Annotated in this window: 450 protein-coding genes, 7 tRNA genes, 1 other RNA gene, 3 pseudogenes and 1 riboswitch (2 of these 462 only partly in view); of the genes and pseudogenes, 262 read left to right on the top strand and 199 right to left on the bottom strand. The window is 63.9% G+C overall.

Going from position 1 to position 447,509, the window contains the following annotated elements; all coding sequences use genetic code 11:
• Positions 1-1,534 carry the 3' portion of a translation elongation factor 4 gene (lepA, locus tag GL300_RS02840; RefSeq protein ID WP_155038047.1) on the top strand. The gene continues 266 nt to the left of window position 1, outside the view, so 1,534 of the gene's 1,800 nt are visible here — the last part of the coding sequence; its start codon lies beyond the left edge, outside the window; its stop codon occupies positions 1,532-1,534.
• A 122-nt stretch (positions 1,535-1,656) separates the two neighbouring features.
• Here lepA and GL300_RS02835 read toward each other — a convergent pair whose 3' ends face one another.
• Together GL300_RS02835 and GL300_RS02830 are read right to left on the bottom strand one after the other, a co-directional pair.
• Positions 1,657-2,025 (bottom strand): hypothetical protein, encoded by a 369-nt coding sequence (locus GL300_RS02835; RefSeq protein WP_155038046.1) that lies wholly within the window; start codon positions 2,023-2,025, stop codon positions 1,657-1,659.
• A 130-nt stretch (positions 2,026-2,155) separates the two neighbouring features.
• A complete protein-coding gene (locus GL300_RS02830; protein WP_155038045.1) occupies positions 2,156-2,332 on the bottom strand; it encodes an entericidin A/B family lipoprotein in 177 nt (58 codons plus the stop codon).
• A 232-nt stretch (positions 2,333-2,564) separates the two neighbouring features.
• On the opposite strand from GL300_RS02830, the gene GL300_RS02825 reads away from it, so the two are divergent.
• Complete coding sequence (locus GL300_RS02825; protein ID WP_155038044.1) at positions 2,565-2,864, top strand: hypothetical protein; 300 nt, start codon at positions 2,565-2,567, stop codon at positions 2,862-2,864.
• On the opposite strand, the gene GL300_RS02820 is transcribed toward GL300_RS02825, so the two are convergent.
• Positions 2,861-3,628 carry an alpha/beta fold hydrolase gene (locus GL300_RS02820; protein ID WP_170297607.1) on the bottom strand — a complete coding sequence of 256 codons (768 nt, stop codon included), beginning with the start codon at positions 3,626-3,628 and terminating at the stop codon, positions 2,861-2,863. The genes GL300_RS02825 and GL300_RS02820 overlap by 4 nt on opposite strands.
• Before the next feature lie 75 nt (positions 3,629-3,703).
• On the opposite strand from GL300_RS02820, the gene GL300_RS02815 reads away from it, so the two are divergent.
• Positions 3,704-4,084: a hypothetical protein gene (locus GL300_RS02815; protein ID WP_155038042.1), complete on the top strand. Its 381-nt coding sequence runs from the start codon at positions 3,704-3,706 to the stop codon at positions 4,082-4,084.
• An 18-nt stretch (positions 4,085-4,102) separates the two neighbouring features.
• Here the strand turns inward: GL300_RS02815 and glyA are convergent, their stop codons facing one another.
• On the bottom strand, positions 4,103-5,386 hold the full coding sequence (glyA, locus tag GL300_RS02810; RefSeq protein WP_155038041.1) for a serine hydroxymethyltransferase: 1,284 nt from the start codon (positions 5,384-5,386) through the stop codon (positions 4,103-4,105).
• A 143-nt stretch (positions 5,387-5,529) separates the two neighbouring features.
• Here glyA and GL300_RS02805 point away from each other — a divergent pair, with 143 nt between their 5' ends.
• Positions 5,530-6,279 carry an NAD kinase gene (locus GL300_RS02805; RefSeq protein WP_155038040.1) on the top strand — a complete coding sequence of 250 codons (750 nt, stop codon included), beginning with the start codon at positions 5,530-5,532 and terminating at the stop codon, positions 6,277-6,279.
• Positions 6,280-6,311: 32 nt separating this feature from the next.
• A complete protein-coding gene (locus tag GL300_RS02800; protein WP_155038039.1) occupies positions 6,312-7,907 on the top strand; it encodes a peptide chain release factor 3 in 1,596 nt (531 codons plus the stop codon).
• Positions 7,908-8,242: 335 nt separating this feature from the next.
• On the opposite strand, the gene GL300_RS02795 is transcribed toward GL300_RS02800, so the two are convergent.
• The gene (locus GL300_RS02795; protein ID WP_155038038.1) at positions 8,243-8,665 is read right to left on the bottom strand and encodes an OsmC family protein; all 423 of its coding nucleotides are present in this window, start codon (positions 8,663-8,665) and stop codon (positions 8,243-8,245) included.
• Positions 8,666-8,827: 162 nt separating this feature from the next.
• Between GL300_RS02795 and copM the strand changes: the two genes are divergently transcribed.
• Entirely contained in the window at positions 8,828-9,196 is a 369-nt protein-coding gene (gene copM, locus GL300_RS02790; protein WP_155038037.1) for a CopM family metallochaperone, read from the top strand.
• 55 nt (positions 9,197-9,251) lie between these two features.
• Here copM and GL300_RS02785 read toward each other — a convergent pair whose 3' ends face one another.
• Complete coding sequence (locus GL300_RS02785) at positions 9,252-10,388, bottom strand: deoxyguanosinetriphosphate triphosphohydrolase (RefSeq protein ID WP_155038036.1); 1,137 nt, start codon at positions 10,386-10,388, stop codon at positions 9,252-9,254.
• A 75-nt stretch (positions 10,389-10,463) separates the two neighbouring features.
• Between GL300_RS02785 and GL300_RS02780 the strand changes: the two genes are divergently transcribed.
• Together GL300_RS02780 and xth are read left to right on the top strand one after the other, a co-directional pair.
• Positions 10,464-10,799 carry a HesB/IscA family protein gene (locus GL300_RS02780; protein ID WP_155038035.1) on the top strand — a complete coding sequence of 112 codons (336 nt, stop codon included), beginning with the start codon at positions 10,464-10,466 and terminating at the stop codon, positions 10,797-10,799.
• A 38-nt stretch (positions 10,800-10,837) separates the two neighbouring features.
• Positions 10,838-11,623 (top strand): exodeoxyribonuclease III, encoded by a 786-nt coding sequence (gene xth, locus GL300_RS02775; RefSeq protein WP_155038034.1) that lies wholly within the window; start codon positions 10,838-10,840, stop codon positions 11,621-11,623.
• Between the two features lie 3 nt (positions 11,624-11,626).
• On the opposite strand, the gene GL300_RS02770 is transcribed toward xth, so the two are convergent.
• Genes GL300_RS02770 through GL300_RS02765 form a run of 3 tightly spaced genes read right to left on the bottom strand, consistent with a single transcriptional unit; the run spans position 11,627 to position 13,967 of the window.
• Positions 11,627-11,980 carry a CsbD family protein gene (locus GL300_RS02770; protein WP_155038033.1) on the bottom strand — a complete coding sequence of 118 codons (354 nt, stop codon included), beginning with the start codon at positions 11,978-11,980 and terminating at the stop codon, positions 11,627-11,629.
• Positions 11,980-12,108 carry a hypothetical protein gene (locus GL300_RS27030; RefSeq protein WP_255524281.1) on the bottom strand — a complete coding sequence of 43 codons (129 nt, stop codon included), beginning with the start codon at positions 12,106-12,108 and terminating at the stop codon, positions 11,980-11,982. Before GL300_RS27030 ends, GL300_RS02770 begins: the two co-directional genes overlap by 1 nt.
• Before the next feature lie 2 nt (positions 12,109-12,110).
• Entirely contained in the window at positions 12,111-13,967 is a 1,857-nt protein-coding gene (locus GL300_RS02765; RefSeq protein WP_155038032.1) for an extracellular solute-binding protein, read from the bottom strand.
• 280 nt (positions 13,968-14,247) lie between these two features.
• Here GL300_RS02765 and GL300_RS02760 point away from each other — a divergent pair, with 280 nt between their 5' ends.
• Positions 14,248-15,030, top strand: a complete 783-nt coding sequence (locus GL300_RS02760) for a 3-hydroxybutyrate dehydrogenase (RefSeq protein ID WP_155038031.1) — start codon at positions 14,248-14,250, stop codon at positions 15,028-15,030.
• On the opposite strand, the gene GL300_RS02755 is transcribed toward GL300_RS02760, so the two are convergent.
• Positions 15,027-15,506, bottom strand: a complete 480-nt coding sequence (locus GL300_RS02755; RefSeq protein ID WP_155038030.1) for a dihydrofolate reductase — start codon at positions 15,504-15,506, stop codon at positions 15,027-15,029. The two genes, GL300_RS02760 and GL300_RS02755, sit on opposite strands and share 4 nt — an antisense overlap.
• Complete coding sequence (locus tag GL300_RS02750) at positions 15,506-16,321, bottom strand: thymidylate synthase (RefSeq protein ID WP_155038029.1); 816 nt, start codon at positions 16,319-16,321, stop codon at positions 15,506-15,508. The genes GL300_RS02755 and GL300_RS02750 overlap by 1 nt, the downstream gene beginning before the upstream one ends.
• 131 nt (positions 16,322-16,452) lie before the next feature.
• On the opposite strand from GL300_RS02750, the gene GL300_RS02745 reads away from it, so the two are divergent.
• The gene (locus tag GL300_RS02745; RefSeq protein WP_155038028.1) at positions 16,453-16,809 is read left to right on the top strand and encodes a hypothetical protein; all 357 of its coding nucleotides are present in this window, start codon (positions 16,453-16,455) and stop codon (positions 16,807-16,809) included.
• Between the two features lie 2 nt (positions 16,810-16,811).
• Here GL300_RS02745 and GL300_RS02740 read toward each other — a convergent pair whose 3' ends face one another.
• From GL300_RS02740 to GL300_RS02715, 6 genes are all read right to left on the bottom strand, one after another.
• Entirely contained in the window at positions 16,812-17,717 is a 906-nt protein-coding gene (locus tag GL300_RS02740) for an SMP-30/gluconolactonase/LRE family protein (RefSeq protein WP_155038027.1), read from the bottom strand.
• On the bottom strand, positions 17,714-18,664 hold the full coding sequence (locus GL300_RS02735; RefSeq protein ID WP_155038026.1) for an ABC transporter permease: 951 nt from the start codon (positions 18,662-18,664) through the stop codon (positions 17,714-17,716). Before GL300_RS02735 ends, GL300_RS02740 begins: the two co-directional genes overlap by 4 nt.
• Complete coding sequence (locus GL300_RS02730) at positions 18,661-19,587, bottom strand: ABC transporter permease (RefSeq protein ID WP_343042886.1); 927 nt, start codon at positions 19,585-19,587, stop codon at positions 18,661-18,663. Before GL300_RS02730 ends, GL300_RS02735 begins: the two co-directional genes overlap by 4 nt.
• Positions 19,584-21,032, bottom strand: a complete 1,449-nt coding sequence (locus tag GL300_RS02725; protein WP_155038025.1) for a sugar ABC transporter ATP-binding protein — start codon at positions 21,030-21,032, stop codon at positions 19,584-19,586. Before GL300_RS02725 ends, GL300_RS02730 begins: the two co-directional genes overlap by 4 nt.
• Complete coding sequence (locus tag GL300_RS02720; RefSeq protein WP_155038024.1) at positions 21,032-22,045, bottom strand: ABC transporter substrate-binding protein; 1,014 nt, start codon at positions 22,043-22,045, stop codon at positions 21,032-21,034. Before GL300_RS02720 ends, GL300_RS02725 begins: the two co-directional genes overlap by 1 nt.
• A 99-nt stretch (positions 22,046-22,144) precedes the next feature.
• On the bottom strand, positions 22,145-23,128 hold the full coding sequence (locus GL300_RS02715; RefSeq protein ID WP_170297588.1) for a GntR family transcriptional regulator: 984 nt from the start codon (positions 23,126-23,128) through the stop codon (positions 22,145-22,147).
• Between the two features lie 56 nt (positions 23,129-23,184).
• Here GL300_RS02715 and GL300_RS02710 point away from each other — a divergent pair, with 56 nt between their 5' ends.
• The 11 genes from GL300_RS02710 to GL300_RS02660 all read left to right on the top strand — a co-directional run bounded on the left by GL300_RS02710 (position 23,185) and on the right by GL300_RS02660 (position 34,898).
• On the top strand, positions 23,185-24,240 hold the full coding sequence (locus GL300_RS02710; protein ID WP_155038022.1) for an Ldh family oxidoreductase: 1,056 nt from the start codon (positions 23,185-23,187) through the stop codon (positions 24,238-24,240).
• A gap of 130 nt (positions 24,241-24,370) precedes the next feature.
• Positions 24,371-25,081 carry a FadR/GntR family transcriptional regulator gene (locus tag GL300_RS02705; protein WP_155038021.1) on the top strand — a complete coding sequence of 237 codons (711 nt, stop codon included), beginning with the start codon at positions 24,371-24,373 and terminating at the stop codon, positions 25,079-25,081.
• A 42-nt stretch (positions 25,082-25,123) separates the two neighbouring features.
• Positions 25,124-26,098, top strand: a complete 975-nt coding sequence (locus GL300_RS02700; RefSeq protein ID WP_155038020.1) for a sialic acid TRAP transporter substrate-binding protein SiaP — start codon at positions 25,124-25,126, stop codon at positions 26,096-26,098.
• Between the two features lie 69 nt (positions 26,099-26,167).
• Entirely contained in the window at positions 26,168-26,740 is a 573-nt protein-coding gene (locus tag GL300_RS02695; RefSeq protein WP_155038019.1) for a TRAP transporter small permease, read from the top strand.
• Positions 26,741-26,743: 3 nt separating this feature from the next.
• A complete protein-coding gene (locus tag GL300_RS02690; protein ID WP_155038018.1) occupies positions 26,744-28,150 on the top strand; it encodes a TRAP transporter large permease in 1,407 nt (468 codons plus the stop codon).
• A gap of 10 nt (positions 28,151-28,160) precedes the next feature.
• The gene (locus GL300_RS02685) at positions 28,161-29,228 is read left to right on the top strand and encodes an L-idonate 5-dehydrogenase (RefSeq protein WP_155038017.1); all 1,068 of its coding nucleotides are present in this window, start codon (positions 28,161-28,163) and stop codon (positions 29,226-29,228) included.
• Complete coding sequence (gene uxuA / locus GL300_RS02680) at positions 29,225-30,424, top strand: mannonate dehydratase (protein WP_155038016.1); 1,200 nt, start codon at positions 29,225-29,227, stop codon at positions 30,422-30,424. Before GL300_RS02685 ends, uxuA begins: the two co-directional genes overlap by 4 nt.
• Positions 30,421-31,842 carry a mannitol dehydrogenase family protein gene (locus tag GL300_RS02675; RefSeq protein ID WP_155038015.1) on the top strand — a complete coding sequence of 474 codons (1,422 nt, stop codon included), beginning with the start codon at positions 30,421-30,423 and terminating at the stop codon, positions 31,840-31,842. Before uxuA ends, GL300_RS02675 begins: the two co-directional genes overlap by 4 nt.
• Positions 31,842-32,852 (top strand): zinc-binding alcohol dehydrogenase family protein, encoded by a 1,011-nt coding sequence (locus GL300_RS02670; RefSeq protein WP_155038014.1) that lies wholly within the window; start codon positions 31,842-31,844, stop codon positions 32,850-32,852. The genes GL300_RS02675 and GL300_RS02670 overlap by 1 nt, the downstream gene beginning before the upstream one ends.
• Before the next feature lie 12 nt (positions 32,853-32,864).
• Entirely contained in the window at positions 32,865-34,394 is a 1,530-nt protein-coding gene (locus tag GL300_RS02665) for a UxaA family hydrolase (protein ID WP_155038013.1), read from the top strand.
• Between the two features lie 87 nt (positions 34,395-34,481).
• The gene (locus GL300_RS02660) at positions 34,482-34,898 is read left to right on the top strand and encodes an energy transducer TonB (RefSeq protein WP_155038012.1); all 417 of its coding nucleotides are present in this window, start codon (positions 34,482-34,484) and stop codon (positions 34,896-34,898) included.
• A gap of 41 nt (positions 34,899-34,939) precedes the next feature.
• On the opposite strand, the gene GL300_RS02655 is transcribed toward GL300_RS02660, so the two are convergent.
• Positions 34,940-36,307, bottom strand: coding sequence for a dicarboxylate/amino acid:cation symporter (locus GL300_RS02655; RefSeq protein WP_155038011.1), 1,368 nt, complete (start codon positions 36,305-36,307; stop codon positions 34,940-34,942).
• Positions 36,308-36,514: 207 nt separating this feature from the next.
• On the opposite strand from GL300_RS02655, the gene GL300_RS02650 reads away from it, so the two are divergent.
• The 3 genes from GL300_RS02650 to GL300_RS02640 all read left to right on the top strand — a co-directional run bounded on the left by GL300_RS02650 (position 36,515) and on the right by GL300_RS02640 (position 41,927).
• Positions 36,515-38,206, top strand: a complete 1,692-nt coding sequence (locus tag GL300_RS02650) for a sensor histidine kinase (protein WP_246195062.1) — start codon at positions 36,515-36,517, stop codon at positions 38,204-38,206.
• Positions 38,203-39,540 (top strand): sigma-54-dependent transcriptional regulator, encoded by a 1,338-nt coding sequence (locus GL300_RS02645; protein ID WP_155038010.1) that lies wholly within the window; start codon positions 38,203-38,205, stop codon positions 39,538-39,540. The genes GL300_RS02650 and GL300_RS02645 overlap by 4 nt, the downstream gene beginning before the upstream one ends.
• 83 nt (positions 39,541-39,623) lie before the next feature.
• A complete protein-coding gene (locus tag GL300_RS02640; RefSeq protein WP_155038009.1) occupies positions 39,624-41,927 on the top strand; it encodes a Tex family protein in 2,304 nt (767 codons plus the stop codon).
• Here GL300_RS02640 and pdxY read toward each other — a convergent pair.
• The 8 genes from pdxY to otnK form a co-directional block, all read right to left on the bottom strand.
• Positions 41,924-42,760, bottom strand: a complete 837-nt coding sequence (pdxY, locus tag GL300_RS02635) for a pyridoxal kinase (RefSeq protein WP_155038008.1) — start codon at positions 42,758-42,760, stop codon at positions 41,924-41,926. The genes GL300_RS02640 and pdxY overlap by 4 nt on opposite strands.
• Positions 42,757-43,437, bottom strand: coding sequence for an MOSC domain-containing protein (locus GL300_RS02630; RefSeq protein WP_155038007.1), 681 nt, complete (start codon positions 43,435-43,437; stop codon positions 42,757-42,759). The genes pdxY and GL300_RS02630 overlap by 4 nt, the downstream gene beginning before the upstream one ends.
• 75 nt (positions 43,438-43,512) lie before the next feature.
• The gene (gene nrdF, locus GL300_RS02625) at positions 43,513-44,484 is read right to left on the bottom strand and encodes a class 1b ribonucleoside-diphosphate reductase subunit beta (protein ID WP_155038006.1); all 972 of its coding nucleotides are present in this window, start codon (positions 44,482-44,484) and stop codon (positions 43,513-43,515) included.
• 76 nt (positions 44,485-44,560) lie between these two features.
• Positions 44,561-46,687, bottom strand: coding sequence for a class 1b ribonucleoside-diphosphate reductase subunit alpha (nrdE, locus tag GL300_RS02620; RefSeq protein ID WP_155038005.1), 2,127 nt, complete (start codon positions 46,685-46,687; stop codon positions 44,561-44,563).
• Positions 46,669-47,085 carry a class Ib ribonucleoside-diphosphate reductase assembly flavoprotein NrdI gene (gene nrdI, locus GL300_RS02615; RefSeq protein WP_155038004.1) on the bottom strand — a complete coding sequence of 139 codons (417 nt, stop codon included), beginning with the start codon at positions 47,083-47,085 and terminating at the stop codon, positions 46,669-46,671. The genes nrdE and nrdI overlap by 19 nt, the downstream gene beginning before the upstream one ends.
• A gap of 6 nt (positions 47,086-47,091) precedes the next feature.
• Positions 47,092-47,313 carry a glutaredoxin-like protein NrdH gene (nrdH, locus tag GL300_RS02610; protein WP_155038003.1) on the bottom strand — a complete coding sequence of 74 codons (222 nt, stop codon included), beginning with the start codon at positions 47,311-47,313 and terminating at the stop codon, positions 47,092-47,094.
• 381 nt (positions 47,314-47,694) lie between these two features.
• Positions 47,695-48,333 carry a 3-oxo-tetronate 4-phosphate decarboxylase gene (otnC, locus tag GL300_RS02605; RefSeq protein ID WP_155038002.1) on the bottom strand — a complete coding sequence of 213 codons (639 nt, stop codon included), beginning with the start codon at positions 48,331-48,333 and terminating at the stop codon, positions 47,695-47,697.
• The gene (otnK, locus tag GL300_RS02600; protein ID WP_155038001.1) at positions 48,326-49,591 is read right to left on the bottom strand and encodes a 3-oxo-tetronate kinase; all 1,266 of its coding nucleotides are present in this window, start codon (positions 49,589-49,591) and stop codon (positions 48,326-48,328) included. Before otnK ends, otnC begins: the two co-directional genes overlap by 8 nt.
• 241 nt (positions 49,592-49,832) lie before the next feature.
• On the opposite strand from otnK, the gene GL300_RS02595 reads away from it, so the two are divergent.
• Positions 49,833-50,258: a VOC family protein gene (locus GL300_RS02595; RefSeq protein WP_155038000.1), complete on the top strand. Its 426-nt coding sequence runs from the start codon at positions 49,833-49,835 to the stop codon at positions 50,256-50,258.
• A gap of 45 nt (positions 50,259-50,303) precedes the next feature.
• Here GL300_RS02595 and GL300_RS02590 read toward each other — a convergent pair whose 3' ends face one another.
• Both GL300_RS02590 and GL300_RS02585 read right to left on the bottom strand, forming a co-directional pair.
• Positions 50,304-50,825: a MarR family winged helix-turn-helix transcriptional regulator gene (locus GL300_RS02590; RefSeq protein ID WP_155037999.1), complete on the bottom strand. Its 522-nt coding sequence runs from the start codon at positions 50,823-50,825 to the stop codon at positions 50,304-50,306.
• A gap of 99 nt (positions 50,826-50,924) precedes the next feature.
• On the bottom strand, positions 50,925-51,173 hold the full coding sequence (locus GL300_RS02585; RefSeq protein WP_370576830.1) for a succinate dehydrogenase assembly factor 2: 249 nt from the start codon (positions 51,171-51,173) through the stop codon (positions 50,925-50,927).
• A gap of 104 nt (positions 51,174-51,277) precedes the next feature.
• Here GL300_RS02585 and GL300_RS02580 point away from each other — a divergent pair, with 104 nt between their 5' ends.
• Complete coding sequence (locus GL300_RS02580) at positions 51,278-52,480, top strand: pyridoxal phosphate-dependent aminotransferase (RefSeq protein ID WP_155037998.1); 1,203 nt, start codon at positions 51,278-51,280, stop codon at positions 52,478-52,480.
• 4 nt (positions 52,481-52,484) lie between these two features.
• Here GL300_RS02580 and GL300_RS02575 read toward each other — a convergent pair whose 3' ends face one another.
• Positions 52,485-52,745 carry a DUF1127 domain-containing protein gene (locus GL300_RS02575; protein WP_155037997.1) on the bottom strand — a complete coding sequence of 87 codons (261 nt, stop codon included), beginning with the start codon at positions 52,743-52,745 and terminating at the stop codon, positions 52,485-52,487.
• Positions 52,746-52,847: 102 nt separating this feature from the next.
• Here GL300_RS02575 and GL300_RS02570 point away from each other — a divergent pair, with 102 nt between their 5' ends.
• Positions 52,848-53,732, top strand: coding sequence for a LysR substrate-binding domain-containing protein (locus GL300_RS02570; protein WP_155037996.1), 885 nt, complete (start codon positions 52,848-52,850; stop codon positions 53,730-53,732).
• 39 nt (positions 53,733-53,771) lie between these two features.
• On the opposite strand, the gene aspA is transcribed toward GL300_RS02570, so the two are convergent.
• Both aspA and GL300_RS02560 read right to left on the bottom strand, forming a co-directional pair.
• The gene (aspA, locus tag GL300_RS02565; protein WP_155037995.1) at positions 53,772-55,178 is read right to left on the bottom strand and encodes an aspartate ammonia-lyase; all 1,407 of its coding nucleotides are present in this window, start codon (positions 55,176-55,178) and stop codon (positions 53,772-53,774) included.
• A gap of 163 nt (positions 55,179-55,341) precedes the next feature.
• Positions 55,342-56,238 carry a LysR family transcriptional regulator gene (locus tag GL300_RS02560; RefSeq protein ID WP_155037994.1) on the bottom strand — a complete coding sequence of 299 codons (897 nt, stop codon included), beginning with the start codon at positions 56,236-56,238 and terminating at the stop codon, positions 55,342-55,344.
• A gap of 111 nt (positions 56,239-56,349) precedes the next feature.
• Between GL300_RS02560 and GL300_RS02555 the strand changes: the two genes are divergently transcribed.
• Complete coding sequence (locus GL300_RS02555) at positions 56,350-57,354, top strand: Ldh family oxidoreductase (RefSeq protein ID WP_155037993.1); 1,005 nt, start codon at positions 56,350-56,352, stop codon at positions 57,352-57,354.
• Here GL300_RS02555 and GL300_RS02550 read toward each other — a convergent pair.
• Complete coding sequence (locus GL300_RS02550; RefSeq protein WP_155037992.1) at positions 57,351-57,815, bottom strand: Lrp/AsnC family transcriptional regulator; 465 nt, start codon at positions 57,813-57,815, stop codon at positions 57,351-57,353. The two genes, GL300_RS02555 and GL300_RS02550, sit on opposite strands and share 4 nt — an antisense overlap.
• Before the next feature lie 110 nt (positions 57,816-57,925).
• On the opposite strand from GL300_RS02550, the gene putA reads away from it, so the two are divergent.
• Entirely contained in the window at positions 57,926-61,279 is a 3,354-nt protein-coding gene (gene putA / locus GL300_RS02545; protein WP_155037991.1) for a bifunctional proline dehydrogenase/L-glutamate gamma-semialdehyde dehydrogenase PutA, read from the top strand.
• A 153-nt stretch (positions 61,280-61,432) separates the two neighbouring features.
• On the opposite strand, the gene GL300_RS02540 is transcribed toward putA, so the two are convergent.
• Both GL300_RS02540 and GL300_RS02535 read right to left on the bottom strand, forming a co-directional pair.
• A complete protein-coding gene (locus tag GL300_RS02540; protein WP_155037990.1) occupies positions 61,433-62,101 on the bottom strand; it encodes a flagellar hook capping FlgD N-terminal domain-containing protein in 669 nt (222 codons plus the stop codon).
• Between the two features lie 12 nt (positions 62,102-62,113).
• The gene (locus GL300_RS02535) at positions 62,114-63,577 is read right to left on the bottom strand and encodes a flagellar hook-length control protein FliK (RefSeq protein WP_155037989.1); all 1,464 of its coding nucleotides are present in this window, start codon (positions 63,575-63,577) and stop codon (positions 62,114-62,116) included.
• A 105-nt stretch (positions 63,578-63,682) separates the two neighbouring features.
• Between GL300_RS02535 and GL300_RS02530 the strand changes: the two genes are divergently transcribed.
• The 6 genes from GL300_RS02530 (at position 63,683) to GL300_RS02505 (ending at position 66,866) form a co-directional block, all read left to right on the top strand.
• Complete coding sequence (locus GL300_RS02530) at positions 63,683-63,928, top strand: flagellar biosynthesis protein FlgJ (protein WP_155037988.1); 246 nt, start codon at positions 63,683-63,685, stop codon at positions 63,926-63,928.
• Complete coding sequence (locus tag GL300_RS02525; RefSeq protein WP_155037987.1) at positions 63,928-64,239, top strand: hypothetical protein; 312 nt, start codon at positions 63,928-63,930, stop codon at positions 64,237-64,239. Before GL300_RS02530 ends, GL300_RS02525 begins: the two co-directional genes overlap by 1 nt.
• A 166-nt stretch (positions 64,240-64,405) precedes the next feature.
• Entirely contained in the window at positions 64,406-65,245 is an 840-nt protein-coding gene (locus GL300_RS02520; RefSeq protein ID WP_155037986.1) for a flagellin N-terminal helical domain-containing protein, read from the top strand.
• Positions 65,246-65,317: 72 nt separating this feature from the next.
• Positions 65,318-65,686 carry a flagellar biosynthesis regulator FlaF gene (locus GL300_RS02515; protein ID WP_155037985.1) on the top strand — a complete coding sequence of 123 codons (369 nt, stop codon included), beginning with the start codon at positions 65,318-65,320 and terminating at the stop codon, positions 65,684-65,686.
• Positions 65,683-66,084: a flagellar biosynthesis repressor FlbT gene (flbT, locus tag GL300_RS02510; protein WP_155037984.1), complete on the top strand. Its 402-nt coding sequence runs from the start codon at positions 65,683-65,685 to the stop codon at positions 66,082-66,084. The genes GL300_RS02515 and flbT overlap by 4 nt, the downstream gene beginning before the upstream one ends.
• Positions 66,084-66,866, top strand: a complete 783-nt coding sequence (locus tag GL300_RS02505) for a DUF1217 domain-containing protein (protein WP_155037983.1) — start codon at positions 66,084-66,086, stop codon at positions 66,864-66,866. The genes flbT and GL300_RS02505 overlap by 1 nt, the downstream gene beginning before the upstream one ends.
• A 247-nt stretch (positions 66,867-67,113) precedes the next feature.
• On the opposite strand, the gene GL300_RS27390 is transcribed toward GL300_RS02505, so the two are convergent.
• Positions 67,114-67,332 carry a hypothetical protein gene (locus GL300_RS27390; RefSeq protein WP_425495920.1) on the bottom strand — a complete coding sequence of 73 codons (219 nt, stop codon included), beginning with the start codon at positions 67,330-67,332 and terminating at the stop codon, positions 67,114-67,116.
• A gap of 747 nt (positions 67,333-68,079) precedes the next feature.
• A complete protein-coding gene (locus GL300_RS02495) occupies positions 68,080-68,274 on the bottom strand; it encodes a hypothetical protein (RefSeq protein ID WP_155037982.1) in 195 nt (64 codons plus the stop codon).
• 386 nt (positions 68,275-68,660) lie between these two features.
• Here GL300_RS02495 and GL300_RS02490 point away from each other — a divergent pair, with 386 nt between their 5' ends.
• Together GL300_RS02490 and GL300_RS02485 are read left to right on the top strand one after the other, a co-directional pair.
• On the top strand, positions 68,661-69,584 hold the full coding sequence (locus GL300_RS02490; protein ID WP_155037981.1) for an XdhC family protein: 924 nt from the start codon (positions 68,661-68,663) through the stop codon (positions 69,582-69,584).
• On the top strand, positions 69,581-70,162 hold the full coding sequence (locus tag GL300_RS02485) for an NTP transferase domain-containing protein (RefSeq protein WP_155037980.1): 582 nt from the start codon (positions 69,581-69,583) through the stop codon (positions 70,160-70,162). Before GL300_RS02490 ends, GL300_RS02485 begins: the two co-directional genes overlap by 4 nt.
• Here GL300_RS02485 and GL300_RS02480 read toward each other — a convergent pair.
• From GL300_RS02480 to GL300_RS02470, 3 genes are all read right to left on the bottom strand, one after another.
• Positions 70,122-71,000, bottom strand: coding sequence for an MBL fold metallo-hydrolase (locus GL300_RS02480; protein WP_155037979.1), 879 nt, complete (start codon positions 70,998-71,000; stop codon positions 70,122-70,124). The genes GL300_RS02485 and GL300_RS02480 overlap by 41 nt on opposite strands.
• Before the next feature lie 112 nt (positions 71,001-71,112).
• On the bottom strand, positions 71,113-74,547 hold the full coding sequence (locus tag GL300_RS02475) for a pyruvate carboxylase (RefSeq protein ID WP_155037978.1): 3,435 nt from the start codon (positions 74,545-74,547) through the stop codon (positions 71,113-71,115).
• A gap of 92 nt (positions 74,548-74,639) precedes the next feature.
• Positions 74,640-75,089, bottom strand: coding sequence for a nucleoside deaminase (locus tag GL300_RS02470; protein ID WP_155037977.1), 450 nt, complete (start codon positions 75,087-75,089; stop codon positions 74,640-74,642).
• A 108-nt stretch (positions 75,090-75,197) separates the two neighbouring features.
• Here GL300_RS02470 and GL300_RS02465 point away from each other — a divergent pair, with 108 nt between their 5' ends.
• Positions 75,198-76,844, top strand: coding sequence for a pseudouridine synthase (locus tag GL300_RS02465; RefSeq protein ID WP_155037976.1), 1,647 nt, complete (start codon positions 75,198-75,200; stop codon positions 76,842-76,844).
• Positions 76,845-76,926: 82 nt separating this feature from the next.
• Here the strand turns inward: GL300_RS02465 and hemP are convergent, their stop codons facing one another.
• Positions 76,927-77,103 carry a hemin uptake protein HemP gene (gene hemP / locus GL300_RS02460; RefSeq protein WP_155037975.1) on the bottom strand — a complete coding sequence of 59 codons (177 nt, stop codon included), beginning with the start codon at positions 77,101-77,103 and terminating at the stop codon, positions 76,927-76,929.
• A gap of 114 nt (positions 77,104-77,217) precedes the next feature.
• Entirely contained in the window at positions 77,218-78,210 is a 993-nt protein-coding gene (locus GL300_RS02455) for a zinc ABC transporter substrate-binding protein (protein WP_155037974.1), read from the bottom strand.
• An 81-nt stretch (positions 78,211-78,291) separates the two neighbouring features.
• Here GL300_RS02455 and GL300_RS02450 point away from each other — a divergent pair, with 81 nt between their 5' ends.
• The 4 genes from GL300_RS02450 (at position 78,292) to GL300_RS02435 (ending at position 80,815) form a co-directional block, all read left to right on the top strand.
• Complete coding sequence (locus GL300_RS02450) at positions 78,292-78,813, top strand: Fur family transcriptional regulator (RefSeq protein WP_155037973.1); 522 nt, start codon at positions 78,292-78,294, stop codon at positions 78,811-78,813.
• Positions 78,810-79,598: a metal ABC transporter ATP-binding protein gene (locus GL300_RS02445; RefSeq protein WP_155037972.1), complete on the top strand. Its 789-nt coding sequence runs from the start codon at positions 78,810-78,812 to the stop codon at positions 79,596-79,598. Before GL300_RS02450 ends, GL300_RS02445 begins: the two co-directional genes overlap by 4 nt.
• A gap of 3 nt (positions 79,599-79,601) precedes the next feature.
• Positions 79,602-80,387 carry an iron chelate uptake ABC transporter family permease subunit gene (locus GL300_RS02440; protein ID WP_155037971.1) on the top strand — a complete coding sequence of 262 codons (786 nt, stop codon included), beginning with the start codon at positions 79,602-79,604 and terminating at the stop codon, positions 80,385-80,387.
• Positions 80,388-80,599: 212 nt separating this feature from the next.
• Positions 80,600-80,815: a hypothetical protein gene (locus GL300_RS02435; RefSeq protein ID WP_370576806.1), complete on the top strand. Its 216-nt coding sequence runs from the start codon at positions 80,600-80,602 to the stop codon at positions 80,813-80,815.
• Between the two features lie 199 nt (positions 80,816-81,014).
• Here GL300_RS02435 and GL300_RS02430 read toward each other — a convergent pair whose 3' ends face one another.
• From GL300_RS02430 to GL300_RS02415, 4 genes are all read right to left on the bottom strand, one after another.
• Positions 81,015-81,674, bottom strand: coding sequence for a YjbF family lipoprotein (locus GL300_RS02430; protein ID WP_155037969.1), 660 nt, complete (start codon positions 81,672-81,674; stop codon positions 81,015-81,017).
• Complete coding sequence (locus tag GL300_RS02425) at positions 81,671-83,890, bottom strand: YjbH domain-containing protein (RefSeq protein WP_155037968.1); 2,220 nt, start codon at positions 83,888-83,890, stop codon at positions 81,671-81,673. Before GL300_RS02425 ends, GL300_RS02430 begins: the two co-directional genes overlap by 4 nt.
• A gap of 93 nt (positions 83,891-83,983) precedes the next feature.
• Complete coding sequence (locus GL300_RS02420; RefSeq protein WP_155037967.1) at positions 83,984-84,838, bottom strand: hypothetical protein; 855 nt, start codon at positions 84,836-84,838, stop codon at positions 83,984-83,986.
• Positions 84,839-84,969: 131 nt separating this feature from the next.
• A complete protein-coding gene (locus GL300_RS02415) occupies positions 84,970-86,352 on the bottom strand; it encodes an L-serine ammonia-lyase (RefSeq protein ID WP_155037966.1) in 1,383 nt (460 codons plus the stop codon).
• A 229-nt stretch (positions 86,353-86,581) separates the two neighbouring features.
• Here GL300_RS02415 and dusB point away from each other — a divergent pair, with 229 nt between their 5' ends.
• The 9 genes from dusB (at position 86,582) to hflX (ending at position 98,899) form a co-directional block, all read left to right on the top strand.
• Positions 86,582-87,607: a tRNA dihydrouridine synthase DusB gene (dusB, locus tag GL300_RS02410; RefSeq protein WP_155037965.1), complete on the top strand. Its 1,026-nt coding sequence runs from the start codon at positions 86,582-86,584 to the stop codon at positions 87,605-87,607.
• Positions 87,604-88,752: a two-component system sensor histidine kinase NtrB gene (locus GL300_RS02405; protein WP_155037964.1), complete on the top strand. Its 1,149-nt coding sequence runs from the start codon at positions 87,604-87,606 to the stop codon at positions 88,750-88,752. The genes dusB and GL300_RS02405 overlap by 4 nt, the downstream gene beginning before the upstream one ends.
• An 8-nt stretch (positions 88,753-88,760) precedes the next feature.
• A complete protein-coding gene (locus tag GL300_RS02400) occupies positions 88,761-90,233 on the top strand; it encodes a response regulator (protein ID WP_155037963.1) in 1,473 nt (490 codons plus the stop codon).
• A 138-nt stretch (positions 90,234-90,371) separates the two neighbouring features.
• Positions 90,372-92,576, top strand: coding sequence for a sensor histidine kinase NtrY-like (locus tag GL300_RS02395; RefSeq protein WP_225612020.1), 2,205 nt, complete (start codon positions 90,372-90,374; stop codon positions 92,574-92,576).
• Positions 92,573-93,961, top strand: coding sequence for a nitrogen assimilation response regulator NtrX (ntrX, locus tag GL300_RS02390; RefSeq protein ID WP_155037961.1), 1,389 nt, complete (start codon positions 92,573-92,575; stop codon positions 93,959-93,961). Before GL300_RS02395 ends, ntrX begins: the two co-directional genes overlap by 4 nt.
• 273 nt (positions 93,962-94,234) lie before the next feature.
• Positions 94,235-95,611 carry a Trk system potassium transporter TrkA gene (gene trkA / locus GL300_RS02385; protein ID WP_155037960.1) on the top strand — a complete coding sequence of 459 codons (1,377 nt, stop codon included), beginning with the start codon at positions 94,235-94,237 and terminating at the stop codon, positions 95,609-95,611.
• Between the two features lie 9 nt (positions 95,612-95,620).
• Positions 95,621-97,246 (top strand): TrkH family potassium uptake protein, encoded by a 1,626-nt coding sequence (locus tag GL300_RS02380; protein WP_155037959.1) that lies wholly within the window; start codon positions 95,621-95,623, stop codon positions 97,244-97,246.
• A 111-nt stretch (positions 97,247-97,357) separates the two neighbouring features.
• Positions 97,358-97,591 carry an RNA chaperone Hfq gene (gene hfq, locus GL300_RS02375; protein ID WP_017999735.1) on the top strand — a complete coding sequence of 78 codons (234 nt, stop codon included), beginning with the start codon at positions 97,358-97,360 and terminating at the stop codon, positions 97,589-97,591.
• Complete coding sequence (hflX, locus tag GL300_RS02370) at positions 97,592-98,899, top strand: GTPase HflX (RefSeq protein WP_155037958.1); 1,308 nt, start codon at positions 97,592-97,594, stop codon at positions 98,897-98,899. It begins immediately after the preceding gene.
• 95 nt (positions 98,900-98,994) lie between these two features.
• Here the strand turns inward: hflX and GL300_RS02365 are convergent, their stop codons facing one another.
• From GL300_RS02365 to GL300_RS02345, 5 genes are all read right to left on the bottom strand, one after another.
• Positions 98,995-99,915: a carbohydrate kinase family protein gene (locus GL300_RS02365; RefSeq protein WP_155037957.1), complete on the bottom strand. Its 921-nt coding sequence runs from the start codon at positions 99,913-99,915 to the stop codon at positions 98,995-98,997.
• 35 nt (positions 99,916-99,950) lie between these two features.
• Positions 99,951-101,228, bottom strand: a complete 1,278-nt coding sequence (locus GL300_RS02360; protein WP_155037956.1) for a TFIIB-type zinc ribbon-containing protein — start codon at positions 101,226-101,228, stop codon at positions 99,951-99,953.
• A 10-nt stretch (positions 101,229-101,238) separates the two neighbouring features.
• On the bottom strand, positions 101,239-102,369 hold the full coding sequence (locus tag GL300_RS02355; RefSeq protein ID WP_155037955.1) for an SPFH domain-containing protein: 1,131 nt from the start codon (positions 102,367-102,369) through the stop codon (positions 101,239-101,241).
• Positions 102,370-102,471: 102 nt separating this feature from the next.
• Positions 102,472-103,485 (bottom strand): DUF2927 domain-containing protein, encoded by a 1,014-nt coding sequence (locus GL300_RS02350; RefSeq protein WP_246195061.1) that lies wholly within the window; start codon positions 103,483-103,485, stop codon positions 102,472-102,474.
• 41 nt (positions 103,486-103,526) lie between these two features.
• A complete protein-coding gene (locus tag GL300_RS02345) occupies positions 103,527-104,714 on the bottom strand; it encodes a toxic anion resistance protein (protein WP_155037954.1) in 1,188 nt (395 codons plus the stop codon).
• 215 nt (positions 104,715-104,929) lie between these two features.
• Between GL300_RS02345 and fabF the strand changes: the two genes are divergently transcribed.
• The 21 genes from fabF to cysE all read left to right on the top strand — a co-directional run bounded on the left by fabF (position 104,930) and on the right by cysE (position 123,072).
• The gene (gene fabF, locus GL300_RS02340; protein WP_155037953.1) at positions 104,930-106,192 is read left to right on the top strand and encodes a beta-ketoacyl-ACP synthase II; all 1,263 of its coding nucleotides are present in this window, start codon (positions 104,930-104,932) and stop codon (positions 106,190-106,192) included.
• Complete coding sequence (mltG, locus tag GL300_RS02335; RefSeq protein WP_155037952.1) at positions 106,189-107,367, top strand: endolytic transglycosylase MltG; 1,179 nt, start codon at positions 106,189-106,191, stop codon at positions 107,365-107,367. Before fabF ends, mltG begins: the two co-directional genes overlap by 4 nt.
• 256 nt (positions 107,368-107,623) lie before the next feature.
• The gene (locus GL300_RS02330) at positions 107,624-107,986 is read left to right on the top strand and encodes a permease (RefSeq protein ID WP_155037951.1); all 363 of its coding nucleotides are present in this window, start codon (positions 107,624-107,626) and stop codon (positions 107,984-107,986) included.
• On the top strand, positions 107,937-109,277 hold the full coding sequence (locus GL300_RS02325) for a DNA-packaging protein (protein WP_155037950.1): 1,341 nt from the start codon (positions 107,937-107,939) through the stop codon (positions 109,275-109,277). The genes GL300_RS02330 and GL300_RS02325 overlap by 50 nt, the downstream gene beginning before the upstream one ends.
• Positions 109,278-109,372: 95 nt before the next feature.
• Positions 109,373-110,560 carry a phage portal protein gene (locus GL300_RS02320; protein WP_155037949.1) on the top strand — a complete coding sequence of 396 codons (1,188 nt, stop codon included), beginning with the start codon at positions 109,373-109,375 and terminating at the stop codon, positions 110,558-110,560.
• Entirely contained in the window at positions 110,561-110,794 is a 234-nt protein-coding gene (locus tag GL300_RS02315) for a GTA head formation protein, RCAP_rcc01685 family (protein WP_155037948.1), read from the top strand. It abuts the gene before it with no gap.
• A 10-nt stretch (positions 110,795-110,804) separates the two neighbouring features.
• Positions 110,805-111,332, top strand: a complete 528-nt coding sequence (locus GL300_RS02310) for an HK97 family phage prohead protease (RefSeq protein ID WP_343042901.1) — start codon at positions 110,805-110,807, stop codon at positions 111,330-111,332.
• 23 nt (positions 111,333-111,355) lie between these two features.
• The gene (locus tag GL300_RS02305; protein WP_155037947.1) at positions 111,356-112,522 is read left to right on the top strand and encodes a phage major capsid protein; all 1,167 of its coding nucleotides are present in this window, start codon (positions 111,356-111,358) and stop codon (positions 112,520-112,522) included.
• Between the two features lie 136 nt (positions 112,523-112,658).
• Positions 112,659-113,273, top strand: coding sequence for a head-tail connector protein (locus GL300_RS02300; protein ID WP_155037946.1), 615 nt, complete (start codon positions 112,659-112,661; stop codon positions 113,271-113,273).
• A complete protein-coding gene (locus GL300_RS02295) occupies positions 113,270-113,620 on the top strand; it encodes a head-tail adaptor protein (RefSeq protein ID WP_155037945.1) in 351 nt (116 codons plus the stop codon). Before GL300_RS02300 ends, GL300_RS02295 begins: the two co-directional genes overlap by 4 nt.
• On the top strand, positions 113,617-114,030 hold the full coding sequence (locus tag GL300_RS02290) for a DUF3168 domain-containing protein (RefSeq protein WP_155037944.1): 414 nt from the start codon (positions 113,617-113,619) through the stop codon (positions 114,028-114,030). Before GL300_RS02295 ends, GL300_RS02290 begins: the two co-directional genes overlap by 4 nt.
• Positions 114,031-114,041: 11 nt before the next feature.
• Positions 114,042-114,455: a phage major tail protein, TP901-1 family gene (locus GL300_RS02285; RefSeq protein ID WP_155037943.1), complete on the top strand. Its 414-nt coding sequence runs from the start codon at positions 114,042-114,044 to the stop codon at positions 114,453-114,455.
• Between the two features lies 1 nt (position 114,456).
• The gene (locus GL300_RS02280) at positions 114,457-114,774 is read left to right on the top strand and encodes a gene transfer agent family protein (protein WP_155037942.1); all 318 of its coding nucleotides are present in this window, start codon (positions 114,457-114,459) and stop codon (positions 114,772-114,774) included.
• A 2-nt stretch (positions 114,775-114,776) separates the two neighbouring features.
• Complete coding sequence (locus GL300_RS02275) at positions 114,777-115,001, top strand: phage tail assembly chaperone (RefSeq protein ID WP_155037941.1); 225 nt, start codon at positions 114,777-114,779, stop codon at positions 114,999-115,001.
• 27 nt (positions 115,002-115,028) lie between these two features.
• Positions 115,029-115,667 (top strand): phage tail tape measure protein, encoded by a 639-nt coding sequence (locus GL300_RS02270; protein WP_155038538.1) that lies wholly within the window; start codon positions 115,029-115,031, stop codon positions 115,665-115,667.
• A gap of 3 nt (positions 115,668-115,670) precedes the next feature.
• Positions 115,671-116,303 carry a DUF2460 domain-containing protein gene (locus GL300_RS02265; RefSeq protein WP_155037940.1) on the top strand — a complete coding sequence of 211 codons (633 nt, stop codon included), beginning with the start codon at positions 115,671-115,673 and terminating at the stop codon, positions 116,301-116,303.
• A complete protein-coding gene (locus GL300_RS02260) occupies positions 116,300-117,124 on the top strand; it encodes a DUF2163 domain-containing protein (RefSeq protein WP_155037939.1) in 825 nt (274 codons plus the stop codon). The genes GL300_RS02265 and GL300_RS02260 overlap by 4 nt, the downstream gene beginning before the upstream one ends.
• A complete protein-coding gene (locus GL300_RS02255; protein WP_155037938.1) occupies positions 117,121-117,549 on the top strand; it encodes an NlpC/P60 family protein in 429 nt (142 codons plus the stop codon). Before GL300_RS02260 ends, GL300_RS02255 begins: the two co-directional genes overlap by 4 nt.
• 15 nt (positions 117,550-117,564) lie before the next feature.
• The gene (locus tag GL300_RS02250) at positions 117,565-121,455 is read left to right on the top strand and encodes a baseplate multidomain protein megatron (RefSeq protein WP_155037937.1); all 3,891 of its coding nucleotides are present in this window, start codon (positions 117,565-117,567) and stop codon (positions 121,453-121,455) included.
• Positions 121,448-122,161 carry a DUF2793 domain-containing protein gene (locus GL300_RS02245; protein WP_155037936.1) on the top strand — a complete coding sequence of 238 codons (714 nt, stop codon included), beginning with the start codon at positions 121,448-121,450 and terminating at the stop codon, positions 122,159-122,161. The genes GL300_RS02250 and GL300_RS02245 overlap by 8 nt, the downstream gene beginning before the upstream one ends.
• Before the next feature lie 86 nt (positions 122,162-122,247).
• Positions 122,248-123,072 (top strand): serine O-acetyltransferase, encoded by an 825-nt coding sequence (gene cysE / locus GL300_RS02240; RefSeq protein WP_370576828.1) that lies wholly within the window; start codon positions 122,248-122,250, stop codon positions 123,070-123,072.
• Positions 123,073-123,084: 12 nt separating this feature from the next.
• Here cysE and GL300_RS02235 read toward each other — a convergent pair whose 3' ends face one another.
• Entirely contained in the window at positions 123,085-124,155 is a 1,071-nt protein-coding gene (locus GL300_RS02235; RefSeq protein WP_155037934.1) for a quinone-dependent dihydroorotate dehydrogenase, read from the bottom strand.
• Positions 124,152-124,496, bottom strand: coding sequence for a DUF952 domain-containing protein (locus GL300_RS02230; protein ID WP_343042884.1), 345 nt, complete (start codon positions 124,494-124,496; stop codon positions 124,152-124,154). The genes GL300_RS02235 and GL300_RS02230 overlap by 4 nt, the downstream gene beginning before the upstream one ends.
• A gap of 111 nt (positions 124,497-124,607) precedes the next feature.
• Between GL300_RS02230 and GL300_RS02225 the strand changes: the two genes are divergently transcribed.
• Positions 124,608-126,206: a bifunctional metallophosphatase/5'-nucleotidase gene (locus tag GL300_RS02225; RefSeq protein WP_155037933.1), complete on the top strand. Its 1,599-nt coding sequence runs from the start codon at positions 124,608-124,610 to the stop codon at positions 126,204-126,206.
• Between the two features lie 6 nt (positions 126,207-126,212).
• Here GL300_RS02225 and GL300_RS02220 read toward each other — a convergent pair whose 3' ends face one another.
• The gene (locus GL300_RS02220; protein WP_155037932.1) at positions 126,213-126,572 is read right to left on the bottom strand and encodes an ArsR/SmtB family transcription factor; all 360 of its coding nucleotides are present in this window, start codon (positions 126,570-126,572) and stop codon (positions 126,213-126,215) included.
• Positions 126,573-126,758: 186 nt separating this feature from the next.
• Here GL300_RS02220 and GL300_RS02215 point away from each other — a divergent pair, with 186 nt between their 5' ends.
• The 5 genes from GL300_RS02215 to GL300_RS02195 all read left to right on the top strand — a co-directional run bounded on the left by GL300_RS02215 (position 126,759) and on the right by GL300_RS02195 (position 129,422).
• Positions 126,759-127,103 (top strand): AtpZ/AtpI family protein, encoded by a 345-nt coding sequence (locus tag GL300_RS02215; protein WP_155037931.1) that lies wholly within the window; start codon positions 126,759-126,761, stop codon positions 127,101-127,103.
• A 2-nt stretch (positions 127,104-127,105) separates the two neighbouring features.
• Positions 127,106-127,855, top strand: a complete 750-nt coding sequence (locus GL300_RS02210) for a F0F1 ATP synthase subunit A (protein WP_170297605.1) — start codon at positions 127,106-127,108, stop codon at positions 127,853-127,855.
• Between the two features lie 60 nt (positions 127,856-127,915).
• A complete protein-coding gene (locus GL300_RS02205) occupies positions 127,916-128,149 on the top strand; it encodes a F0F1 ATP synthase subunit C (RefSeq protein ID WP_114348568.1) in 234 nt (77 codons plus the stop codon).
• A gap of 77 nt (positions 128,150-128,226) precedes the next feature.
• A complete protein-coding gene (locus tag GL300_RS02200) occupies positions 128,227-128,871 on the top strand; it encodes a F0F1 ATP synthase subunit B' (protein ID WP_155037929.1) in 645 nt (214 codons plus the stop codon).
• Complete coding sequence (locus tag GL300_RS02195) at positions 128,868-129,422, top strand: F0F1 ATP synthase subunit B (protein WP_155037928.1); 555 nt, start codon at positions 128,868-128,870, stop codon at positions 129,420-129,422. Before GL300_RS02200 ends, GL300_RS02195 begins: the two co-directional genes overlap by 4 nt.
• Positions 129,423-129,564: 142 nt before the next feature.
• On the opposite strand, the gene GL300_RS02190 is transcribed toward GL300_RS02195, so the two are convergent.
• Positions 129,565-130,221 carry a YiaD family glycine zipper/OmpA-like lipoprotein gene (locus GL300_RS02190; RefSeq protein WP_155037927.1) on the bottom strand — a complete coding sequence of 219 codons (657 nt, stop codon included), beginning with the start codon at positions 130,219-130,221 and terminating at the stop codon, positions 129,565-129,567.
• A 243-nt stretch (positions 130,222-130,464) separates the two neighbouring features.
• On the opposite strand from GL300_RS02190, the gene nth reads away from it, so the two are divergent.
• Together nth and GL300_RS02180 are read left to right on the top strand one after the other, a co-directional pair.
• The gene (gene nth, locus GL300_RS02185; protein ID WP_155037926.1) at positions 130,465-131,133 is read left to right on the top strand and encodes an endonuclease III; all 669 of its coding nucleotides are present in this window, start codon (positions 130,465-130,467) and stop codon (positions 131,131-131,133) included.
• A complete protein-coding gene (locus tag GL300_RS02180) occupies positions 131,130-132,137 on the top strand; it encodes an adenosine kinase (protein ID WP_155037925.1) in 1,008 nt (335 codons plus the stop codon). The genes nth and GL300_RS02180 overlap by 4 nt, the downstream gene beginning before the upstream one ends.
• Positions 132,138-132,196: 59 nt before the next feature.
• On the opposite strand, the gene GL300_RS02175 is transcribed toward GL300_RS02180, so the two are convergent.
• From GL300_RS02175 to GL300_RS02145, 7 genes are all read right to left on the bottom strand, one after another.
• Entirely contained in the window at positions 132,197-134,380 is a 2,184-nt protein-coding gene (locus GL300_RS02175; protein ID WP_155037924.1) for a 3-hydroxyacyl-CoA dehydrogenase NAD-binding domain-containing protein, read from the bottom strand.
• Positions 134,377-134,874: a cupin domain-containing protein gene (locus GL300_RS02170; RefSeq protein WP_155037923.1), complete on the bottom strand. Its 498-nt coding sequence runs from the start codon at positions 134,872-134,874 to the stop codon at positions 134,377-134,379. The genes GL300_RS02175 and GL300_RS02170 overlap by 4 nt, the downstream gene beginning before the upstream one ends.
• Positions 134,874-136,085, bottom strand: coding sequence for an acetyl-CoA C-acetyltransferase (locus GL300_RS02165; protein WP_155037922.1), 1,212 nt, complete (start codon positions 136,083-136,085; stop codon positions 134,874-134,876). Before GL300_RS02165 ends, GL300_RS02170 begins: the two co-directional genes overlap by 1 nt.
• Entirely contained in the window at positions 136,082-136,723 is a 642-nt protein-coding gene (locus GL300_RS02160; protein WP_155037921.1) for a glutathione S-transferase family protein, read from the bottom strand. Before GL300_RS02160 ends, GL300_RS02165 begins: the two co-directional genes overlap by 4 nt.
• Before the next feature lie 251 nt (positions 136,724-136,974).
• Entirely contained in the window at positions 136,975-138,753 is a 1,779-nt protein-coding gene (locus GL300_RS02155; RefSeq protein WP_155037920.1) for an acyl-CoA dehydrogenase C-terminal domain-containing protein, read from the bottom strand.
• Between the two features lie 15 nt (positions 138,754-138,768).
• On the bottom strand, positions 138,769-139,170 hold the full coding sequence (locus GL300_RS02150) for a MerR family transcriptional regulator (protein WP_155037919.1): 402 nt from the start codon (positions 139,168-139,170) through the stop codon (positions 138,769-138,771).
• Positions 139,171-139,350: 180 nt separating this feature from the next.
• Entirely contained in the window at positions 139,351-139,752 is a 402-nt protein-coding gene (locus GL300_RS02145) for a MerR family transcriptional regulator (protein ID WP_155037918.1), read from the bottom strand.
• A 134-nt stretch (positions 139,753-139,886) separates the two neighbouring features.
• Here GL300_RS02145 and GL300_RS02140 point away from each other — a divergent pair, with 134 nt between their 5' ends.
• From GL300_RS02140 to GL300_RS02130, 3 genes are read left to right on the top strand one after another with little or no spacing between them, the layout of a single operon-like run.
• Positions 139,887-140,321: a PaaI family thioesterase gene (locus GL300_RS02140; protein ID WP_155037917.1), complete on the top strand. Its 435-nt coding sequence runs from the start codon at positions 139,887-139,889 to the stop codon at positions 140,319-140,321.
• 1 nt (position 140,322) lies between these two features.
• Positions 140,323-140,826, top strand: a complete 504-nt coding sequence (locus GL300_RS02135; protein ID WP_155037916.1) for a PaaI family thioesterase — start codon at positions 140,323-140,325, stop codon at positions 140,824-140,826.
• Positions 140,827-140,830: 4 nt separating this feature from the next.
• Complete coding sequence (locus GL300_RS02130) at positions 140,831-142,147, top strand: MATE family efflux transporter (RefSeq protein ID WP_155037915.1); 1,317 nt, start codon at positions 140,831-140,833, stop codon at positions 142,145-142,147.
• A 53-nt stretch (positions 142,148-142,200) separates the two neighbouring features.
• Here GL300_RS02130 and GL300_RS02125 read toward each other — a convergent pair whose 3' ends face one another.
• Complete coding sequence (locus GL300_RS02125; protein WP_155037914.1) at positions 142,201-142,515, bottom strand: DUF1476 domain-containing protein; 315 nt, start codon at positions 142,513-142,515, stop codon at positions 142,201-142,203.
• Positions 142,516-142,664: 149 nt separating this feature from the next.
• On the opposite strand from GL300_RS02125, the gene purC reads away from it, so the two are divergent.
• The 9 genes from purC to rnr all read left to right on the top strand — a co-directional run bounded on the left by purC (position 142,665) and on the right by rnr (position 152,958).
• Complete coding sequence (gene purC, locus GL300_RS02120; RefSeq protein ID WP_155037913.1) at positions 142,665-143,429, top strand: phosphoribosylaminoimidazolesuccinocarboxamide synthase; 765 nt, start codon at positions 142,665-142,667, stop codon at positions 143,427-143,429.
• Between the two features lie 11 nt (positions 143,430-143,440).
• Positions 143,441-143,680, top strand: a complete 240-nt coding sequence (gene purS / locus GL300_RS02115) for a phosphoribosylformylglycinamidine synthase subunit PurS (protein ID WP_155037912.1) — start codon at positions 143,441-143,443, stop codon at positions 143,678-143,680.
• A gap of 92 nt (positions 143,681-143,772) precedes the next feature.
• Positions 143,773-144,645 (top strand): LysR substrate-binding domain-containing protein, encoded by an 873-nt coding sequence (locus tag GL300_RS02110; RefSeq protein ID WP_192335153.1) that lies wholly within the window; start codon positions 143,773-143,775, stop codon positions 144,643-144,645.
• Positions 144,646-144,724: 79 nt separating this feature from the next.
• On the top strand, positions 144,725-145,204 hold the full coding sequence (locus tag GL300_RS02105; protein ID WP_155037911.1) for a formate dehydrogenase subunit gamma: 480 nt from the start codon (positions 144,725-144,727) through the stop codon (positions 145,202-145,204).
• Positions 145,201-146,727: a formate dehydrogenase beta subunit gene (locus tag GL300_RS02100; protein ID WP_155037910.1), complete on the top strand. Its 1,527-nt coding sequence runs from the start codon at positions 145,201-145,203 to the stop codon at positions 146,725-146,727. Before GL300_RS02105 ends, GL300_RS02100 begins: the two co-directional genes overlap by 4 nt.
• Entirely contained in the window at positions 146,724-149,603 is a 2,880-nt protein-coding gene (gene fdhF / locus GL300_RS02095; RefSeq protein WP_155037909.1) for a formate dehydrogenase subunit alpha, read from the top strand. Before GL300_RS02100 ends, fdhF begins: the two co-directional genes overlap by 4 nt.
• Positions 149,604-149,610: 7 nt before the next feature.
• The gene (gene fdhD, locus GL300_RS02090) at positions 149,611-150,429 is read left to right on the top strand and encodes a formate dehydrogenase accessory sulfurtransferase FdhD (RefSeq protein ID WP_155037908.1); all 819 of its coding nucleotides are present in this window, start codon (positions 149,611-149,613) and stop codon (positions 150,427-150,429) included.
• The gene (locus GL300_RS02085; RefSeq protein WP_155037907.1) at positions 150,419-150,652 is read left to right on the top strand and encodes a formate dehydrogenase subunit delta; all 234 of its coding nucleotides are present in this window, start codon (positions 150,419-150,421) and stop codon (positions 150,650-150,652) included. The genes fdhD and GL300_RS02085 overlap by 11 nt, the downstream gene beginning before the upstream one ends.
• Positions 150,653-150,696: 44 nt before the next feature.
• On the top strand, positions 150,697-152,958 hold the full coding sequence (gene rnr, locus GL300_RS02080; RefSeq protein ID WP_155037906.1) for a ribonuclease R: 2,262 nt from the start codon (positions 150,697-150,699) through the stop codon (positions 152,956-152,958).
• A 241-nt stretch (positions 152,959-153,199) separates the two neighbouring features.
• On the opposite strand, the gene GL300_RS02075 is transcribed toward rnr, so the two are convergent.
• On the bottom strand, positions 153,200-154,798 hold the full coding sequence (locus tag GL300_RS02075; protein WP_155037905.1) for a phosphoenolpyruvate carboxykinase: 1,599 nt from the start codon (positions 154,796-154,798) through the stop codon (positions 153,200-153,202).
• Positions 154,799-155,007: 209 nt separating this feature from the next.
• On the opposite strand from GL300_RS02075, the gene GL300_RS02070 reads away from it, so the two are divergent.
• From GL300_RS02070 to GL300_RS02045, 6 genes are all read left to right on the top strand, one after another.
• Complete coding sequence (locus GL300_RS02070) at positions 155,008-155,448, top strand: HPr kinase/phosphorylase (protein ID WP_155037904.1); 441 nt, start codon at positions 155,008-155,010, stop codon at positions 155,446-155,448.
• A gap of 63 nt (positions 155,449-155,511) precedes the next feature.
• Complete coding sequence (rapZ, locus tag GL300_RS02065) at positions 155,512-156,456, top strand: RNase adapter RapZ (protein ID WP_155037903.1); 945 nt, start codon at positions 155,512-155,514, stop codon at positions 156,454-156,456.
• Between the two features lie 25 nt (positions 156,457-156,481).
• The gene (locus tag GL300_RS02060) at positions 156,482-156,907 is read left to right on the top strand and encodes a PTS sugar transporter subunit IIA (protein WP_155037902.1); all 426 of its coding nucleotides are present in this window, start codon (positions 156,482-156,484) and stop codon (positions 156,905-156,907) included.
• Positions 156,904-157,194, top strand: coding sequence for an HPr family phosphocarrier protein (locus GL300_RS02055; protein ID WP_155037901.1), 291 nt, complete (start codon positions 156,904-156,906; stop codon positions 157,192-157,194). Before GL300_RS02060 ends, GL300_RS02055 begins: the two co-directional genes overlap by 4 nt.
• 7 nt (positions 157,195-157,201) lie before the next feature.
• Entirely contained in the window at positions 157,202-157,810 is a 609-nt protein-coding gene (locus GL300_RS02050) for a TetR family transcriptional regulator (protein ID WP_192335128.1), read from the top strand.
• Between the two features lie 84 nt (positions 157,811-157,894).
• A complete protein-coding gene (locus GL300_RS02045; RefSeq protein WP_155037900.1) occupies positions 157,895-158,311 on the top strand; it encodes a DUF2852 domain-containing protein in 417 nt (138 codons plus the stop codon).
• Between the two features lie 37 nt (positions 158,312-158,348).
• Here GL300_RS02045 and GL300_RS02040 read toward each other — a convergent pair whose 3' ends face one another.
• Genes GL300_RS02040 through GL300_RS02020 form a run of 5 tightly spaced genes read right to left on the bottom strand, consistent with a single transcriptional unit; the run spans position 158,349 to position 162,655 of the window.
• Positions 158,349-159,728 carry a glutamate--cysteine ligase gene (locus GL300_RS02040; RefSeq protein WP_155037899.1) on the bottom strand — a complete coding sequence of 460 codons (1,380 nt, stop codon included), beginning with the start codon at positions 159,726-159,728 and terminating at the stop codon, positions 158,349-158,351.
• A gap of 48 nt (positions 159,729-159,776) precedes the next feature.
• On the bottom strand, positions 159,777-160,292 hold the full coding sequence (locus GL300_RS02035) for a hypothetical protein (protein WP_155037898.1): 516 nt from the start codon (positions 160,290-160,292) through the stop codon (positions 159,777-159,779).
• The gene (locus GL300_RS02030; protein WP_155037897.1) at positions 160,293-160,709 is read right to left on the bottom strand and encodes a GNAT family N-acetyltransferase; all 417 of its coding nucleotides are present in this window, start codon (positions 160,707-160,709) and stop codon (positions 160,293-160,295) included. It lies immediately after the preceding gene.
• Positions 160,706-161,854: a succinyl-diaminopimelate desuccinylase gene (gene dapE / locus GL300_RS02025; protein ID WP_155037896.1), complete on the bottom strand. Its 1,149-nt coding sequence runs from the start codon at positions 161,852-161,854 to the stop codon at positions 160,706-160,708. Before dapE ends, GL300_RS02030 begins: the two co-directional genes overlap by 4 nt.
• Before the next feature lie 27 nt (positions 161,855-161,881).
• A complete protein-coding gene (locus GL300_RS02020; protein WP_155037895.1) occupies positions 161,882-162,655 on the bottom strand; it encodes a sulfite exporter TauE/SafE family protein in 774 nt (257 codons plus the stop codon).
• A gap of 174 nt (positions 162,656-162,829) precedes the next feature.
• On the opposite strand from GL300_RS02020, the gene GL300_RS02015 reads away from it, so the two are divergent.
• Entirely contained in the window at positions 162,830-163,255 is a 426-nt protein-coding gene (locus GL300_RS02015) for an META domain-containing protein (protein ID WP_155037894.1), read from the top strand.
• Positions 163,256-163,258: 3 nt separating this feature from the next.
• Positions 163,259-163,675 (top strand): META domain-containing protein, encoded by a 417-nt coding sequence (locus GL300_RS02010; RefSeq protein WP_155037893.1) that lies wholly within the window; start codon positions 163,259-163,261, stop codon positions 163,673-163,675.
• Here GL300_RS02010 and recO read toward each other — a convergent pair.
• Entirely contained in the window at positions 163,672-164,385 is a 714-nt protein-coding gene (recO, locus tag GL300_RS02005) for a DNA repair protein RecO (RefSeq protein WP_155038534.1), read from the bottom strand. The genes GL300_RS02010 and recO overlap by 4 nt on opposite strands.
• Positions 164,386-164,448: 63 nt before the next feature.
• Here recO and GL300_RS02000 point away from each other — a divergent pair, with 63 nt between their 5' ends.
• Complete coding sequence (locus GL300_RS02000) at positions 164,449-166,224, top strand: adenine deaminase (RefSeq protein ID WP_155037892.1); 1,776 nt, start codon at positions 164,449-164,451, stop codon at positions 166,222-166,224.
• Here the strand turns inward: GL300_RS02000 and recF are convergent.
• The 6 genes from recF to mutM form a co-directional block, all read right to left on the bottom strand.
• Entirely contained in the window at positions 166,221-167,291 is a 1,071-nt protein-coding gene (gene recF, locus GL300_RS01995; protein WP_343042883.1) for a DNA replication/repair protein RecF, read from the bottom strand. The two genes, GL300_RS02000 and recF, sit on opposite strands and share 4 nt — an antisense overlap.
• A complete protein-coding gene (gene dnaN / locus GL300_RS01990) occupies positions 167,288-168,406 on the bottom strand; it encodes a DNA polymerase III subunit beta (protein WP_155037891.1) in 1,119 nt (372 codons plus the stop codon). The genes recF and dnaN overlap by 4 nt, the downstream gene beginning before the upstream one ends.
• A 106-nt stretch (positions 168,407-168,512) precedes the next feature.
• Positions 168,513-169,862 carry a chromosomal replication initiator protein DnaA gene (gene dnaA, locus GL300_RS01985; RefSeq protein ID WP_246195060.1) on the bottom strand — a complete coding sequence of 450 codons (1,350 nt, stop codon included), beginning with the start codon at positions 169,860-169,862 and terminating at the stop codon, positions 168,513-168,515.
• 509 nt (positions 169,863-170,371) lie between these two features.
• Entirely contained in the window at positions 170,372-170,638 is a 267-nt protein-coding gene (gene rpsT, locus GL300_RS01980; RefSeq protein WP_155037889.1) for a 30S ribosomal protein S20, read from the bottom strand.
• A gap of 153 nt (positions 170,639-170,791) precedes the next feature.
• The gene (locus tag GL300_RS01975; protein ID WP_155037888.1) at positions 170,792-171,568 is read right to left on the bottom strand and encodes an enoyl-CoA hydratase; all 777 of its coding nucleotides are present in this window, start codon (positions 171,566-171,568) and stop codon (positions 170,792-170,794) included.
• 129 nt (positions 171,569-171,697) lie between these two features.
• Complete coding sequence (gene mutM, locus GL300_RS01970; protein WP_155037887.1) at positions 171,698-172,543, bottom strand: bifunctional DNA-formamidopyrimidine glycosylase/DNA-(apurinic or apyrimidinic site) lyase; 846 nt, start codon at positions 172,541-172,543, stop codon at positions 171,698-171,700.
• A gap of 76 nt (positions 172,544-172,619) precedes the next feature.
• Here mutM and ubiE point away from each other — a divergent pair, with 76 nt between their 5' ends.
• The 4 genes from ubiE (at position 172,620) to GL300_RS01950 (ending at position 177,675) form a co-directional block, all read left to right on the top strand.
• Positions 172,620-173,372, top strand: a complete 753-nt coding sequence (gene ubiE / locus GL300_RS01965; RefSeq protein ID WP_155037886.1) for a bifunctional demethylmenaquinone methyltransferase/2-methoxy-6-polyprenyl-1,4-benzoquinol methylase UbiE — start codon at positions 172,620-172,622, stop codon at positions 173,370-173,372.
• 3 nt (positions 173,373-173,375) lie between these two features.
• Positions 173,376-174,914, top strand: a complete 1,539-nt coding sequence (ubiB, locus tag GL300_RS01960) for a 2-polyprenylphenol 6-hydroxylase (protein WP_155037885.1) — start codon at positions 173,376-173,378, stop codon at positions 174,912-174,914.
• Between the two features lie 51 nt (positions 174,915-174,965).
• Positions 174,966-175,796, top strand: coding sequence for a TIGR00282 family metallophosphoesterase (locus tag GL300_RS01955; RefSeq protein ID WP_155037884.1), 831 nt, complete (start codon positions 174,966-174,968; stop codon positions 175,794-175,796).
• A gap of 100 nt (positions 175,797-175,896) precedes the next feature.
• Positions 175,897-177,675, top strand: coding sequence for an SLC13 family permease (locus tag GL300_RS01950; protein ID WP_155037883.1), 1,779 nt, complete (start codon positions 175,897-175,899; stop codon positions 177,673-177,675).
• Between the two features lie 21 nt (positions 177,676-177,696).
• Here GL300_RS01950 and olsA read toward each other — a convergent pair whose 3' ends face one another.
• The 3 genes from olsA to GL300_RS01935 form a co-directional block, all read right to left on the bottom strand.
• Positions 177,697-178,551 carry a lyso-ornithine lipid O-acyltransferase gene (olsA, locus tag GL300_RS01945; RefSeq protein WP_155037882.1) on the bottom strand — a complete coding sequence of 285 codons (855 nt, stop codon included), beginning with the start codon at positions 178,549-178,551 and terminating at the stop codon, positions 177,697-177,699.
• Positions 178,548-179,330, bottom strand: coding sequence for an L-ornithine N(alpha)-acyltransferase (gene olsB, locus GL300_RS01940; RefSeq protein ID WP_155038532.1), 783 nt, complete (start codon positions 179,328-179,330; stop codon positions 178,548-178,550). The genes olsA and olsB overlap by 4 nt, the downstream gene beginning before the upstream one ends.
• 145 nt (positions 179,331-179,475) lie before the next feature.
• Positions 179,476-179,652, bottom strand: coding sequence for a DUF3553 domain-containing protein (locus GL300_RS01935; protein WP_155037881.1), 177 nt, complete (start codon positions 179,650-179,652; stop codon positions 179,476-179,478).
• 40 nt (positions 179,653-179,692) lie between these two features.
• Between GL300_RS01935 and GL300_RS01930 the strand changes: the two genes are divergently transcribed.
• Positions 179,693-180,349 carry a histidine phosphotransferase family protein gene (locus GL300_RS01930; protein WP_155037880.1) on the top strand — a complete coding sequence of 219 codons (657 nt, stop codon included), beginning with the start codon at positions 179,693-179,695 and terminating at the stop codon, positions 180,347-180,349.
• Here GL300_RS01930 and GL300_RS01925 read toward each other — a convergent pair.
• From GL300_RS01925 to GL300_RS01890, 8 genes are all read right to left on the bottom strand, one after another.
• Entirely contained in the window at positions 180,346-181,290 is a 945-nt protein-coding gene (locus GL300_RS01925) for a hypothetical protein (protein ID WP_155037879.1), read from the bottom strand. The genes GL300_RS01930 and GL300_RS01925 overlap by 4 nt on opposite strands.
• A 9-nt stretch (positions 181,291-181,299) precedes the next feature.
• Complete coding sequence (locus GL300_RS01920; RefSeq protein WP_155037878.1) at positions 181,300-182,571, bottom strand: glutamate-5-semialdehyde dehydrogenase; 1,272 nt, start codon at positions 182,569-182,571, stop codon at positions 181,300-181,302.
• Between the two features lie 68 nt (positions 182,572-182,639).
• Positions 182,640-182,993, bottom strand: a transfer-messenger RNA (tmRNA) gene (gene ssrA, locus GL300_RS01915).
• Between the two features lie 187 nt (positions 182,994-183,180).
• On the bottom strand, positions 183,181-184,230 hold the full coding sequence (locus GL300_RS01910) for an ABC transporter substrate-binding protein (RefSeq protein WP_155037877.1): 1,050 nt from the start codon (positions 184,228-184,230) through the stop codon (positions 183,181-183,183).
• 123 nt (positions 184,231-184,353) lie between these two features.
• Positions 184,354-185,259, bottom strand: coding sequence for a TPM domain-containing protein (locus GL300_RS01905; RefSeq protein WP_155037876.1), 906 nt, complete (start codon positions 185,257-185,259; stop codon positions 184,354-184,356).
• Positions 185,259-186,170, bottom strand: a complete 912-nt coding sequence (ppk2, locus tag GL300_RS01900) for a polyphosphate kinase 2 (RefSeq protein WP_343042882.1) — start codon at positions 186,168-186,170, stop codon at positions 185,259-185,261. Before ppk2 ends, GL300_RS01905 begins: the two co-directional genes overlap by 1 nt.
• A 3-nt stretch (positions 186,171-186,173) precedes the next feature.
• A complete protein-coding gene (locus tag GL300_RS01895; RefSeq protein WP_155037875.1) occupies positions 186,174-187,100 on the bottom strand; it encodes a homoserine O-succinyltransferase in 927 nt (308 codons plus the stop codon).
• Entirely contained in the window at positions 187,100-187,963 is an 864-nt protein-coding gene (locus tag GL300_RS01890) for an ATPase (protein ID WP_155037874.1), read from the bottom strand. The genes GL300_RS01895 and GL300_RS01890 overlap by 1 nt, the downstream gene beginning before the upstream one ends.
• Before the next feature lie 217 nt (positions 187,964-188,180).
• Between GL300_RS01890 and GL300_RS01885 the strand changes: the two genes are divergently transcribed.
• From GL300_RS01885 to recN, 12 genes are all read left to right on the top strand, one after another.
• Positions 188,181-189,350, top strand: coding sequence for a peptidoglycan glycosyltransferase FtsW (locus GL300_RS01885; protein WP_155037873.1), 1,170 nt, complete (start codon positions 188,181-188,183; stop codon positions 189,348-189,350).
• On the top strand, positions 189,347-190,438 hold the full coding sequence (gene murG, locus GL300_RS01880; RefSeq protein ID WP_246195059.1) for an undecaprenyldiphospho-muramoylpentapeptide beta-N-acetylglucosaminyltransferase: 1,092 nt from the start codon (positions 189,347-189,349) through the stop codon (positions 190,436-190,438). The genes GL300_RS01885 and murG overlap by 4 nt, the downstream gene beginning before the upstream one ends.
• The gene (gene murC, locus GL300_RS01875) at positions 190,435-191,862 is read left to right on the top strand and encodes a UDP-N-acetylmuramate--L-alanine ligase (protein ID WP_155037872.1); all 1,428 of its coding nucleotides are present in this window, start codon (positions 190,435-190,437) and stop codon (positions 191,860-191,862) included. Before murG ends, murC begins: the two co-directional genes overlap by 4 nt.
• Positions 191,859-192,137: a DUF2484 family protein gene (locus GL300_RS01870; RefSeq protein ID WP_343042881.1), complete on the top strand. Its 279-nt coding sequence runs from the start codon at positions 191,859-191,861 to the stop codon at positions 192,135-192,137. The genes murC and GL300_RS01870 overlap by 4 nt, the downstream gene beginning before the upstream one ends.
• A 64-nt stretch (positions 192,138-192,201) precedes the next feature.
• Positions 192,202-193,140 carry a UDP-N-acetylmuramate dehydrogenase gene (gene murB, locus GL300_RS01865; protein ID WP_155037870.1) on the top strand — a complete coding sequence of 313 codons (939 nt, stop codon included), beginning with the start codon at positions 192,202-192,204 and terminating at the stop codon, positions 193,138-193,140.
• A 106-nt stretch (positions 193,141-193,246) separates the two neighbouring features.
• Entirely contained in the window at positions 193,247-194,182 is a 936-nt protein-coding gene (locus GL300_RS01860) for a D-alanine--D-alanine ligase (protein ID WP_155037869.1), read from the top strand.
• Positions 194,170-195,219, top strand: a complete 1,050-nt coding sequence (locus tag GL300_RS01855) for a cell division protein FtsQ/DivIB (RefSeq protein WP_155037868.1) — start codon at positions 194,170-194,172, stop codon at positions 195,217-195,219. Before GL300_RS01860 ends, GL300_RS01855 begins: the two co-directional genes overlap by 13 nt.
• 22 nt (positions 195,220-195,241) lie before the next feature.
• Entirely contained in the window at positions 195,242-196,576 is a 1,335-nt protein-coding gene (gene ftsA, locus GL300_RS01850; protein WP_155037867.1) for a cell division protein FtsA, read from the top strand.
• A gap of 217 nt (positions 196,577-196,793) precedes the next feature.
• The gene (ftsZ, locus tag GL300_RS01845) at positions 196,794-198,425 is read left to right on the top strand and encodes a cell division protein FtsZ (protein ID WP_155037866.1); all 1,632 of its coding nucleotides are present in this window, start codon (positions 196,794-196,796) and stop codon (positions 198,423-198,425) included.
• A 227-nt stretch (positions 198,426-198,652) separates the two neighbouring features.
• On the top strand, positions 198,653-199,594 hold the full coding sequence (gene lpxC, locus GL300_RS01840) for a UDP-3-O-acyl-N-acetylglucosamine deacetylase (RefSeq protein ID WP_155037865.1): 942 nt from the start codon (positions 198,653-198,655) through the stop codon (positions 199,592-199,594).
• Between the two features lie 155 nt (positions 199,595-199,749).
• A complete protein-coding gene (locus GL300_RS01835; protein ID WP_155037864.1) occupies positions 199,750-200,601 on the top strand; it encodes an outer membrane protein assembly factor BamD in 852 nt (283 codons plus the stop codon).
• Between the two features lie 32 nt (positions 200,602-200,633).
• A complete protein-coding gene (recN, locus tag GL300_RS01830) occupies positions 200,634-202,277 on the top strand; it encodes a DNA repair protein RecN (protein WP_155037863.1) in 1,644 nt (547 codons plus the stop codon).
• Here the strand turns inward: recN and GL300_RS01825 are convergent, their stop codons facing one another.
• From GL300_RS01825 to GL300_RS01805, 5 genes are all read right to left on the bottom strand, one after another.
• Positions 202,278-202,601 (bottom strand): hypothetical protein, encoded by a 324-nt coding sequence (locus tag GL300_RS01825; RefSeq protein WP_155037862.1) that lies wholly within the window; start codon positions 202,599-202,601, stop codon positions 202,278-202,280.
• Between the two features lie 153 nt (positions 202,602-202,754).
• Positions 202,755-203,630 carry a 3-hydroxyisobutyrate dehydrogenase gene (mmsB, locus tag GL300_RS01820; RefSeq protein WP_155037861.1) on the bottom strand — a complete coding sequence of 292 codons (876 nt, stop codon included), beginning with the start codon at positions 203,628-203,630 and terminating at the stop codon, positions 202,755-202,757.
• Positions 203,627-204,634 (bottom strand): enoyl-CoA hydratase/isomerase family protein, encoded by a 1,008-nt coding sequence (locus GL300_RS01815; RefSeq protein WP_155037860.1) that lies wholly within the window; start codon positions 204,632-204,634, stop codon positions 203,627-203,629. The genes mmsB and GL300_RS01815 overlap by 4 nt, the downstream gene beginning before the upstream one ends.
• Entirely contained in the window at positions 204,634-205,779 is a 1,146-nt protein-coding gene (locus GL300_RS01810; RefSeq protein ID WP_155037859.1) for an acyl-CoA dehydrogenase family protein, read from the bottom strand. Before GL300_RS01810 ends, GL300_RS01815 begins: the two co-directional genes overlap by 1 nt.
• 114 nt (positions 205,780-205,893) lie before the next feature.
• Complete coding sequence (locus GL300_RS01805) at positions 205,894-207,393, bottom strand: CoA-acylating methylmalonate-semialdehyde dehydrogenase (protein WP_155037858.1); 1,500 nt, start codon at positions 207,391-207,393, stop codon at positions 205,894-205,896.
• Between the two features lie 108 nt (positions 207,394-207,501).
• On the opposite strand from GL300_RS01805, the gene GL300_RS01800 reads away from it, so the two are divergent.
• The 3 genes from GL300_RS01800 to coaD all read left to right on the top strand — a co-directional run bounded on the left by GL300_RS01800 (position 207,502) and on the right by coaD (position 209,507).
• Complete coding sequence (locus tag GL300_RS01800; protein WP_155037857.1) at positions 207,502-208,419, top strand: LysR family transcriptional regulator; 918 nt, start codon at positions 207,502-207,504, stop codon at positions 208,417-208,419.
• 59 nt (positions 208,420-208,478) lie between these two features.
• Positions 208,479-208,916: a CBS domain-containing protein gene (locus GL300_RS01795; protein ID WP_155037856.1), complete on the top strand. Its 438-nt coding sequence runs from the start codon at positions 208,479-208,481 to the stop codon at positions 208,914-208,916.
• Positions 208,917-209,012: 96 nt separating this feature from the next.
• Positions 209,013-209,507: a pantetheine-phosphate adenylyltransferase gene (gene coaD, locus GL300_RS01790; protein WP_155037855.1), complete on the top strand. Its 495-nt coding sequence runs from the start codon at positions 209,013-209,015 to the stop codon at positions 209,505-209,507.
• Between the two features lie 185 nt (positions 209,508-209,692).
• On the opposite strand, the gene GL300_RS01785 is transcribed toward coaD, so the two are convergent.
• The 7 genes and pseudogenes from GL300_RS01785 to pyrC all read right to left on the bottom strand — a co-directional run bounded on the left by GL300_RS01785 (position 209,693) and on the right by pyrC (position 216,975).
• Positions 209,693-210,205, bottom strand: coding sequence for a bactofilin family protein (locus GL300_RS01785; RefSeq protein WP_155037854.1), 513 nt, complete (start codon positions 210,203-210,205; stop codon positions 209,693-209,695).
• Positions 210,195-211,487: a M23 family metallopeptidase gene (locus GL300_RS01780; protein ID WP_155037853.1), complete on the bottom strand. Its 1,293-nt coding sequence runs from the start codon at positions 211,485-211,487 to the stop codon at positions 210,195-210,197. Before GL300_RS01780 ends, GL300_RS01785 begins: the two co-directional genes overlap by 11 nt.
• A gap of 415 nt (positions 211,488-211,902) precedes the next feature.
• The gene (locus GL300_RS01775; RefSeq protein ID WP_155037852.1) at positions 211,903-213,111 is read right to left on the bottom strand and encodes a multidrug effflux MFS transporter; all 1,209 of its coding nucleotides are present in this window, start codon (positions 213,109-213,111) and stop codon (positions 211,903-211,905) included.
• Between the two features lie 81 nt (positions 213,112-213,192).
• Positions 213,193-213,537, bottom strand: a pseudogene (locus GL300_RS01770) (DMT family protein); the annotation flags it as partial.
• Complete coding sequence (locus GL300_RS01765; RefSeq protein WP_155037850.1) at positions 213,534-215,033, bottom strand: replicative DNA helicase; 1,500 nt, start codon at positions 215,031-215,033, stop codon at positions 213,534-213,536. The gene GL300_RS01765 and the pseudogene GL300_RS01770, both read right to left, overlap by 4 nt.
• A gap of 230 nt (positions 215,034-215,263) precedes the next feature.
• A complete protein-coding gene (locus GL300_RS01760; RefSeq protein ID WP_155037849.1) occupies positions 215,264-215,935 on the bottom strand; it encodes an orotate phosphoribosyltransferase in 672 nt (223 codons plus the stop codon).
• The gene (gene pyrC / locus GL300_RS01755; RefSeq protein ID WP_155037848.1) at positions 215,932-216,975 is read right to left on the bottom strand and encodes a dihydroorotase; all 1,044 of its coding nucleotides are present in this window, start codon (positions 216,973-216,975) and stop codon (positions 215,932-215,934) included. The genes GL300_RS01760 and pyrC overlap by 4 nt, the downstream gene beginning before the upstream one ends.
• Positions 216,976-217,102: 127 nt before the next feature.
• On the opposite strand from pyrC, the gene GL300_RS01750 reads away from it, so the two are divergent.
• Positions 217,103-217,417 carry an antibiotic ABC transporter gene (locus GL300_RS01750; RefSeq protein WP_155037847.1) on the top strand — a complete coding sequence of 105 codons (315 nt, stop codon included), beginning with the start codon at positions 217,103-217,105 and terminating at the stop codon, positions 217,415-217,417.
• A gap of 63 nt (positions 217,418-217,480) precedes the next feature.
• On the opposite strand, the gene gap is transcribed toward GL300_RS01750, so the two are convergent.
• The 4 genes from gap to purB form a co-directional block, all read right to left on the bottom strand.
• Positions 217,481-218,482, bottom strand: coding sequence for a type I glyceraldehyde-3-phosphate dehydrogenase (gene gap / locus GL300_RS01745; protein ID WP_155037846.1), 1,002 nt, complete (start codon positions 218,480-218,482; stop codon positions 217,481-217,483).
• A 153-nt stretch (positions 218,483-218,635) separates the two neighbouring features.
• Entirely contained in the window at positions 218,636-218,779 is a 144-nt protein-coding gene (locus GL300_RS26125) for a hypothetical protein (RefSeq protein WP_170297586.1), read from the bottom strand.
• 63 nt (positions 218,780-218,842) lie between these two features.
• Complete coding sequence (locus tag GL300_RS01740; protein WP_155037845.1) at positions 218,843-219,880, bottom strand: FliG C-terminal domain-containing protein; 1,038 nt, start codon at positions 219,878-219,880, stop codon at positions 218,843-218,845.
• 60 nt (positions 219,881-219,940) lie between these two features.
• Positions 219,941-221,257, bottom strand: coding sequence for an adenylosuccinate lyase (gene purB / locus GL300_RS01735; protein ID WP_155037844.1), 1,317 nt, complete (start codon positions 221,255-221,257; stop codon positions 219,941-219,943).
• A gap of 76 nt (positions 221,258-221,333) precedes the next feature.
• Between purB and GL300_RS01730 the strand changes: the two genes are divergently transcribed.
• The 3 genes from GL300_RS01730 (at position 221,334) to GL300_RS01720 (ending at position 223,879) form a co-directional block, all read left to right on the top strand.
• Entirely contained in the window at positions 221,334-222,119 is a 786-nt protein-coding gene (locus GL300_RS01730; RefSeq protein WP_155037843.1) for a heme-dependent oxidative N-demethylase family protein, read from the top strand.
• Between the two features lie 107 nt (positions 222,120-222,226).
• The gene (locus tag GL300_RS01725) at positions 222,227-223,291 is read left to right on the top strand and encodes an alkene reductase (RefSeq protein ID WP_211594936.1); all 1,065 of its coding nucleotides are present in this window, start codon (positions 222,227-222,229) and stop codon (positions 223,289-223,291) included.
• Between the two features lie 177 nt (positions 223,292-223,468).
• Positions 223,469-223,879: an ester cyclase gene (locus tag GL300_RS01720; protein ID WP_155037842.1), complete on the top strand. Its 411-nt coding sequence runs from the start codon at positions 223,469-223,471 to the stop codon at positions 223,877-223,879.
• Positions 223,880-223,887: 8 nt separating this feature from the next.
• On the opposite strand, the gene GL300_RS01715 is transcribed toward GL300_RS01720, so the two are convergent.
• The 3 genes from GL300_RS01715 to GL300_RS01705 form a co-directional block, all read right to left on the bottom strand.
• Complete coding sequence (locus GL300_RS01715) at positions 223,888-224,364, bottom strand: MarR family winged helix-turn-helix transcriptional regulator (protein WP_155037841.1); 477 nt, start codon at positions 224,362-224,364, stop codon at positions 223,888-223,890.
• 116 nt (positions 224,365-224,480) lie between these two features.
• Positions 224,481-225,212, bottom strand: coding sequence for a FadR/GntR family transcriptional regulator (locus GL300_RS01710; protein WP_155037840.1), 732 nt, complete (start codon positions 225,210-225,212; stop codon positions 224,481-224,483).
• A 34-nt stretch (positions 225,213-225,246) separates the two neighbouring features.
• A complete protein-coding gene (locus GL300_RS01705; protein ID WP_211594934.1) occupies positions 225,247-226,050 on the bottom strand; it encodes an NAD-dependent epimerase/dehydratase family protein in 804 nt (267 codons plus the stop codon).
• 174 nt (positions 226,051-226,224) lie between these two features.
• Here GL300_RS01705 and kduI point away from each other — a divergent pair, with 174 nt between their 5' ends.
• From kduI to GL300_RS01665, 8 genes are all read left to right on the top strand, one after another.
• Positions 226,225-227,049, top strand: coding sequence for a 5-dehydro-4-deoxy-D-glucuronate isomerase (gene kduI, locus GL300_RS01700; RefSeq protein ID WP_155037839.1), 825 nt, complete (start codon positions 226,225-226,227; stop codon positions 227,047-227,049).
• A complete protein-coding gene (gene kduD / locus GL300_RS01695; protein ID WP_155037838.1) occupies positions 227,046-227,786 on the top strand; it encodes a 2-dehydro-3-deoxy-D-gluconate 5-dehydrogenase KduD in 741 nt (246 codons plus the stop codon). Before kduI ends, kduD begins: the two co-directional genes overlap by 4 nt.
• Positions 227,787-227,898: 112 nt before the next feature.
• On the top strand, positions 227,899-228,816 hold the full coding sequence (gene kdgD, locus GL300_RS01690; protein ID WP_155037837.1) for a 5-dehydro-4-deoxyglucarate dehydratase: 918 nt from the start codon (positions 227,899-227,901) through the stop codon (positions 228,814-228,816).
• A complete protein-coding gene (locus GL300_RS01685) occupies positions 228,816-229,952 on the top strand; it encodes a mandelate racemase/muconate lactonizing enzyme family protein (RefSeq protein ID WP_155037836.1) in 1,137 nt (378 codons plus the stop codon). The genes kdgD and GL300_RS01685 overlap by 1 nt, the downstream gene beginning before the upstream one ends.
• On the top strand, positions 229,949-230,809 hold the full coding sequence (locus GL300_RS01680) for an amidohydrolase family protein (protein ID WP_211594932.1): 861 nt from the start codon (positions 229,949-229,951) through the stop codon (positions 230,807-230,809). Before GL300_RS01685 ends, GL300_RS01680 begins: the two co-directional genes overlap by 4 nt.
• Before the next feature lie 70 nt (positions 230,810-230,879).
• Complete coding sequence (locus tag GL300_RS01675; RefSeq protein WP_192334997.1) at positions 230,880-231,866, top strand: TRAP transporter substrate-binding protein; 987 nt, start codon at positions 230,880-230,882, stop codon at positions 231,864-231,866.
• A 67-nt stretch (positions 231,867-231,933) separates the two neighbouring features.
• On the top strand, positions 231,934-232,467 hold the full coding sequence (locus GL300_RS01670) for a TRAP transporter small permease (protein ID WP_211594930.1): 534 nt from the start codon (positions 231,934-231,936) through the stop codon (positions 232,465-232,467).
• A 1-nt stretch (position 232,468) separates the two neighbouring features.
• Positions 232,469-233,749, top strand: coding sequence for a TRAP transporter large permease (locus GL300_RS01665; RefSeq protein ID WP_155037835.1), 1,281 nt, complete (start codon positions 232,469-232,471; stop codon positions 233,747-233,749).
• A 30-nt stretch (positions 233,750-233,779) separates the two neighbouring features.
• Here GL300_RS01665 and GL300_RS01660 read toward each other — a convergent pair whose 3' ends face one another.
• The gene (locus GL300_RS01660; RefSeq protein WP_155037834.1) at positions 233,780-234,688 is read right to left on the bottom strand and encodes a helix-turn-helix domain-containing protein; all 909 of its coding nucleotides are present in this window, start codon (positions 234,686-234,688) and stop codon (positions 233,780-233,782) included.
• 215 nt (positions 234,689-234,903) lie between these two features.
• Here GL300_RS01660 and GL300_RS01655 point away from each other — a divergent pair, with 215 nt between their 5' ends.
• The 21 genes from GL300_RS01655 to GL300_RS01555 all read left to right on the top strand — a co-directional run bounded on the left by GL300_RS01655 (position 234,904) and on the right by GL300_RS01555 (position 256,835).
• Complete coding sequence (locus GL300_RS01655; RefSeq protein WP_155037833.1) at positions 234,904-235,785, top strand: carbohydrate ABC transporter permease; 882 nt, start codon at positions 234,904-234,906, stop codon at positions 235,783-235,785.
• 3 nt (positions 235,786-235,788) lie between these two features.
• A complete protein-coding gene (locus tag GL300_RS01650) occupies positions 235,789-236,688 on the top strand; it encodes a carbohydrate ABC transporter permease (protein ID WP_211594928.1) in 900 nt (299 codons plus the stop codon).
• The gene (locus GL300_RS01645) at positions 236,688-237,797 is read left to right on the top strand and encodes an ABC transporter ATP-binding protein (protein ID WP_155037832.1); all 1,110 of its coding nucleotides are present in this window, start codon (positions 236,688-236,690) and stop codon (positions 237,795-237,797) included. The genes GL300_RS01650 and GL300_RS01645 overlap by 1 nt, the downstream gene beginning before the upstream one ends.
• Positions 237,798-237,825: 28 nt before the next feature.
• Positions 237,826-239,091 carry an ABC transporter substrate-binding protein gene (locus GL300_RS01640; protein ID WP_155037831.1) on the top strand — a complete coding sequence of 422 codons (1,266 nt, stop codon included), beginning with the start codon at positions 237,826-237,828 and terminating at the stop codon, positions 239,089-239,091.
• A gap of 54 nt (positions 239,092-239,145) precedes the next feature.
• A complete protein-coding gene (gene pglA, locus GL300_RS01635; protein ID WP_211594926.1) occupies positions 239,146-240,678 on the top strand; it encodes a polygalacturonase PglA in 1,533 nt (510 codons plus the stop codon).
• An 8-nt stretch (positions 240,679-240,686) separates the two neighbouring features.
• The gene (locus tag GL300_RS01630; RefSeq protein ID WP_155037829.1) at positions 240,687-241,793 is read left to right on the top strand and encodes a glycoside hydrolase family 88/105 protein; all 1,107 of its coding nucleotides are present in this window, start codon (positions 240,687-240,689) and stop codon (positions 241,791-241,793) included.
• 151 nt (positions 241,794-241,944) lie between these two features.
• The gene (locus GL300_RS01625) at positions 241,945-243,093 is read left to right on the top strand and encodes a mandelate racemase family protein (protein ID WP_155037828.1); all 1,149 of its coding nucleotides are present in this window, start codon (positions 241,945-241,947) and stop codon (positions 243,091-243,093) included.
• Between the two features lie 10 nt (positions 243,094-243,103).
• Positions 243,104-243,730: an SGNH/GDSL hydrolase family protein gene (locus GL300_RS01620; RefSeq protein ID WP_155037827.1), complete on the top strand. Its 627-nt coding sequence runs from the start codon at positions 243,104-243,106 to the stop codon at positions 243,728-243,730.
• 80 nt (positions 243,731-243,810) lie between these two features.
• Entirely contained in the window at positions 243,811-245,406 is a 1,596-nt protein-coding gene (locus GL300_RS01615; protein WP_155037826.1) for an ABC transporter substrate-binding protein, read from the top strand.
• 9 nt (positions 245,407-245,415) lie between these two features.
• Positions 245,416-246,504 (top strand): dienelactone hydrolase family protein, encoded by a 1,089-nt coding sequence (locus tag GL300_RS01610; protein ID WP_155037825.1) that lies wholly within the window; start codon positions 245,416-245,418, stop codon positions 246,502-246,504.
• Between the two features lie 31 nt (positions 246,505-246,535).
• Entirely contained in the window at positions 246,536-247,276 is a 741-nt protein-coding gene (locus GL300_RS01605) for a FadR/GntR family transcriptional regulator (protein ID WP_155037824.1), read from the top strand.
• 60 nt (positions 247,277-247,336) lie between these two features.
• The gene (locus GL300_RS01600) at positions 247,337-247,651 is read left to right on the top strand and encodes a cupin domain-containing protein (protein ID WP_155037823.1); all 315 of its coding nucleotides are present in this window, start codon (positions 247,337-247,339) and stop codon (positions 247,649-247,651) included.
• Positions 247,652-247,741: 90 nt separating this feature from the next.
• Positions 247,742-248,764, top strand: coding sequence for an ABC transporter permease (locus GL300_RS01595; RefSeq protein WP_155037822.1), 1,023 nt, complete (start codon positions 247,742-247,744; stop codon positions 248,762-248,764).
• Positions 248,761-249,660, top strand: a complete 900-nt coding sequence (locus GL300_RS01590) for an ABC transporter permease (RefSeq protein WP_211594924.1) — start codon at positions 248,761-248,763, stop codon at positions 249,658-249,660. Before GL300_RS01595 ends, GL300_RS01590 begins: the two co-directional genes overlap by 4 nt.
• A gap of 4 nt (positions 249,661-249,664) precedes the next feature.
• Positions 249,665-250,504: an ABC transporter ATP-binding protein gene (locus tag GL300_RS01585; protein ID WP_155037821.1), complete on the top strand. Its 840-nt coding sequence runs from the start codon at positions 249,665-249,667 to the stop codon at positions 250,502-250,504.
• The gene (locus GL300_RS01580) at positions 250,501-251,262 is read left to right on the top strand and encodes an ABC transporter ATP-binding protein (RefSeq protein ID WP_155037820.1); all 762 of its coding nucleotides are present in this window, start codon (positions 250,501-250,503) and stop codon (positions 251,260-251,262) included. The genes GL300_RS01585 and GL300_RS01580 overlap by 4 nt, the downstream gene beginning before the upstream one ends.
• Before the next feature lie 304 nt (positions 251,263-251,566).
• Positions 251,567-253,171, top strand: coding sequence for an ABC transporter substrate-binding protein (locus tag GL300_RS01575; protein WP_155037819.1), 1,605 nt, complete (start codon positions 251,567-251,569; stop codon positions 253,169-253,171).
• A 74-nt stretch (positions 253,172-253,245) separates the two neighbouring features.
• Positions 253,246-254,253, top strand: a complete 1,008-nt coding sequence (locus GL300_RS01570; RefSeq protein WP_155037818.1) for an ABC transporter permease subunit — start codon at positions 253,246-253,248, stop codon at positions 254,251-254,253.
• Complete coding sequence (locus GL300_RS01565) at positions 254,250-255,152, top strand: ABC transporter permease subunit (RefSeq protein WP_155037817.1); 903 nt, start codon at positions 254,250-254,252, stop codon at positions 255,150-255,152. Before GL300_RS01570 ends, GL300_RS01565 begins: the two co-directional genes overlap by 4 nt.
• Before the next feature lie 4 nt (positions 255,153-255,156).
• Positions 255,157-255,996 (top strand): ABC transporter ATP-binding protein, encoded by an 840-nt coding sequence (locus tag GL300_RS01560; protein WP_155037816.1) that lies wholly within the window; start codon positions 255,157-255,159, stop codon positions 255,994-255,996.
• Positions 255,993-256,835, top strand: coding sequence for an ATP-binding cassette domain-containing protein (locus GL300_RS01555; RefSeq protein WP_155037815.1), 843 nt, complete (start codon positions 255,993-255,995; stop codon positions 256,833-256,835). Before GL300_RS01560 ends, GL300_RS01555 begins: the two co-directional genes overlap by 4 nt.
• A gap of 31 nt (positions 256,836-256,866) precedes the next feature.
• Here GL300_RS01555 and GL300_RS01550 read toward each other — a convergent pair whose 3' ends face one another.
• Positions 256,867-257,904: a lysine-2,3-aminomutase-like protein gene (locus GL300_RS01550; RefSeq protein WP_155038522.1), complete on the bottom strand. Its 1,038-nt coding sequence runs from the start codon at positions 257,902-257,904 to the stop codon at positions 256,867-256,869.
• Positions 257,905-258,031: 127 nt separating this feature from the next.
• Between GL300_RS01550 and GL300_RS01545 the strand changes: the two genes are divergently transcribed.
• From GL300_RS01545 to GL300_RS01500, 12 genes are all read left to right on the top strand, one after another.
• Positions 258,032-258,799, top strand: a complete 768-nt coding sequence (locus tag GL300_RS01545; protein ID WP_155037814.1) for an SDR family oxidoreductase — start codon at positions 258,032-258,034, stop codon at positions 258,797-258,799.
• Between the two features lie 287 nt (positions 258,800-259,086).
• Positions 259,087-260,247, top strand: a complete 1,161-nt coding sequence (locus tag GL300_RS01540; protein ID WP_343042879.1) for a tyrosine-type recombinase/integrase — start codon at positions 259,087-259,089, stop codon at positions 260,245-260,247.
• Positions 260,244-260,849 carry a hypothetical protein gene (locus GL300_RS01535; protein WP_155037813.1) on the top strand — a complete coding sequence of 202 codons (606 nt, stop codon included), beginning with the start codon at positions 260,244-260,246 and terminating at the stop codon, positions 260,847-260,849. The genes GL300_RS01540 and GL300_RS01535 overlap by 4 nt, the downstream gene beginning before the upstream one ends.
• A 66-nt stretch (positions 260,850-260,915) precedes the next feature.
• The gene (locus GL300_RS27235) at positions 260,916-261,113 is read left to right on the top strand and encodes a helix-turn-helix domain-containing protein (protein ID WP_170297585.1); all 198 of its coding nucleotides are present in this window, start codon (positions 260,916-260,918) and stop codon (positions 261,111-261,113) included.
• Between the two features lie 90 nt (positions 261,114-261,203).
• Complete coding sequence (locus tag GL300_RS27385) at positions 261,204-261,521, top strand: winged helix domain-containing protein (protein ID WP_425495919.1); 318 nt, start codon at positions 261,204-261,206, stop codon at positions 261,519-261,521.
• Positions 261,518-261,733: a transcriptional coactivator p15/PC4 family protein gene (locus GL300_RS01530; protein WP_155037812.1), complete on the top strand. Its 216-nt coding sequence runs from the start codon at positions 261,518-261,520 to the stop codon at positions 261,731-261,733. Before GL300_RS27385 ends, GL300_RS01530 begins: the two co-directional genes overlap by 4 nt.
• Positions 261,734-261,823: 90 nt before the next feature.
• Positions 261,824-262,705: a DUF7146 domain-containing protein gene (locus GL300_RS27230; RefSeq protein ID WP_343042878.1), complete on the top strand. Its 882-nt coding sequence runs from the start codon at positions 261,824-261,826 to the stop codon at positions 262,703-262,705.
• Positions 262,702-264,219, top strand: coding sequence for a YfjI family protein (locus tag GL300_RS01520; protein WP_155037811.1), 1,518 nt, complete (start codon positions 262,702-262,704; stop codon positions 264,217-264,219). Before GL300_RS27230 ends, GL300_RS01520 begins: the two co-directional genes overlap by 4 nt.
• A gap of 321 nt (positions 264,220-264,540) precedes the next feature.
• Complete coding sequence (locus GL300_RS01515) at positions 264,541-264,981, top strand: hypothetical protein (protein WP_155037810.1); 441 nt, start codon at positions 264,541-264,543, stop codon at positions 264,979-264,981.
• 96 nt (positions 264,982-265,077) lie between these two features.
• Positions 265,078-266,883 carry a phage tail tip lysozyme gene (locus tag GL300_RS01510; protein WP_155037809.1) on the top strand — a complete coding sequence of 602 codons (1,806 nt, stop codon included), beginning with the start codon at positions 265,078-265,080 and terminating at the stop codon, positions 266,881-266,883.
• A complete protein-coding gene (locus GL300_RS01505; protein WP_155037808.1) occupies positions 266,883-269,060 on the top strand; it encodes a hypothetical protein in 2,178 nt (725 codons plus the stop codon). Before GL300_RS01510 ends, GL300_RS01505 begins: the two co-directional genes overlap by 1 nt.
• Positions 269,061-269,238: 178 nt before the next feature.
• Complete coding sequence (locus GL300_RS01500; RefSeq protein ID WP_155037807.1) at positions 269,239-269,808, top strand: hypothetical protein; 570 nt, start codon at positions 269,239-269,241, stop codon at positions 269,806-269,808.
• A gap of 278 nt (positions 269,809-270,086) precedes the next feature.
• Here the strand turns inward: GL300_RS01500 and GL300_RS01495 are convergent, their stop codons facing one another.
• The 3 genes from GL300_RS01495 to GL300_RS01485 form a co-directional block, all read right to left on the bottom strand.
• Positions 270,087-270,368, bottom strand: a complete 282-nt coding sequence (locus GL300_RS01495; protein ID WP_155037806.1) for a hypothetical protein — start codon at positions 270,366-270,368, stop codon at positions 270,087-270,089.
• A 577-nt stretch (positions 270,369-270,945) separates the two neighbouring features.
• Positions 270,946-271,362, bottom strand: a complete 417-nt coding sequence (locus GL300_RS01490; protein ID WP_155037805.1) for a hypothetical protein — start codon at positions 271,360-271,362, stop codon at positions 270,946-270,948.
• Positions 271,363-271,413: 51 nt separating this feature from the next.
• Entirely contained in the window at positions 271,414-271,827 is a 414-nt protein-coding gene (locus GL300_RS01485; RefSeq protein WP_246195058.1) for an excalibur calcium-binding domain-containing protein, read from the bottom strand.
• 593 nt (positions 271,828-272,420) lie between these two features.
• Between GL300_RS01485 and GL300_RS01480 the strand changes: the two genes are divergently transcribed.
• Positions 272,421-272,894 (top strand): thermonuclease family protein, encoded by a 474-nt coding sequence (locus GL300_RS01480; RefSeq protein WP_155037803.1) that lies wholly within the window; start codon positions 272,421-272,423, stop codon positions 272,892-272,894.
• 107 nt (positions 272,895-273,001) lie between these two features.
• Here the strand turns inward: GL300_RS01480 and GL300_RS01475 are convergent, their stop codons facing one another.
• On the bottom strand, positions 273,002-273,220 hold the full coding sequence (locus GL300_RS01475) for a hypothetical protein (protein WP_155037802.1): 219 nt from the start codon (positions 273,218-273,220) through the stop codon (positions 273,002-273,004).
• A gap of 56 nt (positions 273,221-273,276) precedes the next feature.
• The gene (locus tag GL300_RS01470) at positions 273,277-274,818 is read right to left on the bottom strand and encodes a S1 family peptidase (RefSeq protein WP_155037801.1); all 1,542 of its coding nucleotides are present in this window, start codon (positions 274,816-274,818) and stop codon (positions 273,277-273,279) included.
• A 952-nt stretch (positions 274,819-275,770) separates the two neighbouring features.
• Here GL300_RS01470 and GL300_RS01465 point away from each other — a divergent pair.
• From GL300_RS01465 to GL300_RS01440, 6 genes are all read left to right on the top strand, one after another.
• Positions 275,771-276,130, top strand: a complete 360-nt coding sequence (locus tag GL300_RS01465; protein ID WP_155037800.1) for a hypothetical protein — start codon at positions 275,771-275,773, stop codon at positions 276,128-276,130.
• Positions 276,127-276,399: a hypothetical protein gene (locus GL300_RS01460; protein WP_155037799.1), complete on the top strand. Its 273-nt coding sequence runs from the start codon at positions 276,127-276,129 to the stop codon at positions 276,397-276,399. The genes GL300_RS01465 and GL300_RS01460 overlap by 4 nt, the downstream gene beginning before the upstream one ends.
• Positions 276,396-276,590, top strand: coding sequence for a hypothetical protein (locus tag GL300_RS01455; RefSeq protein ID WP_155037798.1), 195 nt, complete (start codon positions 276,396-276,398; stop codon positions 276,588-276,590). The genes GL300_RS01460 and GL300_RS01455 overlap by 4 nt, the downstream gene beginning before the upstream one ends.
• Before the next feature lie 77 nt (positions 276,591-276,667).
• The gene (locus GL300_RS01450) at positions 276,668-277,189 is read left to right on the top strand and encodes a hypothetical protein (RefSeq protein ID WP_155037797.1); all 522 of its coding nucleotides are present in this window, start codon (positions 276,668-276,670) and stop codon (positions 277,187-277,189) included.
• 182 nt (positions 277,190-277,371) lie between these two features.
• The gene (locus GL300_RS01445) at positions 277,372-277,734 is read left to right on the top strand and encodes a hypothetical protein (RefSeq protein ID WP_170297584.1); all 363 of its coding nucleotides are present in this window, start codon (positions 277,372-277,374) and stop codon (positions 277,732-277,734) included.
• 291 nt (positions 277,735-278,025) lie between these two features.
• Positions 278,026-278,934 carry an SOS response-associated peptidase gene (locus GL300_RS01440; protein WP_425495918.1) on the top strand — a complete coding sequence of 303 codons (909 nt, stop codon included), beginning with the start codon at positions 278,026-278,028 and terminating at the stop codon, positions 278,932-278,934.
• A 108-nt stretch (positions 278,935-279,042) separates the two neighbouring features.
• Here the strand turns inward: GL300_RS01440 and GL300_RS01435 are convergent.
• The 13 genes from GL300_RS01435 to GL300_RS01375 all read right to left on the bottom strand — a co-directional run bounded on the left by GL300_RS01435 (position 279,043) and on the right by GL300_RS01375 (position 293,375).
• Positions 279,043-279,118: transfer RNA gene (locus GL300_RS01435), tRNA-Phe, on the bottom strand.
• Positions 279,119-279,210: 92 nt separating this feature from the next.
• On the bottom strand, positions 279,211-279,360 hold the full coding sequence (locus GL300_RS01430; protein WP_155037794.1) for a DNA gyrase inhibitor YacG: 150 nt from the start codon (positions 279,358-279,360) through the stop codon (positions 279,211-279,213).
• Positions 279,360-280,418: a ribonuclease E/G gene (locus GL300_RS01425; RefSeq protein WP_155037793.1), complete on the bottom strand. Its 1,059-nt coding sequence runs from the start codon at positions 280,416-280,418 to the stop codon at positions 279,360-279,362. The genes GL300_RS01430 and GL300_RS01425 overlap by 1 nt, the downstream gene beginning before the upstream one ends.
• On the bottom strand, positions 280,415-281,047 hold the full coding sequence (locus GL300_RS01420) for a Maf family protein (protein WP_155037792.1): 633 nt from the start codon (positions 281,045-281,047) through the stop codon (positions 280,415-280,417). Before GL300_RS01420 ends, GL300_RS01425 begins: the two co-directional genes overlap by 4 nt.
• A gap of 57 nt (positions 281,048-281,104) precedes the next feature.
• Positions 281,105-281,323: a translation initiation factor IF-1 gene (gene infA / locus GL300_RS01415; RefSeq protein WP_010397442.1), complete on the bottom strand. Its 219-nt coding sequence runs from the start codon at positions 281,321-281,323 to the stop codon at positions 281,105-281,107.
• A gap of 141 nt (positions 281,324-281,464) precedes the next feature.
• Complete coding sequence (locus GL300_RS01410; protein WP_246195057.1) at positions 281,465-282,562, bottom strand: FliM/FliN family flagellar motor switch protein; 1,098 nt, start codon at positions 282,560-282,562, stop codon at positions 281,465-281,467.
• An 85-nt stretch (positions 282,563-282,647) separates the two neighbouring features.
• On the bottom strand, positions 282,648-285,308 hold the full coding sequence (locus GL300_RS01405; protein WP_155037790.1) for an ATP-binding protein: 2,661 nt from the start codon (positions 285,306-285,308) through the stop codon (positions 282,648-282,650).
• Positions 285,298-285,549 carry a hypothetical protein gene (locus tag GL300_RS01400; RefSeq protein ID WP_155037789.1) on the bottom strand — a complete coding sequence of 84 codons (252 nt, stop codon included), beginning with the start codon at positions 285,547-285,549 and terminating at the stop codon, positions 285,298-285,300. Before GL300_RS01400 ends, GL300_RS01405 begins: the two co-directional genes overlap by 11 nt.
• Positions 285,546-286,853 (bottom strand): helix-turn-helix transcriptional regulator, encoded by a 1,308-nt coding sequence (locus GL300_RS01395; RefSeq protein WP_155037788.1) that lies wholly within the window; start codon positions 286,851-286,853, stop codon positions 285,546-285,548. Before GL300_RS01395 ends, GL300_RS01400 begins: the two co-directional genes overlap by 4 nt.
• Before the next feature lie 3 nt (positions 286,854-286,856).
• Complete coding sequence (locus GL300_RS01390; protein ID WP_155037787.1) at positions 286,857-287,519, bottom strand: response regulator transcription factor; 663 nt, start codon at positions 287,517-287,519, stop codon at positions 286,857-286,859.
• Complete coding sequence (locus tag GL300_RS01385; protein WP_155037786.1) at positions 287,516-288,889, bottom strand: LapD/MoxY N-terminal periplasmic domain-containing protein; 1,374 nt, start codon at positions 288,887-288,889, stop codon at positions 287,516-287,518. The genes GL300_RS01390 and GL300_RS01385 overlap by 4 nt, the downstream gene beginning before the upstream one ends.
• Positions 288,890-288,978: 89 nt before the next feature.
• Entirely contained in the window at positions 288,979-292,104 is a 3,126-nt protein-coding gene (locus tag GL300_RS01380) for an efflux RND transporter permease subunit (protein WP_155037785.1), read from the bottom strand.
• 32 nt (positions 292,105-292,136) lie between these two features.
• Complete coding sequence (locus GL300_RS01375) at positions 292,137-293,375, bottom strand: efflux RND transporter periplasmic adaptor subunit (protein WP_155037784.1); 1,239 nt, start codon at positions 293,373-293,375, stop codon at positions 292,137-292,139.
• A 57-nt stretch (positions 293,376-293,432) separates the two neighbouring features.
• Between GL300_RS01375 and GL300_RS01370 the strand changes: the two genes are divergently transcribed.
• Both GL300_RS01370 and GL300_RS01365 read left to right on the top strand, forming a co-directional pair.
• Complete coding sequence (locus tag GL300_RS01370) at positions 293,433-293,669, top strand: hypothetical protein (protein ID WP_155037783.1); 237 nt, start codon at positions 293,433-293,435, stop codon at positions 293,667-293,669.
• Positions 293,660-293,733: transfer RNA gene (locus tag GL300_RS01365), tRNA-Gly, on the top strand. The genes GL300_RS01370 and GL300_RS01365 overlap by 10 nt, the downstream gene beginning before the upstream one ends.
• Before the next feature lie 80 nt (positions 293,734-293,813).
• Here the strand turns inward: GL300_RS01365 and GL300_RS01360 are convergent.
• Positions 293,814-294,236, bottom strand: coding sequence for a DUF1489 family protein (locus tag GL300_RS01360; RefSeq protein ID WP_155037782.1), 423 nt, complete (start codon positions 294,234-294,236; stop codon positions 293,814-293,816).
• 103 nt (positions 294,237-294,339) lie between these two features.
• Here GL300_RS01360 and GL300_RS01355 point away from each other — a divergent pair, with 103 nt between their 5' ends.
• Entirely contained in the window at positions 294,340-295,554 is a 1,215-nt protein-coding gene (locus GL300_RS01355; RefSeq protein WP_155037781.1) for a multidrug effflux MFS transporter, read from the top strand.
• Between the two features lie 54 nt (positions 295,555-295,608).
• On the opposite strand, the gene GL300_RS01350 is transcribed toward GL300_RS01355, so the two are convergent.
• From GL300_RS01350 to GL300_RS01325, 6 genes are all read right to left on the bottom strand, one after another.
• Positions 295,609-295,683: transfer RNA gene (locus GL300_RS01350), tRNA-Glu, on the bottom strand.
• A gap of 60 nt (positions 295,684-295,743) precedes the next feature.
• A tRNA-Glu gene (locus GL300_RS01345) sits at positions 295,744-295,818 on the bottom strand.
• Positions 295,819-296,031: 213 nt separating this feature from the next.
• Positions 296,032-296,106, bottom strand: a tRNA-Glu gene (locus GL300_RS01340).
• A gap of 122 nt (positions 296,107-296,228) precedes the next feature.
• Complete coding sequence (gene recJ / locus GL300_RS01335; protein WP_155037780.1) at positions 296,229-297,974, bottom strand: single-stranded-DNA-specific exonuclease RecJ; 1,746 nt, start codon at positions 297,972-297,974, stop codon at positions 296,229-296,231.
• A 50-nt stretch (positions 297,975-298,024) separates the two neighbouring features.
• Entirely contained in the window at positions 298,025-298,990 is a 966-nt protein-coding gene (glpX, locus tag GL300_RS01330) for a class II fructose-bisphosphatase (RefSeq protein WP_155037779.1), read from the bottom strand.
• 81 nt (positions 298,991-299,071) lie between these two features.
• Complete coding sequence (locus tag GL300_RS01325) at positions 299,072-299,323, bottom strand: BolA family protein (RefSeq protein WP_155037778.1); 252 nt, start codon at positions 299,321-299,323, stop codon at positions 299,072-299,074.
• Between the two features lie 69 nt (positions 299,324-299,392).
• On the opposite strand from GL300_RS01325, the gene GL300_RS01320 reads away from it, so the two are divergent.
• Complete coding sequence (locus tag GL300_RS01320) at positions 299,393-300,019, top strand: J domain-containing protein (RefSeq protein WP_155037777.1); 627 nt, start codon at positions 299,393-299,395, stop codon at positions 300,017-300,019.
• Positions 300,020-300,191: 172 nt separating this feature from the next.
• Here GL300_RS01320 and metK read toward each other — a convergent pair whose 3' ends face one another.
• From metK to GL300_RS01305, 3 genes and pseudogenes are all read right to left on the bottom strand, one after another.
• Complete coding sequence (gene metK / locus GL300_RS01315; protein ID WP_155037776.1) at positions 300,192-301,358, bottom strand: methionine adenosyltransferase; 1,167 nt, start codon at positions 301,356-301,358, stop codon at positions 300,192-300,194.
• Between the two features lie 5 nt (positions 301,359-301,363).
• Positions 301,364-301,412, bottom strand: a riboswitch (SAM-SAH riboswitch).
• Positions 301,413-301,427: 15 nt separating this feature from the next.
• A complete protein-coding gene (gene lnt / locus GL300_RS01310) occupies positions 301,428-302,918 on the bottom strand; it encodes an apolipoprotein N-acyltransferase (RefSeq protein ID WP_246195056.1) in 1,491 nt (496 codons plus the stop codon).
• Between the two features lie 582 nt (positions 302,919-303,500).
• A pseudogene (locus tag GL300_RS01305) lies at positions 303,501-305,066 on the bottom strand (DEAD/DEAH box helicase); the annotation flags it as partial.
• Positions 305,067-305,343: 277 nt separating this feature from the next.
• On the opposite strand from GL300_RS01305, the gene GL300_RS01300 reads away from it, so the two are divergent.
• The 7 genes from GL300_RS01300 (at position 305,344) to GL300_RS01270 (ending at position 313,092) form a co-directional block, all read left to right on the top strand.
• Positions 305,344-307,293: a cation:proton antiporter gene (locus GL300_RS01300; RefSeq protein ID WP_155037773.1), complete on the top strand. Its 1,950-nt coding sequence runs from the start codon at positions 305,344-305,346 to the stop codon at positions 307,291-307,293.
• A gap of 63 nt (positions 307,294-307,356) precedes the next feature.
• Positions 307,357-309,102: an arginine--tRNA ligase gene (gene argS / locus GL300_RS01295; RefSeq protein ID WP_155037772.1), complete on the top strand. Its 1,746-nt coding sequence runs from the start codon at positions 307,357-307,359 to the stop codon at positions 309,100-309,102.
• Between the two features lie 67 nt (positions 309,103-309,169).
• On the top strand, positions 309,170-310,342 hold the full coding sequence (locus tag GL300_RS01290) for an SPOR domain-containing protein (protein ID WP_155037771.1): 1,173 nt from the start codon (positions 309,170-309,172) through the stop codon (positions 310,340-310,342).
• Between the two features lie 5 nt (positions 310,343-310,347).
• Positions 310,348-311,334 (top strand): beta-N-acetylhexosaminidase, encoded by a 987-nt coding sequence (gene nagZ, locus GL300_RS01285; protein WP_155037770.1) that lies wholly within the window; start codon positions 310,348-310,350, stop codon positions 311,332-311,334.
• Between the two features lie 58 nt (positions 311,335-311,392).
• Positions 311,393-312,229 carry a segregation and condensation protein A gene (locus GL300_RS01280; RefSeq protein WP_155037769.1) on the top strand — a complete coding sequence of 279 codons (837 nt, stop codon included), beginning with the start codon at positions 311,393-311,395 and terminating at the stop codon, positions 312,227-312,229.
• A complete protein-coding gene (scpB, locus tag GL300_RS01275; RefSeq protein ID WP_155037768.1) occupies positions 312,226-312,885 on the top strand; it encodes an SMC-Scp complex subunit ScpB in 660 nt (219 codons plus the stop codon). The genes GL300_RS01280 and scpB overlap by 4 nt, the downstream gene beginning before the upstream one ends.
• A gap of 3 nt (positions 312,886-312,888) precedes the next feature.
• Positions 312,889-313,092, top strand: coding sequence for a hypothetical protein (locus tag GL300_RS01270; protein WP_155037767.1), 204 nt, complete (start codon positions 312,889-312,891; stop codon positions 313,090-313,092).
• On the opposite strand, the gene GL300_RS01265 is transcribed toward GL300_RS01270, so the two are convergent.
• The 4 genes from GL300_RS01265 to ihfA form a co-directional block, all read right to left on the bottom strand.
• Complete coding sequence (locus tag GL300_RS01265) at positions 313,089-314,162, bottom strand: 2'-deoxycytidine 5'-triphosphate deaminase (protein ID WP_343042877.1); 1,074 nt, start codon at positions 314,160-314,162, stop codon at positions 313,089-313,091. The two genes, GL300_RS01270 and GL300_RS01265, sit on opposite strands and share 4 nt — an antisense overlap.
• Before the next feature lie 60 nt (positions 314,163-314,222).
• Positions 314,223-314,300: transfer RNA gene (locus tag GL300_RS01260), tRNA-Pro, on the bottom strand.
• Between the two features lie 123 nt (positions 314,301-314,423).
• On the bottom strand, positions 314,424-314,990 hold the full coding sequence (locus GL300_RS01255) for a MerR family transcriptional regulator (RefSeq protein ID WP_155037766.1): 567 nt from the start codon (positions 314,988-314,990) through the stop codon (positions 314,424-314,426).
• A complete protein-coding gene (gene ihfA, locus GL300_RS01250) occupies positions 314,990-315,298 on the bottom strand; it encodes an integration host factor subunit alpha (RefSeq protein ID WP_155037765.1) in 309 nt (102 codons plus the stop codon). The genes GL300_RS01255 and ihfA overlap by 1 nt, the downstream gene beginning before the upstream one ends.
• Before the next feature lie 196 nt (positions 315,299-315,494).
• Here ihfA and GL300_RS01245 point away from each other — a divergent pair, with 196 nt between their 5' ends.
• Entirely contained in the window at positions 315,495-315,770 is a 276-nt protein-coding gene (locus GL300_RS01245; RefSeq protein ID WP_155037764.1) for a DksA/TraR family C4-type zinc finger protein, read from the top strand.
• Here the strand turns inward: GL300_RS01245 and GL300_RS01240 are convergent, their stop codons facing one another.
• The 4 genes from GL300_RS01240 to GL300_RS01225 form a co-directional block, all read right to left on the bottom strand.
• A complete protein-coding gene (locus tag GL300_RS01240) occupies positions 315,771-316,742 on the bottom strand; it encodes a beta-ketoacyl-ACP synthase III (protein WP_155037763.1) in 972 nt (323 codons plus the stop codon).
• Complete coding sequence (gene plsX, locus GL300_RS01235) at positions 316,742-317,866, bottom strand: phosphate acyltransferase PlsX (protein ID WP_155037762.1); 1,125 nt, start codon at positions 317,864-317,866, stop codon at positions 316,742-316,744. Before plsX ends, GL300_RS01240 begins: the two co-directional genes overlap by 1 nt.
• Before the next feature lie 13 nt (positions 317,867-317,879).
• Positions 317,880-318,086, bottom strand: a complete 207-nt coding sequence (gene rpmF, locus GL300_RS01230; RefSeq protein WP_155037761.1) for a 50S ribosomal protein L32 — start codon at positions 318,084-318,086, stop codon at positions 317,880-317,882.
• A gap of 302 nt (positions 318,087-318,388) precedes the next feature.
• On the bottom strand, positions 318,389-319,207 hold the full coding sequence (locus GL300_RS01225; protein WP_155037760.1) for a sulfotransferase family protein: 819 nt from the start codon (positions 319,205-319,207) through the stop codon (positions 318,389-318,391).
• Positions 319,208-319,343: 136 nt separating this feature from the next.
• Here GL300_RS01225 and GL300_RS01220 point away from each other — a divergent pair, with 136 nt between their 5' ends.
• Together GL300_RS01220 and GL300_RS01215 are read left to right on the top strand one after the other, a co-directional pair.
• Positions 319,344-320,921 (top strand): DUF5928 domain-containing protein, encoded by a 1,578-nt coding sequence (locus GL300_RS01220; protein ID WP_155037759.1) that lies wholly within the window; start codon positions 319,344-319,346, stop codon positions 320,919-320,921.
• Between the two features lie 17 nt (positions 320,922-320,938).
• The gene (locus GL300_RS01215; RefSeq protein WP_155037758.1) at positions 320,939-321,313 is read left to right on the top strand and encodes a histidine triad nucleotide-binding protein; all 375 of its coding nucleotides are present in this window, start codon (positions 320,939-320,941) and stop codon (positions 321,311-321,313) included.
• 3 nt (positions 321,314-321,316) lie between these two features.
• On the opposite strand, the gene GL300_RS01210 is transcribed toward GL300_RS01215, so the two are convergent.
• Positions 321,317-322,273, bottom strand: a complete 957-nt coding sequence (locus GL300_RS01210; protein ID WP_155037757.1) for an ABC transporter ATP-binding protein — start codon at positions 322,271-322,273, stop codon at positions 321,317-321,319.
• Between the two features lie 69 nt (positions 322,274-322,342).
• On the opposite strand from GL300_RS01210, the gene GL300_RS01205 reads away from it, so the two are divergent.
• The 3 genes from GL300_RS01205 to GL300_RS01195 all read left to right on the top strand — a co-directional run bounded on the left by GL300_RS01205 (position 322,343) and on the right by GL300_RS01195 (position 326,583).
• Complete coding sequence (locus GL300_RS01205) at positions 322,343-322,531, top strand: zinc-finger domain-containing protein (RefSeq protein ID WP_155037756.1); 189 nt, start codon at positions 322,343-322,345, stop codon at positions 322,529-322,531.
• A 191-nt stretch (positions 322,532-322,722) separates the two neighbouring features.
• The gene (gene polA, locus GL300_RS01200) at positions 322,723-325,527 is read left to right on the top strand and encodes a DNA polymerase I (RefSeq protein WP_155037755.1); all 2,805 of its coding nucleotides are present in this window, start codon (positions 322,723-322,725) and stop codon (positions 325,525-325,527) included.
• Between the two features lie 102 nt (positions 325,528-325,629).
• Positions 325,630-326,583, top strand: coding sequence for a cation diffusion facilitator family transporter (locus tag GL300_RS01195; RefSeq protein ID WP_155037754.1), 954 nt, complete (start codon positions 325,630-325,632; stop codon positions 326,581-326,583).
• Positions 326,584-326,586: 3 nt separating this feature from the next.
• Here GL300_RS01195 and hemN read toward each other — a convergent pair whose 3' ends face one another.
• Positions 326,587-327,942, bottom strand: a complete 1,356-nt coding sequence (gene hemN, locus GL300_RS01190) for an oxygen-independent coproporphyrinogen III oxidase (protein ID WP_155037753.1) — start codon at positions 327,940-327,942, stop codon at positions 326,587-326,589.
• Between the two features lie 51 nt (positions 327,943-327,993).
• Between hemN and fnrL the strand changes: the two genes are divergently transcribed.
• Positions 327,994-328,743 (top strand): transcriptional regulator FnrL, encoded by a 750-nt coding sequence (gene fnrL, locus GL300_RS01185; protein ID WP_155037752.1) that lies wholly within the window; start codon positions 327,994-327,996, stop codon positions 328,741-328,743.
• A gap of 12 nt (positions 328,744-328,755) precedes the next feature.
• Here fnrL and GL300_RS01180 read toward each other — a convergent pair whose 3' ends face one another.
• Complete coding sequence (locus GL300_RS01180) at positions 328,756-329,589, bottom strand: universal stress protein (protein ID WP_155037751.1); 834 nt, start codon at positions 329,587-329,589, stop codon at positions 328,756-328,758.
• A gap of 235 nt (positions 329,590-329,824) precedes the next feature.
• Between GL300_RS01180 and ccoN the strand changes: the two genes are divergently transcribed.
• The 8 genes from ccoN (at position 329,825) to ccoS (ending at position 337,862) form a co-directional block, all read left to right on the top strand.
• On the top strand, positions 329,825-331,444 hold the full coding sequence (ccoN, locus tag GL300_RS01175) for a cytochrome-c oxidase, cbb3-type subunit I (RefSeq protein WP_155037750.1): 1,620 nt from the start codon (positions 329,825-329,827) through the stop codon (positions 331,442-331,444).
• 9 nt (positions 331,445-331,453) lie between these two features.
• The gene (gene ccoO / locus GL300_RS01170) at positions 331,454-332,179 is read left to right on the top strand and encodes a cytochrome-c oxidase, cbb3-type subunit II (RefSeq protein ID WP_155037749.1); all 726 of its coding nucleotides are present in this window, start codon (positions 331,454-331,456) and stop codon (positions 332,177-332,179) included.
• A gap of 9 nt (positions 332,180-332,188) precedes the next feature.
• Positions 332,189-332,389, top strand: coding sequence for a cbb3-type cytochrome c oxidase subunit 3 (locus tag GL300_RS01165; protein ID WP_155037748.1), 201 nt, complete (start codon positions 332,189-332,191; stop codon positions 332,387-332,389).
• On the top strand, positions 332,389-333,423 hold the full coding sequence (ccoP, locus tag GL300_RS01160) for a cytochrome-c oxidase, cbb3-type subunit III (protein ID WP_246195055.1): 1,035 nt from the start codon (positions 332,389-332,391) through the stop codon (positions 333,421-333,423). Before GL300_RS01165 ends, ccoP begins: the two co-directional genes overlap by 1 nt.
• 155 nt (positions 333,424-333,578) lie before the next feature.
• Positions 333,579-335,036 (top strand): cytochrome c oxidase accessory protein CcoG, encoded by a 1,458-nt coding sequence (gene ccoG, locus GL300_RS01155; RefSeq protein ID WP_155037747.1) that lies wholly within the window; start codon positions 333,579-333,581, stop codon positions 335,034-335,036.
• Complete coding sequence (locus tag GL300_RS01150; RefSeq protein WP_155037746.1) at positions 335,036-335,500, top strand: FixH family protein; 465 nt, start codon at positions 335,036-335,038, stop codon at positions 335,498-335,500. Before ccoG ends, GL300_RS01150 begins: the two co-directional genes overlap by 1 nt.
• Position 335,501: 1 nt before the next feature.
• Positions 335,502-337,691, top strand: a complete 2,190-nt coding sequence (locus tag GL300_RS01145; protein ID WP_155037745.1) for a heavy metal translocating P-type ATPase — start codon at positions 335,502-335,504, stop codon at positions 337,689-337,691.
• A gap of 12 nt (positions 337,692-337,703) precedes the next feature.
• Positions 337,704-337,862, top strand: a complete 159-nt coding sequence (gene ccoS, locus GL300_RS01140; protein ID WP_155037744.1) for a cbb3-type cytochrome oxidase assembly protein CcoS — start codon at positions 337,704-337,706, stop codon at positions 337,860-337,862.
• 62 nt (positions 337,863-337,924) lie between these two features.
• On the opposite strand, the gene GL300_RS01135 is transcribed toward ccoS, so the two are convergent.
• Positions 337,925-339,523 (bottom strand): D-alanyl-D-alanine carboxypeptidase family protein, encoded by a 1,599-nt coding sequence (locus GL300_RS01135; protein ID WP_155037743.1) that lies wholly within the window; start codon positions 339,521-339,523, stop codon positions 337,925-337,927.
• A 302-nt stretch (positions 339,524-339,825) separates the two neighbouring features.
• Between GL300_RS01135 and clpS the strand changes: the two genes are divergently transcribed.
• From clpS to GL300_RS01120, 3 genes are read left to right on the top strand one after another with little or no spacing between them, the layout of a single operon-like run.
• The gene (gene clpS, locus GL300_RS01130; RefSeq protein WP_155037742.1) at positions 339,826-340,143 is read left to right on the top strand and encodes an ATP-dependent Clp protease adapter ClpS; all 318 of its coding nucleotides are present in this window, start codon (positions 339,826-339,828) and stop codon (positions 340,141-340,143) included.
• Between the two features lie 3 nt (positions 340,144-340,146).
• Complete coding sequence (locus GL300_RS01125; protein WP_343042875.1) at positions 340,147-341,166, top strand: class I SAM-dependent methyltransferase; 1,020 nt, start codon at positions 340,147-340,149, stop codon at positions 341,164-341,166.
• Entirely contained in the window at positions 341,163-341,975 is an 813-nt protein-coding gene (locus GL300_RS01120; RefSeq protein WP_155037741.1) for an SDR family NAD(P)-dependent oxidoreductase, read from the top strand. The genes GL300_RS01125 and GL300_RS01120 overlap by 4 nt, the downstream gene beginning before the upstream one ends.
• Here the strand turns inward: GL300_RS01120 and GL300_RS01115 are convergent.
• Positions 341,972-342,385 carry a hypothetical protein gene (locus GL300_RS01115; RefSeq protein ID WP_155037740.1) on the bottom strand — a complete coding sequence of 138 codons (414 nt, stop codon included), beginning with the start codon at positions 342,383-342,385 and terminating at the stop codon, positions 341,972-341,974. The two genes, GL300_RS01120 and GL300_RS01115, sit on opposite strands and share 4 nt — an antisense overlap.
• Positions 342,386-342,463: 78 nt before the next feature.
• Between GL300_RS01115 and hemF the strand changes: the two genes are divergently transcribed.
• The gene (gene hemF / locus GL300_RS01110) at positions 342,464-343,324 is read left to right on the top strand and encodes an oxygen-dependent coproporphyrinogen oxidase (RefSeq protein WP_155037739.1); all 861 of its coding nucleotides are present in this window, start codon (positions 342,464-342,466) and stop codon (positions 343,322-343,324) included.
• A gap of 36 nt (positions 343,325-343,360) precedes the next feature.
• On the opposite strand, the gene GL300_RS01105 is transcribed toward hemF, so the two are convergent.
• The 4 genes from GL300_RS01105 to abc-f all read right to left on the bottom strand — a co-directional run bounded on the left by GL300_RS01105 (position 343,361) and on the right by abc-f (position 347,037).
• Entirely contained in the window at positions 343,361-343,909 is a 549-nt protein-coding gene (locus GL300_RS01105) for a sugar O-acetyltransferase (RefSeq protein WP_281353086.1), read from the bottom strand.
• Complete coding sequence (locus GL300_RS01100; protein ID WP_155037738.1) at positions 343,906-344,265, bottom strand: SUF system Fe-S cluster assembly protein; 360 nt, start codon at positions 344,263-344,265, stop codon at positions 343,906-343,908. The genes GL300_RS01105 and GL300_RS01100 overlap by 4 nt, the downstream gene beginning before the upstream one ends.
• A 75-nt stretch (positions 344,266-344,340) precedes the next feature.
• The gene (locus GL300_RS01095) at positions 344,341-345,087 is read right to left on the bottom strand and encodes a MipA/OmpV family protein (protein WP_155037737.1); all 747 of its coding nucleotides are present in this window, start codon (positions 345,085-345,087) and stop codon (positions 344,341-344,343) included.
• A 102-nt stretch (positions 345,088-345,189) separates the two neighbouring features.
• Entirely contained in the window at positions 345,190-347,037 is a 1,848-nt protein-coding gene (gene abc-f / locus GL300_RS01090; protein WP_155037736.1) for a ribosomal protection-like ABC-F family protein, read from the bottom strand.
• A 126-nt stretch (positions 347,038-347,163) separates the two neighbouring features.
• On the opposite strand from abc-f, the gene ndk reads away from it, so the two are divergent.
• Positions 347,164-347,586, top strand: coding sequence for a nucleoside-diphosphate kinase (gene ndk / locus GL300_RS01085; protein ID WP_155037735.1), 423 nt, complete (start codon positions 347,164-347,166; stop codon positions 347,584-347,586).
• 73 nt (positions 347,587-347,659) lie between these two features.
• Here the strand turns inward: ndk and GL300_RS01080 are convergent, their stop codons facing one another.
• From GL300_RS01080 to GL300_RS01060, 5 genes are all read right to left on the bottom strand, one after another.
• Entirely contained in the window at positions 347,660-348,856 is a 1,197-nt protein-coding gene (locus GL300_RS01080) for a cytochrome b/b6 domain-containing protein (protein ID WP_155037734.1), read from the bottom strand.
• Positions 348,856-349,431, bottom strand: coding sequence for a thymidine kinase (locus GL300_RS01075; RefSeq protein ID WP_155037733.1), 576 nt, complete (start codon positions 349,429-349,431; stop codon positions 348,856-348,858). Before GL300_RS01075 ends, GL300_RS01080 begins: the two co-directional genes overlap by 1 nt.
• A gap of 73 nt (positions 349,432-349,504) precedes the next feature.
• The gene (locus GL300_RS01070; RefSeq protein WP_155038516.1) at positions 349,505-351,067 is read right to left on the bottom strand and encodes a DEAD/DEAH box helicase; all 1,563 of its coding nucleotides are present in this window, start codon (positions 351,065-351,067) and stop codon (positions 349,505-349,507) included.
• 191 nt (positions 351,068-351,258) lie between these two features.
• Entirely contained in the window at positions 351,259-351,708 is a 450-nt protein-coding gene (dtd, locus tag GL300_RS01065; protein WP_155037732.1) for a D-aminoacyl-tRNA deacylase, read from the bottom strand.
• 1 nt (position 351,709) lies between these two features.
• A complete protein-coding gene (locus GL300_RS01060) occupies positions 351,710-351,937 on the bottom strand; it encodes a hypothetical protein (protein ID WP_155037731.1) in 228 nt (75 codons plus the stop codon).
• Between the two features lie 110 nt (positions 351,938-352,047).
• Between GL300_RS01060 and GL300_RS01055 the strand changes: the two genes are divergently transcribed.
• Positions 352,048-352,299 (top strand): DUF2312 domain-containing protein, encoded by a 252-nt coding sequence (locus GL300_RS01055; RefSeq protein WP_155037730.1) that lies wholly within the window; start codon positions 352,048-352,050, stop codon positions 352,297-352,299.
• Positions 352,300-352,326: 27 nt separating this feature from the next.
• Here the strand turns inward: GL300_RS01055 and GL300_RS01050 are convergent, their stop codons facing one another.
• Positions 352,327-353,202: a hypothetical protein gene (locus GL300_RS01050; RefSeq protein WP_155037729.1), complete on the bottom strand. Its 876-nt coding sequence runs from the start codon at positions 353,200-353,202 to the stop codon at positions 352,327-352,329.
• 162 nt (positions 353,203-353,364) lie between these two features.
• On the opposite strand from GL300_RS01050, the gene GL300_RS01045 reads away from it, so the two are divergent.
• The 4 genes from GL300_RS01045 (at position 353,365) to GL300_RS01030 (ending at position 356,832) form a co-directional block, all read left to right on the top strand.
• The gene (locus tag GL300_RS01045) at positions 353,365-354,666 is read left to right on the top strand and encodes a lipoprotein-releasing ABC transporter permease subunit (protein ID WP_155037728.1); all 1,302 of its coding nucleotides are present in this window, start codon (positions 353,365-353,367) and stop codon (positions 354,664-354,666) included.
• Positions 354,659-355,321 (top strand): ABC transporter ATP-binding protein, encoded by a 663-nt coding sequence (locus GL300_RS01040; RefSeq protein ID WP_155037727.1) that lies wholly within the window; start codon positions 354,659-354,661, stop codon positions 355,319-355,321. Before GL300_RS01045 ends, GL300_RS01040 begins: the two co-directional genes overlap by 8 nt.
• Positions 355,322-355,463: 142 nt before the next feature.
• Positions 355,464-355,961, top strand: coding sequence for a phosphatase PAP2 family protein (locus GL300_RS01035; RefSeq protein WP_155037726.1), 498 nt, complete (start codon positions 355,464-355,466; stop codon positions 355,959-355,961).
• 163 nt (positions 355,962-356,124) lie between these two features.
• Positions 356,125-356,832: a class I SAM-dependent methyltransferase gene (locus GL300_RS01030; RefSeq protein ID WP_155037725.1), complete on the top strand. Its 708-nt coding sequence runs from the start codon at positions 356,125-356,127 to the stop codon at positions 356,830-356,832.
• Positions 356,833-356,912: 80 nt separating this feature from the next.
• Here GL300_RS01030 and GL300_RS01025 read toward each other — a convergent pair whose 3' ends face one another.
• The 8 genes from GL300_RS01025 to GL300_RS00990 all read right to left on the bottom strand — a co-directional run bounded on the left by GL300_RS01025 (position 356,913) and on the right by GL300_RS00990 (position 365,063).
• Positions 356,913-357,245 carry a YnfA family protein gene (locus tag GL300_RS01025; protein ID WP_155037724.1) on the bottom strand — a complete coding sequence of 111 codons (333 nt, stop codon included), beginning with the start codon at positions 357,243-357,245 and terminating at the stop codon, positions 356,913-356,915.
• Positions 357,245-359,215: a DNA topoisomerase IV subunit B gene (gene parE / locus GL300_RS01020; protein WP_155037723.1), complete on the bottom strand. Its 1,971-nt coding sequence runs from the start codon at positions 359,213-359,215 to the stop codon at positions 357,245-357,247. Before parE ends, GL300_RS01025 begins: the two co-directional genes overlap by 1 nt.
• Positions 359,216-359,492: 277 nt before the next feature.
• Positions 359,493-360,152 carry a glutathione S-transferase family protein gene (locus GL300_RS01015; protein ID WP_155037722.1) on the bottom strand — a complete coding sequence of 220 codons (660 nt, stop codon included), beginning with the start codon at positions 360,150-360,152 and terminating at the stop codon, positions 359,493-359,495.
• Positions 360,153-360,185: 33 nt separating this feature from the next.
• Positions 360,186-361,358 (bottom strand): dipeptidase, encoded by a 1,173-nt coding sequence (locus GL300_RS01010; protein WP_343042873.1) that lies wholly within the window; start codon positions 361,356-361,358, stop codon positions 360,186-360,188.
• Positions 361,359-361,397: 39 nt separating this feature from the next.
• Positions 361,398-361,883 (bottom strand): GNAT family N-acetyltransferase, encoded by a 486-nt coding sequence (locus GL300_RS01005; protein WP_155037721.1) that lies wholly within the window; start codon positions 361,881-361,883, stop codon positions 361,398-361,400.
• Positions 361,880-363,739, bottom strand: coding sequence for a M3 family oligoendopeptidase (locus GL300_RS01000; protein ID WP_155037720.1), 1,860 nt, complete (start codon positions 363,737-363,739; stop codon positions 361,880-361,882). The genes GL300_RS01005 and GL300_RS01000 overlap by 4 nt, the downstream gene beginning before the upstream one ends.
• 73 nt (positions 363,740-363,812) lie before the next feature.
• Entirely contained in the window at positions 363,813-364,760 is a 948-nt protein-coding gene (locus GL300_RS00995; protein WP_343042872.1) for an alpha/beta fold hydrolase, read from the bottom strand.
• 18 nt (positions 364,761-364,778) lie between these two features.
• The gene (locus GL300_RS00990) at positions 364,779-365,063 is read right to left on the bottom strand and encodes an SCP2 sterol-binding domain-containing protein (RefSeq protein ID WP_155037719.1); all 285 of its coding nucleotides are present in this window, start codon (positions 365,061-365,063) and stop codon (positions 364,779-364,781) included.
• Between the two features lie 134 nt (positions 365,064-365,197).
• Here GL300_RS00990 and GL300_RS00985 point away from each other — a divergent pair, with 134 nt between their 5' ends.
• The 5 genes from GL300_RS00985 to GL300_RS00965 all read left to right on the top strand — a co-directional run bounded on the left by GL300_RS00985 (position 365,198) and on the right by GL300_RS00965 (position 370,411).
• The gene (locus GL300_RS00985) at positions 365,198-365,821 is read left to right on the top strand and encodes a tetratricopeptide repeat protein (protein ID WP_343042900.1); all 624 of its coding nucleotides are present in this window, start codon (positions 365,198-365,200) and stop codon (positions 365,819-365,821) included.
• A 1-nt stretch (position 365,822) separates the two neighbouring features.
• Positions 365,823-368,759 carry a helicase-related protein gene (locus GL300_RS00980; RefSeq protein WP_155037717.1) on the top strand — a complete coding sequence of 979 codons (2,937 nt, stop codon included), beginning with the start codon at positions 365,823-365,825 and terminating at the stop codon, positions 368,757-368,759.
• Complete coding sequence (locus GL300_RS00975; protein WP_343042871.1) at positions 368,756-369,034, top strand: RNA-binding S4 domain-containing protein; 279 nt, start codon at positions 368,756-368,758, stop codon at positions 369,032-369,034. The genes GL300_RS00980 and GL300_RS00975 overlap by 4 nt, the downstream gene beginning before the upstream one ends.
• 160 nt (positions 369,035-369,194) lie before the next feature.
• On the top strand, positions 369,195-369,533 hold the full coding sequence (gene fdxA / locus GL300_RS00970) for a ferredoxin FdxA (RefSeq protein ID WP_155037716.1): 339 nt from the start codon (positions 369,195-369,197) through the stop codon (positions 369,531-369,533).
• 368 nt (positions 369,534-369,901) lie between these two features.
• Entirely contained in the window at positions 369,902-370,411 is a 510-nt protein-coding gene (locus GL300_RS00965; RefSeq protein ID WP_155037715.1) for a CarD family transcriptional regulator, read from the top strand.
• A 340-nt stretch (positions 370,412-370,751) separates the two neighbouring features.
• Here the strand turns inward: GL300_RS00965 and GL300_RS00960 are convergent, their stop codons facing one another.
• Positions 370,752-371,075 carry an FYDLN acid domain-containing protein gene (locus tag GL300_RS00960; RefSeq protein ID WP_155037714.1) on the bottom strand — a complete coding sequence of 108 codons (324 nt, stop codon included), beginning with the start codon at positions 371,073-371,075 and terminating at the stop codon, positions 370,752-370,754.
• Between the two features lie 139 nt (positions 371,076-371,214).
• Here GL300_RS00960 and GL300_RS00955 point away from each other — a divergent pair, with 139 nt between their 5' ends.
• Together GL300_RS00955 and GL300_RS00950 are read left to right on the top strand one after the other, a co-directional pair.
• Positions 371,215-371,910, top strand: a complete 696-nt coding sequence (locus tag GL300_RS00955; RefSeq protein WP_155037713.1) for a M48 family metallopeptidase — start codon at positions 371,215-371,217, stop codon at positions 371,908-371,910.
• A 39-nt stretch (positions 371,911-371,949) separates the two neighbouring features.
• Entirely contained in the window at positions 371,950-372,600 is a 651-nt protein-coding gene (locus tag GL300_RS00950) for a GntR family transcriptional regulator (protein WP_155037712.1), read from the top strand.
• A 68-nt stretch (positions 372,601-372,668) separates the two neighbouring features.
• Here the strand turns inward: GL300_RS00950 and GL300_RS00945 are convergent, their stop codons facing one another.
• The 4 genes from GL300_RS00945 to GL300_RS00930 form a co-directional block, all read right to left on the bottom strand.
• Positions 372,669-373,985, bottom strand: coding sequence for a homoserine dehydrogenase (locus GL300_RS00945; RefSeq protein ID WP_155037711.1), 1,317 nt, complete (start codon positions 373,983-373,985; stop codon positions 372,669-372,671).
• A 66-nt stretch (positions 373,986-374,051) separates the two neighbouring features.
• A complete protein-coding gene (locus tag GL300_RS00940) occupies positions 374,052-374,585 on the bottom strand; it encodes a hypothetical protein (protein ID WP_155037710.1) in 534 nt (177 codons plus the stop codon).
• Positions 374,573-375,397, bottom strand: coding sequence for a glycosyl transferase (locus tag GL300_RS00935; RefSeq protein WP_155037709.1), 825 nt, complete (start codon positions 375,395-375,397; stop codon positions 374,573-374,575). Before GL300_RS00935 ends, GL300_RS00940 begins: the two co-directional genes overlap by 13 nt.
• 58 nt (positions 375,398-375,455) lie before the next feature.
• The gene (locus GL300_RS00930) at positions 375,456-375,944 is read right to left on the bottom strand and encodes a GNAT family N-acetyltransferase (RefSeq protein WP_155037708.1); all 489 of its coding nucleotides are present in this window, start codon (positions 375,942-375,944) and stop codon (positions 375,456-375,458) included.
• A 146-nt stretch (positions 375,945-376,090) separates the two neighbouring features.
• On the opposite strand from GL300_RS00930, the gene GL300_RS00925 reads away from it, so the two are divergent.
• Positions 376,091-376,609: a DUF4174 domain-containing protein gene (locus tag GL300_RS00925; protein ID WP_155037707.1), complete on the top strand. Its 519-nt coding sequence runs from the start codon at positions 376,091-376,093 to the stop codon at positions 376,607-376,609.
• Positions 376,610-376,723: 114 nt separating this feature from the next.
• Entirely contained in the window at positions 376,724-376,909 is a 186-nt protein-coding gene (locus GL300_RS00920) for a hypothetical protein (protein WP_155037706.1), read from the top strand.
• On the opposite strand, the gene GL300_RS00915 is transcribed toward GL300_RS00920, so the two are convergent.
• The 6 genes from GL300_RS00915 to GL300_RS00895 form a co-directional block, all read right to left on the bottom strand.
• On the bottom strand, positions 376,893-377,540 hold the full coding sequence (locus GL300_RS00915) for a hypothetical protein (protein ID WP_155037705.1): 648 nt from the start codon (positions 377,538-377,540) through the stop codon (positions 376,893-376,895). The genes GL300_RS00920 and GL300_RS00915 overlap by 17 nt on opposite strands.
• Before the next feature lie 114 nt (positions 377,541-377,654).
• The gene (locus tag GL300_RS00910) at positions 377,655-377,867 is read right to left on the bottom strand and encodes a hypothetical protein (protein ID WP_155037704.1); all 213 of its coding nucleotides are present in this window, start codon (positions 377,865-377,867) and stop codon (positions 377,655-377,657) included.
• Between the two features lie 63 nt (positions 377,868-377,930).
• Positions 377,931-378,176, bottom strand: coding sequence for a hypothetical protein (locus tag GL300_RS00905; RefSeq protein ID WP_155037703.1), 246 nt, complete (start codon positions 378,174-378,176; stop codon positions 377,931-377,933).
• A 130-nt stretch (positions 378,177-378,306) separates the two neighbouring features.
• On the bottom strand, positions 378,307-378,720 hold the full coding sequence (locus tag GL300_RS00900; protein ID WP_155037702.1) for a hypothetical protein: 414 nt from the start codon (positions 378,718-378,720) through the stop codon (positions 378,307-378,309).
• A 93-nt stretch (positions 378,721-378,813) separates the two neighbouring features.
• Positions 378,814-378,948 carry a hypothetical protein gene (locus GL300_RS27025; RefSeq protein ID WP_255524276.1) on the bottom strand — a complete coding sequence of 45 codons (135 nt, stop codon included), beginning with the start codon at positions 378,946-378,948 and terminating at the stop codon, positions 378,814-378,816.
• Between the two features lie 187 nt (positions 378,949-379,135).
• A complete protein-coding gene (locus tag GL300_RS00895) occupies positions 379,136-379,780 on the bottom strand; it encodes a DUF6497 family protein (RefSeq protein WP_155037701.1) in 645 nt (214 codons plus the stop codon).
• A 228-nt stretch (positions 379,781-380,008) separates the two neighbouring features.
• Between GL300_RS00895 and alr the strand changes: the two genes are divergently transcribed.
• The 6 genes from alr to GL300_RS00865 all read left to right on the top strand — a co-directional run bounded on the left by alr (position 380,009) and on the right by GL300_RS00865 (position 385,200).
• Entirely contained in the window at positions 380,009-381,040 is a 1,032-nt protein-coding gene (gene alr / locus GL300_RS00890; protein ID WP_246195053.1) for an alanine racemase, read from the top strand.
• Positions 381,037-381,795, top strand: a complete 759-nt coding sequence (locus GL300_RS00885; RefSeq protein WP_343042870.1) for an MlaE family ABC transporter permease — start codon at positions 381,037-381,039, stop codon at positions 381,793-381,795. The genes alr and GL300_RS00885 overlap by 4 nt, the downstream gene beginning before the upstream one ends.
• On the top strand, positions 381,795-382,532 hold the full coding sequence (locus GL300_RS00880) for an ABC transporter ATP-binding protein (RefSeq protein ID WP_155037700.1): 738 nt from the start codon (positions 381,795-381,797) through the stop codon (positions 382,530-382,532). The genes GL300_RS00885 and GL300_RS00880 overlap by 1 nt, the downstream gene beginning before the upstream one ends.
• 118 nt (positions 382,533-382,650) lie before the next feature.
• Positions 382,651-383,754 (top strand): PhoH family protein, encoded by a 1,104-nt coding sequence (locus GL300_RS00875; protein ID WP_155037699.1) that lies wholly within the window; start codon positions 382,651-382,653, stop codon positions 383,752-383,754.
• Complete coding sequence (gene ybeY / locus GL300_RS00870; protein ID WP_155037698.1) at positions 383,747-384,271, top strand: rRNA maturation RNase YbeY; 525 nt, start codon at positions 383,747-383,749, stop codon at positions 384,269-384,271. The genes GL300_RS00875 and ybeY overlap by 8 nt, the downstream gene beginning before the upstream one ends.
• Positions 384,268-385,200 carry a CBS domain-containing protein gene (locus tag GL300_RS00865; RefSeq protein WP_155037697.1) on the top strand — a complete coding sequence of 311 codons (933 nt, stop codon included), beginning with the start codon at positions 384,268-384,270 and terminating at the stop codon, positions 385,198-385,200. The genes ybeY and GL300_RS00865 overlap by 4 nt, the downstream gene beginning before the upstream one ends.
• Here the strand turns inward: GL300_RS00865 and GL300_RS00860 are convergent.
• The 3 genes from GL300_RS00860 to GL300_RS00850 all read right to left on the bottom strand — a co-directional run bounded on the left by GL300_RS00860 (position 385,197) and on the right by GL300_RS00850 (position 389,516).
• Positions 385,197-386,009, bottom strand: a complete 813-nt coding sequence (locus GL300_RS00860; protein ID WP_155037696.1) for a GNAT family N-acetyltransferase — start codon at positions 386,007-386,009, stop codon at positions 385,197-385,199. The two genes, GL300_RS00865 and GL300_RS00860, sit on opposite strands and share 4 nt — an antisense overlap.
• Positions 386,010-386,093: 84 nt before the next feature.
• Entirely contained in the window at positions 386,094-388,265 is a 2,172-nt protein-coding gene (gene purL, locus GL300_RS00855; protein ID WP_155037695.1) for a phosphoribosylformylglycinamidine synthase subunit PurL, read from the bottom strand.
• A 348-nt stretch (positions 388,266-388,613) separates the two neighbouring features.
• Positions 388,614-389,516 (bottom strand): LysR family transcriptional regulator, encoded by a 903-nt coding sequence (locus tag GL300_RS00850; RefSeq protein ID WP_155037694.1) that lies wholly within the window; start codon positions 389,514-389,516, stop codon positions 388,614-388,616.
• Positions 389,517-389,671: 155 nt separating this feature from the next.
• Here GL300_RS00850 and GL300_RS00845 point away from each other — a divergent pair.
• The 8 genes and pseudogenes from GL300_RS00845 to GL300_RS00810 all read left to right on the top strand — a co-directional run.
• A pseudogene (locus GL300_RS00845) lies at positions 389,672-393,073 on the top strand (indolepyruvate ferredoxin oxidoreductase family protein); the annotation flags it as partial.
• 64 nt (positions 393,074-393,137) lie between these two features.
• Positions 393,138-393,950: a glutamate racemase gene (locus tag GL300_RS00840; RefSeq protein ID WP_155037692.1), complete on the top strand. Its 813-nt coding sequence runs from the start codon at positions 393,138-393,140 to the stop codon at positions 393,948-393,950.
• Between the two features lie 18 nt (positions 393,951-393,968).
• Complete coding sequence (gene ccmE / locus GL300_RS00835; RefSeq protein WP_155037691.1) at positions 393,969-394,412, top strand: cytochrome c maturation protein CcmE; 444 nt, start codon at positions 393,969-393,971, stop codon at positions 394,410-394,412.
• 91 nt (positions 394,413-394,503) lie between these two features.
• Positions 394,504-395,115, top strand: a complete 612-nt coding sequence (locus GL300_RS00830) for a holin-associated N-acetylmuramidase (RefSeq protein WP_155037690.1) — start codon at positions 394,504-394,506, stop codon at positions 395,113-395,115.
• The gene (locus GL300_RS00825; RefSeq protein ID WP_394206844.1) at positions 395,106-395,624 is read left to right on the top strand and encodes a holin family protein; all 519 of its coding nucleotides are present in this window, start codon (positions 395,106-395,108) and stop codon (positions 395,622-395,624) included. The genes GL300_RS00830 and GL300_RS00825 overlap by 10 nt, the downstream gene beginning before the upstream one ends.
• An 87-nt stretch (positions 395,625-395,711) precedes the next feature.
• The gene (locus GL300_RS00820; protein WP_155037689.1) at positions 395,712-397,673 is read left to right on the top strand and encodes a heme lyase CcmF/NrfE family subunit; all 1,962 of its coding nucleotides are present in this window, start codon (positions 395,712-395,714) and stop codon (positions 397,671-397,673) included.
• 4 nt (positions 397,674-397,677) lie between these two features.
• Complete coding sequence (locus tag GL300_RS00815) at positions 397,678-398,130, top strand: cytochrome c-type biogenesis protein (RefSeq protein WP_155037688.1); 453 nt, start codon at positions 397,678-397,680, stop codon at positions 398,128-398,130.
• A 66-nt stretch (positions 398,131-398,196) separates the two neighbouring features.
• The gene (locus tag GL300_RS00810) at positions 398,197-398,967 is read left to right on the top strand and encodes an enoyl-CoA hydratase-related protein (RefSeq protein ID WP_155037687.1); all 771 of its coding nucleotides are present in this window, start codon (positions 398,197-398,199) and stop codon (positions 398,965-398,967) included.
• Positions 398,968-398,970: 3 nt separating this feature from the next.
• On the opposite strand, the gene GL300_RS00805 is transcribed toward GL300_RS00810, so the two are convergent.
• The 3 genes from GL300_RS00805 to GL300_RS00795 form a co-directional block, all read right to left on the bottom strand.
• Complete coding sequence (locus GL300_RS00805) at positions 398,971-399,651, bottom strand: NUDIX hydrolase (protein WP_155037686.1); 681 nt, start codon at positions 399,649-399,651, stop codon at positions 398,971-398,973.
• Entirely contained in the window at positions 399,648-400,049 is a 402-nt protein-coding gene (locus GL300_RS00800) for a DUF983 domain-containing protein (protein WP_155037685.1), read from the bottom strand. Before GL300_RS00800 ends, GL300_RS00805 begins: the two co-directional genes overlap by 4 nt.
• Positions 400,050-400,112: 63 nt before the next feature.
• On the bottom strand, positions 400,113-401,513 hold the full coding sequence (locus GL300_RS00795) for a diguanylate cyclase domain-containing protein (RefSeq protein WP_155037684.1): 1,401 nt from the start codon (positions 401,511-401,513) through the stop codon (positions 400,113-400,115).
• A gap of 111 nt (positions 401,514-401,624) precedes the next feature.
• Here GL300_RS00795 and GL300_RS00790 point away from each other — a divergent pair, with 111 nt between their 5' ends.
• Positions 401,625-401,894, top strand: a complete 270-nt coding sequence (locus tag GL300_RS00790; RefSeq protein ID WP_155037683.1) for a DUF3572 domain-containing protein — start codon at positions 401,625-401,627, stop codon at positions 401,892-401,894.
• A gap of 15 nt (positions 401,895-401,909) precedes the next feature.
• Here the strand turns inward: GL300_RS00790 and GL300_RS00785 are convergent, their stop codons facing one another.
• Positions 401,910-403,271: an aminotransferase gene (locus GL300_RS00785; protein WP_155037682.1), complete on the bottom strand. Its 1,362-nt coding sequence runs from the start codon at positions 403,269-403,271 to the stop codon at positions 401,910-401,912.
• A 107-nt stretch (positions 403,272-403,378) separates the two neighbouring features.
• Between GL300_RS00785 and GL300_RS00780 the strand changes: the two genes are divergently transcribed.
• Positions 403,379-403,861: a DUF2380 domain-containing protein gene (locus GL300_RS00780; protein WP_211594922.1), complete on the top strand. Its 483-nt coding sequence runs from the start codon at positions 403,379-403,381 to the stop codon at positions 403,859-403,861.
• Here GL300_RS00780 and GL300_RS00775 read toward each other — a convergent pair.
• A complete protein-coding gene (locus tag GL300_RS00775) occupies positions 403,840-404,181 on the bottom strand; it encodes a TfoX/Sxy family protein (RefSeq protein WP_155037681.1) in 342 nt (113 codons plus the stop codon). The two genes, GL300_RS00780 and GL300_RS00775, sit on opposite strands and share 22 nt — an antisense overlap.
• A 67-nt stretch (positions 404,182-404,248) precedes the next feature.
• On the opposite strand from GL300_RS00775, the gene miaB reads away from it, so the two are divergent.
• The 4 genes from miaB (at position 404,249) to GL300_RS00755 (ending at position 407,138) form a co-directional block, all read left to right on the top strand.
• On the top strand, positions 404,249-405,598 hold the full coding sequence (gene miaB, locus GL300_RS00770) for a tRNA (N6-isopentenyl adenosine(37)-C2)-methylthiotransferase MiaB (protein ID WP_155037680.1): 1,350 nt from the start codon (positions 404,249-404,251) through the stop codon (positions 405,596-405,598).
• 214 nt (positions 405,599-405,812) lie between these two features.
• The gene (rplU, locus tag GL300_RS00765) at positions 405,813-406,193 is read left to right on the top strand and encodes a 50S ribosomal protein L21 (protein WP_155037679.1); all 381 of its coding nucleotides are present in this window, start codon (positions 405,813-405,815) and stop codon (positions 406,191-406,193) included.
• Between the two features lie 12 nt (positions 406,194-406,205).
• Positions 406,206-406,478 (top strand): 50S ribosomal protein L27, encoded by a 273-nt coding sequence (gene rpmA, locus GL300_RS00760; protein WP_155037678.1) that lies wholly within the window; start codon positions 406,206-406,208, stop codon positions 406,476-406,478.
• A gap of 111 nt (positions 406,479-406,589) precedes the next feature.
• Positions 406,590-407,138, top strand: coding sequence for a GNAT family N-acetyltransferase (locus tag GL300_RS00755; RefSeq protein WP_155037677.1), 549 nt, complete (start codon positions 406,590-406,592; stop codon positions 407,136-407,138).
• A gap of 43 nt (positions 407,139-407,181) precedes the next feature.
• Here GL300_RS00755 and GL300_RS00750 read toward each other — a convergent pair whose 3' ends face one another.
• Positions 407,182-407,694, bottom strand: a complete 513-nt coding sequence (locus GL300_RS00750; RefSeq protein ID WP_225612005.1) for a hypothetical protein — start codon at positions 407,692-407,694, stop codon at positions 407,182-407,184.
• Positions 407,695-407,847: 153 nt separating this feature from the next.
• Here GL300_RS00750 and GL300_RS00745 point away from each other — a divergent pair, with 153 nt between their 5' ends.
• The gene (locus GL300_RS00745; RefSeq protein ID WP_155037675.1) at positions 407,848-408,255 is read left to right on the top strand and encodes a SufE family protein; all 408 of its coding nucleotides are present in this window, start codon (positions 407,848-407,850) and stop codon (positions 408,253-408,255) included.
• Here GL300_RS00745 and mnmA read toward each other — a convergent pair whose 3' ends face one another.
• On the bottom strand, positions 408,256-409,425 hold the full coding sequence (gene mnmA, locus GL300_RS00740) for a tRNA 2-thiouridine(34) synthase MnmA (RefSeq protein ID WP_155037674.1): 1,170 nt from the start codon (positions 409,423-409,425) through the stop codon (positions 408,256-408,258).
• Positions 409,426-409,595: 170 nt separating this feature from the next.
• On the opposite strand from mnmA, the gene sciP reads away from it, so the two are divergent.
• From sciP to recG, 4 genes are all read left to right on the top strand, one after another.
• The gene (sciP, locus tag GL300_RS00735; RefSeq protein ID WP_155037673.1) at positions 409,596-409,871 is read left to right on the top strand and encodes a CtrA inhibitor SciP; all 276 of its coding nucleotides are present in this window, start codon (positions 409,596-409,598) and stop codon (positions 409,869-409,871) included.
• A gap of 90 nt (positions 409,872-409,961) precedes the next feature.
• On the top strand, positions 409,962-410,675 hold the full coding sequence (ctrA, locus tag GL300_RS00730; RefSeq protein WP_155037672.1) for a response regulator transcription factor CtrA: 714 nt from the start codon (positions 409,962-409,964) through the stop codon (positions 410,673-410,675).
• Between the two features lie 103 nt (positions 410,676-410,778).
• A complete protein-coding gene (gene ligA / locus GL300_RS00725) occupies positions 410,779-413,055 on the top strand; it encodes an NAD-dependent DNA ligase LigA (protein WP_394206845.1) in 2,277 nt (758 codons plus the stop codon).
• Entirely contained in the window at positions 413,031-415,154 is a 2,124-nt protein-coding gene (gene recG, locus GL300_RS00720; RefSeq protein ID WP_155037671.1) for an ATP-dependent DNA helicase RecG, read from the top strand. Before ligA ends, recG begins: the two co-directional genes overlap by 25 nt.
• A gap of 336 nt (positions 415,155-415,490) precedes the next feature.
• Here recG and GL300_RS00715 read toward each other — a convergent pair whose 3' ends face one another.
• Positions 415,491-415,934, bottom strand: coding sequence for an iron-sulfur cluster assembly scaffold protein (locus GL300_RS00715; RefSeq protein ID WP_155037670.1), 444 nt, complete (start codon positions 415,932-415,934; stop codon positions 415,491-415,493).
• A gap of 69 nt (positions 415,935-416,003) precedes the next feature.
• Here GL300_RS00715 and hisI point away from each other — a divergent pair, with 69 nt between their 5' ends.
• Positions 416,004-416,369, top strand: coding sequence for a phosphoribosyl-AMP cyclohydrolase (gene hisI, locus GL300_RS00710; protein WP_155037669.1), 366 nt, complete (start codon positions 416,004-416,006; stop codon positions 416,367-416,369).
• On the opposite strand, the gene gluQRS is transcribed toward hisI, so the two are convergent.
• From gluQRS to GL300_RS00695, 3 genes are all read right to left on the bottom strand, one after another.
• Entirely contained in the window at positions 416,351-417,196 is an 846-nt protein-coding gene (gene gluQRS, locus GL300_RS00705; protein ID WP_155037668.1) for a tRNA glutamyl-Q(34) synthetase GluQRS, read from the bottom strand. The genes hisI and gluQRS overlap by 19 nt on opposite strands.
• Positions 417,193-418,533, bottom strand: coding sequence for a methylenetetrahydrofolate--tRNA-(uracil(54)-C(5))-methyltransferase (FADH(2)-oxidizing) TrmFO (gene trmFO, locus GL300_RS00700; protein WP_155037667.1), 1,341 nt, complete (start codon positions 418,531-418,533; stop codon positions 417,193-417,195). The genes gluQRS and trmFO overlap by 4 nt, the downstream gene beginning before the upstream one ends.
• A 106-nt stretch (positions 418,534-418,639) precedes the next feature.
• Entirely contained in the window at positions 418,640-419,257 is a 618-nt protein-coding gene (locus tag GL300_RS00695) for a 50S ribosomal protein L25/general stress protein Ctc (protein WP_155037666.1), read from the bottom strand.
• 193 nt (positions 419,258-419,450) lie between these two features.
• Here GL300_RS00695 and GL300_RS00690 point away from each other — a divergent pair, with 193 nt between their 5' ends.
• Positions 419,451-420,455: an acyltransferase family protein gene (locus GL300_RS00690; RefSeq protein ID WP_211594921.1), complete on the top strand. Its 1,005-nt coding sequence runs from the start codon at positions 419,451-419,453 to the stop codon at positions 420,453-420,455.
• Here GL300_RS00690 and GL300_RS00685 read toward each other — a convergent pair.
• Positions 420,446-421,609: an alpha-hydroxy acid oxidase gene (locus tag GL300_RS00685; protein WP_155037665.1), complete on the bottom strand. Its 1,164-nt coding sequence runs from the start codon at positions 421,607-421,609 to the stop codon at positions 420,446-420,448. The two genes, GL300_RS00690 and GL300_RS00685, sit on opposite strands and share 10 nt — an antisense overlap.
• A gap of 5 nt (positions 421,610-421,614) precedes the next feature.
• The gene (locus tag GL300_RS00680; RefSeq protein ID WP_155037664.1) at positions 421,615-421,980 is read right to left on the bottom strand and encodes a hypothetical protein; all 366 of its coding nucleotides are present in this window, start codon (positions 421,978-421,980) and stop codon (positions 421,615-421,617) included.
• A 98-nt stretch (positions 421,981-422,078) separates the two neighbouring features.
• On the opposite strand from GL300_RS00680, the gene GL300_RS00675 reads away from it, so the two are divergent.
• The 11 genes from GL300_RS00675 to GL300_RS00625 all read left to right on the top strand — a co-directional run bounded on the left by GL300_RS00675 (position 422,079) and on the right by GL300_RS00625 (position 433,633).
• Positions 422,079-422,663, top strand: a complete 585-nt coding sequence (locus GL300_RS00675) for a TetR/AcrR family transcriptional regulator (protein WP_155037663.1) — start codon at positions 422,079-422,081, stop codon at positions 422,661-422,663.
• A 42-nt stretch (positions 422,664-422,705) separates the two neighbouring features.
• A complete protein-coding gene (gene dnaG / locus GL300_RS00670; RefSeq protein WP_155037662.1) occupies positions 422,706-424,631 on the top strand; it encodes a DNA primase in 1,926 nt (641 codons plus the stop codon).
• Positions 424,632-424,865: 234 nt separating this feature from the next.
• Positions 424,866-426,860: an RNA polymerase sigma factor RpoD gene (gene rpoD, locus GL300_RS00665; protein ID WP_155037661.1), complete on the top strand. Its 1,995-nt coding sequence runs from the start codon at positions 424,866-424,868 to the stop codon at positions 426,858-426,860.
• Between the two features lies 1 nt (position 426,861).
• Positions 426,862-427,275 carry a BLUF domain-containing protein gene (locus tag GL300_RS00660; protein ID WP_155037660.1) on the top strand — a complete coding sequence of 138 codons (414 nt, stop codon included), beginning with the start codon at positions 426,862-426,864 and terminating at the stop codon, positions 427,273-427,275.
• 159 nt (positions 427,276-427,434) lie between these two features.
• Entirely contained in the window at positions 427,435-428,883 is a 1,449-nt protein-coding gene (locus GL300_RS00655) for a DNA recombination protein RmuC (RefSeq protein ID WP_343042869.1), read from the top strand.
• Complete coding sequence (locus GL300_RS00650; RefSeq protein ID WP_155037658.1) at positions 428,880-429,299, top strand: secondary thiamine-phosphate synthase enzyme YjbQ; 420 nt, start codon at positions 428,880-428,882, stop codon at positions 429,297-429,299. Before GL300_RS00655 ends, GL300_RS00650 begins: the two co-directional genes overlap by 4 nt.
• Positions 429,300-429,396: 97 nt before the next feature.
• The gene (locus tag GL300_RS00645) at positions 429,397-430,266 is read left to right on the top strand and encodes an ABC transporter permease (protein ID WP_155037657.1); all 870 of its coding nucleotides are present in this window, start codon (positions 429,397-429,399) and stop codon (positions 430,264-430,266) included.
• The gene (locus GL300_RS00640) at positions 430,263-431,069 is read left to right on the top strand and encodes an ABC transporter permease (RefSeq protein ID WP_155037656.1); all 807 of its coding nucleotides are present in this window, start codon (positions 430,263-430,265) and stop codon (positions 431,067-431,069) included. Before GL300_RS00645 ends, GL300_RS00640 begins: the two co-directional genes overlap by 4 nt.
• A 56-nt stretch (positions 431,070-431,125) precedes the next feature.
• The gene (locus GL300_RS00635; protein WP_155038507.1) at positions 431,126-432,223 is read left to right on the top strand and encodes an ABC transporter ATP-binding protein; all 1,098 of its coding nucleotides are present in this window, start codon (positions 431,126-431,128) and stop codon (positions 432,221-432,223) included.
• A 96-nt stretch (positions 432,224-432,319) separates the two neighbouring features.
• Entirely contained in the window at positions 432,320-432,763 is a 444-nt protein-coding gene (locus GL300_RS00630) for a pore-forming ESAT-6 family protein (RefSeq protein ID WP_155037655.1), read from the top strand.
• 564 nt (positions 432,764-433,327) lie between these two features.
• Positions 433,328-433,633, top strand: coding sequence for a hypothetical protein (locus GL300_RS00625; protein WP_155037654.1), 306 nt, complete (start codon positions 433,328-433,330; stop codon positions 433,631-433,633).
• 1,632 nt (positions 433,634-435,265) lie between these two features.
• Here GL300_RS00625 and GL300_RS00620 read toward each other — a convergent pair.
• The 6 genes from GL300_RS00620 to GL300_RS00595 form a co-directional block, all read right to left on the bottom strand.
• Positions 435,266-435,340: transfer RNA gene (locus GL300_RS00620), tRNA-Val, on the bottom strand.
• A 68-nt stretch (positions 435,341-435,408) separates the two neighbouring features.
• On the bottom strand, positions 435,409-435,759 hold the full coding sequence (locus GL300_RS00615) for an HU family DNA-binding protein (protein WP_155037653.1): 351 nt from the start codon (positions 435,757-435,759) through the stop codon (positions 435,409-435,411).
• Positions 435,760-435,836: 77 nt separating this feature from the next.
• Positions 435,837-438,254 carry an endopeptidase La gene (lon, locus tag GL300_RS00610; RefSeq protein ID WP_155037652.1) on the bottom strand — a complete coding sequence of 806 codons (2,418 nt, stop codon included), beginning with the start codon at positions 438,252-438,254 and terminating at the stop codon, positions 435,837-435,839.
• A 173-nt stretch (positions 438,255-438,427) separates the two neighbouring features.
• Positions 438,428-438,628, bottom strand: a complete 201-nt coding sequence (locus tag GL300_RS00605) for a CsbD family protein (RefSeq protein ID WP_155037651.1) — start codon at positions 438,626-438,628, stop codon at positions 438,428-438,430.
• Between the two features lie 111 nt (positions 438,629-438,739).
• The gene (locus GL300_RS00600; protein ID WP_155037650.1) at positions 438,740-439,672 is read right to left on the bottom strand and encodes a LysR family transcriptional regulator; all 933 of its coding nucleotides are present in this window, start codon (positions 439,670-439,672) and stop codon (positions 438,740-438,742) included.
• Between the two features lie 71 nt (positions 439,673-439,743).
• Positions 439,744-440,928 (bottom strand): 4-hydroxyphenylacetate 3-hydroxylase N-terminal domain-containing protein, encoded by a 1,185-nt coding sequence (locus tag GL300_RS00595; protein ID WP_155037649.1) that lies wholly within the window; start codon positions 440,926-440,928, stop codon positions 439,744-439,746.
• A gap of 355 nt (positions 440,929-441,283) precedes the next feature.
• Between GL300_RS00595 and GL300_RS00590 the strand changes: the two genes are divergently transcribed.
• The 6 genes in view from GL300_RS00590 to GL300_RS00565 are tightly spaced (at most 52 nt apart) and all read left to right on the top strand, a layout consistent with a single transcriptional unit that may run on beyond the window.
• Positions 441,284-442,354 (top strand): ABC transporter ATP-binding protein, encoded by a 1,071-nt coding sequence (locus GL300_RS00590; RefSeq protein ID WP_211594919.1) that lies wholly within the window; start codon positions 441,284-441,286, stop codon positions 442,352-442,354.
• Complete coding sequence (locus GL300_RS00585) at positions 442,351-443,286, top strand: ABC transporter permease (RefSeq protein WP_155037647.1); 936 nt, start codon at positions 442,351-442,353, stop codon at positions 443,284-443,286. Before GL300_RS00590 ends, GL300_RS00585 begins: the two co-directional genes overlap by 4 nt.
• On the top strand, positions 443,283-444,086 hold the full coding sequence (locus tag GL300_RS00580; RefSeq protein WP_155037646.1) for an ABC transporter permease: 804 nt from the start codon (positions 443,283-443,285) through the stop codon (positions 444,084-444,086). The genes GL300_RS00585 and GL300_RS00580 overlap by 4 nt, the downstream gene beginning before the upstream one ends.
• Positions 444,087-444,125: 39 nt before the next feature.
• Positions 444,126-445,142, top strand: coding sequence for an extracellular solute-binding protein (locus GL300_RS00575; RefSeq protein ID WP_155037645.1), 1,017 nt, complete (start codon positions 444,126-444,128; stop codon positions 445,140-445,142).
• Between the two features lie 52 nt (positions 445,143-445,194).
• Positions 445,195-446,841, top strand: a complete 1,647-nt coding sequence (locus GL300_RS00570; protein ID WP_155037644.1) for an amidohydrolase — start codon at positions 445,195-445,197, stop codon at positions 446,839-446,841.
• Positions 446,841-447,509 carry the 5' portion of a GMC family oxidoreductase gene (locus GL300_RS00565; RefSeq protein WP_155037643.1) on the top strand. The gene runs 924 nt beyond the window's last position, so 669 of the gene's 1,593 nt are visible here — the first part of the coding sequence; its start codon is at positions 446,841-446,843; the stop codon falls past the right edge of the window. The genes GL300_RS00570 and GL300_RS00565 overlap by 1 nt, the downstream gene beginning before the upstream one ends.

The following is a 447,509-nucleotide window of genomic DNA, read 5'->3' as shown; positions in this document are numbered from 1 at the left end:
TGAGGTCAGCCGCTCGATGCGCGCGGTCGAGGGCTCGTTGCTGGTCGTCGATGCCTCACAAGGTGTCGAGGCGCAGACGCTGGCCAACGTCTATCAGGCGATCGACGCAGGTCACGACATCGTGCCGGTTCTGAACAAGATCGACCTGCCCGCTGCCGAACCCGAGCGGGTCAAGGAAAACATCGAGGACGTGATCGGCATCGACGCCCATGACGCCATCGAAATCTCGGCCAAGACCGGCCTTGGCATCCCGGACGTGCTGGAAGCCATCGTGACGCGCCTGCCCGCGCCGAAAGGCGACCGCAACGCGCCCCTGAAGGCCATGCTGGTCGACAGCTGGTATGACGCCTATCTGGGCGTTGTCGTCATGATCCGCGTCATGGACGGCGTGGTTCGCAAAGGCGACCGCATCAAGATGATGCAGACCGGCGCGCTTTACGGCATCGACAAGCTGGCCGTGCTGAAGCCGGCGATGGTCGATATTGCTGAGCTTGGGCCGGGCGAGATCGGCGTGCTGACCGCCTCCATCAAGCAGGTCCGCGACACCCGCGTCGGCGATACCATCACGCATGAGAAGAAGGGCACTGACACGCCGCTGCCGGGCTTCAAACCTGCCCAGCCGGTGGTGTTCTGCGGCCTCTTCCCGGTCGACGCCAATGACTTCGAGGCGCTTCGCGACGCCATCGAGAAGCTGGCGCTGAACGACGCCTCCTTCAGCTACGAGATGGAAACCTCGGCCGCGCTTGGCTTTGGCTTCCGTTGTGGCTTCCTTGGTCTGCTGCACCTTGAGGTGATCCGCGACCGTCTGGAACGCGAATACGATCTGGACCTGATCACCACCGCGCCTTCGGTGGTCTTCAAGCTGCACATGAAGGACGGCGAAGTGCGCGATCTGCACAATCCCGCCGACATGCCCGACCTGACCTATGTCGACCATATCCAGGAACCGCGGATCAAGGCCACGATCATGGTCCCGGACGAATATCTGGGCGACGTGCTGAAGCTGTGCCAGGATCGCCGCGGCATCCAGATGGACCTGACCTATGCTGGCAACCGCGCCATGGTGGTCTATGACCTGCCGCTGGCCGAGGTGGTCTTCGACTTCTACGACCGGTTGAAATCGGTGACCAAGGGCTATGCCAGCTTCGACTATCAGATCAGCGAATACCGCGAGGATTTCCTGGTCAAGATGTCGATCCTTGTGAACGATGAGCCGGTCGATGCGCTGTCGATCATGGTTCACCGCGACCGTGCTGAAAGCCGTGGCCGTGTGATGGTGGAAAAGCTGAAAGAGCTGATCCCCCGCCACATGTTCAAGATCCCAATCCAAGCTGCCATCGGCTCGCGCGTGATCGCCCGCGAAACGCTGAGCGCGATGCGCAAGGACGTGACCGCGAAATGCTATGGCGGCGACGCCACGCGTAAGAAGAAGCTGCTGGAAAAGCAGAAGGCCGGTAAGAAGAAGATGCGGCAGTTCGGCAAGGTCGAAATCCCGCAGACGGCCTTCATCCAAGCGCTCAAGATGGACAGCTGAGGTCTTAGCCCGAGCTGCAGAATCGAAACGCCCGCCGTCACATGGCGGGCGTTCTCATTTATCGCATTTCCTTGGTTTCTGAGCCGTTCTGCCTGACGTCGGTAGGGCACTGAATCCAGCGATCAGGCCCTGTCGCCGCCGATAACCTGCCGCCACGCCCCCTCATCCACCTTTCGCAGCCGCTCCAATGCGTCGACGGCTTCGGCGCGGATGGCTTCCTTGCTGTTCTTCTTCACCTCTGCGACCTCGGCGTTGATCTTTTCGATTTCGTCCAGCTTTATGCCGGTCTCGTGCGACAGCACCAGCAGCGCGTCGATGATCTTGCCAAGCTGCTTGCCGAAGCTTGCGACCTCGGTCTGGATGCGGTCCTCGATCTCGGGGATGCCCTTGAGATCGGAGGACCAGAAGCGCGGCTGGATTTCCTGATTGACCTGAACGTCGCCGGAAAATGGCGCTTTCAGAATTGCGGCCCACAGATCGAACGGCGTCATGGCAGGTTCCCCGGTTGTGACGCGCTGGATTCTGGGTGGCATCGGGGCAAACCGTCAACGCAGCAATGGCCAGACGCGATCGGCCTGCCCTGAAACGGGCAGGGGAGCGCGGGCTGGCCTTTGTTTGGCCTCAATACGGGGCAGGGGCCGTGTAGGGCTGTTGCCCCATCTGGGTCTGGCTGGTCGCGGCCTGATCGGTCAGCAGCGCGCCCGCTGTCTGCATGTCGCGGCCCGCGCCCTGCATGGTTTCGCAGGCCGAGACCGCCATGACGGCCAAAATCGGGGCAAGGTGAAGGATACGGCGCATTGGTTGCTCCTTGTCGTTGACTGCTCGTTTTGGCCAAGACTAGGGCAGGATTTATGCCACCACCGCTCACACAAGCGCGAGATGAGCGGGGCAGGCGGGTTGTCGGCGGAAAGTCACGCGCGGGACGAAGGGATTGCGCGGAAGCTTGCCGATGCCGTGGCGTGGCAGGAAATCATGGAGCCTGCCCAAGCCGTTAGCGTTTTCTTAATTCGTTTCGGCGCAGGCTTCGGTCATGCGTCTGATGATCCTGTCCCTGTTGATTCTCGCCTCATGCGCGTCGCCCGCGCCGGAATATTTCGGTGCAACGCGGCATGATCTGGAAATCGACGGCATCCGCTTTGCCGTCTTCGTCAAGGAGAGTGAGGCCGAGGTGATCCGGCTGGGCTATCTGTCCCGCAAGGACCGCGCGCGCGTTCCCGAACTGATGATGCAGGCCGCCAGTCAGGCCAGCGGCTGCGAGGCGATCGCGAACAGCCTGACCTCGCGCATCCCCGGCGATACCGGAGAGGGCAAGGTCAGCCTGCGCTGCTAGTCGAAGAAGGTGGCGACGGCTTCGGCGACCTCGACCGGGCGGTCGGCATGCAGCCAATGGCCAGCCCCGGCAAAATAGCGCAGCTTTGCCTGCGGGAAATGGGCGCGGATCGCCTCGACCTGCGGCTCACGGCAATAATCGGATTCGGCCCCGGCAAGGAACAGCGCCGGACCAGAGAAGCTGCCCTTGGGGGCATCTGCGGGCCAGCCGACCAGATTGGGCATCTGCGCGCGCAAGGCGGGCAGGTTGCACTTCCAGCGCGGCGGCTCGGATTTCAGGTCCAGCGATTGCAGCAAGAACGCCCGCACGCCCGTTTCCGGCACGAATTCGGCCAGCCGCGCATCGGCGGCTGAGCGCAGTTTCAACCCGGTCAGGTCGGTGCCCTCCATGGCGTCGATCAGCGGGGTCTGGGTATGGGCATAGGCATAGGGGGCGATGTCCAGAACGGCCAGTTTGCGCACCGTTTCGGGATGGGTCAGCGCCAGCATCATCGCGGATTTACCGCCCATCGAATGGCCCAGCACATCCGCCTGCCCACCGACCGAGCGGATGATCTCGGCCAGATCGCCGGCCAGCGCGGGATAGCTGTGGTCGGCGTCGTGGAAACTGTCGCCATGATTGCGCATGTCGACAAGGATCACCCGCCGCGTCTGCGCCAGCCTGCGGGCCAACCCGCCCAGATTCTTGCCCGATCCGAACAGCCCATGCGCCAGAAGCACGGGCGGCTGCGTCGAATCCTCACCGGTAATCGTCATGTTCAGCATCATGGCGGCAGCCTAGCGGTACTGGCGAAAAACCGCCAGAGGCGGTAGCCTTGGCGGAAAGGCAAGGGGGCGGGAATGATCGACACGATCAGGCCGATGGCGGATGAGGTGGCAAGCCTGATGGCGGCGCGTTTCGGCGGTGTCCGGCGCGGTCATACGGCGGATCTGGCACAGATGCTGAAGCGGCGCGGTGGGGCATTGCCACGCAAATTGCGGCGCGAAGCCATGCTGCTGGCCCATGCCGACAGCCTTGCGGGTCATCCGAAACTGGCGCGGCAGGTGGATTTCCAGAAGCTCGATCACGCGCATAGGGCGCTGACGGCCTATCTGCGTCCTTTGGGGCAGGCCGGACGGATCGGAGGTGGGGTGCTGAGCGTGGCCGCAAGCGTCATCTTCGGCCTGATGATCCTTGGCGCGTTCGCCCTTTGGATCATGACGATGCGCGGGCTTGTGTAAGCCCGCGCAGTTTTTCGATCACATGCCCTGATACAGCGGGAACTTGGCGCAAAGCGCCTCGACCTCGGCCTTCACTTTGGCCTCGACCTCGGCATTGCCCTCATCGCCATTGGCGGCAAGGCCGTCGACGACCTCGACGATCCAGCGGGCGATCTGGCGGAACTCTTCTTCCTTGAAGCCGCGGGTGGTGCCCGCCGGCGCGCCCAGACGGATGCCCGAGGTCACGAAGGGTTTTTCCGGATCGAACGGCACGCCGTTCTTGTTGCAGGTGATGTGCGCACGGCCCAAGGCCGCCTCGGTCGCCTTGCCGGTCACGCCTTTCGGGCGCAGGTCGGCCAGACACAGGTGGTTGTCGGTGCCGCCCGAGACGATGTCGATGCCGCCCTTCATCAGTTCATCGGCCATCGCCTGCGCGTTTTTGACGATCTGCGCTGCATAGTCCTTGAAGCTGGGGTCCAGCGCCTCTTTGAAGGCGACGGCCTTGGCGGCGATGACATGCATCAGCGGGCCGCCCTGCAGGCCGGGGAAGACTGCCGAGTTGATCTTTTTCGCGATGTCGGCGTCGTTGGTCAGCACCATGCCGCCGCGCGGGCCGCGCAGCGACTTGTGCGTGGTGGTGGTCACGACATGGGCGTGCGGCAGCGGCGAGGGGTGCTGACCACCCGCGACCAGACCCGCGATATGGGCCATGTCGACCATCAGATAGGCGCCGACCTCATCCGCGATCTTGCGGAATTCGGCCCAGTCCCAGATGCGGCTATAGGCGGTGCCGCCGGCGACGATCAGCTTGGGCTTGCTTTCCAGCGCCTTCCTGCGGATCTCTTCCATGTCCAGCAGCTGGTCCTGCTGACGCACGCCGTAGCTGACGACGTTGAACCATTTCCCGGACATGTTGACCGGCGAGCCATGGGTCAGGTGGCCGCCCGAATTCAGGTCGAGGCCCATGAAGGTGTCGCCCGGCTGCAGCAGCGCCAGGAACACGGCCTGGTTCATCTGCGAACCCGAGTTCGGCTGGACGTTGGCGAATTCGCAGCCGAACAGCTGTTTCGCGCGCTCGATCGCCAGCGTCTCGGCGATATCGACATATTGGCAGCCGCCATAGTAGCGCTTGCCCGGATAGCCTTCGGCATATTTGTTGGTCAGGACCGAGCCCTGCGCCTCAAGCACCGCCTTGGAGACGATGTTTTCCGACGCGATCAACTCGATCTCGTCGCGCTGGCGGCCCAGTTCCTTGCGGATTGCGCCAAAAATTTCGGGATCGCGGCTGTCCAGCGTCTCGGTGAAGAATCCGGTATCGGGCATCTGGTCCTCATACAAAAGCGGCTTGCGGCCTCATAGACCGAAATCTCACGGCCCGCTAGGGACGGATGCGACGCCTGTGCGGTAGATATTCCTGTATCCATCGGGGGCTTGCGCCGCGCCGATCCCGCGCCATGATGGCGGGCATGAAGATTCATTTCATTTCAAGCAGCGCCGAGGCCGCCGCCAGCGCCGCCGAGACCCTGTCCGAGCGGTACGGCCACGTGCCCGTCCGCGAGGCCGAGGTGATCGTCGCCCTTGGCGGTGACGGCTTGATGCTGAACGTCATGCATCAGAACCGCGGACTGCCGGTTTACGGCATGAATCGCGGCACGGTCGGCTTTCTGATGAACGCCTATTCCGCCGAAAACCTGCCCGAGCGCATCGCGGCGGCCGAGGAAACCGCGACCAATCCGCTGGCGATGACCGCAGGCACGACCGATGGGCATGAGCATTGCGCGCTGGCCATCAACGAGGTCAGCCTGCTGCGCGCCGGTCCGCAAGCCGCGCGGCTGCGGCTGTCCGTCAATGGCCGCGTCCGGATGGAGGAGCTGGTCTGCGACGGCGCGCTGCTGTCCACGCCCGCCGGTTCGACCGCCTATAACTACTCGGCCAATGGTCCGATCCTGCCGCTTGGTTCGGACGTGCTGGCGCTGACGGCGATTGCCGCCTTCCGCCCCCGGCGCTGGCGCGGTGCGATCCTGCCCAAATCCGCGACCCTGCGCTTTGACGTGCTGGAGCCCGACAAGCGCCCGGTCATGGCCGATGCCGATTCGCGCGGCGTCGATTCCGTGTTGTGGGTCGAGATCCGCTCCGAGACCTCGATCAGCCACCGCCTGCTGTTTGATCCCGGCCATGGGCTGGAGGAAAGGCTGATGCGCGAACAATTCGTTTGAGGCTGCTTGCGGGGCAGGGTAAAGGGCCGGGCATGAGCAACCGTCCCGATCTTCCGCCCGAAATCGCCCGCCGCCGGACCTTTGCGATCATCTCGCACCCGGACGCCGGCAAGACCACCCTGACCGAAAAGTTCCTGCTGTTCGGCGGGGCGATCCAGATGGCCGGTCAGGTCCGCGCCAAGGGCGAGGCGCGGCGCACGCGTTCGGACTTCATGAAGATGGAGCAGGACCGGGGCATTTCCGTGTCCGCATCCGCCATGTCCTTCGAATTCGGGAAGTATCGCTTCAATCTGGTCGACACCCCCGGCCACAGCGATTTCTCGGAAGATACCTACCGCACGCTGACGGCGGTGGATGCGGCGATCATGGTGATCGACGGCGCCAAGGGCGTCGAATCCCAGACCCGCAAACTGTTCGAGGTCTGCCGTCTGCGCGACCTGCCGATCCTGACCTTCTGCAACAAAATGGACCGGGAATCGCGCGACACGTTCGAGATCATCGACGAGATTCAGGAAAACCTTGCCATCGACGTGGCCCCGGTGTCCTGGCCGATCGGCATGGGCCGCGATTTCATCGGCGCTTACGACCTGCTGCACGACCGGCTAGAGATCATGGACCGGGCCGACCGTAACAAGGTCGCGGAAACCGTGCAGATCACCGGCCTCGACGATCCGAAACTGGCCGACCACGTTCCCGCCGAGCAGCTTGCGAAGCTACGCGAAGAGCTGGAGATGGCGCGCGAGTTGCTGCCCAAATTCGACCGCCAGAGCTTCCTTGAAGGGCACATGACCCCGATCTGGTTCGGCTCGGCGATCAACAGCTTTGGCGTCAAGGAATTGATGACCGGCATCGGCGAATTCGGCCCCGAGCCGCAGCCGCAGCATTCCGCCGAACGCGAGATTTCGCCGAACGAAAACCCGGTCACCGGCTTCGTTTTCAAGGTGCAGGCCAATATGGACCCCAAGCACCGCGACCGCGTGGCCTTCGTGCGTCTGGCATCCGGCCATTTCGAGCGCGGGATGAAACTGTTGCATGTCCGGTCCAAGAAGCCGATGGCGGTGTCGAACCCGGTCCTGTTCCTTGCCGCCGACCGCGAGCTGGCCGAGGAAGCGTGGGCAGGCGACATCATCGGCATCCCGAACCACGGCCAGCTTCGCATCGGTGATGCCCTGACCGAGGGCGAGGGCCTGCGCTTCACCGGCATCCCCAGCTTTGCCCCGGAACTGCTGCAAACCGTCCGCGCGGGCGACCCGATGAAGGCCAAACATCTGGAAAAGGCGCTGATGCAGTTTGCCGAGGAAGGTGCCGCGAAAGTCTTCAAGCCGATGATCGGCTCGGGCTTTATCGTCGGCGTCGTCGGTGCCCTGCAATTCGAGGTTCTGGCCAGCCGGATCGAGATCGAATACGGCCTGCCGGTGCGGTTTGAGTCCTCGCAATTCACCAGCGCGCGCTGGGTCGCAGGTCCGAAGGACAAGGTCGAGACCTTTGCGCAGTCCAACAAGGGCCATATGGCGCAGGACCATGACGGCGATCTGGTCTACCTGACCCGCCTGCAATGGGACATCGACCGGGTACAGCGCGACCACCCCGAGCTGAAGTTGACCGCGACCAAGGAAATGATGGTTTAAAAACCGGCGGGGGCTTGGGATGATCTAAGCCCCTCGCAGTCGGATGAAGCCTTTTCCGGCTTCATCGGCATCGGGCTATTGGATGATGCATATTTTGCAGGTGTGGCAGCTACAAATGCTGTCGCATCCACCAAGCAGCAATGTCGGGGCAAGAAACAGCAAGATGGTCAAGGTTTTCATAATCTAAGACGACCTGAGAGCCGGGTGTGGGAAATACACTTCCTGCCAGAGCACGACATATCTGACCGGCTGTTTTTTCTCTAATCGGGTCTTTTCCCATACAGAACGACCCACATGCGGCGCGGTGCAAGAACGCGCCGCATTGGACTTCTGCCTTACACGACGGTCACATCCAGCGTGACCTCGGCATTCAGCACCTTGCTGACCGGGCAGCCTTTCTCGGCCTGGCGCGCGCAATCCTCGATCACCGCCGGATCGCCATTGCCCGAGATTTTCGTGGTCAGATGCGCCGTCTTGATGGCAAAGCCCTCGCCATCCTTGTCCAACCCGATTTCGGATTTGGTCTCGATGGTGACATCGGTGACGCCCGCGCCTTGCAGGATCATCGACAGCGCCATGCTGAAACAGGCGGCATGGGCCGCGCCGATCAGTTCCTCGGGATTGGTGCCGGGCTTGCCCTCGAAGCGGGTGTTGAAACCATAGGGCTGGTCCGACAGCACGCCCGAGCGCGTCGAAATCAGCCCCTTTCCGTCCTTGAGCCCGCCTTCCCATTTCGCAGAGCCGGAATTGACGATCATCGGTCAGTCTCCTTCATGGCTGAGGTTCGCGCCCCAACGCGCGACGATGCGCGCGGGTTCATCCGCGGCGTGAGGTCAGGAAACCGCAAGCTGACGGCTTTGTCATTTCCTCTTTTCGCCCGCCAGAGGCCTGATGCGGCAAGCAAACTCAGGAGGGAACCGATGCACCGTTCTTTTGCCAGCGCCGCAATCGCCGCCATGCTTGCCATGCCCGCCGTGGCGCAGGACCATTCGAACCATGCAATGGCGGGGCATGCCGATCCGACGGCCTCGGCCTCGACCCAAGCCTATCAGCAGGCCATGGACAAGATGCACAAGGACATGGCGATCGAGTACTCCGGTAATGCCGATATCGACTTCATGCGCGGCATGATTCCACACCATCAGGGCGCGATCGACATGGCCAAGGTGGTCTTGGAGCACGGCAAGGACGCGCAGGTCCGCAAACTCGCCGAGGAGGTCATTCGCGCTCAGGAAGCCGAAATCGCCCAGATGCAGGAATGGCTGAAGGTTCACGACAAGGCCGAGTGACCTTCTTCGTTTCAGAAATACCCTCGGGGGGTGTGGGGGGCAGACAGCCCCCCACCTACTTCAGCAGCCGCTCGGCCTCGGCAATGGCAAAGCGGTCGGTCATCCCGGCGACGTAATCAAGGATGACCCGCGCCCGGCCCGTCTCATCGCCCGCCGCCTTGGCCGCGTCGAACCAGTGCTCGGGCATCTTGGACGGATCGTTCAGGTATAGCGGGAACAACCCGTTCAGCATCTCGGTCACGCGCTGGCGTTCGACGACGACCGTGGGCGCGCGGTACATGCGCTGGAACAGGAATAGCTTGATCGCCTTGAGGTTCTGATACAGCGGCTTGGAAAAGCGGATGATCGGCCCGTCCATGTCGCGGATGTCCTGCGCGCTTTGCGGCTGCAGGCTGGTCAGCCGGTTCTGGGCCACCGCGATCACATCCTCGACCATGACGCCAAAGACCCGGCGGAGGGCCTCGTGTCGGCGGCGCATGGGGTCCAGACCGGGATGCAGCGCATCGACCTCGGCAAAGGCCTCGCCGACGACGGGCAATTGGGACAGGTCTTCCTCGGTGAACAGCCCGGCGCGCAGCCCGTCATGCAGGTCGTGGTGGTTATAGGCCACGTCATCGGCAACGGCGGCGACCTGTGCCTCGGCGCTGGCATTGGTATGCAGCTCAAGGTCCCATTCGGCGTTCACATCGGCCAGCGCATAGGGCAGGGGTCCGGTGACCGGGCCGTTATGCTTGGCAATGCCTTCCAGACTTTCCCATGTCAGGTTCAGCCCGTCGAAATCCGCGTAATGGCGTTCCAGCTTGGTCACGATCCGCAGCGCCTGCGCGTTGTGGTCAAAGCCGCCATAGGGCTCCATCAGCGCGGCAAGGGCGTCCTCGCCGGTATGGCCAAAGGGCGGGTGGCCAAGGTCATGGGCCAAGGCCACCGTCTCGGCTAGATCGGCGTTCAGGCCAAGCACGCCGGCGATGGTGCGCGCGACCTGAGCGACCTCGATCGTATGGGTCAGGCGGGTGCGGTAGTAATCGCCCTCGTGCTCGACAAAGACCTGTGTCTTGTGCTTCAGCCGCCGGAAGGCGCTGGAATGGATGATCCGGTCGCGGTCGCGCTGCCACGGGCTGCGAAAGGTTGACATGCGTTCCGGCCAGTGGCGGCCGCGGCTTTCTTCGGGTTGGCAGGCATAGGGTGCAGTCATGTCGTCTGGCATTCCTTGCGGGGTCTTCACCTCAAGCCTATATACCGGAATAACCGACGGAAACGGGAACACCCCATGAACGCCCAGCTCAGCCTGCCCCCCAAGGTCACCGCCCGCGCCTTTGCGCGGCTGGCCGAGATCAATGCGGACGGTCCGGTCCGCCCCCTGCGGGTCGCGGTCTCGGGCGGCGGCTGCTCGGGGTTTCAATATGACATCCGCTTCGACGAGACCGCCGATGACGACCTGATCCTGAACGGCGAGGGCCAAAGCGTCGTCGTCGATCCGGTGTCGCTGCCCTTCCTTGCCGGGGCGACCATCGACTTCACCGACGAATTGATCGGCGCGCGTTTCGTGATCGAGAACCCCAATGCCAGCTCGTCCTGCGGCTGCGGCACGTCCTTCTCGATCTGATCTGGCCTTGAGGGCGGCGCGCGGCTAATCTCGCGCGCATGAAAATCGCGACATTCAATATCAACGGCGTCCGCGCCCGGATCGAAACCCTGACCGGCTGGCTTTCCGAGGCCCAGCCCGATGTCGTGGTGCTTCAGGAAATCAAGACTCAGGACGAGGGCTTCCCATCGGAATCCATCGCCGATCTGGGCTACAATATCGAGACCCACGGCCAGAAGGGCTTCAACGGCGTCGCGATCCTGTCGAAGCTGCCGCTTGAGGATGTGATGCGCGGCTTGCCCGGCGACGATGCCGACGAACAGTCGCGCTATATCGAGGCCACCGTGATCGGCCAGCGCGCCGTGCGCATTGCCGGGCTGTATCTGCCCAATGGCAACCCGCAGCCCGGCCCAAAATTCGACTACAAGCTGGCCTGGATGGAGCGCCTGCGCGCCCGCGCCCGCGAATTGCGCGCGGCCGAGATCCCGACGGTCATGCTGGGCGATTACAACGTCATTCCCGAACCCCGCGACGCCGCCAACCCGGAAAAATGGGTCGATGATGCGCTGTTCCAACCCGAGAGCCGGGCGGCATTGCGCCGTATCGTGAATGAGGGTTGGGCGGATGCGGTGCGGCTGCGCGATCCCGACAATGCGCGCGGCCCCTTCACCTTCTGGGATTATCAGGCCGGCGCCTGGCAGAAGGACAATGGCATCCGCATCGACCATATCCTGCTGTCGCCGCAGGCCGAGGACCTGCTGATCGACATCGGCATCGACCGGGACGAGCGCGCCAAGGACAAGCCTAGCGACCACGTCCCCGTCTGGGTCGATCTGGACGCCTGAGCCCTAATCCCGCCCGGTCCGGTCGCCGTCATCGGCGACCTCATCGTCATCACCGAAACGCGCGTCGTCGTCATATTCGTCCTCGCCTTCGCCGACGAATTTCGACGACAGCGCGATCGAGTGATTGTCATGCGACGGGTCCATCACGATGTCTGACGGTATTTCTCCGGCCAGCCATTCGCGGATCTCGTCCTTGGTCTCGTCGATTTCCTGACCGGTGACCTCGGCGATGTATTTCACGAAGGCGCGCTGGTCGCCGTCGATCTCGGTCAGGTCTGCCTCATCCGCCTCGGGCCATTTTTCCAGAATGGCGTCCGAGAAGGCTGGCCAGTTGTCACGGACATGTACCCATTTCATCAGTAACCCGAACCTCCCATGTTCCCCTGCGCCCATTGCGCGGTGCCGGTAATGTCCTGACCGACTCCGGCGACGGTGTTACATCCGGCCAACGCCAGAAGTGCGATGAGGGTTGCGATGCGCGTCAATTTCAATTCCTTTCCTCGTACCACCAGGTTTCAGGCATGAATCCGGGCCAGTCCCCGTAAATGGGTGTATTTTCAGGATAATGCAGTTCAGCTTTATGCGCCAAACGAGAAATTCGTGAATAGCTGACCGGGATGACATAGCGCCCCGCAGTCAGGATGCGGTCCAGGGCGCGCACCGCGGCGCGGTAATCATCCTGTGTTTCGGCATGGCCCATCTCGGCGATCATCGCCTCGGCGGCGGGGGAATTCATGCCCATCCAGTTGCGGGTTCCGGTCTTTTTCACCCCGGCACTGCCCCAATACAGCATCTGTTCATTGCCCGGCGACAGCGACAGCCCACGTTCGTACCAGGTCATGTCGAACTGGTAGTTGTTGGTGCGTTGGACATATTGTGCGGAATCCAGCAGCGTGACCTGAGGCTTGATCCCCAGATTGCGCAGGGATTCGATGAAGATATCGACGATCTGCCGGGTTTCGGAGGCCGAGCGCATGGCGCTGCCCGACTGGTTCAGCAGGATCTCGAAGGCAAAGGGCCGCCCCTGCGCATCGCGCAATTCGCCCTCCTGCACGGTCCAGCCAGCCTGCGCCAGCAGGTCCAGCGCGGCGCGGATACCCTTACGGTCGATATGGCGGTCGCCGCCTTCGGGCAGGGTATAGCCCTCGATGGTGCCGGGGGGCAGGTCGGCGGCAAAGGGGGCCAGCAATTCGGCCTCACGGCCCGTGGCCGGACCGGGTTGCATCGCCAGTTCGGAATTGGCGAAATAGCTGGTGATCCGCGGGTCCTTGCCGCCGCTGAGGGTCATGTTGATGAAGCGGTAGTTGAAGGCGTCGATCAGCGCCTGCCGCACGCGCCAATCGGCAAAGACCGGATTGCGGGTGTTCATCACCAGCCCCATGATCCCCGAGGGGCGTTCATGCGGGATCTCAGCCTTGATCACCCGGCCCTCGCGCACGGCGGGGAAGGTGAAGTCGCGGTCCCAGCGCGCCGCGACCAACTCGCGCCAGACATCGGTCTCGCCGGCCTTGAAGGCCTCGAACATGGCATTGGCATCGCCGAAATAGTCGAAGCGGATCTGGTCGAAATTATGCAGGCCCTTGTTCACCGGCAGGTCGCGGCCCCAATAATCGGGATTGCGGCGGAAGCTGATGGCGCGGCCCGGATCGACCTTGTCGATGACATAGGGGCCAGTGCCGATCGGCGGCATCAGGCCCGACTGGCTGAAATCCTTGCCCTCCCATTGTGCCTTTTTCAGGATCGGGCGCATGCCCATCAGCAGCGCCAGTTCGCGGTCGGGCGTGTTGAAGGTGAAGCGGATCTTGCCGGGGCCGGTCTGCTCCATCTTGGCGACCTTGGACCAGACGGCGGTGTAGCGCGGATGGCCCTTGGTCCCCAGCGTCTCATAGGACCACATCACGTCCTCGACCGTGACCGGGCTGCCATCCGAGAATTTTGCCTGTGGCCGCAGGGTGAATTCGACCCATGTGCGCCCGGGATCGGTCTCGACGCTTTCGGCCAGCAGCCCATAAAGCGAGAACGGCTCGTCGATCGACCGCATCATCAGGCTTTCGGTCAAAAGCCCCGGCTGGGTGAAGATCGGGAAGACCGGATTGCCCATCAGGATCCAAGGATTGAGCGAATCAAAGGTTCCCGACTCGGCCAGTCGAATCGTGCCGCCCTTGGGCGCGTCCGGGTTGGTATAGGGCAGGTGGGTGAAGCCCGGTTTGAGGGCGGGTTCTCCATACATTGCAATGGCATGCATGGGATCGGCGGCACTTGCCAGCGGCATAGCTGCAACACACACGCCAAAGGCGAGCGCCCGCCAGATCGCGGATTCGTTAGAAATATTGAAGAATCGCATGCTCGATCGCCCTGTTTTCCGGGTCGGTTGTCTTGTCGTCGCCCAGATTAGCGATCCGTTCCGGCTGTGGCAAACTTACCCATTGGACTCAAGTGCCGAAAAGCGTATAGATAAATCACTGCTCGATAGGTTTCTTGCCTGTATGAAACCTGCCTCATGACTAGCGCCCGCCTTGTGCGGGCGTTTTTTTATGCCCTCGGCGGGTTCTTGCCCGGTTGTGCCTTTGCGGGATTTTCAACATCCTGCCGCCTGAATGATCCGGTCAGACAAGGGGGCAGGGATGTTTGCAAGGTTTCTCGAGGGCAAGACGGCGGTGGTGACCGGATCGAATTCCGGCATCGGTCTGGGCATCGCGGTCGAGCTTGCGCGGTCAGGCGCCGATCTGGTCCTGAACAGCTTTACCGACAATGACGACGACCACGCGCTGGCCGCAAGCCTTGCCGCCGAGCATGGCGTCACGGCCCGCTACATCCGCGCCGACATGTCCAAGGGCGACGATTGTCGGGCACTGATTCTGGCGGCGGGGCGCTGTGACATCCTCGTGAACAATGCCGGCATCCAGCATGTCGCGCCGATCCCGGAATTCCCGGCCGAGAAATGGGATGCGATCATTGCGATCAACCTGTCATCGGCCTTCCACACCACGGCGGTTGCGTTGCCGATGATGCGGGAGGCAGGCTGGGGGCGGGTCATCAACGTGGCCTCGGCCCACGGCCTGACGGCAAGCCCGTTCAAATCGGCCTATGTCGCGGCCAAGCACGGTATCGTGGGCTTCACCAAGGTCACCGGGCTGGAAACCGCCACCGATCCGATCACCTGCAACGCGATCTGCCCCGGCTACGTGCTGACGCCCATCATCGAAAAGCAGATCCCCGACCAGATGAAGACCCATAACATGAGCCGCGAAGAGGTCATCGCCAAGGTCATGCTGCAGCGCCAGCCCTCGGGGCAATTCGCCACGGTCGAGCAGGTCGGCGGCACGGTGGTCTATCTATGCTCGCCCGCAGCCGATCAGGTGACCGGCACGACGATTTCCGTGGATGGCGGCTGGACCGCGCTTTAACGGCGGCGGACCAGTTCGCGCAGGGTGAATTCAGGCCCGTCGCCCGGCAGGGTGCGGCGGGTCAGCTGGGTCCAGTGGCCCTCGTCAAAGGTGGGGAAGAAGGCGTCGGCCTCGGCGATCTCCAGATCGACCTCGGTCAGCATCAGCCGGTCGGCCAAAGGCAGCATCTCGCGATAGATCGCCTCGCCGCCGATGCCATAGATGCGGTTGTAACCGGCGTCATGGGCCATCGCGATGGCCTCAGGGACCGAGGAAGCCACATGCTCGGCCAGCGAGGCGTCGCGCGACACCACGATGTTCAACCGGTTCTTCAGCGGCTTGAAGGGCAGGCTGTCCCAGGTCCGGCGGCCCATGATGACGGCGCCGCCGGTGGTCTCGCGCTGGAACATCTTCAGATCCTCGGGCGAGTGCCACGGGATCTGGTTGTCCTTGCCGATGGCGGAATTGCGGGCGCGGGCGACGATCAGGGTCAGCATCAGACGGCCACCGGCGCCTTGATCGCCGGCGCAGGGTCGTAATCCAGAAACTCGAAATCCTCGAAGCGGAAGTCGAAGATCGACTTGACCTCGCGCGTGATCCGCAGCCGGGGCAGGGCGCGGGGTTCGCGCGCCAGCTGGGTCTGCACCTGATCCAGATGGTTCGAATAGATATGCGCGTCGCCCATCGTATGGATGAAATCGCCCGCCTCATAGCCGGTCACATGCGCCAGCATATGGGTCAGCAGCGCGTATGAGGCGATGTTGAACGGCACGCCCAGGAACATGTCGGCAGAACGCTGGTAAAGCTGCAGATGCAGCTTGCCGCCCTGAATGCGGACCTGCCACAGCGTATGGCAGGGCGGCAGGGCCATCTGGTCGACCTCGCCGGGGTTCCATGCGGAGACGATCAGGCGGCGCGAATCCGGGCTTTTGCGGATACGCTCGACCAGTTCGGCGATCTGATCGACCTCACCCACGACGACGCGGCCATCCTCGTCACGGACGGTCGGGAAATGCCGCCACTGGTGGCCGTAGACCGGACCAAGATCGCCCTTCTCATCGGCCCATTCGTCCCAGATCGAGACGCCGTTTTCCTTGAGGTAGCGGATATTGGTATCGCCAGACAGGAACCACAGCAGCTCATGCACGATGGATTTCAGATGCAGCTTCTTGGTCGTGACCAGCGGAAAGCCCTGATCCAGCGGATAGCGGCACTGCATCCCGAAATGCGAAATCGTCCCCGTCCCGGTCCGGTCGGTCGAGGGCTGGCCCTGTTCCAGAACGGTGCGCAGCGCATCCAGATATTGCCGCATGGGGGCCTCCTTCTCGGGTCGGAACTTTCGGCAAGGGCTAGCGCAAATGGCCCCGCAATGCAAAGCGCGGACTATTGCGATATAATCTAGTGCTTATATCGTGTATTCTATCCCCATGCGGGAGAGTGCCGATGAGTCTGTCCGAGAAATTCGTCGATCTGGTCTTTCTGGTCACCACCTGTCGCGGCGGGTCCGATCTGCACCGGCTTCAGGCGATGCATCGCAGTCCGATCTGCCCGCCGGGATGGAGCGTCCGCGCCGCCGGGCCGAGCTGGTTCCTGATCTGGTTTCAGGACCCGGCACGGCTGATCCGCCTGCGCGTGGTGCTGGTCCCGCGCCGCTGGATCGGCTTGTCGCGGGCCGAAAGCCTTGCACTGGTCGCGGATCAGATGGCGCGCATTGAAAGCGCGCCGTCGCAGAAACGCTCCAGCCCCGTCCTGCGCGACGCCCAGCACCGCATAGGCAGGGTGCTGGCGCGCCACTGGTAGCGTCAGCCGGGCCAGCCCGCCGCCGCCGCATTGACCGCCACCACATACAGGCTGGTCGTTGCGGTGATGAACAGCCGGTTCCCCCTCGGCCCGCCGAAACAGATGTTCGAGACGACCTCGGGGACGTTGATCTTGCCCAGCAGCGTGCCGTCCGGGGCAAAGACATGCACCCCATCCGCCGCCGAGGACCACAGGTTGCCGTTCGTGTCACAGCGGATGCCGTCCGGCAGGCCACGGTCGATCACGGCGAAGTCGCGGCCATTCGTGACCCCGTCGCCCTGCACGTCGAACACCCGGATCACCGAAGGCACGCCCGGATCGTGGCTGGAGCCCGACTCGGCCACGTAAAGCAGGCTTTCATCGGGCGAGAAGCACAGCCCGTTCGGTTGGGTGAAATCGGTAATGACCGGTTGGGGCGCGCCCCCGTCCGCCGGGATGCGCCAGACATAGCTGCCCCGCTGTTCGGGATCGGCGCGGTAGCCCTCCAGATCAGAGAGGATGCCATAGGTCGGATCGGTGAACCAGACGCTGCCATCCGAGCGCACCACCACATCATTGGGCGAATTTAGCCGCTTGCCCTGATAGCTGTCGGCCAGCACGGTGCGGCTGCCGTCATGCTCGGTCCGGCAGACGGCGCGCAGCCCGTGATGGCAGGTCACCAGCCGTCCCTGCGGGTCGCGGGTATTGCCGTTCGAGTAATCGGAATCCTCGCGAAAGATCGTGCAGCCACTCTCGGCGGTCCAGCGCATCATGCGATGGGCGGGGATGTCGGAAAATAGCAGCATCTGCGACAGGGGAAACCAGACCGGCCCCTCGGCCCATTCAAAGCCGCTGCCGATCTGGCGCAGCTGCGCATTGCGATGGATCAGCCCGGCAAAACGCGGGTCGCGAAGGTCGTAAAGGGTCATGGCTTGGCCTTTCTGCCGCTGGCAACGGCGACGATGGCGATGATGATTACCCCGGTCGACAGCAGGCGCACGCCCGCCCCCAGACCATAGGAATTCAGCATCGAGACAATCAGATACATGAACAGCGCCCCGGCCCAGATGCCCGGCACGTTGGAATTTCCACCCGCGATGGATGAGCCGCCGATCACGGTGACGGCAATGGACATCAGCAGGAACTCGGCCCCCATGTTCAGCGCCGCCCCGCCGGAAAAGCAGGCCAGCAGAAAGCCGGTCAGCGCCGCCATCATCGCGCAGATCACATAGGTCGCGGCACTGACGCGGGCGACGGGGACGCCCGCCAGCCGCGCCGCCCGCGCATTCTGCCCGATGGCGGAAACCCGGCGGCCAAAGCCCGACAGGTTCAGAAGCACCCAGAAGCCCATGCTGATCGCCAGTGCGACCCATGCAAGGTTTGGCACGCCCAGAAGATCGCGCCCGGTGGTGAACTCGGCCAAGGCGGGCGGCGGCTTGATCCGCAAGCCCCGGTTCGACCAGATCGCCAGTGATTGGTAGAGGAAGCTGGCCGAGAGCGTGGCGATGATCGGCGGAATGCGCAGCAGGCGGATCAGCGCGAAATTGGCGATGCCCACGCCCATGCCGATCAGCAGGGCGGAAAGCAGCCCGGCCAGCACCGTCACGGCCCCGCCATCCATTCCACCCATCAGCTTCAGCGACAGGGTACCCGCCAGCGTCATCGTGGCCGGGATCGACAGGTCGGTATTGCCCGGCCCCATGGTGATGACCAGCATCTGCCCCAAGCCCGTCAGGACCGAGAAGCTGCCGAATGTCAGGGCGGCGACGGCGAGGGCTGCGCCTCCGCCGCCGCCCGCACTCATCGACCAGGTGGCAAGGAAGGCCGCGAAGGCCGCGACCCAGGCCCAGAACCACGGCGCGCGATGCAGGGTCATGTCCGCTTCTCCGCCTGACGCACCAGCAGCCGCGCGGCCAGCACAAGGATCAGGATCGCGCCCTGAGCCCCGATCTGCCAATCGGGCGACAGGCGCAGGAAGGACAGGAAACTGCCCGCCAGCGTCAGGGTCAGCGCCCCGATCACCGCGCCAATGGGAGACACCCGCCCGCCGGTGAACTCTCCCCCGCCAAGGATCACGCCCGCGATCGACAGCAGCGTGTAGCGCAGTGCGATATTGGCGTCCCCCGACGTGGTCAGCCCAACCAGCGCCATTCCGGCCAAGACGGCAAAGCATCCCGCGACCGCATAGGCCATCGCCCGCAGCCGCACGGTCGAGCGTCCCGCCCGCGACACTGCCCGCGCATTCCCCCCCAAGGCACGCAGCCTGACGCCAAAGGCGGATCGCATGATCAGCAGATGCGCCACGCCCGCAATCAGCAGGCTCGCGATGATCGCCATCGGGACCAGCGGCGGTTTTGCCTTCATGATCGCGGTCAGCCAGACAGGCGAGGTCCCACCGGGCGAGGGCAGGATCAGCACCCCCGCCCCGCCCCAGACAAAGGACATGCCCAAGGTCACCACGATGGCGGGCAGTTGCCGCGCCTCGATCAGCGCGCCAAGGGCGGCATAGGCCAGCACGCAGCCCAGCAGCATCAGGGCCCCCAAGGCCGGATTGCCGGGCAGGATGGCGGCGGTGATGCAGGCGACAAGGCTGACGAAGGCCCCCATCGACAGGTCGATGTCATTCACCATGATGATGATCATCTGCGCCACCGTCGCCAGCGCGATCGGCACCGCCAGATTGAACAGCAGGTTGATCCCCACATAGCTCATGGCGCGGGGTTGCAGCCAGAAGACAGCGACGATCAGGATCGCCAGCGACAGGATCGGCAGGGCCAGACGCGGATTGATCAGCCTCACGCGGCATCCCCGAATTCGAAACTGGCGGCGAGGATGTTTTCCTCGGTGATGCGGGGGCCTTCCAGCTCGGCCGAGATCGCGCCGTCGCGAAAGACAAAGACGCGGTCGCAATTCAGGATCTCGTCCATCTCGGTCGAATACCACAGGAAGGTGCGGCCCTGCGCGGCCTCATGGCGGATCATGTCATAGACCTCGGTCTTGGTGCCGATATCGACGCCGCGCATCGGGTCGTCCATGACCACGACGGGCGCGCTGGTCGCAAGCGCACGGGCAAACAGCACCTTCTGCTGGTTGCCGCCCGACAGCGACAGGATGGGATTGCCCATATCGGGGGTACGGATGCCGATGCGCTTCTGCCAATCCGTGCCGATCGCGGTTTCCGCCGCGCGGTCGATCAGGCCATGGCGGGTCAGCGTCTCAAGCGCGGCCAGCGTCAGGTTGCGGCGGATAGACCAGACCGGCATCACCCCGTCGCGCCGCCGGTCGCCCGCGACAAAGACCGCGCTGGGCCGGGCGGTGCTGCGCCAGTCCGAACCTTGCGACAGGTAGAACCGTGCCAAGGCCTCGGCCTGACCATGGCCCGCCAGACCGGCAAGGCCCACGATCTCGCCCCGTCGGGCTTCGATCCCCTCGGGGGTGCGCAGGACGGTATCGCCCAGATTGCGGGCCTGCGCGGTGGGGCCGGGCTGGTTTCTGTCATCGGCGACATGGCCCATCGCATCGACCAGCCCCTGACGGCTAAAGCCCGAGGTGGGCCGGTCCGCGATGATCCGCCCGTCGCGCATGACCACGATGCGGTCGGCGACGGCAAAGACCTCGCCCAGCATGTGGGAAATGAAGATCGCAGCACCCCCAGCCGCGCAGAAGCGCCGGATGTGGGCCAGAAGCTGCGCCGAGACCTGCGCATCCAGCGAAGAGGTCGGTTCATCCAGCACCACCAGCCGGGCCGGGATCGGGCCTTCGGCGAAACCTATGGCGATCTCGACCATCTGGCTTTCGGCCAGCGACATGTCGGCGACCAGCATGTCGGGGCGGATGCGGTGACCGGGAAAGACCGCGTCCAGTGCCGTCCTGATGCGCCGAGCGGCAACCCGGCGCCAACCCCAGCCGTTCAGGTCGCGCTGCACCACTTGCAGGTTTTCCAGCACCGTCAAATTCGGGCAAAGCGTCCCTTCCTGCGAAATCGCGCGGATGCCCGCCATCCTGTGGTCGCTTGCACCGGGATAGCTGACCCGTCCGGCGCTGGGCGCGAAAAGCCCGGTGATCAGGTTCACCAGCGTCGATTTTCCCGCGCCGTTATGGCCGACCAGCCCCAGCGATTCGCCGGGGCTGACATGCAGGTCGACGTGATCCATGGCCTTGAGCGCGCCGAAGCTTTTCGACGCGCCCTCCAGCATTACGACCGGGGCGGCGCGCGCCCCGGCTTCGGTATCGCCTGACACCATCACTTGGACTCAGAGATCACTTTCTTGGCGTCGTCCTGGCTGTAATCGACATTCGTCACGCCACCTTCGGGCGTGTCCTTCAGCGACTGGTCCAGCGAGTCCTGCGTCACCGACAGGAAGGGCACGGTCAGGTCCTTGGGAACTTCCTGCCCGTCAAGGATCTGCTGGGCCACCCAGAAAGCCAGCGTGGACACCCCCGGCGCGATTGAGGTCGAGACGGTCTCATATTTGTTCGCGTCGCGCTGCTCGGCCCACCATTTCAGCTCATCCTGACGGTTGCCCATGATGATGATCGGGGTCGGGCGACCCGCTGCGGCAAAGGCCTGCGCCGCGCCGTAACCGTCGCCGCCCTGCGTCACCACCGCGGCGATTTCCGGCAGCGAGGGCAGGATGCCCGCCACCGCCTTTTGCGCCACATCCTGCGCCCAGTCGCCATTGACCGAACCCACGATCTTGAAGTTCGGATGCGCCTTCACGCCCTCATCAATGCCCTGATGGATTTCGTCATCGACCGAGACCCCGGCAAGACCGCGGATTTCCAGTAGGTTGCCGCCCTCGGGCAGGCGCGTGGCCAGATATTCGACCTCATCGCGGCCCATCTTGACGAAATCGACCTTGACCCGCCAGGCGCAGGGCTCGGTCACGATGCCGTCGAAGGACACGACCGTGATCCCGGCATCGCAGGCTTCCTTGATCGCGCCGTTCAGCGCGGTCGGAGAGGCGGCATTCACCACGATCGCGTCATAGCCCTGCAGGATCATGTTCTGGATCTGCGCGGCCTGTTCGGTCGCCTGATTTTCAGCGGTGGTGAAGGCGTCGGCACTGGCGACGACGCCATCGGCCACGGCCTTGTCGGTGACGCGTTTCCAGCTTTCCAGCATGGCCTGACGCCAGCTGTTGCCGGCGTAGTTGTTGGACAATGCGATCTTTTTCTGGGCCGTGTCGGCCATTGCCGGCGCACCAAGCGCCAGCGCCAGAGTGGTGGCAGTCAGCAGCAATCCCTTGCGGGTCATCTCCGTCTCTCCTCCCTGATCGGGCCCGGTCCGGGCCTCTCCCCAAGGCGCAGGATAGGCAAGATATCGCTTCTGCCTAGTAGGCTTTTCGGCGGACGTTCACGGGGTGATCCGCTCCAGATAGGACAGGGGTTCGGGCTGGATCATGTCCTGCACCGCCTCGATCCGCAGCATTGCGCGGCGGCGCGAGATGCGCAGATGCGCGACCAGTGCCGCCTTGGCGCTGTCGATGTCGCCGGTGCGCAACCGCGTGACGATTTCCAGATGCTCGGCAAGGAAGGGCTCGGTCCCGAACAGTTCCAGCGTCAGCTGATACAGGAGGTGATGGGCGATCAGCAGCGATTGTGGCAGGCGGATGGCGCGCAGCAGCGCGTCATTGCCGCAAAAGGACAGCAGCTCGACATGCAGGCGGTGTTCCAGATGGTCCAGCAGGGCCGCGTCGCGATGCGCATCCGGGGCCATCGCGGATTGCAGTTCGGCCTGCATGGCGTCCAGCAGGCCCGGCGGCAGATGCGGCAGGGCCTTTTCCATCGCCACCGGCTCAAGCAGCCAGCGCAGTTCGAACAACTCGTCGATATGGCGCGGGGTCAGGCCGGGGGCGATCCAGCGGCCGCTGTCATCCTTGGTGATGACGCCGCGATTTTGCAGCCTCCCGACCACGTCGCGGGCAATGGTGCGGCTGACGCCATGATGACGGGCCAGTTCCGCCTCGTTCAGGCGCCAGCCGCCCAGCGACGTGCGCGAGACGACCTCCATCTCGATCCGGGGATACAGCATCTCCCATCCCATGCGGGGGATCAGGCGGCGCGGGCCTTCGGCGGCGGGGGGCGAGGCGGGGGCGGGGCCGGTCGCCACCACCCGGTAGCGCCCGGATTGCTGCCGCTCCAGCAATCCCATCCCGGTCAGCGCTTCCAGCGCGCGGCGGGCCGGGGCGCGGCTGATGCCGAAGCGTTCGGCGATGCCCATCTGGGTCAGCGCGAGCCCGTCCGGCAAGCGGCCCTCGACGATGTCGCGCTGAAGCATCTGGGTCGCCTGCTGGTACAGGCGCGGGGCAAGTCGGGTCGGATCGGTGCTTTCAGGCATTGTGCGATCATCCGCGCTGTGGCTACTGTGTGCAAGGGACATTTCGGGGAGGAAACATGACCGACCAGCACCGCACCAGCCTGCACGAACTGGATCGCTTTTGTCGCGAGGCATTTCTGGCCGTGGGCGCGGATCAGGCAACTGCCGATGCCGCGACCCGCGCCATGCTGCATGGCACCCGCTTTGGCGTCGACAGCCACGGCGTCCGCCTGCTGCCGCATTATATCCGGGCGCTTGAGGGTGGGCGGCTGAACCGCAACCCCGCGCTCAAGACCGTCGGAGGCTTTGGAGCGGTCGAGGTGCTGGATGCCGACAATGCCCAAGGCGCATTGGGGGCCTATCGCGGGATGGAGCGCGCGGTGGCGCTGGCTGGGCAATTCGGTCTGGGTGCGGTGGCGATCCGCAACAATTCGCATTTCGGCCCGGCCGGGGCCTATGCGCTCGCCGCCGCCGAGGCTGGATTCATCGGTATAACCTTCTGTAATTCTGACAGTTTCGTGCGTCTTCATGATGGCGCGTCGCGGTTCCACGGCACCAATCCGATCGCGGTGGCGGTGCCTTGCGCCGGGGGCGATCCGTGGTTTCTGGACATGGCGACCAGTTCGATCCCCTATAACCGGGTGCTGCTTTATCGCAGCCTTGGGCAGGAACTGCCCGATGCGGTCGCCTCGGATTCGGCGGGGCAGGATGTCACCGATCCCCATATCGTCGACATGCTCGCGCCACTTGGCGGTGCCTTTGGCTTCAAGGGCGCGGCATTGGGGGGCGTGGCCGAGATTTTCAGTGCGGTCCTGACCGGGATGAAGCTCAGCTTCGATATCCTCAACATGGACGGGCCGGATTTCGAAACCCCGCGTCAGATGGGGGCCTTTGTGCTGGCGCTGAACCCGGAAGCGTTTCTGGAACGCAGCGCCTTTGATGCCGGAATGCGCCGCTATGTCGACACCTTGCGCAATTCCCCGGCCCGCGAAGGGGCCAAGGTCATGGCTCCGGGCGACCGGGAATGGGATGTGGCCCGCGGGCGTGCCGAATCCGGCGTGGTTCTGGACCCGATCACCGCTCAGGAATTCGCGGCCTTGGCCGACAGGCTGGGGATCGCTGCGGTGGCCTGACCAGTTAATGGGGGATTTCCTGCGGAATCCCCCGAAAAAATCCTTGACCGAGTCGGCAAACCGTCCCTAACCTGCAATTGGTCAAACCAGTTTGACCCCAGCTGCGTGGAGGCGGCTGACCGGAGGGAATATGCTCAACGATACCCGCCCCCGCCGGCAATACCGGCAGGTGGCCGATCAGATCATGGCGCTTGTCGCCACCCAGGCGCTTGCGCCGGGTGAGCGGCTGCCGTCCGAACGCGATCTGGCCGAGCTGCTCAGCGTCTCGCGCCCGTCGCTGCGCGAGGCCCTGATCGCCTTGGAGGTCGAGGGGCATGTGGAAATCCGCATGGGCTCGGGCATCTATGTCGGCACCAATCCCGCCCCGGAAGGCCCCAGCATCGGCATGGATGCCGAAGGCCCGCTGGAGATCCTGCAGGCGCGCGCGATCATCGAAAGCGCCATCGCCGAGGAGGCCGCGCGCCATGTTACCCATGACCTGATCGCCCGGCTGGACGACAATCTGCATTCCATGGGGCAGGCGCTGAACGACCGCTCGCGGATGGTCGCGCTGGACGGCCAGTTCCATATCGCCATTGCCGCGGGCGTGGGGAACTCGGTTCTGGCGAACTTTACCCAGCAGATCTACGAAAAGCGGCTCTCACCGTTTTTCATGCAATTCTCGACCCGGTTCGAGGGGCCGCGCACCTGGCGTCTGGCGCTGTCGGAACATGGGGCGATCCGCGACGCCATTGCCGACGGCGATGCCAGCGCCGCGCGCGAGGCGATGCGCCACCATCTGAGCGAGTCGCAGCGAAGATTTACCGAAAGCTTTCTGGTGGAACGACACCAGCAAGCCTGACTGCCAACAAAGACTGAACTCAACGCTACTGGGAGGATACGCATGAAGTTCACGATCAAGGGCCTGTTCGGGGCCGCCGCCATGCTGATGGCCAGCACTATCGCCGCGCAGGCGCAGACCGCGCTGAAATGGGCCCATGTCTATGAGACATCCGAGCCGTTCCACACCGAATCCGTCTGGGCCGCCGAGGAAATCGGCAAGCGCACCGAAGGCCGCTACAAGATCGACGTCTTTCCCGCCTCGCAGCTTGGCAAGGAAGCCGACCTCAATCAGGGCCTGAAGCTGGGCACGGTCGACATCATCATCTCGGGCTCCAGTTTCGCCTCGCGCGAATACAAGCCGATCGGTGTGACCTATTACCCCTATATCTTCCGCGATCCGTCGCACCTGATCGCCTATACCAAAAGCGACGTCTTCAAGAAGCTGGCAGCGGGCTATGAGGAGGCCTCGGGCAACCACATCACCGCCGTGACCTATTACGGCACGCGCCAGACCACGGCGAACAAGGACATCAAATCCTGCGCCGACATGAACGGGCTGAAGATCCGCGTGCCGGACGTGCCCGCCTATCTGGCGATGCCGCGCGCCTGCGGGGCCAACACCACCCCCATCGCCTTTGCCGAGGTCTATCTGGCGCTGCAGAACGGCACTGTCGAGGCGCAGGAAAACCCGCTGACCACCATCGAGGCCAAGAAGTTCTTCGAGGTTCAGAAGAACATCGCCCTGACCGGTCATATCGTCGACCACCTGAACACGGTCGTGTCCAAACAGCTGTGGGCCAACCTGTCGGATGCCGACAAGCAGATCTTCTCGGACGTGATGATGGAGGCCGCCGTGCGCGCCACCAAGATCGTCGAGGAGCGTGAAGCGGCGCTGGTCGACAAGTTCAAGGCTGACGGCATCAACGTCGTCGAGGTCGATAAATCCGACTTCGAAAAGACCGTGCTGGAAAACGTCGCGCTGGAAGATTTCGGCTACAACAAGGAAGACTGGGAAGCCATCCGGGCTGTCCAGTAACCATCTCCGCCCCGGTGAACGGCCCGCCCGCGCCGGGGCATCCCCCTTTCCATTTCCGGAGCCTATGACATGGCAGACCAGGATCACACGCCTATCAGCGTGGAAGAGATGGCGCATGCCTTCGAGGATGACGCCGGCCCCGTCGACCTGACCCCCTATTCCATCGAGGACTGGGTCACGCTTGCGCTGTTCTGGGGCATGGCGCTGTGCGTCTTCCTGCAATTCTTCACTCGCTACGCGCTGAACAACAGCCTGGCCTGGACCGAGGAAATCGCCGCGAACTGTCTGGTGGTGATCGTGTTCCTTGGCTCGGTCATGTGTGTGCGGATGGGTCGTCACATCATCGTCGACCTGCTTTACAACATCCTGCCCCGCCCGGTCGTGCGCGCGCTGGAAGTGGTCGTGGATCTGATCTCGATCGGCTTCTTCGCCTACATGTCGTGGCTGATGTGGCGCTATATCGCCGTCGTGGGCAATGAGCGCATGGTCACCGTCGACCTGCCGCGCGGCATCGTCTTCTACACCGTGTTCGCGTCCTTCGTGATGATGACGCTGCGCGCGCTGCAGAACTTCGCCCGTGACCTGACCAACAAGAAAACCGTCCGTCAGCAGGCGGCTGAAACCGGCGTGACAGGGATCTGAACCATGCTTCTTCTGATCGGATCATTCCTTCTTCTGATGATCATCGGCGTACCGGTCGCGGTCGCCATGGCCGTGGCATCGCTGGCCTATATCGGGGTCTATAACGTCGCCCCCGACATCATCGCGGCGCAGCGCATGATTGCGGGCGTCGAGAGCTTTCCGCTGATCGCGGTGCCCTTCTTTATCCTTGCCGGCAACCTGATGAACATCGCGGGTGTGACCGGGCGCATCTATCACTTTGCCTTGTCGCTGGTCGGCTGGATGAAGGGCGGCCTTGCGCAGGTCAACATCATCGGCTCGGTGGTCTTCTCGGGCATGTCGGGCACGGCTCTGGCCGACGCCGCCGGCATTGGCACGATCGAGATCAAGGCGATGAAGGACCACGGCTACCCGGTCGAGGCCGCGGTGGGCGTCACTGCCGCCTCCGCCACGCTGGGGCCGATCTTTCCGCCCTCGCTGCCTTTCGTCATCTACGGGATGATGGCCAATGCCTCGATCGGGGCGCTGTTCATGGCCGGTATCCTGCCGGGCATCGTGATGACCGTGCTGATGATGCTGACGGTCTATATCTTTGCCCGCCGCAAGGGCTGGGGTTCCGACACCCCGTTTCAGCTGAAGCAGCTTCTGGGCGCCTCGCTTGAGGTGGTGATCGTCCTCAGCTTCCCGCTGGCGATCTATCTGCTGGTGATGGCGGGGCTGTCGGTCAACGTGGCCGTGCTGATCGGGCTTTCGGCGCTGATCGCGCTGGACTGGTATTTCGACTGGCATGCGGTCATGGCGCTGATGGCCCCTGTGCTGCTGATCGGCGGCATGACCATGGGTTGGTTCACGCCGACCGAGGCCGCCGTTGCCGCCGTGATCTGGTCGCTGTTCCTTGGGCTGGTGCGCTACCGGACCATGACCTTCCGCAGCCTTGCGAAAGCCAGCTTCGACACCATCGAGACCACGGCCTCGGTCCTGTTCATCGTCACGGCCGCCTCGATCTTTGCGTGGCTTTTGACGGTCAGCCAGGCGGCGGCGATGTTTGCGGACTTCATGTTCTCGCTGACCGACAACTGGTGGACCTTCCTGATCATCGTCAACATCCTGCTGCTGGTGGTGGGGGCGTTCCTGGACACGATCGCCGCGATCTCGATCCTGGTGCCGATCCTGATGCCGGTCGCCGCGCGCTATGGCATCGACCCGGTGCATCTGGGCCTGATCGTGACGCTGAACCTGATGATCGGTCTGCTGACGCCGCCGGTAGGGATGGTGCTGTTCGTGCTGTCGCGGATTTCCAAGATGTCGGTGGAACGAACCGCGCTGGCCATCCTGCCCTGGATGATCCCGCTGTTCGTGGCGCTGCTGCTGATCACCTTCATCCCGCAACTGACGCTGTGGCTGCCGACGCAGCTTGGCCTGATCCGCTAAGGGGATAGTCATGCGCACACGTGTCGCGCGTCTTTACGGCGCCCATGATCTGCGGGTCGAGGAACAGGAGGTTTCTCGTCCCGGTCCCGGAGAGGTTCTGCTGCGCATGGCGGCGGGCGGGATCTGCGGTTCGGACCTGCATTACTACCACGACGGCGGCTTCGGCCCCGTCCGGGTGCGAGAGCCGATCATCTCGGGGCACGAAGCCTCGGGCCGGGTATTTGAGGCGGGCGAGGGGGTGGACCTCGCCCCCGGTACGCTGGTCGCAGTCAGCCCGTCCCAGCCCTGCGGCACTTGCGAATATTGCCAGCGCGGGCTTCCGGTGCACTGTCTGGACATGCATTTCATCGGCAGCGCCATGCGGCTGCCGCATGAACAGGGGATGTTCCGCGACCTGTTCACCGTTCCCGCCCGTCAGGCCCATGCCTTTCCCCCCGGCGTGACCGAGGGCGAGGCCGCCTGCGCCGAGCCGCTGGCCGTCTGCCTGCATGCGGTCGCGCAGGCGCAGGAACTGCTGGGCGATCTGGCGGGGCTGCGCGTCATGGTCACGGGTGCCGGGCCGATCGGGCTGCTGGTTCTGGCGGCCCTGCGTCATGCGGGCGCGGATGGGGTCATCGTCACCGACCTGACCGATGCCGCATTGGAGCGTGCCCGTGCCATGGGCGCGGCCACCACAATCAATGTCGCAACCGACGCCACTGCCCTTGAGCCCTTGCAAAAGGACAAGGGGCAGATCGACCTGATCTTTGACTGCTCGGCTGCCGGACCCGCCCTGCGCACCGCATTCGCGGCCATCCGCCCGCGCGGGGTGATCGTTCAGGTCGGCGTCACCGGCGACATCACCATCCCGCTGAACGCGCTGGTCGGCAAGGAAGTGACTTGGCGCGGATCACAGCGGTTTCATGACGAATTTGCACTGGCGGTGTCGCTGATCGGCTCGCGTGCCATCGACCTTCGGCCTATCATCAGCCACAGCTTGCCGCTGGAACGCGCGCGTGAGGCATTTGACCTCGCCTCGGACCGCAGCATCGCCTGCAAGGTGCAGCTGACCTTCGCCCATGAGGAGCAACCCCAATGAAATACACATGGCGCTGGTTCGGTCCCGTCGACAAGGTGACGGTGCGCGATGCCCTGCAGGCCGGCGCGCATGGCATTGTCAGCGCGCTGCACCATGTTCCCACCGGTGAGGTCTGGACCGTCGATGGCATCCGCCAGCGTCAGGACGAAATCCGCGCGGGCGGGCTGACCTGGGACGTGGTCGAAAGCGTCCCTGTGTCGGAAGACATCAAGACCCAGACCGGCGACTGGCGCACCCATGTCGCGAATTGGCAGGAAACGCTGCGCCGGTTGTCGCAATGCGGCATCCGCACGGTCTGCTACAATTTCATGCCGGTGCTGGACTGGACCCGCACCGACCTGCGTTGGGAGACGCATCAGCACGCCCGCGCCATGCGTTTCGATCTGCCCGATTTCGTGGCCTTTGACCTGCATATCCTGAAGCGACCGGGCGCCGCTGACGACTACCCCGAGGCCCTGCAGGCCGAGGCCGCCCGCCGCTTTGCCGCCATGTCCGACGCCCGCATCGCGGAACTGGGCCGCAATGTCGGGGCGGGGCTGCCGGGTTCCGCCGACGGCTATACGCTGGACCAGCTACTGGCGAAACTGCGGACCTATCAGGGCATCGACGCCACGCGGTTGCGCGCGAACCTTGTTGATTTTCTGTCTCAGGTGGTCCCGGTGGCCGAGGAAGTCGGCATCAATATCTGCGCCCATCCCGACGATCCGCCATGGCCGCTTCTGGGCCTGCCGCGTATCCTGTCCACTCGCGACGACTACGCCCATATGCTGGGTCAGGTGGATAGCCGCGCCAATGGCATGACGCTGTGCAGTGGTTCCTTGGGCGCGCGGCCCGACAATGACCTGCCGCAGATCACCCGCGAGTTTGCGGATCGCATCCATTTCGTCCACCTGCGCAATGTCACCCGCGAGGCCGAGACCATCCCCTGTTCGTTCGTTGAGGACGAGCATCTGGAAGGTGGCACCGACATGGTCGAGGTCATCGCGGCGCTGCTGGCCGAAGAAAAACGCCGCCGCGCCGAGGGGCGCGAGGATCACCAGATCCCGATCCGCCCCGATCACGGGCAGGAAATCCTTGACGACCTGACCCGAGGCGCGCAGCCCGGCTACCCCGCCATCGGTCGCCTGAAGGGTCTGGCCGAGTTGCGCGGCATCGAGCGCGCCTTGTCCCATCCGCGACTGGGGGCCTGCGCATGACACGTCTTTCCTCGCAAACGCTGCTGAAAGATGGTGTCAGCCTGCCCGAATTCGACCGCGCCACCTTGCTGCCGGGCATCGTCCATCTGGGCTTCGGCGCGTTTCACCGCGCGCATCAGGCGGTCTTTACCCAGCGCGCGTTGAACCTTGACCCCGACGCATGGGGCATCGTTGCGGTCAATCTGCGCTCATCCGGGCCGATCCGCGACCTTGAGGTGCAGGACGGGCTTTATACCGTCATCACCCGCGGCCCCGATGGCGACAGCGCCGAGGTGATCGGCGTGACCGAGGACTGGCTTTGCGCCGCCGAGGATCTGCCCGAACTGCTCGACCACCTTGCCGATCCCGCGATCCGCATCGTCACCCTGACCGTGACGGAAAAGGCTTACGGCATCGACCCGGCGACGGTTGGCCTTGACCCTGCGCATCCCTCGATCGCAGCCGATCTGGCTTTGCCAGATCGGCCGAGCAGCGCGGTCGGGCTGCTGGTCGCGGGCCTCTCGCGCCGCCGGGCCGAGGGGATCGCGCCTTTCACCGTGCTGACCTGCGACAACCTGCCCTCGAACGGGCGGGTGCTGCGGCGGCTGGTGGTGGAATTTGCCGCCGTCACCGATCCGGAACTGTCCGACTGGATCGCGACCGAGGTCTCATTTCCCTGCTCGATGGTCGACCGCATCGTTCCCGCCGCCACCGACGCCACCCGCACCCTTGCGGCGACCCTGACCGGGGCCGAAGACGCGCTTGCCATCGAGACCGAGCCCTTCATCCAATGGGTGATCGAGGACGACTTCCCGCAAGGCCGCCCGGCCTGGGACAAGGCGGGCGCGGTCATGGTCGCCAATGTCGAGCCCTATGAGAACATGAAGCTGCGTATGCTGAACGGCGCGCATACGCTGATCGCGCATCTGGGCATCCTGAACGGGTTAGAGCATGTCCGCGACGTGATGGCCGTGCCGGAACTCGCGGCGCAGGCCCGCGTGCATATGCTGGCGGCGCAGGCGACGCTGGCCCCGGTGCCGGGGATCGATCTGGACCGCTACAGTGACGATCTGCTGGCGCGCTTTGCCAATCCGGCCATTGCGCATCGCAATATCCAGATCGCCATGGATTCGACCCAGAAACTGCCGCAGCGCATCCTGATGCCCGCTGTCGACGCGCTGGAAGCCGGGCAGGACATCACGCCCTTTGCACGCGTGGTCGGCGCATGGATCGCCGCGACGGCCAAGCGCCGCGATGCCGATGATCCGCGCCGCGCAGAACTGCTGGCGGCTGTTCAAGCGATGACCGATGATGATCCGGCGGGGCCGTTTCTTGGCTTGCCGGGGCTGTTCCCGCCCGCGCTATCCGACAGCGCCACATGGCGCGCTGCGGTGAATGCTGCCGTCACCGAATTCGCCTCTGCGGAAAGGAACGCCTGATGAAAGCCCTGATCTGCCCCGAACCGGGGCAACTGGCCCTGATCGAGCGTCCTGATCCCCAGCGCGGCGAAGGTGAAGTTCTGGTCCGCATCCGCCATGTCGGCATCTGCGGCACGGATTTCCACATCTTTGGCGGCAAGCACCCTTTCCTTGAGTATCCGCGCGTCATGGGCCACGAGCTTTCCGGCACGGTCGAGGAGGCGCCCGAGGGCAGCGCGCTGAAAGCGGGCGATGCCGTCTATATCGTGCCCTACCTGTCCTGCGGGACCTGTCAGGCCTGCCGCATCGGGATCAGCAATGCCTGCTGCAATATCAAGGTGCTGGGCGTCCATACCGATGGCGGCATGGCGGAACTGATCTCGGTCCCCGCGCAAAACGTGATCCCGGCGGGTGGCATTGCGCTGGAAGACGCCGCGATGATCGAATTCCTCGCCATCGGCGCGCATGGGGTCAAGCGCGGCGGCATCACCGCCCGCGACCGCGTGTTGGTGACCGGCGCAGGCCCCATCGGCATGTCCGCGATCATCTTTGCCAAGGCACGCGGCGCGCATGTCACCGTCATGGATACGCGTGAGGATCGTCTGGGTTTCGCGCAATCCGATCTAGGCGCGGATGCCGTCCTGTTCGCTGATGCTGACGCCGAAACCAACGCCGCCCGTCTGACCGGCAATGACTGGTTCGATGTGGTGATCGACGCGACCGGGGCCGCCCCGCCCATTGAGCGCGGCTTCGGCTTCCTTGCCCATGGCGCGCGCTATGTGCTGCTGTCGGTGGTGCGCCAGGACATCCGCTTCTCGGACCCCGAGTTCCACAAGCGCGAGGCCACGCTGATCGCCAGCCGCAATGCCCAGCCCGACGACTTCGCCGAGGTGGTGGCCCAGATGCAGGCGGGGCGGGTGCCGACCCGCGCGCTGAACACCCATCGCGGCTCCCTGTCGGACGGGGTGCAATTGTTTCAGGACTGGTCGCGCCCCGAGGCGGGCGTGATCAAGGCCATTCTCGATCTTTGAAGGAGCGAAGCCATGCCAGCGCCACGCACTATTCGCCTGCGCCCCGAGGATGACGTGGTCATCGCCACGCAACCGATCCCGGCAGGCACCGAGCTGACCGAGGAGAAGGTGACGACCCGGCAGGACATTCCCCCCGGTCACAAGATCGCCACCCGCGATATCGGCGAAGGCGAAGCAGTGCGGCGCTATAACCAGATCATCGGGCTGGCATCCGCGCCGATTCCGGCGGGCAGCCACATCCATGTCCACAATCTGGCCATGACCGATGTGCAGATGGACCATGCCATCGGCGTCGATGCACGACCCACGGTCCCGGCGACGGAAGCCCTGACCTTCATGGGCATCCGCCGCCCCGACGGGCGCATCGCCACGCGCAATTACATCGGTATCATTTCATCGGTGAACTGCTCGGCCCGTGTGGTGCGCTCGATCGCCGACCATTTCCGCCGCGACATCCGCCCCGAGGCTTTGGCCGATTTCCCGAATGTCGATGGCGTCGTGGCGCTGACCCATGGCATCGGCTGCGCGGTGGACAGCAAAAGTGAATCCATGCGCATCGTGCGCCGCACCATGTCGGGCTTTGCCACCCATCCGAACTTCGCCGCCGTGCTGTTCATCGGCCTTGGCTGCGAGACGAACCAGATCACCGAGATCATGGCGCAGGGCGGGCTTCAGGAAGGGGCCAAGCTGAAGACCTTCACCATTCAGGATCAGGGCGGAACCACCAAGACCATCGAACATGGCGTGGCGCAGATCAGGGCGATGCTGGCACAGGCCAATGCCGTCACGCGCGAACCGGTGCCGGTCTCGGAACTGGTGGTGGGGCTGCAATGCGGCGGCTCGGACGGCTATTCGGGTATCACCGCCAATCCGGCCTTGGGTCATGCGGTGGACATCCTCGTCAGCCATGGCGGCACCGCGATCCTGTCGGAAACGCCCGAGATCTATGGCGCGGAACACCTGCTGACCCGCCGCGCCGAAACCCGCGAAGTGGGTGAAAAGCTGGTCGCCCGCATCGACTGGTGGAAGGAACACACCGCGAAAAACGGGGCCGAGATGAACAACAATCCCTCGGCCGGGAACAAGGTCGGCGGGCTGACCACCATCCTTGAGAAATCCTTGGGCGCGGTCGCCAAGGCGGGCACGACCAATCTGCGCGGCGTCTATGAATATGCGGAACCCGTGACCGAACACGGCATGGTCTTCATGGACAGCCCCGGTTACGACCCGGTTTCGGCGACGGGGCAGGTGGCATCCGGGGCGAACCTGATCTGCTTCACCACCGGTCGCGGTTCTGCCTTTGGTTGCGTGCCCGCGCCTTCGCTGAAGTTTTCCACCAATACGGCGACGTGGAAGCGGCAAGAGGACGACATGGACCTGAATTGCGGCACCATCATCGAGGGCGAAGCCACCATCGAGGAACTGGGCGAGGTCATTTTCCAGATGATGATCGACTGCGCCTCGGGGGTCCGGTCGAAAAGCGAAGTGCTGGGCTATGGTCAGGACGAATTCGTGCCCTGGCAGATCGGCGTCGTCACCTGACCCGCATAAGTTGCGGTATTTCAGGCGCTTGCATGGAATCAGCGGAACCCAGATGCTGCGGTTGTCGCCGCCCATGAGGGACCCGAGATGCTGCGTACCGTCCTGTCGTCACTTTGCGTCGTCTTGGCGCTGTCGATCCCGTCTCTGGCCCAACAGGCCGGAGGATCGGGCCTGCCGCCACCGGCGACGCTGGCGGAATGGAAGAAGGCCGCGTCGTTTCGGCTGAAGGCCAATATACACCCTCGGATGCGGGCAATCGGGAGGCTGGAACCGGAGAGCGATGGCCAGTCAGCCACGATCGCCTTTCAGATCAATCCGGACGGTCGCATCACAAACGTCAAGATCGTCAATGCCAGTGAGGGCCTGTCCCCGAGGATGCAGAAATACATCGTGAAGACGTTCGAAACGATGCCGCGGATGCCGCCTTTTTCGCCCGACATGGGGGCGATGCCCGATTTGGTGACGGTGGCTGTGAATATCAACTGTGACAGCAAAAAGCCGTGACCCTTGGGGCCACGGCTTTCCTTTTGGACGATGCGCCGGGTTCAGTCGGCGCTGGCCTCGCCCAGGCGCAGGCCAGCCGGAGCGGGTCCGACCTGCGTGATCGGGCGGACATCGTCCTGCAACTCGCCCGACAGGGCGCGGTTCAGCTTCTCGCGGTCCAGCGCGCCTTCCCAGCGGCTGACGACGATGGTGGCCACCGCATTGCCGATGAAGTTGGTGATCGAGCGGCATTCCGACATGAAGCGGTCCACGCCAAGGATCAGCGCCATGCCCGCGACCGGGATCGTCGGCACCACCGACAGCGTTGCCGCCAGCGTGATGAAGCCCGCGCCGGTAACGCCCGCCGCACCCTTGGATGACAGCATCGCGACCAGCAGCAGCAGCACCTGCTGTTGCAGGGTCAGGTCGGTATTCGTGGCCTGCGCGATGAACAGCGCCGCCAGCGTCATGTAGATGTTGGTGCCGTCAAGGTTGAAGGAATAGCCGGTCGGCACGACCAGACCGACGACGGGGCGGGCGCAGCCGGCCTTCTCCATTTTCTCCATCAGCGCGGGCAGGGCCGATTCCGACGAGGACGTGCCCAGCACCAGCAGCAGTTCGGCCTTGAGATACGAGATCAGGCGGAAGATCGAGAAGCCGTTGGCCATGCAGACCGCGCCAAGGATCACGATGATGAACAGCGCCGAGGTCAGGTAGAAGGTGCCGACCAGCGTCGCCAGATTCACCACCGAGGCGATGCCGTATTTGCCGATGGTGAAGGCGAAGGCCCCGAAGGCTCCGATGGGCGCGGCCTTCATCAGGATGTCGACCACGCGGAAGACGACATGGCTGAGGGTCTCGAACAGCGCGACCACGGGCTTCGCCTTGTCGCCGACAAGGATCAGACCGATGCCGAACAGGATGGCGACGAACAGCACCTGCAGGATGTTGCCCTCGACAAAGGCGGAAACCAGCGTCGTCGGGATGATGTCCATGACAAAGCCGGTCAGCGAGGTCTCATGCGCCTTTTCGGCGTAGCCGCTGACCTTGCTGGCATCCAGCGTGGCCGGGTCGATATTCATGCCCGCACCGGGCTGGATGACATTCGCGGTGACCAGTCCGACGATCAGCGCCAGCGTCGAGAAGGTCAGGAAATAGGCGAATGCCTTGCCCACGACCGAGCCCACGCCCTTCAGCGTGCCCATCCCGGCCAGACCGGTGACGATGGTCAGAAAGATCACCGGCGCGATGATCATCTTGACCAGCTTGATGAAGGCGTCGCCCAAAGGCTTCAGCGCCTCGCCGGTCTGGGGAAAGAAATGCCCGATTAGCGCGCCAAGGATGATGGCGCACAGCACCTGAAAATAAAGATGGCGATAGATCGGACGGGGTTCGTGCGCGGTCGGCTGCGCAGACATGTCGAGTTGCATTGGGGGCCTCCTCCAGCCAACCGATGACGGTATTGTGTCACTGCATGTTACAGGCTGCGGCAGGGCGGCCCAATTTCAGGGCGCATGACAGCAATGCGCTGAAATCATGGGAGTTTGGGCGATTTCCGTCCGATGGTGTGTGTGGTTTCCCACACGGTCGCGACGTGCTAGTGTGGAATTCGAAACAGTCCCGCGAAAGGACCGCAATTGCCGCAGCAGGCCGAGTCGCGCCGCTTTCCGTCCCGGGCCCTGTGGTGGCTCGGGTTGCTGGTGTTGGCTGCGCTGGTACTGGCGGGCACGTTCGATCTGACCCGGCGTGCGGCGCTGGCCGAATTGCGCCAGTCGCAGGAAACCGAGATGCGCGCCCGGGTGCAGGCGCTGGAAAGCGTGCTGCTGCGCCAGCGGGCGGTGGCGACGGTGCTGGCCGATGATGCGGTGATGCTGCAGGCGCTGCGCGATCCCTCGGCCCTGAACCGCGAGCGGGTGTCGCTGAAGCTGGACCGGCTGCGCAATCAGACCGACAGCGCCGTGATCTATCTTCTGGACAGTCAGGGCGTGGCGATCGCGGCCTCGAACTGGGACGAGGCCACCAGCTTCATCGGCGAGAATTACAGCTTTCGCGACTATTTCAGCGAGGCCCTGCTGAAGGGCGAGGCCACGCAATTCGCGATGGGAACGGTCAGCCATCGTCCGGGCCTGTATCTGTCCCATGACCTGCGCGAAACGCCGGTCCTTGCCGAGGGGCAGGGGGCGGCTTTGGGCGTGATCGTGGTCAAGGTCGAATTCGACCCGCTTGAGCGGAACTGGCGCAGCGCCCATGCCCGGACCGAGGTGCAGGACGCCTTGGGGCAGGTGATCCTGTCCAGCGATCCCGCGCTGCGCTTTCAGCCCGCGCCTGTGCCAGGCGCCGCCGAAATCGTGACCGAGGCTGCCGTGCCGGGGACCGACTGGGTGCTGCGGGTCACTGGCTCGACCCGACCGGCGCTGGTCGCGGGGCTGATGGCCACGGGCACGGCAGGCTTTGGCCTGACGCTGCTGGGGATCGGCGCGGGCTTTGCCCTGCGCGCCCGCCGCCGCGCCGCCCGCAAGGCCGAGGCCGAGCGCCGCTACCGCATCGATCTGCAACGCGCCGTCGATGACCGCACCCGCGCTTTGTCCGATGAAATGCGTGAACGCCGCGCGCTGGAAAAGCGGCTGGACCGGCTGCGCGCCGAGATGGTGCAGGCCAACAAGCTGGCCGCTTTGGGGCAGATCACGGCGGGCGTGGCGCATGAGGTCAACCAGCCCTTGGCCACCATCCGCCTGCTGGCCGAGAATGGCGAGGCGCTGCTGGCCGCCGGCGAGACGCTCGACGTGGCCGGGAACCTTGGCAGCATCCGCCGCATGGCCGACCGGATCGCGCGCATCACCGACCAACTGCGCGGCTTTGCCCGCAAGGCCAATGGGCAGGTCGGCCCGGTGGCGCTGCGCGATGCCTTTGAGGTAGCGCTGTTGCTGACCGCCGCCCCGCGTGAGGCGCAGGGGATTGCGCTGGACAGGCCCGACATCCCTCCGGACCTGCGCGTCCGGGCCGAGACGGTGGCGCTGGAACAGATCCTGGTGAACCTGCTGCAAAACGCGCAGGAGGCGCTGGCGGGCACGCCCGAGCCGCGCATCACCGTCAGCATCCAGCCCGGAGCGCCGCTGCGCATCACCGTCAGCGACAATGGGCCAGGGCTGACGCCCGAGATGTATGAGCAACTTTTCACGCCCTTCCTGACCAGCAAGCCCCGTGGCATGGGGCTGGGGCTGGTGATCTCGCAGGATCTGGCGCGGAGTTTCGGCGGCAACCTGCATGCCCTGCCGCCGCAACCGGGGCAGGGCGCCACCTTTGTCCTTGAGCTGCCGAGTGCCGAATGAGTGATCCGATCCGCCTAGTCCGTCTTGTCGATGACGATCCCGATTTGCTGGCCGCGCAGGTGCAGTCGCTGAAGCTGGCGGGCTTTGCGGTCGACCCCTTTGCCTCGGCAGTGGATGCGCTGGCCGGGCTGGGGCCGGATTATCCGGGCGTCATCCTCAGCGATGTGCGGATGCCGGGCATGGACGGTTTCGCCCTGTTCGAGCATCTGCAGGCGCTGGACCCGGAATTGCCGGTGATCCTGCTGACCGGCCATGCCGATGTGGCGATGGCGGTCGCGGCACTGAAGCGCGGGGCCTATGATTTTCTGTCCAAGCCTGTCGGTGCCGATACGCTGGTCGCGGCGCTGAACCGCGCCTGCCATTCCCGCGCGCTGGTGATCGAGAACCGCGCCCTGCGTCAGCAGCAGCACGAAGGCCTGGCGCGCGAGACCCGGTTGGTCGGGCAAAGCGCCGTCATGCAACACCTGCGCGAGACGGTTGAGCGTCTGGCGGGGACCGGGGGCGATCTGTTGATCAGCGGCCCGCAGGGATCGGGCAAGGAAACCGTCGCACGGGCGATCCATCGGCAGGGCCCGCGCCGCGCCCGCGCCTTTGTGCAACTGCCTTGCGCCGCGCTGGACGAGGCGCGCTTTGATGCCGAGGTTCTGGGGCTGGAACCGGGCGGGCGTCAGGCCCGCAGCCCCGGCAGGCTTGAACGCGCCCATCGCGGGACGCTTTATCTGGACGGTGTCGACAGCCTGTCGCCCGCTTTGCAGGCCCGGTTGCTGGCGCTGATCGAGGCGGGAGAGCTCTGGCCGCCCGGAGCATCGGCACCGCGCCCGCTGGACCTGCGTGTGATCGCCTCGACCGAAGGCGACGCCCAGCGGCTGATGCGCGAGGGGCGGCTGCGCTCGGACCTGTATTTCCGGCTGTCGGGGGTGGTGCTGACCCTGCCGCCGCTTTCTGCCCGGCGCGAGGACATCCCCGAGCTTTTCCGGCATTTCCTGCTGTCGGCCTGCGACCGGCTGGGCGTGGCCGTGCCACCGCTGACGCCGCTGGTCCGGGCGCGGCTTTCGGGCCATGACTGGCCGGGCAACCTGCGCGAGCTGCGCCAATTCGCCGAAAGCCATGCGCTGGGCCTGTCGCCCTTCGAGGCGGGCGCAGGCGAGGGGCCGGGTCGCGGCCTGTCCGATCTGATGGCCGAATACGAATCCGCCCTGATCCGCGAGGCGCTGCGCCGGGCCGAAGGCAATGCCACCCGCGCCATGGAAAGCCTGCGCCTGCCGCGCAAGACCTTCTATGACAAGCTGACCCGGCATGGCATCCGGCCTGCGGATTTCCGCGCCTCGGATTAGCGGGACGCTCGCGCGACGCGCGAAAGGCTTGGCCCTCGCAGGCGTCCGGGGTATGACGGCAGCCTGAACAGACGGAGCCTGCCATGGACACGACCGAACGTATCGCGCGCAAGATTGCCAGTGAAATCAACGCGTCGCCGGGGCAGGTCAGTGCCGCGACCGGGCTGTTGGACGGCGGCGCCACCGTGCCCTTCGTCGCCCGCTACCGCAAGGAAGTCACCGGCGGTCTGGACGACACGCAGTTGCGCACGCTGGCCGAACGTCTGGCCTATCTGCGCGAGCTGGAAGCCCGCCGCGCCGCGATCCTTGAGCAGATCAAGGGGCAGGGCAAGCTGACCGAGGATCTGGCCCGCAGCATCGCCGGGGCCGAAACCAAGGCCACGCTTGAGGATATCTATCTGCCCTACAAGCCCAAGCGCCGCACCAAGGCGATGATCGCGCGGGAAAACGGGCTGGAGCCCTTGCTGCGCGCGATTCAGGACAATCGCGGTGCCGATCCAGTGGCGCTGGCGCAATCCTACCTGTCCGAGAATGTCGCCGATCAGAAAGCCGCGCTGGATGGCGCGCGCGATATTCTGGTCGAGGAACTGTCGGAAAACGCCCCGATGCTGGGTCGCCTGCGCGAATTCATGCAGACCGAGGGTCGCATTGCCGCCAAGGTCGTCCCCGGCAAGGAAACCGAGGGCGCGAAATTCAGCGACTATTTCGACCATGCCGAGAAATGGTCCGTCATTCCCGGCCACCGCGCTTTGGCCATCCTGCGCGCCGCCAAGGAAGAGATCCTGACCATCGAGATCGCCCCCGAACCCGAGACCGGCGATGCCCGCGCCGAAGGGATCGTCGCCGCGACCCTGGGTCGTCTGGGCGACGGTCCGGGCGATCAATGGCTGCGCAAGGTCGCGGGCTGGGCATGGCGGGTGCGGCTGTCGAACACCATGTATATCGACCTGCTGACCGAGCTGCGGACCCGCGCCCATGCCGAGGCGATCCGGGTCTTTGCCCGCAACCTCAAGGACCTGCTGCTGGCCTCGCCCGCCGGGCCGCGCGCGACCATCGGGCTTGATCCGGGCATCCGCACCGGGGTCAAGCTGGCCGCCGTCGATGCGACCGGCAAGGTGATCGAGACCGCGACCCTGTACCCGTTCCAGCCCAAGAACGACCTGCGCGGGGCCGAGGCGGCGCTGGCCGCCGCGATTGTCCGCCACAAGATCGAACTGATCGCCATCGGCAACGGTACTGCCAGCCGCGAGACCGAGCGCATGGTGGCCGATGTCCTCAAACGCCTGCCCGCGGGGATGAAGGTGCCGGTCAAGGTCATCGTCAGCGAAGCCGGGGCCTCGGTCTATTCGGCCTCGGAACTGGCGGCGAAGGAATTCCCGGATCTGGACGTGTCGCTGCGCGGTGCGGTCTCGATTGCACGGCGCTTGCAGGATCCGCTGGCCGAACTGGTCAAGGTGCCGCCCGAGGCGATCGGCGTTGGCCAATATCAGCATGACGTCGATCAGCGCCAATTGATGAAGACGCTGGAGGCCGTGGTCGAGGATGCGGTGAACGCGGTTGGCGTCGATCTGAACACGGCCTCTGCGCCGCTTCTGGCCCATGTCGCAGGCCTTGGCCCGTCGCTGGCGCAAAACATCGTCGCGCATCGTGACAGCGAAGGGGCCTTCGCCTCGCGCGCGGCGCTGAAAAAGGTGGCTGGTCTTGGTCCGCGCGCGTTCGAGCAATGCGCGGGCTTCCTGCGCATCCGCGACGGCAAGGAGCCGCTGGATGCCTCATCCGTCCACCCCGAGGCTTACGGCGTCGCCCGCAAGATCGTCGCCGCCTGCGGGCGCGACATTCGCCAGATCATGGGCGACGGCGCGGCGCTGAAGGGCATCCGGGCCGAACAATTCGTCGATGACAGTTTCGGCCTGCCCACCATTCGCGACATCCTGTCCGAACTGGAAAAGCCCGGCCGCGACCCGCGCCCCAGCTTTGTCACCGCCAGCTTTGCCGAGGGGGTCGAGGACATCAAGGACCTGAAACCCGGCATGTCGCTGGAAGGCACGGTGACCAATGTCGCGGCCTTTGGCGCCTTCGTCGATATCGGCGTTCATCAGGACGGGCTGGTCCATATCAGCCAACTGGCCGACCGTTTCGTGAAAGACCCCAATGAGGTGGTGAAGGTCGGCGACGTGGTCCGCGTCCGCGTGACCGAGGTGGACGTGCCTCGCAAGCGCATCGGCCTGACCATGCGCAAGGATGGCGGAACCTCGGCCCGCGATGCCCAAGCCGAACGCAACCCCAAATCCGCCCCTGCGCGCGGTGCGACATCAGCGAAACCCGCACCCAAGGATGAACCCGGTGCCTTCGGCGCGGCGCTGCTGAACGCGCTGCGTAAGAACTAAAGCGTCAGCAGCGCGGCGCGGAAGTCGGGGTCGGACAGGACCACCTCTTTCGCGCCGAGGCTCGCGGCACGGGCCAATGCGCGCGAGGTCTGCGCTTGCGCGAACTCGACCGCTTGGGCCAGATCGCGGCCCCGCCCCAGCGCCGCCGTGATCAGCCCGGCGAACAGATCGCCGGTCCCGGCCATCGCCACGGGCAAGCGCGGGACCGGATGGCGCGACAGGCCGTCCGGCCCCAACACCACGCTTTCCAACATCCCCTCGGGGGTGTCCTGCAACTGGCAGCCCGTCGCGATCAACCGCGCGCCCGGCGCCATGCGCAGATCGGCAAAGGCGCGGGGCAGGTCATCCAGCACCGCGATCTGACGCCCGGTCAGGTAGCCGATTTCGAACGGATTGGGCGAGGCGATGTCGGCCAGCGGCAGCAGCCCATCCTTGAGCACCGCCGCGATCGCCTCGGGGACGTAAAGCCCCGGCGCATCATCCCCCATCACCGGGTCGCACAGATAGACCAACGCCGGATTTTCCGCCTTGGCGCGGGCAACGAATTCCGCGACCAGCCCCGCCACCTCGACCGAGCCGATATAGCCGGTGACGATATAGGCCGCGCGTTGCGGCAGGCCACGTTCCCACGCGCCACGCAGCAGATCGGCAAAGAAATCGGCAGGCATCGCGCGCCCGCGCAGGGTCGGGTAGTCGGGCGTGTTCGAGAAGACGACGGTGGGGATCTGCGCGACTTCCAGCCCCGCCGCTTGCATCGGAAAGACGGCGGCCGAGTTCCCGACATGGCCCAGCACCACCTGACTTTGGATCGAGATCACCAAGGGTGGGATCATGCGCTGCCCTCCAGCCGTTTGGTCCAATCCTCGACCCGGCCACTTTCCAGCCGACGCAGGGCATGGCGCCGCCAGCCTTCGGCCAGAACCTCCAGCGCGGCGATGCCCCGCAACTCCTCGGGATTCAGACGGTCGATGTAGAATGCATGCCAGATCCGGCGCAGCGTCCATTCCGGGGCGATCCGGTCGATCCGCAGAGTCCGGTCCCCCGGTGCAACCATCCCCGGTTCAAGTACCCGGTAATACCAGCCGGTGCGCCCGGTCCCCTGTACGCGCCGCGCCATGTCCGCGACGCCAAGCCGCTGGGTCAGCTTCCAGCAGGGCTGCCGTCCCTGACTGACCTGAACCAGCGCGCCGCCCAGCCGGAAAATATCGCCCACCGCGACATCCGCCTCGGTCAGGCCAAGGGTCGAGACATTCTCGCCAAAGGCCCCCGGCGCGTCCAGCAGGGGTAGCGGCCCCAGATCGGCGCGCCATGCCGCGTAATGGTCGAGGGGATAGTGATGCACGGCCTTTTCCACCCCGCCATGCACGCGCAGATCGGCCTGCTCATCGCCCTGAAACCCCTGATGGCCCAGCATCAGCGGGCGGTCGACCGGGCGCTTGTCGATGCCACTTAGCCGGTCCGATCCGGGCAAGGGCGCAACGCGGCCTGCAAGCAGGGTGATCTGGGTCATGGCGGCTCCTTTCGCTGCGGCAGCTTAACCCGGCCCGCGGAAAAGGAAACGCCCGCCGGGTGGCGGGCGTCAGGATCAGAAATCCCAGTCTTCGTCTTCGGTCGCGACGGCCTTGCCGATCACATAGGACGAGCCCGAGCCGCTGAAGAAGTCGTGGTTCTCGCTGTCGGGCGACAAAGCTGCCATGATCGCCGGGTTGACCTCGCAGGCCGCGGGCGGGAACAGCGCCTCATAGCCCAGATTCTGCAGCGCCTTGTTGGCGTTGTAATGCAGGAAGGCCTTCACGTCCTCGGTCAGTCCGATCCCGTCGTAAAGCTCGGCGGTGTATTTCTGCTCGATGTCGTACAGGTCGAAGATCAGCGAGAAGGCGAAATCCTTCAGCTCCTGCTGCTTTTCAGCCGACAGCTTCTCGGCGGCGCGCTGGAACTTGTAGCCGATGTAATAGCCGTGCACCGCCTCATCCCGGATGATCAGGCGGATCAGGTCGGCGGTGTTGGTGAGCTTCGCGCGCGAAGACCAATACATCGGCAGGTAGAAGCCCGAATAGAACAGGAAGCTTTCCAGGAACACGCTGGCGATCTTGCGCTTCAGCGGATCGGAATCCGCCTTGTATTCGTCAAGGATCAGCCGCGCCTTGGCTTGCAGATGCGGGTTTTCCTCGGACCAGCGGAAGGCCTCATCGACCTCCTTGGTCAGGCACAAAGTCGAAAAAATCGACGAATAGCTGCGCGCATGGACGGCTTCCATGAACGATATATTGGACAGCACCGCTTCTTCATGCGGCGTCTGCGCATCGGGCATCAGCGAGGGCGCGCCGATGGTGTTCTGGATCGTGTCCAGCAGCGTCAGCCCGGTGAAAACCCGGATGGTCAACTCGCGCTCTTCGGGGCGAAGCGTGGCCCAGCTTTGCACGTCATTCGACAGCGGCACCTTCTCGGGCAGCCAGAAGTTGACGGTCAGGCGGTTCCAGACCTCAAGGTCCTTCTCGTCATCCAGCCGGTTCCAGTTGATGGCGCGCAAGGGCGTCCGCGTCACATGATCCTTCATCCGAAGAACCTTTCTTTCTTGTTCAAATATCCTCGGGGGGTGCGGGGGGCAGACAGCCCCCCGCCAACGACGCGGGTTACAGGCTGCAGGAGACGCAGCCCTGCACTTCGGTTCCCTCCAGCGCGGTCTGGCGCAGGCGGATGTAGTAGATCGTCTTGATGCCCTTCTTCCACGCATAGATCTGGGCGCGGTTGATGTCGCGGGTGGTGGCCTCGGCCGGGAAGAACAGCGTCAGCGACAGGCCCTGATCGACATGCTCGGTCGCCGCCGCATAGGTGTCGATGATCGCGTCGGGGCCGATCTCATAGGCGTCGCGGTAATATTCCAGGTTCTCGTTCGACATGAACGCCGCCGGGTAATAGACGCGGCCGATCTTGCCTTCCTTGCGGATCTCGATCTTGGCGACGATCGGATGGATCGAGCTGGTCGAGTTGTTGATATAGCTGATCGAGCCGGTCGGCGGCACCGCCTGCAGGTTGCGGTTGTACAGCCCGTGCGCCATGACTTGGGCCTTCAGCGCCTCCCAATCCGCGCGCGTGGGCAGGGTCACGCCCTCAAACACCCGCACCACATCCGCCGAGACCGGCAGCCAGTCGCGCGAGGTGTATTTCTCGAAGAACGACCCATCGGCATATTTCGACTTGTCGAAATCCTTGAAGGTCGAGCCATGTTCCTGCGCCAGCAGGTTGGAGGCGCGGATCGCGTGATAGGCGACGGCAGCGAAGTAAACGCTGGTGAACTCGACACCCTCGGGCGAGCCGTAATGGATGCGCTCGCGGGCAAGGAAGCCATGCAGGTTCATCTGGCCAAGACCCACGGCATGGGCCTCGTCATTGCCGCGCCGGATCGAGGGCACCGACTCGATCGAGGACATTTCCGAAACTGCGGTCAGCGCGCGGATTGCGGCCTCGACGGTCGCGCCGAAATCCGGCCCGTCCATGGTTGCCGCGATGTTCAGCGAACCAAGGTTGCAGGAAATATCCGTGCCCAGATGCGAGTAGCTCAGATCCTCGTTGAACTCGGAAGCCTCGTTCACCTGCAGGATTTCCGAGCACAGGTTCGACATGGTGATGCGCCCATGGACCGGGTTCGCCTTGTTCACCGTGTCTTCGAACATGATGTAGGGATAGCCGGATTCGAACTGGATCTCGGCGATGGTCTGGAAGAACTCGCGCGCGTTGATCTTGCGCTTCTTGATGCGCTTGTCATCGACCATCTCGGCATATTTCTCGGTGACCGAAATCTCCGAGAAGGGCACGCCATAGACCTTTTCCACGTCATGCGGCGAGAACAGATACATGTCCTCGTTCTTCTTGGCCAATTCAAAGGTCACGTCGGGAATGACCACGCCCAAGGACAGCGTCTTGATGCGGATTTTCTCGTCGGCGTTCTCGCGCTTGGTATCAAGGAAGCGCAGGATATCGGGGTGGTGTGCGTTCAGATAGACCGCGCCCGCGCCTTGACGTGCGCCAAGCTGGTTGGCGTAGCTGAAGCTGTCTTCCAGCAGTTTCATCACCGGAATGACGCCCGAGGACTGGTTCTCGATCCCTTTGATCGGGGCACCGGCCTCGCGCAGGTTGGTCAGCATCAGGGCGACGCCGCCGCCGCGTTTGGACAGCTGCAGCGCCGAGTTGATCGACCGCCCGATCGATTCCATGTTGTCTTCCAGACGCAGCAGGAAGCAGGAAATCAGCTCGCCGCGCGACTTCTTGCCAGCGTTCAGGAAGGTCGGTGTCGCGGGCTGGAAACGGCCCGAGAGGATCTCTTCCATGAAGCTCATCGCCAGCTTCTCGTCGCCACGGGCCAGCGCCAGCGAGACCATGACCACGCGGTCCTCGTAGCGCTCAAGATAGCGCTGACCGTCGCGGGTCTTCAGCGTGTAGCTGGTGTAATACTTGAACGCGCCCAGGAAGGTCGGGAAGCGGAACTTGCGCTTGAAGGCGGCTTCCCAGATCATGCGCTGGAAATTCTTGGAATACTGGTCCAGCACCTCGGGCTCGTAATAGTCCTCTTCGACCAGGTAATCGAGCTTCTCGTCCAGCGAGTGGAAGAAGACGGTGTTCTGGTTCACATGCTGCAGGAAATACTGATGTGCAGCCTTGCGGTCCGCGTCAAAGCGGATGCGGCCCTCACCATCGTAAAGGTTCAGCATCGCGTTCAGCGCGTGATAATCGAGCTCGGCCTTTACGCCATCGTCAAGCATTCTGTCCCCCAGAATTTGTCCAGCCCGGCCAATACGCGGGCGATGTCGGTTTCTGTCCCGGCCAGCTCGAATCGATAGAGCAGGGGGACGTTGCATTTGTCAGATATGACTTTGCCCGCAAGGGCAAAGGTCGTGCCGAAGTTCCGGTTCCCGGCGGCGATGACCCCACAAAGCAACTCGCGGCGGGTCGGGTCGTTCAGGAAGTGGATGACCTGTTTCGGCACGGCGCCCCGACCTTCGCCATCGGCATAGGTCGGGCAGATCAGTACGAACGGAGCGGCAGGCTCCGGCATCGCGTCAGCGGGCGAGACCGGGATTCTGTCCGCCTGCAGGCCCAGCCGCGCGACGAAGCGCGCGGTATTGCCCGAGGCGGAGGAGAAATAGACCAGCCCGCCCATGGCCAATCAGGAAAGGCGGCCGATCATGTCAGGGCGGAAGCCCGCCCAATGGTCGTCGCCAGCGATTACGACGGGTGCCTGACGGTAGCCAAGCTGCGTCACCATCTGCATGGCGGCTTCGTCCTCGGTCAGGTCCACGACGTCATAGGCCAGCCCGCGGGCATCAAGCGCGCGCGTCGTCGCGGTGCACTGAACACATGCGGGTTTGGAATAGACGGTGATGCTCATTGTGGTCCCTCGTTTTGTCCTGTCACGTTCCTGCTTGCAGCGGTGATGACCGGTCATCCTGCGGGAAACCACGCGGGAACCAGTCAATCGCGAACTACTTACAGTTGCATTCGCGCCTGAAGGGCGTCCGGATTTTTGCCCGGAATCGCATCGTCTCGTCAGCGCGTTTTCCCAGTATATAGACAACGAACGTGCTTCGCTACCCATATCTTGTGGTCCAAACGCAGAACTCGACGTTAGGCAAGCTGTCGGGTGATTCCGCGCGGGGTTGTGCGGATAAGCCCATTCAAGGCCCGCAGTTGCAGGGCCTTGATTTTGACCACAGGGGTATTCAGCAGTCGCGGGGGGCGCTTCTAGCCCCGCATCCTGCGCCCGTCCACATCAAAAATCGCGCGGAAAACGCGCTTCCAGATCGCGCACTTGATCGGGGGTCAGCGGGCGGGTCTGCATGCCGCGCAGCGCCAGAAAAAGCTTTGCTGTCTCTTCAAGCTCTTCGGTGGCGTAAACCGCATCTTCCAGCGTCTTGCCTGCGACCACCGGGCCGTGGTTTGCCAGCAACACCGCGTGATGATCCGAGGCCATTTCCTCGACCGCGCGGGCCAGATCCATGTCTCCGGGCGCGAAATAGGGGATCAGCGGCAGGCGGCCGACTCGCATCACGTAATAGGCGGTCAGGGGTGGCAGCACGTCGCGGGGGTCAGCGCATTGCAGGCAACTGACCGCGACGGAGTGAGTCGAATGCAGATGCACGATGGCCCCGGCGCGCGGGCGCTGGCGATACATCGCCATGTGCAGGAAGCTTTCCTTGGTCGGCTTGTCCCCCGAGATCAGGTTCCCCGCCAGATCAAGCCGCGAGATCCGCGCCGGGTCGATCGCCCCCATGCTGGAGCCGGTCGGCGTCATCAGCCAGCCATCCTCGACCCGGACCGAGATATTCCCCGATGAACCAAAGGTCAGGCCGCGCTCGAACAGCGATTTCGCCAGCCGGGCGATGTCGTCGCGTTGTTTCGTCTCAGACATCCAGCATCTCCAGCGCGCGGGGGAACATGTCGGGCCCGCCGAAATTTCCCGATTTCAGGCACAGCGCCAGATCGCGGCCCATGCCTTTCGCCCCGCACCACGGCACGCCGGGGCTGACTTCGGGACCGATGGCAAGGCGGTCGACGCCCAGGGCCGAGATCACCGCGCCCGAGGTCTCGCCCCCGGCCACGACCAGACGGGCAAAGCCCCGGTCGACCAGCCCACAGGCGATGGCGGCCAAGGCGCGCTCCATCATCTCGCCCGCCTGCATGCGCCCATAGCGGCGCTGGTTTTCGGCGACTTCCTCGGGGTCCGATGAGCCATAGATCAGAATCGGGCCGCTTTGGGCCTGCGCCCAGTCCAGCGCCTCGGTCGCGACATCGGTGCCGGCGGCAATATGGTCCAGATCGACGCGGTAGCTGGGCCAGAGCTGGGCGACATGGGCGATCTGGCCGCGCGTCGCCGCCGAGCAGCTGCCCGCCAGCACCGCAGCCCTCCCGACGGCCTTGGGCAAGGCCGGGCGCGCCGCCGCCCCCAGCGCACCGCTGTCACGCAGGTTCTGCGGCAGGCCCATCGCCACTGCCGAGCCGCCGGTGACCAGCGCCATCCCGTCCAGCGCCCGGCCAAGCGCCAGCATGTCCTGATCCTCGACCGCATCGGGCACGCCGTAACGGAACCCCTGTTTGCGCAGATCGTCGAACCCGGCGCGGATGGCGTCCGCGCCCTGCCGGACGGTCTGCAGCGGCACCAGCCCGGCGCGGCCGCGCGATTGCGCCTGCATCAGCCGGATGAGGCTGGAATCACGCATCGGCGTCAGCGGATGATCCTTCATCGAGCTTTCCGCCAAGGGCAGGTCGCCCACGAACAGGTTGCCCTTGTAGATGGTGCGGCCATTCGCCGGGAAAGCGGGCGAGACGACGGTGAAATCCAGCCCCATCGCATCCAGCAGCGCATCCGTCACCGGTCCGATATTGCCCTCAGGCGTCGAATCGAAGGTCGAGCAATATTTGAACAGCACCTGCCGCACGCCAAGGGCTTGCAGCCATTCCAGCGCGGCCAGCGATTGCGACACGGCCTCATCTGCCGGGATGGTGCGGGATTTCAACGCGACCACGACGGCATCGGTATCCGGTGGCAGATCCGATGTGGCGGGCAGGCCGATCATCTGCACCACGCGCAGCCCGGCCTTGACCCATGTGCTGCACAGATCGGTCGCGCCGGTAAAATCATCCGCAATGGCACCCAGTATGACGGCCATGTTCCCCTCCTCTTTGCTCCGGGAGGATTAAGAGCCGAGCCGCAGCCGCAGGTCAACGCGGGCGCAGGGATTGATCTGGCCGGGCTGTCATTTCTGCCAAAGCGACGGTGCGGGGTATGGATTGACGTGATTGGATGCAGCGCGCGGTCGCGCCGATGACCGCATATTTCATCGCCGCCCCGCCGTTGCCGTACGGCGGACAAGCTGCCAAATTGCCCACTGAAAGCAAGGGAGTTCCGCTATGCCAATCCGCTACCTGCATACCATGGTGCGCGTCCTCGATCTGGAAAAGTCGATGGCCTTCTATCGGCTGCTCGGTCTTGAGGAGATTCGCCGCATCGACAATGACAAGGGCCGCTTCTCGCTGGTCTTCATGGCTCCGCCCGACCAGCCCGACTGCCCGGTCGAGCTGACCTATAACTGGGACGGGGACGAAGGCCTGCCCTCGGACAGCCGCCATTTCGGCCATCTGGCCTACCGCGTCGAGAATATCTACGACCTGTGCCAGAAGCTGATGGATGCGGGCATCACCATCAACCGCCCGCCGCGCGACGGCCACATGGCCTTTGTCCGCAGCCCCGACAACGTGTCCATCGAACTGCTGCAGGACGGGCATCTGCCGCCGCAGGAGCCTTGGGCCAGCATGCCGAATACCGGCCACTGGTAAGCGCCCGGCCTGCCGGTCAGGGGACCGGCGGGCCAACCCCGCGCGTCAATAGATGTAGCGGATTTGTTCCAGCCAGTAGCGCTCGATCCGGCGCCATTGCAGGTTCACCTCCTCGATCGCCGGGTCGTCCAGCACGCCTGACATCGCCAACCCGGCGGCATGGCGGGCGAACAGCTCGGTCACGCGGTCGCGGACCTCTTGCCCCTCATGGGTCAGGCGGACCCGGACCGCGCGGCGGTCCATGTCGCAGCGCTCATGACTGACATAGCCCAGCTCGACCAGCTTCTTCAGGTTGTAGCTGACATTCGAGCCCTGATACATGCCGCGCGTGCGCAGTTCGCCCGCCGTCACCTCGGAGCCGCCAAGGTTGTAGATCAGCAGCGCCTGAACCGGGGTCAGATCGGCGCGGCCCAGCCGCTCGAACTCGTCCTTGATGATATCCTGAAGCAGCCGGTGAAGCCGCTCAAGCAATTGCAGGCTTTCCAGATAGGCATCGGTGCGCGCCACGGCGGGCGCGGGCCGCAGGGCGGGCACCGGCCGAACCGGACTGTGCTGGGGCTGAGGCATCGGTTCATCCGTTCTAGGTCTGTTCTGTGACGACCTTGAAGGACAATTCCGAATCTCCGGTTAATCCGCGCGAAAAATCCGCCAGATTGCATAAAACTTTCAGGATTTAGGAGTCAGCCGGTCAGTGGCAAAGCCCGCGATCCGGTCGATCAGCGCGACCAGCGCGTCAGGCCCCGGATGCTCGCCCGAAATCCGCGCGGTGACCCAAGGATACAGGTCCTGATCGTTTTCGTTCAGCAGGACCTCGTAAAGGTCCAGATCCTCGGGGGAAAGCTTGGTCAGTTCAGTATCCGAGAACGGGCCAAGGATCAGGTCCATCTCTTTCATGCCGCGCCGCCAGCTGCGCATCTGCAGCCTTTTCAGCCTTGCCTCGTCCATTCCGTCGCCCCCGGCTTGTCTGTCCACGGCGCCGCGCCTATGACTTCAGGCAACCCAGCCGCAGGATGAATTCGATGAGCCTTTTGTCCCAGACACTCGCCCGCGTCAAACCCTCGCCCACCATTGCCATCACGGGCCGCGCCCGCGAACTGGCCGCCGAGGGTCGCGACATCATCAGCCTTTCCGCCGGTGAGCCCGATTTCGACACGCCCGAACATATCCGCGAGGCAGGCAAGGCCGCCATCGATCAGGGCCATACCCGCTACACCGCCGTCGACGGCATCCCGGAACTGAAACGCGCGATCTGCGACAAGTTCCGGCGCGAGAACGGGCTGGACTATACCCCCGCCCAGATCACCGTCGGCACCGGCGGCAAACAAATCCTGTACAACGCGCTGATGGCGACGCTGAACCCCGGCGACGAGGTCATCATCCCCGCGCCCTATTGGGTCAGCTACCCGGATATGGTGCTGCTGGCCGGGGGCACGCCGGTCGTGATCGAAGGCGCGATGGAGAATGGCTATCGCATCACCCCCGAGCAGCTTGAGGCCGCGATCACGCCCAAGACGAAATGGCTGATCCTGAACTCGCCCTCGAACCCCACGGGCGCGGGCTACGCGGAAACGCATATGCGCGGGCTGACCGATGTGCTGATGCGTCATCCCCATGTCTGGGTGCTGACCGATGACATCTATGAGCATCTGGTTTTCGACGATTTCAAATTCGTCACCCCCGCGCAGGTCGAGCCGGGGTTGAAAGACCGCACCCTGACCATGAACGGGGTCAGCAAATCCTATGCGATGACCGGCTGGCGGATCGGCTATGGCGCGGGTCCGGTCGAGCTGATCAAGGCGATGGGCAAGCTGCAGTCGCAATCGACCTCGAACCCGACCTCGATCAGCCAATATGCGGCGCTGGCCGCACTTGAGGGGCCGCAGGATTATCTGGAGACCAGCCGTGCCGTGTTCCAGCGTCGCCGCGATCTGGTGGTGGCCGGGCTGAACGCCTGCCCGGGCATCACCTGCCCGGTGCCGGAAGGGGCCTTCTATGTCTATCCGTCGATCCGCGATCTGATCGGCAAGACCTCGGCTGGCGGCACGCTGATTGCTGATGATGAGGCTTTTGCCACGGCGCTGCTGGATGAAACCGGCGTGGCGGTGGTCTTTGGCGCGGCCTTCGGGCTTAGCCCGCATTACCGCATTTCCTATGCGACCTCGGATGAGGTGCTGACGGATGCGTGTGACCGCATCCGCCGTTTCTGCGAAGGGCTGAAATAAGCCCTTACCAGAGGTATTTGCGCAGGGCGTCACCCTCGACCGGCTGGCCGTGATGGCCGTCGTCGGGGGTGTTGACCCCGATGTCGCGCAACAGATGGGGTGGCAGAACCGACAACGCCTTTCGCGTCGCCGGATCATCCAGCGCAGCGAAGCGGTCGGTTTCGCTGACACATAGGGTCGGTTTATCCCGCTCCCGCAGGCCGATAAGCGTCAGGAGCCGGTCGGCAAGCCCTTGAGGCTGCCGGTTCGTAGCACTGGCAAACATTGCTTTTTCCTCGCAATGCAATGTGGTTGTTGGAATTCCAAGGTGCTACTGTTCGCGCGCTTTGACCAACAAAGCCTCAGCACGCATCCATAAGGCCGCCTTATGTCGATCCCGCCGCTTGCCGCATTGCGCGCCTTCGAGGCCGTCGCCCGTCACCTGAGTTTCACCCGCGCCGCGGAGGAGCTGGGCATGACGCAGGCCGCCGTCAGCTACCAGATCCGCTTGCTGGAGGAACGGCTGGGCGTCGCCTTGTTCCTGCGCAAGACGCGCGAGATCGCCATGACCGAGACCGGGGCACTGTTCGCCCGCCCGACGATCGAGGCCTTTGACCTGCTGCGCGAGACCTATTCGGCACCCTCGGCGGATGCTGTGTCAACCCTGTCGATCTCGACCGTGCCGACGTTGGCGGGGGCGTGGCTGTCGCCGCGTCTGGGCAAGTTCCAGATGCAGCAGCCCAATCTGGCCGTGCGACTGGAGACCAGCGACAATCTGGTCGATTTCGCGCGAGAGGATGTCAGCGTGGCGATCCGGGCGGGGGATGGCGACTGGCCGGGCCTGACCGCGCATTTCCTGATGCATGTCGAATACACGCCCATGCTGACGCCGGAACTGGCCAAGAAGCACGAATTGCGCGATCCCGCCGATCTGCTGCGGATGCCGCTGCTGGATGCCAGCGACCCGAACTGGGGCGTCTGGATGCGCGAAGCCGGTCTGGATTATCCCGATTGTCCGCCGCGCGCCGGGCTGACGCTGTCGACCGACCTGCACGAGGCGCGGGCGGCGCTGGCCGGATATGGCGTCGCGCTGCTGACGCCGCGCTTTTTCCGCTATGAGCTGGCAACGGGCAGCCTGATCCAGCCTTTTCCGCAGGTCTCGCAAAACGGGCGGGGCTATTGGCTGGTCTATCCGCAGGGCCGCAAGAACCGCCCCGCGATCCGCAAGTTCCGGGCGTTTCTACTGGATGAAATAGAAAGCGACCCCGGCTGAAAGCCGGGGCCGCTGGACCCCTGGGGGCAGGGGACGGGGTTACGCCACGAACAGGACGGGGCGGGTCAGGGTCTCGGGGCGCAGGATTTCGTCCAGACGGTCCTTGGGCAGCAGGCCCTTTTCCAGAACCAGCTCATAGACGCCACGGCCGGTCAGGTGGGCCTCGGTCGCGACCTCGGTCGCCGCTGCATAGCCGATATAGGGGTTCAGCGCGGTGACGATACCGATCGAACGGCGCACGGTTTCCTTCAGCACGTCGCGATTGGCGGTGATGCCGCGCACGCAATTGTGTTCCAGCGTCGCCAGACCGGCGACCAGATGGTCGACCGAACGGAACATGCTGTAGGCGATGACCGGCTCAAAGGCGTTCAGCTGCAACTGGCCACCCTCGGCTGCCATGGTGATGGTGACATCGTTACCGATGACCTCGAAGCAGATCTGGTTCATCACCTCGGGGATGACTGGGTTGACCTTGCCCGGCATGATCGAGGAACCGGCCTGCTTGGCGGGCAGGTTGATCTCATTGAAGCCGGCGCGCGGGCCCGAGGACAGCAGCCGCAGGTCGTTGCAGATCTTCGAGATCTTGACCGCGACGCGCTTCAGCACGCCCGAGGTCTGCACGAATGCGCCGCAGTCCTGCGTGGCTTCGACCAGATCGGGGGCGGTGACGACCGGGATCACGGTGATTTCGGCCAGACGGGCGCGGACGCGCTCGGCATATTCCGGGTGGGCGGTGATGCCGGTGCCGATGGCGGTGGCGCCAAGGTTGATCTCGCAGATCAGCTGGGCGGCTTCGGCCAAGCGCAACTCATCTTCGCCGATGGTGATGGCGAAGGCGTTGAATTCCTGACCCAAGGTCATCGGAACGGCTTCCTGCAGCTGGGTGCGACCCATCTTCAGAATGTCCTGGAACTCGGCGCCTTTCACCTCAAATGCACCGCGCAGCGAGGCAAGCTGGGCGATCAGCTTCTGCAGACCCTTCCACGAGGCCAGACGCAGCGACGTCGGATAGACGTCATTGGTCGACTGGCTCATGTTCACATGTTCGTTCGGGTGCAGATATTTGAACTCGCCCTTCTGGTGACCCATGATTTCGAGGGCGCGGTTGGCGATGACCTCGTTGGCATTCATGTTGGTCGACGTGCCCGCGCCGCCCTGGATCTGGTCGACGACGAACTGATCATGCAGCTTGCCCGAGCGGATTTCCTCGCAGGCGGCGACGATGGCGTCGCGACGCTCAGCCGAGAGCAGGCCCAGATCGGCATTGGCCAGTGCGGCGGCTTGCTTGATCGCGGCCAGTGCGCAGACCAGTTCGGGGATCTCGCCGACCTTGCGACCCGAGATCGGGAAATTCTCGACCGCGCGCAGCGTATGGACGCCCCAATAGGCATCGGCGGGAATCTCGCGATCGCCAAGCAGATCGTGTTCGATGCGGGTCTTTGTCATGTTTACCTCGACTGCATGCCGCATCGGCCCGCGTCATGCGGGACCCTCCGGCCAGGCAGGTTTTCAGGAATTGGATATTAACAGCTTTTTTAGGGATTTTCGCCCCTTGCGGCAGGGATCTAGGCAGCGCCGAGGGCAATATCCAATGCCAAGTTGCGCTGGGTTATTCCGTTTCGGAATAACTCTGTCCCAACCCCTCCGCGGCCTGCCATGCCTTGCCGGTGATTCCGCGCCCGCGCGAGGGGTTGCGGTAAAGCCGGATTTCCATCGGCAGTTCCGGGGCCACGACCTCAAGCCGGCCCGCCGCGATCTCGGCCGAGACCAGCAGGCGGGGCAGCCAGACCACGCCATGTCCGGCGACAGCCATGCTTTTCATCGCCTCGGCCATCGAGGCCTCGTCGATATGGGCGACATAGACGCGGGGGGCGCCGGGTTGGCCCTGGGCGATCCGGGTCATCTGGTTCAGGAACGAGCCGCGGGAATATTGCAGCAGGGGCATTCCCTCGGTCAGCCATTCGCGCGGCCAGCCGGGACGCGCGACGGCGACAAGGCTGTCCTGACCGACGACCAGATGCGGGTAGCATTCCGGGTCCAGCGGGATATTCACCTGCGGATGGGAATAGGTCAGGAAGAAATCGTAACCGCCTTCGCTCAGCGCCTCGACGCAGCGGTCGAAATTCTCGGGTTTGACGCGGCTGGTCATCTGGCCGGTCACCGATTTCAGCCGCATCAGCCAGCCGGGCAGGAACGTGACGCTCAGGCTATGCAGCGACAGGAAAGATATCTCGGCCCCCCGTGCGCGGGAATGTTCGCGGAACTCGATCCGGCGCGCGTTCAGCATGCGCACGGCCTCTTCGGCGGTTTCGCGGAACAGCACGCCTTCGGGGGTCAGGCTGACCGGATAGCTGTCACGCGACAGCAGATCAGTCCCGATCCATTCCTCAAGCGCGCGGATGCGGCGCGAAAAGGCGCTTTGCGTCACCCCGCGCAGCTCCGCGGAACGCGAAAAGCTGCGGGTTTCCGCCAGTGTCATGAAATCTTCGAGCCATTTGAAATCCATGCGGCCCCCTTTGCCCATATTTAGCGCAAAGGCGAAAGGGGGCAAAGGGTGGGCTACTTGCGCGATTTGTCGCAATCGGCTTAGGTGCCGCAACTTGTATGGGAGTTTGGAATGCCGGTGATTTCTTTTGCAGAGCTGTCGGAACGCGTCGAAGCGGTCCTGCGCAAGGCCGGTTTCGATCAGCTTCACGCCGCCGCCCTGACCCGCATCGTCTGTGCAGGTGAGCGCGACGGCGCGAAATCCCATGGCATCTACCGCATCGACGGCATCATCCGCACGCTTCAGGCGGGCAAGGTCGTGCCCGATGCGCAGCCGGTCGTTGCCGATGACGGCTCGGCGGTGATCCGCGTCGATGCCAAGGGTGGCTTTTCCCCCGCCGCCTTCGAGGCCGGTCTTCCGCATCTGGCCGAGCGCGCCCGCAAGCTGGGGCTGGCGGCGATGGTCCTGAACGATTGCGTGCATTTCTCGGCCCTGTGGCCCGAAGTCGAGGCGCTGACCGAACAGGGGCTGGCGGGCCTGTCCATGTGCCCCAGCTATTCGACCGTCGCGCCCGCCGGGGGCACGCGGCCGCTGCTGGGCACGAACCCGATCGCCTTTGGCTGGCCGCGCGCCGATGGTGTCCCCTATGTCTTTGATTTCGCTACCTCGGTCGCCGCGCGCGGCGAGATCGAGTTGAAACGCCGCGCCGGTGAGACCCTGCCCGACGGTTGGGCGCTGGACGCCGAAGGCCAGCCGACCACCGATCCCGAGGCAGCATTGGGCGGTGCGATGCTGCCCTTTGGCGCGCATAAGGGTTCGGCCATCTCGACCATGATCGAGTTGCTGGCAGGGGTGATGATCGGCGACCTGACCAGTCAGGGCGCGCTTGAGGCGTTGGGCACGACGACGCTGGCCCCGCGTCATGGCGAATTGGTGCTGGCGTTTTCGCCCGAGCGTTTCGCCGCCGGGCGCAGCGATCCCTTTGCGCAGGCGGAACTGCTGTTCGCGGCGATTCTGGGGCAGGGCGCACGCCTGCCGGGTCAAAGCCGCCACCGCATCCGCGCCCGGTCCCTGGCCGAAGGCATCAGCCTGAGCGACGACGAACTGGCCGGGCTGGACGCGCGGCTTTTGGCCTAAAGCTCGGTCCAGTTCTGTTCGACCACCGCTTCCATCGAGACATAGCTGGTGGTCGCATGCATATGGGGCAGGGCCGAGATCTTCTCGGCCATGATCCGGCGATAGCCCGCCATGTCCTTTGAACGCACCTTCAGCAGATAGTCGAAGCCGCCCGCGATCATGTAGCATTCCTCGATCTCGGGGATGGCGCGGACGGCCTCGTTGAAGGCCTCCAGCGCCTTCTGCCGCGTGTCGGACAGGCGCACCTCGACATAGGTGACATGGGTCAGGCCCAGCTGCAGCGGCGACAGGATCGCGCGGTAGCCGGTGATCAGGCCCATCTCCTCCATCTGCTTGATGCGCAAGGCCACAGGGGTCTTGGACAGGCCGACCTTGCGGGCCAGTTCAGTGATCGGAATCCGGGCATTGGCGACGAGTTCGCGCAGGATCTTGACGTTGGTTGCGTCCAGAATGTCTTCCATGGTCTGCAATGCTGCCGAAATATGTTATGATCGGCTAGTCATGTAGCACGATTTGGTCACATCGTCCACGTCTTCGCCTGTATCCAGCCGCCAACAATCAGGAGAACACGATGCCCACCACCCAGCTTTCCGATCTTGGCCCCGACAGCAAATTCCAGCCCGAACAGGCGCTGCTGGACCGGCTGGTGGCCGAGACGGCGCTGGACCCGGCTGCCCGCGCCGCGATCACCGCCCGCGCGGCGCTTCTGGTCTCGCGCATCCGCAGCGAAGCCAAGCCCACGATGATGGAGCATTTCCTGGCCGAATACGGGCTGTCCACGCGTGAGGGCGTCGCCCTGATGTGTCTGGCCGAGGCCATGCTGCGCGTGCCCGACCGCGACACCATCGACGCGCTGATCGAAGACAAAATCGCGCCGTCCGACTGGGGCAAACATCTGGGCGAGGCGTCCTCCTCGCTGGTCAACGCCTCGACCTGGGCCTTGATGCTGACCGGCAAGGTGCTGGACGACAATCAGGGTGGCATTGCCGGTACCTTGCGCGGCGCCGTCCGCCGTCTGGGTGAGCCGGTGATCCGCGCCGCTGTCGGCCGCGCGATGAAGGAAATGGGCCGCCAGTTCGTGCTGGGCGAGACCATCGTGAAGGCGCTGGACAACGCCAAGACCCGCGAAAAGCAGGGCTTCACCTATAGCTACGACATGCTGGGCGAAGCGGCGATGACCGGCGGTGACGCTGCCCGCTATGCCCGCGACTATTCCGACGCCATCGGCGCCATTGCGAAAGCCTGCGACAAGGGCTCGGTGCAGATGAATCCGGGCATTTCGATCAAGCTCTCGGCGCTGCATCCCCGCTACGAGGTCGCGCAGGAAGCCCGCGTCATGGCCGAGCTGGTCCCGGTCGTCCTGACGCTGGCCCAGCAGGCCAAGGCCGCTGGCATGGGCATGAATATCGACGCCGAGGAGCAGGACCGTCTGGCCCTGTCGATGAAGGTGATCGAAGCCGTGATGGCCGATCCCTCGCTGGCTGGCTGGGACGGGTTCGGCATTGTCGTGCAGGCCTATGGCAAGCGCGCCGGGCTGGTCATCGACTGGCTTTACGAATTAGCGACCCGTCTGGACCGCAAGATCATGGTGCGTCTGGTCAAGGGCGCCTATTGGGACAGCGAGATCAAGCGCGCTCAAGTCGAGGGGCTGCCGGGCTTCCCGCTGTTCACCTCGAAAGTGGGCACGGATGTCAGCTACATCGCCAATGCGCGCAAGCTGATCGGCTATGCCGACCGCATCTATCCGCAATTCGCCACCCACAATGCCCATACCGTCGCCGCCGTTCTGGAAATGGCCGGGGGCATCGAATACGAATTCCAGCGCCTGCATGGCATGGGCGAGCGTCTGCATGACATCGTCCTGCGCGAGAACAAGGGCCGCTGCCGCATCTATGCGCCGGTCGGCGCGCATCGCGACCTGCTGGCCTATCTGGTCCGCCGCCTGCTGGAAAACGGCGCGAACTCGTCCTTTGTGAACCAGATCGTCGACGAATCGATCTCGCCCGAGGAAGTGGCGACCGATCCGATCGCGGCTCTGGCCACCGCCCGTGCCCCGGCCAGTCTGGTTGCGCCGGACGCGATCTTTGGCAAGGGCCGCCCGAACTCGCAGGGCTTTGACCTGAGCGACCCGGCCGTTCTGGCCCATATCGATGCGGCGCGTGACGTGGCGCTGCCGGATGCCGCGCCGATCACCGTCTCGGTCGCCACTGGCGAGACTGTCGCGGTGCTGAACCCGGCAACCGGCGAGGTTGTGGCGCAGGTGCTTGAGGCCGATGCCAAGACCGCCGTGCAGGCCATTGCCGACGCCCGGATCTGGGACGCGGCCCCCGCCGAGCGCGCCGCGGTGCTGCGCCGCGCCGCCGATCTGTATGAAGATAACTTCGGCCCGATCTTTGCGGCACTTGCCCGCGAAGCTGGCAAGACCGTGCCCGACGCGGTGGGTGAGCTGCGCGAGGCCGTGGACTTCCTGCGCTACTACGCGACCGAGGGTGAGAACGTGGACCGCGCCCCGCGCGGTGCGGTCGTGGCGATCAGCCCGTGGAACTTCCCGCTGGCGATCTTCACCGGCCAGATTGCGGCTGCGCTGATGGCAGGGAACGCGGTTCTGGCGAAGCCCGCCGAGCAGACCCCGGTCATCGCCGCCATCGCTGTCCGACTGCTGCATGAGGCGGGTGTTCCCGCGGCCAGCCTGCAGCTGTTGCCGGGGCAAGGCACCTCGGTCGGCGCGGCGCTGACCTCGGATGCAAGGGTCAAGGGCGTGGTCTTTACCGGCTCGACCGACACCGCCCGCATCATCGCCCGCGCCATGGCTGCCAATATGGAGCCGGGCACGCCGCTGATCGCCGAAACCGGCGGTCTGAACGCGATGATCGTCGATTCGACCGCGCTGCCGGAACAGGCGGTGCGCGATGTGGTCAACTCGGCCTTCCGCTCGGCTGGTCAGCGCTGCTCGGCGCTGCGTTGCCTGTACGTGCAAGAGGACATCGCCCCGCACCTGATCGAGATGATCAAGGGCGCGATGGATGAGTTGCGCGTCGGCAACCCGTGGTCGGTCACGACCGATGTCGGCCCGGTCATCGACGCCGAGGCGCAGGACGGCATCCGTGCCTATCTGAGCCAGAAGCGCGGCCGCGTCGCCTATGCGCTGAAGGCCCCCGAGGGCGGCCATTTCATTGCGCCGACCATGCTGACGGTGAACGGCATCGACGATCTTGAGCGCGAGATCTTCGGTCCGGTCCTGCATGTCGCGACCTTTGCCGCCGGTGAGATCCCTGCCGTCGTCGATGCGATCAACGCGCGCGGCTATGGTTTGACCTTTGGCCTGCACACCCGGATCGATGCCCGCGTGCAGGAGGTCTCCGAGGCGATCCATGCCGGCAACATCTATGTCAACCGCAACCAGATCGGCGCGGTCGTCGGCTCTCAGCCCTTCGGTGGCGAGGGGCTGTCGGGCACCGGTCCCAAGGCTGGCGGTCCGCTGTACCTGCAGCGCTTCTATGCGCCCGCTTCCGCCGGTGCCGCGCCCCGTGCCGATGGCCAGTCGGTCGAGCGGTTCATGCCCGGCCCTACCGGCGAGCTGAACCGCCTGCATCTGACGGTGCGTCCGCCGGTGCTGTGCATGGGTCCGGGCAACGAGGCCCGCAAGGCGCAGGTCGCCGCAGTCGAGGCGCTGGGTGGCAAGGCCGTCGAGCTTTCGGACGGTGCGACGGTGGCCGTGCTTGCCGGGCAGCCCGACTTCTCGGCGGTGCTGTGGTGGGGCGACGTGGATACGGCGCGCGAGATTGCCCGCAAGCTCGCCGGGATGGAGGGCGCGCTGCGTCCCCTGATCTGCACCATGCCCGACCGTGCCCATGTCATGCATGAGCGCCATCTGTGCGTCGACACCACCGCCGCGGGCGGCAACGCGGCGCTTCTGGCCGGCTGATCCTTGACGGTCGCGGGCATCGCCAACGGTGCCCTCGATTGATTGACCAAACGGGCCGCCTATCCCCACAAGGACGGGCGGCCCGATTGCATTTTGCCCGCCGCTATCGACTGGCCGAGTGTGGGGATGTGCGGCAGTTCAGCTTCGGTGCCGTCAGGTCCCCTCGCGCACACCGGTAACGTCAGCGGCAAAGACCCCGCTATTGCCGCGCAGGACAAGGACCGCCCCCTCGGCCGAGGTTTCGACCCCTGTCACCTCGGAATAGGCCTGAACATCCGTCGTCGCGATCACCTCGCCATCGCGCAGCGATTCCAGCCGGAATTGGTAGAAACCCTCGGGCAAGGGTTCGCCATCGGCATCGCGTCCTTGCCAGTCGACCTCGCCTTCGCCGGTGCCGATGCTTTCGCGCGCGACCTCGCGGCCCGAACTGTCCAGAGTGACCAGCGTCAATGCATCCGCCGAAGCGTCGGGCGAGATTTCCAAAGTCACCGGCTCTCCATCGAACCAGACCGGGCCAGAGATGCGCACCTCGCGGCCGATCCAGTCGGCATATTGCCCCAACTGCCCACCGCCGACGGATTGCAGCAACTGGGTCAGCAGGGTGTTGGTCTGGACCTGCTGCTCGACGCCGGAAAATGTCGCGAGCTGCGCCGCAAAATCCGAGCTGTCCATCGGGTCGAGCGGGTCCTGATTCTGCACCTGCGTCGTCAGCATGCGCAGAAAGGTCAGGTAGTCGCTGTTCGATGATGTCGAGCCGGTGTCGGTTGTATTTGTATGGGTCGTTGTCGGGGTGCCGGTCGTGCCGGAAACGCCGTTAACCATGCGATCTCTCCTTCAGATACGAATGTCGATCTGCCGCGCCGAGTTGCCGCGAGCCGCGGTTGGCGCGATCTCTGTCATCGGTTCGGTCAGGGACCGTTCGGCCCCGCGTCCGGCCGTATTTTCCGACCATGGATTGCGTTGGCCGCCTTCGCCTCGCTCACCAAAGGACAGCGAGGCATCGGCAAAGCCTGCGTCCTTCAACTCTCGTGCCAGCATGTCGCTGTTGCGCCGCAGCAGGTCCAGCGTGTCGCGATTGTCGGCATAGACGGTGATCGCGACCGTATCCCCGGAGGACACCACCATCCGGACCTTGCCCAGTTCATCGGGGGTAAGGGTAATCTCGATCTGGTTCTGATCAGTGGCGGGAAGCTGCTGCGCGATCTGACGCAGGATCTCGCGTGGTTCCGGAAGCGGATGGTGGTGGGGCGAAATGGATTGACCTTGAGCGGTGTCCCGCGCGCTGCGGACCGCGATTTCGGTCGGGATTTCAGTGCCCGAAATGGAGTCTGGAAGGGTGGAGGCCATGGCCTCGGTCGTCGTTGTGCCGGGCGGATTGGCTGGTTCGACGCTGGGGCTCGTGCGGCCATCATCCGGCGCCAGCGTTGCCGGTTCGATGGACCGATCCGTCGCCCCTGGCAGTTCCGACGTGTCTGAAGGGGCTTCCTCAGCTACCGACGGCAACTCGGCTGTGGCTGCGCGTTGCCTGTGCGTCGTGCCGTCAGGCTGGTTATTGAAGCCTTGCGACACGGCAGTCGGCGCAGGGGCCTGATCGGGTACCTGTCTTTTGGTCATCCCCGGCAAGGGAGTAGCCGCGCCAACAGCTGACGGTGCCGCATCCTCGATCGGTGCGCCGACATTCGCGTTGAAATGACGCGCGATTGGCCAGACCACCTGATCACCATTCATTCGCGACAGATCAGGATGCGCCGCATCGCTTTCCTGGGCTGGCATTTCACCAGAAGGTCCGACCGGCCGAACCTCCCAGTCGATCTCTCGCGGAGTTTTCTCAACGCCAAGTTGCGGGGTGGGCGCAGCTTCCTGGGTTTCCCGATTCACATTGGAGCCGTTGATCTGCAAAGTCGGGAGGGCGACGGCGAATATACCCGCATCCGGTATTGACGCTGGCGCAGCTTCGCTTTGCGATGCCGACTTGGAAGTATCCGTCATGATCGCGGCAAGGTCTTCAGGAGATCTCGACAGCAGCGCAAGCTGCGGCTCGTTGTTGGTGTAGGCCGGGATAATCACCGACGGATCGGGCGTGGTCTCCATCTCGGGCGGTTCGGGTGCATCTGCCGCGTCGGCATCCTGCGCTTCGGCGGTGTCGATCGTCGTATCGTCCGGCTTCAAGTCGTGCATGGCAGGATCAAATGCAGCCAGTACGGCTTCAAATTCTGCCGCCTGCCCGGGAACCGATTCGCGAATGGCTTTCGTCATTCTCAGCGTTGCTGGAAAAAGCGCTTCGATTGCATCCGGCATGGTGTTGGTCCCTCAAATCCTGCCGTCTCTGCGTAGCAGGCATGCCTTACCAAATATTTACCGGCGTGAGGTATTCAGGTGCTCCATCTGGATGGAGGGACGAATTTGGAAATCAACTCGCTTGGCCGCGTCGCGCCAACCAGCCCCGAGCGGCAGAAGATCGTCAAGGAGGGCCTGGAAAGGGCATTTCTCAGCCAAATGCTGACGGCGATTGGCCCGCGCCCGACTGGCGGAGCCTTTGGTGGTGGGATCGGAGAGGAGCAGTTTTCCAGCATCCTCAATGATATTTACGCTGATTCTTTCGCGAAGAAGCTCGACCTGAATATTTTCGGTAAAGTTGAAGGTAAATAATGACCGCAACACATGCATTGAAATCTGCGCGCCGTTCCATTGCCGCGCTGAATCCCGCACAAGCATTGCTCGATCAGGAGTCCTTTCAAGCCGAGATTCGTGAACGCCCGCTTTCTTCGGTAGAGCTTTCACAAGCTCGGACCGAGATCGAAGAAATCTGTCATCTCGCATCCGGAGTTTCGGCAGGAATTTTGTCCGCGCTTTCGCTGATCAAGGAATTGCGATCGCTGTCCCGTGGCTGTGACGTCTATGGCAAGGATGGCAAGCGCCTGAGTTGTGGTCCCGTCGCGGGCGAGGCGCGAAAGTTTTGATTAAAAGGCTTGGTGAATTGAGTTTGCTGGCTTGGGACTGTTCAGCATTTATTCACCCCTGACGGGTAATCTCGTCGTCATGCTTCAGTGCATCGGGCAAAGTCCCGAAGGTCAGAATGGCCTTGTTAGTAACCGGGGGTGAAGCCCCCTGACCATGGAGTAAGACATGTCCAGCATTCTGACCAACAGCTCGGCAATGGTTGCCCTTCAGACCCTGAAAGGCATCAATTCCAACCTGGCAAAGACCCAGTCCGAGATCTCGACCGGTAAGTCGGTGAACTCGGCCAAGGACAACGCCGCCATCTGGGCGATCTCCAAGACGATGGAGGGCGACTATAATACCTACAAGACGATCCAGACCAACCTGAACGTGGCCGGTGAAACCATTTCTACGGCTCGCACTGGTGCCGAAAGCGTCCAGAAGCTTCTTGGCGATGTGAAGGAACTCGCCGAGAGCGCGGGGCGAAGCGATAACGAATTTGGTACCATTCAGGCTCAGATCGACGCAAAGCGGGCGCAGATCGCCGCAGTCGTCAAGGGGACGCAGGCGAATGGTGTCAACCTGCTCAGCACCAATGGTGTCGTCGGCGGTGCGACCTACTCGGTCCTTGGATCGATGGACCGCAACAACACGACCGTTACTGCCTCTACCATTGATGTCACTTCGCTCGATTTCGAAGCCAGCATCGTTGGTGGCACGATCACCACGATCACTGATCAGGCATCCGCGCTGAGCGCAGTCAGTGATATCGAAGCCATGATGAAGGTCGTGATCTCCGGTACGACAAAACTTGGTTCGGCAGGCGAGCGGATTACCGACCAGGTCGATTTCGTTTCGAAACTGGCGGATTCGCTGAAGCTGGCTTCGGGCTCGCTGGTCGATGCCGACATGGAAGAGGCCTCGGCCCGCCTGCAGGCCCTGCAGACGCAGCAGCAACTGGGCATCCAGGCCCTGTCGATCGCGAACCAGGCGCCTTCGTCGATCATGTCGCTGTTCCGCGGCTGATGAAGCCGGGCTCGAGGGTGAAATAGTTCACCCTCGAGCCTGAATTTGTGTCCAGTTTTGGCTCGGGAACACATGTTGCACGCGATCAAGCCCGTTTCAGGCAAAGCCTATTCCAACCCGGTCACCAAAGGTGCAAGGGACGTCGAATACGACGTGCTATCCCAGGTTACGCGATTGCTTATGCAAGCGCCGCGGCAGTGCCACGACGTTGAGACGATCCGCGCGGTGGCGCGAAATAATGAACTTTGGACCGTGTTTGCCTCGGCTTTGGTCGACCCCGCCAATCTACTGGAAGGCGAGGTGAAAAGCGGTCTGCTGTCCCTTGCCAGATACGCCCTGAAACATGGTCAGCTCGTTCTCGCCGGGAAGGGCGCGACCGATGTTCTGATCGATATCAACATGTCCGTGATGAAGGGTCTTCGTGGCGCAGGTGCTGCATGAGCGGGCTTGTGTTGAAGCTGGCACCCCGAGAACGTGTCCTGATCAACGGTGCCGTCCTCGAAAATGGCGATAAGCGCGCGCGGATTTCGATCATTTCACCCAACGCAAACGTTCTGCGCTTACGCGATGCGCTACATCCCGATGACGCAAACACACCCGTCAGACGAGTGTGTTACATTTGCCAATTGCTGATTTCAGGGGATGCCGAGGAACAGCAAGGCAGGCAGCAGGTTCTGCACGGCATCGAACAGCTTGAGAGCGTCTTTCTGGATACCGGCAGCAATGATCTGCTCGGTCGGGCCAGAAGCTTTGTGAACGATGGGAATTACTATCAAGCCACGAAACAGTTGCGTCGTCTGCTACTAACCGAGGCATATCTGCTGGGGGTGGGTCGTTAATGGCTTATACGGTTCAGGTCGGTTCTGGCGGGTATCTGGGCTGGAAATTTCTCCAACGCACCGAGGCGAGTCAGCGGGAAATTTTCAACAAGAGCCCAGATATTGCAGCGGCCCGGGAAAATTTCGTCAAGAAAATGCCAAATGTGAAAAGTGCGGATCAGCTGGTTTCGAATTACCGCCTCCTGACTGTCGCACTTCGTGCTTTCGGCTTGGAAGGGGATGTCAACAATAGATCTTTCATCAAGAGAGTCCTTGAAGCTGACCCCAATGATGACAAAAGTGTGGTAAATAGATTATCTGACAAGAGGTACCTCGCGATAAATGAGGCATTCTCGAGTTTGAGAAATGGAACCTCAATTGATGGATCTCAACTGAACGACATCTCTTCCAAATTCGAAGGCATGGCATTCGAAAGAAATATCGGTGAACGACATTCCGAGATCGAGATAGCGTTGAACGCACAGCGAGAACTCGCGACCATAGCCAAAAGTGATAGCAGTGAGATGACCAAGTGGTATAAGGTGCTGTCGTCAAAGCCATTGCGGAAGTTGTTTGAGGGGGCGTTTGGTTTTGGAAATGCCATCGGAAACCTACCTATTGAGCGGCAAGTTGATGAGATGAAAAAATCGCTTAGCAAGATAACTGGTTGGAGTGATATTGGACGTTTCGCGGAAAGTGAAAATGTGGACAAGGTTGTTTCTAGATATTTGATAAGATCTACGGCTGATACGGGTGGATACTTCAATAAATATTCCGCTGCCTTAAGTTTGCTTGGTGGGTGATTGATGTCTTGAAGGTTATCTGAATTGTGGTGCTGAGATACCCATCTTGGGATCTCTTGGTGCTGAATTTTTCGGGTATCTTCGGGGCCGCTGGCTGGCTTCGCTCCATGATTTCTAAGTCCAGATCGGAGCCTTGTAGCCGATAGCGCCGTGAGGTGGTCATCATGGCAGATGCGATCATAGTGAGAGGTTGACCTGGATTTTCGTCCAGTTTTCCGCTTCGCTCAGTTCTGGCATGGGTTTCATGTCAGGTGACGGCTTTCAGGAGTTGGTCGAGGGTATCCTGGGCCTTAGCCGGCGTCAGCAACCCACGCGATGAGTGCGGGCGTGTTTCGTTGTAATAGCTGATCCAGACCGCCATCTTCATCGCGGACCTCCGAGCTGGCCTCGACGGCGTCCAGATAGACGCATTCGTATTTCGCTGCGCGGACCTTCGGTTCAACGACCGCCACTGCCTTTCGATCATTCGGTTGTCGATCCAGCGACTGCGATCGTCCATCGAGATACGTACCTTGGCGTCCAGCAGCGCCTCGGTGAACGCGGTACCGGTGAATTGGGAGCCCTGATCGGAGTTGAAGATCTCGGGCGTGCCATATTTGGCCAGCGCCTATTTCAGAGCAAGCAATCGATCCGGCGGATCGATTGGAGCGAACAACGCCTCCATGGCGTTCGAAAGCCGCAAGCTCAGCAGCGGTTGTGGCAGTCCATGATGGCGAGCAGGTAGAGAATGAGCCGTCGAGGCGCAATCGGGTCGAGTCCGATGGCGAATGCGACGCATGGGGAGTAAGGCAATGAACGCGGTCCGTCCGGGAGAGATGCCGAACGCTGATGTCGGGGCGGCAGACCTGATTGGGGCGGGTGATGGCCAAGCCCTTCGGAAGGTGAGCCGTCAGGTCGCCACTGGTTGCTGGTCCTCGGCTCTTGATAGATCGGAACCGGACGCTTACGCGGCCCCACAGGGGGCACGGTCGCCCTTCGCCATCAGCCTTATCAGCCGACGGACCCGATGCCGCCCACATCGATGGCCCTCTTGCATGAGGCGGGCCATTTGGCGCGAAACATGACCCAAGGCGTCCCAAGGAACTGTCGGTCGATGATCGCCATGAAGCCAGGCTCCGGGCGTTTTCTCCGCGTGGCTGATCGTAAAGCCCGGAGCGCGCCGGAGACAGCGGGCTGGATGGTCGCCGGACGCTACGATCGGCGTGATCCTGCTTCACCGCCTTTTGCCGCCAGTGCCGAGAATGAGACTGGAGGCTGCCGACAAGAGATCCCGCTCGATGCCAAGCTGGCCGATCCTGGCATGCAGCTTATCGACTTCGTTCTCGGAGAACTGCGGCGCGGGGGGCGAGACATAACCAAAAACCGCGGACATGTTTTCGGTCGCGGTGCGTTTCCAGCCGCTGATCATCGTCGGATGGATGTCGTTGAACGGCTCTCTTGGATCGTCGCCACTGGGCGCGGACCGCGGCGCCTTGATGGGCGACCGTCCGCAATTCAGCCGTCGTCAACTCCTCGCGGTTGGCTTCCACGGCCACCTGCGCTTTGAACTCTGCGGAGGATCGCTTGCGTTACGCTAAAGCTGAGCGATTGGTCCGAAATCCTGCGGCCACATCTGAGCACCGAGTGAGCTGCATCAGCAAGCTTCCTCAGTGATGTTCGGAAACCCCAACCAGACGAGCCACGCTGACGCACGCAGGTATGGCAGGTGGGAAGGCTTAGCAGGGGCATCTTGCAAAAACGCGCAGCGAGCCGGTCGCAAAAGTCCTATGCTGGCGTGGCTATGGAGTAAATCGCATGAAGGATGATTCCGGTCCCAACCGACCAACTGACCTGACCAACAAGGTCCGGGCATCCGATATGCCGCTATCCGATAAAATGCCAGCCGCCATGGCGTTCATTATCGGGGTGGATGGGCCGTCATATCGGCCGGTTGGGGCGTGCATGGTGCTTGACGGGGATGGCGGTTGGCGGGGGTCGCTTTCGTCGGGCTGCATTGATCGGGACATCGCGCATCATGCGGCAGATGTGGCGCGTTCGGGGCAATCTCGGCTTTTGCGGTATGGGGCTGGCTCGCCGTTTCGGGATCTGGAACTGCCCTGTGGCGGGGGGCTGGATATCCGCATCCTGCCCGCGCCTTCGCCTGATATTGTCGCCCGGCTGGCGGCGGATATGGCGGCTCGCAGGCCGCTGCGACTTTGGATCGGCAAAGAGTTGCGGCTGACTGCGGGCGAAAAGGGCGCGCTGGAACTCTCCGTCCTGCCCGACCCGCGCTTTGCCATCTTTGGCAAGGGCCCCGAGGCTTTGGCCTTTGCCCGGATGACCTCGGGCGCGGGCTATGACACCATTCTGGCCTCGCCTGATCCTGAGACGCTGGCCGGGGTCGGAGCGGGGGCGGTGACGGTCAGGCTGGATGGTGCGGCCAGCCTTAAGATGGTGCCGGTCGATGCCTATACGGCAGGAGTCGTCTTTTTCCACGACCATGATGATGAGCCCGCGATCCTGCGCCAGCTTCTGGCGGGACCGGCCTTTTACATCGGGGCGCAGGGCAGCCGTCGGGCGGCGGCGCATCGGCTGGAAGTGCTGCGCGGCATGGGCGTCCCCGAACATCAGCTGGCGCGGTTGCGCGGTCCGATCGGGCTGATCCCCTCGACCCGCGATCCGCGGACGCTGGCGGCCTCGGTTCTGGCAGAAGTTCTGGCCGAGGCCAGCAAGCAGTGAGACTGGCCATCATCGTGCTGGCGGCGGGTCGCTCGCGGCGCTTTGGCAGCCGCGACAAGCTGCGGGTGCCGTTGGAGGGGCGGCCGGTTGCTCAGCATGTCGTGCGGCTGCTACGGGGCCAGCCTTCCGCGATCCGCATCGTCGTGCTACGTGATCGGCGGCTAGCGGGGATGTTTCGTGGCTTTCGGGTGGTCAGGATCGACAGGGCCGCGCAGGGTCTGAGCCTTGCTGCCGGGCTGCGCGCGGCCACGCGCGCCGGGGCAAGCCATGCGCTGGTGCTGCTGGCCGACATGCCCCGGGTGACGCGTGCCGATCTGCGGCGCATCCTGCATGGCGCCTTGACCCATCCGGCGATGGCCAGCGCCAAAACCCCCATGCCACCCGCCCTGATCCCGCGCCACCTGTTCCCGCTGGCGCTGGCCAATCGGCGTGATCAGGGTGCGGGCGCGATTCTGCGACAACGACCCGACCTGATCCTGCACGAATTGGCCGAGGCGCATCTGGTCGATATCGACCGCCCGCAGGATCTGGTCCGGCTCAGGCCCAAGGCGATTGCAGCAGGTTCAGCGGAATCTTGAGGTAACTGCGCCCATTCGATTCCGGCTGCGGCATGCGCCCGGCATTGGTGTTGATCTGCAATGCCTGCAGGATCAGGCGGGGCATCGGCAGGCTGCGGTCGCGGGCCTCACGCGCGGCGACGAAATCCGCCTCGGTCAGCAGGCGCGAGATGTGGATATTGGTGGCCTTCTGCTCGGCCACGGTCGCTTCCCACGCGGCGGCGCGGCCCCCCGCACAATAGTCATGGCCGGTGAACAGGCGGGTATCTTCCGGCAGGGACAGGATCGCCTGGATCGAATGCCACAGCGCATGGGCGCTGCCGCCGGGAAAATCCGCCCGGGCCGAGCCGCTGTCGGGCATGAACAGCGTGTCATGGATAAAGGCCGCATCACCGATGACATAGGTGACCGAGGCCAGCGTATGTCCCGGCGAATGCATCACCCGCACCGGGATATGGCCCAGCATGAAGGTTTCGCCATCAGCGAAAAGCCGGTCCCACTGGCTGCCGTCATCGGGGAAATCCGGCCAGTTGTAGAAATCCTTCCACAGCTTCTGGACGCCCACGACCTTTTCCCCGATCGCGGTCGGCGCACCGGTCCGATGCTTGAGGTAATCGGCGGCCGAGAAGTGGTCGGCATGCGGATGGGTGTCCAGAATCCATTTCAGCTGGTAGCCGCGCTCCTCGATGAAGCGCAGCAGCCGGTCGGCCTCGATCGTGGCGGTCGCGCCGGATTTCTCATCGAAATCCAGCACCGGATCGATGATCGCGCAATGCTTCGTTTCCGGGCAGGCGACGACGTACTGAACCGATCCGGTGTGCTTCTCATAGAAGCCTGTCACTTCGGGGGCGAGATTCATGGAAAAATATTCTCCGCGCAAGAAAAGTTCTGCGATTCCGTTCGGATTACCGCCGATTCCGCAGGAATTTGCAACGGGTGGAACGGGGCAGCCGAGGCCGCCCCGGCCAAAGTCACTCGATCTCGATCAGCAGGTCCTTGGCGTCGATCTGCTGGCCGGGGGCGACATGCAGGGCCTTGACCACGCCATCGCGGTCGGCATGCAGGCCGGTTTCCATCTTCATCGCCTCGATGGTCAGCAGCAGATCGCCGGGATGGACCTTTTGCCCGACCGTCACTGCGACCGAGGCGACGACGCCGGGCATCGGCGCGCCGACATGGCCGTCATTGGTCGCGTCGGCCTTGGGCCGGGCAAAGGTCTGGGACTTCACCAGACGGTTCGGCACGCGGATGACGCGAGGCTGGCCGTTGAGTTCGAAGAACACCTTCACATCGCCCTTTTCATCCGTCTCGCTCAGCGTCAGCAGACGGATTTCCAGCGTCTTGCCGGGGTCGATCTCGGCCTCGATCTCATCCCCCGGCTCCATCCCGTAAAAGAAGGTGCGGGTGGGCAGGGTGCGGACCGGGCCATAGGTTTCGTGCCGGGTCCGGTAATCGGTAAAGACCTTGGGATACATCAGGTAGCCATTCAGGTCCTCGTCATCGACCGGCTGGTCGCCCAGATCAGCCGAGAGCTTGGCCCGCACCGCTTCCAGATCGACGGGCGGCATCGAGGCACCGGGCCGCGTGGTCAGCGGTGCCTCGCCCTTCAGGACCTTGCGTTGCAGCGCCTCGGGCCAGCCGCCAGGGGGCTGCCCCAGATTGCCCTTCAGCATGTCGACGACGCTGTCTGGGAAGGCGACCTCGATGGCCGGGTCCTCGACCTGCGCGCGGGTCAGGTTCTGCGCCACCATCATCAGTGCCATGTCGCCCACCACCTTGGACGAGGGCGTGACCTTGACGATATCGCCAAACATCCGGTTCACCTCGGCATAGGTCTGGGCGATCTCGTGCCAGCGGTCCTCAAGGCCCAAGGACCGCGCCTGCGCTTTCAGGTTGGTGAACTGGCCGCCGGGCATTTCGTGCAGATAGACCTCAGACGCTGGGGCCTGCAGACCGGATTCAAAGGCCGCATATTGGGCGCGCACCGCCTCCCAATAGTTCGAGATTTCGCGGATCGCGCTGATATCCAGCCCGGTATCGCGGTCGGTATGGCGCAGGGCCTCGACGATGGACCCCAAGGTCGGCTGGCTGGTATTCCCCGACAACGCATCCATGGCGCAATCGACCGCATCGACGCCCGCTGCTGCGGCGGCCAGAATGGTCGCGCCGCCAATGCCGCCGGTGTCATGGGTGTGGAAGTGAATGGGCAGGCCAACCTCATCCTTCAGCGCCTTGACCAGCAGCGTGGCCGAGGCGGGTTTCAGCAGCCCCGCCATATCCTTCAACCCCAGCACATGCGCGCCTGCGTCGCGCAGCGCCTGCCCCATGCCGACATAGTATTTCAGGTCATATTTGGCGCGCTCGGGATCGAGGATGTCGCCCGTGTAGCAGATCGTGCCTTCGCAAATCTTGCCGGATTCCACGACCGCATCCATGGCGACGCGCATATTCTCGACCCAGTTCAGGCTGTCAAAGACGCGGAAGACATCGATGCCGGTGACTGCGGCCTGTTTGACGAAAGCCTGCACCACATTGTCGGGATAGTTCGTGTAGCCGACGCCATTGCTGGCACGCAGCAGCATCTGGGTCATCAGGTTCGGCATCCTTGCCCGGATGTCGCGCAGCCGCTGCCACGGGCATTCCTGCAAGAAGCGATAGGCTACGTCGAAGGTCGCGCCGCCCCAGCACTCGACGCTGAACAGGCCCGGCAGGTTCGCGGCATAGCTGGGCGCAACCCGGATCATGTCGATGGAACGCATCCGCGTTGCCAGCAGCGATTGGTGCCCGTCCCGCATCGAGGTATCGGTGATCAGCAGTTGTTTCTGGGCCAGCATCCAGTCGGCGACGGCCTTGGCGCCCTTTTCATCCAGCAATTGCCGGGTGCCGGGGACAGGTTCTACGCGGGGCTTCGGCGGGACGGGGGTTTTCGCCTCGGCTGCGGGCAGGGCGCGGCCCGCTGTCTCGGGGTGACCGTTGACGCTGATATCGGCGATATAGGTCAGGATGCGCGTCGCCCGGTCGCGGCGCTTCTGGAAGGCGAACAGGTCCGGCGTCGTGTCGATGAACTTGGTCGTATAGGTGTCGTCAAGGAAGGTCGGGTGTTTCAGCAGGTTGATGACGAACTCGATATTCGTCGCCACCCCGCGCACCCGGAATTCGCGCAAGGCCCGGTCCATCCGCGCGATGGCCTTTTCCGGGGTCTGGGCATGGGCGGTGACCTTGACCAGCAGCGAGTCGTAATAGCGGGTGATGACGCCGCCGGAATAGGCGGTGCCACCATCCAGCCGGATGCCATTGCCGGTGGCGCTGCGATAAGCGGTGATGCGGCCGTAATCGGGGATGAAATTGTTCAGCGGGTCCTCGGTCGTGACCCGGCATTGCAGGGCGTGACCGTTCAGATGCACGTCCGCTTGGCTGGGCACGCCGGTCGCATCGGCCAGCGTCGCGCCCTCGGCGATCTGGATCTGGGACTGCACGATGTCGATGCCGGTGACCTCCTCGGTCACGGTATGCTCGACCTGCACGCGTGGGTTCACCTCGATGAAGTAAAACTGCTGGCTGTCCATATCCATCAGGAATTCGACAGTGCCCGCGTTCTGATAGCCGACGGCGCGGCCGATCTTCAGCGCCAGCTCGCAGACTTCGGCGCGCTGTTCGGGGGTCAGGTAGGGGGCAGGGGCGCGCTCGACCACCTTCTGGTTCCGGCGCTGCACGGTGCAGTCGCGTTCATAGAGGTGATAAAGCCCGCCGTGGCTGTCGCCCAGCAACTGCACCTCGACATGGCGGGCGCGCAGGATCATCTTTTCCAGATAACCCTCGCCATTGCCAAAGGCGGCCTCGGCCTCGCGCCGGCCCTCGCGGACCTTTTCGGGCAGTTCCTCGGGGTTGTTGATGGGGCGCATGCCGCGCCCGCCGCCACCCCATGACGCCTTCAGCATCAGCGGATAGCCGATTTCGGCGGCCTCAAGTTTGATGGCATCCATGTCATCGCCCAGCACCTCGGTCGCCGGGATGACCGGGACGCCCGCCTTGATGGCGACGCGGCGCGCACTGGCCTTGTCGCCAAGGGCGCGCATCGTGTCCGCGGTGGGGCCGATGAAGGTGATCCCGGCAGAAGTACAGGCATCGACGAAATCCGGATTCTCCGACAGCAACCCGTAGCCCGGATGGATGGCGTCGGCGCCGGATTCGCGGGCCACCCGGATGATCTCGGGGATGGACAGATAGGCCGCGACCGGGCCCAGCCCCTCGCCGATGCGGTAAGCCTCATCCGCCTTGAAGCGGTGCAGGCCCAGCTTGTCCTCCTCGGCGTAGATGGCGACGGTTTTCTTGCCCAGCTCGTTCGCAGCGCGCATGACGCGGATTGCGATCTCGCCACGGTTGGCGACCAGAATCTTGTTGAACATTGTCTCTCCCCCGGTTTCCCGATGGAAGGATATGCTAGTCATGCTGCAATGCAGCGCAAGTGTCCTTTGTAACGTCGGGACGAAGGTCTGACCTAACGTCTTTCCTGAAAGAAGGATTGCAGCAGATCGCGCGACTCGGCGGCAGAGATGCCGTCAAAGACCTCAGGGCGATGATGGCATTGCGGGTGGTCGAAGACCCGCGCCCCGTGCCGCACGCCGCCCATGCGCGGATCGTCGGCCCCGTAATAGATGACAGCGATGCGCGCGGCAGAGATCGCGGCGGCGCACATCGGGCAGGGTTCCAGCGTCACCCACAGGCGCGCGCCGGGCAGCCGTTCCGAGCCCAGCATGCGGCACGCCTCGCGGATGGCAAGGATCTCGGCATGGGCGGTGGGGTCGGACAGCTCGCGCGTGCGGTTGCCGGCACGGGACAGGATGCGACCGGTTGCGTCGGTCAGGATCGCCCCCACCGGAACCTCGCCGCGGGCAGCGGCGGCGCGGGCCTGATCCATTGCCGCGGACATATGTGACGTGAACTCCATGCCGGTTTCTGGCGCGACTTGATGCCGCGTGCAAGAACCGCTTTCCATATTGTGCGTTATGGCGTAGACGCCCGCTTTTGCTACCGCAGAGATGCGCAGGAGATCGCCATGACCGATACGCCCGACACCCCCGAAACCGAATCCCCGAAACCCGAGGGCGACCGCATCGCCAAGGTGATGGCGCGCGTGGGCGTGGCCAGCCGCCGCGAGGCCGAGCGCATGATCCTTGAGGGTCGCGTCACCGTCAACGGCAAGAAGATCGACAGCCCCGCGCTGGACGTTCTGCCCGGCGACCGCATTGCCGTCGACGGCAAGAAGCTGGACGAGCCGCAAGAGACGCGCCTGTGGATGTATTACAAGCCGGTCGGGCTGGTGACCACCGAGGCCGATGAGAAGGGCCGTCAGACCGTCTTTGACGCGCTGCCGCGCGACCTGCCGCGGGTGATGACCGTCGGCCGCCTTGACCTGAATTCCGAAGGCCTGCTGCTGCTGACCAATGATGGTGAGCTGAAGCGCCGGCTGGAGCTGCCGACGACCGGCTGGCTGCGCCGCTACCGCGTGCGCGTCAACGGCACGCCGAACGACCTGACCTTTGCGCCGCTGCGCCGGGGTGTCACCATCGACGGCGAGGATTTCGCGCCGATGGAGATCAAGCTCGACAGCCAGCAAGGCGCGAACGCATGGCTGACCATCGGCATCCGCGAGGGCAAGAACCGCGAGATTCGCCGCGCCATGTCCCATATCGGCCTGATCGTGAACCGGCTGATCCGCATCGGCTATGGCCCCTTCAAGCTGACCGGCATGGAGGAAAACGAGGTCCGCGAGATCAAGCGCAAGGTCCTGCGCGACCAGTTGGGCGGGTTGCTGACCGGCGAACTGGAAGAAAAACCCCGCAGCTTCCGCGAGCGCGGCGCGGCGCGCGACGATGAGGGCGGCGAAAGCTACCGCAAGCCCTATGCCCGTCGCGACGACGGCGACCGCAAACCGTTCGTGCGCCGCGAGGATGGCGACCGGAAACCCTACGCCAAGCGTGAGGACGGCGACCGTAAGCCCTTTACCCGTCGCGAAGATGGTGACCGCAAACCGTTCGGGCGCCGCGAAGATGGCGACCGGAAACCCTACGCCAAGCGTGAGGACGGCGATCGTAAGCCCTTCGCCCGTCGCGAAGACGGTGACCGCAAACCTTACGCGCGTCGCGAGGATGGCGACCGGAAACCCTACGCCAAGCGTGAGGACGGCGATCGTAAGCCCTATGCCCGTCGCGAAGACGGTGACCGCAAACCTTACGCGCGTCGCGAGGATGGCGACCGGAAACCCTACGCCAAGCGTGAGGACGGCGACCGTAAGCCCTATGCTCGTCGCGAAGACGGTGACCGCAAGCCTTACGCGCGTCGCGAGGATGGCGACCGCAAACCCTACGCCAAGCGCGAGGATGGTGACCGCAAACCTTACGCACGCCGCGAAGATGGTGACCGCAAGCCTTACGCCAAACGTGAGGATGGCGATCGTAAGCCCTTCGCCCGTCGCGAAGATGGTGATCGCAAACCCTTCGCCAAGCGTGAAGGCGGCGACCGCAAGCCCTTTGGCAAGCCGGAAGCGCGTGATGGCAAGCCCGGTGGCAAGCCCTTCGGTAAACCCGGCGGCAAGCCGTTTGGTAAGCCGGGCGGTGGTCACGGTCCGAAGCCCGGTCCTCGCCCGGATCGCGCGCCCGGCAAAGGGCTGCGCCCCGCAGGCAAGGGTCCGCGTCACGGCTGATCCGGTAATGGAACGACAAAAGGGCGCGGTTCAACCGCGCCCTTTTTGAATCCGGTTGGTCGAGACGAACCCGACCGCGATCTTACTTCGTCAGGATCAGCTTGCCGGCGCGGGTGATGCGCAGGTTGTAGACCTGATCGCCCAGAACGATCAGCGCCTGGTTTCCACCGGCGGTCAGGGCTTCGGCGTCATATTGGGGCAGGCGCTGCAGTGCGGTCACACCGGGGCGCGTGAATTCGGCGGGGCGGGTCGCAGTCATGTCCAGATCCTCGTTGAGCGGTCGCGGTGGATGCAACCTGACAAAATTGCTCGGGCATGTCAAAGGAAAATAGTCGGGTATTTTTCTTGCCGCAGATTTCGTGCCCCGGATGCCTCATTTTCCCGACAGGCAATCGGCCAGCGCGGTCCCGAGGCTCTGCAGGATCCCGCCATAAAGACCCGCCCCCAGTTCCAGTTTGGTCCCCTCGGGGTCCAGCGGCGCGCCCAGTCGCGTGCTGGTGCCTTCGATCGCCACCTGCAGAAGTTTCGGATCGTGGTTCGCCTCGGGAAAGGCGCAGACGGCTTGCTCGGACGCGATCTGCTGGCGGATGTCCTTCAACCGTGCCGCCGAGGGTGCCGAGGCATCGCCAAGGCTGACGGCAATACCGGGTTCCAGCCCGTAATGCGCGGTGAAATAGCCATAGGCATCGTGAAAGACGACGAATTTCTGACCTTTGACCGGGGTCAGGGCCTGAGCCAGCTGCGTATCAAGCGCGCCGATTGCAGCAACCCCGGCCTCGGCATTGGCGCGGTAGGTCGCGGCGTTTTCGGGATCGCGCGTGGACAGCGCCTCGGCAATGGCGGAAAGCCAAAGCTGACCATTCGCCGGGTCCAGCCAGGCATGCGGATCGGTGCCGGAATGGTCATGGCCTTCGTGACCGGCCTCATCCTCTGGATGGTCATGGTCATGGTCATGGTCATGGTCATGGTCATGGTCATGGTCGTGGTCGTGGTCGTGTGCCTCGGCCGCGCCATATTCCCGCAGCTTCGTCCCCGACACCTGCAGCAGCGGCATCGAAACCGCTGCGTCCAAGCCCTCGACCGGTCGCGACAGCCACGGGCTGAGTTCCGGCCCGATCCAGACCAGCAGCCCGGCGGATTGCAGATTGCGGGCCTGGCTGGGGCGAAGCTGGTAGTTATGCGGATCGCCGCCATTGCCCAGCAGCACCTCGGGCTGACCCAGATCGCCCAGCACCTGCTGCACCAACGCCCCGACGGCGGGAATGTCGGTGACGACGGTCGGAACCTCGGCACGGGCGGGCAACGACATCAGCAGCGCCGCGCCCGAGGCAAGCAGCGACAGGCGAAGGGAGTTCTTGCGGGTCATTCTTGGGCTCTCTCTTGCGAAATCGGCGCTTTTATTTATGTTATATCGTAACGCGTCAAGTGAATTGTGATATTATAACAGATGAGCCAGCACACCCATCCGAAATCGCCGCAGGACCCGTTCCACGCCCATGACCATGCCCATTGCGCCGAAAGCGTGCTGCGCCGGGCCGAGGATCAGGCGCAGGAAGAGGGCGTCCGCCTGACTCCGGTCCGCCGCCGGGTGCTGGAAATCCTGCTGGAATCGCATCGCGCCATGGGGGCCTATGAGGTGCTGGAGCGCTTGGCGGCCGAGGGTTTCGGCAAGCAGCCTCCGGTCGCCTATCGCGCACTGGATTTTCTGGTCGAACAAGGTCTGGCGCATCGCGTGCGCCGCTTGAACGCCTATGCCGCCTGCCTGTCGAACCAGCGTGACCATGCCCCGGCCTTCCTGATCTGCCGCGGGTGCGAACAGGTGGCCGAGGCCGAGACTCCGGAACTGCGCGCCGCCATGCTGGCGCTGGCGGCCGCGCATGACTTCACCATCGAACGCAGCACGGTCGAGATCCTTGGTCTGTGCGGGCGTTGCGCCGCCGCCGACGCCGCCGAAAAGGCCAAGGCATGAGCGCGCTGATCCGCGCTCAGAACCTGTCGGTCAGTCATCCCGGTGCGGATCGGCCGGTGATCTCGCAGATCGACATGCATATCGACCCGGCCGAGATCGTCACGGTCGTCGGCCCCAACGGTTCGGGCAAATCGACGCTGGTTCGGGCGTTGCTGGGGCAGGTGGCGCTGTCCTCGGGCAGGGTCGATCGCTTGTCCGGGCTGCGCATCGGCTATGTCCCGCAGCGCGTCCATATCGAGCGGGCCATGCCGATGACCGTGCGGCGCTTTCTGTCGCTGCCGCAGCGCGTCGGCGATGCGCAGGCGGCGCAGGTGCTGGAGCGGACCGGGGTGCCGGGACTGGAAAAGCGCCAGATCGTGTCACTCTCGGGCGGGCAGTTCCAGCGCGTGCTGTTGGCGCGGGCGTTGCTGAATGCGCCGCAGCTGCTGGTGCTGGATGAGCCGACGCAGGGGCTGGACCAGCCCGGCATCGTCGCCTTCTACAAGCTGATCGAGGAGGTCCGCGCCGAGACGGGTGCCGCCGTTCTGATGGTCAGCCATGACCTGCTGGTGGTGATGCGGGCCTCGGACCGGGTGGTGTGCCTGAACGGTCATGTCTGCTGTCAGGGCACGCCGCAGGCGGTCAGCGCGGCCCCGGCCTATCGCGCGCTGTTTGGTGCCGAATCGCAGGGGACGCTGGCGCTTTATCGCCATCATCACGACCATGACCACGACCATGTCGAACCCGGCCACGACCATGACCATGTGCATGGGCCCGGCTGCACCCACGACCATTCCAAAGGCTGATCCATGCTTGACGATTTCATGATCCGCGCGCTGCTGGCGGGGCTGGGCCTTGTGCTGGCGACGGGGACGCTGGGCTCCATCGTGGTCTGGCGGCGCATGGCCTATTTCGGGGACTCGACGGCGCATGCGGCGATTCTGGGCGTGGCCTTAAGCTTTGCCTTCGCGCTGCCATTCTATGTGGGCACCTTGGCGGTCGCGGTGGCGATGGCGCTGGCGGTGGCCTGGCTGAGCGCAAGGGGGCAGGGGGTCGATACCGTTCTGGGGGTCATCTCGCACTCGGCGCTGGCCGCGGGCCTGGTCGCGGTCAGTTTCGTGCCGTCACTGCGCGTGAATCTGGAAAGTTACCTGTTCGGAGATATTCTTGCCGTCAGCCGCGCCGATCTTATCTGGATCTGGAGCGGGGCCATTCTGGTTCTTGGCCTGTTGATCTGGCGATGGCAAAGGGTTGTCACCGCCTCGGTCAATGAGGAATTGGCGCTGGCCTCGGGGATAAGTCCCGAGCGCGAAAGGCTTATCCTGTCGCTGGCGCTCGCAATTGTGGTGGCCATTGCGATTCGGATCGTCGGCGCGCTGCTGATTTCCGCTTTGCTGATCATCCCGGCGGCGGCAGCACGGGGATTCTCAAGAACGCCCGAGCAGATGGCTGGTTCCGCCACCTTGATCGGTGCGTTGGCGGTGATTTGCGGCCTTTGGGGCAGCCTGACCTTCGATACCCCGGCTGGGGCCTCGATCGTGGTTATTTCCGCAGCGTTTTATGCTTTGTCTCTAGTATTTTACGGCAAAGAATGATCAAATGTCGCCGTTCTCGCATGCGCGGGAACCGGCCAGCTCACAGGCAGCTTGCCGCCTGACCAGAAATGTGTTGGCTATTATGCAACAGTCGAATTCAGCCCGGATTGCGGCCTTTCGAGATCACTTTCCAAGCCATTGGCTTTATGCGACTGTTGCACCGATGTTGCTGGATAACGGCAGCTTTCAAAGTACTTGAACGGAGCATGATCATGACCAAAATTGCTACCTTCGCCCTGGCCCTGGGCCTGACGGCATCGTCCGCTCTCGCCGGTGGCTACGTCGCCCCCGTCGTCGACGTTGAGCCGGTTGTTGTTGACGAGAAGCCCGCGTCGTCGAACGCTGGCCTCGTTGTTCCGGCTCTGCTGCTGCTCGGCGTTATCGCCGCTGTCGCTTCGGACGACGACGACGACGACGACACCAACTAATCTTCCGCAAGGAAGTTTGGTTTATGGGCTGGCCTTCGGGTCAGCCCATTTCATTTTCGGCATCATTATATTTCTACGTCGCGCGAGTTGCGGTTTCTTCGTTTTATAAATACCCCGCCACGCGATTCAGCCGCGCATTCACCGGCCAATAAAAAAGCCCGCGTCGCCGCGGGCCTTTCTTTTTCCGATTTGCAAAGCCTCAGGGGCGCAATTCCTGAATAGTCGCATAGCCCAGATCCGGCCCGATCCACTGGCGCGAAACGGTGACCCGTCCGCCCTGCGAGATGTAGCTGTTCTGGATCTCCAGCGGGCCGTTCTTGCAGTCCTCGATCATCACACCGGGTTTCGGTCCCGGCCCGATGCTGCATTCCAGCTTCAGTGGCCGCTCCAGCCCGTCTCCGGTCCAGTAGCGCATGGTCCGGTTGGCCTGCCCGCTGCGCCCCGAGCGGATCAGCGCCGAGGATTGTGCCATCTCGGCGACCGACAGGTCGTGGCCAAGGCCACGCGTGCCCGCCAGCATACCGTCGCGCAGGATCAGGGCCTGCTCGTTCTCGGTCATGTAGGTGCGCTGACCGCCATTCTCGCCGGTCATGGCCAGAACCTGGGTGGTGCCTGCACGTTCCAGCCCGACCATGATCAGCGGCCCCTTGTTGACGCGCAGCGCCGTGGCGGCCATCTGGCCGGGATCGGCCTTGGCGACGACCTCGGCTTCGGCGCGACCCCGCTGGGCCACGCTCTGCCGCGCTGCTTCGGCCAGCAGACCGGGGATCGAGCCCTCCTCGCTGTCGACATTGCCGCAGGCGCCGAGCATGGCGATCAGGGCGCCTCCCAGCATGAAGCGCATCTTCGTCCCGGTCATCGCCAGAACCTCCCCCAACCTTGATAGAGTTTGCCGGCCTGGCTGTCGCGGACCTTGTCGTAAAGCCGCTCTTCGACGCGCAGCTTGCTGCCGCCATCGCGCGAGAGCGAGCGGATGTCGCCGCCGACGCGACGCAGCGAGGGTTCGCCCGTGCCCCAGCCCAGCGGGATCGAGATGCTGACGCCCTTGTCGAACGAGCCTTCGCCGAATTCCTCGTCGCTCAGGTCGGTCTTGCTGGCCCAGGCGCCGACGCGCCAGCCATTGGCGAACTCACGCTCGACGGTGATCGTCGCGCCCTTGTCGCCGGCCAGGTACTGGCCCACGTCCAACTGCCCGCGAATGCCATAGCCGAAGGTGTAATAGGCCGACAGGTGGCCGGTGGTGACCTCGTAGTCGCGGAAGCCAAAGACATCGCGGAAGTCACGCTTCTTGACGCGGTTCAGTTCGGCCCCGATCGCCAGGTTCGAATTGGTCGGCCACCACAGCACCTCGGTCGAGACGCCGCCATAGGCGCGCTCGATCAGACCGGTGGTCACACGGGTATAGACCGTCTCGGTGGGCTTGGCATACCAGCTCAGGGTCAGGCGCGGGATGGTCGGGCTGGAATTGCCCGCATACATCCGGCTGTCCGAGCGGACGCGCGGCACACCGTTTTCGTCGTAATCGGTGTCCATGTCTTCGTATTCTTCGACCGTCAGGTTGCCGGGGGCTTCCTGCTTGGTCGTGCCCAGCACGCGCTGGCGGACCGTGCCGGCCAGAACAAGGCCCGGAACGAATTCATATTCCGCCACGGCCTCGGCGCCGACCTCATAGCGGAAGGGCTCGTCCGGGTCGAAGATCGAGGTCGACAGGTAGGGCTTCAGCGCCCAGCGGAAGCGCGGGAACAGCCCGTCGGTATAGGTCAGGTCGCCCGGACGCGGATCGGCGTCCGAGATCACCGCGACATTGGCGATCTGGCTGGCCTCGCTGTTTTCCAGACGCTCGACATCGGCGCGGCGCAGCGTGACCGAGCTGGTCGGCAGCCCGTCTTCCGAGGTGGTGATGACCAGCGTTTCGACCGAAGGCGGCAGCGCGCGCGTCATCAGGCGCGCGGTGCGGCCGATGGCTTGCGAACCCTGCATGTAGCGGCGGTTGCGGATGCGGACCTCGGCGCGGTTGGCCGAAAGCGACATCGATTCCAGCGTCTGGCCTTCCTTGTCCAGCGCATCGCTCAGCACTTTCTGGATCGCGGGCTGCGCCGTCGGATCGGCGGACCATGCGCCCGACCAGCCATCCGGATCGGCCGAGGGGGCGACACGCGGACGAACCGGCGCCGGGGCCTTTTCGATCCCCGACGGATAGGGGGCCTGGCTGGAATTCATCGCGACCGAGAATTGCAGCCCGACATGATTCCCGCCCAGCAGGTAGCCGCTAACCTGATAGTTCTCGCCCAGCTGATAGCTGGCGCTAAGATTGATGTTGTTCTTCAACTCATCCTTGTCGCTCAGCCAGACACCGCGGGGGCATTCCTCGGCGATGCCGGTCTCGCAGGCATAGATGTCGTTGGAATATTCCGCGGTCAGGGCCAGCTTTTCGTTGGCCTGCCAGGTGGCGCTGATGAAGGGCGCGACCTCGCCCTTGAACCACTGATCGACATTGGGCTTGCCGCCCTCTTCGGTATCGGGGCCGGGGCGGTCGCCGAAGGGGCTGCCAAGGCCGCCATCCTGCGCCAGACGCCCCCAGCCCAGACCGGCGCTGACGCGCAGGCGCGGGTTGATCGTCTTGGTCGCGACCAGATATTCGGCGCTGTAGAAGCCCGTGCCCATGAAGTCCTGCAGGCCGACCGCCATCGCGGGCATCCAGCCATCCGGGTCTTCGTCAAGGAACTGGAAGCGCAGGTCGAAGCTGCGGTCCCAGATATGGTCGCGCGTTTCCGAGTTGCCGTTGGGTCGCGAGTCAAAACGCGCGTAACGCAGGGCCACGGTCAGGCGCGGCAGGATCTGGAAGACCAGCGCGTTCTTGCGCGACAGGTCGGAATAGTTCAGCGTCGCGCCCAGCGTCGCGTCGGGCAGCATCTCGGCGGAGGGGGTGTCGATGGCACCGGGAATGCCGTAGCCGTTGATATTGGTGCCGATCATCGGATCGGCCAGGCCGGGGTTCGCCCCCAGTCCTAGAAGAAGCGCCACCGGAACGGTCGAGGCCAGCAGGCGGCGGGTCAGGGTCGAATGGGCGCGCATCGGCGGGTCCTTCTCACATGTCATCCCGCTTGGCCCAAGGCGGCGGGTCGGCAAGGCCCGCACGATGCGACATCGTACGGGCCGGAGGCTGACTTACTGGCTTGCCGCCGGAGGCGTCGGCGGCAGGATCAGCTGGGGCGCAGGAACGCCAGTGGTGCTGCCGGACGCGGGCGCGGCCGGTTCGGTCGCAGGCGCCGGGGTCGTCGCGGCCGGTTCGGGCGTCGCGGCGGGCGTCACTGCCGGGGCCGGGGTCGCGGCCGGTGCAGGCGTCGTCGTGGCCGGGGCCGGCGCGGTGCTGGTCGCCGGGGTCGTCTCGGTCACGGCGGGGGTCGCGGGCGTCGTCACGGCCGGGGTGGCGGCTGCCGGGGTCACGGCAGGTTCAGCCGGTTTCGCGGCGGGCTTGGGCTTCGCGGTCGATTTCGGCTTCGGCTTCGCGGCGGAGGCGGTCACCTGCGCCTTGGGCATGGTGTCGGTCGCGGTGGCGCAGCCGGTCATGCGCTGGGTGCCGACGCGCAGCTTGGCGGTAAAGGGCGTGCTGCCTTCGCCGGTTTTGCATTCGGCGGCCTGAATGTTCAGCGCGAAGACCGAACCGTTCATCGTGCCGATGAATTCGACGCCGCGGTTGTAGGACATGCGGCGCACGCTCACGGCGGTCGATTTCGCGCCGGGGCGTTCATAGACGGCGCGCTCGCCCGCGGCGGTCACCGTCCAGCCCGAACCCGAGGCGCGGAACATCTTGGTCGCCATCGTGCTCGACTCGGCGGTGGCGCGGGGCGTGCCCTCGGCTCCGACTTCGATCGGCGAGTCGATCGGTGACACCGCAGGCGGGGCTGCGGGGGTCGGCGCGGTGGGTTCAGCGGGGGGCGTCTTGTCCTGGAAAGGCAGCTCGCCACATGCGGTCACGGCCACCGTCATCGCCAGTACGGCAAAAGCCGAACGGAATTTCATCTGCTCTGTCCCGGTTCCTTGGAGTTTTGCTTTGCATAATCGCTACAGGAACCCCCCGCTTTCGGCAAGCGTCCAGCGCCGGACCGGGCCTTCACGACCCGGTCTCAGCGAAGTTTTGCGCGCTTTTTGCCTCAGCAGTTCGGGACGTTGACGGCCAGACCGCCCAAAGAGGTCTCCTTGTACTTCTCGCTCATGTCCTGCCCGGTCTGGCGCATGGTCTCGATCGCGGCGTCGAGCGGCACGAAATGCTTGCCGTCGCCACGCAGCGCAAGGCTGGCCGCCGAGACCGCCTTGATCGCGCCCAGACCGTTCCGTTCGATGCAGGGCACCTGCACCAGCCCGCGCACCGGATCGCAGGTCATGCCCAGATGATGCTCCAGCGCGATTTCGGCGGCGTTCTCGACCTGCTCGGGACTGCCCCCCAGCACCGCGCACAGGCCCGCCGCCGCCATGGCGCTGGCCGAGCCGACCTCGGCCTGACAACCGCATTCCGCCCCCGAAATCGAGGCATTGTGCTTGATCAGCCCGCCGATCGCGGATGCGGTCAGCATGAACTCGTCCAGTTGCCGTTCCGAGGCGCCGGGCACATGGTCCAGCCAATAGCGGATCACTGCCGGGACGACGCCCGCCGCGCCATTCGTCGGCGCGGTGACGACTTGCCCACCGGCGGCGTTTTCCTCATTCACGGCCATGGCATAGATCGACATCCAGTCGTTGATGACATGGGGCGCCTTCATGTTCAGACCGGCCTCGGCCTTCAGCGCGTCATGGATCGCACTGGCGCGGCGGCGGATCGACAGCCCGCCGGGCAGGGTGCCGCCGGTGGCAAGTCCGCGATCCATGCAGTCGCGCATCACCTGCCAGATCCGGGAAATTCCGGCTGAAATCTGGGCATCGCTGCGGTGGGTGCGTTCATTCTCGCGCTTGAGAGTGGCGATGGATTTGCCTGATTTTTCGGCCATATCCAGCATCTCGGCGGCGGTGGCAAAGGGCCATGGCACGCGCGGCGCATCGTCGCTGCGGGTATCGTCGCCTTTCGCAGCCAATTCGGCCTCGGTCAGGACAAATCCACCGCCTATCGAGTAATAAACCTCGCGAGAGATCACGTCGCCCTGCGCGTCCGTGGCCATCAGCACCATGCCATTGGCATGCCCCGGCAAAGCGCGGTCGAAATCGAAGATCAGGTCGCGTTCGGGATCAAAGGCCAGATCGCCCAGCCCGGCGGGCGAGAGCACGCGGGTTTCGCGGTTCAGGACCAGCGCGGCTTCGGCGGCTTCGGCATCCAGCGTTTCGGGAAGAAATCCCGCCAGTCCAAGGATGGTGGCGCGGTCGGTCGCATGGCCCTTGCCGGTAAAGGCCAGACTGCCATGCAGGCTGGCGCGCAGGCCATGGGCGCGGAATGGCTGTGCGCGCAGCGCCTCAAGGAAGCGTCCGCCCGCAACCATCGGCCCCATGGTGTGCGAGGAGGACGGGCCGACCCCGATCTTGAAGATGTCGAAGACCGACAGGAACATGCGTGATACCCTTGTTACTGGATCTCACACTTAAACCCGGCAGGGGCATCGTTCCAGTGGCGCTGCGACCAAGCTTGGGGAGGAGTGCGACATTTGACGAAACCGCCTCTGCCCTATATTCGGTCATCAAGCCTGTTTCTTGAGCAAACTTCGCGTGGCGTGAACCGCCCGCCGAAAAGGCAACCGCCCCATTCTTTCGCATCTGCGCGCCCCGTCATACGAGTTTCCCATGAGTCTGCCCGAACCCATCATCCTTGGCGATACGCGACTTGGCCCGCCGGTCTTTCTGGCGCCGATGGCCGGGATCACCGATCTGCCCTTCCGTCGCGCCGTCGCGCGCCATGGCGGGGCCGGGCTGATGGTCAGCGAAATGGTCGCCTCGACCGAGATGGTGACGCCGCGTCCCTCGACCCGGATGGCGGTGCGCGCCAAGGCCATGACCGAGGGCACCTTGCCGGTTTCCGTCCAGATTGCCGGGCGCGAGGCGGGAGCGATGGCCGAAACCGCCCGGATCGTGGCGGGCATGGGCGCGCGGATCATCGACATCAATATGGGCTGCCCGGCCAAGAAGGTGACGGGCGGTCTGTCCGGCGCCGCCTTGATGCGCGATCTGGATCACGCGCTGGAGCTGGTCGAAGCGGTGGTTGGCGCGGTCCCCGACCTGCCGGTGACGCTGAAGATGCGGCTGGGTTGGGACGAGGATTGCATCAACGCCCCTGAACTTGCCGCCCGCGCCAGCGCGGCGGGCGTCCGCATGCTGACGGTGCATGGCCGCACCCGCGCGCAATTCTATACCGGCCATGCCGATTGGAGCCGTATTCGCAAGGTCGCGAACCTTTCCGATCGTCCGCCGCTGGTCGCCAATGGCGATGTGGTGGACGCGGCCAGCGCCCGCGCGGCGCTGGAGCAGTCCGGCGCGGATGCGGTCATGGTCGGGCGCGGGGCGCAGGGTGCGCCGTGGAAGCTGGCGCAGATCGCGCATGAGCTATGGGGCACGCCGGCGCCGGTGATCCCGCAGGGCGCGGCGCTGGCCGATGCGATCAGCGAACATTACCTCGACATCCTGTCGCTTTACGGCGCGGAACTGGGGCTGCGCGTCGCCCGCAAGCATCTGGGTTGGTATGCCGAGGCCAATGGCGCGGAAAACCGCGCCGAGCTTCTGCGCGCCCCCACGCCCGAGGCGGCGCTGGCGGCGATCCGCGCGGGCTTTGCCGGGGCCGAGCAGACCGATCCTCCTTCGGAGTATCCTTCATGAAATCCCGCGCCCCGGTCGTGCCCGACGATGAGCCGATCCCCGGCTTCATCCCTGCCGATGTCGGTCCGAACTGGTCGGCGCTGCCGATGCCCGCCGTGATCGTCGATGCGCAAGGCCGGATCGCCGCGCTGAACGATCTGGCAGAGTCCTTTCTGAACGTCTCGCGTCGTTCGGCGCTGGGGCATCACCTTGAAGGCCCGGACATGCTCAAGCGGCTGCGGATCGTGCCGCCGATGTCCGACATCCTCGACAAGATGCGCGAGGGGCATGACGCGCTGAACCGCTCCTCGGTGCGGTTCGAGATCGGCGACCGGCTGGGTGGCCATGTCGAACGCATCGCCACCATCTATGCGGGGCCGGTGCCCAGCCCGGCGGGCGGCGTCGTCTTCATGATGGCGCCCAGCGAAAGCTCGACCCGGTTGGGGCAGGGGCGGGCGGTGCGCTCGGCCGCGCGCTCGGCCATCGGCATGTCCGAGATGCTGGCGCATGAGATCAAGAACCCGCTGGCCGGCATTCGCGGCGCGGCGCAGCTGATCGGGATGAACCTTGCCCCCGAGGATCGCGACCTAGCCGACCTGATCGTCGCGGAATCGCGTCGCATCGTCGAATTGCTGGATCAGGTGGAACGCTTTGGCGACACCTCGGCCCCGAAACTGACCGAGGTGAACATTCATGACGTGCTGGAGCGGGTGCGCCGCTCGGCCGCCGTGGGCTTTGGCAAGGGGCTGCGGATCGTGCCGGATTACGACCCGTCGCTGCCGCCCGCGCTGGCCGATAACGACCAGCTGGTGCAGGTCTGCCTGAATCTGGTCAAGAACGCCGCCGAAGCGATCAAGCGGACCGGGCGCGAGACCGGGACCATCCGCATGCGCAGCTCCTATGACGGCACCTTGCGCATGGCCCCGACCGAGGCCGAGCCGCATGGCCGCAGCCTGCCCCTGCAGATCGAGATCGAGGATGACGGCCCCGGCATTCCGGAAGCCATCGCCGATCAGGTGTTTGAGCCCTTCGTCTCGGGGCGCGAGAACGGCACCGGCCTTGGGCTGGCGCTGGTTTCCAAGATCATTACCGACCACGGCGCATGGATCGCAGTCGAATCCCGCCCCGGCCGCACGATTTTCCGCATTTCACTTCCCAAAGCCTGAGGTAATCCATGGACGGAACCGTTCTGATCGCAGATGACGACCGCACCATCCGCACCGTTTTGACCCAGGCATTGACCCGAGCCGGTTGCCGCGTCCATGCCACCGGCTCGCTGGCGCAGCTGCTGCGCTGGGTCGAGGAAGGCCGGGGCGATCTGGTCATCACCGATGTGATGATGCCCGACGGCAATGGCATCGACATGATCCCCGCGATCCGCAAGGCGCGGCCCGACCTGCCGGTGATTGTGATCTCGGCCCAGAACACCATCGTGACCGCGATCCGCGCGACCGAGGCGGCGGCCTTTGACTACCTGCCCAAGCCCTTCGATCTGCCCGATCTGATGGTGCGGGCCGGGCAGGCGCTGTCGCGCCGGGCGCGCAAATCGGAACCGGCCCCGGTCGGCATCCCCTCGCCGGAAAACACCACCGACCCGACCTTGCCGCTGATCGGTCATGCGCCCGCCATGCAGAACCTGTTCCGCATGGTCGCGCGCGTGCTGAATGCCGATCTGCCGGTGATGATCGCGGGGGAGGCGGGCGTCGGCAAGACCGTGATCGCGCGGTCCTTCCACGACCTGTCTGACCGCCGCGAGGCCGGGCTGGCGGTGCTGACTTCGGCCGATCTGTCCGAGGAAGCCATCCACCGCGCCGCCGAGCGCGCCAATGGCGGCACCCTGCTGATCGAGGACCCTTCGGGCTTTGGCTCCGCCGCGCAGGCCCGGTTGATCGGGCTGATCGAGGCTTGGGAGGTCGGCCCCGGTCGCAACCAGATGCCGCGGCTGGTCTCTACCACCGGGGCCGATCCGCAATCCGACGTCGCGGGCGGACGGCTGAGGGCGGATCTGTACTACCGGCTGGCCGGGGTGACGATCACCGTGCCGCCGCTGCGCTCGCGCGTCGACGACATCCCGCCGCTGGCCCGTCACCTGCTGGCCCGCGCCGCGGCACAGGGCCTGCCACAGCGCAGCCTGTCCGAAGGGGCGACGGCGCTGATCCGTTCCTATCCTTTCCCCGGCAACGTGCGCGAGTTGGAAAACCTGATGCGCCGTCTGGCCCTGACCGCCGCCGGGGCCGAGATCGCCGAGGCCGAGGCCCGTGCCGCCCTGTCCGAATCAGTGACCTTGGGCGCACCTGCGGCCACGACTGCGGCAGCGCCGCCACGCCCTGTCGCGGTGCCCAATGCCACCGCGCCAAGCGCCGCCCCGGTCACGGCCATGGCTGAGCCGGCGAATGCGCGCCTGTCGCAATCGGTCGAAATGCACCTGCAGCGCTATTTCGATCTGCATGGCGACCAGCTGCCTCCGCCCGGCCTATATGACCGGATTCTCCGGGAAATTGAAAAGCCCTTGCTGGAAATCGCGCTGGACGCGACAGGCGGCAATCAGCTGAGATGTGCCGATCTGCTTGGCATCAATCGCAATACCCTGCGCAAGAAGCTGACTGATCTGAATATCGAGGTGACACGACGCCGCAAGCTGATGTAAAACGGCCACAGATGGCCGTACGAGAGTCTCGCAGCGGCCACAGGAACGCCACGGAACAGTGGCGAAACCATGAGGGCGGGCGAGTTGGCGGGAACGCTGTCCAGGGGTACATGGGAACGCGTCGTGCGTTTGCGGCGGATGCGTCGCGTTCGAAACGTGGCAACGCTGGGTCTGGCGGTCCTGGGGCCGCTTCTGGCCGGGTTGACCTTTGTCGTCATGGGGCCATTGGCCGGGGTCGAGTCGGGTAGCACCCTGCTGCGGCTGGTGCTGCTGGCCGACCTGATCTACCTGATTGTCCTGATCGGCATGGTCGTTGCCCGCATGACCGCGATTGTCGCGGCGCGGCGGCGATCGGCGGTGGGATCACGCCTGCATCTGCGGCTGGTCGGCGTCTTTGCCACCATCGCCCTTGTGCCAACGGTTCTGGTCGCGCTGTTTGCGGGTCTGACGGTCAATATCGGGCTTGAGGGCTGGTTCTCGAACCGGGTGCAGCAAGTGGTGACCAGTTCACTGTCGGCTGCCGAAGCCTATCAGGAGGAACACCGCCGCGATCTGACCAGCGACGCCAAGCTGCTGGCCGGGGCGCTGGTGCAGGCGGCACGCCAGAACCCGATGCTGGACGATGGCGAATTGCGGCTGCTGCTGGGGCAGGGGCAGGCGCTGATCCAGCGCGGATTGCGCGAGGCCTATGTCATCGACGGGCGCGGCACGATCCGCGCGCGCGGCGAGCGCAGCTATCAGTTCTGGTATGAGCAGCCCTCGCAGACGCAGTTCGATCAGGCGCAAAGTCAGGGGCTGGTGCTGATCCAGGACTGGCAGAATGACGAATTCCGTGCGCTGGTGCCGCTGGTGCCCTTGGCCGACCGCTACCTGTATGTGACCCGCGATGTCGATGGCAAGCTGCTGGGACTGCTGGACGATACCCGCCAAAGCGTCGGCGAATATCAGCGGCTGGAACAGGAACGCGGCCGGGTGCTGCTGGAATTTTCGCTGCTTTATCTGGGTTTTGCGCTGTTGCTGGTCGCGGCGGCGATGTGGCTGGGCCTGTGGTTTGCCGATCGCCTTTCTCGGCCGATCGGGCGACTGGCCGAGGCTTCCGAACAGGTCGGCAAGGGCAATCTGGACCTGCAGATCCCCGAGGCCGATACCGGCGACGAAATCCAGACGCTAGGCGAAAGCTTCAACCGGATGACCCGCCAGCTGAAGACCCAGCGCGAGGAACTGGTGGAAAGCTACCGTCTTGCCGACGACCAGCGCCGGTTGTTCGATTCTGTGCTGTCCTCGGTCACGGCGGGCGTGATCGGGCTGGATGCGGCCGGAGAGATCGACTTCTTCAACCGTTCCGCCACCCGGCTTCTGGGGCTGGACCCGAACCTGGCGCATGACCGCTTGCTGTGGGACGCCGTGCCGGAGTTTGCGCAGCTTTTCGACCGGTTGGGGCAGTCGGTCAATGAATCCGTGCAGGACGAGATCCGCCTGAACCGCGAGGGTCGCGTCGAAAGCCTGTTGGTGCGCATGGCGATCCGGCGCGGTGCGGCGGGCGGGCTGGAAGGTTACGTGGTCGCGCTGGATGACGTGACCGATCTGGTCTCGGCACAGCGGATGGCGGCATGGGGCGATGTCGCCCGCCGCGTCGCGCATGAGATCAAGAACCCGCTGACCCCGATCCAGCTGTCGGCCGAGCGTCTGAAACGCAAGTTCGGCCCCATCGCCGGCGACGAACGCGAGGCGCTTGAGCAATATACCGAAGTCATCATCCGCCAGACCAATGACCTGCGCCGGATCGTGGACGAGTTTTCGCGCTTTGCCCGCATGCCCGAACCCGACCGCAAGGAAACCGATATCGCAAGGCTGCTGCGCGACAGCGAGCTGATGCAGCGCGATGCGTTGCAGGGCGCGCTGGTCTCGGACATCCCGGATGAGCCGGTGATTGTCGATGCCGATGCGGGCATGATGCGGCAGGTCTTTACCAATCTGCTGAAAAACGCGGGCGAGGCGCTGGATGAACTGCGCTCTGCCCCGCCCGAAGGCTGGACCCCGGAAGTGCGGGTCGAGCTGAAAACCGCGCCGGATGCGGTGACGATCCGGATCATCGACAACGGCCCCGGTCTGCCCGAGGACCGTTCCAGACTGTTCGAACCCTACGTGACCATGAAACAGGGCGGCACCGGGCTGGGCCTGCCCATCGTCAAAAAAATCGTCGAGGAACACGGCGGACAACTGACCCTGACCGACGCGCCGGGACAGCGCGGCGCGATGGCCCAGATCCGCCTGCCTCGCGAAAGACAGCCCGTGCGCCTGACGGCGCGGCGCCAGAAACTAGAGCAGGACCACGTGAAATGACCGACATCCTCATCGTTGACGACGAAAAAGACATTCGCGAATTGATCTCGGACATCCTGCGGGATGAGGGTTACTCGACACGACTGGCCGCCAATTCCGACCAGGCCGTGGCCGAGATCAATGTCGCCGAACCTGCGCTGATGATCCTCGATATCTGGCTGAAGGACAGCAAGATGGACGGGATCGATATCCTCAAGCAGGTCAAGCGCAACAATCCTGACGTGCCCGTGGTGATCATCTCGGGGCATGGCAATATCGAGATCGCGGTCGCCGCGATCAAGCAGGGGGCCTACGACTTCATCGAAAAGCCCTTCAACATCGACCAGCTTCTGGTGGTGATCCGGCGCGCGATGGAAACCTCGCGCCTGCGCCGCGAGAACTCGACCCTGCGCCGCGGCGAGGCCCGCGCCGCCGAGATGCTGGGCAATTCGGCGGCGTTCCGACGCTTGCGCGAACAGCTGGACAAGGTCTCGAAGTCGAACGGCCGGGTGATGCTGACGGGCGAACCGGGTGCGGGCAAGGAAATGTCCGCGCGCTACATCCACGCCCATAGCCCGCGCGGCCGTTCGCCCTTTATCGCGGTGCCCTGCGCCACGATCGAGCCCGACCGCATGGAGGAAGTCCTGTTCGGGCGCGAAACCAGCGAACGCGGCATCGAGACCGGGCTTCTGGAGCAGGCCCATGGCGGGGTGATCTATTTCGACGAGGTCGCCGACATGCCCTTGGGCACGCAGACCAAGATCCTGCGCGTCCTGACCGAACAGCAGTTCCAGCGCGCAGGCGGCACCGACAAGGTGCGTGTGGATCTGCGGGTGATCTCCTCGACCAATCGCGATCTGGCGGTCGAGATCGCCACCGGCCGCTTCCGACAGGAACTTTACGACCGCCTGAACGTCGTGCCGGTTGCCATCCCTTCGCTGGCAGAACGTCGCGACGATATCCACCATCTGGCCAGCTATTTCATCGAGCAGTTCCACGCGACCCAGGGCCTGCCCCAGCGCGGGCTGCCCGAGGAAACCGTGGCCGCCCTGCAATCGATGTCCTGGCCGGGCAATATCCGGCAATTGCGCAACGTGATCGAACGTGTCCTGATCCTTGGCGATGGCACCGGACCGATCCAGCCCTCGGAATTGGAAAGCCAGGGCGCGATGGATGGTTCCGGTGAGGCCTTGGCGCTTGGCCCCCAGATCACCAGCCTAGCGCTGCGCGAGGCGCGCGAGCTGTTCGAGCGCGAATACCTGCTGGCGCAGATCAACCGCTTCGGCGGCAATATCAGCCGCACCGCGCAATTTGTTGGCATGGAGCGCTCGGCCCTGCATCGCAAATTGAAGTCGCTGGGTGTCGTCGGCGGCGTCCGGGTCGAAGAAGAGCTGATGGGCAAGTAACGCCCGAATTGCCATGCTGCGCGGGTGGCACGCGCAGCATGGGTATTTGTGAAACGAAGAGTTCGCAGGCTCGCGCCCGAATTTCACCGGTTCGGGATCCGCGGCGACGCGCCCAGTGGCTTTCTTCGTTCTTAAATACCCATCGCGACATGGTGGGCAGGCGTGGCGCTGCGGCCCGGGTCGTGGGATTTGCGACGGGTGTTTTTTGCTGTATCCGCAAAGGGACCGGCGGGGTAGGATCGCCGGTGCGGCGTAAACATCCATGAGGCGGCGATGAAAATCATCATTTGCGGGGCAGGGCAGGTCGGCTGGCATATCGCGCGCCACCTTGCCGGCGAACGCAATGATGTCACCATCATCGACACCAATGCCGAGCTGATCCGCCGCGCCACCGACGCGCTGGATGTGCAGGGCGTCACCGGCTTTGCCAGCCATCCCGATGTGCTGGACCGGGCCGGGGCGCGGGATGCCGACCTGATCATCGCCGCGACCTATTCGGATGAAGTGAACATGGTCACCTGCCAGGTCGCGCATTCGGTCTTTCAGGTGCCGCGCAAGATCGCGCGGTTGCGGTCCAGCGCCTATCTGGATGCGATCTATTCCGATCTTTACCGCACCGATCACCTGCCGATCGACGTGGTGATCAGCCCCGAGCGCGAGGTGGCACGGGCCGCCTTGCAGCGCCTGTCCGCGCCCTCGACCTTCGATGCTGAGACCTTCCTGAACGGGCGGCTGCATCTGTTGGGGATCTCGCTCGACCCTGACAGCCCGGTCCTGAACACGCCTTTGCGCCAGTTGACCGAGATGTTTTCCAGTCTCAGCGCTATCGTTGCGGGCGTGCGGCGGGGCGGCAAGCTGTTTGCGCCCGAGCCGGGCGATCAGCTGTTCGAGGGCGACCAGATCTATGTCTTTACCCTTAGTCAGGATGTCCCGCGCACGCTGGAAATCTTTGGCAAGCCCTCGGCCCGGCAGGAAAGCGTCGTTATCATCGGTGCGGGCAATGTCGGGCTGGCTGTGGCGCAGGCGCTTGAGGCCAGTCCCGAGCGCGTCCGCGTCAAGGTGATCGAGCGTGACCGCGCCCGCGCGGAGGATGCTGCCGATGCGCTGAACCGGACCATCGTGCTGAATGGCGACGGGCTGGCGGCGGAACTGCTGGAGGAGGCGGCCGTGCCGCGCGCCGATGCGGTTTTGGCCGTCACCGATGACGATAAGACCAATATCCTTGCCGCCGTCCGCGCCAAGCAGGCGGGGGCGAAACTGGCGATATCTCTGGTGAATGATCCGACGCTGATGTCGATGATGGACACGCTGGATATTGATGCCTTCATCAATCCGCGCGCCAGCACGGTGTCGACGATCCTGCGCCATATCCGTCATGGTCGGGTGCGCGACATCTATTCGATCGGCGATGCCGAAGCCGAGGTGATCGAGGCGCAGGTGCTGTCGACCTCGCCCATGGCCGGACGTCCGATCCGGGACATCGAGTTTCCCGAAGGCGCGCTTCTGGGCGCGGTGCTGAAGGGCGACAAGGTGGTCAAGCCCACCGGCGATCTGCGCATCGAAGAGGGCAATATCATCATCATCTTTGCCCTTGCCAAGGACGTCCCCGAGGTCGAGCGCCTGTTGCAGGTCTCGATCGACTTCTTCTGAGGCCGCGTGATGGGTTTTCTGGTCCGCCTGCCACTTCTGGTGATCCTGGCGGGGATCGTGTCGCTGGCGATGATGTTGCCCGGCGGCTATGCCCATGTGTTGAACCAGCACGATCTGGGCTCGGCCTTCATGAGCAGCGGCGCGGTGTTTCTGGTGCTGTCGGCGCTGCTGGGCATTGCCACGGCGGGCGATCCGCAGCGCTCGCGGCCGCGCAGTGTGCTGCTGACCATGCTGGGGGCGCTGACGCTGCTGCCCGCAATGATGGCGGTGCCGTTCCTGCTGGGCCTGCCCGATACCGGCTTCTTCAACGCCTGGTGGGAGATGATTTCCTGCCTGACCACTACGGGCGCGACCCTTTACGCGGCCGAGCTGTTGCCCGCGCCGTTGCATCTGTGGCGTTCGCTGGTCGGCTGGATGGGCGGGCTGTTCATGTTGGTCGCCGCCGTGGCCTTGCTGGCGCCGCTGCGGGTCGGGGGCTTCGAGATCCTCGCCTCGCCCTATGGCCGCAGCGAGCGGTTCGAACGGTTGCCGCGTTCCGACAAGCAGGGCGGGGCGGTCATGCCTTATATGACCGAATCCAGCCTGCGGAGGGGAATGGCTGATCCGGCCAGCCGGGCGATGCGCGCCTTTCGCGAGGCATTTCCGGTTTATGCCGGGCTGACGCTGGCGATGTGGACCCTGTTGCTGATCCTGGGCGAAAGCGGCTTTCTGGCACTGACGCGGGCGATGGGAACGCTGTCGACCAGCGGTATCAGCCCGATCAATGGGCCGGCGGCGCAATCCAGTGGCGTGGCGGGGGAAATGGTCATTTTCCTGTTCCTGATCCCGGCATTGTCGCGGCGTTTCTGGCCGGGTGGCGGCGAGCTGAAGACCTCGGACAGTTGGCTGGGCGATCCCGAATTGCGGCTGGCGGCGGGGGTGGTGCTGCTGGTCGCGGCCATGCTGTTCCTGCGCCATTTCATCGGCGCGATCGGGGTGTCGCCGACCGGGGCGCGGGGTTTGTTTGATACGCTCGACAGCGCGGTTTCGGCCGCTTGGGGCGGGATTTTCAACGGGCTGAGCTACCTGACGACGACGGGCTGGAACTCGGTAGAATGGCAGGGCGCGCGGAACTGGTCGGGGATCAGCTCTCCGGGGCTGATGCTGGCGGGGCTGGCGGTGATGGGCGGGGGCGTTGCCACCACGGCTGGCGGCGTCAAGCTGCTGCGGGTCTATGCGCTGGCCCGCCATAGCGAACGCGAGCTGGAAAAGATCGTCCACCCGGCTTCGGTGGGTGGGGGTGGGCTGATGGCGCGGCGGCTGCGGCGCGAGGGGGCCTATCTGGCCTTCATCTTCTTCATGCTGTTCGCCTGTTCGCTGGCGGCGATCGTGCTGCTGATTTCGCTGCAGCAGATCGAGTTCGACAGCGCGATCATGCTGTCGGTGGCCTCGCTGACGAATACCGGCCCGCTGGCCGGGGTGATTCCGCTGACGCCGACCTTTCAGGGCTCGGCCGGGATCGCCGGGGCACCGTGGGAGGGCTGGGCCGGGCTGCCCGGCATGACCAAGGCAGTGCTTGCCGGGGCGATGATTCTGGGCCGGATCGAGACGCTGGCATTGCTGGCATTGCTTTCGCCGGAATACTGGCGAAAATAGCTTGCATGGCGTTCATGCAACGCCACGGGGCAGATGGTCCAAGCTGTGCTTGCATGCCCCGCAAGCCTCGCCTAATTCTTGAAAAACATCGATAAGAACAAGGTGCATGGAATGGCCGGCGACAAACAGAATCTCCAGGACGCGTTTCTGAACCATGTCCGCAAGGGCAAGGTGCCGGTCACGATCTTCCTTATCAACGGCGTCAAGCTGCAGGGTGTGATCACCTGGTTCGACAATTTCTGCGTGCTGCTGCGCCGCGACGGCCAGTCGCAGCTGGTTTACAAGCATGCGATCTCGACCATCATGCCGGGACAGCCGATCAGCCTTTACGATGGTGAGGACTGATTGGCAGATCCGACCGAGACCCGCGAACGCCCCACACGAGCCTATGTGATCCACCCGGATCTGGGGAATTCGCGGACGCGCCGCTCGCCCGAGTTGGCGCTTGAAGAAGCCGTGGCACTTGCCCATGCGCTGCCTGCCATCGACATGGCCGGGGCCGAGGTTGCGAAACTGCGCAACCCCGACGCCGGCATGCTGTTTTCGAAAGGAAAGCGGCAGGAGATTGGCGAACACATCAAGGCCGCGGCCGAGGGTGAGGGAGCCGAGCTGGTGCTGATCGACGGGCCGGTGACGCCGGTCCAGCAGCGCAATCTGGAAAAGGAATGGGGCGTCAAGATCCTCGACCGGACCGGCCTGATCCTTGAGATCTTTGCCGACCGGGCGCATACGCGCGAGGGCGTGTTGCAGGTGGAACTGGCGGCGCTGGCCTATCAGCGGACGCGGCTGGTTCGCGCCTGGACCCACCTTGAGCGTCAGCGGGGCGGATTGGGTTTTGTCGGCGGTCCGGGTGAAACCCAGATCGAGGCCGACCGCCGCGCCATTGATGAGCAGGTGATCCGCCTGCGTCGCCAGCTTGAGCGTGTGGTCAAGACCCGCGAGTTGCACCGCAAGGCGCGCGCCAAGGTGCCCTATCCGATCGTCGCGCTGGTGGGATACACCAACGCCGGGAAATCCACGCTGTTCAATCGCCTGACCGGGGCCGAGGTTCTGGCCAAGGACCAGCTTTTCGCGACGCTGGACCCGACCATGCGGCAAATGTCGCTGCCCGGCGGGCGCAAGGTGATCCTCTCGGATACGGTGGGGTTCATCAGCGACCTTCCGCATGAACTGGTCGCAGCCTTCCGCGCCACGCTGGAGGAGGTGCTGGCCGCCGACCTGATCCTGCATGTCCGCGACATCAGCCATCCCGAAACCACCGAGCAGGCGGGCGACGTGGCCGATATCCTTGGCAGCCTTGGCGTCGAGGAGGACGTGGCGCAGATCGAGGTCTGGAACAAGATCGACGTCCTGCCTACCGAAACCCGCGAGGCCTTGCAGCGCGCCGATTCCCGCACCGAAGGTGCGCAAGCGATCAGCGCGCTGACCGGCGAGGGGCTGGAGGAATTGCTGGCCCTGGTCGAGGACAAGCTGGCCGAGACGTTGGACGAGCCGCGCGAGCTGGTCACGCTGCAACTGGCCCATTCGGATGGGCGGCGGCGAGCATGGCTGCATCGTCAGGGCATCGTGCAATCCGAGGATATCGGTGAGGATGGCGTGGCTGTGAGTGTCAGCTGGACCGCTCGGCAGAAGGCGCAATACGAGGCGCTTTGACCTGCGGCGCTGGTGATGTTGTGGCGTCGTTGCTGGGGTATTTGAAAAACGAAGAAAGATGGGGTCGCGCCGGATGGGCGCGGCCCCTGTTCGTTTCAGGCCGGGAGTGCGGCCAGTTCATGCGCCCAGGGCGGGTTTGCTCCGGGGCGGGAAACGGTGATCGCGGCGGCGCGGGTGCCATTGGTCAGGGCGCTGAGCAGGGTCTGGGGCGAAAGTTTGGCCAGCCCCTCGCGGCTAAGCGCGCCATCGGACTGAAGCGAGGCGAGGACGCCTGCGTTGAACGTGTCGCCCGCACCGATCGTATCGGCGACCTCGACGCGGGTGGCGGGGGCATTGACCGGCTCACCTGCCCAATATGCGCGGGCGCCTGCGGCGCCGCCAGTTTGCAGGACCAGTGTGACGCCGCGGGCCAGAAGGTCGGCTGCGGCCTGTTCAAAGCTGACGCCCGGCATCAGCCATTCGAGGTCATCGGCCGAAAGTTTGACGATATCGGCCATGCTGATCAGCCGGTCCAGACGGGCGCGGTAGCGGTCGGCATCTGTGATGAAGAAGGGACGGATATTCGGGTCGAGCATCACCGGGACGCGGTTTTTCAGCCGGATGGCCAGTTCCTCGACAGCGGCACCACAGGGATCGGGGACAAGGCTGATACCGCCGATGAACAGCGCCGAAATCTCATCTGGGATTTGCGGAAGGTCAGCCGGGGCAAGCATCCGGCCCGCCGAGCCCTCGTCATAGAAGGAATAGCGCGCCTCTCCGCCGATCAGGGTGACGAAGGCCAAGGTGGTCAGCCGGTCGGAGCGGGGACAAAGCGTGGTGTCGACCGCGGCATCGGCCAGCGGGCGCAGCAGCAGTTCGCCGAACGGATCGCGCGAAATCGGCCACAGATAGGCGGTCGGGGCACCGATCCGGCCTAGGGCGATTGCGGTATTATAGACCGCGCCGCCGGGCAGAGGGCGGAAGCCCGCGCCCTCGGGGACCATGTCGATCAGCGATTCGCCTGCACACAGGATCATGCCTGTCCTCCCATTCCATGCCGCGTTTCATGCGGTCATGGAGGGTGATAGCGGTAACTCGTGCCGCTGTTAAGATCGACCTGATAGCTTGATCCGCCGATCTGCACATAACCGCCCTGCTCGTTCAGCCACAGCAGGCCCATCAGCAGGGCAAGGGCCAAAAGCACGGCGAAGGCGATCTTCCAGACCGAATAGGGCCGCTCGCCCTGCACCCGTCCCGACTGGCCGTTGACGACGAAGCGGTAGCTTTTGCCGTTATAGCGATAGGCGGCCGTCCAGATCGGCAGCAGGATATGCTTGAAGGTCTCATCGGCATGGGCGGTGCGGATCTGCGCGACCTGCTGTTCATTGCCGCCGATGGCGCGGCGCACATCCATGACGATCACGCCCGCCATTTCCTGCCGCCCGATCTCATGCCCCGAGGCGAGGGGGATGGTGTAGCCCTCGGCGGTGAAACCCGCGAGATATTCGGGCTGGTAGGTTTGCAGATGCGACAGATCCCAAGGGGTCAAAGCATCGGTGATGCGGCGCGGCAACGAACTGGCCGCCAGCACCAGCACATCGTTGAAGTTGCGCGCGACCTGACCCGAGACCGGCGTCCAGCGGGTCCGGCGGACCTGACGCGCGACCTGCTGCCTGCGGCCATTGATCTCCTCGGTGACCCAGACGGTTTCGTAATACCAATCGCCGCGCGCACCGGAATAGGCCGAGCGGGTGTCCGCGTCGAAGGTCCAGAAGGGGGAATAGACCCCGGTCATCCGGCGCCCGCGTCGGGCATAGGCGGTCAGCCCCGAGGGGGCGAACCAAAGGCCTTTCATCCAGCTTTCCAGCGCGGATTTGGCCTGATCCTCGGTAATGATAAAGGGCAGCACGCCTTGCGGTTTCAGCAGCCGCGTCGTGCCGGTATCGGTCACCACCGCCGTGGCGCAGAAGGGGCAGCTTGAGGCGTGGCTGTCGGAAGTGACCTCCAGCTTTGCGCCGCAATTCGGGCAGGACAGGGTGCGGACGGTCTGGGTCAGGTCGCTGTCGCGGTCGATTCGCAGCCCGTGTTCCAGCGGCAATTCCTGCAACTGGGGGGCCTTGTGGCTGGCATCCCATTGCAGGGCGCGGCCCGTGGCGGGGTCGCGCAGGATGATCTGATCGGCCTCGACGCCGCCGCGCACCTGACGGCTGGGCGCGCGGGCGGGGCCGGGGCCGATATCCTGTTCATGCCCGCAATAGGGGCAGGTCAGGCGCTGCTGGCCGGGCGAGAATTCAAGGCTCGCGCCGCAATTCTCGCAGGGATAGCGGTATTCTGACGGAGGGGTCGGCATTCAGGCGCGCTCAGCCGTCCTGCTTGGGCAGCGGCGGCGGTGGGGGCGGCGGCGAGACGGTGAAAAGCTGCGCGAGTTCCGCGACATCATCGGCGGATTTCCAGCCGTCCTGTCCCGGCGTCCAGACCATGGTGTCGCGGGTGAATTTCCCCTCGCGGACCAGCCGTCCCAGATGGGCGCGACCGTAAGGGCCATCGGCCTGACCGTCCACGGCGATATGCCAAACGGTTTCGGGATGCAGCGGCGGCGGGGTCTGCGGCGCGGCTTGCTGCGGGGCGACACCCCAAGGGCCGCGACCGACGCCGGCCATAGCCGCACCCATGCCAGCACCCAGACCCGCGCCAAGCCCCGCGCCCATGCCGCCGGGTTGGTTCGAGGCGTTCAGCATCGCCTCGGAGGCCGCGTATTGGCCGAAGCGGTTCAGATCGCCGACGATCCCCATCGAGGTGCGCTTGTCGAGCATCTTTTCCACCTCATCGGGCAGGCTGATGTTCTCGATATAGAACTCGGGGATGGTCAGGCCGTATTCTGCCACGGTCGGGCTGATCGCCTTGGCCACCAGCTTGCCGAACTGGTCGGTATTGGCGGCCATGTCGAGGACCGGGATGCCCGAGCCCGCGATCATGCGCGAGAATTCCTGCACGATGATATTGCGCAGCTGGAAGGTGATCTCGTCCTTGGTGAATTCGCCGTCAGTGCCGACGATTTCCAGCATGAACTTGCCGGGATCGGTGACGCGCATGGAATAGGTGCCAAAGGCGCGCAGGCGCACCGGGCCGAATTCGGGATCGCGGGCAATCACCGGGTTCTTGGTGCCCCATTTCAGGTCGTTGAAGCGGGTGGTGTTGACGTAATAGATTTCCGACTTGAACGGGCTGCGGAAGCCGTGGTCCCAGTGCTGCAGCCGGGTCAGGATCGGCAGGTTGTTGGTTTCCAGCATGTAAAGGCCGGGGCCGAAGACATCCGCCAATTGGCCTTCATGGATGAAGACTGCGGCCTGTCCTTCGCGCACGGTGATTTTCGCGCCGTATTTGATCGCCTTGCCCACGGTCGGGAAGCGATAGACCATAGTGTCGCGCGTATCGTCGGTCCATTCGATGATGTCGATGAACTCGCCGCCGAAGATATCGAGGATACTCATTGACCAAGCCTTTCACGCTGCTGCGGTGAACCGGATGTCTGCCGGTCCGATAGTGCCTTGGCCCAAACTCGCGTCAAGGCCCTGCGGTTGCGCGGCAAGTTGTCACGTGCTGGTCGCCAACAGCTTGCGCGCGATTTCAAGGACGATGGGTCGGGCCTCGGCCTCGGTCATGCCGGGGCGCAGGCGGGGGTCGTAGAGGATCTTGAGCAGCAATTCGTCATGATGGGTCAGATAGGCGAATTCCTCATCATCGTTGAAAAGCGAGGGGCGGACCAAGCGGCTGTCATTGGCAAGGCCCAGCCCCTGCGCGACTTCCTCATGGATGCAGGAACGGCGCAGGCGTGGCGGGGTTTCCGAGCGGATCAGCACCACCGCCTGATCATAGGTGGTCATGTCGCCGCGCGAATAGGCGAAGACCGTGCAGTAATTCTGCGGCGCAAGGTTCGACAACGCGGCCACGTCGCTGTCGGGAATGCCGGGCACCAGCGCGGCAAGACGGGGGCCGATGGCGCGGCGCTCGTCCTCGTTCAGGATCAGGACGGTGACATTGCCGGTATCCGCGCCCAAGCTGACGCTGTGGCCGGTCGCGGCCTGCAGGCGCGCGGCGTAGCTTGAGATATCCGAGCGGTCGCGGGCGCGCTGGGCCGAAGACACCGAGTCGCCGAATTCGATACGCAGGCGCACCGGTTGCGCCCAGCGGCGCAGAGGGGCGGGCGTCGCGCGCGAAATCAGCCTTTCGCCGTCGCGGGTATATTCATCATACAGCGCGATCAGCACGAAATCGTCGGTCAGACGTTCCGGCGTCAACTGGATGTCCGAGCCGTCATCGGTACGCAGCAATCCGCGCGACAGCAGCGTTTCCTCGACCCCCTTGAGGTAGTCGCGCATGTTGCGACTGGCCGGGCTGTCGGCGGCGACGCTGGCCGCGACATTGGTGGCGCGGGCCTTTTGGGCGCGCGCCTCTCGCAACGCGGCCTGATCCGCAACCGGGCGGTCGGGGCGCCGCTTTGGCGCCTCGGCGCTGATGGGCGGTTCGGGCGGCGGCGCGGGTGGCGTCTCGACGCAGGAGGACAGGAATGCGACCGCCATGCAGGCCAGAGCGGTTCGCGATGCCAAGGAAGAGGTGATGAAATCCGTATTGGCCTGTCTTGTCACGATTACCCCGATGCGGTGCCGGTCTGTGGCTGGGTCGGGCGCTGCGTGGCACTGGCCGCGGCAAGCGTCCGGCGGAGTTCGCCTTCCATATGGGTCAGCTCTTCTTCGGCGGCGGCGCGGCGGGCCTTGCCTTCGTCGGCGATGCGCAGGCTGTCCTCGATGGTGGCGATCAGCTCGGCATTGGCGTCGCGGATGGATTCGATGTCAAAGACGCCGCGCTCGGTCTGGGTGCGGATTTCCTGATTGGCCTGACGCAGATTCTTGGCGTTGGCGATCAGCAGGTCGTTGGTCAGGTCGTTGGCGTCCTTGACCGCGCGGGCGGCCTCGGCGCTGCGGCGGATGGTGACGGCCTGCGCCAGCTGGGTTTCCCACAGCGGCACGGTGTTCACCAGCGTCGAATTGATCTTGGTGATCAGCGACTTGTCGTTTTCCTGCACCAGCCGGATCGAGGGCAGGGACTGCATCGTCACCTGCCGGGTCAGCTTCAGGTCATGGACGCGGCGCTCCAGATCGTCGCGGGCCGAGCGCAGGTCGCGGAGTTCCTGCGCGGCCATGACCTTCTGTTCCTCGGGGGCGGCCTCGACCGCGGCTTCCTTGGCGGGAATGTCGGTCTTGTCGATCAGGGCCAGCTTTTCTTCGCCGGCAGCGATGTAAAGCGCCAGTTCGTCGTAGAAGTTCAGCGTGCGGTCATAAAGCACGTCGAGCGAGCGGATATCCTTGAGCAGCCGATGCTGGTGGCTGTCCAGATCGGCGGTGATCTTGTCGATCTGGCCCTGCACTTCCTCATAGTTGGCGACGAACTTGGCGAAGGGGGCGGCGCGGCCGGTCAGGCGCTCCCACCAGCTGCGCTCGCGGCGCACGTCAAGTTCGCTGACCGAAAAGCCGCGGATGGTCGTCACGATGTCGCGCAGGGATTCGCCGGCGGGGCCGATATCCTTGTTCTTCACATCGGCCAGCATCTCTTGGCTGATTTCCTGCAGTTCATTCTGGGCGCGAGCCCCGAAATGCACGATCGAGCTGGTATCCTTCAGGTCGATTTCCGAGATGCGCTTGCGGATTTCCTCGGCCGTTGTGCCCTGCGCCTGGGCCAGAGCCGGGGGGGCGGGATGGGGATCGGGCAGCACCACCGAGGTCACGGTTCTGATTTCGTCCAATGCGGCTTCTGCGCTGGCCTTGGTCTGGGTCGTCATCCGTCGTCCTTTCGGTTTCTCATGCAGGACCTGCCGAAAATGATAGGCCCTTTTCGGGGTTGTTCAATGCCGTCCGGGCGACGACTGGGGGAAAAGGACGCGCGCCCAATTCGCAGGCGCAACGCGCTGAAATGCGGCATGGTTGCCATGACGTTGCGCCATGGTCACGCGACGTGTAGAACCTGACCGATTATAAGAAGGTTAAGGAGCCGTCTATGCGCAGAGTTGTCGTCACCGGCCTTGGGATGGTCACGCCGCTGGCCTCGGGGGTCGAGGAGACCTGGAAGCGCCTTCTGGCGGGAGAATCCGGCGCCGGACCCATTACGCGGTTCGATGCAAAAGATGTTACGACCAAATATGCCTGCGAAATTCCCTTTGGCGACGGCACGGACGGCACGTTCAACCCGGACGAGTGGATGGAGCCGAAGGACCGTCGCAAGGTCGATGACTTCATCCTGTACGGCATGGCTGCCGCGACGCAGGCGGTGAAGGATTCCGGCTGGGAGCCGCAGACCACCGAGGATTTCGAACGCACCGGCGTCATGATCGGCGCGGGGATCGGCGGTCTGGCCTCGATCGCGGAAACCGCGGTGCTGATCAAGGAGCGCGGGCCGAAGCGGGTTTCGCCCTTCTTCATTCCGGGCGCGCTGATCAACCTTGTCTCGGGTCAGGTCTCGATCCGTTTCGGCTTCAAGGGTCCGAACCACGCGGTGGTCACCGCCTGCTCGACCGGGGCGCATGCCATCGGTGATGCAGCGCGGCTGATCGGCTTTGGCGATGCCGACGTGATGATCGCGGGCGGCGCGGAAAGCCCGATCTGCGAGATCGGCGTGGCGGGCTTCAACGCCTGCAAGGCGCTCAGCACCAAGCGCGAGAACGATCCCAAATCGGCCAGCCGTCCCTGGGACGAGGACCGCGACGGCTTCGTCATGGGCGAAGGCGCGGGCGTTGTCGTCCTTGAGGAATACGAGCACGCGAAAGCGCGCGGCGCCAAGATCTATGCCGAGGTGCTGGGTTACGGCATGTCGGGCGACGCCTATCACATCACCGCCCCCAGCGAGGATGGCGATGGCGGTTTCCGCAGCATGACCAATGCGTTGAAGCGCGCGGGGATCACGGCGGCGGATCTGGATTACATCAACGCGCATGGTACTTCGACCATGGCCGACGTGATCGAGCTGGGCGCGGTTGAGCGTCTGCTGGGCAATGCGGCGGGGAATGTCGTCATGTCCTCGACCAAGTCGTCGATCGGTCACCTGCTGGGTGCAGCTGGCGCGGTCGAGGCGATCTTCTGCATTCTGGCGATCCGTGACCAGATCTGCCCGCCGACGATCAACCTGGACAATCCGGCCCGCGAAACCAAGATCGATCTGGCCGCCAATGCTGCCGTGCGCCGCAAGGTGGACTATATCCTGTCCAACAGCTTCGGCTTTGGCGGGACCAATGCCAGCCTGGTGATGGGGCGCGTCAAGGAATGATCTGGCGCCATATCGTTTCGAACTTCCTGACGCTGCTGATCGTGATCCTGATCGCGATCGCGGCGGCGGTTGCCTGGGCCAAGCATCAGTATTTTGCCCCCGGACCCAGCGCCACGGCGCAATGCGTGCGTGTCGCTCCGGGCGCGAGTCTGTCCGAGGTCAGCGACCAGCTGGTTCAGCAGGGGGTCGTCTCGAATGGCTATATCTTCCGGGCGGGCACGGATTATCTGGGCAAGTCGCGCGGGCTGAAATACGGCTCGCATCTGGTTCCGCCCGGTTCCAGCATGGAGCAGGTGGTCGATCTTCTGTCCTCGGGCGGGGCTTCGACCTGCGGGGTTGAACTGGTGTTGCGCGTCGGCGTGCGCGAGAATTCCGTCATCCTGCGCGATCTGGACCCGGCAACGGGCCAGATGACCGAGCAGGCGAAGTACAACCCGGCCACCGAACCCGCCCCCGAAGTGGTCGCTGCCGCTGAAAAGGCCGCCGATTCGCGTCTGCGAATCACCGTGGCCGAGGGCGTGACCAGCTGGCAGATCGTCGAGGCGCTGAAGCAGGCGCCCTATATGTCGGGCAATATCGCCAAGGTTCCCGCCGAGGGCACGCTTGCGCCCGACACCTATGACATCCAGCAGGGCGCGGACCGGGCGCAGCTGATCGCCGAAATGGAGAAGCGGCAGTCGAACTTCCTTGCCGCGGCATGGGAAAAGCGCGCGGCGGATGTGCCCTACAAGACGCCGCAGGAAGCGCTGACCATGGCCTCGATCATCGAGAAGGAAACCGCCGTTCCCGACGAGCGCCGGGTCGTGGCCAGCGTATTCGTGAACCGGTTGGGCCGCGGCATGCGGCTGGAGACCGACCCCACCGTGATCTATGGCATCACCAAGGGCGAGGGCGTTCTGGATCGTGGCCTGCGCGGATCGGAACTGCGCCGGCGCACGCCCTATAACACCTATGTCATTCAGGGCCTGCCGCCGGGACCGATCGCCAATCCGGGCAAGGCCTCGATCGAGGCGGCGCTGGACCCCGAGGAAACGGAATACGTGTTCTTTGTCGCCGATGGCACGGGCGGACATGCCTTTGCCCGCACGCTGCAGGAGCATAACGAGAATGTCGCGCGCTGGCGGGTCATCGAGCGCGAGCGCGGGCAGCAGATTTCCCCCGTTCAGGGCAACTAGATTCGGGTGTCGCGGGGGCGATTCCGCCCCGTTGCGCGCGGCGAACGTATGGGTGTTGCGCAGGGCAATTCATTGTTTCGCAAGGGAAACTAGCGAAGGGTGAATGCAACTTTGGGTTTATCGTTGACTTAGCGAACGCCCTGAAGTAGAAAGTATACATGCTGGGAGAAATGGGCAAGCGGCCGGGTCGATGACCTGGGCCGCTTTTTTCATGTCTCGCTCGTGCGGACAGCACACGAGGGCAGGGCGGTACACGATGACGATGAACTTCGATCCGGGGCCGGGCGCTCCGGAAGGGCCTTACGTGCCCGGCGTCGATCTGGCGTCTGACACGGATGTTCTGGAGATCGCGGACGGGATCTTTCGATCCTATGCGGTGGATCTGCACAAGCTGCGCCTGAAGATCCAGGCGGGTGAAACCGATGAGTTGAAGGAATCCGGCAGACTGGTTCGCGACCTGAGGGCCGCGGCCCATATGGTGCTGGAGGAAAGGGGCAAGGTTGACAAGCTTCGCAAGGACGCTGCCGGAAATGTCGGTGCAGGCGCACTCGACCTTGCCGCGGCACGAGATGAAATCGGGCGCAGGCTGGCTCGCTTGCGCGGGGCCGCAGGAGGTTGACGACTTCCTTGGCGGGCTCAGCGACAATGCCTTGGCGGCGCTGCCATGGATATTTGATTTCTGGGCCCTGCCGCATCAGCTGCCCCCCGAGGGCGACTGGAAGACATGGGTGATCATGGGTGGACGCGGCGCGGGCAAGACCCGCGCCGGGTCGGAATGGGTGCGCGCCCAAGTCGAGGGCGCGACACCCGAGGCATCGGGCCGCGCACAGCGGGTGGCGCTGGTCAGCGAGACCTTTGATCAGGCCCGCGACGTCATGGTCTTTGGCGATTCGGGCATTCTGGCCTGTTCGCCGCCTGACCGCCGCCCGGTATGGGAAGCCGGGCGGCGCAGGCTGGTCTGGCCGAATGGTGCGACCGCGCAGGTGTTCTCGGCCCATGAGCCCGAGGCGCTGCGCGGTCCGCAATTCGATGCGGCCTGGGTCGATGAACTGGCCAAGTGGAAGAAGGCCGAGGACAGCTGGGACATGCTGCAATTCGCGCTGCGGCTGGGCGAGCATCCACAGCAGGTCGTCACCACCACGCCGCGCAACGTGGCGGTGCTGAAGCGGATTCTGGGCAATGCCTCGACCGTGACGACGCATGCACCGACGGAAGCGAACCGCGCCTATCTGGCCGAGAGCTTTCTGGCCGAGGTCGAGAGCCGTTATGCCGGGACACGGCTGGGGCGGCAGGAGTTGGAGGGCCTACTGCTGGACGATGTCGAGGGTGCGCTGTGGACGACCCAGACCATCGAGGCGTGTCGGCTGGATGCCGCGCCGCGCCTGTCCCGCATCGTCGTCGCCGTCGATCCGGCGGTGACAGGTGGGGCAGGCGCGGACGAATGCGGGATCATGGTAGCGGGCGTCGTGGCCGAGGGGCCGGTGACTTCGTGGCGGGGCTATGTGCTGGAGGATGCCACCATCCGGGGCGGGCCGACCGACTGGGCGCGGGCCGCCATTGCCGCGATGGACCGACATGGCGCCGAGCGGTTGGTGGCCGAGGTGAACCAGGGCGGCGATCTGGTCGAGAGCGTGATCCGGCAGATTGATCCTCTGGTGCCGTTCCGGGCGCTGAGGGCGGGGCGGGGCAAAGGGCTGCGTGCCGAGCCGGTCGCCGCGCTTTACGAGCAGGGGCGCATCCATCACCTGCGCGGGCTTGGCACGTTGGAGGACCAGATGTGTCGCATGACCGTGCGGGGCTATGAGGGCAAGGGCTCGCCCGACCGGCTGGATGCGCTGGTCTGGGCGATTCATGAGCTGATGATCGAACCAGCAGCCAGTTATCGGCGTCCGCAGGTGCGGGGGCTGTAGTTCTGCTGGGGGCTGGGGCCCTGTGGGTTAGTTGCACGAGACAAAAGACGGGTCGCGAGAGCGGCCCTTTTTTCTTGGGATTTCAGGAGGAGCCGATGGCATTTCCCTGGTTCGGGCGGGCCGCTGCCGCCCCCGTTGAAGTCGAGAAGAAGGCCAGCGCGACCGGGAAGGTGGTCGCCCTGGCCGCCGGGTCCGGACGGGTGGTCTGGTCGCCCCGGGATACGGTGTCGCTGACCCGGTCGGGTTTCGTGAACAACCCGGTGGGCTTCCGCGCCGTGCGGCTGATCGCCGAGGCGGCAGCGGCGGTGCCGCTGATCTGTCAGGACCGAGAGCGGCGCTATGACATGCATCCGGTGCTGGACCTGCTGCGACGACCGAATGCCGGGCAGGGCCGGGCCGAGCTGTTCGAGGCGCTGATCGGACAGATCCTGCTGTCGGGCAGCGGGTATCTGGAAGCCGTGGGCGAAGGGGCGAAGGGGCTGCCGGCCGAGTTGCATGTACTGCGCTCGGATCGGATGTCGATCGTTCCGGGGGCCGATGGTTGGCCGGTCGCCTATGAATATGGCGTCGGCGGGCGGAGCTATCGGTTTGATATGACCGGCAGCCCTGATCCGATCTGCCATATCCGCAGTTTTCATCCGCTGGATGACCATTACGGGCTGTCGCCGATGCAGGCAGCGGCCATTGCGGTCGATGTCCATAACAGCGCCTCGGGGTGGTCCAAGGCGTTGCTGGACAATGCGGCCCGGCCCTCGGGGGCGATCATCTACAAGGGGGCGGATGGGCAGGGGAGTTTGTCACCGGACCAGTATGACCGGCTGGTGACCGAGATGGAGATGCATCATCAGGGCGCGCGCAATGCCGGGCGGCCGATGCTGCTGGAAGGCGGGCTGGACTGGAAGCCGATGGGGTTCAGCCCCAGCGACATGGAGTTTCAGGAAACCAAGCAGGCCGCCGCGCGCGAGATCGCGCAGGCCTTCGGCGTGCCGCCGATGCTGCTGGGGATCCCCGGCGAAGCGACCTATGCCAATTACGCCGAGGCGCACCGGGCCTTCTATCGGCTGACGGTGCTGCCGCTGGTGTCGCGGGTGGCCAGTGCTCTGGCCTGGTGGCTAAGCGAACATCTGGACGCCGAAGTCGATCTGCGGGCCGATCCCGATCAGGTTCCGGCGCTGGCCGAAGAGCGCGACCAGCAATGGCGGCGTATCGGCGAGGCGGCGTTCCTGACCGAGGCCGAGAAGCGCGTGGCGCTGGGCCTGCCTCCGCTGGCGATGGAGGGGTGAATGGAGGGCTCGCGTTTCGTCAAGGAGCCCTTCGACTGGCACGACCAGCGCATTGATACGCAGGACCGGATCATGGCGCTGCAATTCGGGCAGGTCGAGCGCCGGCTGGAGCGGATCGAGGCGCTGATCGAGGGGTTGGAGCGGCGATTGTGGATGACGGTCTATGGCGTAGTCGCCGTCATCCTGACCCAAGCGGTGCAGTCGATCCTGCAATTCGGACCGAAAGGAGGGTGACGTGGAATCAATCAGTTACGGGCTGGAGCTGAAGTACGCAGCTGGCGCGCAGATCGTCAGTGACGGGGCGCAGATCGAGGGCTATGCCAGCCTGTTCGGGCTGACCGACCAAGGCGGCGACATCGTCCAGAAGGGCGCCTATGCGGCCAGTCTGAAGCGGCTGGCGGCGCGGGGCGACAAGGTTCGGATGCTGTGGCAGCACGATCCGACCCGGCCCATCGGCGTCTGGGACGAGATCCGCGAGGATGAGAAGGGCCTGTGGGTCAAGGGGCGGCTTCTGCCCGAGATCGCACAGGCCCGCGAGGCGGCGGCGCTGATCGCCGCGGGCGCGATCGACGGGCTGTCGATCGGCTATCGCACCATTTCCGCAGAGCGCGACGGCAAGGGCCGCCGCCTGCTGAGCGAGGTCGAGCTGTGGGAGGTGTCGCTGGTCACCTTTCCGATGCTGGCCGAGGCCAAGGTCGGCCGCAAATCCGACCGGGCTCTTGAGATGGCGGCGGCGTTCCGCGCCGCGACCATGGCGCTGCGCGCCGAATGAGGTTCATCGCAACGGAGGGGACCATGACCGAGGCGAAAGCCGCGGCCGGGGCGGACATGCCCGGCGACCTGGGAAGCGAAATGCTGGGGTTCGTTAATGAACTCAAGGCATTCCGCACGGATATTCAGAAACGACTGGAAGCACAGGAAGAACGTATGACCATGCTGGACCGCAAAACCATCCTGCGCTCGCGCGCGCCCCTCTCGGTCGAGGCCGATGCCGGTGCGCCGCATCAGAAGGCGTTCGACGCCTATATCCGCCACGGCGACGACGACGCGCTGCGTGGCCTGCCGATGGAAGGCAAGGCCATGTCCACCACCAGCGACGGTGGTTTCCTTGCCGCACCGACCGTGGCGCTGCAGGTGCAGGAGGCGCTGAACGTCACTGCCTCGCTGCGTCGCGTCGCCAATGTCGTGACCGTGGAATCGGCCAATTTCGAGATGCTGGTCGATATGGGCGACATCGCCAGCGGCTGGTCGACCGAGGCCACCGCGCAGGCCGAGACCGGCACCTCGACCGTGCAGCGTGTGGTCATCCCGGTGCATGAGCTGTCGGCCATGCCCAAGGCCAGCCAGCGCCTGCTGGATGACGCGGCCTTCGATGTCGAGACCTGGCTGGCCGGTCGCATCGCCGAGAAATTCGCCCGTGCCGAAGCCACCGCCTTTATCAGCGGCGACGGGGTCAACAAGCCCAAGGGTTTTCTGACTCATGCCCGCGCGGCCAATGCCTCGGCGACGAATGTGCAGATCGGCACGATCCCTTCGGGTGCGACCGGCGATTTCGCGGCGACCAATCCGGCCAATGCGCTGATTGATCTGGTCTATGCGCTGTCCGCGCAGTTCCGGGCCAATGCGAACTTCGTGATGAACTCGAAGACTGCAGCAGCGGTGCGCAAGATGCGCGATACCGATGGTCGTTTCCTGTGGTCGGACTCGCTGGCGATGGGGCAGCCTCCGCAGCTGCTGGGCTATCCGGTGCTGCTGTGTGAGGACGTGCCCGACATTGCCAGCGGTTCGGCCTCGATCGCGTTCGGCGACTTCACCTCGGCCTACACGATCGTTGAGCGGCCTGATCTGCGGGTGTTGCGCGATCCCTTCTCGGCCAAGCCGCATGTCCTGTTCTATGCGACCAAGCGCGTTGGCGGCGGTGTGACCGATGCCCGCGCGATCAAGCTGATGATCTTCGGCTGATCTGAGGCCGGAGGGGGCCGCGCATCGCCTGTCCACTTGACCGGCTGAGCAACTGTCCGCGCGCGCGAGAGTGGATCTGCGCGGCCCCGATCTGAATCCGAAGATTTCCGCGCGGCACGAGAGGCGAGGTTCCAAGATGATGCTTGTGGAGTTGACGGCCCCGGCGGCGGATGTGCCGGTGGCGGAGTTGCGCGATCACCTGCGGCTGGGGTCGGGCTTCGACATCGCGGCTGATCCGGCCGAGACGGCGGCGCTTGCAGGGTTCCTGCGCGCGGCCATCGCCACGATCGAAGCGCGCACGGGCAAGGTGCTGCTGTCGCGGCAGTTCCGATTGCGGCTGGACGACTGGCGCGACCCCGAGGGCCAACCCTTGCCGCTGGCTCCCGTGGCTTCGGTCGATCAGATCGAGATCGACAATGGCGCCGGGAAGGTCACCACACTTGATCCGGCGGGTTGGCGTCTGCTGCCCGACATGCAGCGTCCGCTGCTGATGCCGCGATCAGCCTTTCTGCCGGTCATTCCTGATGCGGGCTTTGTGACGATCACGTTCCGTGCCGGTTTCGGTCTGGCCTGGAGTGCGGTTCCCGCCGATCTGGCGCAGGCGGTGCTTCTGCTGGCGGCGCGCTATTACGAAGATCGGAGCTTTGAGGGTTCGCAGGCGGCCATGCCATTCGGTGTCAGCGCGCTGATCGAACGCTGGCGCGCGGTCCGGGTGCTGGGAGGGCGCGGCAAGTTGCGCGGACGGGCATGAAGGCCCCGCGTCTGATAATCCCGCTGGAACTTGAGGCGCAAGAGCGCGTGTCCGACGGCATGGGTGGTTTTGTTCAGGGCTGGAAGCGGGTCGGTCGCGTTTGGGCCGAGATGCGCGCGGGCTCAGGTGGGGAACAGTCCTATGGCCTTGGCGCGCAAAGCGTTGTCGTCTGGCGGATTACCGTCCGGGCGGCGCGTGGGGGCGATCCACGACGACCGGGGGCGGGGCAGCGACTGTCCCTGGGCGCGGGTGCCGCCCGGCGAAGCTTTCGCATCGAGGCCGTGGCCGAGACCGACCCCGGCCAGCGCTATCTGGTCTGTTACGCGAAAGAGGAGGTGGCGGCATGAGCTTTGCGGCTTCGGTTGCGCTTCAGGCCGCCGTCTATCGGGCGCTGCGGCAGCATGAGGGGCTGGGCCTGCTTGTCGGGGACGCGATCTATGATGCGCTGCCGGTCGAGGCACCATCTGGAACGCATGTCGCGCTGGGCCAGGATGATGTCCGCGACGCGGGTGACGCGACGGGGGCGGGGTCGGCTCATGACTTCACCGTTTCGGTCCTGTCAGGGGCCGGGGCTGGCTTTAGCGGGGTCAAGATGGCTGCGGCTGCCGTGACGGATGCGCTGGAAGGCGCGGCGCTTGCTCTGGGCCGGGGGCATCTGGTCGGCCTGTGGTTTCTGCGGTCCCGCGCGAAGCGGACTGAAAACGGCGCTGGACGGCGGGTCGATCTGACCTTTCGCGCGCGCATTGATCTGGGTTGAGGAGAAACGACATGGCGGTGCAGCAAGGACGCGACCTGCTGATCAAGATGGACATGACCGGCGACGGGCATTTCGAAACGGTCGCGGGTCTGCGCGCGACGCGGATTTCCTTCAATGCCGAGACGGTGGATGTCACCAGCATCGAAAGCGAAGGCCGCTGGCGCGAGCTTCTGGGAGGTGCCGGGGTGCGTTCGGCCTCGATCTCGGGGTCGGGGGTGTTTCGGGATGGCACGACCGATGAGCGCGCGCGGCAGGTGTTTTTCGACGGTGAGGTTCCGCGCTTTCAGGTGGTGATCCCGGATTTTGGCAATGTCGAGGGACCGTTCCAGATCACCAGTCTTGAATATTCCGGCAATTATAATGGCGAGGCGACTTATGAGATTTCCCTGGCAAGCGCCGGCGCGCTCAGCTTCGTCTCGCTCTGAAATGGTGAACCCCTGGGCGGGTGAGGTCGAGATCTGGCTGGACGGTGCGGCCCATTCGGCGAAGCTGACGCTGGGCGCCTTGGCCGAGCTTGAGGAGACGCTGGGAGCCAGCAGCATGATCGCGCTGATCGAGCGGTTTGAGGGCGGGTCATTTTCCAGCCGCGACGTGATGGCGGTGCTGGTTGCGGGTCTGCGCGGCGGTGGTTGGGCGGGCGGCATGGATGAGTTTCTTGCCGCTGAATTGCGGGGCGGGCCGGTTCAGGCGGCGCATCTGGCGGCGCAGCTGCTGGGACGCGCCTTTCGTTCCGATGGCGTCTGAGGATGCGAGGGCTTGATTGGCCCGGTCTCATGAAGATGGGAATGGGGCCGGAACGGATGGGCGGTCTTGGGCTGACACCTGCGATGTTCTGGTCCCTGACGCCTGCGGAACTGGCCCTGATGCTGGGGATCGAAGCCAGCGTCACTGCCGGCATGACGCGGGACCGCCTGGCGGAGCTGGCAGCGCGTTATCCCGATGCGCCGCGCCCGCCGGGCGGAAATAGCTGACAGTTCAAAGGAGTGCCGGTGGTGGATCTGGGGGAAGACGATAGCAGCTTGTATGAGCGTGCCATAAGCGACAGTGGACAGGTGACGGCGGCATTCGAACAGGAGTTGAGCCGCCTGCGCGAATCCATGCTGTTTACCGGCCGCGAGGTGAACTCACTGAGTTCGGGGATCAGCAGCGGGTTGCGCAGGGCCTTTGCCGGTCTGGTGCTGGACGGGGCGAAGCTGTCCGATGCCTTGCAGACCGTCGCGCGCAGCATGGTGGACACGGCCTTTTCGTTGGCGATGAAGCCGGTCAATCAGGCGCTGGCCGGGGCAATCTCGGAAGGGGTGACGGGGTTGGTTTCGGGCGCGATGCCCTTTGCCGATGGCGGGGCCTTTACGCAGGGGCGGGTAATGCCCTTTGCCAAGGGCGGCGTGGTCGGTTCGCCGACCTATTTCCCGATGCGCGGCGCGACCGGGCTGATGGGTGAGGCCGGGCCCGAAGCGATCATGCCGCTGCGTCGAGGTGCGGATGGCAAGCTGGGCGTCGCCTCGGCGGGGGGCGGTCGGCCCGTGAACGTCACATTCAACATCTCGACCCCCGATGTCGCGGGCTTTCAGAGGTCGCAATCGCAGATGGCGGCGCAGCTTGGCCGCGTGCTGGCGCAGGGCGAAAGGAACAGGTGAGACATGGCATTTCACGAGGTGAGTTTTCCGGCCAACCTGTCATTCGGCTCGCTGGGCGGACCGGAACGGCGCACCGAGATTGTCGCGCTGACGAATGGCCACGAGGAGCGCAGCACACCTTGGGCCCACTCTCGGCGGCGCTATGACGCGGGGATGGGGCTGCGGTCGCTGGACGACGTGGCAAGACTGATTGCGTTCTTCGAAGCGCGTGCAGGTCAGCTGCATGGATTTCGCTGGAAGGATTGGGCGGATTTCAAATCTTCGACCCCCAGCGCGGCGCCGGGTCCGCAAGATCAGCAGATCGGACGCGGTGACGGGGTGCGGAGGAGCTTCGCGCTGCGCAAATCCTATCAGTCCGGGCCGGCCCGCTACTGGCGACCTATCGTGAAGCCGGTGGCGGGGACGGTGCTGATGGCTGTCGGTGGCATCGAATTGCGCGACACGGTGGACTTCAATGTCGACCCCGCGACCGGCACGCTGACCTTCAGCGCGCCGCCCGAGGACGGGGCCGAAATTACTGCGGGGTTCGAGTTCGAAGTGCCGGTGCGCTTCGATACAGACCGCATCGCGGTCTCGGTGTCGTCGTTTCAGGCGGGCGATTTGCCTCAGGTCCCGGTGATCGAGGTGCGGATATGAAGGGCGAGACAATTGCACGCGCATGGGGCGTGACCCGTCAGGACGGACTGGTTCTGGGATTTACCGATCACGACCGGGTGCTGGAGTTCGAGGGGATTTCATTTCGTCCTGAATGCGGGCTGAGCGCCAAGGCGGTGGTCCAGTCCTCGGGGCTTTCGGTCGACAATACCGAAGCGGTCGGCGTCCTGTCGGACGGGGCCATCACCGAAGTTGATCTGCTGGCAGGACGCTGGGACAGTGCCGATGTGCGTCTATGGGATGTCGATTGGAGCAATCCCTCGAACCGCAGGCTGATCTTTCGCGGCAGATTGGGAGAAGTGTCGCGAAGCGGCGGCGCCTTTAAGGCGGAATTGCGTGGGCTCTCCGAGCCGTTGAACCGCACGCAGGGCCGCGTTTATCATCCGCGTTGTTCAGCCGAATTGGGTGACAGGCGTTGCTGCTTTCAAACTGAAAAGCCCGGCTACTCGGCCGAGGGTGTGATCCACAGCCATGATGAGGGGCAGAGTTTCAGGCTGACGGGCATTGCCGGGCACGAGGCGCGGTGGTTTGAGCGCGGTGAGTTGATCGTCCAGTCTGGCGCTGCAGAGGGCCTGCGCGGTGTGGTCAAGCTGGATCTGCCTCAATCCGGAGGGCCGCGTGAGGTTGAGCTTTGGAGCGGGCTTGGGCTGCATCCGCAGCCCGGTGACCGTGTCAGGTTGATCACCGGCTGTGACAAACGCGCCGAAACGTGCCGTCTGAAGTTTCTGAATTTCATGAATTTCAGGGGCTTTCCTCATTTGCCGCCCGAGGATTGGCTGATCGCGCCGCAGGTGAACCGATGAGTGCAGCGATCGTGGCTGCGGCCCGTTCGTGGATCGGCACGCCCTATGTCCATCAGGCCTCGGCCAAAGGGGCAGGCACGGATTGTCTGGGCCTGATCCGGGGTATCTGGCGCGAGTTTCACGGTGCCGAGCCGATGGTGCTACCAGCCTATACGCCCGACTGGGGCGAAACGGATGATGAAGAATTGCTGATCGGTGGGGCGCTGCGTTTTCTGCGTCCCACCTCTGACGAAGCCCCCGGCGACGTGCTGATCTTTCGCATGCGATCGGGGGCCATCGCGAAGCATATGGGAATTCTGGCGCAAACCGGAGCCGAGGCCAGCTTCATCCATGCCTATGACCGGCATGGCGTGGTGGAAAGCCCGCTATCGGCACCCTGGCGGTCACGGATCGCCGGAAGGTTCAGGTTCCCGCCAACGATCTAAGCGGAGATAAGCGCAATGGCGACGTTACTGCTGGCTGCCGCCGGTGCCTCTTTGGGTGCAGGTTTCGGTGGCACTGTCCTTGGCCTGTCGGGGGCCGTTATCGGCCGTGCGGTCGGCGCGACCATTGGCCGGGCGCTAGATCAACGGCTGCTCGGATCGGGATCAAAGGCGGTCGAAACGGGTCGGGTTGATCGCATGCGGATCCAGACCGCGGGCGAGGGCACACCCATTCCGCGGATATGGGGACAGATGCGCGTACCGGGTCACACGATCTGGGCCGGACCGTTGGTCGAGGTGCGCAGCAAACAGGGTGGCGGCAAAGGCTCGTCGCCCAGCGGGACCGAGATTGGCTATCGCTTGAGTTTTGCCTTGGCCCTATGTGAGGGGCCGATCCTTGGCGTGGGACGGGTGTGGGCGGACGGCGAGGAGGTCGCGCCGGATGAGCTGAACATGCGTGTCTATCGAGGCGATGAACAGCAGCTGCCCGATCCGGCCATCCGCGCGCAGGAAGGTGACGACGCCCCGGCCTATCGCGGCATCGCCTATGTCGTGCTGGAGGATCTGGGGCTTGAGCGCTGGGGAAACCGCGTGCCGCAGTTGTCCTTCGAAGTGACGCGTGCCGCACGTGAGGGACGCGGGCTTTCGCGTGAGGTCAGGGCGGTTGCGATGATCCCCGGCACGGGCGAGTATTCGCTGGCCACGACTCCGGTCAGCCATGATTTCGGTCTGGGTGAAACGCAGGTGGTCAACCGCAACACGCCTCTGGCGCCGACCGATTTTGAAGCGTCGATGCGCACGCTGGGTCGAGAGCTGCCGAATGTCGGCTCGGTGTCGCTGGTTGTGTCCTGGTTTGGCGATGATCTGCGTGTTGGTCAGTGCCAAATCCGACCCAAGGTCGAGGACGCGACCCGCGATGGTCGCGAAATGGGCTGGCGTTCAGGCGGGATTGACCGCGATGACGCGATGGAGGTCGCTCGGCTCGACGGACGGCCTGTCTATGGCGGAACACCTTCGGACGGATCGGTCATCGAGGCCTTGCGGGCCATTGCGGGGGATGGCCGCAAGGCAGTTTTTTATCCTTTCATTCTGATGGAACAGCTATCCGGCAACGGTAAGCCTGACCCGTGGAGCGGGGCCTCCGATCAGCTGGTCATGCCATGGCGTGGCCGGATGACCAGCAGCATTGCGGCGGGTCGGCCCGGTAGTCCTGCCGGAACCAAAACTGCAACCGAAGAGGTTTTGCGGTTTTTCGGGACCGCGCGGGCCGCCGATTTCACGCGCTCGGGTGATCGGATCAGCTATTCGGGGCCGGATGAATGGTCCTATCGCCGCTTCATTCTGCATTACGCTCATCTATGTGCGGCTGCGGGCGGGATCGACGCATTCCTGATTGGCTCGGAGATGATCGGGCTGACCCAGATCCAAGGCGAGGGGGCAAGCTTTCCCGCTGTTGCGGAGTTGCGCAGACTGGCCGCTGATGTGCGCGGCGTTCTTGGGGATGCGGTCAAGATCGGCTATGCGGCTGATTGGTCCGAATATTTCGGATACCACCCGGCGAATGGCGATGTGTTCTTTCACCTCGACCCGCTTTGGGCGGACGCGAACATCGATTTCATCGGCATCGACAATTACATGCCGCTGTCGGACTGGCGCGAGGGCGAAGACCATCTGGACGCCCATTGGGAGCGCATCGACAATTCGGCCTATCTGAAAAGCAATATCCTCGGGGGTGAGGGCTACGACTGGTATTATGCGCGGGACGAGGACCGGCTGGCGCAGGTCAGAAGCCCGATCCGGGACGGGCAGTTCCACGAACATTGGTTGTGGCGTTTCAAGGATATCCGGAACTGGTGGCTGAACGAGCACCACGACCGGGTGGGTGGTCGACGCCTGACGCAGCCCAGTGATTGGGTGCCCGGTTCGAAACCGGTCTGGTTCACCGAGATGGGTTGTGCGGCGATCGACAAGGGCACGAACCAGCCCAACAAATTCCTTGATGCGATGAGTTCGGAATCGTCGTTGCCCTGGTTTTCGACAGGGCGGCGCGATGATCTGGTCCAGGCAGCCTATGTCCGCGCCATGACCGAGTTCTGGTCGGATCCGGCAAATAACCCGGCCCGTGCTGCCCGCGGGCGGACGACTGCGGGTCGGATGATCGACATGGATCGCGCTCATGTCTGGTGCTGGGATGCCCGGCCGTTCCCTGCCTTCCCGGCGCGCCGAGATGTCTGGTCGGATGGCCCCGCATGGGAGCGTGGTCACTGGCTGAATGGCCGTGCCGGGGCCGTGCCCTTGACTGATGTCGTAGCCGAAATCTGCGCCGAGGCAGGTGTCGCCGCATTTGACGCCGAGGGGCTTTCGGGACTGGTGCGCGGCTATGCGATCAGCGGTGCGGAAAGCGGGCGTGCCGCGTTGCAACCGCTGATGCTCGCGCATGGCTTCGATGCGGTCGAAAGGGACGGCGTCCTGCGTTTCATGATGCGCGATGCCCGCGTCGACGCCAAGCTGACGATGAATGATACGGCTGAGGCTGACGATGTGTCTGGTATCGAGCTTGCTCGATCGGGCGATGCCGAGCAGCCCGGTCGTGTCCGGCTGACCCATGTCGAGGCCGAAAGCGATTATTCCACGCGGACGGCCGAGACACTGGTTCCCGGCGCTGAGTTCCTTGCCGTGTCGGATAGCGAATTGCCAATGGCAATGACGCGGGCCGATGGACAGGCGATGACCGATCGTTGGCTGTCGGAAACGCTGGTGGCGAGGGATACGATGCGCTTTGCCCTGCCGCCGTCAAAGGGACATCTGGGGCCGGGGGATGTCGTGTCGATGGCTGATCGGCAGGGTAATACTCGTCGATGGCGGATTGACCGGCTTGAGCGAGCAGGCGCGCTGACGGTCGACGCAGTTCGTGTCGAGCCCGCAGTTTATCGCCCCTCAGTCTCGGTCGAAAGCGATAGTCGTGCGCGTGCCTTCGCGCCCCCCGTTCCGGTTCTGCCGGTGTTTCTGGACCTGCCGCTGCTCAGGGGCGACGAGGAGCCTCATGCACCATATCTGGCTGTGACTGCAACGCCTTGGCCAGGTTCGGTGGCGGTCTGGGTCGCACCAGAAAGTACGGGCGGTTATGCCCGCAACATCGTGGTTCCCACGCCGTCTGTCATCGGGGTGACGCTGTCGCCGCTTGCCGCCGCGCGTCCCGGTGTGTGGGACCGGGGTGCGCCGCTGCGGGTAAAGGTCAAGGGTGGCACGCTGGAGGCTGCGACCGAAACCGCGTTGCGCAGTGGCGCAAACCTGCTGGCCATTGGCGATGGCTCGCCCGAAGGGTGGGAGTTGCTGCAGTTTCGCGATGCGACGCTGATTTCGGCGGGCACGTGGGAGATATCGACCCGGTTGCGCGGGCAGGCAGGCACCGACGCATTCATGCCAAATGTCTGGCCCTCGGGCAGCATGGTCGTACTGCTGGACGGTGCGGCCGAGCAGGTTGAACTGGCCCCCAGCGCGCGCAATCAGATGCGCTATTGGCGGGTGGGTCCGGCGACGCGCAGTCCCGACGACCCTAGCTACCGTTCCGTGGCTGGGGCATTTCGAGGCGCAGGCCTGCGACCCCTGTCGCCCTGCCATCTGGCGGTCTCAGGGACGACCATCAGTTGGATCCGCCGTACGAGGATCGACGGCGACGGCTGGGACGGTCCCGATGTTCCCCTGGGTGAGGCCGAAGAACGCTACTCGGTCAGGCTGGTGCGCGATGGGGCCGTGCTTGCGCAATCGCTGACCGACGCCGCCCGTTGGACCGTACCCGCCGCGACATGGGCTGCGGTCCGCGCTGGCGGGAATTTTGTCGTGGAAGTCGCTCAACTCTCCGATGCCTTCGGGCCGGGACCCTTTGCGAGGATGCCGATCAATGTCTGATAACTCGACCACCAATCTGGGCTTGCCTCTGCTGCAACCGGCACAGGCACAGAAGCATGTCACGGTGAACGACGCGCTGATGCGTCTGGACGGGATGGTGGACTTGGTTCTGCAAAGCACGACACGCAGTACGCCGCCGACCGTTGTTGTGGACGGGCAATGCTGGGCCGTACCTGCTGGCGCCATCAACGCATGGGAGGGGCAGGGCGGTAATGTCGCCATCGGTTCAAACGGCGGCTGGGTATTCGTGAAACCCGTTTTCGGGCGACGTGCCCTTGTCGCCGATAGGGGGGTGATTACGATCCATGACGGGACTGCGTGGGTTCTGGGTGCCGTCAGTCTGGGCCAACACGGTTCGGGCATGATCGCAAACCAGTTGTCCGAAGACCTGACGCTGGGCACCGGCACCTCGACCACGACCAGTATCAGCATCCCGGCAGGGGCCATGGTGATCGGAGCAACAGCGCGGGTTCTGACGGCGATTACCGGGACGCTGAGCACATGGCAGCTTGGCAATGCGGATTCCACAAACCGTTTCGGAGAGGGGCTGGGCAAAGGCGTGGGTTCCTGGTCGCGGGGCATCCTCTCGGCCCCGATGACCTTCTGGAACGCGACTCCCCTGCGGTTGACCGCGACAGGGGGGCAATTCACCGGTGGAGTGGTCCGTATCGTCATCCATTGGTGGGAGTTGCGCTTGCCCAATTGAGCGGGTCTTTCGGCTGCCGCGGGTTTAAGCTAAAATCCTGTCCTGAACTCATGGACGGACGGCCCGCGATGAACCTGCATAACGAGATGGTCGAACCGCTTTCGGACGAGACGGGCGAGGGATCGCGCGTCTCGGTCTGGGCGCGGATCCAGCGCGAAGCACGGATCGCCGTCAGGGACGAGCCGCTGCTGGGTGCCTTGATCCATGCCGGATTGCTGCACCATTCCACCTTCGAGGCGGCGCTGGCCTATCGTTTCTCGCTCAAGCTTGCCTCACGCGAGATGAGCGAACAGATCCTGCGGGAAATCGCGGATGACGCGTTTTCCTGCGCGCCCGAACTGGGATTGGCCGCGAAGGCTGATCTGCTTGCGGTCTATGACCGCGATCCGGCAACGCATCGGCTGATGCAGCCGATCCTGTTCTTCAAGGGTTATCAGGCCCTGCAATCCTACCGGATCGGGCATTGGTTGTGGCAGCAGGGCCGCCACGACATGGCCTATTTCGTGCAGATGCGCTGCTCGGAGGTGTTTGGCGTCGATATCCACCCGGCGGCCCGCATAGGAACCGGCGTGATGATCGACCACGCGCATTCCATCGTCATTGGCGAAACAGCGGTTGTCGGCAATGATGTGTCCATGCTGCATTCGGTCACGCTGGGTGGGACCGGCAAGGAGGATGGCGACCGTCATCCCAAGATCGGCAACGGCGTGATGATCGGGGCAGGGGCCAAGGTTCTGGGCAACCTGCAGATCGGACACCATTCGCGGATCGCTGCGGGGTCGGTCGTCCTGATGGATGTACCGCCCTGCAAGACCGTGGCAGGTGTTCCCGCCCGCATCGTGGGCGATGCGGGCTGCGCCGATCCGTCGAACAGCATGAATCAGCTTCTGGGTCGCGAAGACCTGTTCTAGGGCGATGCCGCCCTAGAGCCAATCCTTGATGCCGCTGCCGGTCAGCTCGGGCAGGGTGATCTTTTCGCGAGCCAGCCGGTCGTCAAGTTCACGCGCGATCCGGTCGGCCAGCGAGAAGCCCTGATAGATCAGCGCCGAATAGATCTGCACCGCCGAGGCCCCTGCGCGCAGCTTCTGCCATGCGTCCTCGGCCGACGAAATCCCCCCTACACCGATGATCGGCAGGCGTCCGGCGACCAGTTGGCTAAGCTTGGCCAAGACATGTGTCGAGGGACGCATCAGCGGTGCACCGGAGAGACCGCCGGTTTGGGGTGCATGAGCCGACATCAGCCCTTCACGCGATAACGTCGTATTGGTCGCGATAATGCCATCGACCGGTGCTGCCAAGGCGACTGCGGCGATGTCGGCCAATCCCGCATCGTCCAGATCGGGAGCAATCTTGACGAAGACGGGCGGGCGATTCGGCAGTGCGTCACGCGCCTTGATGACCCCATCCAGCAAAGCGGCCAGTGCCTCCGGTCCCTGAAGATCGCGAAGCTTTTCGGTGTTGGGCGATGAGACGTTCACCGTCAGGAAGTCCGCGGTTTCCCCGGCCACGCGGACCACGGCGGCGAAATCGGCGCTTTTGTCAGCGCTGTCCTTGTTCGCTCCGATGTTCAGGCCGACCGGAATGCCGGCCGGATAGGCATTGGGACGGCGCGCCATCCGTTCTGCAATGCGCTCGGCACCTTCATTGTTGAAGCCGAAACGGTTGATGATCGCGCGGTCCTCGGTCAACCGGAACAGGCGCGGCTTGGGATTGCCGGGCTGCGGGCGCGGGGTAGCCGCGCCGACCTCGACAAAGCCAAATCCTGCACGCATTAGCGCTGGCAGGGTGCGGGCGTTCTTGTCATAGCCGGCGGCCAACCCGACCGGGTTTGCAAGCTCCAGCCCCGCCAATCGCAAGCGCAGACGATCCGAGGTCGCAGGCTTGCCGGGCAGCGGCACTAGTCCGCGCTCCAGTGCCTTAATCGACAAGTCATGAGCCTTTTCGGGGTCCAGCAAATGCAGCGAGGACAGGCCGATCCGCTCGATCAGGTTCATGCGAGGTCTCCGGTTTCGTGACCGTTTGGGCCAAGGGCGATAGGGCGCGACCAGATCACGTCATCGGCGCGCAGCTCTCGGTAAAGATGCGGGAACAGGTCGCCGCCGCGCGAGGGCTCCCATCGGATACTATCCAACTCCTCGGAGTCCAGCGCCAGCAGGTGCAACCCGTCTTCGACCGCGAAGTGCTTGGCCAACGTTCCGGGCAGTTGCTGTGCCGTGGACAAGTGGATGTAGCCGTCGGTCAGATCGACCGGGGCACCGTGAGTGTGACCGTCGCGACGAAAGGCCGCGAACTCGGGTTCTCGAAGGACTTTATAGATCAGCATGGCGCGGTTCATGCTCCCGGTCCGCCGCCTCGTCAAGAGTCAAGCGCGCGCCGTTCAATGGTTGACGCATGACGACCCATCCCTAAGCTCGGCCCGAACAATTTTCGGCGACGAGAGGGAATGATGAAACGCGCATTTCTGGTATCTGTGGCAAGCCTTGCCCTGAATGCGGGCGCAGCGCAGGCGGATTACACGCTGCATGTCCTGCATATCAATGACTTCCACAGTCGGATCGAGTCGATCAACAAATATGACGCGACTTGCGACGCCGAGACCTTGGCCAAGAACGAATGTTTCGGAGGCGTGGCACGGCTGGCGACCAAGATCAACGAGCTGCGCAACCAGTTGAAATCCGAGGGGCAGAACGTGGTCGTCCTGGATGCAGGCGATCAGTATCAGGGCAGCCTGTTCTATACGACCTACAAGGGCAAGGACACGGTCGAGTTCATGAACGCGATCGGGTTCGACGCGATGGCGGTGGGTAACCACGAGTTCGATGACGGACCCGCCGGGCTGCAACTGCTGGCCGAGGGCGTCAAGTTTCCGGTTATCTCGGGCAATCTCGACCTGTCGCAGTCGCCGGAACTGAAGGGCAAGGTTGGTGACAAGCTGACGCTAGAGGTCGGTGGCGAAAAGATCGGCATCGTTTCGGCTTTGGCGATGGACACGCCCGAAACTGCCTCGCCCGGCGATAAGGTGATTTTCCAGGACGACATCGACAGCCTCAAGGCCGATGTGCAGGAGCTGACCGATTCCGGTGTCAGCAAGATCCTTGCGTTGACCCATGAGGGCTACAAGCGCGATCAGGAAATCGTTGCCGAGGTCGGCGGCATTGACGCGCTGATTGGCGGTCACAGCCATACGCTTCTGGGCGATATGGACGGAGCGGAAGGTCCGTATCCGACGGTTGCAAAGGGGCCGGATGGAGAAGTGCCGATCGTGACAGCCTATGCCTACGGCAAATATCTAGGCCATCTGACGCTGACCTGGGATGACAACGGCAAGCTGATCAAGGCCGAGGGGCAGCCGATCCTGCTGGACGGCTCAATCGCCGAGGATCCGACCCTCGCCGCCCGCGTCAAGGAAATGGCCGCTCCTATCGAAAAGCTGAAGCAGAAGCTGGTCGCCGAAACCAAGGCCCCAATCGACGGCAGCCGCGAAACCTGCCGTCAGAAGGAATGCGAGATGGGCGTGGTTGTCGCCGACGCCATGCTGGATCGCGTCAAGGCGCAGGGCGTCACGGTTGCCATCGCGAATGGCGGCGGCTTGCGCGCGTCGATCGATGCCGGGCCGGTGACCATGGGCGAAGTCCTGTCGGTCCTGCCTTTCCAGAACACGCTGTCGACCTTCAAGTTGAAGGGCGCGGATATCGTCGCGGCGCTGGAAAACGGGGCGAGCCAGTATGACGATAAAGCGGGCCGTTTCGCGCAGGTTGCGGGGTTGAAATATACGGTCGATCCCAAGGCCGAAGTCGGCAAGCGGATTTCTGATGTGCAGGTCCGCGACGGCGATGCCTGGAAGCCGATCGACCTGGCCGCCACTTATGGCGTGGTGTCCAACAACTACATGCGCGGCGGCGGAGACGGCTACAAGATCTTTGCGACCAATGCGACCGAGGCCTATGACTTCGGTCCGGACCTTGCGGATGTACTTGCCGAATATCTGGCCAAATCCGGACCGGGCTTTGTGCCCGAGCTTGACGGGCGCATTACCGTCAAATGATCCGGCTCAGGGCTGCTCCTTCCCTTCGGAAGGGGCGCCCCCCAGTTCGGCCAGCAGAAAGCGTTCGAAATCGTCCAGATCCACTGGCTCGAACTGGCCGAACCCCTGCATCCAGACCGAGGCGCTGCGAAGCCCTTCGGGTTCCAGCTTGCACCAGATGATCCGCCCGCGCCGCTCTTGCCGGATCAGTCCCGCCGTCACCAGCACGGCAAGGTGCTTCGAGATCGCAGCCAAGCTGACCTCGAATGGCGCGGCCACATCCGTCACCGCCATGTCATCCTCCAGCAACATGCCAAGGATCGCCCGCCGCGTCGGATCGGCGAGGGCGGCGAAAATTATGTCCAGACTGGGGTTTTGCGGGGCCATCTATGCTTACTTAACTGCTGGGTTGAATATGGACCCTTGCACCTTCGGCCCGCAACCCTTGGAAACCGTTCAGCACCGGTGACGCTAAACATAACAAAGTCAGATAGTTGCGCAAAACCTCTGCTTGCTTGACTTAAACCCCTCCAGCACCTATCACCGCGCCAACCGATAACGGGGGTGTGAGCCATGGCCGAAGATGACGACCATGAAGCTGCGCGTGCCCGAGACGCGGAGCGACTGCGCCAGCTGGAAGCCAAACTGGGCGACAAGGTGGTGCGGGAAGCGGGCTCGCGCGGAGAGGAACATTTCAGTCAGGCCAATATGGCTTGGCGCATGGTGACCGAACTTGTAGCCGGACTGGGCATCGGGTTCGGGATCGGATTTGGGCTGGACACCTTGTTCGGCACGACGCCGCTCCTGATGGTCGTCTTCGTGCTTCTAGGCCTTGCGGCCGGGATCAAGACGATGATGCGGACGGCGAAAGAGATTGGCAAGGAGCCGGGGCACGCCGGCGACGACGAGGGTAAATGACGATGGCGACAGAAGAACACAGTGAAGGTCTGGTTTTCCACCCGATGGACCAGTTCACCGTCAAGCCGCTATTCGGCGGCACCGACGTGCATTGGTACACGCCGACCAACGCCACGCTGTGGATGGGTCTGGCCGCGCTGTGCATCATCGGTCTGCTGGTCTTCGGGACCCGTGGTCGCGCCATCATCCCGAACCGTATCCAGTCCATCGCCGAGCTGATGTACGGCATGGTCCGCAAGATGGTCGAGGATATCACCGGCAAGGAAGGCCTGAAGTACTTCCCGTACATCATGACGCTGTTCTGCTTCATCCTGTTCGCGAACGCTCTGGCCCTGCTGCCGATGTCCTTCTCGCCGACCTCGCAGATCGCCGTCACTGCCGTCCTTGCACTGTTGGTCTTTGTTGGTGTCACCGTTCTGGGCTTCGTCAAGAACGGCACTCATTTCCTCGGCCTGTTCTGGGTCAGCTCGGCTCCGGCGCTGATGCGCCCCGTGCTGGCGGTGATCGAACTGATCTCGTACTTTGTGCGCCCGGTCAGCCACTCCATTCGTCTTGCCGGCAACATCATGGCAGGCCACGCCGTCATGAAAGTGTTCGCGGCCTTTGCCGGCGCGGCTCTGCTTGCGCCCGTGTCGATCCTGGCGATCGTCGGCGTCTATGCGCTGGAGGTGCTTGTCGTCACCATCCAGGCCTATGTCTTCACTATCCTGACCTGCGTCTATCTGAAGGACGCCCTGCATCCGTCGCACTAAGCGCCGGACCCGCAAATCAGGAAAATCGAAACCCTTTCCAAAGCCTCAAGGAGCATGAATATGGAAAATCTGGGTCAACTGGGACAGTACCTCGGCGCCGGTCTGGCTTGCATCGGTATGGCCGGCGCTGCCATGGGTGTGGGCAACGTTGCTGGCAACTACCTGGCCGGCGCTCTGCGTAACCCTTCGGCTGCTGCTTCGCAAACCGCCACGCTGTTCATCGGCATGGCCTTCGCTGAAGCCCTGGGCATCTTCTCGTTCCTGGTCGCGCTGCTGCTGCTGTTCGCAGTCTGATCCTTTTGCCATCCTTGCGGTTGGGTGGGGGCGTTGCGCGCCCACCCGATTGTGAAACGACCGGCATGGGGTAGGAAATGTTCAGCCTGTTGCAACAGACCGCGCCTGTCGTGGTCAACGAATCAGAAGCGGTGATCCACGCCGAGACCGCCCAGGCGGCGGCGCACGGTGCCGACGCGGCCCATGTCGCTACCGCTGCGGATGCGGCACATGGCGCCAGCAGCGCCGGCATGCCGCAGCTGGATATCAGCACCTTCGGCAACCAGATCGTCTGGCTGCTGCTCGTGCTGGCCGCGATCTACTGGGTCCTGTCGCGCGTGGCCCTGCCGCGCATCGGCGGGATCATCAGCGACCGTCAGGGCGCCATTACCGGCGATCTGATGGCGGCCGAGGAATTCAAGCAAAAAGCCAAGGACGCGGAAGCGGCCTATGACAAGGCGCTTGCCGACGCCCGCGCAGAAGCCAACAAGATCATCGCGGCGAACAAGGCCGAGATGCACAAGGAACTGGATGCCGCCATCGCTCATGCGGATGCGGAAATCGCAGCGCGCTCGGCCGAGTCCGAGAAGCGTATCGGCGAAATCCGGGCAACCGCTGTCGAGGATGCTCGTGCCGTCGCCCGCGACGTGACCGAGTCCCTTGTGCAGAATTTCGGTGGCTCGGTTGACCAGAACCTGATCAACGATGCCGTCGATCAGCGGCTGAAGGGGGCGCTGCAATGAAACGTCTGAGCCTTCTTTTCGTCCTGATGGCCAGCCCGGCCTTCGCGGCTTCGGGTCCGTTCTTCTCGCTGCGGAACACGGATTTCGTCGTTCTGCTGGCCTTCCTGCTGTTCGTCGGCATCCTGGTTTACTACCGGGTGCCGCAACTGATCGGTGGGCTTCTGGACAAGCGCGCCGAAGGCATTCGCAATGATCTGGCCGAGGCCCGTCGCCTGCGCGAGGAAGCCCAGGAGATCTATGCAAGCTACGAGCGTCGTCAGCGCGAGGTGAAAACCCAGGCCGCCGACATCGTTGCCAATGCGAAACGCGAAGCCACGCTCGAGGCCGAAAAGGCCAAGAACGCGCTGAAAGTCTCGATCGAACGTCGCCTGAAGGCGGCCGAAGACCAGATCTCCAGCGCCGAGGCTGATGCCGTTCGCGCCGTGCGTGACCGCGCGATCCAGACGGCCATCGCGGCTGCGGCCGAGATCCTTGGCAAGCAGGGCTCTGCTGCTCAGCGTAGCGCCGGCATCGACAAGGCGATCGACGACGTGGCGAGCCGCCTGAACTGAATGAACGAACAGGGCCGTTAAGGCTCGTCGGGACTGTGGTCTGACCCCGGATGGCAACATCCGGGGTTTTTCCATGTCCAAGCCCCACCCATGAAAAAAGGGCCGGTGCAGACCGGCCCTTTCGGAATGTCGCCGTTCCGCCTTAGCGGTTCGGGATGATCAGGATCTCGACGCGGCGGTTCTGCGCGCGACCCGAAGCGGTGTCGTTCGACGTGACCGGGGCGCTTGCGCCGCGACCAGTGGTCGTCAGGCGCGAGCCAGATACGCCGCCCGCCGACAGGATGCCCGAGACAGAACGTGCGCGACGCTCGGACAGGTCTTGGTTGTAGGCAGCCGAACCGGTGCTGTCGGTATGGCCGATGACCTGCACGCGGCTGTTCGGATATTGGTTCAGGTTCTGCGCGATCGTGTACAGGTCGTTCTGGCCCTGTGCGCCGACGGCAGCCGAATCCGTCGCGAACAGCGTCGATTCCGGCATCACCACGGTCAGGTAGCTGCCATTGTTGACGATGCGGATATTGGGGTTGTTCAGCGACTGCTGCAGGGCTTTTTGCTGCTGGTCAAGGATCGAGCCGCCGACCGCGCCGGCCGTGGCGCCGATGACCGCGCCCTTGATGGCGTTTTCACGGCTTTCGCCGGCGCCGACCAGCCCGCCGACGACCGCGCCTGCGATCGCGCCCTGCTGGGCCTTGCTCATGCCCCCGGTCGTGGGATTCCCATAAGGATCGGTGGTGGTGGCACAGGCGCCAAGCGCCAGCACACCCGACGCAGCCAGAAGCAGCGAGATACGTGTTTTCATTTTTATAGCCTTTCCTTCAGGGGCGATCCGCCGTCGCCTGTCCTAACGACTGCCGGCCTCTCCCAAGGCCGGGCTGATGCCCAAACGTGGGGAACATGACACGGGTTCCGGGCCAACTCCACAGGAATGCATGATAAATCCGTGATCTTGCCGAAAAATCGGGCCGTGTTCCGGGTGCCAGCTTTCGCCGCGTTCCGCCGTTCGGCGCTTGAACTGTGAAGCGGCTCGGGGCATCTGGTCGCTATGGCCCGCTCAGCTTCATCCCGCATTTCCCAAGCCCTGCCTTATTCGACGCAGGTCGAGATATTTTCCCGCTTCCGCGAGGCGAACCCCGCCCCGGTGACTGAACTGGAATATGTGAACGCCTTCACCCTGCTGGTCGCCGTGGCGCTGTCGGCGCAGGCGACCGATGTGGGGGTGAACAAGGCGACCAAGAACCTGTTTCGCCGGGTGACGACACCGCAGCAGATGCTGGAACTGGGCGTCGAGGCGCTGACCGAGGAAATCAAGACCATTGGCCTGTTCCGCCAGAAGGCCAAGAACGTCATCGCCCTGTCGAAGCGTCTGGTCGAGGAATATGGCGGCGAGGTTCCCCAGTCCCGCGCCGCGCTGATGACCCTGCCGGGCGTCGGTCGCAAGACTGCGAATGTGGTCCTGAACAGCACCTTCAATTTCCCGGCGCAGGCGGTCGACACGCATATCTTCCGCGTCGGCAACCGCACCCGCATCGCACCGGGCCGCGATGTCGATGCCGTGGAACGCGCCATCGAGGACAATGTCCCCGTCATGTTCCAGCAGAACTGCCATCACTGGCTGATCCTGCATGGTCGCTACGTCTGCCAGGCGCGGCGTCCCCGCTGCATGATCTGCCCCATCCAAGACCTTTGTCCCTATGAGGAGAAGACCGAATGACGACCCCCTATGTGATCGGGATCGGCAATGCCATCATGGACGTGATCGCGCCGACCTCTGATGCCAGCCTTGGCCGTCTGGCCATCGAAAAGGGGATCATGCAGTTGATCGACCGCGAACGGTCCGAGTTTCTGATGGCCGCGCAATCCGCCGATGCCGAGGCGTCCAAGGCGCGGTTGGTGCCGGGCGGCTCGGTCGCGAACACGCTGGCGGGGATTGGCATGATGGGTCTGCGCACCGCGTTTATCGGGCGGGTTGCGGGCGATCCCTTGGGCCTTTCTTATGCCGAGCAGACCGAGGCCGCGGGCACGGTCTTCGTCAATCCGCCGCTGGCCGGAGAAGTGCTGCCGACCTCGCGTTCGATCATCTTCGTCACGCCCGATGGCGAACGGTCGATGAACACCTATCTGGGTATTTCCGCCGAGCTTGGGGCCGAGGACGTGAACCCGGCCACGTTCAGCGGCGCGGACTGGCTGTTCCTTGAAGGCTATCTGTTCGACAAGGACATGGGCAAGGCCGCGTTCCTGAAGGCGGCTGACGCCTGCCACAAGGCGGGCGGTCAGGCCGGGATTGCGCTGTCGGACCCGTTCTGCGTCGACCGCCATCGCGACGGCTTCCGCCGTCTGGTCGCGGGTCCGATGGATTACGTCATCGGCAATGTCCATGAATGGACCTCGCTTTATCAGGTCACCGATCTGGACGAGGCGCTTCGTTTGGCATCGGCGGATTGCGGGACGGTGATCTGCACCCGCTCGGGCGAGGATGCGATCCTGATTCGGGGCGATGAACGGGTGACCGCTCCGGTCCACCGGGTCGTGCCGGTCGATGCGACCGGCGCGGGCGATCAGTTCGCGGCGGGGCTGATCTATGGCTTAGCGACCGGTGTGCCGCTGGCCGTCGCGGGCCGTATGGGCTGCATTGCCGCGGCCGAGGTCATCAGCCATGTCGGCGCGCGTCCGGAAAGCGATCTGAAGGCGGCCTTCCGCGCGGAAGGGCTGATCTGATCCGCCGACCCCAGTGAATGAATTGGGGCAGAGGTGCGCACCTCTGCCCCTTTCTTTTGTCAGGCGGCGACTTTGCCTGCGCCGAACTTGCCGTAGAAGCTTTCGCCCTTGGCGGCCATGTCGCTCAGCAGCTTGGGCGTCGCAAAGCGCGGGCCGAATTTCGCGGCAAGCCCATCGGTGATTTCCGCCGAACGCGCCGCACCCATGATGTCGAGCCAGCTGAACGGGCCGCCCGACCACGGCGCGAAGCCCCAGCCAAGGATCGCGCCGACATCGCCTTCGCGGATGTCTTCCAGCACGCCTTCCTCAAGCGCGCGGACGGCTTCCAGCGACTGGATATACATCAGGCGGTGCTGGATCTCGGTCAGCTCGGGCTGGGTATCGGCCTCGGGCCATGCCAGCGCGATGCCGGACCACAGACCCTGCCGCTTGCCCGCCTCGTCATAGTCATAGAAGCCGGCCTTGGATTTGCGGCCCAACCGGCCCGCATCGGCCAGTTTGAAGATCACGTCATCGACCGCGCCATCGGGATAGGCATCGCCCATTGCCGCGCGCGTCGCCTTGGCGATCTTGACGCCCAGATCGATCGAGGTCTCATCCACCAGTTGCAGCGGACCCAGCGGCATCCCCATCATCTTGGCGGCATTCTCGATCAGCGTGGGGCTGACACCCTCGGCCACCATGCGGATGCCTTCGTTGATATAGGGGATGATGCAGCGGTTGGCGTAGAAGAAGCGCGCATCATTGACGACGATGGGTGTCTTCTTGATCTGGCGGACGAAATCCAGCGCCTTGGCGACGGCGCGGGGGCCGGTCTCTTTGCCCTTGATGATCTCGACCAGCAGCATCTTGTCCACGGGGCTGAAGAAGTGGATGCCGATGAACTGCTCGGGGCGGGCGCTGGCTTTCGCAAGCCCGCTGATCGGCAGGGTCGAGGTATTGGTGGCAAAGATCGCGTCCTCGGGGATCACCGCCTCGGCGCGCTTGGTGACCTCGGCCTTGACGGTGGGGTCTTCGAAGACGGCCTCGACGATCAGGTCGCAGCCTTGCAGCGCCGCGTAATCGGTCGTGGCGGTGATGCGGGCCAGAACCTCGGCCTTCTTCTCTTCGCTGGCTTTCTTGCGGCTAATTGCCTTGTCCAGAAGCCCGGTCGAGTAGGACTTGCCCCGATCAGCGGCCTCTTGAGCATTGTCGATCAGCACGACCTCGATACCCGCCATGGCGCTGACATAGGCGATGCCTGCGCCCATCATGCCCGCACCGATAATGCCGACCTTTTTCACTGTCTGATCGGGGGCCTCGGGGCGGTTCGCGCCTTTTTCCAGCGCTTCCTTGTTGATGAACAGGCTGCGGATCATCGCCGAGGAGCTGGGGTTCATCAGCAGGTTGGTGAACCAGCGCGCCTCGATCTTCAGCGCGGTGTCAAAGGGCACCAGCGCACCCTCATAGACCGCCGAAAGCAGCGCCTTGGCCGCCGGATAGACACCCATGGTCTTGCCATGGATCATCGCACTTGCGCCGACGAAGGTCATGAAGCCCGCCGGGTGATAGGGTTCGCCTCCGGGCATCTTGTAGCCCTTGGCGTCCCACGGTTTCACCAGATCGACATCGGTGGCCCTCAGCACCCATTCGCGGGCGGCGGCCACCGGATCGGTTGCGACCTCATCGATCAGGCCAGCGGCCTTGGCCTTGGCGGGATCGGACAGCTTGCCCTCCAGCAGGAAGGGGGCTGCGGCCATCGCACCCAGCTTGCGGCTAAGACGCGTGGTGCCGCCACCGCCGGGGAAGATGCCGACCATGATTTCCGGCAGGCCGATCTTGGCCTTCGGGTTGTCGGCCGCAAAGATGCGATGCGTGGCCAGCGGCAGTTCCAGACCGATCCCCAAAGCGGTGCCGGGCAGGGCGGTGGCAATCGGCTTGCCGCCCTTCTTGGTTTTGAAGTCCATCCCGGCCAGCTCGATCTTGCGCAGCAGATGGTGCAGGCCCATCACGCCGTCGAACACGCCCTGTGCGCCGCCCTGCTTCATGCCGGCGATGACGTTCAGGTCCATCCCCCCGGCGAAGTCCTTCTTGCCCGAGGTGATGACCACGCCCTTGACGGCCTCGTCAGCCAACGCGTCGTCGATCAGGGCGTTCAGTTCCGCTGCGCCCTCCATGGTCAGCACGTTCATCGACTTGCCGGGCAGGTCCCAAGTGATCAGGGCGACGCCATCGGCGTCCTTCTGCATGGTGAAATCGGTCATTCTGTTTCTCCCTTCGGCGCGAGGTCACGGGGGCCGGTCCAGTCGCTGCCGTCATGATAGGTGAAGCGGGGCTTTTCGCCCTCAAGCACGAGTTTCAGGTCCACATCGGAATAGGTGCAGACCTCATCCGCGGCCTTGCTTCCGACGATCAGGAAGCTGGCCGGGGCGTCCGAGCGGTTGATGAAGCGGTGGCCATTCGGCGCGCCCGCTTTCCACGCGGCGCAATCGCCGGGAGCCATGGCGGTCTCGCCCTCATCCTCGACCAGCACCAGAGCGCCGGTCAGGACGATGGCGAATTCGTCCTCGCGCAGATGCCAATGGCGCAGCGAGGCGACCGCCTTGGGTTCCAGCGTCACGATATTGACCCCGAACTGGGTCAGCCCGGCGAGCTGACCGAGCCGCAGGGATGAGCGCCCCTCCATCTGGGCGGCATAGGGCTCGGGATAGATCGAGCCCGTCTTGCGCGGGGCCTGACCAAGATCGAGCTTGGGCATCACACCCTCTCGATGATGGTGGCGGCACCCATGCCGGACGCGATGCAGAGCGTCGCAAGGCCAATGTTCTTGTCCTGACGTTCCAGTTCATCAAGCAGCGTGCCGATGATGATTGCGCCTGTCGCGCCCAAGGGATGCCCCATCGCGATCGAGCCGCCATTGGGGTTGATCAGCGCCGGATCGACTTGGAAGGCCTGCTGGAAGCGCAAGACGACCGAGGCGAAGGCCTCGTTCACCTCGAACAGGTCGATGTCGCTGATCGACATGCCACTGTCGCGCAGGATCTTTTCCGTCACCGGAACCGGGCCGGTCAGCATGATGGTCGGATCGGTGCCGATCTTGGCGGTGGCGCGGATGCGCGCGCGGGGTTTCAACCCATAGGCCTTGCCGAATTCCGCATTTCCGATCAGCACGGCGGCGGCACCGTCGACGATACCCGAGGAGTTCCCGGCATGGTGGATGTGGTTGATGTGATCCAGATGCGGGTATTTCAGCATCGCCACCTTGTCGAAGCCGGGCATCATCTCGCCCATGTCCTTGAAGCTGGCCTTCAGCTTGGCAAGGTCTTCGATGCTGGTGCCGGGACGCATATATTCGTCGCGGTCCAGAATGGTCAGGCCGTTCTGATCCAGCACCGGCACGATCGACTTGGCAAAACGGTTGTCGGCCCAAGCGGCAGCGGCGCGGCGCTGGGATTCGACGGCCAAGGCATCGGCATCCTCGCGGCTAAAGCCGTATTCGGTTGCGATAATGTCAGCCGAAATGCCCTGCGGCACGAAATAGGTGCCAAAGGTCAGGCTGGGATCGACGGCAATCGCCGCGCCGTCGCTGCCCATCGCCACACGGCCCATCATCTCGACGCCGCCCGCGATATAGGCCTGACCCGCGCCGCCCTTCACTTGGTTCGCGGCGAGGTTCACGGCCTCCATTCCGCTGGCGCAGAAGCGGTTGATGGCCAGCCCGGGGATGGATTCGTCCAAATTGGACGCCAGCACCGCCGAGCGTGCCAGACAGCCGCCCTGTTCCTTGACCTGGGTGACATTGCCCCAGATCACATCCTCGACGGCATGGCCTTCCAGCCCGTTTCGTTCCTTGACGGAGTTCAAAAGCCGGGCAGAAAGCGCGACCGAGGTGACTTCGTGCAGGCTGCCGTCGGGGCGGCCCTTGCCGCGTGGTGTCCGGGCGGCGTCATAGATATAAGCGTCGGTCATGCGTCCTCCTTCGCGGCCCGGTCGGCAGGATTGCCGGGCATCAGGTCATAGGGGTGTTTCCAGCCGGGCTGCGTCTGAATGCGCGTCAGCCAGGCATCAATATGGGACCATTCGGCACGGTCGAAACCGAAGGGCTCGGTATAGAAAAGATAGCCGCAGCAAGACAGGTCGGCGACGGTCAGGGCATCGCCCGCCAGCCAGTCGCGGCCTGAAAGATGGGTATCGAGGGTCTTCAGCGCCGCGCGGACGCGGCCCTGCATGAAGGCGATCACTTCGGCGGGGCGCTTTTCCGGCGGCAGAAAGTTCGTCAAGAAGCGCAGCGTCCCGAATTGCCCCGACCCCTTATGGTTGTCCCAGAACAGCCAGCGCAGGATCTCGTTGCGGTCGCCGTCAAGGAATTGGCCGGTCTTTTCCGCCAGATGCAGCAGGATGACACCCGACTGGGTCAGCGCCTGGCCGCCCTCGATAAAAACCGGGGCCTCGCCCATCTCGTTCAGCGCGCGGTATTCCGTGCTGCGGGTCGCGCCGCCAAAGAAATCCACAAAGATCGGCCGCCAATCATAACCCGCAAGCTGCATGAACAGCGCCACTTTGTAGGAATGGCCGGATTCTCCGAAACAATGAAGCTCTGCCGTCATTGGCCCTCTTTCGCAGGTGTCGCGGATGTCGCGGTTGCAGTTGGGTATTTTTGAAACGGAGAAATCGTTAGGCGTTTGTTAACCGACAGGCGCTAGCGTGGGCATCGCGGTACAGGCTGGGGAGCCGATGACCGCAAACGGAGAAGTCGCCCCGGATATCCGGCAGTGTCTGCCCGATGATCCGGGGTCGACACCTCACGACTTCTTCGTTTCTTAAATACCCATGCTGCGCCTTCAGTTGGCGTTACGGTTCAGAACTGGTCCTCAGCCAGTGCCATGACCGGCTCGCTGCCAGTGCGGATCCGCGCCAGATGGGTTGCGGTGGCCGGAAGCTGGCGGCTCATGTAGTAGCGCCCCGTCGCGATCTTGCTTTGATAGAAGTCGCGGTCGGATGCGCCGGATGCAAGGGCCTGACGGGCGGCAGCGGCCATGCGGGTCCAGACCAGACCAAAGGCGACATGACCGAACAGGTGCATGAAATCGTAAGACCCGGAGAGTGCCGCGTTCGGATTCTTCATCCCTTGCTCGACGAAATACATCGTCGCGGTCTGCAGGTCCTTCGACGCAGCCTTGAGCGGCTCAAGGAAGCCCGCGCGCAGCTCCTCATCGGCTTCATGGGCCTTGATCGTGCCTTTGACCAGTTCAAAGAAGGCCATCATCGGCTTGCCGCCATCGGCCGCCAGCTTGCGCCCGACTAGGTCAAGGGCCTGCACGCCATTCGCGCCTTCGTAGATCATGGTGATACGGGCGTCGCGGACGAACTGCGACATGCCGTGTTCCTCGATATAGCCATGGCCGCCAAAGACCTGCTGGGCCTGAACTGCCGTGTCGAAGCCCTTGTCGGTCAGGAAACCCTTGACCACCGGGATCAGCAGCGAGACCAGCGCCTCGGCCTCGGCATCACCTGCCAGATGGCTGCGGTCGATCAGATGGGCGCACCATGCGATCAGGGCGCGGGCACCTTCGACGAAGCTTTTCTGATCCATCAGGTTGCGACGGATGTCGGGGTGGACGATCAGCGGATCGGCCGGCGCATCGGGGCGGGCGGCACCGGTGATCGCGCGCCCTTGCAGGCGATCGCAAGCATAGGCGACGGCATTCTGATAGGCGGCATCGGCGACCGCGAGACCTTGCAGGCCGACGCCCAGACGGGCCTCGTTCATCATGGTGAACATGGCGCGCATGCCTTTGTGCAGGTCGCCCAGCAGCCAGCCCTTGGCACCATCATAGTTCATCACGCAGGTCGAGTTGCCGTGGATGCCCATCTTGTGCTCAAGGCTGCCGACGGAAAGCGAGTTTCGGTCGCCCAGCGAGCCATCCGCGTTCACAAGGAATTTCGGCACGATGAACAGCGAGATGCCCTTGGTGCTTTCGCCGCCGCCCGGTGCCTTCGCAAGGACCAGGTGGATGATGTTTTCCGACATGTCGTGATCGCCGGCCGAGATGAAGATCTTCTGCCCGGAAATCAGGTAGCTGCCATCCTCTTGCGGTTCGGCGCGGGTGCGCAGCAGACCCAGATCCGTGCCGGCATGCGGCTCGGTCAGGTTCATCGTGCCGGTCCATTCGCAGCTGACCATCTTGGGCAGGTACATTGCCTTCTGCTCATCCGTGCCATGGGTGTGGATGGCCGAGTAGGCACCGTGGGTCAGGCCCTGATACATGGTGAAGGCGACGTTGGCGGCCGAGAACAGCTCGCCCGTGGCGCAGCCGATGACCTTGGGCATGCCTTGGCCGCCAAATTCCGGATCGCAGTCCAGCGCGGTCCAGCCGCCGTCGCGCATCTGATCGAAGGCACCCTTGAAGCCCTCGGGGGTGCGGACGATGCCGTTTTCCAGCTTGCAGCCTTGCTGGTCGCCGATGATGTTCAGCGGCGCCAGCACCTCGGAGGCCAGTTTGCCCGCAGCTTCAAGCACAGCCTGGGTGAATTCCCGGTCCAGATCGGCATGACCGGCAAGATCCTGCTGCGAGATCTGCAGCAGATCATGCAGCACGAACTGGATGTCGCGGACGGGGGCGTTATAGGCAGTCATGTGTCCTCCGGGAATTCAGGCAGATTGGCGGTTGCCGGATTGCAGGTCTTGAAGCCACAGCTCGCCCTCGGCGATCTGCTGGCGCAGGTCGGCGATGGCGGCGGCCAGCTCGGTCTGCTGGCGCTCCATGTCGGATAGGCGCTCACGCGCGGTGTCGATGATCGCCCGTGTCTGGGTCACGTTGCGCTCGGCCGGGTCGTAAAGTTCCAGAAGCTGGCGGATCTGTTCCAGCGAAAAGCCGAAGCGCTTGCCGCGCAGGATCAGCTTCAGCCGGGCCCGGTCGACGCGGTTGTAAAAGCGGTTCAGCCCGCGCCGTTCGGGAAAAATCAACTCGCGTGATTCATAGAAGCGCAAGGTGCGTGGCGTGACATCATATTCGTCACACATTTCGCGGATGGTCATTGACCGATCGCTCATGGCCGTCCCTCCCCAAGGCTCCAGATGCTGTGAGGATGACTATATGCGCGGTTTACGTTCACGTAAGCTGCGACGTGGCGTCATAAGTTCAAGACCGGTTCCGGGCAAAGGAAAAGGCGACGCATCAGGGATGATACGCCGCCTTATCAATGCGTTGTGCGTGGGGTGGCTGAAACGGACCTAGGCCGACTTCTGGTCGCCTTCGTCCATTTTATCCAGCAGGCGCAGGGTTTCGTCCCTAAGTTCGCCCAGATCGGTGATCGCGTTATCGATCTCGGATCGCTGCTGGTTGAGCACCTCAAGCTGGCGATTGGCCAGGTCGACCCAGACGCGGTACTGTTCCTGCGTCCCTTTCTCGCCATAGATGAGCAGCCATTGCCGAATATCCTCAAGCGAGAAGCCGAAGCGTCGGCCGCGCAGGATCAGCTTCATGCGCGCGATCTCTCGGGCGCCATAGAAGCGTGAGCGGCCTTCCTTCTTGGGGCTGAGCAGCTCGATATATTCGTAATAGCGCAGCGTGCGCGGGGTCACGTCGAAACGTGCGCACATCTCTTTGAAACTGATGTAATCGTCGTCTGTCATGGAAGATCCCGTCAGGATTGAGCAGAGCCTAACCGAGGGTCGGCGCAAACTCAACCACGCGACGTCATGCCGACTTGTGACATATTGACCCGTAGGCCAAGCTGGCGCGAATCCATGAACTGCAAGGGAAAATGATGGCCAAGGAAACCACCGACCAACAGCAGCACCGCATTGCCCGCCAGTTCATCGAGGCCATTCCCCATGCCCGCGCCCTTGGCATGTCGCTGGACGAGCTGACGCCGGGAGGGGCGGTGATTTCCCTGCCGTGGAACCCGGATCTGGTCGGTGATCCGCGCAGCGGGGTGATCCATGGCGGCGTGATCTCGGCCTTGATGGATACCTGCTGTGGCGCGGCAGTGATGTCCCATCCCGAGGGGCCGAATGTCACCGCGACCATTGACCTGCGCATCGACTACATGCGCAGCGCCACGCCCCGGCAGGGGATCAAGGCCCGTGCCGAATGCTATCATGTCACCCGCTCGGTTGCCTTTGTGCGCGCATGGGCGATGGACGAGGACGAAACCCGGCCCGTGGCATCCGCCACCGGGGCCTTTACCTGCGGGCGCTAAGATGATGGACCGCAACGAACCGCTGGCCGCGATCAAGAACCGCCGCAACACCACGCTGAACGCGCTGTTCGCCGGTGTGCCCTATATCCGCTGGCTGGGCATCCAGTTCGACCGCCGCGGGGATGAGCTGACCGCGATCCTGCCCTTTGACGAAAAGCTGATCGGCAATCCGATGCTGCCCGCCATCCATGGCGGCGCGACGGCGGCCTTTCTTGAGGTCGCGGCGATTGTCGAACTGACATGGTCCGCGATCTGGGAGGATATGGAGCAAGGGCGTATCGCCCCGGATGCCGACGTGCCGGAAACCATGCCGCGCCTGCCCAAGACCATCGACTTCACCGTCGACTACCTGCGTTCGGGCCTGCCGCGCGACGCCTATGCGCGGGCCAAGGTCGTGCGCTCGGGGCGGCGCTATGCCAGCGTGCAGGTCGAGGCATGGCAGGATCAGCGCACCAAGCTGTTCGCGCAGGCGACCGGGCATTTCCTGATGCCGCAAAGCGACTGATGTCATGACCGGGGTCGGGGCCGGGCGCGCGTTGACGCATCGCCGCGTTCTGGCCATTGCGCTGCCCATCGTCATCTCGAATGCGACCGTGCCGCTGCTGGGGGCGGTCGATACCGGCGTCGTCGGCCAGCTGGGGCAGGCCGCGCCGATCGGTGCGGTGGGCATCGGGGCGGTGATCCTGACCTCGATCTACTGGATCTTCGGCTTTCTGCGCATGGGCACCTCGGGGCTGGTCGCGCAGTCGCATGGCGCGGGCGAGGTCGGCGAGACCGGGGCGCATCTGCTGCGGGCCTTGGCGATCGGGCTGGCGGCAGGGCTGGGTTTCATCCTGCTGCAAGGCGCGGTCTTTGCTGCGGCCTTTCGCCTTGCCCCGGCATCCGCCGAGGTCGAGGCGCTGGCCCGGCAATATCTGGCGATCCGCATCTGGGGCGCGCCAGCTACCATCGCGCTTTATGCCATCACCGGCTGGCTGATCGCGCTGGAGCGGACCCGCGCCGTGCTTGTCCTGCAACTTCTGATGAACGGGCTGAACGTGGCGCTGGACCTGTGGCTGGTGCTGGGACTTGGCTGGGGCGTGCCCGGCGTGGCGCTGGCCACGCTGATCGCGGAGTGGTCGGGGCTGGCGCTGGGCCTGTGGTTCGCGCGCGATGCCCTGCGGTTGGGGCTGCGGCGGGGCGGGTGGCTGGCGGCGCAGCGCCTGCGCGAGATGGCGCAGGTCAATGGCGACATCATGATCCGTTCGGTGCTGCTGCAGGCCAGCTTTACCACCTTCATGTTCATGGCGGCGGGGCAGGGCGATGTGACGCTGGCCGCCAATCAGGTGCTGCTGCAGTTCCTGTCGATCACCGCCTTTGCGCTGGATGGCTTTGCCTTTGCCGCCGAATCGCTTGTCGGGCAGGCGGTCGGTGCGCGCCGTCCCGACCGGTTGCGGCGCGCGGCGTGGCTGACATCGCAATGGGGCGTGGGTGGCGCGGTCGGGCTGGCGCTGGTCTTTGGCCTTGGCGGTCCGGTGCTGATCGACCTGCTGACCACCGCGCCCGGCGTCCGGGCCGAGGCGCGGGAATATCTGCCTTGGGTGGTTGCCGCGCCGCTTTTCGGCATCGCGGCATGGATGCTGGATGGCATTTTCATCGGCGCCACCCGGACCCGAGAGATGCGCCGCGCGATGATCCTGTCGGTCGCGATCTATGTGCCGCTGCTGGTGCTGCTGCCACGGCTGTTCGGCAATCACGGGCTGTGGGCGGCGCTGATGGTTCTAAGCCTGCTGCGCGGGCTGACGCTGTGGCGGCTGTATCCGCGGGTCGAGGCCGCCGCCGGCTGACATGCGAACGCCTCGCGGAAACGGGGCGTTATCAGGTGGTTGGATGCTGAAGTTCAGTTCTCGTTCAGGATCTGCTCGCGCGCGGTGACGCGCAATGCGACCATCTTGGAGCGGATCGTTGCCTCATCCGTCTTGTCGGCAAGGTCCTTGGCCAGCTTGCGAAAGACATCCTCATCGCCCGGCTCGTCGAAATCGGAAGTGACCACGGTCAGCGCATAGGATCGTGCATCGTCGCCGGATTTGCCCAGAAGTGCTGCTGCCCATTCGCCAAGCAGCCGGTTGCGCCGCGCCTCGGCCTTGAAGTTCAGTTCCGCATCGCGGGCGAAGCGGGCCTCATAGGCGCGTTCGCGGTCGTCGAAAGTGGTCATGTCGGCCCTCCCCGTCGCGTGTCCGGATAAACACCCCTTCACGGTATGCCCGCGGGGCTGCTGATCGCAAGCCCGTATTGCCCCTGACCCCGTTTCTGCCCTATAGCCCCAGAGGAATAGCACTGACCTTGCGACGGGAGACGCGCAGCATGGCACCAAGGCGCAAGAAAATCTACGAAGGCAAGGCGAAGATCCTTTACGAAGGCACCGAGCCGGGCACCCTGATCCAATATTTCAAGGACGATGCCACCGCCTTCAACGCCCAGAAGAAAGCCACGATCGAAGGCAAGGGCGTGCTGAACAACCGCCTGTCCGAGTTCTTCATGACCGGGCTGACCAATATCGGCGTGCCGAACCACTTCATCCGCCGCATCAACATGCGCGAGCAGCTGATCCGCCAGGTCGAGATCATCCCGCTGGAAGTGATCGTGCGCAACTTCGCTGCCGGTTCGATCGCCAAGCGTCTGGGCATGGAAGAGGGCACGCCCCTGCCGCGTCCGATCGTCGAATACAGCTTCAAGAACGATGAGCTGGGCGACCCCTTCGTCTCGGAAGAATATGTCATCGCCTTCGGCTGGGCCAGCCAGCAGGATCTGGACGACATCGTCAGCCTTGCGCTGCGGGTGAACGACTTCCTTGCCGGTGTGTTCTTCGGCGTCGGCATCAAGCTGATCGACTTCAAGATCGAGATCGGTCGGATCTGGGATGGCGATTTCATGCGCCTTGTCGTCGCTGACGAAATCAGCCCCGACAGCTGCCGCCTGTGGGACGTCAAGACCGGCCAGAAGCTGGATAAGGACGTGTTCCGTCGCGACCTTGGCAGCCTGACCGACGCCTATACCGAGGTCGCCCGTCGGCTGGGTCTGCTGCCCGCCAACACGACCAACCTGACCAAGCCTACCCTGATCAACTGAAAGGCCTGCCAATGAAAGCCCGCGTCACCATCATGCTGAAGGACGGTGTTCTGGACCCTCAGGGCGAGGCGATCCGTCACGCGCTTGGCGGTCTTGGTTTTGCAGGTGTCTCGGGCGTGCGTCAGGGCAAGGTGATCGAGCTGGACCTGACCTCGACCGAGGCCGAGGCGGCCAAGGCCGAAGTCGCGCGCATGTGCGAGGGCCTGCTGGCCAATACCGTGATCGAGAAGTACGCCGTCGAGATCATCTGATCTGCCGCGCCGGGGGCTTCGCGCCCCCGGACCCCCGCGGGGTATTTTTCGAAACGAAGAAGACTGGCGCTTGGGGGAGGGCGTGGCCTCTCGTGATCGACAAACTCTCCATGTTCATGGTTCTGGCGCGCGAAGAGCATTTCGGCCGCGCGGCAGAGGCGCTGGGGATTACCCAGCCGACACTTTCATCCGCGATCAAGGCCCTGGAAGAACAGCTGGGCGTCCAGCTGGTCCGGCGCGGGTCGCGGTTTCAGGGCCTGACCCCCGAGGGTGAGCGCGTCCTGGACTGGGCGCGCCGCATTGTCGGCGATGCCCGCGCCATGCAGGCCGAGATGGAGGCCAGCCGCAAGGGCGTCTCGGGCCTGCTGCGCATCGGCGTGATCCCGACCGCCATGCCGCGCATCGCCGAACTGACCGGGCCGTTCCTGCGTCGCCACCCCAATGCCCGTGTGTCGATCCTGTCGCGATCCTCGGATGAGATCCGCGAGCAGATCGAGGCATTGGAGCTTGATGCCGGTGTCACCTATCTGGACAGCGAGCCCCTGGGTCGGGTGCAGAGCCTGCCGATCTATCGCGAGACCTATTGTCTGGTCGCGCGCGGTGAGGATCTGGGCCCGGTTGGCTGGGCCGAGGCGGCGCGGCTACCCCTGTGCCTGCTGACCCCGGACATGCAGAACCGTCGCATCGTGACCCGTCACCTGCTGGCAGCCGGCGCCGAGGCGATGCCGCGGGTCGAGTCGACCTCGATGCTGGCGATCCTGTCGCATGTGGCAACCGGCGACTGGGCCGCGATCCTGCCGCGTGGCGTGGCGCGTGGTTTGCCATTGCCCTATGGCGTCACCGCCCGCGATCTGACCGGCGAGGGGCATATGGTTGGGCTGATCACCGCGCGGCGCGAACCGCATCCTCCGTTGGTCGAGGCGCTACTGAAATCGGCCGGTTTGATAGAAGCTTCCTATCAATAGACGGGACATCGCGATTGCTGTGACTATTGTCGGGCTCTAGTCTGTTCATTGACTGACCAGAGCCCGGATCGACCTAGCCATGAGCCACGCAGCGATTTCCGCTGATTTTTCAGACCGTCTTGATGCGATCATCGCGCTTCACAAGGAGCGTGAAGGACCGCTTTTGCCAATCCTGCACGATATTCAGGCGGAATGGGATTATATCCCCGAGGAGGCGCAGCCAGTGATCGCCGCCGCCTTGGGCATGACCCGTGCCGAAGTGCATGGCGTTGTCAGCTTCTATCACGATTTTCGCGACCATCCTGCGGGGCGACATGTGCTGCGTCTGTGCCGGGCCGAAGCCTGCCAGTCGATGGGCGCCGATGCGCTGGCCGATCAGGTGCGCGCGGCCTTGGGCATTAATTTCCACGAGACGACCCCGGACGGGCGGCTGACGCTGGAGCCGGTGTTTTGTCTGGGGCTTTGCGCCTGCGGACCCTCGGCGCAGATGGGTGATAGGCTGCTGGGGCGGGCGAATTTGGCCAAGGTCCAGAAGCTGGTGGCGGAGGCGGGCGCATGAGGGTCTGGGTTCCGCTGGATGCTGCCGCGAAGGCTTTGGGCGCGGATGAGGTGGCCGGGGCACTGGCGCGCGACTTTGACGTGACACGCAACGGCACGCGCGGGATGATCTGGCTTGAGCCTTTGGTCGAGGTCGAGCGGGACGGTATCCGTTATGGCTATGGCCCGGTTGAGCCCGATGATGTGGCCGGGCTGGTCGATGTGCTGCGGTCCGGCGCGGACCATTCGCTGGCGCTGGGGCCGGTCGAGGATCTGCCTTGGATGAAGGCGCAGAAGCGGCTGACATTTGCCCGCGTTGGTGTGATTGATCCGCTTTCGGTGGCGGAATATGAGGCGCAGGGCGGCTTTGCCGGTCTGCGTCGGGCGATTGCGCTGGGGCCTGAGGCGATTGTCGATGAGGTCACCCAATCGGGCCTGCGCGGGCGTGGCGGCGCGGGTTTTCCGACGGGCATCAAGTGGAAGACGGTCGCCGGGGCCAAGGCCGATCAGAAATACATCGTCTGCAATGCCGACGAAGGCGACAGCGGCAGTTTCGCCGACCGGATGTTGATGGAAGGCGATCCCCTGACCCTGATCGAGGGCATGGCGATTGCCGGGATCGCGGTCGGGGCAACGCGCGGCTATTGCTACATCCGCAGCGAATACCCCGATGCGATCCGCGTGATGGAAGCCGCGATCACGCTTGCCCGTGAGGAGGGGATGTTGGGGGCCTCGGTTCTGGGGTCGGCTCATGCTTTCGACATGGAGGTTCGCGTTGGCGCGGGGGCCTATGTCTGCGGCGAGGAAACCAGCCTTCTGAACAGCCTTGAGGGCAAGCGGGGGACGGTGCGCGCGAAGCCCCCCATCCCGGCGCTGGAGGGGTTTCTGGGCAAGCCGACGGTCGTCAACAACCTGATCTCGCTGGGGACGATCCCGTGGATTTTGGCCAATGGCGGGGCGGAATATGCCAAGCTGGGCATCGGGCGGTCCAAGGGCACGATCCCGATCCAGATCGCGGGCAATGTCAAACATGGCGGGCTGTTCGAGGCGGCCTTTGGCCTGACGCTGGACCAGATCATCAATGAGATCGGCGGCGGGACCGCCAGTGGACGCCCGGTCAAGGCGGCGCAGGTCGGCGGGCCTTTGGGGGCCTATATCCCGGCCAAGGATTTCGACGTGCCCTTTGGCTATGAGGAGCTGGCGGGCCGCGAGGGGCTGCTGGGGCACGCGGGCATCACCGTATTCGACGACAGCGCCGACATGCTGAAGCTCGCGCGGTTTGCGATGGAATTCTGCGCGGTGGAAAGCTGCGGGAAATGCACGCCCTGCCGGATCGGCTCGGTCCGGGGTGTCGAGACCATCGACCGGATCGCGGCGGGGGATGCGGATGCGATCCCGGTGCTGACCGACCTGTGCAACACGATGAAATGGGGCTCGCTTTGCGCGCTGGGGGGCTTTGCGCCATTCCCGGTCATGTCCGCATTGACCCATTTCCCTGACGAATTCAGCGGGCGCGGGACGCCGCGCAAGGAGGCCGCAGAATGAAGGACTTCATCATTCCGGATCGCGATTTCGGCACGCCTGCGGCGAAATCTGCGGTGACGATCAGTCTGCTGGTCGATGGCATTGCAGTATCCGTTCCGGCGGGAACATCGGTGATGCGGGCGGCGGCTGTGGCTGGGATCTCGGTCCCGAAGCTTTGCGCGACGGATCATGTCAGCGCCTTTGGCTCGTGCCGGCTGTGTGTCGTCCAGATCGACGGGATGCGCGGCACGCCCGCCTCCTGCACGACGCCAGTGGCCGAGGGCATGGTCGTCCATACCCAGACCGATGACATCGCCCGGATCCGCAAGGGGGTGATGGAGCTTTACATCTCGGACCACCCGCTGGACTGCCTGACCTGCGCGGCCAATGGCGATTGCGAATTGCAGGACATGGCGGGGGCCGTGGGTCTGCGCGAGGTCCGCTATGAGGCCGGGGCGAACCATTTCGCCCGCCGCGACGCCGAGGGGCCGAACCCGGAATACCGGCCCAAGGACCAGTCGAACCCCTATTTCACCTTCGATCCGGCGAAATGCATCGTCTGCTCGCGCTGCGTGCGCGCCTGCGAGGAAGTGCAGGGTACCTTCGCCCTGACCATCGAGGGGCGGGGCTTTGACAGCCGCGTCTCGGCGGGGATGATGTCGGACAGTTTCCTTAGCTCGGATTGCGTCAGCTGCGGGGCCTGCGTGCAGGTCTGCCCGACCGCCACCCTGATCGAGAACAAGGTCATCGAGATCGGCACGCCCGAGCATATCGTCAAGACCACCTGCGCCTATTGCGGCGTCGGCTGTTCTTTTGATGCGCATATGCGGGGCGAGGAAGTCGTGCGCATGGTCCCCAGCAAGGACGGCAAGGCGAACCGTGGCCATAGCTGCGTCAAGGGCCGCTTTGCATGGGGCTATGCCACCCATCTGGACCGCAAGCTGGAACCGATGATCCGCGAAAAGATCACCGATCCGTGGCAGGTGGTGACATGGGATCAGGCGCTGGATTTCGCGGCAAGCCGGATGCGGCAGACGCAGGCGGCGCATGGCGTGGATTCCGTTGGCGTCATTACCTCGTCGCGCTGCACCAATGAGGAAACCTATCTGGTCCAGAAACTGGCCCGCGCCGTTCTGGGCACGAACAATACCGATACCTGCGCGCGGGTCTGCCATTCGCCGACCGGTTACGGGCTGCGCACGACCTTTGGCACCTCGGCGGGGACGCATGATTTCGACTCGGTCGAGGATACCGATCTGGCGCTGGTCATAGGGGCGAACCCGACCGATGGGCATCCGGTCTTTGCTTCGCGTCTGCGCAAACGCTTGCGGCAAGGGGCGGGGCTGATCGTCATCGACCCGCGCGAGATCGACCTGCTGAAAACCCCGCATATGGGTCAGGGGCTGCATCTGCCCCTGCGGCCCGGCACCAACGTCGCCGTGCTGACCTCGATCGCGCAGGTCATCGTGGCCGAGAAACTGTATGACGAGGAGTTCATCCGCACCCGCTGCGACTGGGACGAATTCCTTGGCTATGCCGAGTTCCTGATGGACCCGCGCCATTCGCCGGAAGAAGTCGAGAAGCTGTCAAAGGTTCCCGCCGATCTGATCCGGCAGGCCGCCCGCGCCTATGCCGCCGCGCCGCGCGGCAGCATCTATTACGGGCTGGGCGTGACCGAACATTCGCAGGGCTCGACCACGGTGATGTCGATCGCGAACCTTGCCATGCTGACCGGCAATATCGGCGTGCCGGGGACGGGCGTGAACCCGCTGCGCGGTCAGAACAACGTGCAGGGTTCCTGCGACATGGGCAGCTTCCCGCATGAATATCCGGGCTATCGCCATGTCTCGGACAAGGCCACGCGCGAGATCTATGAAAAGGCTTGGGGCGTGCCGCTGTCGCCGGAGCCGGGCCTGCGCATTCCCAATATGTTCGACGAAGCCTTGGCCGGACGCTTCCGTGGTCTTTACTGCCAGGGCGAGGATATCGTGCAATCCGACCCGGATACGCGGCATGTGACCTCGGCGCTGTCGGCCATGGACATCGTCATCGTCCATGACCTGTTCCTGAACGAGACCTCGAACTACGCGCATGTCTTCCTGCCGGGATCGTCCTTCCTAGAAAAGGACGGGACCTTCACCAATGCCGAGCGCCGCATCAATATGGTTCGCCGCGCCATGACGCCCAAGAATGGCTATGAGGACTGGCAGATCACCCAGATGCTGGCCAATCGCATGGGCGCGAACTGGGGCTATACGCATCCCAGCGAGATCATGGATGAAATCGCCATGACCACGCCCAGCTTCGCGGGCGTGAGCTACGATCTGCTGGACCGCGAAGGCTCGGTGCAATGGCCCTGCAACGAAAAGGCACCGTTGGGCACGCCGCTGATGCATGTCGACGGCTTCGTGCGCGGCAAGGGGCATTTCATCCATACCGAATACGTCGCGACCGAGGAGCGCAGCGGGCCGCGCTTCCCGCTGCTGCTGACCACCGGGCGGATCCTGTCCCAATACAATGTCGGCGCGCAGACACGTCGCACCGACAACCTTGTCTGGCATCCCGAGGACATTCTGGAAATCCACCCCTCGGACGCGGAAAATCGGGGCGTGCGCGACGGGGACTGGGTGCGGGTGGCTTCGCGCTCGGGGGAAACCACGCTGCGCGCGGTCCTGACGGAACGGGTCGCGCCGGGTGTGGTCTATACGACCTTCCATCACCCGACGACTCAGGCCAATGTGGTGACCACGGACAATTCCGACTGGGCCACCAATTGCCCCGAATTCAAGGTGACGGCCGTGCAGGTCAGCCCCTCGAACGGCCCGTCGGAATGGCAAGAGGAGTATGGCAGCCATTCCGAACGATCCCGCCGCATCCTTCCCGCGGCCGCCGAGTGAGGCGAGCATGAAGGACCAACCCTCAGGGCCGCTGCGCTGGGACGGTGGCTGGCATCATGCCTCAGCACCGCCCGCGCCGCAGGAATGCCCGGTGGCGGTGGTCATCGACGGCATGTCGCAGGCGGTGCTGATGGCAACGCCTGCCGACCTGATGGACTTCGCCTTTGGCTTTGCCCTGACCGAGGGGCTGATCGCCAGCCCCGCCGACGTGACCGATTTCGAGGAAGCGACGGTCGAGGCGGGCGGCTTTCCCGCGCGTGAGGCGCGGCTGTGGCTGCGCCCCGGTCTGGCCGCTGGTCTGGCCGAAAGGCGTCGCAGCATGCTGGGCCCGGTCGGATGCGGCTTGTGCGGTGTGGACAGCATCGCGTCAGCGCTGCCCACTGTCAGGACGGTCGGCTCGGATTGGGGCATGACGCCGGCGCAGGTGGTTGCCGCCATGCAGGCGCTGGGCCAGGGCCAGATCCTGCGCCGTGACACGCCCGCGATCCATGGCGCGGGCTTCTGGGACGGCACGCAGATGCTGGTGCGCGAGGATGTCGGACGCCACAATGCGCTGGACAAGCTGGCCGGGGCCTTGGCCCGCGCGGGCAGGTCGGGTGGGCAGGGGGCGATTGTCATGTCCTCGCGCCTGTCGGTCGATCTGGTGCAAAAGGCGGCGCGGATCGGATCTCCGGTCCTGATCGGGGCCAGCGCGCCGACCGATCTGGCGCTGGAATGGGCCGAGCGCGCCGGGATCACCCTGATCGCCCGTGCCCGGGGCGATGCCTTTGACCTATACACCCATCCCCGGCGCATTGCCGCAACCCGAGACCTAGATGATGCATAGCGACGACAAGCTGATCCGGATGGCCGGACAGATGGCGGATTTCTTTCGCAGCCAGCCCGGCGCGCCTGCCGAGGCCGTGGCCGGTCACATCAACTCTTTCTGGACGCCCCGGATGCGGCAGGATTTCGTCCGCCATCTGGCCGAGGGCGCCGAGGCCGATCCCATCGTTCGTGACGCGGCGCGCTTTGTGCGTCTGCCGGAACAGACGCCGGCAAGGGCCTGATTTTGCCTCTGCCACCCGGTCGGGGGGCATGATAGCTTGGCCGCATGGCACAGCTTCCCTCCCGACAACAGATTCTCGACTGGGTGCATGCGCACCCGGACGCCACCGCGAAACGCGACATCGCCAAAGCCTTCGGCATCAAGGGTGCGGAACGCATCGAGCTGAAGCGCATGCTGAAAGAGCTTGAGGCCGAGGGTCTGCTTGAACGCCGCCGCCGTCACTATCACGACGCCGAGCGCCTGCCCCCCGTTTCGGTCATCCAGCTTCTGCCGCCGGACAAGGACGGCGACATCTTCGCCAAGCCGCTGGAATGGAATGGCGACGGCCCGATGCCGCGCATCCTTTACGCGCCGCTCAAGGCTGACCCCGCCATCGCGCCGGGCGAGCGTATCCTTGCCCGCCTGATCGAGACGCATGGCGAGGATCACCAGTATCAGGCCCGTCTGATCCGCCGCATCGGCACGGTCCAGCACAAGGTCGTCGGCATCTTCCGCCGCAGCTCCGCCGACCCCGAGGCCAGCGGCCGCATCCTGCCGATCGAAAAGGGTTCGGACAAGGAATGGCAGGTCCCGCCACATGAAATCCACGGCGCACAGAATGGCGAGCTGGTCGAGGCCGAGCAGATCGGCCCGCGCGGCCGGATCGGCCTTCCTGTCGCCCGCGTCCTTGAGCGTCTGGGCGATCCGTCGGCCCCGCGCGCGGTCAGTCTGATCGCCATCCATCAGCACGGCATTCCCGACGACTTCCCCGATGAGGTCATGGCCGAGGCCGATGCCGCCAAGCCCGCTGGCATGAAAGGCCGCGAGGATCTGCGCCATCTGCCCTTGGTCACCATCGACCCCTCGGATGCGCGCGACCATGACGATGCCGTCGCCGCCGAGATTCGCGCCGATGGCGGCGCCGATATCTGGGTCGCCATTGCCGATGTGGCCTATTACGTCCGCCCGAACTCGCCACTGGACCGCGAGGCGCGGAAGCGCGGCAACTCCAGCTATTTTCCCGACCGGGTCGTGCCGATGCTGCCCGATATCCTGTCGGGCGACCTGTGTTCGCTGCACGAAGGCGTCGATCGTCCGGTCATCGCCGTGCGGATGCGGCTGGATGCGGCGGGCAACAAGGTCAGCCACACCTTCCACCGCGGCATGATGCATTCGGCGGCGAGCCTCAGCTATGAGCAGGCGCAGGCCGGGGCCGACGGCAATCCCGACGAGCAGACCGCACCACTGCTGGATGCAGTGATCAAGCCGCTCTGGCACGCCTACGAGCTGCTGAAAGCCGCGCGCGCCCGTCGTCAGCCGCTTGAACTGGACCTGCCCGAGCGCAAGATCATCCTGACCGCCGATGGCCGGGTGAAATCGGTCAATTTCCGCGAACGCTTCGACGCCCATAAGCTGATCGAGGAATTCATGGTGCTGGCCAATGTCGCCGCCGCCGAGGAACTCGAACGCCTGCGCCGCCCGCTGCTGTACCGCGTCCATGAGGAACCCAGCGCCGAGAAACTGGATGCGCTTCGTGAAGTGGCCGAGGCCTCGGGCTTTACGCTGGCCAAGGGGCAGGTTCTGCAGACGCGCCACCTGAACCGGCTGCTGGAACAAGCCCAAGGCTCGGATTTCGATGAGCTGATCAATATGACGGCTTTGCGCTCGATGCAGCAGGCTTATTATCACCCCGAGAATTACGGCCATTTCGGGCTGGCTTTGAAGTCCTACGCGCATTTCACCTCGCCGATCCGGCGCTATTCCGACCTGATCGTGCATCGCGCGCTGATCCTTGGCCATAAATGGGGCGATGACGGGCTGTCGCATTGGGATGTCGAGAATCTGGGCGAAACCGCCAAGCAGATCTCGGATACCGAGCGCCGCTCGATGGCGGCCGAGCGCGACACCACCGACCGCTATCTTGCGGCCTATCTGGCCGACAGGGTCGGGGCCGAGTTCGCAGGTCGGGTCAGCGGCGTCCAGAAATTCGGCGCCTTCATCCGGCTGGATGAAACCGGCGCGGACGGGTTGCTGCCCATCCGCGAAATCGGGCGCGAGTATTTCCATTATGACCCGGAAGCGCAGATGCTGATCGGCTCGGAAACCGGCATGGAAATCGGCATCGGCCAACGCGTCACCGTGCGCCTGTCCGAGGCCGTGCCGCTGACCGGTGGCCTGATGCTGGAACTGCTGGAGGTCGAGGGCAGGGCCATGCCACAGGGTGGCGCGGGTCGTCGGGGTAAGGGCCCGATCCGCAAGCGCGCGACCCAATCGCGCCTGTCCGAGGTCAAGCGCGCCCAGAAGCGCAAGCGAATCCGCAAGAGTTAGCAAGGTGGGGGCTTTGCCCCCGCGCGTTCCGCGCTCCCCCAGGATATTTAAGCAAGAAAGAAGCGCTTTGAGGTTTTCCTTGGAGCGCTTCTTTCTTTGTCCAGATACCAGCGGGGGGTCCGGAAAGAGTCCGGGGGGCCTTTTCCAAGAACGGGCGCAAAGCCCCCGGCGCGAGGGGCGGTCCTGCCGAATGAAAAAGGGCGACCCTTGGGCCGCCCTTTTCCGTCAATGGGGTTGGCGATCAGCCGATCGCGGCGGCGCGGACGTCGTCGTCGATCTTGTCGGCGTATTGGGCGAAGTTGTCGCTGAACATGCCGACCAGTTTCTTGGCCTGCGCGTCATAGGCATCGGCATCGGCCCAAGTCTGGCGCGGGTCCAGCAGCTTGTCTTCGACGCCCGGGACCGAGACCGGAACTTCGAAGCCGAAATTCGGGTCCTTGCGGAACTCGACTTCGTTCAGCGAACCGTCAAGTGCTGCGGTCAGAAGCGCGCGGGTCGCCTTGATCGGCATGCGCTTGCCGGTGCCGAAAGCGCCGCCGGTCCAGCCGGTATTGACCAGCCAGCAGGTCGCGCCCGTGGCGTTGATCTTTTCCTGCAGCAGCTTGCCGTAAACTTCCGGGCGACGCGGCATGAAGGGCGCGCCGAAGCAGGTCGAGAAGGTCGGCGTCGGCTCGACAATGCCCACTTCCGTGCCCGGGGTCTTCGAGGTGAAGCCCGACAGGAAGTGATACATGGCTTGCGCAGGCGTCAGGCGCGCGATCGGCGGCAGGACGCCATAAGCGTCGCAGGTCAGCATGATCACGTTTTTCGGCATGCCGCCCAGCGAGGTTTCCGACGCGTTCGAGATCTGCTCCAGCGGATAGGCGCAGCGCATGTTGTCGGTGATCGAGTTGTCGTTGAAGTCCAGCTCCAGCGTGTCTTCGTTGAAGACCATGTTCTCGATCACGGTGCCGAATTTCGAGCAGGTCGCGTAGATTTCCGGCTCGGCCTCGGCGGACAGGTTGATGGTCTTGGCGTAGCAGCCACCTTCGAAGTTGAAGATGCCGTGATCCGACCAGCCATGCTCATCGTCGCCGATCAGCGTACGCGAGGGATCGGCCGAGAGCGTGGTCTTGCCGGTGCCCGACAGACCGAAGAAGATCGCGCTGTCATCGGGATTGCCGATGGCGTGGTTGGCCGAGCAATGCATCGGCATGACGCCCTTGGACGGCAGGATGTAGTTCAGCAGCGTGAAGACCGACTTCTTGTTCTCACCAGCATAAGCGGTGTTGCCGATCAGGATCAGCTTCTTGTCGAAGTTCAGCGCGATCACGGTTTCGCTGCGGCAGCCGTGGCGGGCCGGGTCGGCCTTGAAGCTGGGGCAGTTGATGATGGTGAATTCGGGCAGGAAGGTCGCCAGTTCCGCGGCCTCGGGGCGACGCAGCAGGTGGCGGATGAACAGGTTGTGCCAAGCCAGTTCGGTCACGACGCGCACGTCAAGGCGCAGCGCCGGGTCGGCACCGCCGAACAGATCCTGCACGAAGTAGTCCTTGCCCTTCATATGCGCGAGCATGTCGGCGTGAAGGGTGTCGAAGGCCTCGGGGGACATCGGCTTGTTGTTTTCCCACCAGATCGAATCTTCGACCGAAGGGGTGCGGACGACGAACTTGTCCTTGGGCGAGCGGCCGGTATGCGAGCCGGTCGAGACGAGGAAGGTGCCGCCATTGCCCAGCTTGCCTTCGCCGCGCTGCAGGGCGGCTTCGATCAGGGCAGGCTCGATCAGGTTGTAATGGACATTGCCAAGACCGGTGATCCCCTGATCCTCGAGACGGCAATTCGGATTAACGCGCGGTTCGGACATGTCCTGAAAGCTCCTGATGATCGTCTGACCCCAGCGGGATCTTCCCGAGTGCTATATCATGGCAACCGGGTGACGGAACCGTCCCAAAGACAACGTTTAGCGCAACCACACCGTGTTCGCGCCAACATTTCCGTGCAGAGGGCATTATGTAAACGGAATCGAAAGCCCTTAGGCGGCATTTTCATCAGGATGAGAGGAAAGTTTCAAGCATGAGCGTGGGTTTCGACGCGATCCTTCATGCCAGCTCGGTGGCGGTCCGGGGTCGGGCGCTATTGATTCTCGGAGGGTCGGGATCGGGCAAGTCGACGCTGGCTTTGGGGATGATGGCGCTGGGGGCGGGGCTGGTCGCCGATGACCGGACCGGGATCTGGGTCAGGGACGGGCGGCTGATGGTCGATTGCCCCGAACCGATCCGGGGCCGGATCGAGGCGCGAGGGGTGGGCATCCTGAATGCGCGCCCCGCCGGCCCGACCGAATTGGCGCTGGCGGTCGATCTGGACCGGCCCGAGCCCGAGCGTTTGCCGCCGCATCGCCGTGCGGAGTATCTTGGCTATTGGGTTCCTTTGGTGCTGGGACAGGGGCATCCGCATCTTGCGCCGGTGCTGATGCAATATCTGGTTGCAGGCCGCTGGGATCGGGACCAAGGTTGACGTCGGACTTTCCTCCCGGCCCTGTTGGACCGGACGGCCCACCACAGGCCCAAGATGAATGGCATGACCGAGAACACGAAACCCGACGAGATGACCCAGCGCGTGGTGCTGGTCACCGGCCCTTCTGGGGCGGGGCGCTCGACCGCGATCAATGTGCTTGAGGATCTGGGTTACGAATCCATCGACAACCTGCCGCTGTCGCTGGTGCCACGGTTGCTGGATGGCCCGGCGCGTGGTGTGCCGCTGGCGCTGGGTCTGGATGTACGCAACCGAGACTTTTCCGCGACGAACCTGATCGAGTTGATCGACCGGCTGACGCGTCTGCCCGATTACGATCCCGAGGTGCTGTATCTGGACTGCGCGCCGGAACAATTGTTGCGGCGTTTCAATGAGACCCGCCGCCGCCATCCCTTGCGCAGCGAAGGCGCGCCGCTGGACGCCATTCTGGCCGAACGCGACATGCTGGCGGCGGTGCGGGCGCGTGCCGATGTGCTGGTCGATACCTCGGAACTGTCGCCCCATGACCTCAAGGCCGAACTGGCGCGCTGGTTCGATGTCGAGCCGGGACACCGGCTGACGGTCTCGGTCCAGTCGTTTTCCTACAAGCGGGGCGTGCCGCGCGGGGTCGACATGATGTTCGATTGCCGCTTCCTTGCGAATCCCCATTGGGAGCCGGAATTGCGTCCACTTGATGGCCGAAATCCGCTGGTTCAGGATTACGTTGCGTCAGATCCGCGATTCGGTGAGTTCTTCGACAGGGTCCGGGATCTTGTGCTTTTTGCGCTTCCGGCCCATCTAGAAGAGGGTAAAGCCCATCTGGTAATCGGCTTTGGTTGTACCGGGGGGCAACATCGTTCCGTCACACTGGCGGAAAAAATGGCAGACGCGCTTGCGAAAGGCGGCTGGCAGGTGTCAATTAGACACAGGGAACTTGAACGCCGTGAAAAGGCGCCGGCACCCGATGACGGTCTTATGACAGGACCTCTCGCGGTGACTGCTACGCTTTGACGGCAGACCTGCGTGGTGGGGTACATTGATCGGAATTGTCATCGTGGCGCACGGGGGGCTCGCGCGGGAATATCTCTCGGCAGTCGAGCACGTGGTCGGGCCACAATCGGGAATTCGAGCCGTTGCAATCGAGGAGAATCACGACCGGGGGGAAAAGCAGGCTGAAATCTGCGCCGCGGCTGATTCCGTCGATACCGGGGATGGCGTCGTGGTGGTCACGGACCTGTTCGGAGGCTCGCCTTCGAACCTGTCGCTGATGGCCTGTCATGCGCGCAACCGTTCGATTCTATACGGGGCCAACCTGCCGATGCTGGTCAAGTTGGCAAAGTCCCGGAAATTGCCGGTGGCCGATGCGGTGACACTGGCCAAGGACGCAGGTCGCAAGTACATCAACAGCTATGATGTACTGCCCGCCGATATCATTCCCGTGCCGAACCGCGCTGCCTCATGAATGACATGAGCAACGGGTCCGTCACCCGAGAGTTGAAAATCATCAACGAAAAGGGCCTGCACGCGCGGGCCAGTGCCAAATTCGTCGAGACCGTCGAGAAATTCGACGCCAAGGCCACCGTCGAAAAGGACGGGATGAGCGTTTCTGGCGATTCGATCATGGGCCTGCTGATGCTGACCGCGCCGCGTGGCAGCACGATCCGGGTGACCACGCGTGGCGAGCAGGCCAATGAACTGGCCGAGGCGCTAAGCGCGCTGGTCGGGGATTATTTCGGCGAAGGCATGTAAGGGCGACGTGGCCCGCGACTCATACCATCACGGCAATCTGAGGCAGGCTCTGGTCGAGGCGACCGTGCGCCTGATCGAGGAAAAGGGGCCGCAGGGCTTTACCCTGGCCGAGGCCGCGCGCGCGGTCGGCGTCAGCGCCGCTGCGCCCTATCGCCATTTCACCGGCCGGGACGAACTGCTTGAGGAAATCGCCCGGCAGGGTTTCGAGGAATTCGCCGAACGCCTGAGCGCCGCCCTGAAGCAGGGCCGGACACCGCTTTCGGCCTTTCTGGGTATGGGGCAGGCCTATCTGGGCTTTGCCGCCGAGCGGCGCGGCTATTACATCGCGATGTTCGAATCCGGTATTTCGATCGCCGGGAATTCCGGCCTGACCCAGGCCGCCGACCGGGCGCGCGGCACCCTGGTTCACGCCGCCGAGGCGCTGTTCCAGCGCATCCCCGACAGCCGCCGCCCGCCTGCGGGGATGGCCGCCGACCATATCTGGGCGCTGAGCCATGGCGTGGTCGAGCTGTTCAGCCGCGGCAAGCCCGGCGGCCGCTCGCCCATTTCCCCGGCGGACATGCTGGAAAGCGGCACGCTGATTTATCTGCGGGGCCTTGGCGTCATCACCGACTGATTTTTTGCGGCAGGGCTATTGAACGTGGATTGCGGCGCTCCATCTATGTAAATGTGATTAACATTCACATCGAAAGGGACCGTAATGAACAGCTATATCGAACCTCGACCGTCCGTCATGGACCGGATCGGCCAGACCTTGGCCGGGGTCCGGGACTGGCTGGACGACCGGGGCAAGGCGGCCTGGATCGTCGCCATGATCCTGGGCTTTATCGCCTTCTGGCCCGTGGGCCTTGCCACTCTTGGCTACATGATCTGGAGCAAACGCATGTTTTCCTGCCGCCATCGCCATGACCGCCCCGCCCGCTTCAGCGCGCCGCATTTTGCCGCGCCGACCGGCAACGCCGCTTTTGATGCTTACCGCAGCGAGACGCTGAAGCGCCTGGAGGACGAGCATCGCGAATTCCTCGACTTCCTGCAGAAGCTGCGCGAGGCCAAGGACAAGGCCGAGTTCGACCAGTTCATGGCAGGCCGCAAGGAACCGCCGGCACTGCAATCGTGATGCGAAAAGGGCCGGGGATGACCCGGCCCTTTTGTCGTCAGTAGGAATATTCGTCGTAGATCCGGTTGAGGTCACCGCCCCATTCGCCGTGATACTTGGCCAGAAGCTCGTCGGCAGGGGCCTTGCCGCTGTCGACGCTTTCCTTCAGCGCATTCAGGAAATGCGTCTCATCGGGGACCAGACCGCCCGCGCCGACACGCGCGCGCGCCTTCAGCCCGAATTCAGCGATCTCCAGCACGTCGCGGGCGATGTCATGCAGACGCAGCCCGTCGAACTCGCCTTGCAGACCCTGACGGGCGGCGGCGACGCGCAGACCATCGCGCTGCTCGGCGCTCCAACCGCGGCACAGATCCCAAGCGGCATCCAGCGCGTTCTGGTCATAGATCAGCCCGACCCACAGCGCGGGCAGGGCGCAAAGACGCCGCCACGGACCGCCATCGGCACCGCGCATTTCGATGAACTTCTTGACGCGGGCTTCGGGGAAGACGGTGGTCAGGTGGTCGGCCCAGTCCGACAGGGTCGGAACCTCGCCCGGCAGTGCCGGAAGCTGACCCTTCATGAAGTCGCGGAAGCTTTGCCCCAGCGCGTTGATGTATTTGCCGTCGCGATAGACGAAATACATCGGCACATCGAGGACGTAGTCCACCCATGCCTCATAGCCCATGCCCGATTCAAAAGCGAAGGGCAGCAGGCCGGTGCGGGCGTCGTCCAGATGCTGCCAGATATTCGCGCGCCAGCTTTTCATCCCGTTCGGCTTGTTGTCGAGGAAGGGGGAATTGGCAAACAGCGCGGTCGCGATCGGTTGCAGAGCTAGCGCCACCCGCAGCTTCTGGACCATGTCGGCTTCCGAGCCGAAGTCCAGATTCACCTGCACGGTGCAGGTGCGATACATCATCTGGGTGCCAAGCTCACCCACCCGGCCCATGTAATCGGTCATCAGCCGGTAGCGGCCCTTGGGCATCATCGGCATCTGGTCCTGCGACCAGATCGGGGCCGCGCCTAGGCCGATGAAGCCCGCGCCGAGATCGTCGGCCACGGATTTCACCTCGGCCAGATGGCTGTTCACTTCGTCGCAGGTCTGGTGGATGGTCTCGACCGGAGCGCCGGACAGTTCCAATTGCCCGCCCGGTTCCAGACTGACATTGGCGCCGTCGCGTTCCAGCCCGATGATATGTTCGCCCTCCAGCACCGGCTTCCAGCCGAAGCGGTCGCGGATGCCTTCCAGCATCGCCTTGACCGTCGGCGTGCCCGCCGGACCGTCATAGGGCAGGGGCATCAGGTCGGAATGACGATAGCCGAATTTCTCGTGCTCGGTCCCGATGCGCCAATTGTCCTTGGGCTTCTCACCCGAGGCGATATATTCGGCCAGCTGTTCGGGACGTTCGATCGGGCCGCCGCCCTGTTGAGGAATGGACATCGGTGGCCTTTCATTTGCCTGAGTGCCACAGGTGGCAAGAGCGGCGCGTCAAGTCAAGCGGGCGCGATCCGACCTCGTCCAAAGGGTTTGAATCGTTGGCCCTTCACCCGCAAGTGCCGCAGAAATCCGGCCCATGTTCAGCCCCGGAAGCGAGGCGAATGCGCTGGCCAGCAACTCGGCCCCCGCGGCATCGACCGGAATCAGAAGTGCCTGACCATCAAGACTTTTCAACCGCCAATGCAGGCGATTGTTCAGCCGCAGCAGCCGGATTTCAGCCAGATCGCGCAGGGCGATCTCTCCGCCCAGCACGCGGTCGGGGGCAAGGTAGCGGATCGCCCCCTCATCCAGTTCGACGACGCCGGGCGCGGTGGCCTTGCTGCGGAAACGCATCCTGCGGCGTGCATCCAGCGCCCAGATACCCGCGATGATGGCAATGGCGCTGCCAAGGGGCTGGTAGATCCAGCCCCCCAGCCAGATGACCCACAGCCCGAACGCGACCAGCACAAGGGCCGAGAGCGTCTCGGCCCAGGGGCGCAGGGTGGCGGCAAGCTCGGGCCGGATCAATCACAGCTCCCGTGACATGTCGCGATGGGGGATGCCCGCATCGTCATATTCGGGGCCGTAGGCGGTGAAGCCCAGCTTTTCATAGAAGCCGATGGCATGGGTCTGTGCGCCCAGCTTGGCCCGGGTGATGCCGGGCAGGGCACGCAATTCGTCCAGCGCCGCAAGGATCAGCGCCGCGCCCGTGCCGGTGCCGCGTGCCGATTTCAGCACGGCGACGCGGCCGATCTTGCCGGTGTCGCCGATCAGCAGGATGCGCGCCGTGCCGATGGCCGCGTGCTGATCGTCGCGGGCGATCAGGTGGATCGCCTCGCCGTCCTTGCCGTCCCATTCCTCTGCCTCGGGGACCGATTGCTCGATCACGAAGACCTCGCGGCGGATGGCGCGGCAGGTCTCAAGGTCGTCGGTCTTTTCGATCATGCGAAGTAACGCTCCAGAATGCGGCGATAGATGCGCGAGAGTTGCCGGACCTGATCGGCCGGGACGCGCTCATCCACCTGATGCATGAAATGGCCGACAAGACCGAATTCAAGGACCGGACAGTGATCCTTGACGAAACGCGCGTCCGACGTCCCGCCCGAGGTCGACAGCACCGGGTCCAGCCCGGTCTCGTCCTTGACGATGTCGCGCACCATTTCGACGAAGGGGCCGGGGCGGGTCAGGAAGCTTTCGCCCGAGACATCGGTCTCGATCGCGAAGGTCACGCCGGTCTCGGCCTCGATGCCCGCCGCCTTGTCGCGGATCATCCGGTCCAGCGTGTGCGAGGTATGAGCGTCGTTGAAGCGGATATTGATCGTGGCGCGGGCCTTTTCCGGGATCACGTTCGAGGCCGGGTTGCCGCAATCGACGGTGGTGATCTGCAGGCCAGACGGGTCGAAATGCTCGGTCCCGTGATCCAGCGGCTCGGTGGTCAGTTCGTTCAGCAGGCGCACCAGCGCGTGCAGCGGGTTCTTGGCGCGGTGCGGATAGGCGGCATGGCCCTGAACGCCCTTGGCGTTGATGTTCAGCGTCATCGAGCCGCGGCGGCCGATCTTGATCATCTCGCCCATGCGGTCGGGGTTCGAGGGCTCACCTACGATGCAGACATCCATCTGTTCGTCCTGCGTCCCCATCCAGTCCAGCAGCGCGGTGGTGCCGTCCTTGCCGGGGCCTTCCTCATCGCCGGTGATGGTCAGGATGATCGCGCCATCGGGCGGGGTTTCGCGGGTAAAGGCGATGGCGGCGGCGGCAAAGGCCGCGACGCCGGATTTCATGTCGGTCGCGCCCCGGCCCCAGATCCAGCCGTCTTCCTCATGACCCGAGAAGGGCGGGTGGGTCCAGCTGGACATGTCGCCGGGCGGGACCACATCGGTGTGGCCGTTGAAGCCAAAGGTCTTGGCGGCGCCCTTGGCGCCCCAGCGTGCGAAAAGGTTCGGCACGCCACCCCGGTCAACGCGGTGGCATTCGAAACCGGCCTCGGTCAGCGCCTCGGCCAGCAGGACCAGCGCGCCGCCCTCCTCGGGGGTGACCGAGGGGCAGCGGATCAGGCGGGCCGTCAGATCGGCCGGGTCCGGAAAAGAGGTCATTGTCGTCTCCTGTCTTCGGGCGCCCGGTTACACCGGTCGGCCCAGCAATTCCAGCGCCCTGCGCACAAGGTTCAGCCCGGTCAGCACCAGCAGCACCAGAGTCCAGCGCCGGAATTGCTGCAGGTCCAGTCGGTCATGCGCCAGATAGCCCAGCCCCATGCCGATCAGTGCCGGTATCACCATGATCGCGGACAGTGGCAGGGTCTGGGCGGTCAGCACGCCCGAGTGCAGATGCGCCGCCGTCAGCACCACCGCGCCCATAAAGAACACCACGCCCTGCGCGCGCATCTGTTCGTCCTTGGGGGCGCCGATCGACAGCAGATAGACGATCAGCGGCGGTCCCCAGATCCCCGAGATGCCACCGTAAAGCCCGCCGATGATGCCGGTGACGATCTCGACCCGGCGACGATGGTGGATCGGGATCACAAGGCTGCGCCCGGCCAGTTGCCAGAACGCGAACAGTGTGATCGGCGCGCCCAGCAGCGCATACATCACCCATTGCGGGACACGGGTGGCAAAGACCGCGCTGATCGGGATGAACAGCGCGACCATGGCGATATGCCAGCGATAGTCGCGGGTGGTCTGCCAGGCGGGGCCAATGCCTTGGCGCAGCGCCTGCCGGATATTGGTGACAAGTACCGGCAGGATCAACGCCGCCAGCGCCTGCTGCGCGGTCAGGAACGATCCCAGCGCCGACATCATGATCATCGGCATGGCAAAACCGATCGCGCCTTTGACAAAGCCGGAAAACAGGGTGACCGCGATGGCGATCCAGAAAAGCGTGGGGTCAAGTCCGAACATGGGCGACAGCCATAACCGCCCGTCAGCGGGATGCAACGGAAAGGCGTGCCGCGCGCATATGTCGCGGCAAGGCCATTGCATACAGGTGACTGTCCTGTCAGGAAAAATCCCCCGATGCTGGACAGTTTCACCTGTTCAGGCATTATGGAGGAAACATTCAAAACGGAGCTGCCCATGAGCCGTATTGCCATTCTTGCCGCCGCAGCGGCCTCACTGACCACGCTTGCTGCCTGCGAACCGACCACCGGGGGCGGTGGTCTTGGAAGCAATGTCCCCACCGGTCCCTATGTTCTGGTCGGCATTGCCGACGAGACCGTGCCGCAGCGCAATGTCGGCCTGACCATCGAATCCGATGGCTCGGTCTCGGGTCAGGCACCCTGCAACCATTACGCGGCGGCGCAGACGGCCGAGCCTCCGGGCTTCAAACTGGGTGAGATCAAGACCAGCGGCGCAGGCTGTGGCGGCAATGCCGGCGCGCTCGAATCGCGCTATTTCGCGGCGCTGCGTCAGGCTGACGGCATCACCTATACCGGTGGCGTGCTGAAGATCACCGGCCCGACCTACCTGACCTTTGAGCCCGGCTACCGGAAGGAAAAATAAGCCATGCTGCGTCGTCTTGCCCTTGTCCTTGCCTGTGGCTGCCTTGCGTTGGCCATGGTCGGGACTTTCCTTGTCGCCGCCCGCGCCGAGACCCGCGAGGTCACCGGCGATTATGAGCTGATCGAGATCGAGGGCAAGACGATCACCGGCACGGCCACCGCGCGGCTGGCCCCGGACGGCGCGATTTCCGGGCAGGGTCCGTGCAATCGCTATACCGGCCCGAATCGCGCCACGCTGCCGGAACTGCTTTACGAAAACCTTGCCACCACCCGCCGGGCCTGTCTGGTGGAAGGGGGAGAGGCCGAGTTTCTGGCTGCCCTTGGTGCCGTCCGCCATGCGAAATTCGTGGGCGAGGATCTGGTGATGACCGGACCCGAGGTCACGATCCGCTGGCGTCCCGTCGCCAAGACCGCGCCTTAACTCGGACCGGCCAGCCGGTTGACCAGCCGCGCCCTTGCGGCGGGCAGGGGCTTGCCAGCATGGGACTCGGCCAGCCGGGTCTCAAGGAAGAATCCGGTCAGTGCCAATGCCTCGGCCAAGCCACCATTGCCTTGCCCGCCCAGACAGGCGGGCAAGGGCAGCAGCTTCGGGGCCCATTCCCCGGCAGCAGCCGCACTGACCGCCCGCCCGGATCGCGGGCTGACATAGGCCAGCCCATGGCGCGTGCCGGTCACCGCGCAACTGGACAGGTCGAGGCCAAAGCCCAGATCGTCCAGCAGCCGCATTTCCCATTGTAGATAGGCCGCGCCCCAGTCGCCGCCCTCATCCATCAGATCCAGAAGCGCTTCCGTCAGGTCGGTCATGCGCGGATGCGGATCGCGTTCGGGCAGGGCATAGACCAGCAGCGAGGTCACCGCATTGACCCCGGCCAAAGCGTTGCCCGCAGCCAGCAGGCCGGGCCGGGCGCGGGCGGGTTCAACGGTGAACGTGCCCAGCTGATCCTCGACCCGCGCGCGCCAGCGCAGGCTCAGGCGGTTGCCGGGTTGCAGGATGGCGGCGCGGCGCGCGCTGGCCCCGCCGGGCACGATGCCGGTGACAAGGCCCTGATCGCGTGACAGCACCGTCAGGATCACGGCATTCTCGCCAATCCTCCGCAGCGTCATCACGCTGGCCTCGCCCTGCCATTCCATCGTCACGCCTTTCCTTCGCCGCCACCCTGCCGCAAATTGGGCAGAACGAACAAGGAGAGTATCATGTTGAAACCCTGGATCGAGGCTCAGGCGCGGCTGGTCGAAGTGGCGGCGGGTCGGGCCCATGCGGATCTGGTCATCCGGGGCGGGGTCTGGGTCAATGTCCATACCCGCGAGACGATCCCGGGCATGGATGTCGCCGTTGCCGATGGCCGTGTGGCCTATGTAGGTCCCGATGCGGGGCCTTCGGTTGGACCCGATACGCAGGTGATCGAGGCCAAGGGCCGCTACATGATGCCGGGCCTGATCGACGCGCATATGCATGTCGAATCGGGGATGCTGACGCCTGCCGGTTTTGCCGCCGCCGTGATCCCGCATGGCACGACGACCATGTTCCACGACCCGCATGAGATCGCGAACGTGCTGGGTCTTGAGGGCGTGCGCCTGATGCGGGATGAATCGCTGATCCAGCCGATCAGCATGTTCACCCAGATGCCAAGCTGCGCGCCCTCGGCCCCCGGTCTGGAAACCACCGGCGCGCCCATCACCGAAGGTGAAGTGGCCCAGGCCATGGGCTGGGACGGCATTATCGGTCTGGGCGAGATGATGAACTTTCCTGGCGTCGCCGCAGGCGATCCGCAGATGCTGGGCGAGATTGCCGCGACCCGCGCGGCTGGCAAGACCGTCGGCGGTCATTATGCCAGCCCCGATCTGGGTCGTCCCTTCCACGCCTATGTCGCGGGCGGTGCAGCGGATGACCACGAAACCACCAGCGAGGCGCAGGGCATTGCCCGCGTCCGTCAGGGCATGGGCTGCATGATGCGGCTGGGCTCGGCTTGGTATGACGTCGAAACCCAGATCACCGCGATCACGGAAAAGGGCCTCGATCCGCGTTTCTTCATTCTGTGCACCGATGACAGCCATTCCGGCACTTTGGTCCATGAGGGCCATATGAACCGCGTCGTGCGTCACGCGATTGCATGCGGCTGCGACCCGCTGATCGCGATCCAGATGGCGACGATCAACGCCGCCAGCCATTTCGGGCAGGAACGCGAGCTGGGCTCGATCACGCCGGGGCGGCGGGCGGATGTCATCCTGACCTCGGACCTGCGCGCGCTGCCAATCGAGGCGGTGATCGCGCAAGGGCAGTTGGTGGCCGAGGGCGGCCGTCTGCTGGTCGACTGCCCCCGCATCGACTGGCCCGAGCGGGCACGGAACTCGGTCCGTTTGGGCAAGGAACTGGCGGCGGAAGATTTCGAGGCCCGCGCGCGGGGCGATCAGGCCCGCGTCCGCGTCATCGGCGTCGTCGAAAATCAGGCCCCGACCAAGGCACTAGAGGCTGACTTGCCAATCCGCGAGGGCGTGATCGAGGGTTCGGGCGATGTCTGCCAGATCGCGCTGGTAGAACGCCATCGCGGCACGGGCGGCGTGGTCAATGGGTTCGTGTCAGGTTTTGGCTATCAGGGCCGGGTCGCGGTCGCGTCCACGGTCGCGCATGACAGCCACCACATGATCGTCGTTGGCACCGACCGCGCCACTATGGCGGCGGCGGCGAACCATCTGGGCGTGGTCGGCGGCGGCGTCACCGTTTTCCGTGATGGCGAGGAACTGGCAACAGTCGCCCTGCCGATTGCCGGGCTGATGTCCGACCTGCCCGCGACCGAGGTGGCCGAGGCGGCGCAGGCTATCGTCAAGGCGATGCAGGATTGCGGCTGCAACCTGAACAACGCCTATATGCAGCACTCGCTGCTGGCGCTGGTGGTGATCCCGGAACTGCGGATTTCGGATCTGGGCATTGTCGACGTGCGCAGCTTCGAGCTGGTCGATCTGATCGTCTAAACCAGCATTGAGGCGTCGTCGTCGCGGGCGACGCTGAGGAATTGTGCCCGGTTCCGAAGCGTGTCGAACAGCTCGGGGCCGGTGCCGGTCAGGAAGCATTGCGCATTCAGCGCGCAGATTTCGTCATGCAGCGCGGCGCGGCGCTGGGCATCCAGATGCGCTGCCACCTCATCCAGCAGCAGAACCGGGGATTCCTCGGCCAGCGCGCGGGCATTGGCGAGGATCAAGGACAAAAGCAGCGCCTTTTGCTCTCCGGTCGAGGACAAAGCGGCGGGCATCGCCTGCGGCCCCCAATGCGCGCCCAGATCGGCGCGGTGCGGGCCGGACAGCGTACGTCCGGCGGCCATGTCGCGGGGGCGGCCCTCTGCCAGACGGGCGGCGATGCTGTCGGGGTCAGGGTCATCCGCTGCGCCCTCGCCGGGCAGCAGGGTCAGGATCGCCGCGGGGAAAGCAGTCTCGGCCCCGTCCTGCGCCGCCATGATCCGGGCGATGGCGTCCAGTCGGTTGCGGGTGAGCGCCGCGCCCATATCGGCCATCTGAGCCTCCAGCGCGCGATACCAGCCCGCATCACGCACCTCATCCTTGAGCAACCGGTTCCGTTCCCGCATGGCCTTGTCATATCCCAAGGCATCCTCGGCATGGCCGGGGGTGAAGCTGAGGGTAATGCGGTCAAGGAAGCGGCGGCGGGCCTCGGGGGCGTCGGTCCAGATCCGGTCCATGGCGGGGGTCAGCCAGATCACCCGCATCAGGCTGCCAAGCGCCACCTGCGTCGCGGGCTTATCGTCGATCATGACCTCGCGCGGCTGGGCGGGCAGGGCACGCGTCGCCACCTGCCTGTCGTCGATCTGGGCGCGGATCTGCCAGCCGACATCCGGGCCGCGCCGGGCTTGATCGGAGGGAGCCGCGCCCCGCATCCCGCGACCGGGCGAGAGCATGGAAATCGCTTCAAGGATATTGGTCTTGCCAGCGCCATTCGGCCCGTGGATTGCCACGGGCCGTTGGTCTGGTTCGATTTCAAGACGTGCCCAGCTGCGGAACTGGGTCAGATGCAGGCGTGTGAGCGTCACACGCGCATCGGCATGACAACATAAACGGCGGTGGTGTCGCCACCCTCGCGGATCAGCGCCGCATCGCCCGAGCCGTTGAACAGGAAGACGGCATTCTCACGGTCGATCTGGCCCGCGATTTCGTGCAGGTATTTGGCGTTGAAGCCGATTTCCAGCGGCTCATCGGCATAGGCCACGGGCAGCTCTTCCTCGGCGGCACCGGCATCGGGGGCGTTGACCGACAGGACCAGACGGTCCTCGTCCAAGGTCAGCTTCACGGCGCGCGAACGCTCGCTGCTGACGGTGGCAACGCGGTCCACGGCCTTGGCGAAATCGCCGGCGTCCACTTCCAGCTTGCGGGTATTGCCCGAGGGGATGACGCGGCTGTAGTCCGGGAAGGTCCCGTCGATCACCTTCGAGGTCAGGGTGATCGTCGGCGTGGCGAAGCGGATCTTGGTTTCGCTGACCGACACGGCGATCTCGGTCGAGTCGTCGTCCAGAAGCTTGCGCAGCTCGGTCACGGTCTTGCGCGGCACGATGACGCCGGGCATCTCATCCGCGCCTGCGGGCAGGGTGGCGTCGATGCGGGCCAGACGGTGGCCGTCGGTCGCCACGCAGCGCAGGGACGGGCCGTCCTCGGCCTGGGCCACATGCATGTAAACGCCGTTCAGATAGTAACGGGTTTCCTCGTTCGAGATGGCGAATTTCGACTTGTCGAACAGCCGACGCAGGACCGAGGCCGGGGCCGAGAAATTCGCCGAATATTCCGACGAGGACATGACCGGGAAATCCTCGCGCGGCAGGGTGGCGAGGTTGAAGCTGGACCGCCCGGCCTGAACCGACAGCCGACCCGAGGCCGGTTCCAGATCCAGCTGCACCAGCGCCCCATCGGGCAGCTTGCGGGCGATGTCATTGAGCATGCTGGCCGAAACCGTCGTCGCGCCGGGGCGCTCGACCTGTGCATTGGTCAGGTAGACGATTTCGGTATCCAGATCGGTGGCGCGGAAGCTGACGCCATTCGGCGTGGTTTCGATCAGGACGTTGGCCAGAATCGGGATGGTGTTCCGCCGCTCGACAACGGACTGGGCCTGAGAAACTGCCTTCACCAGATCGGCACGTTCGATAGCAAATTTCATGGTCGGTCCTTATGTCATTCTGGCGGCGGGAAGGCCGACTATAAGGCCCAACCCGGTGCCGGGCAATTTCGCAGATTTGCCCGGCTGGTCAAGCGGATCGAAGCGTTCAGGCCTCCAGAAGACGACGCAAAAGATCGATGTCCTCAGCGAGGCTGCGATCGGCCGAGCGCAGCTCTTCGATCTTGCGCACGCCATGCATGATCGTGGTGTGATCACGGCCGCCGAAACGCCGCCCGATCTCGGGCAGCGAACGCGAGGTCATCTGCTTGGCCAGATACATTGCGATCTGGCGCGGACGGGCGACGGTGCGCACCCGCTTCGGCCCGATCATGTCCGACAGGCGGATGTTGTAATGCTCGGCGACCTTGCGCTGGATTTCCTCGATCGAGACCTTGCGGTCATTGGCGCGCAGGATGTCGGCCAGACATTCCTGGGTCATGTCCAGCGTGATCTCGCGGCCCATGAGGCTGGCGAAGGCGAACAGCCGCTGCAGCGCGCCTTCCAGCACGCGCACGTTCGAGGTGATGCGATGGGCCAGGAATTCCAGCACGCCCGGTGCCAGTTGCAGGCCGGGATACTGGGTGCGGAAGGTGTCGGTCTTGGATTGCAGGATGCCCAGCCGCAGCTCGTAATCGGTCGGGTGCAGGTCGACGACAAGGCCGCATTGCAGGCGCGACTTGATGCGCTCTTCCATGTCCTTGATTTCGCCCGGCGCACGGTCGGCCGAGATGATGATCTGCTTGCCCTGATCGACCAAGGTATTGAACGTGTGGAAGAATTCTTCCTGCGTGGAATCCTTGCCAGCGATGAACTGCACGTCATCGACCATCAGCACCGAGACGGTGCGGAACAGTTCCTTGAAGTCCATCACGGTGCGGTCGCGCAGCGCTTGCACGAAGCGGTACATGAACTGCTCGGCCGACAGGTACAGCACCTTGGCTTCGGGCTGGCGTGCCTGAATCTCGCGCGCCATCGCATGCATCAGGTGGGTCTTGCCCAGACCGACGCCGCCGTAAAGGAACAGCGGGTTGAAGGTCACCGGGCCGCCTTCGGCGACGCGGCGCGCGGCGGCATGGGCCAGCTCATTGGGCTTGCCAACGACGAAGTTGTCGAAGGTGAAGCGCTGGTCCAGCGGTGCGGTCAGCTCATCATCGGCAGCGGCGCGCGGGGCGGGGCGCTTGGGCTCGGAATTGGCCGCGGCGACCTGACGGCTGGTCTGGCTGCGCGTCTCGAACGAGATGCGATGCACAGGCCCTTCGATCCGGTCGAGCACCTTCAGGATGTCGTCGCTGTAATGGCGCGACACCCAGTCCGACAGGAAACGCGTCGGGCACAGGATGACCGCGGTGCCCTCGTTCACGCCACTCAGGCGTAGCGGTTCGATCCAGGTCGCGAAACTGTCGGCACCGACGATTTTCTGTAATTCCTCACGTGCCTGCCCCCAAATCTTGTCCATCTCGCCCAAGTCCGTTTCTTTGCCCATGTTCCGACGGGTTCGCCCCGGCGGCAGTTGATTCGGCATCGGTACCCGGCTGGACACAAAGACAAGACAACAGGACCACCCGCCGCCAAAGCGACGTGCAAGCCGTCCTGCGGCTTTGCCTCCGTATATGACTCGCAACGGGCAAATTGCCCGCTGACATGTGTCATGGTCGCTGATCGTCCCCCGATCAAGCTTCCTGCCCGTATTCCGGCGGCAGTGCCGGTCCACGGGGCTTGTCCCCCAGGTGCGATGTGAATCGCTGGACCGAAGCTAGCAAGAAGGATGCTCTGCCGACAACCGATCTTCGCGCTTGACAGAACAGTTTACCTCTCGAATCTCACGAGCGGGTGACAGTCCTATGACGGCGCGAAAGCCTATTTTTTTCAATGAATTGGCCCATCAGGTTTAATGGAAAAGGGCACGCCCTGAAGGAGCGCGCCCCAGCCAATTCTACTGGTAGTTGCGTAAATGCCGCAGCCTTATCAGGCCGTCAGGGCTTTCACGCGCGATGCCAGACGCGAAACTTTACGCGAGGCGGTGTTCTTGTGAACGACGCCCTTGGTCACGCCGCGCATCAGCTCGGGTTGAGCAGCTTGCAGGGCAAGACGTGCAGCAGCAGCATCGCCCGAGGCAATGGCTTCTTCGACCTTGCGCAGGAAGGTACGGATGCGCGAGCGGCGTGCTTTGTTGACTTCGGTCTGGCGCTCGATCTGGCGAGCGCGCTTCTTCGACTGGGGCGTGTTGGCCATGGGTGCGGTCCTGTCTCGTGTTTCAAATCTCGATCGCGCAAAAGCCCCATGGCACCGTCCTTGAAGGGACGGTCATGATTCTTGCCTTAAGCGGGCCCACGCGCATGTAAGTCCGGCCCTATATAGGGGTCTCCGGACATTGCCAAGCGCAAATCAGCGGTCGCGGAACTGCGGCTCGCGCTTTTCAAGGAAAGCGGCCATGCCTTCCTTTTGATCCTCGGTCGCGAACAGCGCCTGGAAGGTGCGGCGCTCGAACAGCAGCCCCTCGCGCATGGTGGTCTCATAGGCGCGGTTGACGGCTTCCTTGGCGGCGATGACGGCGATCTGGGACTTCTCGGCGATCTTCTTGGCGGTGGCCATGGCCTCGGCGATCAGCTTGGGCGCGGGCACGACACGACTGACCAGGCCCGAACGCTCGGCCTCGGCGGCGTCCATGAAGCGGCCGGTCAGGTGCATCTCCATCGCCTTCGACTTGCCGACAAAGCGGGTCAGGCGCTGGGTGCCGCCGATTCCGGCGATGACGCCCAGATTGATCTCGGGCTGGCCGAATTTCGCATTGTCGGCGCAGATGATGAAATCGCAGGCCATGGCCAGCTCGCAGCCGCCACCCAGCGCATAGCCGGACACGGCTGCTATGATCGGCTTGCGGGTGGCGGTGATGCGGTCGATGCCGGCCCCGAACAGATCCTCGGTATAGACATCGACGTAGCTTTTCGTGGACATCTCCTTGATGTCGGCCCCGGCGGCGAATGCCTTCTCGCTGCCGGTCAGGACGATGCAGCGCACCTTCTCATTGCGGTCGGCATCGGTCAGGGCATCGCCCAGTTCCTCGAGCAGCTGAGAGTTCAGGGCATTCAGCGCCTCTGGCCGGTTCAGCCGGATCAGCGCAACATAGTCGTCGATCTCGACGGAGAGGGTCTGGTAAGCCATTCAAACCTAGCCTTTCGAATTGAAGCTGGTCGCGACTCGTAACAAAGCCGCGAGCATCTGGCTAGCACCCGGCGCCCTTCGCTGTTTCCGAAATACCCCCGTCAGAGGCAGCTGCGCCAAAGCGCTGCTTCACTTCTGACAAATCGGGCAGAAAAAGCTCGACCGCCCGGATTGCACGATCCGTTGCACGGTTCCGGCGCAACCCGGCGTCGGGCATGGCCCGCCCTCGCGGCCATAGACACGGAAGGAATGCTGGAAATATCCCAGCTCACCGGTGGCCTGCCGATGGTCGCGCAGCGAAGACCCGCCCGCGGCGATGGCCTCGACCAGCACTTCCTTTATATGCCCGACCAAGGCCTCCATCCGCGCCGCCGGGATCTGCCCGGCCTGACTGCGCGGATCGATCCCTGCGCGGTGCAGCGCCTCGGAGACATAGATATTGCCCAGTCCCGCGACGATCCGCTGATCCAGCAGCGCTGCCTTGATCGGGGCTTTGCGCCCGGACAGCGTCGCGATCAGCAGGGGCGGGGTGAAGTCATCCGACAGCGGCTCGGGGCCCAGATGGGCCAGCATCGGATGTTCGGCCCCCGGCGCGACCAGATCGACCATGCCGAATCGCCGGGCGTCGTTGAAGGTGATCTGCGTGCCCTCGTCGTTCCAGAAGACGACATGGTCATGGCGCGGCAGGATTGCCGGGTCGCGATGGAAATCGCCTTGGATCGCGCCTTCGATCAGCATCCGGCCCGACATGCCCAGATGCAGCAGGATGCTGCCGCGATCCTGCAAGTCGACCAGAATGTATTTCGACCGACGCCGCAGACCGGTCACCCGCGCGCCGGTCACCACCTGCACCAGATCGGGTGGCAGGGGCCAGCGCAGGTCGGGGCGGCGGGCCTCGGCACGGGTGATAATGTGGCCTTCAAGATGGGGAAGAAGTCCCCGGCGGACGGTTTCGACCTCAGGCAGTTCTGGCATTTCCGTTCCATTCGTCGCATGGTGCGCGGCGCGCGTCCGGCCTATCTGGGCGCGAAACGACGAATGGACAAGCATGATGACCGATGACCAGCGCAAAGAAACCCATTTCGGCTTCCGCACCGTGGCGGAAGAGGAAAAGGCAGGGCTGGTGCATGGCGTGTTCTCTCGTGTGGCCTCGCGCTATGACGTGATGAACGACCTGATGAGCGTGGGCATCCACCGCGTCTGGAAGACCGCGATGATGGATTGGCTGGCCCCGCGCGACGGCCAGCACCTGCTGGATGTGGCGGGCGGTACCGGCGACGTGGCCTTCCGCTTCCTGCAGCGCGCCTCGGGGGCGCGGGTCACCGTTTGCGACATGACCGAATCCATGCTGGTCGAGGGCCGCAAGCGCGCCGAGGCAAGCCGTCTGGCCGATCGCCTTGCTTGGGTCACCGGCGATGCGATGAAACTGCCCTTTGCCGATGAAAGCTTCGACCGCTACACGATCAGCTTCGGCATCCGCAACGTCACCCGCATTCCCGATGCCTTGGCCGAGGCGCGCCGCGTGCTGAAGCCCGGCGGGCGGCTGATGGTGCTGGAATTCAGCCAGATCCCGGTCCCGATGCTGCAATGGCTTTACGACCGCTACAGCTTCAACGTCATTCCGAAAATGGGCGAGATCGTCGCCAATGACCGCGACAGCTACCAGTATCTGGTCGAATCGATCCGCAAGTTCCCCGATCAGGAGACCTTCGCGACGATGATCCGCCATGCGGGCTTTGGCCGCGTGCAATATCGCAACCTGTCCATGGGGATCGCCGCGCTGCATTCCGGCTGGAAGGTCTGATCCATGCGCGGCCCTCATAATATCTGGCGCCTGATCCGCACCGGCGCCACTTTCGAACGCACGGGCGCGATGCGTGCAGTGCTGGATGCGGTGAACGCGCCCGCGCGGGTGCGGTTGGCCGCGCATGTTCTGGGCTGGCCCTTTGCATGGCTGGGCTACAAGGGCGATCCGAACCTGCCGCCGATCACCCGCGCCATTACCGCTTTGGGTCCGGCCTATATCAAATTCGGCCAGATCCTATCGACCCGGCCCGATGTCGTCGGCCCCGAACTGGCCGAGCAACTATCGATGCTGCAGGACCGCCTGCCACCCTTCCCGCAGGAACAGGCAGTCCGTATCGTCTCGGATGCGCTGGGGCAGCCGGTCGATGTCCTGTTCAGCGAATTTTCCGAACCCGTCGCCGCGGCATCCATCGCGCAGGTCCATCGCGCCCGCCGCGCCGACAATGGCCGCGAGGTCGCGGTCAAGGTGCTGCGCCCCTCGGTCGAGGCTGGGTTCCGCCGCGACATCGACGCCTTCCATTTCGCCGCCTCGATGATCGAACTGATCTCGCCCGCGACGCGCCGCCTGCGTCCGCGCGACGTGGTCACGCATTTCGAAACCGTGGTCATGGGCGAGCTGGACCTGCGGCGAGAGGCGGCTGCCGCATCAGAGTTCGCGGAAAACACCCGCGAGGATCAGGGCATGCGCGTGCCGCATCCGCATTGGCACCTGACCGCGCGCCGCGTTCTGACCAGCGACTGGGCCGAGGGCATCCCGATGGGCGACGTGGCCCGCCTGAAGGCCGAGGGGCAGGACATGCCTTTGGTCGGTGCGCGGGTCCTGCAACTGTTTCTGCAGCACGCCCTGCGCGACGGCTATTTTCACGCCGACATGCATCAGGGCAACCTGAAGGTCGCGCCGAACGGCGATATCGTCATCTATGATTTCGGCATCATGGGCGAGATCGACGAATATACCCGCCGCGTCTATGCCGAGATCCTGATGGGCTTCATCCGGCGCGACTACATGCGCGTCGCCCGCGTTCATTTCGAGGCGGGCTATGTGCCCCGCGACCGCGACATGACCGAATTCGCCCGCGCGCTGCGTGCGGTGGGCGAGCCGATCTTTGGCGCGGATGCCAGCCAGATCTCGATGGCGAATCTGCTGGCCTATCTGTTCGAGGTGACCGAGCGTTTCGGGATGCGCACCCGGACCGAACTGATCCTGCTGCAACGCACCATGGTCGTGGTCGAGGGCGTGTCCCGTTCGATCGATCCGCAGATCAATATCTGGGAAGTCGCCCGTCCGGTGGTCGAAAGCTATATCCGCGACAATCTGGGGCCAAAGGCCGCCGCGCGCGATCTGGGTCGCTCGGCACAGGTTCTGGCGCGATTCGCGCCGCTGCTGCCGGAATTTCTGGAACGTCGCATGCCCGAGATGCTGCGCGACTCTGATGCCGCGCCCAATCCGCGCGAAAGCCGTGCCGGTCTTCTAGGCGGAATCGCCATCGGTGCCGTCGTGGCGCTGGCCTCGGTCTTCTTTGGTGCATGGCTGGGTTGACGCGGCCCCTCGGCTCTTGAGGGCGGGGGCAGATTGCCCTAATCCGCAAGGATGCGAATTCTGTATCTTGGGGACGTGATGGGCCGTTCAGGCCGTCGCGCGATTGCCGAAGGGCTTCAGCCGCTGAAACAGCGGCTTGGGGCGGATTTCACCATCGTGAACGGGGAAAACGCCTCGGGGGGGATGGGGCTGACCGGCGGTCACGCCAAGCTGATCCTCGATTCCGGGGCGGATTGCATCACGCTGGGCGACCATGCCTTCGACCAGAAGGAAATGCTGACCTATATCGAGTCCGAGCCGCGCATCATCCGCCCGCTGAACTATTCCAAGGTCGCGCCGGGCAAGGGCGCGCGGGTGTTCGAGGCGACGCGCGGGCGCAAGATCCTGGTCGCGCAGATCCTGGGTCAGGTCTTCATGAAGCGGCCCTTCGACGATCCGTTCTCGGCCATCGACACGGTGCTGCGCACCCATCCGCTGGGTGGGCTGGTGCAGGCCTCGGTCGTCGACATCCATGCCGAAGCCACCAGCGAGAAGATGGCCATCGGCCATTGGTGCGACGGGCGCGCCAGTCTGGTTGTCGGCACCCATACCCATGTACCCACCGCCGACACGATGATCATGGCGCGTGGCACCGGCTATCAGTCCGATGCGGGCATGTGCGGCGACTACGACAGCGTCATCGGCATGGATAAGGCCGAGCCGCTGCGCCGCTTCCTGACCGGCATGGTGTCCGAACGTTTCACCCCGGCCGAGGGCGAGGCCACGTTGTCCGGCGTCCTTGTCACCACCGATGATCGCACCGGCAAGGCCACCGCGATCGAGGCCGTCCGGCAGGGCGGAAAACTGGCACAAACCCACGGCACGACGCCTACCGCAGGTTGAAAACTCGGTGCGGGGGCGCTTTTACTTGCGACCGATTAGAAAAAAATTCTAAAACCCATCGAAACAGCCGTGTTTTATCGGCGCATGCGACAGGGACCTGATGCTCGGCTTCGAACTGACCGGAACCAACGCGGCGATTGCTATGCTTGTGATCGTCGCCATCACCTTCATCCAGTTCATCCGCGAGAAACACCCGCCCGAGGTCGTGGCCATCGGCTCGGCTGCGGTGATGATGCTGCTGGGCCTGCTGCCCGTCAAAGACGCGGCCAGCGTCTTGTCGAACGCAGCACCTTGGACCATCGCCTTCATGTTCCTGATCATGGGTGGTCTGCTGCGCACCGGCGCGCTTGAGATGATGTCGCGGGCGGTGTCCGCCCATGCCACCGACCGGCCCGTCCTGACCGTCTGCGCGCTGTTCGGTTTCGTGATCCTGTCCTCGGCGATCATGAACAACACGCCGGTCGTGGCGGTGATGATCCCGATCTTCATCCAGCTGGCGCTGCGCATCGGGGTCTCGCCGTCGAAACTGCTGATGCCGCTTAGCTATTTCACCATTCTTGGCGGCATGCTGTCGCTGATCGGCACATCCACGAACCTGCTGGTCGACGGTGTCGCGCGTGAGGCGGGGCTGGCGCATTTCAGCATCTTCGAGATCGCCCCGGTCGGCGCTGCCGTCACCGTCGCGGGCATCATCTATTTCGCGCTGATCGGGCGCAAGCTGCTGCCCGATCGCACCTCGCTGGCCGGTTTCCTCGGCACCCCGCGCGAGATGAAATACTTCACCGAAGTGGCCATCCCCGAGGATTCCACTCTGGTCGGTCAGAACGTCACCGAGGTCCCGCTGTTCAAGCGCGAGGCCGTCCGGCTGGTCGATGTTCTGCGTGGCGATGCCTCATTGCGCCGCAATCTGGCCGAGGTCGTGCTGGAGCCGGGCGACCGCGTCGTCTTGCGCACCGAGATGGCCTATCTGCTGGAAATGCAGGCCAACAAGAACCTGCAGATGGTCGACAAGCTCAGCTCGGTCGCCACCGAGACGGTCGAGGTGCTGATCTCGCCCGGTGCGCGGCTGATCGGGCGGCGTCTGGGCGACATGCGCCTGCGCCGCCGTTATGGCGTCTATGTGCTGGCCGCGCATCGCCGCAGCCAGAATATCGGCCGTCAGCTGGACGATCTGGTCGTGCGCGTCGGTGACACGTTGCTGCTGGAAGGCGCGCCCGAGGATATCGCCCGTCTGGCCATCGATATGGAACTGGTCGATGTCTCGCGCCCCTCGACGCGCGCCTATCGCCGCGACCGCGCGCCCATCGCGATCATCGCGCTGCTGTCCGTGGTGGTCTTGGCCGCGCTGGATGTCGCACCCATTCAGGCGCTGGCCTTCATTGCGGCGGCGGTGATCCTTGTCACCCGCTGCGTCGATGCCGAAGAGGCGTTTTCTTTCGTCGATGGCCGTTTGCTGGCGATGATCTTTGCCATGCTGGCGGTGGGCGAGGCGCTGGAACATACCGGCACGGTCAATCTGATCGTCGATAATGTCGCGCCGTGGATGCAGGGGCTGCCGGCCTTTGCCACGCTGATCTGCGTCTATTTCCTTGGTCTGATCATGACCGAGATCCTGTCGAACAACGCCGTTGCCGTGCTGCTGACCCCCATCGCCATCGCGCTGGCGCAGTCTTTGGGCCATGATCCGAGGCCCTATGTGGTGGCGGTGATGTTCTCGGCCACGGTCGCCTTTGCAACGCCCATCGGCTACCAGACCCATATGATGGTCTACGGTCCCGGCGGCTACAAGTTCAGCGACTTCATGCGCGTGGGCATTCCCTTGGACATCATCACCGGCATTGTCGCCTGCCTGACCATCCCGCTGATCTGGCCGCTGTAAGAAGTGACGGGCGCGGCGGTTTCAGCCGCGCTCAAACCCTTCGCGGATGGCCGTTTCGGCCTTCAGGGACAGGGTCTTGCGGTTCTCGCCCCGGACCGGGATCGGTTCCAGCAACCGGACGGTGACGCTGCCCTGACGCGGCTGGGCCAGAACCGCCAGCAGATGCGGAGCCAGACCCATATTCGCGAACCAGCCATAGAAGCGCGGGTCGCGGTCCCGCGGCGCGCTATAAACCGCGGTCATCGGCTGGATCGCCAGATCCTCGGGCAGGGCCGGGTCAAGGAAACCCTGAAACAGCGTCGGCTTGAAGGGCAGGACGCGGCGACCGTCGGTGCTGGTTCCTTCGGGAAAGAACAGCAGGCGATGGCCCGCACGGGTGCGCGCGGCGAATTCCTGCGCCTGTGCCCGCGCCAGCCGGGGATCGCGGGTGACGAAATGGGTATCGGTTACGCGCGTCAGGATATTGATGCCCGGCCAGCCCGCGACCTCGGCCTTGGAGACGAAGAACACGGGCATTGCCGCGTTCAGCACAAGGATGTCCAGCCAACCGGAATGGTTCGCGACCACCGCGCCGGGGCCGCGCATGGGTTCGCCCTCGCGCCGCCATTTCATGCCCATGATCCATACGCACATCCGGCAGACGCCCTGCACCCACGGCCCGGTGATCGGGCGGCGGGGGCCGGAAAACAGCCGCTCGATCCCGCGCAGCGGCAGGATCAGCAGGACGCCGATCAGCAGGACCGAGATGATGCCGAAGCCGCGCGTGGCCACAAGGAACCAACCCAAGATGCTGGGTCGGGGCAGTGCCGGTGCAGGATCATCGCCATGCCATGCGTGGCGGGACGCGCCGCCGGGTTCACCAATCGCCTCGCTCATTGTGCCTGCCAACGTGCCTCATAGAATTTCTTGTGCTTGGCCGACATGGCCGCCGTATCGACCAGCAGGAACACGTCGGTGGTATTGAAGTCGTGGTCCACGAAGGCGCCTTCGCCAATCGTGCCACCCAGCCGCAGATAGGCCTTGATCAAGGGCGGCATCCCGGTCATTGCCGCGCGCCGGTCCAAAGCGTCCGGGGCGATCAGATCCATCCGATGATGACCCGGTGCACGCGCCACAGGTCGCAGTGCGGGTGCCGCAAGATGGTGGTGATGCAGCCAGGACAAAGGCTGCGCCAGCGCGTTCACATCCGTGCCATGAAAGGATGCCACGCCGAACAGCAACTGGATCTCGCGCTCCAGCACGTAATCGGCCAGCGCGTTCCACAGCAGGAACATCCCCGCGCCGCCACGAAATGCCGGATCGACGCAGGACCGCCCCAACTCCAGCAGCGACCGATCCGAGCGGCGCAGCGGGTCCAGATCATATTCGGCATCGCAATAGAAGCGGCCAAAGCCGGAGGCACGTTCACCCGGCAACAGACGATAGGCACCGACGACATGGTCCAGATCAGCGGTCGGGCGGCGGGTATCGACCAGAACCAGATGATCGACGACCTCGTCGAACTCATCGCGCTCCAGCCGGTTCTGATGATCGACCAGCGCGCCGTCTCCGCCAAGTTCCTCGACAAAGACACGGTAGCGCAGGCGTTGGGCTGACAGCAGATCCGCCTGATCCGTGGCAAGGCGGGTCTCAAGATAGGTGCTGTCGGGGGTCATTGTCGGGCGCGGAACCTGATCCATTTCTCTGGTTCCGTAACTAGGCACAGGTTCGGGTCATTGCAACAAGGCCGGATGGGCCGGGCGCGGCGGAGTTCGGGTCGGTTGACTCTATCATAGGTTGTATTAATATTTGTCTAATAACTCAGGAGTGTTCCGTGACCAATTGCAGGTCGACATGGCGTCCGTCCAGCACCTGCTTGCCCGCATTGGCAAAATTGACCGTGATGCGGTCGCCGATGCGGGATTGGACCTGTCCCAGCCCCCATTCCGGGGCGCCGGGATGGCGGACGATCATTCCGGGTTCGAGTATTTCATTCATGTCGCGACCTTTCCAGCGGCGCAGCCAAGGCTAGACCTCGATGGACGATCTGACAATCGGCAGAACCTCAACTTCCCAAGAAGCGCTCTCGCCCGAGCGGTTGGCGGCGCTGGTCAGCGCGCGGCTGTGCCATGACCTGATCTCGCCCCTGGGTGCGATCGGCAACGGGCTTGAGCTGCTGCAGATGTCGGGCGAGTTCCGGGGCATTGCCAATAGTCCCGAATTTCAGCTGATGGCGGAAAGCGTTCAGGCGTCCCGCGCGCGCATTCGCTGGTTCCGCATGGCCTTTGGCCACGGCTCTGCGGATCAGCGGGTCGGTTTGGGTGAACTATCCGCGATCCTTGGCGATTTCGAGAAAAGCGGGCGGCTGCGCGTTCGGATCGAGGCCGAGGGCGACCTGGCGCGATCCGAGGCTCGGCTGATCCTGCTGTCGCTGATGTGCCTTGAAACGGCGCTGCCCTGGGGTGGCAGCGTTCTGGTCTGTCGCGGGGCCAGCGGTTGGCGGCTGGTGGCCGAGGCCAGCCGCACCAAACCCGACCCGGCGCTGTGGTCATGGCTTGACCCGCAAGGATCGGTTGCGCGACCCGATCCGTCGCCCTCCGAGGTGCATTTCGCCATGCTCGCCAGCTTTGCTGCAAGCGAGGGGCGACAACTGGGTTGGGAACTGGACGCCGCCGGGGGCGAGATTTCCTTCTAGAAGGTGCCGTCATCCAGCGCGGCCTGCAGCCTGCGCGCCCATGAGGCGGGGATGTCGGGCAGGCCGTCGAACAGATTGTTCAGCGCCGTCATGGCTGGAGCCCGATCCAGTGGCAGCAGCGCCAACCCGGCCTCGAAGCGCACATGATCGCTTCCGTTCTGGGCCAGCGCCAGCAGCTCTTGCCGGGCGCGGTCAGGGTGTCGGGCCACGGCGGCCCGTGCCAGATGCAGGTGATAGCGCGGCGATTCCCGCCGTGCCATCCGATGCCTGCGCCGAATTTCCTTCAGCCGCAGCCGCCCCTCGACCAGCATGATCGAGACCTTGCCAACCTGACCTTTTTCACCCAGCACGCTGGTGGCCGGATGGCCACCATAGGGCAAGGCCAGCAGCCGCAGCCGGGGAAAAACGTGGGTGATCCGGGCGGCATGTTCCCGGTCGGCGGAAATCGAAGGGTCATAGATCAGCACGCCGCGCAGATCGGTATCGCCCCATTCCTCGGGGCGCGGCATGTCCTGACCAATGCGGCGGAACTTGTCGTGTCGGTCGGGATCGTAGGGCGCAATCCGGGGATCGATCGAATATTGCGGAGAAACCAGCAGCGCCCGACTGACCCGCGCCGCCCGCGAATACAGCAGCGCACCATAGCCGCCCATTGAGAATCCGGTGGCAGTGACCTCGTCATAGGCAGCAGTTGCCGCGCTGAGCGCCTTGGCCAGATGGTCGCTACCCTTGGACAGAAACCAGTCGCGGCGCGCCGATTGCACCATGATTGCTTCGATCCCCGCCCGAACCGCGAAACCCGGACAGGCGGTCGGCACAAAACCGTCCATGATATCGCGCCCGGCCTCAAAGCAGATCACCGCCCGGCGACTGCCACCGGGTGCCGCGAACAGGGTCAGCCGGTGGTGCGAGTCGTCATGAAGGGTCTGGGGCAGGTGCAAGCGACGGCCTCAGCTGCGGATCGCGCCGTCGCCAGTCACCAGATACTTGAAGCTGGTCAGCTGCTCGGCCCCGACCGGCCCGCGGGCATGCATCTTGCCGGTGGCGATGCCGATTTCCGCGCCCATCCCGAATTCGCCACCATCGGCGAACTGGGTCGAGGCATTGCGCATCAGGATCGCGCTGTCGAGCGACTTGAAGAAGCGCGCGGCGGTGGCGTCACTCTCGGTCAGGATCGATTCCGTATGGCCCGAGCCATAACGGCGGATATGGGCAATCGCCTCATCGACACCATCGACCAGTTTGGCCGCGATGATCATGTCCAGGAACTCTTGCCCGAAATCCGTGGGTTGGGCAGGGACAGTGCCGGGGATCTCGGCCAATTCGCCCTCGGCCCGAACCTCGACGCCCGCATCCAGCAGGTCCTGAACCAGAACCGCGCCGTGCTGCGCATAAAATTTCCGGTCGATCAGCAGGCATTCTGCCGAGCCGCAGATGCCGGTGCGCCGGGTCTTGGCGTTCAGGACCACGCGGCGGGCTTTCTCCAGATCGGCGTCGCCATCGGCATAGACGTGGCAGATACCTTCAAGATGGGCAAAGACGGGGACGCGGGCCTCGCGCTGGACCAATCCGACCAGCCCTTTGCCGCCGCGCGGTACGATCACGTCGATCAGCCCTTGGGCGCGCAGCAGGGCGGCGACGGCCTCGCGGTCGCGGGTGGGGACAAGCTGGATCGAGGCCTCGGGCAGGCCGGCCTGACGCAGACCGGTGACCAGCGCCTGATGGATCGCCTCGGAGCTGTTCAGGCTTTCCGAACCGCCGCGCAGGATCACCGCATTGCCGGATTTCAGCGCAAGCGCTGCGGCGTCGGCGGTGACGTTCGGCCGGCTTTCATAGATCACGCCGATGACGCCCAAGGGCGTCGCCACGCGCTGGATATGCAGCCCGTTCGGACGGTCCCATTCGGCCAGAATCCGACCGACCGGATCGGGCTGGGCCGCGACCGCGCGCAAGCCATCAGCCATGGCGCGGATGCGCGACGAGTCCAGCTTCAGCCGATCCAGCATCGAGGGGCTAAGACCCTTTTCTGCCGCGAAATCCATGTCCAGCACATTGGCGTCCAGAATGGCCTGTTCCGAGGCGATGATGGCATCCGCAGCCCCGATCAGCGCGGCATGCTTGCGCTCGGCCGAAGCCTCGGCCAAGGCCAGCGCGGCTTCGCGCGCGGCAGTGCCAAGCTTGGCGATCAGCGCATCGGCATCGGTCTGGGTCAGGTCTTTCATCGCGGTATCCCCCTAGCTTGGCCCTGAAATAGGCCGGGGATGGGCGAAAAACCAGAAGGAAAGGGGAAGGTGCAGGATTCTGTTGCCAGGCTCCTGCGGGCCCCGCCTTACGCTGCTAGGCGCAAGGGCTTAAGTTTCGGTAACTCGAACTGCTTACGCAGCCAGAGCGACCGGAGCACGGTTGTCGTTGGCAACTGTACAATTTGCACCGATAACGGTGGTAGCTCACCGAGACAAAGCAAACAGCTTTAGACGTTCGTCGATCCTGTTTCGACCCCAAGTGCCCCCAACGAGGGAGTTTGGTGGAGTCGCCGGGTACCGCCCCCGGGTCCGATCCGCTTATTACCTGCGCGTTTATGTCCATAGTCCGGGCGAACCCGAACAGGGGCAATATAGGCGGGGGCCGTGCCAGCCGCAAGGGAGGGGAACGCTGTTCCCCTCTTGGCCCGCAAGCGGTCCAATTCACCCCTTGGGGTATTTCTCAAACGAAGAAAGACCAAGGGGCGGCGCGGGACCTGACGGCTTCACCGTTTCACAAATACCCATTGCAAGGCTGGCAAAAGCGAAGCGCCCCGCACAAGGGCGGGGCGCTCGGGTTTGCGTCTGGAGTTAGAAGCCGGCTTTGATCTTTTCGAACTCGGCCAGCTGCTTTTCGCGCTGCGCCGGGTCATTCGGGGTCTGCGCGAGGATCGGGACGTCGATCTCTGACAGGCCGTTCTTGACGGCGGGCTCGTCCTTGATCGTCTCCATCGCCACGGTCGAGGTATGGCCGTAGCCGATGGTTTCCAGCAGCGCCTTGGCCGAGGTCGGGGCAAGCCAGGCGTTCATGAAGTCATGCGCCTTTTCTTCGTTGCCGGGGCCGTTCTTCATGTTGATGTAGCCGCAGAAGAAGGTCGAGGAACCCTCTTTCGGGGCGCGCTGGAAGCCGACGGGGAAGCCGTCGTTTTCCAGAAGCACCACGCCGTCATTCCACGACCACGCGATATCGACCGCGCCCGAGGCCATCAGCTGCGCCTGTTCCGAGGGGTCGGCCCAATAGGCGGCGACGTTCACATGCGCCTTGCGCAGCCAGTCGGCGGCCGCCGTGAACTGCTCATCCGTCACCTTGGTCCAGTCGGTCACGCCGGTCGCCAGATAGGCCAGCGCCCAAACGTCATCGGCCGAATCGGGCAGCGAGGTGCGGCCCTGGTATTTTGGGTCGAGGAACACGTTCAGGCTGGCCACGTCTTCGGCCGGGACGGTCTCGGTGTTATAGGCGATGGCGGTCGCGCCCCAGTCGGTGGGGACGAACCAGACGCCCTGATCGTCCTTGAAGATCGGGCTGTCGAGGAACTTCGGGTCGATATCGGCGAAGTTCGGGATCTTCGAGACATCCCAGGGCTCGATCAGCCCGGCATCGCGGTATTTCGAGATCATCTGCGAGCAGGGATGGGCAACATCGGCTTTGAAGCCCGAGGCGAGCTTCTGATAGGCCTCGTCGTCATCGCCGTAGAAGGCATAGGTCGGGCTATCGCCATATTTGTCGATATAGCCCTGAAAAATCGAGGGTTCCTCGAATCCCGCCCAGTCGAAGACGGTCAGTTCGGAATCGGCAGCAAGGGCGGGCAGGGCAGCGCCCGACAGGACAAGGGCGAGGGCGGAGGAGCGCAGAAGTTTCATCTGTGACCTTTGGATGGGTAGTCGATGACATGGACGCTAGCGGCCCCGCCGCAGCCTCGCAAGCGTTCGGTGACTGGGATTTGCCCGTTCCGGGAGCACTGCCGCATAATATTGCAGGCGGGTCTACCAGCGCCCGGAAGCTCCGCCGCCTCGCGATGAGCCGCCGCCAAAGCCCGATCCGCCCCCGCGTGAGGCGGCGCGATAGGCCGGGTTGCGTTCGCGTCGCAATACGCGGTCGTCAGGACCATAGAAGATGCGCTGGGGCATCGGTGCCGGGCGGGTTTCGGACCAGTCGCAATGCGGGCAGCGACGGGTCACGTCGGTCTGGGCGATCATGTAGCCGCCCTCGGGCTGGGTTTCGCGATGCGGGCTGCGGGTGGTGGTGATGCCGCCCTTGCCGCATTGCGGGCAATGGCGTCGACGCCAGTGTTTGATGCCGATGGCGGCAAAGATCGCGGCGAAGGCGCCAAAGAAAACAAGGTTTAGCGCCCGGTCCACCCAATTCGTCCGGGGCTTTGCCGGGGGTGGCAGACCCTGCGCATGGGGGCGGGCGATCAGGGAAATGACTGCTTCGGTCCCGTCGCGGATGCCTTGCGACATATGCCCGGCGCGATAGGCAGGCAGCATCGTGCCCCGCATGATGTCCTGCGCTCGGATATCGGCATCGTTCGGGTAGCCTGCGCCAAGCTCGATCCGGGCCTCGCGGTCCTGCGCCAGAACAAGGATCATGAAGCCGTCATTGCGGGTGGCATCACCCACGCCCCAATGGTTGAAAAGTCGGGTGGCAAAGGGTTCCAGCCCGTCGGTTCCGCCGTAGCTGGCACGGTCGGGCAGGGTGACCACCGTGCCTTCGACTCCGGTGCTATTGCGAAGTTCGGTCAGGGCGCGGTCCAGCGCGGCCTCATCATCGGGGTCGATGATCTGGGCGAAGTCGTTGACGGTGGTCGAGGTCCAGTCGGGCAGCGCTTCGGCCAGCGCCGCCTGTGTCAGCAGCGCAAGGCCAAGGAGCAGGGCTGCCAGCTCGCGCATCAATTGGCCAGAATCTCGGGGCCGCCGCAGATCTTGGGGTCCGGGTGACCGATCAGCGCATCGTCGCGGCCGACGAAATCCACCGCATGCAGGATGGTCTGGATCGCGGCGATCCGGGCCCGGCGTTTGTCATCCGAGCGGATCACCGTCCATGGCGCGACCGCGGTATGGCTTCGCGACAGCGTGTCATGGATGGCGTCGGTATAGTCGTCCCATTTCGCCAGCCCGTCCACGTCGATGGAACTGAGCTTCCACTGCTTCAGCGGGTCCTGCTCGCGGTCGAGGAAGCGCTTGAGCTGTTCGGCCCGGTCCACGCTGAGCCACAGCTTGACCAGCGTGATGCCGTCATCGGCGAACATCGCCTCGAACTGCGGAAGCTGGCGAAAGAAGGTCTCGCGCTCATCCTTGCCGGAAAAGCCGAAGACCCGCTCGACGACGCCGCGATTGTACCAGCTGCGGTCGAACAGCGCGATTTCGCCCTTGGCGGGCAGCCAGTCGACATAGCGCTGGAAATACCATTGCCCGGCCTCGCGCTCACTGGGCTTGGGCAGGGCCACGATATAGGCCGAGCGCGGGTTCAGGTTCTCGCGCACGCGCTCAATCGTGCCGCCCTTGCCGGCGGCATCGCGGCCCTCAAACAGGACCACGACACGTTTCCCGGTATGGATCACATCGCGCATCATGCGGACGAGCTGTTGTTGCAGCACCTCCATATGGGCGTCGTAATCCTTGGATTTCATTTCCTCGGGATAGGGGTAGCTGTCGCTGAGGATGTCATCCTTGTCGGCCTTCTGGATGGCCTTGCGGATGTCCGGGGGTGCATCCTTTTCGAAAAATCGCGTGATCGCGCCGACATAGGGCAGATCAGGATGCCCCTGACCGATGGCCTTGTCCCCGGACTTTTTCGCCACGGCTTACCCCTTCCCGATCAGATCCATGTCGTATTCGGTCGTCTGGTAGATCTCGTTGATCCAGTTACCGTAAAGCAGGTGGGCATGGCTGCGCCAGCGGTTCGTGGGGGCAAGGCTGGGATCGTCGTCGGGATAGTAATTCACCGGGACGTTGATCGGTTTCCCGGCCATGACGTCGCGGTCATATTCGTCCTTCAGCGTCGTGCTGTCATATTCGAAATGGTTGAAGACATAGAGCGCGCGGCGGCTTGGGTCCTCGATCAGGCAGGGGCCGGACTGTTCCGAGGCGATCAGCGTGCGGAGCGCCGGGATTGCGTCGACTTCATCCTGCCGCACCTCGGTCCAGCGGCTGACCGGGACCAGCACGTCATCGGAAAAGCCGCGCAGATAGGGGCTGGCGGGGGCAAGATTGCGGTGCCGGAAGCAGCCGAATGCCTTGTGGTCAAGGATGTGCTTTTCCAGCCGGTTGAAATGCCATGCCATGGCCATGCCGCCCCAGCAGACGCCAAAGGTCGAATGCACATGCGTCTGGGTCCATTCAAAGACGCGAGTCAGTTCGTCCCAATAGGTCACCTCCTCAAAGGGCAGATGCTCGATCGGTGCGCCGGTGATGACCAGGCCGTCGAATTTCTCTCCGGTCGCTTCGACATCGCAGAAGCGGCGATAGAAGCTTTCCATGTGGTCGGCGGCGGTGTTGCGGCTTTCGTGATCCGACATGCGGATCAGTTGGAAGTCGATCTGCAGGGGAGTCGCGCCGATCAGCCGGGCGAACTGGTTCTCGGTCTGGATCTTTTTCGGCATCAGGTTCAGCAGCCCGATGCGCAGAGGCCGGATATCCTGGGTCGCAGCCCGACCCGGCGACATGACCATGACGCCTTCATTCGACAGGATGTCAAAGGCGGGCAGGTCATTCGGTAGGGTAATGGGCATCATGCGTCCTTTCTGTCGATGGCGCGACCGATCAGGGCGATCAGGTCGGCCGGCGTTCTGACCTCGGCGACTTCCTCGGCCAGCAGCGTCACACCGCGCCGCGCCATCGCCTCGTAGCGGGGTTGGCGATGGGCCAGCGCGCGGGCATAGGTCCAGCGGATGAAGTCGTCGGGATTGACCTGTTCCTCGGTCAGGCCTTTTTCAACCCGGTAATCGGTCCAGGCGCGATCAAGAAACTGCGGTTGGTAATACATGGGCTTTGGCGCGCGGTCGAAGCGACGCACCAGTTCCGCAGTGTGGTCGTCCGAGCCCTTGATCCAGACCAGCAGCAATTCACGCTGCAGCGTGTCCAGCACCGGGTCCGCATCGGCAAAGGGATCGACCACCTCGCAGATCGAGCCACCCGAATCGCAGACGAAATTCGGAATGCCGTAGATGTCCTTGCCGCGACGGATGAAATGCCCGGTATCCAGCAGAGACGATATCTCGGCCGTGCGGTGCTGATCCTGCCGGCGCATGTATTCCTCGAAATCGAGGCCGCCGCGCGACGGGCTGCCGGGCTTGCCCAGATAGGTGGACAGCGGCGCGAGGTTCTCGAACGTGATGTTGCTGGCGATATAGACCGAATCCGACAGCAGGAGTTCGCGCAGGAAAGGGACCTTCATCGCCTCGCGCTTGAAGTTGTCGGCGATCAGTTCGCCCATGTAACGCGTGCCGATGCGGTAATCGACCGAGTAGTGGAACCAGTCGCCCGCATTGCGCAGCATGGTCGCCAGATAGGTCTTGCCCAGACCCGACATGCCGAAAAACAGCACGCGCCTGCGCTGTGCGTTCAGCCATTCGGCTTGTGTCCTGTAAAGCATGGGCATTCCTTTTCGCGGTTGCGCGATAGTTAGAACCCCGCGCGCCCGGTGAAAAGGGGGAGGCCGTTCGCCAGGCCATCGGGGCGCGCAAAGCGGGTGCGCGGCCCGCATCAATCCGCTGTAGCGCGACCAGTGCAATCGCGCTATCATCCGCGGCAGACCCGGAAAACGGGCTCCCGGCAACGGGATAAACAGAGGCAGTGACGGCGGTTCATCCATGACCGAGATGGTCTTTGGCACCACACCCGTTCGGGCTGGTGATCCGATTCTTCCACGCTGGTGGCGCACCGTCGACCGATGGTCCTTGGCCTGCGTGCTGGGCCTGTTCGCGATGGGCCTGCTTTTGGGGCTGGCGGCCTCGGTTCCGCTGGCGGAAAAGAACAACCTGCCGCAGTTCTATTATGTGACGCGTCAGGCGATTTTTGGCAGCATGGCGATTGGCGCGATGCTGGTCGTGTCGATGTTCTCGCCTCGCTTCGTGCGGCGGATCGGCGTCTTTGGCTTTGCCATCGCCATTGTCGCGATCGTGCTGCTGCCCTTCATCGGGACGGATTTCGGCAAGGGCGCCGTGCGTTGGCTGCGCCTGCCGGGCGGCATGTCGGTGCAGCCCTCGGAGTTCCTGAAGCCCTGCTTCATCGCCATCTGCGCATGGTTCATGGCAGCAAGCCAAGAGGTCGGCGGCCCGCCGGGCAAGATCTACTCGTTCGGCATTGCCGCGACGGTGGTGCTGCTGCTGGCGATGCAGCCGGACTTCGGACAGGCCTCGCTGGTGCTGTTTTCGTGGTGCGTGATGTATTTCATCGCCGGTGCGCCGATTGCGCTGGTGATCGGGGTCATCGGTCTGGCGATGATCGGCGGCGTATTCTCATACGGCGCGTCCGAGCACTTCGCCCGCCGCATCGACGGCTTTCTGGCGGCCGAGGTCGATCCGCGCACCCAGATCGGCTATGCCACGAATGCCATCCAGGAAGGCGGCTTTTTTGGCGTCGGCGTGGGCGAGGGCTCGGTCAAGTGGTCGCTGCCGGATGCGCATACCGACTTCATCATCGCGGTCGCGGCCGAAGAATACGGCCTGATCATGGTGCTTGCGATCATTGTGCTGTACATGACCGTGGTCGTGCGCTCGCTTCTGCGGCTGCGGCATGAACGTGACCCCTTCGCTCGCATCGCCGGGACGGGGCTGGCCTGTGCCTTTGGGGTGCAGGCATTGATCAATATGGGCGTGGCCGTGCGGCTGCTGCCCGCAAAGGGGATGACCCTGCCTTTCGTCAGCTATGGCGGCTCATCGGTGATTGCCTCGGGCATCGCGGTGGGCATGCTGCTGGCGCTGACGCGGTCGCGCCCGCAGGGCCGGATCGCCGATGTACTGGGAAGGGGTCGCCGATGACCGTGATGATACCTTATTGCCTGATCGCGGCAGGCGGCACCGGTGGACATATGTTCCCCGCACAGGCCCTGGCGGAAACGCTGCTGGCCCGTGGCTGGCGGGTGAAGTTGTCGACCGATGAGCGGGGCGCGCGCTATGCCTCGGCCTTTCCAGAACAAGTCGTGCGCGAGATCGTAGCCTCGGCCACCACCGCGCGGGGTGGGGCGGCGGACAAGCTGGCCGTGCCCTTCCGCATCGGCTCGGGGGTGATGTCGGCCATGCGCGCGCTGAAGCAGGACCGGCCCGCCGTGGTCGTGGGCTTTGGCGGCTATCCGACGATTCCGGCGATGTCGGCGGCGCTGGCGCTGCGCATTCCTCGGATGATCCACGAACAGAATGGCATCATGGGCCGGGTGAACACGGCCTTTGCGCGGCGGGTGCAGAAGATCGCCTGCGGAACATGGCCCACGCAACTGCCCGAAGGTGTCACCGGCATCCATACCGGCAATCCTGTCCGTCAGGCGGTGCTGGACCATGCCGCGGCGCCTTACGTCGCGCCTGCTGATGGCCCGCTGAACGTGCTGGTCATTGGTGGCAGCCAAGGCGCGCGGGTGCTGTCCGATGTCGTCCCCGACGCCATCATCGGCCTGCCTGAGGACATCCGCGGGCGGCTGAATATCAGCCAGCAGGCCCGCGCCGAGGATCTGGAGCGGGTCACCGCCGCCTATGCCACCGCGGGCATCAAGGCCGAGGTGAAACCCTTCTTCGACGATGTGCCGCAGCGGCTGGCCGATTGCCAGCTGGTGGTCAGCCGGGCCGGGGCCTCGTCGCTGGCGGACATCACCGTGATCGGGCGGCCCTCGATCCTGATTCCCTTCGCAGCCGCGACCGGGGACCATCAGACCGCCAATGCGCGCGCGCTGGGGGAATCCGGTGCGGCAATGGTGCTTCCCGAATCCGTGCTTGACGCCGAGAGCCTCAGGCGCGACATGCGGGACATTCTTTCGGACGGTGCCCGCGCCTCCAACATGGCTGCGGCGACTCTTGCCCTTGGCCGCCCAGATGCGGCGCAGCGACTTGCAGATCTAGTTACGGAATTGACCGCATGAACGCAGCGACCAAACTGCCGGGCGAACTTGGGCCCATCCACTTCGTCGGCATCGGCGGTATCGGCATGTCGGGCATTGCCGAGGTGCTGATGACGCTGGGCTATGCGGTGCAGGGCTCGGACGCGAAGCGCTCCAAGATCACCGACCGTCTGGAAACGCTGGGCGCCACGATCTTCGAAGGCCAAAGCGCCGAGAATATCGGCGATGCGGGCGTGGTCGTGATCTCGACCGCGATCAAGAAGGGCAACCCCGAACTGGAGGAAGCCCGCCGCCGTGGCCTGCCCGTCGTGCGCCGCGCCGAGATGCTGGCCGAACTGATGCGGCTGAAATCGAACGTCGCCATTGCCGGAACCCACGGCAAAACGACGACGACCACCATGGTCGCAACGCTGCTGGATGCGGGCGGGCTTGATCCGACCGTCATCAATGGCGGCGTGATCCACGCCTACGGCTCGAACGCGCGTGCGGGTGCGGGTGAATGGATGGTGGTTGAGGCCGACGAATCCGACGGCAGCTTCAACCGCCTGCCCGCGACCATCGCCATCGTCACCAATATCGACCCCGAGCATATGGAGCATTGGGGTTCCTTCGATGCCTTGCGCAAGGGGTTCCAGGATTTCGTCTCGAACATCCCGTTCTATGGCCTTGCCGTCTGCTGCACCGACCACCCCGAGGTGCAGTCGCTGGTCGGCAAGCTCAGCGACCGCCGCATTGTGACCTTTGGCTTCAACGCGCAGGCCGATGTGCGCGCCATGAACCTGACCTATGAAAACGGCGTCGCGCATTTCGACATTGCCCTGCAAGGCGAGACCGAGCTGAACGACGGCGAGACCCCGGTGATCGAGGGCTGCACCCTGCCGATGCCGGGCGATCATAACGTCTCGAACGCGCTGGCCGCCGTGGCCGTTGCCCGCCATCTGGGCATGAAGCGCGCCCAGATCCGTGAGGCTCTGGCCAAGTTTGGCGGCGTTGGCCGTCGCTTTACCCGCGTGGGCGAGGTGAATGGCGTCACCATCATCGACGATTACGGCCACCACCCGGTCGAAATCGCCGCAGTCCTGAAGGCCGCGCGTCAGGCCACCAAGGGCCGCGTCATCGCCGTTCACCAGCCGCATCGCTATTCCCGGCTGTCGAGCCTGTTCGATGATTTCTGCACCTGCTTCAACGAGGCCGATGTGGTCGGCATCGCCGAGGTCTATTCGGCGGGCGAGGACCCGATTCCCGGCGCATCGCGCGACGATCTTGTGGCAGGGCTGATCGCCCATGGCCACCGCCACGCCCGCGCCGTGATCGACGAGGCCGATCTGGCCCGTCTGGTGGGTGAACAGGCCCGTCCGGGCGACATGGTCGTCTGCCTTGGCGCAGGCACGATCTCGGTCTGGGCCAACAACCTGCCAGATCTTCTGGCGGAGAAGGCGGCGTGATCGTCTTGGAAAGCCATCCCGGCTTGGCGGCGCTGTTTGCCGCCATCTGGGCCATTCTTTCCTGTGCGATTCCCCTGATGCGCATGAACTGGCGCCACTCGGCAACCTGCATGCTGGTTCTGGCCGGTGTGCCGCTGCTGGGTTGGCTGACCTATCTGTGCGGCCCGGCGCTTGGCGTGCTGTTCCTGTCGCTTGGTCTGTCGATTCTGGTCTGGCAGCCGCTGGACCTGCTGCTGCGCCGTCGCCGCCGTCCGTCCCGGCAAGGCGCGCAATAGCCGGGGTTTGCGTGCTGCGGCGCTTTGGTTTACCAAGCCCGCCGATTGCCCGAAGGAGCCCGCAATGTCCGACCGCGCCCCGAACCATGCCGTTCTGCCCCAGACCCGCGGCGCGCTGACGCCCGATCGTGCGCTGGCCGATTTGACATGGCTGCGGGTTGGCGGACCTGCCGACTACCTGTTCCAGCCCGCTGATCAGGCCGATCTGGCCGATTTCCTGCAGGGTCTCGATCCCGCCGTTCCGGTGTTTCCGATGGGCGTCGGCTCAAACCTGATCGTGCGCGATGGCGGTATCCGTGGCGTGGTGATCCGGCTGGGGCGCGGCTTCAACGGGATTTCCTGCGACGGCGGCATCGTCACTGCGGGCGCGGCCGCGCTGGATGCCCATGTCGCGCGCCGCGCAGCCGAGGCGGGGCTGGACCTGACCTTTCTGCGCACCATTCCCGGCAGCATCGGCGGTGCGATCCGCATGAATGCGGGCTGCTACGGTGCCTATGTCGCCGATCACCTGATCTCGGTCCGGGCTGTGGCAAGGGACGGTCTCGTCCACGACATCTCTGCCGCCGATCTGCGTTTTGGCTATCGCCATTCCGATCTGCCCGAAGGCTGGGTGGTGACCGAGGCCCGCTTCCGCGCCGAAGCTGGCGATCCGGCGGAACTTGCCGCGCGGATGGAGGATCAGCTGGCCCGCCGCGACGCGAGCCAGCCGACCAAGGATCGCAGCGCCGGTTCCACCTTCCGCAATCCGGCGGGGTTTTCCTCGACCGGGCGGGCCGACGACACGCATGAACTGAAGGCATGGTCGCTGATCGACGCCGCGGGCCTGCGCGGCCACCGTCTGGGCGGGGCGCAGATGTCGGAAAAGCACCCGAACTTCCTGCTCAATGCCGGAGGCGCCACCGCAGCCGAGCTTGAGGCCCTGGGCGAACTGGTCCGCAAGCGCGTCCATGAGACCAGCGGCCATGATCTGCAATGGGAAGTCATCCGCATCGGTGAGCCGTAAACCGCCGGTCTGACTGGAAAAATCGCGTAAAAGGCGAAATAGGGACTTTTGCGAACAAAGATCAGCGGCTATCCTCAAAGCATAAATACCCGGATCAACCGGGTGCATGAGGCAGAAATTGGCGGGCAGGTCGAGCAGGACAGCCCCGAAAGTCGCAGTTCTCAAGGGCGGACCCTCGGCCGAGCGCGAGGTGTCCCTGTCCTCGGGGCGGGAATGCGCGCAGGCGCTGCGGCAGGCGGGCTATGAAGTCACCGAGATTGATGCGGGCAGGGATCTGCCCGAGCGTCTGGCCGATGCCGCGCCCGATGTCGTATTCAATGCATTGCATGGTCGCTGGGGCGAGGATGGCTGCGTTCAGGGTCTGATGGACTGGCTGGGCTATCGCTACACCCATTCGGGCGTGCTGGCCTCGGCCCTTGCCATGGACAAAAGCCGCGCCAAGCAGGCCTTCCGCGAGGCCGGGTTGCCTGTCGTCGAAAGCCTGATCGCCGATCGCGACGAGGTCCGCGCGCGTCATGTCATGGCCCCGCCCTATGTGGTGAAGCCGAATGACGAAGGCTCGTCGGTCGGCGTCTATATCGTGCATGAGGCTGCCAACAGCCCGCCGCAATTGTCCGAACACATGCCCGCCCGCGTCATGGTCGAAACCTATGCGCCGGGCCGCGAGCTGACCACCGCCGTGCTGGGCGACCGCGCCCTTGGCGTGACCGAGATCAAGACCACCGGCTGGTATGATTACGACGCGAAATACAAGCCCGGCGGCTCGACCCATGTCATCCCGGCGGAAATCCCGGTCGAAATCATGCATGCCTGCCACGATTACGCCGTCCGCGCGCATCAGGCGCTGGGGTGTCGTGGCCTGAGCCGCACCGATTTTCGCTGGGACGAAAGCCGCGGTCTGGACGGGCTGATCATTCTTGAGGTCAACACCCAGCCCGGCATGACCCCCACCTCGCTTGCGCCGGAACAGGCCGCGCATGTGGGCATGGATTTCCCTGCGCTCTGTTCGTGGATCGTCGAGGAGGCGCTATGCAGGGACTGAACCCCTTTGGGCATCGCGATGCCGATCAGGGTCGTCCCGCACCGGTGCGGCATGTGCCGTCGCGTCCCGCGCCTCAGGTTGGTGCTGCCAAGGCCACTCCGCGTCGCGATCCCGCACCGTCCCGTCTGGCCTATCGCCTGAACCGGATGATGCTGCGCCCGCTGATGCGGCGGCTGATCCGGGTGGGCCTGCCGGCCTTCCTGATCGCCATGGTGGGCGGGATCTGGCTGTCGGACGAAACCCGGCGCGCGAACCTGTATAGCGGCGTCGATGGGGTGGTGGACAAGGTCCAGCACCGCGACGCCTTCATGGTGCAGTCGATGCGGATCGAAGGCGCGTCCGAGGTCGTGGACAAGGCGCTGCGCGCCATGCTGCCGGTCGAGCTTCCGGCGTCGAGTTTCGATATCGATCTGGCCAAGCTGCGCGAAAAGGTCCGCATGCTGGACGCTGTCGAGGCGGTTGACCTGCGCATCACGCCGGGTGGCGTGCTGACGGCGGTGGTCACCGAGCGCGTGCCGGCCGTGCTGTGGCGCCATGCCCGCGGGCTGGAATTGCTGGACAAGACCGGCCACCGCGTCGCCTCGGTCACCGCGCGCGATGTGCGCAAGGACCTGCCGATCATCGCGGGCGAGGGTGCCGACCGCGCCGCGCCCGAAGCCATGGCCCTGATCGAGGCCGCTGGCCCGATCCTGCCGCGTCTGCGCGGGCTGGAGCGTGTGGGCGAGCGGCGCTGGGATCTGGTGCTGGACAATGGCCAGCGCGTGAAACTGCCCGAGGACGGCGCGCTTCGTGCGCTGGAACGGGTGATTGCCCTGAACAAGGCGCAGGATCTGCTGTCGCGCGACGTGGCCGAGATCGATCTGCGCAACGAGTTCCGTCCGGTCCTGCAGATCGGCAATGAGGCCCAGAACGCCATCCGCCGCGCCCGCGGTCAGGCCGAGATCGGCCCGGATGGCAAGCCGCTTGAGACCAATCCCAGCGTCGCCGCTGGCCAGAAGAACAGCACGAAGACCGGAACCAACCCAAAAAAGACCTGAAAAAGAACAGAGAGGGCAGGGAATGAAGGATCTCTACCAGGGCCAGAGGGCAATGCGGAACATGCGCCGACAGGCCATGCAGCGCGGCGTCATCGCGGTGCTGGACATCGGGACCTCGAAGATCGCCTGCCTTGTCCTGCAATTCGACGGCCCCGGCCAGTTCCGCGAGACGGACGGAGTCGGCCCGATGGCCGGGCAGTCGAATTTCCGCGTCATCGGCATGGCCCATACCCGCTCGCGCGGGATGCGCTTCGGCGAAATCCAGACCATGGCCGAGACCGAGCGCGCCATCCGCACCGTCATCCAGTCGGCGCAGAAGGCGGCGAATGTCCGGGTCGATCACGTGATCGCCTGTATCTCGGGCGCGCGTCCGGCCTCTTATGGGCTGGCCGGAGAGATCGGGCTGGACGCAGGCAAGGTGGCCGAGAATGACGTGTCGCGTGTCCTTGCGGCCTGCGAAGTCCCCGATTTCGGTCGCGGCCGCGAGGTGCTGCATGCGCAGCCGGTCAATTTCGCCGTCGATGGCAAGTCCGGTCTGTCCGATCCGCGCGACCATACCGGCGACAAGCTGGCGGTAGATATGCATGTTTTGACCATCGATGGCGATGCCGCGGGCAATCTGGTCCATTGCATCCGCCGCTGCGACATGGAGCTGGCCGGGGTGGCCTCGGCCTCTTACGCGTCGGGGCTGGCGGCGCTGGTCGAGGATGAGCAGGAACTGGGTGCGGCCTGCATCGATCTGGGCAGCGGCACCACGGGCGTCTCGGTCTTCATCAAGAAGCACATGATCTTTGCCGATGCGGTACGCTTTGGCGGCGACCTGATCACCCAGGACATCGCCAAAGGGCTGCGCATCAGCTACGCGCAGGCCGAGCGGCTCAAGACCCTGCATGGCGGGGTCGAGGCGACCGGCCGCGACGATCACGAGATGATCGATCTGGGCGGTGATACCGGCGATTGGGAAACCGACCGCCGTCAGGTCAGCCGCGCCGACCTGATCGGCATCATGCGCCCCCGCGTCGAGGAAATCCTTGAGAACGTCGCCGGGATTCTTGAGGCGGCGGGTTTTGATTTCATGCCCTCGCGGCAGGTGGTCCTGACCGGTGGTGGAAGCCAGATTCCGGGTCTGGATACGCTGGCCGCGCGGATGCTGGGCCATAACGTCCGCATCGGTCGCCCGCTGCGCATTCAGGGCCTGCCCCATAACGCAACCGCACCCGGTTTCTCCTCGGCCATCGGGCTGGCGCTGCTGACGGCCCATCCGCAGGACGAGTGGTGGGACTTCGAAATGCCTGCCGAGGCCTATCCCGCGCGCAGCATAAGGCGCGCCTACCGGTGGTTTAAAAACAACTGGTAGTAGAAAAGAAACTTGATAATGTGCTGGTGGAGGCATGCGCCCACCACATGCTGAAGAATGGGCAAGATACCGCCGAAATTACTCTGGTGTTTAGGTACATTTTGTGTGAAGCGCGTGATTTTTGGATGACGCTTGGGCCGAATCTGGCTAGGCTTTCTTTGATACGGGGATTCGACCGGACTCCGCACTGTCCGGCGCAAACAACAAGGCAGGCGAAATGGAACGGCAGATCCACCTGATGCTCAACGATGACCAGGAATTGAAGCCGCGCATCACCGTCTTCGGCGTCGGTGGTGCGGGTGGCAACGCGGTCAATAACATGATCGACAAGCAGCTTGAGGGCGTCGATTTCGTCGTGGCCAATACCGACGCCCAGGCCTTGCAGAACTCCAAGGCCGAGCAGCGCATCCAGATCGGTCCGAAGGTGACCGAAGGCCTTGGCGCCGGCGCGAAACCGTCGATCGGTGCCAAGGCCGCCGAAGAAACCATCGAAGATATCGTCGATCATCTGATGGGCGCGCATATGTGCTTCATCACTGCTGGCATGGGTGGCGGGACCGGGACTGGTGCGGCCCCGATCATCGCCCAAGCCGCGCGCGAGATGGGCATCCTGACCGTCGGCGTCGTGACCAAGCCCTTCCAGTTCGAAGGCACCAAGCGCATGCGTCAGGCCGAGGACGGGGTCGAGGCCCTGCAGAAGGTCGTCGACACGCTGATCATCATTCCGAACCAGAACCTGTTCCGTCTGGCCAACGAAAAGACCACCTTTACCGAAGCCTTCGCGATGGCCGATGACGTTCTGTATCAGGGCGTCAAGGGCGTGACCGACCTGATGGTACGTCCGGGCCTGATCAACCTCGACTTCGCCGACGTCCGCGCCGTGATGGACGAGATGGGCAAGGCGATGATGGGCACCGGCGAAGCCTCGGGCGAGAACCGCGCCGTGCAGGCCGCCGAGAAGGCGATCGCGAACCCGCTGCTCGACGAAATCAGCCTGAACGGCGCCCGCGGCGTCCTGATCAACATCACCGGCGGCTACGACCTGACCCTGTTCGAAATGGACGAGGCGGCCGAGAAGATCCGCGAGAAGGTCGATCCCGAGGCGAATATCATCGTCGGCTCGACGCTGGACCCGTCGATGGAAGGCTCGATCCGCGTGTCGGTCGTGGCGACCGGCATCGACTCTTCGGCAGCCGAACTGCCCGCGCCGCGTCGCGGCATGAAAGAGCCGCTGACCCAGACGCCGAACGTGTCGCAAAAACCGGTCGACGAACCCGAGCCGGTTCCGGCACGCCGCGCTCCGGTCGAAACCATTGATCCGGTGCAGCATGTCGCCGCCCGTTCGCAGCATCCTGCCCAGCCGGACCACCGTTATGTCGAAGACGACATGCCGCGCCCGGCCTACCAGCCCGAGACTCGTCAGCCCTCGCATCCGCAGGGTGATGCGCTGCACGGCGATACTGGCAGCTTCATCCCGCCGCGTCGCCCGGCTGCAGCGCCCGGCACGCCTTCGGATGCCGCAATGGCCCGCCTTGCGCAGGCCGTGCAGCGCGCGCCCGAGCGTCAGGCCGCACCGCAGCCGCGTCAGCCCGCGCAACCGCAGCAGGACGTGGCCAGTCGCGTGCAAAGCCGCATGGGTGGCCTCAGCCGCATGCTTGAGCGTATCTCGGGCCATTCGGATCATTCGGCCGAAAAACCCGCCGCCTCGACCATCGCCGAGCGCGTGAATGAGCGTGTCGCAGCCCGCCGCAGCGGCGGATACGATGCTGGTTTCGACGATCTCTCCAGCCCCGACCGGGCCGATGACAATGTCGAAATTCCGGCCTTCCTGCGCCGTCAGGCAAACTGAGCCGATCACAAGTTTTTCGGCAGGAATCCAGAAGGGACCGCTTCGGCGGTCCTTTTTTCTTTTCCGGATCAGCGCTTTGCCGCCGATCGGTTGTTTGGTCACACGGACGGGGCTGCTTTGTTTCATCCCGTCACAAATCGTTAATTGTGACTTTCCCGCGACGCGCCTAACTCAGTCTCAAGACGGAAGGGGCACTCCCTTCACCACAGAATAAGACAGGCAAGACCATGCAGACGACCATTGCTCAGAAAGCTCAGTTCCGCGGCGTAGGGCTGCACTCGGGTGCGGCGGTGCGTCTTGCGATTCTGCCGGCACCCGCCGGTCACGGCATCGTGTTCGTACGCACCGATCTGGGTGGCGTGCGGATTCCGGCGCGTTGGGACCATGTGACCCCATCGCAGCTTTGCACGCTGCTGGACAATGGCGCGGGTGCGACCGTCTCGACCGTCGAGCACGTGATGGCGGCGCTGGCCGGGACCGGAATCAATAATGCGCTGGTCGAAGTCAACGGCCCCGAGGTTCCGATTCTGGATGGCTCGTCCGAGCCCTTCGTTCGCGGCATCATGGAGGCGGGTATCCGTCGCCAGCCCGAATCCGAACTGCGCGCCATCCGCGTGCTGCGCACCGTTGAGGTGCATCACGGTCAGGGCTTTGCCCGGCTGACGCCCTCGGACCGGCTGGAGATCCATTTCGACATCGACTTCACCGATGCCGCGATCGGCCATCAGGAAAAGCGGCTGGATATGGCCAATGGCAGCTTCGTGCATGAGCTGATGGACAGCCGCACGTTCTGCCGTCAGGCCGATGTGGTGCAGATGCAGCAGAACGGGCTGGCCCTTGGCGGGACCTATCTGAACGCGGTTGTGATCGACGGCGACAAGGTGCTGTCGCCCGGCGGTCTGCGCCATTCGGACGAGGCCGTGCGCCACAAGATGCTGGACGCGATGGGCGACCTTGCGCTGGCGGGCGCACCGCTGCTGGCGCGCTATACCGGCCATCGGGCGGGCCACGCCATGACCAACAAGCTGCTGCGCGCGCTTTTCGCGGCGCCGGATGCGTGGGAATGGGTCACGGTGACGCCTTCGATGCAGGACCATCTGCCGGGTGCCGGCGTGGTGGCCGAGATGGGCGCGGTCTTCGACCCGACCCATCATCTGGCCGTCGCCTGAGGCGCGGCTGTCCTGCCGGCGAAATGGCGCTCAAGCTCTCGACCTCAAGCGTATTTTGGCATTTTGCGCAGCCGGATTTTCTGTGCTAGGACGACCGGGCCGTGGGGGTGCAAGCCCGCGCGGCCCAAAGTAATTTTGACGGGCAGGTAGCAGGCATGGCGGGCATCAGATCGGCGGGTTCCTTGGTCGCGGTGGCTCTGTCAGTCGGACTCTTGGCGGGCTGCGGCGGCGGCGGAGACACCAGCAAGGTTCCCGAATCGCTTGAAAGCTTCACCGCCGAGGAAATCTACAAGCGCGGCGAATACGAGCTGGAGAACACCCGCAAGCCCGAGGCGGCGGTGAAATATTTCTCCGAGGTCGAGCGGCTGTATCCCTATTCCGAATGGGCCAAGCGTGCGCTGATCATGCAGGCCTATTCCTATCACCGGGCCCGCGACTACGAAGAGGCGCGGGGCGCGGCGCAGCGTTTCATCGACACCTATCCGGGGGATGAGGACGCGGCCTATGCGAAATACCTGCTGGCGTTGTCCTATTACGACCAGATCGATGAGGTCGGCCGCGACCAGGGCCTGACCTTCCAGTCGCTGCAGGCGCTGCGCGAGGTCATCGAACAATATCCCGACAGCGAATATGCGCGCTCTTCGATCCTGAAATTCGATCTGGCCTTCGACCATCTGGCGGCCAAGGAGATGGAGATCGGGCGCTATTACCTGAAGCGCGGGCATTACTCGGCCGCGATCAACCGCTTCCGCGTCGTGGTCGAGGATTACCAGACCACGACCCATACGCCCGAGGCGCTGATGCGTCTGGTCGAGGCCTATCTGGCGCTTGGCCTGAACAATGAAGCACAGACCGCTGGCGCGATTCTTGGCCATAACTTCCGGTCCTCGCCCTTCTATCTGGATGCCTATGCGCAGCTACGCGGGGCTGGGCTTGCCCCCGCGGTGGCGGGCGACAGCTGGCTGACCGCCGTGTACCGGCAGGTCATCCAGGGCAAATGGTTGTGATGGTGCGCTGAAGCGCACCCTACGGGGGCTGAATGCTTCGTTCGCTGGACATTCGCGACATGCTGCTGATCGACCGGCTGGATTTGGACTTCCGGCCGGGTCTGAACGTGCTGACCGGCGAGACCGGGGCCGGCAAGTCGATCCTGCTGGATTGCTTGGGCTTTGTGCTGGGTTGGCGCGGTCGTGCCGATCTGGTCCGCAATGGCGCGAGCCAAGGCGAGGTGACCGCCGTTTTCGACCTGCCCCAAGCGCATCCCGCCCGTCCGCTGCTGACCGAGGCCGGGATTCCGGTCGGAGATGAGCTGATCCTGCGTCGCGTGAACGGCGCGGATGGCCGCAAGACGGGCTATATCAACGATCGCCGCGCCTCGGGTGAAGTGCTGCGGGCACTGTCGGAAACACTGGTTGAGCTGCATGGCCAGCATGATGATCGTGGCCTGCTGAACCCGCGGGGGCATCGGCTGCTGCTCGATGCCTTTGCCGCAGTGGATCTGTCGGCAGTGCGTTCGGCCTGGGTAGAGCGGCGTGAGGCGCGGGCAGCGTTGGCCGGGGCCGAGGCGAACCTTGCTGCTGCGAAGGGCGAGGAGGAATTCCTGCGCCATGCCGTGGCCGAACTGGACAAGCTGGACCCGCAACCGGGCGAAGAGGCCGAGCTGGACACGCGCCGCCGTGCCATGCAGGGGGCCGAGCGCATCCGTGGCGATGTCGCGCGCGCGCTGCATGCATTGGGGTCAGAGGGGGCCGAGGGCGCGATGCTCGACGCCGGTCGCTGGCTTGACGGTGCGGCCGAGCGTGCCGAGGGGCGGCTCGAGGCCGCATCAGCCGCCCTTCAGCGCGCGCTGATCGAGCTGTCCGATGCCGTGGCGGGGGTGGAATCGGCGCTAGAGGCGATGGAGTTCGACCCGCGCGATCTGGAAAAGACCGAAGAGCGGCTGTTCGCCTTGCGGGCCTTGGCGCGCAAGCATGATGTGCTGGCGGACGAACTCTCCGGGCTTGCCGATGAGTTGCGCGCTCGCCTCTCGCGTATCGACGCGGGCGAGGGTGATCTGGCGCGCCTGACCGAGGCGGTGGCTGCGGCTGACGCGCATTACGACGCGGTGGCATCCGGGCTGTCCGAGGCGCGCGCCACGGCCGCCAAGCGGCTCGATGCCGCGATGGCGGCCGAACTTGCGCCGCTGAAGATGGAGCGCGCCGTTTTCGAAACCGTGCTGTCGGATGCCGAACCCGGACCCGAGGGCAGGGACGCCGTGGCCTTCACCGTCGCCACCAACCCCGGTGCGCCATCCGGCCCCTTGGACCGCATCGCCTCGGGCGGCGAGCTGTCACGCTTTCTGCTGGCGCTCAAGGTCTGCCTGGCGCGCGGCAACGATGCGCTGGTATTGATTTTTGACGAAATCGACCGCGGCGTCGGCGGTGCGACTGCGGATGCCGTGGGGCGTCGTTTGGCCCGTCTGGCCGAGGGTGCACAGGTTCTGGTGGTGACCCACAGCCCGCAGGTCGCGGCGCTTGGCGGGCATCACTTCCGCGTCGCGAAATCGGTGACGGACGGGATGACCACCTCGCGCGTGACGGCGCTGAACGATCCCGAACGCATCGAGGAGATTGCCCGGATGATCTCGGGCGAGACGACGACCTCGGCTGCGAAAGAGGCCGCGCGGGCGCTGCTTCAGGGCTGATCAGTCCAGGATGTGATCGACTTCGCGGATGATCGACTGCACCTGCAGCGTTTCGGCGTCATAGCGCACCAATCGGCCATCGATCACGCCATATTCACTGCCCGCAGGCGGTCGGCTGATTCCGTAAAGGCCGGGGCGACTGATGCGATGCAATTGCTCGGCATCGATATGTTGCCCGACCCGCAGCTTGCGGGCCGGATGGGCCGAGGCATCCTGTGCAAGGAAGGTCTGGCCGTCCTCACCGCCCATATGCTGGGCCAAAGCCATTGTGCATGCCGCAAGTCCAAGTGCGGCAGCCAGGGTGTATTTGTGTATGCGGTTCATGATCGTTACAATCTAGCACTCGCTTCTTGCCAAGTCGTAAACAAGCATCGACCCGGCAGTCGCGTTTCCAGACCAACGATGCGACAGGCGTCATGGATCCATCACGCACGTGTTTTTGCGTGAAACGGCGCGCATGGCTGTGTCATTTCCGCATCAGTCTCGGCGGTGTAGCCCTTCGAACCGAGGCAGCATGGCCGAGAAATCCTTGCCGCGCCCGTCTTCGTCCTCGACGAAACGGGCGTAAAGCGCGGCGGCGAGCTCACCCATCGGGGTTGGCGCGTCCGCAGCCTCGGCTGCCTGCTGGCTTAGCCGCAGGTCCTTCAGCATCAATTCGGCGGCGAAGCCCGGCTTGTAGCCATTGTCGGCGGGTGATTGCGGGCCCACCCCCGGCGCGGGGCAATAGGTGTTCATCGTCCAGCTGGAACCGGATGAGGTCGAGACCACGTCGAACAGCCGCCCGCGATCCAACCCCAGCCGGTCCGCCAGCGAGAAGGCCTCGCAGGTGGCGATCATCGTCACGCCAAGGATCATGTTGTTGCAGATCTTGGCGGCCTGACCGGCGCCTGAATCGCCGCAATGAACCGCCTTTTGCCCCATGATCTGGAACAGAGGCTGGACCTTGGCGAAATCCGCATCGCTGCCGCCGACCATGAAGGTCAGCGTCCCCGCTGCCGCGCCGCTGATGCCGCCGGAAACCGGCGCATCCAATGCCCCCAGCCCTGCGGCGACGGCCTGCGCCGCGACGGCGCGTGCGCTTTCGACATCGACGGTCGAGCAATCGCAAAGGACCGCGCCGGACGCCATGGCCGGGATCAGATCGCCCGCGACACGGCGCAGGATCGCGCCATCGGGCAGCATGGTGATGACGACATCGGCCCCGCGCGCTGCCGTGGCCACATCCGGCGTGGCAGTCACACCCTGCGGCATCGGGGCGACCGGGTCAAAGCCCGCGACCTCATGCCCTGCTGCGGCCAGATTGCGCGCCATCGGCCCGCCCATATTGCCCAATCCGATGAACCCGATCTTCATGCCCTGTCCTCCCAGTCCAGTTCCGCATCGCCCAAGCTGTCCAGCATCGCGCGCACCTTCCCCTCGGCCGGTGACGCGGCCCAGACCGGATTGCGGTCCTTGTCGATGATCTGTGCGCGGACACCTTCCAGAAAATCGCTTTCGGCGGTGGCGCGATAGGTGAAGCGGTATTCGCGCGCGAGGCTTTCGCGGATCGAGCGGTCGCCCCGCGCCGCGCGAACCAGCGCCAGCGTCGCGGCCATGGACAGCGGCGAATTGCGGCGCAGGGGGGCAAGCATGTCATCTGCACCCGCAGCGGCAAGCGTGGCCATGATGTCCTCGACCGTGCGCCCGCCGAAAACCGACAGATCGGCATTTTCCAGCGGTGCCTCGGGGCGTGGTTGGCCCTTGATGCAGGCGGGATCACCGGTTTCAGCAAGCCGTTCGATCAGCGCGGGCCATTCCTCGACCGGCAGATAGGTATCGGCAAAGCCCGCATGGATCGCGTCGCCCGGTCCCATCCGCGCCGAGGTCAGGCCCAGATATTCCCCGATCCGGCCCGGCGCATGGCCCAGCAGCCAACTGCCGCCGACATCGGGGATCAGGCCAATCCCGGCCTCGGGCATGGCGATGCGGGTGCTGTCGCAGACGATGCGGTGGCTGGCATGGCCGCCCACGCCGACCCCGCCGCCCATGACAAAGCCCTGCATGAAGGCCACCACGGGTTTTGGATATTCGGCAATCCGCGCATTCATCCGGTATTCGTCGCGAAAGAAGTCGCGGCCCAGTTGGTGATCGCCCGCCAGCCCGGCGCGATAGACCGCAGCCACGTCGCCGCCCGAACAAAAGGCGCGGTCGCCCTCGGCATCGATGACGACCAGCGCCACGTCGGCGTCGTCCTGCCAGTCCCGAAGCGCGGCATCGATCGCCAGCGCCATGTCATGGCTCAGCGCGTTCAGCGCCTGCGGGCGGGTAAAGGTGATCCGCCCGGCGCGGCGGTCCTTCAGGATACGGATATCGGTCATCATCCCCGCTCCGCCAGCAACGCGCGGCTGATGATCAGGCGCATGATCTCATTCGTGCCCTCAAGGATCTGGTGGACACGCAGGTCGCGCACGATTTTCTCGATGCCGTAATCGGCCAGATAGCCGTAGCCGCCATGCAGTTGCAGGCACTGATTGGCGACTTCAAAGGCGCGGTCGGTGACATGCAGCTTAGCCATGGCGCAGAACTTGCTGGCATCGGGTGCGCCGTGATCCAGCTTCCATGCCGCCTGCCGCAGGAAGATGCGCGACGATTGCAGCGCGGTCTCCATCTCGGCCAGTCGGAATTGCAGCGCCTGAAACTGGTCGAGGCTTTGGCCAAAGGCCCGCCGTTCACCCATGTAGCGCAAAGTGGCGTCCAGCGCTGCCTGCGCGCCGCCAAGGGCGCAGGCCGAGATGTTCAGCCGCCCCCCGTCCAGCCCCGCCATGGCATAGCTGAATCCTCGGCCTTCATCCCCCAGCAGGTTCTCTGTCGGGATCAGGCAGTCGTCGAATTGCACCTGCGAGGTCGGCTGCGATTTCCAGCCCATCTTACGCTCAAGCGCGCCGAAGCTCAGGCCGGGCGTGCCGTTTTCCACCACGACCGAGGAGATGCCCTTGGGTCCGTCCTGCCCGCTGCGGACCATGCAGATATAAGCGTCCGAATAGCCCCCGCCCGAGATGAAGGCCTTGGTCCCGTTGAGCCGCCAGCCGTCATTCGTGCGCTCGGCCCGTGTGCGCAGCGCGGCGGCGTCGGAACCCGATCCCGGCTCGGTCAGGCAATAGGAAAAGATCGTGGTCATCGCGCAAAGATCGGGCAGCCAATGCGCCTTGCTGTCCTCGGACCCGAATTTCTCGATCATGCCGCCGCACATGTTGTGGATCGACAGAAACGCCGCGACCGAGGGGCAGGACCTCGCCAGCGCCTCAAAGACCAGCGTACCGTCCAGCCGCGAAAGCCCCGTTCCGCCATGATCCTCAGAGACGTAAAGGCCGCCGAAACCCAATTCGGCGGCTTTGGTCCACAGATCGCGGGGGATGGTTCCCGCTTCCTCCCATGCTTGGGCATGTGGGGCGATATGTTCGGCCCCGAATGCGCGGGCCATGTCGAAAATGGCCTCTTGCTCGTCGCTCAGCGCGAAATCCATGCCCTCTCCCTCATGTCTTTCGTAGGCTTCCGGGTGTGGCCCGGAAATGTTGCGCCAGTGTTGCACCCGCGCAAAAGGAAAGGCGAGGGCAATTGCCCCCGCCTTTGACCCTTGTCAGTCCAGCGCTTTGAAGTTCAGGGCAGCGCCGTCCTTGATGCCCGAGAACCAGCGGGCGGTGACCGTCTTGGTCTTGGTGTAGAAGCGGAAGGCGTCGGGCCCGTATTGGTTCAGGTCGCCAAAGGCCGATTTCTTCCAGCCGCCGAACGAGTAGTAGCTGAGCGGCACCGGGATCGGGAAGTTGATGCCGACCATGCCGACGTTCACACGGCTGGCGAAATCGCGCGCGGTGTCGCCATCGGCGGTATAGATCGCCGTGCCATTGCCATAGTCATTGTCCATGACCAGCTTCAGCGCGTCCTCGTAATTGTCGGTGCGCACGGTGGTCAGGACCGGGCCAAAGATCTCTTCCTTGTAGATCTCCATCTCCGGGGTCACGCGGTCAAACAGCGAAGGGCCGCAGAAGAAGCCGTTCTCATAGCCCTGGATCTTCAGATCGCGGCCATCGACGACCAGATCCGCGCCCTGTTCCACGCCCGAGGCGATCAGGCGGTTGATGCGTTCCTGCGAGGCCTTGGTGATGACCGGACCGAAATCGACATCGTCGCCCGCGGTATAGGGGCCGACCTTCAGTTTCTCGATGCGGGGAACCAGACGCTCGATCAGCGCGTCGGCGGTTTTCTGGCCGACCGGAACCGCAACCGAGATCGCCATGCAGCGTTCGCCCGCAGCGCCGTAACCTGCGCCGATCAGCGCGTCGGCGGCCTTGTCCAGATCCGCGTCGGGCATGATCAGCATGTGGTTCTTGGCACCGCCGAAGCATTGCGCACGCTTGCCGTTGGCGGCGGCGCGGCCATAGATGTATTGCGCAATCGGGGTCGAGCCGACAAAGCCCACGGCCTGAACGGTCGGGTGGTCAAGGATCGCGTCGACGATGTCCTTGTCGCCATTGACGACCTGCAGCACGCCGTCCGGCAGACCGGCTTCCTGCGCCAGTTTCGCCAGCATGATCGAGGTCGAGGGCACGCGCTCGGACGGTTTCAGGATCATCGCATTGCCCGCGACCAGCGCCGGGCCCATTTTCCACAGCGGGATCATGGCGGGGAAGTTGAAGGGCGTGATGCCCGCGACCACGCCCAGCGGCTGGCGCATGGCATACAGGTCGATGCCCGGACCGGCATTGTCGGTGAACTCGCCCTTCAGCATCGCAGGCGCGCCCATGCAGACCTCGATCACCTCAAGGCCGCGCTGCACGTCGCCGCGCGCGTCGGGCAGGGTCTTGCCATGCTCGCGCGAGACGATCTCGGCCAGCTTGTCCATGTTCTCGTTGATGAGTTGGCCGAACTTCATCATGACCCGCGAGCGGCGCTGCGGGTTGGTGGCACCCCAGATCTGCTGGGCGCGCTCGGCGCTGGCGATGGCGGCATCAAGTTCGGCCGGGGTGGCCAGCGGCACGCGGGCGATGATCTCGCCGGTGGCCGGGTTGTAGACATCGCTGAAGCGGCCGGAAGTGCCTTTGACTTCCTTGCCGTCGATCCAGTGGTTCAGTTCTTCCATGATGACCTCCCATCGGGAATTTGCGTTGGGACGGATCATAGACTTGCAACATTGCCGGATAAAGACAAAGTCTGGCAAAAGCGTTTTGCGTTTTTGCAAAGGTGAATGATGGACTGGGACGATCTGCGCATCTTTCTGGCCGTGGCGCGCGCCGACAGTCTGTCGGGGGCCAGCAGGCGGCTGGCCATCGATGCCTCGACCGTGGGGCGGCGCATCGCACGGCTGGAACAGGTGCTGGGGGCCAAGCTGTTCGTGAAGACCCCGCAGGGCTATGCGCTGGCCCCCGAGGGCGAACGCCTGCTGCCCCATGCCGAGGCGGCCGAGGCGGCGCTGTCGGATGCGCGCGAGGCCTTGTCCGGTCCCGGCGACCTGACCGGCCAGATCCGCATCGGCGCGCCGGATGGCTGCGCCAATTACCTGCTGCCGCAGATCTGCGCGCGGCTATGCGAGGATCATCCGGGGTTGGAAATCCAGATCGTTGCCCTGCCGCGCGTCTTCAACCTGTCCCGGCGCGAGGCCGACATGGCCATTGCGGTGTCGCAGCCGCAAGCCGGGCGGCTGGTGGTGCAGCGCCTGACCGATTATCAGCTTCACCTTGCCGGGCACGAGGATTACCTGCGCCGCCATCCCCCGATCCTGACGCGCGAGGATCTGCGCGGCCATCGCATGATCGGCTATATCCCCGACATGATCTTTGACCGCGAGTTGGACTATCTGACCGAGACCGGGGCGGATTGGGCGCAGCTGACCTCGAACTCGGTCTCGGTGCAGATGCAGGCGGTACGGACGGGGGCGGGCTTGGGGATCGTGCATGACTTTGCCATTCCCTTCTGTCCGGGTGTCCGTCGGGTGCTGACCGATGCGATTTCGCTGACGCGCAGCTTCTGGCTGATCCGGCATGCCGACGACCGCCGCTCGCAGCGGATGAACCGGATCGCGGATGCGCTGGCGCAGGGAATTCGCGCCGAGGTGGCACGTTTGCAAGGGTTGATCACCCTTGAAGGCCCCAGCCAAGAGCGGGCTTGACGGAAGCGCGCCTTGGGGCAACCTTGAAATCAAGCAGATTTCGCCGAGGAGGAACCACCATGCTCGTGAAGCAGATCCTGTCGATGAAAGCCAGCGGCGAGGTCATCACCATCGCCCCGACCGCCAGCGTGGCCGATGCCGCGAAGATGCTGTCGGACAAGCGCATCGGTGCGATCGTGGTGCTCGGGGATGCGCCGCAGCCGCTTGGCATCATCTCGGAACGCGACATCGTGCGCGAACTTGGCAAACGCGGTGCCGGGGTGCTGGCGCTGACCGTGGGCGACCTGATGACCCGGAACCTGATGACCTGCACTACTGGCGAGGATACCCGCGCCATCCTTGAACGCATGACCGAAGGGCGCTTCCGCCACCTGCCAGTGGTCGATGCCTCGGGGGCGATGATCGGACTGGTCTCGATCGGGGATGCGGTTTCGGCGCGGCTCAAGGAATTGCGGGCCGAGCGTGACGCCCTGACCGGGATGATCATGGGGAACTAGAGTGGTTGCCGCGCGGCGTGACCGCGCGGAACCCCTTGCAATCTTGCGCCAAAACCTGTTTCGGTTGGCCGTTTCGTGGAACAGGGGGGCAGGTCCATGCGTATCGGACTTTATCCGGGCACTTTCGATCCGATCACGCTGGGGCATGTCGATATCATCGAGCGCGCATTGGCGCTGGTCGACCGCCTGGTGATCGGGGTTGCGATCAACCGAGACAAGGGGCCGCTGTTCAAGCTGGATGAGCGTGTCGACATGGTGCGCCACGAATGCGACGCGATCACCCGCCGTCTGGGCGGCGAGATTCTGGTCCATCCGTTCGAGAACTTGCTAATCGACTGCGCCCGCGACGTGGGCGCCACGGTGATCGTGCGCGGCCTGCGCGCGGTGGCCGATTTCGAATATGAGTTCCAGATGGTCGGCATGAACCGCACGCTGGATTCGACGATCGAGACGGTCTTCCTGATGGCCGATGCGCGGCGTCAGGCCATCGCCTCGAAACTGGTCAAGGAAATCGCGCGGCTGGGCGGCGATGTCAGCAAGTTCGTTCCCCCCGCGGTCAATGAGGCGTTGATCGCCCGCTTCCCGGCCTGAGCCGGGCTGGCGGGCCTGTGCAGGAGAGACAGATGCCCGCCATCCCCGCCCGAGAGCCGCTGCCGATCCCGGAACCGGAACGGCAGCCCTTGCCCGATCCGTCGCCCGATCCCGGACCCGAGGATGAGGCGTAATGCAAAAGGGCGGCCCCATGGCCGCCCTTTGTCAATTCCGGTAACTGACGATCAGTCGTCGTTCTGGACCTTGGCGACCGGCGGGGCCAGCTTCGGGGTCACGCCATTGGCCAGCGGATCTTCCTGACGCTGCACCGAGCCTTCGAAATGCGCGCCCGATTCGATGGCGATGGTCTTGTGGATGATGTCGCCTTCGACGCGGGCGGTGGCGGTCAGGCGGACTTTCAGCCCGCGGACACGGCCGACGACACGGCCATTCACCACGACTTCCTCGGCCACGATTTCGCCACGGATGGTGGCGCTTTCGCCGACGATCAGCTGGTGGGCGCGGATGTCGCCTTCGATCGTGCCTTCGACCTGGATGTCGCCCTGGGTCTTGATATTGCCGGTGACGGTCAGGTCAGACGACAGGATCGAGGGCGCGGTGCGCGTGCGCGGGGTCGCAGTGGGCGAGGCCGGCACGTCGATATTCGTCTTTTCCAAGCTCCGCGGTGCTTCGGCCTCGGGGGCCGGCTGCGGCTGGGTCCTGGGTCCGGGTTCAGTTACGCGGGTCTTAGAAAACATTCTGGGCTGCCTTGATGAAGCTCATAGGGTTCATGGCGCGACCTTTCACGCGAACTTCATAGTGAAGATGCGGTCCGGTCGACCTTCCGGTATTGCCCATAGCACCGATAAGCGCTCCGCGCGATACCTTTTGACCCACCTTGACCTTAATCTTGGACAGGTGACCGAAACGGGTCTCGACGCCCATTTCGTGCTGGATCTTGATCAGGTTCCCATAGGCACCCATGCGCCCGGCATGGATCACGACGCCGTCGGCGGTCGCATAGATCGGGGTTCCGACCGGCCCGGCCATGTCGATCCCCTCATGCGCGCGGCCCCAGCGGCGGCCAAAGGGCGAGGTGTAGCGGAAGGCCGATTTCACCGGCATGGCCAGCGGCATCTTTTCGACGGCGATCCGGTAGCTGTTCATCTTGTCCAGCGTGACCATGATCTCCTTGGCCTTCGCCTCGCCCTGCGAGATCTCGGCGTCACCGCTGGAGGAGTAGCTGACCGGGTTCAGCGGTCCGCCTTCGCCCGAATAGCCGCGGCGAATGGTGCTGAGCACGTCATCGGGGTTCATGCCGACATTGCGGAACATGTCGTCCAGCGGCTTGACCGAAACGGTCACGGCGTCTTCCAGCTGGTTCAGGATCTCATCGTTGTTGGCGATGATCCGGTCACGCTCGACGGTCAGCGCCTCGGCCTTGCGCTTGGCCTCATTCGCTTCGGTCATGGCGTCATTGCGCTGGGTCGAAGCCTGCTGAAGCTCACCCGACAGAATGTCGAAAGCGGTCTGCAGCTCGGCGGTCTTTTCGGCGCTGACGGGCTTGCCCGCCAGAGCGGTGCGGCCAAGCGCGTCGTCGCGTTCGCGGACGGCGGTTTGCAGGCTGTTCTGCACGGCCTCAAGCCCGGTCTCCAGCTCGCGGCGGCGGGCCTCGGATTCCAGAAGCTGCGACTGCATGTCCGACACCTGATCCAGCGCGACAGTAAAGCGCTGCTGGGCGGCGACGGCCTCGGAAGCGCGGCTGTCGCGCTCATGCGAGAGATCCGTCAGCCGGGTCTCGAACGCGTCCTGCGCCATGCGGGCCTGATCGCGGTTGCCATGGGCGCTGATCGCGTCGATCGCGAGGATCGAACTGGCAATCACCGCCCAGCCGAAGAAGACAGCAGATCCGCCAAGTGCAACAAGCTGGGTCATCGGGCTGAGCCTGATGAAGCGGGTCGTGCTGTCCGATTTCAGAAAGAGACGCTGTTCTGGCAGCCAGCGCTCAAGCACCGAATTCAGACTTTGAGTGATGCGCAATGTCCCTGATCCATTCTGTGGCTTCGCGTCCAGACCGAGCAGAGGCGGCCGCGTTGGCATTCATAAATCCGAGCTGTGCTTAAAGCGCAACATTCGGGAAATATATGCCCCTATTGTGGGCGGATAGATGCCGATCAAACCGAGGTCAATCAGTCAAGAATTGCCGGTAGTCGCCCCTCGCGCGAGTGTTACCGTTAGCGGGCCGAAATCAGGTATGGCCGCTAGCCGACTGATCTTTTGCCGAAAAAAAAGACAGTTGCGACTGGCGCACCTCAACTTGGCGGAAAACCGGTTCGTTTAGTTCCAAGGCCTGTTCTGCCGCACAATCGGGCAGATGCGGGCCTGGAGAGACGCTGCGCCCCCCGATGGCTGGGAACCCGGTCGGCCCTGTCGCGTTAGGCGGGCTTTTTCGGCCCTATCCCTGACGCAGAATCTGCCTTTCGCGGGCCATGACCCACAGCGTCGACAGGATCGAACCCGCCGAAACCACCACCATGATCGCCAGCAAGGGCGCGGCCCCGGCGTCGTCATGCAGAAAGACTCCGGCCAAGGCAGCAAGGCCTGCGCCGCCCGCGACCGCCATTGAGCCGCCCAGACCGCTGGCCGTTCCGGCCAGTTCGGGCCGCACGCTCATCATGCCGGCATTGGCATTGGGCAGAAGCATGCCGTTGCCCAGCCCCATGAAGGCAACCGAGCCGAAGAACACCAGTGGCGATTGCGCGCCGCTCAGGTCAGCCAGCAGTGCCAGCCCCAGCGGCAGCGTGGCGATCACCCCGCCCGCAAGGATCATTCGGTTCATCCCGATCCGGGTCGAGAAGCGCGCCGAGGTGAAGTTCCCCAGCGCGTAGCCAAGCGAGGGCGCCGCAAACCAGTAACCGACCTCGGCCGGGGTCAGATGCAGCACCTTCTGCCCGACAAAGGGTGCACCGCCCAGATAGGCATAGAAGGCTCCGGCGCTCATGGTGGCGGCCAGCGAATAGCCCCAGAAGCGATGCGAGCGTGCCAGCTTGGGATAGCTTGCGATCTGCTGGCGCAGCGGCGTGCCCGCGCCTCGGGCGGTCTCGGACAGGTCGAACCAGCACAGGACAAAGACCGCGCAGCCCAGCACGCCCATGGTCACGAAGCTCGCGCGCCAGCCAAAGCTTTCGTCCAGCACACCGCCAATGGTCGGCGCGATCATCGGGACCAGCGACATGCCCATGGTGACATAGCCGATCATGCTGGCGGCGCGCTCGGCCGGGACCATGTCGCGCACGACGGCACGGCTGAGGACAAAGCCCGTGGTGATCACCGCCTGAACCATGCGGAAGAACAGGAACCAGCCCGCCGTTGGCGCCAGCAATGTGCCCAGCGTCGCCATCAGGAAGATCGCAAAGGCACCCAGCAGCACCGGCCTGCGTCCGATCAGGTCGCTGATCGGACCGCAAAGCAGCTGCAAAACCGCGCTGACCCCCAGAAAGGCCGAAACCGACAGCTGCATCACGGCGTAATCCACGCCGAAATCCCGCGCCATGCCGGGCAGCGAGGGCAGGAAGATGTTCATTGAAAGCGCGCCGACACCGGTGATCGACACCAGCGTCAGCAGGCTGGGCCGCCGGGCGGCCGGTTCAGGTTGCGGCGTCATGCCGATCTATTCGCGCGTCTCCGCGGGAATGACAACGGGCTGATTGTATGGAAGTGCTTCTTCGTGGTGCGAGGAACCACCGAAGTTCGAAAAGATCAGAAAGGCCCCTAGGCAGATCAGGCCAAAGCCCAGCATGACGTTCCAGGTGATCTTCTCGCCCAGATAAAGCCACGAGAAGATGACAAAGACCGACAGGCTGATCACCTCTTGGATGGTCTTCAACTGGGCGGCGTTGAAATGTCCGTAACCGATGCGGTTCGCGGGAACCTGCAGCAGGTATTCGAAAAACGCGATGCCCCAGCTGACCAGCACGACGATGAACAGCGGTGCGGCCTTGAACTTCAGGTGCCCATACCAAGCGAAGGTCATGAACACGTTCGAGGCCAGCAGCAGCCCAACGGTGGTGACGGGAACGGGCAGGTTCATTCCGAACGGTCCCAGCTGCGGTGTTTTTCAAGATTGCCGAAGCGGGTGAAGCGGCCCTCGAAGGACAGTTCCACCGTGCCGATCGGCCCGTGACGTTGCTTGCCGATGATGACCTCGGCCTTGCCATGGCAGGATTCCATAATCTGTTGCCATGCGGCCATCTTGTCCAGCTCATGATCGGCGGGCTTTTCGCGTTCGCGATAATATTCCTCGCGGAAAACGAACATCACGATATCGGCGTCCTGCTCGATCGAGCCGGATTCGCGCAGGTCGGACAGCTGCGGACGTTTGTCCTCGCGGTTTTCGACGGCCCGCGACAGCTGCGACAGCGCAATGACCGGGATATCCAATTCCTTGGCAATGGCCTTGAGCCCCTGCGTGATCTCGGAAACCTCGTTCACCCGGCTGTCCTTGGCCGAAGCGGCGCGCAGCAGCTGCAGGTAGTCGACGATCAGCACATCCAGCCCCATCGTCCGCTTCAGCTTGCGGGCGCGGGCGGCCAGTTGGTTGATCGGCAGGGCGGGGGTGTCGTCGATGTAAAGCGGGCAGTTCTGCAGGTCATGCGCGGCTTTGACGAAGCGGCGGAACTCGTCCTCGGTCATGTCGCCGCGACGGATCGACTCACTGGGAACCTCGGCGGCTTCGGACAGGATCCGCGCGGCCAACTGTTCGGCCGACATCTCGAGGCTGAAGAAGCCGACGACGCCCCCGGTCAGCGTACCCTCGGTCCCGTCGGGCAATTGACCCTTGCGGTGGACCTTGGCGACGTTGAAGGCGATGTTGGTGGCCAGCGAGGTTTTCCCCATCGAGGGACGCCCGGCCAGAATGATCAGGTCCGAACGGTTCAGACCGCCCATCTTGGCATCAAGGTCGATCAGGCCCGAGGAAACGCCCGAAAGCCCGCCGCCCCGGCTGAAGGCCGCATTCGCCGCCGTCAATGCGCCGCTGACTGCGGACAGAAAGCTTTGAAAGCCGCGCTCGGCGACGCCCTGTTCGCCCAGCTTGTACAGGACCTGCTCGGCTTCCTTGATCTGTTCTTCGGCCGAATCCGACACCGAGACGGTCGAGGCCCGCGCAGCAATGTCCTGACCCAGGCTGATCAGGTCGCGACGCATCGCGAATTCGCGGATCATCTGGGCATAATCGCGCGCCGCATGGGACGAGATCGCCGCCCCGGCCAGCCGCGCCAGATAGGGCGGGCCGCCCAATTCCTTGAGCCCCGCGTCATTTTCCATGAAGGCCTTGATCGTCACCGGGCTGGCCAGTGCGTTCCGGGCGATGCGCTCAATGCTGATCTCATAGATGCGGCGGTGAACCGGATCGTAGAAATGCCGCGGCTGGATGATGCGCGAGACGTGGTCATAGACCTCGTTATTGGTCAGCAGCGCACCCAGCAGCTGCTGCTCTGCCTCGATCGAGAAAGGCACCGCTTGCGCGGCGACGGCCTCGGCGATTTCGCTGGGGTTTCTGATTTCGACGGCGCGTAGCTCGCTCATCCCTTGATGGCTCCGGATGTTCGACTCGGGTGAGGGTTGTTATCCACCTTAGATGGAAGGCGGTCCATCTGGATATCCTGTGGATAGGCTGGGGACAAGATTGCCGCCCGCGGCGATGTGGCACGGGCGGCTTCTATACTTGGATAACGGTGAAGATCTGGGCGCGGCGAACGGACTTTCACCGTTTCACAAATACCCATTCTTGCTTGCGGGCAGAGGTCGCGCCCCGATCAGGGGTGGGCGGCCTGCCAGGCGCGGGGATCGGTCAGGAAGCTTTCGACCTCGGCCAGCGTTTCCTGATCGTAGAAACCCTGCGTCTTGGCTTCGGCCAGAACGTCCCACCAGGTGCACAGGTGGTGCAGTTGCACGCCGTGATCGGCAAGGCGCTGCGTGGTTTCCGGGAAAATGCCGTAATAGAAGATCACCGCCGTATGGGCGCAGCTTGCCCCGGTCTCGCGGATCGCATCGACGAAGCTAAGCTTCGAGCCGCCATCGGTGGTCAGGTCCTCGACCAGCAGCACGCGCTGGCCTTCGGTCATGGCGCCTTCAATGCGGGCGTTGCGGCCGTAACCTTTGGGCTTCTTGCGCACATAGGTCATCGGCAGTTCCAGCCGCTCGGCGACGAAAGCCGCAAAGGGGATGCCCGCCGTCTCGCCACCGGCGATATTGTCGAAGGCGTCGAAGCCCGCATCGCGCAGCACCGTCGCCGACAGGAAATCCATCAGCGTCGAGCGGATGCGCGGGAAGCTGATCAGCTTGCGGCAATCGATATAGGTCGGGCCCTTGAGGCCGGAGGCATAGGTATAGGGCTCGGCCGCGTTGAAGTGGACGGCCTTAATTTCCAGAAGCATCCGGGCGGTCAGGCGGGCGATTTCCTCGCGCGGGGGGAAGGGCAGGGTCATGCGGGGTCCTCGACATGCCAGTAGAGCGGGAAGCCGGGATCGAACACGGTGACGGTCTCGTCTCCGGCAGGGATATGGGTCGGATAGGTCGCGGGCGTGTCGCGTTTGACCAGACGGATCATGTCCTCATTTGCGGGCAGGCCGTAGAAGGCCGGGCCGTTGAGCGAGGTGAAGCCTTCCAGCCGGTCCAGCGCGCCGTCTTCCTCGAAGACCTGAGCGAGGATCGACATGGTGTTCGGTGCGGTGAAGCAACCGGCGCAACCGCAGGCCGATTCCTTGGCGCGGTCCGGATGCGGGGCCGAGTCGGTGCCCAGGAAGAAGCGCTGATCCCCCGAGGTCGCGGCGCGGCGCAGCGCCAGCCGGTGGCTTTCGCGCTTGGCGACGGGCAGGCAGTAGTAATGCGGCTTGATGCCGCCGACCAGGATATGGTTGCGGTTGATCACCAGGTGATGGGTGGTGATGGTCGCGCCGATATTCTGGTTCGCGCTGACATAGTCCACGCCGTCCGAGGTAGTGATGTGTTCCATCACCACGCGCAGACCGGGGGTCGCGCGGCGGATCGGGTCCAGCACCTTGTCGATGAACACGGCCTCGCGGTCAAAGATGTCGACGGCGGGATCGGTGACTTCGCCATGGGTGCAAAGCGGGATGCCGGCCTCGGCCATGGCTTCCAGCACCGGGCGGACCTTGTCGAAATCACGCACGCCCGAGGCGGAATTGGTGGTGGCCCCTGCCGGGTAAAGCTTGACCGCCGAGATGATTCCATCGCGGTGAGCAGCGATCAGATCGGCCGGATCGGTGGTCTCGGTCAGGTAGATCGTCATCAAAGGACGTAGCGTCACTTCTGGCGGCAGGGCCGCCAGAATGCGGTCGCGATAGGCTGCCGCCTGTGCCCCGGTCACCACCGGCGGAACAAGGTTCGGCATGATGATCGCCCGGCCGAAATGGCCGGAATATGCTGCAACTGCGGCCAGCATCTCGCCATCGCGAAGATGCAGATGCCAGTCGTCGGGGCGGCGGAGCGTCAGGGAATTTGTCATGGCATCCCTCTATACCGACGGTCCGGTCATGAAAATAGGGGCTGTGCGTCTGACGAAGGAATGACTTGGCATTCCGCCTCGCGAGTCGCAGATTCAACAAAGGGGGGCAGTGAAAGCGGAGTTGCGAATGGCATACGGCAGGCTGAACCCGTTCGGGCTGGGCAATCCTGTGCTGCTTTGGCAGCAGATGGCGCGCATCGGCTGGGAATCGCAGATGGTCATCGCGATGCGCATGGCGGGAATGATGGGCATGGTGCCGCAGGACGCGGCCGAACCGACGCGCATGGTCGCCGAAAAGGCCGATGCGGCGTCCGAGGCGATGTTTGCGGCGCTGAAATCGGCAGGGCGGGGTGACCGCGCTGACCAAGTGATGGCGGCGGCCTTGCGGCCCTACCGGCGGCGCACCAAGGCCAATGTCAGGCGGCTGACGAAAAAGACCTGAGGCAGCCCCTGAAATGCGAAACGCGCCCCGAAAGGGGCGCGTTCGTCATTCGATCGGGCGTGATCAGATCAGCTTGCCCATCGCGACGGCGGTATCCGACATGCGGTTCGAGAAACCCCATTCGTTGTCGTACCAGGTCAGGATGCGGCAAAGTTTGCCTTCCATGACCTTGGTCTGGTCCATGTGGAAGACCGAGCTGTGCGGGTCGTGGTTGAAGTCGGTCGAGACCAGCGGCTCCTCGGTGTAACCCAGAATGCCTTTCAGCGGACCATTGGCGGCAGCCTTGATCGCGGCGTTGATTTCCTCGACCGAGGTGTCGCGGGCGGCTTCAAAAGTCAGGTCGACGACCGAGACGTTCGGGGTCGGCACGCGGATCGCGACGCCGTCCAGACGGCCTTTCAGCTCCGGCAGCACCAGGCCCACGGCCTTGGCGGCACCGGTCGAGGTCGGGATCATCGACAGCGCCGCGGCGCGGGCGCGGTACAGATCCTTGTGCATCGTGTCCAGCGTGGGCTGGTCGCCGGTATAGCTGTGGATCGTGGTCATGAAGCCACGGGTGATGCCGATGGTGTCGTTCAGCACCTTGGCGACCGGCGACAGGCAGTTGGTGGTGCAGCTGGCGTTCGAGACGACGATATCGTCCTTGGTCAGCGTGTCGTGGTTCACACCGAAGACGATGGTCTTGTCGGCATTGTCGCCGGGGGCCGAGATCAGCACGCGTTTCGCGCCGGTCGACAGATGCGCCTGCACCTTTTCTTTCGAGGTGAAGATGCCGGTGCATTCCATGATGACATCGACGTCACCCCAGGGCAGCTCGGCGGGGTTGCGGATCGCGGTGACCTTGATCGGCCCGCGGCCGACATCGATCGAATCCGCAGTGGTCGTGACCTTGGCCGGGAAGCGCCCGTGAACCGAGTCGTAGCGCAGCAGATGGGCATTGGTTTCCACCGGGCCCAGATCGTTGATTGCGACGACCTCGATATCGGTGCGGCCCGATTCGATGATCGCGCGCAGAACGTTCCGACCAATACGGCCAAAACCGTTGATTGCCACCTTTACAGCCATGGGGTCCCTCCGGGCGCTGATGATGTTCGGGTGGCAGATAGCGCGCAATCGCCGGAGAATGCAAATGGCTGAAACCGGGATTGCACCAAAAGTTTTGTCAAATAACCATGTTAGCGCCCAGAGTTTTCAGCGCTTTCGCGGGTGAATGGGATGTTAGCGCCAGAAACTCAGATATTCGATCAGCGTGGCAAACTGCTTTCCCAGAAAGACCGGCAGTGTTCCCTGAAAGAATACCGCGTCCAGAACGAACAGGGTCAGAATCAGCAGGCCCAGACAAAGGGCGATTACATTGGTCATCAGCGCGTCCCGGCTGGAAACTTTGGACCAGAGCTAGGCGACCGGGCGGGCATGGGCAAGCGTTCAGTCCAACCCTTGCCCGGCATCGTCGCTGTCCTGCGCGATCAGGAACAGGTCGCCATCGGCCTCCATCCGGCGGATCGTGGTGACGACATTGTTCATCGCGATCTCGGCATCCTTGGCGGTGACGGCATTGGTATTCTCGACCTCTTCGCGGATGCTTTCGGCCAGCCGCGAGGGCAGGCCCGAGAGCAGGAATTCCACCGTCGGCTTGTTGCGGCCCTTGGCCCCGGCCATGGCGGTGATCATGATCGGGCCCTCGACCTCACGTGTGATACGGGGAATGTCGCGCGGATCGACGCGGGTCGGGATATTGGCCCAGGTGAAGATGGTCTTGCGCACCTCGGTCGCGAATTCGGCGTCATCGTCATCCAGCCCGGCCAGAACGTCGTCGCGGGTCGTGGCGGGTGAGCCGTTCAGGATCGCGCCGACCTTGTCGACCACCTTGCCCTCGATCGCGGGGCGCGGCACGGCGTCGGCGGCCTGGATCAGCGCCCGGCCAATGCGGTGCAGGGCCTTTTCCTCGATCATGCCGGTCAGCGACATCGCATAGGCGATCTGGCGCGAGCGTTGGGAATCCAGCAGCCCGAACACCTCGGCCGCGCGCGGCACCGGCAGTTTTGAGAACATCACCGCCGCAATCTCGATCGCTTCGGTCCGGGCCAGTTCGGCCAGCAATTGCGGGGTGAAGTGGGCAATACGCTCCCACGGGTCGCCCGAGCCATTCAGCGCAGCCAGACGGCGCAGCCTATCGGTGGTATCGGCAGAGAGATGCCCGTCCAACAGGTCCAGCGTGCCGTCGATATCACCGGGAAAGCTGAGTCCCACGGCTTCGAGCCGGTCGCAGAATTCGGCGATGACGGTATTGCGCGTGTCGCGGTCGACCAGACCCATCAGCGCCATTTCCTGCGCCAGATCGGTCTGCAACCCCGGCGGGATGCGCGACAGGTCCAGATCCTCGCCTTCGCCCAGTACGACGCGGACGATGATCGCGGCTTTCTGCCGGGCGCTGAGCGCGGGATTTGCGGGTTGTGGGATCATGTGACGGCCCCCGATTCCTAGGTCTCGGGGGCAGTCTGACATCAATTCAAGAACGGTCGGTTAATGCGCGCCGTTTTCACCGAAGACACGGCGGAAAATCGTGTCGACATGCTTGGTGTGATAGCCCAGATCGAACTTTTCCTCGATCTCGGCGGGGGACAGCGCGGCGGTGACTTCGGCATCGGCCAGCAGCTCGGTCTTGAAGTCCGCGCCTTGTTCCCAGACCTTCATCGCGTTGCGCTGGACCAGACGATAGGCGTCCTCACGCGACACGCCAGCCTGCGTCAGTGCCAGCAGCACGCGTTGCGACATGACCAGCCCTTTGAACTTGTTCATGTTCCGCAGCATGTTTTCCGGATAGACGACCAGCTTTTCGACGACGCCAGCCAGACGGTTCAGCGCGAAATCCAGCGTGATCGTCGCATCGGGGCCAATGGCACGCTCGACCGAGGAATGGCTGATGTCGCGTTCATGCCAAAGCGCCACGTTCTCCATCGCCGGGATCACGGCCATGCGAACCAGACGGGCAAGGCCGGTCAGGTTTTCGGTCAGCACCGGATTGCGCTTGTGCGGCATGGCCGACGAGCCCTTCTGGCCGGGGCTGAAGAATTCTTCGGCTTCCAGCACCTCGGTGCGCTGCATGTGGCGGATTTCGATGGCGACGTTCTCGATCGACGAGGCGATGACGCCCAGCGTCGCAAAGAACATGGCGTGACGGTCGCGCGGAATGACCTGCGTGCTGATCGGCTCGGGCTTCAGGCCCAGTTTCGCGCAGACATGTTCCTCGACCGCCGGGTCGATATTGGCGAAGGTGCCGACAGCGCCCGAGATCGCGCCGGTGGCGATCTCCTCGCGTGCGGCGACCAGACGGGCGCGGTTGCGGTCCATCTCGGCATAGAAGCGGGCGAAGGTCAGGCCCATCGTGGTCGGCTCGGCATGGATGCCGTGGCTGCGACCGATGCGGACGGTGTCTTTATGCTCAAAGGCGCGGGTCTTCAGCGCGGTCAGAACGCGGTCCATATCGGCCAGCAGGATGTCGGCGGCGCGGACCAGTTGCACGTTCAGCGTGGTGTCCAGCACGTCCGAGCTGGTCATGCCTTGGTGAACGAAGCGGGCCTCATCGCTTCCGATATGCTCGGCCAGATGGGTCAGGAACGCGATAACGTCATGTTTTGTAACGGCTTCGATCTCGTCGATGCGGGCGACATCGAACTGGACATCGCGGGCTTTCCAGACCGCTTCGGCATTCGCGCGCGGGATCACGCCCAGATCGGCCTGAGCGTCGCAGGCATGGGCCTCGATCTCGTACCAGATCTTGAACTTGGTTTCGGGCGACCAGATGGCGACCATTTCGGGGCGGGAATAGCGCGGGATCATCGGATTCTCCTGTATTTGCGGGGCTTTTAGCCGTCAAACCCCTTGCCCGCAACCGCGCTGCACGCATGATGCCGACATGAGCGAGATCCTACAGAAGCATCTGGGCTTTGCGCCCTGGACCGACCCCCGCACGCGGCGTCTGCCGGGGACGGTTCCCGTGACCGAGGATGATTGGCTGGTGCAGGACGACGCATTCGCCAAGCAATTGGAATTGCGGGAAAAGCTGATCGTCGAGCGTACACAGGCTGTCCACCGGCTGCAGACAGGCTGTACACCGGCGGCGCAGGAACTTTACGACTGGATCATGCGGCTGCTGCCCGCGCGCGGCTATGACATGGGAGAGGTCATTCGCCGTCCCGATGGCGGGATGGTGCGTGCCGACCGTGATCAGCCCTTGCTGACCTTGGGGCGGCTGGTGGCCGAAGACCTGTGCCTGATGGTGCCGGGCGAGGGCGATGAGCATATCCTTGGCGGCGCGATCCTGTGCTTTCCGGCGGGCTGGACGCTGGAGCAGAAGTTCATGCGGCCGATGATGCGCATCCACAAACCGGTGGCAAAATATACCGAGGATGTGGGTAAGCGGGTGCAGCGCCTGCTGGATGGCATCCGGCCGGGGATCGGGATGATGCGGGGGACCGCGCATCATTCCAACGCGCCCCTGCACAATCCCCGGACCGAGGAGCAGGGCCGCGCCCCCGAAGGCGCGCTGCCCTTCATCCGGGTTGAGCGGCAATGCCTGTTCCGGCTGCCGGAAACCGGGGCTGTGGTGTTTTCCATCCATACCTCGGTGATCCGGCCCGAGGATCTGAGCCCTGAGCAGCAGGCGGCGCTGGAGGAATTCCCGATTCGCGAGGCAGCATGAACTGCCGAGCTATTCGCCAGACGCGGACCCGCCTTGCATCCTGCGACATTGTGTCGCCAAGGTGCGGCCCACAATTCTGACATCCAAGCAATTCATCAAGAGGGCAGATGATGCCGACGCTTTTCGATCCGCTGACGCTGGGCGCAGTGACACTGAAAAACCGCATCGTGATGGCGCCGTTGACGCGCAGCAGGGCGGTCGATGATCGCGTCCCCAATACCTTGATGGCCGAATATTACGGCCAGCGCGCCGAGGCCGGGCTGATCCTGTCCGAGGCAACGGCCGTGACGCCGATGGGTGTGGGTTACGCCAATACGCCGGGCATCTGGAGCGATGCGCAGGTCGAGGGCTGGAAGCAGGTCACCAAGGAAGTGCATGACCGCGGTGGGCTGATCTTTCTGCAATTGTGGCATGTCGGGCGGATTTCGGACCCGATCTTCCTTGACGGGGCGGCTCCGGTCGCACCAAGCGCGATCAAGCCTGCCGGCACGGTCAGCCTTGTCCGTCCGAAGCGCGAATATGTGACGCCCCGGGCACTGGAAACCAATGAGATTGCGGGAGTGGTCGAGGCCTATCGCCTTGGTGCGGAAAACGCCAAGCGCGCCGGTTTCGACGGCGTCGAGATCCATGCCGCCAATGGCTATCTGCTGGACCAGTTCCTGCAGGACAGCACCAACCAGCGCACCGACGCCTATGGCGGCTCGCTGGAGAATCGCACGCGGCTGCTGGAAGAAGTCACCGATGCCGCGATCGGCATCTGGGGCGCGGACCGGGTTGGTGTCCACCTGTCGCCGCGTGGCGATCAGCATGACATGGGCGACAGCGATCCCCGGGCGCTGTTCGTGCGCGTGGCGGAACAGATGCGCCAGCGTGGCGTCGCTTTCCTTGCGCTGCGCGAGCATCTGGCACCGGACAGCGTGCTGGGCGACGTGAAGGCGGCCTTTGGCGGCCCGGTCATTGCCAATGAGCGCCTGTCGCGCGAGGCGGCGGCAGAGCTGGTGGCCGAGGGCCGTGCCGATGCGGTGGCCTTTGGCGTCAATTTCATCGCCACGCCCGATCTGCCGCGCCGTCTGCGCGATGGGCTGGACCTGAACCCCGTCGATCCCGCGACCTTCTATACCAGCGGCGCCGAGGGCTATACCGACTATCCCTTTGCCGAGGAACTGGCCTGAGCGAAAAGGAAAGGGCGCCGCGCGGCGCCCTTTTTTTCCTGAAATCAGGGGTTGGATTGAAGCGACGTGCGTGTGCGTCCCGATGCAGGCCCCGGTTGGAAAGATCCCCAAATGCTCACTCGACAATTTATACAGTTTACCTGTATAAATTGTCGTACTCACTTGAAGGGATCGACTATGCCTGCCGATCAAAAAGAGGTGGTTCGCCGCTTCAACATCGAGGTCATACAAAATGGCAACGAAACCGCATTCCGTGCCTTGATGGCTGCCGATTTTATCAATCACTCTGCGCCGCAAGGAATGCCGAACGGCCCGGAAAGCATGTGGAATACCTTCCAGCATGTTCTTCGCCCGGCTCTTTCACACCTGACGGTGACGCTTCACGACCAGATCTCCGAGGGGGATAAGGTCACCACCCGGAAGACCATAAGCGGCGTTCATACAGGCACCTTTATGGGCGTTCCTGCGACAGGGCGGGACGTTGCGATCAGCGTTATAGACATTGTGCGGGTTCAAGACGGAAAATATGCCGAGCATTGGGGGGTGAACACCTTGCCGAATGTGCTTGCCGCATTGTCGAAGGCTTGATCCGGCAGTCAGCACAGCCGCTCGATAACGAGAATCGCTGCCGCAAGGGTTCGTTTGTCCTGCTCGGACAGGCGCTCCTCGATCAGGTCGGCGATCTGCCACGTTCGAGCTTCGCGCGAGCTGGAGAGTTTTTCCTGCCCTTTGGGGGTGATAGAGAGAAGTTGGCTGCGCCCATCCGCTGGATTGGGCAATTTGCTGATCAGGCACTCAGCCTCCAACTGAGCGGCAACCAATCGCATGCTTTGATGCCTTACATTGCGACGATCTGCGAGTTCGGCAACACTGAGCGGCCCGGCCCGATCCAGAAGCGACAGCGTTTCCGACTGGGGAGTGGTCGGGGTATTTGCCTGTGTCTTTACGCCACGAACAAATCTGCCGAGCGTGATCCGAAGACTTTCCGCAAGCGCAAGCGCGTCGGAACGGTTCTCGGCGCTGGCTTCTTTGCTTGGCATTTTTGTTTCCTGCAGTTGAAAGATGCGCCGCATCTTTCCTTAGGCCGAGAGGCACGGGAGACGGAATAGCGTTCCGGTCTTGGTGCCTATCCAACATTCCGCATTTCAGATCACGCGGTCCTGTCGGGCATGGCCCTATTGCACCGCTATCACGACGTCAGATTACCGGTGCGCAGTTGCTGGCGATAGCGCGTCTGGCTGTTTTTCAGATGCCTTACCATGGCCTGCCGCGCGGCCTCGGGGTCGGTCATCTGGATCGCGGCGAGGATCGCGCCATGCTCCTGTTCCAGCAGGCGAACGTAATCCGGGCTGACCGGAACCTCGCCTTCCTTGTTCAGCATCCGGCGCGGGATCATCGCGGCGCCGATCAGCTGCAGCATCTCGGGGAAGCGGGGATTGTTCGTCGCTTTCGCAATGGCGAGGTGAAAGGCGAAATCGGCCTCGGCCGTGGGCTTGTTCTGGCGGGCCAGATCGGTCAGGCGCTGATAGGCCTCGATGATCTCTTCCTCTTGCGCGGCAGAATGGCGGGTGGCGGCCAAAGCCGCGCCGTCGCCTTCAAGCGCGGTGCGCAGTTCAAGGATTTCGATGATCGAGGACACCCGGTCGGGGTCCACGTCGCGAAAGGCGGGCGCGGTTTCCGAGGGCGGCAGGACAAAGACCCCCGCGCCCTGTTTCGGTTCGACCACGCCATCGGCGCGAAGGGCGGCAATCGCCTCGCGCACGACGGTGCGACTGACGCCGAAATCCTGCGTCAGGCGCGATTCCGATGGCAGGCGGTCGCCGGGCTTGTATTCGCCCGCCTGAATCTGGCGGCGCAATTCGTCGCGCACGGTCACGACCAGTGTCGGGCCGGGCTGGGTCACGCCGTCATCCGCTTTCATCCTTGGCTTCATCCCTGTTGGGTTCCGAGGCAGGTCATGTATCGGATTTCTGATAGATCGGGTAGGTGGTGAACACGCCGCCCTGATAGACCAGCACCGGGTCGTCATCGGCCGGGCGCGGCACGGTGGCGTCGATCTGGGCACGGAAGCTTTCCGCATTGTCGCGGGGCTGCCACAGATCGGCGATATGGCTGTTGTCCCACCAGCCCGCGTCATTGTTCGACGCGCCCCAGATCACCGGGCAGCCAAGGCTGGGGGCGGCAAAGACCGCGCCGATCAGCGACAGGAAGTCCTCATGCGAGAACCAGCTGCCCAGCATCCTGTGGTTTTGCGGTTCCGGCGTGCAAGAGCCGATGCGGACCAGCGCGGTTTCCTGCCCGAACTTGTCGAAATAAAGCCGCGCCACCGCCTCGCCGAAGATCTTCGAGACGCCGTACAGACTGTCGGGGCGGAAGGTGCAGTCGGGGCCAAGGCGCTCGCTTTGCTTGTGAAAGCCGACGGTGTGGTTCGAGCTGGCAAAGATGATGCGCGGCTGGCCGTTCAGGCGCGCGGCCTCATACAGGTTGTAAAGGCCGATGATATTGCCCTGCAGGATCGGGTCGAAGGGGCGCTCGACCGAGATGCCGCCCAGATGCAGGATGCCGTCGCAGCCCGCGACCATGGCATTGACCGCCGCGGCATCCGCCAGATCGCATTGCACCACGTCATCGCCGGGCAGGGTGTCGGGCACCGGGACGATATCGGCAAGGCGAAGGCTTTCGGCCATGTCGCGCAGGCGCGGCGTCAGCGCGCGGCCCAATCCGCCTGCGGCCCCGGTGATCAACAGTCGCTTCAGCATGAATCCTAACTCCCGGAAGAAATCCCCAACCCATCGCGGCAAAGGGTCTGTCCGGTGCCGGTTCCTTCCGGCGACAGGACTTCTCCCGTCTTGCCGTCAGATGGTCCTTGCTGTAGTCAACACATAATACAAGGTCTGTCAACCTATATGACATTACGCAGCACGGAGGATACTATGCTGACCGTCGAGACCCGCCAAGCCGTCAATCCCGAATATGCCAAGACCATGGATACCGAGGCATTGCGCCGCAACTTCCTGGCCTCGGACATGTTCCGCGACGGCGAGATCCGCCTGATCTACACCCATTACGATCGCTTCGTCATGGGCGGCGCGGTGCCGGCAGGCGGCAGCCTTGTGCTGGATGTCGTCGCCGAGACCAAAACCCCAAGTTTCCTTGACCGCCGCGAGATGGGCATCGTCAATGTCGGCGATACCGGAACGGTCGAGGCGGGCGGCGAAAGCTGGACGCTTGAGCGTGGCGATGTGCTGTATCTGGGCATGGGTGCAGGCGCTGTGACCTTTGGTGGTCAGGGGCGCTTCTACATCACCTCTTGCCCGGCGCATCACACCTATCCGAACAAGCTGGTCCGCCTGTCGGACAGCAAGGAAGTCAAACTGGGCGCGGCCGAGACCTCGAACAAGCGCACCATCAATCAATTCATCCACCCGCTGGTCATGGAAAGCTGCCAGCTGATCCTTGGCTATACCACGCTTGAGGACGGCTCGGTTTGGAACACCATCCCCAGCCACATCCATGACCGCCGCATGGAGGCCTATCTGTATTTCGGCATGGAGCCGCAATCGCGCGTGCTGCACCTGATGGGCGAGCCGCAGGAGACCCGCCACCTGTTCATCGGCAACGAAGAGGGCGCGATTTCTCCGCCGTGGTCGATCCATTCGGGCGCGGGCATCGGCTCCTATACGTTCATCTGGGCGATGGCGGGCGATAACGTCGACTATACCGATATGGACTTCATTCAGCCGGGGGATCTGCGTTGAGCCCGTTTTCGCTGGAAGGTCGCAAGGCGCTGGTCACCGGTGCCAATACCGGGCTGGGGCAGGCGATCGCCTTGGGCCTGGCGCAAGCCGGGGCCGAGGTGGTCTGCGCCGCGCGCCGCGATGTCGATGAAACTCTGTCGCTGATCTCGGCGGCAGGGGGCAAGGGCCACGGCCTGATGCTGGATTTCGTCGATCCGATGGCGGCGAAGGACACGTTTGCCGGGCAGGGCTATGACATCCTGATCAACAATGCCGGGATCATCCGCCGCGCCGATGCCGTCGAGTTCAGCGAGGCCGATTGGGACGACGTGATCGACGTCAACCTGAAGGCGGTGTTCTTTACCTGTCAGGCATTTGCCAAGGAGTTGGTTGGGCAGGGCAAGCCCGGCAGCATCGTCAACATCGCCTCGCTGCTGAGCTTTCAGGGTGGCATTCGCGTGCCGTCCTACACGGCCAGCAAGCATGGCGTGGCGGGTCTGACCAAGCTGATGGCGAATGAATGGGCGGCCAAGGGCGTCAACGTCAACGCCATCGCGCCGGGCTATATCGAGACCAACAACACCGAGGCCCTGCGCAACGATCCTGACCGCAACCGCGCGATTCTGGACCGTATCCCAGCCGGGCGCTGGGGTAATCCCGAGGATATCGCCGGCACGGCGGTGTTCCTGTGCTCCAAGGCGGCGGCCTATGTGCATGGCGCGGTGCTGAACGTCGATGGCGGTTGGCTGGCCCGCTAAGGGCCAGTAGGCGCGCTGCGCAACTTATCACACAAGTTATATGATAAGTTGTTGACAGCGCGCCGCCGCATGGCGTATCCGAAGTCGAACCCATAACCCTGAGGACATCACCATGACGCCCGAACAGCTTAAGGTCGCTCTTGGCTCCGGCCTGCTTTCCTTCCCGGTCACCCATTTCGACGCCGAAGGCAATTTCGCGGGCGACAGCTATCGCGCCCATGTCGAATGGCTGGCGGGTTACGACGCCCCCGTGCTGTTCGCAGCCGGCGGCACCGGCGAGTTCTTCTCGCTTGCTCCGCGCGAGATCCCCGAGATTGTTGCCGCTGCCAAGGAAGTTGCTGGCAAGACCGCCATCGTCTCGGGCTGCGGCTACGGCACTGAAATGGCTGTCGAAATCGCGCAATCGGTCGAGAAAGTCGGCGCTGACGGCATCCTGCTGCTGCCGCATTACCTGATCGACGCGCCGCAAGAGGGCCTTTACGCCCACGTCAAGAAAATCTGTGACTCGGTCGATTTCGGCGTCATGGTCTACAACCGCGACAACGCCGTTCTGACCGCCGACACGCTGGCCCGCCTGTGCGACGCCTGCCCGAATCTGGTCGGCTTCAAGGACGGCACCGGCGATATCGGTCTGGTCCGCCAAATCACCGCGAAAATGGGCGACCGTCTGACCTATCTGGGCGGCATGCCGACGGCGGAACTGTTCGCGGAAGCCTATCTGGGCGCTGGCTTTACCACCTATTCCTCGGCCGTGTTCAACTTTGTTCCCGGTCTGGCGAATGAGTTCTACAGCGCGCTGCGCGCCGGTGATCGTGCGACCTGCGAGCGTATCCTGAACGACTTCTTCTATCCGTTCATGGCGATCCGCAACCGCGCCAAGGGCTATGCCGTTTCGGCCATCAAGGCGGGCGTCCGTCTGCAGGGCTTCAACGCGGGTCCGGTGCGTTCGCCGCTGAAAGACCTCGATGCGGCGGAAATGGACATGATGGCCGCTCTGATCGAGCCCTATCAGCGCAAGAAAGCCGCCTGATGAAAATTGCCGCCATTCGCACGCACCTTCTGGAACATCGTCTGGAAGTGCCCTTCGAGAGTGCTTCGATGCGGTTCGACCGCCGGGCGCATGTTCTGGTCGAGGTTGAGTGTGATGACGGCACGGTGGGCTGGGGCGAATGCCTTGGCCCCGCGCGGCCCAATGCCGCGGTGGTCGCCTCCTACGCGCCCTGGCTGATCGGCCAGGACCCGCGGGCCACCGAGCGGCATTGGGCGACGCTTTACAACGCGCTGCGCGATCAAGGGCAGCGCGGACTGACCATCACGGCGCTGTCGGGGATCGACATGGCGCTGTGGGACATCAAGGGCAAAAGCCTTGGCGTCTCGGTCTCGACCCTGCTGGGCGGGCGCTGGCGCGAATCCGTGCGCGCCTATGCCACAGGCAGTTTCAAGCGTGACGGCGTGGACCGGGTTTCGGACAATGCGTCCGAGATGGCGCAGCGACGGTCCGAAGGCTTCCACGCCTGCAAGATCAAGATCGGCTTCGATCCCGCCGAGGATATGCGGGTCATCCGCGCCGTGCGTGAGGCGATCGGCCCCGACATGCGGCTGATGATCGACGCGAACCACGGCTATACGGTCGCCGAGGCGATCAAGGTCGGTCGCGCCGCCGCCGAATATGACATCGACTGGTTCGAGGAACCGGTCGTCCCCGAACAGCTTTCCTCCTATGCCGAGGTCCGCGCCGGTCAACCGATCCCGGTCGCCGGGGGCGAGACGTGGCACACGCGCTGGGGCATGAACGCAGCCCTTCAGGCGCGCGCCGTCGATATCCTTCAGCCTGACATGGCCGGTTGCGGCGGGTTGTCCGAGGCAACGAAGATCGCGGCCATCGCCAGCCTGCATGGCGTGCGCATCGTGCCGCATGTCTGGGGCACGGGCGTCCATATCGCCGCCGCCCTGCAATTCATGGCCGCGCAGACCCCCGACCCGGTGCGCGTGAACCCGGTCGAGCCGATCATGGAATTCGACCGCACCCATAACCCCTTCCGTCAGGCGGTGCTGAACACCCCGATCGAGGCCGTGAATGGGGTGGTCGCCATCCCGAACGGGCCGGGGCTGGGGATCGAGGTCAACCGCGACGCTTTGGCCGAATTCAGGATGCAAGACGCATGATCCTTCGTAAACTGACTGGTGATGCTCCGGCCGTTCCCTTTCCCAAGGGAGCGGTCGATTCACAAATGCACATGTATCTGCCGGGTTATCCGGCGCTGCCCGGTGGTCCGGGCTTGCCGCGTGATCCGCTGCCCGATGCGGATGCCTATCGACAGTTGATGGGCTGGATGGGGATCGACCGCGTCATCATCACCCAAGGCAATGCCCATCAGCGCGACAATGGCAATCTGGTCGCCTGTCTGGCCGAGATGGGCGACTGCGCCCGCGGCGTCGCGGTGATCGATGAGGCGACTTCGGACGCCGAAATCGCGCGGCTGTCGGATGCGGGCGTGGTCGGTGCGCGGATCATGGATCTGCCCGGCGGTGCGTTGAATCTGAACCACCTTGAGGCCGTGGATGCCCGCGCCCATGCGGCGGGCTGGATGGTTGCGGTGCAGTTTGACGGTTCGGACATCCTGACCCATCTGCCGCGGCTGATGGCATTGAAATCACGCTGGGTTTTCGATCATCACGGCAAGTTCTTTCGCGGTGCCGTCCCCGACAGCCCGGAAATCGACGCCGTGCTGCAACTGATTGATCGCGGCAATTGCTGGTTCAAGTTCGCTGGCGTCTATGAAAGCAGCAAGGAAAGCTGGCCTTACCGCGATATCGAGGGGCTTTCGCGCCGCATTGCTGCCCATGCACCCGAGCGCATCGTCTGGGGCACGAACTGGCCACATAACGGTATCACCCGCACCGAAGACTACCCGAATGAGGTCGAATTGGCCCAACTGGTGCTGGACTGGCTGCCCGAGGGCGCGCGCGATGCTGTCCTTGTGGGCAACCCGCAAGAACTCTATGGCCTAAAGCCTGTCTGATGGGTTATTGAACCTTGTCATAGGCCTTGGCCCAATAAAGACTGACAACTACCGAATCTGGGAGGATTCCATGAAACTTACGCACATGCTGCTGGTCTGCGGCACGATTCTGGCTGGCACCACCGGCGCGGCTCTGGCCGCGGATTGCGAAATCACCCTGCGCTCGTCCGACACCCATCCCGACGGCTATCCGACGGTCGAGGGCGTCAAGGCGATGGCCGCCGAGGTCAAGGAAAAGACCGGTGGTCGCGTCTGCATCGAAGTCTTCCCCTCGTCCCAGCTGGGTGAGGAAAAGGACACGATCGAGCAGACCCAGTTCGGCGTGATCGACATGGTTCGTGCCAGCTTCGGTTCGTTCAACGACATCGTGCCGGTGACGCAGACGGTTTCGCTGCCTTACCTGTACCGCTCGGAAGATCACCTGCATCAGGTGCTGGATGGCCCGATCGGCGAGGAGATCGCCAAGGATTTCGAGGCGCATGATCTGGTCGCGCTGGCCTATTACGATGGCGGGGCGCGCAGCTTCTACAACTCGCAAAAGCCGATCAAGACGGTCGAAGACCTGAAGGGGATGAAGTTCCGCGTCATGCAGAACGACGTCTTTGTCGACATGATGTCGGCGCTGGGCGCGAATGCGACGCCGATGCCGTACGGCGAGGTTTATTCCTCGATCCAGACCGGGGTTATCGACGGGGCCGAGAACAACTTCCCCAGCTATGACAGCTCGGGCCATTCCGAGGTCGCGAAGTTCTTCACCCTCGACCAGCACCTGATGGTGCCGGAACTGGTCGCGATGTCCAAGGCCAGCTGGGAAAAGCTGAGCCCCGAGGATCAGGCCGTGCTGCGCGAGGCGGCCAAGAACTCGGCCACTGTGCAGCGCAAGCTGTGGGCCGATCAGGAAAAAGCCAGCGAGGACAAGGTCGTGGCCAGCGGTGCCGAAGTGACCCGCGACGTCGACAAGACCGCCTTCATCGAGGCCATGGCCCCGGTCTATGAGAAATACGTGACCACGGATCAGGCCAAGGATCTGGTCAAGCGCATTCAGGAAACCAAGTGACTTGGGGCAGCCCGCGGCGAACATGCCGCGGGCGCCTTTCGATCCACTCCGTCACATGGGGGAAATAATGGGACAGGGAATTGCCGCGTTGTCCCGGCTGAATGCCGTTCTGGCCCGCGCCAGCCTATGGCTCGCGGGCTTTGGGCTAAGCGCGATGACGGTCATCGTCTTTGCGCAGGTCTTCATGCGCTATGTCATGAATGACAGCCTGCTTTGGGTCGAACCGACCGCCATCCTGCTGATGAGCTGGTTCATCTTTCTTGGCTCGGCCGTTGGCGTGCATGAGAACTTTCACATGGGCTTCGACGTGCTGATGCACTTCCTGCCCGAGAAATTCGGCACCTGGCTGCGGCTGATGTCGGATCTGGCGGTGCTGATCTTTGGGTTGGGGATGGCGATCTATGGCTGGCAGCTGATGGCCAAGACCTGGGGCGCGACGCTGCCGGTGATCCGTCTGCCCGGCGGCATGAGCTATATGCCGCTGTTTGTCGGCGGACTGCTGATCACGCTTTTCGTGCTGGAACACATCCTGAACCGGCTGACCGGCAAGACGCTCGAGACCGAGCCGGATGCCGAAGATGTTTTGATGACCGAGGCGTGAGATGGAATATCTGATCCTTTTCGGTGTTTTCACCGTTCTCATGCTGATCGGCACGCCCATCGCCTTCTGTCTGGGCATCTCCAGCCTCGCGACGGTCGGCTATCTGGGCCTGCCGGCGCTGGTGGTGTTTCAACGGGTTTCGGCGGGGATTTCGGTCTTCACGCTGATGGCCATTCCCTTCTTCATCTTCGCGGGTGACCTGATGGTCCGGGGCGGCATCGCCGCCAAGATCGTGGCCTTTGCCGGATCGCTGATCGGCCATGTCCGTGGCGGGTTGGGGCAGGTGAACATCGCGGCCTCGACGCTATTCGGCGGCATTTCCGGTTCGGCTGTGGCCGAGGCGGCGGCTGTCGGTGGCATCATGATCCCGCAGATGAAGGCGCGCGGTTACGGCGCGGATTACGCGGTCAACGTGACCTCGATGGCGGCGCTGATCGCGCTGCTGCTGCCGCCCAGCCACAACATGATCATCTATTCGATCTCGGGTGGCGGTAAAATCTCGATCGCGGACCTGTTCACGGCAGGGATCATCCCCGGTCTGCTGCTGGCCGTGGCGCTGTCGATCACCGCCTATCTGGTGGCCCGCAAGCGCGGCTATCCGACCGAGGCTTTCCCCGGCTTTGCCCGTGTCTTCCGCTTCCTGCTGGAATCGCTGCCGGGCATGCTGCTGATCGCGATCATCTTTGGCGGCGTGCGTTCGGGTGTGTTCACGGCCACGGAAAGCTCGTGCATCGCGGTGATCTATGCGCTGCTGGTCACGGCCTTTGTCTATCGCAGCCTGAGCTGGACGGATTTCGTCCATGCGACACAGCAGGCGGTGCGCACCACGGCGATGGTCCTGCTGATCATCGGCATGGCGGGGGCCTTTGGCTGGCTGATGGCCTATCTGCATGTGGCGCAGATCTCGCTGCAATGGATGCAGTCGGTGTCGAACAACCCGTTCGTGATCCTGCTGATGATCAACATCGTGCTGCTGGTTCTGGGCACGTTCATGGACATGTCGCCCTTGATCATCATCACCACGCCGATCTTCCTGCCGGTGGTTTCGGCCTTTGGCGTCGATCCGGTGCATTTCGGGGTGATCATGATCCTGAACCTTGGCATCGGTCTGAACACGCCGCCGCTGGGCCCGGTGCAATTCGTCGCCGCCGCCGTCGCCCGCATCAGCATCTGGGAGGCGATGCGCAGCGTCTGGCCCTTCTATGCCGCGGGTCTGGTGGTGCTGATGATGGTCACCTACATCCCGGCGCTGTCGCTGTGGCTGCCATCGGTGTTCAAGTAATACGGAAGGGCCCGCCACTGGCGGGCCTTTTCATTCCTGCGCCAGTTTCTCTGCCTGCTCGGGCTCATCCAGCCGCATGAAGCCGCCATGGCGGCTTTTCTCGATCCGGCGCATATGTTCGCGGGGCGACAGGCCCAGAGTACGCTTGAACATGCGCGAGAAGTAATAGGGATCGGCATAGCCCAGCTCGGCTGCCGTGGCCGAGACGTTCAGCCCCGATTCCAGATGGTGCATGGCCAGTTCCATCCGGCGGTATTCCTGATACTTGCGCGGCGTACGCCCGACGCGGCGCTGAAACTCGCGCAGGAAATAGTCACGGTTATAGGGGGCCGAATCGACGGCCCGCGTCGCCACATCCGGATCGATCGGATTGGCCGAGATCATCGTTGCCGCCTTCATCACCGCCAGATCCAGCGCATGCGCGCCCTCGGGCAGATAGGTGGCGCTGTCGCGCCAGCCGATGAAGGCATCCTCGATAAAGGCGATCAGCAGCACCATGAACAGGTGATGCTGGCCCAAGGTCACCGATTCCGGCGGCGCGCTTTGGCGGTAATGGCGCACCATCGCTTCCAGCAGCGGCCAGCGGGTCAGGCGCAGATGCGGGCGCAGGTCCATCTGGCCGATCAGGTCATGCAGCCCATAGATGTTCAGGGTGAAATGCTGGGCCACGCCGCGATAGGTTTCCGGCCCCTCGTTATGGCCGCGAAAGCGCTGGCCGCGGCGGATCAGCATGGCCTCACCCGGTTCGATCACGCGCGGTTCATCGTCGATCAGGTAATGCCCGCGTCCTTCAAGGCAGAAGACCAGATCGTCCACCGGGTTCACCTTGTCGATGGCCCAAGTCGTCGAATGCTCCATGCGGATGGCGGCACGGGTCAGGGTCAGGGTCAGCGCGGAAGGGGGAATGGCGGCCAAAATGCCACCTTCGATTTCGTCCATCTTTTTTCCCTCCTTTGTCAATTCAACCTGCACCTTGATTCCGGTTATTTCATCCTCAGACAAGCAGTCGCTTACCGAATTCTGACAGGGAGGAGATCGGAAGCCGGCATCGGAACGTCATGCGTTCCGCCACGCGTCGGCCCGGTCTGGAGGTTTCACTTGCACGAATCCGCATCTTGCTCAGGCGCGCCGCCGCGTCCCGAAAGGGGCTGCGCATGAAACGCCAACGCTTTCTGGGACTGGCCTATCTGGCGCCCTATATCCTTGGGCTTCTGGTCTTCACGATGATCCCGTTCATCGCGTCCTTCTATCTCAGCTTTACCAAATACGACCTGATGAGCGAGCCGCGCTGGACCGGCCTTGCGAATTACGAAAAGCTGTTCACCCGCGACCGCACTTTCGACAAGTCGCTGTGGGTGACGCTGACCTATGTGTTCCTGACCGTACCGCTGAAGCTGGCCTTCGCGCTCTTCATCGCGGCGATCCTGAACTACAAGCTGAAGTTCATCAATTTCTTCCGCACGGCCTTCTATGTGCCGTCGATCCTTGGCGGCTCGATCGCGATTGCGGTCCTGTGGCGCTACATGTTCGCCTCCGAAGGGCTGGTCAACATGGCGCTGGCCATGGTCGGGATCAACCCGGTCGACTGGTTCGGAGACCCCGGCAACGCGCTGTTCACCATCACGCTGCTGCGCTGCTGGCAGTTCGGTTCGGCCATGGTGATCTTCCTTGCGGCGCTGCAATCCATCGACAAGTCGCTCTATGAGGCGGCGGCCATCGACGGGGCCAGCAAGACGCGGGTGTTCTTCTCGATCACGCTGCCACTGCTGACGCCGGTGATCTTCTTCAACCTGATCATGCAGATGGTGCAGGCGTTCCAGGAGTTCAACGGCCCCTACATCATCACGCAGGGCGGCCCGCTGAAATCGACCTATCTGCTGCCGCTCTATATCTACGACGAGGCCTTCAAGAAGTTCAACATGGGCTACGCCTCGGCCATCGCCTGGGTGCTGTTCGGCATCATCATGGTCCTGACCCTGGTCGCCTTCTGGTCGTCGAAGAAATGGGTCTATTACGCCGGCGATAAAAGGAGCTGATCCATGGACACCAATGCCATGCTGGACATGGATGCCTTTAACGATGCGCAGGCCGCCAAGCGTGCCCGCCTGCGCCTGATCTCGGCCACCATCCGCTATGTCCTGCTGTTCGCGGTCGGTCTGCTGATGCTGTACCCGCTGATCTGGCTGGTCGGCGCAAGCTTCAAGACCAATTCCGAGATCTTCTCGGGGGCGGGCTTCATCCCGCAAAACCCGACGCTGGACGGCTATATCAAGGGCTGGCAAACCTCGACGCCCTATACGTTCGGGCGCTTCTTCTGGAACTCGTTCCTGATCATCCTGCCCAAGACCATCGGCACGGCGATCAGCTGCACGCTGGCGGCCTATGCCTTTGCCCGCTTCGATTTCCCGCTGAAGAAGCTGCTGTTCACCACCGTCATCGCGACGTTGCTGCTGCCGAACGTGGTGACGCGCATCCCGCAATACATCCTGTTCCGCGATCTGGGCTGGCTGGACAGTTTCCTGCCTCTTTGGGTGCCGTCGGCACTGGCGGGGGATGCGTTCTTTGTCTTCATGCTGGTGCAGTTCCTGCGCTCTCTGCCCTCGGACATGGAGGAAGCGGCGCGGGTGGACGGCGCCAACAGCCTGCAGACGCTGGTCTATATCGTCGTCCCGATGCTGGCCCCGGCGCTGATTTCGGTCTGCCTGTTCCAGTTCATGTGGACCATGAACGATTTCCTCGGGCCGCTGATCTACCTGTCTTCGGTGGACAAGTACCCGGTCAGCCTGGCGCTGAAACTTTCAATCGACACAACCGAAGCCTTCGAATGGAACCGCATCCTTGCGATGTCGGTCCTGACCATCGCGCCCGCGCTGATCATCTTCTTTGCCGCGCAGCGCTACTTCATCGAAGGCATTTCCTCTGGGGGGGTAAAAGGCTGATGGCACGTGTTCAGCTGCGCAATCTGGAAAAGGTCTATGGCGGCTCGGTCAAGGCCGTCCACGGCATCAACCTTGATATCGAAGATGGCGAGTTCATGGTTTTTGTCGGACCCTCGGGCTGTGCGAAATCCACGACCTTGCGGATGGTCGCCGGCCTTGAGGACATCACCGGCGGTGAGATCATCATCGGCGGCCAGCGGGTGAACGACCTGCCGCCCGGCAAGCGTTCCATCGCCATGGTGTTCCAGAACTACGCGCTTTACCCGCATATGAAGGTGCGCGGGAACCTGGCCTTTGGCCTGAAGATCGCGGGCAAATCAAAGCCCGAGATCGAGACCGCGATCAACGATGTCGCCCGCATCCTTGAAATCGAGCCGCTGCTGGACCGGCTGCCGAAGCAGCTGTCGGGCGGTCAGGCGCAGCGTGTCGCCTTGGGGCGTGCGCTGATCAAGAAGCCGGGCGTGTTCCTGTTCGATGAGCCGCTGTCGAACCTGGATGCGAAACTGCGCGCATCCATGCGGGTCCGGATCACCGACCTGCATCGGCGGCTCAAGGCCGAGGGGCTGTCCTCGACCGTCATTTACGTGACCCACGACCAGACCGAGGCGATGACCATGGGCGACCGGATCTGCGTCATGCAGGCGGGCCGGATCATGCAGGTCGCGACCCCCAAGGAGCTGTACAACCATCCGGCGAACCTGTTCGTCGCGGGCTTCATCGGCAGCCCCGAGATGAACCTGATCGAAGGTCATCTGCAATCGGGGCAATTCGTGATCGGCAACCAGCGGCTGTCGCTGGGGGATGAGGTGCTGTCGCGGCTGGCCTCGCAGCCCAAGGACGCGGTGCTGGGCGTGCGCCCGCAGCATCTGGCGCTGGACCCCTCGGGCTTGCAGGCGCGGCTGACCAATGCCGAATTCATGGGCCACGAAGTCTATCTGCATGCCGATCTGGAGGGGCAGAAGATCATCGCCGTGGTCGGCACCGCCGAATACGAGCAACTGGGCCGCGCCGAAACCATCGGCCTGAAGCCCGCGGCCGAGCATCTTCACGTTTTTGATAAGGCCGATGGCAGCAATGTCTCGCTGCAAGGTCACAGGTTGGCCGCCTGAATTCCAAGGCCGCAGAGGAGGGAAAACAATGAAACTGAAACGCTTTGCCGGGGTGCTGACCGGCACCGCGCTGGCCACGATGACGATCGCGCAGACCGCCTCGGCGGCGGAACTGCGCATGTCCTGGTGGGGTGGCGACAGCCGCCATGTCGCCACGCAAAAGGCGCTGGAAGCCTGCGGCGCGAAACATGGCCACACCATCAAGGGTGAATTCACCGGCTTTGACGGCTATCTGGAAAAGCTGACCACCCAGATGGCCGGCGGGACCGAGGCCGATATCGTGCAGGTGAACTGGCCGTGGTTGCCGCTGTTCTCGCGCGATGGCACCGGCTTTGCCGATCTGCGCAAGCTGCCTGCAGTGGACCTGAGCCAGTGGAGCGAGACCGACCTGAACTCGGGTTCGACCAATGGCGTGCTGCAGGGCATTTCGGTTTCGACCACGGGCCGCACCTTCTTCTTCAACCAGACCACCTTCGAAAAGGCCGGGGTCCCGGTTCCGACCAACTGGGCCGAGCTTGAAGCCGCGACCAAGACGCTCAAGGAAAAGCTGGGCGACGACTATTACACCTTCAACGCGGTAAAAGAGACGGCTCAGCTACTGGTCACGCTGGCCGTGACCCAGAAGACCGGCAAGGATCTGGTCGATCCGGCCACCAACCGCGTCGCCTGGACCCCCGAGGAACTGGCGGGCGGTATCAACTTCCTTGGCCATCTGGTCGAGATCGGCGCGATCCGTTCGCAAAAGGCCGAGGCCTCGGACGGAAACGTCAACCTGTTCGAGAAACCGGCATGGGCCGAGGGCAAGATTGCCGGTTCCTATGAGTGGGATTCGACCTATTCGAAATATGCCGACCCGCTGAAGGATGGGCAGGTGCTGAAACCGGTGCCGATGCTGCATATCGAAGGCTCGGTGACGGATGGCGTCTATCGCAAACCCTCGATGCTGCTGTCGGTGTCGAAGAACTCGAAGAACCCCGAAGCGGCGGCGCAGATCCTGAACTGCCTGCTGAACGAGCCCGAGGGGATCGACGCGCTGGGCACTTCGCGCGGGTTGCCGTCGTCCAAGATTGCGGCCGAGCGTCTGGCCGGGCAGGGCGAACCCGAGGTCCGCGCCGCCAATGAAATCGTCGTGGCGGCGGCGGGTCCGATGATCTCGCCCTTCAACGAACATCCCGAGATCCGCAGCAACTTCATCGATTCGCTTGAGGAATTTGCCTACGGCCAGATCTCGGCCGAAGACGCGGCCCAGCAGATCATCGACGGCACGAACGACGTTCTGGCCGAGTTCGACTGACGCATCCGCCCGCCGCGATCAATTGCGCGGCGGGCAAACCCAAAAGGCATGATCATGACACCCATCCCCCTCGCCGTGACGGCGCGGGCCGCTGCCTTGCGGCTTCCTGTCAGCCACGCGCTTTATCATCTGCCCCGGCCCTTGGGCTGGCGGCTGGCAGCAGTCGGTCTGCCTGACCGGCATGGCGAGGCCGGGGCCGTCACCCTGCTGCTGGACGACCTTGTGCCCGACACCGCCTATAGCCTGCGGGTCGAGGGGATGGACGAAATCGAATTCCGCAGCGCGGCTTGCGCTGGTGCGCTGACGCCCGCCGGCATGATCGAAGGTGCGGCCCGCGACGATCTGGCCGCCGCCCGACACAATGCCGACACCATTGCCGATGCCATCGCTGCGCTGCCGGTGGGCGGCACATTGATCCTGCCTTCGGGCGATTGGGTCTGTGCCCCGGTGGCGCTCAAATCCGACATGGTGCTGCATCTGGCGCGGGGGGCGGCATTGATCGCGCCCTCGGACCGGACGAGCTGGCCGATCCTGCCCGCGCGGGATGCGCATGGCCGGATGCTGGGCAGTTGGGAAGGCCTGCCAGCGGATTGCTTCGCCGCCGGGCTTCACGCCATCGCCGCCGAACGGCTTGTCATCGAGGGGCGGGGCACCATTGATGGCTCGGGCGATCTGGGCGACTGGTGGACCTGGCCCAAGGAAACCCGCGATGGTGCGCGCCGTCCGCGCGGGCTGCATCTGATCGGCTGCAGCGACGTGACGCTGATGGGTTTCACCATCCGCAACGCGCCCAGTTGGACCATCCATCCGCAGGGCTGCGACCGGCTGTTGGCGGTAGGCCTGCAGATCGAGGCGCCGCATGACAGCCCGAATACAGACGGCCTGAACCCCGAAATGTGCCGTGATGTCGAGCTTGAGGGCATCCGCTTCTCGGTCGGGGATGATTGCATCGCAGTCAAGGCGGGCAAGCGCGGCCCGAATGGCGAGGCGGATCATCTGGACGAGACCCGCCATATCCGCGTGCGCCATTGCCTGATGGAACGCGGTCATGGCGGGCTGGTCATCGGCTCGGAGATGTCGGGCGGCGTCCATGATGTCGCTATCGAGGATTGCGAGATGATCGGCACCGATCGCGGCTTGCGGATCAAGACGCGACGCGGGAGGGGCGGGGCAGTGTCCGGTATCGCCATGCGGCGCGTCGCAATGCGGGGCGTGCAGACCGCGATCTCGGTCAATGCGCATTACCATTGCGACCCGGATGGCCACGCGCCTTGGGTGCAGGATCGCGCCCCCGCGCCGGTCAATGACCGCACCCCCCGGATCAGCGGCATCACCATCGAGGATGTGACGCTGGACGGCTTGGCCCATGCCGCTGGTGCCTTTCTTGGCCTGCCGGAAGCGCCGATCGATCAGGTGACGATCCGTCGGCTTCGTATCGGCTCGCTTGACCCAGCGGCGGTGCCGACGCCGCCCGACATGGCCGATCGGGTCCGCCCGATGCGCCACGAAGCCCTGCTGGCCGAGCAGGCGAATGTTGATTGCGACGACGCCTCGCTGCTGTCGCTTGCCCCGATTACCCAGAAATGAGGTGCGCCATGCCGCTCAGCGACTATTTCGACGCGTTTTGCCATGATTATCAGGCCTACAAAGGCGGTCCCTGGTGCTACGAGGATGGCTGCATCTATCGCGGACTGGATCTGCTGCACGAGGTGACGGGCGATCCGCGCTGGCGCGCGCATCTGCGTCGTCTTGTCGATGCGCAGGTCGGACCCGAGGGCGAGCTTGCGGGCTACGACCCGGACGATTTCAACATCGACAACATTCTGGCGGGGCGGGTGCTGTTCCCGCTGTGGCGCGAAACCGGCGACGACCGCTACATGGCGGCGGCACGCCGGCTTGTCGGACAGCTTGACCGGCATCCCCGCATCAGCACCGGCAATTACTGGCACAAGCTGCGCTATCCGCATCAGGTCTGGTTGGACGGGCTGTATATGGGGCTGCCGTTCCAGATCGAATATGGCATCGCCGCTGGCGAGCCGCAGCGGATCGAGGACGCACTGACGCAATTTCTGGCCGCGCTGGACCTGACCCAGACGCCATCGGGCCTGCATGTTCACGGTTATGACGAAAGCCGCGACCAGCGTTGGTCGGATCCAGACACCGGGCAATCACCCGCCGTCTGGGCACGGGCGATGGGCTGGCTGGCGATGGCGCTGGTCGATGCGCTGGCCTTGCTGCCGGGCGATCCGCGGGCGGCCGAGTTGCATCAGCGGACCCGACAGATCCTGCTGAAGCTGGCCGATCTGCAAGCGCCTAGCGGGCTTTGGCCGCAGGTTCTGGAAGCGCCTGATCTGCAGGGAAATTATGAGGAAAGCTCGGCCTCGGCGATGTTTGCCTATGCCTTCTTGCGGGCGGCGCGGCTGGGGCTGGTCTCGGGGGGCGATGCTGCGCGCCTGCGAGACGCCGGGCTGAAGGCGCTGGATGCGCTGGAACAGACGCGGCTGATCCAGCGCGGCGGGCGTAGCCGGTTCTCGGGTATCTGCCATGTCGCGGGGCTGGGTGGGTTCAGCGGCGTCTATCGCGACGGCACGCCCGGTTATTACCTGACCGAACCGGTGGTCGATGACGATGCCAAGGGCGTCGGTCCGTTGATGATGGCCTGCGCCGAACGCGAGCAGGTGGCCTCGCTGGCCGCCGAGTAAGCTAACGCAATCAGTCGGGGCAGGGCGCGACTTCGGCCGCGCCCTTTTCGTTTTCACTGACATGTTCGACAACATGTAAGACAAGTATTGACACGTGCCCGGCAGATTCGTTACGCATATTCAGGAAATCTGAAGCCTGCGAGGAATTGCCATGATCATCACGCATGTGGAGGCGCGCGTCTTCCTGACCACCACGCGCCGTCACTCGGACAGCGCGGGCCATGCCCATCCCGGTCCCGCCCATCAGGTCCAGCAGGCGATGTTGACCATCCGCACCGAGGACGGCCATGAGGGCCACTCCTTCACCGCGCCGGAAATCGTGCGCGAGCATGTGCTTGAGAAATTCGTGCGCAAGGTGCTTGTCGGACAGGATGCCCGCGACCGCGAGCGGCTGTGGCAGGAACTGGCCCATTGGCAGCGCGGCTCGGCGGCGCAGCTGACCGATCGCACGCTGGCCGTGGTCGATTGCGCGCTGTGGGATCTGGCGGGCCGGGCGCTGAACCAGCCGGTCTACAAACTGATCGGCGGCTATCGCGACAAGGTTCACGCCTATGGCTCGATCATGTGCGGCGACGAACTGGAAGGCGGGCTGGCTACGCCCGAGGATTACGGCCGTTTTGCCGAGAAGCTGGTCGCCCGTGGCTACAAGGGCATCAAGCTGCACACCTGGATGCCGCCGGTCAGCTGGGCGCCGGATGTTCGCATGGACCTGAAGGCCTGCGCCGCGGTTCGTGAGGCGGTCGGCCCCGATATCAGCCTGATGATCGACGCCTTCCACTGGTATTCGCGTTCCGACGCGCTGGCGCTTGGCAAGGGCTTGGAAAAGCTGGGCTTCGACTGGATCGAAGAGCCGATGGATGAGCAATCCATGTCGTCCTACAAATGGCTGGCCGAGAATCTGGACATTCCGGTCGTCGGCCCGGAAAGCGCCGCCGGCAAGCATTGGCACCGCGCGGAATGGGTCAAGTTCGGCGCCTGCGACATCCTGCGCACCGGCGTGAACGATGTCGGCGGCATTACCCCTGCGCTGAAGACCATGCATATGGCCGAGGCCTTCGGCATGGAATGCGAGGTTCACGGCAACACCGCGATGAACCTGCATGTCGTCGCCGCCGCCAAGAACTGCCGCTGGTACGAACGCGGTCTGCTGCACCCGTTCCTCGAATATGACGATGGCCACGACTATCTGAAATCGCTGTCCGACCCGATGGATGCCGATGGTTACGTGCATGTGCCGGATCGTCCGGGTCTGGGCGAAGATATCGACTTCGACTTCATCGAGAACAACCGCGTGAAGTGAGGGCAGGGCGATGAAGCAGATCCTTGCCTTTGGCGACAGCCTGACCTGGGGCGCTGATCCGGTGACGGGCTTGCGCCACCCGCATCCCGCGCAATGGCCGGTGGTGCTGGAGGCCGGGCTGACCGGCGCGCGGGTGATCGGCGATGGCCTGGGTGGGCGCACCACCTGCCGCGACGATCATTCCGGGCCTGCCAGCCGTAATGGGGCATGGGCGCTGCAACTGGCCTTGGCCGTGCATATGCCGCTGGATCTGGTGATCCTGATGCTGGGGACGAATGATCTGAAGCCGGTCCATGGCGGTCAGGCGATCTCGGCCCAAGGTGGCATGCGCCGTCTGGCCGAGATCGTCCAGACCTTTCCCTACAAGCCGCGTTCGGCCGTGCCGAAACTGCTGATCGTCGCGCCGCCGCCCTGCGGCCCCACCGCCAATGGTGGGCCTGCGGGCGGGCGGATCATCGCGGAATCCGAACTGTTCGCGCCCCTCTATGCCAGCCTTGCAGCTGAGTTGGGTTGCGCGTTTTTCGACGCAGGGACCGTGGCGCGACCGTCAGTTGAGGATGGTGTCCATCTGGATGCCGACAATACGATTGCGATCGGCAAGGCGCTGGTCCGGCCGGTGGCGGAATTGCTGGCCTAGAACAAGATCCGGTCATCCTGCGCTGGCAGGGTAACCCATGGCGAGCCGCACGCCCATGACGCGGCATCTGGGAGGATAAAATGAGGAAATTCCTGGCATCCGTGGCGCTTGGCGCGCTCATGCTTGGCGCGGCTCCGCAAGCCTGGGCCGAAACCCCCGACAACCAGCTGATCGTCGCCACGACGATGAGCAATATCCTGACGCTCGACCCGGCCGCGATCACCGGCCGCGAGACGGTGCAGGTGCTGAACAACATCTACGACACGCTGGTCACGCTGTCGCCCGAGGACAAGTCGGTCCAGCCGCGCATGGCCGAAAGCTGGGACGTGGCCGAGGATCGCATGTCGATCACCTTCCATCTGCGCAAGGATGCGAAATTCGCCTCGGGCAACCCGGTCACCGCCGAGGATGTCGCCTGGAGCCTGAAGCGCGTGATGACGCTGAACCTCGCGCAGGCCAGCTTCCTGAAATCGCGCGGTATCACCGCCGAGAATGCGGCCGATCACTTCGTCGTCGTCGACCCCAATACCTTCACCTTCAAGCTGGCCAAGCCCGACGACCCGGCGATGATCCTGATGATCCTTGCGCAGAACGGGCCGGGCTCGATTCTGGACAGCAAGACCGTGCTGGAGAACGAAAAGGACGGCGATCTGGGGCAGGGCTGGCTGACGCTGAACTCGGCCGGTTCGGGGCCGTTCACGCTGACCAAATGGGCCTCGAACGAATATATCATCCTGACCAAGAATGATGGCTATTGGGGCCCGGCCCCGGCGATGGACCGCGTTCTGATGCGCCACCTGCCGGAATCGCAATCCCAGCGCCTGATGCTGGAACAGGGCGATATCGACGTGGCCTATTCGATGCAGGCCCCTGACCTGACCGCGCTGGAAAAGGACGAGCACATCAAGATCGCCTCGACCCCCGGCGCAGGCTTCTACTACCTGTCCGTGTCGATGAAGGATGAGCGTTTCGCCAATCCGAAAGTGCGCGAGGCCCTGCGCCTGCTGATCGATTACGAAGGTCTGGATAAGGCCGTGATGCCCTATTACGGCAAGCTGCATCAGCGTCCGCTGACCACCGGCGTGTTGGGCCAACTGCCGGATCAGGGCTACAAGCTGGATGTCGCCAAGGCCAAGGAATTGCTGGCCGAAGCAGGCTATCCCAACGGCTTCAAGACCACGCTGCGGGTGCTGTCGGAAGATCCCTTCATCAAGGCCGCGACCGCGATCCAGAACACGCTGGCGCAGGCGGGCATTCAGGCCGAGATGATCACCGGCTCGGGCGACCAGATCTATGGCGCGATGCGCGAGCGGAACTTTGAGCTGCTCGTCGGTCGCGGCGGCGGTGGCCAGCAGCCGCACCCGGACAGCAACCTGCGCGCCTTGGCCTATAACCCCGACAACTCGGACGAGGCCAAGCTGACCAACTACCAAGGTTGGCGGACCAGCTATTACGACGCGAAGCTGAACGAAATGATCGAGGCCACGCTGCTGGAACGCGATGCGGCCAAGCAGAAGGCGGATTACGAGGAAATCCAGAACTACATGGATCAGACCGTGACCTCGATCATTCCCTTCTCGGAAGTCGTGGACAGTGCGGCCTTCCGCGCCGATATCGAAGGGCTGACCGTGAACCCCTGGCTCACGCGCTTCGAGACGGTCACCAAGAAGCGTTAAGGACCGGACATGGCCGGGATTACCGCCGACAATCTGGTTCCCGGCATGATCGCCAAAGCCTTGGCCCGCGGATTTCCCGCGGGCTGGGCGCATTCCGGCGGCGATTTCGCCGCGTGGCAGGGGCGCGCGCGTCAGATCGCCGAACGCCATATCCTGCCCGATCCGGCGCTGCTGGACGTCCCTTGCGGCTGGCGCGATGACGCGACCGAGGATCGCGGTACTCATGTCGCGCATCAGGGCGCGATCCTGCTGCAAGGCGGTGGCGAATGGCCCGCGCTGATGCTGCGCCCGAAGGGCTCCGGCCCACATCCGGCGGCGCTGCTGCTGCATGATCACGGCTCGGAATTTCGCATCGGCAAGGAAAAATGCATCCGCCCGCTGGATGATGCTGCGCTGGCGCAGGCTTGGGTCGAGCGCTTCTTTGACGGCGTCTGGATCGGGGACCGATTGGCCGCACAGGGTTTCGTGACGCTTTGCGTGGATGCGCTGAACTGGGGCACGCGGCAGGGCAATGGCTATGACGCCCAACAGGCGCTGGCCTGCAACCTGATGCAGCTGGGCACCAGCCCAGCGGGGGTGATGGCGGCCGAGGACGTGGCGGCAGCGGGCTTTCTGGCCGGATTGCCGCAGGTCGACGCCGCGCGGGTCTGTGCCGTGGGCTTCTCGCTGGGCGGGTTTCGGGCGTGGCAGGTGGCGGCGCTGTCGCCGCATATCTGTGCCGCGGTCTCGGCCGGGTGGATGGCCAGCCTGCCGGGCCTTGCGGTGGCGGGGAACAACCATCTGCGCGGGCAATCGGCCTATTGGATGACCCATCCGGGCCTGCATGCGCATCTGGACCTGCCCGATCTGGCCGGGCTTGCCGCGCCCAAGCCGCTTTATGTCGAGGTCGGCGTTCAGGACAGGCTTTTCCCGCCGCCTGCGGTCGATGCGGCCTATGATCAGCTTCGCGCGATCTGGGGCGCGGCGGGCGCATCGCAGGAATTGGCGCTGGACCGGCCAGATGGGGACCATGCCTTTGGTCTTGCGCGGCAGGACGCCGCGTTCGACTGGCTGCTTGGCAGGTTGGATATGGGTTCAACAGGCGTCGAAATATGCTAGACAAGTTGGATAGCGACAAGTGAGGGTACGCATGAAACAGAATGTCGGTGCGGCCATCCCCCCGGTCCGCGAATCCATGGTCGACCGCATCAGCGACGCGCTGCGCCGCGAGTTGCAGGCCGGTCGTTTCCAACCCGGCGATCGTCTGCCCAGCGAAAATGAGCTGACGCGTCTGCACTCCGTCAGCCGCGCCGTCGTGCGCGAGGCCATCGCCGCATTGCGTGCCGACGGGCTGGTCGAGGCGCGCAAGGGGGCAGGGGTCTTTGCCCTTGATCCGGCGCAGCGTGAATCCCGGCCCTTTGACGACCTGACCACGGCGCGGATTTCCTCGGTCATCGAATTGCTGGAATTGCGTACGGCCTGCGAGATCGAGTCCGCAGCACTGGCTGCGGCACGGCGCTCGCCCTCGCAGCTTGAGGCGATTCTGGACGCGCATCACGCCGTCGAGCGCTGCCTGCGCAATGGCCAGCCGACTCGCGACGCCGATTTCGAATTCCATCTGGCGATTGCCAAGGCGACCCAGAACCGCCGCTTTCCTGATTTCCTGCAATTGATCCGCTCGGGCATCATTCCGCGCGGCGAGCTGCAGGGCGGCCAGCCCGGCGAACGTCCGCGCGACTACAACCTTCATCTTCAAGAAGAACATAGCCGCATCGTCGATGCGATCCTTGAAGGCGACGGCGCCGCTGCCGCCCAGCGGATGCGCGAACACCTGCGTGGCAGCCTTGAGCGTTACCAGGAATTGCTGCGTGCCGGTGGATCGGCGAACTAATATAACTTGTCTTACAGGCAAGCTGATATTATAAGACATCTACACAAGAGGAGATTCCCGATGTCCCGACCCGAATATCCCGTCGCCCATCCCGATACAGGGGTCGCGCGTCAGGTTCTGGCCGAGAATTCGGATCTGATGGTCGTTTCGTTCCGCTTCGACACGGGCGCCTGCGGTGCGCTGCACAGCCACCCGCACACCCAATCCACCTATGTCGCCAAGGGCCGTTTCCGGTTCTTTCGTGGCGATGAGACGCTGGAGTTGAATGTCGGCGATAGCATCGTCATCCCTTCGGGCGTCACGCATGGTTGCGAATGCCTGGAAGTGGGTGAGCTGATCGATAACTTCACGCCACGGCGCGACGACTTCTTGTGAACGGAACGGCGGCCCTGCGCCGCCGCTTGTCTGACAGGATTTGACAGACGGCAGGGACGCGGAGGCCGGTCCTGCCGAAAGGGAGGACTCATGCAGAACGCTCGGCTGCGCCTTCGTGGCGCCTCGTCGCAGGCGACCACCATCCTCATCACGCTGCTGGGCCTGTTGGTCCTGACTTTCGTGATCGGCAGGATGATGCCCGCCGATCCCGTTCGCGCCATGGTCGGCGAGGACGCGACCCGCGAAACCTACGAGATGGTCTATCACCAGCTCGGTCTTGACCGCCCGATCTGGGAACAGTTCCTGCGCTACCTGGGCGATGTGCTGACAGGCAATTTCGGCACCTCGATCCGCACCGGACAGCCGGTGATGCAGGACATCCTGCGCGCCATGCCCGCCACCATCGAGCTTGCCACCTTCGCCATCCTGATCGGCGCGGGTCTTGGCATTCCGCTGGGCGTGACGGCGGCGGTGAACAAGGACAAGTGGCAGGACCACCTGATCCGCGTCTTCAGCCTGTTCGGTCATTCGATGCCGATCTTCTGGACCGGGATGATCGCGCTGATCGTCTTCTATGCCCATCTGGGCTGGGTCGGTGGCTCGGGCCGAATGGAGCAGTTCTATATCGGCATGGTCGATGAGCGCACCGGTTTCCTGCTGATCGACAGCCTTCTGGCCGGTGAGACCGACGTGTTCTGGTCGGCCATCAACCACCTGATCCTGCCCGCCTCGCTGTTGGGCTATTCCTCCTCGGCCTATATCACCCGGATGACGCGCAGCTTCATGCTGGACCAGCTGGGGCAGGAATATATGACCACCGCACGGGTGAAGGGCCTGTCGCGCCGCCAGACGATCTGGCTGCACGCCTTTGGCAACATCCGGGTGCAGTTGGTGACGATCGTGGCGCTGGCCTATGGCTCGCTGCTGGAAGGCGCGGTGCTGATCGAGACCGTCTTCGCCTGGCCGGGCTTTGGCCAGTATCTGACCAGCAACCTGATCATCGGCGACATGAATGCGGTGATGACCTGCGTGCTGATCGTCGGCGTCATCTTCATCGTGCTGAACCTGATCTCTGACCTGCTGTATCGTACCTTTGATCCGAGGACGAAATGACCGTGAAAGACACAGACATGCCGCGTCAGGCCATGAAAATGCCGTCCTCGCTGATCGTTCTGCGCAATATCCTGGGCTTCCTGATGCGCTCGCCCACCTCGGCCTTCGGGCTGATCGTGTTGGGCCTGCTGATCGTGATCGCCGCCTTTGCGCCATGGATCGCGACGCATGACCCCTATGCGCAGGATCTGGCAAATACACTGCAGGCGCCCGGCAACGGGCATCTGTTCGGCACGGACGAACTGGGCCGCGACATCTTCAGCCGTCTGGTCTGGGGTTCGCGCATCTCGCTGACGATCATCTTCCTTGTGTCCATCGTCGTTGGGCCGATCGGGATGATCGTGGGCACCACCGCCGGTTACATGGGCGGGCGGCTGGACACGGTGATGATGCGGATCACCGACATCTTCCTGTCCTTCCCCTCGCTGATCCTGTCGCTGGCGTTTGTCGCGGCCCTTGGTCCCAGCCTGAATAACGCGATCATCGCCATCGCCCTGACCGCATGGCCGCCGATTGCGCGACTGGCCCGGGCCGAGGCGATGACCTTCCGCAAGGCCGATTACATCGCCGCCGCCCGGCTGCAGGGCGCGTCCGACATGCGCATCATCTTCAAGTCGATCATGCCGATGTGCCTGCCCTCGGTGCTGATCCGGCTGACGCTGAACATGGCGACGGTGATCCTGACCGCAGCGGGGCTGGGCTTCCTGGGCCTTGGCGCACAACCGCCGATGCCGGAATGGGGCGCGATGATCGCTACCGGTCGGCGCTACATGATCGACAGCTGGTGGCTGGTGACTTTCCCCGGCCTTGCCATCCTGACCGTCAGTCTTGCCTTCAACCTTCTGGGCGACGGCTTGCGCGATGCGCTGGACCCCAAACAGATGAACCGGAGGTAAGCCCATGGAAAAGCCAGTTCTTGACGTCCGGAACCTTGCCATCCGCTATGGCGGCGCATCCCGCGATGCAGTCCGGGGGGTCAGCTTCACCCTTGGCCGCGAAAGGCTGGGCATCGTTGGCGAAAGCGGCTCGGGAAAATCGACCGTTGGCCGCGCCATCCTGAAGCTGCTGCCCTCGGCCCAGATCACCGCCGACCGGATGCAGTTCGAGGACATCGACCTGCTGAAGGCGTCCGAGCGCGACATGCTCAAGATCCGCGGGCGGCGCATGTCGATGATCCTGCAGGACCCGAAATATTCGCTGAACCCGATCCAGCGTGTCGGGCGGCAGGTGGCCGAGACCTATATGCGCCATTTCCCGGCGACCAAGGCCGAGGCCCGGCAAAAGACGCTGGCCATGCTGGAAGCGGTGAAAATCCGCGACCCCGAGCGTGTCCACGACCTTTACCCGCACGAAATTTCGGGCGGTATGGGTCAGCGCGTGATGATCGCCATGATGCTGCTGGCCGAGCCCGATCTGGTCATCGCCGATGAGCCGACCTCGGCTTTGGACGTGACCGTGCGTCTGCAGGTGCTGGAGATCCTGAACGGTCTCGTGCGGGATCGCGGCATCGGGCTGATCATGATCAGCCACGACCTGAACCTTGTGCGCAACTTCTGCGACCGCGTGCTGATCATGTTCGACGGGCAAGTGGTCGAGACGCTGAACGCGCATGAACTCGACCGTGCCCAGCACCCCTATACCCGCGGGCTTCTGGCGGCCCAGCCCCGGATCGGGGACCGCCGCAAGATGCTCTCGGTGCTGGATCGTCGCCCGGAATGGAGTCAGGAGATCGCCCAATGACCAGCAATGTCGATATCCGTGATCTGTCGATCAGCTTTGGCGAGGGGCCGGCAGCGGTCAAGGTGCTGCCGGGCGTCACGTTCTCGGTCGAGGCGGGCGAATGTTTCGGTCTGGTCGGCGAAAGCGGATCGGGCAAATCGACGGTGCTGCGCTGCATCTCGATGCTTACCGATTTCTGGCAGGGTTCGATCACCGTCGGTGGCCGCGACATCCGTCAGATTCCGCGGCTGGAGCGCTGCCGCCTGCTGCAAATGGTGTTCCAAGACCCTTACGGCAGCCTGCATCCGCGCCAATCGGTGCGCACCACTTTGTCCGAGCCGCTGAAGATCCACGGGCTGGACGACCATGAGGGCCGGATGCGCCGGGTCATCCGCGACGTCGGGCTGACCGCGGATTTCATCGACCGCTTTCCGCACCAGATGTCCGGTGGCCAGCGCCAGCGCATCGCCATTGCCCGCGCGCTGATCCTTGAGCCGTCGTTGCTGCTGCTGGATGAGCCGACCTCGGCGCTGGACGTGTCGGTTCAGGCCGAGATCCTGAACCTGCTGGTGCGTCTGCGCGAGGAACGCGGGCTGACCTATATCATGGTCACCCATGATCTGGCCGTGGTCGATCACATGTGCGACCGCTTCGCCGTCATGCTGCATGGCGAAGTGACCGAGGTGCTGCCGCGCACGGCCATTGATGGCAACCATGCCACCCATCCCTATGCGCGCGAGCTGATCGGCGCATCGCTGGAATACGAAGGTGCGCTCTAGGGCGCCCAAGGCCCCGCCAACCGGCTGGCTCCTCCCGCGGCCGGTTGGCGGATTGCCATCGCAATTAGGACGAAAATGGGGCGACCGCGCAGGCGGTCGCCCCATTTGTTTTCGCAATAGCTGGTATTCGCTGGCGGAAATGGTTCCCGAATTTTTTCGGCAGATCGCCAAATCAATCGTCTTTTTTAATGATTTCGTAGCGTCGGTTCCATAAATTTGCCAAAGTTTGGAAACGTGGCCCTTGACCTGACAGCCTGTTTCGTTTGCATCGGACACGAAGAAAAATCTCTTGCTGGGAGGCAATATGTCCATCTTCTCCACCCGGTTCCTGGCCGCCTCGGCGCTTGCGCTGATGGCTGCGGCTCCGCTGCACGCCAAGACCTTCGTCTACTGCTCGGAAGGCTCGCCCGAAGGGTTCGATCCTGCGCCCTACACCGCGGGCACGACCTTCGACGCCTCGGGCCACCCGATCTATAACCGTCTTGTGCAGTTCAAGGCGGGGACCACCGAGATCGAGCCGGGACTGGCGGAAACTTGGGACGTGTCGGAAGACGGGCTGACCTATACCTTCCACCTGCGCAAGGGCGTCAAGTTCCACTCGAACGACAAGTTCACCCCCTCGCGCGACTTCAACGCCGATGACGTGATCTTCTCGTTCAACCGTCAGGCCGATGCCAAGGATCCGTGGCACACCTATATCTCGGGCATCACCTACGAGTATTACAGCTCGATGGAGATGGACAAGCTGATCAAGTCGATCGAGAAGGTCGATGACAACACCGTCAAGTTCACGCTGAACCACCCGGAAGCGCCGTTCCTTGCCAACATCGCCATGCCCTTCGTGTCGATCCTGTCCAAGGAATATGCCGACACGCTGGAAAAAGCCGGCACCAAGGAAGACCTGAACAACGCGCCGATCGGCACGGGCCCGTTCAAGTTCGTGGCTTACCAGAAAGACGCGGTCATCCGTTACCAGAAGAACGCCGACTACTGGGGCGAAGCGCCCAAGATCGACGATCTGGTTTTCGCGATCACCCCGGACGCCTCGGTGCGCCTGCAAAAGCTGAAAGCCGGCGAATGCCACCTGATGCCGTTCCCGGCCCCGGCCGATCTGGCCGACATCAAGGCCGATCCGAACCTGAAGGTTGACGAACAGGCTGGCCTGAACGTCGGCTACCTCGCCTACAACACCACCGTCGCGCCCTTCGACAAGCCCGAGGTCCGCCGCGCCCTGAACATGGCGATGGACAAGAAAGCGCTGCTGGAAGCTGTCTATCAAGGCAGCGGCGAAGTCGCCAAGAACCCGATCCCGCCGACCATGTGGTCCTATAACAACGCCATCGAGGACGACAAATACGATCCCGAAGCGGCGAAAAAGATGCTGGAAGACGCCGGCGTCAAGGACCTGTCGATGGAAATCTGGGCGATGCCGGTGCAGCGTCCCTACATGCCGAACGCCCGTCGCGCCGCCGAAGTCATCCAAAGCGACTTCGCCAAGGCCGGCGTCAAGGTCGAGATCGTCAGCTACGAATGGGGTGAATACCTCAAGAAGTCGATGGAAGAGGGCCGCAAGGGTGCCGTCATCCTCGGCTGGACCGGCGACAACGGCGATCCGGACAACTTCCTCTCGGTGCTGCTGAGCTGCGCCGCAGCCCAGCCGGGCGGTGCGAACCGTGCCTTCTGGTGCAACGAGGAATTCTCGGCGCTGCTCGCCAAGGCCAAGGCAAGCTCGAACCACGAAGAGCGCGTGAAGCTTTATGAAGAAGCTCAGGTGATCTTCAAGGATCAGGCCCCCTGGGCCACGCTGGCTCACTCGACGCAATATGTGCCGATGGCCAAGAACGTGACCGGTTTCGTGCAATCGCCGCTGGGTGACTACACCTTCGAGACGGTTGACCTGGCCGAATAAGGCCAAATCGGTTTTCAAGTGAATGCGGCCGTGCAGAGGACACCCCCTCTGCACGGCCCTTAGGTTAGGGTTCGATGCTTAGATTCATCCTCTCGAAGCTTCTCTATCTGATTCCGACGATGCTCGGGATCACGCTGGTGGCTTTCGGATTCATCCGGATGCTGCCCGGCGATCCGGTTCTGCTGATGGCCGGCGAGCGCGGGGTTTCCCCCGAGCGCTATGCCGAGATCTCGGCCCAGCTCGGCTATGACAAGCCGCTCTGGCAACAATATTTCACCTATCTTGGCGATCTGCTGCAGGGCGACCTGGGCAATTCGATCGTGACCAAGAAGCCCGTTCTGGCCGAGTTCCTGGCGCTGTTCCCGGCGACGGTCGAGCTTGCCGTCGTGGCCATCATCATCGCCACCCTCATCGGCGTGCCCGTGGGCGTCGTTGCCGCGATCAAGCGCGGCAGCTGGTTCGACCAGATCTCGATGACCGGGGCGCTGATCGGCTTCTCGATGCCGATCTTCTGGTGGGGCCTGCTGCTGATCATCTTCTTCTCGGGCATCCTGCAATGGACGCCGGTGTCGGGCCGCATCTCGCTGATGTATTTCTTCCCACCGGTGACCGGCTTCATGCTGATCGACAGCCTGATCTCGGGGCAGAAGGGCGCCTTCTCCTCGGCGCTGAGCCACCTGATCCTGCCGTCCATCGTGCTGGCGACGATTCCGCTGGCCGTCATCGCGCGCCAGACCCGTTCGGCCATGCTGGAAGTCATGGGCGAGGATTACGTCCGCACCGCCAAGGCCAAGGGCCTTTCGGCGCGTCGCGTGATCGGCGTCCATGCGCTGCGCAATGCGATGATCCCCGTGATTACCACCATCGGCCTGCAGATCGGCGTGCTGATGGCCGGCGCCATCCTGACCGAGACGATCTTCTCCTGGCCGGGCATCGGCAAGTGGATGATCGACTCGATCTCGCGCCGTGACTATCCGGTCGTCCAATCGGGCCTGCTGCTGATCGCGGGCATCGTGATGATCGTGAACCTGCTTGTGGACCTGACCTATGGTCTCATCAACCCGAGGATCCGCCACAAATGACCGAGACCACCGTCAAGATTTCGGACTCTGCCATCCGCCGCAGGATGGTCAAGGAGTTCTGGTTCTACTTCAGCCAGAACCGTGGTGCGGTCGTGGGCCTTGCGGTCTTCGTGCTGCTGGTTCTGACCGCGCTTTTCGCGGTGTGGATCGCGCCGCATGACCCGACGCATCAATACCGCGATGCGCTGCTGGTCCCGCCGTTCTGGCAAGAGGGCGGTCGCGCCGAATTCCTGCTGGGCACCGATGCGGTTGGCCGGGACATGCTGTCGCGCCTGATCTATGGCGCGCAATATTCGCTGTTCATCGGCATTGTCGTCGTCGCCATCGCCCTGACCGGCGGCATCATCCTCGGTCTGCTTGCAGGCTATTTCGGTGGCTGGGTCGATAGCGTCATCATGCGCGTCATGGACGTGATCCTGGCCTTCCCGTCGCTGCTGCTGGCACTGGTGCTGGTCGCGATCCTCGGGCCGGGCCTGACCAATGCGATGATCGCCATCGCCATCGTCTATCAGCCGCATTTCGCGCGCCTGACCCGTGCTGCGGTGATGGGCGAAAAGGCCCGCGAATATGTCACCGCCGCCCGCGTGGCCGGTGCCAGCAACATGCGCCTGATGTTCAAGACTATCCTGCCGAACTGCCTTGCGCCGCTGATCGTTCAGGCGACGCTGAGCTTCTCCTCGGCGGTTCTGGACTCGGCTGCGCTTGGTTTCCTTGGCATGGGCGCACAGCCCCCGGCCTCGGAATGGGGCACGATGCTGGCCGAGGCGCGGGAATTCATCCTGCGCGCCTGGTGGGTCGTGACCTTCCCCGGTCTGGCGATCCTGATCTCGGTGCTGGCGATCAACCTGATGGGCGACGGTCTGCGCGACGCGCTTGACCCGAAACTGAAGCGGAGCTGAGGGCATGGCAATTCTTACCATTCGCAACCTGACCGTCCGCTTCGCGACCTCGACCGGCAGCTTTACCGCTGTCGACGGGATCGATGTCCGCGTCGACAAGGGCGAGGTTCTGGCCATTGTCGGGGAATCCGGCTCGGGGAAATCGGTGTCGATGCTGGCGGCGATGGGGCTTTTGCCCGACACCGCCACCGTCACCGCCGATGAGATGACCTTTGACGGCAAGGACCTGCTGCGCATGTCCCCGAAAGAGCGTCGCAAGATCATCGGTCGCGAGATCACCATGATCTTCCAAGAGCCGATCGCCTCGCTGAACCCGTCCTTCACGACTGGCTACCAGATCGAGGAAGTCCTGCGCTACAATGCCGGGCTGTCGAAAAAGGCTGCTCGCGCCCGCGCGCTGGAACTGTTCCGCCAAGTCGGCATCCCCGACCCCGAGGAAAAGCTGAAGGCCTATCCGCACCAGATGTCGGGCGGGCAATGCCAGCGCGTGATGATCGCCATGGCCATTGCCACCGGTCCGCGCCTGCTGATCGCGGATGAACCCACGACCGCGCTGGACGTGACCATCCAGAAGCAGATCCTGGATCTGCTGATGGAGCTGCAGGAAAAATCCGGCATGGCGCTGATCCTGATCACCCACGATATGGGCGTGGTCGCGGAAACTGCCGACCGGGTACAGGTGCAGTACAAGGGCAAGAAGATGGAAGAGGCGGACGTGCTGTCGCTGTTCGAGGCGCCCAAGCACCCCTATACCCGCGCGCTGCTTTCGGCCTTGCCGGAAAACGCGACGGGCGACCGCCTGCCCACCGTGGCAAGCTTCCTTGAAGGCGAGGTGAACCGATGAGCGTGGTCGTCGAAGGCAAGAACATCATCCGCGACTATCACATTCCCGGCTCGCTTCTGCGTCCCGCGAAAACGGTGCGCGCGGTCAAGGGGATCAGCTTCTCGGTCGAGCGTGGCAAGACGCTGGCGATCGTCGGTGAATCCGGTTCGGGGAAATCGACCTTGGCGCGGATCATCGCGCTGATCGACCAATCCTCGGGCGGCGAGCTGAAGATCGAGGGGAAACCCATCGACATCGCCAAGCAGAAGCCCTCGCGCGATATGCGCTCCAAGGTGCAGATGGTGTTCCAGAACCCCTATGGTTCGCTGAACCCGCGCCAGAAGATCGGCGATGTGCTGATGGAGCCGCTTCTTCTGAACACCGACATTCCCGCCGCCGAGCGTCGCCGCCGGGCCGAGGAAATGCTGGTCAAGGTCGGCCTGCCGGCCGAGCATTTCAACCGCTACCCGCATATGTTCTCGGGCGGGCAACGCCAGCGGATCGCGATTGCGCGGGCGTTGATGCTGAACCCGACGCTGCTGGTTCTGGACGAGCCCGTTTCGGCGCTGGACCTGTCGGTGCAGGCGCAGGTGCTGAACCTGCTGCGTGACCTGCAGGAAGAGTTCAACCTGGCCTATGTTTTCATCAGCCACGACCTGTCGGTGGTGCGCTACATCGCCGATGACGTGCTGGTGATGAACAAGGGCGAGGCGGTCGAGCAGGGGACCCGCGAAGAGCTTTTCGCGGCCCCCAAGCACCCCTATACGCGCGAGCTTTTCGCCGCGACCCCGATCACGGATGTCGAGGCGATCCGTGAAAGGGTCGCCCGCCGCAAGGCGATGCGCGCCGCAGCCGTATAAACGAAAAGGCCCGGTTCACGCCGGGCCTTTTTCATTTCAGGTCATAGTAGTCGTGGTGCTGGCCGCGCCAGTCCCGGATGCGATAGCTGCCCGGCCCGGTTTCCTCGACATGGCCGCTGGCCAAGGGGGCCTTGCCGTAGCCGCCCGGCAGATCCAGCACATATGTCGGCAGCGCCGTCCCCGACAGCCGCCCACGCAGCGCGGCCATGATCGTCTGACCCTCGGCAATCGTGGTGCGGAAATGGCTGGTCCCGCGCGCCAGATCGCAATGGTGAAGGTAATAGGGCTTCACCCGGTTGCGCAGCAGCGCCCGGAACAGTTCGGCCAAGGTTTCGGCATCGGCATTTACGCCCTTCAGCAGCACCGTCTGCGACAGCAGCGGAATGCCCGCCACTGACAGGCGCTTCAGGGCTGCACAGGCGTCCGGCGTCAGTTCCTGCGCGTGGTTCGTATGCAGGACCACCCAGACGGCCAGACGGTCGCTTTGCAGCGCCTCCAGCATGGCCTCGTCGATGCGATGGGGGGCGACGACCGGGATGCGGGTGTGGAAGCGGACAAGGTCCAGATGCGGGATGCCCTCCAACCGGCGCATCAGCGCGGTGATGCGGCGCGGGGACAGCACCATCGGGTCGCCGCCAGTCAGGATGACCTCATGGATGGCGGGGGTGCGGGCGATATAGTCCAGCGCGGCGGTCAGATCGGCGTCGGGCAGGGTGCCTTCTTCGCCCACCACCTCACGGCGGAAGCAGAAGCGGCAATAGACCTCGCAGGTGCGGGTGATGTGCAGGATCACCCGGTCGGGATAGCGATGGGTCAGGCCCGGTGTGGGGCTGTAGGCTTGGTCGCTGATCGGGTCCAGCAACTCCTCGGGGCGGATGTTCAATTCACGCGCGTCGGGAACGAATTGCGCAGCGACGGGGTCAGCTGCGTCGCGGATCGCGCCCTGCATGGCGGGTGTGATGCGGATGCGGAATTCCTCTGCGACCGCCTCAAGCTCGGCTGCATCGCCAGCCGCAGCCAGCCCGGCCCCGACAAGGGCAGGCACGGTCGTCAGCGGGCGAGAGGGCATGGTCAAGGCAGTCCTGCGCAGGGTTTGGAAAGCGCAGGCTTATGCGCGCATCGGGTTAAAATTGCAATGGCCTCGCGTTCGGCAATGTATACATTGTCGACGAAGCAGCAAATCGGAGGAAATCCCCTTGAGCGTTCAATTGTTCGATCTGACGGGCCGGACGGCCCTTGTCACCGGTTCATCACGTGGCTTGGGCCGCGCCATGGCCGAGGGGCTGGCCAAGGCCGGGGCCCGCGTCATCCTGAACGGCGTCAACGCCGCCCGCCTGGACGAGGCCGTGACCGAATTGCGGGGCAAAGGGCTGGATGTTGCGGCGCAGGCCTTTGACGTGACCGATGAGGCCGCGATCAAGGCGGCCTTTGAAGAGTTGGACCGGACCGGGCAACAGGTGGATATTCTGGTCAACAACGCCGGCATCCAGTTCCGTCGTCCGATGTTGGAGCTGGAGACCGCCGACTGGCAGCGGGTGATCGACGCCAACCTGACCTCGGCCTTTGTCATCGGGCGCGAGGCGGCCAAGCGGATGGCGGCGCGCGGTCATGGCAAGGTGATCAATATCGGCTCGCTGACCTCGGAACTGGCCCGTGCGACCATCGCGCCCTACACGGTCGCCAAGGGCGGCATCAAGATGCTGACCAAGGCGATGGCGGCGGAATGGGGTGCGCTGGGCATTCAGGCCAATGCTATCGGTCCGGGCTATATGGTCACCGACATGAACGAGGCGTTGCTGTCCAATCCGGAATTCGACGCATGGGTCAAGGGCCGGGTGCCGATGCGCCGCTGGGGGCAGCCCGAGGAGCTGGCCGGAATCGCGATCTTTCTTGCGTCCGCGGCGTCGAGCTATGTTTCGGGTCAGATCATCTATGCCGATGGCGGCATGATTTCGGTGCTGTGAAAACCGGAAAGGCCGCGGCATTTGCTGCGGCCATCTGCACCATTCCTGAAGAGGGGAAGTGGTGCCCGAAGGCGGCATTGAATACCACTAGATATGGAAATCAAAGCAACTCAGCAGATATCGAAATCCTAGAGGAACTTGCCCAACTTCCGATAACGCGGCATCATGGCAAATCAGTGTAAATCACCTAATACTATATCTATGGGTGGACCTAGGGGTGGACTGACTTTCCTTCGCGACGGAGATGGATTGTGCGAGCGACAAACAGGCTAAGCGCTAAAGGTGCCGTGTCTCTGGGGCCGGGCAAGCACGCCGATGGCGCTGGGCTGTGGCTGGTCAAGGACGAAGGCGGACGCGGTAAATGGGTGCTGCGTGTGACGATCTATGGAAAGCGTCGCGAAATGGGGCTCGGTGCATTCCCGGCTGTATCTCTAGCAGAGGCGCGCAAGAACGCCGACGTCGCTCGATCGATTGTACGAGCGGGACTGGACCCCATCAAAGTGCGTGAGAATGCGAAGCGCGAGGCGGCGAGAAACCTTCATATACTGAATGATATCGCCCTCGATTGTTTCGAGACACGAAAGGCCGAGTTGAAAGGCGATGGGGTGGCAGGCCGCTGGTTCAGCCCGCTCGAAATCCATGTGTTGCCGAAGTTGGGCAAGATGCCGGTAGCAGAAATAGACCAGACCGACATTCGCGATTGTCTAAAGCCGATTTGGCATGAGAAGGCTGAGACAGCCCGCAAGGCGATGAACCGTCTCAGCCTGTGCTTGAAGCATGCAGCGGCGCTGGGCCTGCAAGTGGATCTGCAAGCGACAGAGAAGGCTCGCGCTCTGTTGGGGAAGCCTCGACACAAGCCTGAGAACATTCCCGCGCTGCCTTGGCAGTATGTGCCGGAATTCTATTCCAGCTTAAACGAAGGGACGGTGACGCATCTTGCGTTGCGGCTGCTCATCCTCACAGGAGTACGCTCGAACCCTCTGCGCTTTATTCATGAAAACCAAATAGATGGTGATGTGTGGACGGTTCCTGCCGAGGCAATGAAAGGGCGTAGGGATGCTACTGCCGATTTTCGGGTGCCGCTGGTTCAGGAGACGTTGGCAATCATCGAGGAGGCAAGAGCGCATAGTCGCGATGGCTTCATGTTCCCTAGCGTCAGGAAGGGCGTCATTTCTGACGCGACGATGGCTCGGCTTATGGAACGCCGGGGAATGACCGAGCGCCCGCACGGCTTCCGTTCTAGCCTCCGTGACTGGTTGGCCGAGACGACCGATGCTCCGCACGATGTGGCAGAAACGATGTTGGGACATGTGGTCGGCGGTACGGTGGAGCGGGCATATCGCCGGACGGACTTTCTTGAGCAACGACGGGCGCTGCTGGCACGCTGGACGCAACATGTGACCGGCCAGAAAGGCGCCGTTGTCAAAATGGTTGGAGGTCAAGCGTGAGCAAGAAGTCCAAGCGAGCTCACGCCGTTAAGGAGCAAGTAATTGCGGCGCTAGACGCTATGAAGTCTCTGTCAGATGACGAAAAGTACCAAGTAGCTTTGGAAGCTTGGTGTGAAATACTTCTTCACGAAGTGAAGGCAGGGAAGCTTTCGAAAACGGCGGCTAGTCTTGACCTGATGTCTTCTGCGTTATCGGCCTTTGATGGCGGTAAATCGCATGCCTTTTTGCGGATGTGCTATCCGATAAAGGCGTGGCGGGATGAGACGGTGGAGATTCCGAAAGCATGGGTTAGGCCTCTGGCAGAGGCGTGGCAGGCTTACAAAGTGGCAGGCCCTGAAACGACACTTGGCGAGGTTATGGGTGTGGAAGGGGGCGGGCAAGGGAAGCGGCCCGCGCGCTTCGTGATGCAAAGCCTAAAGAAAGAGATCAGGCGAGCCAATGATGTTGATATCGAGATTGGCGTTGCCGCAATGGATAGCCAGTTCCTTTCCAAGGAAGACGCAATTGCTGCTGTAGCCGAACGTCATGGCATTAGCGCTGACGCTGTGAAAATGGCCTATAATTCCGCGGTCGGGAAAAGGGGGGGGCACTTCCCGAAGTAGTGCCCCTGAACGGCACCGCGTCCGCACTCATCATCATCCCATCGCAATCAACGTATGGGCTGACCAATGACAATCACAGACCCCCTACTGAAAGACCGCGAAGCCGCGCCGCTTCTTGGAATTAGCGTTCCGACCTTCTGGCGTCGTGTGGCTGATGGCACAATTCCAAAGCCGATCAAGTTGGGTGGGCTATCCCGCTGGCCACAATCTGAAATCCTCACCGTTATCGAGCGCGCAAAGGCAGCGCGCAGCGACGCCGCATAACGAAACCGCCACCCGGGGCAGGGCGGCGGCGCAATCGTTTGACGGTACTGGGATACCGTTAATATAGCGCCCAGCGCCCTTGCCTGCAAGATGAAAGGCAAGGCTATGACCTTCGAAAAGCAATGGCCCGCGAGGGCATATACTGTGAGCGACGGCGCGCAAGCTTCCCGTGTCGTCGTCAAAGGCAGGGATCGGTGGGCTCTTGAGGAGCTGATGCAGGCCGGTCCCAAGGGTTGCACCCCCATCACGCATCCTGGCCCCCGCTGGTCGGCTTACGTGTTCAAGCTGCGCAAAGCCGGCGTCTCCATTGAGACCATCCACGAGCCCCATGATGGGCCGTTTCCGGGCAACCACGCACGGTATTGCCTTCGGTCCAGTGTCATTCCTAGCCGGGAGGCTGCGGCATGACCGACCTGGGTATCATTCCGAAGAACAGCCGTGAGGAAATCCGCATCACGGCGGAAATATTCAAGGGTCACGCCATCATCAACATCCGCGTCTGGTATAGCGACGATTCAGACGAGATGCGGCCTGGCAAGCAGGGGCTCGCGTTCCGGCTGGAACTTCTGCCCGCTGTTCTTGAGACGTTGAGCAAGGCAGTGAAAGGCGGTGTCGCATGATGGCGCTTCGCATTTCGCGTCTCTGCATTCGCTATGGCATAAGCTACGACCGCGCAGCCTTGATGGCTTCCCTGATCTGGGGGGCCGGCCGTGACTGATGCTCGCACCCTCACGCAATCGCTCGGCGGCAAATGGTATGGCCGCTACGGCCTTGCCTGCTGCCCCGCCCACGGCGACCGCAAGCCGTCTCTGTCACTGGCAGACGCTCCGGATGGGCGGCTGCTGTTGAACTGCAAGACCGGCTGCGCCTTCACCGATATTCTGGATGCCCTGCGTTCGCGAGGCGCGATGACCGGCGACTATCGGCCCGAGCCGCTGAGCCCAGCCGAGATTGCCCGGCGCAAAGCCGAGGACGAAGCCGCAGCCATACAGATGGAGAAACGCGCACGGACCTGCTGGACCGAGGCGCAGCCGATCGTCGGCACCATCGTGGAAACCTATCTGCGGGGCCGCGGCATCACCTGTTCGTTGCCTGAGAGCCTGCGCTTTCATCCCGATTGCTGGCATCCGAGCGCCCAACGCGTTCCCGCCATGGTGGCGCGGATCGAGGGGCTTCCGCGGTTGGCACTACATCGGACCTATCTGCGGCCTGATGGCAGCGGCAAGGCCGATTTGGACCCGCCTAAGGCCATGCTCGGCGCGGCGCTGGGCGGGGCTTTGCGGCTCACCGAGGCGCAGGGGTCACTGGTGGTTGCTGAGGGCATCGAAACCGCTCTGAGCCTCGCCAGCGGTTTGCTGGGGCGTCCCGCGACGATCTGGGCGGCCCTGTCCTGCGCCGGGATTGCCGGGCTGCACCTGCCTTCTAGGGCCGGGCGCCTGACCATTGCCAGCGACGGCGACGAGGCGGGTCGAGCTGCCGCACACAAGTTGGCCGAACGTGCCAGCGCCCAGGGCTGGACGGTCAGCCTTCTTCCAGCCCCCGAGGGACGGGACTGGAACGATATCCTGAACAAGAAAGGGACCGCAGCATGACCGCGCCCATGAGTATCGAGATTGCCCAGCCCATCCCGTTCAAGGCCGAGGGACCGCAGCCGCTCATGCGGGAAATCCCGCCCGGCGAACCCTATCCTGTTCATGCCCTCGGGCCGCTTCTGGCTGCCGTGGAGGCCGTGCAGGACATCTCGCAAGCTCCCGCAGCCATTGCCGCCCAATCGGCGCTCTCCATAGCTGCCCTGGCGGTTCAGGGCTTCGCGGATGTGGAAATCCTCGGAGGTGGCACCGCGCCGTGCTCACTGTTCTGCCTGACTATTGCCGAGAGCGGCGAGCGCAAGTCCACCTGCGACCGGCTGCTAATGGCGGGCATCCGCGACCATGAAGCCCGCGAGGCTGTCACATATCGCGATGCTTTCCGCGAATACGAAGTCGCCGCTGAAATCTGGCAGGGCAAGCGCAAGCGCCTGATGGCCGACGCGGCCGGCGCGGATCCGGGAAAGGTCCTCAAGGCGCAAGCCGAGTTGCAGACCTTGGGTCCGGCGCCGGTCGAGCCCCTGAAACCGAACCTGACCTTTCAGGAGCCGACGATTGAAGGGCTGTTCAAGTTCTACCAGGCCGGAAGGCCGTCAGTCGGGCTTTTCACAGATGAAGGGGGCAGCTTTATCGGTGGGCACGGTATGAACACCGATAACCGGCTCAAGACCATCGCCGGCTATTCCAGCCTCTGGAATGGCGACAAGCTGACCCGGATGCGGGCCGGTGACGGCACCAGCGATTATCCCGGTCGTCGCCTGTCCATGCATGTCATGGTGCAGCCGATCATCGCACATCCCTTCCTTGCCGATCCTCTGGCCGCTGGCCAAGGTTTCCTGGCGCGGTTTCTCATAACCGATCCACCTAGCGCCATCGGCACGCGGCTGCGGCGCGGGCATGATGCGGGCAGCCGCTTGAATTTAGATGCCTTCACCGTTCGGCTGGCCCAGATTCTCGCCTCGCCCCTGCCGACGGGGGACACGCAGCGTGAACTGGCACCCGTTACGTTACCGCTGTCGGCTTCCGCCCGTGATCTGCTGTGGCGCTTCTACGAGGAAACCGAGATGGCACAGGCGCTGGGCGGGTCACTGGAGCAGATCCGCTCCTACGGCTCGAAGGCCGCGGAACAGGCGGCGCGCATCGCCGGGGTGCTGACGCTATGGACCGATCTGGATGCACGGGAAGTCGCTGCCGAAGCGATGACATGGGGCATCGAGCTTGCCCGCTTCTATCTGGGCGAGGCACTGCGGCTGGCCGAGGCCGGCGCCATCTCGGAGGAGACAAATCGTGCCGAGATGCTGCGTCGATGGCTGTTGGATAGTTGGCCGCATCAAGACGTGACGCCTCGCGAGGTGACGCAATACGGACCGAATAGCCTTCGCGAAAGCAAGGTAGCGCGCGCCGTGCTGGCCGTGCTTGAGAAGCACGGGTGGATCATTCCCTTACCGGAGGGGGAGGTGATCAGGGGAGCCGCCCGGAAAGAAGCATTCCGCATCGTGAGGGCTGGTCATGGTGTCTGAAAAGCAATCCGCTGGCGCTGCTACTATCGCTACATTCGCTACATGGGTGTCATTCGTAGCGGGAGTAGCGGATGTAGCGGGGGTGCAAACCAAAAATAGCACGACGGCACGGGTCGAAGGCTGGCCATTTTTTAATGGAGGAAAAAGGCCTGCCCGGATGAGTCTCTGGTCGATGTTGTCGTGGTCTGCAAAAAGGCATGGCCGCCTCTGGACGCCAGTTCCGCTTCGAAACCACCTACGCTGCTACACCAGCTACATCCGCTGCGCAGACCGCTTTTTAGCGGTGATTAGCGGTGCGGCTATGGCTTCCGGGGGGCTGTCATGAGCCGGGTTGTCCGTAATCTGCTTCGCAAGCATGCCCTCTACTTTGCCGCCAAGTGTGTCGTTCAGAATCTGTCGGTCTCTCGGAGCGGTGAGACAACTCGGATGATCCAAAATGACGTGGCCAATGCCATCCTTCTACGCACCTATTCGGAGCACTTCCGCAACATCAGCAAGCCAACCTCGATACGGATGAATCTTGCCGAGGCGATGGCGTTTTCGGAATTCCTGCCCGTGCCCCGCTGGGGAGATACGGTCTGGCTGGTAATGGTCTCTGACCGCGCGGGGCGGACGGGTTACGGCTTGGCGCAAGAGTGGTCTGAAAGGGTAGATCCGTTCATTCGGGAGAGTGAGGCCAGGGCTCGCGCGCAACACCTCGCCTGTGATGCTGCAATCGGGAACCACAACCTCAGAAATATGCCTGCCGCTGGATTCGGCTGATCTGTTTTGCTGGAAAATTTTTGATCGTTGAGGTAATATAATACCTACAAATGTGCGTGGCAGTTTGGCCGCACGCAGCAATGTTTGAGGGTTGAAATGGGCTATATTTTCGGTGGCAACGCTGGCAACTCCTACGAAGACATGCGTCGACAACGCTGGCAAGCACAGCAACTTGCGGCGGGCATGGATGACTTGTCGGGACCGGGTGCAGGTATCAATGCTCTGGCTCACGGTCTGGCGGCGGGTGTCCTGAACCGCCGAGCAAATGCCGCTGAGAGGCAGGGAGTTGAGCAGGCGAACGCGGCGTGGGGCCAGGTTTTCGGCAATGGCGCGCCGGCACCTGTCCCTCAGCAACAGCCCCCTCAGCAGTCGGCGCTCGGCACGTTATTTTCGCGGGCATTTGGTTTTGGCCCGAGGGGCGGCACGCCTTTTTTTGAGGAAGGGTCGCAAGGCGCGGACCCGCAACAAAGCGCGCCCCAACAGATAACCGGACAAGCCCCGCAGGGCGACCTTGGTAGCTACTTGCGGAATGGGCTCGTCTCGCGGGGCCTTCCCGAGCACGTCGCTGACGGCTTCCTGATGAATTTTCAGGACGAGAGCGGCATGAACCCCGGCATCAACGAGCAAATCCCCACCGTTGCTGGTTCGCGTGGTGGTTACGGCTTGGCGCAATGGACTGGACCGCGGCGCGTGGCGTTGGAACGGTTCGCGCAGGAGGCCGGTCAATCCGTCAGCGATCCAGATGTGCAGATGGATTTCCTCGTGCAGGAACTGCGAGGCCCCGAAAGTGCGGCTGCACGGAAAATCCTTGCGACCTCGAACCCTGGGGAAGCTGGTGCGGCTGTTGTGAACAGCTTCCTGCGGCCTGCTGAGCAGCACCGGGCATCGCGTGAGGCTGAATATCTCGGCGGTGCGCCTTCTTCGCAGGGCCAAATGCCCGCAACGGGAATGGACGCAGACATGGCTGCGATGGCCCAGCTGATGGGCAACCCGTATCTGGATGAGGGCAGGCGGTCGGTGCTTGGAATGCTGATGCAGCACAGGTTCGGGCAGCAGAATGCGCTCTGGGAACAGCAGATGGCGGCGCAAGACCCGCTTCGCCAAATGGAGATGGAAAAGGCGCAGCTTGAACTCGACACGATGCGCAACCCGCAGCCCAAACAGACCGACGACATGCGCGAATATGATTTCGCGAAGTCTCAAGGCTATCAGGGTTCTTTCCAAGACTTCATGCTGGAAATGAAGCGGGCGGGTGCCAGCCAACAGAACGTGACGGTTGGTCAAAACAGCAGCAAGTTTACGGACAAGAGCGACGAGCTTGCCGCAACGAGGCTTGGTGAGGTTGTGACGGATGGGCAGAACGCTGGGCGTCTCATGGGCGATCTGCAATCGCTCGCCGGTTTGGCTGGTCAGATCAACACGGGGAAGAGCGCAGAGCTGGCCGTGAAGTTCGGCCCCTATGCCGAAATGCTCGGGGTGAATATCGACGGCTTGCCAGAATTGCAGGCGTATCAGTCGATCATTGACAGGCTGGCGCCGGCGATGCGCACGCCCGGTGCAGGGGCTTCATCAGACTTCGACGCAAAGCAGTTCCTCAGCTCACTACCGACGCTCGCCAGAACTCCCGAAGGCAATGCCATCATCAACGAGACGATGCAGTCCATTCAACGCCAGAAGATGGCAGCGGCGGATATTGCGATGCAGGCGCAGCGCGGAGAAGTCTCGTGGCAGGATGCCGAGCGCAAGATGGCGGCGCTTGGTAATCCCTACGAGACGTTCAACAAGATGCGCGACAAGATCAGCGATGGCACGTCGCAGGCTCCGCAGGTCGGCGAGTTGCGCAAGGGTTATCGCTTCAAGGGTGGTGATCCGGCCGACCCGAATAGCTGGGAGAGGCAGTGATGGCCGGTCCTTGGGAAGATTATCAGCCGCAGGCCGCGCAAGAGGATGGCCCATGGGCGGATTTCGCGCCTGCTACGCAGGAGCAACCGACCGGACGCAGGGCCCTCGCATCGACCGAGGACGGCGGCACCATCTGGGAGTTGTCGGACGGCAAGCGCGTATTCAGCAGTCCGAACTACAGCACCAGCGACCCGGAACAGGTCGCGAAGCTGATGGAGGGCGCGACACCGGCTGATGTGTCCATGTCGGGATGGAACGATAGCATCATCAACCAGAACCCGGTGGAGGCCCGCGCGCTAAAAGCCGTGGAGGGTACGCCGTTTATTGGATCCTATGCCGATGAAGCCGTCGGGGCCGTTTATGGTGACAAAGCACGCGATGCATGGCGCGCCACCTCGAAGGCTATGGACGATGAAAAGCCGCTTCAAAGCGCTGGCCTTCAACTCGCTGGCGGTTTGGCAACTGGTGTCCCGGCTGCAGTAGTTGCGGGCCCCGGCATGGCTGCGCAGAGCCTCGGCGGGAACATGGTGCGAGGCGCGGGCTTGGGTGTCGTGGAAGGTGCCACTAGGGGGTTTGGCCGCGGCGACAATGGAGCAGAAAACCGGGTTGCCACATCGGCAACAGACGCTGCTTTCGGAGGTGCCGTCGGGTTGGCCGTGCCAGCTGTCGCGCATGGGGTTGGGGCTCTCGCATCAGCATTCCGAAATCGCCTGAATCAATCGCAAGGCATCAGTCGGATAGCCTCTGGTCTTGGTATCTCCCCAAAGGCTAGTCGTCTGCTGTCTGATACGCTCGAAATGGACGATCTATCCCGGATGGGTTCGGCACTGAACGACGCCGGGCAGGATGCGATGCTTGCGGATGCCGGTCCAACCACGCGCAACGCGTTGGACTTCGTGACGCAAGCCCCCGGTGAAGGCGCACGCACTGCGCTTCATCGCATCGATGACCGAGCAACGGCAGCCGGCGGGCGCCTCAACGCCGCGCTGGATCAGTCGCTTACCGGCAACAATATCGGTGCTGCCGGAGGCCGTCAGTTCAACGACACGGCCCGCTTGCAGGGTGATGTGAGGCAGTCCACCGCGCCGGCCCGCAAGGCGGTCTACGACGCTGCCTATGCGCAGCCCATCGACTATGCCAGTGAAGCCGGGATGCGGCTTGAGGGGCTGCTTAAGCGCGTTCCGGCGAAGGCTATCAATGACGCAAACCTGCTGATGAAACTTGATGACGACGCATCACGCCAGATCCTTGCCAGCATTGCTGATGACGGGTCTGTCACAATGCGTCGGATGCCCGATGTTCGTCAGTGGGACTACATTAAGCGGGCGCTGGATCAGGCGGCATCGACCGGCGAAGGGCAGGGGGCTATGGGCGGGCAAACCCCGCTGGGGAATGCCTACAAGGGACTGTCCCGCACCATTCGTCAGGCCCTTGGTGAAGCGGCCCCGGCCTATGATGACGCTACCCGGGTCGCAGCCAGCGCAATTGACGAAGTGCAGGCGATCAAGACCGGTTCGGAACTGCTGCGCCCGCAAGTGACCCGCGCCGAGGCGGAAGCCGCGCTTGACGGCATGTCCGGAGCGGAGCGCGCGGCGGTAAAGCGCGGGCTGAGGCAGAGCATCGATGATGCGGTAGCTAATGTCCGTGCCGTCGCGACCGATCCGAACATGGATGCCCGCGAGACCTACAAGGCATATGCCATGCTCACGTCGCGGGCCTCGCAGGACAAGATGAAGCTTCTGCTCGGCGACGACTGGCATCCGCTCAAGACGGCGATTGACGAAACGGCGTCCGCTCTCGGCTTACGTGCTGGCGTTGGTGGGAACAGCAAGACCGCACAGCGCGGGGCGTTCGCAGCAATGCTGGATGACAGCATGGAGCCGGGGGCTTTCCGCAAAGGTGAGCCCGTCAAGACAGCCAAAGGCTACTGGCGGCAATTCACCGGCTCAACGCCGTCACAGATCCAGCGAGCGAAAGGGACTGTGCGGAACGAACTCGCCGACGTGCTGACCCGGCCAAACGCTCGGGCTACTCTTGATGCGATTGAGCGCGCTCGCGCAGCATTTCCGCTTTTGCCGGATGCTGGGGGAGCGCTTCGGCGCGGGACGCTTGCGGTTGGGGTCGGTGCGAGTCCGGCGTTGGCTGAACAACTGCGCAGGCGGCTATTGCGACAGTGATTGCAATGAATACTGCCATGCCGATCGCCGGCCAGTCATTGGCGTTCCTATGAATTCGCCAGAGGGCATAGACGAACCATCCGGTGGCGAAATTTGCCAGCATGACGGTCAGGTAAACAGCGGCGATGCTCATCGGTCGAATATGGAGCGGAGCGGCAATCCGAGCAAGGAGAGAACCATGCAGAACCCGCGCGCCGAAGCATATGGCGCTCCCCAGAATCAGGACGTTTCGCCATTTCCACAACGACAGGATGAGAAAGCCACGCCCAAGGTGAGAATGCAGCAGGAAGGCGAGGTTCTCCAGGTCGAGGTGTCCGGCGATTTCTCGAAGCTTCAAGAGGCTGCCGGAAGCGACAATGTTCTGGCTGGCCTTTTACATCAGATTTCCGCCACATCATCGCCGGGGAAGTTGGCGGACGATGACGCCGCTAACTTTGTGCTTGGCTTTGTGGATGGCATGCACCCACAAGACCCCGCTGAAGTTCTGCTGCTAACTCAAATGGCTACCATCCATCAAGCGACGATGACCCTTGCCCACCGGCTGAACAGGGCCAGCGTCATCCCGCAACAGGACGCAGCCGAGCGCGCGCTGAACAAGTTGGCGCGCACATATGCCGCCCAGGTCGAGGCGTTGAAGCGCTATCGATCGAAGGGCCAGCAAGTGGTGAGGGTCGAGCGCGTTACCGTCGAAAGCGGAGCGCAGGCGGTCGTCGGTAACGTCAATCACGGGGGAGGGGCCCATGGCTAAAGATGCCGTTTACCTCATGCACTGTTCTCCCCGCTGCACGGCGAAATCCAAGCGGTCAGGCGTCCGCTGCTGCAATCCCGCGGTGAAGGGCTGGGCTGTCTGTCGGATGCACGGTGCGCGGTCTGGTGCTAAACCGGGCTCCGACCACCCGAATTTCCGGCATGGGCTGCGGACGAAAGAGGCCTTGTCACTCCGGGCGCAGGTCATGGAACTGGTTCGCGAGAGCCGGGAAATCGCACAGATCCTCGGAGTCTGACAGTTCCGGATCATCTTAGGGCTTATGCTGCCCTCTTCCGGCGACGCATCGAGGAGAAAACCAGCGCCCCCGCAGCGATGCCTGCTATCGCCCACTTGACGGGCAGCGCGTCGGCAGTCTCGCTCCGGATAGGCAGAACCGTCACAGTGCCTGGCCGCGATTCCACGCCCGTGCTGCCTGCTGCTTTCGCCTCGGCAATCTCCTGCGGTGAGACAACCCATTCAGCACCGCGCGACTTGTCGAAAGCCATGAATCCGAAACCGACAGCCAGAGCAGCGACGAGCGGGAGCAGGATCTGTTTCATTGAAATGCCTTTGGTTTGTAATGGAGTGCCTGTGTAAGGCGGTGCCCCGATCTGGGCAAGCAGAGGCGCTTTAGTTACGGCTCGGCAAGCCCGCCTACTGCTGTCGAGAAAAAACACGCCCACTTTTGTCGTGAAATCTGAGGCTGTCCGTGCTATCGTGACTTCTCCCGCAGCTTGTGCTGCCAACCTAGGAGGACGTCAGATGACCAGCGACATGAAACGCATTCTGCGCCGTGCACTGATCGAGGAACGTCAGAAACTCAAGGGTGCCGTAAGCGTATTGCAAGACAGCGATGACGTGAAGAAAACCGATTGATAGAACGCTTTTGCGTCTGGGACGGCGGGGCACGAACCCCGCCGTTTTGCGTCGAGTCGTGGCATGAGGAAACCCCGCCGAAGCGGGGCCAATATTTTCCGTAGGAATTTTGAGGGACAAATCCCCAACCAAGGTTACGCCCTGCCGCAACAAATCGGAGCCGGACATACGGCGCTGAAAGTTGCACGGCGGCAATTCGACAGGGGCGTGAATGCCAGAGGGGATAGAACGCATCAGGGAGGCGCAGCGGAGGCGCTGGGACTACTGGCACAACAAGTTTCGCACAACTCCCAAGTCTCCGTCGGAAACGTCATAAATCTTCGCAAGGTTCTTTGAAAACGAAACAGCATTTGACCGAAAAGTGTTTATCGTCAAATAACCGTAGAAATTTCCCTCTCGATCTACAACAACAGGAACACTGTCCGACGACGTGAACTCATTCCAAGGGCTGGAAGAGGAGAACTCGCTGCCAAACTTACCGAATTCATTGAAGATCGATTCTGACTTAAATTCACTCCCAGCCCCAAATTCGTTGCAAATCGCGTCAGAGGCGAACGCGTTGCAGTTCAGGCAACCAAGAAACACATCATGGTCATCGCCTCCGAATATCAGAAACTCTTGGCCTTCCGCCTGCGCAGCAAAAAAAACGCCGAGCAAAGGAGATAACAGCTTTATCATCAGTTTTCTCCCTGCCATTTCGCGACCCATAGCGCATCGCAATATTGATTCTTAGCACCCACCGTAGTTTTTGCTCCCGCTGGGGGTGATAGTATAACTCCCGCCTCTAGGGCCAACATAGCATCGGCTTGATGATTGGTAACTGCGGGCAGCCGAAGTCTGGCGCGCGACATACTGGCGATGGCTGGATACGCTGCTTCGAAGGGTTTTCCCCCACTCGCAGGCATTGCCATCTCCATCCCGGTCTAACCCATGAAGGTCGCTGACGGGACCTCCCGTAGCGAGGAAAAACCGCTGAGCTTCGGCGCCGGACGTGAAGTCAGAACAGTTGCGGTCGCCGCTGATAGCCTCAGAACGGGCGTAAGACCTGCGACCCACAGTTCCGCTGGTTTTCCTGCCCAGGTATTCACTTCCCGAAGGTGACTGAGTTTCACCCCGTGCCGCCAACTCAGCTTCAAGAAGCATGATTGTTCGTGTGTCGGATGTCGCGCCCAACTCGCTCCAAAGCGCATAGGATGATCGATTACGCATGCTGTCGGGGCCGCCATAGGTCGACGAATCTACTGTGGGACCGCAAGCGACAAGCGCGGTGCAACTTCCTGTCCGTAAGGCAGCGCTCAGGCGCCTAAGAGAAATCAGTAACATTCTACCCCTTTTGTCCAACCGCGAACCTACGAAGAACTTTTGTTAAGAAAGGTTAACGATTCTGGACGCTAGGCGGTGTTATGGCGATTCGGATAGTCGGGTGTTAGATTTACGTCATTATGTCGTATCATGTTACTGACCCGGCTCTGACCCCCAATTTAATCAAGTCGCAAAATGCCAGCACCCGATCCACACAGCGTGACCATCGAGGAAAAGCCCGGCGGCGGCTGGGGACTTCTGATCGAGACGTTCATGCTATCTGGGCGGACACAGCGGACAACCGGTGTGGGAAGCCCGTTCCCGAGTTCGGCAGGGCAGATGCTCGCCACTGCTTCGATGGCTGCCGTAAGCGGGCTGCGAGACAACGGCGTGCGTCAATCTCCTGATTGAGCCTCACACAACAGGGAGGACGTATGCCGGTTGTACAGTTCGATCCGCGCAGGAAAAAACGTACGGTCAGGACTAAGAAACAACGCCGGTCGTTGCGCTCGTTGCTTGCAAAGGTCGGAATGGGCCTAGGCTTTATCGCGATGCTTTACGCCTTATTTAACCCACTCAAGCGATACCCGGAGTATGTTCCTCGACTGATCGAAATGACCGCTGTTCAACAGGTTGAGGGGCCAGTAACGCACGTTCGCGACGGAGACACGATTGAAGTGAAAGGCGTTGCCGTACGATTTAGCTCATTGGATTGTGCGGAGTTAGGGACACCTGCAGGCCAAAGGGCTAAGGTAGCTATGCAAAAGCTCGTCAACGGCAAGACAGTGCGCTGCTATCTGAACGGTGGTCGCAGCTATGACCGCTTTATCGGCTCCTGCTACCGAAACGATGGTCAAGAATTGGCTTCCGCCATGATGGTGGGGGGATACTGCGCCAGATACTGGTAGCCAGTTGAAGTTGATCAATCGGAAGTCAAAACGCATGGGCTGTAAGGCGGAGGCTTGATTGTCCAACGCCTTAAAAATGCGCGCAGCACGGCACAAGCGGAACTGGTTCAGTCTTTTGCTTTCCAGATAGCTTGATACAACTCCGCCAGCGTATCCCCCGCCCGATCAGCAAGAGCCGCCAAGTCTGGTCGTTCCCGGATGAAAGGATGCTCCTGCAAAAAATCATTGAAGTGTTGCGCCACGACAAACGCTCTGTCGCCTGCCTCATGCTGATAGCCTGGGAAAGTCTCACCCATTGTCTGGAGAGCATTCTCATCTTCGCCCATCTGTTCACCTTCACCCACTGCATGTTCCCCGTATGCACCGCCCGCCGACTGCCGGATCAGTTGGAATGTCCATAGCACTCTACAAGTCGGGTTGTCCTCTCAAGGTCCTTCCCGAGGGTGACAGCATCTAGAAGGGGTTCGTCATCGGCGCCAAGGATCGGCTCTACGTTATTTTGAAACAGGAACAGTTTCGCCATCTCGCCCCGCACCGCAAAGTTGACGTTCTGCGGGATGTCACCAATGGTCTCGGCGATCAGCTTGGCATCCAGCTTCGAGACCACTACTCCTACCACATGGCCGGTCGCATCTACAGCTGGACCCCCTGAGTTTCCTGGTTGGACCGGCGCGGAGATCTGCATGCGGATCGGATCACCTGCCGGCCCTTTCAGGCTGCTGACGCTGCCGCGGGTGATGTTGAGGCCTGAGAGAATCCCGGTAAGCGGATAGCCAGCAATGGTGATGTCGGCATTCAATGCCGCCGGTCGAGAGGCGAATTTTGCGACCGCGGGGATTCGTTGAGGGATGTCCTTGATTAGCGCTAGGTCAAAGTTCTCGTCGACCGCAATCAGGATTATATCGCGGCCATCAATCTTCAGGAGTTCGCAGCCCTCTACAACATGAGCATTCGTAATCAGGTGGCCCTGCTCCGATACGAAGAAGGCTGTTCCAGTGCCTTGAAGGGTTAGTTCAGCCGGCTTTGGCGCTGAGGGGGCCGCAGGTGCAACCGCCTGCTGATCGACAGGTGGCGAGGGCAAATGAGGGACGGTAGGAGGTGCCGTCATGCCTTGGCGCATTGCCTCAAGACTTGCATATTCGTCGGCTGTCTGCTGCTCGTCCGCCTCAACTAGGATGGTTGCCATGGAAGTGAAGCCCTCCATAATCTCCCCACTAGGAGGAAGATCAATGGCGTTCGACCATCCCTTGGTAATGCTGCCGGAAACAGCGCTCAAAAGGTGCTGGTCCCGCTTAGCCGCGGACAACATCACCGTTGCCCAACCATTCCGCCTCAGATCTGAACGGACATAGAGGATTGTTCCTGCCGGTTGGTCTACGGAGGTAATTAACACTTTTTCGCGCCGGAGGGTGTAGGGGGAACTTCCCGGCAAAGCCGAGCGAAGCGCGTAGGTATGAAAACCTTGCATGTTTGGCAAATCGCCAAGATTTAGCGAGTAGCGGAGTGTGCTCGCGTCGTGGGCGTAGTTCAGGAAGAACTCACTCGCCTGTTCCTGCTTCATACGCCCTGCTGGGACCGCGAACGACATGTCCATCGGCTCAAAGTAGCGCTGTTCCCAGCCGTCAACGCGCAAGGCCTCTGCTGTGTCTGCGGCAAGCAGGACGACCTCCCAGCTCTCAATAGGGGGCTGCAATCCGGCACCTCTGGCCCATGCCTCAAGTGCGGCTTGGCTGCCGTTGCCCCATGCGCCATCCACTAGGGCGGAATATTGGCCCTCCAGGGCAAGTCCGAACTGAAGAAATCGCTTTTCATCCAGGCTGAGTTTGGTCGCATCAAATTCAGCCCACATCTCATCCACAGTATAAGCATATACGGGCGACGCGAGCGCTATGACGACACTGAAAATGGACGAAGTGATGCGCATGTCAGGCTCGGAAATGGCAAAACCGCATTTTCAGAATGAATGCGGCGAGGGTCCGAGTCAAAGCATCCTTAGCAGCCCATTAAGGTTGGTTTAGTTTTGAGCCCCGCGGTTCAAGGAAAGCAATACTACTCCGGGTCCCGCAGCTGTCTGCCCCGTCTCGAGGAATTGGACGCCATTCGCTTCGAGGGCGTGGAGTACGGCCTCCTCATTCTCGCGGCTTAGTGCCTTTGTGCGACCGCTCTCGAATGACCGAAGCGTGTCGTGCGAAATGCGCGCTGCGTCGGCGAGGTCTCCAGCCTTCCAATCGAGCAAAGCACGCGCCGCCTTGCAAATTTTCTTGTCGAGGGCTGGCATTTACACTCCGTGTGTATCAAGATACACTCCATGTGTTGACACCTGGTGTGTTTGATCCTACATATCATGTGTAGTTTGGTAGGTAAACGGTTTCCCCGCCCGGGCGACCGCGGACCCACAAATGCCGGGTTCAAATTCGGAGTTATATGCATGATTCACGGCGTCCTCAAAGTGGCGACTGAGCCCGCATGTCTTGTTAGTGCGGCTGGATCGATTCTGCCAACAGCCCAGCGTGTGCTCATCGCCGTGCGGCTGCGTTTGGCCTTGGAGGAGATCGAGACGGGGCCGGGGCGACCTCAAGTCGATTCAGAATGCTATCCAGTTTCAGATCGAGGCCCTGCGGGCCGCGCATGGCCGGCCGGATCGCATGGGCTGCTCCGCGTCAAGGCGCACAAGGTGAATGCTGCCCCTGCTGAAGGCAATCAGGTTCTCCCACAGCCGTTAACCCGGCAGTGTGGGTCGGATCATTCGAGCAGGTCGTACAATCACATTGCCTCGGCTCAGGCGCACGATTTCGCGTTCGGCAAATCCCGCTGCCGTTGGACCATCCCGACGCGTGAGCCATCGCCAGACCAATCCTCATAATGGAGAGCTGACTATGAAACGTCGTGATCTAATGAAACTGGCTCCAGCCGCACTTGCTGCCAGCGCGGCGCCGAGCCTCGCTGCGCAGGCTATGAGCGAAACACCGATAATGCGGATGTATCGCCAGTGGACCGTTCTGATGTCGAAAGAAAATGGGGCACTGGACATGGAGGAGGAAGCGTTTGACGCCCTCGTCAGCATGCGTTGCGACTACGAAGACCAGATGATGCGCGAGCCGTGTCAGAACGCGACCGACTGGGTCATCAAGGTCGCGGTTTGGACGGCGTTCGGTGAATTTGAACTTTCAAGCGCTCACCCACACCGGGACGCAATTTGGGCCGAAGCACGGGCGCAGATCGGGGGTGCTGCATGAGCGAGCCCCTTGTGCTGACCGACATCATCACAACGAACAAACCGGACGAGTGGGCTGAACATCTCGTCTATTGTGTCGAAACGATGATCGGAACCTGCCGCATCGCACTATTGAACGAAGGCATCGGCGGCGAACTGGAAGAGCGTCGACTACACATGGTCGAGCAAACCTTGGAGGTGGCGCAGGCGCTGGCTCATGTGGCCGGGATGGGCTGCGAGATTCTTCAGGCACGGTGCCGACCACAAGTCCGAATGGAGGCCGCAGAATGAGCGCTCTCCTCGGTCATATTCTGAACCAGCAGGCGCGGGCCATGCACCTCGAGCGCATTCTTGAGGCAGCAGAGCTTCTCGACAACGAGGGTCTTGCACCGGCAGTCATGTCGTCGCCGATCAGTACCGCCCGCAGTATCGCGTGCGAACTGAATGCGGCCTTGGACAGTGTGGCTTTGCCCGACAACTAACGCCTGTGGCGCCCGGCTACGGTCGGGCGCCTTTTTTTCCTCCACGACATTGGCAACTGGCGCGAGGGCGCATCAGCATGAACATGGTATATTCGATCAACCGGAACTGGTCGGATCGATTTATCCCCGAGATCCGTCGTATCGTCGGCGCGCATCTTCTGCGGGTAGCGCCTGATTACCTCGATACCCGCCATGCCACCGACTTGCTGATGCTGGATGGCCGGGACGTGCGCATTGCGGCACGTGTGCGCCGTCATGGCTATGCGGGACGCTATCCCTACGACTTCACGATCCGCTCCCGCCTGCCGTCGGGCAATCAGACCGAGTTGGCAAAGATTGTCGACGGCGAGGGTGACTGGCTGTTCTACGGCCACGCCGACGCAGCCGAGACGGGCTTTGACCTGTGGTGGTTGCTGGATCTGCGGGCCTTCCGCGCCGGGCTGATCCGTCATGCCTCGAACGGCTTTCCCATCTCGTCGGGCGACCAGGTGAATCGGGACGGCACCTGCTTCAAGTGGTTCGACATTCGGTCGTTCCCCAAAGATCCAGCGCTGGTGCTGGCATCTTCGGGACCGGGTGCATTGCAGCGGCTTAACTGACTTTAGATTTCTGGTTGCAGCCAATTTGATTGACAGGCCCCGCGAGCGTCCGGGGCTTTGCTTTTTTGTCTCCGGCATTCGTTGTGCAAGCACCGCTTGCGGATAGAGATTAGCGGCTTTCCCTGAACAGGTTAAGCTGGATGAGTTCGTCCAACCTTGTACGAATTCAACCATGAGGCGTGATGATGAAACACACCATTGGATTGCTCTTCGTTGGAGGGCTCCTGTTAGCCGCGCTAAGCGCATGCGCTACTTCGCCAAGCCAAATACAGGGCACGTATGTAAGCCCATCGACCTATGCGAGCTACAACTGCCGAGCAATTGTTAGCGAAAGAAATCGTGTGGTGAATAAGGTGAACGAGCTTTCCGGTACGCAGCAACAGAAGTCTACAAATGATGCGGTAGCAACCGGTGTCGGCGTCGTCCTGTTCTGGCCCGCGTTGTTCGTGCTTGCGGCAGGTTCAGACCTTGAGCCTCAGATTGCTTCTCTGAAAGGCCATTATGAGGCGCTTACCGCTGCTGGCACGGAAAAGGGCTGCTTCTAAAATACCACCGTAGAAGCTGCTTCATCTTTGACTGCGCCAAGATGTTGAGGATGCGGTGCCTGTTTTTACAGGGCAGAACAGGGCAGGCCGTGGATCTGATCGCGGCTGCTGCCGCTTTTTTTCAGGCGGTCCATGTCAGGTTTTTCAGGTTGCGATGTGCCCGGCTCGCCGTTTTTTAACGGGGAATAACGGTAAGGGCCGCATCTTGCGACTCGTCTACGTTCCTGAAATGTTCTCACGATGACACGCCGCACCACCCCACAGGCCAAGACCGACGAACGCGCATTCCCCGTGCGCATAAGGCTGCAAGTTCCCCTGAATGGATTCGGCCTGCAATTTGATACAGTACATCTCTGGCTGGATCGGATTATAGGCCGCGGCAACTATGCTTGGCACAGTGGTGGCGTTACGGCGGGGCGCGATTGCGTTGTGCTCTATTTCCGAAGTACCGCTGATGCTGATGGCTTTTGCTCCGCTTTTCCCGAACTCGGGTTGGCTGACGGCACCTGCTATCCCGGTTACTCTTCCCCAGCGCTGCCGTTCGGCAGGAAGGCTGGCGAGGATGAGGCTGTGTGCAATCTCTACAACGTCACGACCACGCAAGAGGCAATGCGGCAATTGTTCCGCGGCTTCGCTTTCGCAGACAGGGTCGGGAACCTTGAGCCGGGCAGCATCTATCCAGATCGGCGGGCCCCAATCATTCGACACGACGGCCAAGCATTGGAACTGGTGCGGGCGCGCTGGGGAATGCCTTCGCCGCCGTCCGTCCTGAAAACTGTCCGCGACCCAGGCGTGACCAATGTCCGCAACACTTCTTCATCTCACTGGCGACGTTGGCTTGGTCCGGCTTATCGATGCTTAGTCCCGGTCACGTCCTTCGCCGAACCACTTGGAGCCGGAAACGGCAATCAGTGGTTTGCTGCAGCCGACGACGCACCGATGTTCTTTGCCGGTATCGAGGTTCGCGGCTGGCAGTCAGTCCGCAAAGTGAAGGACGGTGAAACGATAGATGACCTGTTCGCCTTTCTGACGACCGCTCCTAACGCGACCGTTGGCGCAATTCATCGGAAGGCTATGCCGGTGATACTAACCGAACCCAAGGAATGGGAAACGTGGCTGTCCGCGCCTTTCGAGATAGCCGGTAAGTTGCAACGGCCACTTGCCGAAGATGCACTACGGCAGATCGAACATCCGATCTAATGTCGAACTCAATCTGCTAAGTAAGACTTTAAAGGTGGGCTATTGGGTGGACCAGATAGGGACGGTGCTTTTTAAAGCACTGACTTAGCACGACTTTCTGGGGGAAAGTGGTGCCCGAAGGCGGATTCGAACCACCGACACGCGGATTTTCAATCCGCTGCTCTACCAACTGAGCTATTCGGGCATCTTCGCGTTTCGCTCTCTAGCGTCTCGCTTTCGATAGGCGGGTTATTAGGGAACCTGCGCGGTGGTGTCCAGACCGAAAAAGCAGAAATTTCATTCTTCTTCGTCTTTATTTGTCACCGGCTCGGCGGGGATGCGGTAGTCGCCTCGCAGCCAATGCGCGAGGTCAACATCCGCACAACGGCGCGAGCAGAAAGGGCGGTATTTTTCGACCGCCGGCTTGCCGCAGATCGGGCAGGCCATCAGCCTGCCCCCCCTGTCGCCAGACGGCTCAAGGCGATGCGATCGCGCTTGCGGCTGATCTCGTAAAGACCCATCGCGGTCCAGCCGATCAGAACCGTCTCGGCCGATTCAGCTTTGAAAGCGGCTTTCAGGATCTGCTCCAACGTCCCGCGGTCGCGCTTGGGCATCGGCGCGAAATCGACGACGATCTGGCCACCAAGACCGCGCAGGCGCAGTTGCCGGGCAAGATCGCGGGCCAGTGCGATATTGGCCTTGAGGCCCGCCGCCGGCGAATGATCCGAACCGGTATTCACATCGACCGCGACCAGCGCGCGCAGGGCCTCGATTTCGGCCCATGCACCGCCGCCCAGATCGATTCGCGGCGACAGCAGCGATTCGACGGCATCGGTGGCCCCGGTCAGGACAAAGGCATCCTCACCATCTTCGACCGAATCGGGCTCAGGCTCGGCCCAGTCATGCCAGGCTGCCTCGGCGGGCTCAGGCGCGTCCAGCAGCAGCTCGGGCGGGCCATCGCGATCGGCCATCAGGCTGCGGGCCAGTTCGACCAGCTGGTTCAGCTCATCCGCGATTTCATCCAGTTCGGCATGTTCGGATGCGCTGCGGAAGACCAGCCCGAGGCTGTCGGGCATGTCCTCGACCGCGGCTTCGCCAAGCTGGGCCAGACCCGCGCGAATGTCCTCGTCGCGAATGCGGCGCGAGACGTTCACGCCGGGCGCGCCCGGGGTCACGATGACATGGCGGCCGCGGAAATTCAGCCGCGAGCTGACCGGGATGGCCTTGCCATCCTCGGCGCTGCCATTGACCTGCACCAGCAGCGTTTGCCCTTCGCGCAACCCGCTGCGATCGCGCAGATAGCCGCGTTCGCCTTCGGGCAGGCGCAGGAAGACCCCGCCCTGACCCTTGACCAGCCGGTCCACCTTGGCCCGGCAGATCGCGCCGGGGGGCAGAGGCGTCAGATGGCCCGCGTCGATGATAAGGTCCTCAAGCTGGCCGTCCTGCATCAGCGCGGCGGCGTCGCGGCCAAAGACCTGTCCCAGAACGATCTGGCGTCCCTTCATTCCGATGTCCCCCGGATTCCTGCATGGGCGAGCAGGGTTGCAGTTTCGGCAAGCGGCAGGCCGACAACGGCGCTGTACGAGCCCTGAAGCCAGGCGACAAAGGCGCCCGCCCGGCCCTGAATGCCATAAGCGCCCGCCTTACCCTGCCACTCGCCCGAGGCGATGTAGTCCTCGATCTCGATGGGCGAGAGGGGGCGCAGGCGGATCGTGGTCTCGACCAGCCGTTCATGCAGGCGGCCGCGATGGGCCAAGGCCACGGCGGTCAGCACGCGATGGCGGCGGCCCGAAAGCAGGCGCAGAAAGGCGCGTGCCTCATCCGCGTCCACGGGTTTGCCTAGGATGCGGCGACCGGCAGCGACCGAGGTATCGGCGCAAAGAATCGCGCCCTCGGCCTGCCCGGCCAAAGCCGCGGCCTTTTCCCGCGCCATGCGGCGGGTGTAGTCGCGGACCTCTTCGTTGCGCTTCGGCGTTTCGTCGATATCGGCGGGCAGGATCTGATCCGGCCGGATGCCGATCTGGGCCAGCAGCTCAAGTCGGCGCGGACTGGCCGAACCAAGGATGAACGCGGGCCGCAAATGAAAATCCCCGCTGGGCGACGTGTCCGGGCGGGGTGAAATGATGTCTGTCATGTCGGTATGCCTGAGCTGGCCCGCATCTGCGGCAGGGCCGCAGACGAGGCAGAGGGCTTACTTGAAGCGGTAATTGATCCGCCCCTTGGTCAGGTCGTAGGTGTTCATTTCCACCTGAACCTTGTCGCCGGCCAGAACGCGAATGCGGTTTTTACGCATCTTTCCTGCCATATGCGCGATGATCTCATGGCCGTTTTCAAGCTCGACCCGGAATGTCGCGTTAGGCAGGAGTTCCTTCACGACGCCGGGAAATTCGAGCATTTCTTCCTTGGCCATGTTCTCTCCTTTAGGGAATACCCGCGGGGTGCGGCGGGCGCATGCTACATGCGTCCGCAGGGCCAGAATTTCAAGGAGAATCTGATCATCGCCCCGCAGGAGTGGCGAAGTTCGGGCCGAATTCGGCCCCAAGCGTGGCTTTCAGCCCTCAGCCGCGCGCAATGGCAGCGCAGGAGGGAGGTCATTGCGGTCAGGATTGCGGAACGGATCGGGCATGTCCAGATCGATTGGCGGTGCGCCTAGTTCGATCCCCGAGAAACCCGCTGCGCTGAGCGGTTCGCGGGCAGTGTCACCCTCTGGCGTGTCGATTCCGGCCGGGCGCAGCTTGATCGCGTGGAAACCTTCATTTTCGCCCAGACGCCCGCGCGCCAGAAGTTGCCCTGCCATCGTCTCGACGCGCACATCATCAAGCGCATTGCCGGGCAGTGGAATCAGACCACCGGCTTGCAGGCCGCGCAGCGCGCGCAGCGTCATCGTCCGGCGGCACAACACCCCGCTGAGCGTGACCGGGGCTTCGCGAACCGCTTCGGCAAGGGTGGGCTCAATCGTTTCGGGCGGCGGTGCGGGCGAGGATGCCACGGGCAACAGCGCCGAGGGGGGCATCTCGGTACGGACATGCATCTCGGGGAGGCCGATCAGGATCGCGCCGTCGCGTTTGCCGCCCGTGCCAATGCGAAAATCCAGTGACAGCCGGGCCATCGCGCCATCCTCAAGCATCAGGGAAAGCGGGCGCGGATCGTCCAGATAGGCGACATAGCGAAAGCTGCCGAACCGTGGCAGACCCGGATGGGCGGCCAATTCGCGGCCCAACTCATCCAGCAAAGCGTTGACGAACTCGGCAGAAATCGCGGCATCCGTCCGTGTGGGCCGCCGTGGCTGTGCCGGACGCGGCGTGACCCGTCCCAGCGCCTGCATTTCCACCATCGAGGCCAGCAGGTTCTGGCACAGGGCGACGAAGCCGATCTTGCCCCGGTTATCCTCGGCAATGGCCAACAACGCACGCTCGGGCAGGTATTCGGGCATCTCCGCCACGGTCATCGAGGAAAAGCGCACCCGTTCGACATAGACCGGCAGGCTTTGCGTGCGTTCCGCTGCGCGGCCAAGCGCGGTCGCGACGGCGCGTTCATGATCCTTTTCCGACAGGCGCTGGATTGCGGTAACCTCGGGGGCGCGGGTTTCGTCGCGCCGGGCAATCAGGCCGCGCAGCACCGTACCGCCCGGAATGGGCGTCTCTGCCATCGTTTCCCTGTCCATGCCTTGCATCACCACTTCCGAATCATTCGCCCTCAGCGCCAAATCTGCCAGCGATTGGTTTCGGAACGGTTTATTCCGCCGCATTTTCCGTGCGAGGCGGTCGCGGACGGTGCGGCAGGGTCAGGCGGAAGCAGGCTCCGCCCTGACCGGGAAGATAGGCGATGCTGCCGCCCAGAAACTCCATGATCTCGCGGCTGATGGCCAGTCCCAGACCCGCGCCACCCGCGCGCGAGGCATCGTTCAGACGCGAGAACTTCTCGAATATCAGGGCCTGCTTTGCCACGGGAATCCCCGATCCATTGTCGGAAATGTCGATCTCGGTCCGGCCATCGGGCTTGCGCCGGGCCTCGATCCGGATCTGCGGCGCATGGGCGTCGCAATATTTACGGGCATTGGCGATGACGTTGATCAGGACCTGCAGCAACCGATCAGCATCGGTCAGCAGCATCAGATGCTCGGCCGGCGGATCGCGCAGCAGCGTGAAATCCCGCCGCGCCGCCGTCGCCTGCGCCGCGGTCAGGGCCCGGTCGATCACGTCATGCAGATTGACCACGGACAGGATCAACCGGGCCTGCCCGCCCTCAAGCACCGATAGGTCCAGCAGGTCGTCGATCAGCCGGGTCAGGCGGCCGGTCTCATCATGGATGATACCAGCGAAACGCAACCGGTCCGGGTCGGGCAGGTCGGGTTCGCTGAGGATTTCCGAAAACGCCCGGATCGAGGTCATCGGCGTGCGCAATTCATGGCTGATCTGGCCAAGGAATGCGTCCTTCTGTTCCGAAAGAACAGTCAGTTTATCGTTCGTTTCCTGAAGCTTGCGTGCGGTTCTTTCAATTTCTTCGGCGGCGTTCTCCAGCCGGGTGCGGTCGGCGCGGGCACGGCTGGCTTCACCTGCGACCTCCATCAGATCGGAAACGGTGATGCTGCCGCGCCCCGCGACCTGTCCCATCAGGGCAACCGCGGTGGCGGCACCGACGGTACCAGCCAGTTCCCGTTCGAAATCGGTCAGAAAGCGCGGCGTCAGATCGGGCAGGTAACCGGACTTGCCCTGCTCGACCGAGGCATCGCGAAAGATCTCCAGCGCGCGGTCGCTGCCCCAAAGGCGGCTGGCCAGCGTCAGCAGCGCCTCGGCCGGGGCGGAACCTGCGCGTTCGGGTCCGGCGCTGTCGGGGGCGATGGCATGGACAAAGGACAGCGCCTGCATGCGTTCGACCGGGTTCGGGAAATCGACCAGAGAGACCAGAATCAGCAGCGCCAGATTGGCCCCTAAAGCCACCAGCACCGATCCGGCAAAGGGGTCGATCCCGGCGGGCAGGACCGGCTGTGGCACCAGACCCAGCGAGGGCAGGTAGATCAGCCCGATCCAGATCAGCGACCCGGCCGAAATCCCGGCAATCGCCCCGCGCCGCGTCGCCCCCCGCCAGATCAGCCCTGCCACCAGTGAGGGCAGCACCTGCGCCATCCCCGAGAACGCGACAATTCCCATCACCGCCAGCGCCGAGGTGCCCCCCGACATCTGGTGATAGGCCCAGCCCGCCGACATGATCAGTATGATCGCAAGGCGTCTTGCATTCAGCATCAGTGCCTTCAGGTCCTCGCGCGCGGCACCGGGCAGGCGGTTGGCGCGAAAGCCGCCATGGCGCAGCCACAGCCAGAAGGGCACTAGCCAATGGTTGGCCATCATCGTCGACAGGGCAATGGCGCTGACCACGGCCATCGACATGGCCGAGGAGAAGCCTCCGATAAAAACGAATCCAGCCAGCAGGTTCTGCCCCTGCGACAAGGGCAGGGCCAGCACGTGCAGATCCGGGTTCGAGCCTGCGGGCAGGATGTCGTCGCCCACCACCGTGATCGGCAGCACAAGGAAGGACATCACGAACAGATACAGCGGAAAGGCCCAGCCCGCCTGCCGCAACCGGTCGTCGTCGCTGGCCTCGACCACCATGACATGGAACATGCGTGGAAGCACGATAATGGCCGAGGCCGACAGCCCGATCAGCACCAACCAGCGCTCGGGGTTGATGACCCAGCCCGCGCCCTCGGGGCGGGTGGCCATGCGGTCGATCCGGGCCAGCACATCGGCGGGACCGTCCGCCACGCCCCACAGCACAAAGACCCCGACGGCGATAAAGGCCAGCAGCTTCACCACCGCCTCCAACGCGATGGCGATGACGACACCGTGGTGGCGCTCATCCGCGGCCAGATTGCGGGTGCCGAACAGGATGGCAAAGGCCGCCAGCCCTATGGCGGTCCATAGCGGGATATGCCCCGGCAGCGGCGCATCGGTACGGGCGAATGCCGACAGCGCCATCGACACCGATTGCAGCTGCAGCGCGATATAGGGCGTTGCGGCGGTGATCCCGATCCCAGTCACCAGCGCCGCCAGCCCCGCCGATTTCCCGAACCGGCTGGAGATCAGGTCCGCGACCGAGGTGATGCGGTGCATCCGTGCCACCCGGACCAGATGCCGCAGCCCCCACCACGCCCCGGCAAAGACGATGCCCGGACCCAGATAGATCGTCAGGTATTCCAGCCCCGAGCGGCTGGCATAGCCAACCGCGCCGTAAAAGGTCCAGGCCGAGCAATAGACCGACAGTGACAGCGTGTAGATCGCGGGCCGGTTCATCCAGCGCCAGCGCCCGGCCGCAGCGGCGCGGTCGGCGGCATGGGCCAGCAGAAACATAGCCGCGACGTAAAGAATCGCCGCGAGGCCTAGCATTTCAGGAATCATCGTCATCCTCCGACGCGCTGCCGATGGCGCGATGCAGGATTGCGGTGATCAGGATGGTGACGAACCAGCCGGTGCCCAGCCACAACGTGCCGGTGGCAAAGCTGAAGTAATGCGGCAGCCAGATCGGGGGCAGCAGGACGATCAGGGCAAAAACGACAGGCAGGATGCGCGTCGCGTCGATCATCCGGCGACGGCGATAGGCGTCGCGGCCCAAAAACAGGCGACGTGTCCGCAGCCTCATGCGGGACCGAGGATCGAGGGTTCGTGCCGCGCGGGACACAGCGTGCGCGGGCAGATGCGGCAGGCCGGGCCGACGGCAAGGGCCTCGCGTCGGTCCTCGGGCGGGGCGGGCAGCAGCAACATTTGGGCCCGGCTCAGCGGTGGGCCGTCAAAACCCATGGGCAGCAGCCTCTCGCAGACTGCCCATGCCAGATAGCGCGCGCCGCTGGCCATCTCGACCAGCCGGGCGACGGGCAGTTGCGGCTGGGCCAAAGCCTCGAACAGCGGCCACAGCGCGCAGCCTTCACCGGGCGGCGGCAGGCGGAAACCGGGCGGGGCCACGCGAAATAGCGGCGCCCCCGAGCCATCGCAGACGATCAGCCCGGCATGCGCCCAGATCCCCGGACGCAGCACGCCCAGACGGCGCAACACCAGATCCAGCGGCCGCCCCAGCCTTGAGGCCAGCAGCGCCGGATCGGGCAGGGTCAGCAGGGCCGTCGCCTCGGCGAGTTCGGCATCGGAAAGCAACTCGCGGTCGCGGGCCTGCGCAGCGGCCATGTCACGCGCCAGCTTGCGCGCCGCGTCCGAGGCCAGTTCCGCGGAATCTGCCGGGTCGGGCTGACCGGCGGCGATCCATGCCTCGACCTCTTCCTGCGGCGACATCGGCACCGCGTCATCTTCGAACGTATCCAGATAGGCGACCAGCGCCTGCGCCGTGCGCGACAGGCGGGCGCTGTCGCCGTCAAGGTTGGAATGAAAGCGGTCGCGCCATTCGGGTTCGATATCGGGGGTCTCGGCCAGAATCGAGGCGGTCGAGCGGACCGAGGTCACCGCGGACTGGACCTCATGCAGGGTGGCCAGCAGATAGGGGTCGCGCGTCATCCTGTCGGACAGGGCAACCAGCCGTCGCTCCAGCGCGTCGGCGCGGTGAATTGCCACGGAAAGCGCGCTGGCCCAGCCCGGATAGCGTGCCGCGAATTCGGCAATCTGGTCCAGTTCCAGCGGGTGCTTGTGATCGCTCAGCCGTCCGGCGGCCTCGCGCAGGCCGGAAATCAGCGCCTCCTCATGGTCCGAGGCAAGCTCGGTCACGTCGATATGCAGCGCCTGAGCAAGACGACCCAGCAGCGCCTCGCTGACCGGGCGACGGTTATGTTCGATCAGGTTCAGGTAGGCGGCCGAGATTTCAGCCCGGCGCGCCACCTCGGTCTGGCGCCAGCCCTGGGACAGGCGGCGTTCGCGGATGCGGGTGCCGATCAGCGCGCGCTTGGTCGGCGCGCGGCCCGTCGCAATCCGGTCCGATGACTGGCCGAGGGGCGGGCGACCCATCGGTCAGATCCCATCCTCGGCGGCTTCGAAATGGCGGATGGCCTTGACCACCAGATCGGCAAAGCTGGTCGCGCCCAGCTTATCCTTCAGCGTCTGACTGACGTTGGAAACCGTCTTGTAGCTGATGCCGACATGATCGGCTATCTCGCGATAGGCAAGGCCCCCGGCAATGGCGCGCAGGATGTCCGTTTCTCGCGGGGTCAGGCGCGCGCGGACGGGAACCGCGCCGGGGCGGTCCAGCAGCGCGATCTTGCGGGCCAGATCGGCCGGGACGTAATCGCCGCCGCGCGCCACCTCGGACAGCGCATCGCAGATTTCTTCGGACGGGGAATCCTTCATGACGATGCCGTTGCAGCCGCCCTGCAAGGCGCGCCGGGCAATGATCGGGCTGCGATGCATGGTGAACACAAGGATCGGCTGGGTCGCGCCCACCGCCCGCAGCCGCTCGATCAAGCGCAGCCCGGCCAGTTTCGCGTCGCCCATGGTCAGGTCCACCACCAGCACCTGCGGAGCCTCGCGCCGCCATGCCCGAAACCCGCGTGAGGGCGAGGGCGCGGCGATCACCTGACAATCGATGCGGCCATGGGTGATCCGTTCCCACCCCTCGGCGACGACAGGGTGGTCGTCGATGACAAGGACTCGCAGCGGGGCGGCAGGGGCGGTCATGGGAAGGTCATCCTGAATTCGGTTACGGTCATGCCCCCGTCGCGGCGTGGCGGCAGCCATTCCGCACCGATGGCGGCAGCGCGGTCGCGCATGCCCTGATGGCCAAGGCCGCGCCTGCCTTCGCGCAGCGGCGCAGGGCCATCATCGCAGACGCGAGCCCTGATCTGGCGGCCCTCGGTCTGGATATCGACCGCGATATGCGTTGGGCGGGCGTGGCGCAGTGCGTTCAGTACGCTTTCACGGATAAAGCGATACATCGCGATCCGCCCGGATTCGCCGGGTTCGGGCAGAGCCTCGGGGATATGCAGATCGAAGGCGACCTGCGGCGCGGCCTCTCCGAAATCGATCAGCAATTCGCGGATCATCTCCTCCAGCCCTTCGGCATCGTCAGGCGAGGGGCGCAGGTCGTCGATGGCGGCGCGGGCGCTGTCGCGGATCGCGTCGGAATGGGCGGCGATTGCGGCAAGGTTCTCGGCCAGTTCGGGGGACACGTCCTGACGCCGGGCCTGTTCGACGGCGGCACGCAGCGCAAACAGTCGCGGGCCGATTTCGTCATGCAGATCGGTGGCGATACGGGCGCGCTCGGCCTCGGCCAGGCTCAGCATGCGGCCTTGCAGCAAGCGGTTTTCGGCCCGCTCGCGCGCCAGATGCGATGCCAGCGTGTCGATGCCTTCGCCAAGCGCATCGAGCTCGGCCAGACCGCTGCGCGGGGTTTGGGCGTCCAGCTCGCCAATGCGCATGCGCTCAAGGCCTGCACCAAGCTGGTTGAGGCGGCGCACCACCAGCAGCGTCAATGCCATGGTCGAACCGACGGCGAGCAGCCCGGTGACCAGCAGCAGCGGCACCAGCACGGTCAGGTCGCGCCAGATCTCGGCGATCTCATCCGAGGGTTCGGTCCTGATTTCCAGCAGGCCCAGCACATTGGGATATTGCGTGATCGGAAAGACATCCTGCATCGGCGGTGGCCGGAACAGGCGGGCGAACCATTCCGGCGCGTCGTTCTCGACCGGGACCGGCAGCATGGCGGGCAGTTGCACCTGCTGGCCTGCCGCATCGCGCAGCTCGGCGGTGACGTGGCGCTGGGCGCGGATATCGGCGGCGATGCGGGTGGCCTCGGCCATGACATCGCGGCGCTGGAAGGCGGTGGGCAGGGTCAGCGTCGCCGCCGCCTTGGCCAGCATGAAGGCCGATTCCGTTTCGCGTCGGACGGAATCACGGGCATGCCAGATCACGACCGAGACCGAGATCGCGAACATGGCGATCCAGACCAGCAGCGATCCGGCCAGCGCAATGCCGCGCAGGGGCAATTCACGCTGCCGCAAGGCGGTTGGCCGCTTGCCAACCGCGCCGAACTGGCCCGATGCGTCCATTCCCCTCCTCAGCCGCTCAAGCGCGGTCCCCCGAGGCCAAGACTAGGCCCGCGCCGCCTGCGGAGCAAGCTTCCGCTTGCCCCGTGCAATCAGGAGTTGGCGTGCTGCCCCTCAAGCACTTCCTTGCGGCCCAGCAGGCGGCGGACCAGCACAAAGAACAGCGGCACGAACAGGATGCCCAGCACCGTGGCGGAAATCGTCCCGCCCAGCACCGTGGCCCCGATCGTGTTGCGCCCGTTCGCGCCAGCCCCGCTGGACAGGACCAGCGGCAGCACCCCCAGCGAGAAGGCGACCGAGGTCATCATGATCGGACGGAAGCGCTGGCGCGCGGCCTCGATCACCGCCTCGTAAAGCGGTTTGCCGGATTGCTCGGCCTGTTCTCGGGCGAATTCGACAATCAGGATGGCGTTTTTCCCGGTCAGGCCAATAACGGTCAGCAGGCCGACCTGGAAGAAGACGCCATTGTCAAAGCCGCCCAGCCATGCCCCGGCCAGCGCGCCCAAGACCCCGATGGGCATGGCCAGCATGACCGCGAAGGGGATCGACCAGCTTTCGTAAAGCGCGGCAAGGCACAGGAACACCACCGCCAGCGACAGGCTGTAAAGCAGCATGGTCTGGCTGCCCGATTCCTGTTCCTCAAGCGACAGGCCGGTCCATGCGATGTCGAAGCCGACGGGCAACTTCGCCGCCATCTCGGTCAGCGCGGTCATCGCCTCGCCGCTGGAGACGCCGGGAACCGGACCGCCTTGGATCTGCATCGCGGGCACGCCGTTGTAACGGGTCAGGCCCTGCGGACCATAGGTCCAGCGTCCCTCGGCAAAGTTCGAGAAGGGCACCAGCCCGCCCGAGCTGTTCCTGACCCGCCATTTGTCGATATCGGTGGGCACGGAACGTGACAGGGGCTCACCCTGAACATAGACGCGCTTGATCCGGCCGCGATCGATGAAGTCGTTCACATAGCGCCCCGCCCACGCGACCGAGAGCAGCCCACCGACATCGGTGGCCGAAACCCCCATCGCGCCGGCCTTGCGCCAGTCGATGTCTAGATTGTACTGCGCCGCGTCCTCCAACCCGTTCGGGCGGGCCGAGGCAATGCGCGGGTCCTGACCCGCCATGCCCAGCATCTGGTTGCGCGCCGCCAGCAATTGTTCGTGCGACTGACCCCCGCGCGCCTGAATGTAGAAGTCGAAGCCCGAGACGTTGCCCAGCTCGATCACCGAGGGCGGCACGATCGGGAAGACCATCGCATCGCGGATCTGCATGAGCGCCGGGAAGGCGCGCCCGGCAATCGCCTGCACGTTCTGGTCGGGTCGCGTGCGTTCCTTCCAGTCCTTCAGCCGCACGAATGCGATGCCCATGTTCTGCCCGGCCCCGGCAAAGCTGAAGCCCGAGACGCCAAACATCGAATCCACGTTCTCGGCTTCGGCGGTGGTGAAGTAGTTCTGGATCTGCGCCAGCACTGCCTCGGTCCGTTCGGTAGTGGCCCCGGTCGGGCCCTGCACCAGCACGAACATGATGCCCTGATCCTCATCGGGCAGGAAGCCGGTGGGGGTGCGCAGGAACAGAAAGACCATGGCCGCGCCAATCGCCAGATAGATCAGCATCATCCGCAGCGGGCGGTGGATGATCCAACTGACCGAATGGCCATAGCCCGAGGTGGTGGCGTCAAAACCCCTGTTGAACAGGCCAAAGATGCCGCGCGTCTTGTGGCCGTGTTCGTTTTTCAGCAGCGTCGCGCAAAGCGCGGGCGTCAGCGTCAACGCCACGACCACCGACAGGCCCATGGCCGAGGCGATGGTGATGGCGAACTGTTTGTAGATGATCCCTGTCGAGCCGCCAAAGAACGCCATCGGCACGAAGACCGCCGACAGGACCAGCGCGATGCCGACCAGCGCGCCGGTGATCTGGCCCATGGATTTGCGGGTCGCCTCACGCGGGGAAAGGTCCTCTTCCTCCATGATCCGCTCGACGTTTTCTACGACGACAATGGCGTCGTCGACCAGCAGGCCGATGGCCAGAACCATCGCCAGCATGGTCAGCGTGTTGATGGTGAACCCCAGCGCCGCAAGGATGCCGAACGTGCCCATGATGACGACCGGAACTGCCAGTGTCGGGATCAGCGTCGCGCGCCAGTTCTGCAGGAACAGCAGCATGACGAAGAAGACCAGCACGATGGCCTCGACCAGCGTTTTGACCACTTCCTCGATCGAAATCAGCACGAAGGGCGTGGTGTCATAGGGGATGACGTAGCTGACGCCTTCGGGGAAGAACTTGGCGAATTCCGCCATGCGCTCCTTGATCCGATCCGCCGTGTCCAGCGCGTTTGCGCCCGAGGCAAGGCTGATCGCGATACCGGCGGCAGGCTTGCCGTTGTATTTCGCGCTGGTCGAATAATCCTCGGCACCGATTTCGATCCGCGCCACGTCCTTGAGCAGGATCAGCCCACCATCGGCCTCGGCGCGCAGCACGATCTGCTCAAAATCCTCGGGCGAGGACAGCAGCGACTGCGCCGTGATCGTGGCGTTCAGCATCTGGCCCGGCGGTGCGGGCTGCGTGCCAAATGACCCGGCCGAGATCTGGGCGTTCTCGGCGGCCACCGCCGTGACGACATCGCTGGGGGTCAGTTCGAACGCGGCCAGCTTGGACGGGTCCAGCCAGATCCGCATCGAATATTGCGCGCCAAAGACCTGCACCGAGCCCACGCCCTCGACCCGGCTGAGATCGTTGACGAGGTTCGAGATCATGTAATCGGACAGGTCGACCTGCTCCAGCGCGCCATCATCCGAGATCAGGCCGATGACCATGAGGAAGCTGGACGAGGTCTTTTCGACCGAGACGCCCTGACGCTGCACGGCCTCGGGCAGAAGCGAGGTGGCCTGCGCCAGTTTGTTCTGGACCTGAACCTGCGCGATATCGGCATCGGTCCCGGTTTCAAAGGTCAGGGTCGTGGTCGATGAGCCGGACGAGGACGAACTGGACGAAAAATAGCGTAGCCCGTCCAGACCGGTCATCTGCTGTTCGATGACCTGCGTCACGGTATTGGCCACCGTCTCGGCCGAGGCGCCGGGATAGGTCGCCCGGATCTCGACCGTGGGCGGTGCGATCTGGGGATATTGTGCCACCGGCAGGTTGAAGACCGACAGTACCCCAAGACCCATGATCAGGATCGAGATGACCCAGGCAAAAACCGGGCGGTCGATGAAAAAGCGCGCCATGTCAGGCTCCTGTTTCCTGTTCCTCGACGAAATCAGCCGTCCGAGGCCGCCTTGTTGCCGGGTTCTTCCGCGCCGTCCTGCTTTTCTGCCGCACCGTCGGCAGGGGCCGCCGCCGCCGCGCCTTCCGCAGGTGCTGCGGGCTTGCGCTCTTCGGGATTGACCGGCATGCCCGGCGCGATGCGTTGCACGCCCTCGACGATCAGGCGGTCGCCATCCTTGAGCCCTTCGCTGACGACCCAGTTATTGCCCATATCCTGAAGGATGGTCAGCTGGCGCTGTTCGACCAGCCCTTCGGCATTCGCCACCAACGCGATGGGCTGGCCGCGACGGTCGCGGCTGACGCCTTCCTGCGGGGCCAGCACCACGTCCTTGGCCTTGGCCTGCTGGATGATCGCCTGCACATACATGCCCGGCAGCAGGATATGGTCGGGATTGGCGAAGGACATGCGCAGGGTCATCACGCCGGTCGTCTCGTTCACATAGGGTTCGGCGGCAGTCAGCGTGCCGGTCTCGGCATAGTCCGAGCCATCGGCAAGGCGCAGCATCACCGTACGCGAGGGCTGCTGGTCGGTGGGTTGGGTCATCACCTCGCGCCGCCAGCGGATGACCTCGGCGGCGGATTGGGTCACGTCGACATGGACGGGATCGAGGGTGCGGATCACTGCCAGCGGGGTGGCCTGACTGGCGGTAACCAGCGCGCCCTGACTGGTCTGGGCAAGGCCGATCTCGCCGTCCAGCTCGGCCCGGATGGTGGTGCGTTCAAGCTCGATCCGGGCGGTCTGCAATTGTGCCTCGGCCACTTTCACCGCGGCCTCGGCGGCATCGCGGGCGGCGATCGCGGCCTCGGTCGTGCTGACGCTGGCGACGCGACGGTCGCGAAGCTCACCGACGCGGGTCGCCTCGGAGCGGGCGTTCTGCGCCTGCGCAAGGGCCTGCGCGACGGCAGCCTCGGCCTGAGCCACGACAGCCTCATAGGTGGTCTTGTCGATCAGGAACAGCGGATCGCCGACCTTCACCCGGCGGCCTTCCTCGAACAGGCGCTGCGCGACGATGCCGTTGACTTGCGGGCGGACCTCGGCTTCGGCCGAGGCGGTGACGCGACCGGGCAGGGTGGTCGTCAGGGTCACGTCCTGCGCATGCAGGGTCACGACCGTCACCGTCGGCGGTGGGGCATCACCGCCCGGTTGCTGGGCAATCGCCGCCGCCGGGACGAAACCTGCCGCGATCGGCAGAAACAGGGAAATGGCGATCCGGCGCGTGAGCGCTGACATGTTCGTGCTCCGGGTGCTGGTGCTGACCTTTTCAGTAATAACGAATGTTTGAGCGGGATGATCAATCCCGAATCGAGACGGGTCGCGGTTCAACCCGATGTCATGCGCGACAATTTTGCCGATTGCCTGCGCACTGGGCCCAGTCGCAGCGACCAGCCGCAGGCTTGGCAGGGGTATTTGAAAAACGAAGAAATTCCGGTGGTCGGGTCGAATGCTGCGGTTCGGTTCGGTTGTGAATTTGGGGTTGCAGCGGGCGCGCAGGTGATGCTATCGGATGCGCAGATGCGGGTGTAGCTCAATGGTAGAGCCGCAGCTTCCCAAGCTGATGACGAGGGTTCGATTCCCTTCACCCGCTCCAATTTCCCTGAATTTTGATCTGATTGTCGGAAGCTTGTCTTGGCTGATTTCGCGCGGCATGTCGTGTTGCCGTGCGCAGAGTCAGCGCAGGCCCATTTCGGCCAGGGCTCGGGCGATGTCCGGGGGCAGGCTGGGTTCGGCGTCGCGGCCCGCGGGCAGGTCCGGCGGCGCGTCCGTGGCGTTCAGGTAGCGCCAGCCCTGAAAGGGACGGCGGGGGGCTGCTGCCGTGCGGACCAGTTCGGGGTCGAGGACCAGCGCGCAGCGGCGGATGCCGTCCTCGCCTTCGACCTCTTCCAGCGCGAGGATGCGCTGGCGGGCCTGCATGACGCCCTTGAACACCCAGTAGATCGAGCCGCCGTCGAGGATCTCGGACTCGCGCTTGGGCCACATGCGGGTGACGTGGCGGGCGGGACCGCCCTGCCAGCGGTGTTTCTGCCATTCGGCCAGTTCCGCCGGGCTGTCGCAGCCGACGCAAAGCTTCATCAGGTGGAGGGTCTTGCTCATGCCCCAGATATATCCCGCGCGCGGGAATGTGCAACGCGTCCGCCTTGCACCCTGTGGATAAGGGGCGTAGGCCGCGTGGGATTTTCATAAAAACGAGGGGACCATGCCTGAGCCGGTCGCTATGCCTGAACGCAGGCAATCCCAATTTGAATTTGTCGCCATGCTGGCGCTGGTGCTGGCCGTGATCGCATTCTCGATCGACTCGATGCTGCCGGCACTGCCCGAGATCGCGCAGGAATTGAGCCCGGACAACGTGAACCGGGCGCAACTGGTGCTGACGGCCTTTGTCGGCGGCATGGGCGTGGGCGTGTTCCTTGCCGGGCCGCTGTCGGATGCCTTTGGGCGCAAGCCGATCATCACGCTGGGTTTCGGGATCTATGCGCTGGCCGCAATCGCCGCGATCTTTGCCAATTCGCTGGAAATGCTGCTGATCGCGCGATTCGTGCAGGGGCTGGGGGCCGCGGGGCCGCGGATCGTGTCGCAGGCGCTGGTGCGCGACCTGTATCAGGGCCGCGAAATGGCGCGGATCACCAGCTTCATCATGATGATCTTTATCCTTGTTCCGGCGATTGCGCCGTCGCTGGGCGCGGTGGTGATCCATTTCGTCGGCTGGCACGGGATCTTTGGCGCTTTCGTGCTGCTGGCGCTGGTCGGCTCGCTATGGCTGAACCTGCGTCAGGATGAGACCCTGCCCCCTGCTCGCCGCCGTCCGCTGAATATGACCAATCTGGTCGCCTCGGCGCGCGAGGTGCTGGGCAACCGGCAGGTGCAGCTGGTGGCCATCGTGATGACGCTGGGCTTCGGGCAGATGTTTGCGCTGCTCAGTTCGGCGCAGCAGTTGTTCTCGGAGACCTATCACAAGGGCGCGCAATTCCCGCTGTGGTTCGCGGCTATGGCGTTGCTGTCGGGGATCGGGACGGTGCTGAACGCGCGCTACGTGCTGCGGTTGGGGATGCGGCGGATCGTGACCTATGCCTATGCGATGCAGGTCGTGGTGTCCTCGATCATGGCGGTGCTGGTCATCGGCGACCTGCTGCCCGAGGCGTTGCGCTTTCCGGCCTTCTTTGTCTGGGCGGTCAGCGTCTTTTTTATGGCCGGGGTGACCTTTGGCAACCTGAACGCCATGGCGCTGCAGCGCATGGGGCATGTCGCGGGAATGGCGGCCTCGGTCATCGCAGCGGTCTCGACCATCGGCGCGGTGCTGATCGCGGCGCCGATCGGGCTGCTTTACGACGGCACGGCACGGCCGATCATCATGGCGACGCTGATATGTTCGGCGGCAGCCTTGTGGATGATGCGCAAGGTCGAGGAAGTCTGAAAACAAAGAGGGCGCTGCAAGCGCCCTTTTTCACATCTGACTTTTGGGAAGAAGTGGCAGCCCGTAGGGGAGTCGAACCCCTCTTTTCAGGTTGAAAACCTGACGTCCTAACCGATAGACGAACGGGCCACTTTCTGTTCCGCCGGGCTATGCCCTGCGGCGGTAGTCCTTCAGCAGAAGGCAAGGAAGTGGCAGCCCGTAGGGGAGTCGAACCCCTCTTTTCAGGTTGAAAACCTGACGTCCTAACCGATAGACGAACGGGCCACTTTCTTGTTCCGCCAGGCTATGCCCTGCGGCGTGGGGCGGTGTTTAGGTTAGCTTCCGGCGACCCGCAAGAGGTCTTTTCACGCTTTCTGTGGGTAAGTCGGATTTTCCGGACATGGCCGGAATCCATCGGGAAAACCGGCGGCGGAAAAGAAAAAACGCCGCGGATCGTGTCGATCCCGGCGTGAAGTCCTGTCAGAGACTGAAAGGAAGTGGCAGCCCGTAGGGGAGTCGAACCCCTCTTTTCAGGTTGAAAACCTGACGTCCTAACCGATAGACGAACGGGCCACTTTCTTATCCCGCCGGGCAGTGCCCTGCGGTGTGGGGCGGTATTTAGGGCAGGTTCCGGGGGGCCGCAAGCAGAAAAACGACTTCCCCGCAAAGTTTTTTCCGCGCCAGTTCAAAAAGGATCAGATCACCTCGGCGGCGTCATCCAGACGCAGCCGCACCCGCTCGCGCCCGCCCCATTGCGACAGCTCCAGCTTGCCCGCCAGATGATAGCGCCGCCCCTTGGATTCCAGTAGGGCCGGACCCAGCGGGCCGGTCATCGCGCCCCATGCGACAGCCTCAAGCGGCTGGCTACCGGGACTGCGGAAACGCAGCCGCAGATGGGCGTCACCCATGGTCCCGGCGCTGTCGATCAGCTGGTCGGCAAAAGCAAAGCGCGGGGCGGGGGCGGCCTGACCGAAGGGACCGGCACGGTCCAGCAACTGCATCAACTCAATCGTGGCACCGGCCGGGTCCATCAAGCCCGAGATCCGCAATTCGCCCGCGCCCGAACGCTCCGCCATCTCGCGCGCCAAAAGCTGCGACAGGCGCTCCATGGCCTCGGGGATCTTGGCTTCCTCGATGGTCAGGCCCGCGGCCATGGCGTGGCCGCCGCCCTTCAGCAGCAACCCTTCGGCCGCTAGACGCTGGATGGCGCGGCCCAGATCGACGCCGGGAACCGAGCGGGCCGAGCCCTTGCCGATCCCATGTTCGACCCCGATCACGACCGAGGGCAGGTTCATCGCCTCTTTGACGCGGGCGGCGACGATGCCGACGACACCGGGGTGCCAGCCTTCGCCAGCGGCCCATGCGACAAGGGTATCGCTGCCGCGTGCCTCGACCTGTGCCAGCGCGGCTTCGCGCACAGCGGCCTCGATGGCGCGGCGGTCGCGGTTCAGCTCATCCAGTTGCGTGGCCAGCCGCCCGGCCAAAGCGGTGTCGGTGCAGGACAGGCACAGCGCCCCCAGATCGGCCTTGCCGACCCGGCCGCCGGCATTGATGCGTGGCCCCAGCAGGAAACCCAGATGAAAGGCGTTGGGCGCGGAATCCAGCCGCGCCACATCCGACAGTGCCACCAGACCCGGACGCTCGCGCCGGGCCATCACGGTCAGGCCCTGCCGGACAAAGGCGCGGTTCACTCCGACCAGCGGCGCGACATCGGCCACCGTCGCCAGCGCCACCAGATCCAGCAAGCGGATCAGGTCGGGCTGGGCATGGCCGCCCTCGCGCAGCAGGCGGTTGCATTGCACCAGCGTCAGGAAGACCACGCCCGCCGCGCACAGATGCCCCAGCGCGCCATCCTCATCGGCGCGGTTGGGGTTCACCACGGCCAGCACGGGGGGCAGGGTTTCGCCGCCCTGGTGGTGGTCCAGCACGATCACGTCGCGGGGGGCGGCGGCGGCAAGTGCCTCATGGCTCAGCGTGCCGCAATCGACGCAGATGATCAGGTCATGGTCGCGCGCCAGTCCGGTAATGGCGGGGACGTTCGGGCCGTAGCCCTCATCGATGCGGTCGGGGATATACAGCGTCGCATCCAGACCCTGCTGACGCAGCCAGTCGATCAGCAGCGCGGCGGACGAGCCCCCGTCCACGTCGTAATCGGCAAAGATGGCGATGCCCTGACGGCCCAAAGTGGCCGCGACGATGCGCTCGGCGGCCTTGCCCATGTCGCGCAGCGTCAGGGGATCGGGCAGCAGGTCGCGCAGCTTGGGATCAAGATAGGCCTGCGCCTCATGCGGGGCGACGCCGCGTGAGGCCAGAATGCGCGTCACCGGCAAGGGCAGGCGGCTGTCCTGGGCCAGCGCCTCGGCGGCGCGGTCAAGGGTGGCATCGGGACCACGCCAGAAGCGGCCGGTCAGCGAGGATTCGACGGAAAGAAAGGCGGTCATGGGATCTTGTCCCCCATGACCGCCCGGCGTTCAAGAGTGCAGTCCCGCGATTACTTGATCGGGTTGCGATAGATCATGCGGCGGACCGAACCGGTTTTCGAGCGCATGAGGATGGTTTCGGTCTGCAGGAAGCCCGGCTCGCGCTTGACGCCAGCCACGATCGAGCCGTTGGTGACGCCGGTCGCGGCAAAGATCACGTCGGCGGTGACCAGTTCGTCGCGCGAATAGATGCGGTCCAGATCGGTGATTCCGGCCTTGTAGGCGCGGCCCTTTTCGTCGTCGTTGCGGAACAGCAGTTTGCCCCACATCTGCCCGCCCATGCATTTCAGCGCCGATGCGGCCAGCACGCCCTCGGGGGCGCCGCCCGAGCCCATATACATGTCGATGCCGGTTAGCTCGGCCTCGGCGCAGTGGATGACGCCAGCGACGTCGCCATCGGTGATCAGGCGGATCGCAGCGCCGGTCGAGCGGACTTCGGCGATCAGGTCCTCATGGCGGGGACGTTCCAGAATGCACACGGTGATGTCGGTGTCTTGCACGCCACGGGCCTTTGCCAGCGCGCGGACACGCTCGGCGGGCGACATTTCAAGGCTGACCACGTCCTTGGCATAACCCGGACCGATGGCCAGCTTTTCCATGTAGACGTCGGGGGCGTGCAGAAGCGTGCCGCGCGGCGCCATGGCGATCACGGTCAGCGCGTTCGGCATGTCCTTGGCGGTCAGCGTGGTGCCTTCCAGCGGGTCAAGCGCGATGTCCACTTCCGGGCCTTCGCCGGTGCCGACTTCCTCGCCGATATACAGCATCGGAGCTTCGTCGCGCTCGCCCTCGCCGATGACGACGACGCCCTTGATGTCCAGCATGTTCAGCTGTTCGCGCATGGCGTTCACGGCGGCCTGGTCGGCGGCCTTCTCGTCCCCGCGACCGATCAGACGGGCCGAAGCATGGGCGGCAGCCTCGCTGACGCGGGCCAAACCCAGAGACAGCATACGGTCATTGAAATCCTTGGGCGGGGTCATCGTGAAAATCCTTGTGATTACGTTTGGGAAGGCTTCTACGCGCCGGATTGTAACGGCTGCAAGGCTGGGTGCGCTAACGGCTCAGCTTTCCGCCAGTTCCAGCGCGAGTGCGTGGATTCGCGGCACAATGTCGCCCAATGTGCGATGCACCAGCCGATGCTGAGCGACACGGCCAAGCCCCGCGAATTGCGGGCTGGCGATGACGATGCGAAAATGCGTCTCGCCGCCCTCGCGCCAGCCGCCATGGCCGCGATGGCCTTCGCTTTCATCAATAATCTCTAGCCGGGAGGGTTGAAGCTCACGCAGCCGTTCCTGCATCTCATCCGCAATCATCCGTTATGCCCCTTTCATGTCGCGCGAAATAATCTAAACTGCGTGTCCCGATCAGGACAAGGCAGGTATATGAGCAACAGCGACCCGTTCGGCTTCGACATTTCGGCGGCCTCGGACAAGAAAAAACGGTCCAAGGGACGTCGCGGCATGTCGGGCGCATTCGAGACCTCGACCCGCAGATGCGACAAGGACGGCTGCAATGAGCCGGGCCAATATCGCGCGCCCAAGAATCCGCGGAACCTCGACGATTACTTCTGGTTCTGCAAGGACCACGTGCGCGAATACAATGCCAACTGGAACTATTTCCAGGGCCAGTCCGAGGCCGAGTTCCAGGAGTTTCTGGACAATGCGACGGTCTGGGAACGTCCCACCAAGCCTTTCGGCCGCGCGGCGCAGGAACAGAAATGGGCCCGCCACGGCATCGACGATCCGCTGGAGATCCTGGGCGCAAACGGCACCAACCCCGAGCTGCGCACCAAGGCCACCCGCAAGCTGCCCCCGACCGAGCGCCGCGCGCTGGATATCCTTGAGGCCAAGGACAGCTGGACCCGCGCGGAAATCCGCAAGCAATACAAATCCCTGGTCAAGGATCTGCATCCCGACATGAACGGTGGCGACCGTTCGGACGAGGATCGTCTGCAGGAGGTCGTCTGGGCCTGGGACCAGATCAAGGACAGCCGCAGCTTCAAGGACTGAGGTGGTCAGGGGGCTTTGCCCCCGCGCGTTCCGCGCTCCCCCAGGATATTTAAGCAAGAAAGAAGGCCCGGAGCGCGAAGCTCGGGCCTTTTTTTTTGGACCAGGCTTGGTTGGAAAAGGTCCGGGGGACCTTTTCCGAAGCCGAACGGGCGTAAAGCGCCCGGAGCCGAATTTACAGCTCGCGCTTGAGCGCGTCCGCCAGATCGGTGCGCTCCCACGAGAAGCCGCCATCCGCCTCGGGCTGACGGCCGAAATGGCCGTAGGCGGCGGTGCGGCGATAGATCGGGCGGCACAGGTCCAGATGCTCGCGGATGCCGCGCGGCGTCAGGTCCATGGCGCGCGAGATGGCGCGTTCGATCTCGGCCTCGGGGACCTCGCTGGTGCCGAAGGTGTCGGCATAGATCGAAAGCGGTTTCGCCACGCCGATTGCATAGCTCAGCTGGATCACGCACTTACGGGCCAGACCTGCAGCAACCACGTTCTTGGCCAGATAGCGCGCGGCATAGGCGGCCGAGCGGTCAACCTTGGTCGGGTCCTTGCCCGAGAACGCGCCGCCGCCATGGGGGGCCGCGCCGCCATAGGTGTCGACGATGATCTTGCGCCCGGTCAGGCCGGCATCACCATCGGGGCCGCCGATGACGAAGGTGCCGGTCGGGTTGACCCACCATTCGGTGTTCTCGGTCAGCCATTCGGCGGGCAGCACTTCGCGGATATAGGGCTCGACGATGGCGCGGATATCGTCCGAGGTCTGCTCGACATCCTTGTGCTGGTGCGACAGCACAAGGCTGGTGACTTCGACCGGGATGCCGTTTTCGTAACGCAGGCTGATCTGGGATTTCGCGTCGGGGCCCAGCATCGGCTCGGCGCCGGATTTGCGGGCCTCGGCCAGACGGCGCAGGATCGCGTGCGAATACTGGATCGGGGCGGGCATCAGCTCGGGGGTTTCATCGACGGCAAAGCCGAACATGATCCCCTGGTCGCCAGCGCCGTCGCGATCGACGCCCTGGCTGATATGGGCGGATTGCTCATGCAGGTAATTGTGGACGTGGCAGGTGTTCCAGTGGAACTTTTCCTGCTCGTAGCCGATGTCGCGGATGGTGTCGCGGGCGATCTGGCCGATGCGGCCCATGTATTCGCCCAGCTTCTTCTGGTCGGTCAGGCCGATCTCGCCGCCGATGACGACAGTTCCGGTGGTGGCGAAGGTTTCGCAGGCCACACGGGCGGCGGGGTCCTCGGCCAGCAGGGCGTCCAGCACCGCGTCCGAAATCTGGTCGCACAATTTGTCGGGGTGCCCCTCGGAGACTGATTCCGAGGTGAACACGTAATTCTGTCTGGCCATTGAAGTGCTCCGTTGGAAATACGCCGTCACGCCAGGAAGCCGTTGTGACGGTCAGAAAGGACCGATAGTTCAGCCCTTGCGGGCAGTCAACCTGCGATGCAGTGCCGCGCAGATCACGCATGCGAGGGCTGCAATCACCGCAGGCCAGTCGCCCCAGCGTGACCATGGCGTCGGCGGCAGAGCGGCGGGCAGGGCTGCGTCGATCCGTCCGCTCAGGTTCAGCCCCAGCGTTGCCCGCAGACCGCCCCGGGCGTCGATCACCGCCGAGATGCCGGTATTGGCCGCGCGCATCAGGGGCAGCCCGCTTTCTATCGACCGCAGCCGTGCCTGTGCCAGATGCTGCCACGGGCCGGATAGATTGCCGAACCAACCGTCATTCGTAACCTGCAGCAACCAGCCCGGTCGGTCAGGACCAGCGACCAGATGCCGCGAGAACACGGCCTCGTAGCAGATCAGCGGCTGGACCGGGGGCAGCGCGCCATAACGTATCACCGCCGGGCCATGTCCGGGCGAGTAGCCGAAACCGTGCTGCGCGGCAAAAGCGCGGATGCCAAAACGCGACAGCTGGTCGCCCCAAGGGGTGTATTCGCCAAAAGGCACAAGGTGGAACTTGTCATAGACCGGGCCGATGCCTTGGGCGGAAAACTCGGTCAGGCTGTTGAAGTAACGTTCACCCTCGACCCGCTGGATGCCCAGGATGACGGGGCTGCCGACATAGGTCGAGATGTCCTGCGGCGCCGTTCCCGATTGCTCCAGCAGGAAGTTCACCGCGGTTTCCGGCCAGATCACCGCATCCGGCGCGGGGCGGTCGGTGTCGCGGGCTGCGGACAACTCCATCAGGCGGCGAAAGAAGATCTCGGACCAATAGGGGTCCCATTTCAGCGCCTGCGTGGCATTGGGCTGGATCAGGCGCAGGTGATGGTCGGTATCGGGCGGCAGAGGCTGCGACAGGCGGGCAAGGCCTGCGGTCCAAGCGGTGGCGATGACCAGCAGCGACAGCACGGCACCCGGCAGGGCGGCGCGCAGGGGCGGGCTGGAGCGCCAGAACAGGACGGGCAGGCAGGCTGCCAGCATGGTCAGCGCCGACAGCCCTAGCGCGCCGAAGGTGGCTGCGATCTGACCGGCGGGCGTCTCGATCCAGATATGACCGCTCAGCGCCCAGGGCAGGCCGGTGAAGATCCAGCCACGCAGCCAGTCAGACAGCACCATCAGTGCGGCAAAGGCTGCTGCTTGTCGCGCGAAACCGGGGGCGAGGCGGGCTGAAAGCCAGCCCGGAACCGCCCAGAAGATCGCTCCGCCTGCGGCCATGAAGATCAGGGCAAAGGGAGCCATCCAGCCATAGCGATCCGGCTCGACAAGGAAGGGCTCGACGATCCATGACATGGCGACGGCGAATTGGCCGAGACCGGCAATCAGCGCGTGCCATGCGGCTGCGCGAGGGCTGCGGGCGCGGGCGATGCGATGGCACAGGACAGCCAGTGCCGCGACGGTCAGGAACCACAGGTTCCATGGTGCCTGTCCAAGGGCCGCTATTGCGCCAAGCGCCAGATCGAATGCCAAAGACCGAAGCGGCGGTCGGCCGCTCCGGTCATGGAGTTGGTGTTCTGCCACGGCGGGCATGGGCCGAAATCAGGCCTCGGCGGTGGTGTTGTCCGCGACGGGCTGCGCGGCCTCGGTCGCCGCAGCCTTGGGCTTGCGGGTCCGGGGTTTGCGCGCGGCCGGAGCCTTGGGCTCGGCCTTGGCGGTGGCCTTGCGGGCCGCCGGTTTGCGCTTGGGCTTGACCACCTCGCCTTCGGCTGCCGGAGCATCGGTCGCCACGGGAGCGGCCTCGACCTGCTCTGCAGCAGCGGTTTCGGCCTTGGCCTTGGTTGCGCGCGGCTTGCGGCTGCGCGCAGGCTTTTTCGCGGGCGCTTCGGCCTCGATGGTCTCTACTGCCGGTGCGATCCCAGCGGTTTCAGCGGCAACAGGCGCTTCGACGGCGGATTCGGGCAGGACCACGGTTTCGACCGGCGCGGGTGCGTTGTCTTTGGGCGCGGATTTACGCGAGCGGCTGCGCTTGGGCTTGCCTGCCGGTTCGGCAGCAACCGGACTGGCGACCGGCGCGGTTTGCGCGACCGGTGCTACTTCGACAACGACCGGAGCCTCGGCTGCGGGCTTGGCCGGTGCGGCCTGAGGCTCGTCGAATTGGTCGAACAATGCCGGACGGAAGCTGCGGGTCATGAATTCGGGAACGTGGTCGCCCATGCCCATGACGGCGTTGCGATCGGGGCGGCGGTCGTCCCGACGCTCGTGACCACGGTCATGGCTACGCTCGCGGCGCTCCTGGCGGTCATCCCGACGATCTTCGCGGCGCTCCTCACGACGTTCTTCGCGGCGCTCCTCACGACGTTCCTCACGGGCGGGGCGGGGTTCGGCGGCGGCTTTGACTTCGACCGGCGGCTGCGGACGCTGCTCGCTATCATCGCGGCGGCCGCGACGGTCACGGGTGCGTTCGCCACGACGGCTACCGGTTTCACGCGGTGCACGCGGCGCATTCTGCGCGGCCGAGGACAGGGTGAACCCTTCGGGGATTTCAGCGCGGGGCAGGGTCTGTTTGACCAGCGACTCAATAGCGGTGAGGTATTTTTCGTCCATGGGCGTCGAGATCGAGATGGCAGTGCCAAGGCGCCCGGCCCGGCCGGTGCGGCCGATGCGGTGGACGTAATCTTCGGCATGCGAGGGCAGGTCAAAATTGAAGACGTGGCTGACGGCCGGAATATCCAGTCCGCGCGCGGCAACGTCCGAGGCCACGAGGAAGCGCAGTTTGCCCTCGCGGAAATCGTCCAGCGTCGCCATGCGGTGGCGCTGGTCCAGATCGCCATGGATCGGAGCGGCGTCAAAACCATGCGCTTTCAGCGACTTGGCGACGATATCCACATCCGTCTTGCGGTTGCAGAAGATGATGGCGTTCTTCAGTTCCTCACCCTCGGCGCGGATCATGGCGCGCAGCAGCTCACGCTTCTGCTTGGCCGACTGGTCGCGACGGGTGGGCGTGATCTCTACCAGCTTCTGGGTGATGGTTTCGCTGGTGGTGGCCTGACGCGCGACCTCGATCCGCTCGGGCGAATGCAGGAAGGTGTCGGTGATACGCTCAATTTCCGGGGCCATGGTGGCGCTGAAGAACAGCGTCTGGCGGGTAAAGGGTGTCAGCTGGAAGATGCGCTCGATATCGGGGATGAAGCCCATGTCCAGCATCCGGTCGGCTTCGTCGACGACCATGATCTGCACACCGGTCAGCAGCAGCTTGCCGCGTTCGAAATGGTCCAGAAGGCGACCCGGAGTGGCGATTAGCACGTCGACGCCACGGTCGATCAGCTTGTCCTGTTCGTTGAAGCTGACGCCGCCGATCAGCAGCGCCTTGGTCAGGCGGGTATGCTTGGCATAGACGTCGAAATTCTCGGCGACCTGTGCGGCCAGTTCACGCGTCGGGCATAGCACGAGGCTGCGCGGCATCCGCGCCCGCGCCCGGCCACGGCCCAGAAGCGTGATCATCGGCAGGGTGAAGCTGGCGGTCTTGCCGGTGCCGGTCTGGGCGATGCCCAGCACGTCGCGACCTTCAAGCGCGGGCGGAATCGCCCCGGCCTGAATCGGCGTGGGGGTTTCGTAGCCCGCCTCGATGACGGCTTTCAGAACCTTGGGGTCCAGCTTCAGATCGGTAAACTTGGTCATTCGGGGCTTTCGTGTAAACGCGCAGAATGTTTACTGCGCTGGTCCTGCGTCCATCGCCGTGAACGGGCCCTGCTTCTATTCGAAGGTCCGAAAACGACGGTTCGGGACGCAATCTCCGCACGCCCCTCGCCTTGTCTGCCGGATGCAGACGGCTGTGGACCTAACCGAAATCGGGCGGCGCGTCAATCTGATCGCAGATTTTCCGTGACTGCCACGACGGGACAGAACATCTTGGGCGGTGGTTCGGACCGCAGGTCTGCCTGTCGCGAGGATTTGGATGGCTGCCGAGATTGCCGGGCTGAGCCCGATGGAGGCTTTTGCAATCGTCGGAATTGCCGGGATCGGGGCGCAATGGCTGGCATGGCGTTTCCGCATCCCGGCGATTGTGCTGATGCTGGCTACGGGCCTGCTACTGGGCCCGGTCACCGGGTTTTTCGTGCCCTCACGCGATATCGGTCCGCTGCTGGAGCCGATGATCTCGCTAGCCGTGGCGATCATCCTGTTCGAGGGTGGGCTGACGCTGAACTTCCGCGAATTGCACGACGCCAAGGCCGCCGTCCGGCATCTGGTCTATATCGGCGCGCCGCTGGGCTGGGCGCTGTCGGCCCTGGCGCTGAACCGGATCGCGGGCCTGCAATGGGAGGCGGCGATCGTCTTTGGCGGCATCATGATCGTGACCGGGCCGACCGTCATCGCGCCTCTGCTGCGTCAGGCGCGGCTGCAACCCCGCCCCGCGCAGGCCCTGCAATGGGAGGCCATCGTCAACGACGCGCTTGGCGGGCTGGCCGCCGTGCTGGCGTTGCTGGTGGTGCTGGTCGGCCATCAGAACCTTGGCGGGGCGGAGGCCTTGTGGAAGCTGATCTCGGGCGTGGGTTTCGCGCTGGCCTTGGGCCTTGCCTCCGGGGCGGGGATCGTCACGGCGTTCCGCCGCAATCTGGTCCCCGAATACATGAAGGTGCCGCTGCTGTTCGTCACCGTGCTGGGTGCCTTTCCCGGGGCCAATGCCGTTCTGGATGAAAGCGGCCTGCTGACGGTGACGGTCATGGGTCTGCTGATCGCCAATGCCAACCTGCCCAGCTACACCGAAATCCACCGCTTCAAGGAAAGCGCCACGATCCTGCTGGTATCGGGGGTGTTCATCCTGCTGGGCGCCGGTTTCCGGTTCGAGACGCTGCAACTGCTGGACTGGCGCGCCGTGGCATTCGTGCTGTCGGTGATCCTGATCGTGCGCCCCCTGACGGTCTATGTGGCGTTGATCGGGACCGGGCTGCCTTGGCGGGAAAAGGCGCTGATCGCATTCACCGGTCCGCGCGGGGTGGTGTTGGTCGCGATCTCGGGGATATTTGCCGAAAGGCTGGTCGCCGAAGGGATCGCGGACGGGGCGCTGCTGGTGCCGCTGGCCTTTGTGCTGGTGGTGGCGACGGTGGTGCTGCATGGCTTCACGCTGGGGCCGATGGCGCGATGGCTGGGGCTGGCCTCGGGCGACAGGCCGGGGCTGATCATTGTCGGCGGCTCCGAATTCTCGACCGGTTTGGCGCAGGCATTGGAAAAGGCCGGGGTAGATGTGGTGATCGTCGACCCGAACCGCAGCCGCCTGCTGTCGGCGCGCCACGCCGGGCTGAAATACTATTATGGCGACATCCTGTCCGAGGCCGCAGAAACAAGTGTCGGCCTTGTCGCCTATAACGCGCTGCTCTCGGCTTCGGACAACGACGCCTATAACACGCTGGTGGCCACCGACCTGACCCCCGAACTGGGCCGCGACGCGATCTGGCAGGTGACGCGCGAAAAGGACGAGGTCGCCCGCTATGCCCTGCCCATTCAGCTTGGCGGGCAGGGGATCAGCGGCGGTCGGACACTCTCGCAATATCTGGCGCTGCTGGAGGCGGGCTGGCGGTTCCGCACCACGCGGCTGACGGCGGAATACACGCTGGCGCATTGGCGCGAGAGCCGGGCCGGGGCCATTCCGCTGGCCGTGGTCGATCGCGGCAAGGTGGCTTTTGTTTCGGACGAGGCGCGGATCGTGGCGCGTGCGGGCAGCCGGATCATTGCGCTGGCCCCGCCCGACGCACCCGAGGTCGAGCGTAGGGACGAAAGCGAAGCCGATGCAGGCACACCCACGGGCCTGCCTGCCGGTATGGTCTGTCTGGGGCGCGCACCCGAAGATACACGCACAATCTTTGCCAATATGGGCAACCCGCGCCCACCCACCGAGCAGCCGCGATGATTGGTGCGGTTGACGGCCCCCAAGCGCAGGCGGTATCCCGCAGCGAATTTACGGATGGATGCGATGAACCTCTTTTCGGATATCCGCGCGCTCGTGATCGACGCGCTGGCCCAGATGGAACTGGCGGGCGAGCTGCCCGCGGGTCTCGAAACCGCTGCCGTGACGGTCGAGCCGCCGCGAGACGCCGCCCATGGTGACATGGCGACCAATGCCGCCATGGTGCTGGCCAAGCCCGCCGGAAAGAAGCCGCGCGAGATCGCCGAGGCGCTGGCCGCCCGGCTGGCCGCCGATCCCCGCATCACCGCGGCTGATGTCGCTGGTCCGGGCTTCCTGAACCTGCGCCTTGCGCCGTCCGAATGGCAGGGCGTGCTGCGCGCCGCGCTGGGCGAAGGCGCCGATTTCGGGCGTTCGGAACTGGGCAAGGGCACCAAGATCAACGTCGAGTTTGTCAGCGCCAACCCGACCGGCCCGATGCATGTCGGCCATACCCGCGGCGCGGTCTTTGGCGATGCGCTGGCCTCGTTGCTGGATTTTGCCGGCTATGACGTCACCCGCGAATATTACATCAACGACGGCGGCGCGCAGGTCGATGTGCTGGCGCGCTCGGCCTATGAACGCTACCGCGAGGCGAACGGCCTTGAGCCCGAAATCCGCGAGGGGCTTTATCCCGGCGATTACCTGATCCCGGTCGGTGAGGCGCTGAAGGAAAAATATGGCGACAGCCTGCTGGACAAGCCGGAATCCGACTGGCTGATCGAGGTCCGCGATTTTGCCTCGGCCCGGATGATGGACATGATCCGTCAGGATCTGGCGCTGCTGAACGTGCATATGGACGTCTTCTCCAGCGAGAAGGCGCTTTACGGCACCGGTCGGATCGAGGCGGCGATTGCCCGTCTGCGCGAAGCCGGGCTGATCTATGAGGGCGTGCTGGAGCCGCCGAAGGGCAAGACCCCCGAGGATTGGGAGCCGCGCGAACAGACGCTGTTCCGCTCGACCGCGCATGGCGATGACGTGGACCGTCCGGTGATGAAATCGGACGGGGCATGGACCTATTTCGCGCCCGATATCGCCTATCACTGGGACAAGATCGACCGTGGCTTCGACCAGCTTATCGACGTGTTCGGCGCGGATCACGGCGGCTATGTCAAGCGCATGACCGCTGCCGTCGCCGCGCTGTCGGATGGCCGTGTGCCGCTGGACGTCAAGCTGATCCAGCTGGTGAAGCTGTTCAAGAACGGCGAGCCCTTCAAGATGTCGAAGCGGGCAGGGAACTTTGTCACGCTGCGCGACGTGGTCGAACAGGCGGGCGCCGATGTGACCCGTTTCCACATGCTGACCCGCAAGAACGACGCGGCGCTGGATTTCGACTTTGACAAGGTGCTGGAGCAGTCCAAGGACAACCCGGTCTGGTATGTGCAATACGCCAATGCCCGCATCAATTCGGTGCTGAACAAGGCAACCGAAGGCGGCGTTGCGACCGATGACGCGTCCCTTGCCGGTGCCGATCTGGCCCTGCTGAGCCATCCGGCCGAACTGGAAATGGCCCGGAAAGTTGCCGAATGGCCACGCACGGTTGAAATCGCGGCGCGGGCTCATGAGCCGCACAGGATTGCGTTCTATCTGTATGATATCGCCTCGGAACTTCATTCGCTGTGGAATCGCGGCAATGATGAGCTGTCCTTGCGCTTCGTGCAGGATGGCGATCCTGCCGCAACTGCCGCGAAAATCGCGCTGGCGCGGTCCGTCGGCGTTGTCATTTCGGCGGGCCTTGCTATCTTGGGCGTGACCCCGGCCAAAGAGATGCGCTGAAAACAGCGTCCTGCCGGTGTCGAGCAGTGCAACGACAGACACCGGGCAAACCGGCAGGCAGGCAGGAATGGCAATCGTAGACTTCCGCTCCGGCGGTTTTCAGGGCGCGCAGCCGCAACGCTACGCGCAGGATTTCCCCTATGGCCAGGACGCGCAGAATTCCGGCTACCAGGAAGAGTGGCAGGAAGAGGACTGGGACGATCCCCGCTATGCCGATGCGCATCGCGGGGTCGCGACCGAGCCGCAGACGCTGCTGGCGCGGATCTCGCGGCTGACCCATTACCTTGGCGCGCTGGTTTCCGTGGGGTTGATCATCATCCTTGCGGTCTGGGCGTTCAAGCTGGCGGTCCGGGATGTGTCCGGCGTGCCGGTCATCCGCTCGATGCAGGGCGAGGCGCGCACCGCCCCCACCGATCCGGGCGGGGAACTGACCGACCGCACCGGGCTGGCCGTGAACGGCGTTGCCGCCGGAAATGCCGCCAAGGTCGCTGACAAGGTGGCGATTGCCCCGGTTGCGACCGGGCTTGAAACGCAGGATCTGGCCATGGGCGAATTCGGCGCGACTGCGCAGAAGCCGGCCAATCCCGTTGAACTGCCGCTGCTGGACGATACCGCCCGCGTCATCCCCCTGCCGGATGGCGAGGCGGCTGCTTTGGCGGAATCGACGATCGAACCCGATGAGGCGATCGACACCGCCGTGATCTCGGACGTGCCCGCCGCTGGCGAAGCCCCGGTGAACGAGGTTCTGACCGATCTGGCCGGGCGCGAAACCCAGGACGTTGCGATCAATCAGGCCCTGGCCGAGGCGAATGCCATGGTTCCGGTCCCGGTCGCTGCGGCAGTGCAGGAATCGCCCCGCCCCGCGCCGCGTCCGCGCCGTGTTGCCAGCGCCCAGACCGTCGCCACCGACGCAGCGCCTGCTGTCGCCGCCAGCCGCCCCGCACCCGAACCGGCTGTCGCCGAGGAACCGGCGCCTGCCAAGGTCGCCTCGGGTTCGGCCATGGTCCAGATCGGTGCCTTCGACAGCGATGCGCTGGCCAAGGGCGAATGGAAGCGTGTTGCGGGCAAGTTCGGCGGTCTTTTTGACGGCAAGTCCCGCATCGTGCAGGAAGCGCAAAGCGGTGGCCGCACCTTCTGGCGTCTGCGCGCGGGCGGCTTTGCATCCAAGGATGAGGCACGCAAGTTCTGCGCGGCCCTGATCGCGGGCGGCATCGACTGTATCCCGGCAACGGCGAAGTAAGCACAATGACCAATGCGACGATTCTTGGCGGTATCGCCGGGCCCGACCTTTCCGCGGCCGAGCGCGATTTCTTTCGCGCTGCCGATCCTTGGGGTTTCATCCTGTTCGGGCGCAATATCGACACGCCCGAACGCCTGCGCCGCCTGACCTCGGAGCTGCGCGACGCGGTGGGCCGTGACGCGCCGGTGCTGATCGATCAGGAAGGCGGGCGTGTGCAACGTATGCGCGCGCCGCATTGGACCGATTGGCCCGCGCCGCTGGATCAGGCCGCGAATGGCGACCGTGCGATCTGGTTGCACCATCATCTGATGGCGCGCGAGCTGCGCGAGATGGGGATCGATTCGGATTGCGCACCGGTTCTGGACATTGCGCGCGAGGATACCCATCCTTTCCTGCGCAACCGCTGCCTTGGCACGGATGCGCAAAGCGTCATCCGACTGGGCCGGATCGCCGCCGATGCGATGCTGGCGGCGGGCGTCTTGCCGGTCATCAAGCACATGCCGGGCCATGGCCGCGCGCGGGTGGACAGCCACAAGGACCTTCCGGTCGTCGATGCCACGTTGGACGAGCTGGATCAGACCGACTTCGCGCCCTTCCGCGCGCTTTCGGACCTGCCGATGGCGATGACCGCGCATATCCGCTTCACCGCCGTGGATGAGGCTCCGACGACGGCTTCGGCCCCGATGATTGCGATGATCCGCAACCGGATCGGTTTTGACGGGCTGCTCATGTCGGACGATATCGGCATGGAGGCGCTGTCGGGCACGCCGGCTGAACGCGCTGCGGCGACCATCGCGGCGGGTTGTGATCTGGTCCTGTCCTGCAATGAGACATTGGCCCAGATGGAAAGCATCGTCGCTGCGGCGGGTGCGGCTTCAGCCGAAACACTGCGCCGTGGGGTGCGGGCCTCGGCGCTGCGGCAGCCCGCAGATACGCTGGAAACCGCGGATATGCGTGCCGAATTGCGTGCGCTTGGCGGGTTGGCCGCGTAAGATTGACTTGGCCGACCCGATGCCCGATTCTCGGCCGACACAATCGGCCTGAATTGAAATGACCAAAGTTCCCTATCTGACGCCCGTTCCCGACGAGGAATTGCCGGGCCAGCCCGAGCCATCGCCGGTGGTCGGGCCTGACGACGTTGCCCAACGGCAGGCCGATGAGGTGCTGCGCGTCGATGTCTCGGGCTTCGAAGGCCCGCTGGACCTGCTGCTGACGCTGTCACGCATGCAGAAGGTGGACCTGATGCAGGTCTCGGTCCTTGAATTGGCCGATCAGTACCTGACCTTTGTCGAGCAGGCGCGCGCGTTGCGCATCGAACTGGCCGCCGATTACCTTGTCATGGCGGCTTGGTTGGCCTTCCTGAAGTCGCGCCTGCTGCTGCCGCCCGATCCCGAAACCGAAGGCCCCTCAGCCGAGGATATGGCCGCGCATCTGGCCTTCCAGCTGGAACGGCTGCAAGCCATGCGAGAGGCCGCCGCCCGGCTGATGGCGCGGGACCGGCTGGGGCAGCAACGCTTCGCACGTGGCGCGCCGGAAACCGTCACCCGCACCCGGAAAGTTGCATGGCAGGCGACCCTGATCGACCTGATGCGGGCCTATGCGCGGCTGCGGACCAAGGACGAGTTCCGCCCCTTCGCCTTTGACCGCCAGAACGTCTTTACCATGGAACAGGCGCTGGATCGCGTGCGCGGCATGATCGGCTATGTCGGCGACTGGACCACGCTGGCCTCGTTTCTGCCGGAAGGCTGGGACGGCGATCCCGCCCGCGTCCGATCGGCCACCGCCGCGACCTTTGCGGCGACGCTGGAACTGGCCCGGCAGGGCCGTATCGAATTGCGCCAGTCCGAAACCTTCGCCCCCATCACCATCCGCAGGCGCACCGAATGACTCAATCCGAAACCCTCGCCCCCGAGGCCAATCTGTCGCTTCTGGAGCAGGAGCGCATGGTCGAGGCCGTGCTGTTCGCCAGCGCCGGTCCGATGACGCTGCGCGAGATCGCGGGCCGCCTGCCGGAGGGCTGCGATGTCCCGGTGGCGCTGGAAAGCCTGCGCGCGCGCTACGAAGGCCGCGGCGTGCAACTGTCCCGCACCGGTGAGAACTGGGCCTTTCGCACCGCCGCCGATCTGGCTTTCCTGATGAAGGAATCCAGCACCGAGAGCCGGGGCCTGTCGCGTGCTGCGACCGAGACATTGGCGATCATCGCCTATCACCAACCCGTCACCCGCACCGAGATCGAAGAAATCCGTGGGGTTGCCGTCAGTCGCGGCACGCTGGATCACCTGATTGAGCTCGATTGGGTTCGGGTCGGGCGTCGGCGTCAAACGCCGGGAAGGCCTGTGACTTTTGTCGTGACCGAAACTTTCCTTGACCATTTCGGGTTGGAAAGTGCGCGCGATCTGCCGGGGCTGGCCGAGTTGCGGGCCGCGGGTCTGCTGGAATCACGCCCGCCGGGCGAAGCGGCAGCGTTGATGGCCCTGCGCGACGATGACGATGACGTGCCGCTGGACGAGCCTGCGGCCGAAGATCTGTTCGAGGACGAATAGACGATGAACCTGAACCAGTTTTTCAACATGCTCAGCCGCATGATCACCCACAGGCTGCTGAACTGGGGGATCAACAAGGGCATCCGCCAGATGAATTCCAGCGGTGGCAAGCAGACCGTCCAACAACGCCAACGTGAAAAGGCGACACGGCAGATGGTGAAGCGCGCGCGGCAGGCGGCGCGCATCACCCGCAGGTTCGGGCGTTAATCCGCCCGAAACTGCTTGGCCAGTTTCAGCCCCTGACCCTGATAGTTCGAGGCGATGCCGGTGCCGTAAAGCCGCTCGGGCAGGGCGGCCATGCGCTCATAGACCAGACGACCGACGACCTGACCGTGCTCCAGCGCGAAGGGTGCCTCGTGGCAGCGCACCTCAAGGACGCCGCGCGCGCCGTGACCGGCTGCACCATGGCCGAAGCCCGGATCGAAGAAGCCCGCGTAATGGACGCGGAACTCACCGACCATGGCCAGATAGGGGGCCATCTCGGCAGCATATTCGGGGGGGATCGCGACGGCCTCGCGGCTGACAAGGATATAGAAGGCGCCGGGGTCCAGAATCAGCTGCCCGTCGCGGGTGCGAAGTTCATCCCAGAAATCTGAGGCACGATAGGCGCCGATCCGGTCCAGATCGATCACGCCGCTATGCGGACGGGCGCGGTAGCCGACCAGATCGCCCTGATCGGGACGCAGATCGACCGAAAAGCCCAAGCCTTCGTCGATCAGCGCCTCGCCCGTGACCAGCGGTTCGCGGGCGTGCAGCGCGCGCAGGTCGGTATCCGACAGCACCGCCTGACCCTGACGCAGCCGCAACTGGTTCAACCGCATGCCGGGGCGGACCAGAACCGAGAAGCTGCGCGGGCAGATTTCGGCATAGATCGGGCCGTCATAGCCTTCGGGCAGGCGGTCGAACTCGGTGCCTTCGTCGGTGATCAGCCGGGTCAGCAGGTCCAGCCGCCCGGTCGAGGATTTCGCATTGGCGACGGCATCAAGCCCCGCGGGCAGCGACAACCGCTCCATCAACGGGACCAGATAGACGCAGCCTTTTTCCAGCACGGCGCCGTCCGACAGGTCCATGCGGTGCATCTCGAAATCGGCCAGACGCTCACTGACCTTGCGGCCACGACCGGCCAGGAACGAGGCGCGCAACCGCCATGCGGTCGTGCCAAGACGCAGGTCAAGGCTGGCGGGTTGGATCTGTTCGGGAAGGATCGGACGTTCGGCCGTAATGCAGCCGGTTTCGATCAGTTGGCGCAGGGCATGGTCGGGAAGGACACCGTTCACGAAACATCCTTTAGAAAAGGGGAAGCGCCCATCCCCGGAAAGGGATGGGCGCTTTCGGAATGGTCGGGCCGGAGAGATTCGAACTCTCGGCCTTCCGCCCCCCAGACGGACGCGCTAACCAGGCTGCGCCACGGCCCGACGAGGGTCATATAGAGTGAAGCGGGCAGGCAGCACAAGGGGAAGAAGGCGGAAAAATGGGGATAAGTTCGCGATGCGCGAAAAAATATCCCGCGAGGCAGGAAGTCATGAAAAAACATGGGGCTAGAGCGCAGAGCTCAGCCGGTCGCGCAGACCTGCTGCGCCAGCGGGCAGCGAAGATTTCTGGTTCTCAAGTTGCCGCAACGCATGCGAAGTGGCGCAAAGCCGCGCCAGCCAATCCTGTGCCGTGGCGGGCGAGCGTTCGGCGAAAAGCGGCAATGATTCGAAATCGCGCGCCGGTTTGCGTCTGGGCGCAGCGGCACGGGTGACGTCGATCGGCGCAGCCGGGGTTGGCGCAATCTCGGGGGCGGCGGGATCGGCTGCGGGCTGGGGTGGGGCGGAAAGAAGCTCTCCCAGACGCGATGCGCCGATGCGGCGCACGCTGGCACCGCGATCCGAGGTGATCAGGCGCTTGGCCCCGCGGATGCTAAGGCCTTCTTCGCGCATGACCTGACACAGGCCGGCGACCAGACGCACATCGTCAGGACGGTAGTAACGCCGGCCATCGCCGCGCTTGACCGGCGATAGCTGGCTGAATTGCGTTTCCCAATAGCGCAGAACATGCGGCGCGACGCCAACGAGGCGGGAAACCTCGCCGATAGAACGAAAGGCGTCGGGCGACTTATCCATCAGCTACCGTTTTTGTTTCCGGCTGCAACCCGATCCTTCATCAGGTGCGAGGGACGGAAGGACAGCACGCGGCGGGGGGTGATCGGAACCTCTTCCCCGGTCTTGGGATTGCGGCCGATACGCTCATTCTTGTCGCGGACCGAGAATGTGCCAAAGGACGAAATCTTGACCTGTTCGCCCCGGACAAGGGCGTCCGAGATATGCCCCAGCACGCTTTCGACCAATTGGGCCGATTCGTGACGGGACAGGCCAACTTCGCGGAAGACGGCCTCGGCCAGGTCCATGCGGGTCAGGGTGGATTCGCTCATCAGGGAAACCTCTCTCTTGTAGCAAGGATGATTTTTTTGCGGCGACCTGTCAACCAGCAGCCCCCGCCATCGGTTCCCAAATGGCGGAATTCATTCGTCTTATTCTGGATTGTTGCCATTTCCCGGGCAGGAACGCGGTTTGAAAACGCCCCGAACGCACCTATCTTGGTACAGATCGGCGATGACGGAGGATGCGATGGCCGGAGGATGGGCCCGCGACGGCGCGGTAAACGACCAGATCGATGTCTCGACTCGCGAGGCGATCGAGCGGATGCGACTGCGCAATGCGCGCCGCGCGCATGCTGAAAGCGCTGAATTCTGTGAGGAATGCGATGAGCCGATCCCGCAGGCCCGGCGCGAGGCCATGCCGGGGGTGCGGCTTTGCGTGGCCTGTCAGTCGGGCCATGACAAGGAATGGCGTCCGGCGGGCGGGATCAACCGGCGCGGATCGAAGGATTCGCAGCTGCGCTGATTACCAGCGCAGCACGACCGAGCCCCAGGCCAGCCCGCCGCCGATTGCCTCGGCGACCAGAATCTGACCGGGCTGGAACTTGCCCTGCGAATTGCCGACCGAAAGCGCCAGCGGGATCGAGGCGGCCGAGGTATTGCCGTGATCGGCGACCGTCAGCACGACCTTTTCCATCGGCAGATGCATGCGTTTGGCGGTGGCTTCGATGATGCGCAGGTTGGCTTGATGCGGAACCAGCCAATCGACCTGCTCGGGGGCGATTTCGGCCAGATCCAGCGCGTGATGCGCGGTATTGGCAAGCTTTTCAACCGCATGGCGGAAGACCAGATTGCCCTGCATGCGCAGATGACCCGCCGTCCCGGTCGAGGCCACACCGCCATCGACGTAAAGCAGTTCGCGATACTGGCCGTCGCTGTTCAGGTCGGTGGCAAGGATACCGCGATCCGCCGAGGTGCCGTCGCCTTCCTGTGCCTCAAGGATGACCGCGCCCGCACCGTCGCCAAACAGCACGCAGGTGCCGCGGTCGGTCCAGTCCATGATGCGGCTGAAAGTCTCGGCCCCGATCACGATGACGCGGTTGGCCTGACCCGAGCGGATCATGGCATCGGCATTGGCCAGCGCAAAGACGAAGCCGGCGCAGACCGCCTGAACGTCAAAGGCAAAGCCGCGCTTCATGCCCAGACCGGCCTGAACCATGGTCGCGACCGAGGGGAAGGTGAAGTCGGGGGTCGAGGTCGCCACGATGATCGCGTCGATCTGATCCACATCCATGCCGGCATTGGCCAGCGCGGCTTTCGCGGCGGCAATGCCCAGATCGCTGGTGCGCTGGTCATCGGCTGCGAAATGGCGCCGCTCGATACCGGTGCGGGTGCGAATCCATTCGTCGCTGGTGTCCAGCTTGTCCTCGAACCAGCTGTTCTCGACCACACGTTCGGGCAGGTAATGGCCCGTACCCCGGACAACAGCGCGCCGCATCAGGACGTCCCCTTGTGTTCTGCGTGTTTTTTGCCGGTTGCTCCGGCATGTTCTGGCGTGATCGAATGCGCGACACGCGCTGCAAGCCGCTCGTGGAAGCCGGACTTGCCCAGCTGGAAGGCCAGCTTGATCGCGGCCGAAATCCCGGTCTCATCCGCCGAACCGTGGGATTTCACCACCGTCCCGTTCAGACCAAGGAAGACGCCGCCATTGACGCGGCGCGGGTCGATCCGTTTTTGCAGCCGCTTCAGCGAGGTCATCGCCAGAAGCGCCGCGAATTTCGACATCACGGAATTTCCGAAGGCTTCCTTGAGGAAGTCGCCGACCAGCTTGGCGGTGCCCTCGCCGGTCTTCAGGGCGATATTGCCGGTGAAACCGTCGGTGACGATGACATCGACGCGGGCCGAGGGCAGATCGCCGCCTTCGACAAAGCCGACATAGTCGAAATTACCTTCTTCGGCATTCTGACCAATCAGCTCATGCGCCTGCTTGAGCTCGGCGCGGCCCTTGTGTTCCTCGGTGCCCACGTTCAACAGCCCCACCCGAGGACGGGCGAGGCCAAGGCCGTTGCGGGCATAGGATGCGCCCATCAGGGCGTAGGTCAGCAGGTCCTGAGCGTCGGCCCGGATGTCGGCACCGACATCGAGCATGACGTTGAAGCCCTGCGGATTGCGCGAGGGCCACAGGCAGGCGATTGCCGGCCGGTTGACGCCGGGCAGCTTGCGCAGCCGCAGCATCGACAGCGCCATCAGCGCGCCGGTATTGCCGCAGGAAACTGCGACGGTCGCCTCACCCTTGCGCACCGATTCGACGGCAGACCACATCGAGGTGCCTTCGCCTTTGCGAAGCACCTGACTGGGCTTGTCTTCCATCGTGACGACACCGGCCGCGTCGCGAATATCGCAACGCTCGGCCAGCCCGTCGCGGCGGGCGATGAGACGCTCGAGCTCGGCCTTGGGGCCGTGGACGATGAAGCGGATCTCGGGGTTCTTTTCAGCGCTCTGTGCGATGCCGGCCACGACCGCGGAAGGTCCGCGATCGCCGCCCATGGCGTCGACAGAGATCACCACGCTGCCCTTTGATTCAGACGCGCGCGAGCCGGTCGAGATTTCCGCCGAAGTCATGTCCGAAGTCGGCTCAGGCCGCGTCTTCGTCCAGGTCGACTTCGTTGGCCTGAGCCACGACCTCACGGTCGGCGTAGTGGCCGCAGGACGGGCAGACGTGGTGCGGGCGCTTCAGCTCGCCGCAGTTGGTGCATTCGTTCGGATTGCCAGCAACCAGGGCATCGTGCGAACGACGCATGTTGCGGCGGGAGCGGGTAACTCGATTCTGAGGGACGGCCATGTCACAACCCCAAGTGGTTCGGGGGGCGGCCTCACGGCGGCCCCGGATTCTGATATCGGTTCTGGGGCGGGGCTTAGGCCAAGGACGCGTCGTCCGCAAGGCACGAAACGCTGTCTCGTGCACGGGGGCCGCGGTCCGGGTCATCCCCCGCCGGTCGAATGAACGCGCGAAAATAGCGAAATCGCGCCGAATCGCAAGGGGAATCTTGGGGAAAGGGAAGCGGCGCAGGGTGCCGCTGCCTACGGCGGGGGTATTGGGGAAATAGTGAACGGCAGACCCCGGGTGACGGGGCCAACCGCGTGTCAGCGGCCAAGCTTGGCGTGGACCTCGTCCAGATCGACTTCAGCCTTGGGCAGCTTATTGTCGGGATTGTCGAAGTCGTATTTGAACAGCTGGAAGTCCTTCTTGTAGATCTCCCAGATCAGATGGCGCGACAGGTCGTCGAAATAGGCGCTGACCTTATGGGCGCGTTTCGGGCCGTGACCTTCGGATTCGTTGAATTTCGGCACGTCGTTGACGTCCAGCTTGACCGGGGTGGGGGCGGCGTTCAGCACCTTCTGCATGCCCTCGTTGAACTTCTCGGTGAAGAAGATCTGGTCGTAGCGGCCGCCGTTGACGATGAAGGTCGAGATATGGCCGGACATGGCCGACCAGTGGATGTCGGGCTCCATCGGACGGCGCCAGCGGATGGTATCGCGCGCAAACAGCAGGAAGCGGCGGAAGCTGGCGATCTGGTCGAATTCGAAATCGTTCTCGGGGCTGCCGACATCGACGCCGTAGCGCTGCATCAGTTGCGGGACCAGATTGCCCCGGTAGCGCTTGCCGTTGCGCTGGATGCCCGCGATCTTGTCGAAGAACGAGGACAGGATGCGCGCATAGGGGTTGCGCACGCAGGTAAAGGTCAGTGCGCCGTGGGACTTCACCATGCGCTCGATCGGAGTCTGGCTGCCTTCTTGCGCCCATTTGTGCAGGCCATCGGTCGAATCGTGGATGTCGCCGTCGAAGTAGCGCCCATGATCCGAATAGAACATGATCTGGCCAATCGACGAGCAGGCGCATTTCGGGACGACGCGATAGACCATGCTTTCGCTTTCAGTCATCCAGGTTCCGGGAAAGCCCATATGAGATATTCCTTGTTTGCCGGTCGGGTCGGGTTGCCGACCTTGCCAAAATCGTTAGACACAGAATGCAAATCACTGGGGGAGTTTCAACCTCGTGTGGAACCTGATGGACGTGAAGAACGGACTGATGAGTTAAATGGCGCGCATTGCCTTCATTCTGCTCTGCCACAAGGACCCGAAAGGCGTGATCGCACAGGCCAATCGCCTGACCGCATCGGGGGATTACGTGGCAATCCATTTCGACGCCCGTGCCAATCCCAAGGATTTCGACGAGATCCGGCAGGCATTGGGCGAGAACCCTTCGGTGGTTTTCTCGGCGAAGCGCTGGAAATGCGGCTGGGGCGAATGGTCGCTGGTGGCGGCCACGCTGGAGGCCGTGCGCTCGGCCATCGCGACATTTCCGCAGGCCACGCATTTCTATATGCTTTCAGGCGATTGCATGCCGATCAAGTCGGCGGAGTATGCCCATGCGTTTCTTGATGCCGAGGAATGCGATTACATCGAATCCTTCGATTTCTTCGAGTCGGATTGGATCAAGACCGGCATCAAGGAAGAACGGCTGATCTATCGGCATCTGTTCAACGAACGCACCCAGCCCAGGCGTTTCTATGCCAGTTTCGAATTCCAGAAACGCTTCAACCTGAAGCGACCGATTCCCGCCGATATTCAGGTGATGATCGGTTCGCAATGGTGGTGTTTGCGCCGCCAGACGATCGAGAAAGTGCTGGATTTCTGTGCAAGCCGCCCGGATGTGATGCGCTTTTTTGCCACAACCTGGATCCCGGACGAGACGTTCTTTCAGACGATCGTTCGCCATGTCGTGCCCCGCAAGGAGCTGCGCACGCGCACGCTGACCTATCTGGTCTTCACCGATTACGGCATGCCCGTCACCTTCCATAATGACCATTACGACCTGCTGATGGGGCAGAATTACCTGTTCGCGCGCAAGATCAGCCCCGAGGCGCTGCGATTGCGCGAAAGGCTGGGGGCGCTTTGGGCGGCGAAGGGCGTGCATTTCCCGATCTCGAACGAGGGGACGGGTCTGTTCCGCTTCCTGACCGGGAGGGGCCGTGTCGGGCGTCGCTTCGCGCCCCGCTTCTGGGAGACCGAGGGCAGTCTGGGGCGCGAGAACTCGTTGCTGCTGGTGGTGGCCAAGAAATGGCATGTCGCCAAGCGCCTGACCGCGTCGATCCGCAAAAACACTGAAATTCCCGCCGTCGATTACCTGTTCAACGAGAACAATGCCGGTCTGCCAGATCTGGGCGGGGTCGAAACCACTGTCTCGAAACGCACCCGGCATCGGCGGGCGCTGTTGCGGTTGCTGTTCGAGCAGTTCGAATCGAACAGTCTGGTGATCTGTCTGGATCCGTCGGCGCTGAAGCTGGTCGAGGATCTGATGCAGGACAAGGCCGATACCCGCATCCTGCTGATCGATTCGGAATTCGACGACGACTATATCCGCGGCCATATCGGCCGGGTTGGGCTGGCCGGACCCGAGACGCCGCCCGAGGTCATCGACCGGCTGCTGCCCACCGTGCGCGCCGATCTGGAGCATGAGGCCGAGCGTCTGCGCGATCTGGGACTGCTCGGGTTCCATTCGATCTCGCCCTGGCGCTCGCCCGAGGACAATGCCGTGCAACTGGCACGGTTCCTTGACCTCATGCCCGAGAAGGCGCGCGAACTGGCCACGACACAACATCTGTTCAGCGACTGAAGAACCCGGAGGGGCCAATGCCTGCCTATGACCCGAACAATATCTTTGCCCGCATCCTGCGCGGCGAGATCCCCAACCGCACCGTGCTGGAAACCGAGCATACGCTGGCCTTCCACGACATCATGCCGAAAGCCCCCGTGCATGTTCTGGTCATCCCCAAGGGTGCCTATGTCAGCTATGACGATTTCGCCGCCAATGCCCCGGATGCCGAGATCCTGGATTTCACCCGTGCCGTGGCGCGGCTGACGCGCGAGTTGGGCGTCGATCTGGACAACGGGCAGGGTTACCGCGCCATCACCAATGCGGGTGAGCATGGCGTTCAGGAAGTGCCGCATTTCCATCTGCACATCCTTGGCGGGCGGAATATCGGCCGGATGATCGATCCGGCCTGAGGTCTAACGGGTTGGCCGCGAGGTCAACTGAACGAAGACATCCTCAAGATCCGGGGCCTCGACGGCCAGATCCCGGATCGGCAGATCCGCGGCGCGCAAGGCGTCGATCAGGTCATCGGTCGGAATGCGCGAGGGGGTATAGCTCATCGCAAGGCGGCCGTCGTCGCGGCGCTGGGCATGGACGCCCTCGGGCAGGGTCGGGATGGCCGTTGCAGGGCCGGTATCCACCACCAGAGTTTTCGAATCGGCACGGCCCAGCAGGGCGGCAGTGTCTTCGCAAAGCAGTAGCTCGCCCCGGTCGATGATCGCGATACGGTCGCACATTTCCTCGGCCTCTTCGAGGTAATGCGTGGTCAGGATGATGGTCATGCCCTGTTCGTTCAGCTTGCGCACATTGCGCCACAGCATGTCGCGCAGCTGAATGTCGACCCCGGCCGTCGGCTCATCAAGGACAAGGACCTGTGGGCGGTGGACCAAGGCCTTGGCCAGCAGCAGCCGGCGCTTCATGCCGCCTGAAAGGTGGCGGGAATAGCTTTCGGCCTGCTCGGTCAGTCCGACCAGTTCCAGCAATTCATCGGTCCAACGCTCGCGTTTCGGGACGCCGTAAAGCCCCGCCTGCACCTCAAGGCTGGCGCGTGGGGACAGGAACGGGTCGATGTTCAGTTCCTGCGGCATGACCCCGATAGCGGCGCGGGACTGGCGGGGATTGATGTCCTGATCAAAGCCCCAGATCGTGACCTTGCCCGAAGTCTTGCGCACCAGACCGGCCAGGATGTTGATCGTGGTGGACTTGCCCGCGCCATTCGGGCCGAGAAGACCAAAGACCGAGCCCGCCGGGACCGTCAGGTCCAGACCCTTCACCGCCTGTTTCGGGGCGGCACCGTTTGATGCCGCATAGGTCTTGGTCAGGCCGACAATGCGGATCGCATCTGCATTTCCGGGGCTTTGGGGGGCTGGCATCGGTTCATTCCAGTCTTTATGATGGCTGCCTGTTTAAACCCGTTTGTCGTCAGAGCTCAAGGAAACGCCATGACCCTCCCGGCCCCCGAGACCCAGACTGTCACCTCGTGGAAGGTGGCTTGCGATGGAGATGAGCAGCGTGGATCGGGGCATCCGCGCGTCTGGCTGGCGATTCCGCATGACTCGGGCGAGGTCGAATGCGGCTATTGCGACAAGCGTTTCGTGATCGACCGCGAGCACGCGCACGACGATCACTGATCGGTCCTTTGCGGCAGGAAGTTTCGGACCGTCGGGGTAGACCCGGCGGTCTTTTTGCGTTTGCGCGGTTGCTGGCCTCCGGCGGGGGTATTTGAAAAACGGAGAAAGCCCGGTACCGAGCGCGGGCTTGGACACGGCCCGGCTTCATGGCAGAAGGGGGCGTTGAAAGATGCAGGAAAGGCAGCGTGGACATGACTGAGGTATTCGGCAAGGGCCATCACCTGCATCTGATCGACGGATCGGCCTTTATCTTTCGTGCCTATCACGCGCTGCCGCCGCTGACGCGGCGCTCGGACGGATTGCCGATCGGGGCGGTCGCGGGCTTTTGCAACATGCTGTGGAAGTATCTGCAGGACGGCAAGGGATCGGACCAGCCGACCCATGCGGCGGTGATCTTTGACCATTCCTCGAAGACCTTCCGCAATGACATCTATCCGCTTTACAAGGCGAACCGTCCCGAAGCGCCCGAGGATCTGCGCCCGCAATTCCCGCTGACGCGCGAGGCGACGCGGGCCTTCAACATCGCCTGCATCGAGACCGAAGGCTACGAGGCCGATGACATCATCGCCGCCCTGTCCTGCAAGGCGCGCGATGCGGGCGGGCGGGTCACCATCATCAGTTCCGACAAGGACCTGATGCAGCTGGTGGGCAATGGCGTCGGCATGCTTGACCCGATCAAGGGCAAGGATATCGGCCCCGACGAGGTGCGCGAGAAATTCGGCGTCGGGCCGGAGCGTGTGGTCGATGTGCAGGCTTTGGCCGGGGATGCGGTCGACAACGTGCCCGGCGCGCCGGGCATCGGGATCAAGACCGCCGCCCAGCTGATCCAGGAGTATGGCGATCTGGAGACGCTGCTGGAGCGCGCCTCCGAGATCAAGCAGCCCAAGCGCCGCCAGACCCTGATCGACAATGCCGAGCAGATCCGCATCTCGAAGCGGCTGGTGCAGCTGGATTGCGACACGCCGCTGGAATACGGGCTGGAGACGCTGGAGCTGCGCGACCCGGATGCGGATGCGCTGATCGAGTTCCTGAACCGGATGGAGTTCCGCACGCTGACCACGCGCGTGGCGGATCGCTATGGCGCGGAAGCGCCCGCCGTCGTCGCCGAGAAGCCCGCCTCGGCCTCGGTGGCCTTCGAGCTGCCGCCCATCGCCCGCAGCCACTATGTCATCATCCGCGATGAGGCGACGCTGGCCGAATGGGTCGCGGAAATTGCCGCGAAAGGTGTCGTTGCCGTCGACACCGAGACGACGGGTCTGGATGAGATGGTGGCCGATCTGGTTGGTGTCTCGCTGTGCACGGGTCCGGGGCGGGCAGCCTATCTGCCGCTGGGCCATGTCAGCGAAGGAGCGGTGGGCGATCTGTTCGGTGGTCCGGTTGCCGCTGAAGGGCAGATGCCGATGGAACGCGCGCTGGCCATGCTGAAGCCGGTGCTGGAGGACCCTGCGGTCCTGAAGATCGGGCAGAACATCAAGTATGACTGCAAGATCCTCGCACGGCTGGGGCTGAACGTCGCGCCGATCGAGGACACCATGCTGATGTCCTATGCGCTGAATGCGGGCGACCACAATCACGGCATGGACGAGCTGGCCGAGCGCTATCTGGGCCATGTCTGCGTGTCGATCAAGGAACTGATCGGTTCGGGCAAGGCGCAGATCGGCTTTGCGCAGGTTCCGGTCGAGAAGGCCGCCGAATATGCCGCCGAGGATGCCGAGGTGACGTGGCGGTTGTGGCACCACTTCCGCCCGCGTCTGGGGCGTGAGCGGGTGGCCACCGCCTATGAGACGCTGGAGCGGCCGATGGTGCCGGTGCTGGCCCAGATGGAGATGGCGGGCATCCGCATCGATGCCGACCACCTGCGTCGCATGTCGAGTGCGTTTTCCCAGAAGATGGCCGCGCTGGAGGAGGAGATCCACGGTTTAGCCGGTGGTCCCTTCAACGTCGGCAGCCCCAAGCAGCTGGGCGAGATCCTGTTTGATCGCATGGGCCTGCAAGGCGGCAAGCAGGGCAAGACCGGAGCCTATTCGACCGGGGCTGACGTGCTGGAGGATCTGGCAGCCGAAGGCCATGATCTGCCGGCGCGGGTGCTGGACTGGCGCGGCATCTCGAAGCTGAAATCGACCTATACCGATGCGCTGCCTTTGCATGTGAACCCCGAGACCGGGCGCGTCCATACCAGCTATTCGATCACCGGGGCGCAGACCGGGCGGCTGGCCTCGACCGATCCGAACTTGCAGAACATTCCGGTCAGGACCGATGAGGGGCGGCGTATCCGCGAAGCCTTTGTCGCCGGGACGGGGATGCGGATCGTCAGCCTCGACTACAGCCAGATCGAGCTGCGGATTCTGGCGCATGTGGCCTCGATCCCGGCGCTGAAGCAGGCCTTCCGCGATGGGATCGACATTCACGCCATGACCGCCAGCCAGATGTTCGGCGTCCCCGTCGAGGGCATGGACCCGATGGTCCGCCGCCGGGCCAAGGCGATCAATTTCGGCGTGATCTACGGCATCTCGGGCTTTGGTCTGGCGCGCAATCTGCGCATTCCCCGCGCCGAGGCGCAGGCCTTTATCGACACCTATTTCGAGCGCTTCCCGGAAATCCGCGCCTATATGGACCGCACCGTGGCCGAGGCGAAGCAGGACGGTTTCGTGCGCACGCTGTTTGGCCGCCGCATTAAGACGCCGGGGATCAATCAGAACGGTCCTGCTGCCGGTGGCGCGCGGCGTGCGGCGATCAACGCTCCGATTCAGGGCGCGGCCGCGGACATCATCCGCCGCGCCATGATCCGCATGCCCGAGGCGATCCGCGATCTGCCCGCCAAGATGCTGCTGCAGGTCCATGACGAACTGGTCTTTGAAGTCGAAGAGGGCGCGGTCGATGCGCTGATCGCTGCGGCGAAGGGCGTGATGGAAAATGCCGCCGAGCCTGCGGTGAAGCTGGACGTGCCGCTGATTGTGGACGCCGGTATCGGCGCGAACTGGGCCGAAGCGCATTGAACCGGCGGTCGCGCCTGTCATTGGCGCGGCTGGGGTATTTGTGAAACGATGAGATCCGGGGTTGGCGCCCGAGGACCGGGCGTCCCTGCAGGAGGCTTGCGGATGGCGCATCATCACGAGGGTCACGACCATGCCGGGCATGGTCACAGTCATCTGCCCTCGGGGGTGGGAGACGGGGCGATCCTGATCGCGGTGATCGTCAATCTGGGTCTGACTGTGGCCCAGATTGCCGGGGGCTATATCGCCGACTCGACGGCGCTGATCGCGGATGGGGTGCATAACCTCTCGGATGCGATGGCGCTGGTGCTGGCCTTTGGTGCGCGCAGGTTGGCGCGGCGTCCGGCCAGCCCGGCTATGAGCTTTGGCTGGAGCCGGGCCGAAATCATCGCGGCCTTCGTGAACTACATCGCGCTGATCGCGGTCTCGGTCTGGCTGGGGATCGAGGCGCTGGGCCGGTTGTTCGACCCGCCTCAGGTGCAGGGCGGGCTGGTCATGGCGCTGGCAGCGCTGGCGCTGGTGATCGATCTGGCGACCGCGGCGCTGGTCTGGCGCGCCTCGCGCGAAAGCGTGAACATCCGCGCGGCGTTTCTGCATAATCTGGCGGATGCGGCGGTCTCGGTCGCAGTCATCTTCGGTGGCTTGCTGATCTGGGCCTTTGGCTGGCAGATCGCCGACCCGATCCTGACGCTGGCGATTTCCGTCGTGATCATGTGGCATGTGGTCCGCGAGTTGAGCCCGGTCATGCGCATGCTGATGCTGGCTGCTCCGGACGGGGTCGATCATCAGGCGGTCGAGGAATCCTTGCGTGCCGTTCCCGGTATCGACAGCGTCCACCACATCCATATGTGGCAGATCGATGAGCACCGCACCGCCTTGTCAGCGCATCTGGTGATGGGACCGGATGCAGACGCACCCGGCGCGGTCCGCTTGGCCAAGGCCATGCTGCGACGCGATTTCGGCATCGATCACGCCACCATCGAGACCGAGCGGCAGGGCGATCCCTGCGGCGACCATGCGCATGAACACGATGATCATGCGGGGTATGATCACCATTAGGCGTCAGATCGCCGTGGAATGCCCCGATGCGGCCATGTCATAGGCGTCGAGCATCCGCGCGATCATGCGGGTAAGCGCACGGCCCTGCGGCGGAATGCGCAGGCCCCGATCATCGACATGCACCATCATGCCGAATTGCCGCGAAATCGGCGCAAAGACCTGTGCCAATGTCTCGGGGGTAAAGCCGTGGTCGCGGATGAACTCATCGGCACGGATCTCGAAGTCGCACATCAGCGCCTCGATCATGCGGGCGCGCCAGATATCCTCGGCCGAGAAAGCATGGCCCCGGGTGGTCGAGAAGCGCCCGTCGCGGATCGCGCCGACATGGCTGCCGGTCGCGGGCGAGTTCTGCGCATAGCCCTGCGGAAAGCGCGAGATCGACGAGGCACCCAGACCGATCAGCACATTGGCCTGATCGTCGGTGTAGCCCTGGAAATTGCGGCGCAGCCGACCGGCCTGCTGCGCCTCGGCCAGCCCGTCCGAGGGGCGGGCGAAGTGGTCGATGCCAATTTCGTCATAGCCTGCGTCCAGAAACAGCTCGCGCGCGACCTCGAACAGGCGCAGCCGCTGATGCGGGTCGGGCAGCGTTTCCGACGGGATCATCACCTGCCGCTTGGCCATCCACGGCACATGGGCATAGCCGTAAAGCGCCACACGGTCGGGGTTCAGCGCGATCAGCTGCTCGACCGTGCGCGAGATGCGCCACGGGTCCTGATGCGGCAGGCCATACAGGATGTCGGCGTTCAGGCTGGCAATGCCACGGTCGCGGATCATGTCGATGGCGCGCTTGGTGATGGCGTAGCTTTGTTCGCGGCCGATGACCTTCTGGATCTCGGGGTCGAAATCCTGCACCCCGATCGAGGCACGGGTCAGCCCGGCCTCGGCCAGGGCATCCATGCGGGTCTCGTCAATCTCATTCGGGTCGATCTCGACCGAGAATTCCGCGCCTTCGGCCAAGGGGAATTCCGACAGCACCGCGCCCGCGACCGTGCGGATCACGTCGGCGGGCATCAGGGTCGGCGTACCGCCCCCCCAATGCAGGCGCGAGAGCTTTACCCCCGGCGCGAGCGAGGCCTTCAGCAACGCCAATTCGTCCAGAAGTGTCTGGGCATAGGCGCGCACCGGGTCCTCGGATTGGGTGCCCTGAGTACGGCAGGCGCAGAACCAGCACAACCTGCGACAGAATGGCACATGCATATAGAGCGAGATCGAATCCCCCGCCGGAATGGCCGAAATCCATTCCCGAAATCGCGATTCCCCAATGGAATTGCTGAAATGCGGGGCCGTGGGATAGCTGGTATAGCGAGGGACGCGTGCGTCGAACAAACCCAGCCGCTGAAGTTGCGATTGCTGTTCCATATGTCTATCTTGGTCTAAACCACGCCCCTCTTCCTTGATGCAGATCAAATCATGCCGCACGACCTGGCCTTCCAATCGTCGCAGCAAGCCTGTGATGTCTGTCCGATCCGCAGTCGGGCGGTCTGTGCCCATTGCGAGACCGATGAGCTCGCCGATCTGGAGGGCATGAAATACTATCGCAGCTTCGAGGCCGGGCAGGTCATCGTCTGGGCGGGCGACGGCATGGATTTCGTGGCCTCGGTTGTTTCGGGCATGGCCGGACTGACCCAGCAGCTTGAAGACGGGCGCACCCAGATGGTGGGGCTGCTGCTGCCCAGCGATTTTCTGGGACGGCCGGGGCGGCAGATCGCGCCCTATACCGTCACCGCCACCAGCGAGATCGTGCTGTGCTGCTTCCGCCGCAAACCCTTCGAGCATTTGCTGGCGCAATCGCCGCATTTGTCGGGCCGCTTGCTGGAAATGACGCTGGACGAGTTGGACGCCGCACGCGACTGGCTGCTGCTGCTGGGCCGCAAATCGGCGCGGGAAAAGATCGCCTCGCTTCTGGTCATCCTTGCCCGGCGCGAGGCGGCCTTGGCACGGCAGCGGCCCAAGGGCCGTTTCGCGGTGGAATTGCCGCTGACTCGTGAGGCGATGGCCGATTATCTGGGGCTGACGCTGGAAACGGTAAGCCGCCAGATGAATGCCCTGAAACGCGAAGGTGTGATCGAGCTGGAGGGCAAGCGCCGGGTCGTCATTCCCGATTTCGAAGCGCTGGTCATCGAAAGCGGTGACGACTCCGACGGCGGCCTGCCCAGCTAGATCGCCCGCGGCCTAGCGCGCCATGAAGACCGGGACCGTGGCTTTCTCCAGCATATTGCGCGTGGCACCGCCCAGAATCGCCTGACGGAAGCGCGAATGGCCGTAAGCGCCCATCACCACCATGTCTGCGCCGATCTCGGTGGCGCGGCGGTTGATGATCTCACTGATCTGGGGCAGCGTGCGGGCCAGAACGGCGATCTCGGCCTTGACGCCCTGACGGGTCAGCATCTGGCACAGCGCCCCGCCGGGGTCCGAGCGTTCGGGACCATTGGGTGAGGGATCGATCACCGTGATCTCGACCTGCTCGGCGGCCTGTAGCAGCGGCATGGCGCGGCGGACGGCCACCATGGCCTCGCTCGACTGGTTCCACGCGATCAGGATCTTCTTGCCGAAGGGCTCGCGCAGGTGGCCCGGCACGATCAGCACCGGGGCCGAGCCTTCGAACAGCGCGGCTTCGGTGATCGCCTCGGCGTCGGGGGGCGCGTCCTTGCCATAGGGCTGGCCCATCACCACCAGATCGGCATAGCGCGCGCGCATGCCGACCAAGGTGGACAGCCCGCCCATCTGGGCCACCGCCGAATCAACGGCCCAACGGATATCCTCGGCATGCAGGCGGTCGCGGACCTTGTGTTCCAGCGCCGCGGCTGCCGCCATCGCCTGATCGATCGACTCCTGGAACACATAGGCCGATGCCCCGGCATAGTAGTAGCCGCTTTGCGTGTGGTCGATCCCAAGGCAGAACGCGTCCAGATGGCCTTCCTCGCGGCGGGTCATGGCGATGGCGGATTCCAGCTGTTCGTGCTGGGCCTCGCTCGTCATCACAGTCAGAATGGATTTGTACGGCATGGTCGCTCCTTTCCCCCGCGTATGACGCGGCGTCGTGATGCACCGGACTTTGGCATGTTCCGAATTTCATGTCCGGTATTTTTCCAAGTTTACACAGCTTTGCGCGGCGAAGGTTGACGCAGATCAAAGTAGCGTGAGAGGCTTCCCGCGTAGCTTCATTCCGTCAGGCCCGCGGACGGACGCGAGACGGCGTGCAATTTGCGCCCCTGACCGAGCAGGAAGGGACCAGAATCGCATGTTGGATACCGTCAAGCTGATCGTGCTGGGGGTGATTGCGGTGCTTGCCGCGATCGCCGCCAACTGGGCGCGGCCCGATGATCCGGCCTATATCGTCAATGCATTGATCATCATGCTGGTCGCGGGCTTCATGTTCATCCGCGTGCTGCGCCAGATGGGCAATGAACAACCCTCGCTGGAACCCCACCCCGAGACCGAATATTTCGACGGTGTCGTGCGGGCAGGGGTGATCGCCACCGCCTTCTGGGGCGTGGTCGGCTTTCTTGTCGGCGTGGTCATCGCCTTTCAGCTGGCCTTTCCGGCGCTGAACCTGAGCGAGATCACCCATGGCTACACCAACTTCGGCAAGCTGCGGCCGCTGCATACATCAGCGGTGATCTTTGCCTTTGGTGGCAATGCGCTGATCGCGACCTCGTTCTATGTGGTGCAGCGCACCTCGGCGGCGCGTCTTTGGGGCGGCAATCTGGGCTGGTTCGTGTTCTGGGGCTACCAGCTGTTCATCGTGCTGGCGGCGACGGGCTATATCCTTGGTGCGACGCAATCCAAGGAATACGCCGAGCCGGAATGGTATGTGGACTGGTGGCTGACCGTGGTCTGGGTCGCCTATCTGGCGGTGTTCCTTGGCACGGTGCTGAAGCGACGCGAGCCCCATATCTATGTCGCGAACTGGTTCTACCTGTCCTTCATCGTGACCATCGCGATGCTGCATATCATCAACAACCTGTCGGTCCCGGTCAGCTTCCTGGGCAGCAAATCCGTGCAGCTGTTCTCGGGCGTGCAGGATGCGATGACGCAATGGTGGTATGGCCATAACGCGGTGGGCTTCTTCCTGACCGCGGGCTTCCTTGGAATGATGTATTACTTCATCCCCAAGCAGGCCGAGCGTCCGGTCTACAGCTACAAGCTGTCGATCATCCACTTCTGGGCGCTGATCTTTCTGTATATCTGGGCCGGTCCGCACCACCTGCACTATACGGCGCTGCCCGACTGGGCCTCGACGCTGGGCATGGTCTTTTCGATCATGCTGTGGATGCCCTCATGGGGTGGCATGATCAACGGGCTGATGACGCTCTCGGGGGCTTGGGACAAGCTGCGCACCGATCCGGTGCTGCGCATGATGGTCGTCGCGGTCGGATTCTACGGCATGGCGACGTTCGAAGGGCCGATGATGTCGATCAAGGCCGTGAACTCGCTGTCGCATTACACCGACTGGACCATCGGACACGTCCATTCCGGCGCGCTGGGCTGGAACGGCATGATCACCTTTGGCGCGCTTTACTACCTGACGCCCCGGCTTTGGGGCCGGGATCGGCTGTATTCCAACGCGCTGGTCAGCTGGCACTTCTGGCTCGCGACCATTGGGTTGGTCCTTTACGCGGCCTCGATGTGGGTCTCGGGGATCATGGAGGGGCTGATGTGGCGCGAGGTCGATGCGCAGGGTTTCCTGGTCAACGCCTTTGCCGACACCGTGGCCGCGAAATTCCCGATGAACGTGGTGCGCGCGCTGGGCGGGGTCCTGTACCTGACCGGTGGGGTGATCATGTGCTACAACCTCTGGGCCACGGTCAATCGCCAGCCCAAGACGCAGGCGACCACCATCGCCGTCCCGGCCGAGTGAGGACCGATCATGGCAATCCTTGAAAAGCACAAGATCCTTGAAAAGAACGCCACGCTGCTGCTGGTCTTTTCCTTCATCGTCGTCACCATCGGCGGCATCGTTCAGATCGCGCCGCTGTTCTATCTGGAAAACACCATCGAGAAGGTGACGGGCGTCCGTCCCTACACCCCCTTGGAGCTGAAGGGCCGCGACATCTATGTCCGCGAGGGCTGCTATGTCTGCCACAGCCAGATGATCCGCCCGATGAGGGATGAGGTCGAGCGTTACGGTCATTACAGCCTTGCTGCGGAATCTATGTATGACCACCCGTTCCAGTGGGGATCGAAACGCACCGGGCCGGATCTGGCGCGGGTCGGCGGGCGCTATTCGGATGAATGGCATATCGACCACCTGACCAACCCGCAGGCGGTCGTGCCGGAATCGATCATGCCCGCTTACGGCTTCCTGCATGACCGGATCATCGACCCCTCGAACATGCGCGAGCGGCTGTCGACCGATGCCGTCGTGGGCGTCCCCTATAGCGACGAGATGGTCGAGGCCGCGATCACCGACTTCCGTGCGCAGGCCGACCCGGATGCCGACGCCTCTGGGCTTGAGGAACGCTATCCCGGCGCGCAGCAGCGCAATTTCGACCGCCGCGCCGGCGTCTCGGAAATGGATGCGCTGGTGGCCTATCTGCAGGTGCTGGGCACGATGGTCGACTTCTCGACCTTCGAGCCGGACCCGAACAGGTAGGGGGCGGGGATGGAGCATTATTCCTTCCTGCGTCAGCTGGCCGATAGCTGGGTGCTGGTGCTTCTGGTCCTGTTCTTTGTCGGGACCATCCTGTTCGCGTGGCGGCCGGGCTCGCGACCGCTGCATCGCGACGCCGCCGAAAGCATCTTCCGCAATGAGAAAAGCCCGGCCCTTGAGGGGCAGCCCGAGGGCCCAGAGGAGGTCAAGTGATGGCCGACACGGATGACGAACACACCAGCCCCAAGAACCCCGACAACCGGATCGAGCTGGAGCGCGTGGCCGCAGACAAGACGCATGAGGCGCAGATCGCCGCCGACCCGCCACTAGGCCCCGATGGCGAGCCGCTGCACAAGCCCGGCAGCACCCGCGTCGTGCGCGACCGCAAGGGCGCGCGGGTGGTGGTCGAAGTTCCCTCGACCGGCCATAGCTGGGACGGAATCGAGGAATACGACAACCCTCTGCCGCGCTGGTGGCTGTGGACCTTTTACGCGACCATCGTCTGGGCGGTCATCTACATGTTCCTTTATCCGGCGATCCCGATGGTGACGCGGGCGACCCAAGGGTTGCTGGGAACCAACAATCGCGCCGAGGTCGCCGCCGACATCAGCCGCTTTGCCGAGGCCAATGCGCCGATTCAGGCCCGGCTGGTCGAAACCCCGCTGGAACAGATCGCCACCGACCCGGAACTGGCGAATTACACCGCCAATGCGGGTGGCGCGATTTTCCGGACATGGTGCGCGCAGTGCCACGGCTCAGGCGCGGGTGGGGCCACGGGCTATCCCTCGCTTCTGGACAATGACTGGCTGTGGGGCGGCTCGCTTGAGCAGATCTATGCCACCGTCCAGCACGGTATCCGCGATCCCAAGGATGGCGACACCCGCTATTCGGAAATGCCGCGCTTTGGCACCGACGGGATGCTGGACCGGACCCAGATCCGGCAGGTCGTGAATCATGTGCTGGAACTGGGCGGCAAGCCGTATGATGCGACGCTGGCGGCCGAAGGCGCGACGATCTTTGCCGATAATTGCGTGTCCTGCCACGGCGAGGACGGCAAGGGCGACCGCGAGCAGGGTGCGCCGGACCTGACCGACGCGGTCTGGCTCTATGGCTCGGACCCGGCGACGATCACCCGCATCGTTCATGACGGCCCCTTCGGCGTCATGCCGGCATGGTCGGGCCGCCTGTCCGAGGCCGATATCCGCGCCGTTGCCTCTTATGTCCACGGACTTGGCGGCGGCGAATGAATCCTGATCCGCGGCCCGGCAACGGGCTACGGTGGTACCGGTCCCCGGACTTGCGCGTTTCCCTGGGGACCGGTGCCTGAATTCCAACTGCTGCGCTCGGTTCGGACGCAGATTCAGGCGCAAACCACCCGGTCGCGCGCCTTGAGGAGCCAGACATGTCGCAATCCGACATCGACCCGCCACGACTTTATGCCGCCCGTGAACCGATCTTTCCCCGGCGCGTCCACGGCTGGTTCCGCAATCTGAAATGGATCATCATGGCGGTGACGCTGGGGATCTATTACATCACGCCCTGGATCCGCTGGGACCGGGGCCCGCATCTGCCCGATCAGGCGGTGCTGGTCGATCTGGCCAATCGCCGCTTCTTCTTTTTCTGGATCGAGATCTGGCCGCATGAATTCTATTTCGTGGCCGGGCTTCTGGTCATGGCGGGGCTGGGGCTGTTCCTGTTCACCTCGGCGCTTGGCCGGGTCTGGTGCGGCTATACCTGCCCGCAGACGGTCTGGACCGATCTTTTCATCCTGACCGAGCGTTGGGTGGATGGCGACCGCAATGCCCGGATCCGCCTGTGGAACGCACCTTGGGACGCGCGCAAGCTGCGGCTGCGGCTGACGAAATGGACGATCTGGCTGATCATCGCGGTGATGACCGGGGGCGCGTGGATTTTCTATTTCACCGACGCGCCGACGCTGCTTGGCAACCTGTTCACCGGGCAGGCGCATCCCGTCGCCTATATCACCATGGGGGTGATGACCGCGACGACCTTTGTCTTTGGCGGCTTCGCGCGCGAGCAGATCTGCATCTATGCCTGTCCCTGGCCGCGCATTCAGGCCGCGATGATGGACGAGGACACCCTGACCGTCGCCTATCGCGACTGGCGTGGCGAGCCGCGCGGCAAGATCGCCAAGGGCGAGGCCACGCGCTCGGATGGCGGGGCCAAGGGCGACTGCATCGATTGCATGGCCTGCGTGAACGTCTGCCCGATGGGCATCGACATCCGCGACGGGCAGCAGATGGAATGCATCACCTGCGCGCTGTGCATCGACGCCTGCGATGACGTGATGGACAAGATTGGCAAGCCGCGCGGGCTGATCGACTACATGGCCTTGAAGGACGAAACCGCCGAGCGCGCGGGCGAAAAGCCCAAATCCGTGTTGCGCCACATCCTGCGGCCACGGACGCTGTTGTATTTCACGCTTTGGGCCGGGATCGGGATTGCGCTGATTGCCGCGCTGTTCATGCGCTCACCCTTTGATCTGAACGTGACGCCGGTGCGCAATCCGCTTTACGTGACCATGGCCGATGGCGCGGTCCGGAACACCTATGTCCTGCGCCTGCGCAACAAGCAGGGGGCGAAGCACGAGTTCCGCGTTTCGGTCGCGGGACCGGATGGCACGGCGCCGCAAGGGGCGGTGCTGCTGCTGGAAGGGCTGGCTGACACCACCATCCCGGTCGAGGCCGACACCACCCACAGCCAGCGCATCTATCTGACCGCTGCGCCCGGTTCCGATCTGGCCGAGGGCGGACAGGCCGAGCTGACCCTTTGGGTCGAGGATGCAGGCGACGGCGTGAAATCCAGCATCGACACGGTATTCCACGGAAGGGGCGAATGATGAGCGGGCAACTGACCGGCCGGCATGTGCTGGCGATTACCCTTGGGGCCTTCGGGACCATCATCGCGGTCAATGTATTCATGGCGATCAAGGCCGTGGGCACGTTTCCGGGGCTGGAGGTCGCGAACAGCTATGTCGCCTCGCAAAGCTTCGATCATGACCGCAACCTTCAGCAGGCTTTGGGATGGGTGGTGACGCCCGAATATGACGGGCGCGAAATGACCCTGTCGATCCAGGATGCGCGCGGCAATCCCGCCCCGGTCGAAACGCTTGAGGTGACAGTGGGCCGCCCGACCTATGTCAAGGACGACCTGCATCCGCGCTTTACCTATGAAGGCGGGGTCTATGTTGCGCCGATGGATCTGGCCTCGGGGGTGTGGAACATCCGCATCCGTGCGACCGCCCCTGACGGGACCGAGTTCCGCCAGCGCATCGACCATTATCATGGCAGCCGGGTGAAGTAAGATGAGCGACGCGACACTTCACGACGCCCGGCTCTCGGCCTGTCCCGCCTGCGACGCGGCCCCGCTCGCGCAGCGCATCGCTGGACAGGGCGGGGCCGAAGACATCATCCTGTCCCTGCCGACCATCCATTGCGCGACCTGCATTTCCGATGTCGAGCGTGCGCTTCTGGCCCATCCCGGCGTGCGCGAGGCGCGGGTGAACCTGACCCTGCGCCGCGTGACCGTAGACGCGCCCGGCCTTGCTGCGCCGGAGCTGATTCCCGTGGTCGAGGCCGTGGGCTATGAGGCGCATGAGCTGGACCCCGCAGCGCTGAGCGCGTCCGCCGCCGACCGGCAGGGCCGCGACATCCTGATGCGGATCGGCGTGTCGGGCTTTGCGATGATGAACATCATGATCCTGTCCGTCGCCGTCTGGTCGGGTGCGGCGGATGCCACCCGCGATCTGTTCCATTTCATCTCGGGCGCGATCGCGCTGCCGACGGTGGCCTTTGCCGGGCAGCCGTTTTTCTCCAGCGCGGCGCGGTCGCTTCGGGCGGGGCGGCTGGGGATGGATGTGCCGATTTCGTTGGCGCTGATCCTTGCCAGCGCGATTTCGGTCTTTGAAACGCTGCATTCCGGTCATCACGCCTATTTCGACGCGGCGGTGATGCTGTGCTTCTTCCTGCTGGTCGGGCGCTATCTGGATTACCGCACCCGCGCCGTGGCCCGTTCCGCCGCCGAAGAGCTGACTGCGCTGGAAGTGCCCCGCGCCTTTCGCCTGACCGCAAGCGGGGATGAGCCCGTCCCCGTTTCGGAACTAATCCCCGGTGACCTTATCCGCCTGCGTCCCGGTGCCCGCGTTCCCGCCGATGGCGAGATCATCGAAGGCGCCAGCGAGATCGACCGCGCCCTGCTGACCGGCGAAAGCATCCCGGTTCCCGCCGCGCCCGGTATGGCGCTGTCCGCCGGAGAGGTGAACCTGACCGGGCAATTGATCCTGCGCGTGACGGCGGCGGGACGGGACAGTTCACTGGCCCGGCTGACGCAACTGGTCGCGGCGGCGGAATCGGCGCGGGGGCGCTATACCTCGCTGGCCGAGCGGGCCTCGCGGCTTTATTCGCCCATGGTGCATCTGCTGGCCTTTGCCAGCTTCCTAGGCTGGTATCTGGCGACCCATGACCTGCGCCGCGCGGTGAATATCGCGGCGGCGGTGTTGATCATCACCTGCCCCTGCGCGCTGGGGCTGGCGGTCCCGGCGGTGTTGACGGCGGCCTCGGGGCGGCTGTTCCGGCGCGGACTGCTGATCAAGGACGGGACGGCGCTGGAACGTTTGGCCGAGGTCGATACCGTCGTTTTCGACAAGACCGGGACCCTGACCATGGGCGTGCCGCAACTGGTCTCGCTTGATCCGCTGCCGATGGAGCAGCGCCCCATGGCCTTGGCGCTGGCGCAGGCCTCGTCGCATCCGCTGGCGCAGGCTTTGGCGCAGGCGCTGATTGCGGTGGGAACGGTGCCCGCCGTGCTGGGCGATGTTCGGGAGCAGCCGGGCAATGGCGTCTTGGCCATGCTGGGGGACGCTCAGGTCCGTCTGGGTCGTGCGGAATGGCTGGGGGCCAGTCATGGCGATGCCACCATGTCCGCAACATGGTTCCAGTTTGCGGACACGCCCGCAACCCGTCTGGATTTCGTCGATCGCCTGCGCCCCGGAGCCGAGGAGGCCGTTACGCAAATTCTGGCCAGCGGTCGTCGCGTGGTGTTGCTGTCGGGCGATGCCGAACCAGTGGTGCGCGATCTGGCCGGGCGGCTTGGCATCGCGGAATGGCAGGCCGGTGTTTCGCCCATGGCCAAGGCCGACCGGGTCGGCGCCTTGGCGGATGAGGGATGCCATGTGCTGATGGTGGGCGATGGGCTGAACGATACGGCCGCGCTCAGCATGGCGCATGTCTCGCTGTCGCCCGCTTCGGCGCTGGATGCGGCGCGGACGGCTTCGGACATGGTGATGCTCGGGAATGACCTGAGCCCGGTGCCCGAGGCATTGATGGTTGCCCGCAAGGCCCGCGCGCGTATCAAGGAGAATTTCTCGATCTCGGTCCTTTACAATATCGTCGCCGTGCCCTTCGCGATTGCGGGCTTTGCCACGCCGCTGATGGCGGCGCTGGCCATGTCGCTCAGCTCGATCAGCGTCACGCTGAACGCGCTGCGGTTGCGCTGAAAGGAGGATGACATGGAAATCCTCGTGATCCTGATTCCCGTGTCGCTGGGGCTGGGTGCGGTAGGGCTTGCGGCCTTTGTCTGGGCGCTGCGCGGCAGGCAATTCGAAGATCCCAAGGGGGATGCCGAACGCATCCTCAGTAAGGATTGGGACGACCGGCCAAAGCCGTAATAAGAAACCGCCCGGCATGAACCGGGCGGTAAAGTCTACTGCGCTAATTGCCTCGGGAACGGTTAAGGTCCGATTACCGTGCAGTTCTGCTGTCGCGCAGCAAGGCGGCCGCAGGCGAGTTCGGCCATGTCCTTGGACATGCCGAGGAAGTTCGCCTCGTATCCTCGTTTGGTGGTATCGACGCGGCTGGCGGCATTGCCCAGCGACGCGCTTTCCTGCAGGGCGGCGCGCTGCAGCAATTTCTGCGCCTCGGCCTCCGAGCGGTAAAGACCCAGCGAAACGCCATAGCCCGTATTGCCGCTGGTACGACGGCTCAGCGTCTGGGTCGCCTTGGTCTGGACCGAGTCGCTGTCGTCGCGGGCAGCAAGGATGATTTCTTCGCCGGTTTCGGCCTGTGCCTGCTCACCCTCTGGCCCAACCTCTGGCTCGATCGCCGGGGCGGGCAGGGGGCTGAGCATGAACAATGAGGCCGCGCCGGGCTGCGCAAGGCTGGCGGATTCGTCGCGGCGCGGTGCAGCCACCGGGCGCGGAGTGATCGGGGTCACGTCGGCCGGCATGTCACCCTCGGGGCGGCTGCTCGGGCGCGGCGAGGCGACCGAGAGATCATCCGACCCCTTGGTCGAGGCCGAGGCCACCGGCGGCAAAGGCTTGCGCGTCGGGCGCGAGTCCGTCCCGGAAGCGCCTGCCTGACGCGAGGCAGCCTGTGCCTTGGCAACGGCCGCCGAAATCGCCTTGGGTGTCACGATGGCCACGGTCGAGGCGCGGGCCACTGGACGGTCCCCGTCCACGACCGTGACCGGCTCGGATGCCGGTGCCGAGACTGGCGTCGGCTCGATCCGCGCGACCTGAACGCGACGGGTCACTTTCTTTTCGACCATCAGATCGGGGGCGGCGGGCTTGACCTCACCGACCGAGCGAGGGGCGCTGCCGAAGCCTGCGTCCAGCAATTGCGCCATCACCTGATTGCGATGCGCGGTCGAATTGCCGCCCAGAACGGTCGCGATGATGCGTTTGGAACCGCGCTTGGCCGAGGCGGTCAGGTTGAAGCCGGCAGCGCGGGTATAGCCCGTCTTGATGCCGTCCGCGCCCTCATAGCTGTCAAGGAAGCGCTTGTTCGTGCTGGAGACGGTGGCGATCCCCGCATCCGCCGAACGGCGCGAGAAGATCGAGTAATATTGCGGGAAATCATAGAACAGGCGGCGGCCCAGCAGGCTCATGTCGCGCGCGGTCGAGTAATGCCCTTCGACGGTCAGGCCGTTGGCGTTGCGGAAGTTCGAATTCCGCATCCCCAGCGCCTTGGCCATCGCGGTCATCTGCGCGGCGAACTTCGGCTCGGACCCGGCGAGGTTTTCGCCGATCGTCGTCGCAGCGTCATTGGCCGATTTCACCGCAGCCGCGCGGATCAGGTAGCGCAGCTCGATTTTCTGTCCCGGCTTCAGCCCCAGACGCGACGGCGGCTGGTTCGCGGCATGGCTGGACACGGTGAATTTGGAATCCAGCCGGACCTGTCCACGCTCAATGGCGGTAAACGCCATGTACAGCGTCATCATCTTGGTCAGAGAGGCCGGATGCAGGCGCGTGTCCGCATTCTGGGCGTAGATTTCCTTGCCGGTTCGCGCATCCATGACGAATGCCGCGAAAGGTGCCGCGGCAACAGCCATGGGCAGCGCCCACGCCAAAAGGATCATCAGTCCGAGTCGGACCTGTTTGGTGATTCTGCTCACTGTCCCGGTCTCTTCTGCCTCTGAGGCTCGGTCAAAACATGCCGAGCCTTCGTTAATATTCAGACAATATCACGGCTTCATTGTTGAGAAAACCGTAACCTTGCGTGGATTCCCCGGCTTTTTCTTCGCTTTTGCCCTGAATGCCATTGTGAACGGGGGCTTACATCGGATCAGAAAAATCCTATATTCGGTGCTTGATCCGATCCTACCCCATTGCAGCCGAAGTGACAGATCCGTTCATGACCAATCACCCCCATGACCGTGAGGATGTCGATCTTGCGGTCAAGACCAAGCCGCGCACGCAGCGCCCTCCGATGTACAAGGTCCTGCTTTTGAACGATGACTTCACCCCGATGGAGTTCGTCGTTCATGTGCTGGAGCGGCTGTTCAATATGACACATGCTCAAGCGATCGAGATCATGTTGACCGTCCACCGCAAGGGTGTGGCGGTTGTGGGCGTCTTCTCGCATGAGATCGCCGAAACCAAGGTGGCGCAGGTCATGGAACTTGCCCGCCGTCAGCAGCATCCGCTGCAATGCACCATGGAAAAAGAGTAACACGTGGCAGGTTCCCGACTGGAGCTCGTGTTTGGCGGTACGCCGCCAGAGGGTCGTCTGTTGCTGATCGGCGCAGATGCCCAGAGCGATCTGAATCATTTTGACCCGGCGCGGACGCAGATCGTCCAGCGCCAGTTTCCCGATTTCGCGGCGCTGAAGGGGCAGGGCTTTGCCCCCGTCACCGAGGCGCAGGGCGAATTCGACGCGGCGGTGGTCTTTCTGCCCCGCGCCCGGGCCGAGGCGCGGGCGCGTCTGGCCACGGTGGCGGCGCATGTGCCGCCCGGTGCCTCTGTCTGGATCGACGGGCAAAAGACCGATGGCGTCGATTCCGTGCTGAAGGAATTGCGCGGGATGGCCCCCGTCGATGAGGTGCAATCGCGTGCCCACGGCAAGATCTTCCGCCTGACCCTGCCGCAGCCCGGCTGGCTGCCCGAGGATTGGGCCGCCCGCGACCATATCGCAGCCGAAGGTTTCGTGACCCGTCCGGGCGTGTTCTCGGCCGATGCGCCCGATCCGGCATCCGTGGCTTTGGCCGCGCATCTGCCCGACAAACTGCCAAGCCGCATCGTCGATCTGGGCGCGGGCTGGGGCTGGCTGTCTGCGCAGATCCTGAAGCGCCCCGGCGTCGGCACCCTGCATCTGGTCGAGGCCGATGCTGTGGCGCTGGATTGCGCGCGCCGTAATATCACCGACCCGCGGGCGCAGTTCCACTGGGCCGATGCGCTGGATTTCCGCCTGCCCGAGCCGGTGAACGGCGTCGTCATGAACCCGCCCTTCCACGAAGGGCGTGCTGCCAATCCCAAACTGGGCGAAGGCTTCATCCGCGCCGCTGCCGGTCTGCTGACCGGGGCCGGGCGGCTGTGGATGGTGGCGAACCGCCACCTGCCTTACGAACAGACCCTGCGTCAGGTCTTTGCCGATGTGGCCGAGATCGGCGGCGATTCCCGCTTCAAGATCCTGACCGCCACCGGCGCGCAGCGTCCGGGCAAGGCCAAACCCATGTCGAAGGGCCGCCGAAGATGAGCCTCTCTGTCCAGGGCAAGACTGCGATTGTGACCGGCGCCGCGCGCGGTCTGGGGCTGGCGATTGCACGCCATCTGGCCGAGGCCGGCGCCAATGTCATGGTTGCCGACAGCGACGAAGCCGCACTTGATGCCGAACTGGGCGAGGAACTGAAATCCGACGGTCCGTTCCGCGGCTTTGCCGGCGATCTGGGGCAGAAATTGACCTTGGCCAATCTGGTTTCGGCCACCATCGACGCCTTTGACCGCATCGACATTCTGGTGAACGCCCATCGCGCGGTGCAGCCCTGCGACCCGCTGGCCGTCAGCGACGAACTGATGGGCGACATGATGCGCGAGAACATGATCTCGGGGCTGAAACTGTCGCAGATGGTGGCGAAGCGCATGGTCGCGCAGGCCGAGGCCGAGGACAATCCGGAAGCCTTGCAGAATGGCGCGATCATCAACCTGACCTCGCTGGCCGCCGATCGCCCGCAGCCGCAGATGCTGGCCTATTCCATTGCCAGCGCCGCGCAGGCACAGGCGACGCGCTCATTGGCGATGGCGCTGGCTCCGAAGCGGATCAGGGTGAACGGCGTAGCCTTTGGCTCGATAATGTCGAACCAGTTGCAGCTGAACCTGCGCGAAGACCCGTCCCTGCGCGACCGGCTGATCGCGGCGACGCCGCTGGGCCGGATCGCGGGCGCTGATGAGTTGGGACCGGTCGTGCAGTTCCTGGCCAGCGAAGGCGCGGCCTTCATCACCGGGCAGATCATCCGTGTCGATGGCGGGCGCAGCATTGGCGACCCGCTGGGGCCGCACGCTTTCTAGCCCTTTTCCTCGGGATAGGCGGCCTTGCAGGCCTCGACCGCACGCCTGGCCGAGGTCGACAGCTCGGCCTTGCGCGCTGCCAGATTGTCGCGCTTGCGGGTCTCGGCGGCGGGGTCGATGGCGACGCGGTAGCGTTCGGTATCGGTCACGTCGCGCAGGCAGGTGCGATAGCCGACATGGCGATCTCCGTCGCGGTCATAGACGACAAAGGGGCAATTGTCCCATTCGGTCCGGGTGACCTGCCGTTCCTCCCAGGCGTAACCGCGGGCAAGGTTTCCCTCGACCTCGGCCAGAAGCCGCGAGACGCTTCTGTATTCGCTGGTGTTCCGGCCGATGCAGCGTTCCTGCGGCGTGCCGCAGGCGGTCAGGATCAGCACGGGCAACAAGCCAAGCACGAGGTTGCGGGACATGGTCGCGATCTCTAGTTGTTTCACCCAAGGATATGGCCGGTTCGTCGTCCCGGCAATTCACGAATGCAGGGTAACGGAATGAAGATGCAGGCAGAACGGGAAATGGCGGCGGCGTGGTTCCGCGAACTGCGCGACCGGATCGTCGCGGCTTTCGAGGCGCTTGAGGATCAGGGTCCGGGGGATCAGCCCGCGGGTCGGTTCGAGCTGCGCGAGACGCGCCGCGCCGAGGGCGGTGGCGGCGGGCTGATGTCGGTCATGCGCGAGGGCCGGGTATTCGAGAAGGTCGGCGTGAACTGGTCGGCGGTGCATGGAGAACTTTCGGACGCCGCCCGCAAGTCGATGGCGGCGCGCGGTGTGCCGGGGATTGACAGCGACCCGCGCTTCTGGGCCTCGGGGATCAGCCTTGTCGCGCATATGCGCAACCCGCACGCGCCTGCTGTCCATATGAACACGCGGATGTTCTGGACCCCCGGCGCGTGGTGGTTCGGGGGTGGAACTGACCTGAACCCTTGCCTTGAAATAACTGAAGATACAGCACATTTCCACGATACCTTACGCGCGGCATGTGCGCCGCACGGGGTGGATTACTACGACCGTTTCAAGGCTTGGGCGGATGAGTATTTCTATATCCCGCATCGCGGCCGCGCGCGCGGCGTCGGCGGGATCTTCTATGACGATCTGAACAGCGGTGACTGGCAGGCCGACTTCGCCTTTACCAAGGCGGTGGGCGAGGCGTTCCTGCCCGCCTTCCTGCCCTTGGCCGAGCGCCGCATGAGCCAGCCCTGGACAGATGCCGACCGAGAGGCGCAGCTGATCCATCGCGGTCTCTATGCCGAATACAATCTGGTCTATGATCGGGGAACGAAATTCGGCCTTGCCACCGGGCATGATGCCGATGCCGTGCTGATGAGCCTGCCACCCATGGCCAAGTGGGTGTGAAACAGCCGCCGCGCCTGAAAGGGCGCGGCAGTCCGGTCAGTCGGCCTGCTTGACGATGCGGGCCGGGTTGCCGGCCACGGTTGCGCCAGCGGGCACGTCATGGGTGACGACTGCACCCGCGCCGATGATCGCACCATCGCCGATGGTGATGCCCGGCAGGATGATGGCGCCGCCACCGACCCAGACATCGTCGCCAATGGTGATCGGCGCGCCATATTCGATGCCACGACGGCGTTTGTCGGGATCGCGCGGGTGGTCGGGGGTCAGAAGCTGGACCATCGGCCCGAACTGACAGCGCGCACCGATGCGGATTTCGCAGACATCCAGAAAGACGCAGCCGAAATTCACGAAGCAATCGGTGCCGAAATGGATGTGCTTGCCATAATCGACCGAGAAGGGGGCGCGGATCACCGCCCCGTTCCAGCTGCCCAGCAGTTGGGTCAGGGTGCGGGCCCGCGTCTTGTCCCCGACAATCGTCTGGTTGTAGTCGCGCATCAGGCCCTGGGCCGTCTTGCGCATCGACACAAGTTCTCCGTCGCCGGGCTCATAGGGGTGGCCGGCCAGCATGTCCTCGCGCGCGGTCAAATGAAGCCAAGCTCCAGCCGGGCTTCATCGGACATCATGTCCATACCCCATTGCGGCTGAAAGGTCATCTCGACATCGACCTGCTTGACGCCGGGCAGAGGCTCGACGGCATCGGCGACCCAGCCGGGCATCTCGCCCGCGACCGGACAGGCGGGGGCGGTCAGCGTCATGATGATGCGGACCGCGTTTTCGGCGTTGATGTCGATGGTGTAGATCAGCCCGAGGTCAAAGATATTGACCGGGATTTCCGGGTCGTAGACCGTCTTGCAGGCCTCGACCACGCTGTCATAAAGCGGGTGCTCGGTCGTCGAAGGGGCGATCAGCGGATCGCCTTCCTTGAGAATCTCGGAAGTCATGCGGCACGTCCTGTCAAAGCTTACGGATTATATAGGTCTCCGTGCCGCCTTGGTCCAGTGCGCAAGCCGCGATGATCAGAAGCGGAAATTCAACCGCCGCGCGATGCCCAGATTGATCTCGGGCTGGTTGCGGTCGCGGACGATGGGGCTGTCGCCCGCATCGTTGAGCAATCGCCCATAGGTGATCTTGCCCAGGATCGAGGTCTTGGGCGTCAGGCTGTAGCGCGCCTCAAGGCCGATATTGGCGGCATAGATCCCGCCCGACGGGTCATATTCGCGGAAATTGCTGGCCGCCGATTCGTCGGCGGTCACGCCGAAATAGGTGTCGGTGAAGCTGTCATCGCCCAATTGCAGCTCGGCGGTGGTCCACAGCGTCAGCTTGTCGTTGATGATGAAGCGGTACTTCGTCCCGATTTCGCCCACCAGACCGTCATGGCCGCCAATGCCGACGCGCATTGCACCATAGCTGGTCGCATCGCCATCGACATAGTTCACGCGCAGACCGACCTCGGCCGTCCAGTCGATATTGTCGAGACCGTGCAGTTCCTTGTGGTCGCCATCCTTGCGGGTGCCGATATAGCCGAACGACGGGATCAGAGAGAAACCCTGCTTTTCCTCACCGGTTTCGGTGCCCAGCGTCAGGTTGCGCATGGTGCCCCACGGACCCAGCTCGGTCTCGTCATCGCCGAAATAGCCCGGACCGTAGCTGATCCCGGCACCGACATCGAAGGATGCCTCGCTGATGTCGTTGATCCATTGTGCGCTGGCAGGCGCGGCAAGGGTCGAGGCAGTCATAAGGGCAATCGCAAACAGGCAGCGCATCATCGGTTCCGGGAACTAGGTGGCGCAAGCTATTGACGAAACCTTACCCCGCCCTCAACCCGTGAACAGATGGGGGCGGGTGAAATTTTTCGAGTGTGGCTTTCAGGTTCGCTCGGCTTCCTCAAGTCGCTCCAGCGCCTGCACCCACAGGCTTTCGGCGCGCTGCATGGCATCGACGGCCTCAGCGTGCTTGCGACCGAACTGCTTGGCCCGAAGCGAATTCTCATAGGTCGCGGGGTCAGCGAGAATCGCATCAAGCTTTTTCGTCATCTCGGTCAGCTTCTCGATGCGCTCTTCGGCGTTGCGGACCTCGGCGCGCAGTTCAAGAACCTTGTCGCGCGAGGGCCGCTTGGGCGCGGGCTTTTCCACAACCTTGACCATCGACTTCTCGTCGCCCGCCAGCAGCATCTGACGATAATCGTCCAGATCGCCCTGCCACGGCTCGACATCGCCCTGATCGACCAGCCAGAGACGGTCGGCGACCAGACTCAGCAGGTGCATGTCGTGGCTGACCAGAACCACGGCCCCGGTGTAATCGTTCAGCGCTTCGGTCAGGGCCTCGCGAGATTCGATATCCAGGTGGTTCGTCGGTTCGTCGAGGATCAACAGATGCGGCGCGTCGATGGTCGCCAGCAGCAGGGACAGACGCGCCTTTTGACCGCCCGAAAGCTGGCCGACCTTGGTCGACGCCTGCGCCTCCATCAGGCCAAAACCGGCAAGGCGTGCCCGCAACCGGGGTGGAGCCTCATTTGGCCGCAAACGACGGACATGCTCAAGCGGCGTCTCGAGCAGATCAAGCTCATCGACCTGATGCTGGGCGAAGTAGCCGATGCGCAGCTTGCCCGAGCGGGCGATCTTGCCCGCGAGCGGTTCAAGCCGCTCGGCGAGCAGCTTTGACAGCGTCGATTTGCCCTGACCGTTCCGACCCAGTAAGGCGATTCGGTCGTCCTGATCGATCCGCAGATCGAGCTTGCGCAGAACCGGGCGGCCATCATAGCCGACGGCCAGATCCTCCATCGAGATAATGGGCGGCGAAAGCTGGTCGGGCTGGGGGAAGGTAAAGCGGTGGAACTTGGCTTCTTCCGGCGCGGTGATCGGTTCCATCTTGGCCAGCATCTTGATCCGGGCCTGCGCCTGAACGGCCTTGCTGGCCTTGGCACGGAAGCGGTCGACGAAGCTTTGCAGATGCGCGCGACGGGCGTCCTGTTTTTTGGCCTCGGCGGCTTGCAGGGCGCGCTTTTCGGCGCGGGTGCGGGCAAAGGTGTCGTAGCCGCCGGTATAAAGCGTCAGCTTGCGCTCTTCGACATGCAGGATGTGGCCCACGGCGCGGTTCAGCAGGTCACGGTCATGGCTGATCACGATGACGGTATGCGGATAGCGTTGCAGATAGCTTTCCAGCCACAGCGCGCCTTCAAGGTCCAGATAGTTGGTCGGTTCGTCGAGCAGCAGCAGATCGGGCTGCGAGAACAGCACCCCCGCCAGCGCCATGCGCATTCGCCAACCGCCCGAGTAATCGCTGGTCGGGCGGGCCTGATCCTCGGTCGAGAAGCCAAGCCCCTTCAGGATCGCGGCGGCGCGTCCTTCGGCGGACCATGCATCGATATCGGCAAGGCGGGCATGGATTTCGCCGATGCGGATCGGGTCGGTCGCATGCTCGGATTCGGCCATCAGGCTGGCGCGTTCGGTGTCTGCGGCCAGCACCGTGTCCAGCACGCTGATATCGGTCCCTGCGGCCTCTTGCGCGACGCCGCCGATGCGCGCCCGCGTGGGCAGGCTGATCGCGCCGGCATCCAGCGACAACTCGCCCCTGATCAGCTTGAACAGCGTGGTCTTGCCGGCGCCGTTCGGGCCGACAAGGCCGACCTTGTGGCCATAGGGAATGGAAGCCGAGGCCTGCTCGAACAGCGGCCGACCGGCAATGGAATAGTTGATGTCATCAATGCGCAGCATTCGCACGGCATGGAGCAAGGCGCGGCGGGCGTCAATGCCACGCCCGCTTTTCATCGCAGGCCGCGCGTGTTAACCGGGCGCGGATTTCAGGGCCGTCCGGCCCGACATTGCAAAAGGACATATGACATGGCGACCGAACGCACCCTTTCGATCATCAAACCCGACGCCACCAAGCGCAACCTGACCGGCAAGATCAACGCCAAGTTCGAAGATGCGGGCCTGCGCATCGTCGCGCAAAAGCGCATCCAACTGTCGCTGGCCCAAGCCGGCCAGTTCTATGCCGAGCACAAAGAGCGCCCCTTCTACGGCGAACTGACCGAGTTCATGATCTCTGAGCCGGTCGTGGTTCAGGTCCTGGAAGGCGAAGGCGCCATTCTGAAAAACCGTGAAGTGATGGGCGCGACCAACCCGGCCAATGCCGACGAAGGCACCATCCGCAAGGAATTCGCCCTGTCGGTCGGCGAGAACTCGGTCCACGGTTCGGACAGCCCGGAAGCGGCTGCCCGCGAGATCGCCTTCTTCTTCTCGGGCCTCGAACTGGTTGGCTGATCAGGCCCCGGCCTGACGGTTTCACCGTTTCCCAAATACCCGAAAAGGGCCGCCCATCGGGCGGCCCTTTTTCTTACTTGCGATTGGCGGTCAGATCGAAACGGATCGTGACCCCGAAACCCACGGTGCTTTCGTCGGCATAGCCCGCACCGATGCCGAAATCGCGTCGGTCCACCTTCATCTCGCCTTTGGCCGTTGCCTTGTCGCCATCGACAGTCAGATCAAAGGGCAGCTCTGCAGGGACGGATTTCCCGGCAATGGTCAGCGTGCCCCGCGCCAGATGCGCGGCACCCTCGGTCGTGGGCGGCAGGATCTCGGCTTCGAAGCGGGCGCCGGGGAATTGCGCGGCATTCAGGAAATCCGGACCCTTGGCATTGTCGCTGACCGAACCCAGCGTCAGCGAGGCGATGTCGATGTTCACGTCGACCTTGCCCGCCAGCGTTGCCGGATCATAGTCGATCGCCGCCTGCCATGTCCCGAACTGGCCCTGGATCGGCGTCCCGCCCTGCGCCACCTCGATACCCAGAACCCCCTGTTCGACCACCCAACCCGAGGCGGGCTGTTCGCTGCTGGCCACGGGCGCGGCCTGCTCGGGGTTGCCTGCCGACACAATGACCGTGCCAGCCCAGATCAGCAGCCCGGCCAATGCGGCCAGAACATGCGGCAGTACCGATCCATGAGCGACGGGCGGTTCCGGCGCGCGCGAGGCCGGGCCGGCCATGCGCGACATCGTTCCGTCGCGGTCCAGTAGGGCGTGCTTCAGCGCGCCTGCGACATGCAGCACGATCAGCCCGGCCAGAACCCACCATCCGGTGGAGTGGAAATGCCCGAAACGCTCGGCCAGCGCCGCATTCTCGGGGACAAAGGGCAGACGCTGGCCCAGCGGCCAAAGGATGCGGGAAAACCCGCCCGGAGCCGCCGAATGCAGCAACCAGCCGGTCAGCGGCATGATCACCATGCCGATCCACAGCGCCCAATGCACGGTCTCGGCCACGAAATGCTCAAGCTTGCGGTTCGGATGCAGCGGGCGCGGCTTTGACTGGGTCAGGGTCCACAGGATGCGCAGCACTGCCAGCCCCAGCGCCGCCACGCCCACGGTCTTGTGCCACGAGAAGGTTGCGAAAATCGCCTGCAATTCGATCTCGGTCCCGCTGGGCAGCGCATCCGCGTAAAGGCCCAAGGCGATTGCGGCCAGGATCAGGACGGCCACGCTCCAATGGAACAGGCGTGCCATCCAGCCATAGGCGCGGGCGGTGTTTCCGGCGTTCATCAGCATTCTCCCATAGCTTCGCGCCAGTGGCGGCGGCAAAGCGAGACATAGGTTTCATTTCCGCCGACCTGCACCTGCGCGCCCTCACGCAGGGCGCGGCCCTGATGGTCCTGACGCACGACCATGGTGGCCTTGCGTCCGCAATGACAGATGGTGCGGACCTCGCGCATGTCATCGGCCCAGGCCAGCAGCGCCGCCGAGCCGGGGAACAATTTTCCGCGGAAATCGACGCGCAGCCCGTAGCACATGACCGGCAGGCCAAGGTCATCGGCCACGCGGGCAAGTTGCCAGACTTGCGCCTCGGTCAGGAACTGCGCCTCATCGACAAAGATGCAGGCGCAATCGCGCCCCTGATCCTCGATCAGCGCGAACAGGTCGGATTCGGGGGTAAAGGTGACGGCGGGCTCGGCAATGCCGATGCGGCTGCCGATGGTGCCTGCGCCTGCGCGGTCGTCAAAGGCCACGGTCAGCAGCAACGTCCGCATGCCGCGTTCGCGGTAATTGTAGGACGCCTGCAGCAAGAGCGTGCTCTTGCCGGCATTCATCGTGGAATAGTGGAAATAAAGCTTGGCCATGGCGGCAGATAGCCTTGGCCGGAATGGGGTCGCAAGCCGCCGCGCGATCTACACGCGGCGGCTCACGCATTGTTCAGTCGCGTTGAGCCGCTTTCGGTGCACGCGAGGGGCGACGGGCCGGACGCTTGCGCGCGCCTTGGGCATTGGTGTTGCCCGGACGACCGGCAGGGCCGCCACGTTCGCGCATCTTGCTGGCCTCGAAGGGCACTTCGCCGCCGACGACCGGAATCGTCGCCTTCATCGCCTTCTCAATGGCGCGCAGTTCGCCCATCTCGGCGGGCGAGCAGAATGCGACGGCACGGCCTTCGCGACCGGCGCGGGCAGTGCGGCCGATGCGGTGGACGTAGTTTTCCGCGACGTTCGGCAGGTCGTAGTTGTAGATATGCGCGACCTCGGGGATGTCGATGCCACGGGCGGCCACGTCGGTTGCGACCAGCACCTTGGTTTCCCCGGCGCGGAAGCCCGACAAGGCGCGCTCACGCTGACCTTGCGATTTGTTGCCGTGGATCGCGGCGACCTTGAAGCCCCATTTCTCCAGCAGCTTCGACAGCTTTTCCGAACCATGCTTGGTGCGGCCAAAGACGATCGCCAGCTCATCGCGGTGCTTGGCGAGGTATTCGGCCAGCAGCGTTGCCTTGTCGCCTTGGTTGACGAAATGCACGCCCTGTTCGATCTTGGCGGCAGCCTGACCCGGCGGGTTCACGGCGACCTTCAGCGGATCGGTCAGGTAGCTTTCGGCCAGTTCTTCCATCAGCTTCGGCATGGTGGCCGAGAACAGCAGCGTCTGACGCTCGCGCGGCAGCATCTTGGCGATGCGGCGCAGCGCGTGGATGAAGCCGATGTCCAGCATCTGGTCGGCCTCGTCCAGCACCAGATACTTGGTCTGCGACAGGTCGACCGCGCCACGCTCGATCAGGTCGATCAGGCGGCCGGGGGTCGCGATCAGCACGTCGACGCCGCGCTCCATGCGCATGGTCTGGACGTTGATCGAGGCACCGCCCACGACGCGGAACTGGCGGATCGCCGTGCCCGCAGCGTAGCAGTCGATGTTTTCAGCGATCTGGGTGGCCAGTTCGCGGGTCGGCGCAAGGATCAGCGCGCGGCAGGTCTTGGGCTCGGGCTTGCGACCGATGTTCAGCAGACGCGTCAGCATCGGCAGGCCAAAGGCCGCGGTCTTGCCGGTGCCGGTCTGTGCCAGACCCAGCAGGTCACGGCCAGCGACGATGCCGGGGATGGATTTTTCCTGAATGGGCGAGGGGGCCTCGATGCCCATCGGCGGCAGGTTGACGGCGACGCGGGCGTCGATCCCCATGCGGGTGAACGGCGTGTCGATATCCGGGATGGCGCGGCGGATGAATTTCTCCTCCGGCTCGGCGCGCATGCGGCGGTGGTTGGTGTTGGGCTTGTCGCTGAAACGCGGCTTGCTGCCCTGTTCGCCACGGGGTTTGTCGGAATTGAAACGGGGTTTGCCACCCTGCTCGCCGCGCGGCTTGTTGTCGCCGTGGTAGCGGGGATTGCTGCCCACGTCATTGCGCGGCTTGTCAGGGTTGTAACGGGGAGTGCCCGAACGGGTCGGACGCGAATTTTCGTTCGTCATGTCGTCTTTCAGCCATGACGCCCGCGTATCGGCGCGCATGGCACGGGGCCGCATGCCCGGTTCAATGGGGGCCTGCGACGGTTGCGAGGGGCGGGCGCGATACGGAACCCGCAAGCCTCCCCGCGTGAATGGGAAACTGAAAACTTGTGCCGACCTGACGCAGAAAAGCGTCGGCTGCTCACGCGGCAGCGGCGGCAACTCGTGGCAGATGGGGCAAAACGCCCGAAAAGTCAAGCTCGGTCGGCGGAATCCATCCAGATGGTCACCGGGCCGTCATTGACCAGCGACACTTTCATATCCGCGCCAAAGCTGCCGGTTTCGACCGGCAGACCCAGCGAGCGCAGGGATTCGGCAAAGCGCAGATACAGCGCCTCGCCGCGGGCAGGAGCCTCGGCCGAGGAAAATCCGGGGCGGTTGCCGGTGCGGGTATCGGCGGCCAGAGTGAACTGGCTGACCACCAGAACCGATCCGCCGATATCGGTGACCGAGCGGTTCATCTTGTCGGCCTCATCGCGGAAGATGCGCAGCTTGGCCACCCGCGCGGCCAGCTTTTCGGGGGCGTCATCGGGATCGCCCTGCATGGCGCAGACCAGCACCAGCAGGCCCGGCCCGATGCGTCCGATGCTGTCTCCCGCGACCTTGACCTCGGCTTCCGAGACGCGCTGGATCAGGGCGCGCATGTCACTTGCCCAGCATGATGCCAAGGATCACGAACATCAGCCCAAAGACCGATGCCGCCAGCGCCGCCATGTTGACGGTGACGACGCGGCGCATGACCTGACGCATCTGTTCGTCGTCGATGGTGCGTGCCTTGGCCCGCGCGGCGGTCACGATGCACCAGCACAGCGCCGCAAGGCCCAGCACCGTCAGCGCCGTGCCACCCCAGATCAGCCCGTCCCAGATCGTCATTCCCGCTCTCCGTCCAATGTGCAGCCCGCCAAATACCCAAGGGGGACTACCGGCGATTGCACAAGCCCGCAAGACCGCCTAGACCGCTTCCGACGACAAAGGAGCGGACCATGAGTGACGACAACGCCTATGGCGTCGCAGCCGGCGAGCTGCGCCAGTTCATCGAGCAATTCGAGCAACTGGAGGCGGAAAAGAAGGACGTGGCCGAGCGCCAGAAAGAGTTGATGGCCGAAGCCAAGGCCCGCGGCTATGACACCAAGGTGATGAAAAAGGTCATCGCGCTGCGCAAGCGCGATCAGGACGACATCGCCGAGGAAGAGGCGATCCTTGAAATGTACAAGGCCGCCTTGGGCATGATCTGAAAAAGGGGGCCGCGAGGCCCCTTTTGCTTAGGGCGTGATGAATTCGACGCCGGGCATGGTTGCGATCTCGGCCACGTCCTCGTCGTAAAGATCGCTGATATGGTCGATCAGATCCTGATCCCAGCCCGGCAGATTCACCTCGATCTCGATCTGGTCGGGCAGGGCGTGGCGCTGAAGCGCCGCCGAAAAGATCGAGCGCCGGGTCTCAATCGTCAGGCGCTCCTGTTTGCCCATTTCCTCGCGCACCATGTCCAGCCCTTCGGGGCGCAGGATATCGGCCAGCATCTGCAGCCCGGCCTTCAGCGGCACGTCGCTGGGCATGGTGGCGACGCGGCGGACCACCTCGGGCCAGATCAGCGAGGTATCCTCGTGGCACCACAGCACCAGCCGGCAACCGGGAATGGACTTGAGGATGCGGCGGATGGCCGGCGCCCAGCGAAGCTGCTCGGGCGGGATGGCCCCCATCACCTGCTCATAGGTGCCGCTGCCCTCTTGCGACATGACAAAGGGAACCAGCGTTGCCGGGTTTTTCAGCGCCAGAAAGAACTCGACTTCGGAATTGGGGAACAGGTTGGCTAGCGCCGCCATCTTGGCCCCCGCCCCGGCATAAAGCCCTTCGGATGAGATCGCACGCTCGGCCTTGCCCAGAAAGCCGGGGGTGCTGAAGATGATCCGCCGCGGGTTGTCGGTGTCGAGGATCGCGTCCAGCAGCACCTGTTCCATCTCGGGGGTCGAGGCGTTGCCCTTGAGCGCACCCAGAGCCTCGTTGAAGGCATCGCGGTGGCGGTTTGGGGTCAGTGGCTCGATCCCGTTGCTGTGCAGCCAGTCGCGGTTCTGCATCAGGGTCTTGACCATGCGGTAAAGATCCGTGCCGTGAGCCCCACAGTGAAAGGCGACCTGCATGCGATGCGAACTCCTGAATCGTTTCGGGCGAGACTAACGGGCAAAGCCGGGCAGGGAAACCGGGGGCGTGTCACAGGATCTGCACCGGGCTTCACACCGTTGTTGGCTTGCATATCGGGGCCTGACGCGCCAAGCAGTTGCGACCCAACTGACAGGTGACCGATGGCCAGCCCGGCTCCGTTCTCGCGCTTTGAATTCATGATCGCCTGGCGCTATCTGCGCGCAAGGCGGGCTGAGGGCGGCGTGAGCGTGATGACCTGGATCAGCCTGATCGGGATCACGCTGGGCGTCATGGCGCTGATCGCGACGCTGGCCGTGCGTGCGGGATTCAGGGCCGAGTTCGTCGACACGATCCTGGGGGCCAACGCCCATAGCACGGTCTTCTATAGCCCCAGTTCGTTCTACAACGAACTGACCGAGGAAACCTACATCACCCCCGGCCGGATCGAGGATTACGACGCGCTAAGCGCGAAGATTGCCGCGATCCCCGGCGTGACGCGCGCCACTCCGGTCGTGCGCGGTCAGGTCATGGCCAGCCAGAACGACGCCAATAACGTGGCCGAGGTCTACGGCCTGACGCTGGAGGCGCTGAAGGCGATCCCGCGCGTTGCCGATCCGGAAACCGGCATGGGCAATATCGACGATTTCGGCAAGGGCATCGCCATCGGCTCGGGCCTTGCGCGAGAGCTGGGTGTGGGACTGGGCGATCGGGTGCGGCTGATTTCGCCTGATGGAGCGCAGACCGCCATCGGCACGGCGCCGCGCGTCGAAAGCTATGAAATCACCTATGTTTTCACCGCTGGCCGCTACGATATCGACCGCACGCGCATCTACATGCCGATGCCCGAGGCGCAAAGTTACTTCAACCGCGAGGGCGTCGCCGATGAGATCGAGGTCTTTGTCACCGACCCCGAAAAGGTCGATGACTGGACGATGAAACTGATCGAGGCTGCAGGCGAGCGGGCGCAGGTCTGGACCTGGCGCGATGCCTCGGGCTCGTTCCTCAAGGCGCTGGATATCGAAGATGACGTGATGTTCATCATCCTTTCGATCCTCGTGCTGATCGCCTCGATGAACATCACTTCGGGGCTGATCATGCTGGTCAAGAACAAGGGGCGCGACATCGGCATCCTGCGCACGATGGGGCTGACCGAGGGTTCGATCCTGCGGATTTTCTTTTTGTGCGGGGCGTTTACGGGCGTAATCGGAACCATTGCCGGGGTCGTGCTGGGGGTGATCTTTGCGCTGAACGTCGATCACATCATGAGCGCGGTGAACTGGTTCTCGGGCGGAGGGGCATGGGACCCGGCGGTGCGCGGCATCTACGAACTGCCCGCGAAACTGCGAGGTGAGGACATTGCCAAGGCGGTGATCCTGTCGCTGGCTCTGTCCTTTATCGTCACCATCTTCCCCGCGCGCCGGGCGGCCCGCATGAACCCTGTCGAGGCGCTGCGTTATGAGTGATGTTCTGGTTCTTGACGCGATTTCAAAGACCTATGGCAAGGGCGGACCCGCGCCCGTGTCGGTCTTGCAGAACCTGTCGCTGTCGGTCGGACGCGGCGAGGTCGTGGCACTGGTCGCGCCTTCTGGGGCCGGGAAATCGACGCTGCTGCATATTGCGGGGCTCTTGGATACCGCCGATACGGGCCGTGTGATCCTGAACGGGCGCGACATGAGCGGTCAGCCCGACCGCACCCGGACCGAAGCGCGGCGTCAGGATCTGGGTTTTGTCTATCAGTTCCACCATCTGTTGCCTGAATTCTCTGCAGCAGAAAATATCGTTCTACCTCAATTGGCTAATGGCGTTTCATCAAGCGCCGCTCAGGCGCGTGCGCGTGATCTGCTGGGGCGCGTAGGCTTAAGCCATCGCGCCGACCACCGTCCGGCACAGATGTCGGGCGGCGAGCAGCAGCGGGTGGCGTTCTGCCGCGCGCTGGCCAATGCGCCCTCGCTTCTGCTGGCGGATGAGCCGACCGGGAACCTTGATCCGGCGACCTCGGACAAGGTGTTCGACGTGCTGATGACGCTGGTGCGCGATACCGGGCTGTCGGCGCTGATCGCCACCCATAACATGGATCTGGCGGCACGCATGGACCGGGTGATCCGTCTGGGCGACTGACGGGAACAACCCCGCGCGGTGCTTTGAGCAGCGCGTCGGGCTGATGCGTTTCGGTCAGCATTTACTGAGTTTTTGCAGCGATATCTGTGCAGCGCGTGTCGACCGGCTGTAAACGGGTTGGGCAGGATTTCGGGGGGATGGCATGAAGACAATGGCGGCGGTTTGCGCCCTTGGGATGGCTGCACCTGCGGCAGCGGACCCGTTCGAGCAATTCGGCACGGCGATGAAATACGGGCTGCCCTTGGCGGCGGCGGTCTGCGCGGCGGATCAGGATCGGCTGGAGGATTTCGCCGTCCGGGGCATTTTGCAGACGGCTTTGGTCTGGGGGATGAAGGAGTATTTCGACGGATCGCCGATCTCGCTGCGCCCCTCGGGCGAGGGTAAGGGCTTTCCGTCAGGCCATACGGCGGCGGCTTTTTTCGGGGCCTCGGATCTGGCCGGGAAATGCTTTGAGGATGAGGCGGCGGCTGGTGCCGTGGCCTATGGCGCGGCTGGCCTGACGGGCTGGAGCCGGGTCCATGCCGGAGAGCACACACCCGAACAGGTCTGGACGGGCGCGCTGATCGGGTTTTCCTTCGGGGCAGCCAGCTTCGGGATCGGGTCCGAAGAGGCGCGGTTTGAGGTGGGGATGAAGTTTTAACCGCAACGGCGAACTGAATGAGCCCCGACTGGACCTTCGTCAGTCGCATCTGGCCTTCATCGACGCCGAAGTTCGCGCTTTCCCTCATCGCAGCAAATCAGCTTCCCCGCCCATTGTCTTTCACCTAGCTTGAGTTTGAATCTCGTAACGGTGTGAGGTTGTGGTGGAAGCAGCACAGTTAATCGACAGCATTTACGGCGAGAATATTTACACGTCATTCGACGGCTCGGGTTTTGAGCAGGACCTTCAAGGCTGGGGTGGGCATCAATTTCTTCTGAAGGTTATACAAGAGCTTCGCCCGCGCCTGATCATAGAGGTCGGTGTCTGGAAAGGGCGTTCGGCATTGGCAATGGCCGATAAGCTCAAGGAACTTCACCTTTCTACGCCGATAATCTGCATCGATACTTGGCTTGGTGCCCAAGAGCATTTCCAGACCAGATTTCGTCCGGACATGAATCGAAAGGCTGGCTGGCCAAGGCTCTACGAGCAGTTCTTGTTCAATGTCATAGATCGCAAACATCAGGATATCGTTGTTCCCCTTCCAGTTTCATCACTTGCCGCAGCGCAAATGCTTCGCAAAATGGACGTGAAAGCGGACCTGATCCATATTGATGCCGGTCACGGATATCTTGAGGTGCGATCAGACATTGATGCCTTCTGGCCACTTTTATCCGAGGACGGTGTGGTCGTGTTTGACGATTACGGCGGATGGGCGGGGGTGACGCGTGCCGTAAATGAATTTGCTGCGGAAAAAGCGCTGCCGCTCATCGGGACTCATGGAAAGGCGCTTATTTCGCCGAGTTTGAACATGCGCTTCCGGGCCGAGCTTGATAAAATTGAGATGGGAAAATGGGCACCTAAGAAAGGCTAGCGCCAAGCTTCGCAAAAGGCATGCGCGCGGTGCGGTTGCGAGCGGTGGCAGGGTCTTGCACAGCCGCTTGCGATCTCTAACTACCCCCGCGACCCCGCCAGCACCACCACAGCACCCAGCACGCATAGCCCTCCGCCCAGCAGATCCCAGCGGGTGGGGATCTGGCCCTCGGTCAACCAGAGCCAGCCGAGGGAGGCCAGGACGTAGATGCCTCCGTAGGCGGCATAGGCGCGGCCGGCGAAGGTGACGTCAATGCGGGTGAGGAGCCAGGCGAAAAGCGCCAGCAAGAGCATGCCGGGCAAAAGCCACAGCGCGGACTTGTCCAGCCGCAGCCAGGCCCAGAACGCGAAGCAGCCGGCGATTTCGGCCAGCGCCGCCAGCAGGTAGATGGCGAGCGGCGCGGCGAGGGTCATTACACGTCCAGTTCGTCGGCATCCGCGAATTGGGCGTTTTCCTGAATGAACTGGAAGCGCAGCTCGGGTTTTTTGCCCATCAGGCGCTCGACCAGATCGCCGGTCTCGCCGCCTTCATCCTCATCGATGGACACCCGGATCAGCTTGCGCGTCTTGGGGTTCATCGTGGTGTCTTTCAGGTCCTTGGCGTCCATCTCGCCCAAGCCTTTGAAGCGCTGGACGTCGATCTTGCCCTTGCCGCCAAGGCCCTTGGCGAGCATCCGTTCCTTTTCCGCGTCGTCGGCCACATAGACGCGATGCGCGCCCTGCGTCAGGCGGTAAAGCGGCGGGCAGGCCAGATACAGGTGCCCCTTGTCGATCATCGGGCGCATCTGGGTGAAGAAGAAGGTCATCAGAAGCGAGGCGATATGCGCGCCGTCCACATCGGCATCGGTCATGATGATGACCTTGTCGTAGCGCAGATCCTCGACGTTGAACTTGCTGCCCATGTTCACGCCGAGCGCTTGGCAGAGATCGCTGATTTCCTGGTTGGAACCCAGTTTCGACGATGCCGCGCCAAGGACGTTCAGGATCTTGCCGCGCAGCGGCAGCAGGGCTTGGGTCTGACGCTCACGCGCCATTTTCGCGGAACCGCCTGCCGAGTCGCCCTCGACGATGAACAGCTCGGTGCCCTCACGGTTGGTGGCCGAGCAATCGACCAGCTTGCCGGGCAGGCGCAGCTTCTTCGTCGCAGTCTTGCGCGCGGTTTCCTTTTCCTGCTTGCGGCGCAGGCGTTCCTCGGCGCGCAGGATCAGGAAATCAAGGATCGCGCCCGCAGATTTGGTATCCGCCGCCAGCCAGTTGTCGAAATGGTCGCGGACGGCGCCCTCGACCAGACGGGTCGCCTCGGTCGTGGCAAGGCGGTCCTTGGTCTGGCCCACGAATTCCGGCTCGCGGATGAAGCAGGAAACCAGCGCGCAGCCGCCGGTCAGCAGATCCTCGCGCGTGATGTTCGCAGCTTTCTTGTTGTTGATCAGCTCGCCATAGCCGCGGATGCCCTTGAGGATCGCGGACCAGAAACCGGCCTCATGCGTGCCGCCCTCGGGCGTCGGGACGGTGTTGCAATAGGACTGGATGAAGCCGTCGCGGGCCGGGGTCCAGTTGATCGCCCAATCGACCTTGCCGGGGACGTTGAACTTTTCCTTGAAATCCACCGTGCCGGCGAAGGGGCGGTCGGCATAGGTCGAGGATTTGCCCAACGTCTCGGTCAGGTAATCGGCAAGGCCGCCGGGGAAATGGAAGGTCGCTTCCATCGGCGTTTCGCCGTCGTCGATTTCCGACTTCCAGCGGATCTCGACGCCCGAGAACAGGTAGGCCTTGGATTTCACCATCTTGATCAGCCGCGCGGGCTTGAAGCGATGATGGCCGAAGATCTGCTCATCAGCATGGAAGGTGACGGTGGTGCCGCGGCGGTTCGGGGCCGCGCCGACCTTTTCGACCGGCCCCTGCGGGATGCCGCGCGAGAAGCTTTGCTGGAACAGCTCGCGGTTGCGGGCGACCTGCACGACCATGCTGTCGGACAGCGCGTTCACGACCGATGCGCCGACGCCGTGAAGCCCGCCCGAGGTCTGATAGGCATCGCCCGAGAACTTGCCGCCCGCATGCAGCGTGCACAGGATGACCTCCAGCGCGGATTTGCCGGGGAATTTCGGGTGGGGGTCGATCGGGATGCCGCGGCCATTGTCGCGAACCACGACCGAGTAATCGGCCAGCAATTCGATCTCGATCCGCGAGGCGTGACCGGCGACGGCTTCGTCCATCGAGTTGTCGAGGATTTCCGCGACAAGGTGGTGCAGCGCGCGTTCGTCGGTGCCGCCGATATACATGCCGGGGCGCTTGCGGACGGGCTCCAGCCCCTCAAGGACTTCGATGGAGGCAGCCGAATAGCTCTCGGTTGCCTTATCCGAGACCGGGAAAAGATCGTCTGCCATCGCACCTGCTCGTCTTGTTCTTCTGGGTCGGGGTTATCTCATGCCGCGGCATGTCGGGGCAAGGGGAAGCGTCAGCAGAATCGGGAACCGCAAAGGATGGTAGGAACCGGATCACATTCCGCGACGTCACTGCAGACAAATCATGCAAAACTTGACCTGCGTCAACTTATGGACATGTCCCGGCCGCTAGCCCGGTTCCGTTCACCCGTATGGCGGAAACGCCGCTGTAATGAGTGGTCGCGGCGGGCGGAGCCATAAGCCGGCCGCCGCGATTTGATCATTCAGGCTCGGCCAGACGTTCCTGCCACATCTTCTGAAAGGCGGGGCGCGCCTGACAATCGGCAAGCCATGAGCGGACCGCGGGGAACTGGTCCATCAGCGCGTGATGGGACTGGGCGTAGCGCACGACCTCGGCCACGTTGATGTCGGCCACGGTGAAGCGGCCACCGACCAGATGGCCATGGCGCGAGATCTGCTCCTCAAGCACCGCCAGCGGCCGGATCAGCCGTTCCGAGGCATTGGCCACCGAGGCCTGATCCGCCCCCGATTGCACCTGTCCGGCGCGGTGCATGAACAGGATGGTCAGCGCGTCCTGTTCGATGGCGGTGGCGGCGTAGAAGCTCCATTGCAGCATCAGTGCGTCCTCGGTCGCATCCGCCGGGCCAAAGGGCAGGCCGTGCTTGCGCGCCAGATACAGCGTGCAGGCCAGCGATTCCGACAGGACCAGATCGCCGTCCTCGATCACCGGGATCGCACCGGCGGGCGACAGCTTGAGGAAGCTGGCCGAGCGGGTGTTCAGGGGCGCGCCGGGCGCGTCGGGGTCGGAAAGGCGGTAGGCCTGAATGACCGGAACCTGCCGGAAGGGCAGGCCCAGTTCGTGGCAAAGCCAGATGATGCGCGAGGCGCGGGAACGGGTGACCCCGTGGATTGTCAGCATGATCTTCCCCTGTTTGGCGCGACAGTGGCGTGCCTAAAGCGTCTCGGCAAGATAGCGCATCATGTTGCCGCCCATGACTTTGGCGATCTGGCCGTCATTCAGGCCTGCATCCATCAGTGCCTGCGTCAGCGCGGGCAGATGGGCGGCATCAAAGGGCGCGTCGACCGAGCCGTCGTAATCCGAACCCAGCGCGACCTGATCCTCGCCCACCAGACGGATCGCGGCGGCGATGGCTCCGGCGATATCGGCAGGGGTCTTGCCGCAGACCACATCGGCCCAATAGCCGATGCCGATCAGCCCGCCCTTGGCCGCTATGGCGCGAACCAGATCGTCGGGCAGGTTGCGCGGGCTGTCGCAATGGCTGCGGATGCCGGTATGCGAGATGATCGGGCGCGAGCCGGGAAAGGCCAGAACGTCGCGCACCATCTGCGGGCTGGCATGGGCAAGGTCGATGATCATGTGGCGTTCCTGCGCCTCGCGCACGACCTCGCGGCCGAATTCGGACAGGCCGGAATTCGGGCCGCCCGAGCCATGCAGGCTGCCGCCCAGCTCATTGTCGAAGAAATGCGTCAACCCGATAAGCCGGAAGCCCGCGCCGTAAAGGACGCGCAGATTGTCGAGCTTACCCTCAAGCGGGTGGGCACCCTCCATCCCAAGGATCGCGCCGACGGTGCGCGCGCCGTCGCGCCGCGCCTCTAGCAGCGCTTGCAGATCCTCGGCCGAGCGGATCACCATGACCTGATCCGGGGCCTGTTCGGCGGCGCGGCTGAGGGCTGCGGCCTGCGCCAGCGCGCGTTCCTTGAGGCTGAACCAACTGTGGATCGGGCGAAGCTGGCCGATGAACAGCGGCGTGATATTGTCCGGGGCTTCGGTGGCGTTATGGGTGTAATTCTGGCCGCGCGGGCTTTTCGTGACCGTGGTGAAGACCTGCACCGCGACATTGCCGTCGGACAGACGCGGAATATCGACATGGCCGCGATCGACGCGGGTCAGGATGTCGCGATCCCAGAGCAGCGCGTCGGAATGCAGGTCGCCGATGATCAGGCTGTCATGCAGCGCCTGCGCCTGAGGCGAGACCGGCCAGCCGTCCTTGGGCATGGTGACAGGGTTCAGGCTGCGCTCGACATAGGCCGGGCCCCAGACGGCGGTAGCGGTGGCGGCGGCAATGGTCAGGGCGACAAGGATGGTGAACAGGCGCCTGATCACGGCGAACCTCCGAATAGATAGCTTGGGTCGAATAAAGGGTTAGGTGAGGGCCGTGATGGACAGGTCCATGCGCAGGATGTGCTGGGGACCGATACGGCCGCCGTGATGCAGCCCGCCATCGTCCTGAAACCCGGCGGCAAGATAGACCGCGCGGGCGGGCAGGTTGACGATATTGACAGTCAGAACACAAGCGCGGGCCTGCGGGTAATGCGCCAGCAGATAGGGCCGAAGGGCCAGCATCGCGGCCTTGCCGGTCCCGCGCCCCTGTTCCGCATGGTCGATCATTACGCCGCGCAGCCCGACCTCGTCAGGCTGCGCGAAACCGTATTGCGCGGCATAGTCGCGGTCGATCTTGAAGAAGCCGACAGGCTGCCCGTCGCGGGTCACGACATGAAAGTCGCAACCCGGTTCGTTCATCTCGAAATGTCCGGCAATGGTACCGCAGAAGCCCTCCTGCTCGGGGGCGACGGCAATATGGGCCACCCGGTCGAACTCGTGCCGACCGAGCGGTTCAAGGGCGATCATGCCTCCATCGCTTCCAACTCGTCGATGAAGCCTTCGATCATCGACAGGCCTTTGTCCCAGAAGGCTGGGTCCGAGGCGTCCAGCCCGAAGGGGGCCAGCAGTTCTTTGTGATGCTTCGAGCCGCCCGCCGAGAGCATGGCGAAATATTTCGACTGGAAGTCCGGCAGGCCGTCTTCGTAGGCGGCGTAAAGCGCGTTCACCAGCCCGTCGCCAAAGGCATAGGCATAGACGTAGAAGGGCGAGTGGACGAAATGCGGCACATAGGTCCAGAAGGTCTCATAGCCCGGCATGAACTCGAAGGCATCGCCAAGGCTTTCGCCCTGAACCGACATCCACAGCGCGTTGATGTCCTCGGGGGTCAGTTCGCCTTCGGCGCGGGCGGCGTGCAGCTTGCATTCGAAATCATAGAAGGCGATCTGGCGCACGACCGTGTTGATCATGTCCTCGACCTTGCCCGCCAGCAACGCCTTGCGCTGGACCGGATCGGTGGTCTTGGCCAGCAGCGCGCGGAAGGTCAGCATTTCGCCAAAGACCGAGGCCGTTTCCGCCAGCGTCAGCGGGGTCGAGGCCAGCAGTTCGCCCTGCGCTGCCGCCAGACGCTGGTGGACGCCGTGGCCCAGCTCATGCGCCAGGGTCATCACGTCGCGCGGTTTGCCCAGATAGTTCAGCAGCACATAGGGGTGAACGGTGGTGACGGTCGGATGGGCGAAGGCACCCGGAGCCTTGCCGGGCTTCACGCCCGCGTCGATCCAGCCCTTGTCAAAGAACGGCTCGGCCAGTTCCGCCAGCTCCGGTGCAAAGCCCGCATAGGCGTCCAGCACCGTGGCGCGCGCCTCGGTCCAGTCGATAAGGCGCGGGGTTTCGGTGGGCAGGGGGGCGTTGCGGTCCCAGACCTGCAGCTTGTCCAGACCCAGCCATTTGGCCTTCAGGCGATAATAGCGATGCGACAGGCGGGGATAGGCGGCAGTGACGGCATTGCGAAGCGCCTCGACCACTTCGGGTTCGACATGGTTCGATAGGTGCCGCCCGGTTTGCGGGGTCGGCATCTTGCGCCACTTGTCCTCGACGGCCTTTTCCTTGGCCAGCGTGTTGTGGATGCGGGCGAACAGCTTGATGTTCTTGCCGAAGACATGGGCAAGAGCATGGGCACCGGCCTCGCGCTTTGCGCGGTCATGGTCGGTCAGCAGGTTCAGCGTGGCCTCGATGCCCAGTTCCTCGCCTTCGACGTTGAAGGTCAGGCCGGCGGTGGTTTCGTCGAACAGGCGGTTCCATGCGGCGGCACCGACCACGGAATTGTCATGCAGGAAGCGTTCCAGTTCGTCCGACAGCTGGTAGGGGCGCATGGCGCGCATCCGGTCGAAGACGGGCTTGTAGCGCGCCGGACCGTCGGTGGTCGCAAAGACTTCCTCGTAGCGGGCGTCGGGGATGCGGTTGAATTCAAGGCTGAAGAAGACAAGCTTCGTCGTATGCTCGGTGATGTAATCCTGCAGGTCGCCCATCTGTTTGGCGCGGGCACCGTCCATGGTGTTCTGGTAGTAGCGCAGGCCCGCATAGGACATCAGCCGCCCGGCCAGAAGGTCGATGGTCTGGTAGCGCTCGATGCATTCCAGCATCTGCGGCCCTTCCAGCGAGGCCAGCTTGCCTTCGTAATCGCGCGAGAACTGGCAGCAGGCCTTGCGCAGCTCGGCCATGTCCTCGGTCAGTTCGGGGGCGTCCGGGGAGGGGTAAAGATCGGTCAGGTCCCAGTCGGGCAGCGCGCCCAGATCGGCGGAAGGCGCTGCGGCAGCATGCAGGGCGTTTTCGTCGCGCGGGATATGGCGTCCGGCGATGGTGCGAATCGTGGCGGCAGTCGTCATGGTCGGTCCTTTCGATTGCGCATAGTTTTGCCGGGTTAGGCGCGGGGCTGCAACCCGGAGGCGCTGGGCGGTTTCAGGCGCTGGCCGAGGCCGCCGCGAAATGCGCGAGCATCGCTTGCAGGAACGGGGTGCGGATGCTGTCGCGTTCCATCAGCGGTTCGTGCCGGGCACCGGGCAGCAGCATCAGCCGCGCCGAGGGCCAATCGGCCACCCGCCGCCGGATCGCGCTGCTTGAGACGATGCGTTCGTCGCTGCCAAGGCCGACAAGGACCGGCAGCGTGGGGGCGGGCAGGGTGGACATACGGCGGATCTCGGCCAAAGCCTCGGACAGCCAATGGTTCGAGACCCCGCCAATGGCGCGCTCGGGCCAGCTTGCGGCCTCGGCGACGGTGCGCGCCCAGCGAAGGCCGTCGGTGGTCAGCAGGTTCGCCTGAAACGAGCAGCGCAGCACGAACGTGTCATAGCCACCCGAGCCGGGCGTCGGACGTTCACCCCAGCCGAAGCGTTCGGCGGTGGCGGTGAAGGCGCGGGCGAACAGCAGGACTGGTGCAGACCGGTTCAACCCCAGCATCGGGGCCGAGAACACTGCGCTTTGTACCGGCAACCCGTCATGGAGCGCGGCAAAGCCGATCGCTCCGCCCATCGAATGCGCCAGCAGGTGCCAAGGCCGCGGCAGGGACAGTTCATCCGCCGCCACCACCAGTTCGACCACATCGCGCTGATAATCGGTGAAGCGCCCGACATGGCCGGGGCGGGGATCGGCGATCAGCCGGTCCGACAGGCCCTGACCGCGCCAGTCGGCGGCCAGAACGTCATAGCCCGCGGCGTTCAGCTCGCGGGCCAGGCTATCGTATTTCTCAAGATATTCGGTGCGACCGGGGAACAGCAGGACCGAGCCGCGCGGGTTTTCGGCCTGCCAATGTCCCGCCCGCAGCCGCAATCCGTCCTCGGTCCGCAGCCAGAAGGCTTTCGCCGCCGGGCTGGGATCACCGGGTAGAGTGCCGAAGGGGGCGGGCGTCACCGGAAGCGACCCGTCGCGTCAGCCGAGCAGCGAGCCCAGCTTCAGCGCGGTGCCCATCGCGCCGTCGACCTTCAGCTTGCCGGTCATGAAGGCCATGGTCGGGTTGACGTCGCCGCTCAGCATGCCTTCAAAGGTTTCGCGGCTGGCAGTCAGGGTCACGTCGGCTTCGTCATCCGAGGCGCGCGCACCATTGGCGTCGATATAGACCGAGCCTTCGCCCTCGATCACGAACTTGGCGGTGCCGTCAAAGCCTTTGGCTTTCGGGTCAAGTGCGGCCACGGCGGCCTCGATCACTTTGCTCATTTGATATTCTCCCCTGACTGTGTCTGGAAATGGGTCGGGCTGAAAGTTACATAGTGGTTATGCGTTGGCTAGGTCCCCATTACCAGATTGCCGTCGCGACAGCGTTAAGCCTAGGGCTGACACTGCCGTTGGCCGTGCATGCGCAGTCGGATGTGCCGCTGCCGGCCCCCGATGCGCCCTTCTCCGAGGATGCCCCGCAAGGCGAGCCGCAGGGCGAGACCGCGCCCGAATTCGCCCCCGCCGAACCAAGCGAACCCACCGCCGAGGCCCGGCTACGGGAACGCGAGGATCTGGACATGCTGTTCACCGAACTGGCCCAGACCGGGGGTGAGACATGGGCGCGGGCCGAAACCGATATCCTGCGCATCTGGTCGCGTTCGGGCTCGGCCACGATGGATCTGCTTTACAAGCGCGGAGAGGCGGCACTGGATGCGGGCGATACCGAAGCCGCCGTCGGCCATCTGACCGCGCTGACCGATCACGCACCTGACTTTGCCGCCGGATGGTATCTGCGCGGCGTGGCCTTTTACCTGCAGGGCAATTTCGGCCCCGCAATCTCGGATATGGCCGAAGTGCTGAAACGCGAGCCACGGCATTTCGCCGCGCTGACCCAGCTTGGCACCATGTTCGAGGAATTGGGGGATGACGCGCGCGCCATGAAGGCGTATCGCGCAAGCCTGAAGATCCACCCGCATCAGGAAGATGCGGCCGACGCCGTGAAGCGTCTGGAAGAAAAGACGAAGGGCACGGACGCCTGACATGCAGGACAGATCACGGGTCACGGCCGTTCTCGGCCCGACCAATACTGGCAAGACCCATTACGCCATCGAACGGATGCTGGCTCATCGCACGGGGGTTATCGGCCTGCCGCTGCGGCTGCTGGCGCGTGAGGTCTATGACCGCATCGTGAAGGCGCGCGGCCCCTCGGTCGTGGCGCTGGTCACCGGGGAGGAGCGCATCGTTCCCGATCGCGTGCAATATTGGGTCGCCACCACCGAGGCCATGCCCGAGGTCGGTGCCGATTTCGTCGCCATCGACGAGATCCAGCTTTGCGCCGATCCCGAGCGCGGTCATGTCTTTACCGACCGGCTGTTGAACATGCGCGGCCTGCATGAGACGCTGCTTCTGGGAAGCGACACCATGCGACCGGCGATTGCCGCGCTGGTCCCCAATGCGCAGTTCATGCGCCGCGAACGTTTCTCGACCCTGACATGGGCGGGCTCGAAAAAGATCAGCCGGATGCCGCCCCGCTCGGCGGTGGTCTGCTTCTCGGTCGATGAGGTCTATGCCACGGCGGAACTGATCCGTCGGCAGAAGGGCGGCTGTGCCGTGGTCATGGGGGCGCTGTCGCCCCGGACGCGCAATGCGCAGGTCGCCATGTATCAGCAGGGAGAGGTCGACTATCTGGTGGCGACTGATGCCATCGGCATGGGGCTGAACCTCGACATCAAGCATGTGGCCTTTTCGGGAACCGAGAAATTCGATGGTCGCCGCTACCGCCCGCTGTTCCCGCATGAGCTGGGACAGATCGCCGGACGCGCTGGGCGGCATACGGAACCCGGCACCTTTGGCGTGACCGGCGATGCCGGGCAGCTTGAGGAAGGGTTGATCGACGCGATCGAGAACCACCGCTTCCAGCCGATCTCGCGCCTGATGTGGCGCAATGCGGTGCTGGAATTCGGCACGATCGAGCGGTTGATCCAAAGCCTTGAGGCCAGCCCGCAATCGGAATGGCTGACCCGTGGCCGCGAGGCGGACGATCTGCGCGCGCTGAAAGCCTTGGCCGCCATGCCCGAGATCCGCGACCGGGTCAGCCATCCCAAGGATGTGCGGCTGCTGTGGGATGTCTGCCGGATTCCCGACTTCCGCGGGATATCTCCTGCCGAACATGTGACGCTGCTGGCCCGTATCCTTGGTTTCCTGCAACAGGGGACCGTGCCCAGCGAATGGCTTGCAACTCAGATCAATCGCATCGACAAGGTGCAGGGTGACATCGATACCCTGTCGAAACGCTTGGCATTCATCCGCACATGGACTTATGTCGCGCAGCGTAGTGGTTGGGTTTCGGACGAAAGCCATTGGCGCGCCGAGACGCGCGCTGTAGAAGATCGCTTGTCGGATGCGCTGCATGCCGCACTGACTCAAAGATTCGTGGACCGGCGCACTTCTGTGCTCTTGCGCCGGCTCAAACAGAAGGAGAGCCTTTTGGCCGAGGTGAACGACAAGGGCGAAGTGACGGTTGAAGGCGAATTCGCCGGCCGTCTGGAAGGTTTCCGCTTCCACGCCGATCCCACTGCAACCGGGGACGAAGCGCGCATGTTGACGCGCGCCGCCTATGAGGCGCTGCGCCCCGAATTCCATCTTCGGGCCGACAGGTTCTACAACGCTCCCGATACCGAGCTGGACTTCACCGAGCAGGGCGGCCTCATGTGGGGCAGCTATGCGGTGGGCAAGCTGGTCAAGGGACCCGAGGCGCTGAAACCCGGCGTCGAGGCTTTCGTTGACGAGGAAGCTGGCCCCGAGATCATCGAGAAGGTCAAGCGCCGCCTGCAGCATTTCATCGACCGCAAGGTCGCGACGGCCTTCGAGCCGCTGCTGGCGCTGAAAAACGACGAGACGCTGACCGGTCTGGCCCGCGGCTTTGCCTTCCGGCTGGTCGAGGCGCTGGGCGTGATCCCGCGCGAAGGCGTGGCCACCGAGGTCAAGGAACTGGATCAGGAATCGCGGGGCGTGCTGCGTAAGCATGGCGTGCGTTTCGGTCAGTTCACCGTCTTCCAGCCGGCGCTGCTGAAGCCCGCTCCGACCCGTCTGCGGCTGGTGCTGTGGGGTCTGGATCAAGGTCTGGGCGAGTTCCCGGAAAGCCCGCCTCCGGGTCTGGTGACGATCCCGAACCTGCCCGACGTTCCCAAGGGCTATTACACGCTGTCGGGCTATCACCCGGCAGGCGACCGCGCGATCCGCATCGACATGCTGGAGCGTCTGGCCGACATGCTGCGCACGCAGGACAGCCGCGCAGGCTTTGAGGCCACCGCCGACATGCTGTCGATCACCGGCATGACGCTGGAGCAATTCTCGGGGCTGATGGGTGGTCTTGGCTACCGCGCCGAGAAGGGCGAGCGCGCCAAGGCCCGCGCCGAGGCGACCCCGGTCGTCGAAGCCGTCGCCGCTGCCGAGCCCGATCACGACCGCCCGCTGACCGAAGAGGAAAGCGTGCTGGCCGCCGAGACCCGCGCCAAGTGGGAAGCCGAGCAGGCCGCCCGCAAGGCTGCCGAGGCCGAAGCAGGCGAAGTCGCCCCCGAGGAGGCTGCCGAGGCCGCTGCGCCCGAGATGGAAGTGTTCTACACCTTCACCTGGGCTCCGCGTCCGCGTGGCAACCGTCGCCCCGAACGTGGTGGCGAGCAGGGTGGCGAACGTCGCGGTGGTGACCGCGCTGAGCGTCAGGGTGATCGCGGCCCGCGCCGTGACCGCGAATCCGCCGAAGGGCAGGGTGGCAAACCCCGCTTCGAGGGCAAGCGCGGCGAAGGCCGTGGCGAGCGTCAGGATCGTGGTCCCAAGGGCAAACCCCGCCATGACGGCAAGGGCAAGCCGCGCCACGAAGGTCCGAAAAGCTTCGAGGCCCGTCCGCCCAAGGTCGAAAAGAAGATCGACCCCGATAGCCCCTTCGCCATCCTCGCCTCGCTCAAAAACAAGTCGTGAGCGAAGGCGAACATGCAGCCGGCCTTCGTCTTGATCGCTGGCTGCATCACGCCCGACTGTTCCGGACCCGCACCCTTGCTGCCGATGCTATCGGCCGGGGCGGGATCCGGCTGAACGGCAAGCCCTGCCTGAAACCTGCGCAGACGGTCCGTCACGATGATACCGTGACGGTTTCCGCGCATGGTCGGGTCAGGGCTTTGCGCGTTCTGGATCTGGGCGAACGCCGTGGGCCGGCGGCCGAAGCCACGGCGCTTTACGAAGAGCTGGAAAGCTGAGCCGGGCAGGGGAACCTTTTTCCCCCAGTGGTGCATTCGCGCGAAAGGCTTTCCTCGCATCGGGCAGGTGGAACGATGCAGGTCTTTTCCCCTCGGGCGGCCTTGAATGATTTCGCCGGCGGGCGTAACTAGCCGGCAAGATACAGGATAGCTTGCCGCCATGACCTACGTCGTCACCGATAACTGCATCATGTGCAAATACACCGACTGCGTGGAGGTGTGCCCCGTGGATTGCTTCTACGAGGGTGAGAACACGCTGGTCATCCATCCCGACGAATGCATCGATTGCGGCGTCTGCGAACCGGAATGCCCGGCCGACGCGATCCGCCCCGATACCGAGCCGGACATGGAAAAATGGGTCGAGTTCAACCGCAAATATGCGGAACATTGGCCGGTCATCACCCGCAAGAAGGACCCGATGCCCGGCTATGCCGATATGGACGGCCAGACCGGTAAGCTTGAGAAGTACTTCTCGGAAGCGCCGGGCGAAGGCGATTGATCACAAACGCGCGGGTCAGGCCCGCGCGGATGCGCGTTTTGCCCCCGGAACGCCTGTGATTCGGGCAGTCCGGGGTTTCGTATTTCTAGGATATGCGTGTAATACTATGACCAGTCAGGGGAATACTTATCCCCAATCTTGTGAACTGGTCGTTTCACCTCCGCTTTGATTTGAGGCGGATTTTATGATATGTTCCTGACATAAATCGCTGCACGGGCCGCGGGAGTGGCCTGATCGGCGATGCTGCCTTGCCCTGACCGTACTGCCCGGCCCGGGATGCAAAAACAACATTGGTGGCCCAAAAGGTCGGGGGAACCCGCCTTGGGGGCTTTTTGCGCCCAAGCTGGCGCCGCTGTGAAGGAAGCTCAATGTCGAAAGCCAAGAAGACCGAATTCCGCCCCGATGATTTCGTGGTGTATCCGACCCATGGCGTGGGGCGCATCGTTTCGATCGAAGAGCAGGAAGTTGCCGGACTGCGTCTGGAAATGTTCGTGATTTCCTTTGAAAAAGACAAGATGACCCTGCGCGTCCCGACGGCGCGCGCCTCGGAGATTGGCATGCGCGGCCTGTCGACCCCCGATCTGGTCGAACAAGCTTTGGCCACGCTGAAAGGCAAGGCCCGCGTGAAACGCGCCATGTGGTCGCGCCGTGCCCAGGAATATGAGCAAAAGATCAACTCGGGCGACCTGATGTCGATCGCCGAGGTCGTGCGCGACCTGCACCGCAATGACGAGCAGCGCGAGCAATCCTATTCCGAGCGTCAGCTGTATGAAGCTGCGCTTGAGCGTCTGACCCGCGAAGTCGCCGCCGTCAGCGGCATGGATGAAGCCGGCGCCCAGAAAAAGGTCGATGCCGTGCTGGTCACCCGCGCCGCCTGATCGGTCGCGGTTTGAATTGGAAAGGGCGTCCCGCGGGGCGCCCTTTTTCGTTTTTACCCCACGGACAAACAATCGGATTAGGGGCTGTTCCTGATGCGCCCCCTTTGTCCGAGGCACAGGGGAACCGCCATGCGGACAATTGCCGTCGTTGCTTGATCTACTTAGCATCCCCCGGAAGCCGCAGATCGACACAAATGCGCGATCCTCCGCTGAGAGTTCAATTGACCTCTCATAGTCAGAAACCCAAAAGTCAGGCTTGAATAAACCGGCCCTAAAAAAGAACCCCGGTCAGGCATGCTGACCGGGGCCGATGTGTTTTCCTCGCGCCGGGGCGCAGGGATCAGTCGTCGTCGCTGTCCGGGACATCCGCGATGTCGTCCAGCGACACGTCGCCGTCGTCATCGTCATCGTCCAGCAGATCATCGTCCAGATCGCCGCCATCGGCGTCGTCGTCCAGATCCTCGTCATCGACCAGATCAACTTGAGCCGCGCCATGCGCAGCGGTTTTCTCTGCGATCAGCGAGCGCGAACGGCCGTTGGTCAGGCTTTCCAGCGAAATGACGTTGCCGCAAGCGGGGCAGGTCATCGGGTCGTTCTTCAGATCGTAAAAGCGGGTCGCACAGTGGGGGCACAGGCGCTTGGTGCCCCATTCCTCTTTGGGCATGGTCTTCTCTTTCCGCCGCAGTTTGATAAATCCGCTGTCCCGTGCCACAGGTGGCGCAGGCTGTCAAAGCCTTTTCTCTTGCGCGCGGGCACCGGTCAAGGCGCAATAGGTAACGAGGGACAGTGGTAGGTTCAAGACCATGACGCAGCGGGACGAACGGATTTTGGTGGGCGGTGACATTCCGGTGCTACTGCGCCGCTCGTCGCGGGCGCGGCGGATGACATTGCGGGTGACGCGGGCCGAGGGGCAGGTGGTGCTGACCCTGCCCTTGCGCGCCAGCCTGAACGAGGGGCGGGCCTTTGCCGAATCCCGTGCCGAGTGGCTGCGCAGCGTCCGGGCCGAGATGCCGCCCCTGGCGCTTGTGCAGCCGGGCGCATTGCTGCCGGTCGAGGGCCTGCGCTATGAGATCACTCCCGCCGCCACCCGCGCCGTCCGCATCGAGGGCGACCGGTTGCTGGTCCCCAAGGGTCGCCCGGTCGGTACGGTCGTCGCGGCTTACCTGAAGCACCTTGCGCATTCCCGGCTGGTCCCGGCCTGCGACCGTCATGCCGCGCGGCTGGGGCGTTCCTTTCGCGCCATTGCGCTGCGCGACACGCGCTCGCGTTGGGGCAGTTGCACGCATGACGGGCGGTTGATGTTTTCATGGCGGCTGGCCATGGCCCCACGCGAGGTGCTGGACTATGTCGCCGCCCATGAGGTCGCGCATCTGGCGCATATGGATCATTCCCCCGCCTTTTGGGCCGCGACCGAGCGGCTGTATCCCGGCTGTCAGTTGCAGCGGGGCTGGTTGCGCCAGAACGGACACGAGATCCTTGCCTGGCGTTTCAGCGAATGACGCATTGACCTTGGCGCAGTTTGTGATCACAGGTGGCGCATGAGCATTTCTCCCACGCGAACCGCGGAAACCTCGGCGCATGAGCGGCTGTATCGCAGCCTGCGCGGCCGGATCATGCTGGGCGAATTGCCGCCCGGCCTTCCCTTGACGCTGCGCGGCATTGCGGCCGAGCATCGGGTCTCGATGACCCCCGCGCGTGAGGCGGTGCGACGACTGGTTGCTGAGGGCGCGCTGACGCTATCGTCCTCGGGGCGGATTTCGACGCCAGAGCTTTCTGTCGAACGGATCGAGGAACTGGCGGCCCTGCGTGCGCTGATCGAGCCGGAGCTGGCAACGCGCGCGCTGCCCCGCGCGCATCAGGCGCTGATCGACCGGCTGGCGCTGATCAATGCCTCGATCGGCGAGGCGGCCGAGGCGCATGATGCGGTGGGCTATATCCGCACCAATCTGGAATTTCACCGCACGCTTTACCTGCGCGCGCAGGCCCCGGCAATGCTGGCGATCCTTGAGACGGTCTGGCTGCAGCTGGGCCCGACCATGCGGGCGCTCTATGGCCGGGTGAAGCGGCAAGAGCCGCCGCGCCATCACCGGCTGATCCTGGCCTCGCTGCGGGCGGGGGATGAGCCGGGATTGCGGCTGGCAGTAAGGGCCGATGTGACACAGGGGCTGCGCCACCTGTCGCAAAGCTGACCGAGCCGATGTTACAGGGCTGTAAGATCAGCTGAAGACGCCCGCCATCTCTGGCGGGCGTCTTGATTTCAGACTTCCTCGATCCGCAGCTCGACCGGCTCTCCGGTGATGACGCCGGTCCGGGGCAGGGCCTCGATGGCAAGGTCGATGGCCTCGGGCGTGGTCTTGTGAGTGACGATCAGCACCGGGGCGATGCCCTCAAGGTCATGCTTGCCATATTGGCGCATGCGGTCGATCGAAATCCCGGCATCGCCCAGAACCGCCGCCACCTTGGCCAGTGCGCCCGGCTTGTCGGCCAGATGCAGACGGATGTAATAGGCGGCGGGAACGGCCGTGCGGGCCGCGATGGGCTTGGCCAACTGGCTGGCAGGCTGGGCAAAGGCGGGCATGCGCACGCCGCGCGCGATTTCCACGATGTCCGACATCACGGCGCTGGCGGTCGGGCCTTCGCCCGCACCGGCACCACGCAGCACGATCTGGCCGACCGAGTCGCCTTCGATCACCACCATGTTGGTGCCGCCTTGCAACTGGCCCAGCGGGCTGTCGGCGGGGACAAGGCAGGGCGACATGCGCTGTTCCAGCCCGCGCCCGGTCATCTGGGCGACGCCCAGTAGCTTGATGCGGTAGCCCATGTCGGCGGCGCGGCGGATGTCGTCGATGCTGACCCGCTCGATCCCCTCGATTTCGACCGCGTCGAAGGCCGGACGGGTGCCGAAGGCGATCGAGGACAGGATCGCCAGCTTGTGGCTGGCGTCGATGCCGCCCACGTCCAGCGTCGGGTCGGCCTCAAGATAGCCCAGTTGGCGGGCTTCTTCGAAGACGGTTTCATAGGGCAGGCCGGCATTCTCCATCCGGGTCAGGATGTAGTTGCAGGTGCCGTTCATCACGCCCATGACGCGGCGGATCTCGTTTCCGGCCAGCGACTCGGTCATGGTCTTGATCACCGGGATGCCACCGGCGACGGCGGCCTCGAAGCGCAGGACGCAGCCCTTGGCCTCGGCCAGCTCGGCCAGTTCCTGACCGTGGATGGCCAGCAGCGCCTTGTTGGCGGTGACGACATCCTTGCCCGCGTTCAGCGCGGCAGTCACGGCCTCGCGGGCGATGCCTTCGTCGCCGCCGACCAGTTCGACGAAAACGTCGACATCATCGCGCACGGCCAGCGCGCGGGCGTCGTTTTCCCAGCCATAGGCGGACAGGTCGACATCGCGGTTTTTCATGCGGTCGCGGGCGCTGACGGCGGTAATGGTGACCGGACGTCCGGCGCGGGCCGAGAGCAGATCGGCGTGCTTCTGGATGATCTTGACGGTGCCGGTACCGACCGTCCCAAGACCAGCGATGCCGAGACGAAGCGGAGAGGCGTTTTGCCCCGAGTTCTGGGCGGACATGTGAAGCTCTTTGCTATGGGTGAAGCGGTGTTACCGGATGGCGGTCGGGGTTGCAACGCAAGGCGCTCAACTCTCGTCGTCGCCCGCCCAGTATCCCAGAATGCCAGTGGCGCGCATGACGCGCAGGACCTCGGCCCCGATCCGCATCGTCTCTTCGCGGATGCGTGTCAGGTCCTCCAGCGACAGGTCCGGCTGATAGACCTCGCCCTTGGTGCTGACAAAGGCCGGGTGCCAACGCCCCGGGTCCTCGGTCGGTCGCCACGAGGCGTGGCACAGCAGGTTACGCTGATGCTTGATGCGGTTCAGGCGGTCGGTGATGCGGTCGCGGTCATGCAACCCGGGATGGCGTCGCATTGCGGCGTCCAGCTGGTCGATCAGCGTGCCCATCGAATCATCGGCCAGATGACCCATCCGCACCATCCATGACTGCAGTTGCTTATGGGTCAGGTCATCGGCCAGCCGCGCCTTATCCAAGGCAAAGATCGTGCGTTTGATGATCTCTTCAAGCCAGCCGAAACTGGCAACGCATTGCCCCAGACCCGCCGCGAAATCGGCGGGCAGGGGGTGATGGCTCTCGGGCGGGGCGCCTATTCGCGCCAAAGCTTCTCGACCCAGCCGACGGGGCGCAGGTAATGACGGACATGTTTGAACAGGCTTTCCCGGCGACGCCCGTCAAAGCCCGCACGCAGGTGATCCATCGGCGCACGGTGAGTGTCCTTGTGATCCCAGCGGCCCTCGATCGCGTCGGGCGGGTTGAGGTTGCCCGGAAAGATCACGATCCGCGTGTCCTTGGGGATGCGGGCCTCGCGGAAATAGTTCAGCGGGAAGTTCGGCACGCAATGCATGCGGAAATGTGCCAGCCAGCGCTTGGGCCAGAACTTCACCCCGCCCGGCGCATTGCGGGTAACGAAGCGCTGTTCATAGCGGTACTTGTCGGCGGCAGCCTGCGGATCGGCGCGAAAGATGTCCTGCAGCGGCTTCAGCTTGCCCACCCGCATCCGATAGACCGAGGTCTGGCCCATCTTTTCCAGCGGAGTATTCGGGTTCAGCCCGACGACGGTGTCATCCGGGTCGCCAAAGGTGAAGAAGTCGTCAAGGCTGCCGGTGACGATGACATCCAGATCCAGAAACAGCACCACCCCGGTCACATCGCCCAGATCGCCCCATAGCCGCGATTTCGGCCATTTGCCGCGGGTGTTGACCGGGGCCTGGTACTCGAATTCGGGCAGGGGGCGGATGGCGATGTCGGGGTGCAGCCCGGTCCCGTCATCGGTAAAACAGAACAGCCGGAAGGGCGGGGTGATGTTTCTTGCGATCATCCCGTGCAGCCGGTTCACATATTCAGGCCCGAATTTCGTGCCCCATTTGATGCAGATGATCTGCTTGACCGTGCCGTTGCGACCGTCGTTCATGCCGTCCTCGTCTTTTCGGGCGACTCTTTCACAGGCCCCGCATGCTGGCAAGGCAGGCTCACAGGATCTTCTGCAGCAGAACCAGATCCAGCCAACGCCCGAACTTGCGCCCGGATTGCGGCAGGCGGCCGACGGTCTCATAGCCAAGCGCCAGATGAAAGCTCACGCCCGCCTCGTTCTCGGCCGAGACTCCGGCCACCATCGTATGCGCGCCGCCCCTACGGGCATGGGCCTCGATCGCGGCCATCAGCGCCCGACCGACCCCGCGCCCGCGCGCCGCTTCGGACAGAATGATCGTATGCTCCATGGCGTGACGATAGCCATTGCCGCCCCGGAACTGGTCATAGGTCACCAGCCCCAGCACCTGCCCGGCATCATCGGCGACAAGGAACTCGCGCCCGGCATCGCGGCGGGTGGCGATCATTCGTCCCAACCCCTCCAGCGTCTTTTCCTCGGATGAAAAGGTCACGGTCGTTTCGCGGATCAGCGGGTTCCAGAATTCCAGAATTTCGGGCAGGTCCTCGGGCGTGGCGGGTCTGATCTGCATCTTGTCCTCATCGACGGGGCGCAAGCGCCGCGCAGTTTCTCCGTTTCACAAATACCCAATGCTCTGCGCGCCGACAAAGCCCCGATCGCAGTTTTCACGCAAGGGACGGGCTTTCCTGTATTCCTTCCCGCCCTATATTGAGAGGCATGAAGGCAAACGTGAAACGGCTGATCCTGATCGCATTCGTGCCGCTCATCATGGCGATGGGCGCAAGGACTGATGGGGCGCATCAGCCCTATGTCCGGGGCGAGGTTCCTGCGGCCCGCGACGGCTCGGGGGCGGCTGCGGGCACCGCGACCGAGGAGTTGCGTTTCCTGCCTGCGGCCGAGGCTGATCCGGCCGAATTCCTGTGGCAGGCCCGCCCGGTGGTGGTCTTTGCCGACACCGCCGCCAGCCCCGCCTATGTCGAGCAGATCGCGGCACTGCGCCGCGATGCCAATGCGCTGATCCTGCGCGATGTGGTGGTCATCATCGACACCGACCCCGCGGCGAACAGTATCTGGCGGCGACAGTTGCGCCCCGAGGGCTTTTCGCTGGTGCTGCTCGACAAGGATGGGCAGGTTAAGCAGCGCAAGCCCGCGCCCTGGTCCGCACGCGAGATCTCGCGCGCCATCGACAAGTTTCCGCTGCGCCTGCAGGAGATCGGCCGTGCGGCGATGCATTGAGCGACGCAAGAATTCCGTGCCGGTGCTTGCCAAGATCATTGAGTAATCCCCCCCGGCCCCCTATCTTGTAGACAGGACGCGCGATCCGCGCGCCCATGCCCCGAAGGAACCGCGATGGCGAAATCGACCTCACCGCGCAAGACCGAGACCCCCGCCGCTCCTGTCCGCAAACCCAGGGCCGAGCCTCGGGGCGAAACCTTTGTCGAACGTCTGGCCCGTGCGCGCACCGCCAATGAGATGAGCAGCATCATGGGCCTCAAACCGATTACGGGCCGTTCGGGTCCTAAGATCGCCTATTGAGCCTTTCCCGCAGCCCGGCCAGTTCGTCGGGCAGCGTGACGCGGACGCGATCGCGCGCCGCTTCTTCCTCTCGTTCCAGCAATTCCATCACCGCTGCCTCGCCGCCGAAAATGCTGGCGATCAGAAGGCGCATGGCTTCCTGCCCGGCATCGCGCGCGGCCTCGGTCATTTCCAGATAATCGGCGAACATGTCGGCAGCGCGGCTGGGATTGATCTCGATCTGTCGCTGCACGTCTCGGGCCATCGCCGCCATGACCGCGATCTGGCGATAATAGGTCACCACCGGGTCGATCACCCAATGCGGCAGGACATGCACTTCCTCAAGGATGGCGGAATAGATCCGGTCATTGGCCTCGGCGGCGGCCGGATGGATGTAGCCGCCCTCGCGCAGCTTCTGGATCAGCGCCTGCGCCTCGGCGGCGTCCACGCGCTGCATCTCAAGGCTGACGACATGGGCGCGGATTTCGGCCAGCAGGGCGCGCTGAACGTCATTGACCCGCTCGATGCGTAGGCCGCGTGCCCGGCGTCGGTTCAGCAGGTCATTGACCGGCCATGCCAGCACCGCCACCGCCGCCGCCACCAGCGACGCGACCACCGTGGGATTGAGCAGGGGTCCGACCCATTCCAGCATGTTCAGGCGACCTCAGGATTGGCATGACCGCGCATGAAAAAGCCGCCCCGGCGATTGGCCGGGGCGGCTGAAACTCGTTTGACCGAGGCGGCGTTCGCGACGGTCAACGCGTCCTTACTGGCAAAGCTTGACGTCGTTGCAGAGCGCACCGGCAGCAGCACCCGCCGCGGCACCGCCAAGGACGTTGTGGCCCGACAGGTCGGCGATAAGCGCGCCGGTACCCGCGCCGATAAGCGCGCGGTCGGTGTCGGTCGGGTTGATGCCTTGCGTGCAACCAGCCAGACCCATGAGGCCCAGACCGAGGACGAGAGCGAATTTCTTGGACATGCGAGTAGCTCCGATGAGGGGGCCGCGAATCCCGTCAGGGCGTCGCGGCCAGCCGTGAATTGATCAGTAGCGGCGCTGGCAGACGCCGGCGTCGTCGCAAAGCGCACCGCCAGCTGCACCGATGAGGGCGCCGGTCGCGACATTCTCGTCCAGCACCTTGGCGACGGCCGCACCGGCCAGAGCACCGCCAGCCGCACGCTGCGCGTCGGGCGAAAGGGTCGAACCGCCATAGGGGCTGGATTCGCAGGCGGCGAGACCAGCCACGAGCAGAACGGCGCCCGAAAGACGGAGGATGACGGATTTTTGCATAGCTCTTTGCCTGTATTATTGGCCCCTTGTGGGACCGTTTGGAAATAGGGTGCCGGCAATATTGCATGCCGGTATTTCCGAAGAAACTGACAACGATGTGAAAAAAACAAGCTACGCGGCAATCCGCTCATCACTCCTCGTCGTCATCCCAATCCTCGTCGTCACCCCATTCGATGTCGTCCCAGTTGAACTGGGTGGGTTGGGCGGCGAACAGCGCAGGAAAGGCGGCTTCGGCCTTTTTCATGTCGATGCGCAGGGGTTGCTCGTAATCGGTGGGGTCGAGCTTGCCGACCGCCACGACCTCTCGTCCGATCAGCCAGGACAGCCGTCCGGCGTCCAGATTGCCACGGACAAAGGTTTCCTCGCCAAAGCACTGGATCAGTGCGGCCATGAAGCCCTCATCGGCCTTGCGATCGGCAACCTTGCGGTCGCGGAAGCGTTCGCGCCGGACGATGGGCGTCGCGCCCTTCTTGTTGGCGCGGCGGATGACGAATTGGAAATCTGATCCGGGAAGACGGCCCGGAAAGCCGCGATGTTTCAACATGGCATGCCCCCTTCGTGAAATTTGGGTTCAGGCGGGATGCAGGGCAGTCGCGAATGTCGCGGGCCGCCAAGCAGCCCGCGCTCGGCAAGACGCTTAGTTGGCGCCGTATTTGCCCTGGTAGACCGGCTCGGTGGTGACCGGTGCCGGGGTGATGACTTCCGGTTCCTTCTTGGCGCAAGCGGCGGCGAGGCCAACGAGGATCAGGGCGAGTGCAAGCTTTTTCGACATGTTGTCGGGCTCCTGTATTGCGGGGTTCGCGCGGGGGCGGCCCCGACTGCTCGGGTTAGATTCGGCCGCCCTCTGCGACCGCGCGCAGACCATAACGGCCGGGGGCCTGATGGCACAGCCGAGTGGGAACCGCCAGTGCTGGGGGTGTCCCGGCTGTGGCAGGCATGCATCAGGGCGCAAAGGCCCGTCACCACGGCTCCCATTCGCATTCATCGCGGTCGGCGGGCAGGCGGAAGGCCTCGAACAATTGCAGCACTTCGGGGTCATACGCGCCGAAGGGGATGTCCTTGTCGGCGATGCTGATCATGATGACCTGCGGCCGCGGGGCGGGGCTGGCAACGCGGGGCAGAACCCAGTTCTGGCACAGCCAGACCACATCGTCATGCAGCGGGTCCTGCGCCAGCACATCGGGCGCGGCGGGCAGGGCGGGTTCCTCAAGCATGTTGTCGGCCTCGACCTCGGCCGCCTCATCGCCCTCGACCGGGGTCATGTCCAGCTGGTCGGCATCGATCATGCCGTCATCGCCTTCGACCGTGCCGGATTCGGTGTCGATCTCGATCGGGCCGCGATCGCCGCTGTCCTCGCCATCCAGTCCCGGTTCGCTGGCCGGGCCGGTGGTCGAGGGCACACGCTTGGCCAGATCGGTCATCAGGAAGCGGAAGCGATAGGTCAGCCCCGAGCCGCCGGAATTGTCATGCACGGTTTCCAGCCAGCGCAGCTCTGCCCCCGATGGCAGCTGGATCACCTTGTCCGGCCCGTCCGTTCCGGCGGCGGCTGCCGGAATGGCCAGCGTCGCAAGTGCTACGCCGAACGCGGTGGAACGTGCCTTCATGTCATCCCTCGGAGTGTTTTTGTTCTCTGGGCCGATATTATCGTGCCTTTTCCACGGATTGACCAGATTCTTGCTGCATGCGCGAAGCAATTGGCCGCTGGATGGTTGCCTTGGATGCAGTTTACGGCCAGCCGGGTGCTGCGGAAAGAAAAAATCCCGTTAGTTGCGTTTCCCGCAGTGCTGCTGCCCGCCCTTGCAAAGAGCTTGACGAAAGAAAAGGCGCGGGGCATGGCGTTGCGCATGGGACTTGTCATCGAACTCGCGGCCGTTCAGGCCAATTGGAAGGCCCTTGCGGAGCGCGCCCCTGGCGCGCGCGCCGGGGCGGTGGTCAAGGCGGATGCCTATGGCCTTGGTGCCGAACGTGTCGCGCCTGCCCTTTATGAGGCTGGCGCACGCGACTTCTTCGTGGCCTTGGCCGCGGAGGGCCGGGCGATACGCCCGCATCTGCCGGACGACGCGCAGATATTCGTGCTTTCGGGCCATATGGAGGGCGAGGACCTGACCGGTCTGGTGCCGCTTCTGAACAGCCCCGAGCAGTTCTTCCGCGACCGCGCTTTGCGCCCGCGCGGACCCTTTGGCATCCAGCTGGATAGCGGCATGAACCGGCTGGGGCTGGAACCTGGCGAATGGGCCGCGATCCGCTCCGAGGCTCTGGCTGCCGGGCCGCGCCTGATTTCGTCGCATCTGGCCTGCGCCGATGAGCCGGACCACCCCGCCAATGCCGCGCAACTGGCCGCATTCCGGGCCATGACCGAGGGCGTCAGCGCCCCCCGTTCGCTGGCTGCGACCGGCGGCATCCTGCTGGGGCCGGATTTCCATTTCGACATCGTGCGGCCGGGCGTCGGCATGTATGGCGGCCTACCCTTTGCCGAGGCGCGCCCCGTCGTCACCCTGTCGCTGCCGCTGATCCAGACCCGCGAGGTCAGGCCCGGCGAGTCGGTCGGTTACGGCTATAACTGGACCGCACAGCGCACATCGCGCGTGGCGACGGTTGCTGCGGGCTATGCCGATGGTCTGGCCCGCGCGCTGGCCCGTCACGGAGAGTTGAAGCTGTGGTCGGGTGACCGCGCCTGCCCGGTGATTGGTCGCATCTCGATGGACCTGATCACCGTGGACGTCACCGATCTGCCGGATGTGCCCAAGGAGCTTGAGATCCTGAACGCGCGTCAGGGTGTCGATATGTTGGCGGATCTGTCCGGCACCATCGGCTACGAGATCCTGACCTCGCTGGGACCGCGCTTTACCCGGACCTATCGGTGAGACCAATCCGCCTGATCGGTCGGGCAGGGATCGCGCTGACCCGGACGATCGGGCGCGTGGGCATCTTTGCCGCGCGCGGACTGACGCGGGCCGGGGCGCATCCCTCGGAACTGGCACGGCAGATGCTGCATATCGGCTGGCTGTCGCTGCCGGTGGTCGGGCTGACCGCGCTGTTCACTGGCGCGGCTTTGGCCTTGCAGATCCATTCCGGCGGTGAGCGTTTTCAGGCGGGCGACGTGGTTCCGGCCATCGTCGCCATCGGCATGGCCCGAGAGCTTGGCCCTGTTCTGGGCGGGCTGATGGTCGCGGCCCGTGTGGCCAGCGCCATCGCCGCCGAGCTGGGCACCATGCGCGTGACCGAACAGATCGATGCGCTGGTCACGCTGTCCACCGATCCGGTGGGCTGGCTGGTCTCACCCCGGATCTGGGCCGCGATCCTGTGCCTGCCGGTGCTGGTCGGCGTCGGAGACATCATCGGCATCATGGGCGGCTGGCTGATCGGGGTGAATGCGCTGGGGTTCAACTCGGCCACCTATCTTTCCAACAGCTGGGCCTATCTTGAGGGCTGGGACGTGGGTTCGGGTCTGATCAAGGGCGCGTTCTTTGGCTTTGTCGTGGCGCTGTCCGGCTGCTGGTTCGGGATGAGCGCCGGGAACGGCGCCGCAGGTGTCGGGCGGGCGACCACCAATGCGGTCGTCGCGGCCTCGGTCGGGATTCTGGCGGTGAACTTCCTGCTGACGGGGCTGTTCTTCTGATGATCGAAGTGCGCGGCCTGACGAAAAGCTTTGGTCCCAAGCAGGTGCTGGACGGGGTCGATCTGTCCTTGTCCGAGGGCGAAAGCCTTGTCGTGATCGGCGGTTCCGGGACCGGAAAGTCGGTGCTGCTGCGCTGCATCCTTGGGCTTGAGGCCCCGGATGCCGGGCAGATCCTGTGGCGGGGGCGTCCGCTGGCCGATCAGCGCGCGGAATTCATGGACGGGTTCGGGATGCTGTTCCAGAACGCCGCCCTGTTCGACAGCCTGCCGGTCTGGCGCAACGTCGCCTTCCGCCTGCTGCGGACCATGCCATCGGCGCGCGCCCGCGATATCGCCGTGGAAAAGCTGGCCCGCGTCGGTCTTGGCCCCGAGGTTGCCGATCTTTACCCGGCCGAACTGTCCGGCGGCATGCGCAAGCGCGCCGGTCTGGCCCGCGCCATTGCCGCCGACCCCAAGGTGATTTTTTTTGATGAGCCGACGACCGGGCTGGACCCGATCCGCGCCGCCGCCATCAACGCGCTGATCCGCGGCATCGTTGATGAGACCGGGGCCAGCGCCATCACCATCACCCATGACATGACCTCGGTGCGCGCGATCGGGGACCGGCTGGCGCTGCTGGATCGCGGGCAGGTGCGCTGGCAGGGCCCGGTGTCACAGATGGATCACGCGCAAGATGAATATCTGCAGGATTTCATCGCAGGCCGCGCACGGCCGATGGGGTCGCATCCTGCCGGATGACTGCATATATATGCGACAGAGCCTGCGTAAAAGCACATCACACAACCCGCAGGCCTTGTGCGAATCCCGCGCAGTTGCGACCATGAACCTGTACTTCTCGACCTGACCGGAGACGAATTTGGGTCTTTCCCCGACTGCCCCCGCGACCACGACTGCTGGCGAAATCCTGCTGGAGTTCCACGACAACAGGCTGCTGATCGATCTTTGCGGCCCTCATGACCGCCATCTGGCGCGCATCGAGGAAGCGCTCAAGGTCCATATCCTTCGCCGCGGCAATCTTCTTTCCGTTGTCGGTCCCGCCGACGCCCAGGCCGAGGCCGCGCAGGTTCTGCGCGGGCTTTATGCCCGGCTGGAGCAGGGCCGCCATGTCGAGCTGCCAGAAATTGAGGCGGCCTTGCGCATGGGTGTCGAGCAGGCACAGGAAACCCTGTCCCCTGCCGAGCAGCTGGAAATGTTCCAGACCGGCCATGTCGAGTTGCGCACGCGCAAGAAGACGGTCGAGCCGCGCACCGAGGCGCAAAAGGAATATGTCCGCAACCTGTTCGCCAACGAACTGGCCTTTGGCATAGGCCCGGCGGGCACCGGCAAGACCTATCTGGCCGTTGCCGTCGGCGTGACCATGCTGATCGGCGGCCATGTCGACAAGATCATCCTGTCGCGCCCCGCCGTCGAGGCGGGCGAGCGTCTGGGCTTCCTGCCCGGCGACATGAAGGAAAAAGTCGATCCCTACATGCAGCCGCTTTACGACGCGCTGAACGACTTCCTGCCCAGCAAGCAGATGCAGAAGCTGATGGAGGAAAAGCGCATCGAGATCGCGCCGCTGGCCTTCATGCGCGGGCGGACGCTGGCCAATGCCTTTGTCGTTCTGGATGAGGCGCAGAACGCCACCACCATGCAGATGAAGATGTTCCTGACCCGTCTGGGTGAGGGCTCGCGCATGGTCATCACCGGCGACCGCACCCAGATCGACCTGCCGCGCGGCGTTCATTCCGGCCTGACCGACGCCGAGAAGATCCTGAAGGACGTGAAGGGCATCAGCTTCAGCTACTTCACCGCCAAGGACGTGGTGCGTCACCCGCTGGTCGCCCGCATCATCGAGGCCTATGACACCGAAGCCGAATTGGCGCTTGCCCGTGGCGAACCGGTGGACGACCGTGGCCAGCGCATCCCGCGCCGCGAGCCGCGCTTCATTGCCACCGCTGGGGGCCAAAGCGATGCGTGAGCCCTTCGAGGACGAAGTCGAAGAAATGGGCATCATCGATCTGGTGATCGAGGATGAACGCTGGGAAGACGCCGACCTGATGGGCATGGCCGAACGCGCCGCCCATGCGGTCGGCGAATGGCTGGGGCTTGAGCAGTTTCAGGTCGTGGTCATGGGCTGCGACGACCAGCGCATCGCCGGTCTGAATGCCGAGTTCCGCGACAAGCCCCGGCCGACCAATGTCCTCAGCTGGCCCGCGATGGAGTTCGAGGAACGCGAGCCGGGTGAAGCGCCCGAACTGCCTGAAATCGAGGAGCTTGGCGACATCGCCATCTCCTACGATACCTGCTGGCGCGAGGCCGAGGCGCAGGGCAAACCCTTTGCCGATCATGCCACACATCTGCTTGTGCATGCGATCCTGCATCTTGCCGGTTACGATCATATCGACGATCAGGATGCCGAAACCATGGAAGATGCTGAACGCGCGATCCTGAGCAAGCTCGGCATCCCCGATCCCTATCTGGAAATGGAAACATGAATAACGACCGAAGTCCCGACACCCCCGTCTCGGCCGAGCCCGCCTCTTGGGCGGATGGAGTCGGAGGGGACGGGCGGGATCTTCCGCAATCGCGCGGCTTTCTGGGCCGCATCCTTGGCGCGTTCGGCGGCGGCGACAGCGAGGCCGAGACGCCTGCTGAAAAGGCCACGGCAAACAATGCACCCAGCAAGTCCGGGCTGGGCATGGTCAATCTGCGCCGGATGCGCGTCGATGACGTGGCCGTTCCCAAGGCCGAGATCGTCGCGGTTCCGGTCAGCACCCCCTTGCCCGAACTGGTCGAGATATTCCGTGAGCATGGTTTCTCACGCGTGCCGGTGTTCAAGGGCACGCTGGACAGTCCGCTGGGGCTGATCCACCTGAAAGATCTGGCGCTGAAATACGGCTTTGGTGCCGAAGCTCCGACCAAGTTCAATCTGCGGCCGCTGCTGCGCCCGTTGCTTTACGTGCCGCCGTCAATGCCGATCGGCGTGCTGTTGCAGCAGATGCAGCAAAAGCGCATCCACATGGCCATGGTCATTGACGAATATGGCGGGGTGGACGGCGTCGTCACCATCGAGGACCTGATCGAACAGGTCATCGGTGAGATCGAGGACGAGCATGACGAAATCGAAGGCGGCATGCTGATGGCCGAAAAGCCCGGCCAATGGCTGGTTCAGGCCCGCACGCCGCTAGAGGATGTCGAGGCCGAAACCGGGCTGCGGCTGGCCTCGGACGAAGAGGAAATTGACACGCTGGGCGGGCTGATATTCATGCTGACCGGCCGGGTTCCGGTCCGGGGCGAGGTCATTCCCCATAACAGCGGCGTCGAGTTCGAAATAGTCGATGCCGATCCGCGCCGGGTGAAGCGGGTGCGGCTGCGCCAGATTCAACCGGTGCAGCCTGCCGAGACGACCCCGGACGCCGGTTAAAGCGCCGCGAAAGCGGGGGCATGGGTGATGGCGCTGCCTTTGGGCAGCGCCGGACCCAGCGCCATCAGATGCGGACCAGCATAGGGTGAAGCAAGGTCTGCGGGCTTGAAGCCGAAGCGGCTGTAATAGGCCGGATCGCCCAGAACCACGATCGTATGGCCGGGAACGGCGTCCAGCGCCGCGCGGATCAGCGCGTCGCCGATCCCACGCTTTTGTGCCGCCGGGTGCACGGCAACCGGGGCCAGTGCCAAGGCCGAGCCTTCGGCCTGCAGCGGCGACAGCGCGACATGGCCGATGATGCTGCCACCTGCTTCCGCGACAAAGGACAGGGTCAGATCGTCCTGATCGCGCAGCATCTCAACCAACCGCGCCTCATCCTGCCCGCCAAAGGCGAGCCGCAGCAGGGCCGAGATCGCGGCGGCTTCCTGCGGATGCTCGGGGCGGATGCGGGGCAGGACCTCGACCCGGTCAAAGGCGCGGGCGATGTCCTTGCTGCGCTGCCCCCATTCGCTGGCCTTGGTGCGGGCCTGATGGGCGGCAAAGGCCTCGGCATCGGCGAAAAGCTCATCCAGACGCCAGATCAGCGGGTCCTCGGTCTGCGACAGGTCAAAGCGCAGATTGCCGGGTTCGGCGCGGCTGAGGGCGACATGATCGGGCAGCAGGTCCAGCGCCAGCATCATCTGGCTGATGTCCGCGCAGGTCAGATGGCCCGACAACGCGATCAGCGGTTGGGTCAGGGGGATCTCGGTCCCGCCCAATGCGGCGTCGTGATGGTGATGATGGTGATGTCCGCAGGCGCAGCCGCTCATGTCAGGTTGTCCTTTCATTTGCGGGCAAGCTAGCAGGGATTGCGGCAAAGAAAAGGCCGGGCGCTTGGCCCGGCCTTTGTTCGTTCAGGCGATGCCGAGGTTCAGGGTCTCGACAAAGGCGCTGCGATAGAGCGCCGACAGCTCGGCCAGCGCGGCTGCATCGCCGCCAAGGCTGACGCTTTCGCCGCCGAACCCGCCGACCTTGGCGACCGGAACGCCTGCGCTTGCGGCGGCCTCCAGCAGCTTCGCGGCATTGGTCGCCGAGCAGGCGACGAGGTAACGGGCCTGATCCTCACCGAAAAGCTGCGCGATGTCGGCTTGCTCCAGCGTGACGCCCAGACCGGCGGCCTCGGCCATCTCGAATGCGGCCAAGGCAAGCCCGCCATCCGACAGGTCGGTCGCAGCCGAGAACAGCTTGCGATTGGCGCGCAGGAACTCGCCATGCTTGCGCTCGGCGGCCAGATCGACATGCGGGGCGTCGCCGGCGTCGATGCCGAAGGCTTCGGCAGCCAGAGCCGACTGGCCGAGATGGCCTTGGGTCGTGCCGATGACCAGCGCCACGTCGCCATCGACGGGCAGACCTGCGATCAGATCGTCCAGATGCGCGATCAGGCCGACGCCACCGATGGTGGGCGTGGGCAGGATGCCCTTGCCGTCGGTCTCGTTGTAAAGCGAGACGTTGCCCGAGACGATCGGGAAGTCCAGCGCGGCGCAGGCCTCGCCGATGCCTTTGACCGCGCCGACCAGCTGGCCCATGATCTCGGGCTTTTCGGGATTGCCGAAGTTCAGGTTGTCGGTGGTGGCCAAGGGCAGCGCGCCGCAGGCGGTCAGGTTGCGGTAAGCCTCGGCCACGGCCTGCTTGCCGCCCTCATAGGGGTTGGCCTTGACGTAGCGGGGCGTCACGTCGCTGGTGAAGGCCAGCGCCTTGTCGGTGCCATGGACGCGGACGACGCCAGCGCCCAGACCGGGGCGGCGCACGGTATCGGCGCCGACCTGCGTGTCATACTGCTCCCAGACCCAGCCCTTATGGGCGTAGTTGGGCGAACCGAGCAGGGCTTTCAGCGCCGCGATGGGGGTGATCGCGGGCAAAGCGGGCAGAGCCTCGGCTGCGGGCGTTTCCACCCACGGACGGTCATATTCCGGCGCGCTGGAGGACAGTTTCGACAGCGGCAGGTCGGCCTTGACCTGATTGTGGTGCAGGATCAGGAAGCGGTCCTCGGCAATGGTTTCGCCGACAATGGCGAAGTCGAGGTCCCATTTCACGAAGATGGCGCGGGCTTCTGCCTCTTTCTCGGGCTTCAGCACCATGAGCATCCGCTCTTGGCTTTCCGAGAGCATCATTTCGTAAGCCGTCATATGCGCTTCGCGCTGCGGCACGTTTTCAAGGTTCAGCTTGATGCCAAGGCCGCCCTTGTCGCCCATTTCCACGGCCGAGCAGGTCAGACCCGCCGCGCCCATGTCCTGAATGGAAATGACGCTGTCGGTCTGCATCAGTTCAAGGCAGGCTTCCAGCAGGCATTTCTCGGTGAAGGGGTCGCCGACCTGAACGGTGGGGCGCTTTTCCTCGATCGTGTCGTCGAACTCGGCCGAGGCCATGGTCGCGCCGCCGACGCCGTCGCGGCCGGTCTTGGCACCCAGATAGACGACGGGCATCCCGACGCCCGAGGCCGCCGAGTAGAAGATCTTGTCGGCATCGGCCAGACCCGCCGCAAAGGCGTTCACAAGGCAGTTGCCGTCATACGACTGGTGAAAGCGGACTTCGCCGCCGACATTCGGCACGCCGAAGGCATTGCCGTAAGCGCCGATGCCCTCGACCACGCCCTTGACCAGATGTGCGGTCTTGGGGTGCTGGGGACGGCCGAAGGACAGCGCGTCCATCGCGGCGATCGGGCGCGCGCCCATGGTGAAGACATCGCGCAGGATGCCGCCGACGCCGGTCGCAGCACCTTGGTGCGGCTCGATATAGGAGGGGTGGTTGTGGCTTTCCATCTTGAAGACCACGGCCTGACCGTCGCCGATATCGACGACGCCGGCGTTTTCGCCGGGGCCGCAGATGACCTGCGGGCCGGTGGTCGGCAGGGTACGCAGCCATTTCTTGGACGACTTATACGAGCAATGCTCGTTCCACATCGCCGAGAAAATGCCCAGCTCGGTGAAAGTCGGCTCGCGTCCGATGATCCCCAGGATGCGCTGATATTCGTCAGGCTTCAGGCCATGCGCGGCAATCAGGTCTTCGGTGATCTGCGGTTCATCCATATTCGAGCCCTTTCCCCGGATTTGGGGCCTTTTATGCGGGGACGGGCAATTAGGAAAGGGGCCGCGCGCGCGTAGGCGGACGGGGCTGCCGAAACCGGGATCAGACCGCATTGTCGGGACCGGGCTGTCGGGCAAAAAAAAGCCGGGCATAAAGCCCGGCCTAAGTCCAACAGGGAGGTTGAAGTTGATGAGAGTTTCCTCAAATCATCCCCTTCGACGCCTCAGATATGTGCAGTTTGCGAACCGTTCAAGGATGAAAGCGCAAACTTAGGACATGTCGGATATGCGCCTGTGGCATGGCTTTCGCGGATAGGGGAATCCTTACCATACAAGTGTAGTGGAAACGGATCAGTTGTCCGTTTCCGCCTGCAATTTGCGGATCGACTGGATTTCCTCGAGCACGAAATCGCGGAAAGCACTGACCCGGCGCGAGGTGCGCAACTCCTCGGGGAAGGCGAGGAAGACCGGGACCTCGCCGGATTCGATTTCCGGTAGCACGCGGGTCAGCTGCGGGAAGTCCGCGGTCAGGTAATCGGGCAGCACACCAATGCCGACATGGTTCAGCACGCCCTGCAGCACGCCGAAATAGTTATTCACCATCAGCATCGAGGTCATGTTGTGCGTGAGCAGCGTCTGCACCAGCACCGCGCCCGAGCTGACCTGCGGGGTCTGCGGGCTTTGGCAGATCAGGCGATGCGGGCGCAATTCCTCGAAGGATTGCGGCGTTCCGTGCCGCTCAAGATATTCCGGCGTCGCATAAAGCCGCATGCGGATGTTCAGCAGCCGGCGCCGGATCAGGTCCTGCTGCGCGGGTTCCTTCATGCGGATGGCCACGTCTGCCTCGCGCATGGGCAGGTCGAGGACGCGCTCTTCCAGCATCAGGTCGATCTTCAGGTCGGGATAGCGTTCGTAAAGCTTGGCCAGACGCGGCACCAGCCACATGGTCCCGAAGCCGGTGGTGGTGGTCACCTTCAACTCACCAAAGACCTCTTCCTCGCTGTCCTTGATTCGCGCGGCAGTTGTGTCAAGCTTGCGCACCATCGAGGAGGTTGCCTCGAACAGCAATTCGCCCTGTTCGGTCAGGATCAGGCCGCGGGCATGGCGGTGAAACAGCGTGGTTCCCAGTGAATCCTCAAGCGCGCGGATCTGACGGCTGACGGCGGATTGGGACAGATGAAGCACGTCGCCCGCATGGGTCAGCGACCCAGCATCCGCGACGGCGTGAAAGATTCTCAGCTTGTCCCAGTCCATGATCCAGCTTTCTTGTGGCAGCAGCCATGCAATTTTCGCAACGCTTACCACATAGGTGCAATGGGACAATATGCACCCCCATGCAGAAAAATTCTTTATCGGTCAGTTTTGCTGACCTATAGTGCACTAAGACCAGTCATCGCGCTTGGGAGGGCAAGATGAACGTGCAGGATTTTACTCTGGCGGATCGGTTCGATCTTAGTAAGCGGCATGTGCTGCTGAACGGAACGCAGGCTTTGGTGCGGCTGATGCTGATGCAATCGGCTCGTGACAAGGCTGCGGGCTTCGATACGGCAGGGTTGGTGACAGGATATCGCGGATCGCCGTTGGGAGGCGTCGATCTGCAGATGATGAAGTCAAAGAGTGAACTGACGGCGGCGCAGGTGCTGTTCCAGCCCGGTCTGAACGAGGATCTGGCAGCGACCGCGATCTGGGGCAGCCAGCAGGCCGAATTGCGCGGCGAGGGCAAGCATGACGGCGTCTTTGCCCTGTGGTACGGCAAGGGGCCGGGGGTGGACCGCTCGGGCGACGTGATGCGGCATGCGAACATGGCGGGCTCGTCGAAGTTCGGCGGCGTGGTCATGGCCATGGGCGACGACCATACCGGCGAAAGCTCGACAGTGCTGCACCAGTCCGACTGGGCGATGGTCGATGCCTATATCCCGGTGCTGTCGCCTGCCGGTGTGCAGGAAATCCTTGATTTCGGGCTGTACGGTTTTGCTCTGTCGCGCTTTGCCGGGGTATGGACCGGTCTCAAGACGATGAAGGATACGGTCGAGGCGACCAGCGTCGTCGATGGCGACCCCTTCCGCATGAAGTTCGTCACCCCGGATTTCGCGATACCGCAGGGTGGTCTGAACATCCGGCTGGGCGATACGCCCGTGGCGCAGGAAGCGCGGATGATCGACTATAAGCGCTTCGCGGCCGAGGCATTTGCCCGTGCGAACCGCATCGACCGCCCGGTCTGGAACGCGCCCGGCGCGCGGATCGGATTTGTCGCGGCGGGCAAGAACTGGCTGGACCTGGTCCATGCCCTGTCGCTTCTGGATATCGATGAAGACGAGGCCGACCGGCTGGGCATCTCGACCTACAAGGTCGGTCAGACCTGGCCCATGGACATGAAGTCCTTTCAGGAATGGTCCGAAGGGCTGGAGGTCATCGTCGTCGTCGAAGAAAAGCGCAAGCTGATCGAGGTGCAGGTCAAGGAGGCGATCTTTGACAACCGCCATGGTCGCCGCGTGCTGGGCTGGAAGCATGACCGCACCCATGAGGAACTGTTCCCGACCCGTTATGCGCTGGACCCGGTGATGATTGCCCAGAAGCTGGGCAGCATCCTGATCGAAGAAGGCCGCGGGACCGAGGCGATCAAGGCGGGCCTGCAGCGCCTGACCGAAGTGCGCCGCAACGATAACGCCCCCGAGGTTGCCACCCGCACGCCGTGGTTCTGTTCGGGCTGTCCGCATAACACCTCGACCCGGTTGCCCGATGGCGCGCGCGCCTATGCGGGGATCGGATGCCACTACATGGTGCAGTGGATGGACCGCGACACCTCGGGCTTCACCCATATGGGCGGTGAGGGGGCGAACTGGATCGGCGAGGGGCCGTTCAGCAAAAGAAACCATGTGTTTCAGAATCTTGGCGACGGAACCTATAACCATTCCGGATCTTTGGCGATCCGTGCGGCGAAGGCCGCGAACGCGAATATCACCTACAAGATCCTGTTCAACGATGCCGTTGCCATGACCGGCGGCCAGCCGAACGAAGGCGGGCTGACGGCGCAGCAGATCGTGCGCGAATTGCAGGCCATGGGCGTGTCCCCGGTAATCGCCGTCTATGATGAGAAAGAGGAGATCGACCGCGGGCAGTTCCCCTCGGGGTTGCGGTTCGAGGAACGTGCCTCGATGTTGGCGGTGCAGAAGGAGTTGGAACAGGTCGGTGGTGTCAGCGCCATCGTCTATATCCAGACCTGCGCAGCCGAAAAACGCCGTCGCCGCAAGCGCGGCAAGTTCCCTGATCCTGACCGTCGCGTCTGGATCAACCCTGACATCTGCGAGGGTTGTGGTGATTGCGGGGTGCAGTCGAATTGTGTCTCGATCGTGCCCAAGGATACCGAACTGGGCCGCAAGCGCGCCATCGACCAGTCCAGCTGCAACAAGGACTATTCCTGCGTGAAGGGCTTCTGCCCCAGCTTCGTCTCAGTCCGCGGGGCCAAGCTGAAAAAACCCAAGGCGGCCGAGTTGGACCTGCCCTTGCTGCCGGAACCGGCGCTGCCGGCCATTCGCGGCACGCATAATGTCGTCATCACCGGGGTCGGGGGCACCGGTGTCGTGACCATCGGCGCTGTTCTGGCGCAGGCCGCGCATATCGACGGCAAGGGTGCTGGCATGATGGAGATGGCGGGCCTCGCCCAGAAGGGGGGCGCGGTTCATATCCACCTGCGTCTGGCCAATGCGCCTGCGGATATCAGCGCCATCCGCGTCGCCGTGGGCGAAGCTGATTGCGTCATCGGTGGCGATCTGGTGGTGACCGGTGGGGCCAAGACCATCGGGCTGATGACCAAGGGCCGGACCGGGGCGGTGGTCAATGACCACGAGATCATCACCGGCGAATTCACCCGCAACCGCGATTTCCAGATCCCGGCGGACCGGCTGCGCGTGTCGTTGCAGGCCCGACTGGGCGAGAAGGTTGCGTTCTTTGACGCCTCGACGCTGGCGCTGCGGCTGCTGGGGGACTCGATCTATTCCAACATGCTGGTGATGGGCGCGACTTGGCAGCAGGGGCTGATCCCGCTGTCGGAAGCCGCGATCCTGAAGGCGATCGAGCTGAACGGCGCCAAGGTCACCGAGAACCAGCGCGCCTTCCAGATCGGCCGCTGGGCCATGGCCGAGCCCGCCGCCGCCGCACAGGTGCTGGCGGCGGCACCCGAGCATGTCGAGGCGGTCGATCCGGTGGCCTACCGCGCCGCGCGGCTGGTCGAATACCAGAATGAGGCGCTGGCCAAGCGGTTCCGCGATCTGGTGGCGCTGGCCCCTGCGGCGCTGCAGGGCAGCGTGGCCGAGGGCTATTACAAGCTGCTGGCCTATAAGGACGAATACGAAGTCGCCCGGTTGCATCTGGCCAGCGCCGCGCAGCTTTCCAATGAGTTCGAGGGCGACGCCAAGTTAAGCTTCCATCTGGCCCCGCCCTTCATGCCGGGGCTTGATCCCGACGGGCGGCCACGCAAACGTGAATTCGGGGCATGGGTGCTGCCGCTGTTCAAGGTGTTGGCGCGGATGAAGGGATTGCGCGGAACTGCTTTGGACCCGTTCGGTCATGCGGCCGAGCGTCGCGCCGAACGCGCCGCCATCGCCGAATTTGAGGCTGACATGCGCGAAGTCCTTGCAGATGTGACGCCCGCGACGATTGCGCTGGTGCGAGAGCTTGCGGAACTGCCGCTGTCGGTGCGCGGCTATGGTCCGGTCAAGGAGGCCGCAGCTCATCAGGCCGCGGCGCGTCGGGCCCAGCTTCTGGATGCTTTCCGCAAGGGCGGCACGCCCATGGCGCAGGCAGCCGAATGACATAAATCATGGCGTTCGCCCGCGGCGCGTCCTAAAAAGGCGCGTCGCGAGCAGGAGATTAGTCATGGCGGTTGGGGTTTTCGATTCGGGTCTTGGTGGGCTGACGGTCCTGGACGCCATTGCCGCCCGTATGCCCGAATTGCCGCTGGTCTATCTGGGTGACAACAAGCACACGCCCTATGGCGTGCGCGATGCCGAAGATATCTATCGCCTGACCTGCGCAGGGGTCGAGCGGCTGTGGGCCGAGGGCTGTGATCTGATCATTCTGGCCTGCAACACGGCTTCGGCTGCTGCCCTGAAGCGCATGCAGGAAACCTGGCTGCCGCCGAACAAGCGCGTGCTGGGCGTTTTCGTCCCGATGATCGAGGCTTTGACCGAACGCCGCTGGGGTGACAACTCCCCCCCGCGCGAGGTCGAGGTCAAGCATGTCGCGCTGTTCGCCACCCCGGCAACGGTCGCCAGCCGCGCCTTTCAACGGGAACTGGCCTTCCGCGCCATCGGCGTCGATGTCGAGGCGCAGCCCTGCGGCGGCGTCGTCGATGCCATCGAGCAGGGCGATGAAATTCTGGCCGAGGCGCTGGTCACCAGCCATGTCGAGGCGCTGATGCGCCGCATGCCGCGCCCCGAGGCGGCGATCCTTGGCTGCACGCATTATCCGCTGGTCCAGCCCGCCTTCCAGAAAGCGCTGGGTGAAAATGTGAAGGTCTATTCGCAGCCGCAGCTGGTCGCCGAAAGCCTTGAGGACTATCTGGGCCGCCACCCCGAACTGATCGGTCGGGGCACAGAGTCCCGTTTTCTGACGACGGGCGATCCGGTCCGGGTCTCGGGCAAGGCGACGCAATTCCTGCGCTATGCGATCAAGTTCGAAGCTGCGTAAGAAACACGTGATTATGGCATGAAATCGCTCAAGAAAAAACGCCGTATCCAGATCATCATTGCCGCCACCGTCGCGCTGGTCCTGGCGGTCGGGCTGATCGGCTACGGCTTTCGCGATGGCATCAACCTGTATCGCTCGCCCAGCCAGATGGCGGGGAATCCGCCCGAAGCGGGTGAGGTGTTTCGCCTTGGCGGGCTGGTCGAGGACGGCACGCTGAAGCGTGGCGATGGTGAGACGGTCAGCTTCAGCGTCACCGATGGCGGCGCCTCGGTTCCCGTCCGCTTTACCGGCGTGCTGCCCGATCTGTTCGCAGAAGGTCAGGGCATGATCGGCACCGGCCGGATGGAGGGCGACACCTTCATCGCCTCGGAAATCCTGGCCAAGCATGATGAGAATTACATGCCGCGCGAGGTCATCGACTCGCTCAAGGAACAGGGCGTCTATGAGGAACCCAATTCCTGACGCCCCATTCTTCGATGCAACGCGCGCCGGGTTAAGCAAGGGTTAACCCAGCCGGGCCAGCTTTCTGGACAGTTTCCAGAAGGGGGCCAGCATGAAGACCGTCGAACAGATCGCGGCCGAGATCGTCGCGCGTGAGGGGGGCTACGTCAACGATCCCGATGATCCGGGCGGCGCGACCAATCTGGGCGTCACGCTGACCACGCTGCGGGAATTGGGCGAAGATCGCAATGCCGATGGCAAGGTCGATCTGGCTGATCTCAAGGCGCTGACCAAGGCTGATGCCCAGCTGATCTTCGTCGAACATTACTTTCGCAAACCGGGGCTGGCCGCGCTGCCGGCGCAACTGCAGCCTTCGGTCTTTGACATGCAGGTCAATGCCGGGGCGAATGCGGTCAAGATCTTGCAACGCTTGCTGACGCGGATGGGCTTTGCCATCACGGATGACGGCATGGTCGGGCCAAAGACCGTCGATGCCGCGCGGCTGGCTGCCTTGGCCGCGCCCGCGCATCTGGCCGATGCTTACGGGATCGCCCGGCGAAATTACTACTATGCTTTGGCCGATGCGCGCCCGGCCAGTCGCAAATTCGCCCGCAGCCAATCGGGGGGCAAGGGTGGCTGGATCATCCGGGCCGAGGAATTCGTCTCGGCCCGCTATCATCTGACGATTGCCGAACACCGGGCGAGAGTTGCAGCATGGGCGTGATGGACCGTTTCCTTGGCGCAAGCAGCGCCGTCACCACCGTCGCCAATGCCGCGACCGGCATGGCCGAGGTGTTCCGCGAAAACTCGACGCGACGGATGGAGCTGGACGAAGAAGCCTATGCCCGTGCCATGGCGCAGCTGACGGCGGAATTCGCCATGCAGCCCGGAGGGTGGTTCGACGGGCTGATGAACGGGCTGAACCGCCTGCCACGCCCGGTGATGACGCTAGGGACGGTGGGGTTGTTCGTCTATGCCATGGTTGAGCCGGTGGGTTTCGGACTGCGCATGCAGAACCTCAACCTTGTCCCCGAGCCGCTATGGTGGCTGCTGGGCGCGATCATCAGCTTCTATTTCGGGGCGCGCGAGGCGCATTATTTTCGCACCCGGCCGCGGATTGCGACCTCCATGCCGACCCCGTCCACAGCGCAAGGGCCGGTAACCGCGCCAGATGACGATTTCGCGGATAATGCGGCTTTGCGCGACTGGGCAGCCTCGCGGGCTGGGACATGACGGAAATGCGATAAGATCGGTGGCGCTCGGGGCTGGCTTGCCCGACGCGCCGCCGCTATCCTCCGCGCAACTGCCGGGAGGAAGAACATGAACGCGGAAATAGGCCATTTTGCCCTGATCCTTGCCTTTGCCGTGGCCATGTTCCAGATGGTCGTGCCGATGATCGGCGCGGCCAAGGGCTGGAGCGGCTGGATCGACAGCGCGCGCCCCGCTGCCATCGCCCAGCTTGGGCTGATCGGAATCTCCTTCGCGGCACTGACGATTTCCTTCGTGACCTCGGATTTCTCGGTCCTGCTGGTCTATGAGAATTCGCATACCGCCAAGCCGCTGATCTACAAAATCTCGGGCGTCTGGGGGAACCATGAGGGTTCCATGCTGCTCTGGGTGCTGATCCTGGCGCTGTTCGGCGCGGCGGCGGCGGTCTTTGACGCGAACCTGCCGCCGCGGCTGCGGGCACGGGTGCTGTCGGTGCAGGCGGCGATCGGCGCGGCCTTTCTGGCCTTCATCCTGTTCACCTCGAACCCGTTCCTGCGGCTGGCGGATGCGCCCTTCAACGGGCGCGACCTGAACCCGCTTCTGCAAGATCCCGGTTTGGCGTTTCATCCGCCCTTCCTTTATCTGGGCTATGTCGGCCTTTCGATGGCCTTCAGCTTTGCCGTCGCCGCCCTGATCGAAGGGCGGGTGGATGCGGCATGGGCGCGCTGGGTGCGGCCATGGACGCTGGCGGCATGGGTGTTTCTGACCATCGGCATCGCGCTGGGGTCGTGGTGGGCCTATTACGAGCTTGGCTGGGGTGGCTTCTGGTTCTGGGACCCGGTCGAAAACGCCAGTTTCATGCCCTGGCTGCTGGCTGCGGCCCTGCTGCATTCCGCCATTGTCGTCGAAAAGCGCGAGGTGCTGAAAAGCTGGACGATCCTGCTGGCGATCATGGCCTTTGGCTTCTCGTTGATCGGGACCTTCATCGTGCGCTCGGGCGTCATCACCTCGGTCCACAGCTTTGCCAATGATCCGGAACGGGGGGTGTTCATCCTTGCGATCCTTGCCGCCTTCGTCGGCGGTGCGCTGACGCTATTCTCGGCGCGCGCGGGGTCGATGCAGGCCAAGGGCGTGTTCTCTCCGGTCTCGCGCGAGGGGGCGCTGGTCCTGAACAACATCCTGTTGGCAGTGTCGGCCTTTGTCGTGTTCATCGGCACGGTCTGGCCGCTGGTGGCCGAGATGCTGTGGGACCGCAAGCTGTCGGTCGGGCCGCCCTTTTTTGAAAAGGCCTTCACCCCCTTCATGATCGCGCTGGCCATCGTCCTGCCGATGGGGGCGATCATCCCGTGGAAACGGGGCAAGCTGGGCCGTGTCCTTGCGCCGCTGCGCGGGGCGTTGCTGTTCGCGGTGGCGGTCATGCTGCTGGTTTTTGCCGTCTCGACCGGGCATTCGGCGCTGGCGGTGATCGGGGCAGGGCTGGGGTCGTGGCTGGTTGCCGGGGCCGTGGTCGATCTGTTGCTGCGGACCGGCAATTCCGGCCTGTCGCGTCTGGGCCGCTTGCCGCGCGCCGATTGGGGCAGGGCCGTGGCGCATGGTGGGCTGGGTGTGACCTTCATCGGGGTCAGCCTGCTGATGGCCTGGCAGGTCGAAGATATCCGCGTCGCCCGGATCGGCGAGACCTTCACCGTCGCGGGCTATGAGATCACGCTGGAAAGCGTCGAGGATGTTCAGGGGCCGAACTATGTCTCGACCATTGCCGCGATGCGGGTCGCCAAGAACGGGCGCGAAGTCGCCTTGCTGCATCCCGAAAAGCGGGTCTATCCGGTGCAGGCCATGCCCACGACCGAGGCCGCCATTCAAAGCGGCTTGTTCCGCGACCTGTATCTGGTGATTGGCGATGCCCAGCAGAATGGCGGCTGGGCCGTGCGCAGTTACATCAAGCCCTTTGCCGGCTGGATCTGGTTCGGCTCGGCATTGATGGCGCTGGGGGGCCTGATCAGCCTTAGTGACCGGCGATATCGCGTGGCGGCTGGGGCGATGCGTTCCGCACCCATCGCCGGACCGGCGGAGTAGGCCCATGCGCTATCTGATCCTGTGTCTTGCGCTGCTGCTGGCCGTTCCGGCCTGGGCCGTCCAACCCGATGAGGTCTTGTCTGACCCCGCGCTGGAATCCCGTGCCCGCGACATTTCCCGCATCCTGCGCTGCCCGGTCTGTCAGGGCGAGACGATCGACGAATCGAATGCGCCGATCAGCCGCGACCTGCGGCTTTATCTGCGCGAAAGACTGGTCGCCGGCGACAGCAATGAGCAGGCCGTCGATGCCGTTGTCGAGCGGTTCGGAGAATACGTGCTGTTCGAGCCTCGGGCGCGCGGCATCAACTGGGTGCTTTATCTGGCCGGGCCATTGATGGCGCTTCTGGGGCTGCTGATCGGCTGGCGCTTCATCCGCTCTCGTGCCGAGCCCGAGACCCGCCCCGAGACACTCTCGGAGGAGGAACGCGCGCGGCTGGACCGGATCATGCAGGACTGACGCTGGGTCGCGCTTTCGCATGTCCTTCGCAGCGGTCAGGATACGCCGCATAAAAGCGGAGGAACCATGACCACCCAGACCATTACCGTCACCCATCAGGGCGGCATCACCCGGATCGCGCTGAACCGCCCCGAGGTCCGCAATGCGCTGAACAGCACCATGCGTGCCGAACTGACGGAAACGCTGCGCAACCTGCCGCAGGATACGCGCTGCGTCGTGCTGACCGGGACGGGGCAGGCCTTTTGCTCGGGGCAGGATCTGGGCGATGCGACGGCAGGGCTGGATGTGGAGCGCATCCTGCGCGAGGAATATGAACCCATGCTGGCCGCAATCACCCAAGCCCCGGTTCCGGTCATTGCGGCGGTGAACGGCATTGCGGCGGGGGCAGGGGCCAATCTGGCGCTGGCCGCCGATGTGGTCATTGCGACGGAAAGCGCCGTCTTTGTGCAAGCCTTCAGCCGGATCGGGCTGATCCCGGATGCGGGCGGCACTTTCATCATTCCGCGCAGCGTGGGTAACGCCCGCGCCATGGGGATGATGCTGTTCTCCGAACCCGTCCCGGCCCGTCAGGCCGCGGATTGGGGCATGATCTGGGAAGCGGTTCCCGATGCCGAATTCGAGGCGCGGGTGACGGCGCGGGCCACGACGCTGGCGCAGGGGGCGACCCAGGCATTCCTCGCGACGCGCGAGGCGATCGCGCGCTCCTCCAGCCACGACCTGTCCGAGCAACTGGCGCTTGAGGCCCGGCTTCAGGGGCAGATGGCCGCGACCTCGGATTTCATGGAAGGGGTTTCGGCCTTCATGCAGAAACGCCCGGCGAAATTCACCGGGCGCTGAGCGTCACGACAGCCAGCTGAAGCGCGGCACCTCGCCGCGATTGTCAAAGAAGGGGACCCGCTCGGGTCCCCTGAGCGGACCCGGCCTTGCGGCAATGGCGGCGATTTCGGCCAGAACGACCTCGGTGATGAAGGGCAGGTCCAGCGCGCGCGCCTCGGTCAGGGGAACCCAGTGCAGATGCGAAAGCTCATCGCAGGCGGCGCTGAAATCGTTGCGGTCGCCCTCTAGCCGATCCGCATCCAGCAGCAGGAAGCGCGCATCGAAACGGCGGGTATTGCGTGGCGGGGTGACCGCGCGAAAGACATAGATCAGCGCCGACGGATCGGGGGCCAGACCGCGCGCGGCGTGCAATGGCCAACCCTGCGGCGCATCCCCCGGCAGGCCCGCGATCAGCCCGGTTTCCTCGGCCAGTTCGCGCAAGGCGGCGGCGGCCAGCGCCTCGGGCAGGTCGGGATGTTCGGCAATGGGGTCAAGCGCCAGCAGGCGGCGCTGCTCGGACTCGAGCGGTTTTGAGAGGCGCGCGGCCGCATCGCCCGGATCGACCGCGCCGCCGGGAAAGACATATTTCGAGGGCATGAAGGCCGCCGTCGCCCCACGCTGGCCCATCAGCACCGCGGGACCCTGCGGCGTGTCGCGGTCAAGGACGATGACGGTGGCCGCATCGCGGATCGGGGGCAGGTTCATGCGGTGCCCTTCTGCTCCAGTCCAAAGCCATGCATCCGCCGGGCCCATTGAAAGCCGACGAACGCGCCCTTGATCACGGGCAGAAGCGCCAGCGACAGGATTACCGCGCCCAGACCAAAGCCGATCAGCATCGCGGCGGGCGAGGGGCGGTAGGCGATATAGATGGCCAGCAGCAGCGGCGCGCCCAGATGCGAGACCAGCAGGATCGTCAGATAGGCCGGGCCGTCATCGGCACGCTGGTGGTGCAGCGCCTCGCCGCAATGGGGGCATTGATCCTTGACCCGCAGATAGCCGTTAAACAGCGCACCTTCTCCGCAAGCGGGGCAGCGCCGCATGGCACCGCGCAGCATGGAGGGGCGCAGCGGTCGATCAGCGATGTTGTCGCGGGCCGTCGGCATTCGGGATTCCTTTCGCAACCTGCGACAAATCTAGGCATCGCGCCGGGGAAGCGAAAGTGGGACCTATGTCACAAGTTCAGGCCGCAAGCGCGCTTCGGCCATGACGATCCGGTTGCGGCCCATAGCCTTGGCCAGCAGCAGCGCGCGGTCGGCGCGGGCCAGCAACTTTTCCGGCCCCGCAGCCAGTTCGCCGCCCAGCACGGCCACGCCTGCCGAAAGCGAGACGTGGATTTCATCAGCGGCGCATTCGGGGGGCAGCGTCACCGGGCTTTCCTGCACCTGCAGGCGGATCTCTTCGGCAACGGCCAGCGCCGCGTCCGCGCCGTGGCGGGGCAGGACGGCCAGAAACTCCTCTCCACCCATGCGGGCCAGAAGCGCTTCGGGCGGCAGGGCGAGGGCAAGGCGCTGCGCAACGCTGATCAGGACCGCATCGCCAGCGGCGTGGCCGTGATTGTCATTCACCGCCTTGAAGCGGTCCAGATCCATGACGATGACGGCTAAAGGATCGCCCTCGGACAGTGCCTGATCGTGCAGGCGGGCAAGGCGCGGAAGAGCATGGCGGCGATTGTGCAGTCCGGTCAGCGGATCAAGACTGGCAAGCTGCATCTGGCGCTGTGCGGCCAGACGGCGCTGGTCTGCCTCGCGCTTGCGGTCAAGCTGGGTCTCAAGGCGAATGGCAGCCTCGGCCGCGGTGATCGGATTGGCCATATCCGCAGCCAGCACGTCGCCCGCCCCCAGATCCAGCGCCATCTCGGCCAACTCGGCGCGTTCCGGATGCAGGGCGATGACAAAGCCCGCATCGCGCGATCCCGGGCGCGAACGCAATTCCGACATCAACCGCAGCCCGTCGCCCGGCTGGTTCATGTCGGCGGCGATCAGATAAAGCTCGGGGACACGACCGCGCGCGGCATCGGCCAGCGCCCGTTCGGGATCGCAGACCGAGATCGAAAAATCCACCTGCCCCTGCAGCGCATGACGCCAGCCAAGCGCAATGTCGGCCTGGCCCGAGATGAAGACGGCGCGGGGTCGGCTGTCATGCTGGAAGGCCGTGGCAGGTTCGGCCAGACCGCTGGGTAGTGCGGCAGCGTCATTCTGGGGATCGGTGCGCATCAGACCGCGGATGCGCGCAAGCAGGGTCAGGTCGTCGCCCATATGGTCGATCAGCGCCGACGCGCCGGCCTGCAAGGCAGCGATCCGCGCCTCACCCTGTGCCTGCGCCAGAATTTGCAGGTCGCCACCGCCGGGCAGGGCGCGCAACCCGTGGCACAGATCGGCCGTGGTCATATCGGGCAGGCTTGCCCCGATCACCACGATCCGGGGGCGAACTATCCCGGCCCGCCGCAATGCCTCGGTCCCCGAGGCGGCGGTGCTGACCGCATAGCAGGCTGAGGTCAGACGCACTTTCATGTTGATCCTGGTATGCTGCTCACCATCTACGACCAAGATGCGCCCTGTGAAATTCATGTGTTGTTCTTTACACCAGCTGCCACGTCCGCATCTTGCGTGGATATTGGTTAATAAACGGTTTCACGTCGGGGTATTCCCGGCAGCAAGTCATAAAATCATGAGGATGGAATGCAGATTTCCGAGGCGCGCGACATTGCCGATCAGGGCTTTCAGCACATAGCCGGGGATGCCGAGATGGTCTCGGAACTGCTGGCGCAGTCGGGGACCGATGTGGCGGGGCTGCGTGCCATGGCCGGGCGACCGGAATTCGCGCAATTCGTGCTGGATTTCCTGCTGGAACAGGATCAGCGCGTGCTGGATTTTGCGGCCAGCGCCGGCATTCAGCCGCAGCGCGTGGTCATGGCCCGCGCCGTGCTGGGTGGGGGCGATCCTTGGTAGGATCGCCCGTTTTGGTCAGGCCACTTCGGCAAAGACCTTGTCGAGCGCCTTTTCCAGCTTCTCGAACATCTCATCCATCTGGCCCTCGGTCATGATGAAGGGCGGGCACAGCACCACCGACTGACCCAGCGGGCGGCAGATCAGCCCCAGATCGGTGCAGGTATTGGCGATGCGCTCGCTGACCGAAAGCGCCCCGTCGAAGGGGGTCTTGGTCGCCTTGTCCTTGACCGCTTCCAGCGCCCACATGAAGCCCACGCCGCGATATTCGCCGATATTGGGTTTCTGGGCGAGGCGTTGCAGCCCCTCCTCGAAGCGCGGGGCAAGGCGTTTGACGTTCTCGGCCAGCCCCTCGTTCATCACCACGTCGATCGCCTTCAGCGCGATGGCGCAGCCGACCGGGTGGCCCGAGGCGGTGAAGCCATGAGGGAATTCCTCGATCGCCTCGACCGCGGCCTGCACCCGCTTGGCCAATTCCCCGCCCAGGATCACCGCGCCCATCGGGAAGAAGCCCGCCGTCAGGTTCTTGGATGAGATGATCGCGTCGGGCGTATAGTCGTAGGTCTGCGCGCCCCAGGTATTGCCGGTGCGCCCGAAGCCGCAGATGACCTCATCCGAGATCATCGGGATGTCGTATTTGCGCAGGATCGGCAGGATCGCCTGAAAATAGCCCTTGGCCGGGGGGATGACGCCGCCCGCGCCCATTACCGGCTCGGCGAAGAAACCTGCGATGGTGTCGGCACCCTCACGCGCGATGGTTTCGTCCAACTCGCGCGCAAGGCGCTGCACGAATTGCTCCTCGGTCTCGCCCGCCTCGCCAAAGCGCCAGTAATGCGGGCAGGTTAGGTGGATGAAGCCGGGCAGCGGCAGCCCGAAGACCGAGTTATAGGGCTTGCCGGTCATGCTGGCGGAAACGGCGGTGACGCCGTGATAGGCGTTCCAGCGGGTCAGGATCTTGCGCCTTTGCGGCTTGCCCTCGGCAGCATGCAGGAACCACAGAATCTTGACCATGGTGTCATTCGCCTCGGAACCCGAGTTGGTATAGAACACCTTGCCCGTCGCAAAGGGCGAGACCTCGACCAGCTTTTCCGACAGCATCACCGTCTGGTCGGACATGCGGCCAAAGAAGGAATGATAGCCGGGGAAGCGTTCATATTGCGCCTTGGCGGCCTCGATCATGCCCTTGTGGTCAAAGCCCGCGACCATGTTCCACAGGCCCGAATTCGCATCCAGATAGCGGCGGCCATGGACATCGACGATATAGGGCCCCTCGCCATGGGTGATGACGACCGTGCCCCGCTGGTGGACTGACGGCATGTCGGTGAAGCCATAGAGCGAATACTCCTCGGCCCGCGCTTCCCAGCTTTGCGGTTGGTTCATGGTGTCAGCCTCCGTGTTTCAGGGTTGCAGGCAGGCTAGCCGGGCGCGGAAAACGGTTCAATGGTCGCGGGCAGTCCAGACGATTGTCGCGCTTGCCCAAGGGGTGCATGCAGCGCAGATTGGCCCTGCTGGGGAGGGTCATCATGCGGGGATTTCTGTTTGCCTTGGCGCTTCTGCCGGGGCTTGCCTGTGCCGAGGGGCTGTATGTCCTGCCGGTCAAGCTGCTCGATACCTCCAAGGAGGCGCTGGACCAAAGCGAGGCCCATGCCCGCCGCCAGCGGGCCTTTGCCGAGTCGCTGGCCGCCGATCTGAATGGCACGCTGGTTTCCCCCGAGGAGGTCGCCGCCGCCTGTCCGCGCGAAACACCGGCCTGCCTGATGGACCTGCTGGCGGCGAAATCGGCCGATCGCGGGCTGTTCATCGTGGTGCAGAAATCCAGCACGCTGATCCTTCAGATCTTTACCGACCTGATGGACGTGAAAGCGCAAAAGCTGATCGCGCATCGCGAGCTGAATTTTCGCGGCGACAATGACGAAGGCTGGCGCCGCGCCGCGCGCTTCCTTGGCCGTCAGCTGCGCGAGCTGGACTGAGGCGCAATCAGCCCGATCTCGCGCAGGGCGGCGTCGATTCCTGTCAGGACGGGGCCGCGGACCTCACCGACCAGCGCGTCGAAATGGCCGCGCAGGGCGGTCTTCTCGCCGCCGCGGCAATCGTTCCACGGGCGGCCCTGAAGCGCCATGTGCAGGACGTAATAGCCGATGAAATGCGGACGCTCGCCGCTGGCAAGCAGGGCGCGATAGGCCTCATGCGCACCCATGCGGCGCAGGGTGACCGCATCGGGAATTCCGGCGGCGATCAGGGCCTTGGCGGTAGCAGGGCCGATATTGGAGATGTCGGTCAGATCACTCATTCGCGCCCAGACTTTCCAAAGCTTGAGCTTTCCTGTATCAGCGCCGGAACTCCAAGGACAGCACGGCATGACCGACCAAGCCAGCACCCCCGTTTCGGCGGCCAAGAAGCTCTTCATCAAGACTTACGGCTGCCAGATGAACGTCTATGACAGCCAGCGCATGGCCGAGGCCATGGGGGCCGAGGGCTATGTCCTGACCGAGAACCAGTCGGAAGCCGACATGGTTCTGCTCAACACCTGCCATATCCGCGAAAAGGCCGCCGAGAAGCTGTATTCGGATCTTGGCCGCCTGAAGCCGCTCAAGGCCGAACGTCCCGACCTGAAGATCGGCGTCGCGGGCTGCGTGGCGCAGGCCGAGGGTGCGGAAATCCAGCGCCGGATGCCGATCGTCGATCTGGTCGTCGGCCCGCAGGCCTATCATCGCCTGCCCGCCATGGCCCGCGCGGGTCGGGGTGTCGATACCGAATTCCCGGCCGAGGACAAGTTCGAGCATCTGCCCAAACCCGCCGCCACCCGCCGCGCGCCTGCGGCCTTCCTGACGGTGCAGGAAGGTTGCGACAAGTTCTGCGCCTTCTGCGTCGTGCCCTATACCCGCGGGGCCGAGGTCAGCCGTCCCGTCGACCGCATCCTGCGCGAGGCCCACGATCTGGTGTCGCGTGGCGTGCGCGAGATCACGCTGCTGGGTCAGAACGTCAACGGCTGGCATGGCGAAGGCCCATCCCTTGAAGGTCAGGGCGGCGAATGGGGCTTTGGCCGCCTGATCCGCGCCATGGCCGAGATCGACGGGCTGGACCGCATCCGCTACACCACCAGCCACCCCAACGACATGGCCGATGACCTGATCGAGGCCCATCGGTCCGAACCCAAGCTGATGCCCTATCTGCATCTGCCGGTGCAGTCGGGGTCGAACCGTATCCTCAAGGCGATGAACCGCAAGCATACGGTGGATCAGTATCTGCGCCTGATCGACCGTATCCGCGAGGCGCGCCCGGATATCCTGCTGACCTCGGACTTCATCGTGGGTTTCCCCGGCGAAACCGATCAGGATCACCGCGACACGCTGGATCTGGTGGCGCGGGTCAATTTCGGCACCGCCTTCAGCTTCAAGTATTCGCCGCGTCCGGGCACGCCCGCCTATGACCGCCCCGAGGTCGACAGCGATGTCGCCGATGCCCGTCTGCAGGAACTTCAGGCGCTGCTGTCGAGCCAGCAAAAGGCCGTGCAGGAAAGCATGGTCGGGCGCGAGGTAAGCGTGCTGTTCGAAAAGCCGGGCCGCAACGAGGGTCAGATGGTCGGCAAGTCCGATTACCTGCATGCCGTCTTTGTCGAGGCGCCGCAGGCCAAGGTCGGCGATCTGGTTCGCGTCCGCATCACCCATAGCGCGGCGAATTCGCTGGCCGGCGAACTGCTGGTCTGAGCCACCCGAAGGATTGCGGCGACAGGCCGCAATCCGGTTGACTTTTCCCATCGAATCCGCCATATGACCGCGACCGGCCGGGTATCCCCCGTTGCCGGTGCGTTATTTTAATCTCACCCGATATGCGGGTGCGCTGTCCGAAGGCGGGTCAAGGACCCGACGAACACCTGCCACGCAGGGGCCGCAGGACGCGATGGAAGCAAGGAAAGACGGAATGTTCGCAGTTCTCAAGACGGGCGGCAAGCAGTACCGGGTTCAAGCCGGTGATGTCGTGCGCGTCGAAAAACTGAACGCCGAAGCTGGTGACAAGATCCAGTTCAACGAAGTTCTGATGATCGGTTCGACCGTCGGCGCTCCGCTGGTTGCTGGCGCGGCTGTGCAAGCCGAAGTCATCGACAACATCAAGGCTGACAAGGTCATCACCTATGTCAAACGCCGCCGGAAGCACTCGTCGCAGCGCACCCGTGGCCACCGTCAGCAACTGACGCTGGTTCGCATCACCGAGCTGCTGGAGAAAGGTGCCGAGAAATCGGACGTCAAAGTTGCTGTCGGTGCGCGTCTTGCACGCCGTCACGACGCCGTAACCGCCAACTGAGGAGAGTGACCCATGGCACATAAAAAAGCAGGCGGTTCGTCCCGCAACGGTCGCGACTCGGCTGGTCGTCGTCTTGGCGTGAAACTGTTCGGTGGCCAGGCCGCCATCGCAGGCAACATCATCGTTCGTCAGCGCGGCACCACCTGGTGGGCTGGCGCCAATGTCGGCATGGGCCGCGATCATACCCTGTTCGCGCTGACCGACGGCAAGGTGACTTTCCGCAAGGGCCTCAAGGGCCGCACCTACATTTCCGTGCTGCCGGCCAATCTCGAGGCTGCCGAATAAGCCGATTTTAACACCACGGTGTCAAAATTAGGGGGATCGGCGAAAGCCGGTCCCCTTCCGCATTTCCGGGGAGTGCCTAGATGAATTTAGAGTACGAGGGAGGAAGGACCGATGAATGACCTGATCGCGCCGGAGCTGCTGACGCAGGCCGAGATCGCGACGGAGCGTTTCGCGTTGCGTCCGCTGCGGCGGTCGGATGCGGGATTGATCGCGCATTACACCCAGGATCGCCGCGTGGCCGAAGGCACGCGCTCGATTCCGCATCCGCTGCCGCCGGGCGCGGCCGAGGCCTATGTCAACCGCGCTATGGCCGAGGGCCGGGACGAGGATGTCTGGGCCATCGACGGCTCCAGCAAACAGCTGGCCGAGCTTCTGGGCGTGGTCTCTCTGACCCGGATCGAGCCGGACCAGTCCGAGCTGGGTTTCTGGGTGGGCGCAGGCTTCTGGAACACCGGTTTCGCGACCGAGGCCGTTGCGGCCCTTGTCGCGGCCAACCCTCATCGTTCGCGTACCCTGTTTGCCGAAGCGTTTCAGGACAATCCCGGCTCGGCCCGGGTGCTGACCAATTGCGGTTTCGAATATCTGGGCGATGCCGAAAGCTGGTCGGTCGCACGCAATGCCCGCGTGCCGACCTGGACCTATCTGCGCAAGATGGGCTGAGGCTCAGCCGGAAATGGAAAGGGCGCCCTTGCGGCGCCCTTTTTCATTTGTTCAGCGTGACGACATTTCCAGCGCCACTGATGACGACCTGATTGATACCCGACAGGGCCTCTTTCGGGATGGTCAGGCCGACAGTGATCGTGTCGCTGGCCGGGTTCGGCGCGCTGCGTGCGGCGGCGCTGTCCTTGAGTGGCGGATAGGCCACGAAGCGCAGCCGCAGCACGCCCATGTCATCGGCGCGGATACGGCCGCGCGGCATGGGTTCCTCGGTGATCAGCGCGGCGTTCCACCAGCCCTTGGTTGCCGGCAGGCCGGTCACGACCAGAAGACGGCCTTCATACATCGGCTCCCATTTGGCGCCCGAGATATAGGCGATGCCGCTGCGATTGTCCTGCGTGGTGGTGGGGTAGCCGCCTTCGGGCTCAAGGCTTTTGGGCTGGCTCGACCCGAACCATGTCGTCGGGTTCCAGCTGCTGTCGCCCGCGCTGTCCCCCATGCTGTCGCCAAAGCGCCCGCATCCGGCCAGCATCAATGTCGCGCAGCCGATGAGAGCCATGGTCCTGATCCGCATTCCGCCTGCCCCGTTCCTTAACAGTTTCCGCGAGTGATAGGGCAAAGAGGGCAGCGGCGAAAGCCTCTTTGACCTTCGCCGGGCAACGCGCTATGCCAAAGGCCCCCTCGACATCGCATCGTTGCGAAAGGACGCCCGATGGCCACGCCTGCCTTTGAAGAAATCGCCGAGACCTTCGATTTTCTCGAGGACTGGGAAGAGCGCTATCGCCATGTGATCGAGCTTGGCAAGGCGATGCCCGCGATGGACCCGGCGCTGCAAGTTCCCGCAACCAAGGTCGAGGGCTGCGCCAGTCAGGTCTGGATCATGCCGCGCATCGGGGGTGGGGTGTTCGACTTTCAGGGCGACAGCGACGCGCTGATCGTGCGCGGGCTGGTCGCGATCCTGCATGCGCTTTATTCGGGCGTGCCGGTGGGGCAGGTGGGGGCAGTCGATGCCCCGGCCGAATTGCGCCGGCTGGGGCTGGAGGAGCATCTGTCGGCCCAGCGTTCGAACGGGCTGCGCGCCATGGTCGAGCGCATCCGTCTGCTGGCGGCAAACGCCTGATCAGCCGCCGCGGCGCAGCGCGATCCAGCCGCCGCCAAGGACGCGCGTGCCCTCGGTCGCATAGAACACGCAGGCCTGACCGGGGCTGACGCCTTCCTCGGGGTCGAGCAGCTCAACCTCGGCCCGGCCCTTGCCGGTCGGGCGCAGGATCGCCGGGCGCGGCGGGCGGGTGGAGCGGATGCGGGCCATAATCGGGATTTCGGCCTCGAAGGGCTCGTCGCCCAGCCAGTTGACGTCGGTCACCGAGACGACCTTGGTGGCCAGGGCTTCCTTGGGGCCGACGATGACGCGGCGGGTCTCGGGGTCAAGGCGGACGACGTAAAGCGGATCGCCCAGGCCACCGATGCCAAGACCGCGGCGCTGACCGATCGTGTAATGGATCACGCCGCGATGCTGGCCCAGCACATTGCCGTCCATATCGACGATCTCACCCGGATCAGCTGCACCGGGGCGCAGCTTTTCGATGACGCTGGCATAGTTGCCGTTCGGTACAAAGCAGATGTCCTGGCTGTCGGGCTTATCCGCGACAGCCAGTCCGTACTTCGCGGCCAAAGCGCGGGTTTCGGCCTTGCTGGCCAGTCCGCCCAGCGGGAAGCGCAGATAGTCCAGTTGCTCGCCCGTGGTCGAGAACAGGAAATAGCTCTGGTCGCGGGCAGGGTCGGCGGCCATGTGCAATTCGGCCCCGTTGTCGCCGTCGAAGCGCCGGATATAGTGACCTGTCGCCATGCAATCGGCGTCAAGCTCTCGCGCGGTTTGCAGCAGGTCACGGAATTTCACCCGCTCATTGCAGCGGATGCAGGGCACCGGGGTCGCGCCAGCCAGATAGGCGTCCGCGAATTCCTCGATCACCGATTCGCGGAACTTGTTTTCGTAATCAAGGACGTAATGCGGGAAGCCTACACGCTCCGCGACACGGCGCGCGTCGTGGATATCCTGCCCGGCGCAGCAGGCACCCTTTTTCGCCAGCGCCGCGCCATGGTCGTAAAGCTGCAGCGTGACGCCGATGACGTCATAGCCTTCAGCCGCAAGCTGCGCCGCGACGACCGAGCTGTCCACGCCGCCCGACATGGCCACAACCACCCGGGTCTCTGCCGGAGGTTTGGCAAAACCAAGCGAATTCAATGGCGTGTCCTGCGCGTCAGCGCGAATGGCGGTATTGCGGCTTGTCATGGATCGTCCTTTCGCGGCGCAGAGCGGGGGAGGCGCGCCGGATTTGGCAACATTTATAGATAAATTGACGGAATTCTCAAGGGTCGGAGGGGTGCGAATACCGTCGCGCTTCACGGGCATTTAAGGATTTCCTGCCAGAAACGAAGGGGTAGCAGACAGGAAATGTTGCAATGTTCGTCAAGAAGTCGCGCGGCCCCCGCACCGCCGTCCTGCCAGATGGAACGATCCTCAGCCTTGCCGACCTGCCCGACCCGGGCATGCGTTGGGTGGCCAGCCGCAAGGCCGTGGTGGTTGCCGCCGTCAAACACGGCCTGCTGAGCAGGTCCGAGGTGATCGAACGCTATGATCTGAGCGAGGAAGAGTTCGCGTCCTGGGTCCATGCCATCGAAAGGCACGGCAGGGATGCGTTGAAAATCACGCAGTTGCAAAAGTTTAAGCAACTTTAGGTTGCATTATATGTGATGGGCTCTTCGGTAACGTGATATTAACGCTTTCGTGAAAACACTGTCCGGAATCGGATCAACGGGGGCAACGAAATGCGGATCCTTCTTGTCGAGGACGACCAGACCACGGCGCGCAGCATCGAGCTGATGCTGACCCACGCCAATTACAATGTCTATCGCACGGATATGGGCGAGGAGGGCATCGATCTCGCCAAGCTCTATGACTATGACATGATCCTTCTTGATCTCGATCTGCCGGACATGCACGGAATGGAGGTGCTGCGCCAGATCCGCATGTCGCGCGTCGACAGCCCGATCCTGATCCTGACCGGCTCGGATGATACCGAAAGCAAGCTGCGCGGCTTCGGCTTTGGCGCAGATGACTACATGACCAAGCCCTTCAACCGCGAAGAGCTTGTCGCGCGCATTCATGCGATCATCCGCCGCGCCAAGGGCCATAGCCAGTCCATTATCCGCACCGGTGAAATGGTGGTGAACCTTGATGCCCGCTCGGTCGAGGTCGGCGGGCGTCCGGTCAACCTGACCGGCAAGGAATATCAGATCCTTGAGCTGCTCAGCCTGCGCAAGGGCACGACCCTGACCAAGGAAATGTTCCTGAACCACCTTTACGGGGGGCTCGACGAGCCGGAACTGAAGATCATCGATGTCTTTGTCTGCAAGCTGCGCAAGAAGCTGGCCGCGGTATTGAACGGCGAAAGCCATATCGAGACCGTCTGGGGGCGGGGCTACGTCCTGCGCGATCCGGTGGTCGAGGGTACGGTGGATCGGTTGGCGCTGCGCGCCTGAGGCGTTTGTTCAGTCCTGTACGCTGGACAAGGTCTTGTGCCAGAAGCTATCACCTTGGCCCTGATGAACGGCCCTAAAGTGGGCTCAGGCGGCGGAGGCGGGCATGACCCAGGACAGCGAAAACCAGCTTGGGACCGGACCGGGCGAGGCGATGCCTGAGCAGATCGACGCGACCACCGCGGCCGAGGAAATCGCTGCGCTGGTGCAGGAACTGTCGCTGGCGGACAAGGCCTATCACGGCGAGGATGCGCCCTTCATCAGCGACGCCGAATATGACGCGAAAAAGCGCAGGCTCGCCCAGCTTGAGGCGCTTTTCCCGGATCTAGCCGTGGCGGAAAGTCCGACCGCCACAGTGGGGCTGGCCCCCGACAGCCGCTTCGCCAAGGCCGAGCACCGCCTGCCGATGCTCTCGCTGGAAAACGCTTTTGACGATGCCGATGTCGAGGCCTTCGTACAGCGGGTGCGGAACTTTCTCAGCCTGTCCGCGAATGCGCCGATCGAGGTCACTGCCGAGCCCAAGATCGATGGCCTCTCGTTGTCGCTGCGATACGAACACGGCGATCTGGTGCTGGCCGCGACGCGGGGGGACGGCTCGGTCGGTGAAAACGTCACCGCCAATGCCCGCACCATCTCTGACATCCCCCAACGCTTGCAGGGCGAAGACATCCCCGAGATCGTCGAGATCCGGGGTGAGGTCTATATGTCGCATGAGGATTTCGAGCGGCTGAATGCCTCGGACAGTGGCCGCACCTTTGCCAACCCGCGCAATGCCGCGGCGGGGTCGTTGCGGCAGCTTGACCCGGCGGTGACGGCCGCCCGGCCTTTGCGTTTTTATGCCTATGCCTGGGGGCAACTCAGCGCGCCGCTGGGCGCGACGCAGATGCAGGCCGTGGCCAGGATGCGCAGTTTCGGTTTCCAGACCAATCCGCATATGCGGCTTTGCCATTCGGTGCAGGACCTGATTGCGGTCTGGTCGGGGATCGAGCAGATGCGCGCAACCTTGGGCTATGACATCGACGGTGTCGTCTACAAGGTCAACGATCTGGGCTATCAGGCGCGGATGGGCATGCGCTCGACCACGCCCCGCTGGGCGATTGCCCATAAATTCCCGGCCGAGCGCGCCTGGACCCGGCTTGAGGCCATCGACATTCAGGTCGGCCGGACCGGTGCGCTTAGCCCCGTCGCGCGATTGCATCCGGTGACGGTGGGCGGAGTCGTGGTCTCGAACGCGACGCTGCACAATGAGGATTACATTGCAGGTCTGGGCGCCGACGGGACCGAGATCCGTGGCGGCAAGGACATCCGCGTTGGCGACTGGGTCGAGGTTTATCGCGCGGGCGACGTCATCCCCAAGGTCGCGGATATCGACCTGTCCAAGCGCGATCCGGCTGCGCTTCGATATGAGTTTCCTCATACCTGCCCGGAGTGCGGCTCAGTCGCCGTGCGCGAGGAGGGGGATTCAGTCCGGCGTTGCACCGGTGGGTTGATCTGCCCGGCGCAGGCCGTGGAAAAGCTGAAGCATTTCGTCTCGCGCGCAGCCTTCGACATCGACGGGCTGGGGGCGAAGGTGATCGAGGAACTGTTCCGCGACGGCTGGATCGCCGAGCCTGCTGACATTTTCACGCTGGAGGAACGTTTTGGTCCCGGCCAGATTCAGCAGTTGAAGAACCGCGAAGGCTGGGGCGAGAAAAGCGCCTCGAGCCTGTTCAACGCCATCGCCCGCAAGCGCGAGATACCATTGGCGCGGTTGCTGTTCGCCCTTGGCATCCGCCATCTGGGCGAGGTTGCCGCCGCCGATGTGGCGCGCCATTTCGGCAGCTTCGAGGCGCTGGCCGCGGCCATCGACCGGATGCATCCCGCAGCCGAGGCGCATCGCGCCGCCGATCTGGCCGCCGAGGTCGAGCGCGAGGCGGCGCGGCAATCCGGTCGCCGCGCCCGCATCGCAGAGGCGCGCAATGCCGCGCTTGGCCAGCATCAACTGCCGCCGGAAGCCGCCGCCGCATGGGACGATATGCTGTCTGCCAATGGCATCGGCCCGGTTCTGGCCATGTCGTTGGCCGAGGCGTTTTCGAACGCCAAGGAGCGCGCGGCCATCGACCGGCTGACCGCCTTCCTGACCATCCTGCCACCCGAGGCGCGCGCGACCGACAGCGAAATCACTGGCAAGACGCTGGTCTTTACCGGCACGCTGGAAAAAATGACGCGAGCCGAGGCCAAGGCGCGGGCCGAGGCTTTGGGGGCGCATGTCGCGGGCTCGGTCTCGGCCAAGACCGATCTGCTGATTGCCGGACCGGGCGCGGGATCGAAGGCGAAAAAGGCCGCTGATTTGGGCATCAAGGTCATTGATGAGGACGAATGGCTGGCGATCGCCAAGGGATGACGGGCGGGGTGACGGGACGGCCTCCGGCGCTGTTCCCGCTGTTTGCGGGGCTGGAAACTCTGCCCGGCATTGGGCCTCGGGCTGCCGAAGCATTCGAGCAGATGGGTGTCACCCGTCCGCGCGACCTGATCCTGACCTTGCCCCATTCCGGCATCCGGCGTCGCCCGATAGCCAGACTGGCCGAGGCGCACCCGCCCGAAATCGTTACCATTACCCTGCGGGTTGAGCGTGTGAACCCGCCCACTGCCAAGGGACGGCCTTGGCGGGTGCATTGTTCGGATGGCGTTTCCGACCTGCAACTGGTGTTCTTCCATGCCAAGAAGGACTGGATCGAGGGGCAGTTCCCGATCGGTGCCCGGAGGCTGATCTCGGGCAAGATCGAGTTGTTCGACGGCATGGCCCAGATGGTTCATCCCGATCACGTCGCCGCCGAAGGCGCGGCCCCGCCGCCGGAATTCGAGCCGGTCTATCCCCTGTCCGGCCGCTTGACGCAGGGGGTGGTTCAGAAGGCCGCTCGAGCCGCCTTGACGCGGTTGCCGGATACGGCGGAATGGATCGATGCCAGCCTGCTGCAGCGCGAAGGTTGGCCCGGCTGGGCCGAGGCATTGCAGCGCGCCCATGCGCCCGAAGGCTTGCAGAACATTGCGCCGACCGATCCGGCGCGGGCGCGGCTGGCCTATGATGAGCTTTTTGCCCATCAGATGACGCTGGCACTTCTGCGGCGCGATCGGCGACGGCAGGTGGGGCTGCAGACTGTGGGTGACGGGCATCTGCGCCAGAAGGTTTTGGCGGGCCTGCCTTGGCCGCCGACCGGGGCGCAGAGCCGCGCCGTTGCAGAAATCGCCGAGGATATGGCGGCCGCACGGCGGATGAACCGCTTGCTTCAGGGCGATGTCGGCGCGGGCAAGACGCTGGTTGCTTTCCTGTCGCTGCTGGTCGCGGTCGAGGCGGGCGGGCAGGGCGTGCTGATGGCCCCGACCGAGATCCTCGCGCGTCAGCACTACCGCGCGCTGGAACCGCTGGCCGCGCTGGCGGGCATCCGGCTTGAGGTGCTGACCGGTCGCGACAAGGGCGATGCGCGGGCCAATATCCTGACCGAACTGTCCGAGGGGCGGATCGACATTCTGGTCGGTACCCATGCCGTGATCCAGAAGACGGTCGAGTTCCGCGACCTGCGGCTGGCGATCATCGACGAGCAGCACCGGTTCGGCGTGAACCAGCGGATGGAATTGGGGACCAAGGGCACGCATCTGCCGCCCGACATGCTGGTGATGACCGCGACACCGATCCCGCGCTCGCTGGCCCTGGCGCAATTCGGGGATATGGACCTGTCGGTGCTGGACGAAAAACCGGCCGGTCGCCAGCCGGTGCGCACCACGGTCATTGCCGATAGCCGCATGGCCGAGGTTCTGGACCATCTGGACCGCGCGCTGGCCGCTGGCGCGCGCGCCTATTGGGTCTGTCCGCTGGTCGAGGAAAGCGAGGCGGTCGATTTGACCGCCGCCGAGGCCCGCTTCAAGGAATTGCGGGCGCGTTTCGGCGATCAGGTCCGGCTGGTCCATGGCCAGATGCCGCCCGATGAACGCGACAGCGCCATGGCGGATTTCTCCTCGGGGCGGGCAGGGATTCTGGTCGCGACCACGGTGATTGAGGTTGGCGTCGATGTCCCGGAAGCGACGATCATGGTCATCGAGCGGGCCGAGAATTTCGGGCTGGCGCAACTGCACCAACTGCGGGGCCGGGTCGGGCGGGGCAGCAAGGCCTCAAGCTGTGTGCTGATGTATCACGACCCGCTGACCGAAACCGGTCGCCGCCGCCTGTCCATCCTGCGCGAGACCGAGGATGGCTTCCGCATCGCGCAAGAGGATCTTGAGATGCGCGGCGCGGGGGATGTGATCGGAACCGCGCAATCCGGTTTGCCACGTTTCCGCATCGCCGATCTGGAACGGCAGGGCGGCCTGATGGCGTTGGCCCGCAAGGACGCGCAGGCATTCCTTGAGCGTGACCCGACCATGGAAAGCCCGCGCGGCCGCGCCGTGCGGCTGCTGCTGTGGCTGATGGAGCAGGACCGGGCCATCCGTCTGGTCACGGCGGGCTGACCACTTCCGTAAACGTAAAATCAAATGTTCCTAAAAAGTTCTTTACTTCGTTCCGATTCGATGAGAACAAAGTAGCAACTTAACGTGGAGGACTGACATGAGCCGTGACACTCTTGCCGATCTTGCCGGCGTCGTTGCTATCTCGCTGATGGCGATTTTTCTGTTTTCCCTGCCAAGCGTGGTTCCGACCGTCGCTTTCGCCTGATCTGACCCGATTGTTCTGCCCCGCGCTTTGCGGAACCCTCGCCCGGTTCCGCCGGACCGTCCCCGGCCGACCATGCGCGCAACTGCCGGCCCCTGCGGGGGTCGGCATTTTCTTTTGCGGGGGATGGGTTTTCAGGCGGGGTTCTGGGCCGCGTCGATCGCGCCAAGGGTCGCCTGCCATGCCAGCAGGATCGAGGCGTGGCGGTTCGGAAACTCGCGTGCAGGCAGCAGGGTTTCCAGTGCCGCGAAAGGCTCGGACGGGGCGGGGCCGCCGGATTTAAGCATCGCTTCCAGCTCTTCGGTGGCCTGCGCGATCACCTCGCGCGATGCGCCGATCACCGCTGAGCCCAGCACCGAGGCCGAGGCCTGACCCAAGGCGCAGGCCCGCACCTCTTGCGAGAATTCCGCGACATTGTCGCCATCCATCACCACATGCGCCGTCACCGACGATCCGCATTGCGGCGAGCGGCGATGCGCGCTGCCTGTCGCATTCTCAAGCTTGCCCAGATGCGGGATATCCGAGGCAAGGGCCAGGATGCGGCGGGAATAAAGCTGCATCAGATCGCTGTCGGACATGTCGGCCTCGGGGTTTTCCTTGGGACGGGTCAGGCTTAGATAGGGGCGACCCAGCCGAAAGGAAAGCCGATGTTCGACCCTGCGACACTGAAATACGACGGGAACGGTCTGATCCCGGCGATTGCGCAGGACCATCGCAGCGGCGAGGTGCTGATGATGGCGTGGATGAATGCCGATGCCGTAGCCCGCACGCTGGAGACGGCCAAGGTTACCTATTGGTCACGCTCGCGCCAAAGCTTTTGGGTCAAGGGCGAAAGCTCGGGGCACGCGCAGAAGCTGATCGAGATGCGGGTGGATTGCGACCGCGACTGTCTGCTGGTTCTGGTGGAACAGACCGGCCCGGCTTGCCACACCAACCGCCGCAGCTGCTTCTACACCGCGATCCGCGACGGCGCCGAGGTCGAGATCATGCAGCCTCAGAACCCCAGCGAGTGACGGATTTCGGCGGCGCTCATGCCCCCCTCGCGGTAAAGCCGCAGGGCGCGGGCGTCGTCGCGCTTGGCCAATCGCTTGCCCTGATCGTTGCGGATCAGGCGGTGGTGGTGATAGCGCGGGACCGGCAGGTCCAGCAGGCGTTGCAGCAGGATATGGATATAGGTTGAATCCAGCAGGTCCTTGCCACGTGTGACCAGCGTGATCCCCTGCGCCGCGTCATCGACCACGACGGACAAATGGTAGCTGGTGCCCATACCGCGCCGCGCCAGAACAACGTCTCCGATGCCCGAAATCATCTGTTCTGCCGACAGGTGGTGCGGAATGCCGGGGGCGATGTTTTCATCGTCAAAGGAAATGCCATCGGTGGCCAGATGGTCCAGCGCGCGGGCCATGTTAAGACGGATCGCGTCGTCGGGGCCTGCATCGGCCATACTGCGATGGCGGCAGGTGCCGGGATAGACCGGGCCGTCGGGGCCGATCACCGGCTCGGCGCCTTCCTGCGGGGCCGAAAGCGCCGCGCGGATATCGGCCCGGCGGCATTCACAGGGATAGGTCAGGCCCAGTTCTGCCAGCCGGTCCAGCGCGGCCTGATAGGCGGGCAGGCGGTCGGATTGGCGCATCACCGGCAGGGGCCAGTCAAGGCCCAGCCAATGCAGGTCTTCGGCGATCAGAGCTTCATATTCCGGGCGGCAGCGGCTTTGGTCGATATCCTCGATCCGCAGCAAAAACTGGCCGGGACCCGCCAGTTTTGCTGCCGTCAGCGCCGCAAATGCATGGCCCAGATGCAAAGGGCCAGTGGGCGAGGGGGCGAACCGCGTGCGGTTCAATTCTGCCCCGCAAGCCAGTTCTGGAAATCGGCTTTCGCACGGTCGGTATAGGCCGGGTAGCGGTCCTTGCGCCCCTTGCGGCCGCCGCGCATCTCGTCCAGCGGTGGGTAAAGGCCAAAGTTCACGTTCATCGGCTGGAAGGTCTTGGCATCCGCGCCGCCGGTGATGTGATTGACCAGCGCGCCCATCGAAGTGGTCACGGGCGGCGGGGGCAGATCGCGACCAAGCGCCTCGGCGGCGGCCATGCGACCGGCGAGCAGACCCATGGCGGCGGATTCCACATAGCCCTCGACGCCGGTGACCTGACCGGCAAAGCGCAGGTTCGGACGCGAACGCAGGCGCAGCCGGTCGTCGATCAGGCGCGGCGAGTTCAGGAAGGTATTGCGGTGGATGCCGCCCAGACGGGCGAAGCTCGCGTTCTGCAAGCCGGGGATGCGGCGGAAGACCTCGGTCTGCGCGCCGTATTTCATCTTGGTCTGGAAGCCGACGATATTATACAGTGTCCCCAAGGCGTTATCGCGGCGAAGCTGGACAACGGCATAGGCTTTTTCGGTCGGATTATGCGAGTTGGTCAGGCCGACGGGTTTCATCGGACCGTGGCGCAGGGTCTCGCGGCCGCGTTCGGCCATGACCTCGATCGGCAGGCAGCCGTCGAAATAGCCGGCGGTCTCGCCCTCGTGGAACTCGGCCTTGTCGGCGGCCAGCAGCGCGTCGATGAAGCCTTCGTAATCCTCGCGGGTCATCGGGCAGTTGATATAGGCGGTGCGCTCTTCCTCGGTCTCGCCCTTGTCGTAGCGGCTTTGCAGCCAGCAGATCGACATGTCGATGCTGTCGGCATGAACGATGGGGGCGATGGCGTCGAAGAAGGCCAGCGAGCCCTCGCCGGTCGCGGACAGGATCGACTGGCCCAGCGATTGCGAGGTCAGCGGTCCGGTGGCAACGATCCAGCGGCCATCCTGCGGCAATTCGCGGATCTCGCCGGGGGCGAAGCTGACCAGCGGCTCGTCGCGCAGGGCTTGCGTCACCGCACCCGAGAAGGCATCGCGGTCCACGGCCAGCGCGCCGCCCGCGGGCAGGCGGTGGCGGTCGGCCATCGACATGATCAGACCGCCTGCGGCGCGCATTTCCCAATGCAGCTGGCCCACGGCGTTCATCTGGTCGTCATCGGAACGGAAGCTGTTCGAGCAGACCATCTCGGCGCAATCGCCGGTGCGATGGGCGAAGGTCTCGACCTTGGGGCGCATTTCATGCAGCACGACGGGCACGCCCGCGCGTGCGATCTGCCAAGCCGCTTCCGAGCCCGCAAGCCCCGCGCCGATGATGTGGATCGGTTCCATGTCTTACCCCTTCGCGTCAGGCGGGCGTCATAGCACCGCGCCGGACCAAGAAAAAGGGCGGCATCCGCTGGGGATGCCGCCCGATCTTTTCAGCCTATGGCCGATATCAGGCTTCGGCGCCTTCGGCAGCTTCCGCATTGTCATCCGAACGCAGGCCCGAGGGTGCTGCGATGTTGGCGATGACGAAGTTGCGGTCGATCGTCGGCTTGACGCCGTTCGGCAGCACGATGTCGTTGATGTGGATGGTGTCGCCGATCTGCTTGCCCGTCAGGTCGACGGTGATGTGATCGGGGATATCCGAGGCGGTGACGACCAGTTCGACTTCCGGACGGACGACAACCAGGGTGCCGCCGCGCTTCAGGCCCGGCGATTCTTCGTGGTTTTCGAAGGTCACGTGGATGAACAGGTTCACGCGGGTGTCGCGGTGCAGGCGCATGAAGTCGATATGCGTCGGCAGGTCCTTGACCACGTCACGCTGAACGCCGCGGCAGACGACGCGAACGTCCTCTTGACCTTCGACTTTCAGGTTCCACAGCGTCGACAGGAAGCGGCCTGCGCGCAGTTTGGTCAGCAGCGAGTTGAACTCGACTTGGATCGGCTGCGGCTCTTTGCCGTCACCGTAAACGATGCCGGGCACTTTACCTTCGCGACGGGCTTGGCGGGCGGCCCCCTTGCCTGTCCCCGCGCGTGCCTCGACGACCAGATCAGGGATCTCTTTGGCCATGTTGGTATTCCTTACATTGAATGTTCGCGGCCATCCTCCAAGGGTGCATGGCCGAAGCGGGGCCTATAGCCGGAGTCGGGTAAAATGTGAAGGAGAAAATTTTCTCGGCCGCCCCGGTTGCATGGCCAGAAAGATAGTTGCCCTAGAATGGTGACGGTCCCACACTCAGCCGCATAGGGTTGAGGTTGTTATTTTGTCCCGAATCCATTCGCTCGACTACCTGAAGCTGCTTATGGCCGTTCTGGTCGCCTTTGCACATACGTATTGGATGCAAGCCCATGTAACACCCATGTGGTTCATGGTCGGCAATGGTCTGATGCGGATGATGGTGCCGCTATTCTGCATCATGGCGGGTTACTTCCTGTACAGGGCGGCAGTCCGGGGCGACGGGGTGCGCTGGCTAATGCGGGTTCTGGCGCTATATGCGTTCTGGAAGCTGGTCTATCTGCCCTTCTGGATCGGCGACGTGCATGGTGCAGTCTCGCTGGTCAAGACGTTAATTCTTGGCTTTTACCATCTGTGGTTTCTGGCCGGCATCCTGTTTGCCGGATTTCTGCTGCTATCCATTCGACGTGTTGTGCACGTCTTTTCGCATCGGCTTGAGATTCCAGCCCTTATTGCGGTTGCGGGTCTTTGCGCGATTGTCGGATTGGCAATGCAATACATCCACCTGTCGGGTGGTGGGGTTCTGGGACAGCGCAAGTTCCAGAACGGTCTGTTCATCTGTTTTCCCTTCGTCACCATCGGCTATCTGCTTGCCCGGCATATCGCATGGAAGGGGATGACCGGCCTGCCGTCGCGCCGCGTGGCTTTGGGGCTGACCTTGCTTGGGATGGGGGCGCTGATGGTCGAGGCCTGGCTGGTTCAGGCGCGCTGGGGCCTTGATGTGATGCTGGACATTCCGATCGGCAGCTACATCGCAGCGCCGTCGATGTTCCTGCTGGCTTTGATGACCGAAATGCCCAAGCCGCCGATCCGGATCGATCCGATTTCGGCGATGATCTATTTCATGCATGTGCTGATGATCATACTGGCGCGCAAGCTTGGCATTACAGGCTTGGGTGGGATGATGCTGTTTGCGGTCGGATTGCCGACGTTGATGGCTTTGGCGCTGGGAAGGCTGGGGATATTCGGTCCCAAAGGGCGGTCGGCAACCGGGCGCGACACTGGCGCCCGGTCGCTTGAACCTTACAGGTAGGGTTCAAGGAAGTCCTTGGGGACCATGACATTGTGGCGCCCGACATTCTTCACGTCGCGTTCGCCGCATAGCGCCATCGAGATGTCCAGCTCCTTGCGGATCACCTCCAGCGCCTTGGTCACGCCCGCTTCGCCCATCGCGCCAAGGCCATAGATGAAGGCGCGCCCGATATAGGTCGCATGCGCGCCCATGGCCAAGGCTTTCAGCACGTCCTGACCCGAGCGGATGCCGCTGTCCAGATGCACCTCGATCTGGTCGCCCACCGCCTGAACGATCTCGGGCAGCATGCGGATGGAACTGGCCGCGCCGTCAAGCTGCCGACCGCCATGGTTGCTGACGACAATGGCGTCGGCACCGAAATCGGCGGCAATTCGGGCATCGTCGGGATCGTTGATGCCCTTCAGGATCAGCTTGCCGCCCCACAGGTCGCGGATGCGGGCGATCTTGTCCCAGTCCAGCTGCGGGTCGAACTGCTCAGCGGTCCAGCTCATCAGCGACGAGGTGTCGCCGACGCCTTTGGCGTGACCAACGATATTGCCGAAATGCCGGCGCTTGGTCTGCAGCATCTCAAGACCCCAGCGCCATTTCGTCGCCAGATCCATCATCACCGGCAGAGTCATTTTCGGCGGCGCGGACAGCCCGTTCTTCAGGTCCTTGTGGCGTTGGCCAAGGATCTGAAGGTCCAGCGTCAGCACAAGCGCCGAGCAATTCGCCCGTTTGGCGCGCTCGATGATGTTTTCCAGAAACTCCTGATCGCGCATGACGTAAAGCTGGAACCAGAAAGGCGCCTGCGTGACCTCGGCCACGTCCTCGATCGAGCAGATCGACATGGTCGACAGCGTGAAGGGGACGCCGAATTTCTTGGCCGCCTGCGCCGCCTTGATCTCGCCATCTGCCGACTGCATCCCGGTCAGGCCGACCGGGGCAAGCCCCACCGGCATCGCGACCTTTTGGCCGATCATCGTGCTTTCGGTGGTGCGGCCCGACATGTCCACGGCCACCTTCTGGCGCAGCTTGATGCGGGCGAAGTCGGTGGTGTTCTCGCGGAAGGTGCTCTCGGTATAGCTGCCGCTTTCGGCATAGTCGTAGAACATCTTCGGCACCCGTCGACGATAGATCGCCTTGAGATCGTCGATACAGGTGATGACGGGCATTGGCCTTACTCCTTCTGGTCGCTGGCAGGTGGCGTATCGGGATCAGCGCAGGGCGCGGCCCCTTCGGGGCAGGCGTCCAGCGGGGTGTTGGCAAGTTCGGCCGCCCGCGCGCGCAGCGCATCGGCGCGACGGGACAGTGCGGGGTCGGCAGCAACCGGGGCAGGGGCCGTGCCTGAAATACGTGCCGCGCGGCTTTTCAGCGCATCCGTCGCCGCAGTCGGATCGGTCGCGGCATCGGCAGCATGGGCGGGCACATTGGGCTCGGCCAGGATCTGGTCGGTCGGCAGCAGATCCGGGTAATCCCCGATGCGGTCATCGCAGCCTGCCAGCGCCAGCAAGGCCAGCGCCCATCCGATCCGATTTGCCGTCATTCTCTTCCCCGTCCGAATGGGTCACACCATAGGCGCGGCGCATCGCCCGACACAAGATGCGCTCTTTCCCTGTGCGCGCCCCCGGCCTAGAAGACGGCATGGCCCGCACACAAGGTTCGAAAGCTGAAATCACCGGCCCGCTCGTTCGCGAGGCGGCGATGAGCCTGTTCGCGCGCCATGGCTACGGCGCGGTGTCGATGCGCCAGATCGCGGCGGAGGTCGGCGTGCAGGTCGGTGCGCTTTACGCCTATACCCCAGAAAAACAGGCGCTTCTGGCCGATCTGCTGCGCAGCCATATGGAGGAGTTGCTGGCCGCGTGGCAGGACGATCCCACGCTGCCCGCCCTGTCGCGCTTGCAGGCGTTCCTGCGCTTTCACATCCAGACCAGCCTTGAGCGCCCCGAGGCGGTGTTTCTGTCCTATATGGAATTGCGCAGCCTGACCCCGGACAACCGGCGCGAGATCGCCGCCCTGCGCCGCCGTTACGAAGACGCTTTGGAATGCATCCTGACTGCGGGCGAGGCCGAGGGGGCGATGCGCATTCCCGACCGGCGTCTGACCACGATGGCGCTGATCTCGATGCTGACCGGCGTCACCAACTGGTACCGCGAGGATGGCCGTCTGGATCAGGACCATGTCGTCGCGATTTATTGGGAACTGGTCCGCGGCGCCGTTGGCGCCTGATTTCCCTTTCCAACCACCCCAGCCGATCGGATATAAGAAGGCATGAGTCTTCCGCCCCAATTCCTTGATGAAATCCGTGCCCGCGTCCCCTTGTCTCGCGTGATCGGGCGCAAGGTGGTCTGGGATTTGCGTCGCTCGAATCAGGCCAAGGGCGACTGGTGGTGCCCCTGTCCCTTCCACGGCGAAAAGACCGCGTCCTTCCATGTCGATGACCAGAAGGGGTTTTATTACTGCTTTGGCTGCCACGCCAAGGGCGACGCGCTGACCTTCCTGCGCGAGGCCGAAGGCTTGGGCTTCATCGAAGCGGTCGAACTGCTGGCCTCGGAGGCCGGTTTGCCCATGCCCGAACGCGACCCGCGTCAGGTCCAGCGCGCCGACCGCCGCACCGAGCTGGTCGAGGTGATGGAACAGGCGGTGCGCTGGTTCCGCATGCAGCTGGGCACCGGGCTGGCCGAACAGGCGCGGGCCTATCTGGGACGGCGCGGGCTGGACGGGGCCGCCTGCGAGCAGTTCGGCATCGGCTATGCCCCCGACCAGCGGCAGGGCCTGTTCAACGCGCTGCGCTCAAAGGGGATCTCGGATGCGTTGATCATCGAGGCCGGGCTTTGCGCCAAGCCCGATGACGGCGGCGCGCCCTTCGATCGGTTCCGTGGGCGGATCATGTTCCCGATCCGCGACGGGCGTGGGCGCTGCATCGCCTTTGGCGGGCGCTCGCTGGACCCGAATGCGCGGGCGAAATACCTGAACAGCCCGGAAACCGCGCTGTTTGACAAGGGACGCAATCTTTACAATGTCGGCCCGGCGCGGGCGGCGGTGGCCAAGGGCAAGCCGCTGATCGTGGCCGAGGGCTATATGGACGTGATCGCGCTGGTCCGGGCGGGCTTCGAGGGTGCGGTGGCCCCGCTTGGCACCGCGATCACCGAGGATCAGTTGCGGCTGATGTGGCGCATCTCGCCCGAGCCGGTGATTGCGCTGGACGGTGATACTGCAGGTGTGCGGGCTGCGGTGCGGCTGATCGATCTGGCGTTGCCGATGACCGCACCGGGGCAGGCGCTGCGCTTTGCCTTCCTGCCGACGGGGCAGGACCCTGACGACCTGATCCGCCAGAAGGGGGCGGCAGCCATGACCGGCGTGCTGGACGAGGCCCGCCCGCTGGTCGACCTGTTGTGGCGGCGCGAGACCGATGGTCGCGTCTTTGACAGCCCCGAACGCAAGGCGGCGCTGGACAAGGCACTTGGCGACGCAATTGCCAAGATCCCCGACAAGGACACCCGCGACCATTACTTCGCCGCGCTGAAGCAGATGAAATGGGAGTTGTTCAATCCCCGTCGTCAGCCCCAGCAGGACCGCGCCCCGCGTCCGGCCTGGCAGCCCAAGGGCATGCGCGGTCCGATCGTTCCGGTGGCCCCGGTCGCCTCGACACGGGCGTCCTCGCTGTCCTCGCCCGATGCGGATGGACGCACGGCGGAACAGATGATCGAGGCGATGATCCTGGCCATCTGCGCCACCCATCCGGCGCTGATCGCCCCGGTCGAGACCCGGCTGGAGCGGCTGGAGCCCGAGGATGGCGAGCGCGCCGCGCTGATCCATGACCTGCTGGCCGGCAGCCAGTCGCAGGCTGGGCAGCGTGCCCTTGAAAGCATCATGGCCGAGCCCCATGTCAGGACCGCTCCGGCCATCCTGCGTCCAAGTGATGACGATTCGGCGGCTGGAATCCTTGCCAATGCGCTGGACCGGATCGAGGCGCGCCGTGCCGTGCGCGAGGAGATCGCCCGCGCCGAGACCGAAATCGAGGGGCTTGCCGATGAGGGGCTGACATGGCGCGTCGCGCAATCCGCCCGTGCCCGTCAGCAGGCCGACCACCCCTCGCTTGCCGACTTGTCGGATCTGGGCGAGGATCGCGCCGCGCTTTCGGCGGGGCTTAAGGCGGCGCTTGAAAACGAGATCTGGCGCAAGCCGCGCAAGTGATCGACCGTGCGGCACGTGCCGCGCAGAAGCAGACCGTGCGGCGCTGGCCGTGCGTTTGACCCTCGCGGCGGATGCCGCATCAATGACCCGCGCCGCCGTCCGAATCGGCAGCGCCGAATCACTTGGCCCTTCGCCGGGGCACGGGCTTTGAACTCGCCCGCGAACTTGGTTAGAAACGGCCGATACGCCGATCCCGATTCGCTGATTCGCGAATCACCGCTTAAGGGAGCCAGCATGGCAGCCAACGACGACGACCAGAAGCCCGAGACCAAGGACGACGATCATTCGCTGGACATGAGTCAGGCTGCGGTGAAGCGCATGATCGCCGAAGGGCGTGAACGCGGCTACATCACCTACGACCAGCTCAACTCCGTCCTGCCGCCCGAACAGGTCAGCTCCGACCAGATCGAAGATGTGATGTCGATGCTGTCCGAAATGGACATCCGCGTCGTCGAGAATGACGAAGAAGCGGACGAAGGCGAATCGGCGGGCGAACTGGCGACGACGGGCACCGGCTCGCGCGAGGTGGCGGTCGCCACCACCGAGACCGAGAAGCTGGACCGTACCGACGATCCGGTGCGCATGTATCTGCGCGAGATGGGCTCGGTCGAGCTGCTCTCACGCGAGGGCGAGATCGCCATCGCCAAGCGCATCGAGGCCGGTCGCAACACCATGATCGCCGGGCTGTGCGAAAGCCCGCTGACCTTCAAGGCCATCACCATGTGGCGGCAGGAGCTTCTTGAAGAAGAAATCCTGCTGCGCGACGTGATCGACCTGGAAACCACCTTCGGCCGCTCGCTGGACGAAGAGGGCGAGGGCGATGAGGTCGTCGACGTGGTCGTCGACACCGAGGCGCCACGCGCCAACCCAACCGCCTCGCGCGACGAACCCGAATACGATGCCGACGGCAACCCGATGCGCCGCGCCGACGAGGAGGAAGAGGACGAGGACGGGCAGAACCTGTCGCTCTCGGCCATGGAAGCCTCGCTGAAGCCGAAGGTCCTTGAGACGCTGGAAGCGATCGCGCAGGGCTACGAAGAGCTGGCCCACATGCAGGACAACCGCATGTCCGCCACGCTGAACGAGGACGGGACCTTCTCGGCCACGGACGAGATCGCCTATCAGGTCCTGCGTTCGCGCATTGTCGGGCTGGTGAACGAACTGCACCTGCACAACAACCGGATCGAAGCGCTGGTTGACCAGATCTATGGCATCAACCGCCGCATCGTGACCATCGATTCCGGCATGGTGAAGCTGGCGGACGCCGCCCGCATCAACCGTCGCGAATTCATCGACGCCTATCGCGGTTCGGAACTGGACCCGACCTGGGTTGACCGGATGATGGCCAACAAGGGTCGCGGTTGGCAGAGCCTGTTCGAAAAAGCGCGCGTTCAGGTCGAAAACCTGCGCGGCGACATGGCCATGGTCGGCCAGCACGTCGGCGTGGATATCGAAGAATTCCGCCGCATCGTGAACCAGGTTCAGCGCGGCGAGAAAGAGGCCCGTCAGGCCAAGAAGGAAATGGTCGAGGCGAACCTGCGTCTGGTCATCTCGATTGCTAAAAAATACACGAACCGTGGCCTGCAATTCCTTGATCTTATTCAGGAAGGCAACATCGGCCTGATGAAGGCCGTGGACAAGTTCGAGTATCGCCGCGGCTACAAGTTCTCGACCTATGCGACCTGGTGGATCCGTCAGGCGATCACGCGCTCGATCGCGGATCAGGCCCGCACGATCCGTATCCCGGTCCACATGATCGAGACGATCAACAAGCTGGTCCGCACCGGCCGTCAGATGCTGCACGAGATCGGCCGCGAGCCGACCCCGGAAGAATTGGCCGAAAAGCTGCAGATGCCGCTGGAGAAGGTTCGCAAGGTGATGAAAATCGCCAAGGAACCGATCTCGCTCGAGACCCCGATCGGGGACGAGGAAGACAGCCAGCTCGGCGATTTCATCGAGGACAAGAACGCGGTCCTGCCGCTGGATTCCGCCATTCAGGAAAACCTGAAGGAAACCACGACCCGCGTTCTGGCCAGCCTCACCCCGCGCGAGGAACGGGTTCTGCGGATGCGTTTCGGCATCGGCATGAATACCGACCACACGCTGGAGGAAGTCGGCCAGCAGTTCAGCGTGACCCGCGAACGCATCCGCCAGATCGAAGCCAAGGCGCTGCGCAAGCTCAAGCACCCGTCGCGTTCGCGCAAGCTGCGGTCCTTCCTGGACCAATAATTTGGAGACCGCGTTCTTTCTCTATCGCAGCCGCACTGAACTGACCGCAAAATCGGGGCAGTGTACGGATATCCTGAACGAGGCAAGGGCGCGGAATCTGGATCTGGATCTGACCGGCTATCTTCATCTGGAAGATGGCCGGTTTTATCAATGGCTTGAGGGGCCGGCTGAACCCTTGGCCCTTGTCCGCGACATGATCCTGCGCGACCCGCGTCACCGCAATGTCGAGTTCCTGTGGCAGGGCGACCTGCCCGAGCGGCTGTTTGACGGATGGCGCATGGGGTTCGGTACGTCCCATCCCGGGACGCTGTTCGACTGGGTTGCCGAGCGCGGGGTAAAGGTCAGCGATTTACAGGATTTCGCCCGAGGATTGCGCGATTTCATGCTGAACGCGCTGCCGACGAAATCGATCTGAGCAAGGCCGGGTTAACGCCCGGCCTTCGTCATTCAGCCATGCTTGCCGCTGATAGATGGCTGCACAACCCGAACTGCTTGATTTTACGGGGCAAAGGGTGAACACTTGCCGTGAATAACAAGCATGGCCGGCAATGACCGGCCCGGACGAGGGCAAGCAGTGCCGGAAAATATCCAAAGCTGGCTGGGCGATAGCGGGCATCTTCAAGCGCTTTTGCTGGGCGTGTCTGCGCTGGCCCTGACGCTTGGCCTGTCGCTGCGCCGGGCGCGACTGGCGGGCGAGCAGACCGCAGCCGCTCACCGTGCCGCCGAGGCCGAATTGCGCACCCGCCTTGAGGCCGAGCAACATGCGCTGCGCGATCAACTGCTGGCCGCCAGCCGGTTTGAGACCCGTGCCCAGTCCCTTGCCCAGCGGTTAGACGAGTTGCTTGAGGAACGCGACGGATTGACCGACGCGCTGCATCTTGAACGCGGCGCCTTGGCGATGATGCAGCGCGAATTGGCCGAAACCCGGCTGGCCGCCGAAAAGGACCGCGAGGCGAGCGAACGCGAGATCCAGACCCTGCGCGAGTTGCGCGAGGAAATGACCGGCCAGTTCCGCCTGATGGCGAATGAATCCCTGCGGCAGCAGGGGACCGAGATGCAAAAGACCCATGGCGATCAGCTTAGCGCGCTGTTGACGCCCTTCCGTGAACAGGTTGACCGCTTCCAGACCGAGCTTCAGGCCCGCAACAAGGCCACGGATGAGGAGCGCGCCCGCCTGAAGGAGCAGATCGAATATCTGCACAAACGCTCCGAGCAGATCTCGCATGAGGCGGTGGCGCTGACCCGCGCGCTGAAGGGCGACAGCCAGAAACGTGGCGCATGGGGCGAGATGATCCTTGAGCGCATCCTTGAGGATTCCGGCCTGGTCGCGGGTACGCATTACCTGACCCAGACCAGCCATCGCGACGATGATGGCCGGATGTGGCGGCCCGATGTCATCGTCAAGATGCCGCAAAGGAAGTTGCTGGTCATCGACAGCAAGGTTTCTCTGAACGCCTATGAGGAAGCGGTGAATGCCGAGGATGGCCCGACCCGCGACGCGGCGCTGCGCCGCCATGTCGCCTCGGTTCGGGGGCATGTCGCGCAGCTTTCGGCCAAGGGCTATCAGGCGCTGGATCAGGGCTCGGTCGATTACGTGCTGATGTTCATCCCGGTCGAGGGCGCCTTTTCCGAGGCGCTGCGCGTCGATCCCGATCTGGCCCGACATGCAATGGAAAACCGGGTGGGGCTGGCCACGCCGACGACGCTGATGCTGACCCTGCGCACCGTCGATCACATCTGGACCGTCGAGCGGCGCGAATCGAATGCCGCCCAGATCGCCGCCCGTGCAGGGCAGCTTTACGACAAGCTGCACGGCTTCGTTTCCGCCGTCGAGGATGTGGGCGCAGCGTTGGACAGGGCACAGAAAAGCCATGCCACGGCAATGGACCGGCTTAGCCGCGGCTCGGGCAATGTCATCCGGCAGGCCGAGTTGCTGCGCGAATTGGGCGCGCGTACGCAAAAGCGGCTGGGGGTGGATCATGACGGCGCGACGCTTGCCGCCCCTGAGGAGGCCGCCGAATGACCCTGACCCGCCTGACGGTCCAGACCCACGGCCCGGCCTGTCACGACATCACCCGCGAGGTTGCAGCGGTCGTCTCGGGACTTGGCGACGGGATCGTCACGCTGTTCCTGCGCCATACCTCGTGCTCGCTGCTGATTCAGGAGAATGCTGATCCGGACGTGCAGCGCGACCTGCTGGGTTGGCTTGAACGGATCGCGCCATCCGCTGATCATCCCTCAATGGGGTGGATCACCCACCGCGCGGAAGGCCCCGACGACATGCCCGCGCATCTGAAGGCTGCGGTCCTGCCGACCTGTCTGCAGATCCCGGTTGAGCGGGGTCGGATGGTGCTGGGGACATGGCAGGGGATCTACCTTGTCGAGCACCGCCGCGCGCCGCATCGTCGCGAAGTAGTGGTGAAGTTTCAGGCAGGCTGAAAGTCGATCGTGGTCGGGGAAGAAAATGGTTCCACTTGACAATTTCTTATGAAAACTAGCGTAAGAAAAAGGCACAGCTCGAACGAACAGGGCAGGGATGGCTTCAGGTAACCGATCACAATCCGTTCAGGGCCTGACCCTGATCTCACCCCCTCTGGCCTATGCCTTGCTGGTCATGGCTGCGCCGCTTCTGACCATTCTGGCCTATTCCTTCCTGAAGGATGGCTATCTGACGGTGGTCCGCGAATTCACGCTGGAGAATTACCGCGCCGTCTGGACCGACCCGATCGTTCGCACGATCATGCTGCGCTCATTGGGCGTGGCGGCGCTGGTGACCCTTGTGACGGTCGTTCTGGCCTTTCCCGTCGCCTATTTCCTGAGCTTCGTGGTCTCACCGTCGCGGAAATCGATGTGGCTGTTTCTGATCACCATCCCGTTCTGGACCAGCTACCTGATCCGGGTGTTCCTGTGGAAGGTGATCCTTGGCTATAACGGCGTGGTCAATTCCGGACTGAAAACGCTGGGCATCATCGAACAGCCGCTGAGCTTTCTGCTGTACAACGTCAACTCCATGGTCATCACGCTGGCCCATGCCTATGCGCCTTTCGCGATCCTGCCGATCTTCATCGCGCTGGAAAAGATCGACCGCTCGCTGCTTGAGGCCGGGCGCGATCTGGGCGAAAGCCGGGCGATGACCTTCTGGCGGGTAACGCTGCCCCTTGCCATGCCGGGCGTGGTTGCGGCCGCGCTGATCGTCTTCATCCCGACCATCGGCGACTATGTCACCCCGGCCCTGATCGGCGGCGGCAAGATCCCGATGATCGCCAACCTGATCCAGTCCCAGATGCTTGACCTAGACAACCGGCCGCTCGGCTCGGCGCTGGCGGTGACCGCCATGCTGATCGTCGCCGTCTTCAGCCTGATCTTTGTGGCGCTGAACCGTCGCTTCCTGAAGGTGCGGCAATGAAGGGCGGGGGGCTGCGCGCCTATGCGATCCTCTACCTTCTGTTCCTGTACGCACCGATCCTGCTGCTGCCGATCTTTGCCTTCAACTCGGGGACGGTGATCGCATTTCCCTTGAAGGGCTTCACCACCCAGTGGTTCGCCCAGATGGTCGGCAACGATTCAATGCGGCGGGCGCTGGGGAACTCGCTGACCATTGCGGTCTGCGCCTCGATCTTTGCCACCTGCCTTGGGATATTCGCGGCCCGCGCCTCGACCCGGTTCGAGTTTCCGGCCAAGGGGCCGATCATGGGCCTGATCATGCTGCCGCTGGTCCTGCCCGAGATCATCGTCTCGATCTCGCTGCTGGTGGTGCTGCTGTCGTTGGGCGTCAAGCTGAACATCCTGACGGTGATCCTTGGCCACACGCTGATCTGCATGCCCTATGCGACGGTGATCCTGTCCACGGCCTTCAACTCGCTGGACCGCTCGCTTGAGGAAGCGGCCTATGACCTTGGCGAAACGAAATGGAGCGCGTTCCGGCTGGTCATCCTGCCGCTGGTCATGCCGGGGATCATTTCCTCGCTGCTGATGAGCTTCACGATCAGCCTGGACGAATTCATCATCGCCTTCTTCCTTGCCGGGAATGAGCCGACGCTGCCGACCTATATCTTCAGCCAGCTGCGCTTTCCCAAGCAGATCCCGACGATCATGGCACTGGGGACGGTGCTGGTGGTCATGTCGATCATCCTTCTGACCATCGCCGAATATTTCCGCCGTCGCGGCATTGCCAAGACCGGCGCCAAGGATACCGGAGGCTTCCTGTGACCACTCCCGCAAGCAGCACGGCCGCGCATCGCGCCCGCACCGCCGCCGCGCGCCCGATGATCGAATGCCGGGGCATCCAGAAGCATTACGGCGATTACCACGCGCTGCGCGGCATCGACCTGACCATCCGCGCGGGTGAGTTCTTCTCGCTTCTGGGGCCGTCGGGCTGCGGCAAGACCACACTTCTGCGCACCATCGCCGGGTTTGAAGACATCCAGTCCGGCGTGATCCTGATCGACGGTCAGGACATGGATGGGGTGCAGGCCAATGCCCGCCCGACCAATATGGTCTTTCAGTCCTACGCGATCTTTCCGCATCTGACCGTGGCCGAAAATGTCGGCTTCGGCCTGCGCCGCGATCCGCGCAGCAAGGCCGAAAAGGCCGCCGCGGTCGAGGAGGCGTTGGAGATGGTGGGCCTCAAGGGCTACGGCAAGCGCGCCTCGCATGCGCTGTCGGGCGGTCAGCGGCAGCGGGTCGCGCTGGCCCGCGCGCTGATCCTCAAGCCCAAGGTTCTGCTGTTGGATGAGCCGCTTTCCGCGCTGGACCGCAAGATGCGCGAACAGATGCAGGTCGAGCTGATCAAGCTGCAGCGGCAGGTGGGCATCACCTTCGTTCTGGTCACCCATGACCAAGAGGAAGCACTGGTCATGTCCGATCGCATCGCCGTGATGTTCGAAGGTCAGATCGCTCAACTTGACGGCCCCGAGGCGCTTTATGCCCGCCCGACCAGCCGCCGGGTCGCGAACTTCATCGGGGTGATGAACTTCCTGCCCGCGCATGTGCTGGGCGACACTCCGGACGGGGTCGAGGTCGAGGTTCCCGGTCTGGGCCGTGTGGAAATCCCCGCCAAGAACGTCAGCAGCAAGGACCCCGACGACGAGGGGCCATCGGTCGGTTTCCGTCCCGAGGCCGTGTCGCTGGTCGGTGCTGGCCAACCGGTGCAGGGTCGGGTGACCGAAGGCGTCATCGACGAGGTCGTCTATTACGGCGACATGACCTATTACGACGTGCGGCTGGACGGATCGGCCAGTTTTGACGGCAAGGCTCGCCCGATCCGCATCGCCATGCGCAATGTCTTTGGCCGCGAGGTGCAGGATGTTGGAACACGCGCAAAAGTCAGCTGGTCGCCCGGATCCTTGGTGCTTTTTCGCTGATCACGCACAATCTATGCGTGAGCCAGCGTTACGTGAATTGCGGTAGAAGGATGGTCGTGCAAGGTTTAGGCCGAATGCAACAGACGGAGATCTGGAATGATCGCACGATCCGCCATCCTTCCCGCACTGGCACTTTCTGCCATGACCGCCGGCGTGGCCGTGGCACAGGCGACCGCCCCGACGACGGGCGGGCCCGAGGGAGCACCGACCGCACAGGCGACCACTCCCACGGTGCCTGACACGACGGCGGCCTATGAAAGCGCGCGCAACCAGCTGGGCGTTCTGACCTATTGCCAGGACAAGGGCTTTATCGACGGAAAAGCGGTCGAGACGCAGGTGAAACTTTTGGCCATGATCCCGCCCGGCGACACCGCTGCGGGCGATGCGGCGGAAACCAAGGGGAAAACCGGCACGGTCTCGGCCATGGGCGTCGAGCGCAGCCTGAGCGAAGCCGCAACCGAGCAAAAAACCACCGAGGACGCGCTCTGCAGGCAGATGGACACGTTGCTGCATCAACTGGCAGCCCAGATCCCCAGCTGATCGCGCAATAGACCCGGCCTTGCTATGGCGTCAACGACAGGCAAGGCCGAGCGTCCGCCGTTTGCGGTGGAGCCGGCCCTCCTGAGCGATCTTCGTCAGATTCGTTGTGCTATCCACGAAAATGTAATGGATACAGGTCACGCTGGGCAGCTTCGGTGGCCCCGTTTGTCCCGCCGATGGGATGACCGAAAAAACCTCGGATCGTGGAGTTACCTAATCCGATGGTCGGTGGTTACCCTTGGCAAGGTGCTACTCTGCCGCCAGAGGAAGACCGATGGCCTCCTTGGCGTGAATGACGGGGCTGATGCCGTCCAAGGTATTGATGCGCAGCACATCGGTATTGGGCAGCAATCTGTCCCCGCCGCCCTTCAATCAGATGCGGTAAGACGGTTCACCGTCATCGTTAGTTTCCTTGGACACCGCGCCCGGCTTCATCCGATGCAGTTTCAGCTGTTCGCCCTTGCCGTTGCGCACCACCTACGCGAACCCGTGATCGCACAGCAGCGCGTCGCGGGTCAGCAGTTCACGTAATTCCTCTACGCTGGTTCAGGGACTCGCCTCGCCATGGATCATTTCATAGCTCGGATGGCCCTTTTGCGCCTTGCGGGTGTCGCGTTCATGCGTTTTGAAAGGCAGGTTTCCACAGGCTTCTGCGATCAGCCCGACAGCGGCAGCGACAGCAGGAACACGTATAGCGGTGGCGCCGGTGACAGCGATGCCGGATCGCACCGGGACGCGGCCAAACAGGCTGTAAGCCTCGAGGACTGGTCAGTGCGAAATGTTTTGATTCAGTGGCACTTTGCCCGAAGAATCAATAAGGTACTGGATAATACTCATGAACTCGGCTCTCGCAAAGATCGCTGCGTGTAATAATACAGCATGTGGTAATATTTCTGTAATTTCTCATGTTATTCTAAATTTCCTATAATATTTATGTCAGGTAAAGCGCCGATTACGCGGATTTTGGCGAAGAAAGAAATTTCAACGTAATCGTCAGATGTGGTGTGCCCGACGCGGCCATTAATTTCATCGACAGCGAGAATATTTGCGTCGAGATCGCGTGCCTGCGTTTTGAAGCGATTCTGCCATGCGTAATTATGCAAATGCCATTCGGAGCGAAGTTGTTTCTTGAAGCAAGGTTCTCACACTTTTGGATATTATCACTGATTTGACTGAATGCCTCAAGAGTTTTTCCGGTATGGAATGTAAGATCCGGTAATTGACACTCCGCAAAGGGATAAACTCTTTTGATAATCTACGCATGGAGCGCGACATCGCGGTAATGCCCTACCTTCGTCGTCAGTATCGGGTATGATCCGGATAACCCGCAGTCGCCATCTTACCGCGCGTCCTCTTGCCGAAGCTGCGTGATCTTGGAAACGCGGGCAACCGAGAGTGCGCAAATGATAGGCGCCTACTGTTGAGCACGGACGAATTCAGGAGTATCCTCGGATACACCCATATTCATCAGCTTTCGATTCAAATGGCCGCAAAACATTGAAAACCTTGACCGCCTCGGTGTCGGTATGATCGGCCTTTAACCACGCTAATTTTTAGGGTTTGGTTTTTAACTGTTGAGGCGACGTTTTCCGGAAGCCTCTCGTTGTCATGCGCACATTTAAAAAGTTAGCGCGCAGATGACAAAGTCTTGACAGATAGCGAGGTGATTACTCGGTCGTGCCAGTCGAGATGATTATTCTTCGCCACCTTTCTGGCATCATTACTTCGAAAAACTTGCGTAGGCTTTCAATGACAGGTCGCATCCGCTTGCCGCCATCTTTCATAACGCCTGGCGTGGGGTGCGCCTTGATATAATCAGCCCGAAGCTTCGCAAAATTTTCCGGGTAGGACGTATTCTTGCGCGGTGCGGCGTTCCCTAAGAGCTGTGTCGTGGATTGGCCGGAATATTCACCTTTTTATCTCGCACCACCACGTGCCAGTTCCACTAGCTCAGCGCTGCACAGGACGCGGCGTCGAAGTTTCTCGCTGAGCGCAACCACTTGATGCGGGTCCCCATGATCTCGGGGAGGTCCTCGTCGGTAAACCGCTGCTCTGCAAATAGCGATCATCAATGCTGATGCTGGGGGTAATCGGTTACATCGGACTATTACGCATTTGTCCGTCAAAGGCGAGGCGCTGCGAGTCGTTACTGGCCGAAATCTGGTTGGGTTCCGGCGGAAAGCGGGCAGGTGTGACCGTGTTGTTCGCCGGGATAGCTACCGCTCGGCCGGCGCGATCTGGTGTTGTAGCGACATCAGCGCGCTGGGTAGCAACTTCATTGCCGTTCTACGATCCGGCGCGAGGGGTGCGCGTAGCTGGTCTTTTCGACGATCTGCCCAGGGTTTTTCTGGACCGCCAGTCGGGCGAAAAATCGTCCATCGCGGTTAAAAAGGGATCGTCGCGCCCCAGCCATCACAGACCCGCTTTGTAACAGAAATTGTAACGGTGAAACGAAATATCCCCAGCAAAACAAGGATCTTCTTGGAATTGCTGGGGAAATTATGGTGGGCGATAACGGATTTGAACCGCTGACATCTTCGATGTGAACGAAGCGCTCTACCGCTGAGCTAATCGCCCGGTGCGGGCTAGATAGCCGCAGTCACCGGGGGCTGCAAGGGGTTCTGGGCAGAAAATCGTCCAACCGATCAATCATTTTCATCGTGGTCGTGACCCGCGTCTGCATCAGCTCCAGACTTGCGTCGGCGTAGCCGCAGCACGATCACCTCCGAGCCGGATACGTCCTTCTGTTTGCTGATCCGGGCGCGACCTAGCGGCGGTAGCGCCAGTGTCTGGCCTGCCGAGATGGCTTCACCCAGTTCGGCCAGCGTCGCCTCGACGATCTCGCGGACCTCGGCGTTGCGACGTCCGACCCGTTGCGCGATCAGGGCGACCAACTGGCGTTTTTGCAGCACGGTCGCATTGTCGGGATCGGGGCGGTCGCCCGCTTCGGCCCGGCCCTTGCGTTTTCCTTGCCCCCCTGGCCCATTTTTCGCCATGGCATCTCCTGCATGATGATTATGCGGATGCGGATTGAAAAACCGCGCGAAGTTGCCTTCGCGCGGTTCGGTTTCCTTTAGTGGGCGACCGCTGTGCCGCCGCTGCCTTGCTCACGCGCGGCGGCAAGCTTGCTGGCCTCGGCGGCTTCCTCGGCGGCCTCGTCCCATTCCACCGGCTCGGGCTTGCGCAGCAGCGCATATTCCAGAACCTCGCGGACATGACTGACAGGGATGATCCGCAGCCCCTCCTTCACATTGACCGGAATTTCGGCCAGGTCCTTCTCGTTGTCGACCGGGATCAGCACCGTCTTGATCCCGCCGCGCAGCGCCGCCAGCAACTTTTCTTTCAGCCCGCCAATCGCCATGGCATTGCCCCGCAACGAAACCTCGCCGGTCATGGCGATGTCCTTGCGAACCGGGATCTGCGTCAGCACCGAGACGATCGAGGTGACCATCGCAAGACCCGCCGAAGGCCCATCCTTGGGTGTGGCCCCGTCGGGCACGTGGACGTGGATGTCGATGGCATCGAATTTCGGCGGCTTCACCCCAATCTGGGGCGCGATCGAGCGCACATAGCTCGCCGCCGCGTCAATCGACTCCTTCATCACCTCGCCCAGTTTCCCGGTCGTCTTCATCCGGCCCTTGCCGGGCAGCTTAAGCGCCTCGATCTGCAGCAGATCGCCACCGACCTGAGTCCAGGCCAGACCGGTCACCACGCCGACCTGATCGTCCTTTTCGGCCAGACCATAGCGGTGACGGCGCACGCCCAGATATTCCTCGGCCTTGTCGGGGTCGACGGCGACGGACTTGACCTTGCCCTTGAGGATCTCGGTCACGGCCTTGCGGGCCAGTTTCGCGATCTCGCGTTCCAGCGACCGCACGCCCGCTTCGCGGGTGTAGTAGCGGATCACATGGGTGAGCGCCTCATCCGAGACCGAGAACTCGCCCTTGCGCAGCCCGTTCGCCGTAATCTGCTTGGGCAGCAGGTGCTGGCGTGCGATCTCGCGCTTCTCGTCCTCGGTGTAGCCGGCGAGAGAGATGATCTCCATCCGGTCGAGCAGGGGGCCCGGCATGTTGTAGCTGTTGGCCGTGGTCACGAACATCACGTTCGACAGATCGTATTCCACCTCAAGATAGTGGTCGACGAAGGTCGCGTTCTGTTCCGGATCAAGCACCTCAAGCATGGCCGAGGCCGGGTCGCCGCGGAAATCCTGACCCATCTTGTCGATCTCATCGAGCAGGATGAGCGGGTTCGTGGTCTTGGCCTTTTTCAGCGCCTGGATGATCTTGCCCGGCATCGAGCCGATATAGGTCCGGCGGTGGCCGCGGATCTCGGATTCGTCACGCACGCCGCCAAGGCTGATGCGGATGAATTCGCGTCCCGTGGCTTTCGCAACCGAGCGGCCAAGGCTGGTCTTGCCGACGCCCGGAGGGCCGACAAGGCACAGGATCGGCCCCTTCAGCTTGGCCGAGCGGTTCTGCACCGCCAGATATTCGACGATGCGTTCCTTGACCTTTTCCAGACCATAGTGGTCGGCATCCAGCACGGCCTCGGCCTTGCCCAGATCCTTGCGGGTGCGCGACTTCACGCCCCAGGGCAGGGACAGCAGCCAGTCCAGATAGTTGCGGCTGACCGTGGCTTCGGCCGACATCGGAGACATCGACTTCAGCTTCTTCAGCTCGGCATCGGCCTTTTCGCGGGCCTCCTTGCTGAACTTGGTCGCGGCAATCTTTTCCTCAAGCTCGGTCAGCTCGTTCGAGCCATCCTCGCCATCGCCCAGCTCCTTCTGAATGGCCTTCATCTGCTCATTCAGGTAGTATTCGCGCTGGGTCTTCTCCATCTGCGTCTTCACGCGGGACTTGATCTTCTTCTCGACCTGCAGGACCGACATTTCGCCCTGCATCAGGCCATAGACCTTTTCCAGACGCTCGGCGGTGTCCAGCGTCTCAAGCAGATCCTGCTTCTTGTCCAGCGCGATGCCCAGATGGCCGCTGACCAGATCGGCCAGACGCGAGGGCTCGCGTGCTTCGGCCACGGCCGAGACGACTTCCTCGGGGATGTTCTTGCGCACTTTTACATAGCGCTCGAATTCCTCGGCGACGGCACGGGTCAGGGCGGTGCGGGTTTCGTCATCGCCCTCGATCTCGGCAAGCGGTTCGCAGCTTGCTTCGAAGAAATTCTCGTTGCTGATGAAGTCCAGAATGCGCACACGCTGGCGGCCTTCGACCAGAACCTTGACGGTCCCGTCGGGCAGCTTCAGCAGTTGCAAGACATTGGCCAGCACGCCGGTGCGGAAGATGCCGTCCGCGGCGGGTTCGTCGACAGCCGCGTCTTTTTGCGCGGCCAGCAGGATCGGGCGATCCTGCTCCATTACAGCCTCAAGTGCCCGTACGGATTTCTCGCGCCCCACGAACAGCGGCACGATCATGTGCGGGAATACCACGATGTCCCGCAGAGGCAGGACAGGATGGGTGGCATGGGCGAATTCGTTCATGGAATCAGTCCTTTCTCGCCAAGAGACTTGGCCCCGGAAGCGGCAGCGCAGGTCTCCTGCTTCCGCACAAGATAGGTAGGCGGCGCGATCTGTTCAATGGCTCATTGGGGCGCACCCCCTGCACGCAAAAGACCCCCGCCAATGGCGAGGGTCTTGCTGCCCGTATGGCCGGGTCAGGCGCGTTCGCGCAGGAAATCGTCCATGCGACGTTCGGCTTCTTCCTTGGTCCAGCCGTATTTTTCCTGCAGCTTGCCGGCAAGCTTGTCGCGCTTGCCCGCGATTTCGGTCAGTTCGTCATCGGTCAAATCGCCCCATTGCTCTTTGACCGTGCCTTTGACCTGGTTCCATTTGCCTTCGACGATATCCCAGTTCATCGCGCTAGCCTCCATCGCTGATTGCACTGTATCGATGGCAGGACAACGGGCGGGAGAAGGGCTGGGTTGCCGCGCCTCACCCAGACGTGAGGTGGCGTGAAAAAGGGCGGGTCAGGCCTTCACGCCCAGAAGCCGGCCCTGATGCGCCGCGATCCATGTCTCGGCGTGTTTCATGAAGGCCTTGTGTAGCTGGGTTCGTTCGGTCCCCTCGCTGACCAGCACACCCAGCCGCATTGGGCGCTGCTGACCGGTCAGGGGGATGAAGCGCAGCGGTTTGCCGTCGGGGGCCACGTCATGCAGCGGCCGCACGTTCACGATCGAATAGCCGAAGCCGTTGGCAACAAGGCTGCGCATCACCGCCATATCGCGGGTGCGCTCGGCGATATTGGCGCGCAGGCCTGCCTTGACAAAGAAGGACAGGAAGTAGTCGGCGCTCAGCGGCAGATCCAGCAGCACCATCGGGTAGGGTGCCAGTTCGTGGATCGATACTGCGGGCAGATGCGCCAGCGGATGCGTCTCGCTAAGGGCAACCGTCGGCGGCAGGTCGAGAATGGGAAAGAAGCGCAGGTCGTTCGGCAGGTCCAGATCATAGGTCAGCGCCAGATCGATCCGCGCCTGCCGCAGCATGCCAAAGATCTCGGCCTGATCAGCCTCGATCTGGCTGATGCGAACCTCGCTGTATTGCTCGATGAAGCTGCGGCGCAGACCCGGCAGCACTATCTGTGCGAATGTGCTTAGACAGCCCACCGCTAGCGGACCCCGGATCGAGCCGGACAGATCCCCCGCCAGATCGCGCATGGCTGCCGCCTGACGCAGCACTGTCTGGGCCTGATCCAGCAGCTTTCGCCCCGCCAATGTCGGGGTCAGACCCTGCGCGTGGTAACGCACGAACAGCTTGACGCCCAGTTCCTCCTCAAGCTGCGAAATCCCGGCCGAGATCGAGGGCGAGGACACGTTCACCTGCTGCGAGGCGGCGGCGATGCTTCCGGTTTCGCCCACGGCGACGAAATATTCCAGTTGTCGCAAGGTATAGCGTAAAGGCATCCGTCATCCCGGTCCGAGCGGCGCAATATTGTCCGAAATGCCGGGGCGTTTCAATCGACCTTGGCGCGGGATCAGACGAGGGCGAGGTCCCTTTCCACATGGGTATCAAGCTGGGCGATACGCTCGGCGATGGCGACCGGGCTGTCCCAGTCGAAGCTGCGCAAGAAGGCGGCGAATGCGCCATGATCCATGTCGATTTCGGGGGCGTCCTTGCCCGTCAGTCCTTGTGCAAAGGCCAGCAGTTCGGGGTGATCTGACATGTCCGCAGGAAGCGCACCGGTCAGCCGCGACAGCGCCAGCGCGCGCCCGGCATGCAGCAGCGACTGGTTGGGCATCATCAATCCGGCCGGGGATTTCTGGCCAAGGGCGACGGCGGCGGTCAGATGGGCGTGGATGCCCTCGCGCCACAAAGCCAGCCCCAGCAGATCGTCCTGCATGTCCCGCCCGCTCTGCAGCACCGTCCCGATCATCAGGTCGGCGACCCGCAGCAGGCGCTGCAGGAACCCGAACCCGGCATAGCGCGGCAAACTGTCCGCCATCAGCCGCGCCGCATCCGGGTCGCGGTGGGACAGCACGTTTTCCCATGGGACCAGAACGTCATCGAAGACCAGCCGGGTCTCGTCGATCAGGCTGCGCGCCTGATCCAAGCGGCAGCGGAAAGCCAATCCCGGCCTATCCAGATCGCAGATAAAGGACGTGTCCCCCCAAATGGCGATCCGATTGGCAATGGCGGCGGCAGGGGCAAGGCATTCTCCGCCGATGACGATGCCTGCATCGGTCTCACGCAGGACATGCGGGGCAGGGGGCGTGGTGGTAGGGGTCGCGGTGATCACGAACATGTCCTGATCCAGCGCGCGGGCGATTTGGGTCTGCACATTCTCGGCAAATTCCGGGGCCAGATCGGCCAGCATCGGGGCCGCGTCATGCAGCGACCAGATCTGGCCCATGCCCTCGACCGGACTGGGGAGGTGAACCGCGCCGCGGATATCCAATCCCAGATCGACTGCACGCCGTTTCGCCCACCAATCCGCCTGCGAGACGGGCAGCCGCGCAGCGATTGCGCAAGTTTCGCCATTGCGCGTGACGGTGAGGATGTCACGAGAGGCGTCCTCGTGCTGCAGGTCGTAAAGACGGGCACGGGCATCGACCAGCGGACCAAGGATGGGGTCCACGGTCACGTCATCGACGCGGGTCCCGTCCAGAAGAATGTCGCGATTGCTCAGGGATTGGCGATACGCCCTGCCGGTGCGGATCATGGCGGCCTCATGCGCTGTGGCCCCCAAGGGCCCGTTGCGTGAGTATTTTCACGCATGAGGAGAGCGGCAAAGAAGCGCTTCGCTTACGGGTGCTTAGCCTTGCCCTAAGCACGGTTTGGAAAACTGCCGATACTTCGGGCAGGCTTGGCCAAAACGGTAGCATCCGGGCCGCAACCTTGCGAAATACGCCAATAATCGCAAGAGTTTCCTGACTTTAGTTTCTTCCTAATCAGGGGTTCCGCAAGTCCTCATTTACCCGCAGGGATGCATGCCGGATCAATGCGAAAATGGGTGCAGGAATAGGCCAAGGCGCGCGCGGCCACCCTTGCGCACTATCAGGACAAGGTCTCGCCAGATGAATCAGAAAGCCGTCGAAGTGATCGGGGTCTCGAAAAACTTCGGGTCATATCAGGCGCTGAAGTCGATCAGCTTCGACATCCGCAGCAATGAGTTTTTCACAATGCTGGGCCCGTCGGGATGCGGCAAGACGACGCTGCTGCGCATGCTGGCGGGCTTCGAAAGCCCCGATACCGGCTCGATCCTGCTCAATGGCCGCGAGGTGGTCGAGATCCCGCCCCATAAGCGTCGGGTGAACACGGTATTCCAAAGCTATGCGCTGTTCCCGCATATGACGCTGGAACAGAACGTGGCCTTCGGGCTGGAAAATCTGGGCTGGCAGCGCAGCCGCATCCGTTCCCGCGTTGGTGAGATGCTTGAGCGTGTCCACATGTCGCAATTCGCCACCCGCAAGCCCGCGCAACTGTCGGGCGGTCAGCGCCAGCGCGTCGCCCTGGCCCGCGCCCTTGCCCCCGAACCCGAGGTGTTGCTGCTGGACGAACCGCTGTCCGCGCTGGACCTGAAGCTGCGGCAGGCGATGCGGGACGAATTGCGCATGTTGCAGCGCGACACCGGCATCACCTTTGTCTTCGTGACCCACGATCAAGAGGAAGCGCTGGACATGTCCGACCGCATCGCCGTTCTGGGCGGCGGCGAGGTCCAGCAGATTGGCACGCCCACCGAAATCTATGAGGAACCCGTGAACCGCTTCGTTGCCGATTTCGTCGGCGAGACGAATTTCCTGCCCGTCGAGGTGCTGGAAGCCGCAGGTGGCATGGCGACGGTCCGCACGCCCTTTGGGCAGTTGATCCGCGTCTCTGCCCCCGCAGGCGTGACCAAGGGCGCGGCGACCCTGTCGGTCAGGCCCGAAAAGATCAATCTGGGCGATCAGGCTCCTGCGACCGCCTTCCCGGCGCAGGTGGTCAATAAGAACTACATGGGCGGCTACACGCATTACCTGCTTTCCGCCAACGGGACCGAGTTCCGCGCCTCGCGCCGCAATGCCTCGCGCGAGGGGGACACGATCCCCGTCGGCGGCACGATTGCAGCGGGCTTTGCCGAGACCTCGGCGCGGGTGCTGCTGGCATGACCGACAGCGCCCATCATGGTCCGGTGACCGCTACTGCGCCGCGCGCCCGCGCGCCCGGTTTTTGGCACAACCTCGCTTTCTGGGGGCTGCTGCCGTCATGGCTGCTGATGGGCGTGGCGCTGCTTCTGCCCATCCTCATCATCGCCGCCGTCTCGGTGGCGACACGCGGGGCCTATGGCGGGTTCGAATGGGGGTTCGACCTGTCCGGCTATCGCCAGATCCTGTTCAACGAGGGCTGGACAGGGGAACTGGAATTCACCCCGCAATATCTGGTCATCATCCTGCGGACGCTGGCCTTGGCAGGGGTGACGACGCTGATCTGCCTGGCTGTCGCGGTTCCCGTCGCCTATCACATCGCCTGCCAACCGCCCCGGCTTAAAGCTGCGCTGGTCTATCTGATCACGCTGCCCTTCTGGGTGTCGATGATCCTGCGGGTCTATGCCTGGATGATCATCCTTGGCCGCGACGGGCCGCTGCCGCGCTTTCTGGAATTCTTCGGCGCGCATGCGGGGCTAAGCTTCATGTATAATGACGGGGCGACGCTGGCGGCGATGGTCTATACCTATATGCCGCTGATGGTGCTGCCGGTCTTTGCCTCAATCGAGAAGCTGGACGGCACATTGATCGAGGCCGCGCATGATCTGTATGGCAACCGCTGGGTCACGCTGCGCCGGGTGATCCTGCCCTTGACCGCGCCAGGGCTGATCTCGGGGGCGATCCTTGTGTTCGTGCCGTCGCTGGGCGCGGTGCTGGAACCCTCGCTGATGGGCGGTGGCAAGCAGATGATGATGGGCTCGCTGATACAGCTGCAGTTCAGCGGCGGGCGGAACTGGCCCTTTGGCGCGGCCATCGCCATGACGCTGCTGGTCTTTGTGATGATCGTGCTGCTGCTGATCGCGCGCCGCGCCACCGCGAAGGAGTCCACCGCATGAGCAAGCGCCATGACGTCAAACGCTATCCCGGCCTGAATGCGCTGAATCTGGCGTTCTTTGCCTATCTTTACGCGCCTTTGGCGGTGGTGGTGGCCTATTCCTTCAACGACAACAAGATCGCGGGCGTCTGGACGCATTTCTCATTGAAATGGTACGGCTCGGCGCTGAACAACCCGGCCCTGATGAAGGCGCTGGAGACCTCGCTGATCGTGGCGGCCGTGGCGACGGTGGTGGCGACGACCATCGCGCTGATGGCGGCATTGGCGATCATCCGTGGCCGCAATGTCCGCTACCGGAGACTGTCGGAAACCATCGTCAACCTGCCGCTGCTGCTGCCCGAGATCGTGCTGGCCGTGGCGACGCTGATCCTGTTTTCGCTGATCGGGCTGCAGAACGGCATGGTCAAGCTGGTCATTGCCCATTCCGCATTCTGCACCCCCTTTGCCTTCCTGCCGATCCGCGCGCGACTGCAGGGCATGTCGCTGGATTTCGAGGAAGCCGCGACCGATCTTTACGCCTCGCGCTGGGTGACCTTTCGCCGGGTGACGCTGCCCCTGATCTTCCCGGGGCTGTTTTCGGGGGCGATGCTGGCCTTCCTGATCTCGATGGATGACTTCATCACCTCGAATATGCTGAGTTCGGGCGGCACGACGACGCTGCCGGTCTATATCTTCTCGCTGATCCGGGCGGGGACATCGCCGGAACTGAATGCCATCGCCTCGCTTCTGATCCTTGCCTCGCTGGTGCTGGCCACGACTGCGCTGCTGGTGGCGGCAAGGGGCAATCGCGACCGGCTGTAAACCACATAAAAACCCAGAAAAGTCCAACAGGAGAAACGAATGAAGAAGTATCTTGCGGCAACTGCGATCGGCCTTTGTCTTGCCTCATCAGCGCAGGCCGAGGGCAAGCTGAACCTTTACGTCTGGTCCGAGTCGATTTCACCGGCGCTGATCGAGAAGTTTTCCAAGGAAAACGATGTCGAGGTGCATGTGGATGGCTATACCTCGAACGAGGATCTGCTGACCAAGCTGCAGGCCGGGGCCTCGGGCTATGACCTGTCGACGCCTTCGCAGCATTTCCTGAAGATCATGATCGATCAGGGCCTGATCGAGAATATCGAGGCGAACAAACTGACCGCCTATGAAAACATCGACCCGCGCTGGCGCAATCAGTGGTGGGACGAAAAGCAGGAATATTCGATCCCGATCGCCTATGGCACCGCCGGTTTCGTCATCAATACCGATCTGTACAAGGGCCCTACCGACAGCCTGAAATACTTCTTCGAACCCGAGGGCGATCTGGCCGGCAAAATCGCCATGCTGTCCTATCCCGATGAGGTGATCGGCGCGGCGCAGCTTTATCTGGGCGTGCCCTTCTGCTCGGAAGACCCGGCCGAGATGAAGAAGGTGCTGGACCTGTTGATGGCGCAAAAGCCTGCGGTCGCGGTCTATTCCTCGGACAATATCGCCAGCCGTCTGGGTTCGGGCGAGGTCTCGGCACATTTCTGGTGGGACGGCGAGGAACTCAAGGCCCGTGACGGCGGCGCGCCCTTCCAGCTGGCGATGACCAAGGAAGGTCTGGTCGGCTGGCTGGACAGCATGGTCATCCCGAAAGGTGCACCCAACCGCGAGAATGCGGTCAAGTTCATCGAGTTCATGTCGCAGCCCGAAAACGCCACCGAGCAGATGAACTTCTACGCCCATAGCTCGCCGATGAAGACCGTGGCGGAAAAGGTCGTCTACACCAAGGAAAAGGCCCCCGAGCTGTATCCCGAGGTGCCGGTCGAGTTCTCGCGCACCTGTTCACCGGCGGCGCAGGATCTGGTGACCAAGGTCTGGACCCAGCTTCTGCAGTAACCAACCGAAACGACGGGGGCGCAGGTCGCCCCCGTTTTCGTCCGAGGGACCCATGCCAGCCGATCTTGTCATTCGGAACGCGCGGACCCGCGCGCTGTTTGCGCCTGCGGGCAGCTCTGCCATCGCCATCAAGGATGGCCGCATTCTGGCGCTTGGCGACGATGCCGCGATGCGCGCGCTGTCCGGGCCCGCGACGCAGGTGATCGACGCCAAGGGGGCCGAGCTGCTGCCCGGCTTCATCGAAAGCCATCTGCATCTGTTCACCGGCGGCGCGACGCTGTCGATGCTGAACCTTGGGCCGGTCTTCGGCTTCGATGCGGTCAAGACCGCCTTCGACAGCTTCATCCGCGCCAATCCGGGTCAGGGCATCCTGTTCGGCTATGCGGTGAATTACACCATCTTTGGCGAGGATCGCCGCCCCGACCGCCATATCCTTGACGCTATCTGCACTGACCGGCCGATCTGCCTAATGGCGACCGATCTGCATTGCGCCTGGGCCAATACCCGCGCGCTGGAGCTGGCGGGGGTGCTGCACGGGGCCGATCTTGGGCCGGGTTCCGAGGTGGTGATGGGGCCAGACGGGCTGGCCACGGGTGAGCTGCGTGAATTCGCCGCCATGAACCGGGTCAAGATGCTGTCACCGCTGCGCGGGCGCGACGGGCTGGATTATCGTGGCGGCGATGCGGTGTCCGACGCCGACCGCGCCCACGACCGTGCGCTGATCCGCAAGGCGGGCGAATATTGCGCCCGCCACGGCATCACCAGCGCCGTCAATATGGATGGCAATGAATATCAGGCCGGGCTGATGCGTGATCTGGCGCTGGCAGGTCAGATGCCGGTCCGCGTCAGCCTGCCTTTGCGGCTTGAGGAAATCGATGGCCCCGAAGGCGTTGCCCGGATTGATGATTTTGGCCCCGACGTGCCGGGCTGGCTGCGTTTCGGTCGGATCAAGCTGTTCATGGACGGGGTCTATGACACTTGGACCGCGCTGACGGTCAGCGACTATCCCGACCGGCCCGGCTTTCGTTCCGCACCGCTGATCGCGCCCGAAAAATTTGACGCAATCTGCATCGAGGCCGACCGGCGCGGCTTGCAGATCGCCACCCATGCCGTCGGCGACGGCGCGGTGCGTGCGACCATTGACGGCTATGCTGCCGCAGCAAGGGCAAACGGCCCCCGCGATGCCCGCCACCGGATCGAGCATATCGACACGATTACCCGTGCTGATCTGGAACGGCTGCAACCACTTGGCATCACGGCCTCGATGCAGCCGGTGCATCCGCCGGGCTCGGCCGGGCTGCCGCTGGAGCCGACCACCACGATCATGGGCCGCGACCGCTGGCCCACGGCTTTCCCGTGGCGGATGATCCTTGATCGCGGCGTGGCGCTGGCCTTTGGGACGGATTGGCCGGTCTCTCCGATCTCGCCGCTTTACGCGATCCATTGCGCGCTGACCCGGACCCCATGGGCCGCCGACATGCCCGACCAGCGCCCGAAGCTGGAGGAATGCCTGTCCGCCTATACCACCGGCGGTGCCTATGCCGATTTCGCTGAAACCCGGCGCGGCAGGCTGGAGGTCGGGCTGGACGCCGATCTGGTTCTGATCGCGGGCGCGCTGGAGGGGTTGGCCCATGCCCCCGATGCCGCGCGCATCGCCCTGACCGTTTGCGGGGGACGCATCACCCATATGGAGGCCTGATGGAACGCTTTGACTATATCGTCGTCGGTGCAGGATCAGCCGGTTGCGTGCTGGCCAACCGCCTGTCCGCCAATCCCCACCACCGAGTGCTGGTGATCGAGGCGGGCGGCCACGACCGCGACATCCGCGTCAAAGTCCCCGCTGGCATCCTTGCCATGTATGGCCGTCCCCGTTTCGATTACGGCTATGTCGGCACACCGCAGCCAGAACTGAACAACCGACGCATCCCGGTGAACCGGGGGCGGATGCTGGGCGGATCGTCCTCGCTGAACTCGATGCTTTATATCCGGGGGGCGGGTGCCGATTACGACGAATGGCGCGATCTGGGCTGCGAGGGCTGGGGCTGGGACGAGGTGCTGCCCGTCTTCAAGGCGCTTGAGCGCAACCAGAACGGACAGGACCCGGCCCTGCACGGGACGACGGGCGAGCTGATCGTCAGCCGTCCCCGCGATCCGAACCCGGTCTGTCAGGATTTCATCGCCGTAGGCGAGGCGCTGCAACTGCCGCGCAACGTGGATTTCAACGGCCCGAGCCAGCTTGGCCTTGGCGTCTATGACGTGACTCAGCGCGACGGACTGCGCTTCTCGGCCTATAACGCTTTTCTTGAACCGGTGCAGAACCGCCCGAACCTGACGATCTGGTCCGGCACCACCCTGCGCCGGTTGCTG

This window comes from Paracoccus litorisediminis (genome assembly GCF_009711205.1).
In the GTDB taxonomy this organism is placed as follows: Bacteria; Pseudomonadota; Alphaproteobacteria; order Rhodobacterales; family Rhodobacteraceae; genus Paracoccus; species Paracoccus litorisediminis.
The sequence above is the reverse complement of the archived record's forward strand: the minus strand, read 5'-3'. Positions and strand labels throughout refer to the sequence as shown.

Excerpts from the sequence above, each read along its gene's own strand:
- GL300_RS02205 (WP_114348568.1), top strand. The coding sequence starts at position 127,916 with ATGGAAAATCTGGGTCAACTGGGACAGTACCTCGGCGCCGGTCTGGCT.
- GL300_RS02155 (WP_155037920.1), bottom strand. The coding sequence starts at position 138,753 with ATGACTGCCTATAACGCCCCCGTCCGCGACATCCAGTTCGTGCTGCAT.
- GL300_RS01885 (WP_155037873.1), top strand. The coding sequence starts at position 188,181 with ATGACCGAGATGGTCTTTGGCACCACACCCGTTCGGGCTGGTGATCCG.
- GL300_RS00910 (WP_155037704.1), bottom strand. The coding sequence starts at position 377,867 with ATGTCCAAGAAATTCGCTCTCGTCCTCGGTCTGGGCCTCATGGGTCTG.
- ccoS (WP_155037744.1), top strand. The coding sequence starts at position 337,704 with ATGGAAATCCTCGTGATCCTGATTCCCGTGTCGCTGGGGCTGGGTGCG.
- GL300_RS02210 (WP_170297605.1), top strand. The coding sequence starts at position 127,106 with ATGGCGACAGAAGAACACAGTGAAGGTCTGGTTTTCCACCCGATGGAC.
- GL300_RS02105 (WP_155037911.1), top strand. The coding sequence starts at position 144,725 with ATGAGCCACGCAGCGATTTCCGCTGATTTTTCAGACCGTCTTGATGCG.
- rplU (WP_155037679.1), top strand. The coding sequence starts at position 405,813 with ATGTTCGCAGTTCTCAAGACGGGCGGCAAGCAGTACCGGGTTCAAGCC.
- GL300_RS00750 (WP_225612005.1), bottom strand. The coding sequence starts at position 407,694 with ATGGCTCTCATCGGCTGCGCGACATTGATGCTGGCCGGATGCGGGCGC.
- GL300_RS02570 (WP_155037996.1), top strand. The coding sequence starts at position 52,848 with ATGTCGATCCCGCCGCTTGCCGCATTGCGCGCCTTCGAGGCCGTCGCC.
- rpmA (WP_155037678.1), top strand. The coding sequence starts at position 406,206 with ATGGCACATAAAAAAGCAGGCGGTTCGTCCCGCAACGGTCGCGACTCG.
- GL300_RS01715 (WP_155037841.1), bottom strand. The coding sequence starts at position 224,364 with ATGCGGCGCATCTTTCAACTGCAGGAAACAAAAATGCCAAGCAAAGAA.
- GL300_RS01740 (WP_155037845.1), bottom strand. The coding sequence starts at position 219,880 with ATGATCCCACAACCCGCAAATCCCGCGCTCAGCGCCCGGCAGAAAGCC.
- abc-f (WP_155037736.1), bottom strand. The coding sequence starts at position 347,037 with ATGCTGCGCATTGATGACATCAACTATTCCATTGCCGGTCGGCCGCTG.
- GL300_RS01355 (WP_155037781.1), top strand. The coding sequence starts at position 294,340 with ATGCCTGAGCCGGTCGCTATGCCTGAACGCAGGCAATCCCAATTTGAA.
- GL300_RS01665 (WP_155037835.1), top strand. The coding sequence starts at position 232,469 with ATGGAATATCTGATCCTTTTCGGTGTTTTCACCGTTCTCATGCTGATC.
- GL300_RS01645 (WP_155037832.1), top strand. The coding sequence starts at position 236,688 with ATGGCACGTGTTCAGCTGCGCAATCTGGAAAAGGTCTATGGCGGCTCG.
- GL300_RS02020 (WP_155037895.1), bottom strand. The coding sequence starts at position 162,655 with ATGTTCGGACTTGACCCCACGCTTTTCTGGATCGCCATCGCGGTCACC.
- GL300_RS02265 (WP_155037940.1), top strand. The coding sequence starts at position 115,671 with ATGGCATTTCACGAGGTGAGTTTTCCGGCCAACCTGTCATTCGGCTCG.
- GL300_RS00950 (WP_155037712.1), top strand. The coding sequence starts at position 371,950 with ATGAGCATTTCTCCCACGCGAACCGCGGAAACCTCGGCGCATGAGCGG.
- GL300_RS02445 (WP_155037972.1), top strand. The coding sequence starts at position 78,810 with ATGAGCGCGCTGATCCGCGCTCAGAACCTGTCGGTCAGTCATCCCGGT.
- GL300_RS01550 (WP_155038522.1), bottom strand. The coding sequence starts at position 257,904 with ATGCCCTCTCGCCCGCTGACGACCGTGCCTGCCCTTGTCGGGGCCGGG.
- GL300_RS00585 (WP_155037647.1), top strand. The coding sequence starts at position 442,351 with ATGACCGACAGCGCCCATCATGGTCCGGTGACCGCTACTGCGCCGCGC.
- GL300_RS02655 (WP_155038011.1), bottom strand. The coding sequence starts at position 36,307 with ATGCAACTCGACATGTCTGCGCAGCCGACCGCGCACGAACCCCGTCCG.
- GL300_RS02830 (WP_155038045.1), bottom strand. The coding sequence starts at position 2,332 with ATGCGCCGTATCCTTCACCTTGCCCCGATTTTGGCCGTCATGGCGGTC.
- GL300_RS02455 (WP_155037974.1), bottom strand. The coding sequence starts at position 78,210 with ATGACCCGCAAGAACTCCCTTCGCCTGTCGCTGCTTGCCTCGGGCGCG.
- GL300_RS02710 (WP_155038022.1), top strand. The coding sequence starts at position 23,185 with ATGACCGACCAGCACCGCACCAGCCTGCACGAACTGGATCGCTTTTGT.
- GL300_RS01565 (WP_155037817.1), top strand. The coding sequence starts at position 254,250 with ATGACCGAGACCACCGTCAAGATTTCGGACTCTGCCATCCGCCGCAGG.
- mltG (WP_155037952.1), top strand. The coding sequence starts at position 106,189 with ATGATCTGGCGCCATATCGTTTCGAACTTCCTGACGCTGCTGATCGTG.
- GL300_RS02145 (WP_155037918.1), bottom strand. The coding sequence starts at position 139,752 with ATGACAGACGACGATTACATCAGTTTCAAAGAGATGTGCGCACGTTTC.
- GL300_RS01460 (WP_155037799.1), top strand. The coding sequence starts at position 276,127 with ATGAGCGAGCCCCTTGTGCTGACCGACATCATCACAACGAACAAACCG.
- GL300_RS01725 (WP_211594936.1), top strand. The coding sequence starts at position 222,227 with ATGATGCCGACGCTTTTCGATCCGCTGACGCTGGGCGCAGTGACACTG.
- ndk (WP_155037735.1), top strand. The coding sequence starts at position 347,164 with ATGGCGACCGAACGCACCCTTTCGATCATCAAACCCGACGCCACCAAG.
- ftsA (WP_155037867.1), top strand. The coding sequence starts at position 195,242 with ATGAAGGATCTCTACCAGGGCCAGAGGGCAATGCGGAACATGCGCCGA.
- GL300_RS02785 (WP_155038036.1), bottom strand. The coding sequence starts at position 10,388 with ATGACTGCACCCTATGCCTGCCAACCCGAAGAAAGCCGCGGCCGCCAC.
- GL300_RS01485 (WP_246195058.1), bottom strand. The coding sequence starts at position 271,827 with ATGCTTCTTGAAGCTGAGTTGGCGGCACGGGGTGAAACTCAGTCACCT.
- GL300_RS01165 (WP_155037748.1), top strand. The coding sequence starts at position 332,189 with ATGGAGCATTATTCCTTCCTGCGTCAGCTGGCCGATAGCTGGGTGCTG.
- GL300_RS01860 (WP_155037869.1), top strand. The coding sequence starts at position 193,247 with ATGAGGCAGAAATTGGCGGGCAGGTCGAGCAGGACAGCCCCGAAAGTC.
- GL300_RS02660 (WP_155038012.1), top strand. The coding sequence starts at position 34,482 with ATGCTGCGTACCGTCCTGTCGTCACTTTGCGTCGTCTTGGCGCTGTCG.
- hemN (WP_155037753.1), bottom strand. The coding sequence starts at position 327,942 with ATGGAACAGCAATCGCAACTTCAGCGGCTGGGTTTGTTCGACGCACGC.
- GL300_RS01705 (WP_211594934.1), bottom strand. The coding sequence starts at position 226,050 with ATGCTGAAGCGACTGTTGATCACCGGGGCCGCAGGCGGATTGGGCCGC.
- pdxY (WP_155038008.1), bottom strand. The coding sequence starts at position 42,760 with ATGATCCCACCCTTGGTGATCTCGATCCAAAGTCAGGTGGTGCTGGGC.
- GL300_RS02515 (WP_155037985.1), top strand. The coding sequence starts at position 65,318 with ATGTTGCACGCGATCAAGCCCGTTTCAGGCAAAGCCTATTCCAACCCG.
- GL300_RS00795 (WP_155037684.1), bottom strand. The coding sequence starts at position 401,513 with ATGAATTTCACAGGGCGCATCTTGGTCGTAGATGGTGAGCAGCATACC.
- gap (WP_155037846.1), bottom strand. The coding sequence starts at position 218,482 with ATGGCTGTAAAGGTGGCAATCAACGGTTTTGGCCGTATTGGTCGGAAC.
- recN (WP_155037863.1), top strand. The coding sequence starts at position 200,634 with ATGCTTCGTTCGCTGGACATTCGCGACATGCTGCTGATCGACCGGCTG.
- GL300_RS01510 (WP_155037809.1), top strand. The coding sequence starts at position 265,078 with ATGGGCTATATTTTCGGTGGCAACGCTGGCAACTCCTACGAAGACATG.
- GL300_RS01685 (WP_155037836.1), top strand. The coding sequence starts at position 228,816 with ATGAAAATTGCCGCCATTCGCACGCACCTTCTGGAACATCGTCTGGAA.
- GL300_RS02575 (WP_155037997.1), bottom strand. The coding sequence starts at position 52,745 with ATGTTTGCCAGTGCTACGAACCGGCAGCCTCAAGGGCTTGCCGACCGG.
- GL300_RS02290 (WP_155037944.1), top strand. The coding sequence starts at position 113,617 with ATGAGCTTTGCGGCTTCGGTTGCGCTTCAGGCCGCCGTCTATCGGGCG.
- GL300_RS01750 (WP_155037847.1), top strand. The coding sequence starts at position 217,103 with ATGGCATACGGCAGGCTGAACCCGTTCGGGCTGGGCAATCCTGTGCTG.
- GL300_RS01675 (WP_192334997.1), top strand. The coding sequence starts at position 230,880 with ATGAAACTTACGCACATGCTGCTGGTCTGCGGCACGATTCTGGCTGGC.
- ccoG (WP_155037747.1), top strand. The coding sequence starts at position 333,579 with ATGTCGCAATCCGACATCGACCCGCCACGACTTTATGCCGCCCGTGAA.
- GL300_RS01400 (WP_155037789.1), bottom strand. The coding sequence starts at position 285,549 with ATGAGGCTGCGGACACGTCGCCTGTTTTTGGGCCGCGACGCCTATCGC.
- mutM (WP_155037887.1), bottom strand. The coding sequence starts at position 172,543 with ATGCCAGAACTGCCTGAGGTCGAAACCGTCCGCCGGGGACTTCTTCCC.
- GL300_RS00860 (WP_155037696.1), bottom strand. The coding sequence starts at position 386,009 with ATGAGCGGCTGCGCCTGCGGACATCACCATCATCACCATCACGACGCC.
- GL300_RS01575 (WP_155037819.1), top strand. The coding sequence starts at position 251,567 with ATGTCCATCTTCTCCACCCGGTTCCTGGCCGCCTCGGCGCTTGCGCTG.
- GL300_RS01045 (WP_155037728.1), top strand. The coding sequence starts at position 353,365 with ATGGCCAGCCCGGCTCCGTTCTCGCGCTTTGAATTCATGATCGCCTGG.
- GL300_RS00590 (WP_211594919.1), top strand. The coding sequence starts at position 441,284 with ATGAATCAGAAAGCCGTCGAAGTGATCGGGGTCTCGAAAAACTTCGGG.
- recG (WP_155037671.1), top strand. The coding sequence starts at position 413,031 with ATGGCTGGCGATCGCCAAGGGATGACGGGCGGGGTGACGGGACGGCCT.
- GL300_RS01375 (WP_155037784.1), bottom strand. The coding sequence starts at position 293,375 with ATGTCAGCGCTCACGCGCCGGATCGCCATTTCCCTGTTTCTGCCGATC.
- GL300_RS02000 (WP_155037892.1), top strand. The coding sequence starts at position 164,449 with ATGTTGAAACCCTGGATCGAGGCTCAGGCGCGGCTGGTCGAAGTGGCG.
- GL300_RS02805 (WP_155038040.1), top strand. The coding sequence starts at position 5,530 with ATGAAGATTCATTTCATTTCAAGCAGCGCCGAGGCCGCCGCCAGCGCC.
- GL300_RS01095 (WP_155037737.1), bottom strand. The coding sequence starts at position 345,087 with ATGCGCTGCCTGTTTGCGATTGCCCTTATGACTGCCTCGACCCTTGCC.
- GL300_RS00945 (WP_155037711.1), bottom strand. The coding sequence starts at position 373,985 with ATGTCCGCCCAGAACTCGGGGCAAAACGCCTCTCCGCTTCGTCTCGGC.
- nrdI (WP_155038004.1), bottom strand. The coding sequence starts at position 47,085 with ATGGGCGGGCTGGTCTATTTCTCCTCCGCCTCGGGCAATACCGCGCGC.
- GL300_RS01505 (WP_155037808.1), top strand. The coding sequence starts at position 266,883 with ATGGCCGGTCCTTGGGAAGATTATCAGCCGCAGGCCGCGCAAGAGGAT.
- GL300_RS01625 (WP_155037828.1), top strand. The coding sequence starts at position 241,945 with ATGATCATCACGCATGTGGAGGCGCGCGTCTTCCTGACCACCACGCGC.
- GL300_RS02215 (WP_155037931.1), top strand. The coding sequence starts at position 126,759 with ATGGCCGAAGATGACGACCATGAAGCTGCGCGTGCCCGAGACGCGGAG.
- GL300_RS02195 (WP_155037928.1), top strand. The coding sequence starts at position 128,868 with ATGAAACGTCTGAGCCTTCTTTTCGTCCTGATGGCCAGCCCGGCCTTC.
- GL300_RS02665 (WP_155038013.1), top strand. The coding sequence starts at position 32,865 with ATGCCAGCGCCACGCACTATTCGCCTGCGCCCCGAGGATGACGTGGTC.
- polA (WP_155037755.1), top strand. The coding sequence starts at position 322,723 with ATGACTGAGGTATTCGGCAAGGGCCATCACCTGCATCTGATCGACGGA.
- glyA (WP_155038041.1), bottom strand. The coding sequence starts at position 5,386 with ATGCCCGATACCGGATTCTTCACCGAGACGCTGGACAGCCGCGATCCC.
- GL300_RS01245 (WP_155037764.1), top strand. The coding sequence starts at position 315,495 with ATGGCCGGAGGATGGGCCCGCGACGGCGCGGTAAACGACCAGATCGAT.
- GL300_RS01210 (WP_155037757.1), bottom strand. The coding sequence starts at position 322,273 with ATGCCAGCCCCCCAAAGCCCCGGAAATGCAGATGCGATCCGCATTGTC.
- infA (WP_010397442.1), bottom strand. The coding sequence starts at position 281,323 with ATGGCCAAGGAAGAAATGCTCGAATTTCCCGGCGTCGTGAAGGAACTC.
- GL300_RS01055 (WP_155037730.1), top strand. The coding sequence starts at position 352,048 with ATGAGTGACGACAACGCCTATGGCGTCGCAGCCGGCGAGCTGCGCCAG.
- GL300_RS02315 (WP_155037948.1), top strand. The coding sequence starts at position 110,561 with ATGGAGGGCTCGCGTTTCGTCAAGGAGCCCTTCGACTGGCACGACCAG.
- GL300_RS00645 (WP_155037657.1), top strand. The coding sequence starts at position 429,397 with ATGGCTTCAGGTAACCGATCACAATCCGTTCAGGGCCTGACCCTGATC.
- hfq (WP_017999735.1), top strand. The coding sequence starts at position 97,358 with ATGGCCGGCGACAAACAGAATCTCCAGGACGCGTTTCTGAACCATGTC.
- GL300_RS00625 (WP_155037654.1), top strand. The coding sequence starts at position 433,328 with ATGGATCATTTCATAGCTCGGATGGCCCTTTTGCGCCTTGCGGGTGTC.
- GL300_RS00755 (WP_155037677.1), top strand. The coding sequence starts at position 406,590 with ATGAATGACCTGATCGCGCCGGAGCTGCTGACGCAGGCCGAGATCGCG.
- GL300_RS02285 (WP_155037943.1), top strand. The coding sequence starts at position 114,042 with ATGGCGGTGCAGCAAGGACGCGACCTGCTGATCAAGATGGACATGACC.
- GL300_RS02275 (WP_155037941.1), top strand. The coding sequence starts at position 114,777 with ATGCGAGGGCTTGATTGGCCCGGTCTCATGAAGATGGGAATGGGGCCG.
- GL300_RS01180 (WP_155037751.1), bottom strand. The coding sequence starts at position 329,589 with ATGCCGTACAAATCCATTCTGACTGTGATGACGAGCGAGGCCCAGCAC.
- GL300_RS01815 (WP_155037860.1), bottom strand. The coding sequence starts at position 204,634 with ATGACCGATATCCGTATCCTGAAGGACCGCCGCGCCGGGCGGATCACC.
- ntrX (WP_155037961.1), top strand. The coding sequence starts at position 92,573 with ATGACCGACATCCTCATCGTTGACGACGAAAAAGACATTCGCGAATTG.
- GL300_RS02490 (WP_155037981.1), top strand. The coding sequence starts at position 68,661 with ATGAAGGATGATTCCGGTCCCAACCGACCAACTGACCTGACCAACAAG.
- GL300_RS02470 (WP_155037977.1), bottom strand. The coding sequence starts at position 75,089 with ATGGAGTTCACGTCACATATGTCCGCGGCAATGGATCAGGCCCGCGCC.
- GL300_RS01385 (WP_155037786.1), bottom strand. The coding sequence starts at position 288,889 with ATGGACGCATCGGGCCAGTTCGGCGCGGTTGGCAAGCGGCCAACCGCC.
- GL300_RS00930 (WP_155037708.1), bottom strand. The coding sequence starts at position 375,944 with ATGCAGATCAGACCCGCCACGCCCGAGGACCTGCCCGAAATTCTGGAA.
- GL300_RS00935 (WP_155037709.1), bottom strand. The coding sequence starts at position 375,397 with ATGAACGACGGTCGCAACGGCACGGTCAAGCAGATCATCTGCATCAAA.
- GL300_RS00880 (WP_155037700.1), top strand. The coding sequence starts at position 381,795 with ATGATCGAAGTGCGCGGCCTGACGAAAAGCTTTGGTCCCAAGCAGGTG.
- xth (WP_155038034.1), top strand. The coding sequence starts at position 10,838 with ATGAAAATCGCGACATTCAATATCAACGGCGTCCGCGCCCGGATCGAA.
- GL300_RS01455 (WP_155037798.1), top strand. The coding sequence starts at position 276,396 with ATGAGCGCTCTCCTCGGTCATATTCTGAACCAGCAGGCGCGGGCCATG.
- GL300_RS01115 (WP_155037740.1), bottom strand. The coding sequence starts at position 342,385 with ATGTCCCGCAACCTCGTGCTTGGCTTGTTGCCCGTGCTGATCCTGACC.
- ubiE (WP_155037886.1), top strand. The coding sequence starts at position 172,620 with ATGACCGATGACCAGCGCAAAGAAACCCATTTCGGCTTCCGCACCGTG.
- GL300_RS02695 (WP_155038019.1), top strand. The coding sequence starts at position 26,168 with ATGGCAGACCAGGATCACACGCCTATCAGCGTGGAAGAGATGGCGCAT.
- GL300_RS02190 (WP_155037927.1), bottom strand. The coding sequence starts at position 130,221 with ATGAAAACACGTATCTCGCTGCTTCTGGCTGCGTCGGGTGTGCTGGCG.
- purB (WP_155037844.1), bottom strand. The coding sequence starts at position 221,257 with ATGATCCCGCGCTATTCCCGCCCCGAAATGGTCGCCATCTGGTCGCCC.
- GL300_RS02535 (WP_155037989.1), bottom strand. The coding sequence starts at position 63,577 with ATGCCGGATGCAATCGAAGCGCTTTTTCCAGCAACGCTGAGAATGACG.
- GL300_RS02750 (WP_155038029.1), bottom strand. The coding sequence starts at position 16,321 with ATGCGGCAATATCTGGATGCGCTGCGCACCGTTCTGGAACAGGGCCAG.
- GL300_RS02435 (WP_370576806.1), top strand. The coding sequence starts at position 80,600 with ATGACCAAAATTGCTACCTTCGCCCTGGCCCTGGGCCTGACGGCATCG.
- GL300_RS01035 (WP_155037726.1), top strand. The coding sequence starts at position 355,464 with ATGAAGACAATGGCGGCGGTTTGCGCCCTTGGGATGGCTGCACCTGCG.
- GL300_RS01490 (WP_155037805.1), bottom strand. The coding sequence starts at position 271,362 with ATGATAAAGCTGTTATCTCCTTTGCTCGGCGTTTTTTTTGCTGCGCAG.
- GL300_RS01405 (WP_155037790.1), bottom strand. The coding sequence starts at position 285,308 with ATGATTCCTGAAATGCTAGGCCTCGCGGCGATTCTTTACGTCGCGGCT.
- GL300_RS01135 (WP_155037743.1), bottom strand. The coding sequence starts at position 339,523 with ATGGCTGTTGCCGCGGCACCTTTCGCGGCATTCGTCATGGATGCGCGA.
- nagZ (WP_155037770.1), top strand. The coding sequence starts at position 310,348 with ATGACCAATGCGACGATTCTTGGCGGTATCGCCGGGCCCGACCTTTCC.
- GL300_RS02825 (WP_155038044.1), top strand. The coding sequence starts at position 2,565 with ATGCGTCTGATGATCCTGTCCCTGTTGATTCTCGCCTCATGCGCGTCG.
- GL300_RS01320 (WP_155037777.1), top strand. The coding sequence starts at position 299,393 with ATGAGCAACAGCGACCCGTTCGGCTTCGACATTTCGGCGGCCTCGGAC.
- GL300_RS01205 (WP_155037756.1), top strand. The coding sequence starts at position 322,343 with ATGACCCTCCCGGCCCCCGAGACCCAGACTGTCACCTCGTGGAAGGTG.
- GL300_RS02030 (WP_155037897.1), bottom strand. The coding sequence starts at position 160,709 with ATGATCGAAAAGACCGACGACCTTGAGACCTGCCGCGCCATCCGCCGC.
- GL300_RS02040 (WP_155037899.1), bottom strand. The coding sequence starts at position 159,728 with ATGTCCATTCCTCAACAGGGCGGCGGCCCGATCGAACGTCCCGAACAG.
- GL300_RS01360 (WP_155037782.1), bottom strand. The coding sequence starts at position 294,236 with ATGAGCAAGACCCTCCACCTGATGAAGCTTTGCGTCGGCTGCGACAGC.
- GL300_RS00630 (WP_155037655.1), top strand. The coding sequence starts at position 432,320 with ATGATCGCACGATCCGCCATCCTTCCCGCACTGGCACTTTCTGCCATG.
- GL300_RS01760 (WP_155037849.1), bottom strand. The coding sequence starts at position 215,935 with ATGACCCTGCCCTTCCCCCCGCGCGAGGAAATCGCCCGCCTGACCGCC.
- cysE (WP_370576828.1), top strand. The coding sequence starts at position 122,248 with ATGGTCGAACCGCTTTCGGACGAGACGGGCGAGGGATCGCGCGTCTCG.
- GL300_RS01495 (WP_155037806.1), bottom strand. The coding sequence starts at position 270,368 with ATGAAACAGATCCTGCTCCCGCTCGTCGCTGCTCTGGCTGTCGGTTTC.
- GL300_RS01930 (WP_155037880.1), top strand. The coding sequence starts at position 179,693 with ATGGACGATCTGACAATCGGCAGAACCTCAACTTCCCAAGAAGCGCTC.
- kduI (WP_155037839.1), top strand. The coding sequence starts at position 226,225 with ATGCTGACCGTCGAGACCCGCCAAGCCGTCAATCCCGAATATGCCAAG.
- GL300_RS01425 (WP_155037793.1), bottom strand. The coding sequence starts at position 280,418 with ATGAAGGGACGCCAGATCGTTCTGGGACAGGTCTTTGGCCGCGACGCC.
- ubiB (WP_155037885.1), top strand. The coding sequence starts at position 173,376 with ATGCGCGGCCCTCATAATATCTGGCGCCTGATCCGCACCGGCGCCACT.
- GL300_RS01855 (WP_155037868.1), top strand. The coding sequence starts at position 194,170 with ATGCAGGGACTGAACCCCTTTGGGCATCGCGATGCCGATCAGGGTCGT.
- GL300_RS02770 (WP_155038033.1), bottom strand. The coding sequence starts at position 11,980 with ATGAAATGGGTACATGTCCGTGACAACTGGCCAGCCTTCTCGGACGCC.
- argS (WP_155037772.1), top strand. The coding sequence starts at position 307,357 with ATGAACCTCTTTTCGGATATCCGCGCGCTCGTGATCGACGCGCTGGCC.
- GL300_RS02835 (WP_155038046.1), bottom strand. The coding sequence starts at position 2,025 with ATGACGCCGTTCGATCTGTGGGCCGCAATTCTGAAAGCGCCATTTTCC.
- GL300_RS01920 (WP_155037878.1), bottom strand. The coding sequence starts at position 182,571 with ATGAAAGACCTGACCCAGACCGATGCCGATGCGCTGATCGCCAAGCTT.
- GL300_RS26125 (WP_170297586.1), bottom strand. The coding sequence starts at position 218,779 with ATGACCAATGTAATCGCCCTTTGTCTGGGCCTGCTGATTCTGACCCTG.
- GL300_RS02305 (WP_155037947.1), top strand. The coding sequence starts at position 111,356 with ATGACCGAGGCGAAAGCCGCGGCCGGGGCGGACATGCCCGGCGACCTG.
- GL300_RS02225 (WP_155037933.1), top strand. The coding sequence starts at position 124,608 with ATGAAACGCGCATTTCTGGTATCTGTGGCAAGCCTTGCCCTGAATGCG.
- GL300_RS02585 (WP_370576830.1), bottom strand. The coding sequence starts at position 51,173 with ATGCGCAGCTGGCGGCGCGGCATGAAAGAGATGGACCTGATCCTTGGC.
- GL300_RS01470 (WP_155037801.1), bottom strand. The coding sequence starts at position 274,818 with ATGCGCATCACTTCGTCCATTTTCAGTGTCGTCATAGCGCTCGCGTCG.
- GL300_RS02755 (WP_155038030.1), bottom strand. The coding sequence starts at position 15,506 with ATGCTGACCCTGATCGTCGCCCGCGCCCGCAATTCCGCCATCGGCAAG.
- GL300_RS02580 (WP_155037998.1), top strand. The coding sequence starts at position 51,278 with ATGAGCCTTTTGTCCCAGACACTCGCCCGCGTCAAACCCTCGCCCACC.
- GL300_RS01730 (WP_155037843.1), top strand. The coding sequence starts at position 221,334 with ATGAGCGAGATCCTACAGAAGCATCTGGGCTTTGCGCCCTGGACCGAC.
- GL300_RS01795 (WP_155037856.1), top strand. The coding sequence starts at position 208,479 with ATGCTCGTGAAGCAGATCCTGTCGATGAAAGCCAGCGGCGAGGTCATC.
- GL300_RS01060 (WP_155037731.1), bottom strand. The coding sequence starts at position 351,937 with ATGACGATCTGGGACGGGCTGATCTGGGGTGGCACGGCGCTGACGGTG.
- pglA (WP_211594926.1), top strand. The coding sequence starts at position 239,146 with ATGACACCCATCCCCCTCGCCGTGACGGCGCGGGCCGCTGCCTTGCGG.
- GL300_RS02735 (WP_155038026.1), bottom strand. The coding sequence starts at position 18,664 with ATGACCCTGCATCGCGCGCCGTGGTTCTGGGCCTGGGTCGCGGCCTTC.
- GL300_RS02590 (WP_155037999.1), bottom strand. The coding sequence starts at position 50,825 with ATGCCTCAGCCCCAGCACAGTCCGGTTCGGCCGGTGCCCGCCCTGCGG.
- GL300_RS01620 (WP_155037827.1), top strand. The coding sequence starts at position 243,104 with ATGAAGCAGATCCTTGCCTTTGGCGACAGCCTGACCTGGGGCGCTGAT.
- GL300_RS00615 (WP_155037653.1), bottom strand. The coding sequence starts at position 435,759 with ATGGCGAAAAATGGGCCAGGGGGGCAAGGAAAACGCAAGGGCCGGGCC.
- GL300_RS01655 (WP_155037833.1), top strand. The coding sequence starts at position 234,904 with ATGAAACGCCAACGCTTTCTGGGACTGGCCTATCTGGCGCCCTATATC.
- murG (WP_246195059.1), top strand. The coding sequence starts at position 189,347 with ATGACCGTGATGATACCTTATTGCCTGATCGCGGCAGGCGGCACCGGT.
- GL300_RS01000 (WP_155037720.1), bottom strand. The coding sequence starts at position 363,739 with ATGACGACTGCCGCCACGATTCGCACCATCGCCGGACGCCATATCCCG.
- GL300_RS02415 (WP_155037966.1), bottom strand. The coding sequence starts at position 86,352 with ATGTTCCTGTCGGTCTTCGACATCTTCAAGATCGGGGTCGGCCCGTCC.
- GL300_RS00980 (WP_155037717.1), top strand. The coding sequence starts at position 365,823 with ATGCAGGACAGATCACGGGTCACGGCCGTTCTCGGCCCGACCAATACT.
- GL300_RS01935 (WP_155037881.1), bottom strand. The coding sequence starts at position 179,652 with ATGAATGAAATACTCGAACCCGGAATGATCGTCCGCCATCCCGGCGCC.
- GL300_RS01410 (WP_246195057.1), bottom strand. The coding sequence starts at position 282,562 with ATGGCAGAGACGCCCATTCCGGGCGGTACGGTGCTGCGCGGCCTGATT.
- GL300_RS01560 (WP_155037816.1), top strand. The coding sequence starts at position 255,157 with ATGGCAATTCTTACCATTCGCAACCTGACCGTCCGCTTCGCGACCTCG.
- GL300_RS02150 (WP_155037919.1), bottom strand. The coding sequence starts at position 139,170 with ATGAGCGATCGGTCAATGACCATCCGCGAAATGTGTGACGAATATGAT.
- mmsB (WP_155037861.1), bottom strand. The coding sequence starts at position 203,630 with ATGAAGATCGGGTTCATCGGATTGGGCAATATGGGCGGGCCGATGGCG.
- GL300_RS01195 (WP_155037754.1), top strand. The coding sequence starts at position 325,630 with ATGGCGCATCATCACGAGGGTCACGACCATGCCGGGCATGGTCACAGT.
- GL300_RS01240 (WP_155037763.1), bottom strand. The coding sequence starts at position 316,742 with ATGCGGCGCGCTGTTGTCCGGGGTACGGGCCATTACCTGCCCGAACGT.
- GL300_RS27385 (WP_425495919.1), top strand. The coding sequence starts at position 261,204 with ATGAAAGGCAAGGCTATGACCTTCGAAAAGCAATGGCCCGCGAGGGCA.
- GL300_RS01650 (WP_211594928.1), top strand. The coding sequence starts at position 235,789 with ATGGACACCAATGCCATGCTGGACATGGATGCCTTTAACGATGCGCAG.
- GL300_RS02345 (WP_155037954.1), bottom strand. The coding sequence starts at position 104,714 with ATGACGACCCAGACCAAGGCCAGCGCAGAAGCCGCATTGGACGAAATC.
- GL300_RS02130 (WP_155037915.1), top strand. The coding sequence starts at position 140,831 with ATGACCGGGGTCGGGGCCGGGCGCGCGTTGACGCATCGCCGCGTTCTG.
- hemF (WP_155037739.1), top strand. The coding sequence starts at position 342,464 with ATGAAGATGCAGGCAGAACGGGAAATGGCGGCGGCGTGGTTCCGCGAA.
- GL300_RS00960 (WP_155037714.1), bottom strand. The coding sequence starts at position 371,075 with ATGCCCAAAGAGGAATGGGGCACCAAGCGCCTGTGCCCCCACTGTGCG.
- GL300_RS01100 (WP_155037738.1), bottom strand. The coding sequence starts at position 344,265 with ATGACTTCCGAGATTCTCAAGGAAGGCGATCCGCTGATCGCCCCTTCG.
- GL300_RS00915 (WP_155037705.1), bottom strand. The coding sequence starts at position 377,540 with ATGCTGGAATGGGTCGGACCCCTGCTCAATCCCACGGTGGTCGCGTCG.
- GL300_RS02705 (WP_155038021.1), top strand. The coding sequence starts at position 24,371 with ATGCTCAACGATACCCGCCCCCGCCGGCAATACCGGCAGGTGGCCGAT.
- GL300_RS02295 (WP_155037945.1), top strand. The coding sequence starts at position 113,270 with ATGAAGGCCCCGCGTCTGATAATCCCGCTGGAACTTGAGGCGCAAGAG.
- GL300_RS00810 (WP_155037687.1), top strand. The coding sequence starts at position 398,197 with ATGACCACCCAGACCATTACCGTCACCCATCAGGGCGGCATCACCCGG.
- GL300_RS02440 (WP_155037971.1), top strand. The coding sequence starts at position 79,602 with ATGCTTGACGATTTCATGATCCGCGCGCTGCTGGCGGGGCTGGGCCTT.
- GL300_RS01810 (WP_155037859.1), bottom strand. The coding sequence starts at position 205,779 with ATGGATTTCGCGCTGAGCGACGAGCAAGAGGCCATTTTCGACATGGCC.
- GL300_RS02330 (WP_155037951.1), top strand. The coding sequence starts at position 107,624 with ATGACGATGAACTTCGATCCGGGGCCGGGCGCTCCGGAAGGGCCTTAC.
- GL300_RS00920 (WP_155037706.1), top strand. The coding sequence starts at position 376,724 with ATGGCGAAATCGACCTCACCGCGCAAGACCGAGACCCCCGCCGCTCCT.
- recO (WP_155038534.1), bottom strand. The coding sequence starts at position 164,385 with ATGGAATGGCAGGGCGAGGCCAGCGTGATGACGCTGCGGAGGATTGGC.
- GL300_RS02630 (WP_155038007.1), bottom strand. The coding sequence starts at position 43,437 with ATGACCCAGATCACCCTGCTTGCAGGCCGCGTTGCGCCCTTGCCCGGA.
- GL300_RS02425 (WP_155037968.1), bottom strand. The coding sequence starts at position 83,890 with ATGCGCGCCCATTCGACCCTGACCCGCCGCCTGCTGGCCTCGACCGTT.
- GL300_RS01220 (WP_155037759.1), top strand. The coding sequence starts at position 319,344 with ATGGCGCGCATTGCCTTCATTCTGCTCTGCCACAAGGACCCGAAAGGC.
- GL300_RS01720 (WP_155037842.1), top strand. The coding sequence starts at position 223,469 with ATGCCTGCCGATCAAAAAGAGGTGGTTCGCCGCTTCAACATCGAGGTC.
- GL300_RS02085 (WP_155037907.1), top strand. The coding sequence starts at position 150,419 with ATGATGCATAGCGACGACAAGCTGATCCGGATGGCCGGACAGATGGCG.
- fnrL (WP_155037752.1), top strand. The coding sequence starts at position 327,994 with ATGCCGCACGACCTGGCCTTCCAATCGTCGCAGCAAGCCTGTGATGTC.
- GL300_RS01785 (WP_155037854.1), bottom strand. The coding sequence starts at position 210,205 with ATGTTTTCTAAGACCCGCGTAACTGAACCCGGACCCAGGACCCAGCCG.
- flbT (WP_155037984.1), top strand. The coding sequence starts at position 65,683 with ATGAGCGGGCTTGTGTTGAAGCTGGCACCCCGAGAACGTGTCCTGATC.
- GL300_RS00595 (WP_155037649.1), bottom strand. The coding sequence starts at position 440,928 with ATGATCCGCACCGGCAGGGCGTATCGCCAATCCCTGAGCAATCGCGAC.
- sciP (WP_155037673.1), top strand. The coding sequence starts at position 409,596 with ATGTTCGTCAAGAAGTCGCGCGGCCCCCGCACCGCCGTCCTGCCAGAT.
- GL300_RS00850 (WP_155037694.1), bottom strand. The coding sequence starts at position 389,516 with ATGGACTGGGACAAGCTGAGAATCTTTCACGCCGTCGCGGATGCTGGG.
- GL300_RS01660 (WP_155037834.1), bottom strand. The coding sequence starts at position 234,688 with ATGGACGAAATCGAAGGTGGCATTTTGGCCGCCATTCCCCCTTCCGCG.
- GL300_RS02320 (WP_155037949.1), top strand. The coding sequence starts at position 109,373 with ATGGCATTTCCCTGGTTCGGGCGGGCCGCTGCCGCCCCCGTTGAAGTC.
- olsB (WP_155038532.1), bottom strand. The coding sequence starts at position 179,330 with ATGACCCCCGACAGCACCTATCTTGAGACCCGCCTTGCCACGGATCAG.
- glpX (WP_155037779.1), bottom strand. The coding sequence starts at position 298,990 with ATGACCCCGCCCAAGGATTTCAATGACCGTATGCTGTCTCTGGGTTTG.
- purL (WP_155037695.1), bottom strand. The coding sequence starts at position 388,265 with ATGGATGAACCGCAGATCACCGAAGACCTGATTGCCGCGCATGGCCTG.
- GL300_RS01600 (WP_155037823.1), top strand. The coding sequence starts at position 247,337 with ATGTCCCGACCCGAATATCCCGTCGCCCATCCCGATACAGGGGTCGCG.
- GL300_RS01015 (WP_155037722.1), bottom strand. The coding sequence starts at position 360,152 with ATGCTGACAATCCACGGGGTCACCCGTTCCCGCGCCTCGCGCATCATC.
- GL300_RS01610 (WP_155037825.1), top strand. The coding sequence starts at position 245,416 with ATGGCCGGGATTACCGCCGACAATCTGGTTCCCGGCATGATCGCCAAA.
- rpoD (WP_155037661.1), top strand. The coding sequence starts at position 424,866 with ATGGCAGCCAACGACGACGACCAGAAGCCCGAGACCAAGGACGACGAT.
- GL300_RS00775 (WP_155037681.1), bottom strand. The coding sequence starts at position 404,181 with ATGAGTGATCTGACCGACATCTCCAATATCGGCCCTGCTACCGCCAAG.
- ccoP (WP_246195055.1), top strand. The coding sequence starts at position 332,389 with ATGGCCGACACGGATGACGAACACACCAGCCCCAAGAACCCCGACAAC.
- GL300_RS27390 (WP_425495920.1), bottom strand. The coding sequence starts at position 67,332 with ATGATCGAAAGGCAGTGGCGGTCGTTGAACCGAAGGTCCGCGCAGCGA.
- GL300_RS01280 (WP_155037769.1), top strand. The coding sequence starts at position 311,393 with ATGACCAAAGTTCCCTATCTGACGCCCGTTCCCGACGAGGAATTGCCG.
- lon (WP_155037652.1), bottom strand. The coding sequence starts at position 438,254 with ATGAACGAATTCGCCCATGCCACCCATCCTGTCCTGCCTCTGCGGGAC.
- GL300_RS00965 (WP_155037715.1), top strand. The coding sequence starts at position 369,902 with ATGTCGAAAGCCAAGAAGACCGAATTCCGCCCCGATGATTTCGTGGTG.
- GL300_RS01370 (WP_155037783.1), top strand. The coding sequence starts at position 293,433 with ATGATCAATCCCGAATCGAGACGGGTCGCGGTTCAACCCGATGTCATG.
- GL300_RS02450 (WP_155037973.1), top strand. The coding sequence starts at position 78,292 with ATGAGCCAGCACACCCATCCGAAATCGCCGCAGGACCCGTTCCACGCC.
- GL300_RS01905 (WP_155037876.1), bottom strand. The coding sequence starts at position 185,259 with ATGCGCGAGCTGGCAGCCCTGCTCCTTGGCCTTGCGCTGCTGACACAG.
- GL300_RS02055 (WP_155037901.1), top strand. The coding sequence starts at position 156,904 with ATGAATGACATGAGCAACGGGTCCGTCACCCGAGAGTTGAAAATCATC.
- GL300_RS02355 (WP_155037955.1), bottom strand. The coding sequence starts at position 102,369 with ATGAGTATCCTCGATATCTTCGGCGGCGAGTTCATCGACATCATCGAA.
- dtd (WP_155037732.1), bottom strand. The coding sequence starts at position 351,708 with ATGCGCGCCCTGATCCAGCGCGTCTCGGAAGCCGAGGTCAAGGTCGCG.
- GL300_RS01300 (WP_155037773.1), top strand. The coding sequence starts at position 305,344 with ATGGCTGCCGAGATTGCCGGGCTGAGCCCGATGGAGGCTTTTGCAATC.
- GL300_RS01070 (WP_155038516.1), bottom strand. The coding sequence starts at position 351,067 with ATGCGCGCCGATACGCGGGCGTCATGGCTGAAAGACGACATGACGAAC.
- dnaN (WP_155037891.1), bottom strand. The coding sequence starts at position 168,406 with ATGAAATTTGCTATCGAACGTGCCGATCTGGTGAAGGCAGTTTCTCAG.
- GL300_RS02720 (WP_155038024.1), bottom strand. The coding sequence starts at position 22,045 with ATGACCCGCAAGGGATTGCTGCTGACTGCCACCACTCTGGCGCTGGCG.
- GL300_RS02505 (WP_155037983.1), top strand. The coding sequence starts at position 66,084 with ATGGCTTATACGGTTCAGGTCGGTTCTGGCGGGTATCTGGGCTGGAAA.
- GL300_RS01290 (WP_155037771.1), top strand. The coding sequence starts at position 309,170 with ATGGCAATCGTAGACTTCCGCTCCGGCGGTTTTCAGGGCGCGCAGCCG.
- metK (WP_155037776.1), bottom strand. The coding sequence starts at position 301,358 with ATGGCCAGACAGAATTACGTGTTCACCTCGGAATCAGTCTCCGAGGGG.
- GL300_RS01955 (WP_155037884.1), top strand. The coding sequence starts at position 174,966 with ATGCGAATTCTGTATCTTGGGGACGTGATGGGCCGTTCAGGCCGTCGC.
- dapE (WP_155037896.1), bottom strand. The coding sequence starts at position 161,854 with ATGACCTCTTTTCCGGACCCGGCCGATCTGACGGCCCGCCTGATCCGC.
- aspA (WP_155037995.1), bottom strand. The coding sequence starts at position 55,178 with ATGACAAAGACCCGCATCGAACACGATCTGCTTGGCGATCGCGAGATT.
- GL300_RS00805 (WP_155037686.1), bottom strand. The coding sequence starts at position 399,651 with ATGAACCTGCCCCCGATCCGCGATGCGGCCACCGTCATCGTCCTTGAC.
- GL300_RS02280 (WP_155037942.1), top strand. The coding sequence starts at position 114,457 with ATGGTGAACCCCTGGGCGGGTGAGGTCGAGATCTGGCTGGACGGTGCG.
- GL300_RS02405 (WP_155037964.1), top strand. The coding sequence starts at position 87,604 with ATGAAATCCCGCGCCCCGGTCGTGCCCGACGATGAGCCGATCCCCGGC.
- GL300_RS01150 (WP_155037746.1), top strand. The coding sequence starts at position 335,036 with ATGAGCGGGCAACTGACCGGCCGGCATGTGCTGGCGATTACCCTTGGG.
- GL300_RS02745 (WP_155038028.1), top strand. The coding sequence starts at position 16,453 with ATGAGTCTGTCCGAGAAATTCGTCGATCTGGTCTTTCTGGTCACCACC.
- GL300_RS01910 (WP_155037877.1), bottom strand. The coding sequence starts at position 184,230 with ATGAAACTTCTGCGCTCCTCCGCCCTCGCCCTTGTCCTGTCGGGCGCT.
- otnC (WP_155038002.1), bottom strand. The coding sequence starts at position 48,333 with ATGTCTGAGACGAAACAACGCGACGACATCGCCCGGCTGGCGAAATCG.
- GL300_RS00575 (WP_155037645.1), top strand. The coding sequence starts at position 444,126 with ATGAAGAAGTATCTTGCGGCAACTGCGATCGGCCTTTGTCTTGCCTCA.
- dusB (WP_155037965.1), top strand. The coding sequence starts at position 86,582 with ATGAGTCTGCCCGAACCCATCATCCTTGGCGATACGCGACTTGGCCCG.
- GL300_RS02760 (WP_155038031.1), top strand. The coding sequence starts at position 14,248 with ATGTTTGCAAGGTTTCTCGAGGGCAAGACGGCGGTGGTGACCGGATCG.
- GL300_RS00650 (WP_155037658.1), top strand. The coding sequence starts at position 428,880 with ATGACCCTGACCCGCCTGACGGTCCAGACCCACGGCCCGGCCTGTCAC.
- GL300_RS02670 (WP_155038014.1), top strand. The coding sequence starts at position 31,842 with ATGAAAGCCCTGATCTGCCCCGAACCGGGGCAACTGGCCCTGATCGAG.
- nrdF (WP_155038006.1), bottom strand. The coding sequence starts at position 44,484 with ATGAAGGATCATGTGACGCGGACGCCCTTGCGCGCCATCAACTGGAAC.
- GL300_RS02360 (WP_155037956.1), bottom strand. The coding sequence starts at position 101,228 with ATGCCGACCCCTCCGTCAGAATACCGCTATCCCTGCGAGAATTGCGGC.
- GL300_RS01570 (WP_155037818.1), top strand. The coding sequence starts at position 253,246 with ATGCTTAGATTCATCCTCTCGAAGCTTCTCTATCTGATTCCGACGATG.
- purS (WP_155037912.1), top strand. The coding sequence starts at position 143,441 with ATGAAAGCCCGCGTCACCATCATGCTGAAGGACGGTGTTCTGGACCCT.
- GL300_RS02400 (WP_155037963.1), top strand. The coding sequence starts at position 88,761 with ATGGACGGAACCGTTCTGATCGCAGATGACGACCGCACCATCCGCACC.
- GL300_RS01450 (WP_155037797.1), top strand. The coding sequence starts at position 276,668 with ATGAACATGGTATATTCGATCAACCGGAACTGGTCGGATCGATTTATC.
- GL300_RS01395 (WP_155037788.1), bottom strand. The coding sequence starts at position 286,853 with ATGGGTCGCCCGCCCCTCGGCCAGTCATCGGACCGGATTGCGACGGGC.
- GL300_RS01530 (WP_155037812.1), top strand. The coding sequence starts at position 261,518 with ATGACCGACCTGGGTATCATTCCGAAGAACAGCCGTGAGGAAATCCGC.
- trkA (WP_155037960.1), top strand. The coding sequence starts at position 94,235 with ATGAAAATCATCATTTGCGGGGCAGGGCAGGTCGGCTGGCATATCGCG.
- GL300_RS00905 (WP_155037703.1), bottom strand. The coding sequence starts at position 378,176 with ATGCAAAAATCCGTCATCCTCCGTCTTTCGGGCGCCGTTCTGCTCGTG.
- GL300_RS01585 (WP_155037821.1), top strand. The coding sequence starts at position 249,665 with ATGGAAAAGCCAGTTCTTGACGTCCGGAACCTTGCCATCCGCTATGGC.
- ctrA (WP_155037672.1), top strand. The coding sequence starts at position 409,962 with ATGCGGATCCTTCTTGTCGAGGACGACCAGACCACGGCGCGCAGCATC.
- GL300_RS00745 (WP_155037675.1), top strand. The coding sequence starts at position 407,848 with ATGGCCACGCCTGCCTTTGAAGAAATCGCCGAGACCTTCGATTTTCTC.
- GL300_RS00800 (WP_155037685.1), bottom strand. The coding sequence starts at position 400,049 with ATGCCGACGGCCCGCGACAACATCGCTGATCGACCGCTGCGCCCCTCC.
- GL300_RS02420 (WP_155037967.1), bottom strand. The coding sequence starts at position 84,838 with ATGAAATTCCGTTCGGCTTTTGCCGTACTGGCGATGACGGTGGCCGTG.
- dnaA (WP_246195060.1), bottom strand. The coding sequence starts at position 169,862 with ATGGACAAGATTTGGGGGCAGGCACGTGAGGAATTACAGAAAATCGTC.
- GL300_RS02175 (WP_155037924.1), bottom strand. The coding sequence starts at position 134,380 with ATGACCGATTTCACCATGCAGAAGGACGCCGATGGCGTCGCCCTGATC.
- GL300_RS01475 (WP_155037802.1), bottom strand. The coding sequence starts at position 273,220 with ATGGGCGAAGATGAGAATGCTCTCCAGACAATGGGTGAGACTTTCCCA.
- GL300_RS01630 (WP_155037829.1), top strand. The coding sequence starts at position 240,687 with ATGCCGCTCAGCGACTATTTCGACGCGTTTTGCCATGATTATCAGGCC.
- GL300_RS02165 (WP_155037922.1), bottom strand. The coding sequence starts at position 136,085 with ATGACCGACGCTTATATCTATGACGCCGCCCGGACACCACGCGGCAAG.
- GL300_RS00600 (WP_155037650.1), bottom strand. The coding sequence starts at position 439,672 with ATGCCTTTACGCTATACCTTGCGACAACTGGAATATTTCGTCGCCGTG.
- putA (WP_155037991.1), top strand. The coding sequence starts at position 57,926 with ATGCCCACCACCCAGCTTTCCGATCTTGGCCCCGACAGCAAATTCCAG.
- GL300_RS02325 (WP_155037950.1), top strand. The coding sequence starts at position 107,937 with ATGAAATCGGGCGCAGGCTGGCTCGCTTGCGCGGGGCCGCAGGAGGTT.
- GL300_RS01640 (WP_155037831.1), top strand. The coding sequence starts at position 237,826 with ATGAAACTGAAACGCTTTGCCGGGGTGCTGACCGGCACCGCGCTGGCC.
- GL300_RS01270 (WP_155037767.1), top strand. The coding sequence starts at position 312,889 with ATGAACCTGAACCAGTTTTTCAACATGCTCAGCCGCATGATCACCCAC.
- GL300_RS02725 (WP_155038025.1), bottom strand. The coding sequence starts at position 21,032 with ATGGTGTCAGGCGATACCGAAGCCGGGGCGCGCGCCGCCCCGGTCGTA.
- GL300_RS00990 (WP_155037719.1), bottom strand. The coding sequence starts at position 365,063 with ATGAGCAAAGTGATCGAGGCCGCCGTGGCCGCACTTGACCCGAAAGCC.
- ccmE (WP_155037691.1), top strand. The coding sequence starts at position 393,969 with ATGAAATCGCTCAAGAAAAAACGCCGTATCCAGATCATCATTGCCGCC.
- nrdH (WP_155038003.1), bottom strand. The coding sequence starts at position 47,313 with ATGAGCATCACCGTCTATTCCAAACCCGCATGTGTTCAGTGCACCGCG.
- GL300_RS02180 (WP_155037925.1), top strand. The coding sequence starts at position 131,130 with ATGACGACCCCCTATGTGATCGGGATCGGCAATGCCATCATGGACGTG.
- fdhF (WP_155037909.1), top strand. The coding sequence starts at position 146,724 with ATGAAGGACTTCATCATTCCGGATCGCGATTTCGGCACGCCTGCGGCG.
- GL300_RS02740 (WP_155038027.1), bottom strand. The coding sequence starts at position 17,717 with ATGACCCTTTACGACCTTCGCGACCCGCGTTTTGCCGGGCTGATCCAT.
- GL300_RS00790 (WP_155037683.1), top strand. The coding sequence starts at position 401,625 with ATGCAGATTTCCGAGGCGCGCGACATTGCCGATCAGGGCTTTCAGCAC.
- otnK (WP_155038001.1), bottom strand. The coding sequence starts at position 49,591 with ATGGCCGTCATACTGGGTGCCATTGCGGATGATTTTACCGGCGCGACC.
- rpsT (WP_155037889.1), bottom strand. The coding sequence starts at position 170,638 with ATGGCCAACACGCCCCAGTCGAAGAAGCGCGCTCGCCAGATCGAGCGC.
- GL300_RS00815 (WP_155037688.1), top strand. The coding sequence starts at position 397,678 with ATGCGCTATCTGATCCTGTGTCTTGCGCTGCTGCTGGCCGTTCCGGCC.
- GL300_RS00680 (WP_155037664.1), bottom strand. The coding sequence starts at position 421,980 with ATGACGGCAAATCGGATCGGATGGGCGCTGGCCTTGCTGGCGCTGGCA.
- GL300_RS01950 (WP_155037883.1), top strand. The coding sequence starts at position 175,897 with ATGCTCGGCTTCGAACTGACCGGAACCAACGCGGCGATTGCTATGCTT.
- GL300_RS02430 (WP_155037969.1), bottom strand. The coding sequence starts at position 81,674 with ATGACCGGGACGAAGATGCGCTTCATGCTGGGAGGCGCCCTGATCGCC.
- fabF (WP_155037953.1), top strand. The coding sequence starts at position 104,930 with ATGCGCAGAGTTGTCGTCACCGGCCTTGGGATGGTCACGCCGCTGGCC.
- GL300_RS01215 (WP_155037758.1), top strand. The coding sequence starts at position 320,939 with ATGCCTGCCTATGACCCGAACAATATCTTTGCCCGCATCCTGCGCGGC.
- GL300_RS01775 (WP_155037852.1), bottom strand. The coding sequence starts at position 213,111 with ATGACGCCGCAACCTGAACCGGCCGCCCGGCGGCCCAGCCTGCTGACG.
- parE (WP_155037723.1), bottom strand. The coding sequence starts at position 359,215 with ATGGCAGACGATCTTTTCCCGGTCTCGGATAAGGCAACCGAGAGCTAT.
- GL300_RS01430 (WP_155037794.1), bottom strand. The coding sequence starts at position 279,360 with ATGGCCTGCCCGATCTGCGGCAAGCCGGCGGTCGAAAAATACCGCCCT.
- GL300_RS02820 (WP_170297607.1), bottom strand. The coding sequence starts at position 3,628 with ATGCTGAACATGACGATTACCGGTGAGGATTCGACGCAGCCGCCCGTG.
- GL300_RS01380 (WP_155037785.1), bottom strand. The coding sequence starts at position 292,104 with ATGGCGCGCTTTTTCATCGACCGCCCGGTTTTTGCCTGGGTCATCTCG.
- GL300_RS00825 (WP_394206844.1), top strand. The coding sequence starts at position 395,106 with ATGGGCGTGATGGACCGTTTCCTTGGCGCAAGCAGCGCCGTCACCACC.
- scpB (WP_155037768.1), top strand. The coding sequence starts at position 312,226 with ATGACTCAATCCGAAACCCTCGCCCCCGAGGCCAATCTGTCGCTTCTG.
- GL300_RS02540 (WP_155037990.1), bottom strand. The coding sequence starts at position 62,101 with ATGGTTAACGGCGTTTCCGGCACGACCGGCACCCCGACAACGACCCAT.
- ybeY (WP_155037698.1), top strand. The coding sequence starts at position 383,747 with ATGCGTGAGCCCTTCGAGGACGAAGTCGAAGAAATGGGCATCATCGAT.
- hemP (WP_155037975.1), bottom strand. The coding sequence starts at position 77,103 with ATGACTGCGACCCGCCCCGCCGAATTCACGCGCCCCGGTGTGACCGCA.
- GL300_RS02220 (WP_155037932.1), bottom strand. The coding sequence starts at position 126,572 with ATGGCCCCGCAAAACCCCAGTCTGGACATAATTTTCGCCGCCCTCGCC.
- GL300_RS02250 (WP_155037937.1), top strand. The coding sequence starts at position 117,565 with ATGGCGACGTTACTGCTGGCTGCCGCCGGTGCCTCTTTGGGTGCAGGT.
- GL300_RS02700 (WP_155038020.1), top strand. The coding sequence starts at position 25,124 with ATGAAGTTCACGATCAAGGGCCTGTTCGGGGCCGCCGCCATGCTGATG.
- GL300_RS02765 (WP_155038032.1), bottom strand. The coding sequence starts at position 13,967 with ATGCGATTCTTCAATATTTCTAACGAATCCGCGATCTGGCGGGCGCTC.
- GL300_RS00570 (WP_155037644.1), top strand. The coding sequence starts at position 445,195 with ATGCCAGCCGATCTTGTCATTCGGAACGCGCGGACCCGCGCGCTGTTT.
- ligA (WP_394206845.1), top strand. The coding sequence starts at position 410,779 with ATGACCCAGGACAGCGAAAACCAGCTTGGGACCGGACCGGGCGAGGCG.
- rpmF (WP_155037761.1), bottom strand. The coding sequence starts at position 318,086 with ATGGCCGTCCCTCAGAATCGAGTTACCCGCTCCCGCCGCAACATGCGT.
- GL300_RS02140 (WP_155037917.1), top strand. The coding sequence starts at position 139,887 with ATGGCCAAGGAAACCACCGACCAACAGCAGCACCGCATTGCCCGCCAG.
- GL300_RS02075 (WP_155037905.1), bottom strand. The coding sequence starts at position 154,798 with ATGTCCGAACCGCGCGTTAATCCGAATTGCCGTCTCGAGGATCAGGGG.
- GL300_RS02070 (WP_155037904.1), top strand. The coding sequence starts at position 155,008 with ATGAGCGTGGGTTTCGACGCGATCCTTCATGCCAGCTCGGTGGCGGTC.
- GL300_RS01805 (WP_155037858.1), bottom strand. The coding sequence starts at position 207,393 with ATGGAAGAACTGAACCACTGGATCGACGGCAAGGAAGTCAAAGGCACT.
- copM (WP_155038037.1), top strand. The coding sequence starts at position 8,828 with ATGCACCGTTCTTTTGCCAGCGCCGCAATCGCCGCCATGCTTGCCATG.
- GL300_RS02135 (WP_155037916.1), top strand. The coding sequence starts at position 140,323 with ATGATGGACCGCAACGAACCGCTGGCCGCGATCAAGAACCGCCGCAAC.
- GL300_RS00605 (WP_155037651.1), bottom strand. The coding sequence starts at position 438,628 with ATGAACTGGGATATCGTCGAAGGCAAATGGAACCAGGTCAAAGGCACG.
- GL300_RS01005 (WP_155037721.1), bottom strand. The coding sequence starts at position 361,883 with ATGATCGCCCTTGAACCGCTCGGTCGGCACGAGTTCGACCGGGTGGCC.
- ftsZ (WP_155037866.1), top strand. The coding sequence starts at position 196,794 with ATGGAACGGCAGATCCACCTGATGCTCAACGATGACCAGGAATTGAAG.
- GL300_RS02795 (WP_155038038.1), bottom strand. The coding sequence starts at position 8,665 with ATGATCGTCAATTCCGGCTCTGCGAAATGGGAAGGCGGGCTCAAGGAC.
- GL300_RS02715 (WP_170297588.1), bottom strand. The coding sequence starts at position 23,128 with ATGCCTGAAAGCACCGATCCGACCCGACTTGCCCCGCGCCTGTACCAG.
- GL300_RS01590 (WP_211594924.1), top strand. The coding sequence starts at position 248,761 with ATGACCGTGAAAGACACAGACATGCCGCGTCAGGCCATGAAAATGCCG.
- GL300_RS01800 (WP_155037857.1), top strand. The coding sequence starts at position 207,502 with ATGGACTGGGACGATCTGCGCATCTTTCTGGCCGTGGCGCGCGCCGAC.
- GL300_RS00865 (WP_155037697.1), top strand. The coding sequence starts at position 384,268 with ATGAATAACGACCGAAGTCCCGACACCCCCGTCTCGGCCGAGCCCGCC.
- GL300_RS27025 (WP_255524276.1), bottom strand. The coding sequence starts at position 378,948 with ATGTCGAAAAAGCTTGCACTCGCCCTGATCCTCGTTGGCCTCGCCGCC.
- GL300_RS00955 (WP_155037713.1), top strand. The coding sequence starts at position 371,215 with ATGACGCAGCGGGACGAACGGATTTTGGTGGGCGGTGACATTCCGGTG.
- GL300_RS27235 (WP_170297585.1), top strand. The coding sequence starts at position 260,916 with ATGACAATCACAGACCCCCTACTGAAAGACCGCGAAGCCGCGCCGCTT.
- GL300_RS01765 (WP_155037850.1), bottom strand. The coding sequence starts at position 215,033 with ATGAGCGAGCTACGCGCCGTCGAAATCAGAAACCCCAGCGAAATCGCC.
- purC (WP_155037913.1), top strand. The coding sequence starts at position 142,665 with ATGGCACCAAGGCGCAAGAAAATCTACGAAGGCAAGGCGAAGATCCTT.
- GL300_RS02170 (WP_155037923.1), bottom strand. The coding sequence starts at position 134,874 with ATGCCCAAGCTCGATCTTGGTCAGGCCCCGCGCAAGACGGGCTCGATC.
- GL300_RS02555 (WP_155037993.1), top strand. The coding sequence starts at position 56,350 with ATGCCGGTGATTTCTTTTGCAGAGCTGTCGGAACGCGTCGAAGCGGTC.
- alr (WP_246195053.1), top strand. The coding sequence starts at position 380,009 with ATGGCGTTGCGCATGGGACTTGTCATCGAACTCGCGGCCGTTCAGGCC.
- GL300_RS01680 (WP_211594932.1), top strand. The coding sequence starts at position 229,949 with ATGATCCTTCGTAAACTGACTGGTGATGCTCCGGCCGTTCCCTTTCCC.
- mnmA (WP_155037674.1), bottom strand. The coding sequence starts at position 409,425 with ATGACAAGCCGCAATACCGCCATTCGCGCTGACGCGCAGGACACGCCA.
- GL300_RS02685 (WP_155038017.1), top strand. The coding sequence starts at position 28,161 with ATGCGCACACGTGTCGCGCGTCTTTACGGCGCCCATGATCTGCGGGTC.
- GL300_RS01390 (WP_155037787.1), bottom strand. The coding sequence starts at position 287,519 with ATGACCGCCCCTGCCGCCCCGCTGCGAGTCCTTGTCATCGACGACCAC.
- trmFO (WP_155037667.1), bottom strand. The coding sequence starts at position 418,533 with ATGGAACCGATCCACATCATCGGCGCGGGGCTTGCGGGCTCGGAAGCG.
- GL300_RS00925 (WP_155037707.1), top strand. The coding sequence starts at position 376,091 with ATGAAGGCAAACGTGAAACGGCTGATCCTGATCGCATTCGTGCCGCTC.
- GL300_RS01465 (WP_155037800.1), top strand. The coding sequence starts at position 275,771 with ATGAAACGTCGTGATCTAATGAAACTGGCTCCAGCCGCACTTGCTGCC.
- nrdE (WP_155038005.1), bottom strand. The coding sequence starts at position 46,687 with ATGCTTGACGATGGCGTAAAGGCCGAGCTCGATTATCACGCGCTGAAC.
- GL300_RS02675 (WP_155038015.1), top strand. The coding sequence starts at position 30,421 with ATGACACGTCTTTCCTCGCAAACGCTGCTGAAAGATGGTGTCAGCCTG.
- GL300_RS02100 (WP_155037910.1), top strand. The coding sequence starts at position 145,201 with ATGAGGGTCTGGGTTCCGCTGGATGCTGCCGCGAAGGCTTTGGGCGCG.
- recJ (WP_155037780.1), bottom strand. The coding sequence starts at position 297,974 with ATGACCGCCTTTCTTTCCGTCGAATCCTCGCTGACCGGCCGCTTCTGG.
- GL300_RS01120 (WP_155037741.1), top strand. The coding sequence starts at position 341,163 with ATGAGCCTCTCTGTCCAGGGCAAGACTGCGATTGTGACCGGCGCCGCG.
- fdhD (WP_155037908.1), top strand. The coding sequence starts at position 149,611 with ATGAAGGACCAACCCTCAGGGCCGCTGCGCTGGGACGGTGGCTGGCAT.
- GL300_RS01050 (WP_155037729.1), bottom strand. The coding sequence starts at position 353,202 with ATGCAGGTCGCCTTTCACTGTGGGGCTCACGGCACGGATCTTTACCGC.
- GL300_RS02235 (WP_155037934.1), bottom strand. The coding sequence starts at position 124,155 with ATGAACCTGATCGAGCGGATCGGCCTGTCCTCGCTGCATTTGCTGGAC.
- GL300_RS02230 (WP_343042884.1), bottom strand. The coding sequence starts at position 124,496 with ATGAACCGCGCCATGCTGATCTATAAAGTCCTTCGAGAACCCGAGTTC.
- GL300_RS02045 (WP_155037900.1), top strand. The coding sequence starts at position 157,895 with ATGAACAGCTATATCGAACCTCGACCGTCCGTCATGGACCGGATCGGC.
- rnr (WP_155037906.1), top strand. The coding sequence starts at position 150,697 with ATGGCACAGCTTCCCTCCCGACAACAGATTCTCGACTGGGTGCATGCG.
- GL300_RS02300 (WP_155037946.1), top strand. The coding sequence starts at position 112,659 with ATGATGCTTGTGGAGTTGACGGCCCCGGCGGCGGATGTGCCGGTGGCG.
- GL300_RS00820 (WP_155037689.1), top strand. The coding sequence starts at position 395,712 with ATGAACGCGGAAATAGGCCATTTTGCCCTGATCCTTGCCTTTGCCGTG.
- GL300_RS01605 (WP_155037824.1), top strand. The coding sequence starts at position 246,536 with ATGAAACAGAATGTCGGTGCGGCCATCCCCCCGGTCCGCGAATCCATG.
- GL300_RS02690 (WP_155038018.1), top strand. The coding sequence starts at position 26,744 with ATGCTTCTTCTGATCGGATCATTCCTTCTTCTGATGATCATCGGCGTA.
- GL300_RS00900 (WP_155037702.1), bottom strand. The coding sequence starts at position 378,720 with ATGTTGAAACATCGCGGCTTTCCGGGCCGTCTTCCCGGATCAGATTTC.
- GL300_RS01225 (WP_155037760.1), bottom strand. The coding sequence starts at position 319,207 with ATGGGCTTTCCCGGAACCTGGATGACTGAAAGCGAAAGCATGGTCTAT.
- GL300_RS01710 (WP_155037840.1), bottom strand. The coding sequence starts at position 225,212 with ATGAAAGCGGATGACGGCGTGACCCAGCCCGGCCCGACACTGGTCGTG.
- GL300_RS02495 (WP_155037982.1), bottom strand. The coding sequence starts at position 68,274 with ATGATCAGCGGCTGGAAACGCACCGCGACCGAAAACATGTCCGCGGTT.
- GL300_RS00715 (WP_155037670.1), bottom strand. The coding sequence starts at position 415,934 with ATGTCCGACAGCGATCTGATGCAGCTTTATTCCCGCCGCATCCTGGCC.
- plsX (WP_155037762.1), bottom strand. The coding sequence starts at position 317,866 with ATGACTTCGGCGGAAATCTCGACCGGCTCGCGCGCGTCTGAATCAAAG.
- GL300_RS01520 (WP_155037811.1), top strand. The coding sequence starts at position 262,702 with ATGACCGCGCCCATGAGTATCGAGATTGCCCAGCCCATCCCGTTCAAG.
- clpS (WP_155037742.1), top strand. The coding sequence starts at position 339,826 with ATGACCAATCACCCCCATGACCGTGAGGATGTCGATCTTGCGGTCAAG.
- GL300_RS01595 (WP_155037822.1), top strand. The coding sequence starts at position 247,742 with ATGCAGAACGCTCGGCTGCGCCTTCGTGGCGCCTCGTCGCAGGCGACC.
- GL300_RS02475 (WP_155037978.1), bottom strand. The coding sequence starts at position 74,547 with ATGTTCAACAAGATTCTGGTCGCCAACCGTGGCGAGATCGCAATCCGC.
- murC (WP_155037872.1), top strand. The coding sequence starts at position 190,435 with ATGAACGCAGCGACCAAACTGCCGGGCGAACTTGGGCCCATCCACTTC.
- GL300_RS01615 (WP_155037826.1), top strand. The coding sequence starts at position 243,811 with ATGAGGAAATTCCTGGCATCCGTGGCGCTTGGCGCGCTCATGCTTGGC.
- GL300_RS00840 (WP_155037692.1), top strand. The coding sequence starts at position 393,138 with ATGGCGGTTGGGGTTTTCGATTCGGGTCTTGGTGGGCTGACGGTCCTG.
- GL300_RS00695 (WP_155037666.1), bottom strand. The coding sequence starts at position 419,257 with ATGGCCAAAGAGATCCCTGATCTGGTCGTCGAGGCACGCGCGGGGACA.
- GL300_RS01670 (WP_211594930.1), top strand. The coding sequence starts at position 231,934 with ATGGGACAGGGAATTGCCGCGTTGTCCCGGCTGAATGCCGTTCTGGCC.
- GL300_RS01975 (WP_155037888.1), bottom strand. The coding sequence starts at position 171,568 with ATGGCTTACCAGACCCTCTCCGTCGAGATCGACGACTATGTTGCGCTG.
- GL300_RS00685 (WP_155037665.1), bottom strand. The coding sequence starts at position 421,609 with ATGCCCGTCATCACCTGTATCGACGATCTCAAGGCGATCTATCGTCGA.
- GL300_RS01420 (WP_155037792.1), bottom strand. The coding sequence starts at position 281,047 with ATGACAGACATCATTTCACCCCGCCCGGACACGTCGCCCAGCGGGGAT.
- GL300_RS01255 (WP_155037766.1), bottom strand. The coding sequence starts at position 314,990 with ATGGATAAGTCGCCCGACGCCTTTCGTTCTATCGGCGAGGTTTCCCGC.
- nth (WP_155037926.1), top strand. The coding sequence starts at position 130,465 with ATGGCCCGCTCAGCTTCATCCCGCATTTCCCAAGCCCTGCCTTATTCG.
- fdxA (WP_155037716.1), top strand. The coding sequence starts at position 369,195 with ATGACCTACGTCGTCACCGATAACTGCATCATGTGCAAATACACCGAC.
- GL300_RS02125 (WP_155037914.1), bottom strand. The coding sequence starts at position 142,515 with ATGACCACTTTCGACGACCGCGAACGCGCCTATGAGGCCCGCTTCGCC.
- GL300_RS02015 (WP_155037894.1), top strand. The coding sequence starts at position 162,830 with ATGAGCCGTATTGCCATTCTTGCCGCCGCAGCGGCCTCACTGACCACG.
- GL300_RS02520 (WP_155037986.1), top strand. The coding sequence starts at position 64,406 with ATGTCCAGCATTCTGACCAACAGCTCGGCAATGGTTGCCCTTCAGACC.
- GL300_RS00785 (WP_155037682.1), bottom strand. The coding sequence starts at position 403,271 with ATGAACCAACCGCAAAGCTGGGAAGCGCGGGCCGAGGAGTATTCGCTC.
- GL300_RS00830 (WP_155037690.1), top strand. The coding sequence starts at position 394,504 with ATGAAGACCGTCGAACAGATCGCGGCCGAGATCGTCGCGCGTGAGGGG.
- murB (WP_155037870.1), top strand. The coding sequence starts at position 192,202 with ATGTCCGACCGCGCCCCGAACCATGCCGTTCTGCCCCAGACCCGCGGC.
- miaB (WP_155037680.1), top strand. The coding sequence starts at position 404,249 with ATGACCGACCAAGCCAGCACCCCCGTTTCGGCGGCCAAGAAGCTCTTC.
- GL300_RS01580 (WP_155037820.1), top strand. The coding sequence starts at position 250,501 with ATGACCAGCAATGTCGATATCCGTGATCTGTCGATCAGCTTTGGCGAG.
- GL300_RS00635 (WP_155038507.1), top strand. The coding sequence starts at position 431,126 with ATGATCGAATGCCGGGGCATCCAGAAGCATTACGGCGATTACCACGCG.
- coaD (WP_155037855.1), top strand. The coding sequence starts at position 209,013 with ATGCGTATCGGACTTTATCCGGGCACTTTCGATCCGATCACGCTGGGG.
- uxuA (WP_155038016.1), top strand. The coding sequence starts at position 29,225 with ATGAAATACACATGGCGCTGGTTCGGTCCCGTCGACAAGGTGACGGTG.
- GL300_RS02815 (WP_155038042.1), top strand. The coding sequence starts at position 3,704 with ATGATCGACACGATCAGGCCGATGGCGGATGAGGTGGCAAGCCTGATG.
- GL300_RS00640 (WP_155037656.1), top strand. The coding sequence starts at position 430,263 with ATGAAGGGCGGGGGGCTGCGCGCCTATGCGATCCTCTACCTTCTGTTC.
- GL300_RS00675 (WP_155037663.1), top strand. The coding sequence starts at position 422,079 with ATGGCCCGCACACAAGGTTCGAAAGCTGAAATCACCGGCCCGCTCGTT.
- olsA (WP_155037882.1), bottom strand. The coding sequence starts at position 178,551 with ATGAGCGAGGCGATTGGTGAACCCGGCGGCGCGTCCCGCCACGCATGG.
- GL300_RS02255 (WP_155037938.1), top strand. The coding sequence starts at position 117,121 with ATGAGTGCAGCGATCGTGGCTGCGGCCCGTTCGTGGATCGGCACGCCC.
- GL300_RS02365 (WP_155037957.1), bottom strand. The coding sequence starts at position 99,915 with ATGATCCTGTGTGCAGGCGAATCGCTGATCGACATGGTCCCCGAGGGC.
- GL300_RS01500 (WP_155037807.1), top strand. The coding sequence starts at position 269,239 with ATGCAGAACCCGCGCGCCGAAGCATATGGCGCTCCCCAGAATCAGGAC.
- GL300_RS01445 (WP_170297584.1), top strand. The coding sequence starts at position 277,372 with ATGATGAAACACACCATTGGATTGCTCTTCGTTGGAGGGCTCCTGTTA.
- GL300_RS02260 (WP_155037939.1), top strand. The coding sequence starts at position 116,300 with ATGAAGGGCGAGACAATTGCACGCGCATGGGGCGTGACCCGTCAGGAC.
- GL300_RS01025 (WP_155037724.1), bottom strand. The coding sequence starts at position 357,245 with ATGACCCTCGCCGCGCCGCTCGCCATCTACCTGCTGGCGGCGCTGGCC.
- GL300_RS02525 (WP_155037987.1), top strand. The coding sequence starts at position 63,928 with ATGACCGCAACACATGCATTGAAATCTGCGCGCCGTTCCATTGCCGCG.
- GL300_RS02640 (WP_155038009.1), top strand. The coding sequence starts at position 39,624 with ATGGACACGACCGAACGTATCGCGCGCAAGATTGCCAGTGAAATCAAC.
- GL300_RS01080 (WP_155037734.1), bottom strand. The coding sequence starts at position 348,856 with ATGAACGCCGGAAACACCGCCCGCGCCTATGGCTGGATGGCACGCCTG.
- ihfA (WP_155037765.1), bottom strand. The coding sequence starts at position 315,298 with ATGAGCGAATCCACCCTGACCCGCATGGACCTGGCCGAGGCCGTCTTC.
- GL300_RS01835 (WP_155037864.1), top strand. The coding sequence starts at position 199,750 with ATGGCGGGCATCAGATCGGCGGGTTCCTTGGTCGCGGTGGCTCTGTCA.
- GL300_RS00895 (WP_155037701.1), bottom strand. The coding sequence starts at position 379,780 with ATGAAGGCACGTTCCACCGCGTTCGGCGTAGCACTTGCGACGCTGGCC.
- lpxC (WP_155037865.1), top strand. The coding sequence starts at position 198,653 with ATGCAGACGACCATTGCTCAGAAAGCTCAGTTCCGCGGCGTAGGGCTG.
- GL300_RS01825 (WP_155037862.1), bottom strand. The coding sequence starts at position 202,601 with ATGAACCGCATACACAAATACACCCTGGCTGCCGCACTTGGACTTGCG.
- GL300_RS02465 (WP_155037976.1), top strand. The coding sequence starts at position 75,198 with ATGACCGATACGCCCGACACCCCCGAAACCGAATCCCCGAAACCCGAG.
- GL300_RS01325 (WP_155037778.1), bottom strand. The coding sequence starts at position 299,323 with ATGATTGCGGATGAGATGCAGGAACGGCTGCGTGAGCTTCAACCCTCC.
- GL300_RS02560 (WP_155037994.1), bottom strand. The coding sequence starts at position 56,238 with ATGGATTTCAAATGGCTCGAAGATTTCATGACACTGGCGGAAACCCGC.
- GL300_RS02160 (WP_155037921.1), bottom strand. The coding sequence starts at position 136,723 with ATGACGGCAGAGCTTCATTGTTTCGGAGAATCCGGCCATTCCTACAAA.
- GL300_RS01515 (WP_155037810.1), top strand. The coding sequence starts at position 264,541 with ATGAGCCGGGTTGTCCGTAATCTGCTTCGCAAGCATGCCCTCTACTTT.
- GL300_RS02480 (WP_155037979.1), bottom strand. The coding sequence starts at position 71,000 with ATGAATCTCGCCCCCGAAGTGACAGGCTTCTATGAGAAGCACACCGGA.
- GL300_RS01890 (WP_155037874.1), bottom strand. The coding sequence starts at position 187,963 with ATGCTTTACAGGACACAAGCCGAATGGCTGAACGCACAGCGCAGGCGC.
- GL300_RS02645 (WP_155038010.1), top strand. The coding sequence starts at position 38,203 with ATGAGTGATCCGATCCGCCTAGTCCGTCTTGTCGATGACGATCCCGAT.
- GL300_RS01480 (WP_155037803.1), top strand. The coding sequence starts at position 272,421 with ATGCCGGTTGTACAGTTCGATCCGCGCAGGAAAAAACGTACGGTCAGG.
- GL300_RS00580 (WP_155037646.1), top strand. The coding sequence starts at position 443,283 with ATGAGCAAGCGCCATGACGTCAAACGCTATCCCGGCCTGAATGCGCTG.
- rapZ (WP_155037903.1), top strand. The coding sequence starts at position 155,512 with ATGACCGAGAACACGAAACCCGACGAGATGACCCAGCGCGTGGTGCTG.
- GL300_RS02595 (WP_155038000.1), top strand. The coding sequence starts at position 49,833 with ATGCCAATCCGCTACCTGCATACCATGGTGCGCGTCCTCGATCTGGAA.
- dnaG (WP_155037662.1), top strand. The coding sequence starts at position 422,706 with ATGAGTCTTCCGCCCCAATTCCTTGATGAAATCCGTGCCCGCGTCCCC.
- hisI (WP_155037669.1), top strand. The coding sequence starts at position 416,004 with ATGTTCGACCCTGCGACACTGAAATACGACGGGAACGGTCTGATCCCG.
- GL300_RS01145 (WP_155037745.1), top strand. The coding sequence starts at position 335,502 with ATGAGCGACGCGACACTTCACGACGCCCGGCTCTCGGCCTGTCCCGCC.
- GL300_RS02800 (WP_155038039.1), top strand. The coding sequence starts at position 6,312 with ATGAGCAACCGTCCCGATCTTCCGCCCGAAATCGCCCGCCGCCGGACC.
- GL300_RS02380 (WP_155037959.1), top strand. The coding sequence starts at position 95,621 with ATGGGTTTTCTGGTCCGCCTGCCACTTCTGGTGATCCTGGCGGGGATC.
- GL300_RS01075 (WP_155037733.1), bottom strand. The coding sequence starts at position 349,431 with ATGGCCAAGCTTTATTTCCACTATTCCACGATGAATGCCGGCAAGAGC.
- GL300_RS02780 (WP_155038035.1), top strand. The coding sequence starts at position 10,464 with ATGAACGCCCAGCTCAGCCTGCCCCCCAAGGTCACCGCCCGCGCCTTT.
- kdgD (WP_155037837.1), top strand. The coding sequence starts at position 227,899 with ATGACGCCCGAACAGCTTAAGGTCGCTCTTGGCTCCGGCCTGCTTTCC.
- GL300_RS01555 (WP_155037815.1), top strand. The coding sequence starts at position 255,993 with ATGAGCGTGGTCGTCGAAGGCAAGAACATCATCCGCGACTATCACATT.
- GL300_RS00780 (WP_211594922.1), top strand. The coding sequence starts at position 403,379 with ATGCAGCGCAGATTGGCCCTGCTGGGGAGGGTCATCATGCGGGGATTT.
- ccoN (WP_155037750.1), top strand. The coding sequence starts at position 329,825 with ATGTTGGATACCGTCAAGCTGATCGTGCTGGGGGTGATTGCGGTGCTT.
- pyrC (WP_155037848.1), bottom strand. The coding sequence starts at position 216,975 with ATGACAAATTCCCTGACGCTCCGCCGCCCCGACGACTGGCATCTGCAT.
- GL300_RS02550 (WP_155037992.1), bottom strand. The coding sequence starts at position 57,815 with ATGGAAGACATTCTGGACGCAACCAACGTCAAGATCCTGCGCGAACTC.
- GL300_RS02010 (WP_155037893.1), top strand. The coding sequence starts at position 163,259 with ATGCTGCGTCGTCTTGCCCTTGTCCTTGCCTGTGGCTGCCTTGCGTTG.
- ccoO (WP_155037749.1), top strand. The coding sequence starts at position 331,454 with ATGGCAATCCTTGAAAAGCACAAGATCCTTGAAAAGAACGCCACGCTG.
- GL300_RS02395 (WP_225612020.1), top strand. The coding sequence starts at position 90,372 with ATGCGTCGCGTTCGAAACGTGGCAACGCTGGGTCTGGCGGTCCTGGGG.
- GL300_RS01895 (WP_155037875.1), bottom strand. The coding sequence starts at position 187,100 with ATGCCCATTACCCTACCGAATGACCTGCCCGCCTTTGACATCCTGTCG.
- GL300_RS01040 (WP_155037727.1), top strand. The coding sequence starts at position 354,659 with ATGAGTGATGTTCTGGTTCTTGACGCGATTTCAAAGACCTATGGCAAG.
- GL300_RS02245 (WP_155037936.1), top strand. The coding sequence starts at position 121,448 with ATGTCTGATAACTCGACCACCAATCTGGGCTTGCCTCTGCTGCAACCG.
- GL300_RS02200 (WP_155037929.1), top strand. The coding sequence starts at position 128,227 with ATGTTCAGCCTGTTGCAACAGACCGCGCCTGTCGTGGTCAACGAATCA.